This is a genomic window from Crystallibacter degradans (assembly GCF_012952295.1).
Taxonomy (GTDB): domain Bacteria; phylum Actinomycetota; class Actinomycetes; order Actinomycetales; family Micrococcaceae; genus Crystallibacter; species Crystallibacter degradans.
Genome location: NZ_JABBCH010000002.1, coordinates 226657 through 613566 on the forward strand (window position 1 = coordinate 226657; position 386910 = coordinate 613566).

The window sequence follows — 386910 nt, forward strand, 5'->3', positions numbered from 1 at the left end:
CAGAGGCGGTGTCGACGACGTCGTGCCACCAGACGTCGCGGCCCTCCACCCAGTTGATGTCCGTGTGGCCGGTCCGGTTGATCACCAGCACGTGCTCGATAGCGTTGTCGCCGGCGACGGCTTCATCGGCATTGGCCTTGACCGGGACGGCCTGGCCGCGGCGGAACTGGCCGTCCGTGGTGACCAGCAGCTTGGCGCGGGTGTCCTCCACGCGGAACTTCAGCGCCTCGGAGGAGAAGCCGCCGAAGACCAGCGAGTGGACGGCGCCGATCCGGGCGCAGGCCAGCGTGATGACCACGGTTTCGACGATCACCGGCAGGTAGATGACCACGCGGTCGCCCTTGGTGATGCCCAGGGCCAGCAGCGCGTTGGCCGCCTTGGAGACCTCGCGCTGCAGGTCCGCGTAGGTCACGGTGCGGCGGTCGCCGGGCTCGCCCTCGAAATGCAGCGCCACCCTGTCGCCGCGGCCGGCCTCCACGTGGCGGTCGGCGCAGTTGTAGGCGGCGTTGAGCTTTCCGCCGTCGAACCAACGCAGCTCCGGCCCGCGCCGCGCCTCGGTGTCCACGGGGGTGGAGGAGTGGGCGGTGTGCCAGGGCTCGGCCCAGTCCAGGCGCCGGGCGGCCGCCTCCCAGAACGCGATGCGCTCGGCCTCAGTCTGCGGCTCGGCCCAGACGGTGGCCGGGAGCTCCGGCGCGGGGATGTGTCCGGCGGCGGTTTCGGCTACGTTTATGCCCATCGTTTTACTGCCCATTTCTCCGCCACTCCGAGGAGCGCGTCGGTTATCTTTCCAATCACAGCCAGCAGGACGATCGCCAGCAGCAATCGGTCCGTGCGGCCATTATTCTGTGAGTCTGTCAGCAGGAAGCCTAGTCCCATCGAGGAGGCGATCAGTTCCGCCGCCACCAGGAACAGCCAGGCCTGCGCCAGCGCCAGCCGAAGTCCGGAAAATACCGAAGGAACGACGGCGGGCAGCTGCACCGTGGTCAGCAGCTTCAGACCCTTGAGCCCGAAGGCGCGGCCGGCTTCTACCAGGTTGCGGTCCACATGGCGCAGTGCCAGCGACACCGTGGTGAAGACGGGGAAGAAGGCACCGATCAGGATCAGCGTTACCTTGGAGTCCTCGCCGATCTTCATCCACAGGATCAGCAGCGGGACCCACGCCAGGGACGGGACGGCGCGCAGGGCGCCGATCAGCGGCGCCAGCAGGACATCGGCCCAGCGGGACAGGCCCACCAAGGCGCCGAACGTCAGCCCCAGGGCGGCGCCGAAGGCGAAGCCGATCAGCACGCGCTGGGTCGAGATCGCAATGTGCGTAGCCAGCTCGCCGCGCTGGATCAGGTCGGCCGCGGCCTCGAACACCATGGCCGGCGGCGGTAGCTGGACCACGCTGAAAATGCCTGCGGAGGTGCTCCACTGCCACGCCGCGATGAGTGCGGCGGGGATGAGCAGTCCAAGGAACAGGCGCGCCCAGCCTTTGTCCAGTACCCCGGCCGGGGACCATCCGTTTGCCGGGGAGCGGTCCTGTGAAGGACCCGCCGGACCCGGCTGGGCAGCGCCTGCGGTTGTTATCGTCACACCAGTAGCCTCGAGGCCTTCTTTACTGGTGGCGATAACGCTGTTGCCGGTGGCAGGTAATCCGTCATGACTTCCGATATGCGTCATCAGGATTCCTTGATGGCTGACGGATCAGCCTTGAGCACCAGCGAGTCTACGAGAAGGGTGTCGACGGCGTCGTCGATCTGCTTCTGGCTAGCCACATCGCCGGTTTCGACGAAGGCCGGGCCGATCTTCTCCAGTACGGCGCGCTGCACCTCGCCCGGCGCCGGGTCGACGTCCAGGTTGCTGCGCTCGGTGATCACCGTGGTGGCCACCTCAAGATCCAGTCCGGCCACGTCGGCGAGGATCTGCGCGGTCTCCTCCGGGTTCTCGGCGGCCCAGGCACGCGCCTTCTCGTACGCGTTGACCACGGTCTGCGCGAGCTCGGGCTCCTCCTCGAGGAAGGATTCGGTGGCGTTCAGGAAGCCGTAGGTGTTGAAGTCCAGGTTCCGGTAGAACAGCTCCGCGCCTTCCTGCTCGGCGCCGGCCATGATCGGATCGAGGCCGGACCAGGCGTCCACGGAGCCGTTGTTCAGCGCGCTCCAGCCGTCGGCGTGCTGCAGGTTCTGCACGGTCACGTCCTCGGGAGTCAGTCCGGCTTCCTCGAGGGACTGCAGCAGGAAGAAGTACGGATCCGTGCCCTTGGTGGCGGCCACGGACTTGCCCTTGAGGTCCTCGACCTTCTCGATGCCGGAGCCGGGCAGCGCCACCAGGGCGGACCACTCCGGCTGGGAGTAGAGGTCGATGGTCTTGATCGGCGAACCGTTGGCACGGGCCAGCAGGGCAGCGGAACCGGCCGTGGATCCAACATCGACGGCGCCCGAACGCAGTGCCTCGTTGGCCTTGTTGGAGCCGGCGGACTGGATCCAGTTGACCTCCACGCCGTCCTCGGCCAGCGTGGCTTCAAGCCAGCCCTTTTCCTTGATGATCAGGCTCAGCGGGTTGTAGGTGGCGAAGTCGATGTTCAGGACACCGTCGCCGCCGGCACCTGCAGCGGCGGTGGCTTCGGAATTCTCGCCGGCCACGCAGCCGGTCAGGGCCAGGGAAGCGGAGGCGGCAACGGCAGCGGCGCCGAAGAGGGAACGGCGGGAAAAGCGGCGGGCAAGCGACATGATTGATCCTTCAAAAGTAGTGCGGAACAGGAGACGATCCGCGGAACACGGGTGGTTCGGGCCGCAACGGACCCGGCATAGCTCAGGGAAAACAGGGGAAGTACGACGGCGCTGCTGGCCGTCGTACCAGTCGGACGGCGTTAGTGGCCGTCGACGCCGAGGCTGGCAAGCAGGGAGCTGCGCATTCGGGCCAGCTCCACGGAACCACGGTTACGCGGGCGGTCGCCGGGGACATCGACGGTACGCACGATAGTGGCGCCGTCGTGCTCGGTTTCTTGTCCTGCAGACGCTTCCTTGCCCAGCACGATGATCCGGTCGGCCAACTGCAGGGCTTCGTCGACGTCGTGCGTGACCAGCAGGACGGTGGTCGGTTCGGCGGCGTGGACGTCCAGCAGCAGGTCCTGCATCTTGATCCGGGTCAGCGCGTCCAAAGCGCCGAAGGGCTCGTCGAGCAGCAGGACACCAGGGTTGCGGGCGAGGGCGCGGGCCAGCGAAGCGCGCTGGGCCATGCCGCCGGAGACCTCGCGCGGGCGGTGCTTGGCGAACTTGTCCAGCCCTACCAGCTCCAGCAGGCGGCCCACCTTGGACTTGCCCTGCTTGACGCTGGTGCCCTTAGGCAGTCCGATGGCCACGTTGGCCTGCAGCGTATGCCAGGGCAGCAGGCGCGGTTCCTGGAAGGCGAAGGCGCAGCGCGAATCGATGCCCTGGACCGGCGTGCCGTCGATGTCCACGGAGCCCGCGCTGGGTGCGTCGAGTCCGGCCGCGGCGCGCAGCAGCGTGGACTTGCCGCAGCCGCTGGGGCCGAGGATCGCGAGAACTTCACCACGCCGGACGTCGAAGCTGATGTCGCGGAGCACGGTGTGGGCGGCGTTCCCGTTGCCGAAAGTGCGGCGCAGCGCGCGGAAGGAAACCGGCAGGGCAGAGGCATGGTGGGCCGCGTCAACGCTGCTGGAAGAGTCCGGGCTGGAAGGGGCCGTCGGCCGCACAGACGGGATTACTACAGTCATGAGATCACTCCATCGATCCTGGCAGTAGCACCCTACGGATCAAGCCTTGCGGCGCAGCTTTCGCTTAGCCGTTCCCGTGGCTTGTCACCTCGTTATCGCCGGGAACCAGGGGAGGTTTCCAACGACCAGGGTTGCTGCGGCTTCATCGATCCAGGTCTCTCAGCCGCTCGGGATGGTCAACGCCAACTAAACTGCACGCAAGGCCCATTCGGCAAGGTGGCTGTAACAATGCCGCGTAACAAAAGCTGCGCCTTCCGCGGCCGAAGGCTACTTCCAGAGTCGCTTGGTGGCGAGCTCCGCGCCCTGGCCCAGCGCCTCCAGCTTGGCGATGGCGATCTGCGGGTGCACACGTCCGCCCAGGCCGCAGTCGGTGGAGGCGATGACGTTTTCGCGGCCCACCAGGCGGGCGAAGCGCTCGATCCGGTCCGCCACCAGTTCGGGATGCTCGACGACGTTGGTCGCATGGGAGACCACGCCCGGAACGATGGACTTGCCCTCGGGCAGCTTGGTGTCTTCCCAGACGCGCCATTCGTGCTCGTGCCGGACGTTGGCGGCCTCGAACGAGTACGCACCGGCGTCGATCTGCAGCACCGAATCGATGATGTCCGCGAACGGGATGTCCGTGGTGTGCGGGCCGTGCCAGGAGCCCCAGCAGACGTGCAGCCGGATCTGGTCCTGCGGCAGGTCGCGCAGTGCCCAGTTGGTGGCCTCGACGCGCAGCTGGATGAACTTCAGGTAGTCCTCCAAGCTGGGCTCCGGGTTGATCTGGTCCCAGCTCTCGGCCAGGGACGGGTCGTCGAGCTGGACCGTCAGGCCGGCGTCGATAATCGCTTTGTATTCCTCGCGCATGGCATCGGCGCAGGCGTACAGCAGCTCTTCGTCCGTCTTGTAGTACTCGTTGGCCACGCGGGCGCAGGAGCCCGGGGACAGCGCCGCCACGAAACCTTCGGACAGCCCGGCGGCGTCGAGGCCCTTCTTCAGGTTGGTGACGTCCGACTTCACCAGGTCGTGCCCGGTGTAGGTCAGCGGGCCGGCGATCTTCGGCTGCGTGACGGACTTGCGGTGCGCCAGGATGCCCGACGACGGATCGTTGTAGGCGTCGTTGAACTTCTGCCGGTCGCGGCGGTCCGGGAAGGACGTGAGCACAATGTTGCCGGGGGAGGAGCGGCGCACTTCGGCGTCAGCCCAGCGGTCTACATTGGTCGGCTCCAAGCCGCCCAGGCGGGCGAAGGAGTAGTTCCACCAGGCGCCGTAATCAACGGAGCTGGCCATGGCATGCCCGTACTCGCCGTCGTTCGGTATATCGATGCCCAGGTTCCGCTGGCGAGCGACGATGTCGATCACCGAGGTTTGGAGCAAGTCCAGGAATTCCGGGGTAATTCCGTTGGCGTCCTTGGACTCGTTGGCGGCCAGCAGCTCGGGTGTGCGGGGCAATGAACCGGCGTGGGTGACGCGGATGTGGTCGGTGTTTGAGGACATGGTGGAGTTCCTTTCCATCGGTCCTGGCAGTAGCACCGTTGCCCGTGTTCAGCCTGACGGCTTGTTCAAGGGGGCGGGTTGCTGCGGCTTCATCGATCCAGGTCTCTCGGCCGCTCGGGATGGGTCCTCCCACTAAATGGCATTTGGAGTTGCCGGGGCAAGTCCGCCAACCGCGCCCCGCCATTCCCGAGTGAATGTGACGCGGGTAGGCTGGCGGCATGGCGCATCAGAATGATCCCGAAGTCATCAAGCGGCTGTTGAGCACCCCGGCGCGCTGGGCCGTGGTAGGCCTCTCCAACAATCCCCGCCGCGTGGCGTTGAGCGTGTCCCGCTACATGATGGACCGGCTGAACATGGAAATCATTCCGGTCAGTCTCAAGGGCGACGACGTGCACGGGCAGAAGGGATACAAGAAGCTGGCGGAGATCCCGGGCGAGATCGACGTGGTGAACTGCTTTGTGAACTCGCAGAGGGTCGGCCCTGTGGTGGACCAGGCGATTGAGGTCGGCGCGAAGGCCGTGTGGCTGCAGCTCGGCGTGATCGACGAAGCCGCAGCGGAACGGGCCAAGGCCGCCGGACTCGACGTCGTCATGGACACCTGCCCGAAGATCGAGGCGCCGTACCTCGGCCTGTAGCCGCGGACTCTGTAGCTCCGGGGCCTGTGTAGCTGCTGCGCATAAGCTGTGCCCGCATTCACATAACTTCATCTTTGTTTCGGGGAGCCCGGCTCCTCGGCATACTGAACTCCAAGATCAAGAGTCCCAACGACAAGCTCTGGCTGGTTGGGCGGCAACCCTCTCCCGTAGTGGGGTGCCCCAGATGAGGATCTGGCCGCGCACAAACCGTGTCCGGCAAGTACGGCCCCCTCCCGGCTGCGTCCCCTCCACTTTGGATTGTTGCGCGCCGCAGGCAGGCGGGAGCCTCTGCCCAGGAGTACCTCATGACCACCCCTGTTATCGAAAAAACCGTGCACACCGCTCCGCGTTCGCCCTGGTCGGGACAAGCCAGCAGGGAAGAGCTGGCCCATTGGCGCCAGATCGCCCAGGGCGTCGCGGCAGCGTTGAGCCCGGATGTGTTGGAGCGCGACCGCAGGAACGAAGACCCGCACGCTGAGGTGGAGTTGCTGCGCAATTCCGGCTTGATCAACCTCATCATTCCGCGCGAATGGGGCGGCGAGGGCGGGCACTGGGAAAGCGCGTTGCACGCCGTGCGCATCCTGAGCAGGGTCGATGCCTCCATCGGCCAAATCCTTGCGTACCACTACGCGAACCTGGGCGCAGTCGTTTTCTACGGCAGCCGGCAGGTGCAGGAGCTTTGGCTCCGCCGCTCGGCCCTGGGCCGCTGGTCCTGGGGCGACTCCGTCAATCCGGTGGACCCGAACCTGGAGCTCGTCCCGGAAGGCGACGGCTACCGCCTCACCGGAGTCAAGCACTTTTCCACAGGGGCTTCGGTGGGGGACGCCATCTTGGTCAACGCCGTCGTGAGCGGCGGCGCCGAGAACGGAAAGTTCCTCGCCCTGGCGCTGGAGCATGACCGCGAAGGGATCCATTTCCTCGGTGATTGGGACGCGCTGGGCCAGCGCCTCTCCGCCAGCGGCTCCGTGAAGTACGACGGCGTGCGCGTCACCTCCGCCGACATCATCGGCGAAGTGGGGGATGAGCCGTTCTCGACCCTGGTCACGCCCTACATCCAGCTGGCGTTCGGCAACCTCTATCTGGGCATCGCAGAAGGGGCGCTGGAACGCGGCCGGCAGATCACGCTGGCCCGGAAGAACTCCTGGTTTCTCAGCCCCGCTGAAACCTATGCCCAGGATCCGCTGACCCAGCGAGTCTACGGCGAACTCTCCTCGCGGATCGCCGCGGTCGAAGCGCTCGCAGACAAGATCGGTACGGAGTTCGACGCCGTGATCGCCCGGGGAAATGAACTGACCGCCGAAGAACGCGCCCGCATCGCGATCAGCATCGCGCAGTTGAAGGTCGTCTCGACTGAGGTGGGAGTCGAGGTAGCCAACAGGATCTTCGAGGTCACCGGTTCCTCCTCTGCCAAGTCGGAGACCGGACTCGACATCTTCTGGCGCAACGTCCGCACACACACCCTGCATGACCCAGTGGACTACAAAAAAGTCGAGGTAGGCGCGAACTACTTGCTCGGCGAAGTCCAGCCCATCTCCCTCTACACCTAATCGATTCGAACGAGCCACAGGAGCACACAATGACCGACAACGCATTCTCCAAGGCCGCCGCCAAGTACCGGCCGATCTTCTCCCGTATTGCCGCCGGCGCGCTGGACCGTGAACAGGCCAGGGAACTGCCGTTCGAGCAGATCGGCTGGTTGAAGGAAGCCGGCTTCGGCGCCGCCCGTATCCCCGCGGAACTCGGTGGGGACGGCCTGAACTGGGAAGAATTCACCCAGCTGCTTATCGAGCTCGCCGCCGCCGACAGCAACATCCCGCAGGCCTTGCGTTCGCACATCGCGCTGACGGAGGAGCACCTCTACCACCATCACCGCGAAGACCGCAGCGTATGGCTGCAGCGCTTCGCGAACGGGCAGCTGGCCGGCAACGCGTGGACCGAGCCCGGCGTCGGCGGCACCGGCACCGTGCTGGACGAAGCCGGCGGCAAGCTGGTGTTGAACGGGCGCAAGTTCTACACCACCGGCACCATCTTCGCCGACTGGGTCGATGTGACGGCAAAACGCCCGGACGGTTCGGACGTCTCCGTCATTATTTCCGCCAAGACTGCCGGCGTGGAGACCTTCGACGACTGGGACGGCTTCGGCCAGCGGCTCACGGGCAGCGGGACCACGGTGTTTACCGACGCCGAAGTGGACCCGGCCAACGTCACGGCCTTCGCTGACCGCTTCCCCTACCAGACGGCCCTCTACCAGCACATCCTGCTGGTCAGCCTGGCCGGCATCGCCAAGGCCGTGGTCACCGACGTCGCGGTGAACGTGCGCGAGCGAAAGCGCGTCTTCGGCCACGGCAACGCCCCGCTTGTACGCAACGACGCCCAGATTCTGCAGGTTGTCGGCGAAATCAGCGCTAAAGCCTACGCCGCGGAAGCCACCACCCTGCGCGTGGCCCAGAGCCTCGACCGGGTCTTCGCTTCACGGTTGCAGAACGACGACGCCGAAAAGGCCGCGAACATCGCCGTGGAACTTGAATCCGGCCAGGCGCAGATTGTGCTGAGCGCTCTGGTGCCCGACGCGGCGGGTGCCCTGTTCAATGTGCTGGGTGCATCGTCGACCAGCACGGGGAAAGCCCTGGACCGGCACTGGCGCAACGCGCGCACCGTGGCCACGCACAACCCGTTCATCTACAAGTCGCGGATCGTCGGCGACTGGGAGGTCAACGCCACCGAGCCGCCCTATGTCTGGACCATCGGTGTCGCCGGCGCCGATGCGGGCCGGGAAGCTGCTGCCACGCGTGCCGAAGCCAACTACGTGGGAGCAGCGAAGTGAGCGTTTCCAGCCCGCCGACGATTGCCCCGCAGACAAAGACAGACGCTCCCCGCCTCTCCGGCCGTCTCGGCGTCGCAAGCGTCGTTTTGATCGTGGTGGCCGCCGCGTCGCCGCTCGGTGTCATCGGCGGCACTGTGCCGTTGGCTATTGCCAGCGGCAACGGGGCCGGACTGCCATTCATCTACCTGCTGGCGACGGGCATCCTCCTGCTGTTCTCCGTCGGCTTCACCACGATGACGCCGCATGTTCCCACGGCCGGTGCGTTCTACAGTTACATCGAAAAGGGGCTGGGCCGGCGCGCAGGCTTGGGCGGCGCGTTCGTGGCGCTGCTGTCCTACCTGGCCTTGGAAGCCGGGGTGTACGGGCTGTTCGCGCCAGCCGTCGATGAAGTGGTGCGCGCCTACGGTGGACCGTCACTGCCCTGGTGGTTCTGGGCCGCCGCGGCCCTTGCGGCAGTGGCATGGCTGGGACACCGGAACATCGAAGTTTCAGGCAAGGTACTGGCAGTCCTGCTGGTCGCCGAAGTCGTGATCGTGCTGGTGCTTGACGGCTTCATCGTCTTCGGCGGAGGCGGTCCCGAGGGCCTGTCAACAGGGTTCGTCACGCCGTCCACAGTTTTGTCCGGCGCTCCGGGCATCGCGTTGCTGTTCGCCATCCTCAGTTTCATCGGCTTCGAGGCCACCGCGATCTTCCGTGATGAAGCCCGCGATCCGGACAAGACAATTCCCCGGGCTACCTACCTGGCCTTGATCGTGGTGGGCGGCTTCTATGCCCTCTCCACCTGGTTGCTCATCAGTGTCTGGGGAGACGGAACGATCGTGCAAAAAGCCACGGACGCGCCCGGCACACTGTTGTCCGAAACAACCGCCCTCTACCTTGGGACGGCGGGGAGCCACATCGTCCAGGTGCTGCTGGCCACCAGTCTCTTCGCCTGCATTCTGTCCTTCCACAACATCGGTTCGCGCTACTTCTTCCAGTTGGCGGGACAGGACGTTTTTCCTCGAAAGCTCGCACGGACCCATGCCCGGCACAACTCGCCGCATCTGGCTTCCATCGCGGACAACGCGGTAGTAGCCCTGTTCCTGCTGACGGCTGTTGTCGCCGGTTGGGATCCGATCGTCCAGTTCTACACCTGGTTCGCTGGCTTCGCCTCGCTGGGGATCGTGGTCCTGATGACGTTGACCAGTGTGGCGGTGCTCGTGTTCTTCCGGCGCCGGCAAACAGCAGTGACCGATTGGAAGCGGTCCGTCGCACCGGCGCTCGGATTCGTGGGCCTGCTGGGGATTCTGGTGCTGATCCTGCAGAATCTGCCGTCACTGGTCGGCAACAGCACCGCACTGGCGGTCGCCGTCGTCGTTCTGATCCTGGCCTGCTTTGCTGCGGGTGCCGTCATCGCTTCCAGGCGGGCAGGCGAAAAGCGGCAGGGTGATTACCCGGTATGACGTAGGAATTTCACGCCGCCGTCGGACTGCGGTGGAATGTACCTGTAACCATCCCGAGCGGCTGAGAGACCTGGCTCTATGACGCCGCAGCAACCCTGGTCACGACGAATCTCCCTGGATTCGCGCTGATAACAAGGAACTTGTCGAGGGCTGCGCCGAACAAGCGCAGTAAGACCTGTTCCGTAGGGTGCTACTGCCAGGACCGATGGAGTAAGCGCCTCAACCGGTCCCTCCCACTGCCTTCTGCCGTGGTCCGATCGGAAGTGCGCTGCATCTTCTCGGCTGACGCCACAGGAGAGACAGAAATGAGCATTACCTCAAACCCTTCCCCGCCGAAGAAAATGACCACGAAGGTCGCCGTAGCCAGCTTCATCGGCACGACGATCGAAGGCTATGACTTTGTCCTGTACGGGCTCGCGGCCGCCACCGTTTTCGGGCCATTGTTCTTCGCCCCGGCCGAACCGCTGGTCGGCACCATCGCCGCCTTTGCCACTTACGCCGTCGGCTTCGTCGCCCGTCCGATCGGCGGGATCCTCGGCGGCCACTACGGTGACCGGATCGGTCGCAAGACCGTGCTGGTTGCCTCGTTGCTGCTGACCGGTTTGGCCACCACCGCCATTGGCCTGCTGCCGGTCTACGCGCAGATCGGCTGGGTGGCCCCTGTGCTGTTGCTGCTGCTGCGCGTTGTCCAGGGCATCGGGTACGGCGCCGAATGGGCCGGTGCGGCCCTGATGACGGTGGAGCACGCCAAGCCGAAGCGCCGCGGACTGACCAGCAGCGCCACCCAGCTTGGTCCCACCTCCGGCATGCTGCTGGCCACGGGCGTGCTGCTGGTGCTGGAGAACTCGATGACCAACGAACAGTTCCTGGCCTGGGGCTGGCGGATCCCGTTCGTTGCCAGCTTGCTGCTGGTCGCCGTCGGACTGGTAATCCGGTTGTCCGTCGAAGACAGCGCAGAGTTCAAGCGTGTACAGCAGGTGGAAAAGGTTGCTGACCGCCCGGTGCTGGAGAGCATCAAGACCCACCCGCGGCAGGTTGTGCTCACGACCGGCCTCCGCATTGCGCAGAATGCCTTCTACTACGTCTACACCGTCTTCATCCTGACCTACCTGACCCAGGTCTCCGGTACGGACCGCAACACCGGCCTGGCCGCCGTGCTGATCGCGTCCGCGCTGGGCCTGGTCACCGTCCCGCTGTGGGGCTGGCTGTCGGATGTGATTGGCCGGCGCAGGGTCTACCTCTTCGGGGCAGTCAGCAGCGCCGTGGCCGTCATCCCGTTCTTCTGGCTGCTCGACAGCGGCGTGTTCTTCCTGATCGTCCTCGGCGTGGTGTTCGGCCTGAATGTGGGACATGACGCAATGTACGGTCCGCAGGCGGCGTTCTTCTCCGAGCTGTTCAGCACACGTGTCCGCTTCAGCGGGGTCTCCCTCGGCTACCAACTCGGCTCGGTACTCGGCGGCGGGCTGGCACCCCTGGTGGCTACGGCCCTATTGGCGGCCGGCGGCGGGAATCCGGTCTGGGTCATCGTGTACTTCCTCGGCGTCTCGGCCATCACCATCATCGCCACGCTCAAGGCTCCCGAGACCAAGGACCGTCCGTTGTCCGGGAACGAGCAGGCCGATGCACAGCCGGAACTCGTCTCCGCTTCCTGAGCCAGCCCGCTACCTGCAACCGCACAGCTTCACTGAGAGGGGCCCGTTTTGGCCATCGAGAGTACGCGCTACCCGCAGGGACGTCCCCGTCTGCTGCTGAGCGCCTTCGTCATGAACACCAACAGCCACATCATGGGCGGGCAATGGCGCCATCCGCAGGCGCAGCAGCACCGTTTCAATGACCTACAGCTGTGGACGGATCTGGCCCGGCAACTGGAAGATGCGAAGTTCGACGCCCTGTTCTTCGCCGACGTCGTGGGTCTTTATGGCGACGACGACGGCGGATGGGCCTCGCACATCCGCCGGGGCATGCAGGTGCCGGCGAATGATCCGCTCATCCTGTTGGGCGCCTTGGCCGGGGCAACCCGGGAAATCGGACTGGCGGCGACCTCGTCGGTGATCCAGAGCCATCCGTTCCAGTTCGCGCGGCAGATGTCCACTCTGGACCACATCTCCAACGGGCGCGCAGCCTGGAACATCGTGACCAGCGCCTTGGAGAATGCGCACCGTAATTTCGGCGGCGGCCTGGCCTCGCACGAAGACCGGTACGGCTGGGCCGAAGAGTACGTCTCCGCGGTCTACAAACTGTGGGAGGGCTCCTGGGACGATGGCGCGCTGGTCCAGGACAAGGCGGACGGAGTCCACGCGGATCCGGAGAAGGTCCACAAGATCTACCACCGCGGAGAACGGTATTCGATCGACGGACCGCACCTGTCCTCGCCGTCGCCCCAGCGGACCCCGGTGCTGTTCCAGGCCGGCAGCTCGGGCCGCGGCCAGCAGTTCTGCGCCGACAATGCCGAGGCGACCTTCATGCTGGCGGCGCATCCCGAAGCCGCCGCCGCATACACCGCAGCCGTGCGCAGCCAGACGGTTGCGGCCGGGCGCAGGGCCGAGGACCTGAAGTTCTTCCAAGGGCTGCATTTCATCGTCGGCGGCACCGAGTCCGAGGCGGACCGCAAAGAAGCCGAACTGGACGAATACTTGGACTCCGGAGCGATGATTGCCCACATCGCCGGCGGTCTCGGTGTAGATCTGGGCGGACTGGATCCGGACACGCCGCTGGGCGATTTCCAGACGGAGGGCACCCAGGGACACCTGGAAAGCCTGCGCAAATCGGTCCCCGGAGGCAACCCGACCTTGCGTGATATCGCGGACTTCCGCGGGCGGGCACACAGGCTCAAGGGAACCCCGGAACAGATTGCCGACCGGCTGGAGCAGTGGCAGGACGCGGGTGTGGATGGCATCAACATCATCAACCAGATCCTGCCCGGTTCCTATACGGACTTCATCGACGGAGTATTGCCGGAACTGCGCAGCAGGGGACTGGCGCAGACAGAGTACGCGCCGGGAAGCTTCCGGGAAAAGCTGTTCGGCGGCGGCGAGGGCTACAACGGACCGCAGCTCAACGACCGGCACCCGGCACGACAGTTCCGCGGCGCCTTCGGAGAATTCTCGGCCGCAGCACAGAACAAGGTTTTGGAAGGAAGACGATGACGGAAACTATCGCGAACGAGCGCACCGAGACCGCAGAAGCAACCTACGAGCGGCTGGCCGGCCGCTTCCGGCCGGTCTTCGAACGGATCGCCCAGGGAGCACTGGACCGGGAACTGAACAGGATCCTGCCATTCGAACAAGTTGCGTGGCTGAACGCGGAAGGCTTTGGGAAACTGCGGGTGCCCGTAGAGCATGGCGGCGACGGTGTCTCCTTCGAGCACTTCTTCCGCCTCCTGATCGAACTTGCGGCTGCGGACTCGAGCGTCGCGCACCTGTACCGCTCGCACTTCGCCTTCGTCGAGACAGTAGGCCTGGAAGGCGAGGCCTTTGCCCGCCGCTGGTATCCGCGCATCGTGGCCGGCGAGATCTTCGGCAACGCGGCCACGGAGAAGGCCGGGAACGCGCTGGGCACCACGAACACCAAACTGGTCAGGGATGGCGGGAAGTGGCTGCTCAATGGCGAAAAGTACTACACCACCGGCAGCATCTTCGCGGAGTGGATCGCGGTCATGGCCAGCACCGAGGGTGTCGAGGGGCGGCAGTACGCCGTCGTCAATACCAAGCAGGCGGGTGTGGAGATCGTTGACGACTGGGACGGCTTCGGCCAGCAGCTGACCGGGACGGGGACAACCTACTTCCGCGATGCCGTGGTGGAGCCGGCCGACGTTATCGAACGCAAGCCGTCGAGCACGCACGAACCGGCATTCTTTCAGCTGGTGCTGCTCGCTGTACTGGCCGGGATTGGCAATGCGGCGCTCGCGGACGCGAAAATCCTGGTGCGGAACCGTAAGCGGACCTTTAACACCGGAACGGGCGAACTGTTCCGGCATGACCCGCTGATCCTTCAGCTCGTCGGCCAGCTGTCGGCCAAGGCATTCGCCGCCGAATCGGTGGTCCTGACCGCGGCGCGGGAACTGGATGCCGCGGCAGACAAGTCCCTCCCGCTCGACGACATTCAACGTTACATCCGTGGGGAAGCTGCCGTGGAGAAGGCGCAGATTGTGGTGCCGGAGCTGGTTCTTGATGCCACCGGGCAGCTCTTCGACGTCACGGGAGCAAGCGCGACATCCAAGGGCAAGGCACTGGACCGCCATTGGCGCAACGCACGGACCGTAGCCACGCACAATCCCACCGTCTTCAAGGCGCGGACCATCGGCGACTATGAGGTCAACGGCACCACGCCCGAGGGACTGCACAGCATCGGTGATGCCCCGGCCAAGTCCTGAGCGCGGGCGCCGAGGGCAGCAGCGGACGGCGGGTGTGCGAAAAGCAGCCGGGGGATTACCCGGTATGACGTACGGATTTCGCGCCCGCCGCCGGGCTGCGGTGGAATGGACATGTAACCATCCAGAGCGGCTGAGAGACCTGGCTCGTTGACGCCGCAGCAACCCCCTCTTTGAGGAAGGTGCTACCGCCAGGACCGATGGAGAACCAAGATTCTTTCGGTAGCCGCCGCGGTATTCGGCAACGAAACCGCAGCTACCGGTGTATAGGCTCTTCACGGTCATGAAGGAGTCTGAAATGACATTGGTACCCGCCAGCAGGCAAATCCGCTTCAACGCCTTCGACATGAACTGCGTTGGGCACCAGTCGCCCGGTCTGTGGCGCCATCCCCAGGACAAGTCCGCCGACTACAAGACGATCGGCTACTGGACGCACTTGGCCAAGGTGCTGGAAGAGGGCCTCTTCGACGGGCTCTTCATCGCCGACGTGCTGGGCACCTACGACGTGTTCGGCGGCTCTAATGAAGTAACGCTTCGCGCAGGTACGCAGGTCCCGGTCAATGATCCGTTCATGCTGGTCTCCGCCATGGCCGCTGTGACGGAGAACCTCGGTTTCGGCCTCACTGCCGGTACCGCTTATGAGCATCCGTACCCCTTCGCCCGCCGGTTGGCGACGCTGGACCACCTGACCAACGGCCGCGTCGGCTGGAACGTGGTCACTGGGTACCTGCCCTCCGCTGCGCGCAACATGGGCCAAACGGACCAGATGGAGCACGACGAGCGGTACGCCCACGCCGACGAGTACCTTGAGGTGGTTTACAAGCTGCTCGAAGGTTCCTGGGAAGAAGACGCCGTGGTCAAGGACCGCGAGGCCGGAGTCTTCGTTGATCCGGCCAAGGTGCACGAGATCGGCCACGAGGGCAAGTACTTCAAGGTTCCGGGCATCGCCATCACCGAGCCGAGCCCGCAGCGCACCCCGGTGATCTTCCAGGCCGGCGCGTCCAAGCGCGGGACAGAGTTCGCCGCGGAAAACGCCGAAGCCGTCTTCGTCACGTGCCCCACCAAGGAAATGCTGGCCGCCTCGGTCAAGAAGATCCGCGATGCGGTGGAGGCAGCAGGCCGCGGACGCTACGACGTGCGCATCTACGCCATGCAGACGGTGGTGACCGGTCCCGACAGCGCCACCGCCCAGGCCAAATTCGAGGACTACAAGTCCTACGCGGACGTCAACGGTGCGCTGGCGCTGATCTCCGGCTGGATGGGCGTGGACCTGTCCAGCTACGGGCCTGACGATGTGATCGGCGAGAACGTGAAGTCCAACGCTATTCAGTCCTCCGTGGAGACATTCCAGAAGGCCTCCGGCGACGACGGCAAGCCGTGGACCATCCGGCAGCTGGCCGAGTGGGTCGGCGTCGGCGGCTTTGGCCCCATCACCGTTGGGTCCGGCGAAGAAGTTGCCAAAAAGCTCATTGAGTGGGTGGACGAGACCGATGTGGACGGCTTCAACCTGGCCTACGCCATCACGCCGGGCACCTTTGAGGACATCGTCGAATTCGTGGTTCCGGAACTGCAGAAGCGCGGCGCCTACCCGACCAAGTACGCGGAGGGAACACTGCGCAACAAAATGTTCGGCAAGGGCGACCGGCTGCCGGAGCAGCACCGCGGCGCCGGCTACCGCCTCGGCGCAGCAGTCTCCGCTTCCTGACGCAGTCGGGAAGGATGTCCTGACTCAGGCCCGGGGCGGCGTCAGGAAGCCGCTCCACTTAGGCCCGGCACGTGCCCGCTACATTTTGGCGTAGCGGGCACGTGCGCCCAGGTACAGTCCGTAGCAGATGAGGCCGAGGGCCACCACAATCAGCGCGGCGTCGCCGAAGGGCTGTTCCTGCAGCGCCTTCAGTGCGCCGTCGAGACCCTTGGCTTCCTCCGCATCTTGGTGGAACGCCGCGACCGAGAAAAGAATGCCAAGCACCAGCAGCGCCGCCCCCTTGCCCACGTAGCCGAAAGAGCCGGCCCAGCTGATGCCGATCCTCGCGCCGCCCGGCGGCAGGGATTTCAGATCGTCCAGGAACTTCTGCGTGATGCCCTTGTAGATGTAGAAGGCTCCCGCGATGGCGATGCCTGCGCCGATCAGGAAAAGCACCAGCGCTCCGCCGGGGAAAGCCATCAGTTGGGCGCTTGCGTCCTGCGAGGATTGGCTGCTGTCGCTCTTGCCGCCAAGGGCATAGATGCCGAACGCGAAGCCAATGACGGCGAAGACGACTGCAAGGCAGGCGGCCTTGAACCGTTTGCCCCACTTCTTCTTGGATTCAAACTCGCGGTAGCCGAACGCGGCATCGGCAAGCTGCCACAACGCCAGGGCGGCGCAGGCAACCAGCCCGGCCCACAGCAGGAATGCCCCGCCCGGAGTGCTGGCGAGCTGGGAGAGCGCCCCGGCCTGGTCCGCTTCCCCGGATGCCCCGAGGCCCAGCCGCAGGGCAATAAAGCCAATCAGCAGATGCATCAGCCCGTTGGCGGCCCAGCCAAAGCGGGCCACCACTTCCAAAGTCTTCGACTCCGAGGCTTCCTCGGCACCGTCTTTCGCCCTTTTCGCCTGGTGCTTCGCCTTCTCCATTTCGCCGCTCACGCGCCGCACCTCCGCCTGCCTCGTGCTGCCAAAGGCAACGCGCCCCCAAAAGGGCGTGCCGCCGTCGTACTCCTGGAACCATCCTCCCACCAAAGACTTGGACCGGACTTGGAAAGCCGGGCTTCTCCACAGGCGCACGGCCGATCTTCCTGACCCCGGCCGCCGGCGGTAGGCTCGATGGGTGGACGGATCAACGCTGCGTGGTACTTGCCTGGACCTGCCGGGCGCCTTCGAGGACTTTCCCTTCGGGCCCGAGGCCTCGGTGTTCAAGGTGCGCGCCGGCAGCGGCCCGGCCAAGATGTTTGCGCTCTCGGACCTGAGCGCGGATCCGCTGAGCATCAGCCTCAAGTGCGAACCGGCGCTGGCCGAACAGTTGCGCGCCGCCCATCCGGAGATCACCGGCGCCTACCACATGAACAAAACGCACTGGAACGGCGTCCGCTGCAACGGCGAGCTACCGGATGACATGATCCGCGACATGATCGAGGACTCCTATGACCTGGTGGTGGCAGGCATGCCCCGCCGCGACCGCGAATCCCTGGGCTGGACCAGGCTCGCGCGGGAGGAAGCGTGATTTCGCAGGACCTGCTGGATGACCTGTGGGACTTCTCGGATCCGAAGGGTTCGGAACAGCGGCTGCGGGCGGCGGACACCAATAGGTTTGCGCTGCGTACCGACCGCAACGAGCTGGCCACCCAGATCGCCCGGGCCCTCGGGATGCAGTCCCGGTTCGCGGAAGCGCTGGACCTGCTGGAGCGGATTGACGACGGCGAACCGGTGGTCCTGGCCCGGATCCTGCTGGAGCGCGGAAGGGTCCTGAACGCGAGCGGGTGCAAAGCGGAGGCCGTGGGCCTGTTCGAGGACGCCGCGCACCTGGCCGCCCAGATCGGGCATGACTTCATCGCCGTGGACGCCATGCGGATGGTCGGGCAGGCGGACCCCTCGCTCGCCGAGGAGTGGGCGGAAAGCGGGCTGGCGGTGATCGCGCGCAGCCAGGATCCGCGGTTGGAACGCTGGGCCAGGGACTTCCACACCGACTTGGGCGATCCAATGTACGACGGCGGTGCTGGCCGGAGTGCGTCCGTCCAGTCCCAGCAGGGCCGGGACAGCGGAAAATGACGAGAAGGGTTGACGGTTTCGACGTGGATGCCGAGCTGACTTACGCGGAGCACGGGTTGACGCAGAGCAGCCGCGCGCCGGAGGGCTATCGGGTTGCCCGGCATCGCGTGGTCGTGGGTGAGGGACGGGACGCGTTCACCCGGCTGGCCGAAGGCATCCTGGGCTGGGAGCTGCACCGGCTGGCGGGACTGAGCGTCCGGGCCCAGGCTCCGCGGGCAGGCGAAGGCGTCCACGTGGTGTCCGGCTTCGGATTCGGTAAGTTCCGGCTGCCGGCGCCGTGCCGGGTTGTCTGGGTGGAGGAAGGTACCACAAGGGCCGGGTTCGGTTATGGCACGCTGCCCGGCCATCCGGAAGCGGGAGAAGAGAGCTTTGTGGCCGTGCTGGAGCCGGATGGCCAGGTGTATTTCGAGTTGTTTGCCTTCAGCCGGCACTCCAACTGGTTCTACAAGCTCGGCGGACTAGTTGCCTCGGCCTGCCAGCGATTGGTTACCCGCCGGTACCTGGCAGCGGCGCGAAAGCTGGCATCCGGCATCCCAAAGGATGCGTGAAAGGATGAAAGGACAGTTCTGATCGGAGCCGTGGACCGGCTTCGCCCAACAGGAAGGCAACAATCCGTGATCTTTATTGTGGTCAAGTTCAAGGTCAAGCCCGAGTTCGCAGACCAGTGGCCGGAGCTCGTGCGGGAGTTCACCGAGGCTACACGTGCCGAGCCGGGCAACCTGTGGTTCGACTGGTCCCGCAGCGTTGACGATGCCAACGAGTACGTCCTGGTGGAAGCCTTCCAGGATGACGCAGCCGGAACGCACGTCAACAGCGAGCACTTCAAGAAGGCGATGGCCGAACAGCCGCAGTACCTGCAGGAAACTCCGCGCATCATCAGCCGCCAGATCGACGGCGAGGACTGGGACCAGATGGGTGAAATGACCGTCGCCTGATCCAGGTTGCGTTATTGGGCAGGGGTTCCGGCCGGGGCATACAGCTCGCCGATCAGTTCGCGGGCAATGGCCGCGGCCGGATCCCGCCCATCCGCTGCGGGCGCCAGGTTCGTCCACACCACCAGGGTCAGCTCGTTGCCCGGATCGTGCCCCGCGAATGAGTTGAAGCCGGGCAACTCCCCGGTGTGGCCGTAGAGCTCACCGAACTTCGCTATGGCCAGGCCGTACAGCAGTGAGTTCGGATCGTCAGGATTCACCGGTTGGAGGCTGTCCAACCGGATCTGCTGCATCTCCTCATTCAAAACGCTGCCATCGGCGAGGGCCTCGGCCCAATCAGCCAGATCGCCCGCCGTTGACGTTCCCTGCCCGGCCGCCCACGTCCACGAGGCGTTCTCGTCCGTGACGTCGTTCGGTTCCAGCGTTCCCTCCTGCGCCTGCGCGATCAGGTCCGCCGGCAGCTTGGTGCTCGCGATGGTCATCACGTTGTTCATGAACATATATCCGCGCGAGTGCGGCGAAGGGAGGGGCGTGGTGTCCGACGGCGGGAAGGCCGATTCCGTCAGCTCCAGCGGTTCGAGGATACGGTCCTGAATGGCCTCAGCCAGCGGTTTGCCGTCCAGCTCCTCGGCAATCAGCCCGAGCAGCACGGTATTGGTATTCGAGTAGTGGTAGCCCTCGCCGGGCGGGAAATACACAGGCAGCGGCAGTGCGATCTCCAGCAGTTCTTCCGGCGTCCAGACCCGCTCCGGGGTTTCGTCGAGGGCCAGGCTGAGCTCGTAGGACTCCGAGTAGTTGTAGAGCCCGCTGCGCATGTTGAGCAACTGCTCGATGGTGATGTTCTGGCCGTTCGGCACGTCATCCCGGTACTTAGAGACCGGGTCGTCCAGCTTGAGCTTGCCTTCCTGCACCAGTTGCAGGATGACCGTTCCCGTCCACGTTTTTGTGATGGAGCCGATCCTGATGTGGTCCTCCAGCGTGACGGGGTCGCCGCCTTCCAGCGCGTCCGTGCCGTAGGTGAAAGTGAACTCGTCCTCCGGCGTCCGCAGCATCATCACCGCGCCGGGAACCAGCAGTTCACCGGCCATGCTCTCAAAGGTCCCGCGAAGACTTTCCTCATCCACCGGCGGCAGGCTGGAGGGAGCCGCGGATTCCAGCGGCTCAGCCTCTACCGTCTCCATCGACTGCGGCGGGCCTCCCGAGGTGCATGCCGTCGCTCCGAGGAGGGCGGCCGCTGCCAGGCAAACGGCGGCAAACCAACTGCCGCGGGAACGGTTTTTGGGGCTGGGTGCTTGGGGCATGACAGACTCCGGGTTGAAGTGTTCCGCCCCCTAACGTCGGCGGGCAGCAGGGCACGCCGATCGCTACCGCCAAGATACTCCCTTTGGCCGCCAGGCAGAATAGCTGGAGAGCCGGCCCGGTCGAAAACGCCGAGGAAACAGCTGACGCCCTCCCCGGAAGCGGGAAGGGCGTCAGCGGCGCAATCAATCGGAAGGCGCGGGGACCTACGCGAAGTACTTCGGCAGGGTGCCCTCGTGGGCTTCCTTCAGCTCGGCCAGCGGCAGGGAGAACTGGTCCTGGAAGTCCAGTGCCTGGTTCTCCGTGTCCACCACACCGATGCGGATATGGGCGAATCCGCGGGCGCTGCACATGTCCTTGAAGCGCACCTCTTCGCTCCTGGCGACGCTAACGACGGCGCGTGCCTGGCTTTCGGAGAACAGTGCGGTAAACAGATCCACACCATCGCGCTCGCAGACCTCGCCCAGGCCGATGCGGGCGCCGACGCCGAAGCGCAGGGCCATGTCGGACAGGGCCGCGGCGAGGCCGCCTTCGGAGAGATCGTGTGCGGCGTCGATCATGCCGTCGCGCGATGCGTTGATCAGCAGTTCGCCCAGCAGCTTCTCGGCTGCCAGATCCAGTGCCGGCGGCTTACCGCCCAGGTGTCCGCGCAGGTTGGCCCACTCGGAACCGTCCAGCTCGTCCTTCGTGACGCCCATCAGGTAGATGGCCTGTCCGTCTTCACGCCAGCCGGACGGAGTGCGCCGGGCGACGTCGTCGAAACGGCCCAGCACGCCGACTACCGGGGTGGGATGGATGGCCACGCCGCCGGTCTGGTTGTACAGCGAGACGTTGCCGCCGGTCACCGGAATGCCCAGCTCCTGGCAGCCATCCGCCAGGCCGCGGACGGCCTCGGCGAACTGCCACATGACCTCGGGGTCTTCGGGGGAGCCGAAGTTCAGGCAGTCGGAAACCGCCATCGGGACAGCGCCGGTGGTGGCGACGTTGCGGTAGGACTCGGCCAGGGCAAGCTGTGCGCCCTGGTACGGATCCAGGTAGGTGTAGCGGCCGTTGGCATCGGTGGAGACGGCGACGCCCAGACCGGTCTCTTCGTCCACGCGGATCACACCGGCGTCGTCCGGCATGGCCAGCGCGGTGTTGCCCTGGACATAGCGGTCGTACTGGTTGGTGACCCAGTCCTTGGAGCACATGTTCGGCGAAGCCATCAGCTCCAGCACGGCGGCCTTGAGTTCCTCGCCGGAGGAAGGACGCTCGGCTGCGCTGCTGTTGAACGTGTCGGCCTGCACGCCGTCCAGCCACTCGGGGCGGTGGTACGGGCGGTCGTAGACCGGGCCTTCGTGCGCCACGGTGCGGGGGTCGACGTCGACAATCTTTTCGCCGTCCCACTCGATGATCAGGCGGCCGGTATCGGTGACCTCGCCCAGCCAGGAGTACTCGACGTTCCACTTGTCCATGATCGCCTCGAACGCGGCGACGTTCTCCGGCGTCACCACGGCCATCATGCGTTCCTGCGACTCGGACATGAGGATCTCGCCCGGCGTCAGGGACGGATCCCGCAGCAGTACCGAGGTCAGCTCAACATGCATGCCGCCGTCGCCGTTGGAAGCCAGCTCCGAGGTGGCGCAGGAGATGCCTGCGGCGCCGAGGTCCTGGATGCCTTCCACCACGGAGGACTTGAACAGCTCGAGGCAGCACTCGATGAGCACCTTCTCCGCGAACGGGTCGCCCACCTGCACGGCGGGGCGCTTGGCCGGCTTGCCGTCGTCCTCGAAGGACTCGGATGCCAGCACGGAGGCGCCGCCAATGCCGTCTCCGCCGGTGCGCGCACCGAAGAGGACCACCTTGTTGCCTACACCGGACGCATTGGCCAGTCGGATGTCCTCATGGCGCATCACGCCCACGGCCAGCGCGTTGACCAGCGGGTTGCCCTGGTAGACGGAGTCGAAGACCACTTCGCCGCCGATGTTCGGCAGGCCCAGCGAGTTGCCGTAGCCGCCGATGCCGGCCACAATCCCGTGGACCAGGCGCGCGGTGTCCGGGTGGTCGATCGCGCCGAAACGCAGCGGGTCCATCACGGCAACCGGGCGGGCACCCATGGAGATGATGTCGCGGACAATGCCGCCCACGCCGGTTGCGGCGCCCTGGTAGGGCTCCACGAAGGACGGGTGGTTGTGCGACTCGATCTTGTAGGTCACGGCCCAGCCATCACCAATATCGACGACGCCGGCGTTCTCGCCGATGCCCACCATCAGGTGCTTCTTCATGTCCTCGGTGACCTTCTCGCCGAACTGGCGCAGGTGGACCTTGGAGGACTTGTAGGAGCAGTGCTCGCTCCACATCACCGAGTACATGGCGAGCTCGGCCGCGGTGGGGCGGCGGCCCAGGATTTCGACAACCCGGTTGTACTCGTCTTCCTTCAGGCCCAGTTCGGCCCAGGGAAGGGGGGTGTCAGGAGTCTCTTCCGCGTGCTTGACGGTGTCGATGTTGAACTTGCGTCCCTCAATATGCTCGACGGCGTCCGCGACGTACCCGAATTCCGCGTGCTCGTTCTTCGCCTCGTCGGCGGTCTCCAAGCGGGCGTCCACTCGTTCACTCATTACTTGGCACCTGCAACAATCTTCTTCAGTACAGAGGTGAAAATTCCCAGTCCGTCCGTGCCGCCGCCGAGCTCAACATCGCCAAAGGCGGAGGAGTCCGGGCCGAAGCCGGCTTCCACGGCGTGCTCGGGGTGCGGCATCAGGCCCACAACGTTCCCGGCCGCGTTGGAGATGCCGGCGATGTCGCGGCGCGAGCCATTCGGGTTCACGTCGACGTAGCGGAAAACCACGCGGCCTTCGCCCTCGAGTTCGTCCAGCGTCTTTTCATCGGCGACGTACTGGCCGTCCTGGTTCTTCAGCGGCACCACAATCTCGGAGCCCGCCGCGTACTCGGACGTCCACGCGGTGTCGCTGTTTTCCACGCGCAGCCTCTGGTCGCGGCAGAGGAAGTGCAGGTGGTTGTTCTTGATCATGGAGCCGGGCAGCAGGTGCGCCTCGGTCAGGACCTGGAAACCGTTGCAGATGCCCAGCACGGGCAGCCCGCCCTTGGAGGCATCAATAACCTGCTCCATCAGGGGCGCGAAGCGGGAGATCGCGCCGGCGCGCAGGTAGTCGCCGTAGGAGAAACCGCCGGGAATTACGACGGCGTCAACGCCCTTCAGGTCATGGTCGCCGTGCCAGAGGCTGACGGCCGTGCCGCCGGCGATGCGGACCGCGCGGGAAGCGTCCCGGTCATCCAGCGTGCCGGGGAAGGTGATGACGCCAATGCGGGCACCGGACAGGCCGCTGTCGGGCATGGGCGAGAAGTCGCCGATCAGGGGAGTTTCAGTCATTACTCGCCGGCTCCGATGGTGGCCTCGACGATGACCTCAACGCGGGTGACGTCTTCAATCACCGGGTTGGACAGCAGGGTGGTGGCAGCATGGCGGGCCTGCTCCAGGATCTCTGCGGTCACTTCGCCATCGACGGTAAGTTCAAAGCGCTTGCCCTGCCGGACCTCACTGAAGCCGGTCTGGCCCAGTCGTTTCAGCGCGCCGGCAATGGCTTTGCCCTGCGGATCAAGAATTTCGGGCTTGGGCATGACATCAACAACGATCCGGGGCATCCGGTAACTCCTGTGCTTGGAATCTGGCTCTTCAACGAAGCGAGGCGCGCGGAAACCGTGCCGTCTCACGCTGATCCAGCGCTCCGCGAGCTTGCATCCTCCATTCTACCGGCTATGGCAAACCGCAAATTCTACGTGACCGCGGCCCCAAACCGATGCCAAAAACGCGCACGCACCGTACGATTGCGCCATGCCCGAGAAACCCAAGTCCCTGCTTCTGCCCATCATGGCGGCGGCCATTGCCGGCGGCCTGGCCCGCATGGTGGTCCAAAAGTACCGCGCGGACAAGCAGGCCGAGCGTGCCGCCCACGAGGATCTTGCCCGCAGGTTCAGCGAGGCCGTCCGCAACCCCCGCCGCTAGCCAGCGCCCGCACAATCCAACGACGACGCCGGAACCCGGCGGCCGCCGTCGTCCTCCTTTGCTTTCATCCCTACACCACCGTTGGCTTCCAAGGGACAGGTGCCGTAGTAGGAGGCACCGTCGGGGCGGCCATTGGCGCAGCGGCCGGGCAGGCGCTGATTCCGATCCCGGGAGTTGGTGCCTTTATCGGCGGCGCTGTCGCCGGCTGGATCGGCAGTTCGGCAGGGTCGGCGCTGGGTGGACTTGCCAGGATCTGAGCGAAGGTGAAGATCTCGGGGATGCAATCGGAGATGCAGCAGAGGAGTTTTGGGGCGGATTATGGGGTTAGAGACGATTGCTTTTCTGGCAGTGATTACCATGGTCGGAGCGGGATTCTTCATCGCCGGTTACCTCGCCTATGCCGGACGCTGGCGCAGATGGGCGGCCTACAAGAGGTACTGGGAATTCGGCAAGACTTCCCACTTCGGGTTTATCTGCCTATTCGTAGGGATCGCGGTGCTGGTGCTTCCGCTATCAGCACTGATGGACGAGCTACTGGGGGTTGAAGCAGTTGCCAGGGCAGTGGCGTGGCTGGCGCTTCCCGCTGGTCTGCTGGCTGTGATCAGCTTCGTGGGCCTGCCGGGTATCCTGAAGCCGCGCTGGTACAAGGAATGGGTGGCGCGGGGCGCCATCCAGCACGAGCTTTATCCGCCTGCAGCCCCGGGCGCCGCAGGTTGGTTGCGCAAACGCTAGACTGCTCCGCCGATGCCGCCGAGCAGCGCCTTCATGGCGTTCCACTCGGAGATTTTGCAACCGTCGGTGAGGGAGAAGTGTTTATCCACGGGCTGCCCGTTGAGGGTTCCCGTAACGTGAGCCTGCTGCGGGCCGCCGTACTCCTGGGTGCAGATCACGTTCGGATCCGGCAGCCCGAAGAACACTTTCTCGCCGGCGTTCGCCAGGGCTTCGCAGGCGGCTTCCGGCTCCCGCACCGTCGAACTCTCAAGCGGTTGCGAGTCGGCGCACTCCAGAGTTCGTTCCTGCATGGCGTCGGACCCGGCTGAGGTCAACTCGATTCGCAGGCTGGCATCGACCATGGCGCTTCCTTCCTCTGGGTTGCTCGGCGGGGCGCTGCCGGGGGCGGACGGGGATGGCGAACCCGGCGCCGAAGGCGAGGCGGGCGCCGTCGTTTGCGGTGGGGACGTGGTCGGAGGCGGCTCCTCCTCCGGCGGTGTGCACCCGCCCAGCAGCAGAGCCAGTGCCACCGGCACGGCTAGCAGAGCCCGCGTTGCCCTTGTTGCAGCGCATTTGCCGTTCATGATCTCACCCGTCCATGTGGTCCAGACTGTCAATGTTCTCCAGCGCGGCCAGCAGCCGACCACGCAGTTTTTGGGATTCCTCCGAGAAGCCGCGCTGGGCTGCAGCGTACTGGGCCCGGCCCTCGGCCGTTTCGATCCGGATCGGCTCGTAACCCCAGGCGGCCAGATCGTATGGCGAGGCCTGCATGTCCATTTCGCGGATCCGCCAGGACAGTTCGAAGCAGTCCATCACCAATTCGCTGGGCAGCGCGGGGCTGAGTTTGTAGGCCCATTTGTACAGGTCCATGTTTGCGTGCAGGCAGCCGGGCTGTTCCATGTCCTGCTGGTTCCCGCGGGTGGGCCGCAGTGTGTTCAGCGGCGCGGCCTGGGGTGTGTAGAAGCGGTAGGCGTCGAAGTGCGAGCAGCCGATCCGGCTTTCCTCCACCACGGTGTCCGTTCCCTCGGCCCCGAGCCGCAGGTCCAGGTATTCGTGCCGCACCCCGTTGAGCCGGGACTTGTAGACCATGGCCCATTCGTGCAGTCCAAAGCAGGCGAACCGCGCCGGACGGGCGGCGGTTCCGGCCAGGATGACCCGCGCGTACGCAATGATCTCGGCCCGCTCCCGGCGGAACTTTTCGTGATCAAAGGTGACCGCGCCGCCGTCGTTAGCCGGATCCTCATTTGGCCGTACCAGCGCCCCGCGTTCCCGGGCAGAAAGCGGACGGTAGTACTTCCAGCCGTGCCGTTCCACGGCGGCTTCGCCGGTCAGGACGACGCCGGCGCCCGGGTGCCAGCGCAGCAACTGGCCGGGCTTGTGACTGTAGTAGGTGAAGAGGAAGTCCTCCACGGGATGCTTGCGCCCGGCCGAACGCCGCTGAAGATAGGGCTCCGTAAAGCGGGCAGCCCTGTGCCGGTGCTCCTGCGCCCGGAGCAACCCCTCCTCGGGCGCGAGGATTTCCGGCCGGATCAACTGCCTTTGCCACATGCATCCATTCTCGCAGGTTCGGGCCGCTCATATCACTACGCCTATATCACTATCCCGGGCGCGGCGCTAGACTCAGATCACGGATTGGTGGCGCCGTGAAGGAAGTAGTTCGGAAATACCTGAAAGGCTTCTTTGAGAAAAATATCTGCTGTATTTTGAGCTCACGGGCCCGCTAAAGTGACTCCGGTCACGCCGTTGGGGGGAAGGGGACCGGCTTCGTAGCCGGATCGCACGCCACTCGGTGAATCGTTTCTGCACCGGAGGGCGGGCAGCCTGGCGGGCCTGGGGGCGGATCAAGTTGGTTCGGTCCACAGGATGAAAGGCTTTCCTTCTCATGACCATGCAAAGCAACAGCTTTGTGCGGCGGCGCAGCATCCGCGCCGCCACTGCACTCGCACTGGGGCTGCCGCTGCTAGTTTCCGGACTGGCCGCACCGGCCGCAGCAGCGCCACCCGCCATATCCGCCACGATTCAAAACTCCCCGCTGGCGGAGGTGCCCGAGCTCTACCAGGACGGGCACTACATCGTCATGCTCGAAGCGCAGCCCGTAGCAACATACGACGGCGGGGTGGCGGGTATCGCTGCCACCAAACCGGAGAAGGGCCGCAAACTGGACGTTGGCAACGCCAACGCGAAGAAATACCAGCAGCACCTGAAGAAGAAGCAGCAGGCGGTAGCGGCCGAGGAGGGCGTGGAAATCCGAAGGAGCTTCACCACCGCCGTGAACGGATTCGCCGCGGACCTGACCGGCGTCCAGGCAGCCGCGCTCGCCAAGACTCCCGGCGTGCTGGCCGTCACCGAGGACGAGCAGCACCATCCGGTCTACTCCAGCGTGGATTACCTGGGGCTGCCCGGGAAGAAGGGCGTCTGGAACCAGCAGTACGGCTCGGAGAAGAACGCGGGCAAGGGCACTGTGGTGGGCGTGATCGATACCGGTTATCACCCGCAGAACGAATTCCTTGCCGGCGGGGAAGTTGCACCGCTCAAGGGCAAGCCGAAGGTCGGGGAGCCCTACCTGAACGGCGAGGGCAAGATCGCCATGCTCAAGTCGGACGGCTCCACCTTCATCGGCGAATGCCAGACCGGTGCGGCCGGCTCGGGTTTCACCGGGGCCGAATGCAACAGCAAGGTCCTGAGCGCCCGCTACTTCGCCGATGACTTTCTCAAGTTCGTGCCGCCGGAAAACCGGCACCCGAAGGAGAGCATTTCGCCTCTGGACCTCAACAGCCACGGCACCCACACCGCTTCAACCGCCGCCGGCAACAGCGGTGTGGAAGCCGACGTGGACGGCCGGGACTTCGGCACCGGCTCCGGCGTAGCGCCGGCGGCGAAGGTCTCCGTCTACAAAATCTGCTGGCAGGACAACAACGCCGCGACCGGCGGCTGCTACTCCTCGGCCGCCATCGCTGCCATCGAACAGGCCATCAAAGACGGAGTGGATGTGCTGAACTACTCCATTTCCGGCAACAACAACTCGGTGATCGACCCAGTGTCGATGGCCTTCCTGAGCGCGGCAGAAGTCGGCATTTTCGTCTCCGCTGCGGCGGGCAATGCGGGCCCGGCCGACACTACGGTGAACCACAGCGCGCCGTGGCTGACTACCGTTGCGGCAAGCACGTTCTCCAACGAACTGCAGGGCACGGTTGAACTCTCCGACGGCACCAAGTACCGCGGCACGTCGATCATGAGTTCCGAGCTGGGGCAGACCGCGCTGGTCCTGTCCAAAGACGCCGGCACGACCGCGGCCAAACCGGAGGACGCCGCCTTGTGCACCCCCGGTTCACTGGACCCGGCCAAGGTCCGTGGCAAGATCGTCATCTGCGACCGCGGCGTCATCGCCCGCGCCGAGAAATCGGTGGCGGTGAAACAGGCCGAGGGTGTGGGTATGGTCCTGGTCAACACAGTGCCCGGCTCCCTGGACCTCGATCTCCATGCCGTGCCGACGGTCCACATCGGAGATCCGGGCATCAAGGACAAGGTCGCCCAGGACCCATCACTCACCGCGGCTCTGGTTGATTCGGATACCACCGGCCTGCCGGACAGCCCGGTGCCGCAGGTGGCGGCCTTCTCATCGCGCGGCCCGTCCACGGCCGTAGGATCGGACCTGCTCAAGCCGGACGTTGCGGCCCCGGGCGTCAATGTGCTCGCCGGTGTCTCGCCCGTTGAGGGTGGAGAGAACTACGGCTTCATGTCCGGAACCTCGATGGCCGCACCGCATGTCGCCGGTTTCGGCGCCCTGCTGCTGGGCAAGAATCCGCTGTGGTCGCCCTCCACGATCAAGTCCGCGCTGATGACCACGGCCGGCGATCTGGTGAACGAGGACGGCACAACGAATACGGACAACTTCGCCACCGGCGCCGGACAGGTGGACGTCCGGCGGATGGCGGATCCAGGGCTGGTCTATGACGCGGGCATCGAAGACTGGTACGGCTTCCTGCAGGGCGCGGTGGGCGACATCGGGCTCGACGAAGACCTTGCCATTGAGGCCAAGGACCTGAACGTGCCCTCGATTGCGCTGGGGTCGCTGACCGGTGAAATTTCCGTGACCCGCTCGGTAACGGCGCTGAAATCCGGGACCTACCGGGCCAGTGTTGATCTGCCGGGTATCGAGGCCACGGTCGAGCCCTCGGTGCTGAGGCTGAGAAAGGGCCAGGAGGCCTCCTTCACCGTGACCTTCAAGAACGACGGCGCAGCGTACGGCAAGTTCGCAATGGGCGAGCTGGCGTGGCAGGACGGCAAGCGTTCGGTGGCGTCGCCGATCGCCGTCCGGCCGGTGGCAGTGCTGTCACCGGAGACCGTTGTAGTTGACGGGGCCGCGGGCGAAGGTTCAGCGGCCATTGAGGTCACTTCCGGAACGGACCAGCCCATCGACGTCGCTGTGGAGGGCATGGCGAAGGCCAACGCAATGACGGCTGAACGGACCGCTGATCCGAACGCCATCACACCAAAAAGTGCGATCGTCGCCAGCCTGGTGGTCCCCGAGGGTGCAACCATGGCCCAGATGTCCATCAATGCGGCAGTTCCCACCGCGGACTGGGACCTCTATGTGATCACTCCTGCCGGTGAACAACTGACGCAGGCAACGGCCGGCTCCAGCGAGACCTTGGTGCTGAACAAGCCGAAACCCGGCACCTATCAGGTGATCGGGCATCTTTGGGGCACCTCCGACGGTGCCACTACAAGTACCGGAACAGTCAACACGGTGGCTCTGGCCGGCGAGGCGGGCAACCTGACGGTAAGCCCGGATCCGCTGGAACTGGCCAACGGGGAAACCGGTTCCGTTAAGGCCAACTGGGCCGGTCTGGGATCAGGCAGTTGGGTTGGGCTGGTCCGGTTCGGTGACAGTGCCAGCACTGCACTGACCGTCAACGTCCCGTAGGGGAGCGGCCGTACCAACAACAAAGCGGTGGAGGCCGGCGGGAAGTCGCCGGCCTCCCCCTATGGCTTAGTGTGCGGCGGCCTGGGCGGCGGTAATCAGATCCCGCATGGATTCGTTGAGCGCCACCAGTTGCTCGCGGTCCAGCCCGAGCCGCTGCAACATGGTGCCGGGCACGGCCAGGGCATCTTCCCGCAAAGCTTTGCCCTTCACTGTCAGTCCGATGGCGAGGGCGCGTTCGTTCCCCGGTATGCGGTCACGGGTGATGAGTCCGGCGGCTTCGAGCCGCTTGAGCATCGGCGAAAGCGTGGCGGGCTCCTGGGCCAGGGCTTCGCCCAGATCCTTGACCATCCGGGGGCTCTCTTCCCACAGCGCCAGCATCACCAGGTACTGGGGATGGGTGATGCCGAGTTTCTCGAGGACCGGCTTGTAAGCGCCGATCACGCTGCGAGAGGCTACCGACAAAGCGAAGCAGAGCTGGTGTTCGAGCAGCAGGTCCTCGTCCCGGTGTACGGCCGCGGTCATGCGGATCACATCCTTCAGATAGTTAGCGCACTAAGTGTTAGCCTATGTTGGAAGAAGGAATCATTCCAATTGGCGGAGCAGGCGTAAGGAGGCCCACATGGCCGGCAAGAAGAACGCGGTGCAGAGGTTCATGAACATCACCGGCAAACTTCGCGTGATCTTGGGCCCCGCGCAAAAGAGCGGCGTGGACCATCCCATGACCGAGGACAACCGGCGCCTGCTGCAGGAGCGCGAAGCGGACGCGGCGCAGTGGGAAACGGTGCGCCGGGCGGACGGCAGTACCTACATCGTGCCCAAAAAGCAGTAGAAGTCGTACACTGGTCATACGGATAACAGCCTCGTCAAGAAGGTGATTCAGATGGCTGAGAATTCGCGCTTCCTCCGCACATTCATGCGTATAACCGCGGAGGCCGCCAAAGTGTGGGGTCCAGCAGACCGGATTGATTCTGATACCCCAGTGGTCCACAAGCACGACGACGCCGAAAAGGCCTCGGAGGAGCAGCTTGCGGAAATTGAGGTGGAGCGGGACGCCGAAGGCCATGCCTATGCAATCCGCAAACACCGTGACGTGACCTGAGGCCAAATCCGACTAGCCAACAAAAAGACCGACGGCGGTTCCTGCGTAAAGCGGAACCGCCGTCGGTCTTCGTGTTCGGTCAGTGTTGGATCAGCGTCCGGTGCCGCCGTACACGGTGGCCTCGTCCTCGGTGTCCAAACCGAAGGCAGCATGGACGGCGCGCACGGCGGTGTCCAGCAGATCGGCGTGGGTGACGATCGAGATGCGGATCTCGGACGTGGAGATCATGTCCACGTTCACGCCCGCCTTGTGCAGGGCGTCGAAGAACTTGTAGGAAACGCCGGGGTTGGAGCGCATGCCCGCACCGATCAACGACAGCTTGCCCACCTGGTCGTTGTAGTCGATGCTGTCGAACCCAACTACATCCTGGGAGGCCCGGAGCGCTTCCAGGGCTTCCTTCCCCTCCACCATGGGAAGCGTGAACGAGATGTCAGTCTTGCCGGTTCCCTTGGTGGAAACGTTCTGCACGATCATGTCGATGTTGGAGTGGGCGCCGGCAACAATGCCGAACAGCTCTGCCGCCTTGCCGGGGACATCGGGCACGCCGATGATGGTGACCTTGGCTTCGGAACGGTCATGGGCCACTCCGGAAATGATGGGCTGTTCCATGGGTTCTCCCTCTTGGATCTTGATCTTGTCGTCGGGGCTGGGCAGCACCCAGGTCCCTTCGTTGGTGCTGAACGACGAGCGCACGTGCAGCGGGACACCGAAGCGGCGTGCGTATTCCACGCAGCGCAAGTGCAGGATCTTGGACCCCGAGGCCGCCATTTCCAGCATTTCCTCGCTGGAGATCTCGTCGATCTTCTGCGCATTGGTGACGACGCGGGGATCCGCGGTGTAAATGCCGTCGACGTCCGTGTAGATCTCGCAGGAATCGGCGTCCAGCGCCGCGGCCAGTGCCACTGCGGTGGTGTCGGAGCCGCCGCGGCCCAGCGTGGTGATGTCCTGGCTTTCGCGGCTCATGCCCTGGAAGCCGGCAACGATCGCGATGTCGCCCTTCTCCAATGCCGTCTTCACGCGGTGCGGGGAGACATCGATGATGCGGGCCTTGCCGTGGATGGCATCGGTAATCATGCCGGCCTGGCTGCCGGTGAAGGACTGGGCCGTGGCGCCCTGCTCCTGGATGGCCATGGCCAGCAGGGACATGGAAATTCGTTCGCCGGCGCTCAGCAGCATATCCATCTCGCGTGCGCTGGGGGCGGAGGTAATCTGGTCAGCAAGATCAAGCAGCTCGTCGGTAGTGTCGCCCATCGCGGACACAACAACCACAACTTCGTTGCCGGCAGCCTGCGTGTCGACCACGCGCTGGGCAACCCGCTTGATGCCTTCGGCGTCCGATACTGAGGAACCACCAAACTTCTGCACTATCAAGCTCATGCGCTCTCTAAACAACTCCTGGATTGGCGCCGACCGGCAGCCTGGCACGGTAGGCAATTGGGAAATCTGCCGGTGGATACACGTCGGCTGCAGACGCACTCGGCAAGGAAAGTCTAGCGCCGCGGAGCTACCCGCGGTGAATAGAGTTGGACAAACAGGCCTGTGTGACCTTCGGAAAATCAGGAACAACGACGGCGGCGGGCCGGCTTACGCACGGCAGTTGCCGCCGTCGTTGGTTGGTTTTTATCGGTGTCAGTGCGTGCCGATGTGGCCGTCGCCGCTGCCGAGCACCGCGTGCAGGAATGCCTGCGTCCGCTCGTGCTGCGGGTTGGTGAACATGACGTCCGGCGTGGCCTCTTCTACCACGCGGCCGCCGTCGAACATCATGACCCGGTTGGAAACATCGCGGGCGAACTGCATCTCGTGCGTGACGATCAGCATGGTGATGTCGGTGGTTTCGGCAATGTGGCGCAGAATGCCGAGCACCTCGCCCACAATCTCCGGGTCCAGCGCCGAGGTGACTTCGTCCAGCAGCAGGATGTCCGGATCCATGGCCAGCGCACGCGCAATCGCAACACGCTGCTGCTGGCCGCCGGAAAGCTGCAGCGGATGGGCGTTGGCCTTGCCCGGAAGCCCCACGCTTTCGAGCAGTTCCATGGCGCGCTTGGTAGCCTCTGCCTTGGACTGGCCGAGCACGTGGACCGGCGCCTCGATGATGTTTTCCAGCACGGTCATGTTGGGAAACAGGTTGAACTGCTGGAAAACCATGCCGATGCGCTTGCGGATCTGCTTCTGGGCCTTCTCGCTGCGCGCAACGCGTTTGCCGTCGCGCAGCTCGTGGGTGAGCGGCTCGCCGTCGATGTAGATGTACCCCTCGCTGAGGCTCTCCAAGGTCATGACCAGGCGGAGAATGGTGGTCTTACCGGAGCCGCTGGGGCCGATCAGGGTGACGCGGTCGCCCTTGGCCACTTCGAAATTGAGGTCCTTGAGGACCACGTTGTCGCCGAACCGCTTCTCCACATTCTCGAACCTGATGGCCGGAACGGCGGCTGCGGTGCCGTCACCGGCCGCGGCGTGGGGGTCAGTAGTTGTAGGCAAGGCGCTTTTCCAATCTGGAGATGAGCAGGGAGGTCGGGTAGCTGGCCAGCAGGAAAATCACGCCGGCCAGGGTGATGGCCTCCATATATCTGAAGTTGTTGCCGCCGAACGTGAGCCCGGCCCGGACCATTTCCACCACGCCGATGGTCAGTAGGAACGGGGTGTCCTTGAACATTGAAATGGCGTAGTTGCCTAACGCCGGAACCGTTGCCCGCAGGGCCTGCGGAACGATAACGGCCGTCCAGGCCCGCCGCTTCGACATGGACAGCGCGGTGGTTGCCTCCCACTGGCCCGTGGGAACGGAGTCGATGCCGGCCCGGTAGACCTCGGCCATGTAAGTGGAGTAGTGGATACCGAAGACCACGATGCCGATGGTCAGCGGCTCGATGGTCAGGAAGGTCCAGTACGCGAACAGCAGCTGCACCACGATGGGCGTCATCCGGATGAAGTCGCCGATGAAAGTGATGACGGCGGCAATCGGTTTCGGCACCGACATGCGCAGGATCGCGATGAAGAGTCCGAGCACGGCTGCGATGGCGGTGCTCAGGACGGTGACAATTAATGTGACCTGGACGAAGGCCAGGAGCAGTTCAGGCAGTACCGCCCAGGCGGCGTCCCAATCCCATAAGCCGTTCATGCTTTCCGGCCTCCTTCCGCTGCGGCAGTCTCCGGGGTCTTCGGGGTCAGCGCCTCGCGCAGCGATTCGCCGCGGCCCAGGCGATGCTTGGCCCGTACCTCAAGAGCGTTCATGATCAGCGTCAGGATGTACGCGATGACGAAGTAGATCACCAAGCTCACGCCGTAGGCGAAGAAGGTGTCCGTCTGTTCGCGCAGCTGCTCGGTGTGGTAGGTCAGATCGGCGAGGGTGATGAAGCTGACGATTGCCGTGCCCTTGAGCATGTGGATGAGGTAGTTCGTGAGCGAGGGAATCATCAGCGCCCAGGCCTGCGGGAAGATGACGCGGATCATCTGCTGCGACTTGGACATGCTCAACGCAGTCGTGGCTTCCCATTGCCCGGTCGGAACCGAATTGATGGATCCGCGCACTACCTCGGCCGCGTAGGCACCGTAGTTGAGCCCCAGGCCGAGGATGCCACAGACCATTGCCGGCAGCGCCAGCCCCAGCTGCGGCAGAACGAAGAAGAAGAAGAACAGCTGGACTACCAGCGAAGTGCCGCGGAAAAATTCCATGATCGCCCGGCACAGGCCGCGGAGCACAATGTTGTGCAGCCGCGAGCCCAGGCCGAGGACCACGGCGATAACCATCGCCAGCAGGGCGCCGCCGAGGGTCAGCTGAAGGGTAATCCACAACCCGTCCAGGATCCTCGGCCACGCCTCTGCCAGCGCTTCGAAATTGCTTTCCATGAAGGTGGACTAGCCCAAATCTCCGGAGCAGAGCTGCTCGGTGGTCAGGTCCTCGGGCGGGAGGTTCTCGGCGGTGAAGCCGAAGTCGCCCACTACGTCCACGTAGGTCTCTTCGGACTCGGTGATCTTGGCCAGTTCGGCGTTGTAGGCCTCCAACAGTTCCGTGTCGCCCTGGCGGAAGACCGTGGCGCCGGCACCGATCTGCTCCACGCCGTCGATGACCTGGACGAATGGCTGCGTCACTTCGATGCCGGCATCCGGGTTCTTCTCAGCCAGCCAGTTCAGGGAGATGGCCGTCATGGCGAAGGCGTCAGCGCGCCCTGCCGCCACGGTGTCCATGCCGTCCTGGGCATTGCCGACGGACTGGGGATCCAGGCCCAGTTTGTCGGCGTAGCCGGCTTCGATGCCGCCGGAGAGAACGGCCAGCTTGATGTCCTCGCCGCCTTCTTCAGCAGCCACGATCGAATCCAGGTCCGTCAGGTTCTTCGGGTTTCCCTCCTGAACCATCAATGCGGTGGTGTACATGATTTCCGGGTCGCTGAAGGCGGCCTGCTCGCAGCGCTCCGGCAGGATGGACATGCCGGCACTGACCACGTCGAACCGGCCTGCATTCAGACCCGGGATCAGTGCGTCCCAATCCACCAGCTTCGCTTCAACGTTCTCGACGCCGAGCTCGCTGAAGATTTTCTCGTGCATGGCAATGGTGGCGCCGGTGGCCTCGCCGCCTTCCTGGAAGGAATACGGAGCCTCGCCTGCGATACCGACGGTGACGGTGCCCGATTCCTGGATTTCCGCCAGAGTGCCGCCGGCCGCCGGGCTCGCGCCCTCTCCTTCGCCGCCCTGCTCGATCTGTCCGTCGCCGCAGCCGGCCATCAGCACCAAGGCCAGCACGCTTCCCGCGGCCAGTGCCGCCCGGGACTTAGTGGTACGAGCGTTCATCATGTTCCTCTTTCGGTCGTGAAATGGGCGAAGCCACCCGGTCTACGCACATGCGCACCCCAGCCGACCCGACCCGAATTTGGGATGACTGAGCTCCACGCTAGTAATTTTCGCCACCACATACAATCTGCAAGTCTGCATGTATGATTGTCGACAGCAGTGCGACCCGGGGTATTCCGTCCCGGTTTCGGGCTAAATTCCGCGTACTTCCGCGGATGTCGGCCCTCACACTTATACTGATTACGATTTGGCCACGATGCGGATTCGTCCCCAACCTGTGCACGATGCAGGAGTAATCCGGGTGCCAAACGCAAGACACGTAAGGACCCAGATGCCCCACCCCTCTGCACACCGCAACGCGCCTGCCGTCCTGAGAGTGCATCGTCCCTCGACCGTGGACCTGATCGCTACGGAACTGCGCAACGCCATCTATTCCGGTGCGCTGGCCGTGCGTTCACCGCTGCGCGAAGTGGAAATCGCCCGGCAGCTCGGCGTGAGCCGCAGCCCCTTGCGCGAAGCCGCCCAGCGTTTGGTCCAGGAAGGGCTGCTGACGGCCAAACCGGGGCAGGGGATGCGGGTGGCCGTGGTCGGCGAAGACCGGCTGGATGACTTGTTCGAAGCCCGGGTCGCGGTGGAGAGCCACGCTGCCCGGATGATCATCGATAAGCACGACGACGCCGCTGTCGCCAAGGTTCAGAGCGCTTTCGACCACCTGCTGCGGACGGCCGAGGGCAACGATGCCCGTGCCATCGGTGACGCGGACCTGGATTTCCACTTTGCCCTGGTCGATGCGGCGGACAACGCGCATCTGAGCCGTTACATGTCAACGCTCGTGGTGGAGACCCGGCTCGCGAGCTTCAGCAGCAAGCGTGGCTATGTCGTGCGGAAGGACATCACCCAATCGCACCACGGCATCATGGCCGGCCTGCAGGACTGGGATGCCGAGGCAGCGGCCGATGCCATCAGGGAGCATATGGTGGAGGCAGTAGACCGGCTGACCGGCGTACTAGAAGAGCGCGGCGTTCACGTGGAAACGGTCACCGAAGAGCCCACGCCCGCCGGAGCCTACGCATTGGGGCCGATCACCCAGCCGCTTACGGAGCTTTCCTAAATTCCGGTTAGCTGACCTGGCGCCGGCCTTCGAAGGCCCGGCCTAGCGTCACTTCGTCGGCGTATTCCAAGTCGCCTCCTACTGGAAGGCCCGAAGCCAGCCGGGTGACCTTAATGCCGAAGTCCTTGAGCAGTCGTCCCACGTAGGTCGCAGTCGCCTCGCCCTCCAGGTTGGGGTCCGTGGCGATGATGATCTCCTGGACCTGGCCATCGGCGAGCCGGGTCAGCAGTTCCCGCATCCGCAGCTGATCGGGGCCGACCCCGCCGATCGGATTGATGGCGCCGCCGAGCACATGGTAGCGGCCCCGGAAGGACCGGGTGCGCTCAACGGCCATGACATCCTTCGATTCCTCCACTACACAGATCACAGTGGGATCCCGCCGGGGATCACGGCAGATGTTGCACGTTTCCTGCTCGGAGACGTTGCCGCAGATCGAACAGAACTTCACCCGCTCCTTGACATTGGTGATGGCCTGCACCAGTTGCTTCATGTCGGCCGGTTCAGCTTCAAGGATGTAGAAAGCGATGCGCTGGGCCGACTTTGGTCCGATACCGGGAAGCCGGCCAAGCTCGTCGATTAGCTCCTGGACGGCACCTTCGTACACTGAACCTCAATCTCCAAACAGTTTTAGGAACCGTCGAGGCTCTGCTCCTCAATCAGCCGGCCGCCCAAAATGCGTTCAATGGCGGCGCGGCCTACCAAGCCCGAGTCTTCGATGGCTAAGTCATCTTCACTGGGGATGTCCTCGACGTGCCTCAAGTTTAGGCCACTGCCGCCCTTGCTGCCGAAGCCAGGCCCAGCGGGAGCGCCGGCAGGCCGGCTTTGCGCCTCGGCAGCCCTGGCCTGGTTCAGCAACCGCTGGTAGCGGCTCATGGGTTTATTAGGATCCGGTGCAGCTGCCGCGTCAGGAGTCTGGGCCGAAGCTGGCGCTGGCGCTGGCGCTGGAGCAGGAGCAGGAGCAGGCGCCGACGCCCGGGCTTGGGATGTTGCTGGGGCCTGCGGAGAGGCTTGGGCCGGAGTTGGCGGTGATGCCGGTGCCGAGAGGTGTGGCCGCCTTGGTTCGAAGTCCGGGCTGGCGTCCCATTCTTCCGACGGCGGTTCCTCATCCGAGAAGGGAATGTCGTCGTAGGGCGACTGCGGCACATTCGATACACTCGGCGCAGCAGGTGCTTCAGGCTGCGGCCGGCCGGTCGCAGGACGCTGTCCGTTTTGGGCGGGAGCTTGCGGGGCAGACACTTCACCGGCAGCTTGGGGCGGTTCCCATACGGTTGGCCTGGCAGCAGCAGGTTGTCCCTGGGCGAGGTGGCCGAATACAGGCCGTTCCCCTGGCGCCGGCGGGGGTACGGTGACCGGTTCCGCTGTTGCCGGGCGGGGCGTCGCGGCGGAGGGTGCGCTTGCCGCGGACGGCGCGCTCTGCGCGGAGACGCTGCTGGCTGCCGATGGGCTGCTCTGGACTGAAGATGCGCTCTGCGCCGACACGGCACTGGTGCCCGACGGAGTGCTGGCGGCAGACGGGGCGCTTTGGGCGGATGTTGCGCTGGCACCCGATGGAACGCTGCCCGCCGATGGTGCGCTTTGCCCCGACGCCATGCTGCTGGTAGAGGGCGCGCTCTGTGCAGAAGGTTCGCTGAGCGCCGATGGAGTCCGGGCAGGGAGCGTGGTGGTTGCAGTAGCAGCGCCCGCTGATTGAACACCCGCGGATCCCGAGTTAGCGCCCGGGACAGGAGCCACCGGTCCCCAGACGTTACCGGCATCCTGCGCAGTAACAGGCTGACGGTTTTGGGCAGGCTCAGCTGCAGGCGCCGCAGGGGAGCTGGCGGTGGGCGTGGCCGGCGCGGGCGCGTTCATAGTCCGTGGTGCCGCACCGTCTGCCGGCGGCTGCCAGCTAGTAGGTACTTTTGGGGCGGGTTCACCCGCTGCCCGGGCAGAGCCTCCGGCCGTAACGTCGATCGCACAGTCGACGCCGAGCACCTTGAAGATGCATTGTCTGAGGATTCCTGCGTTCTCCTGCTTGCTGTTGAACGCATTCATCGCACCGGAGTTCGAGAAGGCCACTGTCAGCGTCCGGCCGTCGAAGCCGGCCAGCGAGGTGTGTGGTTCGACTGTCATCCAGAGGAACTTCTTCTCGGTTTTCAGGACATCCATGATTTCCGGCCACGCGCGGCGGAACATCTCTACTGATCCGGTGGCACCAGACGCGGCAGGGCGCTGTTGGGATGGCGCGGCCGGGGGAGCCGATTGCGCCGGCGCCGGGGCTTGGTGGCTTGTCGGGGCGCCCGGCTGGGTTGTGGATCCCGGGCCTGACTGCGCGGGGGAAGCGGGGCCTGCTTGTGCTGCCGCGGGTGCAGCCGGCTGGCCCGGTGCACGCTGCTGTGCCGGTGCCGGTGTCTGCGCTTGTTGGCCTGGTGCTGTCTGTTCCGCAGGAACTTCAGGCCCGGGGGTGGCGGGCTTCGCCGGTTCGGGCTCGGGAACCGCGCCCCAGGTACCGCCCCAATCACGCGAGGCAGGCGGCTCTTCCGCCTGCGGTGCGGCAGGGGCTGCGGAGGTTGCAGGCGCATGCGCCTGCTGGCCGGAGCCGGCCGCCGGTTCTGCCTGGGCAGGCCGAGCCTGGGGCCCAGTCTGGGCGGGCCGGGCCTGAGGACCAGTTGGCGCAGTCTCGGCAGCCGGCTGCGGCTGCGGTTCCTGCGAGGGCTGGATGGGAGCGGGAGTGTTCTGTGGCGCGGGCTCGACGGGGGCCGCGGCGTTCTGCGGCGATGGCTGCGTTTCTGCTGCCGGTGCTGCGTGGGTGCGGGCGGCGCGCAGCGCCTCCCGCACCTTGGCCGCCCCGCCGGCGCCTTCAGCACTTGGCACGGAAGGTGCGGACCCGGCGTCGTAATTGGTTTCGGTGGCGGGCGGAGCATGGTTGGGCGCTCCGGCGGGAAGCTCCCCGGCATACGCGAGCCGGCGTTCGAGCCGGTCCACACGGGCCGCAACGCCTCGTTCGGCCTGGTCGGCGACGGGCAGCAGGATGCGGGCACAGAGCAGTTCCAGATGCAGGCGCGGCGAGGTAGCGCCGGTCATTTCGGTGAGCGCCTGGTTGGTGATGTCCGCGGCGCGGGAGAGTTCGGAGGAGCCGAGCTGATTGGCCTGGGTCTGCATCCGCGCGATCTGGTCTTCGGGGACACCGCGGAGAATGGCGTGGGCGCTCTCCGGCATGGCCTTGACGATGATCAGGTCGCGGAAGCGCTCGAGCAGGTCTTCGACGAAGCGGCGCGGGTCATGGCCGGTCTGCACCACGCGGTCCACGGCGTTGAATACGGTGGAAGCGTCCTGCGCGGCGAAGGCATCGACGACGTCATCGAGCAGCGAGGCATGAGTGTAGCCGAGCAGGGAGACGGCCAGTTCGTAGTCCAGCCCCTCGGGCCCGGCGCCGGCCATGAGCTGGTCCAGCACGGAGAGCGAATCGCGCACGGAGCCGCCGCCGGCGCGGACGACGAGCGAGAGCACGCCGGGGGCCACCGGCACGTTTTCCTGGTTGCACAGCAGTTCCAGGTACTGCATCAGCGGTTCCGGCGGGACCAGCCGGAACGGGTAGTGGTGCGTACGCGAGCGGATAGTCCCGATGACCTTGTCCGGCTCGGTGGTGGCGAAGATGAACTTGATGTGTTCCGGCGGCTCTTCCACAATCTTCAGCAGCGCGTTGAAGCCGGCCGACGTGACCATGTGGGCCTCGTCGATGATGAAGATCTTGTAGCGGTCCCGCACCGGGGCGAAGGTTGCGCGTTCGCGCAGATCGCGGGCGTCGTCCACACCGCCGTGGCTGGCGGCGTCGATCTCGATGACGTCCAGGCTGCCCGGGCCGCCGCGGCCGAGCTCGACGCAGGAATCGCATTGTCCGCAAGGGGTCGGCGTCGGGCCTTGCGCGCAGTTGAGGCAACGGGCCAGGATCCTGGCGGAGGTGGTCTTGCCGCAGCCGCGCGGGCCGGAGAAGAGGTAGGCGTGGTTGACGCGATTCTTCTGCAGAGCGGCCATCAGCGGATTTGTGACATGTTCCTGCCCAATAACGTCCGCGAAGGAATCGGGGCGGTAACGACGGTAGAGGGCTGTACTCACGATAAGAACCCTATCGGTTGCGGCTCGTACTTTGCATCAGGCATCCCGGCGCTGGGGATAGACGTAAAAGACCCCTCATGCACCTGCCAGAGCCCGCTTACCCTTGCTACCTTCCGGTCCTGGGGGAGTTCACAGGATGACACCACATGAGGGGCCGTCCAATAGTCTACCCGAGATGCCCGGGTGGCTGGAAATCGGCCGAGTGCGGAGGGCCCGTGGTGACGTGCATCGCGCGATTCGCCACTTTCGGAAACGGTCAGGTAGTCTTGTACCTGCTCTTGTTGAGCAAAACATCTGGAGGATTCGCCTAGCGGCCTATGGCGCACGCCTGGAACGCGTGTTGGGTTCACGCCCTCGGGGGTTCAAATCCCCCATCCTCCGCGGATAGGAAAAAGCCCCGCCCCTGTGGCGGGGCTTTTTTCTTTAATTGGCGGCCTTGTTTTGGCAGATTCGGTGTTGGCCCGCCGAGGCTAACAGAGATTAGATGCCACTAGCGCTAAAATCCGGTGATACGTACCATCGGCCGGGCTGGCCGTACAAGCAGGGAGCGTTATGTCGAAAGTTGATGTACTGCGACGGATCGTTGCAGGCACACTCCAACATCGAAAAAAGACGGTCGACGCCGCCAACCGGCAGATCAAGCTCCTTGAGGAGCAGAACAAGCTGCTGAAGTCGCTCGTCCAGACCCAGAATTCGCTCGCCCAGACCGAGAAGAAGCGCGACGAGGTTATCGCGAAGCTGCACTGGGAGGCGCAGCGTACGCGTACGATCGCGGAGAACATCCGCGGAGCCGTCATGGCGCCTATCCGCCAGGACATTGCCGAGGTCATGCAGGCCAAGCAGTTGGATCACCTCGAGACGTTGGCGGTCATCCGTGACGAGCGTAAGAGCTTTGCGCGGTTCGGCGACGGAGAGTTCCGCCTGATGTACCGCCGCGAGCACAAGCTGAAGTTCCATAAGAATTCACCGGAGCTGATGACCGCGCTGAAGAGCGTCCTGGTGTCGCCCCATCCGGACACCCTGCTTGGAATGCCGCAGGTGTTCCTGGGGCTGCACTGGTCCATCGTGTTTGCGGAGACCTGGCATTTCGTCGGGCCGCTGGTGGCAACGCAGGAACGTTTCGGCAACAGCCACGTGACCCGCCCTGCCATGTTCGACGAATACGGTCAGGACGCCGTGGAGGCTTGGCGGTCCGTCTGGGCCGGCCGGGATGCAGCTGTCATTACCGGCGAAGGTTCCCGCTTCGACCTGATCGACCCCTTGTTTGGCTCGCTGCGCAGTTCTACGGAGTTCTTCTCGAAGCCGACGGACGCCTTTGATGATCTGCCCCGACTGGTGGACCAGGTTGTTTCCTCCGGGCTGGATCTGGCGTTGCTTTCGCTCGGGCCCGCGGCGACGGTAGCTGCAGACATGCTTGCCGCGCGTGGAGTGCAGGCTCTGGACATCGGACACCTGTCGGCGAGTTACCTGAATGTCCTTGAGGGTGCTGCCTTGCCGGAGGAAATGCCGACTGCACGTCGGGTTGCGGCCGAGAGCACCGCCAAGTAGCAGATGCTGGGCCCCGGTCCCCAACCGGCGCGGCCGGATCCGCGTGACTAGACGGGGTAGGTGCGCTCGATGGCGTGGAGCGCTGTTTCGTAGGCGGCGGCCCAGTCGGTGCCGGGGACGTTGGCGAGCTCGAGGCTGACGAGGCCGTGGACCTGGCCCCAAATGGCTGCAGCAACCAGCGGCACGGATTCTTCGGATCCGGCCGCGGCGAGTGCTTTGCCGACTGCCTGGTACAGGGGCTGGATCGAGTTCGCGGAGGCGTCCGGACTTGGTTCGCACGGGGTCTGCGCGGCTGCGGAGCCGAACATGAGCGCGTAGAACGCAGGGTGGTCCAGGGCCCATTGGCGATAAGCCCTGCCCAGGGCCGCCAAACCGCCGGGGGAGGCGGCGCGTTGGGAATCCCCGAACGAGCGGAAGGCGTCGTCTACCACCGCCGTCAGCAGCTGCGACTTGCCGCCGAAAAGCGAGTAGACCGCCGTCGTCGATGTGTTGGCTGCTGCTGCCACATCGCGCAACGCTACCCGGCTGGGTCCCTGCTCCGCCATGAGGCTTGCCGTGGTCTCGATGAGCCGCTGCTGCAGTTCGGAATCATAAACAGTAGGCCTTGCCATAGCTCCCATTGTTCCATAACATTGTTTTATAACGCTGTTACGAAATGAAACGGCACGAAGAACGTAGGAGAAGGCCATGGGCCAGAGCGTCATTCCCGGAAGGTTTACCGCGGTCCCGGAGACCGAAACCGTGACGGTTTTCCTGATCGGCATGCGGGCCAACCGCTGGTGGAAATTCGGTAAGCTGCTGCCCATGTCTACGGCCATGGCGCGCATGCTCAATCATCTGGCAGCCACGCCGGAAGCGGGCCTGCTGGGCTTCCATTCATGGTTCGGCAGGACCACCATCATGCTCAGCTACTGGGAAAGCCCCGAGCACATCCAGCGCTTCGCCGCGGACCGGACTGCGCCGCATCTTGAACCCTGGCGCAAATTCATGCGGGAATCGGCCGGCAGTGGCGACATCGGGGTATGGCACGAGACTTACCAGGTTGCCGTTCGCGACCAGGAGTCCGTCTACAGCGACATGCCGCCCTTCGGTCTGGGCGCGGCGACCAAGAGCACACCGATCGGCCGCGGCGGCAATACGGCGCGGCAGCGGATGGGGCGGCAGAAGCCGGCCAAGGCCTGAGGCGTGCCGGGAACTTGGGGCCCGTGCCGCGAAAAGTGGATGTTCCCTCCGGGCGCGGGCTGCTAGGAAACGCCGATCTCTTGCTACGAAACGCCGACGCGGGCGATGCGCCGACGGGCAGCCGCTTCGCTCGGGCCAACCTTGCTCAAGCCAAGCCGCACAATACGGAGAACGACGGCGGTGGCCGGCTTGATGAGCAGGCGCACCGGCAAGGGAGCGCGGTCCTTAAAGCCGAGCAGCCTGCGGTACTGGAGGGGCAGCGTTTCAACCGCGGCGGCAAAGACGATCCGGTAGCCCAGCCGCTGCGAACGAGGCAAGGGCGGATGGCTGATGGCACGAACTGCCTCGTCCAAGGGAGCGGAGCGGGCGAGTTCGGGAAGGAAGCCTTCCAGCTGCCGGCGCAGTTCCGCTTCGCTCCGCGGCGGGTCCACAACACCCATGAGTTCACCGGCCGTGGCCCATTCGGCGACATAACGGTCTGCCCCGCCGGGGATGGCGCCGCCGTAGATTTGGTGCGCGGTCAGGAACGCATCGGTGAACGTCAGGTGCACCCAACGCAGCAGGCGCGGATCGTTGGCGGAGTAGGAGCGCTCATTCCCATCGGCATCGAGGAAGGTGCCCCGGATACGCTCGTGCAGTTGCCGGATCCCGTTGCAGCTGGCCTGCGCGGCCGAGGTGTCCCCGTAGGTCACGGTGAAGATCCAGCGGATGGTCCGGGCGAGGCGGCCCAGGAAGTCCGTGCGGAAGTCCGAGAAATCGTGCACGCCCGCCAACGCGCCGGGGTGCAGCGTCTGCGTCAGCAAGGCCCGCGGCCCGGCAACCAGGGCGGTCATGGAACCGTGCACGGCCCAGACGGCGGAATCAGGCGCGAAGAAGCCGGCGTCGTCGCCCTTCTCCAGATCGAGTTCCCATTGCGGGACGGTCTCGCTCTGGCCGGCAAAGGTGCGGCGCAGTTCTTTCCGCCAACGATCCAGAATGTTCTCCACAGTCCCATTATCAGCACGACGCCGGGTGACCGGCGAACGTAGGCTGGTCACCCGACGTCGTACGCGGGTTGAAGAGGCGCCGGTCAGGAAGGTCAAGAAGGCGCGGGAAGCTACTTGGCGAGCAACTCGGGGTAGTACTTTTCGGTCACGTCCGGGTGGGCGCGCAGCCGGCCCTTGAGCATGTTGAGGCCGAAGCTGGCCAGCATCGGGTTGTTCGGATCGTCCGAGAGGCCGCGGGACTCGGACTTCAGCTCGTCCGGCAGCGGGATCGGGTCGATCACGGCATCCAGGCGCGGCGACCAGAAGAACGGTACCGAGTAGCGGTCCACGCCGGGCGGCGGGGCCTGCACGCGGTGGATGGTGGCGGTGATGTAGCCTTCCGTGGCCACCTCCAGCATCTCGCCCAGGTTCACCACCAGTGCGCCTTCGATCGGCTCGACGGGGAGCCATTCGGTGGTGCCGGGAGGCTGGACCTCAAGGCCGCCCACCTGGTCCTGCAGCAGCAGCGTGATGAAGCCGTAGTCGGCGTGGATGCCCACGCCCTGGTCGCCGGCATCCTCCACGACGCCGCCGACGTAGTGCACCAGCTTGCCCATCCAGTGCGGGCTGCCGGCGTAGGCAGCGTCGAAGTAGTCCGCCGGCAGGCCGAGGCCCACACCGATGCCGGAGAGCAGTTCCCGGCCCACGGTGGACATCAGGTCCGCCCAGGCCATGGCCTTCTCGCGCAGATCCGGCTGGACCTGGTCCGGCCACTGGTTCGGCCCGCGCAGCAGCCAGTACTTCTCGTCCTCGGTGTATTCGGCAACCGGCTCGGACTCCGGCGAGTAGTCCAGCTGCTCGCGGGCATCCGCTTTGCCCTGGGTGCGCTCGGTGCCCATCCGGGTGTAGCCGCGGAAGTGCGGCGAGTTGCGGTTGTCCAGCTTCAACCGTTCCTCTAGCGGCAGGTTGAAGAAACGCTGCATGGCGTCGAAGAGCTCGGCCACCTGGTGCTCGCCGGCACCGTAGCCGGTGATCTGGAAGAACCCGACCCGGTGGGCGGCGTCGCGCAGCTGGTCGACGAAGACGGGGTTGAAAGAACCGTCTTCGAGGCGTGCAGTTCGGAGGTCTAGAACAGGTATGGTCCCCTGATTGTTTGACATGCTCGCAGACTAGCACTCGTCATACTTGACATCGGCGCGTCGGTTACGAAATGTGTTTTTCTGCCCGGTTAGAGCGTCTTGGCGATGGCGGCCCAGGTGCGCAGGAAAGCGCCGCCGGAGTACTCGTGGATGGAGTCCGGGAAACCCAGATGCGCGGCGGTCAGCACGGGGTACGGCTTCTGCGGGATGCCGTCCGCGGGCCGCACGTCCACGTGGACCACCGCATGCCCGTTGTAATGCAGGGTGTCCGCCATTGCGTAGTCGGTGCGGGAATCGCCCATGGTCCGCCACGCGTGCGGGATGACCCCGTCCGCCGCGAGCATTTCCAGGGCGCGCTGGGCGCCGAGGTCCTTGCCCAGCCGGATCGATTCGATATCGGTGGAGATGATGGTCGGATCCAGCCGGTAGTCCACCTGGTCATCACTGTCCGGCGCATGGTGATCCAGCCGGCTGGCACCCAAGTCGAACTTGCCCATCAAAGCCAGCGCCTCGGCGTCGAACTCTTCCTGCAGCCGCCGGTACTCGAGGTTGTCCGCCTCGACCACCTGTTCCACCGAGACCATGGCGTGTTTGGTCTCGTCGAAGAACATGTGGCTGGAGTAGCGGGTCGCCACCAGCTGCCGGATCTCCGCGGCGTAGTCCTGCGGGACGGCCAGCGAGCGGTCAACGTGGATGGTGCCCGGGCCCTCGGCGCCGAAGCTGAACCAGACCGCGCCCTTCTCACACACCGCATGGAACCGGATGCCGCTGGGAATGCCGGCGGCCAGCATCGGCTCCATGACCTGCTCGCGGATGAAGGCATCCGAGCGTCCGGTGTTGAAGACCACCGGCCAGCCTTTCGATGCCATGACCAGCAGGGCTTCGAGAATGCTCGCCGGCACGGTGCGGCTGACCGGACTGGCAATCGGACCGTCCACATCCAGCAGGAGTCCGATGGGTGGCTGGGCAGGGCGGTGCGGTGTGCCGGCGGTGAGAGTCATGCTCTCATTATCTCAATCTGCTCCGTTGAGCCGAAGTCCGCCGGCGGACCCTACGTTTTCTCCAAGGTTTTGGCGGCAAGCTGTTGGGACCACACCATCCAGACGTAGTTGGGGATACGGAAATGATGACAGTAGTTGGGGAACATACTGTCGCGCCTGAGTCCGAGGGAACCGAGGTTCCAACAGGCTTGACGCGCAGAGTATTTGGAGTACTAGTAGGTGCCGGCGTGGCCGGCATTATCGGCGGAGGCAGCCTTCTTGCTGCCTCGAAGAACGCCGCAGAAACCGGGGGGATCAGCCGCGGCTCCGGGGTGTGGACGTCCTTCGGGACTGTCCGCATCGCAGCTGCCGAAAGACAATCGCGGATGCCGCAGGATCCCGGTGCGCGCAGTTCTGCCGCGGCCGCTACCGGTGCAGCAGGTTCCGGCCATGACCATGGCGGTGCAGCCGTGTCCGGCACCCAGCCGGCGAACTTCACCTGGGGCGACCATGTGGTGCTGCAGCTGGAAGTCCACAACGGCATGGACCGGCCGGTCCTCTTCTCGCCCGGCCAGCTGCGGCTGAAGGTGGGACCCGACGGACCCACTGTCACCAACAGGTCATCCGGCGCCGGCAAGGGCGCCTTGGAACCAGGTGCCACCAACAACTTCTGGATCAGCTTCCTGGTCCCTTCCGACGTCGAGCAGCTCTCGGCCGAATTCACTGATCCGTGGTCGGACGGCGCGCCACTGGCCCTGGAACTGCCCGCTGTCCTTCGCCGGCCCGGATGGTTGGAGAACGGCCATGGGTGAGTTCGAAAACAAGGGTCAGCAAAACGACGACGGCGGGGCCCTCCTGGGCGAGGACGCGCCGGTGAGCCGCTGGAGCTTTGTGAAATACGGGGCCGCCGCGGGGCTCGGCGCGCTGGCACTGGCCGGTGCCCAGCCGGCCCACGCGCGAACCACGACGCCGACCGAAGAGGCTGAGGCCCCGGAGCCCACCGATCTAGCGACAGGTGCCGCTACAGGTGTAGCTATCGATGAGGCTGAGGACGTGGAGCCGACTGACGAGGCGAGCGACGAAGCTGAGGACCTGGAGCCCACCGACGAGGCGACCGACGAAGCGGAAGCTCCTGACGCAGAGCTGCTTGAATCGGGCCGGGAAGTGCTTGACGTCTACATCAACGAGGGCTACCTCAAGATGGTGGATGACTCGCTGGTCTACTTCCGCGGGTTCGGCGACCGCCCCACCGAGAAGAACGACGCCAATCCCAGCCTCACCATCAAGCCCAAGGTCTTCCTGAAGGACGACACCTGGGTGGACAGCCGCGTCTACCCCGTGGGGGCACCGGAACCACCCCGCGGTACGCCGACGCCGCTGGCGCCGGATCCTCACAATCCTGGCCAATATTATGTCCGCAGGGCCCACTGGGGCAGCTTCATGCCGGAGCGGGTGATCGTTGCCGAAACCGGCAGCAAGATCACGCTGCGGGTCCACAACCGGCTGGCCAAGGAACACGAGTTTGCCATCCACAAGGCCGGCGACGGCGGCAAAGATGTCAGCACGGGCAAAATCGCCCCCGGCAAGTACGGCATGCTGGAGCTCAAGGCGCCGGACCCCGGGGTCTACATTTACAGCGATCCGGGCAACCAGCCGGTGGAACGGACCTTGGGCCTGTGCGGCGCGCTGGTGGTCATGGACCCGTCGGACGCCTGGTGTCTCTCGCCAGGCGCAGCCGAGTTCGAGCGCCAGTGGGTATGGCTCTGCCACGCCGTCGATCCGGTATGGGCCAATATCGAGGCCAAGGGCGGCACGGTGGACCCGGTCCGGCAGAAGGCCGTGCCGCGCTACTTCACGCTTAACGGCCGCAGCGGCTACGAGTCCATGGGCATGACCCGCAACGAGGCGTTGAACCGGGCCTCCGATGAGGAGACCACCATCTCGGGGTATCCGCGGCAGTTCGACGCCCGCGAGTTCGCGGAAGGCTCGGCCATCGGCTCGCTGCGCGGCGGACAATTGGTCCGCATCGTCAACTGCGGGATTGTCTTCCACCAGATGCACTTCCACGGCAACCACCTGTGGACCGTGCGCTGCGATAACGAGGACTGGGGCCGCACCGAGGGCCATGTGGACGAGAACGGCTACGTCTGCATCCAACAGTGGGAAGACGTCATCAAGGTCAGGGGGATGGAGATCAAAGAGGCCATCATCCCGATCAAGCGGCCGCCGGATGCTGTCGACCAGGTCTGGGACAACAGGAAAACCGACTGGGCGTATCCCATGCACTGCCACTCCGAATCCTCCCAGACCGCTGCCGGCGGCATGTACCCGGGCGGCCTGACCTCACACTGGATCATTAAAGCGCCTCTCGAAGGAGCGACATCATGATGGAAACATTGCTCCCGGGCAGAAGGCTGAGCTTCCAGGAGCGGAAGGCTGCCGAGAAGAAGCGCAAGGAGGCTGCAGCCAAGAAGAAGCGGGACCAGGAGGCCCGGCGCAAGCGTGAGGCCGAGGCGAAGAAGCGGGCCGCGGAGGCACGGAAGAAGCGGGAAGCCGAAGCCAAGAAGCGCGCTGCCGAAGCCAAGCGCAAGGCCGATGAGGCGAAGAAGCGGCGCGAGGCGGAAGCCAAGAAGCGTGCCGAGGAGGCCAAACGCCGTCGCGAGGAAGACGCGCGCCGGAAGCAGGCAGCCGAGGAAAAGCGCCGCCGCGAGGAGGAAGAGGCCAGCAAGCCGAAGCCCACTCCAAAGCCGACCGAAACGACGAAGCCGACGCCGGTACCAACGGCATCAGCCACGCCGACGCCAACCGAGACGCCCAAGCCCGAGCCGACCGAAACGATCGACCCGGAACCTATCGAAACGTCGGAACCGGATCCCACCGAAACTTCCGAACCGACGCCGACCGAGACTGCCCAGCCGGAACCTGAGCCGGAGCCTCCGGTTGTGGAGGAAGAAGCCCGGCACATCTTCGACAGCCAGGTGGACTTCAGTTCGAATCAGAACGAGCAGGACAGGCCGGTCACCGAATACAGGATGACCCCGAACATCAGCTACCAGCTCGACTTCTACGGCACTGACCTGAGGTTCGACGACGGTGCCGAAGTGGAGATGTGGAGCTTCGAAACCGACGATCAGCGCAAGTGCTTCCCCGGCCCGCTGGTCAGGCCGAAGGAAGGCCAGATTTTCCACGCCAATTTCAGCCCGAGCAAAGGCAACCACACCATCCACTGGCACGGTATGGAACCGGATCCCCGGAACGACGGCGTGGGGCACACCTCCTTCGAGATCGCCGGGGACTACACCTACCAGTGGCAGCCGGAGAAGGGCAGGCCGGGCGTCGCCGACTACGGGACCGCCGGGACGTACTTCTACCACTGCCATGTGAACACCACCCTCCACGTCCAAATGGGCATGTTCGGACCGCTCATCATCGACCCGATCGAGCATGAGGACTTCCCCGTCACACCGGGGGCCAGGCGGGCATTTGTGGACGGACCGGAGTACGACATCGACACCGAAGCGCTCCTGATCCCGTACAGCCTGGACACGCGCTGGCACGGCATGAACCATGCCGCAGGTCTGTCTGGCGAAGACGCGGGCCTGAACCACTTCCAGCCGAAACATTTCTATGCGCTGGGCGGGGAGCTCGCGCGCCGTCCCAGCGGAAAGGAAAAGGTTTGGTCGATGAAGTCGCTGCGCGCCAACGTCTACAAGAAGGGCGACACGCGCAAACCCACCCTGCTGCGGCTGCTGAACGCCAACTACCTGCCCACCATGCTGCGGTTCCAGGATAAGTACGGCAACCCTGTGGCCATGGCCGAGGTCATCGCCCACGATGGCCGGCCGTACCGCGACACCCATGAGAAGGACGGCGTCTCGCTGCCCTGCCGCGAGGCCGGCTACCCGATGATGACCAGCATACTGGCATCTGGCTCCGCCGAGCGATATGACCTGCTGCTCTTTCCGCCGGCGGCGGGGGAGTATCAGGTGGTGCTGGACTTCAAGGACTGGATCAGCGACGAGGTGATTGGCCAGCGCGTTATCCCGCTGACCGCCTCGTAACCTTTTGGGTACAAGAAGGGCACGCGCCGGATGAAATGTTTTGTTCGGCGCGTGTCTTCTCTACGCTGGATTGGTGATCTTCAAAGCCGTAGGCGACAGCCGCCCATATCCTGACCATGGTTACGAGAGCCCCAAGGACTGGGCCAGCGTAGCGCCGCGCCAGGTCCGGCTCGATGAGCTCATCACCACCAAGAGCACGCTCGACCTGGAGGCACTGCTGGCCGAGGACTCCACATTCTTCGGCGATCTGTTCCCGCACGTGGTCCAGTGGCAGGGCAAGTTGTACCTCGAAGACGGCCTCCACCGGGCCGTCCGCACAGCCCTGCACCAGCGCGCGGTCCTGCACGCCCGGGTGCTGGTCATCGATGACTAATCGCTCGCACCTGCCCCGGAAGCCGAACCGGAAACCAAAGGAAACGCTGCGCTTGCAGGGCCGCAACATCATCACTGAGGACGACCTGGACGAAGTCTTCGCCGACGTCGGCGACGTCGAGAAGCCGGAGGTCTATACCCACCGGAAGATCCTGCACGGAGTTGTCCTGACGCTGCTGGTGGCTCTCATCATTGCCGCCGTCCTTACTGCTCTGGCGGTGGTGCGCGGCGATTTCAAGATTCCGGGCTGGTCCCATACTCCGGCACCGGAGGCGACGTGCCCCGCAGCCGTCCACGAATACCCGCCGAACGATTCCATTACCGTCAACGTATATAACGGCACGCAGGAGGAAGGACTGGCCGGCCAGACTTCCGGTCTGCTTGCCAAACGCGGTTACCAGATCGGCGAAGTCGCCTCGAAACGGATAAGTCATAGCGGCGTCACTGCCGTCGTCATTTCCGGCAAGGCCGGGGAAGCCAACGCCTTCAACCTGCAGCGGAACATTCCAGAAACGGAATACGTTGCGGATCAGCGCGCCGACGCCAGCGTGGACGTCGTGCTCGGGGCGGAGTTCAAGCAACTCGTGCCCGAAGACCGCGTGGACCAGACAGCGGGGCCCTTGAGCTGTCCGCGGCTCTCGCCGGAACCCAGCGAGGTCGCCAAGTAGGATTCAGGTGGCCCTGGGCGGACGGTGCTTGCTGCCATGGACAACGTAATAAAGCACGACGGCGGCAAGCACCAGGACGCACAGCGCGCCGAACATTCCCTGGTAGCCCGTCAGCGGCAGGGGTGCGCTTAGTTGCAGCCGTCCGGGCCGCAGGTGGCGCCGTCGTCGTTGTTTCCGGAAAGCACGGTGAGCGGATTGCGCTCCGCCCAGGCCTGCGCCAGCGCCTGGCTGAAGCTTTCGGTGGGCTGGGCGCCCGAGATGCCGTACTTGCGGTCCAGCACGAAGAACGGCACGCCGGTCACGCCGAGCGCACGGGCCTCCGCGATGTCCGCCTGCACGTCCTCGGTGTAGCGGTCGCCCTCGAGCGCCTCGCGGATTTCCGCCTCATCAAGACCAAGTACGACGCCGGTGCGCACCAGATACTCAATGTCGCCAATGTCTTCGCCGTGTTCGAAATGGCCGGACAGCAGCGCTTCCTTGGCCTGCGCGTCCAGGTTTTGGGCCTTGGCCAGGTGCAGGAAGCGGTGCGCGGTGAAGCTGTTGGCCACCACGATCTTGTCGAAATCGTAGGCCAGGCCTTCGCCGGCGGCCTGCTCCGTGACATGCGCGAACATCTGGCGGACCTGGTCCTGCGGCATGCCCTTCATCTGGCTCAGGTACTCGGTCTCCGTGCCGTCATAGTGCGCCGGGAGGGTGGGGTCCAGCTGGTAGCTGCGCCACTGGACGTCAATCTGGTCCTTGTGCTCGAACTTCTCGAGGGCGTTCTCGAAACGGCGCTTTCCGATGAAGCACCAGGGGCAGGCAATGTCGGACCAGATCTCAATCTTCATGGACACGTCAACATTCCTAGCGGTCGACGTATTCCGGCTGGTCCGTTCCGGCCTCGGCATCCCGACCCGCCTGGTCGCCCTCCGGAGTCTCGCCGACCTGTCCGGTTTCGTCCACCAGCTCGGCACGCACATGGCCCTTGCCCCTGACCCCGAAGTGGTATGCCACGAACAGCACCGCGATCCACCCAACCCCAACAACCAGCGCCACGCGAGTGTCCGGCATGATGCCCAGCAGCACCACCACGAACACCATGAACGCCAGCGCCGCGTAGGACGCCACCGGCCAGAACGGCACGCCGAACTCGGAGGCCGGCAGCTTCTTCCGCGCAATCTCGCGCTTCATGGCGATGTGCGAGAGCAGGATCATCAGCCACACCCACACGGTCGCGAACGTGGCGATCGAGGCGATGATCAGGAACAGGGATTCGGGCAGCAGCACATTGAGGACGACGCCGACCAGCAGCACCGCGGTCATCGTCGCCACCGTCATCCATGGCACTCCGTGACGGGAGATCCGTGCGAACGACGCCGGCGCGTGGCCCTGCTGCGCCAGGCCGTACATCATCCGGCCGGCCCCGAACGTGTCCGAGTTGATGGCCGAAATCGCGGCGGTGATGACCACGGCGTTGAGGATGTGCGCGGCGGCGGGAATGCCCAGCGCGTCGAAGATCTGCACAAACGGGCTGGTCTCGCCGTCGATCTGGTTCCACGGGAAGATCATCATCAGCACACCGAGCGTGCAGACGTAGAAGAGCAGGATGCGCACCGGCACCGTGTTGATCGCCGCTGGAATGGCCTTCTTCGGGTTTTCGGCCTCGCCCGCGGTGATGCCGATGGTCTCGATCCCGCCGAATGCGAACATCACAATGGAGAAGGAAGCCAGCAGGCCCCAGAAACCGTTGGCGAAGAAACCGCCCGAAGCGAGCATCGTACTCAGCCCCGGATTCGCCGCATCCGGAAGCCCGAAGCCGAACACCACAATCGCGGCGCCGCCGGCGATCATCGCGATAATGGCGGCGACCTTGATGACGGAGAGCCAGAACTCGGTCTCGCCGAACACCTTGACCCGCATCAGGTTCAGCGCCGCGATGAGGCAGACGACGGCGAGGATCCAGATCCAGCGCGGCACGTCCGGAAACCAGAAGCCCATGTAGATGCCGAACGCCGTTACATCGGCAATCGCCACGATCGCCATCTCGAACGCGAAGGTCCAGCCGGTAATGAATCCGGCGAACGGGCCCAGATAGCGGCTCGCGTACTGCCCGAAGGAGCCGGATACCGGGTGCCGCACGGCCATCTCGCCCAGCGCCCGCATGACCAGGAAGACCGCGGCGCCGCCGATCGCATAAGCCAGCAGGACGGCCGGGCCGGCAGCCTGGATGGCGGCGGCCGAGCCGTAAAACAGCCCGGTGCCGATGGCCGAGCCGAGGGCCATGAACCGGATGTGGCGGACAGTCAGACCGCGCGCGAGTGCCTGGGCGAATTGTGCCATGGGAAACGTACCTTGTTCCAGGAAGGGGGAGGCCGGAAAGAAAAAAGCGGCCGCTTAATGTTACTCCCGTGCTGATGGACCAATCTCACAGACCGCCGTTCCAGTGGCCAACCCCACAGCGCAAAGGAAGTCTCGTACGCTTCTGGAATGGCCATTATTTACGACGCAGTCCTGAATCCCTCCAAGATCGATCTCCTGGCTTCATGGCTGCCCGCGCAGCCGTGGTTTCCGCACATAGGGGAGCAGAGTACGGATGAAGGGGAGCCCCTAACGCTGGAGCCCATCGGCGCATACCGCTTCGACGACCCCACCGGCGACGTCGGCATGGAAGTGCACCTGCTGCGCCTCGACGACGGAACCATCCTGCAGGTACCGCTGACCTACCGTGGCGCACCGCTGGACGACGCCGAACCGTGGCTCGCTGGCACCATGGAACACTCGGTGCTCGGCAAACGCTGGGTCTACGACGCCTGCGGCGACCCGGTCTTCGCGGTAGCACTCGCCACGGCAATCCTGCAGGGCGGTACCGAGGCCGAGCAGTTCCTCGACAAAGACGGCACGCTCGAACCCCTCGAGCGTTCGGTCACCGTGCGCGGCAGTGGCACGCCCGGCACTGAAGTCCCGCAAATTACGACGGCGGTGCCCGCCACCCTGGGTGCGGTCACCACCATCACCGCCGGACTGCTGGCCCTTTCCCTGTACCGCATTCCCGTTGCGGATGAACCCGGCACACACGGCAACACCCTCGCCGGCACCTGGGGCGGCCATGCTCCGGTGGTTCTGGCCTCCATTCCGTAACTCCCTAATTTTCGGCAGGCACGGCCTATTGACCCTGGCGTCGGGGAGGACTAATCTACAACCAAATGGTTGTAGATCAAGTTTCCAATGCCGAGTTGGACCGCCTGTTCCAGGCGCTCGCCGACGCCACCCGCCGCGACATCGTCGCCCGGGTCCTCACCGATGAGTATTCCGTCTCGGAGTTGGCTGCCGAATACGCCATGAGTTTTGCCGCCGTACAGAAGCATGTGGCGGTGCTGGAGCGGGCTTCCCTTGTCGCCAAGGAGAAGCGCGGAAGAGAGCAGATGGTGCGGATTCATCTCGACGGGTTGAGAAGGGCGCGGCGGCTGCTCGATGACTACGAGGAGATCTGGCAACAACGTGTTGCGCGGATCGACGACATTCTCGCTGAGGGATAGAAAGGGCACCATCATGCCGGTTATCAGTTCGGAAAAGGACGTCGAAGCGCTGCGCTTCACCATCGTCGCGGAGTTCGACGCAAGTGTTGAGCGCGTCTGGCAGATCTGGGAGGATCCGCGCCAGCTCGAGCGCTGGTGGGGCCCGCCCACCTGGCCCGCCACCTTCGAAAAGCATGAGTTCGAGCCCGGCGGCAAGGCCAACTACTACATGACCGGACCCGAAGGCGAGAAGGCCCGCGGGTGGTGGAAGTTCACCGCCATCGAAGCGCCGAACCGGCTCGAGTTCGACGACGGGTTCGCCGACGAGAACTGGGCGCCTGTCGAGGACATGGGCATCACCCACGCCGCCGTGACTCTGGAAAATGTCGACGGCAAGACCCGAATGACCACTGTGTCTGGTTTCGAGTCCGCCGAGCAACTGCAGAAGATGCTTGCAATGGGCATGGAAGAAGGAATGAAGGAGGCCATGGGCCAGATCGACGCCGTCATCGCCGCGCCTGCCCCCGCCTGACTTTGAATCGGCAGTATCTTGCCGTTTTGCCCAAATCAATGCCACTTCGCCCGGTGAAGGCACCTATATCGGCAATATCTTGCCGGTCGGAAACTACTGGAACGCGGATTACATCAGATCAGGGTCAACACGGCGAGTGCCCCGGACCGCAATGGTCCGGGGCATCGCCATGAGTTTACTGGGCGAGTACTTTGGCATGACTCGGTACGTCCGTGATGCGAAGCTGGCTGATTCCTTCTGCCACGGCCATCTGGACGTATCTGCTGGCTTCGGCGCGGGCAGCCACTATTGAGGGTGCGACCTCTGTTAGTGCAACTGCCACTTGAACGCCGGAAATCGCAAGTTCTTCTCGCGACAGACTCAACAGTCCTGCAACGGCCAGCGTGGGGATATCCCGCGCTGCGGCCAGTGCAGTTGCTGAAAGCGGTGCCTTTCCCTGCGTTGATTGCATGTCGAGGGATCCCTCACCAACCACCAACAGGTCCGCCTGGTCAAGTGCTCTTTCCAACCCCACGAGTTCGGAGACAAGGTCAAAGCCTCGCTCAACTGTGGCTGGTGTCAGTGCCAGGAAGCCTGCAGGGAATCCGCCTGCAGCGCCGGATCCCGAGCGTAAGAACCCGAGCCCGGGTTGTGCTCCAGCTGGGGCAGCAACTGCGAGCAAACCCGCCCAGATACGCAGGGCGGCATCGAGGTTCTCGACGACGGCTGGGGAAGCACCCTTCTGCGGTGCAAACAGGTACGCTGCGCCATCCTGCCCGTACAACGGAGACTCCACATCTACCGCCAGCCGGACCCTGACCGTTTGCAATCGCGGGTCCAACGCCGTGGTATCTAGGCTTGCAGCTTTGGCTAATCCGGAACCACCCAACGGGACCTCGCCTCCAGATGCATCCAGAACCTTAAGGCCCAGCGCCCGGAGAGCGCCTGATCCGCCGTCGGTCATTGCAGAGCCCCCGAGACCGACTACTATCTCCCGGGCTCCTGCATCCATCGCTCTCTGAATCAGCTCTCCAACACCGAAACTGTGTGCCCGTTGGGCGGACAGCGGACTCGGATCCACGAGATGCAACCCACCTGCTTCTGCGGATTCAATAACAGCTATTGGTGCTGCGGATCCCGCACCGAGAAGGGCCCAACGAGCCATGACTCGTTCACCAACAGGCCCCTGGACGGACGATCGGAACTCGGTGGCCCCAGCTGCAAGTGCAACATCCAAGGTTCCTTCGCCGCCGTCCGCCAGGGGCATCCGCACGACCGAGGCTTCGGGGAAGACTTCGTGCACGCCGGCCTCCATGGCGGCTGCCGCCTGAGCGGCTGTGAGAGTTCCCTTGAATTTGTCAGGAGCAACGACGACGCATGGCCGCAGCCCCGCGTCCCCGGTCCTCCACCCTGACGTCCCGGTCATCGACGAAGGCATGCTACCCGCGACCTTCCAGTGCAGGAAGTACCAGGTCTTCCCAACGTTCCTTCATGGTCTTCACCGTCAACGTGGGATCCTGATCGAAGACCTCCTGATTGAAAATCTCTACCTCCACGGGACCCGTGTAACCGGCTGCTGCCACCCAGCTGCTGATGGACGCGAAGTCGATAATTCCGTCACCCATCATCCCGCGGGACAGCAAAGCGTCGGAAGCGATCGGCAGGTTGAAGTCACATACTTGATAGGAGGCTAGGCGGCCCTCTCGCCCTGCGCGGGCAATCTGCTCTTCGAGCTCCGGATCCCAGAACACATGGAAGGTGTCGACCACAACGCCGACGGTGTCCGCAGGATGCGGAGCTGCCAGGTCAAGGGCCTGCTTCAGGGTGGACAACACCGCGCGGTCCGCCACGTACATGGGGTGCAGGGCCTCAAGGACTAGGCGAACGTTGTGTTCCCGGGCAAAAGGCACCAGTTCCGCGAGTCTGTCCGCGACTCTCGCACGTGCTCCCACAATGTCCTTGTCGTTGTGGTCGCCCCTGCCGCCAAGCACGTGCGCAGCGGCGGGCAGACCCCCGACCACCATGATTAGCTCCCGAGTACCCAAGGTCGCCGCTTCGACAATGGCTGCGCGGTTGTCTTCCAACGCGGCTTTCTGTCCCGCCTCGTCGCCGGCTGTCAGGAAACCTCCACGGCAGAGACTCGACACCTTCAGTCCGGCGTCTGCAATCATCTTCGCTGCGTTTTCGAGGCCGGCCTCGGCGACCCTGTTGCGCCAGACTCCGATGTACTCCAATCCGGCCTCCGCTGTAACGCCAACGGCGTCGCACAGTGTGATGTCCCTGGTGGTTCCGGTATTGAGCGATAGGTGGAAGCTCATGCAGCACCCCCTACAGCCAGCAGCGCCCGCATGCGGAATGCCGCCTGCTCGGGATCCAACAGCAAGCCTGCTCGGTCGGCCAACTTGAAGGTGCGGACCAGATGGGTCAGTGAGCGGCCCGAGTGCAAACCGCCCGCCAGCTGGAATCCTGGTTGTCTGCCGTTAAGCCATGCCATGAATGCCACCCCCGTTTTGTAGTAGTAGGTGGGAGCACTGAAGATATGCTTGCCCAACTCCCGGGTGGAGTCGAGAATGCGTCGGCCTTCGGTGCGGTTTCCGGCGTCGTACGCCTGTAGCGCAGTAGAAGCGGCCGGATAGATGGCAGCGAAGATCCCCAGCAGCGCATCGGAATAGTTGGCGCCGTCTCCGTCGATCAGCTCGGGATAATTGAAGTCGTCACCTGTGTAAAGCCGGACACCTTCCGGCAGTTGTGTCCGCAGCCGGATCTCATGCGAGGCGTCCAGCAGGGATACTTTGACTCCGTCCACCTTGGCAACGTTGTCCTTTATCAAGGCCAGGAAAGTATCGGTAGCGGCGTCGACGTCGTTGCTGCCCCAGTAGCCGGATAGGGCGGGATCGAACATAGTTCCCAGCCAGTGCAGAATGACGGGCTGGTCCGCCTCGGCCAGCAGAGTGGAGTAGACGGAATGGTAGTCTTCAGGACCCCGCGCGGCCCGGGCCAGTGCACGCGAAGCCATGACAATCACTTTGGCTCCGGAGTCCTGAACGACCGCAAGTTGCTCACGGTAGGCTGTCAGAACCGCATCCAGCCCGGCAGGGCCCGGTTCGATACCCGAGGGATCCAGCTGGTCGGTCCCTGCGCCACAGGCGATGAGGTCACGGACCGTCAGGCCGGCTAGTGCGGGATTGCCGGTGCGGAGGATGGCTCCGGCTTCCGACGCAGACCGTCGAATAAGTTCTTTGGTGGCTGTCCAATCAAGGCCCATGCCTCTCTGTGCAGTATCCATCGCATCTGCTACGCCCAGGCCGTAAGACCACAGCTCGTGGCGGAATCCCAAGGTCGCATCCCAGTCCAAAATGGCTGGTGCGCCTGGGGTGTTATCGGCATGGACATGCGGTGTGACGTGAGCTGCCGCGTACGTTTTGCGTGCCGTGAGCGGCGCCCGCGGTCGCGTCCAGTTCTGCGGGTCGGAAAGCGCATATTCGGACAGGTTTCCGAACGCATCGGGCAGGAGCAAAGTAGGAGCCGCGGCTTCTACATTATTTAGGCTTGAGGAATTCACAGCTGAACCTCCGGGATGTCGATGGTGCGTCGTTCTGCCGAAGACTGCAGGCCGATTTCTGCCAGTTGTACGCCACGGGCGGCGGAGAGCAGGCCGAAACGGTGCTCGCGTCCTGAAACGACATCGCGGAGGAATTCTTCCCACTGCAATTTGAATCCGTTGTCGAGTTCAGCGTTTGCTGGGACGTCCTGCCACTGGTCGCGGAAGGATTCGGTGACTGGCAGGTCCGGGTTCCAGACCGGTTTGGGGGTGTGCGCCCTCTGCTGGGCCACGCATTTGTTGAGTCCGGCCACGGCGGAGCCGTGAGTACCGTCGACTTGGAATTCGACCAGCTCGTCGCGATAGACGCGGACGGCCCAGGATGAATTGATTTGACCGACAACTTGGTCACCTGCAGGTGTCTCGAGTTCGAAAATGCCATAGGCGGCGTCGTCTGCAGTGGCCGCGTATTCGCGACCTGCTTCGTCCCAACGCGTGGGAATATGTGTAGCCGTCTTGGCGCTCACGGACTTGACCTTGCCTATGATGCCCTCAAGAACGTAATTCCAGTGGCAGAACATATCAGTGGTCATGCCACCGCCATCTTCCTTCCTGTAGTTCCAGGAGGGACGCTGCGCGGACTGGTGTTCACCTTCAAAGACCCAGTACCCGAACTCCCCGCGCAGCGAAAGGATCCGACCAAAGAAGCCTTCATCAACCAGTCGGCGCAACTTGACCAGGCCAGGGAGGTACAGCTTGTCGTGCACGACCCCAGCAGTGACGCCTTGGGCTGCAGCAATCCGGGCCAGCTCGACGGCCTCTTCCAGCGTCTCTGCTGTTGGCTTCTCCGTGTAGATGTGTTTGCCTGCGTTCATGGCCTTCTTGAGCGTCTCCGGACGGAGGCTGGTCATCGAGGCGTCAAAAACGATATCAACAGTGGGGTCGTTAATGATTCCGTCGAGGTCCGTAGTCCAGTGCTCGACCTTGTGCAAGCGAGCGAGTTCTCGAATCTTTTCTTCGTTGCGCCCGACGAGGATCGGCTCGACCTGAATCTTGGTGCCGTCGGAGAGAGTGATTCCACCCTGATCGCGGATCGGGAGGACTGAACGTAACAGGTGCTGGCGATATCCCATCCGACCGGTAATGCCATTCATGGCGATTCGTAAGACGCGAGTCTTCGACATGGGTTCTCCTCGGTGTATTGGCCGTTCGGCGGCGAACGGCAACAAAATAAGTGACGAAGTTCCAACTAGGAAAGCGCTTTCCAATCTAGGCCTGGGATAATCTTTCGTCAAGAGGGTGGGAAAACGTTATCCAAAAAATCTTGCTCCTTTGAGGATTACTCCGGTGGAAGGACGCACATGTCGGCAGTCACGCTTTCCGAAGTGGCAAAGCAGGCTGGGGTTTCCCTCGCCACAGCTTCTAGGGTCCTCAATGGGTCAGAACGTCGTCCGGCGGAGGTCATCGCCGAACGTGTGCGGACAGCTGCCCTGGAGCTGGGATACGTAGCAAATGCGCAGGCCCAAGCACTCGCACGTTCGTCCACGGGATTGGTCGGCCTCGTCGTCCACGATATTGCGGATCCGTACTTCTCCTCGATCGCCAGAGGGGTTCAGCAGGCTGTGCAGGAAGTCAGGCGCCAGCTCCTTTTGGCGGCTGCCGAGACCGGCGATTCCTCGGTACTTAGCGCTGTCACGGCCTTTGCTGCCCACCGTACGGATGTCATCATCATGGCGGGCTCAAGGTCCGTGCGTCCTGATGAACGCCTGATGAACGAGCTCAAGCGGTACCGCGATAACGGCGGACGAGTAGTCACCATCGGCCAAGCCTGGATGGAGGGAACCGGAACGGTGTTCGTAAACAACCGCGCCGGTGCCGAAGAATTGCTGCGCGTTCTGGCCGGAACTGGCCAGAACCGGTTCGCCTACTTGGCTGGTCCCGACCATCTCGTAACCGTCGAGGACCGGCTTGCAGGCTTTCGGGATGGTCTGGAACGGACCGGCGCTGAAGAGGTAGCCGTCGTTCACGGCCCCTTCAACCGTGATGGTGGGTATCAGGCTGCACGAGCCCTTGCCGAGCAACTCGGTGGCGGCGGCCTCCGGGGGCTGACGGTTCTGGCCGCAAATGATGTCATGGCACTCGGTGCGATATCCGCTTTCCGCTCAATGGGGTTGCAGGTCCCGAGGGATCTTCGGGTCGCCGGATACGACGACATTCCGACACTGTCGGACTACACTCCGTCACTGACGACGGTCCGACTGCCCTTGGAGGAAATCGGACATCTCGCCGCAGACCTCGCTTTCAGCGAGATGGCGAACGCCACGCGAAACATCTCAGGCGCTGTCGTTCTTCGGGAGAGTGCTTAACAATCGGGCTTCCGCCTCTGGAGGGGCGACCGACGATCTGCCTCTCACGCCCCTGAGCAAGAAACATCGAAGCGATCATTGACTTCGTGAGCTGAATCACTCTAGATTGGGACACATTCCATTTGGGAAAGCGCATTCCAACTCTATGAGACACACAAATGATGCAGGAGCCGACATGTCTGTCGTTGCAACTCAGTCCCATTCAAAAAGCACGAGTCAGGGCGGACCACCCGCATCCGCTCGATCCCAAGCGGCAAGCCGCCGTGGTACGCGTCTACTGGCGGAGTTGTGGCGGCCTGCTGGGTTCGTCGCAGTGCTTGGTTTCCTGTGGTGGTTGTCCACGAACCGGGGGTGGGTAGAACCGTTCATTCTTCCCAGCCCGCAGGATACATGGACCACAACTTTCGAAAATGCCGGGTATCTGATGCAGCATACGTGGGTCACCACGATCGAAACGGTGATCGGCTTTGCTATTGCCTTCCTGCTGGGTGAACTCGTCGCAGTACTGATGATTTATTCGAAGTCGGTCGAAAAGACGATGTATCCACTGATCCTGTTTGCCCAGGTCATTCCCAAGATCGCCATCGCGCCGCTATTTGTTGTGTGGCTGGGCTTTGGCATGGAGCCCAAGATTGTTGTAGCCGTCCTCATGGCCTTCTTCCCCATAGTTATTTCCGGGATGGCCGGGCTCAAATCGGTAGATCCGGAGATCCTTGAGCTGACTTCGACGATGGGTGCAAACCCCTTCAAGACGTTCATGAAGGTCCGTTTTCCGTCTTCCCTTCCCCAGTTGTTTTCTGGGCTAAAAATTGCCGCGACACTCGCGGTAACCGGCGCTGTAGTCGGCGAATTCGTAGGGGCCAACGAAGGTCTCGGCTACGTGATCTTGCAGGCCAACGGAAATATCGACACGGCCATGTTATTTGCAGCGCTAATTATCATGTCTTTCCTCGGTGTCTTGCTATTCGCGCTGATTCAGGTTCTGGAGTGGTTCCTGATTCCCTGGCATAGTTCCCGACGCTCTAGCAATTAGCACATAAGCCACAATTTTCTGCTCATAAATATTTGGAGAACAAATGAAACTTTCTCGTCGCTCAATGTTCGCAGCCGGCGCTGCATCTATCGCTCTGGCATTGTCTGCCTGTGGCGGAGCCAGCAATGCAACCTCGCCCCAGGATGGAGAAACACAACCAGTTAGCCTGATGCTGAACTGGTATCCGTACGGTGAACACGCTCCGTTCTATTACGGTGTGGAACAGGGGATCTTCGAAGAGCACGGCATCGATCTGACCATCAAAGCCGGCCAAGGATCAACGAAGACTGTTCAGGCTGCTGGCCAGGGCCAGGTTGATTTCGGTTGGGCGGATACCCCCGCCGTCCTCGCCAATATCGACAAGGGCGTGGCAGTCAAGAGCCTGGGAGTGTACCTGCAGACAACGCCTTCGGCGGTTCAAGTCTTCGCGGATTCGGGGATCACCAGTCCAGAGGATTTGAAGGGCAAGACCATCGCGGTCTCTGCGGGGGATGCACCTACGACTACCTTCCCTGCATTCTTGGAGGCGGCTGGACTCAGCGATTCAGATGTAAAGCAGCAGAACCTCGATGCCGCGGGCAAGATGGCTGCGATGATGACAGGTCAGGTTGATGGGCTGATTGGATTCGCACACGACCAGGGTCCAACAATTGCGAGCAAGTCTGGCAAGGAGATGACTTACCTACGGTATGCGGATGCGGGTGTTAGCTTCTACTCCAATGGCCTGATCTCATCGGATGACTACCTCTCCGATAACCCGGAGGTAGCTGAACGGATGATGGCTGCTGTATCGGAGTCGTTCGAGGCAGCCATTGCTAATCCCGAAGCTGCGGCCGCAGCGATGGAGGGCAAAGACCCGCAAATACCAGCGCAGGATGTCGTGCTGACACAGTGGGAAGAAACGATGAAGCTGCTCCACACCGATGCGACTGAAGGACAGAAGCCAGGGGTTAATGACCCAGCCGACTGGGCAGCAACAATTAAAACTTTGTCAGAAGCCGGGTTGTTGGCGTCGGCAGGCGATGTCAATAAGTACTTCGACTCGGCATACCAGCCGAAGTAAGGCTCAAAGATCATGACTTCAACATTCATGGAACAACCCCAAGTCGGCTTAGCTCCAGTAGTCGACATCGAACAGCTCTCAGTGAAGTTCTCTTCCAAAAGGGGCGAGGTTACAGCTCTGGACAACGTTGACCTCACCATTCCGAAAGGCGAGTTTCTCTCCATCGCTGGACCGTCCGGTTGCGGGAAATCCACACTGCTCAAAGTAGTGGCAGGACTGACGCAGGCGAGCTCTGGCACAGCTAAATTGAGGGACACGATCGTCGAAGGTCCACGCCGTGACATCGGCTACGTTTTTCAACGAGCAGCCTTGCTTGAATGGCGCAATGTCCGTGGAAACATCCTGATCCAAGCTGAAATGCGCGGCATGGACAAGGCCAAAGCCGCGAACCGGGCGGACATGCTTATCGCGATGACGGGACTCTCCGGCTTCGAGAACGCCATGCCCCATGAACTATCCGGCGGCATGCAACAACGTGTTTCCCTGTGCAGGGCGCTGCTGCACGAACCCGATGTGCTCCTCATGGATGAACCGTTTGGTGCGCTTGACGCGCTGACTCGTGAACGAATGAACATTGAACTGCACAGAATCTGGCGGGAAACCGGAACGACAGTAATCCTGGTGACCCATTCCGTTGCGGAGGCCGTTTTCCTGGCTAACCGGGTTGTCGTGATGAGTCCACGTCCTGGACGAATTCTCGAAACCATCAATGTTCCGTTGGGCAACGATCGGGACTACGGCGACACGATGGAACATCCGGAGTTTGTGCGGATCGCGGCGAGGGTTCGGGATTTGCTGGGCGCAACCCACGCATCCGACTGAGAAGGTGGGGTGATTCGCAGCACGTTCACTGCACATGGCACTCGCGGGACCTCTTCGTAAAGCAGCGAGAGAGGTCCCGCGTTTCGCGTATGAGGGCACTAATTCTGCATGGCATTCCCAATTATCAAGGGCGATAGTGTGGCTACGAGGTTGCTACTTGCGCATATGAATATGTGCGAATAGACAGAAACTTACAGATCTTTCGATTTCTACCTGCGAGGCGAGGATGATTCTGATGGAATCGGCAGCATTCTGCCGCCTGTCGAGTACCGACAGCTAGCACGGTTGAAAACGAATGCAGAAAACCCCGGACCGTAATGGGCCGGGGCATCGCTCCTATTTACTTAGAGACTGCTTCCGCACAGCCATCCGGCCCGCCCGGCTTTCGGGCAAACTGTGGCGAATGATGGACCGGACGGCTCTGCGGAAAGTTCAGGCCGGCGGCGGGGAGGCAGTTGCTGGCCGATGGTCCTCCCCGGCCGCCGGACGGTTTAGGCGGCGACGAGCTCTTCGCGCTTCTCGTGCAGGTAGCGCTCGTACGCCGGGACGGTGAGGAAAGCGGGGAATTCTTCGCCCAGGGCCACTTCCTCGAAGATGTCGCGTGCGTCGTCGAAGAGGTCGTCCTCGAAACGCGGCAGCTTGGCGAATTCTTCATCCAGCAGGCGCTGCACCCAGTCCAGGCTGATGATCTCGCCTTCATCGGTGATGGCGGACTGGCGGATCCACTGCCAGATCTGTGAGCGGGAGATCTCCGCGGTGGCGGCGTCCTCCATCAGGTTGTGGATGGCTACAGCGCCGTTGCCCCGCAGCCAGGACTCGATGTAGCGGATACCTACCTCGATGTTGGTGCGGATGCCGCGCTCCGTGATCTTTCCCTCCGTGCCGGCGATGTTCAGCAGGCCGCGGTCATCGGGCGTGACGTCGTCGCGCCGGCGGTCGATCTGGTTGGGCCGTCCGCCCAGGACGGAGTCGAACACGTCGCGGGCCACCGGCACCAGGTCCGGGTGCGCCACCCAGGAACCGTCGAAACCGTCGTTGGCCTCGCGGGTCTTGTCCGCGCGGACTTTCTCCATCGCGATGGAGTTGGCTTCCGGGTCGCGGCGGTTCGGGATGAAGGCCGCCATGCCGCCGATCGCCATGGCGCCGCGGCGGTGGCAGGCCCGCACCAGCTGCTCGGTGTAGGAGCGCATGAACGGAGCGGTCATGGTCACCTGCGTGCGGTCCGGCATCACGTACCGGGCGCCGCGGGTCCGGAAGTTCTTGATCACCGAGAAGATGTAGTCCCAGCGGCCGGCGTTCAGGCCTGAAGCGTGCTCGCGCAGTTCGTAGAGGATCTCCTCCATCTCGAACGCGGCCGTGATGGTCTCGATCAGCACGGTGGCCCGGATGGTGCCCTGCGGGATGTCCAGCATGTCCTGGGCCAGGATGAAGATGTCGTTCCACAGCCGTGCCTCGAGGTGGTTCTCGATCTTCGGCAGGTAGAAGTACGGTCCGCGGCCCTGGGCGATCAGCCGCTGGGCGTTGTGGAAGAAGTAGAGCCCGAAGTCAACGATCCCGCCGGCCACCGGCTCGCCGCCGACCAGCATGTGCTTCTCCGGCAGGTGCCAGCCGCGCGGCCGTACCACAATGGTGGGCAGGTCGGTCAGCTGCGTGCCATGGACCTTGTACTCCTTGCCCTCCGGCGAGGTGAAGTCGATCTTGCGATCCAGCACGTCGGTCAGGTTCAGCTGCCCGTTGATGACGTTGGACCAGGACGGGGTGGAGGAGTCTTCCATGTCCGCGAGCCAGACCTTCGCGCCGGAGTTGAGCGCGTTGATGGTCATCTTCTTCTCCACCGGCCCGGTGATTTCCACCCGGCGGTCCTCCAGCCCCGGCGCGGGCGGGGCAACCTGCCAGGACTCGTCCTCGCGGATACCGCGGGTTCCGGGCAGGAACTTCGGGTCGTGGCCCTTGGCGATGCAGCGGCGGCGGTCCTTGCGCAGCTGCAGCAGTTCCTCGCGGCGGCCGGCGGTGGCCTTGTGCAGTCGGGCAACGAAGTCCAGTGCCTGCGGGGTCAGGATTTCCTCCTGGCGCCGCACGGGCGTAGCGGTCAGCGTGATGCCGTTCAAGGTGATCGGATCGTTCATGGCACTTACTCCTCAAAGCTGGGGGACAACGACGGCGGTGCAAGCCTTGGCGGCGGAACGCACCGCCGTCGTCGTCGTAATTTTTAGTGGAACTGGCCTTCTTCGGTGGAACCCACCAAAGCCAGGGTGCTGCCATTGGGGTTGAGGGCAGTTGCGATCTGGTCGAAGTAGCCGGTGCCTACTTCGCGCTGGTGCTTGGTTGCGGTGTAGCCGCGGTCTTCTGCGCCGAATTCCTTTTCCTGCAGCTCGACGTAGGCGCTCATGCCGTCACGGGCGTAACCGTGGGCCAGATCGAACATCGAGTAGTTCAGGGCGTGGAAGCCGGCAAGCGTGATGAACTGGAAGGTGAAGCCCATGGCACCGAGCTCACGCTGGAACTTCGCGATGGTGGCGTCGTCCAGGTGCTTCTTCCAGTTGAAGGACGGGGAGCAGTTGTAGGAGAGCATCTGGTCCGGGAACTCCGCCTTGACGGACTCGGCGAACTTGCGGGCCAGCTCCAGGTCCGGCGTCCCGGTCTCCATCCAGATGAGGTCGGAGTACGGGGCGTAGGCCTTGGCCCGGGCGATGCAGGGCTCAATGCCGTTGCGGACCTTGTAGAAGCCCTCCGGGGTGCGCTCGCCGGTGATGAACTCGCGGTCCCGCTCGTCTACGTCCGAGGTGATCAGCGTGGCCGCTTCCGCGTCGGTCCGGGCGATGATGACGCTCGGCGTGCCGGCGACGTCGGCGGCCAGGCGGGCCGCGTTCAGCGTGCGGATGTGCTGCGCGGTGGGGATGAGGACCTTGCCGCCCAGGTGGCCGCACTTCTTCTCGGAGGCGAGCTGGTCTTCCCAGTGCACGCCGGAGGCGCCGGAGGAAATCATGGACTTCATCAGCTCGTAGGCGTTCAGCGGGCCGCCGAAGCCAGCCTCGGCGTCGGCCACGATCGGGACCAGCCAGTCCTCAACGCTCTGGATGCCCTCGGAGTACTCGATCTGGTCGGCGCGCAGCAGCGCGTTGTTGATGCGGCGGACCACCTGCGGCACCGAGTTCGCCGGGTAGAGACTCTGGTCCGGGTAGGTGTGGCCGGAAAGGTTGGCGTCGGCGGCGACCTGCCAGCCGGAAAGGTAGATGGCGCGGAGCCCGGCCTTGACCTGCTGCACGGCCTGGTTGCCGGTCAGTGCGCCGAGGGCGTTGGTGTACTGCCCGGTCTTGGCTTCCTCGGTCAGCTGGTTCCACAGCTTCTCGGAACCGCGCTTGGCCAGCGTATGCTCTTCCTGCACACGGCCACGGAGGCGGACGACATCCGCTGCGGAATAGTCACGAGTGATGCCCTCCCAGCGGGGATTGGCGGCCCACTCGAGCTCCAGTGCCTTAGCTGCTTCTTCAGCTGTCTGCGGTGCCGGCTCAAATGATGCTGTCATTGCGCTTCTCCTTGGTTTCCCCGACGTCCCTGCCGGGTGACTTCAGTTACGGCTTGAATGCCGAACTTCTTCGTGAAAACGACTATTCCGTACCTTGCAAGGGGTTATCTAGACCAAAATGCTGGAAAGATTCGCGTTTCTTCGCGTATCCTCAAGAAATGACCTCTGCAAGCTGGAACCACCCCGCAAAGAGCAAGACGGCTACCGCCACCGCCGCCGGCCCCGATGATTTGGACATGATCAGCCTGGGCCGCCGGGTGCGCCACCTGCGCAAGAACCTCGGGCTGACCCTGGACGAGCTCGGCGAGGCCGTCGGCACGGCGCCGTCGCAACTGTCGCTGATCGAAAACGGTAAGCGCGAGCCCAAGCTCGGCATGCTGCAGTCGCTGGCCGCGGCCCTCGGCGTCGGGATGGACCAGCTGCTCGGCACGGAGCCGCCCAGCCGGCGGGCGGCGTTGGAAATCGAGCTGGAACGTGCCCAGCGCGGGCCGCTCTACCAGTCGCTCGGCCTGCCCAAGGTCCGCATCGGTTCACGGCTTCCCATGGACGTGCTCGAGTCGCTCCTAGGCCTGCAGGGCGAGCTGGAGCGACGGCTCAACGAACAGCTGGCCACCCCGGAGGAGGCCCGCCGCGCCAACGCGGAGCTGCGGAAGAAAATGCGCGAGCAGAACAACTACTTCCCGGAGATCGAGCAGGAAGCCGAGCGGGTGCTCAAGGCGGTTGGCCACACCACCGGCCCGCTGTCCCACCACCTCGTCGCGGACATCGCGGCCCACCTGGGTTTCAGCCTGCACGACGTGTCGGACCTGCCGCATTCGACCCGTTCGGTGACGGATTTGAAGAACATGCGGATTTACCTGACGCAGTCGCAGCGCTCCGAGCACAGCACCCGTTCCATCCTCCTGCAGGCCCTGGGCCACTATGTGCTCGGTCATGAGACGCCGGAAAGTTATGCGGAATTTCTCCGGCAGCGTGTCGCGACCAACTATTTTGCGGCGTCGCTGATGATGCCGGAGAAGGCCACGGTGGACTTTCTGCAGCAGGCCAAGAACGCCAAGGAACTGGCAGTGGAGGACATCCGCGACGCGTTCGCGGTTTCATACGAAACCGCCGCGCACCGCTTCACCAACCTCGCCACCGAGCACCTGGGCATTTCGGTCCATTTCCAGAAGGTCCATGAAAGCGGCATCATCCACAAGGCTTATGAGAACGACGGCGTGAACTTCCCGTCGGATCACATCGGCGCGATCGAGGGGCAGAGCATCTGCCGCTACTGGACCTCGCGCGCGGTGTTCGAGGTGCCGGACCAGTTCAGCGCCTACAACCAGTACACGGACACGTCGGTGGGAACGTTCTGGTGTACCGCCCGCACCGAACGGTCCGCTGCGGGCAAGTTCTCGCTGAGCATCGGCGTACCCTACGTCCACGTCAAGTGGTTCCGCGGCCGGGACACCACCGAGCGCTCCACTTCCACCTGCCCGGACGAGCAGTGCTGCCGCCGGCCACCGAAGTCGCTGCTGGACCAGTGGGCCGGCCACGCCTGGCCAAGCGCCCGCGCCCAGACCCACCTGCTGGCCGCCATGCCCCAGGGAGCGTTCCCCGGCGTGGACGAGACGGAAGTGTATTCCTTCCTCGCCCAGCACTCGCCGGAGGACTGACTCCCGTCGATAGGGACGACGATATTCCTGCCCGGACGGGAATGTGAGGTGTGCTTGAACTCCCCCGGAGCGGACCTACTATGACAGCCCGGCAAACTATGTTGTCGGGCAAATTTGTGCAGAAGGGCTTTACGAAGGCGGTCGAGGAGAAGTGGCAACAACCTCCACCACGGCTCCGGCGTTTCGGAACTTCTCGACTTCAACGGCGCTGGCTCCATCATCAGTCACTAAAGTCCACGGACCGGGAAGCCGCACCCAGGCGTGGAATGGCCGCTGGCCGAGCTTCGAGGAATCGGCCAGCAGGTAGACTCGCTCAGCGCGGCGGGCCATGAGCTCCTTAAGACGAGTCTGGATAGCGTCGGCCTCACAGATTCCATCCTCGGCGGTGACCGCGTCGGCTCCAAGGAATACTCTGTCGAATGTCATTCGTTCAAGCGCCGCCTCGGTCAGCGGCCCCACGAACGTCTGGCTGGCCTCGCGGAGCAATCCACCCAAGCAGCGCACTCGGACGCCGGTGGCCCCAGCGAGCTCGTGAATTGTGTTCAAACCGACGGTGGAAACGTCCAGATCTGCCACGGTTTTCAGCTGGTGCGCGAGCGCAGCGACCGTGGATCCGCCGTCCAGCAGTATGTTCTCGCCGCGCTGGATCTCCTGGGCGGCCCATCGGGCAATCGCCTGTTTTTGCTCGTATGCCAGGCCAACGCGCTGACGCAGCGAAGCCTCGGGGTGCGCCTCGACGGGCATAGCCCCGCCATAGGTGCGGGCTAGGCGCCCGTCGTCCTTGAGTACGGCAAGGTCGCGGCGGATCGTCGACGCGGTGACACCGAACCTGGCAGAGAGGTTCTCTACCGAGGCCAGGCCTGTCGTGACTGCCAAGTCATAGATGGCCTCCCGCCTGGCACGTGCCGATCGTGTCATTCCTGCCCCTCATCGGATTTCCTGATTTACCTGCCCCCTAGTGCCGGGTGGCCATCTCCGCTGCCTGCCGAAGCGCCTCCACCATGCTACGGGAGTCGGCGATGTTCTTTCCGGCGATATCGAAGGCCGTGCCGTGATCTACCGACGTCCGGATGACAGGTAGTCCCACCGTGATGTTGACTCCCGCCTCGATCCCCAGCACCTTGACCGGGCCGTGTCCCTGGTCGTGGTACATAGCCACTACGAGGTCATAGTCGCCACGCCCGGCCAGGAAGAATAGAGTGTCTGCCGGCAGAGGGCCGACCGCGTCAATTCCTTGCTCGCGGGCTGCCTCGATACCAGGAGTGATTTTGAGTGCTTCTTCGTCGTTGCCAAAGAGCCCATTTTCGCCGGCGTGCGGGTTGATAGCGCATACACCGATCCGCGGGCTCTCGACGCCGGCCCGCCGTAGGGCCTCGTAGCCGCGCTGGATGGTTCGCTGGACCAGTCCGGGCTCGATGCGCGCCACCGCGTCAAGTAGGCCGATGTGAGTTGTCACATGAATGACCTTCAGTTTGGGTGTGGACAGCATCATGGAGACCTCTTCGGTTCCCGTGAGAGTGGCCAGCATTTCGGTGTGCCCGGGATAGAGGTGGCCGCCGGCGTGCAGGGCCTCCTTGTTTAAGGGTGCGGTACAGATTGCCTGCACCTGCCCTGTCATGGCGAGCTCTGCGGCTACCTTGATGTACTGGTACGCCGCGTCGCCGGCTACTGGGGAGAGCTTTCCCCACAGAAGGTCTCTCGGCAGGAGCCCCAAATCGATCACGTTGATGCGGCGCCCCTCGAAGACGGCTTCGCTTATGTCGCCGATCGCCTGAATCTGGGCGTCGGAGCCAATAGTCGTGGCGGCTGCCTGCAGGCGGGTCGCATCTCCGATGACGATAGGGCGGCACACGGCGAGAATGTCGGGATCTACCGCAGATGCAACCGTAACTTCGGGGCCGATGCCGGCACCGTCACCCATTGTGACGGCTATATACGGGATGCTCATGAAACGCCCTTCCTGATATGCACGTTTTGCAGTGCATTGATGGTTTGGAGAATGCGGGTGAGACTGTCATCGGACCCGTAGGAGCCAGGACGGGTGGCAATGAGCCGACCGTCGGAGGCAAGACTGACCACGGCGCCCGGATGTGCCTGGGCGAGTGGAACGAGCTCGGTGACGCGCAGTTCGTCCAGTGCGGCCCGGGCAGTTGCTCCGCCGCTGAGCACAAGATGCCGGCCGCCACCTTCGCGGGCGGCTAGCTCGGCCAGGTCCCGCTCCAGACGCACTGAGTGATCGGGCTCGAAGGTGCCCTCGAGAACCACGGCAGCAGTGCAGCCCCGTGGCAGACGCAGACCCGATACGTCACCCGGTCCAACACGTACCACGGCGACCTCCGCCTCCTCTAGATGAAGCGCTTGGCGTCGAACTACTTCGCTTGCGCTGCCGAGGATGAAGAGAGTGTTCCTTTCCGGGCCGAGGAGCGCGGACAGTTCTTCTCCGCGATGGTCACGGTGGCGGTCTTCGGGAGGAACCTGCTGATGTACCCAAGCAAGTCCCAGACCCGCTGCACCGGCGAGGATGAAGCGTCGTTCCGCGGCGGCCTCGGCAAGCAGGGCGAGATCGGAATCATTCTCGGCATCGCAGATGACCACATTGTCGTTCGCAGCCGCCCTTTCCAGACGATCGGCACGATCTGCTGCACGAAGCGAGGCGAGGCTCAGTCGTGCAGTCTTCACGCCCGCGAACTGTCCCGCTACGGTGGCTGCCGGTGCAGCTGGTTCTGCCTGCCACAAGGAAGTGTTGTGCAGGGGCTGGTCGCCGATGAACAGCACCCCGTCCACTACTGTGCGACGGTTGCTTGGCACCGCCGGACAGAAAACAACGGGAGCAAAATTGCGCGCAACGCGCAATTCGTGGGCGAGGTTTCCTCGGAGCAGCGAGTCGAATTTGAGGAACAAGGGCGCCCCGCCGTCGGCGGACCACTTACTTAGTAGCGCAGACATCGCCGCTGCAGCCGATTCGGGCCTTTTGGGGCGGTTATTTGAATCAAAAACGTGGGGTCCCGAAGTATGAGCAGAGGGCTCGTTTGCCGCCAAGGACACGGCGACCGTAGGGCGTGACGGCGCCCAAGCTTGGCCAGCCCCAGTGTCGGGAACGTCGGCCCAAGCCGCCGCGATTTCCGTCGCCCCCGAAAGGTCGTCGGCAATGGCAGTCGGTAGCATCATGGCCTCCTTCGGTTATCAGTTCGCGCTGAATGCTTGCGTGAATCACGCTATTCTAGTTGCGGATTTCGCGCAAGTGACATAGCGTGATTCACGCAACAACAGAATGCCATCCCACGCCGCGTTGTGGTGTACCGACGAGAAGCTTTGAGTTCGGTGGGCACAGAGCGACTACGATTTTTTGAGTCAAGGGAGACTGAAATGACTGCAACACCCACCCGGGCGGAAACGGGCGCATTGCCCGCCGACCCATATGCGCTGCGCCCCGAAGACGTGCAAGCACCGCCGGTTACTTTCCGAGGCCGCTTCCGGTATCTCGGACCCGGCATGGTGCTATCCGCCGCCGTCGTCGGTTCCGGCGAACTCATCACCACCACCGCACTGGGCGCGCAGGCCGGCTTCGTTCTGTTGTGGCTGGTGATCATCTCCACGGCCATCAAAGTCTGGGTGCAGATGGAACTCGCACAGTGGGCCATTCTGAGCGGCAAGACCGCTCTGGAAGGTTATAGCCAGGTCAAACCGCGCACGCGCCGTGGCAGTTGGATCAACTTCCTGTGGATCCTGATGGACTTCGCCAAGATTCTGCAGCGCGGCGGAATCATCGGTGGCGCAGTCGCGGCCATGTCCATCATGTTCCCGGTCATGAGTGACCCGCTGGAAATGCCGTCGCTGACGTTCTGGACCGTCATTGTTATGGCGTCTGTGATCACGCTGCTTGTGAGCGGGAAATACAGCGTGGTTGAGCGGGCAGCTTTCGTTGCCGTGGTGGTCTTCACTCTCATCACCGTGGCTCTTGCTGTCGGCCTGCCTCTCACTGATTTCGCCTACAGCGGCTCCGACGTCATGTCCGGCTTGACGTTATCCCTCCCGGCCGGGGCGATCGGCTTCGCCGTTGCCATGTTTGGCCTGACTGGTGTGGGGTCAGACGAAATGACCACTTATACGTACTGGTGTTTGGAGAAGGGGTACGCCCGCTGGACCGGACCTGACGACGGCACCGAAGAACGCGCCAAGCGTGCCGAGGGCTGGATCAAAGTAATGCGTCTGGACGTGCTGGCGTCCTGGATCATCTGTACGTTGTGCACGCTGTCTTTCTACATGATCGGCGCTTCGGTACTGCACCCGCAGGGGCTGGTTCCCAAGGGAAACGACATGATCCTCACCCTGTCCCGGATGTACACGGACACGATGGGTCCATGGGGCCATTGGATCTTCCTGGTCGGCGCATTCGGGGTCCTGTACTCGACACTGATCGCTTCGACGGCTTCCGTACCTCGGCTGTGGACGAACACCCTTGCGATCCTGGGCTTTTTTGACTGGACCGACGTGCGCAAACGCCGACGCATCATTTCGACGCTCACTATTGTTATGCCCATCATTTGGGCCTCGACATTTCTGGTCATCAAGTCCCCGGTCATCATGGTTGTCATTGGCGGCATGGCCTCCGCAGGTTTCCTCGTTGCCGTGGTGATTGCCGTTTGGGTGCTGCGTCGTCAAGTTGACCGCCGCTACCGGCCCAGCCCGGTCTGGACAGTGTTGCTGGCGGTCAGCAGTACGGCCATCGCCCTGATCGGCATCTACTCTGCGCTTGAGGTCTTCGGTGTCAGCATTGGTTAATCTGTCGACTATGGGAGATCCAACGGATACACCGACAGTGCCATTCAGTGATGTGCTGATCACCACCCCGAGCTTCGGACAACAGTCGTCCCTGCCGTGGGACGAGTTGGAGCGGCTGGGCTTGAGCCACCAGGTGATGACGGGAAACCACCCGCTTTCCAGCGAGCGGCTGGCAGCGGCCCTTGCTGGAAGTCGTGCGGCGATTGTCGGACTGGACGAGGTGGGGCCGGAAGTCTTCGCCGCCAATCCGGAGCTACGGGTGGTGGCTAAGCACGGCGTCGGGGTGGACAACATCGACTGTGAGGCTGCCCGTGCAGCCGGGGTCCGCGTGATAAATGCGCCGGGTTCGAATTCGGACGCGGTCGCGGACCTCACGTTCGGTCTGATGCTGGCCTTGGCCCGGCAGTTGGTTCAGGCCCACAGCAGCATGCTGGACGGACGTTGGGATCGCTTCCACGGCGTTGAACTGGGAGGCCGGACGCTCGGCCTGCTGGGCTTCGGCCGCATCGGACAGGCCGTGGCCCGCCGGGCCGGTGCATTCGGCATGAACATCATCGCTTATGACCCGTATCTGCAGGACGAAGCGTTCGCCAACCAGGGCGTACAGCGGGCCGGTCTCGATGAATGCATTTCCAACTCCGACTTCCTCAGCCTGCATCTGCCCGGTTCGGCGGGGGATAGGCCGCTGTTGGATGCGGCACGGCTGGATGCAATGAGAAGGGGAGCTTTCCTGATCAATGCCGCCCGCGGCGGACTGGTGGATGAAGAACATTTGGCTGGTCTGCTGGACGACGGGCATCTGGCCGGCGCGGCGCTAGACGCCTTCGCGACCGAGCCTCTGCAAGCGGGCAGTCCCTTGGCACTGCTGCCAAATGTCATCCTCACGCCGCATATCGGCGCTTTCACGGATAAGGCGAACGCCACCATGGGTGCCATGGTGGTGGCAGATATCGCCCGCGTCCTCCGCGGCGAGGAACCCGTCAACGGCATTGCCTGATTCAACCGAACACACGTGTCCGGGGTAGCGCCCCGACCCCATTTCATGAGGAGAACAATGAAGACCAGACAACTGCCGGGACTGGAAAAACCGCTTTCCACCATGGTGCTTGGGACCATGACGTTCGGCGACACGGTGGACGAACAGGGGTCTGCAATCATGCTCGAGTCCGCGCTTGAGGCGGGAGTCACCGCTGTCGACACGGCCAACGGCTACTCAGGCGGGCAAACGGAAGAAATCCTCGGAAGGCTGTTGAGCGGGCGCCGCGACGACGTTGTGCTGGCCACGAAGGCAGGTATGCCGCACGTGGACGCTGACGGACATGCCCCCCTGTCGCGACAAGGGCTGCGCTGGTCACTGGAGGGCAGCCTGCGTCGATTGCGGACGGAGCATGTAGAGATCTTCTATCTCCACCAGCCGGACAGAAGCACGAGCCTCGACGAGACGATGGATACGCTGGCCGCGCTCGCCGCAGAAGGAAAGTTTGATGTCCTGGGAGTATCGAACTTCGCGGCTTGGCAAATCGCTGACGTGAACGTTGCCGCGGACCGGGCCGGGCTCTCCCGGCCGGTCGTCGCCCAGCAACTCTATAACCTCTTAGCCCGTCGCATCGAGGAGGAGTACGCCGAGTTCGCCCAGGTCACGGAGCTGCACACCATGGTCTACAACCCGCTCGGGGGCGGTCTGCTCACTGGCAAGCATCAGTTCGATGCCGCGCCAGAGGGCGGGCGATTCGAAGGCTCGCGACTGGCCGAAATGTACAAGGAACGCTACTGGGACAGTCGGCTCTTCGATGCCATCTCAGAGCTGTCTGCCATCGCTGATGGTGCCGGTATCTCCCTTGTAGAGCTTTCCATGCGCTGGTTGCTATCCAAGCCGGCCACAGGCTCAGTTCTACTCGGGGGATCGAAACCGCACCAGTTGCAGTCCAACATAGACATCCTTCACCGCGGGCCCTTGGCTCAGGACATCATCAAAGCCTGCGATGAGGTTGGCGCTCAGTTGCGCGGGCCGATGCCGGCCTACAACAGATAGCCAATCAACATGCGTCCCCTCATACCCTTCCTACCCACACGAAAGCCGGAGTACACAGTGAATCACCCAGCCGCAGATGTCATCGCCCAGGCCAAGCAGGGAAAGGTGACGGTCGGCTACTGGTCCGTGCTTGACTCACCGATCTCTAACGAGCGTGTGGCCATGACCGGCTACGACTACATCGCACTCGACGGCCAGCATGGGCTGATGGGCTACTCGGGCATCTTAGCCAACCTCATGGCCATCGACGCAGCCCACGGACCGGCCGGCATCGTCCGGGTGGAGGCAAACAATGCGGCCGTCATCGGGCAGGCGCTGGACGCCGGTGCCCGTGGCGTAATCGTCCCATTGGTCAACAATTCTGCTGAGGCCGAAGCCGCAGTCCAAGCCACTCGATACCCGGGTACCGGCATGCGGTCCTACGGTCCCATGCGCTCAGGTCTGCGGGTCGGTCCTACACCCGCAGATTCCGATCGGTCCGTGATCCTGCTCGTGATGATCGAGACCGCTGAGGGGCTGGACAACGTTGAAAGCATTTGCGCGGTTGAAGGCGTCGATGGCGTTTACATCGGTCCCTCGGATCTCTCCCTTGCTGTCGGTGGCAACCGACCAAACGACCCTGACGTCGCGGAGGACTTCAATGCCGCAGTCAAACGGGTGCTTCATGCTGCCAAGGCGGCAGGGCGGATTGCAGCCATCCACACACCCAACGGTGCTGTGGCTCGCCAGCGCATCGAGCAGGGCTTTACCTTTGTCTCAATCGCCTCAGATCTGACACACCTGGAGCAAGCAGCGCGAGACCATCTGGCAGCCGTTCGGTAATGGTGAGGGTACGCCGGGTAGGCCGCTCCTAGTCAGCACAAACAGCGGCAAATATGGCATTCAGAAGGACGATGGTGAACTGTCCTCGGTATTGTGGGGCTCGAGGCCCCGTGGGCACGAGCACCAGCGGGCGAAGGGACGCCGCGGACCGTCTGCCGCGTCTATCAGAACGGAGCATGGCATGGCACAGTTCACGGATAGGGTAGCCCTCGTTACTGGCGGCGGCTCAGGCATCGGCGAGGCGGTCAGCAAGGAACTTGCGGCAAAGGGCGCCAGCGTAGTGGTGACTGACATCAACTTGGATGCCGCGCACCGGGTAACCCAGGAAATTATCGACGCCGGCGGCACGGCTTCGGCCGTAAAGCAGGACACTGCCAGCAAGGAAGACAACGAAAAGGTCGTCCGCCACGCGGTCGACACCTACGGCGCCCTGCACTTTGCGGTGAACAATGCCGGCATCGGCGGCAAGCAAGCCCCCGCCGGCGAGACTGACCTGGACGACTGGGACAGGGTCATCGACATCAACCTCAACGGCGTGCTGTACGGCATGCGCTACCAGATCCCGGAGATGCTCAAGGCCGGAAGCAGCAAGAGCGCCATCGTCAACATGGCGTCCATCCACGGCTCGGTCGCGGCGCTGGGCAACGGCGCCTACACCGCCGCCAAGCACGGCGTGGTGGGCCTCACCAAGAACGCCGCCGCTGAGTACGGTCCCCAGGGGCTGCGCATCAATTCGGTTGGGCCCGGCTATATCAAGACCCCGTTGGTAGAGCGCAGCCTCAGCGCCGAGGTCCGGCAGGCCCTCGAGGGCAAGCATGCCCTGGGACGCCTCGGCACTGCGGAGGAGGTTGCCCACCTCGTGAGCTTCCTCTTGTCGGACGACGCCTCGTTCATGACCGGTGGTTACTACCTCGTCGACGGCGGCTACACCGCCGTGTGACAGCACTCGCCGGAGGACTGACGTCCGCCGTCGTCGTTCGTGGTTTGACGGGCGGGGGCGGTGACGTACGTCATAATGGGTGCTGGTGTTTCCAACCCGCACCCTCGGCTGGTAGTGATGGGCGGACACAAAGCAACGGTGCCGTCGCGCGCGGCCTGAGCCAATGGAGGCTGGATAGATGCGATACGTGGTCGGCTGTACCGAGGACGAACGCGGTCGCGAAGCCATTGCCTTGGCGCGTGCCCTTGCCCGGGCACCCGGAGCAGAGCTCGATCTGGTGCATGTCCTCCCCGGCCCGGGGGACCAGCTCCGGCTGGCGCAGGAGCGCGAATACCAGCAGTACCTCGCCGGACAGGCCGACGCTTGGCTGGACAAGGCGCTGGCGCTCGTGCCCGCGGACGTCACCGCCCGCAAGCACATCCGGACCGCGGATTCCTTCGCGGAGGGCCTGATCGAGGCGGCGGAGGAATTCGGCGCGAAACTGATCGTGGTCGGCGCCGCCAGCAAAGGGTTGTTCAAGCGGTTCACCGTCGGGGCGGTAGCCAACGCGCTGCTGCACGCCTCGCCGGTGCCGGTAGCGCTGGCTCCCTCCGGCTACCGCCCGCCCCGTGACATCACCAGGCTCACGTGCGCGCTCGGAACCCGGCCCGGCGCCGAGACCTTGCTCGATGTGGCGGTGGAGGCGGCGGCAATGCGCCACGTTCCGCTGCGGGTAGTTTCCCTGGTGACGCTCGACGCCGGGCATAGCCGCTCGGCAGCAGAGGTGGAGGGCTGGGCAAAGCGCCATGTGGAGATTGCACTGGCCAAGGCCGTGGAGGGCGTTGCCAGGCGGACGTTGGTGACCGCTGCCGTCGCGAGCGGCGACTCTATCGAGGATGCCATCGAGCGGTTGGACTGGGACGAGAGCGAAGTGGTGGTGATCGGATCCAGCCGGCTCGCGGTGCGCAGCAGGATCTTCCTGGGCACGACGGCGAACAAGATGCTGCGCGCATTGCCGGTGCCCATGGTAGTAGTGCCCCGCGACCATGTCCGGCTGGACGAGCACCCCGGGTTGCCGGCAGATAGTGATTAGCGCCGGAGGCAGGGAGCCGGACCGGCAGGCACGGGCGCAGGCGCAGGTATCCGCCGTCGCGTCCGCCGTCGTACGCACGCCGATCTCCATCAACGAAGACAGTACCGCGCCGCTCTACCGGCAGCTGCGCGAGGCACTGGAACACCAGATCATCAGCGGCGGTCTGAACCCGGAGCTGCCGCTGCCCTCCTCGCGGGAGCTGGCGCGTGAACTGGGGCTTTCGCGCAATACGGTCAACGCGGCGTACCAGGAACTGCAGGCGCAGGGCATCATCGAACCGCACGCTCGGCGCGGGTTTTTCGTCAACCTGCAGATGCTGCAGGGCGCCGCTCCGGCCGATGGCGGCACGGCTGCCCGCGCCGAGAAGGTGGACTGGTCGCGGCACCTGGGCCGCCGGCTGGACGCGGGGATGCCCGAGATCACGAAGGTGCGCGACTGGGTCTCCTATCCGTATCCGTTTGTGGCCGGCCAGGTGGACGAGAAGGACTTTCCGCGGCTCGGCTGGTCCAAGGCGCTGCGCGACGCACTGGACCCGCCGCACCTGCACTACAGCCTGCGCGACGGCGTCGACGAGGACGATCCGCTGCTGGTCCGGATGCTCTGCCAGCAGGTCCTGCCCGCCCGCGGCATCGAAGCCGCTCCGGAGAATGTCCTGATCACCTCGGGGTCGCAGCAGGGGCTGGACCTGCTGGCGCACACCATCATGGAGCCGGGGACCGTTGTCGGGGTGGAGGATCCGGGCTACACGGATGCACGCCACACCTTTGTCCGCGCCGGCGCCCAGCTGCGCCCGCTGCCGGTGGACGACGCCGGCCTGGTACCTCCGGAACGGCTGGACGGCATCGGGTTGCTGTACCTGACGCCCAGCCACCACAGCCCCACCAACGTGACGCTGTCCGGCGCGCGCCGGCACCAGATCCTCGCCGACGCCCGCGCGGCCGATGCCCTGATCATCGAGGACGACTACGACAGCGAGTTCCGCTACCGCGGGAAACCGACGCCGGCGCTGAAGGCGCTGCCCAACAGCGAGCGGGTCATCTACCTCGGTTCCTTCACGAAGTTCCTCGCCCCGGGGCTGCGGCTGGGCTACCTGGTGGCTGACGCGGAGCTGGTTGCCGAACTGCGGAATCAGCGACGCTACCGCTTGCGGCATATCTCCGGACACCTGCAGCGGGCCATGGCCCTGCTCATCGAATCCGGCCAGTACCGCCGGACCATCCGACGACGGCGGACCCAGCTGCAGCGCAAATGGACCGTCCTCACCGAGGCCCTGGACGAGGTGCTGCCGTGGAACGTCAACGCACCGCCGGGCGGCGTGAGCATCTGGCTCCGCGGGCCTGCGGGACTTGACTGCGTCCGGCTCGCCGAAAAGGCGCTCGAGGCCGGAGTGGTGATCGAGCGCGGCGACGTGTTTTTCGCCGATCCGCTGGCCAACCGCGAATGCTTCCGGCTCGGCTTCGCCGCCATCGACATCGCCGACATCCGGCCGGGCGTCGAGCGGCTTGGCAAGGTCATCGCCGAACTGGCGGATTGAAGCCTGCTGGTACCTGAACAATGGGGCCGGACTGGCCCTGTCCGTAGCCGATCCCCGTGACCCACAGTGTTGATACCGGGTGCGCTCCTGTGCGCCCTGCGCCTCCAGACAGACCCACCAATGCACCCGCAATCCCACCCGCACTTCCACCGATAAAAGGAGCAGACATGACGGAAACACTGGCCGGCCGGCCCGCTGCCCAATCCGCCACTTCGGCGCCGCACCCGCAACGCGTCGCCATCATCGATCTGGACGCCATCAGCCAGAACGTCGCAACGCTGCACTCGGTGGCCCGGTCCCCGGAGCTGATGACCGTGGTGAAGGCAGACGGGTATGCCCACGGCCTGGTGCCAGTTGCCAATGCCGCGCTGGCCGGCGGCGCCACCCGTTTGGGAACAGCCGTACTCGAAGAGGCCTTCGCGCTGCGCGACGCCGGTGTCACCGCGCCGATCTTTTCGTGGCTCGCCTCGCCCGGAACGGACTATGCCGCGGCCATCCGGCGGGACATCGAGCTGGCCGCCTACGGCACGGACCAGCTGGCCGAAATCGTCCAGGCCGCCGAGGCTACAGGCGCCCCCGCCGTCGTTCATTTGAAGGCGGACACCGGGATGTGGCGCGGCGGGGCAGCACCGGCGGACTGGCCGGAGCTGGTGGCGGCGGCCCGAAGAGCGGAAGCGGACGGGCTGGTCCGCGTGGTGGGGCTCTGGTCCCATCTGGCCTGCGCCGACGAGCCCGGACACCCATCCCTCGCGGCCCAGCTGCGCGTCTTCGAGGAGGCCGCCGACATTGCCCATGCAGCCGGCCTCCGCCCGTCGCTGCGGCACATCGCCAATTCCGCCGCGACGCTGTCCCTGCCCGCAAGCCATTTCGACATGGTCCGCCCTGGGATCGCGACCTACGGTATCAACCCGATTCCCGTGGAACACCGCGCGGGCATGCCGCAGCTGCGCCCGGCGATGACCCTGGCTGGAGCAATCGTCCAGACCAAACGCGCTCCGGCCGGCTCCGGCGTCTCCTACGGCCACACCGAAATTCTGCAGCAGGAAACCACCCTCGCCGTCGTGCCCTTGGGGTACGCCGACGGCGTTTTCCGCAGTGCCAGCGGGACCGGTCCGGTGCAGGTTGGCAGCGGGCGATACCGCGTCACCGGGCGCGTCTGCATGGACCAATTCATCATCGATGTCGGCGATGACCCGGTGTTGGCGGGGGACAGGGTGGTCCTGTTCGGCCCCGGCGACGACGGCGAGCCGAGCGCGGATGACTGGGCTGACGCGGCCGGAACCATTCCCTACGAGGTGCTGACCCGCATCGCGGCGAGGGTGCCGCGGGTCTATCGGGGATCTGGTACCTAAAAAGTCATCCCATTCTGGGTCTTTGGTGGGTCCTGTCAATAGTCCAGAGTGATACACACCACGCCATGATCCGGTCATGGTGGTCCGATCAGCCCAGTGCTGATGCATCGTAAAGAATTCGACTGGAGGGTCCCGTGACTAACTCAGAGAACCGCACGCTTGCCCAGCGGCACCTGTTTCCGCACTTCACCACCGGTAAGGCCTGGCGGGACCCGAACCTGCCCATCATTGTCAGCGGCGAGGGCTGCTACCTCATCGACGAGGACGGCAACCGCTTCCTGGACGGCCTGGCCGGACTGTTCTGCGTGAACATGGGCCACGGCCGCACCGACATCCCCGCCGCAGCCACCAAGCAGATGTCCAAGCTGGCCTACTGGACCAACTGGGGCTCCGCCCACCCGGCAGCAGTCGAGGCCGCCACCACGATCGCCAGTCTGGCGCCGGGCGACCTGGACGTGACGTTCTTCGTCAACTCCGGCTCCGAGGCCGTGGAGTCCGCGATCAAGTTCGCCCGCCAGTACCACCGCAGCCAGGGCCAGCCGGAGCGGACCAAGATCATCGCCCGCAACATGGCCTACCACGGCACCACCCTGGGCGCGCTCGCCGTCACCGGCATCCCCGCCTACAAGGAAGCGTTCGGTGAGCTGATGCCCGGCGTGCGGCACGTGCCCAACACCCTCGGCGAGACCATCCCCGAGGGCGGCACGGCGGCGGATCTGCCCAGCATCCAGGCCATCCTGCAGGTGATCGAGGAAGAGGGCGCGCACACCATCGCCGCCCTGTTCGCCGAGCCGGTGCAGAACTCCCGCGGCGCGTTGGTCCCGCCGCCGGGCTACTGGCAGGAACTGCGCGCCATCTGCGACCGCTTCGGCATCCTGCTGGTCGCCGACGAGGTCATCTGCGGCTTCGGCCGGCTGGGCGAGTGGTTCGGCAGCACAAAGTACGACGTCGTTCCGGACCTGCTGACCTTCGCCAAGGGTTCCACCTCCGGCTACGCGCCGCTGGGCGGAGTCCTGATCCGCACCCCGCTGGCCAATGCGCTGCTGGATTCCCCGGCGGCCGGCATCTTCACCCACGGCGCCACTTGGGGCGGACACCCGGTATCGACGGCGGTAGCGGTGGCCAACCTCGGCGCCCTGCAGGAAGAGAACATCCCGGGCAATGTGCGCAGCCTTGAGCCGTACTTCCAGGCCGGCCTCAACCAGATCCGCGACGCGCACCGCAGCGTGCTGGAGTGGCGCGGCACGGGCTTCTTCTACGCGATCGAGCTCACCGGCGACCGCGAGACCGGACGCACCCTGACGCCCGAACAGTCCCAGGAGCTCCTTGGCAGCGTGATGCCCAAGGCGATGCGCGAGGTCAACCTCATCACCCGTCCTGACAACCGCGGTGCCACCATGCTGGTACTCTCGCCGCCACTGGTCGCGGACCAGGCCGTGCTCGATGACCTGCTGACCAAGGTGGACCATGTCATGTCCGCCACGGACAAGCATCTGGGGCTCTAGGCAATGAAGCAGCTCGACACTCCCGGGCCGGTGGGGCGGTGCACGGCATGACCACGCAGGTGGCCCGCCCCAAGCCGGCGGCAAAGCAGTTGGCGGACAAGCGGCTGGCGGACAGCCAGCTGCAGGCCGGCTGGTGCTCCCGCCTCGCCGGGGACCGGAACCGGGTGGTGCTGGCGGACGGGCGGGACGAACGCGTCCTGGCCGCGGCCGTCGAGTTGGCCGGCCTGGGCATCGTGCCCGTGCTGGTCGACGAGCCGGCCGAAATCCGCCGCTCGGCCGCAGCTGCCGGCGTCAGGCTGCCTGCCGACGTCGTTATCCTGGCCCCGGAGCAGGTGCGCCGCTCCGGGGCGGGGGAACTGCTCGCCGAGCGCGCGGCCGGGCGCCAACCCGGAACGGCCGAGGGCTGGCTGGCGGATCCGCTGTACCTGTCCATGGCGGCGCTCGCCGCCGGCGACGCCGACGCCTGTGTGGCCGGAGCGAACCGGCCCACCGCCGACGTACTGCGCGCGGCGTTGCGCGTGGTCGGCACGGCGGAGGGTTCGGACTGCGTGAGCAGCAGCTTCCTGATGCACCTGCAGGACGGCCGGACGTTCGGCTACGGCGACTGCGCCGTTCTGCCGGAGCCCGACGCCGGGCAGCTCGCCGAAGTGGCGGTCGCCACCAGCCGCACCTTCGCGGCCCTCACCGGCGAAGAGCCGCAGGTGGCCATGCTCTCCTTCAGCACCATGGGCAGCGCCGACCATGCCAGCGTCTCCCGGGTCCGCGAGGCCACCGCCATTGTTCGGGACCGCGAGCCGGGGCTGGCCGTCGACGGCGAACTGCAGTTCGACGCCGCCCTGCTCGAATCCGTGGCCCGCAGCAAAGCGCCGGACTCCGGCGTCGCCGGGCACGCCAACGTATTCATCTTCCCCAATCTTGCCGCGGGCAACATCGGTTACAAGATCACCCAGCGGCTCGGCGGAGCGGCAGCCTACGGGCCGATCCTGCAGGGACTCGCCCTGCCCGTCAACGACCTCTCCCGCGGCTGCACCGCGGCAGACATCGTGAATGTAGCGATCATCAGCGTTTTGCAATCCCAAACCAGCGTCACCAGGCCCGGTCCCTTCGGACTGTAGCCAGCACGGGCAGATACCTCTGTCCCTGGAGAATGAGGTTTACATGAAAGCAACAACTGAGACCGGCAACGTGGCCGGCAGCGGAGCTTCGACCGGACCGGCGGCAGCCCCCGGACCCGACCAGCCCGAGCGGCTGGCCAAGACCCTCAAGCCCAGCTGGGTCTGGGCCATCGCCCTCGGCTCGGCCGTCGGCTGGGGCGCGTTCATCCTGCCCACCGACTGGATCGCCGCGGCGGGACCGGTAGGCGCGATGAGCGGCTTCCTGATCGGCGGCGGGCTGATGGTGCTGATCGCCGTCAGCTACGGCTTCCTGATCCGCAGCTTCCCCGTTTCGGGCGGCGAGCTGGCGTTCGCGCTGGTCGGCTTCGGCCGGACGCACGCCTTCTTCTGCGGCTGGTTCCTGACCCTGGGCTACACCTGCATCGTGGCGCTGAACGCCTCGGCGCTGGCGCTGCTGTTCCGGAAACTGCTGCCCGGGGTGGTCCAGCAGGGCTACCTCTACACCATCGCCGGTTACGACGTGTACATGGTGGAAGTACTCATCTCGATCACCGCGCTGGCGGTCTTCGCCTACCTGAATATCCGCGGCACGGCACTGTCCGGCCGGGTCCAGTTCATCGCCTGCGTGATCATGCTCATCGCCGTCGCCTGCATCCTGGCCGCCGTGCTGGTCCACCCCGACAGCCTGGTCAGCAACGCCGCGCCGGCCTTCCCCGAGGGCGTCTCGCCGCTGACCGCAATTCTGGCCATCGTGGCCATTGCGCCGTGGGCCTACATCGGCTTCGACAACGTCCCGCAGGCCGCCGAGGAATTCGACTTCCCGCCGAGCAAGGCCATGAAGCTGATCGTGCTGGCGCTGCTCGCCGCGGCCCTGCTGTACGCGGCCATGATTGCCGCCGTTGCTGTTGCCGAGCCGTGGGAACAGCTTGTCTCCGGGCAGTCGGCCTGGGGCACCGCCGACGCGGTAACCGGTCTGCTGGGCGGCGTCGGCATGCTGCTGCTGGCCATCGGCATCACCATGGGCGTGACCACCGGCCTGAACGGCTTCTACGTTTCCGCCAGCCGCATCCTGCTGGCCATGGGCCGGGCCCAAATGATCCCGCAGGTCTTCGCTAAGCTGCACCCGAAGCACAAGACACCGTATGTGGGCATCCTGTTTGTCGGCGCCTTCTGCCTGGTGACCCCGTGGTTCGGCCGGGCCGCGCTGGAATGGGTGGTCAACATGTCCGCCGTCGGCGTCACCGTGGCCTACCTATACACCTGCCTGTGCGCGTTCAAGCTCTTCCGCAGCTCCGGCTCCGCACCCCGTCCGGGCGATCTGGAGGGCACGCGTTCGACGACGAAGAAGGTGCTCAGCATGGTCGGCGCGGTCATCTCGGTGTCCTTCATGGCGCTGCTGCTGTTGCCCGGTTCGCCCGCCATGCTGGGCCCGGAGTCCATGACGGCTCTGCTGATCTGGATTGTGGTGGGAGTGGTCTTCTTCCTGCTGCGGCGCAAGCACAACCGGACGCTGACCAACGAGCAGGTGGATCTGCTGGTGCTGGGCAAGCCCCGGCCGGAAGGCTTCGCCATCAAGGACAAAAACGCGCACCAGGCCCAGGGCGACACGACGTCGGTCTAGCCAACGCTGCAAGGCCGGTGCGCCGCGGGCACTCCCCGCGGCGTACCGGCCGCCATGAACGGAAAGGAAACGACTATGGTGAACACCGTGACACAGACGGTAAAGGGCGGTCCGGCCGGGAAGCAATCGCGGCTGCGCTCGCTGGCGGACTGGCTGCGGCGGAACTGGCCCGGCCTCACTGCCTGCGCCGTTGCCGTGCCGGCGGCGTTCGCCCTGCATCTGCTGCTGCCGGCCGTGCCGGTGATGACCCTGGCCGTGATCATGGGCGTGCTGGCCGCCAACCTGCCCGGCATCTCCCGCCTCACCGTCGGCCCGTGGCGGAAAGGGCTGGATTTCGCCGGCAAGCGCCTGATGCGTGCCGGCATCGTCCTGCTGGGCCTGAAGCTCAGCGTGGTAGACGTGCTGGAACTGGGCTGGGCCACGTTCGCGGTGATTGTCGCCGTCGTGCTTCTGGCCTTCGGCGGTACATACCTGCTGGGCAAGGCCTTCCGGCTGCCGGGCGACCAGCCGCTGCTGATCGCTACCGGCTTCTCCATCTGCGGCGCCTCGGCCATCGGCGCGATGAGCGCAGTGCGCCAGTCCAAACAGCAGGACACCGTGATTCCGGTGGCGCTGGTGACCCTGTGCGGCACGCTGGCCATCGCGGTGCTGCCGCTGCTCATGCAGCCGCTGGGGCTGGGTCCGGTGGCCTTCGGCCAGTGGGTGGGCGCTTCAGTGCACGACGTCGGCCAAGTTGTTGCCACCGCGCAGACCGCGGGAACCGCCGCGCTCGCCGTCGCCATCGTCATCAAGCTGACCCGCGTGCTCACACTGGCGCCCATGGTGGCCGTCACCGGCATCATCAGCCGCCGCGGCCATAAAGGGACCGCCGGCTCCGAGAACCTGAAGCTCCCGCCGATCGTGCCGGCCTTCATCCTCGGGTTCGTCGCGCTGGTGGCCGTGCGCTCCCTGCTGCCGGTGCCCGATGGCGTGCTGGAGGCGGCGACCATTGTCCAGGACGTGCTGCTGGCCGCCGCGCTCTTCGGGCTGGGCTCGGCCGTGCGCATGCGCGAGCTGTTCAGCTCCCGCGGCAGCGCGGTGCTGATGGCCCTGTGTTCCTGGGCGCTGATCGCCGGCCTGGCCTACGGCGGGATCCTGCTGCTGCAGTAAGCTTCTTTCTCCGAGCAACACTTTGGAAGGAAGCGATGACCGTCCCCACCCCAGCCACCCCGCAGGTCCACGCTGAAGAGGACGTCGACCGGTACGACGCCGGCTACCGCACTTGGCTGGCCGAGGCGCTGGCGAAGGTCCAGGCGGACGCCAACCGCTCGTCCGACACGCATCTGCTTGCCGTGCCGCTGCCGGAACAGTGGGGTGTGGACCTGTACTTGAAGGACGAGTCCACCCATCCCACCGGCTCGCTGAAGCACCGGCTGGCCAGGTCGCTGTTCCTGCACGCCCTGTGCAATGGCTGGATCCGGCCGGGCAGGCCGGTCATCGAAGCCTCCAGCGGCTCCACGGCCATCTCCGAGGCGTACTTCTCGCGCCTGATCGGCGTACCGTTTATCGCGGTCATGGCCCGGTCCACCAGCCAGCAGAAGGTGCAGCTCATCGAGTTCTACGGGGGCCGGTGCCACTTCGTGGAGAACCCGAACGAGGTGTACGAGGCGGCCGCGGCCCTGGCCCGGCAAACCGGCGGCCACTACATGGACCAGTTCACCTACGCCGAGCGGGCCACCGACTGGCGGGGCAACAACAACATCGCCGAATCGATCTTCGACCAGATGTCGCAGGAGCGGCACCCGGAGCCTGCCTGGATCGTCGCCACTGCCGGTACCGGCGGAACCTCCGCCACGCTCGCCCGCTACGTCCGCTATACCGGGCGGGCCACGGGAATCTGCGTCGCCGATCCGGAAAACTCCGCGTTCTTCCCGGCCTGGCGGGAGCAGGATGCCAGCGTCACTACGGCCACCGGATCCCGGATCGAAGGGATCGGCCGCCAACGCGTCGAAGCCAGTTTTATCGGCTCTGCGATCGACCGGATGATGCGCGTGCCCGACGCCGCGGCCATGGCCTCGATCCGCCTGTTGGCAGAATTGCTGGGCCGGCGGACCGGCGCGTCCACCGGAACAGGCCTCTGGTCCGCGTTCCGGATCATCTCCGAAATGATCAACACCGGCCAGCGGGGCAGCGTCGTGTCGTTGATCTGCGATCCGGGGGACAGGTACCTCGACAAGTACTACTCCGATGAATGGCTGGCGGAGAACAAGATCGACGTCGGACCGTACTACCGGCGATTGGAGAATTTCATGAACACAGGCACCCTCTCCTGAACGAGGAGTAAGACTGTCCAGGGACCGCCTACCTCATCGACGTAGGTCATCTGGATTGTGGAGATTCCTACCTGCGGGCGTTTCGCCATCGGTGCGACAAGCCAGTCAAAAGCAACAGGACACGGTGATTCCGGTGGCGCTGGTGGCCCTGTGTGGTATGCCAGCCATTGCTGTGCTGTCGTCTTATACCCGCTGAGGGAGCGAATCCGGTGTTGAACATGGGCGGAGCAATGGAAATGGAGGCGCAGCGGAAGCGGACTCGTGAGACTGGAGGTCGCCCGCTCAGGATGCGCTTCGGGTACCATACCTGCCAAAAACTACTAGCGGCGGACCGCTGGCTTAGTTCAGAATAAGCGAGCGCAACCGTGTGGTGGCGTTGCTTAGCTACACATCCAGATTCGTAGCAGCAGCTGCCACCGCATACATCTATGGCCGCTCACGGGGCTGCCAACGCCTCCGTTACAGGCACTCGATGCAACTCAAGGTGGACGAAGGCCAGCGAGCGTGCCAAATCGGCCTGTCCTGCGGCGATCGCCTCTAGGAGAGCGCGGTGCTCGCCGAGCTGCTCGACATCATGGGTTTGATTGGTGAGATTGAAGATCCATTCCATCCGGCCCAGGAGAGGGCGGAACATCTCCTCTAGGAGCCGGTTACCGCTCAATCGCACGAGCTCCTCATGGAAGTCGATGTTGAACGGGGCGGCCTGGTCCGGACGCTCGGACTCGATGGCGTGCGCCGCCTGAGTTGTAATACGGCGCAGCGCGGACAAATCGGCTGTGTTGCTAGCAGCACGAGTGGCGGCTAAGTACGCCGCGTGCGGTTCGATGCAGAGCCGCACTTGATAAAGTTCCTGCACATCCCTGTAACTGAGAAGCCGGACTATGGCCCCACGGCGGGGCGCGCTTTCGACGAATCCTTCCCTCTCCAGCCGATGAATGGCTTCGCGGATTGGGACCCGCGAAACGCCGAATTGCTCGGAAAGGGTGCGCTCGCGCAGCCGACTGCCCTGTTCGAGCTCGCCGGCGATGATATTGCGCAGGATGCCGTGGTAAATGTCGTCGGACAGGCTCAGAGGGGCTGCGCTGTTCATTGGGCCGCTCCTACCGTCCATTAGCGCCGTCTTCATGCCGTTCCAGCCTAGCGGGTCGCAGCGGCTCTCGCGCCAGCGAACGGGCCGGACCTGCCTTCAAACGAGCTGGCCATCCGCTCTGCCAGTCGCTGCGTCGGCATCCTTTCAGCGTCCGGTCCGGCTCAACTTGTTTCTTGTGATGCCGATGTCTGCAGCCGATTTCCCGCCGATGGGTGGCGCGTGGACGGGGGTGAGGCGTTTCTCCTCGGCCTAGGAATCCTGCCTCGGGCAGGCCCGCCTTGACCCGCCTGATCTTGCGAGAGCCGGAAGCGATGATGGTCGTCGTGGATTTGCCGAAAACTTCAGATGCCCTGCCTATCGAATCGGGTAACTGGACGGAAGCAACTCATCCAATGGCCGTTTCGCGTAGTCGGAGATCGTCAGCGACGCAACGTACCGCTCCATGAAGTCCTGCGCCCGCTCCAGATAGTCACTCGTGTCGACGGTGATCACGTTGCCGTCTTCGACTACGGTTCTTCCGGCCACCACAACCCGGGTTATGTCGCGACCGTCGCAATTCATAACCATGGTACGTATCGGGTCCAAGTGCGGCCCGACGTGCGGCCCGGACAGGTCCAGCACAAAATAGTCCGCCTGCGCCCCGACGGCTAGCCGGCCCAAGTCATCCCGCCCGAGAGCCTCGGCTGGGTCTAGTGTGGCTGAACGAAACAAGTCGGCGGCCGATGCGCTCGATCGCTCAGCCGTAAAAGTCTTTGTCATGCCCATTCCCAGATCCATCGCCCTGATCATGTTCGGAGGGGCGGAATCCGTCCCGAGGACGACCCGTACGCCTTTCTGGCGATAGGAATCATACGTGTGCAAACAGCCGCCGTAGTGGGCCATAGGGATGGGGCAAAAGAGTACGTTCGTTCCTGAGTCCGAAAGAAGGGCAACATCGTCACCTTCGCCGAAATTCTTCGGCATATGGGGATGACCGGGAACCGCCCATGCGTGGGGGATGAACGTCCGCGGTTTCAGGAATCCAATTTCGGCGAGGTACGGCAGCGGACGCAGGCCGCTCCGCGCCCAGATTCGCTCCACTTCGTATAGGCCCTGTGCTGCATGAAGCCGCACCGGGATGTTTAGCGCATCGGCGGCTTCACGAGTCGCCCGCAGCGTACCTTCACTTTGTGTTTCGATCCGCGCAGGCAACAACGCTGTGCGGATGAGATCCTCTGCAGCGCCTTCATAATCGCGGGCGAAACGGACGGCCTCGTCCAATCCGCCTAGACCCCGGGCCTCATTCACGTGGAGGAGCAGACGTTTCCCGTCGGTGTAGGGCACCGCCGTTCGATAACTTGGCCCAAGATACGCACGGAGGCCGAGTGCCGTTACGGCGTGGGCCATATCGGCCATATCTTCGTAGTCTTCGCACCATTCCTTGTAGGATTCCGAGGCTATGGGCATCAGCGTTGTAACGCCGTTCCGCGCCAATTGAGACAGCGCGAACTCGCGTCGAAAGACCTCTTCCTCCCGGGTGAAAACCGGACCGTGATCCCGCAAGTACTCCTCGGACCATACGAGACCCAGGCGACGGTCTGGTTGAGTCCAAGAGTCAAAAAGTGCGTGGTCTATGTCGGATAGAGCGTTTAGATCGATGAATCCGGGGGCAACAACCGAGTTGCCCGCATCAAACTCCACGTCCACCCGGCCAGAATAACCCCGCCCCACGTGCAGGATCCGAGTGGCCTCGTACACCAATTCGGCATCAGGAAGAATGCAATGGTCGCCATTCTCAAATCCGATAACGTACTTCGCCTTCACGCGCGTAATCATGCCGGCCTGCCGTAAAAAAGGTGGCCGTCACTTGGCACCGGTACGCCACTGGCGCGCACCCTGCGGTTAGAGGGCTTAGCCCTGACCACAGGGTGCATCGTGCGGGAGGCCAGAAGTAGGACCGCATGTGCTGTAATTCCGATGTCGAATCCACTGCGAGTATCGTCACAAACCCCGGATTCGTGGGATAGGACCTCGTCACCGGATGTGCTCCAGGAATTCCTGCGCGCGACTTCAACCCGTCCTGCTTCCACACGAAGGTTTAGCAGCACGGCCCGTTCCAGCGGATCCGCTTCAGCAATCGTGGAGGTTGTGTTCCCTACCTCCCTACTGGAGACCTCGGGTGATTCCTTTTTCACGTTGCACGTCCTTTCATCTGCGGGATAACGGGGCGGGGCGAGGTCTCAGCCAGGTCGCTGGAAACTACGGGCGCGAGAGTATTAGTTGAAGTTGTTTACGATGATTCGTCCGTTTTTGACCACCAACGCCCGTTGCGGATGAGCAACCACTGCTTCCGCAAGGTTTCGCGCAGGAACCAGCACCATGTCTGCAGCGCAACCGACTTCGAGTCCATACGCTTCCAAGCCCAGGATCCGTGCGCCGTTGTAGGTCGCGGCGCCAAGAGCCAATTCGATGTCCTCGTCCCGGCGAAGGTCATTGCGGTATGCAACAAACATCGCACGCTCAAGCATGTCGCCGTTCCCGTAGGGGGACCAAAGATCGCGTATCCCGTCGCTTCCGCATCCCAGGTTGATACCTGCCTCGAACAAGGTCCGAACGGGTAGCACGGGTTTGCTGAAGACAGCTGCCGTTGTGAGGGAAATGCGGGTCTCGGCAAGCCCGTCTAGAACGCCCGCGGCTTCAACTGCAGGGGTCGTGCCCAAGCAGAAAGCATGGCTGATAGTTACCCTTCCCTCCATTCCAGTTCGCCGCGTCCAGTCGATGATTGCCTTCACTTGCCACATGCCTAGTTCACCTGGGTCGTGGAGGTGGATGTCGATCTCGGAGTCGAGGTCGCAGGCGAGACCGAAAATCGCTTTTAGCTGGCCTATCGGGTCGTCGTCGAATCCAGCTGGATCGACTCCGCCAATGGCAGTGGCACCCATTTCGACGGCGTCCCTGAGCAAAGAAGCAGTGCCAGGACGCGTCACTACCCCCTGCTGGGGAAACGCGACCTGCTGGACGTCAATGCGTCCGACCATCGCGGCCGCCGCGGCCGCCACCTCTTCCATGCCCCGCAGTCCGACGTCGGGATCGACATCGGTATGGGTGCGGATATGCGTTGTCCCGCTGTTGGACATCTGTTCCAAGAGGGCCCTGATGCGGTTGCCAGAGGGGTAGCCGACGTCGAAGCGGCGCTCGCGCTCGTTGGCAATGCGGTCGGCGACGTCCGGTCCTGCTGTATGCGCGGTCCACGGTCCGCCCCACATGGTCTTGTCTACGTGGCAGTGGCTGTCTATGAAACCCGGTAACAGCAATGCTCCCCGGGCATCGATCTCCTCGTCTCCCGGATCGGGGGCGGATTGCCCTCCGATGGCTCTAATTCGCCCGTCGGCAATATGGATGTCGGTTGGTTCTTCATCCTGTGGAAGCCGCACATTTCTCAAGTGGAGCGGCTGGTTCTCAGCGTGCATCAATCCTCCTTGGAGGTATGGGCGACCGCACCGACAACGGCGGCAGTGGGCACGGGAGCGGGAGATCCCAAGGGCGGTATTTCTGTTGCGGCTGTTTCGGAGGCAACGCCAAGAATTTCGCGGGCGCGCTGGCTGACCGGCTTCTGTTTGGATGCTCCGCCCTTGAAGATCAGGCTGAAGACGATCACAACCGCGAAATTCACGGCCAATGCGATCAGCCCGGTATTGACATTCCAAGGGGTCAGCTTGGAGAAGTAGAAGAACGTCACGAGTACGCAGCCGACAACCAGACCGATCGAAAGCGCAAGTGCTTTGAACTTCCTAAAGAACAGAACTCCGAACCACGCGGGCACCAGTTGGGCGGTCAAAGCGAGTGCCACGTTCAGGAATGTAAGCATGATGGACGAAGCAAAAGTCGAGAGGACCGCAGTGAAAACAAGGAACAGGCCCATTACGACTTTGACTCCGTGAGAGGTCTTGGCCTGCCCCAAACTGGGGGCCAGGTTGCGGGTCAGCACGCCGCCGAACATGAGGGAGTTTCCTGCCAGGACGATGAGTGCTGACAAACCAGCGCCCGCTGCCACGAGACCGACGATCCATTCCGGGGCCAAATCACGGGTCACGGCGAGGAATACACTGTCCGCGTTTTCTAGGTTGGGTGCATGGCTTACACCGTAGTATGCGGCAAACACCAGGAGCGGATACATGAGCATATAGAGGGGCATCCATATGACCGAACCCTTGATTGATGATTCGGACCGCGCTGAAAAGAGGAACTGTGCCGGCAGCGTCAGATAGAACTGGATGGATTGCACAACGATCGTGCTCATCGCGAACACCAATGCGCCGCCGGTGACAGTGGTAAGTTCCGGCTTAGTTGCCACCACCTCGAAGATTCCAGGAATTCCCTTGGCTGCAACGATCGCAACGATGCCGGCGAGTGCAATGCCCAGAAACATAAACAGGTCCTTGACAATGGCCACGAAGGCGGTGGAGCGCATCCCGGAAATTGCTACGTAAAGGAATGCGATCGCTGCCGAGCCGACGATGATGCCGAACCGGTTCAAAGGGAGCCCCAGACCGCTGAGAACGGTCTGCAATCCGATGAACTGGAAGATCGCCCAGGGGATCAGTGCCAGGACGAACGTGCACGCCGAGAGTTTTTCGAGGATTCGGCTGCGGTAGTGGCCATACATGACGTCGGGAACAGTAACGGCTTGGTAAGCCTTACCAGCTCTCCATACAAGTGGGGCCAGAAAGTATCCGAAGATGTATCCGAGGAGGATATAGCCTATGAACCACACCCCATACGACGCCCCTTTGGCATAAATTCCGCCCGGGAATCCCAGCATCGTGCCCACGCTGTAGATTTCCCCGACGGCGAGGAAGAAGATCAGCCAGGCCGGAAGCGAACGGCCGGCAATGAGGGTGGCTATTGGCCCGCGGCCGGTGACCCCACGCCGTGCAGCGAAGGCCACACCGATCGATACGGCAATGACTGCAAAGAATACGGACGCGATCATTTGAAGTCTCCTTCCAGGCGCCGGTAGGCGTCCCGTTCGAGATACCGCCATGACACCCAAAAGCAAAGAGTCGTAATCGGCAGCAGGGCAAACAGCCAGGCAAACACCATGGGAATCCCCAGGATGGTGTTCGCGCTCTGACTGAACAGAGGAATTCCCAGAAGTACCGCCATAGCGGGGATGCCCATGCCGACGATAAGGGACCAGCGATTTCCAACCATGAAAAATGTCTCCTTTACGTGAATTGGTCTCCAGCAGCTGCGCATTGATCGGTCCTTCATATGGTGTGATGCAGATCTCCTAGAGATGAATCAACAGTACGTTTGGAATACCAAACGTGGCAGAACCAGATGGGCATCGTTTTTATGGGTCCAGTTCGGGTTGCTCCTCACGCAACACCCTTCTTTCGGAAGGACTCGCTAAATTGGAATGCCCCTGAGTCCAGTAGCTTGCTGGCAGCAGGCTACTGGACGGCCCGGCCCTCACCTTGGGCCGTCATCATCGTGCGACTGTGGTGCCAGGACGCCATTACTGCAATCGCCCGTTCCTGAGAGCGGCTTGCATGGCCCAGCCAGCGCGGGATCGTTCGCCCCGAACGACACGCGGTTTCGCTGGGCTTCCCTGGCTATGATCCGCATGTCCTTGCCACAAAATACACATCCTGGTCTGCGTCGCTCCACGCCAGGCATCCGCGCCATGAGGATAGCTCCTCGCGTCGTCGCCTAACCTCCGACCGTGCATTCGAGCCGCCCAGCTCTGGATTCACGATTGATAGATTCAGGAAAGCGGCGGACCACTGCCATTACGATGAGCGGCACTCTGGCAAGTTTTTGTGTGCTTGGTATACCATCTGTTGAATGAAGTAGGTAAAGAAGGTTTCCTGGCTTCATTATTGACGGCGAGAATCGCTCCTGCCGCGGTAGTCGTACTAGAGCCGTTCCCAGGCCGCAGGCAAGGCAGTCCCGGGACACGACTGGTTGGCTCTGCGAGTTTCGGCGTCTGGCCCAACCTTTTGTGCTTTCCGGCCGGTAATACCGTCGCTATCTGAAAGAGGCTATGGGGCGAACTGCCATCGGTTCGCCGCTCTCTGAACCGTTGCCGACAACCCTCCAGCCCTGACCAATTCGAAGGACATCGACATGACCCTTATCCTCACTGCTTCACAGCTCACTGAGCTGGCGAACATGCAGGCGACCATTGCCGCCGTAGAGAACGCTTTCGGGGACATCTCGCGGGGCACCTCGCATCAGCCAGCTCCCACCACTCTGCAACTGCCGTCGTCTGACGCGCGCTTCATACCTATGACGGCCCTTTCTGATGCTAGTTGCGCCGCCTCCGTCAAACTATTAGCGGATCTGCCCGGAAATGCCGAGCACGGACTTCCCACGCAGCGCTCCACGATCGTACTTGTGTCACAATCAACGGGCGAGACCCTAGGATTCCTGGACGGACGTGTGCCCACTCGTGTCCGGACGGCCGCAGCCAGCGCGGTGGCGAGTAAGCATCTTGCTCGTCCTGAGAGCACCACGCTCGGCCTGGTTGGGGCCGGAGCGCTCGCCGTGGCTCACGTCGAAGCGATGCTTAATGTGCTGCCCATCAAGACCGTCGTCGTGTGGTCGCGAAGCACCGCTACGACGGACTCCTTCCAAGCCCTCATCGCTCACCACCAGTTGCAGGTTGTTGTTGCCACGTCGGTGCAACAAGTCGTCGAATCGGCCGATGTTCTCTGCACGCTCACCCCGGCCACAGAACCGCTAGTGCAGGGAAGTTGGTTCACCCCCGGGCTTCACGTCAATGCCGTGGGGTCACGCCCGCGCCCAGAGCATCGTGAAATTGATTCAGAAGCCGTGCGTCGCGCTTGCATTTTTGTGGACAGCCTATCCACGGCCAGAACGAAGTCCGGTGACCTGATAATCCCCGTTAACGAAGGGGTTCTGAGCTTTGAGGACGTCATCGGTGAGCTTGGAGACGTCATCACTGGAAAGGTTGGTGGGCGCAGCGGAATCGAGGACATTACGCTTTTCAACTCCGTTGGCATCGGGCTGCAAGATCTGGCAATTGGCCGGCTGCTCTACGATGCTGCACTGGAGCAGGGTGTGGGGCTCGACGTGGATATGAGTCGTTAGGATCACCGGCGCAACATTGTTTTGATTCGGGGCTTTGTAACCGGTGCCGGCGGCGCTGCGCAGCGAGCCGTCTCCATGGCCGCGCGTGCGGCAGCAGCCTTCCTTTTCTCCTCTGGCTTGGCCTCGGCTGTACGCTCCTCAAGCGCCTTGTGCTGTGTACCGGGCGGTAGTGAGGGAGCATCCCAGCTTTCTCCCGGTCTCCATCATCGCCACAGCGTCCAGCGCCGCGACCACCACGGAATGTTTCTTCTTCTCTGCAAGCGTTAACACGGAACTAATCACGAGGACGGTGGCTGAAGACGGATATCCAAGGGTCGCGCATTAAGCTGACGATGTCTCGCCTGACTGCATAAGTGACGACCTGTCGGCCGAACCCTGAGCGGACGATCTTGGCCGTGCAAGGTCAGGAGGCCGTCGGCTTCGTCGACAAACATTGTAGAGAGCCGATGCGTGCCTCGGACGTTTAGGGCAGACTGGTGCCGTGAGCGGAATCTCATGGGTGCTGCACGTCGATCTCGACCAGTTCATCGCTGCGGTCGAAGTGCTCCGGCGGCCGGAGCTTGCAGGCAAGCCGATCATTGTGGGCGGTCGGGGCGACCCCACGGAACGAGCCGTGGTGTCGACCGCATCTTACGAAGCCAGGGCGTTCGGCGTGGGTTCCGGCATGCCCTTACGAATTGCGGCCCGGAAAGTGCCCGACGCGGTGATCCTGCCCGTCGATCAGGAGGCTTACCTCGAAGCCTCTGAAACGGTGATGGCTACCCTGCGGGCGCAGCCGGCCGCCACCGTGCAGGTGCTGGGTTGGGATGAAGCTTTTGTCGGCACGGAGACAGAGGATCCGGAAGCCTACGCCCGGCAGGTGCAGGCCGCTGTCCTGGAGCGAACGCGGTTGCATTGCAGCGTGGGTATCGGCGACACCCTGGTTCGAGCCAAGGTCGCCACAGGTTTCGGCAAGCCGGCCGGCGTCTTTCGCCTTACTGCCAAAAACTGGCTCGACGTCATGGGCAGCCGGCCCACCAAGGATCTGTGGGGCGTCGGAACCAAAGTGTCGGGCCGGCTGGCCAAACTCGGCATCAACACAGTCGCCGAGCTCGCCGCGGCCGACCCGCAGGACCTGGTCCCGGAGTTCGGCCCCAGGATGGGTCCTTGGTACGCGGAGCTCGGACGCGGGGACGGCGCCAGCGTCGTGGACGACACCCCGTGGGTTGCCCGCGGGCACAGCCGGGAGATCACCTTCCAGCGCGACCTCACCGAGCCCGCCCAAGTGGACGATGCCGTGCGGGAGCTGACGGCACGAGTCCTTGAGGATGTTGTGGCCGAAGGAAGGCCCGTGGTTGGGCTGACCCTCAAGGTCCGGTACGCGCCGTTCTTCACCAAGACCCACGCGAGGAAGATTCCCGAGACCTTCGACCGGAACGAAATCCTCGCGCGGGCCTCGGATCTTGCAACGTCAGTTGAGGCTGGCCGGCCGATCAGGCTCCTAGGCCTGCGGGCCGAAATGACCATGCCCGACGACGCCCGAAAAGGACATACGCCGACGCGCGGCGGTTGGTAAGACGTCCAGGCATGGTCGGCGTGCGGATCACGGTTGCGGTCGAGACGCCTGGCCGGTTCGGAGGCCGAGCCTGCCGCGCGGGCAAACAGCAGCATCGTGCCGCAGCGACCGTGCTTTCGTAAAGCCTTGCTGTATCTGGCCGAGAAGAAGCAGGTAAGGCAAGTGCTGCCGGCATGGAACAATGAAACGATGTGGAATGAGAGAAGCGGGATCATCGGCGTTGGCTACGAAGGCAGCGACATGGAGTCATTCCTGAATGGACTAGTTGGATGGGGTGTAAACACGCTGGTCGATGTACGGCTCAATGCCATTTCCAGGAAAAAAGGCTTCTCGAAGCGAGCATTGAAAGAAGGGCTCGCACAAGCAGGGATCAGCTATCTTCATTTGCCTGCCCTTGGCAATCCGAAAGACAACAGGGACGGCTTTGCCTCGCCTGGCGGCGCCGATAATGCCGCACATGCGCGGTACAAAGAACTCCTGCAAACAGGCCAGGCACAGGAAGCGCTTCGCGAGTTGGCGGACTTGGCCACCCAAGAGCGCGTGGCCGTTCTATGCTTTGAAGCCTCGGAGCTAGGCTGCCATCGACGGTTCGTTCTCGATGCTGTTAAACAAAGCATGCGGGAACGAGCAGTGGCCTAGAACAGTGAGTCCTCTGGTCTTGAGCCAACTGGCGGCCAGAAAACTCCGAGCACCATAAAGCTGCCCGGGTTTTGATGTTGATTCCCGATGAAAAAGTGAACGTCCTTTTCCCTGGAGCACATCTCTTCGTAGAATTTTCTTTCGAGCTGGCTCCGGACGTCACCTGCCTTTCCATCGCGCCATTTTAGACCAGCTACGCCGACTTCCCAATCAATGAGTGACTGTGAGTGCCCTTTGCAGGAGCGGTGTTGGCAGCGGTAATCATATCGGAGTTTATAAGGCGCTGCCTTAAGAACTTCCTTCTCTGTTTCGAACAAATCTGGCGCGGCCGAGGCTTGGGCCGCAGCCGCTGTGCGTTCGTCAAAATCTGGGTTTTCGGATATGGATACACCGGAGATGTCCGCTGGTTTGATTAGCGCAAGGGATTTGGAGTTCTGGCCGACAGCCGCAGCTCTACTCCTGATTTCGCAGGTCGTCCCCTCGCCAGCCAAATCCCTAAGCAGCTCCCACCGCTCACGCCACTTCCGCGATGTGTCTATGGTGTCGCCAAGTACGAGCGATCCTAGATCTGGTTGCCAGCTCTCCGGACGGCGATCTGTCGATCCTTTCTTCGCGCGCAGAGAGACGTGCTGGTATTTCTTGAACTGTGAGGATGAAGGAAGGTCACGATAGCCAACTGGAAATAGTCTAATAAATTCAGGTGTCTCGGTGTCTGTTCGAACTCCAGCAACGCAAACAGATTCACCATACTTGTTGCTCATGGCCGGATACGCTTTCACGGTAACCACCATTTGCACTGTTTTCCATATACCGTTCGGCGCTTCTGATGACATAGATCCCCAAATCCAATCACTTGTTGTAGAGCTGCGTAGCTTTCATGAAGCATTTTTAGTAGGTCCTTGGTAAAAGGATATATACGTTTCGCTCCATCCAGGTTGTTGACCGTTTACAGCCCCTCCATCGAGCTCTTCGATATGGGCGCCGTGCGCAGTACGCCGTGGCTAGCTGGAGGAGATCGGGGCGCGTGTCGGTGCTGCCTCATGATGTGGGCGATGCATCGGAAGGTACCCCACGGCACTAAGCGGCAGATCGCTAATGCAGCGGCGGGAGCGACCGCTCCAGCAGGCCGGTCAGTTCGCGCACGCCTTCGGACTGGCCCAGCCGCTCGGTGTCGAGAATCAGCGAGCGGGAGAAGTAGGGGCTCATGTCCAGTCCGAGGCCGACGCCGAAGACGTTGACCGCACCCGAGTCCTCCAGTTCGCGCACCACGGTGGCGAGGTGCTGCTGCAGGTAATGCTCGTCGTTGGCCAGCGCGGTGGCGCCGTCGGCCGGGCTGCCGTCGGAGAGGACAATCAGGATCCGGCGCTGTTCCGTCCGGTCGGCCAGCCGGCGCGCGGCCCATTGGACCGCCTCGCCGTCGATCCCTTCGCGGTAGAGCGTGGTCTTCAGCAGCGCAGCGATGCCGGGCCGGGCCTTGCGCCAGTTGGTGTCCGCGTCCTTGAAGATGAGGTGGTTGACCTCGTTGAGCCGGCCCGGGCGGCGCGGGGAGCGGGCACGCTTCCAATCGCGCGCGGCCTTGCCCCCGTTCCACGCCTCGGTGGTGAAGCCCAAGACCTCGCTGGCCACCCCGATCCGCTCCAGCGCGCGCAGGAAAACGTCCACGTAGGCCGCGATGCCCTCGCCGTGCTGCTTCATGGAGCCGGAACAGTCGATGAGGAAGCTGACCACGGTGGCGGGCCTCGCCTCGTGCCGCTCGGTCTGGAAGAGGCGGCGTTCGGCGGGGGAGCAGACCAGCTGGCTGAGCCGGGCGCCGTCGATCATTCCTTCTTCCTGCCCGCTGTTCCAGCCCGAGGTCACCGGCACGCACAGCAGCGGCTCGAGCCGCCGCGCCAGCAGGGCCACGTTCACGCCGCTGTCCGCGATTCGCCTGTCCAGCCGGCGCCGGTAGTCGTGCAGCAGCTCGGGCCGCACCAGCGAGGCAGCTTGCAGGACCCGATCATAGGCGGTGGTGAAGGCGCGGTAGGCCCCGCCGTCGTCCGCCAATGTGGGGCTGGCCCCCGAGGCCGCGGTCTCCGGCAGCCACGCGTCCTCCTCCGCGTCCACCAGCAGGCTGAACTGCTCGCGGGCCTTGCGAGCGGACCGTTCGGCGCCGCCGTCGTTGTCCGCCTGCGCGGCATCGGCCAGGGATTCAATAACGACGGCGATCGCCAGCGCCGGCTCGGCGTAGTCCGCCTGGCGGGTCCGCGTCCGCCGCAGCAGGGCCAGGTCCCCGCCGAGCAGGGCCGACAGCCTGCCGCGGGTCTGCTCGATCAGGTCCTCGGTCTCGGCGACCACCGGCTCGCCGGTCACGCGGGACCGGCAGACCTGGGCCACCGTGTAGAGCAGCAGGCCGAGGGACGTCTCGGTCAGGCCGGAGCGGTGGAACTGCGTGGACCAGGCCTCGTGGCGCAAGCGCATGTTGCTTACCACTCCGGGCTGGTCCGCGAGGGACTCCGTCCGGAACTGTTCCAGCAGCTCGAACACCAGCCGGGCCGTCTGGCCGGCAGGCCGGAGCCGGGCGTGGAGCGAAGCGTCGGAGTGCAGCAGCCGCAGCGCCATCCCGTCCGCCGCGCCGCGGAAGGAACCGAAGCCGTCGGACGAATGGTCCGGGTAGAGGTGCGGCGCGTTCAGCGGGAGCACCGTGCGGCCGCGGTAGAGGTGGTCGCCGCGGAAGTCCAAGGCCTGGTCCCCGGCCAGCGCGCGGATGCTGGCCGCGCAGAGCTGCCGGATCTGCTGCTGCCGGCGCCGGGCGGCGGTATCTGCCGTCACCGTGCGATCCGTCGTCACCATCGGGTCAGGCGTACGCGGGGGCGAGCTCGAAGGATTCCTCGAGTTCGGCGTCGAAGCAGCGCTGGAAGTACTCGGCCACGACGGTGCGCTCCGACTCGTCGCACTTGTTGACGAAGGAGAGCCGGAACGCCAGCGCGGGGTCGCGGAAGACCGCCACGTTCTCGGCCCAGCTGATCACGGTCCGCGGGGACATCAGCGTGGACACGTCGCCGGCCAGGAAGCCCTGCCGGGTCAGATTGGCCACCTCCACCATCGAAGCCACCAGCGCCGTGCCGGGACCGTCCGCCAGGGAAGGAACCCGGGACTGGACAATGGCGATCTCCTCCGCAGCGGGCAGGTAGTTCAGCGACGCCACGATGTTCCAGCGGTCCATCTGCGCGTGGTTGAGCCGCTGCACCCCGTGGTACATCCCGTTCAGGTTGCCCAGGCCCACCGTGTTGGAGGTGGCGAAGAGCCGGAAGCCGGGGTGCGGGCGCAGCACGCGGTTCTGGTCCGTCAGCGTGAAGGAGCCGTCGCGTTCGAGCAGTCGCTGGATGACGAACATGACGTCCGGCCGGCCGGCGTCGTACTCATCGAAGATCAGGGCCATGGGCTGTTGCAAGGCCCACGGCACCACGCCCTCCTGAAAGCGGGTGACCTGCCGGCCGTCCTCGATCACCACGGTGTCCTTGCCTACCAGGTCCAGCCGGCTGATGTGGCCGTCCAGGTTCACCCGGATGCACGGCCAGTTCAACCGCGCGGCCACCTGTTCGATATGCGTGGACTTGCCGGTACCGTGCAGCCCCTGGAGCAGCACCCGGCGGTTGTGCGCGAAGCCGGCCAGCAGCGCCAGCGTCACGTCATGGTTGAAGCGGTAGGCCGGATCGATCTCCGGCACGTGCTCGTTCGGCTCGGGGAACATCGGCACCATCAGGCCGCTGTCGATGCCGAAAGCGTCGCGGGCCGAGACCATCAGGCCGGGGCGGTACTCCATGCTCATCCTCCTGCCAGTGAGAGGGCGAGGGAGGGCCCATCCGACATTTGCTGTTCTTCGATCCGGCCCAGGGTTTCCGCCGCGGCGCGCAGCGAGGGGAGCAGGCCGACCAGGTCATCCGAGGACATCCGGACAATGGGCGCCTGCACCGCCACGCACATGTTGGAGCGGGTGGTGGCATTGGGCACGAGGACGGCGATGCAGACCAGCCCGTCGAGGAATTCCTCGCGGTCCAGCGCGTAGCCGTCCAGCCGGATCTGCCGCAGCTCCTCCTCCAGCAGCGCCGGATTGGTCTGCGTATGCCGGGTGAAGACCTTCAGCGGCTGCATCGCGATCACGCGCTCGCGCTGGGCGGGACCGAACTGGGAGAGGATCATCTTGCCGCTGGCCGAGCAGTGCACCGGCACGCGGGACCCCGGGCCCAGGTGGATGCGCAGCGGCTCCGTGGTTTCCACCCGGTCCAGGTAGATCACCTCGTTGCCGGAGAGCGAGGTGATGTTGCAGCTTTCACCGATCTCGTCCACCAGGCTCTTCAGCACCGCGTGCCGGGAGCCGTGCCGGGTGTCGTTGAGCAGCACGTCCTCGGCCATCCGCCGCATTCGGGCGCCGGTGCCGTAGTGCTTGCCGTCGCTCTGGCGCATCAGCAGGTCCGCCCCCTCCAGTTGCTGCAGCATCCGGTGCAGCGTCGGCTTCGGGATCCCGGTCTGGTCCACCAGGGACTGCAGGGTGAAGAGCTGGTCACGCGTGGTGATGAACTCCAGCAGGGCGAACAGCCGCAGTGCCGGCGTCTCGCCCTGGACGCTGCCTACCGGACCGAGGTCCGGCTCCGTCAAGCCTTCCATGGTGCCTCCTTGCCGAGAAAATGTTCCGCTGTTTCAAAAAATAGTATCACTGGGAAGAAAAAACGGAATATGTGTTGACCGATGTGAGCCACACCGCATATGTTGGTTCCAGTCCCGTTTTCGGGAGCAATCCGAACCATTTTTTGGAACTTCTTATCGCCCAGCGCGGCGGCACGATTCAAAGGAGAGTTGTTATGAGCGAACAGAACACGGGCCGCGAGGTCGTCGAGGGCGTCCAGAAGATGACCCCGTCGGAGGCCTTCGTCGAGACCATGGTCTCCAACGATGTCACGGACATTTTCGGCATTATGGGTTCGGCGTTCATGGACGCCATGGACATCTTCGCCCCCGCCGGCATCCGGCTGGTCCCCGTGGTCCACGAGCAGGGCGCCGCGCACATGGCTGACGGCTACGCCCGGGCCAGCGGCCGCCACGGCGTGGTGATCGGCCAGAACGGCCCCGGCATCAGCAACTGCGTGACCGGCATCGCCGCCGCCTACTGGGCGCACAGCCCGGTGGTCATCGTGACCCCGGAGGCCGGCACCAACGGCATCGGCCTGGGCGGCTTCCAGGAGGCCAACCAGCTGCCCATGTTCCAGGAGTTCACCAAGTACCAGGGCCACGTGGTCAACCCCGCCCGCATGGCCGAGTTCACCGCCCGCTGCTTCGACCGCGCCATGAGCGAGAACGGGCCCACCCAGCTGAACATCCCGCGCGACTACTTCTACGGCGAGATCACCACCGAGATCCCCAAGCCCCGCCGGGTGGACCGCGGCGCCGGCGGCAGGGAGAGCCTGGAGGCGGCGGCGGAACTGATCGCCACGGCCAAGGCCCCGGTCATCGTCTCCGGCGGCGGCGTGGTCATGGCTGACGGCGTGGAGGAGTGCAAGGCGCTCGCCGAACGCCTCGGCGCCCCGGTGGTCAACAGCTACCAGCACAACGATTCATTCCCCGCCAGCCATCCGCTGTGGTGCGGTCCGCTGGGCTACCAGGGATCCAAGGCGGGCATGAAGCTCATCTCGGAGGCCGACGTCGTTATTGCCCTCGGCACCCGGCTGGGCCCGTTCGGCACGCTGCCGCAGTACGGCCAGGCCTACTGGCCCGAGAACGCCAAGATCATCCAGGTGGACGCGGACCACACCATGCTCGGCCTGGTCAAGAAGATCGACGTCGGCATCTGCGGCGACGCGAAGGCCGTCGCCACCGAACTGACCCAGCTCCTCGCCGACCGCACGCTGACCAGCGACGCCACCAAGGCCGAGCGCGCCGCACGGATCAAGGCGGAGAAGGACGCCTGGGAGCAGGAACTCAGCGCCTGGACCCACGAGCAGGACGAGTACAGCCTGGACGTCATCGAGGAGGCCAAGCACGAGGAGGGCAACTGGCTGCACCCGCGCCAGGTCCTGCGCGAGCTGGAGCTGGCCATGCCGGAGGACGTCATGATCTCCACGGACATCGGCAACATCAACTCGGTCGCGCACAGCTACCTGCGCTTCGAGAAGCCGCGCAGCTTCTTCGCCCCGATGAGCTTCGGCAACTGCGGCTACGCCCTGCCCACCATCATCGGTGCCAAGGCCGCCGCCCCCGAGCGTCCCGCCGTGGCCTATGCCGGCGACGGCGCCTGGGCCATGAGCATGGGCGAGGTCCTCACCGCCGTCCGGCACAACATCCCGGTCACCGCCATCGTCTTCCGCAACCGTCAGTGGGGCGCGGAGAAGAAGAACCAGGTGGAGTTCTACAACCGCCGCTTCGTCGCTGGCGAGCTGGATAACGACGGCGAAAGCTTCGCCGAGATGGCCCGCTCCATGGGTGCCGAGGGCATCGTGGTGGACCAGCTGGAGAACGTCGGCGCCGCGCTGAAGGACGCCCTGAACGCCCAAATGAACGATGGCGTCACCACGGTCATCGAGGTCATGTGCACCCGCGAACTCGGCGACCCGTTCCGCCGCGACGCCCTGAAGAAGCCGGTCCGGATGCTTGAGAAGTACAAGGACTACGTCTAAACCGGGCAGACGGTTCGAAGCCAACGGCTCGAACCAGCTCCACCTAGCAGGACAGGCAGGCCGGTGCCCCGTGGGGGTGGCACCGGCCTGCCGCACACAACACAGGATTGGCACCAACTGAAGCACTGATCGGAGAACACAATGGGCAACTCGAAGGCGCCTGAGCAAGTAGTGGTGGTAGGCGCGGGCATGGTGGGATTCTCCACCGCCTGGTACCTGCAGGAACGCGGCGTGCAGGTCACCGTCGTCGACAAGGAAGGCGTCGCCGCCGGATCCTCCTGGGGCAACGCCGGCTGGCTGACCCCCGCGCTGACCCTGCCGCTGAGCGAACCGGCGGTCCTGCGCTACGGCCTCAAGGCCATGCTCGATCCGTCCTCCCCGCTCTACATCCCGCTCTCCGCCAACCCGCAGCTGCTGCGCTTTCTGATCGGCTTCGCTCGCCACTGCACCCCGGGCAAGTGGCGCGAGGCGATGGAAGTCTTCACCGAGGTCAACCGCATCGGCATGGACGCCTACGACGAACTCGCCGAAGGCGGCAACCTCCTCACCACGTCACATCAAACAACGACGACGGCGGCCGGCACCGCCGGGGGCAGCGCAGCCTCAGGAACCACCGGGACCACCACCCGCGCCGGCACCACCACCACCCTGACCGCCGCGGCCACTGCCGACGGCGCGGTCCGCGAGCCCACCAAGGTCGCCGACCCGTTCCTGGCCGGCTTCGTCTCGCACAAGCACCGCGACGCCCTGGTCCACGAGTTCGACGCCGTCCGACGCGCCGGCGGCACGGTGGACTACAACCTGGTGGACGGCGACGAGCTCCGCGCCCTGGAACCGACGCTGGGCTCCGGCGTCCGGGCGGGCGTGCAGATCCGCGACCAGCGCTTCATCAACCCGCCCAAGTTCATGGAGTCCCTCGCCGAGTCCGTCAAGGCCCGCGGCGCCGAGATCGTCAGCGGCTTCGACGTGGTGGACATCCGCGACGACGGCACCGGCGTCCGCGTGATCGCCGCGGACAGCCGCCTGCTCCAGGCAGACAACGTGGTCATCGCCAGCGGCGCGTGGATGGGCAAGCTCGCCCGCCGCTTCGGCGTCAAGCGCGTGGTCCAGGCCGGCCGCGGCTACAGCTTCACGGTGGTCCCCGAGGTCATGCCAACCCATCCCATCTACTTCCCGGCCCAGCGCGTGGCCTGCACCCCGCTCGGAGACCGCTTCCGCGTGGCCGGCATGATGGAATTCCGCGACGCCGACGCACCTCTGGACCCCCGCCGGATCAAGGCCATCATCGACGCGGCCACGCCGATGTTCAAGGGCATCGACTGGCAAGACCGCAAAGAGGAATGGGTCGGCTCCCGACCCTGCACCACCGACGGCCTGCCGCTCATCGGCGCCACCAAATCCTCCCGCGTCCATGTGGCCGGCGGTCACGGCATGTGGGGCGTCGCCCTCGGACCGCTCACAGGCAAAATGCTCGCCGCCTCCATCACCGGCGACACCACCCCCACCGTCATGCGCCGCTTCAACCCGCTGCGCTGACCCAAACCTGCGATTGCGGCACAGCCACGCCCCTGTGCCGCAATCGCCATTTAACACGCGGACTGATTTTCCTCCTTACACTCCTGAGGGTCACATTCCGATGGGAAGCGCTCCTCCCGGCTACCGCGTCACATGCGCTGTTATCGGCGGAATGACGTCCGTCCAGGCATGCGCAGGTCTACCAGCAATGCCTCACCCTTCCTGGGCTGAAACGTGGTTAGCCAGTGGTCTGCCATTCGCCGAGGTCCATGGCTACCAGTTTGTCAAACAGAGACCGGTAGCGATGTGCTCGATGAGATCAAGAGACAAGATTGCCGGCGGAGACGCTCAGACCAGAAAATTCTGCAGGCGCTGCAAGATCTGTGATGAGGTCTCGCCGCCACCGTTATCGAGCACGGGGGCGCTGACGGGGTTAGGGAACGTTGTCTTGCGGCTCGTCGGGCTCTTGCTCGTTGTTCTCGCCTTCGGCCTCGAGGGGCGGTGGGCCCACCAGAGTGGCCTCCGTCCATATCCGCTCGTACTCGTCCCGCAGCGACTCACGCGCCGGCGACGGAATCGGCGTCAGGACAGTGGTCGTGCGTCCAACACCATTAAGAGACGTGCCGAGGGTTAGCACATCCGCGTCGTCGGCGAGGAGAACTCGGTCATGTAACTCAGCAGAGGACCTCACCTCGACTTGACGCCCAAGACTGGGGCTGTCGAGGTACGCCTGCATTGATGAAACAACACTCTGGTTGTTTCGCTTTCCTGACACGAGGAGCCGGGTGAGCTGAGTGCTGACAACGATGGTATGAACGTCGGCGAGCTTCAAATAGGGGTCAACGAGGAGACCGGGACCAGCCGCGGCCAGCTGCCCAACCAGAGTGGGGTAGGCGAGAGGGTCTTCCTTGCCTAGGAGCACGACGCTGACGTCCTCGTCGGCGTCGTCGTCGGTCTCTACATCACGGAGGAGTGCTCGACTGAGGTCGGTGAGCCGGAGACCTGGAGCGCCGCCGCTGGGAGAGGGAACTTCCTCAAGCCACGTCAGACGGATAAGATGCTCAAGGAGGGTCTCGGCCGGCTTTACGAGTTCTCGATCCGTCATTATGCCGGCGGTGATTGATCCGAGCTGGGCAGCGAGTCTCCTGTTCTGCATAAAGCTCGCTGTCAAAGCCTCTTGCAGTGGCCGAAAGGATCCGCCCATTGTGGCAGCGATCATCCGAGACAGAGATGTGTCAAGCGGTAAGACGGGGGTTGACAGCCCACTCTGGCGGCGTACGGTCCGGTATACAGCTTGTGCAGGCGAGGGGTTGTCACGCCAGAGCATGACCTGCTGGCCTGTCGGATTGTAGTAGTTACGGTTGCAAGCTCCGATGAATGCCAGCACCTGGTGCTGCTCGTCCGTCAGGATGTCCATCATCCGATGATAGAGGACACCTCTGGCTGCCCTGTGAGAGCTTCGGTGATGCGCTGGGTGCAGCATTGGGGTATGCCCTAACTGGAGTTCAGGCTGTGCAATCGACCATCAGGAATAGGTCGATTCTCTGATTCTAATCAATGCTTCAAGCTGACACTTGCGCTGTTATCGGCATTGAAAATGCACCTCGCCACTGAAGGGGTGAAGCTCACGATTTTTCTGCCGATCCGCGGTGATTGCGGACGTCGACTTGCTTTTCGGCTTCCTGGCGACCACTCACTTGCTGTCCTTGGTGGCAAAGGATGCGGGACGAGTTCGCGGCTGGGGAATCCTAGCGTCGACGACGCGCCATTTAGTCGTCTAGACCGAATGCTTCGGAGACCTGGGCGATGGTGAATTGATTTCGCAACTTTGCTGCTGTGTTCTGGTTGGCGAACATGCCAGGCTTCCATAAGCCTTGATCGCGGGGGATGGCGTGCGTCCACTGCGACGTCATCTTCGCGATGCTGCGCGACGGCACACTCTACGAGGCCCCCGCAGCCCAGGCCGCCTAAAAAGACCCGCACGTCAGCCGGAGGCAACCGCCGCCGGCCGATACCCCCTGCCCAAAAACGCCGACCCGACGCAGCAACGAAAAACGGCCGAACCGCTTGACAAAGAACATAGGGACACCCCCCCGTGTATGTTGTCGCCCCAGAGCAGATTCGGCATGGACTTCACCGCCGCCGACAAGCTGGTCGACCTGCTCACGGGTGCACCACATTCCACGATGGTTGTCTCTGGTCGATTCATGCCGATACCGACTAGGAGGAATGACTAAGTGGACTGGTCAGCCTCGGAACCCTCCACCGAGCGAGGAGTCCATGTGGGCTTTGGTGTCCTGCACCAAATGTTCAGTGCTGAACGCGCGGAGTGCCCGCACCTTGGCATTGTTCTGAGCTCCCGGCGCGTAGACCAGTTGTACAGCGTTGGTGGGCAGTTCGTCGGCGATCCGCTTGTAGACGAGTCGGTCTCCTCGGTATGACCGATCACCCCGCGGGCGCCCCATGATGATCGAGTATGCCAAGCCACATCCGACGACCGACCGAATCGTCTCGACATTCCGCGATCGCCACCGAATGTTCGGCTGGTACCCTGTCGCTTCGATCGTGGCGACGACGAGGTCTGGGGCGGGCTTGAGGGCGAGCAAGATCGCCGGGTCGTCTTCCATCTCAGCGAAATGCACGGAATCCTGGCCGGCGAGCCGGTGGCCTGCGGGCAGCACGAGCTGGAGCCTGACGTCTGAAACGGCGGTGCTGTCCAATGCGGCGGTGGTGTGGAGGCGGTACATGAAAGCAGCGTCGAGCCGGCCGCCCACCAACAGTCTTTGAAGTTCATCGGAGGATGACTCCTGGAGGATTACCTCTACCTGTGGATGATGCTCTGCGAAGTACTCCAGGGTGGGCGGCACGAGCCACGGGGAGAGGGTGTCAAAGCAGCCCAGGTGCAGGGGGCCGGAGAGTTCGCCACGGATAGCGCCGGCGGCGGACTGCATTGACTCAGCGGCCGACAAGACCTGCCGCGCGTGGGCCAGCAGCTCACTCCCAGTCGCGGTCAGTGTCACACCTTTAGCGCGCCGCCGCACCAAGAGCTGGACTCCGAGCGACCGCTCGAGGGCACTGAGCGCGCTGGACATGGACCCTGGCGTGATGAACAGCTTGTCGGCGGCCAAGGCCAGTGAGCCTTCCTGCACCACTGCCGTGAAGTACTCGAGCTGGCGTAAGGTCACGTCCCTATTCATCGACTTATCCAAACTAGTTGTGAGATTCTTTTGCATTTCCATCGTACGTGTTGTGGGTCATAGTGGGTGGAGACCGCCCCTGCCACGTTCGGAGTTCCTCTTGCTTGACCTGCATCCGCGCATCATCACTCTCGGTACCGCTGGCGGACCGCGGTGGTGGCCGGCCGTCCCGGGCCAGGCCCCTCGTCAGGGGATTGCAACGGCGGTCGTCGTCGGTGATGCCCTCTATCTCGTGGACTGCGGTCGCGGCGCCGGGAGCCAGTACGCTCGAGCCGGGTTGGCCCTCGACCGCTTGCGGGGGGTATTCCTGACCCACTTGCACTCGGACCACACGGTGGACCTGCCGGCCCTGCTGTTGTTCGGGTGGATGACGAGCGACCGCCGGCAAGGCAGGCCGGTGCGCATCATCGGGCCGGGGGACCGTGGGGCGTTGCCGCCCACGAACGCGAACGCGGCCTCTGCCGTCTTAGCGCTCTTCCCGGACACCCCGACGGCCGGCACCACGAAGATGATCGAGCACCTGCTCCGCGCTTACTCGGCAGATACCGCGGACCGGATGTTCGACTCCTTGCGCCCCTCGCCGTACACCGTTTTCTCCACCGAGGATGTGTCCCTGCCGGAGGGCATCGGTTATGACCCGAACACCAATCCGAGCCCGGCCGGGATGGCGCCGTTCGAGGTATATCGGGATGAGCTCGTCACCGTCACGGCCACGCTGGTGCAACACCCGCCGGTGGCTCCAGCCTTTGCCTTCCGTTTCGACACGGCAGAGGGATCCGTGACCATCTCCGGAGACACGGCCCCATGCCAGAACCTCATCACCCTGGCCACCGGGACCGACCTGCTGCTGCATGAGGCGATCGACTTTGACTGGGCCGCCAACGCCTACGCTGAGGCCGACGAAGCAACCCGGGCGGCCACTCTCGAACACCACCGCAAGTCCCACACCTCCCCGGCCCAGGCGGGCGCCCTTGCCCGGGAAGCCGGCGTGCAGACGCTGGCCCTGCACCACCTTGTCCCCGGGGATGGGTTGGCCACCGCCTTCGAGGCGGCTCAGGACACCTTCGGTGGGTCCGTACTGATTCCTGACGACCTTGACGTCATCAGCTTCGCCCGCCGAGCAGAACCCGCCCTCACCGGGGCGAACGTCGACAACCACTGAGAGCACCCCCGGGCCGGCGCGTGGAGAAGCCGCCACCGGTTCCCGCCTGATTTGGAGAACAGCAGATGACCTACGCACCCATCGCCCAGCAAGCAGTGACCACCCCTGGTGACGTGCTTGCCTACGCCAACCTGCCCTTCCTCTGGCTGGTCGCGGTCGGCGTTTTCGCCGTGATAATCGGGCAGACCGTAATCTACATGCGCGCCGTGCGCAAGGCAGCGCCCGCGGCGGAGATGAGTACCGGCGACATTTCCACTTCCGTCCGCGCTGGCGCCATCTCCGCCATTGGCCCATCCTTGGCCGTGGTGGTCGTGGCCATCGCCATGCTCGCGACTCTGGGCACGCCGGGAGTCTTGGTGCGCGTGGGGTTGATCGGCTCAGCCAAGTACGAAGTGGGAGCGGCCTCGATTGCCGCCGGCACTGCCGGCGGCACCTTCGGAGGTGAGGGATACACTCCCGAAATCTTCGCCATCGCCTTCGCCGCGATCAGCCTGGGCGGTGCGATGTGGCTGATCGGCGCCCTGGTCCTGACGCCCCTGCTGAAGAAGGGCGATGTTGCATTGAGTCGCACTAATCCCAAGTTATTGAGCATCATTCCGGCTGCAGCTATGCTCGCCGCCTTCTTCTGCCTCGGGTTCCAGCAGTTCGTCATCTCCAGCACCCATATCTTCGCTTACCTGGGCTCTGCCGCCGGAATGGCTCTGTGCATCTGGCTCACCCGATTCACCGGCAAGAAGTGGATCGCCGAATGGTCGCAGGGCATTGCGATCGTCGCCGGCCTGGCCGTCGCGTACTTCATCACCGTTGCAAGCTGAAGGAGCCACCCATGACTACTAATGCCATCCCCACTGACGCTAAGGTCTCCGCGGACGGCCTCGCCGTTTTTGACCGCACCACCTCCCGATGGGGCCGGCTCACCATGCTGATGGGCCTAGCACTGTCCTTGGCCGGCCCGATCTACATCGTGTTCTTCGCCGGGCTCGATGTCGGGATCAGCCAAGTCCTGGTGGCTTTCCTGGCGGTAGCCGCAACCTTCGGCGTCCTCTGGGTGATTGAACCGGTCACGTACTATCCAATCCTGGGCCAGTCCTCGATGTACCAGGCCTTCATGATCGGCAATATCGCCAACAAGCTCATCCCAGCAGCACTGACGGCTCAGACCGCGATTGACGCCAAACCCGGGACCCGCCGCGCCGAGCTCTCGGCGGTATCGGCCATTAGCGGCGCCGTGATCATCCACATTGCCTCGCTGCTGATCTTCGTCGGCTTGCTCGGCACCTGGCTGCTAAGCAACCTCCCCCCGGACATCATGCAGGTCATGAAAACCTTCATCGTGCCCGCCGTGCTTGGTGCCGTCCATGTCCAGGCACTGATGCACTTGAAGCAGCCACGCACCGCTCTGATCGCCGTGCTCGTCTCCGCCACCGTAGTCTTCGTGATCAGCCCCATGGTCCCCGGCTTCGGGATGTACGGCACGGTGCTGGCAGTGCTCTCCACCGTCGCCCTCGCCTGGTTCCTGCGTAAGCGCACCACCCCAACGGATGCGCAAGCTTCATGACCACCCATCCGGATCTCCCTACCGAAACCGTCGGCTCCACGGAGCCGACCGCAGATCCACAGCTGCGCCTGGACTACGAATGGCTACACCGCTATCCCGAGCTCTCCACGCAGGAACACCACACCGCCGCGTTCGTGGAAGACCGACTGCGCCAAGCAGGTCTCGAGCCGTTCCGCTGTGGTGGCACCGGAGTCGTGGCCGTCCTGCAAAACGGGCAGGGCCCCGTAGCGGCCTTCCGAGCAGACATTGACGCCCTGCCTGTACAGGAGGACACCGGACTGCCCTACTCCAGCCAAGCAACGGCGACCAATGAGGCAGGAGAGACTGTCCCGGTCATGCACGCCTGCGGTCATGACGCCCACACCGCCATGGCCTTGGCCGCCGCGCGAAGCCTCGCCACCCGACGCGATACCTGGAGCGGTACAGCGGTATTCATCTTCCAGCCCGGAGAGGAGACCGCGCAGGGCGCCACCGCGATGGTTGACGACCGCCTCTGGGACCGGGCCCCGCGCCCGGACGTCCTCTTTGCCCAGCACGTCACCGCATCCGAGGCAGGAACCATCCAGCTCTCTCCAGGTTCTGCGTTCTCCATGGCCGACGCCTGGTCGGTACAGGTCCACGGCGTCCAAGGGCATGCGGCCCATCCACACCAATCCGTCGACGCGGTCGTCCTGGCGGCACACATGGTGGTCCGCATGCAGTCGATCGTCTCCCGCGAGGTTCCTCCACTGGAATCAGCCATCATCAGCGTCGGTACCATCCACGCCGGCCTCAAGGAGAACATCATCGCCGGACGGGCCGAGTTCACCGTCAACGTGCGCACTTTCGACCCGACAGTCCGCGAACGGGTACTAGCGTCCCTGCGGCGCGTGATCTCCGGAGAGGCCCACATCTCCGGTGCTTCGGAACCCGAGATCACCGAGCTCTACCGCTTCCCGGAATCCATTAACGACCAGTACCACGCGACCGACACGGCAAGGCACCTCGGTGATGCACTGGGGCACGATCGCATCACCATCACCGGTCCAGCCACCGCCAGCGAAGACGTCGGACACCTCACAGCACCGTTACAGATCCCGCTTGTGTACTGGCGACTGGGCAGCATCGCAGCCGCAAGGATTAATCAGGGCCCCGTGCCGGGCAACCACTCGCCACAGTTCGCACCCGACCCTGAACCCACGCTGGCAATGGGACACCGGGCCGCGGTCGCTGCGCTTCTCTCGGTCCTGCAGTACTAAGGGAACTGGCGTGGGTGGTCCCTAGCCGAGTGCAGAGCCCGCCCGTTTCTCGTTCGACATTGTCGACAACGAGTCTGCATGCCTTGATCCATGCCATCCCGATTGCCTCAACAATCGATCGTTTAGGAGGACGGCCCCACCCGAGGCTGTCACTTGTGACTGTTGGCTTCGGCTGGAGGCTCATCGGATGTGACGCTTAGCCGATGAGCTTATTCCGTGCAGATAGAACCGCGGCGATGCACAGGACAAGCATGCATCCCGCGGTCGCGACCAGAGGAAGTGTCCAGCCTCCGCTGAGGTCGTGAAGGGCGCCGAAGGCAACGGGACCGGCTGCTGCGATGGCATAGCCGATGGATTGGGCCATGCCCGAAAGCGCCGCCGCCTGCGTGTGGTGCGCCGTGCGCAGGCTGAACAGGGACAAGGCGATGACGATGAGACTGCCGCAGCCAAGGGCAGCCACTACGCACCAAAGCAAGGACAGCTCCGGGGCCAACGCCAGCCCGGCATAGGCGCTGAAGGCGAACATGCTGGTCACCAGGGCCAGCGACCGCTGACCGGCGAAGCGATGCAGCAATGCACCGGCGCCGAGGCTGGCCAGCGTCCCCGTGAACAGGAACACCGAAATATGCATGCCCGAGGCAGTCTGTGAAATGCCCTGGTCCTGTTCAATGCTCGGCAGCCAGGCCATGAGGATAAAGAAAGCCATGGACTGCAGGCCCATGAAGACGGTGATCTGCCAGCCCAACGCGGATTTCCACGGTGAACGGTATGTTGGGGCCGGGCCGTCGGCAGCCGGTCCTGCACCGGAGGCGCGGCGGCGGATCCGGGGCAGCAAGGCGGCCAGGGCTATCAGCGCCAAACCGGCCCAGATTCCCAGTGCCAGCCTCCAGCCCGAGTTCGTCGCGTGCGCAATGGGCACGACGAGCGCAGCGCCGCCAGCCGAGACGGCGCCCTGGGCGGCGGTGTAGATTCCCGTCACTTGGCTGACCCGGGCGGGGACGTCCCGTTTGACCAAGGAAGGCAGCAGGACATTTAGGAACGCGATCGCAGCCCCAAGAAGAGCGGTTCCGACCCAGATGGCTCCTTCCACGGGGGCGGACCTGGCGAGGATGCCGGTCATGAGCAGCAGCAAAGAGATCCACAGTGCACGGTCCAGACCCAGCCGAATTGCCAATCCCGGGGCGACGGGAGAGAAGAGCGCAAAGGCGATAAGCGGCAGCCCGGTCAACAGTCCTGCGGTGCTGTTGGACCAGCCTCGGTCGCTGCTGATCTCCGTCAGCAGAGGACCGACGCTGACAAAAGCTACGCGCAGGTTCGCCGCTATGACCATGATGCCCACGAACGCGAGTCCGAACCGCACCGTACTTTCTGTCTTCACTCCTTCAACAACCGGCATTTAATCCTTATCCTCAACGCGGTGCAAACTCAGCGCATAGCCAGGCCGGCCCATGGCATTCGGAAAACCAACTGCCACGCCAGTGTCGCATCCACACTAGGGAATCGACCGAATATGACCCTATTCACGGTCATTTGCCCGGGCTTATACTCGACCGGGATACCCCCGGTGACCTCCTAATCGCCGGTGACGAGCGCTCCGTGAACGAGCTCCCTGGCGACTTCTGTCAGCAAATCGACTCCGGCCGTCATATCTTCATCCGTTGTAAATTCACGTTCGCAGTGGGAAACTCCATCGACTGACGGGATGAACACCATCACTGACGGAACGATGCGGTTCAGGGCGACCGAATCGTGACCGGCCATGGTTTGCATTCGACGAACGCCCAACCCCAGGTTCGCGGCCAGTTTTTCGGTAAGTTCGACACCGGATTCCGGGTAGTACTGGTTCTCTCGGATATCGAAGTCGCGGGCATTGATCTTTACTTGGTGTTCGTCCGAGAGGTCGCTGAGCTGCTTGAGCAGGGACGACCGGGCGGCTTTCACGACCTCGGGTGAATTGGAGCGAAGGTCAGCTACCAGCTGCACTCTTCTCGGGACAACTATGGGGGAGTTAGGTTCCAAGGTCATCCGGCCAACCGAGGAAACTATCGCCTCGGGCTCAAAATCGTCCACTACGTCGTGCACCATGAGTATGACCTTGGAGGCAGTGACGAGCGCGTCGCGTCGATCGGCCATGGCTGTAGCACCGGTGTGCGATTGTTCACCGAGTATTTCGATATCGAGTTTTTGGGTATACCAGGAAGAATCAACCGCCCCGATTTGCAGGCCTTCCCGCTCCAGGATGCGGCCCTGTTCGATGTGGATTTCGGCATAGCTTGCTGCTTCCGGCGGGGTGTCACTGCCTAGATAACCGATGCTGCCGAGGGCTTCTGCGACGGTCGTTCCCTCGAGGTCCCGTACCTCCAGCATTTCCCCGCGGTCCATGATTCCGGCGTAGACGCTGCTTCCCATGATGGAGGGGGCGAACCGGCCGCCTTCTTCGTTGAACCAGTTGACGACGGCCAGGTTGAACATCGGCAGTTCTGAACCGTTGTCCACGCTTTTTGTCAGCCGTTCTGCGGCGTGCAACGCGGCGAGGACGCCATAGGCTCCATCGAAGCGGCCGCCGAGCGGCTGGCTGTCGAGGTGGGAGCCGATGACGACGTACTTGGCGTCCTTGCGCCATGTTATGAGCGCGAATTGATTGCCGACGGCGTCTACCCGGGATTCCCACCCCCGCTCGGTGGCGAACGTACGAAACCAATCCCTGGCGCGGCGGTCGTCAGGTGTGGCTGCCTGTCGGTCTACTCCGTGATTGGGTGTGGCGCCGATGGTGGCGACATGGTGAAAATCTGAGAGAAAATTTTCGGCGTTCACTTTCGTTGTCTCCTGTGGTGGACCGTATTTAGGCGTTCACTTTTAGTTCTGTGGAGGGCATGTAGATGTCCTCCAGCAGTGGGTCCAGACCTGGTGATTTTTTGTCGGTAGGCCGGTCGTAGCTGTTGATTTTGCTGGTCGTGATCCCGTATTTGACGCATGATTCAGCGAGTGGGACAGCGCATGCCACTCCGTCAAGAACGGGGACTCCCAACTCCTCCTGCAAGCGCTTGTCGAGTGGGCCCATGCCCGCGCAGCCCAGGGTGATGGCTTCGGCTCCGTCTTCGCTGATTGCTTTTCGCGCCTCTGCCGCGATGAGCGTTGCAGCCCGTTCGAGGTCGGCATCGATGTCCAGTACACCCAGATCAACGCCGCGGACTGAAGCGCATCGTGAGGACAGTCCTGCTGCGTGGATGACGTTTTCGACGTGGTTGACTCCGCGGCGAAGTACGGTAACGACAGAAAACTTCGGGGCGACCAGGCTGGCCATATGGGCGGAGGCTTCTGCGATTCCTATAACAGGAACGTCCAGGACTTCCCGGAGTGCCTCAAGTGCCGGGTCGTAGTAGCAGGCGATGATTAGGGCGTCATAGGGCTCGGGGTGTGTCGTTGCCGCTTCTATGAGCCTATAGCCTGCGACGATGTCCTCTGCGTGGCTTTCGATTGAGGCAGGGGCCAGCGGCGGGGAGATGGTTGAGATTGTTGTTCCCGGGCCGGCCATGCTCTTGGCCATGCGGTCGATGTTCTGCGTCATGGCTTTGTTCGAGTTGGGGTTGATTACAAGAATTCGCATCGTCTGTCTTTCGCCGGATTTTAACAGGTCTTGGTCTTTGGCAGGTGCCGAGCCGTTTGGTTTTCGGCACCTGCCGCTTGCCCTGCAGGGGATTACCGTTCCTGATTGGCTGTTTGTACGTCTTCAGCTGGTGCGGTTTCGCTGGAGCTGGAGTAGGCCGGACCGGACACGATGTCGCTGCGGGAAATGAAGTAGTACATTCCGGCACCGACCAGCACACCTACGGGCCAGGCCAGGGGCGCCAGGCTTGCGAAGGCCGGGATGATGGACATGACGATCGTGAAAAGGCCTGCCACTAGCAGGGACCAAACAGCCTTGGGATTGTATCCCTTGGTGTAGTAGTAAAGGCCGGTCGGTTCGGCGTTGAAGAGTTCATCGGTCCGAATGTGGCACTTCTTGACCAGGTAGTAATCGGTCATGATCACGCCGAAGAGCGGTCCCATGAGAGCGCCTACGCCTCCGACGAACTGGTTGACGATGACTGGGTTCGCGAACAGGTTCCAGGGTGTGATGACGATGGCCAGTACGGCGACGAGCACGCCGGCGCTGCGGAAGGTAAAGGCCTTGGGCCATACGTTGATGAGGTCATAGACCGGGGAGACGAAGTTCAGAATGATGTTGATGCCTGCGGTGGCCAGACTCACGGCGATGATGGCGATGAGAAGCAGCGTGATGCTGTCGATGTCTGCGAGCAGGGCGATGGGATCATGGATCGCCTCTCCGTAGACTTTCACGGATGCAAGCGCAATCACGACTGAGATGATGCCGAAGGCGATGGCGTTAATCAGGAGGCCGAGGGCGTTTCCCTTCTTCACGGAGGCTTCAGAAGGGGCATTGCGGGTGAAGTCGGCGAAGTTCAGCGACGGTCCGGCGAAATAGGCCACGATGATGAAGATCGCCGAGGCGAAGCTGATGGTTTGGGCGCCGGCGCTTCCCAGCTCCGTTAGTGAATAGGTGAAGTCGATGCTCCACTCGGCCCGGGAGAGCACCCAGATGGCCAGGGCGAGCATTGCGATCCAGATGGTTGGTCCTGCGAAGTCGGAGAGCCGGCGGACTGCTTCCATACCGCCCAAGAGCACGAGGAGCTGGATGAGCGAGAGCCCGAGGAAGCAGATCCATCCAAGTGCTGAAAGGCCCAGGAAGCTCAACTCCTGAAGGTCGGCGGCTCCTGGCACTATTTTGATGGCAAGGAGCATGACGACTGCCGAAGCAAGGTAGGTTTGGATTCCGTACCAGGCGATGGCAACCACGGCCCTGAGCAGTGCCGGGATGTTTGCTCCGTACACCCCGAAGGAGGCGCGGGCGAAGACGGGGAAGGGCACTTTGACTCGTTGACCCGCGACGCCGCTGAGGTTGTTGACGAAGTACAGGATGATGATGCCGATGGAGAAGGCCAGAACGACCTGCCATCCCATCAGCCCCAGGGCGAAGAGTCCGATGGCTACGGTGTAGCCGCCCAGACTGTGCCAGGCAGACATCCACCAGTTGAACAGGTTGATGGTTTTCCATGTCCCGGAGGCGGACTCGGGGGACAGTTCCTTGTTGTAGAGCGGAGAGGCCTTTTGCTGTGAAACAGACATTGAGCGTTCCTTTAGTGAGCGGTCTCCATTGACCGGTAAATAATTGTTGAGGTTGCGAAACCTGCAGTGCGGTGTCTACCGCTTGATGAATTCGCCGCGGCCGCGGGTGCCGACATATTCGCCTTTGACGCTGATCAGGTCGCCACGCGAGAACACCTGGTCGATGGAGCAACGGATTTTGAAGCCTTCGAACAGCGTGTAGTCCATGTTTTGTTTTTGGGTGTCGGCACTGATGAGGGTTGTTCCGTTGGGGTCGACCACGATGATGTCTGCATCGGAGCCCGGTGCAATTGTTCCCTTTTTCGGGTACATATCGAATTGCTTGGCCGGGTTCTCGGCAGTCACCTCGACGAATTTCTCGATCGTCATTTTTCCTTCCGCGACACCCGTCTCGTACATCACGAGCATTCGGTGCTCCACGCCGGGCCCGCCGTTGGGGATCTGCCGGAAGTCATCTGCCCCCATCCGCTGCTTTTCCTCAAAGCAGAAGGGGCAGTGGTCGGAACTGACGACGCTGAGCGCACCGGTGTTAATGCCTCTCCACAACGCGTCCTGGTGTTCCTGTGTGCGCAGCGGTGGTGTGAGGACAGCTTTGGCCGGCTCGAATCCCGGCTGGTCGTAGATGTCCCGGCTCAGCGACAGGTAGTGGGTGCACGTTTCGGCGCTGATTGGCCATCCTGTCATCTGCGCGGCAGCTACTTCCTCGACGGCCCCCTGGGTGGAAAGATGCACGAAATACAGCGGCACCTCGGCCATCCGGGAGATCTTGATGGCCCGGCTGACTGCTTCGACTTCCGATTCCGGCGGGCGTGCGATCTCGTGGGTCCCGGGCCCGGTTTTTCCTTGGGCGTAGAGGTCGGCGGCGATCCTGTCGATGACGTCGCCGTTCTCTGCGTGGACGCATAGTTTGGCACCGCTGGAGCCGACTCCCTTGAGGATGTCGAACAGTTCGCCGTCGTTGATCATCAGGCTTCCGCGGTAGGCCATGAAGACCTTGAAACTGGAGATTCCGTCCTGTGTCAGTTCTGCCATATGGGAATCGAAATTGTCATAGAGGTTCGTCACGCACATATGGAAGCCGTAATCAATGACGGATTTCCCCTGCGCCTTTTTGTGGTGCGCGTCTGCGGATTCCAGCAGGTTCTTGCCGGCGAGCTGCTGTCCGAAATCGACGATGGTCGTTGTTCCGCCGGTAGCGGCTGCAATCGTTCCGCTGACAAAATCATCGGCGGTGGTGGTCCCCATGAGGGGGGAGTCGATGTGGGTGTGAACGTCGATACCGCCGGGCATGACGTATTTGCCGTCGCAGTCAACCCGCTCAACTGTGTCCGGCGTCGCGGCGTCCAGCATGCCGACAGCGGCGACTTTGCCGTTTTCAATCAGCACGTCGGCTCGGATTTTGCCGGTCGAGGAAACAATAGTGCCGCCAACAAGGAGTTTCGCATCCATTTGGTTACCGTCTTTCCTGTTCGTTCTGTCTCTTAGTCATTCACGTTGAACGGGACGGGCAGTGGGGCGCCCCGCCCTTTCCTTTCGGCGATGATGCCGTATGCGTCGGGGCGCCGATGGGCGGCGAAGTCGAAGACGCTTTCCTTATAGGGCTTGCCCATGTCGATGTCTGCTTTCACAACGACGACTTCATCGCCCTCGCCGGCTGCTTTTGCCAGGATTTCGCCGCTGGGCGCGGCGACCGCTGATCCGCCGATCATGTGGTGCCCGTCTTCGAAGCCCGACTTGCCGGCAGCCGCCACAAATACCGAGTTCTGGTATGCCCCTGCCTGAAGTGAAAGAAGGTGCGTGAACATCTTCGCGTGAGGCTCTTCCTGCCAGCCGGGAACGAAATCGGGGGTGTTGTAGCCCAGGACGACGAGCTCTGCTCCCTGCAGGGCCAAAGAGCGGTAGACCTCCGGCCATCGCCGGTCGTTGCAGAGACACATTCCGACCTGCACGCCGTGGAAGTCGAAGACACCGAATCCGAGATCTCCTTCGCGGAAGTATTTCTTTTCAAGGTGCTGGTTGGGTAGTCCTTCCCGGTTATCGGCGTGGCCCGGCAGATGCATCTTGCGGTACTTGCCGACGATGTCGCCGTGCTTGTTCACCAGAATTGATGTGTTGTACCGCTTCTCATCACTGGTCAGTTCCGCGTATCCGAGGTAGAAGCCCACGCCAAGGTCTTTGGCGCGTTCGAAAAGGGGCGCGACGTCGTCATTGGGCATGGATTTCTCGAAGTATTCCTCGAAGTCGCCTTCTTCGAACCAGGTACGCGGGAAGAACGTGGTCAGCGTGAGTTCGGGAAAGACCACCAGTTCCGCGCCCTGGGAAGCTGCTTCTTCCAGCAGGGCAATCAAGCGGGCGACGACTTCGGGTCTTGATTCCGAACTATCGATACCGCCGACTTGAGCGACCGCGAGCATCAAGTTTTTCGCCAATTTGTTTTCCTCTTCTTCCGGTTTGTTTCCTAGATCTGTTTTCCTTTGAAAAGCGCCTGTTCAGGGCCGTGACTCGTCGACCAGACGGACGCTTTTTTCGAGTACCGCAATGCCATTGATTATGTCTTTTTTGGGGGTAAACTCTTCCGGGCAGTGGCTTCGGCCGTCTATCGACGGGATGAAGATCATGCCCATGGGGGCAATTCCCGTCATGTGCACCGAGTCGTGGGTCGCGCCGCTTGGAACCGCTGTCCAGGACAGTCCCAGGATCGTGGACGCAGCGGCAATGGTTTCCTGGAGCGTGGCATCGGTGTGGGCGATTTCATTATCGAGAAACCACTCGAGGTCCAGCTCGCAGCCGAACTCCGTCGCGCGCATGGACAGCCGCAGCGCGAGGTCTTTCTCGATAGCTCCAAACCAGGCGGAATCGGTTGAGCGTAGTTCCGCCCGGAGCTCTGACCGGCCGGGTACAACATTCTGGGCTAGCTGCAGGGAGTCGATATGGGTTGTGGTTGCGACCGCATATTCCGGACTTCCACAGGCGAACTCATGAAGCGCCAGGGCGGAAGAAGCAGCAGCAAGCAGCGCGTCTTTTCTGCTCTTCATCCGGGCGCCGCCCGCATGGTCGTATTGGCCCATGTACCGGCCTACCAGCCGCTTGATTCCGGCGATGGCCGAGACGACGCCGATATTGCATCCTGTCTGATCCAGCGTTGAACTTTGTTCAATGTGCAGTTCGAGGTAGGCGTGCCAGCTGCCCCGCACCGGGTGCTTGCCGCTGACGGCACGCGAGGGGTCCAGGCCGAAGGACTGCATCGCATCGCCCAAACGCTTGCCCTCCGGGCTCACACGCTCCAGGTCCTTCACCGTCAGACTGCCCGCAAGCGCCCTGCTTCCGAGACAGGTAAGCCCGAACGGGTTCGCCTCTTCCCCGAAGAAGTCAATGACCATAAGCGGCCGGTTGAGGACGCTTCCGGATTCCTTAATCCGTTGGGCTACCTCGAGTGCGCCCAGGACGCCAACGATTCCATCGAAACGGCCGCCGCGCTCGACAGTATCCGTATGGGAGCCCAGCACGATGGGCTTGGCGGTACTGTGCCGTCCGGGCAATATCCCGACGATATTTCCAAAGTCATCGGTATGCACATCTTCGAGCCCCGCCCGCTTGAATTCTTCGACCATCCAGGAACGCTCTGCCTTATAAGCAGGGCTAAATACAGTCCTTGTCCAGCCGTCAAATGCGGGATCAACAAAAGCTTCAATATCTGCAAATAATCTATCGATTCGACCTGTAGAAATGCCGTCAATTGTTTCCATAGAGAGTGCCTTTGAGAGAGCGGAATAGCAGCATCATGGCAAGACTAAAAGTGATCCCCATCACTTTTAATGCCTCTGGACAACAACTTTAGCGAGGCCTGCCCGGTATTGCAATCGATTGCAGAAACATTTTTAAAAGGGTCAGGTAAGTCTGCGAGTGAGGATGGGAGTGCGTGCTGAGGAGGCCGGTCTAGGGTGCGGTGCTTTCGCTACACGGGTACCCGTGGCTAGGACGACCGTACAGGTGGCAAGCAGCCACAATGATGTGGACCGGCGAGGTATGGGTGGCCCAACGCATCGGTTCGCCGCGCACGTTAATCATCTTCACGGCCAAAGCAGGAGCAGATGCTTGTTCGAACAGGACCACACCAAGGGCCTGTTCGAGAAAACGTTCAGGTGTTCAGGGTAACGAACGCAAGAGTTGATTCCCTGGCCAACAGGCGCGGAGTGAGTTGTAAGGAATCTGGAACCCTGCCCTCGATCACCTCAATGAGCGTATCGAGGCTTCTGGCTCCAACCTCGTGCAAGGGCGACGCAATGGTTGTCAGGGGGACCGGCAGATGCTTGGAAATTTCTATGTCGTTGTAGCCAACCAGTGCGACGTCGCGACCTATCGATATCCCTGCCTCCCGAAGTCTGAACATGATGCCCGCCGCGGTTAGGTCGTTGCTTGCAAAGATGGCCGTGGGAAGTTTTGGCCAGCCAAGGAGTGTTTCTGCGGCGCGCTGGCCGGACGCAATATCGAATCCCGCAGGGACTATCCGCGAATCGTCTATCTTTGTCCCCAATTCCAGCATGCGGCGCCGAAAGCCTTCGACTCTGTCCCTACCTGTGCTCACTGAACTGTCGGGTGAAATTATTGCTATCTCGGTATGTCCAGCTGCCGCCAGATGTTCAGCAGCTAACCGTCCACCCAGCAAATCATCGACTGCGACTGAGAGCTCGTCGTCGTTCTTCCGCAGACACATTACGTGTGGTATGTGGCGCTTCCGCAATGTTTCTGGAAGGAGATCACCCTCAAATGTGTCTTGGATGATGATGCCTTCAACACGACTGCGGATGAGGTTGTTTGCACGGCTCGGAGAGCGATCATTAAGATTCGCCGACATGCTGAGCATGGTCGAGTAGCCTCTGCTCAAGGCCTGTTTATCGATGCCTTCATAGGTGATTGCGTGAACTGGATCGGTCAGGCTCGGGACCGTGACGCCGATGAGCCGGCTGCGGCGTGTTCGCAAGCGCGAAGCTGTGGCATCTGGCTGAAAATCGAGTTGGTCAGCCAGCTCCCTTATCATGAGGGTGGTTCTGTTGTTCGTGTCTTGTCGCGGTTCCTGCAGCGCCCGGGAAACAGTCGAGACGTGCACTCCAACCCGCTTGGCAAGGGTCGCCATAGTAACGGGTGAAGTATCCCGCTTATCTTCCATGGGACGCTCCCCGTCATCGGTGATTTCCCGTATTAGTTTACCGCCACCGCTGTGCGCCCGAATTGGATTGGACACAGTACCGAGGTTCTTAGTCATGGCTGATCCCTTTGTTGAGGGGGCATCTTCCTCTATGGGCATGAGGGTCTAATGAGCATAGATGTGGTTGATACTTATAAGGGGTATTCGTGGGAAGTGCCATGATGCGTGTCGATGAATCGCTGTGGATGACGAACCGCTCCGGCAACTTGCGGATCGATGGTGGTTGCACTGTTCCGTGCCGTCATCGGTTTTTGGACCGTGGTTCTCAACTTATAACTCGACTTCAGCGCGAAGCGGTCTGCAGGGAAGAACCCATAGCAGGCAGATACTAGGGCGTTCGTTGAACGATGCGGTACACCGTACTTCTGGCGACTCCGAAGCGTTCTGCGATTTCGGCGCTTGTGTGTTGACCTCCCTTATATAGGGAGACGAGGTGGGCTTCCTGGCTCTGGGAAAGTTTGGGCTGTTTCCCGCGGAGTCGGCCTTTGGCCTTTGCGACCTGCATGCCCTCTCTAGTCCTGGCACGGATGAGGTCGGATTCGAACTCGGCGGCCATGGCCAGGACGTTGGACAGCAGCCGGCCGACGGGGTGGGTGGGGTCGTGAACGGATCCGCCGATGCTCAGCTTCACCTTCCGAGGGATTCGACGGCCATGAGCGTGATCGCTGCGTCCATGTGCGCGGCCTTGCCGAAGAACCTGTCCTCGACGATGCCTTTGCCCGCCACCACTTCGATGCGGTCGAGATCTGATGTGGGGACGCTGGCGGCGCCGTCGTTGGCCCTGCCGAAGTAGGAGTGGCCGGATGACACCAGCAGGTGCAGGATCTCCACGCTGTACCTGTACGTCGTCGTCATTTCACCGTGCTCTCCCGGACTGCTCCGCGTGCCTTTAGGGCGACCCTATCGGTCGGGAGTGTGTCGTGAATGCGGCGACGTCCTGCGGAATCGGTAGTTGTAGTCGACTATGTGACGGGCAGGGTTTCGGGGCTGGTGGTAACCGGAGGGCGGTTTCCGGTGCGGGTTGCGCCGATGCCGGCGGTGATGACCAGGGCGATCCCGAGGATCGCGAAGCGGCTGGGGACTCGGCCGAGGAGGGCGAGGCCGACGACCATGCCGATGGCCGGTTCCAGGTACATCAGCGTGCCGAAGGCGGCGGCGGTGAGCCGGCGCAGGCCAGCCGTTCGAGGGTGAACGGCACCACCGGCAGCAGCAGGATGTAGGCGGCCCAGCAGAGGGCCGCGCCGAGCGCGAAGAGTACGCCCACGCCGTCGGTCTGGCCAGGCCATGGCTCGATCAACGCTGCGCAACGACCGATTGGACAGCGGACTGCCCGACCGGCCGTTGCAACTCAGTAGCGGTCCTATAAGTGGCGGCTCAGGCGCTTTTCGGTCAGCACCGAAAGCCATGTGGCTGGGATGGAGATTGCCGCGTACAGGAGGCCTGCGGCGATGAACGCGGGGAGGTACTTGAATGTCGAGGATCCCGTCGAATATGCCTGGCTCATCAGTTCGGGAACTGCGACGGTGTAGGCTAGCGACGTCGCTTGGAACAGCAGGACGGCGAAGCCCATCAGGGACGGCAGTGCGATGCGCATGCCCTGCGGGATGACGATGAAGCGCAGCCGGTCGCGGACGCTCATGCCAAGTGCGTCGGAGCCTTCGATCTCGCCGTGGGGCACCGACTGGATTCCGCCGCGAATGAGTTCGGCGGTGTAGGCCGCCGTCGTCCACACCAGGGCCAGGCAGGCAGAGACCAAGGACGTGAGGGTGATCTGTACGTTCGGCAGGCCGTAGTACATCAACTGCAGCAGGACGAGCGCAGGGGCGCCGCGTCCGACTTCCACGAAGAACACGGATATGTAGCGGAAGATCTTGTTATCCGCCGTGACGCCAAAGGAAAACAGCATGCCGAAGGGGAGGCCGAAGAGCAGGCTGAAGAACGTCAGTGTCAGGCTGATCTGCAGTCCGCCGAGGAGCGTCGGGAGAATTGTGGCGATGTCTGGGAGCAGCGCATTCATCGGGCAACCGCCTTACGCATCTTGGTGTCCAGGTGTCGGGAGAGCATGCCCAGCGGCATGCTGAGCAGGATGTAGATGCCGGCCGCGATGAAGAAGACCAGGATGCCTTCTCCGGACTGGCGGGCGTATTGGTTAGACATGAAAACGATCTCGGCGACGCCGATGGTGGAGGCGATCGAGGAGTCCTTCAGCAGGCCGATGCCGTACGTCGTGTAGGCAGGGATGGCAGTCCTCCAGGCCTGCGGTCCGATAACCCTGCCCCAGGCGGTGCCGGTGCGGAACCCGAGGGCCGAGCTGGCTTCCCACTGGCCCTGGTGTACCGACCCGATGGCGCCGCGGAAGATCTCTGCTAGGTACGCGGCGGCGACCAGTCCCAATCCGATGACGGCGGCCTGCAGGGCGGACATGCGCAGCGCCCCGATGGACACGCCATAGTAGAGGATGAACAGCCACACCACGGGCGGGATGCCGCGAAGCAGGTCAATGGTGCCGCGGGTAAGCAGCCAGACGAGGCGGTTCCCGCTCCGTAGGCCGGCTACCAGGGGGATGGCGAGCACGGTACCGATGGCCAGCGCCAGGATGGTGACGAGTATGGTCAAGGGGAGACCGACGGCGATCGCTTGGAGCATCTGCATGGCGATCAGCGCTCCAGCACTGCGCGCAGAAAGCGGCGGGTCCGTTCGTGCTGCGGATCGCTCATGATCTGCCGGGGATCACCGCTCTCAATGATGCAGCCGTCGGCCATGACCACCAGCTCGTTCGAGACATTGGCGGCAAATCCCATTTCGTGGGTGACCACAACCATGGTCATCCCTTCGCTGGCCAGTTCCTTCATCACCTCAAGCACCTCGACCCCGACCTCGGGATCCAGCGCCGACGTCGGTTCATCGAACAGCATGACCCGCGGGCCAAGAGCCAGGGCGCGGGCGATGGCGATCCGCTGCTGCTGGCCGCCGGAGCATCGTGCGGGGTAGTGGTCTGCCTTGTCGCCCAGCCCCATCCGGGTCAGCAGCTCCATAGTCTTGGTGTTCGCCTCATCCCGACTGCGGCCGAGGATCCGCTCCTGAGGCAGGCTGATGTTGCGCAGGACAGTCATGTGTGGGAACAGGTTGAAATGCTGGAACACCATTCCGGCGCTGCGCCTCAGCGCAGCGAGGTTTTTGGGCGAGATTTTCTTGCGGGCGTTGATGACGTGCCCGTCGATCTCGATCTCTCCGCTGTCCGGCTTCTCGAGCAGATTCATGCACCGAAGCACAGTGCTCTTGCCCGCCCCGCTCGGGCCGATCATGGCGGTGACGGAACCTTCCGGGACAGAAAGCGAGACGTCACGCAGGACAACGTTGTCCCCGTAGGCCTTCGCCAGATTCCGGACCTGTACTACGTTTCTGATCTTGGTAGGCGCGGTGTGCGACATGGTTGATCCAATCCTTCGTTGGGTGATGTCGGCCGCTCAGCGGCTGGTGCCGGGACCGGGGCCGCCGACTGCGGGGTGGGCATCCACGATGGCGCGGGCCAGAGCGAGGTCCTGCCAGGGCATCCCGGTGGTCTTGAAAACAACGGGCCGGCCCCTGGGAATGGGGCGTTTCCCGGTGACCAGCTCCGCCAGGGTGATCAGCTCTCCCGGACCTGTGAGGGCGCCTGAACTGAGTGCCTGGATGACGTCACCTGCCTCCCGCAATGCGCTGTCAACAGATTCAACGACGACGGCGGCACGTCCCATGAGGGCGTCGTCGAGTTCACGACTGGTCGGCTCGTGGGCACCCATGGCCACAACGACGGCGGAATCGGACACCAAGGTGCCGTCGAACAGCGGTTGGTCCGCGGCGGTGCAGCAGATCACCAGATCTGCAGCAGCGACGGCGGAAGCATCGGCCGCGCGGGCGGCGAGGCCTAGCTCCGCTGACGCCCTTGCGGCCAGTGCGGCGGCAGCGGCGGGCCTCCGTCCCACTATTGCCACGTCTTCGAGCTCGAACACGTCGTTGAACGTCTTCAGGTGTTCCCACGCCTGGACGCCCGTACCGAAGACCACCAGCCGTTGTGGGCCGGGAGCCGCCAGCAGCCGCGCTCCCAGGGCGGAAACTGCGGAGGTGCGGAGATTCGTCAGTTCCATGCCATCAAGTACTGCTTGCGGTTGACGTGTCTCGCCGCCAAAGAGCACGTATAGGCCCTGAATGACCGGGGCGCCGAGCGCCGGGTTGGCAGGAGTAATGGTCAGCAGCTTGGTGCCTACCGAATCCTGCCATGCGGAGGGCATCTGCAAGAACTGACCGACCCCGGTGTCCACCCGGCTTCGCGGTGAATCCCGCTCAGGATCGAGGCCGGCAGAAAGGACGGCTTCGAGGGCGTCGACGGCGGCCGAGGGCGGAAGTATCTCCCGCACGGCCCGTCCGTCAATGAATGCGATGTGGCCGTTGCCGGCGATCGTAGCTGTGGTTTCCATGGGTTAGCCTCAGCTGCCCGACTACTTGATCAGTCGGGGTTCGCCGGTCTCGGCGGCGGTTTCGGGAAGTTCATTGGCGGCCAGAACTTCCACCACCTTGCCGTCTTCCTTCATCGAGTCGATGCTCGTGTTCAGCGCCTCAGTGAGGCTGGTATTTCCCTTGGTGTGGGGGAAACCGATCTGGGCGGGTTCCTTCGAAGCGATGACGCGGTCGTCGGGGTCGACGCCGTTTACGGTGAACTTGGCATCGTCCTTGTACATCATGGCCGCAGATCCATAGCCATCCAGCCCGACCTGGATCCGGCCTGACTTAAGGTCTGCCTGCATCTCCACAGCGCTGGGGTAGATCGTCAGGTTGTCGCCCATCACGTTCTTCATGTCCGTGACCCACAGGTAGCCATCGACCGTGCCGACTTTCTGCGACTCCATGGCCGCAATGGAGGTGGTGCCGTCGGCCGAGATGGCGGCCATCTCGTCGGTGTAGACGGGGTTGCTCATGTCGACAACTTCGGCCCGCTGCGCCGTGCGGTAGTAGCAGCCGATGGCCACGTCGGCGCGGTTGCTCTGCACAGCCGGGATGGTGCCGGCATAGGACGTCTGTTCCATCTTCACTTCCAGGCAGTTCGCCGCTGCGAACTCCTTGATGAGCTCGGCATCCACGCCCGTTGAGTCCCCGTTGGACACCGAGGAGAACGGCGGGAATTCCGGCGCGGCAACGGTGAGGACTCCGTCCTGGAGGGTCTTCACGTCGCTCTGGGGTACACAGTCTTCGGCAACAGAGGTAGCGGTGGCTCCCCCGCCACAGCCGGTCAGGGCCAGGACGGCGATGGCACTGGAGGCGCTGAACGCAAACACGGAACGAAGTTTCATGATTTTTCCTTAGGAGAAGGTGAATCGAGTTGCATGTGATCTGTAATACACAACCGGTTGTCGATTACTCTTGCTGGTAAGCGTTGTCGCTGTCAAGGGTCGGGATGTAAATTTTTGATGACGCGGAACGACTCCGGGCAGGCGGCGAAACGCGTAATTGTTGGCATACTCGAAGGAAAATCAGGCTCAAAGGAGCGCTCCAATGCAGGACAGCATCAATGAAGTCGCCGGTTTCAGGAGTCTCGGGCTGAACCGCGGAACGCTTAAGGACGAGGCTGTCGAGGTCGTCCGGCAGGCGCTGATGTCGGGGGACATGAAGCCGGGGCGGATCTATTCTGCAAATTCCCTCGCCGTTCAACTCGGTGTCTCTAACAGCCCGGTCCGTGAAGCCATGATGGAACTGGCCACCAAGGGGTTATTGGAAGTTGTGCGGAACCGGGGCTTCCGGGTCGTCGAGATGAGCGACGCCGACCGTCGGGAGGTCTACGACCTGCGAATGCTCATTGAAGTTCCCGCCGTGGTGCAGGTGGCCGAGAAGAGATTGGCGGCACCGCACGAGAAGCTGATGCGCAGCTTGCTTCAGAAAACCCTGGATACCGCCCGTCCCGAGAACATGCTGGAGTACCTGGATGCCGACCAGGCCTTCCATATGGGGATCGTTGGCCTGCTGGGCAACCGTCGGCTGAATGCCATCATCGAGAACTTGCGTGACCAGAGCCGTGTGCGCGGCTCCTACCACCTTGCGGAGCGGGGCGTGCTACGGCAGAGTGCCGAGGAACATGGCCCCATCGTGGAAGCGCTCCTCGCCGGCGACACCGCGCAGGTTGAGCTGTTGATGGTCAGCCACCTGGACTATGCGCGCCCAGAGGCCCAGGCGTAGGTTTGGCGGCCGGCCTTTAGCCGGGGAGCTTTTCTGCCGCCTGCCAGAGAGCACTTTCTACCCGTGCAACGCTTGGACGGCTGATGACGGCGTTTCTCGCGAGAGTCACCATCTTGCGCGAGTGATTGGCCGGCAGGGCAATGCTGGGATTGCCGGTCCGGTGGAAATCCAGCATCGTCTGCGTCGCGACGGTGTGTCCGAATCCGGCTGCACACAACCCCAGGGAAAGCGCTGTGTCGACGACGGTATGCAGGGCCTCGGCCTCGATGCCTTCGGCCATGAGTGCCAGGCGGGCCGCCCGCCCAAAAGTGGTTCCTTGCGGCGGCAGCAGCCATTCAGCGTCGGACCCCAGTTCGGCGAGGGATTCCCGCCATGCCGGGTCACCCGCCACGCCTTCCGCACCGGTGTGAGCACCCCGGGCCTCGGGGAAAACCACGCGGAGAGGCTCGGTGAGGATGGTCCGCTTGGCAACGGTCACCGGCACCGGTAGGGGCAGTCCTGAATATTCCAGTCCCAGGGCGAGGTCGACTGTGCCAGCGACGACAGCCGCAACCATTGCGTCCGGATCCAGCTCCTGCATCCGGACCCGGATGTGCGGATCAGTATTCCTCAGCTCCTTGATGGCCGGTGCCGCGCAGGCAAGCGCCCCCGAGCCGAAAATGCCAAGTCGAACCGTTGAGTCGACCCCGTTTGCGAGATCCTCCAGGGCGGACGATGCCGCAGCCTCTGCTGCCAGGATGGTCTGGGCGTGGCGGTGGAGCAGATGGCCTGCGTCGGAGAGGCTCAGGCTCCGCCCGTCTTTGATGAACAGGGGTGTGCCGGCCTCCTGCTGCAATCCGGCCATTTGTTGCGAGATGGCACCGATCGAATAACCGAGCCGTTCCGCCGCGGCGCTCATCGTCCCGCTTTCGACCACAGCGCAAAGCATCCTCAGCTGATTCAGTGTCCAGGTCCGCACGGCTCTCCTTTTAGTAAACCTAAACGAATTCGATCAGTAACTATAGCTTGACGTGACATTCCTCATAATTGAAGCTGTTATATATAACCCGTTACCGATTGTTCGAGTGCGGACTTACACACTTCTCTTGCAAGGAGGTCCCATGGACTGCCAAATAGTTCCGCTCTCACTTCCAGACGGCCTGCAGCAGCCGCTTTCCGCCGACGTCGTCATCATTGGCGGAGGCATCATGGGCGTCAGCTCGGCATTCCATCTGGCTGAGGCTGGCGTGAAAAACGTGGTGCTCATTGAACGCGGAGAGCTGGGCACGGGCTCTTCGGCCAAGCCGCTGGGCGGTGTCCGGGCGACGTTCTCCGATCCGGCGAACGTTGCCCTGGGAAAGCGGAGCCTGGACGCATATGGCCGGTTCGCCGGGCGCTTTGGCGTTGACATCGGCCTGCGCCGCGTGGGCTATCTGTTCCTGTGCCGCAGCAGCGCCGAAGTACTCGATTGTGAACGCAGCACGTTGGTGCAAAACGAATTCGGTAGTAACAGCCGGATGGTTACGCCTGACGAAGCTGTGGAAATCAACCCGTTCGTCGCGAAGGAGGCCCTGCTGGGCGCTTCGTATTCGCCCGAGGACGGTTTCGCCGAGCCGGCCAAGGCAGTGCAGGCCTATGCCGCCGCGGCGACAGCCCTTGGCGTGAAGATCCTGACCGGAACCGAGGCGTTCGCCATTGAAACCACCAATGGCTCTATCAATTCGGTCGTCACGAACCGGGGCACCATCCGCACTGAATCCGTGATCTGCGCCGCCGGTGCCTGGTCCCGAAAGATCGGTGACATGGCCGGCGTCGAACTTCCTGTCACTCCGGTGCGCCGACAGATCGGGATGACCCGCCAGCAATCGGTTCCCTACCCGGAGGTGCCGTTCACGCTGGACTTGTCCACCACGATGTACTTCCACAACTACTACAACGGGATGCTGCTGGGGATCTCCAACGACGAGGATCCAGGATTCGGCCGCGACTACAGCCATGAGTGGCTGCCCGAGTTCAACGCCGCTGCCCGTGTCTGCGCACCGAGCCTGGCTGAACCTGACCTGGAGTTCGGCTGGGCCGGGTTGTATGAAAACACGCCGGACCACAATGCGCTGATCGGCGCCTCCTCCGAGGTGTCCGGCTTCTATTACGCCACCGGCTTTTCCGGCCACGGCTTCCTGCAAGGACCGGCTGTCGGTGAACTGATACGTGACATGTACTTGGGACGGCCAGGCTTCATGGACGCTTCTACATTCTCTGCCGACCGCTTCAACAATGACCTCGCGCTGGTCCGCGAAGTCCACATCATCTGACAACCCGCTTGCGCACCACCCACGAAAGGAACGACAGCCATGAACTTCAAGAGCTCGTGGGAGCTCCGGGCCAAGTTCGCCCAGAGCCTCTCGACAATGTATGGCAAGGAGGTGCCCGCCTACAACACCTTGGTCGAGGTCTCCACCAAGGTGAACGAGGAGTACCTGCGCCGGCACGGTGCTGCAGCGGAGCGGTTGGGCAGCATCAACCGGGTCACCGCGGAGCGCCACGGTGCCATCCGCGTGGGCTCCGAGCGCGAGATGTCCCAGGTAGCCCGGGTGTTCGCCGCTTTCGGCATGTACCCGGTGGGTTTCTACGACCTGCGGGACGCCTCATCATCCGCGGTACCCGTGGTCTCCACGGCGTTCCGTCCCATCGATACCGACGAACTGGCCAAGAATCCCTTTCGGGTCTTCACCTCCATGCTTGCCGTTGAGGATCCGCGCTTCTTCAGCCTGGACCTGCAAAAGGAACTGACGGCATTCTTCGACAAACGCGAGCTCTTCGGCGATGAACTCCTGGAGTTGTCCGACCGTGCTGCGGCCGATGGGGGACTGGCCGGGCCTGAAGCCGACCGGTTGCTGGAGCTGGCCACCGCCGCTTTCGAGCTGTCCGCGGATCCGGTAGACCACGACTGGTACCGCCGGCTTGAGGCGATTTCGGCTGTAGCTTCCGATATCGGCGGCGTCACCAGCACCCACATCAACCACCTGACCCCGCGCGTTCTCGACATCGATGCCCTTTACTCAGGCATGGAGTCCTTGGGCATCAAAATGATCGACGAGATCCAGGGTCCGCCCGGTTGGGACGGCCCGGATGTGCTGCTGCGCCAGACCTCCTTCAAGGCTCTTGGCGAGGAACGCCTGTTCCGTCACGCGGATGGCTCCATCAAACCGGGGGAGCTGCGGGTTCGCTTCGGCGAAGTGGAAGCACGCGGGATCGCGTTGACTCCCGCCGGCCGCGATGTCTACGACCGGATGGTTGCCGAGGTGGACAACCGTCTGAACGAAAGTCCGGGACAGGCCCGTCAGGAGATCGCCCGCGCCGTGTGGGAAGAGAACCTGCCGCGGACGGAGGCCGAACTCGCGGCGAAGGGCCTGGCATTCTTCACCTTCGCCGCACACCCCGAGAAGCTCAGCGGCGCGCAGACCGGTCCCGTCACACTGGCCGAACTGATCGCCACCGGTGCAGCCGTCCCGCAGCCGATCGTCTACGAGGACTTCCTCCCTCGGTCCGCGGCAGGGATCTTCCAATCCAACCTCGCCGACGAAGGATCCAAGAACGAGGCCGAACGGGCCGCCGACTACGACATCCACCGGATGACCCGCATCGTCGGACGAGAGGTCCGCGATCCCTACGAGCTCTACCAAGCCCAGCAGGATGCGTCCGTCGCCGAAATCTCGGCTGCGCTCGGCGTCGAAATCGTCCCGGACGCCGTCGTCGTTTCTGCCAGCTGAATCTAGACCACCAACGTCCCGCCCGATTTCAGGCGGGGACCCAGAAGTACAACACCGAACAGGAGCAATCCCATGACTGAGACCCTGACCGAGACCAGCAAACTTACCGAGCGCGTCCGCGCCTCCCTTCAGGCCTGCGGCGTCGCCGCGGAAGCCTACGGCGATGACCATGACTCGTTCTCCCCGCTGACCGGCGAGCGGCTGGCCACCCTCCGCAGCAGCACCCCGGAGGAAATCGACGGCGCCATTGCCGCCGCCCACGAGGCTTTCAAGACCTGGCGCAACGTTCCGGCACCCGAGCGCGGCAATGTGGTCAAGCGCTGGGGTGAACTGCTTACCGAACACAAGCAGGACCTGGCCAACATCGTCCAGGCCGAAGCAGGCAAAATCACCTCCGAGGCGCTGGGCGAAGTCCAGGAAATGATCGACATCTGCGACTTCGCCGTTGGCCAGTCCCGCATGTTGTACGGCAAGACCATGCCCTCCGAACGTCCGGGCCACCGTCTCATGGAGACCTGGCACCCCCTGGGCGTAGTTGGAGTCATCTCCGCCTTCAACTTCCCGGTAGCGGTCTACTCCTGGAACACCGCGCTGGCCTTGATCGCCGGCGACACCGTGGTGTGGAAGCCCTCGGGCATGACCATGCTCTCTGCACTTGCCGCCGACGCCCTGCTGGCGCGCGCCGTCGCCGAGTCCGAGGCTCCGAAGGACATCCACCAACTGGTGGTCGCCAACCGCGAAGGCGGCCAGAAGCTCGTAACGGATCCGCGCGTTGCCCTTGTTTCCGCTACGGGTTCTGTCCGGATGGGGCGCGAGATCTCGCCGCAGGTGGCGGAGCGCTTCGGGCGGGTCATTCTGGAACTCGGCGGCAACAACGGCGCCATCATCACACCCAGTGCTGATCTGGATCTGGCCCTGCGCGGCATCGTCTTCTCGGCCGTCGGCACCGCCGGCCAGCGCTGCACCTCCATGCGGCGGCTCTTTGTCCACGAATCCGTGGTGGACCAGCTGACCGAGAAGCTCGTGGCAGCGTATGGAACGTTGAGCATTGGCAGCCCGCTGGAAGAGAAGAACCTGGTGGGCCCGCTGATCAACGAGGGCTCCTTCCAGGCCATGCAGCAGGCGCTGTCCGACGCACAGGCCCAGGGCGGCACGGTGCTCACCGGCGGCAAACGCGTGCTGGCTGACGAGACTCCGAATGCCTACTATGTCGAGCCGGCCATCGTGCGCATGCCCGGGCAGAGCAAGGTGGTCCATGAGGAGACCTTCGCTCCCATCCTGTATGTGATGACCTACTCGGACCTTGACGAGGCGATCGAGATGCACAACGCGGTTCCGCAGGGCCTGTCCTCCGCCATCTTCACGCAGGACCAGGGCGAGGCAGAGCGTTTCATCTCCGCCTCGGGCTCGGACTGCGGCATCGCCAACGTCAATATCGGCACCTCAGGCGCGGAGATCGGCGGCGCATTCGGCGGCGAGAAGGAGACCGGCGGCGGCCGCGAATCCGGCTCCGACTCCTGGAAGGCGTACATGCGCCAGGCGACCAACACGGTCAACTACTCGGGCAAGCTGCCGCTGGCCCAGGGCGTCGAGTTCATCTAACCCGCAAAATCCAGGTACGACGACGGCGGTGCCAGCGCCGCCGTCGTCGTACCTCGGGCGCGTCCCGGCAGCGGCCGGTTCAGGAAACCAGATTCACCGAAGGAGTAAGCACCGTGGCTAACGTGTTCGACATGATGGACGAGTGGGGACCGGAAAAGATTGTCGCCGTCAGCGACGCGAAGACCGGGATGAAGGGTGTCCTGGTCATCGACAACACTTCCCGCGGCATCGGCAAGGGCGGCACCCGGATGCAGCCCACCGTGTCCGTGGAGGAAATTGCCCGGCTGGCACGCGTGATGACCTGGAAGTGGGCCGGTGTGGACCTCTTCTACGGTGGCGCCAAAGCCGGCATCCAGGCCGATCCGAACTCTCCCTATAAAGAGGAGATCCTCCGAGCGTTCGTCCGCAGGCTGCGCAACGAGGTGCCGGAGGAATACGTTTTCGGCCTCGACATGGGACTGACCGAGAACGACGCAGCAATCATCAACGATGAGCTCGGCACCCGGGGCGCCGCCGTTGGCACGCCTTACGATCTCGGCGGCATTCCCTACGACCAACTTGGGATCACCGGCTACGGCATCGCCGAGGTTGTCGACGAGGCAGCTTCGGCTATCGGGCTGAGCGGGAAGCGCGTTGCTCTTCAGGGCTTCGGCGCGGTCGGCCACGCCGCAGCCGAGCGGCTCCACCGGCTTGGTTATCAGGTGGTGTCGGTGTCTACCGCGGCTGGTGCGCTGCATGACCCGAACGGCCTGGACGTTCCCGCCCTGCTTGAGCTGCGCCGCGACCTCGGCGACGCCTTTGTCAGCGCCCTGCCCGAGCTGAAAATCGAGGCCGGCAGGGAACTCTTCGTCGATGCAGACATTGTGGTCCCGGCCGCCCTGCAGGACGTGATTAGCGAATCCAGCGCCGCTGACATCAAAGGCCGACTGCTGGTTGAAGGCGCGAATCTGCCGACCAATGCAGCAGCGCAGGCCGTCCTGCGTGACGCAGGAATCACAGTGGTCCCGGACTTCATCGCCAATGCCGGTGGCGTGGTCAGCGCAGCCTTCGCGATGGACGCCCGCTACTCGGCGTTCCGCCCGGAGACCGGCCAGATTTTCGAGGCGGTTTCCACCAAGTTGCGTGCCAACGCAGTGCAGGTACTGGACGAAACCGGGCGCCGCGGCGGAACCAGCCACGAGGCCGCCCGCGGCTTGGCGCAGGAACGGGTGAAGCGCGCCATGGAGTTGCGCGGCAAGTCCCTGCGCGCCGACGTCGTTCCCGACTAGGACCCGGGAACAGGACGGAAAGGACATCATGAACATCGAAGCCGTGGTCCGCGAATTGGAACAGGCGCTGGAAGGTGAAGTCTCGGCCGACACCGGACGGCTGGCCCAGTACAGCACCGACGCATCCAACTACCGGATCCCGCCGCAGGTCGTCGCCCTGCCGCGAGGGGAGGACGACGTCGTCGCCGCGGTGCGCATCGCAGCGTACCACGGGCTGCCGGTCACCGTCCGCGGCGGCGGCACGTCCTGCTCAGGCAATGCAGTGGGACCGGGCCTCGTGCTTGATGTCAGCCGGCATATGAACCGGGTGGTGTCCATCGATCCGGAGGCCCGCACCGCCGTCGTGCAGCCCGGGGTAGTGCTGGCCGATCTGCAGACAGCCGCTGCTGCCCATGGACTACGGTTCGGTCCTGATCCCTCCACCGCTACCCGGTGCACCCTCGGCGGGATGATCGGCAACAATGCCTGCGGTCCGCACGGACTGGCCTATGGGCGCACCGCCGACAACGTAAGGAAACTTCGCTGGTTGACCGGGACCGGCGAAGTCCTCGAACTTACCGCCGGCCAGGATTCTCTGGATGCGGTACCCGGCCTCAAGGACTTCGTGATGGCCAACCTTGGCCTGATCCGCACAGAGTTCGGCCGCTTCGGCCGCCAGATTTCGGGCTACAGCTTGGAGCACTTGCTGCCTGAGAACGGCTGGAACATCCCCGCCGCGCTCGCCGGCACCGAGGGTACCTGCGGCATCATTCTCGAGGCCGAGGTGGATCTGGTGCCGCGTTCGGCTGCACCTGCCTTGGCGGTGCTCGGTTACCCTGACATGGCCAGCGCCGCGGACGCGGTGCCGGCGCTCCTGCCGCACAAGCCGCTGGCTTTGGAAGGGCTGGACGCCGCGCTCGTCGAGACGATCCGGAACTCGCCCCGCGGTGCCACCATGCCCACTCTGCCCAAGGGCAACGGCTGGCTCATGGTGGAAGTGGGCGGTGCGGATGACGCGGAGGCCCTCGCCGCCGCCCAGGCACTTGTGCGCGACGCAGGCGCTCTCGACGCCGTCGTACTGCCATCCGGTCCCGAGGCCAAGCGACTCTGGCAAGTGCGCTCCGATGGAGCCGGGCTGGCCGGGCGCACGGCAGCCGGTGCCCAGGCGTGGCCAGGGTGGGAGGATTCGGCCGTCCCACCGGAGCACCTGGGCGACTATCTGCGCGATCTCGCGGCCCTTATGGAAAGGCGGAACCTTTCCGGGCTCGCGTACGGTCACTTTGGTGACGGCTGCGTCCACCTGCGTATCGATTTCCCTCTGGAAGCAGGCGGCGAGGCCATGCGCGGATTCCTCACCGAAGCCGCGGAACTGGTAGCCCGCTACGGAGGGTCACTCTCCGGGGAACACGGCGACGGGCGTGCGCGCGGGGAACTCCTCCACACCATGTACTCGCCGGAGGCAATCGCCGCGTTCTCCACCTTCAAGACGTTCTTCGACCCCGCCGGCGTGCTCAACCCCGGCGTCGTCGTCGACCCGGACCCGCTGGATGCCTCGCTGCGCCGTCCGCAGGCCGTGAACCTTCTGGCCAGTGACGGCTTCGCCTTTGCGCACGATGGCGGGAACATCACCGATACGCTGCACCGCTGCGTCGGCGTGGGCAAGTGCCGGGCCGATCTGCGCCAGGAAGGCGGGTTCATGTGCCCGTCGTTCCAAGCCACCCGGGACGAGGCACAATCCACCCGAGGACGAGCACGCGTGCTGCAAGAAATGCTCAACGGCGGGATTGTGGAGATCGGCTGGTCCTCTCCCGAAGTCCACGACGCGTTGGACCTCTGCCTCAGTTGCAAAGCCTGTGCCAATGATTGCCCCACGGGCATCGACATGGCCATGTATAAATCGGAAGCCCTGCACCAGACGTACAAGGGCCGCCTGCGTCCCTTGGCCCATTACACCTTCGGTCGGTTGCCGCAGTGGTTGCGCCTCGCCGGCCCGTTCGGACCTCTGATAAATACGGTCAGCCGCGTTGAACCGCTGCGGAAGCTGATGATGCGGCTGGCCGGCGCCGACCCGCGTAGGGGACTGCCGGTGTTCCCGGAGCGGCCCTTCCGGGCTTTGGAGGCTGCGCCCATTGCTAAGGTGGCCGTTGCCCAAGCGGACAGCAGCTCCGCCATGGCGGAAGGAACCGGGGGACACCCCGTGCTCCTCTGGGTCGACTCGTTCTCCGATGCAATGGGCCCGGAGGTTGCACTGGCTGCCGTGAAAGTGCTCCGCGCAGCAGATTGTGACGTGCAGCTTGCCGGGCCCGGCGTCTGCTGTGGCCTGACCTTGATCACCACAGGGCAGTTGACGGCTGCCAAGGCCAAATTAACCAAGACGCTCGATGTGCTTCACCCGCAGGTGGAAGCCGGCCGCACCGTCGTCGGCCTCGAACCGTCCTGCACGGCCGTGCTCCGTTCCGACCTGCTGGAACTTCTGCCGGATGATCCGCGGAGCCTCGAGGTGTCACGCGCCACGAAGACCGTCGCGGAATTTCTGGGATCGATAGGGTGGACGCCACCGGCTGCGGCTGAGAAGCTGCTGGTTCAACCCCACTGCCACCAACACTCGGTCATGGGATACCAGAAAGACCTCTCCCTGCTGCAGACGATGGGATGCGACGTCGAGGTTTCCAGCGGTTGCTGCGGCCTGGCGGGAAACTTTGGCATGGAGAAAGGCCATTACGAGATCTCGGCCAAGATCGCCGAAGACGGCATCCTCAAGAAGGCGTCCGCCGATCCGGAACGTGCCATCATGGCCGACGGCTTCAGCTGCCGAACCCAAGTGGCTGACTTAGCAGGTCTGGATTCCAGACACTTGGTCCAGGTCATCGCGGACGCCCTCGATAAGGAATCAACCCTGTCGCAAAGCGCGTCCAGTCGACCAGTCTCTGCTCGCTCGTGTCTGGATTGAGGAGCGCAGCTACAGAAGCAAGAGCGTAGTCGCCGAGCTTCAGCTTTCTGATGTTGGTGATCTGTAGCCTGATACTGATGGTTTCGGTAATTTTGTGGCCCCCTATGTAAAGTGCTGCCCTTGAGGAGAGCCCTTGCGGTCATGCAATTGCAGGCTATGGACTATGGTTGCCGCTTTGCCCGATATGTTCCCTCTACTCGAGGTTCGTCTTCCTATCACGATTGGGCTGGGGTCAGTTCGTAGGTCAGGCGAAAGGTATGGAATCGATCAGTTCCAGGGTGTGTAGTGGCTGGTTGCGAGGACGCCACGCCGGTCCCCGCGGAGTGCGCGGTACTGGAGTGTCTGGGAGACCTAATCCAGCATGTGCTCGGCCCAGGCTGGGGTGCTAGCCGTGATCCCGATGTGGAATAACGGGAGTCTGTTCATCATGGAGGTTCCTTGTCATGTGGCTGCGTTTCTAACCTACGCAGGGCAGGCGCAGGCGTTCTGCCGTATTAACGGGGATTGCCTGTCAGCAAAGAGCTGACAGGCAATCCCACTGACAACGTTCAGTGGACGGAGCAGGTGGTGCGGCGCCGTTCTGCTCTCGGTGTAGAGGAAGTGTCATCAGCCCATACAAAACTAGGGGTGGGCGGGCTGAGTTAGACCGGATCAGGAACTTCGGCGGCCTCCTGGGAGAGATCCGCTGTCCGGGAATGGATATTCGGGCGTGCGCGGTTGATCACAAGGCACATGATCGCGCCGAGAAGCGTCCCGATCGGCCATGAGAACGCATGGACTGCGGAGAAGACAGGAATAAGGGCGAGGCACAGGGTAACTATGCCTGAAATGGTCAGTGCGTATACGGAGTTGAGGTTGGTCCCGCGCGTATAGAAGTACTTTCCGTCCGGATTGTCCTTGTAGAGACTGTCTGCGTTTACCTGGCCCTTCCTGATCAGATAGTAGTCGGCCATGATGATGCCAAAGAGAGGACCCATGAGGGCGCCGATGCCGCCCAGGAACATGTTCACCACAACCGGGTTGGAATAAAGGTTCCATGGCAGTATCACAATTGAAAGGACGGCGGTGATCACTCCGCCTGTTTTGAAGCTGATGTATTTCGGCGCAAGATTTGCGAAATCGTATGCCGGGGATACGAAGTTCAGAATGATGTTGATGCCGGCGGTGGAGACGCCTATGGCAATAATTGCAAGCAGCAGTACGGTGATATTGTCGATGTCGCGAATCAGCACGATCGGGTCGTCGATTGCTTTTCCGTAGACTTCTGCCGAAGCCAGGGTGATCACCATGGCGACCAGGCAGAACGCGATGCCGTTGATCAACAGGCCCAAGCGGTTTCCGTTGACTACGGTCTTGCGGTTGGGCGCTAAGCGTGTGAAATCTGCAAAGTTGAGTACCGGGCCGCTGAGGAGGGCAACGATCAGGAAGACTGCTGATGCCATGGCCACTATGGAGGGGCCGAAGCTTAGGGGGGCGCTTCCAATGTGGTAGCTCCAGTCCAGGGTCCAGTTGGCGCGGTTCAACGTCCACACGGCCAGGGCTATCATGGCCACCCAAATGGCGGGTCCGGCAAAGTCGGAAAGTTTTCGGACGGATTCCATGCCGCGGTAGAGCACGATCAGCTGTGCTGTCCACAGCGTGAGAAAACATATCCATCCCAGGGGCGATAAGCCAAGGAAACTGGACTCGGTAAGCGCCTCGGATGCGGGCATTATTTTCAAGGCGAGGATCATGATGACTACGGAAGCCAAATAGGTTTGGATGCCATACCAGGCGACTGCCACAACTGCCCTTAGCAGCGCCGGAATGTTTGCGCCGTAAACGCCGAAGCTTGCCCGGGCAAAGACGGGGAACGGGACGCCAAGTTTTTGTCCTGCGACTCCCATCAGGTTGCTAATGAAATAGATGATTACGACACCGATACAGAGAGCAACTGCCAGTTGCCAGCCCATCAGGCCCAGTACCAGGAGGCCGACGGCCGCGGTGTAATCGGCGAGGCTGTGCCAGGCTGACATCCACCATGCAAATAGATCCCAGGTTTTCCACGTTCCCTTACCTGTGCGTGGTGCAAGATCTTCGTTGTACAGGCGGTCGCTATAGCCTTGAGGTATTTCTCCCATGTCTACTCCTTTGTAATGCGTGGGCAGAATGAATTACCGAAATGTAGTGACGTGCAAGATGAATCACGTGTTCGTGAAAAGAAAGAGGCCATGCGGACAAGATCTTCGCAACAGGCACGCGGTCTTATCTTGTGGATCTGCTGAAGCCGGTCGCCATGAAGCGGCTGTTGTTTCAGGGCCTCGTCGGTGAGCCGTTAATGCAGGTTCGTTCGTTCAAAGGCGATTGAGTCCAGGGTTTCACCGGACAGCCCGGTTGCTCCTTCGACTTCGGATTCGCTGAGTGCGCCGCATTGGAGGCCGCGGATGATGAACCAAGCCAGGGCGCGTGCGGTGGCCGGTTCGTCCGTGGATGCGCCGGCGCCGGGGCCACCCGTATATGCTGCGATCCTCCGGGCCGCGGCCGCGAAACTTCTCCGGTAAAAGGCGAACGTGACGGCGTACCTCGTCACCAGCTGGGCGGGATGCATGTCCCAGCCCTGGTAGTAGCCTCTGTGCAGGGATCGTTCAACGAGCTGCGCGTGGTGCCGTAAACCGAAGCGTATTTCGTCGTCGCTGCCGACGGGGAAAATGATGCTGGCACCGTCGGAGAGGCGGACGCCCGTGCCCGCGGCAGCGACCTGCATCACGGCTTTAGCATGATCTGCAACGGGATGGGCCATGCTCTGATGCTCAGCTGCGATACCGCAGGCGGCGGAGTAGTCATAGGCGCCGTAGTGCAAGCCCGAGCAGCGGCCGGAAGCCACGGCAATCATGCGGGCGACGGCCGCGGTGCCATCTGAAGAAAGTATTGACTGCGGCGTTTCAACTTGGATCTCAAATCGCAGCGCACCGCGGCTCAAACCACCGCTATTCTCCAGATGTTCGCAGACGGCCACCATGGCCTCTACTTGCTCAACGGCCGTCACCTTCGGAAGCGTAACGGTAAAACCCTCCGGCAGCCTGCCGTCCGTGACCATCAGCCCGACAAATCGGGCAAATGTCTGGATGCCGCGGCGCCGTGTCGGTTCTTCGAAGGACTTGAACCTGATGCCAAAGAACGTCGGAGCCTCACCTTCCTCGATCGCAGCCTTCAGGGAGGCGGAAGCCTCCTCGACGGCAGCGTTCTCGGCATCATCGCTACGACTACCGAAACCGTCTTCAAAATCAAGGCGGAGATCCTCGATTGGTTCACGCGCCAGTTTCGCACGAACGAGCGGAAGCACTTCTGACGCGAGCTCCAGCGGAGCATTAATGATCGAGGCCAGGGCATCGGCCGTTCCGGCGAATGAATCCAACACCTCTGTTGCTTCCCGGCCCCATTCCCCGGGGATGCCGGGATGGTACGTATCGGCCGGAATGTAGCAGGTGTGGACAGGCTGGCGCGTCCCGCGGTCGCCTGGATAACTCGTGCGCAGCCGGGCATCCACGTGCCAAAGGCTGCGGTCAATCGAATCCAAAAGATTTTCCATGGGATCAACTGCCGCAACTGCGACAGACGATGATCTAGCGGTAGGAGCGTTCATGATGCGTTTCTTTCTGATGGGTTCACGAGGTCCGGTATGAGAAGTGGGGGCACGTGAAGCGGTACTGGAGAGATACGGCAGGATCTGAATGCGGCTGCCCGGTGAACACGGGAATCTCTTCATGGGAGACGGTGCCCGATGCAGCTTTTCGGTAGTCAAAGTAAAGAATGAAAGAGCCATCCTGTCAAGCAGTTGCTTACCAAGATTTTTCCGCGAGGAACTATCTGTACTCCGGGAGGAACTACCTGTACGGAGATGGCAAGCAATCGTGCTTGTGAAATTGTTTAAGCAATTGCTTGACAAGTTCCGGTTTTCGTCGGTTCAATGAGAGCACCATTCAGTTGAGGCGTGGCTCACACCGGCACGTGTGCGGGTGGAATTCCTACACGCCTCTTCACCTCAGAGGAAGACAATTCATGGAACAGATGGACCGCTTGCACATTCCGGGGCCTGCGCGCGATTTCGTAGGGTATGGACCCGCGGTACCCAAGGCGTTTTGGCCGGAGGATGCCACGCTGGCATTGAATTTTGTCATCAATTACGAAGAAGGATCCGAGTACTCCCATGGCGAAGGGGATCGGAGGAATGAGGATGGGGCGGAATTGCCGGCCGGGTGGGGCATGGATCCACAGGATCGGGACTTGTGCGCGGAATCCGTCTTCGAGTACGGCAGCCGCGCTGGCATTTGGCGCCTGCTGCGCCTCTTTGATGAGTACGGGCTGAACGCAACGCTTTTCGCTTGTGCCCTTGCCGTTGAGCGTAATCCTGCTGTTGGCGAGTGGGTCCAAAGGGCCGGCCACGATGTCCTGTGCCACGGTTGGCGCTGGAGCAAAACGTGGGAGCTTTCTCGTGAAGAAGAGCGGGAGCGCATTGCCCTGGCGGTTAAATCCATCACCGATACCTGCGGAGCACCACCTTCCGGCTGGTACTGCCGTTACTCAGCCAGCGTTAATACACGGGAGTTGATCGCCGAATATGGAGACCCCTTTATATATGACTCCGATGCGTACAACGACGACCTGCCGTACTTTGCGGATGTCAAGGGAACCCGTCAGCTGATAGTGCCGTACAACAGCCTGCCCTATAACGACGCTCGGGTAACGAGTGGCATGACGCCTGCGGATTATGTTGACATGTGCAAACGCGGTATCGATGAATATCGGCGGGAGGGCCTGGCCGGGTACCCAAAGATGATGACAGTGGGGCTCCACGCGCGCTGGGCCGGACAAGCGAGCCGAGCCTCAGCTGTAAGGGAGATAATCGAATACGCGCAGAGCCTGGGGGATGTGTGGATCGCCAGGCGCCTTGATATTGCCAATTGGTGGCTCAAAAACCATGAATCCTTTGGTTCATAGGACTGCTCCTCACCCTTCCTGTCTCATGGTTAAACTGTATGGCCGACGGCAGAGCCGTACCTAATGGATATATCCCCATGCCCCTTGTCGATGTCGCGGCAACCATCGACAAGGGGCAATCCGCATGCGTGCGGCCTTGCATCGCGTCATGCGAAGCGTCTCGAATCGTGGCTGATATCTGCATCGTCTCGCAGCCAGACCCATTTTTGTTTGAGCTCTCCGTGAGTATGACGCCTCAGTGTCCGACCCTGGTCTCACCGACTGGTTTTGAAACTCGTTTATCTTCGCAGGTAGCATCCGGGCGCATATTGCGGGAAGCTCCGGCGGTCGTTCCCGCGTCCAGTAACCGCGAACTGGAGGCGGAACCAACTGCACATGAAACAAGGCACCGACATCCAGTCGTCGGGTCAGGTTCAGCTACGGCTTTCGCATCGTGACATCATGAGTATGTACAGCAAAGCGGCCAGTGTTGACGAGTTTTGAAAAATCAAGCGTTGCCCGAACTACATCGGAGCCAGGCATAGGAGCGGAGGCGTTGAACATCGATAGTGCGGTATCCCCGGACTTCACACATACCAGTGATGTCGGACAGCGTCTACGTTTCCTGCGTCAACAAAGAAACCTCACTCTTCGTCAGCTCGCACATCGTCTGGGGATCAGCGCCAGTGCCCTTTCCCAAATGGAGACAGGGCGTCGGCGGCCTTCCCTTCAGCGGCTCCATCAGATAGTCGCTGAACTTGGGTTTCCGCTAACGGCAGTTTTCGACAACGAGCCTCAAGGCTCCGTAAACGTACCCAAAGCAAAGCTGGCCGATGCAAACACACTTACTCCTTCTGTCGAAATACGCGGTGCGCTCATACAACGCGCGCAGCAAGCACCGACCATGATTCTTAGCGGCGGAATCGAATGGCGTGGGGCGTCGCCGATCCATATGGAGGGCGTTGACGTACTCCGGGTCACGTACCCACCCCATTCCGCTCCTTCAGGATTGATGACGCATGAAGGGGTGGAAATCGTGCATGTCATATTTGGAGCCCTGGACTTTGAGGTAGGCGGCGAAACCCACCACTTAGAAGAAGCGGATTCAATAATGTACCAGTCCACTACGCCGCATAAAGTCAGCAACCCAAACAGCAAAGCAGCCAGCGCGATTTGGGTGGTCAGCGGGGACAACTGCGCATTCGAAGTTGGAACGTAATTGTGCTTGTCTCGCGTTAGCTGAGACCAGGGCCGCCGCAACAAGTCATACCACCTGCAGGTCACCGGCGAGCCGTTGACGTTGGGCTAGGTCGACCTAGGCCTTCTAACAGCATTTTATATTCATGCCCGCGTGCTCATTAGCTCAGTACCAAGGCAGCGGCCGCGGAGGCGGGGCACCAGCGCCTGTCCTCGGGTTCTGCCGCGGTTCTGTCGCGCGGTGCGGCATGATCATGGCGGGGCGCCCGGAGGGTCACGCTGGAGACGTTTTCGGGTGCTTGGGGTCCGTCGCCGGCAGGTTACCGGTCTGTTCATTGTCGAAGGCGTTCAGGTGCGCCAGCCGGTACGCCAGGCGCATTGCTTGGCGGGCGGCTGCGATTTCGGCTTCGGGGCTACCGGCGCTTTGGTGCAGGTCGGCTGCCCATTTCGAATTCCTGCGCCGCCTCCAGGTGGCGGCCTTCTTCGAGGAGTCGGCGCCCGGTGTGGTGGTGGACGCCGGCCTCCGCGGCCGGGGTCCGGGCCAAGCGCAGGGCTTCGCCCTGCAGCCATGCTGCTTCGTCCCAGCGGTACTGGCATTGGTAGATATGTGCCAGCAGCAGCAACGGGCCGAACCGGTTGTCGGAGCTGGCGAGCAGTTCTTCGGCCCCGGCTGCTGCCTCATTGAGGCGTCCGTGCTGGCACAGCGCCCAGATCCGTTTCATCGGCGTGCCCTCACTGGCCTGCGCCCGGGCAGCGTCGGGTTCCAGGAGCAACTTGCGCAGGGTGCCCTGGTCCGGGACCCCGAGCGGTCCGGGGGCTTTCTCATCCATGGCTCTAGCGGGCAGGCTTTCTGGAACGGGAAACAGGGAACGGCCGCGCGGACCGGATATGTCAGCGTAAGGCATTCCAGGGTAAGTTGAAACGTTTTATGTATTTTGCTCCAGAAATTAAGGTAGGCGTCCAGCTCTGAGCCTCACTGGTGCGCCAGCCTGTTCGGGCTGGAGCGGTACCGGGCTGAGTAGCACTGCAGGCCCGCGGTGAAGGACGCCGTTGGACAGCGGCTGGCAGCGCAAACCACCTCGTCCGCGCATAGCGGCGTGGGCACCGGGAGCCAACATCCGGTCCATCCAGACACAGGGATGGGCATGCCGTCCGCCCCGCAGCTGCACGATTTCGCCACGGGATTCCAGCGCGAATTCTTCGCCGATCAGCGGCGCCAAATGGGCACCGCGCAGGACCACGTTGCGACGGGTCAGCAGCGGGTCAAATCGAGCTCGGCGGCGATGGCCTCGAGGGATTCGACGGCCATCAGCGTGACGGCTGCGTCCATATGCGCTGCCTTGCCGAAGAACCTGTCCCCGACGATGCCTTTGCCTGCAATCACTTCGATCCGGTCGAGATCCGCGGTGGGAACGCTGGCGGCGCCGTCGTTAGCCCTGCCGAAGTAGACATGGCCCGACGACACCAGCAGGTGCAGGATCTCCACGCTGTACCTGTACGTCGTCGTCATTTCACCGCCACTCCCTGACTGCTCCATTTGTCTGTAGGGCGAACCTATCGGTTCGGAGTGTGCCGTGTATACGGCGACGTGCTGCTGCGGATTCGGTAGTTGTTGTCGGCTCTATGTGATAGGCAGGGTTTCGGGGCTGGTGGTAACCGGAGGGCGGTTTCCTGTGCGGGTGGCGCCGATGCCGGCGGCGATGACCAGGGCGATCCCGAGGATCGCGAAGGGACTGGGCACCTGGCCGAGGAAGGCGAGGCCGACGATCATGCCGATGGCCGGTTCCAGGCACATCAGTGTGCCGAAGGCCGCGGCGGTGAGCCGTCGCAGGGCCAGCAGTTCGAGGCTGAACGGTACTACCGGCAGCAGCAGCGCAAGCCCGACGCCGACCAGCAGCAGGCGCCAGTCGAGGTGGGCGAACGCTTCCGGCCCCACCGTGAATGTTGCGACGAGCGCCGCGACGGGCATGGACACGGCCAGGGCGCCAAGTCCTTCGGCGGCATCGCCCGCCCGCTGGGTAAGGAGGATGTAGGCGGCCCAGCAGAGGGCCGCGCCCAGCGCGAAGAGCACTCCCACGCCGTCGGTCTGGCCATGCCAGGGCTCGGTCAACGCGACTACGCCTGCGCCGGCTACGAGTGCCCACAGCCGCGACACCCCTCGCCCGCGGACCAAGGCCACGCCCAGCGGGCCGAGGAACTCCAGTGCGACGGCGGTGCCCAAGGGCAGTCGTTCGGCCGCGGCCATGAACAGGATGGTCATGCCGGCCGTGGCCACGCCGAGCAGGACGCAGGTGCGCAACGCAGTCGCGCTGAAGCGGATCCGCCAGGGGCGGGCGATGGCAACCAGGATCACGGCCGCCCAAGCCAGGCGAAGCCACGCGACGCCTCCGGCGCCGAGCCGGTCGACGAGTCCCACGGAAACGGCCAGACCTATCTGAACGCAGCACATCGCGGCGAACGCCATGGCGGTGCCGGAGGTCGTGCCGGAGATGCGGAGCGCAGTTGTCATCCCACTAGTAGAACCGGATTCCTCCATCCACGTCCACGTGATAATCATGTGCATACCGTTCAGGAAACATGGACAATCAGAAGGGTGGATATTCGACGGCTCCGAACGCTGCTTGAGCTCTCGCGCAGCGGCTCGATGCGGGAAGTGGCCGACCTGCTCGGCACCACCACCTCGACGGTCTCGCAGCAGATCGCGCTGCTCGCGCGCGAAACCGGTGCGGTGCTTTTGGAGCCTGAGGGTAGGGGAGTGCGCCTCACGCCAGCCGGACGGCGGCTTTCCGAGCACGCGGCCACTATCCTCGCCGCGGTCGAGGCCGCGCGGGCCGATCTCGATCCGGAAGCCGCGCCTTCGGGCACCCTCCGCGTGGCCGGTTTCGCCACCGCAATCCGCAGGAACATCATCCCCACCGTCAACGAGGCCGCGGTTAGCCATCCAGCACTGCGGATTGCCGTTCAGGAACATGAGCCCGCCGAGGCGCTCGAAATGCTCCTGGCAGACAGGACGGACCTCGCGCTGACCTACGACTACAACCTCGCCGCGGTACTCGACGATCCCCGGCTCGACAGGCTTCCTCTCTGGTCCACACCCTGGGGCCTCGGCGTCCCCGCGGATGACAAGCAAACGGTGCAAGGCAACGCCCCCGAGGTTTTCAGGGCGTTCCGCGACCGGGACTGGGTCGGCAACTCCCGCAATCTGGCGGACGAAGTGGTGGTGCGGTCCATCGGTTCCCTCGCCGGCTTCGAACCCCGCCTTCGCCACGAAGCCGACAGTCTCGATCTCGTCGAAGACCTCATCCTTGCAGGCATGGGCGTTGGACTGTTGCCCGCGGATAGGAAGCCGCCACCGGGCGTCGTAATCATCCCGCTCGCCGAGCCCGAAGTCCGGCTACGCGCCTATGCCCATACGAGGAAAGGGCGCACCACGTGGCCGCCGTTGCGCTATGTGCTTGCCCGACTCGAACCGGGCGACCTAATCGAAAGGTGAATGGGTCCCAGCTACGATCGCGATTTTTCCTTCATTAATATGCCTATCGGAGGACGTCTTCTGCCGTTCACCTCGGACCCCCCCCAGAGTGGTGGCTCATCCGTTGGTTGCCCTAGGGCGCCGCTAGGATTAGGGAGACTTGACAGGACGACGGACGGAACGACGGCATGAGCTACAAGAACGAAGGGGAGATCAAGCAGGCGCTTGGTATCGATTCATGGCGGAATCTCTCCAAGGACAAGATAATCAAGTTCGCAGTCATGATGCCTCACATGGACACGGAGCTGGCTCTAAAAATCGTTGAGCAGTTCCCCGTGTTCAAAGAGTTCGCCATCGATGCTGTGGATGTGATGGAGAAAGTGCACGAGTCCACGCTCTCAGCCAACAAGCAGAGTCAAGAGCATGTCCACCAAGCCTTCCGGGAAATCAGGGAAATCCTCAAGGGCGAACTTAGCAAGGACGGCCTGAGTTGGGACGAGAAGAAGTTTCTCATCGAGCAAATTCAGGAGACTGGAAGGCTAGACTTCCAAAAGGACAGTGAGAATAAGCAGCTCTTGGACGGGTGGCTCAACAAGGTGTTAGTAGGTGCTGGTGCTGCACTCACCCTGGGCGTAATTTTTGTCGGCGGCAAAGTCATGTCCGAAAGTAAAGACAGCCCCGATGGACCCCTGGAAGCCTGAGCGTCAGCGCGGCATAGGCTGCGTCCGAGAAACTGTCCTTGAAGTCCGCACTTCTTACTTGACTAGGTGCAGGTAGTGTCGCGACGGTGTTGATTCGGTGAAACTGGTACGCCTGCCGAATTCGATCTCGTTGCAGTCCGGGTAACGGAAGGCGCCTTGCGGACGTCGTTATCGTAGGTTTCGCACGCTTGGTGGCGGGAGCATGATTTTGCTTCCGCCAACAACGGTTAGACGAGGGACGCGCTGAGGTTCGCGTCCGCCGTCGTTGTTTGAATGGTTTGGCTGGCGCGGATGAGGTCGGCGCAGCGCTCTCCCATCATCATGCCCGTGAGGTTGGGGTTGACGGTCACGTGCTCGGGCATGACCGAGGCGTCGGCGACGCGCAGGCCGGTGCGGACGAGGTTGTGTTGCGGGTCCATCGGTTCCCTCGCCGGCTTCGAACCCCGCCTGCGCCATGAAGCCGACAGTCTCGACCTCGTCTAGGACCTCATCCTTGCGGCATGGGCGTCGATCTGCTGTCCGCGGATAGGAAGCCGCCGCCCGGCGTCGTAATTCTCCCGCTCGCCGAGCCCGAAGTCCGGCTTCGCGCCTATGCCCATACGAGGAAAGGGCGCACCACGTGGCCGTCGTTGCGCTACATTCTTGCCCGCCTCGAAGCGGGAGCGCGCCAGAGGCCCTCCCCGCCGCCGCGAGGAACGGGTACCGCTACAAGCCTCGGTTTTCCAATCATCGAGGTTCGGCCGTTCCGCCTCCCAACGTGATGCCCTTGCCACGGCGGAGAGGTCATCGCGCGCGGACGAATTCGTACGGTTCCACCAATAGGGAGGACCTGAATCTGGGCTAGGCGTAGGGTGGAATCTAGACGATAGGAGCACTTCATGAAGAAAATCCTCATGGTACTGACCAGCGTTTCCGAGATCGGCGATACGGGCGAGAAGACTGGCTACAACGTGGCCGAGGCTGCACATCCCTGGAAGGTCTTCAAAGATTCAGGGCATTTCGTCGACTTCGCGTCCATCCAGGGCGGTCAGCCCCCGCGCGATGACGTGGACTCGGAAGATCCTATCCAGGTTGCCTTCACGAAGGACGAGGTCACGCGGGCTGGGCTTTACAACACTGCCCGCGTTGACGTCGTTGATCCCAGCCAGTACGACGCCGTCTACCTCGTGGGAGGTCACGGCACCATGTGGGATTTCCCGGATAGCGAAGGCTTGCAGAATCTGGTGGCCAGCGTTTACAACGTCGGCGGCGTGGTGGGCGCGGTCTGCCACGGGCCGGCCGGCCTGCTGAACGTGGAATTGGAGAACGGGCTTCGCCTCGTCGAGGGCCGGAGGGTGGCGGCATTCACCAACGAGGAGGAGGTGGCCGCAGGGAAGGACAAGGTCATCCCGTTCTTTTTGGCAGACCGACTTGAGGAACAGGGCGCCACCCACGTCTCCGCTGATGTCTTTGAGGAGAAGGTTGTAGTTGACGAACGGCTGGTGACCGGCCAGAACCCGGCTTCAGCCGCCGGCGTGGCCAAGGAGATGGAGAAGCTCCTTGCGGAGGTCATCCACCAGGAAAAAGCCGAGGAACAGCACGAGACGGAGACTTTGCGCGCCGAGAAGGACGCCGAGAAAAACGCCAAGAAGGCTGCCGCAGAAGCGGAGCACTAACACCAACAGCGCGCTGAAACCGACGGCCACCCTGACGACAGGGCGGCCGCCAGTTGGCGTACAGGCCGGGAACTTTTTAGACGAGGGACGCGCTGAGGTTGGCGTCCGCCGTCGTTGTTTGAGTGGTTTGGCTGGCGCGGATGAGGTCGGCGCAGCGCTCGCCGATCATCATGACGGTGAGGTTGGGGTTGACCGTCACGTGCTCGGGCATGACCGAGGCGTCGGCGACGCGCAGGCCGGTGACGCCCTTGACGCGCAGCTCGGGGTCGAGCGGCGACATCGCGTCCTCGGGCGGGCCCATGCGGACGGTGCCGACGGGGTGGTAGACCGTGTTGTGCGTTTTGCGGATGTAGTCGCGGAGTTCCTCATCGGTCTGTGCCTCGATGCCGGGGGACAGCTCGCGGCCGGCCCATTCGGCCATGGCGGGCTGGGCGGCGATTTCGCGGGCCTTGCGGATGCCGGCGACCATGACGCGCATGTCGTGGCCCTCGGGGTCGGTGAAGTAGCGCGGGTCCACCATCGGCTTGTCCCGGAAGTCGCGGCTGCGCAGCCGGACGGTGCCGCGGGAGCGTGCGTGCGTGACGTTCGGGGTGAGGCTGAAGCCGTTCTCCGTAGTGGGGTAGCCGTGCCGCAGGGTGTTCATGTCGAAGGGCACGCTGCCGTAGTGCATCATCAGGTCCGGGCGGTCCAGGCCCTCCTCAGTGGGCGTGAAGATGCCGATCTCCCACCACTGGGTGGAGGTTTGGACCATCGGCTGCTTGGCCTCGAACTGGACGACGCCTTCGGGGTGGTCCTGCAGGTGTTCGCCGACGCCGGGGGCGTCGACCAGGACGTCGATGCCGTGCTCGGCGAGGTGGGCGGCGGGGCCGATGCCGGAGAGCATCAGCAGTTTCGGCGTGTCAATGGCACCGGTGGAGACGACGACTTCCTGCCGGGCAGTGAGCCGGTGCGTACGCCCGAAGGCGGAGTCCACAATATCGACGCCGGTGCAGCGCTTCTCGGCGTCGAACACCAGTTGGCGGGCGCGCAGGCCGGTCAGCAGGGTGAAGTTCTCGCGTTCCATGATCGGGTGGATGTAGGAGACGGAGCTGGAGGAGCGGGTGCCGTCCGCGCGGCGGTTGATCTGGAAGAAGTTGGCGCCATTGACTACGGTGGTGCCGTTGTTGAACTTGGCCCGCGGAATGCCGGCCTGTTCGCAGGCGTCCAGCAGGGCGACGCCGGCCGGGTCAGCCGGCGGGACGTTCATGACGTGCACGGGGCCTGAGTCCCCGTGGTGCGGGGCAGCCGGTCCGGCGTCCTCGTTGGTTTCCAGCCGCTTGTACAGTGGCCAGGCGTTCTCCGCGTTCCAGCCGGTGGCACCGTGCTTGGCTTCCCATTCGTCCAGGTCCTCGCGCGGGGCCCAGAAGGCGATGCAGGAGTTGTGGCTGGAGCAGCCGCCCATGACCTTGGCGCGGGAGTGCCGCATGAAGGAGTTGCCGTTCTCCTGCGGCTCGATTGGGTAGTCCCAGTCATAGCCGGATTCGAGCAGCTCCATCCAGCGGTCCAGCTGCAGGACCTCGGGGATGCTGCGGTCGTCGGGGCCTGCCTCGACCAGTGCCACGGTCACTTCGGGGTCTTCGCTCAGCCGAGCGGCGACGGCGGCGCCGGCGGACCCGCCGCCGATGACGATGTAGTCGAACTCCCGGTCCATCAGGTTGTCGATGTTGTCGAGATGCATTTAGTTCTCCTTGCCATGGTCAGCGAACCAGCCGGTTACCTGCGGGCTAGTGTTCTGGTAGATGTGCTTGGCTTCCTGGTACTCGGCCAGGCCGGTGGGGCCCAGCTCGCGGCCGACGCCGGACTGGCCGAAGCCGCCCCACTCGGCCTGCGGCAGATAGGGGTGGAAGTCGTTGATCCAGACGGTGCCGTGGCGCAGCCGGCCGGCCACGCGTTGCGCCTTGCCGGCGTCCTGGGTCCAGACCGCGCCGGCCAGGCCGTAGATCGTGTCATTGGCGGTGGCCACGGCCTCGTCCTCGGTGCGGAAGGTCTCGACCGTCACCACCGGGCCAAAGGCTTCATCGACGACGACGGACATTCCCCTGGTCACGCGGTCCAAAACCGTCGGCTGGTAGTAGAACCCGCCGTCGTACTTGTCCCCTTCAGGCGCCGCGCCGCCGCAGCGCAGCCGCGCACCCTCCTGCACTCCGCGCTGGACGTACGCGTCCACCTTCTCGCGGTGCGCCGCGGAAATCAGCGGTCCGGTCTCCGCGGCCTCGTCGAAGGGGCCGCTGAGGCGGATACCCTCGGCGCGGCGGACCAGCTCGTCGACGAAGCGCTCGGCGATCGATTCCTCGACCACCAGCCGTGCCCCGGCGGAGCAGACCTGCCCGGAGTGCACAAAGGCGCCGTTCAGCGCATTATCGACGGCGGCATCGAAGTCCGCGTCGGCGAACACCACGTTGGGGTTCTTGCCGCCCAGTTCCAGGGCCACCTTCTTGACCGTGCCGGCCGCGGCCGCGGCGATGCGCTTGCCGGTCTCCAGGCCGCCGGTGAAGGAGACAAGGTCGACGTCGGGATGTTCCGAAAGCGGTGCGCCCGCCTCCGCGCCGGGGCCGGTGACGAGGTTGGCGACGCCGTCCGGCAGGCCGAGGTCCTGAAGCAGCTGCATGGTCAGAATGGCCGTGGACGGGGTGAGCTCGGAGGGCTTGAGCACAAACGTGCAGCCGGCGGCCAGCGCGGGCGCGATCTTCCACGCGGCCTGCAGCAGCGGATAGTTCCACGGCGTGATCATGCCGCAAACGCCCACCGGCTCGTGGACAATACGGCTAACGACGGCGGGATCCCCGGCGTCGACCACGCGGCCAGCGTCCTGCCCGGCGAGCTTGCCGAAATAGTCGAAGCAGGCGGCAATATCGTCCATGTCGATGCGGCTTTCGGCCATGCGCTTGCCGGTGTCCAGCGACTCGGCGCGGGCGAACTTCTCGCGGCTTTCGCGCAGGCCGGCGGCGACCTTGAGCAGGAAAGCTCCGCGCTCGGGCGCCGGAACGGAGGCCCAGACACCCGAGTCGAAGGCGGTGCGGGCTGCGGCGATGGCGCGCTCGGCGTCGGCCCGGCCGGCCTCGGACACCCTGGCGACCAGTTCGCCGTCGGCCGGGTTGCGGATTTCCCGCACGGCATCGGATGCGGCCGGCTCCCAAGCGCCGTTGATGAACAGGGTGGAGGCGGTATCGGTCATGTTGTCTCCTTTGTAGGTGCGGCGACGGATTCGTCGACCGTGTTGTAGTCGGTTTCCCAGTCCGCCTTGGGCGGGACATTTTCGGCGACCGTGCTGTAGGTGAGGGTGTCGCAGTGACGTTGCAGGAATTCGAGGTGCACTTCGTAGTGGTCCAGTACGTCGGCGATGACCTCGTCCTTGCTGTAGCCCATGAGGTCGTAGCCGTGGCTGCCCTCGAGCGAGAACACCTCGATCCGGTAGTACCGCCCGCCCGCGGCGCTAGACAAGGCATGGGACGGGACGTTCCGCTGGACTGGGTAGATCTGGTACTTGAAGGTGCGCTCGCCGTCGAGCTCCACGCACAGGTCTGCGGTATCGATTCCGAAGGCCTCCACGGTGCTGGTCTCCAGCGTTGCCTTCAGCCCGCGGGCACGCAGGTCGTCACACACCTCGTTCAGCGCGGGAACCGCGACTGTGGAGACGAAGTTCTGGACCTGAGGGTGCCGGGGATAGTTCATGGCCCGGGCCAGACGCTGGCGCCAACCCCGGCGGCTGTCCGCGCCTCCCGGGACGTTCGTGCGCGAATTGAGCACGGAGTGCAGGCTTGTTTGGTAACTGTCCACCAGAGCGGTTTCCAGCCGCAGCGCCTTGTAGAGGCCCAGCATGATGAAGACCAGCACCACGGAGAACGGCAGCCCCATGATCACGGTGGCGCTCTGCAGCGTGGGGACCCCGCCGACCAGGAGCATTCCCAATGTCAGGAGGCCGGTGGCTACGGCCCAGAAGACACGCAGCCACTTGGGGCTGTCCGATTCTGCATCCTTCAGGTGCGAGCTGAAGTTGGCCATCACGAGGGCTCCGGAATCTGCACTCGTGACGTAGAACAGCAGCCCGGTGAAGGTGGCCACGGCCGCGCTGAGCGGGGCCATCGGGTACTGCTCGAGCAGCCCGTAGAAAGCGCGCTCCGGGTTGCTCATCGCCATTTCGCCGAACTCGGCGTTGCCGCCCATCACGATCTCGAGGGCGCTGTTGCCGAAGATCGAGATCCACAGCAGGATGAAGCCGAACGGCACCACCAGCACCCCGAAGACGAACTCACGCAGCGTGCGGCCGCGGGAAATGCGCGCCAGGAACAACCCCACGAAGGGAGCCCAAGCGATCCACCAGGCCCAGAAGAACAGCGTCCAGCCGTTGAGCCACTCGTCCGGCCGGTCGTAGGCGAAGGTGTTCAGCGCCATCGACGGGAAGCGGGACAGCGTATCGCCGATGTTGTTCACGATGCCGTCGAAGAGGAAGCGCGTGGACCCGGTGACGAGGATGAAGATCATCAGCGCGATGGCCAGGATGATGTTGAGCTCCGACAGCCGGCGGATGCCCTTCTCCACTCCGGTGAGCACCGAGACGGTCGCCATCACCACGGCCACGGCGATCAGCGCGATCTGCACAAGGGTGTTCTCGGGAATGCCGAACTGGAAACTCAGTCCGTAGTTGAGCTGTGCGACGCCGATGCCCAGGCTGGTAGCGATGCCGAAGATCGCGCCCAGCAAGGCAGCAATATCGACGGCGTGCCCCAGCGGCCCGTGGATCCGCTTGCCGAGGATGGGGTAGAGCGCGGAACGGATGCTGAGCGGCAGGTTGTGCCGGAAAGCGAAGTACCCGAGGGCCAGTCCCATCAGGGCATAAAGGCCCCAGCCCAGGATGCCGTAGTGGAACAAGGTCCAGACCATGGCCTGCCGGGCGGCTTCAATAGTGGAAGCTTCGCCTCCCGGCGGGGCCAAAAACTGGGTCACGGGCTCCGACACTGAGAAGAACATGAGGTCGATCCCGATGCCGGCGGCGAAGAGCATCGCCGTCCACGTGAACATGTTGAAGGTCGGGCGCGAGTGGTCCGGCCCGAGGCGGGTTTTTCCTACTCTGGATACAGCCACAAAGAGGACGAACGCGAGCACCGCGACGACGATCAGCGAGTACCACCAGCCGAAAGTCTCGCCCACCCACGTCACGGCCGTGCCGATCACGGCATCTGCCGATGCGCGGTCCAGGATGGCCCACAGCGCGATGCCAAGGACGCCTGCCGCCGAGCCGACAAAGACGGTCTTGTTCACCCGCGTCGGCGCTGCGGGATCGGGTCTTGGTTCGGGTAAAGGCTGAACGGTGTCCGTTGCGGGACGTTTATTGTCTTCTTCGTCGAGCCGCGGCTCGACAGTCTCAGGCGGCGTGCTCATATCGGTCTCGTACCTCGCATCGATAGCTGGTGCTGGTCGCGGTCTCGCTGATAGCCAAGGCCTCATCAGGGCGGAGCCCCAATGCGAGCAACAGTGGAAATCAGTTGCTCTCTGATGTGATCTGGCTCATAGAGTGGAGAGTAGTCGAGTTTGAACATCTGTTCAAGACTAGATTTGAACAGATGTTCAAGCTAAATTTGCTACAGCGATGCCGCGTAACCATGAACTGTCCGCCGGCCATGCAAGAGTGTGCCGTTGGTGATCGGCAGAGGGTTACGTATCGTGTGGGATCGGAGGTACTGTTCTTTCCGCTAGGGGGCGAAGGCGATCTCTTCTGTGCGGTTGATGCTTCTCTCGGTGGACGCCCGGTCCAAGCCAAGGAGCGCCGTCAGCCACATGCCATTTTGGATTACCACTATGTCGTCTGCCCGTTTCCTGCATTCTTCAGGTGCCAGATCAAGCCTGGCCTTCCCAATCAAGGCAGCGAGCCCGTCGACGTAGCGCTCGAACGCTGCGTCATTTATTGCAGCAAAGTCTTCATTGGCCTGCGCCAGCGCCCATAAGTGGAGGCGTAACGACAAATATGGCGTGGTCAGCAGTTCCGGATCGGCAACGCGCCGAAGGGCCTCAAGGAGCCGCTCCTTTGGCGGCGACGCCGGATCGGGTTTGACCAGCGCAATGTCATGCTCGTCAACGCGCTTCAATGCCGCCCGGATCAGGCTTGTCTTGTCTTCGTAGTAGTAGTTCACAAGCCCCAAGGCGACGCCGGCTTCTCGCGCGACGGCACGCATGTTAACGCCCGAGATGCCATGGCGCGACAGCAGGTCCATGGCGGCCTCAAGAATGCGCGCCTGCCTGTCAACCCGTTCGCCGGGCTTCACGGTGCTTGTATCCATGCGGCCAGACTATTGCGAAAACTCCGGATGAGTGAATTGTGCTGGTCTCATGGAACCCACCTCGCCGGCCGCCGTCGATATTCCAACACTGACGAACGGTTGCACCGGAGCTAGGCAGGGACGGCCGTGTTTGGCGACGCCGGGGTACGGGAGGATGCCGACCGAGTCCGAAACGCCGTCACCCAGCGGCCCGCCATGCCCATCGCCCGCATGGACAGGGCCCAGTACGCTACTCCTGCCGCCAGCGAAGCGGCCACCGCCAGGGCAGGACTGACGGGCGCCAGTCCCGGGTAGACAAGCCAGTGGGTGACGTAGGCATACAGCGACGAGGCGGCAAGCACTCCCAGCAGTTGGTGGAGGCAGGACAGGACCGGGACCGCGGGCAGCCAGGTGAGCAGGAGGATGCCGGCGAGGATGGTCGCGTCGCGATACGGGTCACCGAAGAAGCTAGGTACGGTGAGCACGGCAATGGCCGATACCGCCAGCCGTCTCGGCAGGTTCCTGGCCCGCGCCACCGCCCAGCCCAGGGCGAAGAGCCACAGCACGGGTGCGGGGTTCGGTGCTGGCGGGTTGAGGATCTCGAAGCGGGTCAGCAGGCCGACGGCGGTCAGGCCTAGCGCAAACGCGAAGGGGAAGCGGCTCTCCGCCCGGGCCGCCCAGGGAATGGCGAGCAGCGCCGCCACGGAGATCAGCACATAGACCAGCATCTCGATGAACCAGAAGTCCCAGCGGGTGGTCCACGTCTCCGGCCCCACGAAGGAGTTGAGGAGCGCCAGATTCTCCGGGCCGTACCTGTCGGTGAGCACGTAGGCGACGGCGATGAAGGCCACGCTCGGCACGATGATCCTTCCGAGGCTGCGCAGTTGCCGGCGCAGACGTGGCATGCGGTCGCCGTTAAGCTGGAAGCGGGCGAAGTTGTAGCCAGCCACTGCGAAGAGCACATGGGCCATTCCCGGCCAATGCAAGAGCTGTGCATGGGTTCCGATGATCAGGACAATCCCCGCCGCCCTGAGCAGGATGCCGGTCTCCAGCGGCGCGAACCAGCGTCTTCCGCGCCCGGCTGCCCTCGGCCGCGGTGCCAGTTCGCCGATGGGTGTGACGTGCCAGTCCGGAGGCAGGTGCCCTAGCGCTTTCTCCAGCCGGACCGAGGCCGCCACGTAGGACAGCGAATCGCCGCCCAGCGAGACGAACGTGTCCGTGTCCTTGACGTCGTCGCACTCCAGCGCCTCGGCGAAAATTGTCCGGACGTCCGCCGGTCCAGCTGGGGAGCGCTCTGGTGCCGCAGGTTGAGGTTCAGGTTCCGGGTTCGGCCGGGCGAGGGCCAGCACGGCCTGGTAGTCAACCTTGCCGTTCGCCAGGCGAGGGAAGCTAACGACGGCGTGCAGTTCCACGGCACCGCGCGGGAGTCCGAGTTTTTGGGCCAGCACCTTGCCCAACAGGGCCGCGTCGTGGTCACCCTCGACTGCGACCACGAGGCCCCTATCGGATCCGGCGCTGGCTGCTGGCACCCCGAGCTCGGCGAGAATCTTCTCCACCTGGCCGAGGTCGATGCGCAGGCCGACGATCTTCACAAACCGGCTGCGCCGTCCCACCACCTCGTACACGCCGGACGCGTGCCTCCGGGCGAGGTCCCCGGTGCGCAGCTCGTCACTCGTGCGGCCGGCCGCGAGGTCTCCGGGGCACTCGGCGTAGCCCAGCATGACATTGGGTCCGGTGTAGACAAGCTCGCCGTCCTCCAGTCCGGGCACCGGATCGATACGGAAGGCGCCGCCCGGCACGGGAATGCCGATGGTCCCCGGGTTCTCGGCTGCGAGCTGCGGCGGGAGGTACGCCATCCGTGCGGTGGCCTCGGTCTGCCCGTACATCACGAACAGGTCCCAGCCGCCGCGCTGGCCCAGCTCGCGGTACCGGTGCGCGGTTGACGGATCGAGCCGGCCGCCAGCCTGGGTCACGTACCGCAGGCCCGGAAGGTCCATACCGGCGAATCCGACCCGGTCGAGCAGCTCGAAAGTGTACGGAACTGCCGCAAACGTCGTCGCGCGCTGCTCCCGGAAAAGGTCCCAGAAGCATGGGTCCACCACGGACAGGTCCGTGAGCACCAGCCCTGCGCCGCGCAGCAGGTGGCTGTTGATGACCGAGAGTCCGTAGCAGTAGGACATCGGCAGCGTCGTGGCTGCGCGGTCGCTGGGTTGGATGTCCAGATACTCGGCGATTGCCCCGGCGTTGGACTGCAGGTTTTCCCGGGAGAGGCGCACCAGCTTGGGTGACCCCGTGGAGCCGGACGTGCTCAGCAGCAGAGCCAGCTCGGGGTGGAGCTGATGGGCCGTTCCTTCACGCCGGACTTCCAGCACCGGTTCCCCAGTGCCCGAGCGCATGACGACGTCCGGATCGTAGCTCGCCAGGATCGATCCGAGGGCAGCAGGCTTATCGGCCGGAACGAGGATGAGCGGGTGGCCGCCGGACAGCGCGGCCAGATAGGCGACGAGCGAATCCAGGTCATTGGCCGCCGCCAGCACGGCCAGCCGCCGCACTGGTCCCAGTCGCTCCGCGACGTCGTCGACGCGGTTGGCCAGCTCTCGGTAGGTCAGGACGCGGTCCTCTATGAGGACGGCGGGTTGGTCTCCGTGGCGCGCCAGATCGGCGGCGAACGAAACACGGGCAAGGTCCAACTGGATAGTCACCGGGAAAGCATAGGCAGGTAAGCCTTACCTAACCTCATAGGTTACGGAACTGTTGCAGCGGACACATCTGGGGCCACCCTTGTACCTACTGCGGGAGCAACAGGAATCTCCGCAGGAGCGTGCCCGACACTTGGCTTCCGCGGTTGACCGGAGGACGATTAAAGGACCGAGATGAAGGAGGTTCGTGATGTGCTACGCCTCGAACAAGGATTTCGGTTGGGGCTTCAGAAAGGAAACCGCGCGCACGCCGGAAACCCGTCAGGGAGACCAGGATGCCAGAGACGAGACCTGGACGAAGTCCGATGACTCCGAAGTGAAGGCTTTCCTCGACAAGTCCGAAGTGGAAGAGCCGGCCAGCGACCGGGCCCCATAGCCGAATACCGTACAGAACAATGAAGCCCCGCAGGGTTCTGTGGGGCTTCAGACGCGCCAGGCCTCCCGATAGTGGCACCAGCGCGTAGATTCGGTCAGACTGGTGCGCCGCCGAAGCCGATCTCGTTGCCGTCCGGGTCTCGGAAGGTCGCCTTGCGGACACCGTTTTCGTAGGTTTCGCGCACAGCCGGCTCGAGTCCCCGCTCGGCGATCTGCGAGATGCGGGCGTCAAAGTCGCCGAGGAAGACTGTGTGCATGGCGTGCCCGGCATGCCCGGACCGCACTTCGATGAACAGATACCGGTGCTCGGCGAGCTCCCAGACCGCCTCGGTGTCGTTGGGCAGGAACGATGGCGGGGCTCCCAGGAGCCGCTCATACCAGGCTGTCGCTTCGGCGTAATCGCGGACGGGAATGCCGGCAAACAGATCTAGGTCCATGGCTTCCTTCTCAAGCAGTTGCTGAGCAGTACTTTCCGGCACCGTACTCCTGAAAAGTCCTGGAGACTATCCGTTGGGCTCGACGGAGCGCCGTTGTCACCGCGGGTTGACAGCGGCCGACATGGTTTGAAGGTGGTTGAGGCAGCGGCGTGCCAGGCCCTTGCTGAGGCCGGTGCGCCGGGCGAGGTCGATGGTGTTCGTCCTTCTGCCTGCCTGTTGTTCGGTTTCGAGTGCGCCGGCGACGCGTTGGACCGCCCATCCGGGAGGAGTGGAACGGCGGTGCGCAAGGGTTCCTTCGATGACAGGCATTGACTTTCCTATCGCGGGGCGGACTTGATCGAGGGACGGCTGCCGCACCTGACCGGGGCCAGGCGCGGCAGCGGTGTCAGCGCTGGCCGTTGACCGTTTGTGGCACGTTGAGCGGGTTGCTGTCCTGCAGCGCCTCGGGCAGCAGATGCTGCGGGAAGCCCTGGAAGGCGACGGGACGCAGGAAGCGTTCGATCGCCGCCGTGCCCACCGATGTGGAGCCCGGTGCGGTGGTGGCCGGGTAGGGGCCGCCGTGCTGCTGCGCGTAGGTCACGGAGACGCCGGTGGACCATTGGTTCCACAGCACCCGTCCCGCCTTTTCGTCCAGCACCTGCACCAGCTCCGCCACGGGGCAGTCATCCTCAGCTTGGATCGTGGCCGCCAGCTGGCCCTCAAAGGACTCGGCCAGGGGAACGAGCTGGCTTTCGTCGTCGTACTCAATAACGACGGCGGTGGGCCCGAAGCATTCCGCCTCCAGCTCGCGCGGTGCGGCGAGGACGTGTTCGGCGCGGGTCAGCAGCAGTGTCGGCGAGGGCGGATCGGACAGGGGATCCGGGCCCTGTGCCAGGACACTGATGTGCTGGTGCGCGGAAAGCTGCCGGAGGGATTCGAGGTAGCCGGACTGGATGCGGTCATTGAGCAACGCCGCGCCGTCGGGCAGGGCGGCCGACCGCAGGTACTCGACCATGCGGGAGCCCGAGGGAACGAAGATTGTCCCGGGCTTGGTGCAGAACTGCCCGGCGCCGAGGGTGAACGAGGCGACGAACTCCTCGGCGATCCTCGTGCCCCGTGCCGCTGCCGCCTTCGCAGTCACGAAGACGGGGTTGTTGCTGCCGAGCTCCCCGTAGAACGGAATGGGGTCGGGGCGGGAGACTGCGATGTCCATCAGCGCACGCCCGCCCTGGATTGAACCGGTGAAGCTTCCGGCCTTGATCCTCGGGTCCCGCAGGGCCGCGCTCCCGGCGTCGGTGCCCTCGATCAGGGCGAAGACACCCTCCGGGGCTCCAGCGGCGCGCAGTGCCGAGATCACGATCCGGGCTGTTTGGACGGAGAGCTCGGGGTGGCCGGAATGGGCCTTGAGGATGACAGGGTTGCCCGCGGCCAGGGCGGAGGCGGTGTCGCCGCCGGCTACCGAGAACGCGAAGGGAAAGTTGCTCGCCGCGAAGACCAGAACCGGGCCGATGGGTCGCTGGACCCGGCGCAGATCCGGCCGCGGGGCGCCCATGGGCCAGTCGGGGTCGGCGTGGTCGATCCGGGCATCAAGGTATCCGCCATCGCGCAGGACTTCGCCGAAGAGGCGCAGCTGGAAGGTAGTGCGCTTCAGTTCCCCGGTGAGGCGGCCGTTGGTCAGATGAGTTTCCTGGGCGGCCAGGGGAATGAGCTCCTCGGCCGATGCATCCAGTGCAGCGGCCACCTGGTCAAGGATGTCCGCCCGCTGTGCCGGGCGAAGGGCGCCCCAGAGACCGGCAGCCCCATGCGCGGCGGCCAGGATGTCTTCCAGCTCGGTGGCGGTTGTGGCGGTGGAAGCGGTTGTTATGGTCATGAATTTTCTCCTTCTCAGGCCGCGGCACTCTCGCGGAAACCGCCGAGGCGGCCGCCGTGGAAGACGAGGGGTTCGCCGTCGGCCTCTTGCATCTCCTGGACGCTGGCGACGATCAGCAGGTGGTCGCCGCCGTCGAGCTCCTGCTTGATGGTGCAGTCGATCCAGCCGAGGGCGCCGTTGATGTGCGGATTTCCCTGCCGGGAATCCTCCCAGTCGATCGCCACGAACTTGTCCTCCGCCTTGCTCGAGAGGGCCTTGCACACCGCCTGCTGGCCGTCGGCGAGCAGGCTGACGCTGAACGATCCGGAGCGGGCGATCTTGGGCCAGCTGGTCGAGGTCCGGGTGACACTGAAGGTCACCAGCGCCGGTTCCATGGACAGCGCCTGGAATGTGCCTACGATCATGCCGCAGGGCTTGCCGGTCTCCGGGTCGATGGCGCAGACGGCTGCGACGCCGGTAGGGAAATGACGCATGACGGAGCGGTAGTGGTCCGGCGCGATCGCCGGGGAGAGGGTCGCGATGCTCATGGTTCTTCCTTAGGTTGCAGGGGTGAGTTGGGCGGAAGCGGTGATGGCGGCGTGGATTTCGCGGGCGGCGTTGAAGCCGCTTTCGATGGCGCCGTCGATAAAGCAGGGCCAGACGTTGGCGTAGTCTGCGCTGGCGAAATGCAGGGCCCCGGTGTTCTGCTGCTGGGCCTCGAGGTACTGGGTGAGCTGCCGCGGCTGCTGGATCAGCCAGGTCTCCTGGGAGTATTCATCGGCCATCCAGTCGTGGCCCGTGGTCTCCAGCACCTCCAGATCATCACGCCATACCTTCAGAGCTCCGCGGACGGCGTCGATGTCGTTGACGTCGAGGCGCGTGGAGTCCGCGCCGAAAGCCACGAGTACGGCTTCGGTTTCGCTGATGTACTCCGTGCGCACCACGGAAAGCGGGTGGTGCTGCGTGGAGTAGGCGAAGAACGGCTTGATGGGGCCGCGGACCCGGATCCAGGCCTTCACGCCGCGTGAGCCGGTCTTCTCGATGCTGGGGCGGATCTTGCCTTCGGGCAGCGCCGGGAAGACGTTGAGCTGGTGCAGCGTGTTCATGGGGACCGTGATGACCACCTTGGCGGCCCGGATCGTTTCGCCGGCACCGTAGGTGATCTCGGCGCAGTCGGCATTGTGCACGATCGAGCTGACGGGGGAGCCGAGCCGGATGTCCGCCCCGGAGTCCTGGGCGATGGCATCAACCAGGCTGCGGGTGCCGTTGGCGAGGCGGAAGATTGCCGACGCCTCGTGCATCAGATGCCAGGATCCGGCCGCAGCGGCGGTCCAGCGCAGCGCGTTGGTGTAGGCGCACTTATCCAGAGGACCGTTGAAGTGCCCCACCCAGGCCGCCTCGTTGGCGTTGCGCTCGTCCACGGACAGGTCCAGTTCGTCGAGCATCTCCTGCAGGTTGAACTGGTCGACCTCCGCGATCTCCCGCACCTTCAGCGGCTGGTCGGGCCGCGGGATCCACTTCATGGTGTCTTCCAGCAGCCGGGTCATGCCCGGGTCGATGAGCTCCATGAAGTCCTCGAGCGCGCCGTGGCGAACCTCGTCGCCGGCGAGCCAGAAGGTCTCCTCGGAGCGGGGGCCGCGCGTCACGTCAAGGCCGTAGCGGGTGACCTCGGCCCAGACATGCGGCTGGGTCCAGTGCAGCCAGGTACCGCCGATCTCCAGATCATGGCCGAGCCGGTGATCCGTCCAGGTGCGGCCGCCGATCCGGTCACGTGCTTCAAGGACGACGACGTTCAGGCCTTTGCGGGTGAGCTCGCGGGCGGTGATGAGCCCGGCGACTCCGGCGCCGACGACGACGACGTCTGTGGTTTCAGTCATGGGGTGCTTCTCCTGCTTGTGTTGTTGTCTTGCCTGGATCCCGCTAGGAAGCGAGGGCGACGGCGGGGGCGTTGCGGTATTCGGTGGCGGCGTGTCCGGGCAGCGTGTACTGGTTCCCGGGACCGTAGAGCTTCTCGCGGAGCGTTAGCTGCTGTCCCGGGGAAGTCTCGGCGACGAGGCCCTGGCGGCGCAGTTCGGGCAGCGCGTGCTCGATGAAGCGTTTCCAGCCGTCGGGCTTGGCGGTGTAGCTGAGGTTGATGCCGTCGACGTCGGCTTCGTCGCGCCAGCGTTTGATCTCGGCGGCGACAGTTTCGGGCGAGCCGACAATGGTGCTTCCGGTGCCGCCGATACCGAGGAACTCGGCGATGGCGCGGGGGGTCCACACGCGGTCCGGATCGGCCTTGGAGAACATGTCCACGATCGACTGGACACCACGCGTTTTCACGTGGGTGAGCGGGGCGTCCAGATCGGCGGTGGACAGGTCGACGCCGGTCCATCCGCCGAAGCGGGCCAACGTCCCCTCGACGGTGACGTTTGCAAGCGCCTGCCGGTGAAGGACCTCGGCTTCTTCGTCGGTCGGCGCGGTAATGACTGTCAGCAGGACGACGACCTTGATGTCATGCGGATTGCGGCCGTTTTCGACGGCGGCCTGCCGGATCTTTTCGACGCTTCGGCGGGCCTGTGCTACCGAGACGGCGTTGATGAACACGACCTCGGCGTGCCGTCCGGCGAAGGCCATGCCGCGGGGAGAGGCGCCGGCTTGGAACAGCACGGGAGTCCGCTGCGGCGAGGGCTCGCACAGATGCATGCCCGGAACGGAGAAGTACTTGCCCGAGTGTTCGATGGGTCGGACGCGGGACGGATCGATGAAAGTGCCACCTTCCGCGTCGCGGACGACGGCGTCGGGCGCCCAGGATCGCTCCCAGAGCTTGTAGAGCACTTCCATGTATTCCTCGGCCAGCTCGTAGCGCTCGTCGTGGTCGAGCTGCTGCCCCGTCCCCAGGTTCTTGGCTGCGGACTCGGAGTACGAGGTGACGACGTTCCATCCCACGCGTCCGCCGGTCAGGTGGTCGAGGGTGCTGAAGCGCCGTGCCATCAGGTACGGCTGCTCATAAGACACGGAAGACGTGACGCCAAACGCGAGCTTTTCCGTCACAGCGGCCATGCCGCTGATCAACAGCATCGGGTCGTTGACGGGAAACTGCGCAGCATCGCGCAACGCCGCGTCGGGCCGGCCTTCGTAGACGTCGTGGTAGCCGACGGTGTCGGCGAAGAAGATGCCGTCAAAGCCGGCACCTTCGAGCATCCGGGCGACGTCCTTCCAGTAGGCCAGGTCGGTGTAGCGGTGGCCCTGATCAGCCTTGTCACGCCACGAACCCGAGGTCAGATGGGCGGGGGCGTTGACGTCGAAGGCGAAGAGGCTCAGTGGTTGATTCTTCATAGCAGCGTGACTTCCTTGGACCGATGCAAAAGGGAAACTTTGGACGTTCAATTTCTGAACGTGGTGTTCAATTTAGTTGTCGCCCACGTCACTGTCAAGAGTTGATTTGGGTAGAAAAAACCACTTGACGATCTTGTGATCCGTGTCATATCTTCGAACGTGACGTTCAACTTATGAACGCGCTCAGCGCGAGCGGCGGGCTCCCGAAGCTACTACCAGCCGTTGTGCTCCTCGCGCCCCTCAGACAAGACAAGGATTTCCACCGTGACCTCCACACGTATGCAATCGCCGCCCGGCAAATCCACGATCCAACCCTTGCAGGGGAAGCAACGTCGCTTCCTCGGCAAGCTGAGCCTGGTCATCGCCGGAGGCATGTTCATCGACGGGTTCATCCTCGGAGGCATCGGCGTCGTCATGCCTTCCATTACGGAAGACCTGCAGCTATCCGCCGCCTGGCAGGGACTCATTGGTGCCTCGGCCTTGATCGGCATCTTTTTCGGCGGGCCCCTCGGCGGCTATCTGGCTGACAAAGTCGGTCGCAAGCCGATGTTCACGTTCACCCTGGCGGTCTTCCTGATCGGCTCGGTTGCCCAGTTCTTTATCGCCGACGCAGCGATGCTGTTCTTCGTCCGGCTTCTGATGGGCATGGCCATTGGTGCCGACTACGCCATCGGATGGCCCTTGCTCGCCGAGTTTGCGCCGGCGCGGCTACGCGGGAAACTGCTCGCCATCCAAGAGGTCGCGTGGTACGTGGGCTACCTGTTCTCCTACGCCATGGGCTATGCCTTGGTCAGTTCCATCACAATCGACTGGCAGGTGGTCCTGGGCCTCAGCACCATTCCGTCCGTTATCGTCTTCCTCATGCGGCTGGGCACTCCCGAGTCCCCTCGTTGGCTGATGAGTAAGGGGCGGATCAAGGAGGCCGAAGCGATCGCCGCCGAATTCATGACCGAGGAAGACCAGCGCGACCTCATGGAGGAAAAGGTCCGCAAGTCCAGCTTCCGCAGCCTGTTCTCTCCCGAGCACATCAAGACGACTACCTTCGTCAGCGTTTTCTGGATCTGCAACGTCACACCGTACTTCGCCATTGCCACCTTTGCCCCTGTCGTACTTTCGCAGTTCGGTCTTGAGGACGGCTTGACCGGGGCGCTCGCGTTGAACGGCATCGTAGTGCTCGGCTCGATCCTTTCGGTTGTGCTTATCGAGCGAGTCGGCCGACGCAAGCTGGCGATCCCGCCCTTCTGGATCTCGGCCGCGGCACTGCTCCTTGTGGGTCTGTTTGCCGGAGCTTCGCCCACTGTGGTGATCCTTTGCTTCCTGATCTTCTCCTTCTTCAACGCAGTCTCCACGGCCCTCTGTGGCGTGTACCCCGGAGAGGTGTTCCCTACCGAAATCCGCGGAGCGGGCGTAGGTTTCGCGACGGCAGCATCGCGTGTCGGCGCCGCTGTAGGCACATTCGTCCTCCCGATCTCGATGCAAGGACTGGGTGTCGCCACCACTATGGTGTTTGCCGCTGCAGTCTCCATCATTGGCGGGATTGTGTCCCACTTCCTGGCTCCGGAGACCAAAGGCCTAGTCCTCAGCGAAGCTTCCGGCAGCAGTCGGAAGTAACCCCTAAACCGGCGGGGCAGCACAGCGGCGGGGGCCACTGTGCTGCCCCATCTTCCGGATTCCCATCCAGTCGAAGGAGCACTTCACGGCGGGGCTAGGGTGACTGTCCACCGCATAAGGTGGTGTTGCTGCAATCAAAGGGTTTGATGCCCGCCCGAGAGGAAAACAAGATCATGCCGGGAACCGAACCGACCAACGAATCCGCCGAAGCGCCGGACCTCACCAACAAGTCCGTCGTCAAGGCCATGACGCTGCTGCGCGAGCTGGGCCGCCATCCCCAAGGGATCACGGTCACTGAACTGGCCCAGATCGTCGGGATGACACGGCCCACTGCCTTCCGGCTGCTGCTGAGTATGGAACAGGTTGGGTTCGTTGACCGAACCGAGAACAACTACACGCTCGGCTGGGAGATGGCCAGGCTTGGACGGCTGGCGGACCCCACGGCAGGGGTGGCTGCGAAGGTCCAGCCGGTCCTTGAAGGGGTCGCCCAGGAGATCAGCGAAACCGTCAGCTTCGCGCTCGTCAAGAGCGAGACTGAATACGAGATCATTGCCGAGGCCTCGGCCTCAAGGCTGTTGCAGGTCTCGAACCTTTACGTGCGCCGCCAGTACCCGCTGCACGCCAGCGCGACGGGGAAGATTCTGTTGGCAGATCTCGCTGACGCGCGGGTCTCCCAGCTCCTCTCCGGGTCTCTGGCGTCCTTCACCCCGCAAACCATCACCGATAGCAAAGTGTTGTTGCGTCAGCTCAAGGAGATCCGAGAGAACGGCTACGCCGTGATTGACAACGAACTCGAAGAGGGGCTGTTCGCTGTCGCGGTCGGAGTCCGCGACGTCGACGGGCTTTTGCTCGGCGTGGTCACCGCGACTGGTCCGGACCAGCGGATGAAGTCCGGACGCCTTGCCGGTATCGTCGATCAACTCCACAACACTGCTGAGGAAATCGGCAAAACCCTCGAATAACCGGCCCTAGTCCGGCGGTCACACGCTGTTCGCGTGACGTGCCGATTCATCCGTTCCAATGCGGTGGCGTTGGTCGGCCTTGGACAAGTAATGCTGAAGTACGACGGCGTCGCGGCCGGCGTCTGCGCAGCTCACGTTCTCGAGGACGCAGGTAGACAACGACGTGCCTGCATGCACCGTGCGGTAGGACGATGCCGGCCCATCCAGCCGGAGGTTCAGCCGCTGTTTGCGGCCGGTTCTCTCGAGACCTGCCTCTTGGAGGCCCGACCAGGGAACCATGAACCGGTCACGAATGTTGTGCACCACCACGTGGTCGGGCGTGAGCGTCATCGACGCATGGAACTTGCCTAGGCTCTGCCGTTCCTGGCGCACGATGAGTACAGATGAGAGTGCCAAGCCGATGCCCAGGACGAACGCCACAGGCCGCGGCATGTTCCCTCGGCTGCCTGGCGAACTGGTCTCCGGAGCGCCGATGGCCATGAGGTATCCGCTGTATATCGCCACGCCGCCACCGAGTAGCACCACGAAGATGCAGATGGCGATCATGACACCCGGCAGCCGGCTGGAAGGAGCCGGATCGCTGGGATGCCGATCAGCCAGGACCAATGCGTCCCCGGTTGCGTGCCATCCCTGGGTCTGTCGCTTCGAGAACACTCCTACAGCGTATCGAGGTTCATCTGCCGTCACGGACTAGCGTGATGTGGGCTGCCGACGCCGAACTGGCGATGTCCGCGCGCCGGTAGTGCTGTATCTGATCGCCAAGATCGGTGAGCAGCCGTTCGCCCGAACCGAGCAGGATTGGCACAATGCTGAGCTGCAGTTCGTCGACGAGCCCGGCCTGCAGGTACTGCCGGATAGTCGACACTCCACCGCCGAGCTTCACATCGAGGCCACCGGCGGCGTCGATCGCCTGCTCGCGGGCGGCGTGGATTCCGCCGCTGACGAAGTGGAAAGTGGTTCGACCCTCCATCTCAAGCGGGGCGCGTTCGTGATGGGTGAGGACGAACACGGGGTGGTGGAAGGGCGGATTATCGCCCCACCAGCCGGTCCAGTCGTCACTGTTCTCCCACCGACCCCGGACGGGTCCGAACATGTTCCGGCCCATGATGGTGGCCCCGATGCCGGCGTCCGAGCGGTCGGCAATGTCGTTATCGACACCCGTTTCGCCGTCGTCGCCCATGCCGTGTTTGCTCCGGAAGGCCCGGGTGGGCAACACCCACTCATGCAGACGTTCGCCACCCACACCAAGCGGGTTCTCCGCGCTCTGATCCGGCCCGGCACCGTAGCCGTCGAGGGATATGCAGAAAGGAGCTACGCGCAGCTTCGCCATCATGTTTCCTTCGTTGCCAGCCCGTTACTCGGTCGCTTCGGACTCCGGGGTCTCTTCGAGGTAGCGCTCGCCGTGGCCGGCATCGCGCACGGTGAATTTCTCTTCCATGTACTCCATTGCCGCGGCATCAACGGGACCCGGAGGCGTGACGGGGTCATCCGTGTTGGTGCGGTCCGCATCGCCGTAGACCTGGGCGAGGCCCTTTGCATCCGGAGTGACTTCGCCGGGCGAAAGCACTTCTTCGTCCCGTGACACGCGGCCTGCGTCGTCCGAGTTCTCTTTCCGTTCCTGGCTCATGGTTCTCCTTCGTTCAGGGCAGGTACGCCCGGTTCCAGCTAATCACTCCGGCGCCGGAAGTTGGAGAGAACAGGGTAAATTCCCAGCGAATTGGTTGTGGCGTTCCGGCGGCGGTCCTCCCCGCGGAAGGCCTAGGAGCGGTCGCGGACAGTGAACCGCTGCTTGTGATGGGCCGGGCGCTCGATCTCGTCGAGGATGGCCTCGGCCATAGTGCCCGACGTCGTGTGGGAGGTTCCGTCGTCGGCGACCAGGAGCTGGTCGATGCCCAGGACAACGCCCCGTGCCTCGCCCGGTTCGAAAGTGGCCGACGGGGAAACGCCGACCCAATCGACGTCGTCCACGGTGCGCAAGTACTCAAGTTCCTTGAGCTGGTTCTCGGGGATGGAGACCCAGGCCTCAGCTCCCGGCACCTTGCGGATGTCCTCCACGAAGAGGTGTTTGCCCTCGCCCGTAGTCAGGCTGCCGGCGCCGAGGATAAAGACCAGACGCAGCGACTCATTGCCGTCCGCGTGTTTCACCAGTGCCCGGGCGAGGTCGACGTGCTGCTGGGCCTGGTCCGGAGTCGTGCCGACCGCATTAACAACGACGTCGAAGGCCTCCAGATCTTCGGCGGTCAGGTCGAAAGCATCGCGGGCCAGGACGGGGACGCCTCCGCCGAACAGCTCAGCGGCCCTCGCCGGATTCCGGACGATGGCGGTGGTCTCATGGTCGCGCGAGAGGGCCTCCATGACGACGGCGCGCCCCGCCTTGCCCGTTGCTCCGATGATGCCGATCTTCATGAATGATCCTTCCCCTGTTGCCTGCCAAGCAGCGGCCCACATTCTAAATTGTGCCGCGCCGTCGCCTAACGTCACGTTCTGTCCCCAACATACTCCTGCAGGTACTGCCCGATGGTTGGCACCCCACCGGCGAGCTTAACGTCCGGTCGTAGCCCGTACCTAGCCAAGGCGGACCTGCTGGAATTTCCACAGGCCGACCCTGGGCTCGAGGACGACCGGGAGCAGCTGGCCGGCGACTCAACCGATGACCTTGGCAAAATTCTTTGATCGGCAGGTCGGCGCTGCGGTATCGGCTGGCGGCGGCCGCCGTCGTTCTTTGCGCTTTGGTTTTGGCGTTTAGCGGTCGCGGCAGGGCTGGAGTGAGGAAGCCCGTAGGTTTCGCGCAGGACGGCGGTGTTGGGCTCTGGCGTGCGGTGATAAAGTCAGAGACAAGTATGCCGTCCCGCAGTTGTTGCTGTGGGGCAGGCCGCCGATCCGTCGCAGGGCGTCTCGGCCCCGGAATTTCACTGCCGGTAAGCCGGCTTGGGGCGTTGCCGTCCCGCCATTGCAGAATCACATAGAGATCGGATCCCATGACTAGGACTTCACGCCACTCCGCACCCGCTGGGCCGCAGACACCCCCCAAGCTGGACAAGGGTGCCATGCGCATCGTGTCACTGGGCGGGCTGGAGGAGATCGGCCGCAACATGACCGTGTTCGAATTCGGCGGCAAGCTGCTGATTGTCGACTGCGGCGTACTGTTCCCCGAGGAGCACCACCCGGGCGTGGACCTGATCCTGCCCGACTTCTCCTACCTGCGCGACCGGCTGAACGACATTGTCGGCATTGTGCTGACCCACGGGCACGAGGACCACATCGGCGGTGTGCCGTACCTGCTGAAGGAACGCTCGGACATCCCCCTGATCTCCGCGAAGCTGACGCTGGCGTTCATCAAGACCAAGCTGCAGGAACACCGCATCACCGCCAAGACCGTGCAGGTCAAGGAGGGCGACCGGAAGAAGTTCGGGCCGTTCGACCTGGAGTTCCTGGCCGTGAACCACTCCATCCCGGACGGCATGGCCGTGGCCATCCGCACCGGCGCCGGACTGGTGCTGGCGACGGGTGACTTCAAGATGGACCAGTTCCCGCTGGACGGCCGGATCACCGACCTTGCCGGTTTCGCGCGGTTGGGCGAGGAGGGCGTGGACCTGTTCCTGCCTGACTCGACGAACGCCGACGTGCCCGGTTTCCAGATCTCCGAGCAGGATCTGGCTCCGGCGATCGACGAAGTGTTCCGCACCGCTCCGCGCCGGATCATCGTCTCCAGCTTCGCGAGCCACATCCACCGCATCCAGCAGGTTATCGACGCCGCCCACCTGTACGGGCGGAAGGTGGCCTTTGTGGGCCGCTCGATGGTCCGCAACATGAAGACTGCCCGGGAGTTGGGCTACCTGAACGTGCCGCGCGGCATGCTGGTGGACTTCAAGGAACTGGACAAGATGGCTCCCACGAAGGCCGTGCTGATCTGCACCGGCTCGCAGGGCGAACCGATGGCGGCGCTGGCACGCATGGCGAGCCAGGACCACATGATCGACTTGACCGAGGGCGACACCGTCCTGCTGGCCAGCTCGTTGATCCCGGGCAACGAGACCTCCATCTACCGGCTGATCAACGACCTGACGAAGCTCGGCGCCAACGTGGTGCACAAGGGCAACGCGAAGGTCCACGTTTCCGGCCACGCCAGCGCCGGCGAGCTGGTCTACTGCTACAACCTGGTGCGCCCGCGCAACGTGATGCCGGTGCACGGCGAGCATCGCCACCTCAAGGCCAACGCCGAACTGGCCGTCCGCACGGGTGTGGACCCGAAGCGCGCGCTGGTGGTCGAGGACGGCACGACGATTGACCTCAAGGACGGCGTGGCCCGCGTGTCCGGCCAGGTCAAGGCGGACTACGTGTACGTGGAGAACATGATTGCGGGAGCCGCTACCGAGGAGTCCCTGCAGGACCGCATCCGGTTGGCCGAAGACGGCGCGGTGACCGTGCTGGCGATCGTCAATCCGGATTCCGGGAAGCTGGAGGAGGACCCCGAGTTCTTCCCCGTCGGCTTCGCGCCTGCGGCAGGCGAGCTGGAGAAGGCCACCGGCATCGTCGAGAAGACGCTGGCCGGGCTCAAGGGCGACAGGACCGGCCCGGATGCCGAGAAGGCGATTGCTGAGGCGCTGGTGCGCTGGTCCGACCGCCAGCTGCGGCGCAAGCCCGTGGTCACCGTGGTGATCGTCGAGGCCTGATTTGGCTTGAACACGTGAAAACGCCCGGCCGGGTAACCTTGGCCGGGCGTTTTCTGCTTGGCGGGCTGTTTGGAACGTCAGATCGTAAGCGCCGTCAGACTGACGCCTGTCAGCGCCGTTCCGACAGCCGCACCGCCAGCAGCCCGCCGACGGCGAAAGCCAGGGTCGCGGCGAGGACCAGGAACAGCGGTGCGGACCAGCCGCCGGTGACCGAGTTCAGCCAGCCGGCCAGGGGCGGGGCGCACGTAGCCGCCAGATACCCGCCTGACTGGATGCGGGCAGAGGCCGAGGCTGCCTCTTTGTCGCTTCGGGCGATGCGCGGGATGAGGGAAAAGATTGCGGTGAAGCCGCCGCCCTGGGCAATGCCGCCGATGATCGACCAGAGTACGTAGGCCTCCGGCGCGATGAGCAGTCCGATCGGCAGCGTGATCCAGCAGAGCCCGATCACCGCGACCGGAATCCAGGTGCGGGCCCGCGCGGCCAGCAGCGGCACGCCGAACGCGCCCGCGATAGCGGCGACTTGGAACAGCGAGGCCGTGGCACCTGACGCCGCGAGGCCCAGTCCCCGCGTCTCGGACAGCAACAGCGGCAGCCACGCGGTGGTGGCATAGTAGGCGGCGGACTGACCGCAGAACGCCAGGATCAGCAGGCCGACAATCCGCCGGTTGTGGTTCCCAGCCATCGCCGCCCCGGGGCCGTCCGAAGCGGGTTCCGCCGTCGTTCGCTTGGTTTGCGTCCCCGCGGGAACGGACTTTGCGGCGGCCGCACGGGTGCCGAGCTGATGCCGTCCCCACACCAGCCAGTAGGCCAGACCCGCCGCGATGACCACGCCCCACGAAGCGATCGCCCACCGCCAGCCGAAGAGTGCCGCGAGCGGCGCCGTACCGAGCAGCGTGGCCATCGAGCCGACATTCATCGCTGCCGAATATGCACCGGTGACCGTGGAGACGTGCCGCCACGACACGTCGCGCCGGATGATGACCGGCACAACGATATTGCCCAGCGTCATGGAGATGCCGATGAGCGCGGTCCCCGCCAGTACGACGACGGCGGGGCCGGCCGAGCGGATGATCGTTCCGGCAAGCACGCCGGCCAGGCACAGGACGACCGTTGCCTCCGGGCCGAAGCGGCGGATGGTGCGGGTGGCCAGCGGGGTGGCCAGGGCGAAGAGCAGCACCGGAAGCCCGGTGAGCAGGCCGGCGCCGATGGCGTTGAGGCCGGTGCCGGCCTGGATCTCGCCAATCACCGCCGTCGGGGCGATGATCGGGGCGCGCAGGCTCAGGGCCAGGACCACAATCCCGGTGATCACCCAGGGCAGGGCGGGGCGGGCGGCTGATGGGCGGTGCGTAGGAGTCTCCTTGGCGTTGGTGGGGCGTCGGTGCCGCGGGCGGAGCTGTCCGGGTCCAACAAAACCATATGCCACGTGGGGCCGGGAACGTCTTCCCTGCCGCCGCGGGTGGCGCTAGCCTCAAACTGTGACCCCTGATGAACTGGCCAACCTGGCGCATCTGCGCCGTGCGCGGGATCTGATCGACCGGGACTACGCGCGGCCGCTCGATGTGCCGACGATGGCGGCCAGGGCGCTGATGTCGCCGGCCCATTTTTCCCGCCGGTTCAAGGCCGCGTACGGCGAGACTCCCTACAACTACCTGATGACCCGGCGGATCGAGCGGGCCATGGCGCTGCTGCGCTCCGGCATGAGCGTCACCGATGCGTGCATGACGGTGGGGTGTACATCGCTGGGTTCGTTCAGTACGCGCTTCACCGAAATGGTGGGGGAGAGCCCGAGCGCTTACCGGGGCCGCGAGCATGCCGCGATGGAGGCGATGCCGCAGTGCATCGCCAAACTGCTGACCAGGCCGCCGCGGTTCGGATCGAGCAGGATTGAAGAAGCGGCAACCTCAGCGCGGACGTAGCTTGGCTACATGACTATTTCACTGCAGTACTGCCAAATCACTGTCAACGATCCCGAAGAGTCCCTCCCGTTCTACCGGGACGGACTGGGACTGGAAGTCCGGAATGATGTGTCCGGCAATGGCTTCCGCTGGGTCACCCTCGGCAGCGCCTCGGAGCCCGCCGCCGAGATTGTGCTGTCCGCACCGCATGCCGGCCGCTCGCAGGCCGACGGCGACATCCTCCAGGAACTGCTGGTCAAGGGCGTCCTGCCGATCATCGTGTTCCGCACGGACAACCTGGACGCCGCCTTCGAGAAGCTGGTGGCTGCCGGGGCGGAGGTCCTGCAGGAGCCGATGGAGCAGCAGTGGGGGCCTCGCGACTGCGCGTTCCGGGACCCGTCGGGCAACACCGTGCGGATCACGCAAAACGCCTAACCTTCCCCTTCCGAGACCGGCGGCCGTCCACCTTAGGTGGGCGGCCGCCGTCGTACTTGGCGCAAGGTCAGGCGGGGAGGCCGAGCATTTGGGCGCTGGCTTCCCAGTGCCGGCGGACGAGGTTGTCGTCGGCGGCCTGGGGATTCGTGCGGCTGATCCGGCGGCGGTCGCTGTAGTAGCGGCCGGATTCCCAGTCGGTGCCGGGCGTGCCGGTGCAGAAGTAGGCGAGGTTGGCACCGCCTTGCTCGGGCGAGATGAGGAAGCGGCTGAGCGCGGTCCGGTAGACATGGCGGAGGTAGCTGGTGGTATCCGCGGCGAAGTTGGTGGCGACGTTGCCGGGATGGAACGCGACCGCCGAGAGGCCCTGTGCGCTGTAGCGCTGATGCAGGCCGCGGGTGAAGAGGATGTTGGCGAGCTTGCTGTTGCCGTAGGCCTTGTTCGGCGTGAAACCGTTCCAGGTGTTCAGGTCGTCGATGTTGATCCGGCCGAAGAGCTTGGCCGCGACGCTTGAGGTGTTGACGATGCTGGCGCGGCTGTCGAGCAGGACATCGAGGAGCTCGTGCGTGAGCAGGAATGGCGCCAGGTGGTTGACCTGGAACGTCTTCTCGAATCCGTCGCTGGTGCGTTCGGGGCCGGCGAAGAGGCCGCCGGCGTTGTTGGCCAGGACATCGATGCGTGGGTACGCGGCCTTGAGGGTTTTCGCGAGGGTGCGGACCTGGTGGAGGTCTTGGAAGTCGGCGGTGAACCAGTCGGCGGCCAGCGGCTTGGCCACGCGTTCGGTCTTCTCCGGGGAGCGCCCCACGAGGACCACCTTATCGCCTTGGGCATGCAGGAGTCGGGCGGTGGCCGCGCCGATGCCGTCGCTCGCGCCGGTGATGACGATGGTCTTCGGTGCGGTCACGTGCGTACTCCTTGGCAGAGGTTTCAGAAGTGGCAAGGACTTCTCTCCTTAACCGTAAAGCCAAGCACCGCCGTCGTAATTCGGGGCAGAATGAAGCCAGTAGCCGGAACCCGACAGGAGGCGCAGGTGGAGGATAGCGAACGCAAGGTAGTCGTGGTGGGACAGGTGGCGCGGGACCTCGTGTTGTCCATCGACGACCTGCCGGAAGAGGGCGGCTCGGCCACGGTTCGCGAGCGGCGGGAGATGCTGGGAGGCAAGGGCGCAAACCAAGGCGTTGCCTGCCGTCAGCTCGGCGCACGTGTGGAACTGGTCGGAGTTGTCGGGGATGATGCCGCAGGGCGGGAGGTTCTCGAGCAGGCCGTCGACGATGGGATTGGGGTCGCGGGTGTGGTGCGGCGCGCGGGCGCGCGGACTGCGCTGCTGCTGGACCTCGTCGGGCCGCCGGGCGTCCGACGGCTGGTCGAGGACGTCGATGACCAGGTGCTGCTTCGCCCCGATGACGTGGAAGGGTGCCGGGAGTCGCTGCGCTCCGCCGACGCGGTCCTCGTCCAGCTCCAGCAACCGGGACCCGCCGTGGCGGCCGCGCTTGACGCGTGCGCGGAGGACGCACTGGTGGTCGCCGATGGGGCGCCGGCAGATGAGGATACCCGCCGGCGGGTGCTCTCGCGAGCGGATGTGGTGCGGGCCGACTCCGCCGAAATCCAGGCACTTGTCGGCTGGAAACCGGATGGCGAACAGGACGTGGTCCGTGCGGCACAGGAGCTTCTCAGCCAAGGTCCGCGCGTCGTCGCGCTGTCCGTTTCCGGCGGAGGCGATGTTATCGCCTGGCCCGACGGACACGTGGTCATGCCGCTGTTGGGCGAGGAACCCGTGGACCCGACCGGCGGCGGCGACTCCTTCGTTGCCGCGCTCACTATGGCACTGCTGGCCGGAGAAACACCCGAGCTTGCCGCATGGTGGGCCGCCGTGGCGGCGGCGGACGTTGTCCGAAGGCCTGGCGGCCGTCCGGAGCTTGACGCGGACCGGCTGCGCACCGAGGCGCGCCGTGCCTACGAGGAAGCTGCAGCCACGACGGGATAGCGTAGTTCCGTGGCTAACCGAACCTTCACAACGCATCCCTGGCAGGTCCAGGAAACCTCCCTCGATCCGGAATCCCTCGGAGCGGCGGAGTCCGTCTTCGCCCTGGCGAATGGCTATGTGGGATTCCGCGGGACTTTGGATGAAGGGCAGCCGAGTGCGTCGCGGGGAGTGTTCCTGGCCGGCGTCTACGAGTACAACCCGCTGTCCTATCCGGAAGGCGGCTACGGGCACCCCGAGTATGGCCAGACCATGATCGGGGTGGCCGACGGGACCGTGATCCGGCTCCTGGTCGACGGCGTGCCGTTGGATGTGCGGGAAGCGGCCGAGGGGAAGCACGAACGGGTGCTAGACCTGCGTGATGGCACCGTGCGACGCGAATTCGAGTGGCGCACGCCAAGCGGCGCCCGGATGCGGCTGGTTTCCACGCGCCTGGTGTCGCTGTCCCACCGCTCGGCGACGGCCATCCGCTATGAAGTGCAGGCCGTGGACCAGCCGGTGCAGGTTGCGATCCGCTCCGAACTCACGGTCAACGGCACGCCGCCACCGGTGGACAACAGCGATCCCCGGGTGGACCAGGCACTGCGCCGTCCGTTCGAGCCCTGCCTGCGGGGTTCGCGCGGAACCGGAGGCCACCTTGTGCACCGCACGCGGGGGAGTGGAACGTGCGTGGCCGCCGCCGTCGAGCATGAACTTGTCCTGCCGGAAGGCGCTGACGTGCACACCACGGACAGTGCGGACCAGATAGCCACGAGCGTCGTGGCCGAACTGCCGCCGGGCAGAACTGTCGGATTCGTGAAGTATGTCAGCCACGCGTGGTCGCGGGAGGATCCCGCCGCGGACCTGCGTGACCAGGCGGCGGCGGCACTCGATAGTGCGCGGCAGTTGGGCTGGGAGGGGCTGCTGGCAGAGCAGCGGCGCGTCCTCGATGACTATTGGGATGCCGCGGACGTGGAGCTTGACGGGGATCCGGAACTCCAGCACGCCCTGCGCTTCGACCTTTTCCAGCTGCTGCAGGCCTCCGCGTGCGTGAATGCGGCGCCGGTGGGCGCCAAGGGTCTGACGGGTTACGGCTACAGCGGGCACACCTTCTGGGACATCGACGGTTTCCTGATCCCTTCCATGGCCCTGCTGCGGCCTCAGGACGCAGTGCGGATGCTGCGCTGGCGGTCATCCGGGCTTGACCAGGCACGCGAGCGGGCGCAGGTTCTGGGGCTGGAAGGCGCCTCCTTCCCGTGGCGGACTATCGACGGCGGGGAAGCGTCCGCCTACTGGCCGGCCAGCACCGCCGCGGCTCACATCAACGCCGACGTTGCCCGGGGCTTTACGTTCTGGGCGGATGCCACCGGCGGAAAGCTCGACGACGTCGGCGGACTGGACGTTCTCGTGGAAACCGCCCGCGTCTGGGCCCGGATGCTGCATCGTGACCACGAGGGGCGCTGCCACCTGTACGGCATGACCGGCCCGGACGAGTACACCGGCGTCGTCGACGACAACGTCTTCACCAACCTCATGGCCGCGCGGAACCTGCGCTGGGCAGCCGACGCGTGCGACGACGATCCGGCGGCGGCGCAACGGCTCCAGGTGACGACGGCGGAGCTGGGGCGCTGGCGGGAGGCCGCGGACTCGATGTACGTCCCTTACGACGACGTCGTCGGGGTGCATCCGGCGAACGAGGGGTTCACCACCTACCGCGAATGGGACTTCGAGGACAGGCAGGACGCCTACCCGGTGCAGAACCATGCGCACTACGCGAAGATCTACCGGCGCCAGGTGATCAAGCAGGCAGACCTGGAGCTTGCCCTCTGGTGGTGTTCCGATGCCTTCACGCCGGAGGAAACGGCCCGGAACCTGGACTACTACGAGGCACGGACCGTCCGCGACTCCTCGCTCTCAGCCGCAGCCCAGGCTGTGGTCTGCGCGCGCGCCGGGCACCTTGACTTGGCGCTCGCCTACCTGCGTGAGGCTGCCTTGGTGGATCTGCGCGACCTGCAGCAGGACAGCGAGCAAGGGCTGCACCTCGCGTCGCTGGCCGGAGCGTGGCTGGCGCTCGTCTGCGGTTTGGGCGGGCTGCAGATCGAAGGAGGTGTCCTCCAGCTGGCACCGCGGCTGCCCGCGCGGCTCGGGCGCATCGCCTTCCGCTTCCAGTGGCGGGGACACCGCTTGCGTGTGGAAACCACCGCCGAGGGCACTGTCGTCCGGCTGCTCGATGGCCACCCGACGACCACGGGTCTTGAGACGGAGATCGGTCTGTCGATCGACGGCAAGGACTATACGGTGACACCCGGACGGCCCGCGGTAGCTCCGCTTTGTTCGCCGGACCCACTTCTCCCGACGCCGACCCAGCCTGTGGGGCGGGCGCCGGACGGGATGTAGACATTGGAACGTAAAGCCAAGCACCGCCGTCGTAATTCCTGCAATAAGGTTGGTGCATGCCCGAGATGCCCGAAGTGCAGGGACTCGTTGACTTCCTGCGGCTGAAACTCATCCCGACTGACGCCCCGCCGGCCACGATCGCGCAGGTGGAGGTGCTTTCCTTCTCGGTGCTGAAAACCGCGGACGTCCCGCTGGCCGCGCTGGGCGCCGAGCCGCTGTCCGGCGTCGAGCGCCGCGGCAAGTTCATCGTCATCAGTGCCGGAGGCGTGCATCTGGTCATGCATCTGGCGAAGGCCGGGTGGCTCCGTTGGTCGGACGCGCTGAAACCGGGGCCGCTGCGGCCGGGCAAGGGGCCGATGGCGCTGCGCGTGCGGTTCGCGGTCGAGGGTGAGGAGAAGCCGGGGTTCGACCTGACGGAAGCCGGTACGAAGAAGTCGCTGGCTGTCTACGTGGTCAAGGATCCCCTCGACGTGCCGGGTATCGCACGGCTGGGGCCGGACGCGCTCGACGTCGACTATGCGGCTTTCGCAGAGATCGTGGCCTCGCATCGTGGCCAGATCAAGGGCCTGCTGCGGGACCAGTCCACGATTGCCGGCATCGGCAACGCGTATAGCGACGAGATCCTGCATGCAGCGCACCTGTCGCCGTTCGCGAATGCCGCCAAGCTTGATCCTGACGAGGTGACAAGGCTGTTCGCGGCTATGCACGCCGTGCTGGAGCATGCGATTGCCAGCGCTTCGGGCCGCCCGGCAGCTGAGCTGAAGGACTCGAAACGGAAAGCGATGCAGGTGCACGCCCGCACCGGCGAAGCCTGTCCGGTGTGCGGGGACACCATCCGGGAAGTCTCCTTCGCGGATTCCTCGCTGCAGTACTGTCCTACCTGCCAGACCGGAGGGAAGTTGCTGGCGGACCGGAGGACGTCGAAGTTCTTGAAATAAGCCGCGGTCTCCGCGTCGTCCCGGCGCAGGCGCTCGGTGGCATAACCGTAGGCTGGATCAAACACGTGAGTAAGCGGGAGGGTGGAATGTCAGAGACGACGGTGGCCGAGGTGATGGCCGAACTGGCAGCGCTGGAGGATCCAAAAATGCGCGAGGCAAACGAGAAGCGCGGCGACGACCACGGGGTGAACCTCAGCAAGCTTCGGGCGGTCGCGAAGCGGCTGAAGACGCAGCAGGACCTCGCCCGCGAGCTCTGGGCGACGGACAACACAGCGGCGCGGCTGCTGGCCCTGCTGATCTGCCGGCCCAAGGCCTTCGAGCAGGACGAGCTGGACGCCATGCTGCGCGAGTCGCGCGCCCCCAAGGTGCACGACTGGCTGGTGAACTACGTGGTCAAGAAGAGCCCGCACGCCGAGGAATTACGGGTGAAGTGGACCGCGGATGCGGATCCGGTGGTCGCCAGTGCCGGCTGGGCATTGACCACCGAGCGGGTGGCGAAGAAGCCCGAGGGGCTTGACCTTGCGGGGCTGCTCGACACCATCGAGGCGGAGATGAAGGACGCGCCGGACCGCCTCCAGTGGGCAATGAACCACACCCTGGCGCAGATCGGGATCGAGCATCCGGAACACCGTGCCCGGGCGCTGGACATCGGCGAACGACTGGAAGTGCTCAAGGACTACCCGACGCCGCCGAACTGCACCTCGCCGTTCGCGCCGAGCTGGATCAACGAGATGGTGCGTCGGCAGGCCAGTGCATGAGGTAGGAAGGTGCGCAACCTAGTGGTCAGCGCCGGGTCCGGCGACCGGAGACTGTGAGGCGCCGCGGACACGGGAGCTTCCTGTCGTGCTGCTTGCCGGTGTCTCCCTTGTCCGTACACGGGATAGCGATGATAATACAGCTCATGGAGGGACCATGGCCTCCTGCGCGGAGGACCGCACCGCCTGTGCGGAGGCACCTGTTCCGGTGCGCCGGCACAGGGTATGGGCCTGCGCCTGTGGGACTTTGAGCTGATTCTTGGATGCGTACGTTCGGTGTCGAGGAGGAGCTGCTGCTCGTGGATCCGGGCAGTGGCGCCGCCATGCCCGTGGCCGGGCACCTGATGGACCTGCACGCCCGCGGCGGCACGACCACAAACGCCAGCGGATCCGGCGGGTCCGGACCTGGCACGCAGTGGGCGCCGTTGGTGCACGAGTTCATGCATGAGCAGATCGAAACGCACACGGGCGTGCATATCGGTCTTGAGGGGCTGGCCGGAGATATCAATGCCGGGCGGGCGTGGGCGGATTCCCTGGCACGGGAATCCGGCGCGAGGGCTGCCGCCCTCGGCACCGCCCCGCTGCCGGCGGAACTGCATACCGTGGCGCTGCCGCGGTATGAGGCGATCCGGGAGCGGATGGCATTCACCGCTGTCCAGCAGCTGACCTGTGCCTGCCACATACACGTCGGCATCGCATCCCCGGACGAGGGCGCGGCCGTGTTGGACCGTATCAGGGTGTGGCGGCCGGTCCTGGCGGCGTTGAGTGCCAACTCTCCGTTCTGGGACGGCACCGATACCGGATACTCAAGCTTCCGCACCCAGCTCTGGGACCGCTGGCCGGCCACCGGCCCCATCGAGATCCTCGGCTCCGCCGGCGCCTACCGGCAACTCGTTGACGCACTCCTGGCAACCGGTGTGCTGCTCGATGAAGGGATGGTTTACTTCGATGCGCGCCTGTCACGGCACTATCCGACGGTAGAGATCCGCGTCGCGGACATCTGTCTGCGGGCCGGGGACGCGGTGCTGATCGCCGCGCTGTCCCGGGCTTTGGTCGACACGGCAGCCAGGCAGTGGCGCGAAGGCGTTCCTCCCCCGGCTGCGCCCGCTCCCCTGCTGCGGCTCGCGTCCTGGCAGGCCAGCAGATACGGCATCGAGGCCGAGTTGCTCCACCCCCTGACCGCTGTCCCCTGCCCGGCACGGGAGGTCATCGCCGTGTTCATCGGGCATGTACGGGCCGCCCTAGCCGAGAACGGCGACGAAACGCGCGTCGCCGGGCTCCTGCACAACCTGCTCGCCCGCGGCACCGGAGCCAGCCAGCAACGGACCGCCTTCCGCCGCACCGGCTCCTTCACCGACGTCATTGCCGAATCATTCCACTCCACCGGCTGATTCCGGGACGAGACCTACCCGGCTGACACGGTTTGACCAGCGTGTACGTCCGGCGCGGCCCGCCCCAGAGCAAGCGCAGCGGTGGGCCACCAGCCGCCAGCAATGCATCCAGCCCGGCCAGGGCACTGCCCGCGGCAAGAAGCGGCAGCGAGTTAGCAGCAGGATCCGTGATATGACCGCTGGTCCCTGACCGGGCCTTGCTTGGAGGGACAGGGAACGGTGCCGTATGAGCAGAAAACGCAGCAATCGCCCTTAAGGGGCCGCACCCGTTCGCTGCACGCCGGGCATGTCCAGAAGAACCGGCATGCATCGGTTGGCATCTGCAGGGTGGTTTCCTGCCGACATGCCGGACAGGTCAGGGTGGAGATCAGCTCGATAGTCATGTCTTTATTCTCGTCGGTCGGCCTGTGGGATTAGCGTTCGATTCCGCATCCCGGCGGTGCGCCCTGATCGGCCGGTGCCAGGGATGCACGCAATCTCCGTGGATGTCCTGAGAACGTTCATTATCGGACGTGCCGAGGCCTGGCATTGGATATTTGACCCTACGCGGAAGCCCCGGACCGGAAGCCGAAGAGATGCCTGAGCCCGCGATGCTGGTTCCGCCGTCCCTCAACCGGGATCTCGCCGGACCGTGCTGGCTGCCTTCCGTGTGGTCCGGGGAATTGTCTCGCCCCAGCGGGCGGCGCCAAGCATGCGGATGATAACTGCCAGCCGCTCGCGCAGTTCCTCCACACCGGCATCGGCGCCGTCTGTAAGCTCGCGCTCAAGCTCCCGCGCCTGCTCAAGCGCCGTCTTGCCAAGGCCGGTAACATCCACCTGCTGGGAGCGCCTGTCAGCCGGGTTCGTTACACGGGTAACGTGCCCATGTGCCTCCAACCGGGACAAGGTGTTCCCCATCGTCGAGGCCTGCACCCGTATTTTAGCGGCAAGCCGGGACTGGACCATGGGCCCTTCGGCCTTGAGGACTTGCAACGCCGTGACGCCCGCGTGGGTCAGGCCCAGGGCGGCGAGCTTTTCATTCCAGGCATGCTCAACCAACCGGGCGGCAGTCGAGAGCAACCGTGGCGTCGGCCAGTTGTTCAGATCCTGCATCATCCCAGTATAGGCAGCATGCTTACATAGGCAGGGGTCGGCGCTCGTTGGGCGGTTCAACAGTGCCCGTGGGTATCGCTGCCGGCTTCCCCCGGCCACGGGTCGAGCCAGCGATCGTCCGCGTCCTGCCCGCCCGGATGTTTGGCGCCGTAGCGTCAGATCAGCAATATGACCCACAGTCTCAACAAGCTGCCGATCATCGGCATCGAGCCTGCCTGAGGCCTGAATCGACCAAAGCCGGTGCCCGCCAAAGGAGGAATTCCCGCTAAGGCGGGCAGCGCCGTCGTTGGTTAGCTGGCGGTGGCCGGTTCGGTGGAACCGCGCACGATCAGCGAGCTCTCCAGGGTGAGCTGGGGTTGCTCGAGGTCGCGGCCTTCGATCAGGCCCCGCAGCTGTTCGCCGGCCTTGAGGCCCAGGCGCGCGGCGGGAAGGTGGACGCTGGTGAGGCCGGGATTGCTGGTGGCGGAGTAGGGCAGGTCGTCGAAGCCGGCGACGGCGAGCTCGTTCGGGATCCGCACGCCGGCAACGCGGGCTTCCTGTAGCACGCCGTACGCGTGGGTGTCGGTGGCGCAGACCACGGCGGTGACGCCTGCCTGTTGCCACTGCGGCCAGGCCGCGGCAAACGCCTCGGCCGACGCGCCGACGTCGATTGTGGTGCTGATTCGGTGTGCCGGATCCACGGTCATCCCGCGCGCAACAGCCTCCTCCATGAAGGCCGTACGGCGGATGGCGAACGTCGCCGTTCCGGTCACGCTGTCCAGGTAGGCCACGCGCTGGTGGCCGGAAGCGGCCAGATGGGCGGCGAGTTCGCGCGCGCCGTGGGCCACGTCGAGGTTGACCGAGGGGGCGTAGGCCTCCAGCCCCGGCGCATCGAGCAGCACCATCGGGCCGGTGGTGGAGAGGTCTTCGAGGAACGCGGCATCGGGAGCATCCACCAGCAGGCCGGCCGGACGCAGCGCGAGGATCCGCCGGATGTCGTCCGCGCGGGGAAATTCGCCGGCCTCGGTGACGGAGAGCAGCAGTTGGAAGTCCGCGCCGAGCGACTCGCGCACGCCGGCGATGACCTTGGCGAAGAACGGGTTGGAAATGTCCGGCGCCACCAGGACCACGATGGAACTGACGCCTCTCGCCAGCGAACTGCCGACGCTGTCCACCACGTAGCCGAGCTCGGCGATGGCCTGCCGGACCCGGAAGATGTTGTCCTCGGAGACCCGGCCGCGCGTCTTGCCGTTGGCCACCAGGGAAACCGTCGCCGTGGAGACGCCGGCGCGTGCCGCCACCATCGCCGCGGTCACCCGCCGACCGGGAGGCGGCGGCTGCTTCGGGGGGCGCGAGGAATCCATGAGCCCATGATAAGCGCGTTCAAGTGCCACAAGGCATCAAGCGCTTGACGTCATTAACGTCAAGCGTTTGACGTCACCGGAGGAGAGGTGCCACACTTCCTGTGACTGAATCCCGCCGCGGCGGGCCCCGATGACGTGGAGAGAAAACATGGACGCCACTTCCGTGACCCCTGGACCGAAGAAGATCATCCTGGACTGCGATCCGGGGCACGACGACGCCGTGGCGCTGCTCCTTGCGCATGGCAACCCGGACATCGAGCTGCTCGCCGTGACCACCGTGGTCGGCAACCAGACCCTGGCCAAGGTCACCAAGAACGCCCTGGCCGTGGGCACCATCGCCGGCATCACCGGTGTCCCGTTCGCCGCCGGCTGCGACCGCCCGCTGGTGCGCACCATCGAAACCGCGCCGGACATCCACGGCGAGTCCGGCATGGACGGCCCCGCGCAGCCCGAGTCCACCATCGAACTGGACCCGCGCCACGCCGTCGATCTCATCATCGACATGGTCATGGCGCACGAGCCCGGCACGATAACCCTGGTCCCGACCGGCGGCCTCACCAACATCGCGATGGCAGCCCGCAAGGAGCCGCGCATCGTGGAGCGCGTCAAGGAAGTTGTCCTGATGGGCGGCGGCTACCACGTGGGCAACTGGTCCGCCGTCGCCGAATTTAACATCATTATTGACCCGGAAGCCGCGCACATCGTCTTCAACGAGAAGTGGCCGGTAGTCATGGTTGGGCTGGACCTCACGCACCAGGCGCTCGCCACTCCCGAGGTCGTCGAGCAGATCGAAGCCGTTGGCACCGGCCCGGCGCGCTTTGTCCGCGAGCTGATGGACTTCTTCGCGCAGACCTACAAGGACGCACAGGGCTTCGATTACCCGCCGGTCCACGACCCGTGCGCCGTCGCGTACGTCATCGACCCCAGCGTCATGACCATCCGCAAGGTCCCGGTGGACATCGAGCTGCAGGGCAAACTGACCCTGGGCATGACCGTCGCCGACTTCCGCGCCCCCGCACCGGCGGACTGCCACACGTCCGTGGCCGTGGAGCTGGACCGCACCAAATTCTGGAACCTCGTCACTGATGCGCTGGTCCGGATCCGCGAAGTGGACCTCGGCACCGCCAACACCAGTACGACGGCGGCCCCCGCCTCTGCTGCGCCCGTCACCACCGGGATGGCCACGAAATGAGCACCGTTCTCGACGAAACCAAGACTACCCGCGGCGGCACCACCGCCCTGATGGTTGCCCTGCTGACGGCCTGCGTGGCCTTCCAGCTCAACGCCTCCATGCTCAGCCCCGCCCTGGTCACCATGGGCGAGGAACTGCAGACCGACCAGGCCGCGATCGGCCTGTCCCAGACCTGGTTCTTCACCACCGCCGCACTGTTCTCGCTGTTCCTGCCCCGGCTGAGCGACATCGTCGGCCGGAAGCGGATCCTCGTCGGGATGATGCTGCTGACCGCCGCCGGTTCCGTGATCGCGGCGCTGGCCCCGGACGTCACCTGGCTCTTCGTGGGCAGGATCATCCAGGGTGTCAGCGGACCCACCGTGCCGCTGTGCCTGATCATGCTGCGCACCGCCGTGCCCAACCTGCGCACCTACGGCACGCTGATGGGCGTCATCCTCGCGGTTAACGGCGGCGTGGCCGGCGTCGATTCCTTCCTCGGCGGTTACATGGCCGAGCACTACGGTTTCCGCAGCATCTTCTGGTTCATGGTGGTCCTCGGCGTGATCGCCGCGGTCCTCGTCGCCGTGCTGACGCCCGAGAGCAAGCCGCAGGCCGGGACCCGGATGGACTGGACCGGCGTCGTCTTCATCGTTGTCGCCGTCGGCGCCCTGCTGACCGCGCTGAACGAGGCCGCCAAGCTGGTGGGCGCCTTCTCCATGGGCACGCTGGTGCTCTCGCTGGTCCTGATCGCCGTGGCCGCCGCCGCGTTCGCCGGCTTCTGGGCCACCGAAAAGCGCGCGAAGGAGCCGATGGTCGAGATTGTCCACCTGCGCCAGCGCTCCACCTGGGCCCCGCTGCTGACCACGGTCCTGACCATGACCGGCATCTTCGCCGTCATCAACGGGATTGTCCCCGCCTACGTGCAGGCCGCCGCCCCCGGCTTCGGCATCGGCCCCACCGAAACCGCGCTGCTCATCCTGACTCCCTACGCGCTGCTGGGCTGGGTTTTCGGCCCGATCAGCGGCCGCCTCGCTCCGGTGCTGGGCTACACCAACGTGCTGCGCATCGGCATGATCGGCAGCATCGTCTCGCTGCTCATCATCGTGCTGTTCGGCCTTGACAGCCTGCCGCTGATGGTCGCCGGCACCGCGCTGCTTGGCATCATGTACGCCGGCACTGCGAACATCATGCTCAACGGACTCGGCGTGGTGCTTTCGCCTCCGGGCAACCCCGGCTTCCTGCCTGGCATGAACGCGGGCGCCTTCAACCTCGGCGCCGGACTGAGTTTCCTGGTGCTGCCCGCGGTGCTCGTGGGCACCTCGGCCCTGGGCGGCCGAGCCTCCTACTTCACGGTAGTAATGGTCGGGCTACTCATCACGGTCGCGGCCTTCGCGGCCTCGCTGCTGATCCCCAAGCCCGTGGACGCCGAGGTGGAAAAGTGAACCAGCAGGCCGGACGCATCGTCGTCGTTGGTTCGCTGAACGCGGACCTGACCATCTACACCGAGCGGCTGCCCAACCCGGGTGAAACCCTGCACGGCGAAGGCTTCGCCGTGAATCCGGGCGGCAAGAGCGCCAACCAGGCGGTGGCCGCGGGCCGGCTGGGCGGCAATGTCGCCCTGATCGGGGCCGTGGGCGAGGACTCCAACGGGGACATGCTGCTGGCCTCCGTGGCCGGGGCCGGCGTGGACGTTTCCCGCGTGCGCCGTACCGCCGATGCGGAGACCGGCGTCGCCGTCATCACCGTGGATGCGCAGGGCGAGAACACCATCATCTACTCTGCCGGCGCCAACGCCACGGTCGCGCCGGGTGACATCGAGTCGGCACAGGACGCGTTCGACGGCGCTTCCGTAGTCTGCCTCTGCCTCGAGGCCGGGCTGAAGACCGTGGAAGCGGCAGCAAAAGCAGGGCACGACGCCGGCGCAACAGTGCTGCTCAACCTCTCGCCTTACGCGCCGGTACCGCAGAGCCTGGCCGAGGCCAGCGACGTCCTGCTGGTGAACGCGCACGAGGCATCCCAGTTCTTGGACGGCGCCGACATGCCCGGCGCCGATGCGGACGCCGCTGCCTGGAATGTGGTGCTGCTGAAGTTCGCTGCCCACGGGCTGGACCGCGCCGTGGTCACGCTAGGCGCGCACGGTTCCGTGGTGCTGGACTCACTGGCCGACGAGGGCAGCCGGATCACCCGGATTGCCCCCACTAAGGTCGACGCCGTGGACACCACGGGAGCCGGCGACGCCTTCACCGGCTCCCTCGCCGCTCGGCTTGCCGCGGGGGAGACCCTGGCCGAGGCTGCCGCGTTTGCTTCGGTCGCCGCGGCCCTCGCCGCCACCAAGAAGGGAACCCAGGCCGCCTATCCGCGACTGGAAGACGTGGCGCGCACGCAGTCCCGCGGCTGACATTGCCGGTCCGACGCCTGACCCTGCCGGTCCCACGCCTGACATCCAAAGGCCCCGGCCTGAAGTAAGACCTCAGCCGCGGGCGGCCGCACCCTCGAACTCTGCCAGCACCTGGACCTTGGCGGCGGAGGCCGAGGTCGGGTCGAAGGTGTAGCCGATCCATTCCTTGGCCAGCCGCCGTGCCAGCTCCAGCCCGATGACCCGCTGGCCCATGGTCAGGATCTGGCAGTCGTTCGAAAGGACGGAACGCTCCACGGAGAACGAGTCATGGGCCGGCGCTGTGCGGCCTAGTACATGTGGCTCCCGCCGTTGATGTCGAAGGTGGAGCCGGTCAGGTAGGAGGCATCCTCGCTGGATAGGAACGTGATGACGGCGGCGACTTCCTCGGTGCTGCCGGTGCGGCCAAGCGGGATGTCCCGGGCGATCGCGGCTTCAAGTTCGGGGGTGGTGCCGACGCGGATATTGGTGTCCACCGCTCCGGGGGTAACGGCGTTGATGGTCACGCCGCTGTCGCCGAGCTCGCGGGCCAGGGCCTTGGTGAAGCCGAGGATGGCCGCTTTGGCCGAGGAGTAGGGGACCTTGCCGAAGACGCCGCCGCCGCGCTGGGCGGAGACCGAGGACATGTTCACAATCCGGCCCCACTTGTTCTCCAGCATCCCGGGCAGGAAGGCCTTGGTGACCAGGTAGGTGCCGGTGGCGTTGACGGCCATGACCTTGTTCCACAGTTCCAGGCTGGTCTCCAGGAACGGGACGGGAGAGGTGATGCCGGCGATGTTGGCCAGGGCGCCCACCGGTGGCAGATTGCCTCCGCGGACTTCCGCTTCCACCGCGGCCTGCGCTGCGGCTACCGAATCTTCGCTGGTCACGTCGATCTCGTAACCGAAGGAAGGCACGTTGAGCTCGTTGCCGATCTCGCGGGCCACCTTGGCGGATTTTTCGCCGTCGAGGTCCAGAACGACGACGGCCCAGCCTAAGCGGGCGTAGCGGCGTGCGGTGGCCATGCCGATGCCGCGGTCCGAGGTGGCTCCGGTGATGACGGCGGTGCGCTGAATAGTGGTCATGATGTCTCCTTGGGTGCTGTGATGCAGGGTTAGATGAGGTTGGTGATGGCTGCCGCGGCGCGGGCGGCGGCGGCAGGGCGTTGATCGTTGGTGACGTCGCGGGTCTCGAGTTCAAGTGAAAAGTGGCCGGTGTAGCCCTTGTCCGCCAGCGCCTTCAGCCCGCCGGCGAAGTCCGCCTGGCCGTTGCCGATGCTCAGGTTGATGTCCCCGGGCACCGCATCGCGCAGATGGACGTGGGCGATCCGTTCATGGAAGCGGTTGATGAAGTCCTCCGGGCTGCCGCCGGACGCGACGATATGGCTGAAGTCCATGACCAGCCCCACGCCACTGCCCACCAGCCGGTCGGTCAGCTGCTGCGCGCGCTCGGTATTGAAGCAGAGCCGGAAGAAGTGCAGGGATTCAGTCCAAATTTCGACGCCGGTGCCTGCCGCCCGTACGGCGGCTGCGGTAAGTTCCGCCGCCACCAGGTCCAGGTCATGGTCAAGGGCGTCTACGGGTTCATGATCGAGCGCACCGCAGGGCAGTACCAGGGCCTGTGCCTCGGTCTGCTCGGCGAGGGAGAGCAGCATGTCCAGGTGCCGCGTCCGCTCCACCCGCGCCTGGGGACTGAGCGGCCAGTTGAGGTCGCCGACGTCGCCGTTGACCGAGCGAACCTGTAGGCCGGAGGCGGCCACGGTCTTGGCGACGGCAGCAACCGCCGGCTCGTCGAGTATGTAGGGCACGTGGTCGCAGACACCGGGGAGCGCACCGAGGTCAATCTCCGTGAACCCGAGCCCGGCGATGGTCTCCAGCGCACCCGGCAGATCCAAGTGCCGGAAGCTGATGGTGGAGCAGCCTAAACGGGGATGGAACGTCATTCTTGGTCCCTTGCGAAAGTCGGAACGCCTCTAAGGGTGGGTGCCCAATGGATCCGCGCCTTGTGAGAAGTTGTGATGCGAACCACGCTAAAGGAGTCGACTGTCAACAGTCAACCTTTAAATAAAGTTTCTGTTGACTGTTGACATCGCTGAGTGGCGCGACTCACACTGGTTGGCATATCCTGTTGACTGTCAACAGTGACGGAGGCGGACTCCCCCCGCTTCCGGCATCGCTTCGAAAGGTAATTCCATGGGCAACGAAGCTCTGACAATGCGCGGACCCGTTCACGGCACCAAAGACGCCAAGCGCGTGGCCATCGGCTCAGGTGTCGGTGCGGTCATCGAGACCTACGACTTCATCGGCTTCGGCACCGCCGCGGCCCTCTACTTCGGCACGGCGTTCTTCCCCGGCGCGGATCCGCTGACCGGAACACTGGCGGCCTTCGCCACCCTGGGCGTGGGTTTCGCGGCCCGTCCGCTCGGCGGTATCGTCGGCGGCCACCTCGGTGACAAGGTCGGACGCAAGCCGGTCCTGGTCGCCTCGCTGATCCTGATGGGCCTGGCCACCTTCGCCATCGGCCTACTGCCCACCTACGAGCAGGTCGGGCTGCTGGCGCCGGCCTTGCTGGTTTTCGTGCGCATCATCCAGGGTTTGGCGTTCGGTGCCGAGTGGGGCGGAGCCATCCTGATGAGCTACGAACACGCCCCGTGGAAACAGAAGGGCAAGTACACCGGCATTGTCCAGGCTGGCTTCCCGGTCGGTCTGCTGCTGGCCAACCTGGTCTTCCTCTTCAGCGTCCAGTTGGGCAACGAATGGGCTTGGCGCGTGCCGTTCCTGGCCAGCATTGTGCTGGTGGCTGTCGGATTGATTATCCGGTCCAAGGTTCCGGAGTCCCCGGTGTTCGACGAGGTCAAGGAACACGGCGAGATCGTCAGTTCCCCGATCATCGAAGTTATCCGTACCGACTGGCGGACCATTCTCCGGGGCATTGCCCTGCGGATCGCCGAGACGGCCGGTTACGCAGTCTCCATCACCTACATGATTTCCTACCTGCACACCGCGGAACTGGCTAACAATACCGAGACCTTGACTGCCCTCTGCATCGCGTCCGGCATCGGAATCTTCGCCACGATGGCGTGGGGACGCCTCACCGATAAGATCGGCCGGCGTCCGCTCTACATCTTCTCCTGCGCCTTCGCTGTCCTGTTCGGTATCCCGATGTTCCTGATGGTCAATACCGGCATGTTCCTGTTCGTCATCGCCACGATTGTGCTCTCCTACGCTGTCTGCCAGAACTCCCTGGCCGGCGCCCAGGGAGCGTGGTTCCCGGAGCTGTTCCAGGCCAAGACCCGCGCCTCCGGTGCCTCGCTGGCCTACCAGATCTCCGCCATGGTCTCCGGCTTCACCCCGTTCATCACCACGCTGCTGTTCATTGCCCTGGGCTGGATGGGACCGGCACTGCTGTTCAGCGTGTATGGGGCCATCGGCCTCTGGGCCGCGCTGATTACCCGGGAGACCTGGGGTAAGCGGGAGCGCCAATTGGCGGACGAGGCCGAAGCTACTGCCAGTCCGGCCAAAGTAAGCATCTGATCTTTTCGCCGTCGTACTTTTTCATCTAAGGAATCCACGTTGACACTGACAACCAGCATCCACAGCCCGGAGACCACTGAGTCCCGGCGGGAACGGGTCGAGGCCGCCGCCTACCGGATCCGGCACTACGGCCTGAACATGGGGGAGGTGCAGGGCCAAGGCTACGTAGGCCAGGCCCTGGGCGCCGCGGACATGTTCGCCGCGGTGTACGCGGATCAGCTGCGCCACCGCCCCGAGGACCCGGAGTGGGAGGGCCGTGACCGGTTCCTGCTCTCCACCGGGCACTACGCCATTGGCCACTACGCGGCGCTGGCCGAAGCCGGGATCGTTCCGGTCGAGGAACTGGACACTTACGGATCGGACGATTCGCGGCTGCCGATGTCCGGCATGTCCACCTACACACCCGGTATGGAGATCTCCGGCGGATCGCTCGGACACGGCCTGACGATCGCCGTCGGTACGGCCTTGGGGCTGCGCTATCAGGGATCCGAAGCGCGCGTGTTCAACTTCCTTTCCGACGGCGAACTGGACGAAGGCTCCACCTGGGAAGCCGCGATGGGCGCGTCCCACCACCAGCTGGGCAACTTGACGGCGATGGTGGACATCAACGCGCTGCAGGCGGACGGCAAGACCGACAGTGTGCTGCGGACCGAACCGGTGGCGGACAAGTGGGCCGCCTGCGGCTGGTTTGTGCAGCGGGTGGACGGCAATGACATGGGCGCCTTGCTGGCGGCGTTTGACGCTGCGGCCGCCCAAGCGGGGCCCGAGGGTAAGCCCTCGGTCATCCTGTGCGACACCAAGGTGGGCCGCGGCGTGCCGCTGCTGGAGAACCGCGAAAAGGCGCACTTCATGCGCATCGAGGAACACGAATGGCAGCTTTGCCGCGAGCAGCTGACCGCCGGGTACGAAGGAGAAACCAAGTGAGTACCACCGCCGCAACCCCCGCCAAGCCGCGGCTGAAGACCTCGGCGATGATCGCCTCCTTCGCCGATCCCGGCCAGAAGACCGCGCCCGCCCCGTTCGGCCACGCGCTGGTGAAGGCCGCGCAGGAGAATGAGAAGATCGTCGGTCTGACCGCGGATCTGGGCAAGTACACGGACATGCACATCTTTGCCCAGGCCTATCCGGAACGGTTCTTCCAGATGGGCATGGCCGAGCAGCTGCTCTTCGGCGCCGCGGCCGGCATGGCCCAGACCGGGCTGGTCCCGTTCGCGTCCACCTATTCAGTATTCGCCGCGCGCAGGGCCTACGACTTCCTCTGCCTGGATGCGGCCGAACCGAACCTGAACGTGAACATCGTGGGCGGCCTGCCCGGGCTGACTACCGGCTACGGCCCCTCACACCAGGCCACCGAGGACATGGCGATTTTCCGCGGCATGCCCAACCTGACCATCGTGGACCCGTGCGACTCGGTGGACATCGAGCAGGCCGTGCCGCAGCTGGCCGCCAGCGAGGGCCCCACCTATCTGCGCCTGCTGCGCGGCAACGTGCCCACCGTACTGGATGAGTACGGCTACACCTTCGAACTGGGCAAGGCCAAGGTCCTGCGCGGCGGCGCCGACGTCGTCTTCGTTTCCAGCGGGCTGATGACCATGCGCGCGCTGCAGGCCGCGAAGGACCTGGCTGCGCACAACGTGGACGTTGCCGTGGTGCATACCCCGACCATCAAACCGTTCGACGCCGAAACCGTTCTGGCCGAGGTCAATACCGACCGGCTGGTGGTGACACTGGAGAACCACACCGTCATCGGCGGACTGTTCGAAACCGTTGCGGCCGAGGTGGTCAAGGCGGGACTGGGCAAGCGGATCGTCCCCGTTGCGCTGCCGGACGAGTTCCTGCACGCGGGCGCCCTGCCCACCCTGCACGAGCGCTACGGACTCTCCGTGGACCGCATCATTGCCACGGTTCTCGGCGAACTTGAGGTGTGATGAGTGCGGTGAGCCGCGGGACGGCCGTAAGATCGACTGTTAACAGAACAACTGTCAACAGTCGTTCCCGGCCACACCTGAGGAAGTTGAACACCATGGCTGCAGAATCGATGTCGCTGCTCGGGCTGGAAAAAACCAGCCTCCGGCAGCAGGCCCTGGCCGCACTGCGCCGTGCCATCACCACCGGCGAGCTGGCTCCGGGCACACATCTGGTGGAGACCGAGTTGTCGGAGACGCTGCAGATCAGCCGCGGCACCCTCCGCGAGGCGATGCGCGAGCTGCAGCAGGAAGGCCTGATCTCCGCCGGGGCGCGCGGGCGGCTCTCGGTCCGCCACCTGGACGCCAAGGAGATCCGCGACATCTTCTCGGTCCGCGCCGCGCTCGAGTCCCTGGCCGCGTGCGAGCTCTGTGCGCTGGAGGACCGCGCCAGCGTCATCAAGGAACTCCGCGCAGCTATCGACGAAATGGCCGAGGCTGCCGAAGACGGGCTGGAAGGACGGATCGAAGCGGACCTGAACTTCCACCGGACCATGTGCCGGCTCACGGGCAACGAAACGCTTCTGCACTCCTGGCGCTCCCTGGAGGGCAACATCCGCATGTCCATCATGTTCGCGGGGCTGGAACGCGCCGTACGGAACATGGACGTTAAGCGGCACAGCGACATCGTCGACGCCCTCGAAACCGGGGATGCGGCGAAGGCCACCGAGACGATTGGCGCACACATGGAAGGCGCAGCCAGCGTCCTGGTGGGCTAGTCCCGCCACAGCTCTTTCCAACGCACGACGCCGGCCGTTCAGTTCCGTAATTACGAATTCGAACGGCCGGCGTCTTTTTTGCGCTATGTGAAAGGCGCGCCCTCGCCTAAGCCTTCTTGAGCTGGCGTGCCCGCAGGAGCGGGGCGAAGAATTCGGCCAGCTCCGCAGTCGCCGTCAGCGGCAGGATGTTGGCCACGTACTGATCCGGCCGGACCACCACGACGACGCCGCCGCGGTCGAGGCCGCGCGCTTCGAAGATGTCCTCGTCCTTGGCAACGCCGAAGACCTTCTCGAGGTTGGTCAGCTGGAACGGTCCAACCTGGGGCTTGAACACGTTCGGCACCGCATTGATGTCGACGTTTTCGTGCTTCTGCTGGTAGATGACCTTCACATCGAACCAGGCGTCGAGGTCCGCGCCTTCCGGGGTGGCCGCGAGCGGCGAGTCCGGGGCGTTCTTCAGCCACTCGGCAAAGTCGGCGACCGGCGAGGCTGCCCCGGCCTTCGCCTGGTCAGCGAAGACGTAGATGCGCCAGCGGCCGTCGGCGGTGGCCAGGTGTCCGAGGTGGAGCGGGTTCGTGTCGCAGACGCGCGAGACCTTGGCGGACTTGAAACGCTTGCCGAGGGGGAACCCGGTGGCGAGGTCCTGGTGCGCGTTCTCGCCGGTCAGGATCGAGGGCGCGTACTCGGTCATGAAGCCCGCGGGGAACTCGGCGGTGCGGACGTAGAAGTCCTCAAGCTCGGAGGGGGAGCTGAACTCTTCGGGCTTCTTCGCCATCAACGTCGACCATTCCTTGTCGAAGTCGATGAGGTTCTTGGCCACAACCTGGCGCTCCGCCGAGTAGGTGGACAGCAGGCTCTCCGGAGCGCGGCCTTCCAGCACATGCCCGAGCTTCCATGCGAGGTTGAAGCCGTCCTGCATGGACACGTTCATGCCCTGGCCGGCCTTGGCGCTGTGGGTGTGGCAGGCGTCGCCGGTGATGAAGACGCGCGGGGTCCGGGTGCCGAGGTCCTCAAGGTGCACGTCGTCGAACCTGTCGGTGAGGCGGTGGCCCACCTCGTAGACACTGTGCCAGGCAACGTTCTTCACATCGAGGGTGTAGGGACTCAGGATCTCGTTGGCCTTCGCGATGATCTGCTCGATGGAGGTCTTGCGGACCGCACCCTTGTCATTCTCGGGCACGACGCCGAGATCGACGTACATGCGGAAGAGGTAGCCGCCTTCGCGGGGGATCAGCAGGATGGAACCGCCGTCATGCGACTGAATGGCGCACTTGGTGCGGATGTCCGGGAAGTCGGTGTTCGCGAGGACGTCCATGACCCCCCATGCATGGTTGGCCGCGTCTCCCGCGAGGGTGCAACCGATGGAGGCGCGGACCTTGCTGCGGGCGCCGTCGCAGCCGACGACGTACTTGGCGTGCACCACGCGCTGTTGGCCTTCGTCCGGTCCGGCGCTGCGTACCAAGGTGACCTTAACGGGGTAATCGCCCTCGTCGGTGACCTCCAGGCTGCTGAACTCCCAGCCGAAATCGGGCTTCAGGCGAGCCGGGGAGTTGTGGGCAAACTCGGCGAAGTAGTCCAGCACGCGGGCCTGGTTGACGATCAGGTGCCGGAATTCGCTGACGCCGTGCTCGTCATCGAGGGCGCGGCCGCCGCGGACGATGTGCTTGGGGTTGTCCGTGTCCGGGCGCCAGAAGTTCATCTCCGTGAGCCAGAAAGCCTCGGCAGTGATCTCCTCGGCGAAGCCGAAGGCCTGGAAAGTCTCGACGCTGCGGGCCTGGATGCCGTCCGCCTGGCCGAGCTCCAGCCGTCCGCCGCGGCGTTCGACCAGGCGCGTGTTGATGTTCGGGAACTGGGCGAGCTGGGCGGCAGCAAGCATGCCTGCCGGCCCGGAGCCCACGATGAGGACGTCGACCTCGTCGGGGAGTTCCGAGGGGCGGTCGATGCCGACACCGGCAGCCGGCTGGACTTTCGGGTCACCTGAAACGTAACCGTGGTGATGAAACTGCACGGGCTTTCCTCACTTCGTTGTGCCGTTGTCGGCTGGTTCAGTGTTCGATAATCGAACATGACGCTCGATAATCGAATAGCTTTCGGTGTAAATACTGTAAGGCAAACATGACGCACGTAACAACTACTGTTTCGGCGAAAGGGGGAATGTGGGGTATGCCGGCCCCTGGCCCGCTCGGCGAGTAGGGCGCACCAGGAACTGGCGTCCTTCTTCGCTGGTGTGCTGCAGGCCTAGCCGAGTCAAAGTTCGACGACGACGACAACGACGACGGCGGATGCGTACCGATTGGTGCGCGTCCGCTAAGGCGCGGGATTTCCGACGATGTTGACGCCGAGAGCTTGGAACCGCCGGGTGAGCCAATCGAGCTGGTCCGGGAAGGCGAACGCGCGTTTGCCATCCTCTCGCGGCGCCAGATCGCTGCCGGCGACGCGATCACCGAAGAGAATATAGGCGCGCGAGGTATCGTGCCGGTTACTCATCCACACAAGCCCGTCCACGCCACCGGCGTGCAGGGCCTCCGCCCACCGGACCGTGTCGCCGTAGCGGGCCGCGGGAGTTACGGTCAGCTCCGTCCGCTCCACACCCAGACGGCGGAAACCGTCCCCCAGCAACGCGGCCAGGCGCAGTTCCCGCCGGACAAGCAGTGGGGACAGGACCTTCCGCTGGACCAAGCGGAGTTCAATTTCGCCGCCCGATACAGGTATGTCGTGGAGCAGTGTCTCTGCCACAGCAGCCGCCTCGGTCTCGGCTGCGGAGAGGGCGGGAACCGGAGGATCGCCGAAGAATGCGAAACGGGACCGACCATAGCCCGGATTGAATTCGGTGGCAGCCAGCTTTGTGTCGTGCACCCGGTAGATGGTTGTGCCGGCGGGGAGGACCTCGACGAGCGGTTCGGTCTGCCGCCCGTCGGGGGTCGTGATCACCAATTGATCCCGAAGTGATCTTCAAAGGCGCGGCACACGGCGTCGTCGTTGTTCAGGTTGTCCACCGGCCGTGACTCGTCTTCAAACCACGTGCTCGGCGCTCGCATCCACAGCAGGACGGTTTCCTCATCGACATCGAGTTCATGGGCGAGTGCGGCGAGGCGCTTCATCAGCGGCCGCACCCGGCCCTCGGCATTAAACTGATACCCGGGGTAGAGATAGGCGTTGCGGCGCTTGACGGCCATCAGCTCACCGCGCCTGCGCAAGTCGCTGGCGAAGCCGCCGGCGTTTTTGGCGCGCGAGCCGAGCCGGGCGGCGACTTCACGTCCAGTCAGCAACCCGAACTCCTGCGCGATCAGTCTCCATATGTTCTCGGTTGCTTGACTGCGTGCAGCCTGCTCTGGGCTCACCGTTGAGGTCAAACGCTCCAGACTTTCCTGCAGCGCCCGGACGGCACGCAGTTGCTCGCCGACAAGGTGCAGCAGCGAAGGCGTCAAGGCAGCCGCCTCGGTGCGGTCGATTCCGAGTTCCCTGGCGATCGAGTCTTCGATGGTCATGGCGACCCCATTCCGTCGATTCCGTAGATCCATCATATCTTCGTAAACCACGTCGTCGACGTGCCGGACAACCAGACCTGACCGTTCGAGTAACTAAGGAGGGCGAACGACGACGGCGAGGGCCCACTTGGGTGGCGCTCGCCGTCGTATTTTTGCTGCCGAACTCTGGATTAAGTGTGGAGAACCGCCCTTAGACTGCCGGCGCCGGCGGAACTGCTGCCTCTGCCTCGAAACTCCGCGGCTGTGTTGCTCTGCCTTCAGCAGTTCGCCCTGTGCGCGCAGCAGCAATTGAACGGCCGGCGACGTCGGCACAGAATCCGAGGACGAAGAGAAGCATCAATGATGGGATGCGTCCGGAGTTGAGGGAAGTGTGCAATGCGGCGGTCTGTTCGGACAGGACCGGAATCGTGTCCGCGACAAACCAGCCGTTAACGACTTGCTGTTGCGGTGCACCTTCGGTGGAGCCATCGTTGATGATCTTGTTGGTTTCGGCCGCGGAAATGCTCGACGACCAGTCGGCAGCCGAGCCGCCCTGTGGAGCCGCGAACCACACAATGATCGCCAGGACAGCGACGACCAGCCAGACTGCGGCGCGGTAGGCGTCGGCGTTGAACGTTTTGGCTTTCTTTGCCTTAACCGTCTTCTGCATGTTGGCCATAAAGGGCGCCGGCGCTTCCGGTCTAAGTGGTGGGTTCTGATTCTGGGCAGGGTTGTATGCGGGAAAGTCGGTCATGGAAAGGCTCCGTTGAGTCGTGCGAGAGGTGGGACGATGGTCCGCTGCTGATCGTAACAACGAGCGCCGACGGTTTCGGCGGAAAATGGTTCCGTTCCGCTAACGGTTTGCACATCCACATGCTTTGCGTCGGATTGCCCCGTTTCAGTTGGCCAGCAGATCTCCGAGCGGGCTGCTGGGAAGATGGATCCAGCCTTCGTGGCGGGCTGCTTCGAGATGTTCGTCGCCCGGCAGCAGTGTTGCTCCCATGAGGGCGGCGCGGGTTGTCAGAGATGCGATGAGAGAATCCAGCAGGTCGTCTGACCCAACCAAGGCATCCCGATGCGGTCCGAGCTTGAGCCACGGCGCCATTTCTTCCAGCTGTTTCAGAATGAGGTGGCGGACCTCTGATTCGGGCCTTCCCTTACCCTTGTACTTCCGCGCTTCGATGTTCCATAACTTGAGGGAGGCGGCCGGATATATTTCCATGAGCCGGCCCGATCCATCAAGAGGTTGGTAGCCGTATTCCTTGGCAATTTTGGCCTGAATGACCGCGCAGCGCATGGCTGGATGGGCCAGCCGATCCGCCGAAACGCTCAGCGGAATCAGGCCGGTGATGCTCGTGACGAACCGGTCGCAGTCCCGGTAAGCGAGGAGACGGCGGCCGGCAATTCCGTCGTGCTGGAGCACGGCACCCGCGTTACGATGCAGGTGGCCCGTGAGGAAAGGCAACAGTGCTTGCGGCCAGCCGACAGGGCAATCAACTCCCGTGGCATCGGCGCTCGTGAAGAGGTCGACAACGTTCTCGTCGGTGACGCCGAGCTGCAGATGGGTCAGCCGTGCGGCATCCGGTACCCAGTCGAGGACGGCCGCAGCGGTTTTCTTCGGATCTGCGGCAAGATCGATGCCGAGGGTCTTCATACGCCTACTCTATTGGTGGCCTGTAAACGGAGTACGGGTCCGGCAAATGATGGATCTACAACTCGGCAGGAGGGCGCTTGAGTGAGTGACGCCGGTGAGTTCGTGGACGCTGCTCTCCAGCGCGAATCATCGTGGGAACGGGCCGAGGCGTGGGAAGCGCAGATGGGCAACGGCCTGAGTTACTACGGAGCATCGGTCGGGGCGGTGCGCGGGACCATTCGCGACGCCGGAAGGCGTTACCCCAAGCTGTCGCACGACGAGATCACGGCGCTGAGCTCCGAACTGTGGGCGGTGCCTGTGTTTGAGCGCCGCCTTGCCGCCGTCGTTCTGCTGCAATCCAACCTCCGCCTGCTGGACAATTCCGACCTCACACGTCTGGAGGGTTTTGTGCGCTCGGCGCGATTGCGTGCCCTGGTCGATCCGTTGGCCGTGGACGTCATCGGCCCCATGATCGAGGGGCTGGATGCACCGCTACGTATCCGTGCGGATGCGGTGTTGGACCGCTGGGCGGAGGACGACGACGTGTGGCTGCGTCGCGCCGTCGTGCTCTCGCCGCTGCGAGCCCTTCGGAAAGGAGGAGGGGACTGGGACAGGTTCGCCCGGCGCGCGAAGATCCTGCTCGAACAGTCCCAAGACGCCGGCACGGAGGGCGAAGTGGTTCGCGAAGCGGTTGCCCTGGTGCTCGCAGAAGTGGCGAAAACCAGGCCGGAACTTCAGCTGCCGCCGTAGGCCTCCGGGACAGGCCCTCTCCAAGTCTGGGAGGCAGATTTTTGATGGAACCGAAGCGGCAGCGGGTATAAGATCAGGCCTCATCGGGCCGGAAAGCCGGTCCGTCCTGGCGCTTCGGCCGGGAGCAGGCCGAAAGATTGCCGGGCTGAGCAGGAAGGCCAGCCATGGAGCACGTTCGGGCCCTTGAACAGTCGATGAATCCCTACCCCCACTACGAAGCGATGCGGGAAACCGCGCCGGTTTTCCATGATGAGCAAACCGGCATCTGGCACGTTTTCAAGTACGACGACGTTCACCGCGTCCTGTCCGAGCACGCCACGTTTTCCTCCCAGATGCCGCCCGGTGATCAGTCGGAGACGGGCCAGCTGTTCGCGGCCAGCCTGATCAACACCGACCCGCCGCGGCACCGGCAGTTGCGCTCGCTGGTCAGCCAGGCGTTCACGCCGAGGGCGGTTGAGGCGCTGGGCCCGCGCATCACGGGCATTACTGGGGAACTGCTGGACCAGTTCGCCTCGGCAGGAACGGCCGACTTAGTCCAGGAACTCGCCTATCCGCTGCCGGTGATCGTGATCGCCGAACTGATGGGCATACCGCCCGAAGACCGCGACCGTTTCAAGGTCTGGTCCGATTCCATCGTCAGCCAGACCACGGGCGGCGACGGCGAAGCCGACCATGCGCTCTTCGGTGAGCTGGTCGAGTATTTCCTGAACATGATCGAACAGCGACGGCGAACCCCGGGACACGACCTGATCAGCGCATTGCTGGCTGCGGAGATCGACGGGCAGCAACTGACCGTCCCCGAACTGCTGGGCTTCTGCGCCCTGCTCCTGGTGGCCGGCAACGAAACGACTACCAATCTGATCGGCAACGCAGTGCTGACCTTCACCGAGCATCCCGGCACTGTCGAGCGGTTGCTGGCCGAACCGGAACTGCTGCCGCACGCGATCGAGGAGGTGCTGCGGTACCGCTCCCCGGTGCAGGCTATGTATCGGGCAACTGTCGCCGATGCCACGCTGGGGGACCAGCGCATTCCGGCCGGTTCCTTGCTCATCGCCTGGATCGGTTCGGCCAACCGCGACCCGCGGCAGTTCGAACGGGCGGAAGAGTTCGACGTCGACCGCCCACCATTCCACCACCTCGCCTTCGGACAGGGGGTCCACTTTTGTCTCGGCGCACCGCTGGCCCGGCTTGAGGCCAAGATCGCGCTGCAGGCCGTGCTCTCCCGCCTGCCCGGACTCACCGTGCTGCCGGCGCCGCCCCTGGAACGGGTGGACAGCACGATCATCTACGGCCCCAAACAACTCCCGGTCACTTGGCGGCCGGAGTGAGCGCACCCCGACCGTCTGCCCGGCAGGAATTTCGGCTCCCGCTGGCTCAGGCTGGTCGCCGGGGCCGTCGGTTCTTGAGGTACTCGGCTGGCATTCCTGGCCCGATCCGCACCTTCACCTCGGCGGGATCTATCGGTCCGCATTTGGCACATACAGTTGCCTGCCTGACCTCCTCGCCGCATGCCGAGTGGTCGTAGAGGATAGGTGGCTCTCCGGGAGCTGCCCAGCGGTCTCCCCATTGCGTGAGTGCGATCAATGCAGGGGCAAGGTCGCGGCCCTTGGCGGTCAGCAGGTATTCGTGCTGCGCCGGCTGCTCGGAGACCTGACGTCGCTCCATGATGCCAGCCGCGAGAAAGGCATCGAGGCGGGACTGGAGGACATTGGTCGCGATGCCCAGGTTGTGCTGGAAATCGTTGAAGCGGGTCACCCCTGCAAAGAGTGCATCGCGGACGATCAACAAGCTCCAGCGTTCACCCACCACCTCAAGGGCGCGGGCGATGGAACAAACCTGGGATTCATACATTTTGCCGAGCATATAAAGATCATAACCAGAGTGCTTGCATGATGAAAGCGCCACGGAGTAGCATGACTTGCATCACACAAGTAGCGCGTCGATCCGTTGGCGCAACTCATGGTCGGCGCGAAGATGATTGGAAGCCATCATGAACAGCCTCACTAAGACCTTTTCGGTCGACCGGACTCCCGAGGAAGCCTTCCGCGCAATAACCAATGTGCGCGGTTGGTGGTCAGGAGAAATTGAAGGAGGAACCGAGACTCTCGGCGACGAATTCACCTACCGCGTCCAGGACATCCACTACTCAAAATTCAGGATCACCGAGCTGGTCCCAGCGAAGAAGGTCTCCTGGCTGGTCCTGGACAGCTATCTCAGCTTCATCCACGACAAGGAAGAATGGACCGGGACGACGGTCAACTTTGAGCTCTTCGAACGGGACGGCCGCACGCAGCTGAGCTTCACCCACGAGGGCCTGCTGCCCGCGCACGAATGCTTCGACGTCTGTTCGGACGCGTGGGGCGAGTACATCAACGGGAGCCTGCGGCAGCTGATCACAACCGGCTCTGGCCTGCCCAACTCGTACGAGCGCGATGAAGTGATCGAGGGGGTCCGCGCAAGAGAAAGCAGGCTTTAGGCGAGTGATTCCAAACGACGACGGCGGGGCGCACCAAGGCGAGCCCCCGCCGTCGTTGTTTGACGGGATACGGTGCCCGGCTGCTTCGGTCTTGAGCGCTACTGCTGCGGCAGTTCCTGGACGATGAGGAACATGGCACCGGTGGGATCGGTCAGGGTGGCAACGCGGCCGAAGGGGGTGTCTTCTGCCGGTTGGACGACCTGGCCGCCGAGTGCGGTTGTCTTCTCGATTGCGGCGTCGGTGTTTTCGACGGCGAAGTAGATGCGCCAATGGGCAGGGATGCTTTCGGGCAGGAACGAGCTGACGTCCATGATGCCGGCCTTGGCGTTCTCGCCCGCGCCGAGGGTTGTGTACTTGAACTCGTCGGTGTCGCTCAAGACGTCCGTGTCCCAGCCGAACACGTCCTGATAGAACTTCACTGTGGAGGGGTAGTCGCGCGTGAAGATTTCGTGCCAGGCCGGCGATCCCGGTTCAGCAGCGAGCTGGAAGCCGGTATGGCCGCCGAATTCCCAAACGCCGACGGCGGCCCCTCCGGCGTCGCTGATCATCGCCATTCTGCCCTGCTCGGGAACCTCCATCGGCGGCATGAGGATCTGGCCGCCACTGCTGGCCGCGGCCTGGGTGGTGGCGTCGATGTCATCCACGCGCAGGTAGGTGGTCCAGACATCCGGGTAGCCGGACTGGCCATCGTTTTTCATTAGGCCGGCGACGGACTGGCCGTTCTTGGAGGCCATGATGTAGCCGCCGTACTTCTCCTCATCGCCGGCCTCATAGGTCCAGCCGAACAGTTCGGTGTAGAAGTTCTTGGCCTTTTCCGGGTCCGAGGTCATCAGATCGATCCAGCACGGTGCTCCGGGGGCGATATCGGGCTTGGGCATAGCGGTTCTCCTATCGGTGGTGTGGAGATGGCAACAGGGGGAGTCTATGCCCGGCGCTGACAAGCGGCAATGGTTGCTCGGCCGTCTTGTCCTATCTAGGTCGGCTCGGCGGCGAATGAGCCTGATCTCATTCCTCGAGCCGGTTTTAGCGATAGCTTGATGAAGCCGGCGACGTTGATGCCGGCGCTCAAATTCAAAGGGGGAACGATGCCGTACAAGGCTCTGTTCAATGTGTCGATTGATCATGCGGCTACATATGTCAAGCACTACTTTTCTACTTGGGACAACGGACGCCCGAAGTTCACGGGCTCGCGGTTCGAGACGCTTGCAAACGGCGGTGATCTCACTTCTCCGAATGCTGTGACGGCTGACGATCTGATCGCTGTTGCGATGCTTGCCGTACACGTGCCGGGGCAGGCCGCGTTGGGCATACTCAACGGACTCGCAGGAGAGCTTGAGCCGCTGTGGGACCAATTGCCGACGGACGCCAAGTTCGAGGATCTGGACGGTGCCTCACACACGAACCTCCTTGGCCCCGACGGCCCTGGGCAGAAGATCTGGGATACGCTGCGCCAGAACAACGGTGGGGTTCCATGGGGCGTCGGACAAACAACAGCCAGCAAGATCATGGCACGCAAGAGGCCTCACTTAATTCCCATCTACGACTCGGTCGTCGGAAAGCAAACGGGCATGAAGAACAGCTCCGGCCAGTGGAACCAGTGGTTTGAAGCGTTTCAAGAAAAGCGCGACGGCGGCGGCCTTAAGGAGCGTCTGGAAACCATTCGAGAGCGCGCAGGGAAGCCGCACCTGTCGCTACTCCGCGTGCTGGACATCGTGCTCTGGATGGACGGGAGGGGCCCTGAGACCACGAAAGAGGTCGTCGATCTGAGCGAAGCCGGTGAGCGGTAAAAGCACTGCCTGCCTGAGGGACGCCCGGGGGCGAAGATAGCAGGAGCCACCGCCGAATAGACGGTGGCTCCTCTCGAGTTCAGCGAAGCTTGTACTCAGTCCGCCGTCTGGTCCCAGCCGTAGTCGGGGTAGTCGAAGAAGTCGTCGCCGTCGAGCGAATCAACTTCCCCGGTGGCCATTGAATCAACCAGCGACTCCAGCCCGGTCTGGACGGTCTGGACAAGCATGCCCTTCATCTTTTGGCCGAAGTCGTCGGACTGGCCCCGCACTTCGAAAAGCACGGTCGCCGAGCCGTTCAGCGCAAATGCGGAGCGGCCCTGCCCCGCATACTCCCGCTCCGCCGGATGGAAATAACGTCCGACGGCGGCAAGAGGAGACTGCGAGCCGTAGCTGTCCTTGATCCCATCGGCTACTGCCAGCGCATACCGGCGGGACTTGTCCTGGTCGAGTAGCGGCCAGTCCTCCTGATAGGCGGCGCCGTCGTTGACACCCAGCGGCGGGTAGTCCAGAGCGACGGAAATGTGCTTGCTGTCCTGGTCGCCTCCCGTCTGCTGGTCGCACGGTCCCATATGGTGCAGATCGACGACGGCGTCCACCTCGCCGAATTCTTCTTGCAGGTCTACGTAAACATCCCTGATGGTCCGGGACTCCGGCGCGAGGAAGAATCCTGCATCCTCCTGCAGCCCCGGGAGATCGCCTGGCTGAGGCACGTAGTCCAGGTTCGCGTTGAAATCGCGGTTCAGGTCGAAGCCGGGCAGGTTGATCCCGCCGTTGCTCGGACGGTGGTACCAAGCTGGCTGCGATCCCTCGAGTTGCGGATACAGGTTTTCGACGTCGTCCCATGACATGACGTTCGTGCGGCGGTTAAGTTCGCCGCCGTCGGGATTCACCATTGGCATTGCGACCAACGTGACGCCTTCGAGTGCTCGCCGGGTTTCCGCATCGTTGCTGGAGCCCAGCTTCTGGAGGATCCCCAGGAGAGCCTCGGTGCCCGTCCGTTCATTGCCGTGGATGGCGCTTTGGACGAGCAGCACTCGGTCACCCGTTCCGACCCGGGCCGTGTAGAGGTCACGGCCGAGCGCAGATTGGCCTACCACTTCGACTTCTACACGGCCGCTGCTGTTCTTTTCAATGCGCTCGAGCCGTGGACCGAGCTCTTCATAAGTGGTCCATCCGCTGAACTGGGGATCATCGGAGGTCTTGCAGGTACCCGCGCCTGGCGCGCTTGATTCTCCCGGAGCGGCTCCAGCCGGGACAGCCGTAACCATCGTGCACAGCATCGTCGCTGCGCCAATGGCGCCGAGTAATCTGCGGGGACTTCTGGCGAAATTGCTCACTGGTTTCTCCTCGTGCGAGTGATTGGGACAAGCCAAGCGTTGCCAGAGCCTGCTCCAGGGTCAAGGGTGAGCCGGTGAAATCGCCGTGCAAAGGGCAGGCTGTTCCTGGAGGGCCAAGGCTGGGGGTTCGGCGGCTCAGTGGACGTTGAAGCCAGGGATCCATGGAACGTGCCCGGACGCTACGGCTGGATCGGCGGTACGGGAACCGCTGCGCACGTCACGCCGTCCACTGGCGCCGTGACGATACTGCTGAGCCAAGTGGAAATGACCGGACCCGCCGCCCCTGTGATCATGCGGGACTTCTGGCGGTACGCCGCTGGCTCCTGAAGTGAGCTGCGTTGCGGCACAATGGACGCATGTGCGGACGCTACGTAATGGCCAAGGCCACGGCTGACCTGGTTGCCTCGTTCCGGACCGACGAGACGGTGGGGGACGATGTGCCGCCGTCGTGGAACGTCGCACCGACCGATGGGGTGCGGATCGTGACCGAGCGGCTGAACCACGACGGCGAGTTGTCCCGGCGGCTCGCCACGGCGAAATGGGGTTTGGTTCCCGTGTGGGCCAAGGACCCGAAATCCGGTGCCAAGCTGATCAACGCGCGGATGGAGACGGTCACCGAGAAGCCGTCGTTCCGCAAGGCCGCCGTCAAGCGCAGGGCGTTGGTCCCGGCCGCCGGCTACTACGAATGGGAGAAGAAGGACGACGGCGGGAAAATCCCCACGTACCTGTTCTCCGAATCGGAGCCGCTGATCGCGTTCGCTGGCCTCTACGAATGGTGGCCTGATCCGGCCCTGCCTGAGGACCATCCGGAAAAGTGGCTGATGTCCTGCACCATCATCACCACCGCTGCCGCAGACGCCCTCGGACACATCCACGACCGGACGCCGCTTATTGTGCCGCGGGACCTGCAGGAGGATTGGCTGAACCCGCAGCTGACGGACAAGGCGGAGGTGCAGGGACTGCTCGACGCCATTCCGGAACCGCATCTGGTCCCGCGCCGCGTCAGCAGCAAGGTCAACAGCGTCCGCAACAACGGCCCCGACCTCATCGAGGAAGACCCCGACGCCGGTTAAGTGGCGTGCTTGGGGCGGGCCCGAAGATGCGCCCGTTCTCCCTGCGGTCCGAAGAGCGCGAGGAACTCGACAGGTTCTTTATCCGCGTTGCCCGTCCAATGGGGGAGCCGGGTATCGAACTCAGCTGCCTCGCCGGGTACCAGTACCAGTTCCTTGTCGCCCAGCACCAGGCGCAGCCGCCCGCTCAAAATGTAGAGCCACTCGTAACCCTCGTGCGACCGCGGATCGGGCTCGGCCGGGTGGTCGACGGCGGGCAGGATGTACTTGTACGCCTGCAGTCCGCCCGGCCGCTGGGTGAGCGGCAAGACCGTGGCGCCGTGATGTTTGATGGGGCGAAGATGGACCCGCGGATCACCGGTCGGCGGGGCCCCGACCAATTCGTCGATCGGCACCGCGTAGGTCTGCGCCAGCGGCAGCAACAACTCCAGCGTGGGCCGCCGCTGCCCGGACTCGAGCCGGGACAGCGTGCTGACGGAGATGCCGGTTGCCGCCGACAGGTCAGACAGCGTGGTCTCCCTTTCCTGACGCAGGGACTTCAGCCGCGGGCCAACGGCGTCGAGCATTGAGCCCAAGTCTTCGTTCATGGACTCCATTTTGCCATTCCAGCAAACTTACTTGCCACTTTTCGTCCCCAGGGCGAACACTTAAGAAACCGCCGGATCTCCAGGACCGGCGGGACGGCTTGAACATGGAGGACAAAGACATGACTGAAACAATGGAAACTGTGCCAGCCAAGGAGCTGTACGACGTCGTTATTGTGGGCGGGGGTGCTGCGGGGCTGGGTGCCGCGCTGACGCTGGCCCGCGCTCGCCGCTCGGTGCTGATCATCGATTCGGGCGAGGCGCGGAACGCCCCGGCCGGCCACGTGCACAACTACCTTGGCCGCGAGGGTACTCCGCCGGGCGAGCTGTACGCCATTGGCCGCGAAGAAGTTCTCGGCTACGGTGCGGAGATTGTCTCGGGAACGGTGACCACCGCGCACAAGGAGAACGGCGGCGGATTCCGGGTGGGGATCGGCGGCGGACGTTCCGTGCGGAGCCGGCGTCTCCTGGTAACGACAGGTTTGGTTGATGGTCTGCCTGCCATCGAGGGTCTCGCGGATCGGTGGGGACGCGACATAGTGCACTGCCCGTACTGCCATGGCTGGGAAGTCCGCGACCAAGCCATCGGGGTCATCGCTGTGAACATCGGGTTGGCCATGCACCAAGCGCTGCTGTGGCACCAGTGGACCGATGACGTGACACTATTCCTGCACACCGCCGAGGCGCCTTCGCCCGAGCAGGCGGAGCAGTTGGAGGCACGCGGTATCACGGTGGTTACCGGCGAGGTCGCCGCGGTGGAGACGGAGTCGGACGTGCTGGCAGGTGTCCGGCTGGCAAGCGGGGAAGTCTTTGCCCGGCAGGCGGTTGCGGTCGCGACCCGGATGGATGCGCGGGTTGGCTTCCTTGACGATCTGGGACTGGAAACAGCGGAGCAGAATTTCGGCGACTTCGTGATGGGAACCTTCGTTCCGTCCGAGCCGACCGGGGCCACGTCCGTGCCGGGCGTCTACGTCGCCGGCAACGTCACCAACCTGTCGGCCCAGGTGATTGTGGCCGCAGCCGCGGGCGTCAATACGGGCGCCATGATCAATGCCGACCTGATGCTCGAAGACACGCGGCTGGCGGTGGAAGCCCGGGCAGTGACTGTCTAGTTTGAGCCGGTTATCCTGCGCGGCTTTTGTGCTGCGGCAGGAGGCGCCGCTGGCGGGACACGGGAAATTCGTTCCGGACGCTCGTGACGGCATCCAGCGGGATGTCCGCGACGATCAGTGCGGGATCCACACCGAGCTCCTCGATGACGGCACCCATGGGGTCCAGCAGCACGCTGTGCCCAATGGAGACGGGCGGAGCCTGGCACGCTCCGGCCAAGTAGACGCCGTTCTCTATTGCGCGGGCGGCGGTGAGCGAGCGCCACTGGTTGGTCTTATGCTTGCCGGGAACCCAGGCGGCGCAGGTGAGCAGGACCTCAGCGCCGGCGTCGGACAATGATCTTGCCAGCTCCGGGAACCGCAGGTCGTAGCAGGTCATCAGGCCAAACCGGACGCCGTCGAAATCGAAGAACGTCGGCTCCACTAAAGGCGCCGGCTTGATGAAGGTGGACTCGGCGTAGCCCTGCGCATCGAAGAGGTGGATTTTCCGGTACACGGCCAGCCGTCTGCCGTCCGGCCCGAAGGCCACCAGCGTGTTGTAGGCGCGGCCGCTCTCGTCGCTGGTTTCGACCACACCGGCGACGAGAGCGATGCCATGCGCCTGGGCAATGCGCGACAATTCGGAGCAGACCGGCCCGTCCAGCGGCTCGGCTACCTCCGGGAAGGAGGCGTCCAGTACCTTCTTCTCGTACGTGGCGTACTCCGGCAGGATCAGGATCCGGGCGCCGCCCTCAGCGGCTTGCCGGGCAAAGCCTGCGATGGCCGCGAGATTGCCAGTGATGTCCGTTCCGGACGCCAGCTGGCCTAGAGCGATGCGCACGGTCCGCGCTCCTTCCGTCGTGATAACAGGTGCAGGCTCAGGCAGCGACTTCTTCGGTCGCCTTCATCTCCGGCGGCGCCTTGCGGAAGCCACGGGTGATGACGGCAAGGACGATGACGCCGACCGCCAGCCAGGACAGCCCCAGCGTAATGGCGTTGCTGTCCAGCCGGGAGAGCAGGTACGCGCAGACAATAGCGCCGACGGCGGGAATCACCACGTAGCTGAGCGGGTTCAGCATGTTCCCGGCACGTCGCTGCCGGACAAAGTGGAAGACCACCGAAAGGTTGACCAGGGTAAATGCCGTGAAGGCGCCGAAGTTGATGAACGACGTCGAGGTCGCGACATCGAGGAAGATCGCGATGAGGCCCACCGTGCCGGTGATGATCAGGTTCAGTACCGGCGTGTGGAAGCGCGGGTTGAGCCGACCGAACACAGCCTTGGGGAGCACCGAGTCCCGGCCCATGGCGTAGAGCAGCCGCGAGGCGCTGGCCTGTGCCGCCAGTCCGGAGGCGAACTGGGCAACCACCAGACCGGCGAGGAAGACGGCGCCGAAAAGCTGGCCGCCGATCTGTACCGCGATCTCGCTCGCCGCGGAGGCAGAGTCTTCGAAAACACCACCCGGGTGGACCAGTTGGGTGAAGTACGAGACGACGATGAAAATGCCGCCGCCGATCAGCGCGATCAACATGATGGCGCGCGGCATGTTCTTGCGCGGCTCAACGGTCTCCTCTGTCAGGGTGGTGACTGCGTCGAAGCCGAGGAAGGAATAAGCGGCGATCGCGGCGCCGGCGGTAATCGCGCCGAAGCCGGAGTCCGGATTCATGAACGGCTCCGGGCTGACGAGGGCGCCGGCGCCGGAATTGCCCACCACGTGCCCGATGGACAGCGCCACGAAGAAGACGATGACCAGCAGCTGGAATGCCATCAGCAGGTAGTTCGCCTTGTCCGCCACTTTGATGCCGAGGACGTTCAGCGCCGTCGTAATCAGGATGAACCCGACGATCCACAACGCAAACGGCACACCGGGGAACTGGGCAGACAGGTAGGCGCCGCCGATCAGCCAGATCACCATCGGCAGGAACAGGTAGTCCAGCAGGATGGCCCAGCCGACCAGGAATCCTGCCCGCGAATCGATCGACTTGCGGACATAAGTGTAGGCGGAGCCGGCCACGGGATAGGTGACGGCCATGCGGCCGTAGCTGTGCGCCGTGAAGAGCATGGCGATCAGGGCGACGAGGTAGGCCGACGGCGAGGCGCCGCCTGTGGCCTCGGCGATGACGCCGAAAATGCCCAGCACGATGAGCGGGGTGAGGTACGCCAGTCCGAAGAGCACCAGCGAGGGCAGCTTCAGGGTGCGGGTCAGCGTAGCCGATGAGGTTGAGGTTGGAGTGCTCACGGATTGTTCCTCAAATCGGGGGACTGCGGGGTCCAGGTGGCTGGATCGATGCGGCCTTGATAGACGGGGAAGCCGATGGCGGGCTCGCCGGAGTTGAACTGCGACCACATCCGGTTGACGCCTTCCGTGCCGTGCGTCCTGACGCGGTCGACGGCGGTCAAGTCCAGATCCGCTGCCAAGAGGGTTGGTTCGGCGTCGGGGGTCTCGACGATTGCATTGCCTTCCGGGTCAACAATCAGGCTGCGGCCCTGGCCGGTTGGGCCGGCGCAGTTGACGCTCACCACGAAGACCTGGTTCACGATGGCGTTGGCGCGTGCGAGCACTACTTCCTGTTTGCGGTCCGGGGAAGTGGTTTTTACGACATTAAGAATGACTTCCGCGCCCATCCACGCGAGCTGCCGGGTGGTTTCCGGGAACCACGCGTCGTAGCAGATGTTCAGGCCGACCCGCGTGGTGCCGTCCAGATCGACGACGGCGAAACGGTCGCCCGGATCGTACGGCTCGTGGGGACGCCACGGAAAGATCTTGCGGTAGTAGCCGGCCAGCTCGCCCTCGGGCGAGAGGACCAGTTGGGTGTTGAACAGCTGGCCTTCGGGTCCGCGCTCGCAGACGCTCCCCGGTACTAGCCAGATTCCAAGGTCCCCGGCCAGCTGCCTGAGTTCGGAGACGCGGGGTCCATCCAGCGGCTCGGCACTTTCCTGTAATGCCTCGGTGCGCTGCAGGTCGGGGTCGCCGTCGCCAAACAAGTGCAGTTCGGGGAAGACCACAAGCTTTGCGGACGGGTGATGCTCGAGGGCTTTGCTGGTTTCCTCGACGAAAGCGGAGATCGGTTCACCGATGAGGCGGGGCGGCGCCTGCGCGGCGACAAGGGGGAGGATGCGTTGCATGGTGCGGGCTTCCTGTTGATTGTTGTGACTTATGACATAATAGATCAAGTTGAACCAATAAGGGAAGTGGTGCATGTGCAGCTCGTAAGGTGGTGTCTATGAGCACCACAGTTGACTTGGTTGCGTCCCCCATCGAGGAGGGCCCACTGGCCGGTATTGATCGCAGGAGCGCAATCGATGCCGTCAGGTTGCGCATCGGTATGGCGATCCTGCTTGGGTTGCTCAAGCCGGGGGAACGGTTGCCGGACCAGAAGGATGTAGCACTCGGCCTCTCGGTCAGCCCGATCACGGCCCGCCGTGCGCTGACTTCCTTGGCCGAACAGGGCATAGTGGTGCGGCGTCGAGGACGGGGCGGCGGCACCTTTGTGGCGGACGAGCCCCCGCGCGAGATTCTGCAGGAGATCGCAGCTGCGCCCAGCGAGCTCGCGGCCATCCATAAGTTGGTGGACAAGAGACTGCTCTTCGAATGCTCGGTCTCCCACTTCGCCGCTCTCAATGCGAGTTCCAGGCAGCTGGATGAGCTGGAGAAGCTGACCGCTACGATGGCTGAGGCAACAGGGTGGTCCGAGTACCATCAGGCCGACGACGAGTTCCACCGCCTGGTTGCGAGTGCATCGGGGCTAGGCAGCGCAGTCGACGAGTACAACCACGCGCTGGCAGAGCTGTACGCCTACTTTTTGCCTTATCCCATCGAGCATTTGCACGCTTCAAACCGCGACCATATCCGCCTTGTCGAAGCACTTCGGGGGAGGGACGTTTGCTCCGCCGTCGAGGTTTCCCGCAATCATGTCGGCATCCTGCATCAGACCATGTTCATGGGGCTGTTGGAGGAGCGGCAGGCGGATCCGTAGATGGCGCAGCGGATGCTACAAGGTAAACGGTGTGAGGACGGTTTTCCCGCTCGTGTTGCCCTCCATGTTGGCGCGAAACGCGTCTGCGGCCTGTTCCATTGGGTAGGTCCGACCGACATCTACAGCCAGTTTGCCTGCGTCGGCCAGGGCGGAAAGGCGGTCGAGTTCCTGCGCGGAAGGGCGCACCCACACGTAGCTGCCACCTCGTTCTGCGGCACCCGGATCCGCGATCGATGCATGTCGGCCCCCTTTCCGCAGCAAGGCCAGCGTGTCTTCCAGGGCGCCGCCAATGAAATCCGCCACGGCGTCGACTCCTTCGGGCGCGAGTTTCCGGACGCGGGAGACAAGACCATCGCCATACACCACGGGTTCCGCGCCCAGTTCGCGCAGCCGCTCGTGGTGCTTCTCCGATGCGGTGGCGATCACGCGGGCGCCTCGTTCCACGCCCAACTGAACCGCGATCCGGCCAACGCCGCCGGACCCATTGTGGATCAGCAGTGTCTCGGTAGCGCGGACTGCCAAGGTGTCCAGCGTCCGTTGCGCGGTCATCCCGGTAAGCGGCAGCCCCGCGGCCTCCTCCCAACTGAGTGACATCGGTTTTCGAGCCACCATGTGCACGGGGAGGGCGACCAGATCGGCGAACGTGCCGCCGCTCACCGAGTCCCGCCGACCGTAAGCGTAGACCTCGTCGCCTGGGGAGAATTCCGGAGTGTCGAAGCCCGTTGCCTCCACCACTCCAGCCACATCCCAGCCGGGAATAACCGGGAAATGAACGTCCATGATTGCATCCAGACCGCCGGACATCACCTTCCAGTCCACAGGATTTACTCCAGCGGCCTTCACCCGGATCAGGACCGAGCCCGGCGCAACTTTGGGCGCCGGAGCCTCTGAAACTGCCAGCACTTCAGGTCCGCCGTAGCGTGCATATGTCATAGCCTTCATGGTCGCCACCCTACCGTCGGAAGCCGGGATGGATGGGCCGTCGTCCAATTCTGCGCAGCGTCCCATGTTTCAAAAGGACCCGCGATGTTCCCACATGTCAGCGCCTTGCTTGAAGGCTAAAGATGGGAAGTCAGGCCGAAACTTGGGAAGTTATGGCTTCGAAAGTGAACTTCGGCGCTGGTAGACAAGGGGCCTGCCGGGAAACACAAGACGGTGCACTGTGGTCCAAGGCACAGTGGGGAGTGAGCGACTACCGCGCCGGAGTCAGACCGGCGCCGATTGAACAGGAGACGTCAATGTCGGCCCAGACCGAGACCCAGAGCACCGCCTTCCAGACCTACCAGGACCTGCTGGCCGCAATCGCGCCGACGGGGGAGTCCCGGCCGATCAAGGATCCGGCCACGGGCGAAGTCGTCGCCGAAGCCCCCGTCCACACCACCGAGGATCTGGATGCCGCCGTCGCTGCCGCCCGTGCGGCTCAGCCGGAATGGGCCGCGTTGGGGCACGAGAAGCGCAGTGAGTACTTGAACAAGGCCGCGGACGCCATTGAGGCTTCAGCCGAGGCGCTCGCAGAGCTGCTCTCACGGGAACAGGGCAAGCCGCTGAACGGCCCGAACGCGCGCTTCGAGGTCGGTGCCTGCGCCGCCTGGCTGCGCGCCACGGCGTCGTTCGTCCTGAAGCCCGAGGTTGTGGTGGACGACGGTGAAAGCTACGCCGAGGTGCATTACCGCCCGCTCGGCGTCGTCGGTGCCATCGGCCCGTGGAACTGGCCGATGATGATCAGCGTCTGGCAGCTCGCGCCCTCGCTGCGGATGGGCAACACCGTGGTGGTGAAGCCGTCCGAATACACGCCGCTGAGCGTGCTGGCGCTGGCCGCGGTGATCAACCAGGCGCTGCCGGCGGACCTGCTGCACGTGGTCTCCGGCGGCCGCGAGGTCGGCGAGGCACTGGCCTCCCACCCGGAGATCGACAAGGTGATGTTCACCGGCTCCACCGCCACCGGCAAGGCCATCATCCGCTCCTCCGCGGACACCGTGAAGCGGCTGACCCTGGAGCTCGGCGGCAACGACGCCGGTATCGTGCTCGAGGACGCGGACCCGAAGGCCATCGCGCAGGATCTGTTCTGGGGCGCGTTCATCAACACCGGCCAGACCTGCGCCGCGCTCAAGCGCCTTTACGTCCACGACTCGCTCTACGACCAGGTCTGCGAGGAACTGGTCGAGGTCGCCAAGGCCATGCCCATGGGTGTGGGGCTGGACGAGAACAATGTGCTTGGCCCGCTGCAGAACAAGGCCCAGTTCGACATCGTCGCGGACCTGGTCCAGAAGGCCAAGGACAGCGGGGCCAAGGTGCTTACCGGCGGCAACCCGGAGGCCGGCCAGCCCGGCTATTTCTACCCGACCACCCTCATCGCGGAAATCGAGAACGACAACCCGCTGGTGGCCCAGGAACAGTTCGGCCCGGCTCTGCCGATCATCCGCTACAACACCGTGGACGAAGCCATCAGCATGGCCAACGGGCTCGACGTCGGCCTCGGCGCCTCGGTCTGGTCCTCTGACCCGGCCAAGGCCCGCGAAGTCGCCGCACGGATCGAGGCCGGGACGGTCTGGATCAACAAGCACGGCGCCGTTGACCCGCGCGTCCCGTTCGGCGGCGCCAAGCAGTCCGGCTACGGCCTCGAATTCGGCATCGCCGGCCTCAAGGCCCTCGGCACCCCGCAGGTGATCAGCCAGTGAACGCCGAGGAGTTCGACTACATCGTTGTCGGTGCAGGCTCGGCGGGCAACGTTATCGCCCGCCGCCTGCTCGACGCGGGCAAGCGCATTGCCGTCCTCGAGGCCGGCGATGATGACACCAATCCCAACATCGCGCACCTCTACAACCTCGGCGCCCTCTGGCACAGCCCGCAGGACTGGGACTACCAGACCACCGAGCAGCAGGGGTGCTCCGGCCGCACGCTTCACCTGCCGCGCGGCAAGGTGATGGGCGGCTCGCACGCCCTGAACGCCACCATCTGGGTCCGCGGTGCCAAGCAGGACTACGACACCTGGGCCTATCTGGGCTGCCCCGGCTGGTCCTGGGAAGACGTGCTGCCGGTGTTCAAAACAATTGAAAAGTACGACGGCGGCGCCTCCGATACGCGCGGAGCCTCGGGTCTGCTTGATGTCACCCAGGACTTCCCGCGCAATCCTATCCAGGAAGCCATGCTGGAAGGGGCGGTGGAAACGGGCATCAAGCTCAACGAGGACTACAACTCGGGGGACGTCGAGGGTGTGTCCCGGATGCAGCTCAACGTCCGGGACGGGCAGCGCTTCAATACCTGGCACGCCTACCTCAAGCCGGTGGTCGACAACGCGAACCTCACGCTGCTCACCGGCGCGCACGTCCGCCGGCTGATCATTGAGAACGGCACGGTTGCCGGCGCCGAGTTCGAGCACGATGGCGAAACAAAGACGCTGCGGGCACAGGAGACCATCCTGTCTGCCGGTGCCATCAACTCGGCGGAGCTGCTGCTGCGCTCGGGTATCGGACCGGCCGACGAACTGCGCGAAGCCGGCGTCCGCCCGGTGCACGATCTGCCCGGCGTGGGGAAGAACCTGCAGGACCATCTGCTCTCCCCGGTGGTCTTCACTACGAGCAAGCCGGTGCCGGCTTCGGAAGTGGCGCCGGCGGAGGTGCACTTCTTCGCGAAGAGCCAACCGGATCTGGCGGTGCCCGATACCCAGCCGATCTTCTTCTCGGTGCCCATGTACTCGCAGGGCTACGGGAAGGGCGAGATGACCGGGCCGGAGAACGGTTTCTCGATGCTCGGCGGGCTGGTGCGGCCGCAGAGCCGCGGCGAAATCCGCCTCACCGGGCCGAAAGCCAGCGATCCGATCACCATCGACCTCGGCGCCCTGTCGGAACAGGCCGACGTCGACGCCCTGGTTGCATCGGTCCGGCAGTGCCGGGAGATCGGGCGCAGTTCGGCGCTGGCGGACTGGGGCGCGGAGGAATTCTATCCCGGCCCGGAGGTCTCGGACAGCGACGAGGACCTGGAGCAGTACGTACGCGATTCCGTGGTGACCTACCACCACCAGGTCGGTACTTGCCGGATGGGGCTGGACCAGGACGCTGTGGTGGATCCGCGCACGCTCAAGGTGCATGGACTCAACGGCGTGCGGATCGCCGATGCGTCCATCATGCCGCTGGTGCCCACCGGGAACACCAACGCCCCGACGATCATGATCGGCGAACGCGCCGCGGCCCTGCTGGTGAACGAGGCAGCTGCCGTGACCGACGAGGCTGCGGCTGTACCAAGCGGGGCGGTCACGGTCTAAGAGGCCGCAAGACGTAAGCAACCCTCCGCCGTCGTTAGTCAGCGGAGGGTTGCCTGCGTCCCCGGTCATTCGTTCGGGTTCACCAGGATCTTCACGTGTTCCTCGTTGTTGTTGATGAGCTGCTCGAAGCCGCCGGAGATGAGTTCGTCCAGCGGAATCTTGGCGGTGATGAACGGGGCCAGGTCGAGCTTGCCCTCCTGGACCAGCTTGATGGTGCTGGCGTGGTCATTGGCGTAGCCGATGGTGCCGCGCAGGTCGATCTCCTTGAGCACGAGGGACGGCATGTCCACCTCGGGCTTGTGGCCCCAGATCGAGACGTTGACGATGACGCCGCCGGGCCGGACCGCGTCCATCAGCATGTCCAGGACCACCGGAACGGAACTGCACTCGAAGCCGACGTCCGCGCCCTTCCCGCCGGTTAATTCACGGACCTTCGCCGCGACGTCGCCTTCCCGCGGGTCGAACACCTGATCGGCCACGCCGGTGTCACTGGCCATCTTCTTGCGGGCCTCGCTGAGCTCCGAGATGTAGACGGTCAGGCCGGAGGCTTTGAGCACTCCGGCGGTCAGCAAACCGATGGGACCCGCGCCGCCGACAATGGCAGTGTCGCCCGATTTCGCCTCGCTGCGGACAAAGGCGTGGTGCCCCACCGACAGCGGTTCGATCAGGGCAGCCTGATCCAGAGGAATGTCCCCGATCGGGTGCACCCAGCGCCGCTCGACCACGATCTTCTCGGACAGTCCGCCGCCCCGGCCGCCCAGCCCAATGAAGTTCATGTCCTTGGACAGCTGGTACTCCTCGCCGGGACCGGTGTCGACGTCGTCGTGGATGATGTAGGGCTCGACGACGACGTTCTGGCCCACTTCCAGGTCGGTCACTCCGTCCCCGAGGGCGGTTATCGTGCCGGAGAACTCGTGTCCCATGGTCACGGGGGCCTCTTCGCCGGAGATGGGGTGGGGCGAACCCTTGGGCGGAATGAAGATGGGGCCCTCGAGGTACTCGTGCAGGTCGGTGCCGCAGATGCCGCACCAGGCGACGTCGATGGCGACAGTTCCCGGTTTGAGTTCCGGCTCCGGAATGTCCTCGATCCGGATATCCCTCTGATCGTAGTAGCGTGCAGCCTTCATGGCGGACCTCTTTCTTACGACGTCGGAATCTTCAGCCTACTGAGGATAGGGGACATTTTGAATGGCCGGCCGAAGGGGAAGCGCGACGCCGCTGGGCGAGAGGCTGCTCAGTCCGTGGCGGGCCCGACGTCTTCGGCCCCGCCCGCAAGCGGAACCCGCCAATCGAACCTCAGGGACAGCACCCGCAAACCGAAAACGAGGGCAGCAATCGCGGATCCGGTGTAGGCGTTGAACCAGCCCAGGTGGGAGAACAGGGTGACCAGCGAAGCGCCGAGCATGGCCGGCACGGCATACACACCGTGGGGGTTGAAGATCTGGGGCACCTCGTTGGCCACTACGTCGCGCAGCACGCCGCCGCCCACCGCCGTCGTAATTCCGAGCACTGCAGATGTCACCGGGCCCATGCCGGACTCCAGGGCCTTCAGCGTGCCGGTGACGCAGAACAGGGCCAGCCCGCCGGCGTCGAAAATGAGCAGTGTCCGCCGGAACCGCTGCACACCGAGTACATGGAAGTAGACCACGACGGCGGCCAGGACCGGGGCGAGCAGGTAGATCGGTTCGACGAAGGCTGTCGGCACGGACTGGGAGATGATCAGGTCGCGGATGACGCCGCCGCCGAGCCCCACCAGGGATCCGAGCAGCAGGGAACCGACAATGTCGAAGTTCCGGCGGGCGGCCAAGAGGCAGCCGGACATGGCAAAGAAGAACGTGCCGAGCAGGTCCAGTATCAGCAGGATGTCCACGGCTGCGTTCCTTGCTGCTTAACGCCCAAGACCGACCTTGGACAGGATTGCCGCCACGGCGGCGCGGGCACCGGTGGAGAGCGTCGGTTCCATCACCGGGGCGAAGAGCGGCGAATGGTTGACCGGGATGTGCTCGGCGGCCAGGGTTTCCGCCGGGTGGCCGCCGAAGAACCAGTAGACGGAAGGAACGCCGATGGGCTCGACCAGGTTGCCGAAGTCTTCCGAGGCCATCACCGGTTCCCCCTCGATGACGTTTTCTTCGCCGAGCTCCTGCCGCAGCGCTTTGACGACGTCGTCGGTTGCCTCTTGGTCGTTGGAGTTCGGCGGGAAGGAGTAGAGCTCCTCGATGGTTGGTTCGGGCGCGTTGGACGCATCGGCCTCCGCTTTGATGATGCGCCGCAGCGCGCCGAGCACAGTGGCGCGCACCGTCTCGTCGAAGGTGCGGACGTTGAGGGTGAATTCGGCGCTGGCGGGAATGATGTTTTCCTTCAGCCCGCCGTGGAAGGTGCCGACGGTGACCACGGCCGAGCGGCGGGGATCCACCTCGCGGGACACGATGGTCTGGATGCGGGTGATGATGTGGGCGCCGAGCACGATCGGGTCGATGGAGTCCTGCGGTTGGGAGCCGTGGGACTGGCGGCCATGCAGGGTGACCTTCCAGGAATCCGCCTGCGTCATGGGGTAGCCGTGCACGTATTGGACGGTGCCTGCCAGCCCCGGCATGACATGCTGGCCGAAAATTACCTCCGGCTTCGGCGCCTTCGCCCACAGGCCGTCCTCGACCATCGCCTTGGCACCGGCCGCGGTTTCCTCACCGGGCTGGAAGATGAACACGATGGTTCCTGCCCACCGGTCCTTGGCGCCGGCGAGGAGTTGGGCGGCCGTGAGCAGAGCGGCGGCGTGGGCGTCGTGGCCGCAACCGTGCATGACGGGAACTTCAGCGCCGTCCGCCAGGGTGCCGGTAGCGGTGCTGGCATAGGGCAGGCCGGTGTCTTCTTTGATCGGCAGCGCGTCGATATCGGCGCGGAACGCCACCACCGGTCCTTCGCCGTTGCGCAGCACGCCGACGACGCCGGTGCCGCCGCATAGGAAGGTATCGATCCCGCATTGCTCCAGCTCGGCCTGTACCAGCGCGGCGGTCCGGTGCTCCTGCATGGAGAGCTCGGGATGCTCGTGCAGCTGGCGGTAGAGGTCATGCATGCGGGCGCGGTGCTCGTCGGTCAGCAGGACGGGTGCTGGCATTGTTTCCTCGGTTTCTCCAGGCGTTTCCACGGCAGTTAGCGGCTGCACAAGATGCCTGCGCCCAGCGGAGGGCGCGGTTCGACTCATCGTAACAACGGTCCCCAGTCCGGAGGCTTCATTACCGGTGCGAAGCGTTTGCGATTGTGGCAGCTGAAGGTGCCTGCCTCGCTTGACGCATTTACTGTCGATGGTTGACAAGTTAACTTGGAAACGTGTGGACCGAGCCGATGCCATGCGGGCGAGGAAGAAGTTTCTGAGGTGATAAAAATGCCGCGATCTGTGGAAGAAATTCTCAAACATTCCGAGGAACTGGCCAAGAGGTTCGAGGACTATGAACCTCGCGCCGACGATGAACGCGACGTTGATGCAGTGGTGTCGCTCCGCGACGCAGTCATGGAGCGGTCCGAGGCGGAGCGGCATGTGGGTGAGGCGGTTGCAAAGGCGCGAACTGCGGGACTGCCTTGGTCCACGATCGGAACCTTCATCGGGACCTCCGGAGAAGCTGCGCGTCAGCGCTACGGCAAAGCGCCCGCTCGATAAGCCCCTGGCGCTTGTTCAGGCGGAGGGGTGCGCACGGCCGACCGTGGACGGAGAGGAGAGGGGCAGGTTCAGAGCAGTCGCGTGCGCCACGCCCAAACCACGAGTGGAACCTGCAACGGCAGCCGGAGGCTGTGGATGATGCGTGCCCGTTTGGTGCCATCCGGCCCGAACGCGCGCTTCAAGGCACTTAGGTGTCCGGCGGTGAAACCGGCGAACATCACCGAGGTGCAGGTGCCCGCCGCGTGCCTGGTCTGCGGGATCAGCAGCCCGGCGGCGGCTGCGAATTCCAAGACTCCGCTGATCCGGATCCAGCCATCGCGGGTGAGCGGCCCCGAGGCGAACGTGATGGCCGGCGGCACAACAGGGTAGTAGAAACCCGGCCTGACGAAGTGGTTGGCTGCGCTCGCGGCGAGCAGTGCGGCTAGACCGAGCACGCCGGCAGGGAGCTTGGCGGCCGCCGCGGAGTTCGAAGGAGGCGTCATCTGCTCACTGTACGTGGAAGCCGGCCACGTGCCGCCGTCGTTGTAGGGACATGAATTGTGGCGGAGCTTCCATAAATCGGATGTGACCCTGCGGACATTACGCACGCCACGCCATGGTTTTGTCCGTTGCAGACCTGATTGCGGAGGTGCACTGGTCTCGTTTCCCTGCGTCTGGCAGTGTGGAAGAAGTCAGTACTGGCCGGTGCCTGCAGGATCAAGGAGATATCTCGATGGTCGATTCGCTTTCTTCGACGGAACACCTTGACGACGGCTCTGGCGGTGGCCCCGAGGCTGCCGAACTTGATGCCGTGCAGGAGGAAGCGCTCGAGGCGCCCATCCCGGAGATCAACTTCGATGAGCAGTTCTATCCGGCGCGTCCGCGGGCTTTGCGTCCCAAGGCCCGGCGGCGCCACTTCAATCCCGGGCAGCCGCCGTTCGAGCCGGACGCCCGCAACAACGTTTACGTCGAGTGGCTGCGGAACCAGTCCATGCTGGGCGACGCCAAGGTGCTGGCCCGCCAGCTCTCGGGCCAGGCCAGTATGTGGCAGAACCCCTTCGCCTGGCCGAACCCGCGGGCCGCGGTGGAGCGCGCCTCGGTGTGGTTCACGGCGTACCCGCTGTCCTTCATGACCAAGCCCGGGCAGTCCTTCCTCGGGGCTTTGGGGGATGCGGACCTGTGGGAGGCGTTCGAGAAGATCGGCATCAACGCCATCCATACCGGGCCGGTGAAACTCGCCGGTGGGCTCACCGGCTGGGAGCAGACACCCAGTGTGGACGGCCACTTCGACCGGATCAGCATGGCTATCGATCCGATGTTCGGGACCGAGGACGAGTTCCGCGAGATGTGCCAGGTTGCCAACGACCATGGCGGAACGATCGTGGATGACATCGTGCCCGGGCACACCGGGAAGGGCGCTGACTTCCGGCTGGCCGAGATGAACTTCAAGGACTATCCGGGCATTTACCATATGATCGACATCCCCGAGTCGGACTGGCACCTGCTGCCGGACGTGCCGGACGGCGAAGATGCGGTCAACATCGACGCCGAAACCGAACGCGCTCTCCAGAAGGCCGGTTACATCATCGGCGAACTGCAGCGGGTCATCTTCTACGAGCCCGGCGTCAAGGAAACAAACTGGAGCGCCACCGGCCCGGTCCTGGACACCACCGGCCAACTGCGGCGGTGGGTGTACCTGCACTACTTCAAGGCGGGCCAGCCGTCGATCAACTGGCTGGATCCAACCTTCTCCGGCATGCGCCTAGTGATGGGCGACGCCCTGCACTCGCTGGTGGACCTGGGAACCGGCGCGCTGCGGCTGGATGCCAATGGTTTCCTGGGTGTGGAGAAGAGTGCCGAGGAGACGCCGGGCTGGTCGGAGGGCCATCCGATTTCCGAGGCCGCGAACCAGATCATCGGCAGCATGGTCCGCAAGGTCGGCGGGTTCACGTTCCAGGAACTGAACCTGAGCATCGACGACATCAAGTCCACCTCCGCCAACGGCCCCGACCTGTCCTACGACTTTGTCACCCGCCCCGGCTACCACCACGCCCTGGTCACCGCGGATACCGAATTCCTCCGGCTGACCCTGCGCCTGGCCATGGAGATCGGTGTGGACCAGGCCTCCCTGGTCCACGCGCTGCAGAACCATGACGAACTGACCTATGAGCTGGTGCACTTCACCACCAAGCACAAAGACGATATCTATGAGCTCGACGGCGAGGAGCTGACCGGAGCCGAACTCGCCTTCAAGGTGCAGCAGACCTTGCGTGACGGCATCACCGGTGAAGCCGCTCCTTATAACTTGGTCTTTACCGCCAACGGCATTGCGTGTACGACGGCGAGCGTGATCACCGCGGTACTGGGCATCAAGGACCTGAGCACTATCACCCCGGAACAGACCATCGAGGTCCGTAAGGTGCACCTGCTGCTGGCCATGTACAACGCGCTGCAGCCGGGAGTCTTCGCGCTCTCCGGGTGGGACCTGTGCGGCATGCTGACGCTGGACCGGTCACAGGTTGCCCCGTTGCTGTCCCGCGGCGATACGCGCTGGATCAACCGGGGTGCCCATGACCTGATGGGCGTCAACAACACCGGACAGGCTCCGACCTCCGGCATGCCCAGGGCCGTCAGCCTGTACGGGACGCTGCCGGACCAGCTCGCGGACGAGTCCTCCTTCGCCCGGCAGCTGGCCAAAATCCTGGCCGTCCGCGAACAGTACGGCATTGCCAAGAGCGCGCTGCTCGATGTTCCGGATGTCTCGCATCGGGGCATGCTCGTCATGGTGCACCAGCTCGAATCGGGTCACTGCGAAGTCACGGTCCTGAACTTCTCGGACCAGGAGATGGCTGGCACGGTGCGCTCCGAGCAGTTGGAAACCGGAGCTTTGGTGACCGACCTGTTCAGCGGCGAAGAGGTGGGCAGTGTGGATGACCTGCACAGTTTCTACATCCAGCTGGAGCCGTACCAGGGGACCGCACTGCTGGTGACCCTGCCCGCAGAAGAGGAACCCGACGCTGAGGCAGAGACAGAGGCAGAGGCGGGCACGGATAAGGACGCAGGCGCGGCTGCGGACTAAAGCTGCCGCCGCAGCACGGAGGCCGCTGCCACGTCCTGATCTGGCCTAATGGTGTCCATGTTCCGAATGTGATGAGCATCTCAGGAAGAATCGCGGCAGGCGGGGAACTGGTTCGGGAGAGCTGGCGTTACCTTTCCGTAACACTGCCTACCTGAAGTGTGTGTGAAATGGCCGAAGACTCCTCTGCCGACGACAAGCCGAAACTCCTCGGCCTCAACGGCGCCCAAACTATTGCCTCCGCCCTGGCCGCTGTGACCTCGGCCTTCGCGGGTTCCTTTCTCGGTGTCGCGGGCACGCTGATCGGTGCTGCCCTTGGTTCGATCGTCGCCACCGTGGCCGCCGCGATCTACGTCAGGACGCTGAGTTCGGCTGCGATCGCGGCCAAGAAGACGCTTCCCGTGCCGCGTCTGCGCGGCCTGCGCAACGGCGGCCTTCCGGCGAGCGACGATGGAACCGAGCGCGCCGGTGTTCCCCGCGCCGTCGCGGATTTCAAAGCGAAGCTCGCCAGCCGCCGCTTTACACCCAGGACCTGGGCCAAGATCGGAGTAGTCAGCGCCGCCTCCTTCCTGATTGCCATGGCCGGCATCACGATGGTCGAGCTGGGAACCAGTAAGCCCATTTCGGCACTGGTTGCATCGTCGTCCAGCAGCGCCCCGGCCGCGGAGCAGCAGACAACCCTGGGCCGCGTCCTGACCGGGACTGCCGCCCCGGCCGAGGATGACGGCGGAACCACGGAACCCGGCGAGGCCGAGCCCGGGCAGGTCGACGACGGCGCCGGCCAGACCGGGACCACCGGCGAAACCTCCGGCGGTACAGACGGCTCGACGGGAGTCGAGGACCCCGCCACCGGCCAGACCGACGGCACGGCGCCGGTGGAGACCGTGCCCGAGTCGGTTCCAGCGCCCGACTCTGGCAACGTTTCGGAGCCGGATGTCATCACCGACCCGGGCGCCGGCGAGCAGGACACCGGACAGGAGGCCGTGCCTGAAGACAGCGGCGCCGTCGATCCGGCACCGCTGGACGGCGGTCAAGCGGAGACCGGCCAGACCGAAACCGGGCAATAGCGTTTGCCCATCCTCCCCGCCTTTCTGAACCCTCAGGGTTCGACGCCGGCACTCAGGTGAGTGCCGGCGTCGAACGTTTCCTGCAGGGGATCTGCCGCTGACTAGGCGGTTAGGAAATGATGTTGCGTTCCCTCCCGCCCTGCCGCTAATGTGTGTGAGGCGGGTCACGAAGCTGTGGCCCAACGCTTATGATCTGCGGCGGGAGAGTCCTGCCGGTACGTTCGTCAGGCGCCGTAGGAGCAACTCCTCCCCAGGAATCTCTCAGGCCCACGTACCGCCGCGGCTAGGCAACTCTGGAAAGCAGCCGGGCAACCGGCTCACCGACGGTGCAAGCGGCCCCCACGGGCGGCGGAAACTCTCAGGTCCCAGACAGAGCGGGGAGGAACCCGAAATCATCGTGGCGTGTTGTGCGCTGCCTGAAACATGGAGTTCCTTATGACGATCCAGTCACCGTCCACCCTGGCCGGGCACCCTGGCACCGCTTCGGCTGCTTTCGAGCAGGTCGTGTCCCCGAGCCTGAACAGCCAGCTGTCCGAGCTGGACCCCGAGGTCGCCGCCAAGATCGACGACGAACTCACCCGACAGCGCGACGGCCTCGAAATGATCGCCTCCGAGAACCACACCGCCGCCGCAGTCATGCAGGCCCAGGGTTCCGTGCTGACCAACAAGTACGCCGAGGGCTACCCGGGACGGCGCTACTACGGCGGCTGCGAGCACGTCGACGTCATCGAACAGCTGGCCATCGACCGCGTGAAGGACCTCTTCGGGGCCGCCTACGCCAACGTCCAGCCGCACTCCGGTGCGCAGGCCAACGCGTCGGTCATGCACGCGCTGATCAAGCCCGGCGACACCATCATGGGGCTGAACCTGGCCCACGGCGGCCACCTGACCCACGGCATGCGGATCAACTTCTCCGGCAAGCTGTACAACGTGGTTCCGTACCAGGTCCGCGAGGAAGACCACCGGATCGACATGGTGGAAGTGGAACGCCTGGCCCACGAGCACAAGCCGCAGCTGATCGTGGCCGGCTGGTCCGCCTACGCCCGCCAGCTGGACTTCGCCGAATTCCGCCGGATCGCCGACGCCGTCGGCGCCTACCTGATGGTGGACATGGCCCACTTCGCCGGCCTGGTCGCCGCCGGACTGCACCCCAGCCCGGTGCCGCACGCCCACGTCGTCACCTCCACCACGCACAAGACGCTGGCCGGCCCGCGCGGCGGCATCATCCTGACCAACGACGCCGACGTCGCCAAGAAGATCAACTCGGCAGTGTTCCCGGGCCAGCAGGGCGGGCCGCTGGAGCACGTCATCGCAGGCAAGGCAGTGGCCTTCAAGATCGCCGCATCGCCGGAGTTCAAGGAGCGTCAGGAGCGCGTACTGGCCGGAGCAAGCATCCTGGCCGAACGCCTGATGCAACCCGACGTCGCCGCCAAGGGAATCTCCGTGGTTTCCGGCGGCACTGACGTGCATCTGGTGCTGGTGGACCTGCGCAACTGCGAGCTGAACGGCCAGGAAGCCGAGGACCGCCTCGCGGCCATCGACATCACCGTCAACCGCAATGCGGTTCCGTTCGACCCGCGCCCGCCGATGGTCACTTCCGGCCTGCGGATCGGTACGCCGGCGCTGGCCACGCGCGGCTTCGGCGAAGCGGCTTTCTCCGAGGTAGCTGACATCATTGCTGAGGCGCTGATTGCCGACGACGAGGCCAGCCTGACTCAACTGCGTAACCGCGTGGAGGCTTTGGCCGCCGCGCACCCGCTCTATCCGGGCGTGGCACCGCTGGCTACCGCCGGCGCCTAGCCCGGAAGCAGGGACCGCGGGGCCCCTGTGCGGGGTGCCGGTCGCCGACCTGGGGGAGGCAACCGGCACCCTGATCACCCTGCATGCAAACCCCCAAACCGGGCCATGCAGCCATGCGAAATACCCTCGCTTTGAAGGAGTAGTAAATGAAAGAGGCACCAGTGCAGTCATCCGGCGCACCCCATCTGGAAAGACAACTGAGCAACCGCCACATCCAGCTGATCGCGATCGGCGGTGCCATCGGCACGGGCCTCTTCATGGGCTCTGGAAAAACCATTTCGGCAGCCGGCCCGTCGGTGATCTTCGTCTACATGATCATCGGCTTCATGCTGTTCTTCGTGATGCGGGCGATGGGCGAACTGCTGCTGTCCAACTTGCACTACAAGTCCTTCAGCGACTTCGCCGGCGACCTGCTGGGCCCCTGGGCCGGGTTCTTTACCGGCTGGACCTACTGGTTCTGCTGGGTGGTGACCGGCATTGCCGACGTCATCGCCATCGCCGGCTACGCCAACGAACTGGTTCCGGGCATTCCGCTGTGGATACCGGGCGTGGTCACCATCGGCATCCTGCTGGTGCTGAACCTGGTCACGGTCAAGGCCTTCGGTGAGACGGAGTTCTGGTTCGCGCTGATCAAGATCGTCGCCATTGTGGCCCTGATCCTCACCGGTCTGTTCATGATCCTTTCGGGCTTCAAGTCCGAGGCCGGCCCGGCCACTGTCGAAAACCTGTGGATCCACGGCGGCTTCTTCCCCAACGAGTTCATGGGCTTTGTGGCTGGCTTCCAGATCGCAGTGTTCGCCTTCGTGGGCATCGAGTTGGTGGGCACCACGGCTGCCGAAACCAAGGATCCGGAAAAGAATCTGCCCAAGGCCATCAACTCGATTCCGGTCCGCATCCTGCTCTTCTATGTAGGCGCACTCATCATCCTCATGGCCGTGACTCCCTGGACCCAGTTCGAGGCCGGACACAGCCCCTTCATCGGTATGTTCTCGCTGGCCGGGCTGGGCATGGCGGCAACGGTGATCAACCTGGTGGTCCTGACCTCCGCCATGTCGAGTGCCAACTCCGGCATCTACTCAACTTCGCGCATGGTCTTCGGCCTGGCGCAGGACGGCGACGCTCCGTCACTCTTCGGCAAGCTGTCGTTGCAGAAGGTGCCGCGCAACGCGTTGTTCCTGACCTGCGTGCTGCTGTTCGCGTCCGTGGCTCTGCTCTACGCAGGCGACGACGTCGGCAAGGCCTTTGGCATGGTGACCACGGTTTCCGCCGTGTGCTTCATGTTCGTCTGGTCCATCATCCTGGCCAGCTACCTTGCCTTCCGCAAACGCCGGCCCGGCCTGCACCAGGCTTCCAAGTTCAAGATGCCCGGTGGCCCGGTGATGGTGTGGGTGGTCTTCGCCTTCTTCGCCTTCGTCCTTTGGGCGCTGACCACACAACCGGATACGTTGCTGGCCCTGCTGATCACGCCCATCTGGTTCGCGGTGCTGGGAGCCGCATGGGCGATCCTGCGGCGCAACCCGCTCCATGCAGCCCGCTACGAAACGTTCAAGGCCGGCGTCATCGCAGACCATGCCGAGGTGAAGGAAACCGCGTCCGTTTCCAGCTAACGACGGCGGAAAGCTAACGACGGCGGAAAGCGGCTACCTGACGGCGGCCGGGCATGGTGAATCCACCTGCCCGGCCGCCGTTCCGGCTTAGGTCCAGGGTTGCTCTCAGCCCAAGGTGCCGGAAGCCGGCCGTTAGAGCCGCCAGGCGGACTGGTAGCCGGCATGGGTTTGGTAGGGCAGCGCCATATGCTGCAGGAAGGCCAGCATGTAGTCGTAGTCGCTGGCCGGTTCGTGGTCCCAGTCAACGTCCTTCACGTGTGCGATCATCCGCCGCTTGGCATCGCACTCGGCCAGATTCTGTGTCAGGTGGTGCCGTAGGACGGTTTGTCCCACCATGCCGACGTCGGTCATCAACGCCCTTGTCCGAGCTTCGTCCTGCTGGATTTTGGCTAGCAGGAAATCGATAAGATCGCCCATGTGGCCATCTTGGACCATTACGTAGGTAAAAGGCCATGGGCCATAATCGAGACCATGGGTATCACCGAGACTGACCTTGAACACCTGCGCCGATGCGTTGACCTGGCGCGCGAAGCACTCGAAGATGGCGACGAGCCGTTCGGATCGGTCCTCGTCGACGCAGGGGGCCGCGTGCTTTTCGAGGACAGAAACCGGGTCAAGGACGGCGACCAAACACGGCATCCGGAGTTCGAGATAGCCCGTTGGGCCGCCAACAACCTGAGCCCGGTGGATCGTGCAGCGGCCACCGTCTACACCTCCGGCGAGCACTGCCCGATGTGCTCTGCCGCGCACGCCTGGGTCCGGCTGGGACGGATTGTCTACGCGGCGTCCTCCGAGCAGCTTGGCAACTGGCTGGGGGAATGGGGTGTGGCTCCGGGACCGGTCAACCCGTTGCCCATCCAGGCCGTGGCGCCCGGAGCGGAGGTCGACGGCCCGGCGATGGAGCTGGCCGACGACGTCCAGGCACTGCACCGGAAGTTCCACTTCCCGCAAGAATCCGCGTAGTTCCGATCGTCCCGCCGATACGGCGTGTGGCGAATCGCCCAGTTCCCATTGACCGGCAGGGTCCGGTGTTGTGCACTGTTGAGGTGGACACCCATCACAATGTGCTGATTATCGGCGGCGGCAATGCCGGTATTTCGCTGGCCGCCCGGCTCCGGCGCTATAAGGTCGAGGATATTGGGCTGGTCGAACCGAGCTCCTGGCACTACTTCCAGCCGTTGTTTTCCCACATCGGTGCCGGGGCTGCCCAGATGAAGGAAGCGGTCCGTGAGCAGCGGAAGGTGATGCCACGCGGGGTCAATTGGATTCGTGGATCGGCTGCGGACATTCAACCTGATGACAACGCGGTGGTGCTCGCTGACGGCCAGCGGGTGCATTACAGCCATCTGGTGGTTTGTCCGGGACTGCAACTGGACTGGCATGCCGTTCCCGGAATGGCCGAGGCCATCGAGTCCCCATACGGAACGTCGAATTATGAGTCACGGATGCCGACCAAGACCTGGGAGCTGGTGCGCCGCCTGCGGTCGGGAACTGCAGTTTTCACGCAGCCCCCGGGCCCGGCCAAGTGCGCCGGGGCGGCACAGAAAATTGCTTACATGGCGTGCGACTTCTGGCGTGAGCAGGGAGTCCTGGGAGACATCAGGGTGGTGCTGGTGGTGCCAACGCCTACTGTTTTCGGAGTGGAGGGCGTTGATGCTGTGCTGGAGCGCAAAATTGCCGAGTACGGGATCGAACTCCGCACCTCCACCACCGTGTCCTCCATAGAGGCAGCAGACCGGGTCATCCGGCTGCAGGGCCCAGGACGCGGCGATGACCTCCACTACGACTTGCTCCATGTGGTGCCTCCGCAATCTGCGCCGGACTGGCTGAAGGCCACAACGTTGCCGGCCCCGGACGACACAAGTGGTTGTGTAGAGGTGGACCCGGAACTGCTGCGGCACCCCCGCTACCCGAATGTCTGGTCCTTGGGAGATGCCGCCGCAACCCTGAACTCAAAGTGCGGCGGTGCCCTGCGCAAGCAAACGAAGATGCTGGCACTGAATCTGAAGGCCGTACTGGATGGGCGCGGGCCGGAGAACCGGTACAACCACTACGGCGTCTGCCCCTTCACGCTCACGCGCCACACCGTTCTTTTCGCCGAGTTCGACCACCAATACCGCCCGATGCCCAGTATCCCGTGGCTGAACCCAGCCAAGGAGCGGCGCTGGGCATGGGTGCTGGACAGGCGGATCTTCCCTCAGATCTACTGGCATTTGATTCTGAAAGGCCGTGCTTAAGGAGAACATGACAACGACGACGGCAAACCACACCACCCGAATCGTGCTGGCCGAGCGGCCCCACGGCGTGCCGACAGATCGGACCTTCCGGACCGAGATGGCAGAGCTTCCCGCGCTCGCCGACGGGCAACTGCTGGTGCGCAACCGGTACATTTCGCTGGACCCCTACATGCGCGGGCGGATGAGCGCGGCGAAGTCCTACGCCACGCCGACGCCGGTAGGTGACGTCCTTCCGGCCGAGACAGTTGCCGAGGTCGTCGAAAGCCGAGACCCCGGCTATAAGCCGGGCCAGCTGGTGGCGACGTACGGCGGTTGGCAAAGCGCCGCCGTCGTTCCTGGTAAATACTCGCGTCCGGTCAGCGACAACGGGCAGCCGGAATCGACCGCGCTGGGCGTGCTGGGCATGCCGGGCTTCACCGCCTATTCCGGGATGGCGGAGATCGGACGCATCCAGGCAGGGGAGACGCTTGTGGTCGCGGCGGCAGCCGGACCGGTGGGCTCCGCCGTCGGGCAGTTGGCCCGTGCGGCGGGAGCGCGTACGGTCGGCATCGCCGGCGGGCCGGAGAAGTGCGCCTACCTGGTTGATGAGCTGGGGTTCAACGCCGCCGTGGACCACCGCTCGGATTCTTTCGCGGAGGAGCTGAAGGCTGCCTGCCCGGACGGGATCGACGTGTACTGGGAGAACGTGGGCGGCAAGGTGCTCCAGGCGGTTCTGCCGCTGCTGAACCTGTACGGGCGGATGCCGGTGTGCGGGATGGTTGCGCAGTACAACGCGACCAGCGCTCCGGAGGGGCCGGACCGGCTGCCAGGTTTCATGCGCACCGTGCTGAACCAGAGCCTGACCGTGCGCGGTTTCATCCAGACGGAATTCCGGGCCAAGCACTGGGACAACTTCCAGCGGGACATGGTTGAGCTGGTCGCGGACGGCAGGATGAAGTACCGCGAGGACATTGTCGACGGGTTGGAGAACGCGCCGTCGGCCTTCGCCGGGCTGCTCGAGGGGCGCAACTTCGGCAAGCTGCTGATCCGGGTCTGAGGGTGCCCTGGCGGTGTTGGCGATTTCCGCCTAATCAGCAAGGCAACCGTAGCGGTAGGAGCGCCGGGCTGGTGGTGATGCGCCCGGTTGCGCCTCCATAGGCCCTGCAAACTTGGAGTCCCTTGTCTTCCAATCCCTCCTTCATCCGGTCCAGGGCCCTTGGGTGGAAGCCCCGCCATTGCATGTGCATGAGGATTGTGCCGCCCTTGCGGCCTAGGGCGACGACGGAATCGACCACCTCGCTCCTGGACAGGCCGGTCCAGTCCCTGGTGCTGCCGGTCCAGAGCCAGGGCAGCATGCCGACTTGGCGGTAGCCGCAGAGGACGGCCTCGTTGAGCCCGCCGTGCGGCGGCCGGCCGAAGTTGGTGACGACCCCCGGGGCCCGCAGCTCGGCAGCCGCTCCGGCACAGTCGAACTGCCGGAGATCCTTGTGGCTGATGCTGTGATTGATGACGTATTGGCCATGGCGCCTGGCCAGCCGCACGATGTCCACCTCATACTCGCGTACGTAACTGGTGATGCAGTTGCCGGAAGGTGCCAGCACCAGTCCGATGTTCTCCCGTTGAGCGTAGTTCAGTACTGATCTGTAGGCGGAGAGACTCTGTGGGCAGTCGTCGAAAGTCAGCACCACGCGTTCGGTGTAGTTGGGCCCGTTGCGCGTGTTGTACGCCGGAGCGGCGTTCGCCGCGGTAGGGAGGATCTGCCCGGCGAGGCTCAAGGCCAGGATGGCCAGGAATGCGGCGATTCGATGGCGGCCTTGCATGAGGCACCCGCTTTCCGCCGGCGGCACATAACGCCGGGCCAGCGTTCCCCAATGACCAGCCGGATCAGGCAAGTATCCGCCCGGCTCTCGCCTGGGTCAATACCTTGGAACCGGGCAAAATCCTATCAGCGGACAATGCAGTATGATCGGCATCACTTGCCGGAGGAAACGAAGGAGTCTTCGTGGGAATGGATGTTGCACCCGAGGTCCTGGGAGCGTCAGCCGCCGTCCTGGATGCAGCCCGCAGCTCATCGGCTGACTATGCGGACCGCGCGGCGGTGAATACGGACCGCTCGGGCTTCGTCCCGCAGTCCCTGCCGGACGGGGTGGTGTTCGCCGAATCGGTGGCGGATGTGGTGCAGGCGGTGAAGCTGGCGGCCGCGCACAAGGTTCCGCTGGTGCCGCGGGGTGCCGGAACCGGACTCGCAGGTGCATCCTCAGCGTCGGCGGGGGAGGTGGTGCTGGATCTGTCCCGGATGAACCGCATCCTCAGCATCGATCCGGTCGAGCAGGTCGCCGTCGTCGAACCCGGTGTTCTGAATGCTCACCTTAACCAGGCCGTGGCCGAGCACGGGCTGTTCTACGCGCCGGACCCTGCCAGTACGGCCATCTGTTCGATCGGCGGAAATATTGCCACCAACGCGGGCGGCATGCGCTGCGCCAAGTACGGCGTGACCCGCGAATCGGTTCTCGGGCTGCGCGTGGTGCTGGCCGACGGGCGCGAACTGCGCACGGGCCGCGACACCATTAAGGGCGTCACCGGCTACGACCTGAACGCACTGATGATCGGGTCGGAAGGCACTCTGGGCGTGGTGGTTGAAGCGACGCTCCGCTTGCGTCCACTACCAATAGCGACGGCGACGGTGGCCGCCTTCTTCCCCGACGTGGCCGCCGCAGCCTCGGCAGCTTCGGCTGTGATTGCCGCGCGGCTCCAGCCTGCTGTGCTGGAACTGGTGGACGGCCCCACCCTCGCCGCTATCGACGCCGCGCTGGGAACCAACTACCGCAGTCGCGGCGGCGCTTTCCTGCTCGCGCAGACCGACGGCTTTGGCGCCCACCTCGAGATGGACGTGCTGGTCAACGCCGTTGAGCCCTTCGCCGCCGAACTGGAGCGTGCGGCTGATGCAGCGGAGGCAGAGGCACTCCTGACGGCCAGACGCGAAGCCATTCCTTCGCTCGAAAAGATGGGGCGGGTATCCATCGGGGACATCGGCGTGCCGCGCGGCCGATTGGCCGAAGCAGTCACCGGACTGGCGGACATCTCCCGGCGGACCGGGGTTCGCATCTTCACGATTGCGCACGCCGCGGACGGCAACCTGCACCCCATTATCGTGGTGGATCCGCATGAATCAGTGACTGAAGGGCCGGCCAAAGCGGCACTGGGCGAAATGTTCCGGCTGGCCCAGAGCCTGGGTGGAACGCTGACCGGCGAGCACGGCGTGGGCCTGCTCAAGCGCGACTGGCTCCGGGACGAACTCGGCGATGTCTCGCTTGAGGTCCAGCACGCCATCCGCCGCGCACTGGATCCGCAGGGCATCCTCAACCCCGGCAAGGCGATCTAGGTAACTCGATTCGAAGGCGCAGCGGGACGGCGGGCTAGCCGGAATTACTTGCGCGATTCGGCATCCTCGTCCCCGATGTGTCCGGCCGCGTTGGCGTCGAGGACACGCTGGACGAAGGCGCAATACTCGTCCATGTAGTGCCGCAGGAATTTCTGCGTTGACTCGTCCTTGACTTCGCCGTCGTCGCCGTAGGCTTCCGGCTTGAAACTGATGTAGGCCTCGGGGGTGTTGAGCTGCGGGGCGTCAAGAAAGCTGAGAACGCTCCGCATGTTCGATTGCATAACGGCCGTGCCGATGCCGCCCGGCGAAGCACCAATGATGCCAGTGGGTTTGCGCGCGAAGGAGTTGGTTCCCCACGGTCGCGAGCCCCAGTCGATCGCGTTCTTCAATGCGCCGGGGATGGACCGGTTGTATTCGGGCGAGATGAACAGGATTCCGTCTGCGGCTTCAATTGCTTCCTTCAGTGCCCGGCCTTCGGCGGGGAAGTCGGCGTCGTAATCCGAGCTGTAAAGGGGCAGGTCCTTGATGGGAATCTCCTTGAATTCCAGGTCCTTTGGAGCGAGCTTGATCAAAGCCTTCGAGAGAGTGCGGTTGATGGAGCCGCTGGCCAGGCTCCCGACGAAATAACCGATCTGGTAGGTGGGCATAAGTACATTCCTTCCACGGCGGCCGGCCGGAGCCGAACTGTTGCGGCTGATGGACAATCCCGGCGCGGCGGCAAAGCGGAGCGCCAGCCTCAGTCCAACACACCGCGCGTGTATCGTCCATGGCTTTTGGTGCAACGGGACGCAGGTGATTTGCCGAGGCCCGAATGCGGCTCCCAACCGTGCTGAAGCATTTTCGACTTGATCCGCAGGCCGAACCTGTCCTGGTGGGTTCCCACCGGAAGACCGATGCTGCGCTCGTACCGATCCGCCATTACCGAACCTTGTGCGCCAGTCAAGCAAGCGCATCCTGAGGAGTCCTCGACTTCTTGAGACAGCGGGTGAAACTGGTCAAGAAGCTCGCAAATATAAGCCGCATCGAATCTATCGCGGTATTCGGGTCGGTCGCACGCGGAGAGGAGCGACCTGACAGCGATGTGGACCTCCTCGTCATGCCCAATCCTGAGGCGAGCCTGTTCGACCTGGCACAGTTCGCCGAGGACATGGAGGAGTTGCTGGGCCGTCGGGTAGATGTGGTCTCGCGCCGAGGGCTGGATCCGGTCCGGGACCGAAACATTCTTTCTGAAGCCTTGGAACTGTAATGCCCTCTCCCATTTGGCGTCAGGCGGCCAGAAACCGGGACTTCGTCGTGCACCATGACGATCGTGTGGACGAGCAGGCACTGTGGACCACCGTCTCGGTGAGCTTTCCCGAGTTGCGGCTCCACCTGGAGGAATAAACATGGGAAGAACTACCCATGAGTCACAGCCTGCTGATGTCTGTGCCCCGGGCCAACAGCACCAGCTTATCCGGGTTGCGGACAATGTAGACGCCGGTGACCTGTCCGCCGTGGACTTCCACCATGGCAGCCAGATCCAGCCGGCCTCCGCTGAACACCAGCAGGCCCGGCAGGTTGTTGAGGGTGGAGAACTCCACCCGCATGTCTGGCAGCGGTCGGGATTGGACCCCGACCAGGAACCGGGCAATCTTCTCCGGGCCGTGCACGGGCCTGCGTGCAGCGGAGACCTTGCCGCCGCCGTCGGCGAGCAGAACGGCGCCCGGTGCCAGCGCGTCCATCAGCGACTGCAGGTCGCCGCCGAGGGTTGCCGCCATGAACCGGTCCGCCACCTCGCGCTGCTGCCGCGTGCCAACTTCGAAACGCGGCTGCCGCGCGCTGACATGCTCTTTGGCCCTGTGCGCCAGCTGACGGACCGCGGCTTGGGACTTACCGGTGACCTCGGCGATCTCGGTGTAGGGAAAGTCGAAGACTTCGCGGAGCACAAAGACGGCGCGCTCGTCCGGCGTCAGGGACTCGAGCACCACCAGCATGGCCACGGAGAGTGCCTCGCCCAGTACGGCATCTTCGGCCACATCCGGTCCGGTCAGGATCGGCTCGGGCAGCCACGGCCCCACGTATTCTTCCCGACGGCGCTGGGAGGACCTCAGCGCGTTCAGCGCGGTGCGCGTGGCGATCTTGGCGAGGTAGGCGCGGGGATTGCCCACGCCGTCGTCGTTCACCTCGGCCCATTTCAGGTAGCTATCTTGCACCACGTCCTCAGCGTCCACTGCGGCGCCGGTGATCTCGTAGGCAATGGCGAAGAGCAGGGAGCGGTGCTGTTCGAAGACCTGCGGCGAGCCCATCTACCGCGCCTCCGCAAGTTGTGACTGCGCTGCCCGCGGGCCCTTCGGCCAGCTGTAGGACCCGCTGCGGCGAAGCTCGTCCCGCATCCACCTCAGAGCCAGGCGGCACACCTGTTCCTTCACGAAAGCGCCCGACCGCCGGCCGATGGCTAGCGGGCGCGGCCGGTCGTCGGCGTGCACAAACTGGATGAGGCCGGCCGTACGTCCAAGGCTGATGCACCTCGCCATAAACCCGGAGGAGAAGGCTTGGGGAGCATGCTGCTCCAGCCGGGCGATGATGTTGTCCGCCGCGTGCGCGCCCATCGGCATGGCAACGGCGCAGGCCATCCGCAGGTGCGCGGCCACCGAATCCGGCGGGCGGACGGCGTCACCGGCGCCGAAGATTTCCGGAAACTCCGGGACGGACAGGGTTTCATCCACCAGCAAGCGGCCGTCCGGATCGGTGGGCAGACCACTGACGCGGGCGAGGTCCGGCGTGCTGAAGCCTGCGGTCCACACCGTGCAGTCCGACTCGAGCCTTGCTCCGGACGACGTCGTTAGTTGGCTTCTGTCCGAATTTTCCACTTTGGTGTTTTCCAAGAGTTCGACGCCGAGCGCGCGCAGCGTCCGCTGCAGTTCCCGCCGCCCGGATGTGGACAGATCCGCGCCGATACCACCTTCGGATACCAACCGGACGCGCAGCCTCGGGTGCCGCTCCGCGATTTCGGCGGCAGTCTCGATTCCGGTCAAACCGCCGCCCACCACGGTGACCACGGCGCCGGCTTCAAGCTGCTCCAGCCTGCTCCGCAGCCGTGCGGCTTCTTTCGCAGACTGCACTCCGTAGCCCTCCGGCCCGGCCTCGGCGGTTGCGCTGGCGCTGCCCACCGCGTACACCAGCCGGTCATACGCCAGCGGGTCGCGGCCGTCCGCGAACTGCACCAGCCGGGCGTGCGGATCGATCCGTGCGGCAGTTCCAACAACGACGGCGGCAGCCGGGTTCAGCAAGGAAGCCATCGGCACCGCTGCCGACTCGCGGCTTCCGGCGGCCACCTCGTGCAGGCGGATCCGTTCAATAAACTCCGCCTGCGGATTGACCACTGTCACCTGGACTTGACCGGCGAGGCTCTTGCTGCCGGCGAGGCGGTTGGCCGCCATAACCCCCGCATAACCGGCTCCGATAATGATTACTCGCTGATATGCAGACACCGTTCTCTCCTTTGCTGATGGCGATGTACACATAGGACACCGGCAGGCCCCGATTTGTGACACCCTGGGCAGCTGGATCGGTTCGGCGATCACGCACTTGCGAACTCCATGACTCGCCACTCGTCGATAAAGCCGTCCCGGACGGAAACCTGCCACAGGGCCGGGCCATCCAGCTCCGGGACGCTGCATTCCGAGCGGCCCTGCACTTCCACCATTCCGTTCGCCACTGACTGCACCTCATCAAAGATGTTGCGGTAGTCCGGAAAGGCCACGAAGAACCGGCGCCAGGCGTCGATGCAGGCGTCCTTGCCTTCGATCGCTGCACCTGACGTATCAATGAAGCGGTGGGTTGGTGTCATCAGCGCGGCCAAAACATCGAGGTCCCGGCGGTTGATCGCGTCGTTGAAGGCCAGCACAAGGGCTTTGTCATCGTGCATGCTCTTGCCTTTCTCGGGTCTCTTGTTCAAGAGATCAGGAAACGCTCGATGTTCTACGTTCGTGTGGAATTTCATCTCGGTGTCGGTTTGGGTCCGTTGCCGCAGATTTTCACAGTTGTTATGTGCAAAGTCAGCGATTGTGTGCAGTTAGTTGCGAGCCTATGACTTTGGCGGTCTCAGCAACTGCCGCGCCAAACTCTTCGTACTTTTCGGGGACGATACGGTTGCTCGGACCGGAGATAGAGACACTTCCGACAGGAACTCCTAATGGGTCAACGATGGCCGATCCCAATGAGGTGATCCCATCGCTGAGACCTCCTTCGTTGACGGAGTAGCCGCGCGTTCGGATTCGTCTCAGCTCGACCCAGAGGTTTTCTCGATCCGTGTGCGTGCGAGCCGTGCGTTGTTCCAAGGGGCTCTCAAGGTATTCCTCGACAAATGAGTCTGAGGACGCAGCGAGGAATGCTAGTCCGGTGCCGGATGCGTTCAGCGGAATCCGGGTACCGAGTGCCAAGAAGGCACGAAGCACATGCGGAGTGTCCAGACGCTCGATGACGATTAGAGATTCCCCGTCCGGTACGCAGAGGTGCACAGTCTCCGTCGTGTCCAATTGGAGATGGTTCATTGGGCTAAGGGCAACGTCGCGCAGATTTGTGCCGACACCGCTCCTGGCCACGACGGCGTATGCATGGAAGGTGATCGCCCAACTGGAGGCCGGCGGCGCACTCTGGGAGACCCAACCCAGTTCTTCGAACGTCGTGAGGACCCGCAGGACAGTCGCCTTTGAAAGGGAGAGGTGGCGGGCTATTTCCGACAAACCGACAGGCTGCAATTCAGATATCGCCTCTATAACTCGAATGGAGGTCACGACGCTTTGTGTGCTCATGCAGCAGAAAATCTCCGATCATTGACGGCCCCTTCAATGTGGGCTAGCTTACAGCAACACCATATTTTGAACCAATGGTTCACATAGTGAACCGCGAGTCTTTGAAGGGAAGAAGGCCTATGCTCGAGTCAATCGTCGCCTTAGCGCTCTTTGTTGCTGTCTTCGCGTTAGCCACCGTGCGCAAAGTCCATCTCGGCGTCATAATGTTCGCCTCCGCTGCTGGGGTTGGAATTTGGCTGGCAGGAATGGAGATGGACGACGTCATCGCCGGATTCCCCGTGTCTATCCTCGTGCTTCTCGTGGGAGTGACGTACTTTTTCGCAATTGCTCAGGCTAATGGCACCGTAGATAAGATCATCACGTTTGCCATTTCTCGTGTAGGCGACCGCGCAGCGCTTCTTCCGCTGGTGTTTTTCGGCCTGACGGCGGGGATCGCTGCCATGGGATCTCCTCTCGCTGGTTTGGTTATGACTCCGATAGGAATGCCGCTGGCCAAAAAGTACGGCATAGACCGCATGCTAATGGGGTTGGCCATTGGTTGCGGCCTGAGCGCTGGGGGATTCGCACCAACGAGCCTTTTTGGAATCGTGACCTATGGAACCGCACATTCTGTTGGAATCGACCTGAACCCGCTTACTCTCTTTTCTATCGCGCTCGTTGCGAACCTGGTTCTCCTGCTTGCCGCCTACATGATGTTCGGTGGGTTAGGCCTTCTGCGCCGCCGGCACACGGGACAGTTTGGCGATGGCCAGTTGCCGAATCTACAAGGGAAGGTGACCCTGCCCGGCCATCCGTTTGAGCGAGAGGGTTTTGCTCAGCGGAGTCAACGCGTGGCGCAACAGGTTCAAGTCATCGACGATACTGTTGGCGAAACCACTCCTGAACGGTTCACATGGGCGCAACGCACCACCGTACTCTGCATGGCAGGTCTTGTTGTGAGCGTCATTCTGCTGGCGATCATCGGCCTTGATCCGGACATCGGCATTCTCTGCTTCGCCTTCGCGACCGTCATGACACTCGTTGATCCGAAAACGGGCAAGACTGCCGTCTCGAAGATTGATTGGTCAACGGTACTTATGGTGGGCGGCATCATCACCTTTGTAGGAGTCCTTCAAGAGATCGGGGCTGTGGACTTGCTTGGCGAAGCCGCCAGCCAGGCCGGTGCCCCCTTGGTCGCTGCGCTGTGCATATGCATTATTGGCGGGCTAGTCTCGGCCTTCGCTTCTACTACAGGCATGCTTGCAGCCCTCGTTCCACTGGCCATTCCATTGGTTGCTGACGGCAATATTGCCGGCTGGGCTGTCATCGCAGCGCTGGGAGTCTGCTCGTCGGTCGTAGATGTATCACCCTTCTCCACCGTCGGGGCGACGTTGGTCGCGACTGTGGACGAAGAGGAAAGGCCTCGGATAACCAAAGTATTGACGCGTTGGGGACTTTCACTGGTTGTCGTCGGACCGGTCGCCCTTGTCGGCACACTCGTGCTGCCCACAATGCTTTAGAACGCTGAACAAGGAGTCAGAATGCCGCTGCAGGGAATTACCGTTATCGACTTGAGCCGCGCGCTCGCCGGACCATACTGCACCACGATGTTGGCCGACATGGGTGCCGAGATCATCAAAGTGGAAAGCCCCCGAGGAGGAGATCCGTCCCGTGCATGGCCGCCATTTGAAGGCGAGCATAGCTTGTACTTCGACTCGGCTAACAGAAATAAGAAGTCCGTAGCCGTCGATCTGTACACAATCGACGGGAAGGCTTTGCTAACCCGAATGCTTGAGAACGCTGACGTGCTGGTCGAGAACTATAAACTCGGAACTCTCGATGCAATGGGATTCGGCCCTGAGGTGCTGCGCCAAATCAATCCAGACCTGATTCACATGTCAATCAACGCCTATGGGAATAAGGGTCCGCTCATGACGCGGCCGGGTCTCGACCAGGTTGTCCAAGGAATCTCCGGCTTGACCTCAGTCACAGGAGATGAGGATGGGTCTACGTATAGAGTCGGCCTGCCAATCGTCGACATTACCTCGGGTATGACCGCGGCCTTCGCCGTAGTCTCTATGCTCCTTGGTAGGGAACGGGGCAACCAATCCCGTGAGGCTTCTACTTCTCTTTTCGAAACTGCTCTGGCCCTGTCAGCATTTCAGGGTCAGGCTGCGCTCTCTTGCGGCGTCGCGCCGACGCCGCAAGGTAACAACCATCCGAGCATCGCACCTTATGGTGCCTTCCCGACAGCGACGGAACCTGTGATCATTGCAGTTTCGACCGAGCGCCATTGGTCGTCCTTTTGCAGCCTCATCGGTAGGGCAGAGCTGGCGGATGACCCGCGCTTCTCCACCGGTCGTACCAGATCGATCCATCGGCAGGAGCTGTCGGAACTGATCGAGGAGGTCCTGCGGCAGGAAGGGGCAGACGTGTGGATTGACGGCCTGAGCGAAGCGGGAATTCCGTGCGGTCCCATCTATAACTACGCCCAAGTGATGGACTGCGAGCAAACCCAAGCACTCGGCATGGTGCAATCCGTTCAGCGAAGTGACGGTTCCGAGCTGCGCTTACTTCGCGGCCCGATCAGCGTGGATGGTGTTCCTGCCTCAGTTCGAACGGCACCGCCGTCTCTTGGAGAGGACACGAGGGCCGTCCTCGAGTCCATAGGCATCTCCCCTGAAGAGATTGGTCGCCTAGAGAACAGCGGGACCGTGCAAGCAGGGACGCGAATGGCGGCAACGGCAGGAGCAAATCAATGACAGCGCAAGCGTTACCCTTAGCCGGTAACGACGGGGCGACTGTGGGCGTCGTCGTCGAGGGAGCCATCGCAATCGTCGTTCTGAACCATCCGAAACGGCGTAATGCTCTCACAAAGGGGATGTGTCTTGGTCTAACGGAAGCCATGGTCAGACTAGATAACGATCCGCAAGTCAAAGTTATCGCCCTCCGCGGTGCAAACGGCGACTTCTCCGCCGGGGCAGCATTGGATCAGCTCGATCACGTGTTGTTTGACAAGGCGGATGAGGCACTAGGAGCCGACCGTTTGAGCGAAGCAGACGCAGCAATCTGCTCCGTCCGAAAACCAACCGTGGCCCTGGTCGAGGGTATCTGTATGGGTGGAGGCTGGCAGATTGCGTCCGCTTGCGATGTCCTGCTGGCGGCAGACGATGTCAGGCTCGCTATCACGCCATCAAAGCTCGGGATCCTCTATCCCCGAGCCGGATTGGAACGGCTCGTCCGACGGGTGGGTGCAGACCGGGCCAAGTACTTGCTGTTCAGTGCAGAGGAGATCGCCCCGAATAAGGCCGCTGAATGGGGGCTCGTCAGCGACCTGGTGGCAGCGGGTGAGTTTGAAGAAGTTGCAATGTCATTCTTGCGAACCGTCTCGCGACGGTCGCAATACTCCAATGTGACGATGAAACAGTTGATTCAAGCTGATGAGAGTCAAGAAGACGTGGAAAAGCGTTGGGATACGGAGTGGTTGCATTTTCCAGACAACGAGGACTTGGCTGCTGGACGAGCAGCCTTCATGGCGAAGGAGAGGCCCGCGTTCACCTGGAGTCCCACTACTCGGGGTCTAAGTTGAGCAGCTGGCTCTACCTCGCCTGGACAGTGCCAGATTGTCGCTGAAAGGTGACCCTTCCGAATAGCTAGATGGGAGCCGGCCGGGAAGAGTTTCATCTTCCCGGCCGGCTCCTTTGGTTCGTTGGCTGCTCAGGTAACCGGTGCCGCGGACTTTACGCAGCCAGCGGTGCTTCCACGCTTGCGGAAACCCGCAGCTGCCCGCCGTCGACGCCCACGGTGACTCGTCCGCCGTCGTGCAGTGCCTCGGTGACCAGCAGGTCCGCGATCCGGTCATCAAGCTCGCGCTGGATGACGCGGCGCAGCGGCCGGGCGCCGTACTCCGGTTCATAACCGGCTTCGGCGATCCACGCCACGGCTTCCTCGCCGACCGCCAGGCCGATGCCCTGGGCCTGCAGCCGGGCTTCGGTCTTGCCCAGTTGCAGCCGGACGATCTGACGCAGCTGCTCCTGGTTGAGCTTGCGGAACAGCACGATCTCGTCGATCCGGTTGATGAACTCCGGCCGCATGCTCTCGCGCAGCCGGCCCATCACCCGGGCCCGCAGCTCCGGTTCGGAACCGAAGCCGTCGCCGTCGTCATTCGCGGTGAAGCCCAGGGCACCGCCCTTGCTGGCCAGGAACTCCGAGCCGAGGTTCGAGGTCATGATGACCACGGTGTTGCGGAAGTCGACCGTGCGCCCCTGGCTGTCGGTGAGACGGCCGTCGTCGAGAACCTGGAGCAGCAGGTTGAACACGTCCGGGTGCGCCTTCTCGATTTCGTCGAGCAGCACCACGGAGTACGGCTGGCGCCGCACGCGTTCGGTCAGCTGGCCGGCCTCGTCGTAGCCGACGTAGCCCGGGGGAGCACCGACCAAGCGGCTGACCGTGTGGCGCTCGCCGAACTCGCTCATGTCGAAGCGCGCCATGGCCTTCTCGTCGCCGAACAGCGACTCGGCCAGCGCCTTGGCGAGCTCGGTTTTGCCCACGCCGGTGGGGCCGAGGAACAGGAAGCTGCCCACGGGCCGGCCTTCGTCACCCATGCCGGTCCGGTTGCGCCGCACGGATTTGGCGATGGCGGCCACCGCGTCCTCCTGCCCGATGACCCGCTGGTGCAGGTCCTCCTCGAGCCGGGCGAGGCGCGCGCGGTCACCGTCGGTCAGCCGCGCGGCGGGGATGCCGGTCGCGCGGGCGATGATCGCCGCGATCTCGGTCTCACCCACTACTGACGGTGAGCGTACGACGCCGGCGCTCGCCCCGCCGTCGTTAGCTTCCGTTGCGCTGTGGCTGGCCTGGGTTCCCTCCGCGGCGGCGATCTGCTGGTTCAGCGCCTCGATCTCGTCGCGCAGGCGGGAGGCTTCCTCGTAGTGCTCCTCTGCCACCGCGGCGTTCTTGGACGCCTCCAGTGTTGCGGCCTGTTCGCGCAGCGCAGCGACGTCGACGCGCGGGTCACGCTGCAGGCTCAGCCGGGCGCCGGCCTGGTCGATCAGGTCGATCGCCTTGTCCGGCAGGAAGCGGTCCGTGATGTACCGGGCGGACATTTCGACGGCGGCGCGGATGGCCTCGTCGGTGTAGGTGACGCCGTGGTGCTCCTCGTAGCGGTCCTTCAGCCCCGCGAGGATCTTTACGGCATCCTCGATGCTGGGCTCGCCAACAGTTACCGGCTGGAAGCGGCGTTCCAGCGCCGGATCCTTCTCGATTTTGCGGTACTCGCCGAGCGTGGTGGCGCCGACCAGGTGCAGTTCGCCCCGGGCCAGGCGTGGCTTGAGGATGTTGCCGGCGTCCATGCCGCCTTCGCCCGAGCCGCCCGCGCCGACCACGGTGTGCAGTTCGTCGATGAACACGATCATGCTCTCGCTGTTGGCGCTGATCTCGTCCATCGTCTTGTTCAGCCGCTCCTCGAAGTCGCCGCGGTAGCGGGTTCCGGCGAGCATGCCGGGCAGATCGAGGGAGACCACGCGCTTGCCGCGGAGTTGCTGCGGGACGTCGCCGGCCTCGATCGCCTGGGCCAGGCCTTCCGCGATGGCAGTCTTGCCCACGCCGGCTTCGCCGATCAGCACCGGATTGTTCTTGGTGCGCCGGGCCAGGATCTCGATGGTTTGCTCGGTTTCCTCCGCCCGGCCAATCACCGGATCGAGCTTGTTCGCGCGGGCCAAGGCTGTCAGGTCGGTGCCGAACTGGTCAAGCATAGGGGTTTCCGAATTTTCGGTGCCCGCGGTTGAGCCCTGCTGGTCGCCGGCACCGTTGGACTGTGCTTCCCTGGCACCTTCCTGCAGCGACTGCGGCGTAACGCCGGCTGCCGCCAGCAACTGTCCGGCGGGCGACTCCGCATTAAGGACAAACGCGATGAAGAGGTGCTCGGGATCGATGTAAGTGGACCCGAAGGAGCGGGCCACCTGATGGGCGTCCAGTAGCACCCGCTGGGCCGACTGGGTGAGCGACGGCGGAGTGTCCGGCTTTTCGTCCGACTCTTCCGGCAGGCGCTGCTCCGCTGCCTTGGCAATGGCGGCCGGTTCGGCACCGGCCTGCTTGAGGTGGCTGGCGGTCGGCTCCTGTTCCACCATGACGCGCAGGATGTGCAGCGCGTCGACCTCGGAGTGGCCGTGGTCGGTGGCGAAGCGGGCCGCGTGGCCGAGCAGCTCGTGCGAGCGGCGGCTGAGCAGCCGGGTGATGTCGATGGGGCGCCGGGCCTGTGCAGCCCGCTGGCCCTGCAGGTAGCGGGCCAGGAATTCGTCGAATGAGCCGCTGCCTGATGCTGCGGGTCCGAAGAACAATGGCATGTATCCTCCTCAGGAACTTGAGTACCTTCGACTCATGTTAACGCTGATGTTGGAGAATTATTCCGCCGACCTGTAAAAATTGAGTGAAGCAGACTCAGGTCTGTGGTTTGCCGGCGTCGTCCGTCACTGAAAGACAATCCGGGTGAAACCCGCAATTAACGTGCCGGCGCCAGACTGGAGGCAGCACCGTTATGGCTGGAGTCCCAGCACGAACCGTCGACAACGAAGATCGGTTGGTAGAGATGAACGCCCAAGAACCAGATCCCGCAGCCCCGCAGTCTCATCACGTAGGCCAGGAACGGCCCGACTTGGCCAACCTTCATGTCCGTGAAGACTTAGCGCGGACCGGCCGCTGCGCCAACCTCCACCTGCCGACCGGCCGGACCTGCCTCTTGCCCGAACGCCACCCCGGTACCTGCGACTTCACCGAGCCGCGGGAAGCGGGAGAGGCCCTGGAGTGAATGCCTAACTTCGTCCCGCCGTCGTACTTTTAATCCGTGGTGCGGTCAGGCGCCGGGAGCGCGGTAGCGGACCTGGTCGGCGTGCCGCAGCGCCTGCATCGTATCGTCGACCGTCATCAGCACGGTTGTTTCCAGGGTGCTGAGCGCGCCGCCTCCGGTGATGGCGAGCGCCACGGCGGCCATGGAAACGTTGTCCGGGGCTTCCCAGAGCGTGTAGCCGTCATACGAACCGAAGGCGTACCAGAAGCCGTGCAGCTTGCCGCCAACCGCCTCGATGTACGCCTGGGCAGCCTGGCGCCGGTCCTCTGGTTTGCTGATCAGCCTGGCCCAGGTCTCCGGCGTGTAGCTGAACTTTGAAAGATAGAGCGGCATGTCTAATCCTCTCGTCCACCGGACCGGCGAAGTTGCGGTTCGGCTTAAAGTCTAGATCCGGCAGCCGCGAAAAGATCGGGTATCTACGGTCTGATTGGCGGCTCTTTCTGCGGGCTGACGGCAGCAGTTTCGGTTCGGCCCGTACCAATTGCGGGTGGGCCAGCGTAGGGTACCGGGCATGGATATCATCCTTGTTCCCGGATTCTGGCTGGACGCTTCATCGTGGTCGGAGGTTACGCCGCCGCTGGTCAAAGCAGGACACGGAGTGCACCCGCTCACGCTGCCAGGGTTGGAGTCTATTGACGCACCGCGCGAGGGCATTGGGCTGCGGGACCATATCGACGCCGTTATTGCGGCGGTCGACGGGATTGACGGGCCGGTAGTACTTGTCGGTCATTCCGGAGGCGGCGCCATCATCCACGGAGCGGTCGACGCGCGGCCGGAGCGTGTGGCCCGCGCCGTCTACGTGGACAGCGGTCCGCTGGCGGCGGGAGGCGTCATCAATGATGAGCTGCCGGCAGAAGGGGACGAAATCCCGCTGCCGCCGTGGGACGGCTTTGACGATGCCGACCTCGTGGATCTGGACAACGAGCTTCGGGCTGCCTTCCGTGCACGGGCCATTCCGCAGCCGCGCGGGGTGGCGTACGACAAACAGCACCTGACGGACGAGCGGCGCTTCGATGTCCCAGCCACCGTCATCGCGTGCGAGTTCCCCTCGTCGGTGCTCACCGAATGGGTCGAGTCCGGACACCCCTATGTAGCGGAGCTCGCAAGGATTCACGACGTCGAGTACGTGGACCTGCCCACGGGGCACTGGCCGCAGTTCACGAAACCTGCCGAGCTCGGCGCGGCCATTCTTGCCGCCGTCGAGCGCTGATTTCAGCACACCAAAGGAACAGACGTCCGGATTAGCTCCTACTTGCCCGCTCCGAGCACCAGGCCCTGGAGGGAGGAAAGCGGCAGCGTACCGAAGTCGCGGGAATCGATGGAGCGCTCGCGGTTGTCTCCCATGACAAATACCTCGCCAGGTGGCACATGCCGCAAGGAGAAGTGGGTGCCGTCAATGGTCTCGTGGTCCACAAACGGCTCATCCGGAGCGATGCCGTCGACGTACAGTACGGCGTCCCGAACTTCCACGGTCTGGTCTCCCACTGCCACCACCCGCTTGATCATCGTTGAGTTGTCCTCGGGTGACTGGAAAACCACCACGTCTCCGGGATGGATCCCGGATAGCTGGGGTGCCGCTTTGAAGACAAACACCAGGCTGCCCGGGTGAAGCGTGGGCTCCATGCTGTCCGAATCGACGACGGCGGGTTCCATCACCCAGATGCGGACGGCCAGAAGGCTGGCCAAGCCCAGCAGGATCAGTCCTCGGCCCCTCCGTTTCCGGGGACTGGAAACGGAGGGACGTTGTGTCGCGCCGGCAGACATAACTGCCTAGTCCGGGTCAGTGTCGAGTTCCGCCATGGCCGCCGTCATCGGATCACAGGGGTCCGGATCGTCCTCGCCCAGGCCAACCCGGAACTGGAACATCATGGAATGGTCCTCGTGCGGCAAATTGTGGCAGTGGACCATGTAGCGGCCCTCATGCGGGCCGAACCTCATGACCAGGTCCACCTTTTCGTTCTCGCCGACGTAGACCACATCCTTGGGCCCGCGCTCCCAGGCGAACGGCGCCTTGCCGTTGCGGCTGAGGACCCGGAAGTCGACCAAGTGGATGTGCACCGGGTGGAACCACCCGCCGGACTTGTTCTCGATCTCCCACACTTCTACCGAGTTGAGGGCCGGATCTGCGCTCGCCAGTTTGAAGTTGCTGGCGATCACGTCTTCCCAGGTGACGCCGTTGAAGGTCCACGGTTCAACCACTCCGTCCTTCTCCAACCGGAAGCGGCGCTTTTCTTCGGCGTCGTCGTCGGTCAGGGACATGACTTCGCTGTCCACCAACTTGGTGGGAATGTGGTTCCACTTTGGGTCCGATTTCATGTCGGGGGCGGCAGCAACGACGTCGAACCTCATCACTTTGTTGGTGTGGTCGTAATCGCGGTTGTTGTCGTTCGAGAGGTTCTTCAGCTCCACCCGCGTTCCGGGCGTGTATTTGCTGAAGTCAATCAGGACCTCGTACCGCTCGGCCATGCCATGGCGGAAGTTCTTGACCGACTGCGTTGCCGGCATCAGGCCGCCATCCGTGCCGACCAGGTGGAAGGGCTGGCCGCTGCTGAGGGCGAACCGGTAGGACCGCGAGATGGAGGCATTCAGGATCCGGAACCGGTAGACGCGCGGCTGGACCTGCATCACCGGCCACGGCCGCCCGTTGACCAGGATGACGTCGCCCCACAGGCCGGAACGCTCGCGGTCGTCATAGGCTAAGGAGCCGTTCGCCGCGAACATCGCGTCGCTGACCACCAGCGGTACGTCGAAGTCGCCCTGCGGCAGCAGGTCCCGTTCCACCGGATCATGCATCAGATACACACCGGCCAGCCCGGAATAGACGTTCTGCGCGGTGTAGTGCACGCCGTGGTCGTGGTACCAAAGAGTCCGCGCGGGCTGGAAATTCGGGTACCGGTAGTCCTTGCAGAAGCCCGGCTGGATGACATCGCTGGCGTAGCCGTCGTAGTGCGGCAGCGACGCCGAACCATGCAGGTGCGTCGATGCCGCCAGCAGGTGGTGGTTCCACTGCGGATGGTTCTTCGGCATTCTATTGCGCATGTGCACCACGGCCTTGGTGCCCTGGTCCAGCTCGATTGTCGGGCCGGGAAAGATCCCGTTGTAGCCCAGAATGCCCGTCTTTTTCGTCGGCAGGATCTGGGCCTGCGCTTGTCGCATCGCGATGGTGTAGTGGTTGACCGGGGTACCGTCGGACTCATACGAGACTGAATCCGGCTTGAGCTTTGGCGGTCTAGTAAACGTGGCCTTATACGGCCTGGGCATGTCCCGCGAACTGAGTTGGCTCGCCGACTTGGCGGACACGGTGGAAATGGGGACGGTAACTAATCCGGCCCCGACAACTCCTAGACCTCCCCAGGTGAGGAGTTGTCGTCTTGTTACTGACATATCGAGTCACTTCCCAATGATGACTTTCTGGATCTGGCTGGGCTGCTTAGCCAGCCGTATGATGTTCGACGCCGAGGGAGAGCCGGCTGCCTGCAGCATCTTCGAGGACCAAGGCGATGGCCTTGTCCGGAAGTTCGAACACCATGGTGGTATTGACGGATTCGCCCTGCGCCAACATCGTGGAATACGACGAGGTCCACAGCGGGCCGGGCTTTCCCGAGCCCAGTCCGTCAACGAAAAATCCTTCCGGAACGAGCGGCAAGCCGGCCTTGTCCAAGGCAGTGAATTGCACCTGGATGCGGACGCGGTGTGCACCTTCCTGCGGATCTTTCTGGAGGGCGGCCACAGGAGAAGGCGGCTGCCATCCATCGCTTTCGAGCGGAATGACCCCGGTAATACTGGCCACTCCACCCTCAACTTCAGCAGATGCACCCAGCGGAGTGCTGGTTTTGACCTCTGCTGTGAGAAACAAGTACCCGAACACAAGTCCGAGCACAGCCACGAGCGCCAAGGGAATGACGATCATGCGGCGGCGGTCGGTTTTTGCCCGGCCGTCAGTGCTGACATTTATTGCTGACATGTCGCCATGATTCGCCGAAAACTTGCAAAAAACTTTGGCCGCGCCGCGTTGAGCCCGCGGCTTTCCAAGCGGTGTATTTCTTCCTTCAGCACTAGGGTCTGAGGTCCCGGGTCCTTCCCCCCGAATTTGAGGGTGTACCTCACCCTTAACCGTGGGCTGGTGAACGGGCGGCAGTGCGCCGACTATTAGGTCAGATGCCTGCTAGGGCATTGGTTTATCGGGGGTTGGGGCACATCATGAACAGATCTATTGGTCCATCCGTGGGTATTTCCATCAAACTCATCGGTCCTTTGCGCGTGGAGCGTCAGGGGCAGGTATTGACGGCCGCCAAGCTTGGCAGTCCGAAGGCCCGCCAGATTCTGGAAATCTTGGCCCTTCAGCTGGGTCGGCCGGTCCCGCGGGAACAAATCATCAACATTCTCTGGCACGGCAATCCGCCGTCGGCGGCCAGCGCCACGGTGGAGAGCTATGTCAGTGTCATCCGTAGGAACATCCAGCCAGGGCAGGCGAAAAACGGCCCGCTGCGCACGGATAAGGGAAGTTACATTCTGGACCCGAAGCTGGTTCAGGTTGATCTTGACTTGTTTGAACGGACCATCGGCGCGGCAGACGGCACCAAACCGGCGGAGGCTTATCCCAAGCTCGTCAGCGCGCTCGACCTGGCGTCAGCGCCCTTGCTGAGCGATGAGTTGACCTTCGAATGGGCGGAATCAGCCCGCGCCAGGCACGCGGCGCAAGTCGCCGACTGCAGTGCGAGGGCGGCTGAGATGGCAGTGAAGCTGGGAAAAACGGACGAAGCCGTCCACTGGGCGCGGCAGGCCGTTGCCGCGGAGCCGCTGAACGAACGCGGCTGGACCGCTTTGGTGGATGGGCTGGAACAAGGCACGCGCTACATCGAAGCGCTGCAGGCCTACGACAATTGCCGGCTGCTGTTCCGACGGGAGCTGCACTGCAACCCGGGACCACTGCTGCAGGCCGCACATGCCCGATTGCTTCGCTGCACCTCTGACGAGGATGCGGAGCTGGAGGAGGTGTTGTCCGCGCTGCTCTGCTTGAACGACCGGGTCAAGAGCAGGACAGGCAAAGCCTGCACGTTGAAACAAGCCAGCGGCCATGACACCACTGTCTACGTGACGGCCGGCAGCGTGATCGACTCGTTCCTGCGCAGGGCTCTCGCCTCTGCCTGAGGTATTTCCATCGTCCATGGTCATAAAGGGCAACAAGGCATTGTGAACGTGATGAGCTCATGCCTAGTCTTGAAGCGGTGAAGCAGGCGCCGCAATTCCCATTCCTTTGAGAAGGACTAATGGAACATCGTTTGAATGTCTGCGTGTGCCTCGATACCGATATGTCTTCGGTCCGCATTGAAGTGCGCGGCTGTGTATCCATGCGGAACTATAAAGCGCTCCTGCGTCTGCTGGCCCGTACCAAAGGCCTGGCCGCTGATGCGCAGATCAGTCTTGACCTGCGGGAGGCCGATCATCTGGACTCGGATGTCCAGAACGCCCTCGGCTACACGGAGTTGGGCGAACTGGCGGACAGCAGCCAGCCGATCAGGCCGGCACAGCCGGCAGCAGCGTAGGTGTTTCGATGACTGCCAGCAGTCTGCCGCCGGATGCGACCTTCCCTGCGGACCTGACCACGCTTTCAGACACGCGGCTCCATGTGCTCAACAGCCTGTTGCACAGGCAGTTGGATCTGGAATATCAGCGTGCAGGTTTTCCCGACCGTGAGACCGAATTCCGCGTCGACGAGATCCGGCAGGAACTCGACCGCAGGGACGCGAATGACCTCCTGCGCAGGGCCACAAACGGACGTCCGGCTGGGGCTCCGGTGTAGGCATGGCGTTCCGGTTCGCTTAGTGTCCGACCGCCTGCCGCCGGAGCTGCGGCCACCGCTGGACGTCGCATTGGCCCGTAGCGTCCCGACGACCCCCAAACCGGGCGCCCTGCCCGGCGGGTGCCTTTTTGAACCCAAATGGGACGGCTACCGGCTCCTCGTCTGCAGGGACGGCGATGCCACGGCCCTGCAGTCCCGTCAGGGGAAAGACCTCAACCGCTACTTCCCGGACCTCTTAGCGGCAGCCGCCGTGCAGCTGCCACCTGGATGCCTCGTGGATGGGGAGGCGGTGATCTGGTCGAGGACCGGCTGGACTTCTCGCTGTTGCAGCAGCGCTTGAGTGTCTCCGCCCGTTCCTTGCCGCGTCAGGTGCAGGACAAGCCCGCGCACTTCGTCGCCTTCGATCTTCTCGCGGTGGCTGGCCATGATATTCGGCAGGAGCCGCTGCGCGACCGCCGCGCGACCGCCGCGCCCTGCTTGAGGAGCTGGCCAAGGAATGGTCCGGCCCGTTGGAGCTATCCCCGGTAACTGCCGATCCGGAAAAAGCGGCCGTGTGGTTCCGGGATTTGCCGGCAACCGGCGTAGAAGGTCTGGTCATTAAAGGCGCCGGCCAAAGTTACGACGGCGGCCAGCGCCGGTGGCTCAAGGTCAAGCACAGGGAAACGCTTGACGTCATCTGCGCAGCCGTCATCGGTCCGTTGGCCAAGCCGCAAGCAGTCGTCGCCGGCCTGCCCATCGATGGCGAGCTACGGATGGTGGGACGGTCCGTTCCGCTCAAGCGGGCAGCGGCAAAGCTTCTGGGGGCGCGGCTGCAGCCTTCCGGCACCCCCTGCGCTACTTGCGTGCCCGTCCCGAACTGGACCCGGCTGACGTCTCGGCGCACCCCGGTAACCCCTGAACTCGGTTCCCTGCTCGGTATCTTTGACGTTCGCCGGCGGTTTGCCTAAGTGCGGGATCCGGAGTCCGGCGGGCTGGGGCGAGCTTTCGCCGGACTCCGGAGTCTTGATCGCTTCGGGACCAGTGTCAGCGGTTTCTGGGGATCAAGACTGGACCCAGCATGCCTTGCCATTCTTTGAAAAATCTCAGTCCCAAAAATCAATCCCCAAAGGTCCCCCTGTTTTGGGGATGGTCTCGACTACATTCCGGAAGCTGACCTATAACTCAGCACGTGGGGGATTTGTCCAGCAACGTCGATTGGGGCGCCGCGGGCGAAATCGGCCCACAACTTTCGAATCTTCTTGCCGTAGCCGTCGATAGCAGCCCATGTCGCACCAGCTAGCAGCTGCGATCCAGCCCAGGCTTGCTCGTTGCCGAACAGCAGTGGCAGGTCGATAGTGTGGGCGGCGCCGTATGGGTTGCCAGGGGCTGCCCAAGAGATCACGTACGTGTGGGCTATACCGCCGGCGCGGGCATGGCGCCTAGCGAACCGGCGGATTGCGCGCGAGTAGACTGCCGCCGTTACGACCTTTACTGCAGCGCGGCGGATCAATGGCCCGATCAGTGGGACACCGACGACCCGTATCAGGGCAGGCACCGTGGGGAGATAGAGCCGCGCCTCCTCGGCAGTGTGACCGATGAGGATGTCGATGTGCGGAGCTGCTCGATCCCAGACGGTCTCGATCTCATTCTCGGCGGGCAGGGGGTGATGCCCGTACTGGGTGCCGAATGCCATCTGCCCCATGAGACCGTATGAAGAAGCGCGCTTCTGGACTTCGGCCTGCAGCGCCACGACCTCGTCTGCTGACATGTCTGTAGTGACGACCTCGGCGGCCTGTGCCATGGCCGCGTTCATCTTGTGGCGGCCGCGGGAGATGCCCAACGGAGGACTTTGGAGAATAGCGCGCCGGAACAGAGAAATGGACTCGGGGACGGCCATTAGGTGTGCGACGGCGTCACCGCCGGAGGACTGACCAAACAGCGTAACCTGATCCGGGTCGCCGCCGAAGGCGGAGATATTGCGCTGCACCCAGCGCAATGCCTCGAGTTGGTCGAGCAGTCCAAGGTTGGCTGGAAGGGCGTCGTCTGAACCCAGATAACCGAACAAGCCCAGCCGGTAAGTTACGGCCACGACCACTACTCGTTGTTCTGCCACCAGCCGGGCCGGGTCCATGATGTCCGCATCGCCGGCCCCGGTGGTGTACGAGCCACCATGGATCCAAACCATCACCGGCAGCCTTTCATCCACGTGCAGATCGTGGGGCAGTGTCACCGAAAGCCTCTGGCACTGTTCGTCCCGCGGTAAACCGGCCAGCGGGTCTCCGAGTACCTCGCTGAGGAATCGTGAACGGACTTGTGGGCAGGCCGGCGAAAGCTGCGTGGCCTCAAAAGGTTCCGTCCAGTCCCTCGACGGAACTGGCGCGGCGAATCGGTCGGCATTTGCATAGGGAATACCAGTCGCCCGAATGACGGCGCCGTCCTCCCAGCCGCATACGGGACCGCAGGGTGGCGTGAACGCGCGCGTTGTCGTGGGCATGCTTCCAATTTCTACCACTGAACGTCGTCGCGGTCCTTCCGAGCAGGCCGCTAAACCGGCTGGCTCGGTTCCAGCAGCTGCATCCGCCTGGCCACGGCCACCGCTTCCAGCTGCGTGTGCGCGTCCAGCTTGGACAGAACGGACTTCACGTATCCACGGCAGGTGCTGATCGTGACATTCAGCCGCTTGGCCGAAGTCTTGACGTCGCAACCTTCGGCCAGCAGCGCCAGCACCTGCCGTTCGCGCCTGCTCAGCGTCGGCAGGCCGGGCACGGCGGCGGGTGGCGTGACCGGTACGAGGAAGGACGGATGAATCACCATGGCGCCGGGCCCCGCGTACTCGATCGCATCGAACAGCGAATCAACGGTGCCGTGCAGCGGCAGCAGTCCGCAGATGCCCAGGTCCGCCGCACGTCCAAGCAGGTCGTGGGACGGGTGCGCGGTCAGCAGGATGATCCGCGTTGCCGGTGAATCGGACAGGATCTGCTCGGCCGCCTCCAGGCCCTCCCCATCAGGCAGCCGATAGTCAAGGACCACAGCGTCCGGCTGCACGCCACGGCACAGCTCGATGCCTTTGGCCGCACTGCCGGCAAAGCCTCCCGACATGAGGTTGTGGGAGGCAAGCGCCCCGGACAGCAGTTCTGCGAACAGCAACTGGCCGCTGATTATCACAATGCATGGACGGTTGTCCGTCGGTTCGTTCATCTGAGGGGCCCCCACCCTGTATGACTCAGCCGAGGAGGTGATCGGGGCTCGTGCCCGAATCTGTGCTGTCTCCATCGGCTGTGGATCATCATCGTGCCAGCGGCAACTCAAGCGCGGGCCCGGTTCTTGCGCAAAATTGGCTCAAGAAACTGCCGCCCCACCCGGTGGTAAGGTTGTCTATCGAAGATAGATTCGAAGGGTGGCGGCTGCTGTGTTCGGTATGGAGACGCCTTCACCATCCGGTCCAGACCCGGAGATGAACGACGGCGGCGGGCCCGGGGATGCGCGTGGGTTCCCTTCTCCTGCCCAGGACTATTTCCACGGCGGCATCGACCTGAACCGGCATCTGATCCGCGACCGTACCTGCACCTTCATCATGCGGGTGAGCGGCAATTCCATGGCGGCGTCGGGCATCAGCGACGGCGATGAGCTCATCGTGGACCGGTCGCTTACTCCGCGGGACGGCTCCGTGGTTGTGGCCGTAGTTGACGGTGAACTGATCATCCGGCGCCTGTATCTCTCCGGCGACCACGTCAGGCTGCAGACGGACGACGGCGGAGTCCCCACCGAAGTGCCCGAGCTCGCCGACTTGAGCATCTGGGGAGTCGTCACCCGGTGCTTGCACCATGTCTAGCGGACAGCCGCCTTCCGGCGAACGGATCGCGCTCGTGGACGTCAACAATTTCTATGTCTCCTGCGAGCGGGTCTTCGATCCCGCGCTCGAGGGGCGTCCCGTCGTCGTACTTTCCAATAACGATGGTTGCGTCGTGGCGCGCTCCGAGGAGGCGAAGCAACTGGGCATTGCCACCGGAACGCCCTGGTTCAAGGTGGCTCCGGAGGCCGGGCGGTGGGGGCTGGTGGCCCGTTCCAGCAACTATGAGCTCTATGGCGATCTGAGCGCGCGGGTGATGGAGGTCCTGGGCCGGTTCGGCAGCTGGCAGGAGGTCTACTCCATCGACGAGTGTTTCCTGGGGCTGCCCGGGGATGAGCGACAGCTGTCCGAGACGGCGGCACGGATCCGGGCGGCAGTCATGCGGCACGTCGGTGTTCCGGTGTGTGTAGGAGTAGCCGGGACCAAGACGCTGGCCAAATTCGTGAACCACATCGCCAAGCGCAACCCGCACATGCGAGGCGTCTGCTCGCTGGACTCCATGCCGGCCACGGAGGTCGCCCGGATCCAGTCGCGCGTGCCCGTCACGGGGCTGTGGGGCGTGGGCGGCCGGACCGCGAAACGGCTGAATGCGATCGGGATCGAGACCGTTGCGGATTTGAAGGCAGCGGATCCGCAGCTGATCCGTAAGCGGTTCTCTGTGGTGCTCCAGCGGACGGTGCTGGAACTGAACGGGACCGCCTGCATCCCGCATTCCGAGGAGCGGGCCGACAAACAGCAGATCATGTTCTCGCGCAGTTTCTCGATGCCGGTAACCACCGCGGAGGAGATGGACCAGGTGATGGCGGTTTACGCCCAACGCGGCGCCGCCCGGATGGCGGCCGAGGGTCTGAGCGCTTCGGTCCTGACCGTGACCGCGGGAACCAGCAGGTTCGCCGACGGGGAGAAGTCCTTTCCATCTGCCAGCGCCCGGCTGCCGGTGCCGACGCAGGATCCAATCCAGCTGACGCGCGCGGCGGTGGCGACGATGCGCACCTGCATCACTCCCGGGACCCAGTATGTGCGGGCAGGCGTTTTGTTTACCGGACTCGAGCCGGCCGACGGGCAGCAGACGCTGGATCCGTTTGTCAGCGACCTGGACCAGCGGCACATCGGCGACCTGCTGGGCAGCGTCCGCGCGAAGTTCGGTGAAGCGGCCATCGGCCTCGGCCAAGGCGGGCTGGCGGTTCCGGCCACATGGTCGATGAAGCGGGACTTCTCCTCGCCTCGCTACACCACCGAGTGGAGCGACTTGCCTGTGGTGCGGGCCTGAGCGGCCTTAAACAACTCGTCCCCGGGGCATCGCTTACGTGCAATGCCCCGGGGACGAGTTTCATTTCCGGTTAGTTCGCCTTGACGGTAAGGACCGGGCAGCCGGCGTCGAGCAGGATCCGCTGCGCATGGCTGCCGAGGATGAGCTTCCCCACCCGGGAACGTCGGCGCAGGCCCAGGACGATGAGTGCGATCTTCCGCTCCTGCTCGGTCTGCAGCACCAGGTCCGCTGCGTCATGGACGACCAACGACGGCGGCAACACTGCAACCGTACGGCCCTCGCTGCTCAACGCGGCCGGATCGATGTCCAACTCTGCCAGCGACAGCTCCCGCCTGTCGGTGTCGATATTCGCTATCAGTACATCGGAGTCGAGCCGTCCGGCTTCCTCGACTGCGCGGCGGACGGCGGTTCGGCCTTCTGGAGTGTCGGTAAAGCAGGCGAGGATTGTCATCGGTGGTTCCTTTCGTTTTCGTATCGTTCACTGGCTCAGCCGACAAGCTGGCTGAGCCAGCCCTGTGGCAGATCGATGGGCAGCAGCGTCGGCAAGGCCAGTAGCACCACGTAGAGAACCGCCGTGTAGATGATCGTCGTCTTGGTTTTGGCCCGGGCGACGATGAGCAGGAAAGCCGGAACGAAGATCATGACGGCAATGAGGTAGCCAAGGATGCCGATCAAAATCAGGAACCCTGCCATCCAGCCGAACGTCTTGAAGGCGAATCCTGCCTCTTTGGTCCAACCAGGCCCATGCCCTGCGGACGTCTGCCCGTTCGCAGGTGCGTCGCTGGCTACGGATTCCGCAGACGGCACAGCCGTGGCCACGGCGCCGGCGGCCCGGCGGGAGCCCGTCCCCGTACCTGCCGAGGTAATCGGTTCGGTGGAGGTTGAGCCGGGGCCAGCAGAACCCGTGGCATCAGTTGAACCAACGGCGTGAGCGGAACCCGGGGAACTCATGACGACGGACGACGGCGCCGCCGCTTCCGCCGCACCCTGCGCGGGCATGGCGGCTTGGAGCTGCCCGGCCCGACGCCGGATCACGATTTCCTGGCCGAGCAGTGCAAGGCCCATGATGAGTCCGCCCCAGCCGACCAGCTGCGGTACCAGCCGTGCCTCCGGTGAGAACCCGGAGGAGATGACCAGCGAGCCAGCAAAAATCACGATGACAACCAGTGAAGTGGCCAGCGACCAGGTGGAGTTCTTCAGCGGACTTTCGGCGTCGACAGCATTCTCATGCTTCGGGTCGTCGTCGCGGTCCAGCCGGCGGCGGGCACGGATCCACTTGAAGATGTTCCACAGGATGGGCAGCACTAGGATCGCCAGGAACACCATGGTGCCCGGACGCAGCATCCACTCGAACCCGTTGTACAGGCTGTCCGTCAGGAAGTAGTAACGCTCCAGCGGAATGGCCAGGACAAAGCCGATCAAGAACGGAGCACGCGGGAAGCCTGTGGACTTCAGAACCCAGCCGGCGATGCCCAGCAGCACCATGACCCAGAGGTCGCCCAGCTGGCCACCTTCCTGGAAGGAGCCAAGCAGCATGATTGCAACCAGGCCGGACGCCAAGACGGCGAACGGGACCTTGGTCAGCGAGGCCAGTGGGCGCACGGTCAGGAAGCAGAACAACGCGCCGAGCACGGAGGCAATGGCGAAGGACCAGACAATCAGGTACATCAGATCGAGGTGGTCGGTGATGATGGACGGTCCGGGCTGGATCCCGTAGGTCAGCAGCATGCCGAGGAGCATCGCCGAGGGAACGCCGCCGGGGATGCCGAACAGCAGGGTGGGGATCAGGTCCCCGGCCTCGACGGAGTTGTTGGCGCTTTCCGGTCCGACGATCCCGCGGGGATCGCCCTTGCCGAACTGCCGCTTGTCTTTCGCCGTGGCCACGGCCTGGCCGTAGGCCAGCCAGGTGCCGGCGGTGGCACCGACGCCCGGGAGGACGCCCGCCCAGATGCCGATCAGCGAGCCACGGAGGACCTGCGACCAGTGGGTGAGCCACTCGCGGATACCCGAACCCCAACCGCCGGTGACCTTGACCGGGGCAATCTCGCCGCGGCGTTGGCTGGCGCGGGAAGCGATCTCCGCGAGGCCGAAGATGCCGAGGGCGACTGCGACCAGAGAGAGCCCGTCGCCGAGGAACAGGCTGCCGAAAGTGAAGCGCTCCTCGGCCGTTGTGGGCGATGTCCCCACCATGCCGAGCAGGAGGCCCATGAGGCCGGCGACCAGGCCCTTCACCACGTTGCCGCGCGAGAGAACCGCGGCCAGCGCGACACCGAGGACGGTCAGCATGAACAGTTCCGGGCTGGCAAAGGAGAGCACCAGCGGCCGGGCCAGCGGGATCGCCAGCGTCAGGCCAACGGCACCGATGAGGCCGCCCGCCATGGAGGAGAGGAAGGCAAGACTGAGCGCACGTTTGGCCTGGCCCTTGCGGGCCATCGAGTAACCGTCGAGCATCGTCACCGATGCCGAAGCCGAGCCCGGTGCGCCGAGCAGTACCGCCGAGACGGTGTCCGAGGTATGGACGACGGCGAGTGCTCCGATGAGCAGGGCCAGCGCCGGGGCGGGCTCCATGCCGAAGGTAATGGGCAGCAGGATCGCCACCGCTCCGGTGCCGCCGAGGCCCGGGATGAGGCCCATGACCAGGCCTGCCACAACGCCGACAAGCAGCATTAACAGCAGCGCCGGGTCCGCCAATGAGGCCAATGCGGCCATAGCTGAATCAAGCATTGTTATTCCTTAGTCGACTTCGATGTCGTAGGTGTCTTTGAGCAGGCGCAGCACATATTTCTTGGTTGCATCCGTCACCGTGTAGGCCTCGGCCACGCGTGCCGGCAACTGTGCATCGGCCGAAATGGGGTAGCCGCCCAGAATCTTGTCCGCCTTGGCGTTGAAGGCCTTGTCCGAGGCCATCTTGTGCGCGGACTCGCGCAGCAGCTTTACGGCTTCCTCCGGGGTGCCGGCAGGTGCCCACAGGCCCTTTTGATACGTGTAGGTCAGGCCAAGCAGTGTCTTGTACGCTTCGAGCTTTTCGCCACTCGGCTCGGAACCGTGCAGCTCGCGGTAGACCTCGACAACGGTGGGGACGTCGGGGAAATTCGGATCGCGGACAACCTTGCCCTCGGCGTCCAGCTGGCCGAAGGACATCAGCACAACGGCCTTTCCTTCCTCGGCGATGCCTTCAACGGCCGAGCCGTAGGAGGAGGTGGTCGTGTAGTCGATGTCGATCTCGCCGCGCTGGAGCGCCAGGTTGACCGGCCCGCGTCCCTCGAAGCCGAAGGTCGCGGTGGTTTCCGCCTCGAGCAGGTCGAAGGCGACGAGCGTAGTGAGGTCGAGGCCGGTCGCACTGATGCCGCCGAAGACCAGCGGCTTGTCGCGGCCGATGAGATCCTTGACGGACTTAATGCCAGCGGCGGTCCGAGCGTAGATGACTCCGCCGGTGCCATTGACCAGAACCGGTGTGAGGTCGCTGAAGGAGTACTTGACCGCGTGCCGGCCGAGCACCCAGGGGACCACCGTGGTTGCGGTGCTGACAAGCAGCTCCGTGCCATCGTCCTTGGCGGAAGAGGCGAAGTGGTTGCTTCCGGTGATGCCTTCGCCACCGGACTCGTTGGTCGGTGCGAATCCGGGCATACCGGGAACAAAATGGACCATTTCCGTGCCGATGAAGCGGGCCCAGGTGTCGGTGCCGCCGCCCTCCGCCAGCGGGATGACCATCTTGATGGTCTCGCCGGAGTAGTCTCCGTCGGCTGTCGTCACAGGCGGCCGCAGCAGGCCGCCGCCGAATACGGTGGTACCCAGGCCGAGCGCCGCGAAGAGCCCGACGGCGGTCAGCACAGTGCGGCGCGAATGCTGCGGTGGATCGGCCAGTTCGCGCAGCTCGGCCAATTCGTTGTCGGCGGGCGGCAGATCATCGCGCCCGCGGCCGCCGTCGTTATTCGGCGTTTTATGAGGCAGCTGGACCATAGGTGTCTCCTTTGACTGGCTGTGCCTTGCAGGTTCCAGGGCGTGCCCTTCCGCAGCACGCAGTGGGGGCAGCGGAAGCGAAGCGCGGGCAAGGACCCTGGCGGTGCGGACGGAGCCGACGATTTCGCTGCCGTCCACGGTGCTGCGCCACGTGGAAATGATCCCTGCCGGCGTTCGAATATTCAAGGATGTGTCCACCGGCGACATCAAGGCGCGTTCGACAACTGTGCCGGGCGTACCCGCCGCCATTGTCAGGCCGATGCTTCCGGTGATTGCCAAGGCGGGGTGGGGATTGCCCATGGAGAGCATCATGATCTGGACATCGGCTTCGCCCGCGCTGTCCGGTGGCGCCGCGATAGCTAGCTTGGGGATGGCACGTTCGGCGCTCTCCGGCGTGGTGGACAGGCCCATGGCGACGGCGCCGGCGCGGCGGATCGCGTCCAGATTCTCCAGCTCGGGGAGTACTTCCAGGCCCCACTCCCGGAAATCCGTCTCGCCGAGCCCCGCCGTGGTTGCTGAAATGATCACCAGCGGCGCGCCGGCATCAACCAATGACGCCTCAACGGCGCGGCCACGCACCATCAAGACGTCGGCGGCGTTGCCCGTTGGCAGAAGGCTGCCGGTGGTCTTGCCCGCCGGTTCAACGAAGCCCAAACCTACTTCGGTGCCACGGAAAGGTACCCCGGGAATCATCGTGTCGAGTTCCGGTTGCCACCGACCGCCCGGCGTCGCAACCCGCTGCACAATCTGCTGTTGTGTGTTCGTGTTGAGGGCACGGACCAGTGTCTCGTCGCCTTGCGGCTGGACCCAGCCGCGATCCATGGCGTAGAGGGCGACGACGGCGGAACAATTGCCGCAGTTGCTTCCCCAATCGACCTTGCCCTCGTCAATGCCGACCTGGGCGAAGGTGTAGTCAATATCGGTCTCGGGTTTCTGGGAGCGGGACAGGATGACAGCCTTGCTGGTTGTCGAGGTCCCGCCCCCCACCCCGTCGACCTGCCTCGAATCCGGGCTGCCGAAAAGGCGCAGCAGGACTTCGTCCACTGTGTAGCCGGGGATGTTCAGCTGGTCTCGCTCGAACACCCAGCACTTGCTGGTTCCGCCGCGCATCCAGACGGCGTTGACTGACCTGGTAATTGTTCTCACCTACTTTGCGAATCGGGAGTGGAGACGCCCAGATGTGATGGGGCCCACGAAGTTTGTTGATTCGATAGTGAGGGCAGCGAGAGTTAATTACCAGTTACCAAAAGTAGACTTCCATGTAGTGCTCCTTCAGTCACTAGTAGTTGAGGGCCAAGGGGGTGCTGTTCGGCGGAAAGACGTCCTGCCGCCAGCCGCGAAATGCGTAGGGGAGCGGGATGCGTGTAGCCGAAATGCGTTTTCTACAGTATGTTGAAGCAGCGCTTAAGGAGGTGGGACATGCTGGATATCAAGAGACTGCAGATATTACTAAAAGTTGTTGAGACGGGTTCGGTTACGGCGGCGGCGGACGAGCTGTTCTACACTCCGTCAGCGGTGTCGCAGCAGTTGCGTAAACTTGAGGAAGAGGTGGGGCAGCCGCTGCTTCAGCGTCGCTCCCGCGGAATGGTCCCCACCGACGCCGGCCACGTTCTTGCCAGCCATGCCCGCTCCATCCTGCGCGAAATGGACGCAGCCGTGGCTGACCTTGCCCAGATCGCAGGGCTCAAGCGCGGCAGCTTGAGCTTGGGCACCTTCCCAACGCTGGGCGGATCGTTCCTGCCGATCGTTATCAGCCGGTTCCGCCGGGAGTATCCCGCCATTCGGCTGGACGTTCGAAGCAGCAGGCTTGAAGGGCTGGTTGAACTGCTCGCCAGAGGAGAGGTGGGACTCTGTCTCCTCTGGGAGTACGACTGGCACCGGCTTGATCCGAAGATGTTCGAGCTCACGCAGGTCTTCGTCGAACCCACGGTGCTGGTGGTTGGCGCCGAGCACAGGCTGGCAGGGATGGGCAAGGTGGAGATGGCCGATCTTGCCCAGGAGCAGTGGATTGTCCGGGCAAACGAGCATCCGGTGGCGGAGGTTCTCGAACGGAGCAGCAATTCCGCCGGCTTTGCGCCACATATTGCTTTCCAGGCCAACGACTACCAGGAGGCACAGGCCATGGTGAGCGTTGGCCTTGGCATCGCGCTGGCGCCGCAGACCGCCGTCGTCAATCAGCATCCAGGCGTCAGGGTTCTGCAGTTGGGTGACTCCGTGCCATCGCGGCGGGTCATGCTGGCCCAACGCCATGACAGGGTGAGGGCGCCGGCGGAGGTGGCTTTCCAGTCGCTGCTGCTTGCGGTCGGGGAGCAATGGAGTGCCGGCATCCACGCTTGATGCAGGCGCTGGCGCAGCTAGCGGTGGGCGAAACTCAGGCCAAGCCGCTTCTCGCTCAGGTAGAGGCTCAGCCCGATCCCTAGGGCAGCGAAGGTGCAAGTCATCCACCAAGTGGAGTCCCAGCCGCCGGTAGCGGTGGCGAGCCAGGCGACGATGGCAGGCCCGGTAAAGTTGCCAACGTTGAAGATCTGCTGCATCAGGCCCATGGCCGCTGGCGTGGAACCGCCGGGCGGAGCCAGATCCACTGCCATCCGCGTGAGCGTGGACGGAATCGCGGCACCCACCAGGGAGAAAGCCGCCACACAGGCAAACTGGATTGCAATGCCTCCCGGCACCGCGGTCCAGTCCACCGCGAAGGTGAGCAACGACGTCGTACCCATGAGGATGAAGGTGGGGATGATGAGCCGGCGCGCGGTGACGCCGCGCTGCAGCAACGGGGCCGTGGCGATGGCGCCGACCGCATTGAGGCCGCCGACCACCGCGCTGAGCACACCCGGCCAGATTCCGGTCACGCCGTTCTGCTGGTAAATAGTGGGCAGGAAGCCAACCACGGCCATCCACTGGATGGTGTAACAGCCGAAGACGACGCCGGCCACCCACGGTTTCGGCGAGCGCACGGTTACGCCGATCCGCCGTACCGCTGCCTTTAGCCCGCTGCCGTCGCCCGTTGGATCCTTCGGGACAAACGCGAGCACCAGCGGCACCGGCACCAGAGTCAGGGCCGCCATGATCCACCACCAGGTATGCCAGTCCGTCACCTGAAGCACCAGTGCGCTCGCGATCAGGCCAACGAACGTGGCGCATCCTTGGTAGGCGCTCCAAAAACCCACCGCGGTGTTGACCCTGCGCAGGGGAGTGTTGGCGCGAATCAGTCCGGGCGCGACGACGGTGGCCAGCAGGAATCCGGCGCCTTCCACTGCCCGGCAAGCCATCAGCAGTCCGGCGGTCTCCGCGAAACCGCCCACCACGGAGCCGGCGAACAGCAGGCCCAGCCCGATCAGCAGGCAGCGGCGCGCGCCGATCATCTCGGCGAACAGGGAGACGGCCAGTCCGCCCGCCATGCCGGCCACCTGCACGAGGCCCAGCAGCACGCCGGCCTCCACCAGGGACATGTCCAGCTCGGACTGGATGACGGGGATCGCCGAGGGCAGCTTCCAAATGTGCATGGCTGCGGTAATGCCCGCAAGTACGACGACGATCCACGCCGCGTCCGTGCGCTGCCGAGTCATGACCGGAGCCGCCACAGCTCTCCTTCCGCCTTCGGGTCTGTCCGTCCAGATTATCCGCAGGCGCGCAAAGGCGACGCCGGTCAGGTAAGACGCGTGCCGACGTCGTAATAATGCGGTGTTTGGCCCGGGCGGGGGTGCCGCGCCGGGCCGGTCGGAGGCCCCTCAGTCCTTGGGTGTTGCCTTGGTGGGATCCACGAAAGGTTTCTGGACGACGGTTCCCGAGCGTTCGCCGTCGGGCGTATGGATGGTAAGTTCCGTGCCGAGTCGGCTGTGGGCGATCGGGACCATGGCCAGGCCGATGTTGCGCTCCAGACGCGGGGAGTGGCAGGCGCTGGTGACTTCGCCGGCCGGGACGCCGCCGTGCGTCGTGACACGGAACGGTTCGATCATCGATCCGTCGTTGTAGCTGCCCAGCGGGTCGCCGCCGATTTCCACGCCGACCATGAGCCGGCCGATCCCTTCGGTGCGGGCCTTGCGGAGCGCCTCTCTGCCAACGAAGTCGGCCTCCTGGTCCAGATCCACCATCCAGTCGTAGTCGTAGCCGACCTCCAGCGGATTGGTGTTCAGCGTGATGTCGCAGCCGTACGCCAGCATGCCTGCCTCGATCCGGCGGATGTGGCAGGGGCCGATCACGCGGAGGTCATGAGGTTGCCCGGCTTCCCAGATCGTATCCCACAGCTTCCCTGCGTTCAGGGTGGCGTTGTCAAGGTAGATTTCGTAGCCGACCTCGCCGGTGTAACCGGTGCGGCTGACTACGACGTCCATCCCGTTGAGCGTGTGGTGCTGCAGGTGGTAGTAGGGCATGTCGAGGATCTGCGGTCCGAAGAGGTCGCTCATCAGCCCCTTGGCCTTGGGGCCCTGGATCTGGACCGGGGCGACGTCGACCTCCTCGACGGTGACGTCCCAGCCGCCGGCGTGCGCCAGGCCCATGGCCCAGAGGTGGACGTCGCTGTCTGCGAGCGAGAGCCAGAACTTATCCTCCGCCACACGGAGCAGGATGGGATCGTTGATGATCCCGCCGTCAGGAGCGGTGATGAAGACGTACTTGCACTGGCCTACCTGGCACTTGGCCAGGTCGCGCGGGGTGAGCATGTTGGTGAAGTCGAAAGCCTGCGGGCCGCTGATCTGCAACTGCCGCTCCACGCCGACGTCCCACATGGTGACATCGTTCAGCAGGGACCAGTATTCGCTGACCGGATCGCCGTAGTGGCGCGGGTGATAAGTGTGGTTGTAAACGCTGTAGGCGGCGACGCCGTGCTCGCGGGACTTCCAGAAGTAGGGTGATTTCCGCAGCCGTGTGTAAAGCGTGATATCGGGGTGGGGCACAGGGCCGGGCAGGTTCGCCGCGGCCTGCTGGGCGGGACCGGAACCGGGAACGGTTTGCGACATGAGGTGCTGCTCCTTCGAGAGTTTGGCGCCAGTCCGAACTCTTCAGTTGCGCATGCTGCGCAACGATGCGCCATGTGCACTTCATCGTGGCAGTCGTTGCGAGGGACAGTCAAGGGTTAGCGCGGTGCGGCTTTACTGCTGGAGCTGCGGCCGCGGTCAGCGTCGTCGGTCTCGAACTTTTGGGCCAGGGCTAGCTTCGCTCCGCCACCGTCTTTACGCCTTGGACCAAGCTGTCCCACATGCCCTTCGAGTGCTCCGCCTCTTCGGCGCTGGCGTTGTTGTCTTGCGAGAGCGTCAGCTTGGTCTTGTCTGCCTTGTTCTCCAGCGTCCAGGTCAGCGTGTGGTAATTCTCCGGCACGTTCGCCTGACCGGAGAGCGGGCTGAAATGTGTGTGCACCAGCCGCTTTCCGGGTTCGACCTCAAGGATCACGCCGTTGTCTTCGTAGGCCTTGCCTTTCCACTCGCCCCGCCAGCTGATCGGGCTGCCAACGGTCCAGTCAGTGACGACGGTGGTGCCGAACATGAACTCCTGGATCGATTCGGGGTCCGTGATGATGGACCAGACTTGGCTCGTCGGAGCATCGATCAAGATTGTCGAGGTAGCGACATAGTTCACGGGCACAGCCTTCTCCTTGGTCGAAGCATCGTCAGCGCTGGCCCTAGAGTACCCCTGCTAGGGGCAGCGCGGGAGGGCTGGCTGTTCCACTCCCCGTCCAAAGTGGGCCCGCGCAGACCTATCGCAGGCCTGCCGGCGGTTGACGCCCGGGGATGGCTGGGACAAGATCGCGGAATGGAGCCACTGAGCAGCCGCGTACTCCTGCGGCCTTCCGACCCGGCGAAGAGCCAAGCCTTTTACCGCGACGTCCTGGGGCTGGCCGTTTACCGTGAATTCGGCGATCCCGATAGCCCCGGCATCGTATTCTTCCTCGGCAACGGCCTGCTCGAGGTGTCCGGGCAGCGCGGCGACGAGGGCGCCGGCCGGCTGGAGTTGTGGATCCAGGTCCGCGATATCGAGGCTGAGTGGAAGAAGCTGGTGGCCGCAGGAGTAGAGATTCTGCGTGCGCCGGTGGAGGAACCGTGGGGTCTGCTGGAAATGTGGATCGCCGACCCGGACGGCGTGCGCATCGTGCTGGTGGAGGTCCCGACGGATCACCCGATCCGGCGCGACACGCGAAATCCCCGGGATCTCTGACCAGCGGAATCCCGGGACCTTTGCCCCACATGGCCCTCGGCGTCGTCGCTCGACCTGGGTTTGAGCCTAACAGCCCATGTTTAAAACGCGTGCAGAACATCGTCCCAAGTCAGAGGGGATGCATGAAGCCTAAAGTTGGACTGATAAGCCTGAACGTGGGTCTGAACAGGGCGGGTAGGGGCGGAAACGCGTGAAAGGCGACCGGACCGGCCGCCGGATCCCCGCCTCAGCCGCCGAAGCCCTGCCACAGCGCGTCGAACGGGGCGTGGGAGGAGACGCGCGCCTTGATGCCCTCGGTCACGAAGGCCTTGGCGGTCCGCGCGGCCTCCAGCGGAGTGGCGCCCTTGGCCAGCTCGGCGGTTACGGCCGCGGCCAGCGAGCAGCCTGCGCCGCTGACGGCTACCTCGCCGATCTTCGGTGCGCTGAGTACTTCGAGGGTCTCGCCGTCAAAGAACACGTCCACGGCGTCCGGGCCTTCGAGGCGCACACCGCCCTTAGCCAGCACCGCTGCGCCGGAAGCTTCGTGGATGATGCGGGCGGCCTTCTCCAGGTCCTCGACGTTGTTGATGGTGATGCCGGAGAGGGACTCGGCCTCGAAGTGGTTCGGTGTGACGAAGGTGGCCAGCGGCAGGACCTGGGCTTTGAGTGCCTGGTCGGTGTCCAGTGCGTGGCCGGGTTCCTGGCCCTTGCAGATCAGGACGGGGTCCAGCACGATGTTGTCCCACTCCTGGTTGCCCAGCGCGGTGGCCACCGTGTCGATGGTGACGGGGGAGCCGAGCATGCCGATCTTGACGGTCTTCAACGAGCCCTCGTAGCAGGTCTGGATGGCTTCGAGCTGGTCGGCGATGACGTTCGCGTCGACCGGGACGAAGCGGTGGTTCCAGTTGTCCTTCGGGTTGAAGGAGACGATGCACGTCAGGGCGGTGATGCCGTAGGTACCGAGCTCCTGGAAGGTCTTCAGGTCTGCCTGGGCACCCGCGCCACCGGTGGCTTCGGAGCCCGCAATGGTCAGCGTGATGGCAGGACGGGCAGTCAGGGCAGCGTCGGTGGAAATGTCAGTGGAAGAAGGCATGCGTCCATTTTCCACCGTGACCCCCGCCGATGGCCAACCGGCGCGGTCCGCCCGCTGCACCGGCGTCGGCATCGGACCCGGCGCCCTTCAGTCGTAGACGGTCACGAGCTTCCACACGGAGGCCCTGCCGATGGCTGCGCACAGCCCGATCAGCGCGGCCAGCAGCAGCGTCTCCCATGCCGCCCCGCCGTACATCACGCTGAAGATCAGCCAGGCCACCAGGGTAATGACCACGAAGAACACCAGCACGTGGACCCATTGGCGCCGCACCGGCCGCAACGCCAGGCCCAGCAGGAAAGCGATGGGAGCCCCGATGATCAGGCCGATGCCGGCGGCGTAGAGCAGCACCACAAACGCCATACCGAAGGTCGGCCAGACCTGCCGCCAGCTGAACGTGCCGCCGATGATCGAGATCAGCATCAGGGTGAGCGAGAAGGCGGCGATGGTGACGAAGAATCCGGTGAAGAACGCCAGCGGGCCGAACGTGACGCGATGGCCGGGCTTGTGATCCAGCAGTTGGTCAGCGAACTGCTCGTCCTCGGGCAGCCCCGGTTCGATAGGATCCGCGTTGGTCCCGTCCTGCGTCATTGCGTGCCCCTTCCGAGGTCAGTGACAGTCGCCGCGGCACTGTCCTCTGCCGGCGCCGGACTGAGGGTCATCTACCCCCAGAATAGATCGAAGCGCCCTTAACACAACCGCTCAAGCTGCGGCGTGGGAGAATTGATGCCGGTCCGGGTGCAGACGGGCCCAGTGTTAATACAGCCAACGCTTTCGACGCCGGCACTACCGGCAGCATCGCAGCGTTGCGCGAACCACTACTTCCCAAAGGTACAAAACCACAATGACTGACCTGCAGAAATCCCGCCCCGGCCACGCGCCGGCCAAGTTCGCCTCGATCGGCAGCCCCTACTTCGGCATCATGCTCGCGGCCATGGCAGTGGTGCTGATCCTCTCCAACATCGGCGCGTCCAAGGGCGTGGCCATCGGCCCGATCATTACCGACGGCGGTTTCTTCCTCTTCCCGCTGGCCTACATCCTTGGCGATGTGGTCAGCGAGGTGTACGGCTTCAAGGTGGCGCGCAAGGCCATCCTCACCACGTTCGCCCTGTCCGTTTTTGCCTCGCTTTGCTACTGGGTCATCATCGCGCTGCCCGGCTTCAACGACGATTTCGGCATCGCCAAGCAGGAAGCGCTGGAACTCGCCCTTGGCCCGGTGCCGCTGATTGTGCTCGCGAGCCTGCTGGGCTTCCTGGTCGGCCAGACACTGAACTCGTGGGTGCTGGTGAAGATGAAGGAGCGCTTCGGGGAGCGCAAGCTCTGGGCGCGGCTGATGGGCTCCACCGGCGTCGGCGAATTCGCGGACACCCTGATTTTCTGCTCGATCGCGGCCTCGGTCATCGGCATCACCGACATCCCCACGTTCGTGAACTACGTCGTCGTCGGCTTTGTCTACAAGACGCTGGTCGAGTTCCTCTTCGTTCCACTAACGACGGCGGCCATCGGCTGGGTGAAGAAGCGGGAACCTTCGTACGGGGTTGCGTCCTAAACGCAGGCAGCATCCTCAACCCTGACCGTGCCCTGATGGCAGGGTCCTAGCGCGCGGTCCGTTTGCCCAAGGCCGCGGCGATCCGATCGGCAACGTCGTGCCAGTGATCGAGCATCTCCTCCCGCTCCGCGGCACTGGCCAGCTGCTCCTGGTGGAAGCCGATGGTGGTGCCTGCCTGCACCTGCATCAGGGTGATCTGCAGGATGGACTCGTGGTCCCAGGCCTGCGGCTCCCAGGTCAGCCTGATCCGCTCGTGCGGGTGGAATCTGCGGATTTCGCCCCGGGTACCGTCCGCGGTTTCATATTGGTCGCGGCGGCGGGCGCCCAGGGTCGTTTCGCCCAGCCACAGCGGCAGTCCCTCGCCGATGAGGAAGTCCCAGACCTGGGGCAACGGTGCCGGAACTGTCTTCCGGACGCCCATCTCCCAGCCCGCATCCTGCGTTAATCCTGTTGGAGTCATGTAAACCGGAATACCCGCTCGCAGGGCACGCGTCAATGGTCCGGACGACGGGAAAGTGCGGCGGGGAAGTGGGGGTGGAGAACTGAGCGGTCATCCTTAGGCGAGCGACAGCACGAACGACAGGACAAAACCGGCGGCGGTGCTGAGCGCAACCGCCGGGCCGCCGTGCTCGAACGCCTCGGGCATGAGTGTGTCCGCGAGCGACGCGATGACCGCACCGGCGGCGAAGGCCAGCGGCAGGGAGATCGTTTCCGGGTCGCTGCCCGAGAGGGGACCGGCCCCAATAACGACGGCGACGACGAGCAGCACGGCGCACGCCAGCCACAGGCCGAGGATGGTGCCCGTGGATTTGCCCTGGCTGCGCATGGAGGAGGCGCCGACGAGGGACTCCGGCAGGTTGGACACGAAGATCGCGGCCAGCAGGGCCAGCCCGCCGGTTCCTTCCGTGAGCGAGACGCCCAGTGCGACGTTCTCCGGCACGCCGTCGAGGGTGACGGCGGCCAGCAGGGCCATCCCTGCCGCGCCCCGGGTGGACTCCTTGCTGGGCGCGCGGTCCTCGGCGGCAGCGTTGGTGTCCAGTTTGGCACTGCCCTGGTATTTGTCGGCCGGGGTTGGCCGCTTCTTGGGCTGGGCCCAGCGGTCAAGCAGGGCGCTCAGGGCCGTGAAGACGGCCGCGCCCACGAAGAGCCCGATGGCTGCCCGCCAGATGCCGCCGTGCTGGTAGGCGTCCTGGAAGAGCTCGAAACTCAGGGCGGTGATCAGGGCGCCCGCCGCGAAGGACAGCAGCATGGCCAGGAAACGCTTGGGTAGTTCGAACTTCACTCCGATGAGCGCGCCCAGCACCAGTGCGCTGGAAGCCACGGCGCCAAAAACCAGCGACGGTCCCATGGCGCCAGTATAGAAGCCTTTGGCCACGTCAGACCCACAGATTTGGCATTACTCTTATGCCATGTTCGAAATCCTGACCGGCACGGGATTGTCTGCGGCAGCGGGACTGAATGCGTTCATTCCGATGCTGATCCTTGGCCTGCTGGACCGCTACACCAACCTGGTCCAGCTGCCCGCCGAGTGGGCGTGGCTGGGCAACGGGTGGGTGCTGCTGATTGTGGGCCTGCTGCTGGTGTTGGAGATCGCCGCTGACAAAATCCCGGTGGTAGACAGCATCAATGACTGGATCCAGACCGTCATCCGGCCCGCTGCCGGCGGCATCGTCTTCGGCAGCGGGGTGTCCTCGGAAACAGTGACCGTCTCGAACCCGGATGCCTTCTTCGGCAGCGACACCTGGATCCCCGTGGTCATCGGCATAGTCATCGCCTTTGCCGTCCACCTGGTGAAGATGATGGTCCGGCCGGTGCTGAACGCCGCGACCGTCGGCACGGCGGCGCCGGTGGTCAGTACCGTGGAGGACACGGCGAGCCTGTCGCTCGCCTTGGCTGCCGTGATGTTGCCGGCGCTCGTGATCGTGGTGATTGCCGCCGTCGTACTTGGTTTGTGGTTGCTGTACCGCAGGTTCCGCCGGCCGGGGGTCAGGCGTAGTAGCGTTCCAAGATCTCGGTTTTGAAGTCGAAGAAGGAGCCGTCCTCGATGGCCAGGCGCGCGTCATCGACCAGTTTCACGGTGAAGCGCTCGTTGTGGATGGAGATCAGGGTGTGGCTGACCATCTCGTTGGCCTTGAACAGGTGGTGGATGTAGGCGCGGGTGTAGTTGGCGCAGGCGTAGCAGTCGCAGCCCTCCACCAGCGGGCTGAAGTCCCGCTTGAACTTGGCATTGGAGAGGTTTTTCCGGCCGTCCGGGGTGTAGAAGGCGGAGTTGCGGGCCACCCGGGTGGGGGAGACGCAGTCGAAGGTGTCCGCGCCGTTTTCGATGGCGGTGAAGATGTCGTCGGGTTCGGAGATGCCCAGCAGGTGGCGCGGTTTGTCTTCGGGCAGTTCCTCGTTGCACCAGCGCACGATGGTGCCCAGGTTCTCCTTTTCCAGCGCTCCGCCGATGCCGAAGCCGTCGAAGTTCATGGCGCCGAGATCGCTGCTGGCCTTGCGGCGCAGGTCCTCGTACTGGGCGCCCTGGATGACGCCGAACAGTGCCTGGTACGGCCGGTGCGAACGCTCCTTGGTGAGCCGCTCGTGCTCGACGATGCAGCGCTCGGCCCAGAGCCGGGTCCGCTCCAAGCTGAGCTCCTGGTAAGCGCGGGAGTTCATCAGTGTGGTCAACTCGTCGAAGGCGAACATGATGTCCGCGCCGAGCTGATGCTGGACCTGCATGGAGATTTCCGGCGTGAACCGGTGCCGGTCCCCGTTGAGGTGGGACTTGAACCAGACGCCGTCGTCATCCACGTGGGCGAGGCGTTCCTTGCCCGCCGCCACACGGTCATCGGCGCCGGAACCGGCCCCGGCCTCGGCGGCCGCGTCCATATTAATGACCTTCTTGAAGCCGGAGCCCAGGCTCATCACCTGGAAGCCGCCCGAGTCGGTGAAGGTGGGGCCGGCCCAGTTCATGAACGTTCCCAGGCCGCCGGCCTCGTCCAGGATCTCCGGGCCGGGCTGCAAGTAGAGGTGGTACGCGTTGGCCAGCAGGGCCTGGGCGCCGAGGTCCTTCATGGACTCGGGGAGCACCGCCTTCACCGTGGCCTTGGTTCCGACGGCGATGAAGGCCGGCGTCTGGATCTCGCCATGCGGGGTGGCGATGGTGCCGGTGCGCCCCTTGAATTCACCGCCGTTGACCTCTACCTGGGCTGCGGTGGGAAGGGCGGTTTCGGACAGGCGTTTGCCTACGGTGAAGGAAAAATCAGATTGCGGCACCTATCCATTTTGCCTTATCCAGCGGGGCGGCCGGTTCCGCCGGGGCCTTGCCTGACCGCCTCCGGCGCAGGCAGCTCTTGTCCTCCTGCCGTGCGTCCGGCCGTGGCAGGCTGTAGAAATGTGATGAAAGGTGGTCAGCCGCATCGTGAAACATCATGTGCGCGAGTTTTTCCGCGTGGGTCCGGCCCGCCGGGACCATATTGTGGCCACCCGCTGTGCCGTCAGCGTGGGACTGCCGCTGCTCATCCTGCTGGCGACAGGCCGCTTCGACCTGATGATCTTCGCGGCTTTCGGTGCCTTTACCGGTATTTACGGCCGCGGCGAGGCCCATGGGGTGAGGCTCCGGCATCAGGGCCAGTTCGGGGTGCTGATCCTGCTGGTCATGCTCGCGGGCGCGCTGACCTCGGCGGCCGGCGCCGGCGCCTGGGGAATCGTTTTCGGCACCACCATTGCGGCCGGGCTGTGGTCGCTGGCGGTGAACTACTTTCAGCTGCGGCCGGCCGGCGTCATCTTCTTTACGTTCGGCTACGCAGCCATCGGCTCTATCCCGCTGACGCCGCCGCTTTGGCAAGCGATGCTGACCGGCCTGGCCAGCGTGGTGCTGGCCATGCTGATCGGCATCAGCAGCCGCTTGCGACCGGTCTGGCGGACCTCCATGGCCGCGCCCGAACGCCGCATCCTGACTCCCGGGCGCTGGCGTGAATTTGGCGTCGAGGCCGGCGCCAACGCCGTTGCGGTCCTGGCCGCGGGGTCGCTGGCAACAACGGTGGGCCTGGGCCACAACTACTGGGCGATGGTAGCTGCCGTGGCACCGATCGCCGGCCCGAGCCTTGCGCAGCGCGTAAACAAGGGCGTCCACCGCATTCTGGGTACGTTTGCCGGTGTGGTTGCAGCCGGGCTGCTGCTGGCCCCGCATCCGGCACCCTGGGTCATGGTGCTGATAGTGATCGTGTTGCAGTTCGCTGCGGAGATGTTTGTGCTGCGCCACTACGCCCTGGCGCTCATCTTCATCACGCCGCTGGCACTCTTGATGACCGAACTGGCGGCACCTTCGGACCCGACCGTCCTGATGGTGGACCGTGCCATCCAGACGGCCATCGGCGCGCTGGTAGGCCTTAGCCTGGTGTACCTGATGCATCAGCGCACGCTGCGGGAAAAGACCCGGCGCCGGCTGCGGAAGCACCGGGATCCCGAGGCCTGAGGGTACAGGTCCCGGACTCAGCGCGCTTGCCGGCAGTTAGCGGACGGGCAGCTCGTCGCGGGAGCGGCTGCGGGTGGACAGCGGCTCCGAGGAGGGGAAGTACTGCGTCCGCCAGCCGTCCCAGGCCTCCCGGATGGCGGACAGTGACTTGGCACCCAAGCTGTAGGTGGTAATCAGAACCTGAATACCGCCGTCGGGCCTTTCATCCATGAGTTGGGGCATGGTGGCGAGGATCAGCAGGCCGTCTCCGTACTCGGCATAGGACTGGACCGTCAGCCCGAGTTGCGCTTCCGTGCGGAACCAGACCTTCCCGCTGATCGATTCGCCCGTGCTCAGGGTTGCCTCGTACGGCTCGTCGGGCTCCGGCAGGTCCGCCAGGCCCAGGCTCTGCAGGAGGCCGCCTTCGGGCACGGAATCAGCCGAAAAGTACGTGGTCTGCCGCGGCGTGTTCGGGTGCCGTTCGAGCATGAAACGCAGCTGCTGCAGGAACGTGGTCCACCCTTCGGTGAGGTCCTTGTCCCAATGCGCCATCTCCGATGCCGGGTCCAGGAGCCCGCGTTCGAGCGTCAGCTGGACGCCGTCCTCAACCGGCTCGATGATGAAAGTGTCGCCGTTGCCCAACGTGAGCTTCTTATGGTCAGGGCTTTCGACGGCACCGGCAAAGTAAATCTCTTTGATCTCCTCATCGAGACCGTCCAGCTCCCAGCCGTGCCATTGCGCAAGCCGTTTCGGCTCGCGCAGCATCACCCATACCTGCTGGGCGTCTGCGTTGATGTGGACGCTGAGCTTGCGGGGACCAGATTCTGTTTTCACAGCGCTATCCGTCATGAGGCCGACTTTACCCCGGGCCCCTTGGACTGGCCAGAGGTCTGCGCAGGCCGGGGATCAGGGAGCGGTCAGCTTGCCGTTCAGTGCGCGGATGGCCACCAGTTCATTGGCGATGCGGCGGTCCAGCTCGGCCGGCTCGAGGGTCTCGGAGCCGCCATGGGTACGCAGGTACATCAGGGTGGACAGGCGTTCGACGCGCCATTCGTGCTCCGCAGATTGGTCTCCGGAGGCCATGGCCCGGTGAATCTCCGAGTCGTAGAGGTTGGGCTCGTTGAGCTGGCGCTGGCGCACCACTGCGTTCATCTTGGCGCGCAGCGGATCTTCTTCTTCCGCCTCATCCGGGGCACGCATGGCGTCGCCGAGCCGCTGGGACTCATCGATGTCCCCGGCCTCATGGGTGATGTAAGCGGCGATGGCCAGCGTGGACTGGATCCACTTCCAACGGCCGAAGTTGCCGTCGAAGGGCAGGTCCGTCACCAGGCGGCAGACATTGAGAGCGTTGTCCTCATCCGCCAAGTCGACGAACAGCCGGTGGGCCAGATCCCGTACATCCTGCAGATTGCTGCCGGCCTTGGTGTTCAGTCCCTTGCTCAGGCGGGCGGCGAGGCGCTGGACCCTGATGTCCTTCGGGTGGGCCCGCGCGGTGCCCACGATAACCGCCTCTGGCGTGCCCTCCTCGGCCGGGATCAGCTCAAGATCGCTGTTGGTCAGGACTGTCGGAGCCTTCTGGAAGGGCCGCGTGGAGGCAACCCGGATGCTCGAACCGTGGGCGATGCGGACCTGCGTTCCGTCGGCCAGCTTGGCAATCACCAGCGCCGGCGACCCGAAGTCATCCTTTTCGACGGCGGAGGACACCACCGCGGCCGATTGCTTTCCGCGCCGGCGCAGAAACATATGGCCCGGTTCAACCGCCTCAGCTTTGACATTGTGGACGTATGTCTGTGGCTGTTGCTCGGTCATTGGGTGGTCCTCCAAAGCTCAGGGTCAAACCTCAGTATATGAATTTGTTACCTCGCAAGCCGAAGTTGCGCCACGCCGGTAGCACGTGGCAGCAGCCGGCGTCTTTTACGACGCACGGCTGAAGACGGCTGTCGCTAAGGACGCTGGTTGTCCTGCCCGGATCTGACGGCACGCCTGCACGCGGCCCTGCACCGAGCAGGCACCTGGCGTGAGGTCAACCGGCGGTCAGCGGCACCAGCCGGCATGGGCCAGCGCATGGCGCAGCAGGTTGCCGCGCCCGCCGACGAACTCCGACTGGACCTCCGGGCTCAGGGCGTCGTCCGGCGTCATCCAGGTCAGTTCCAGCGCGTCCTGCCGGGGCTCACACTCACCGGTGACGGGTATCAGGTAGGCCAGCGCGACGCAGTGCTGGCGGTCATCCGTCATCCCGGTTTCCGACGGCGAGGGGAAGTACTCCGCCACGGTGAAGGGCACGGGGGAGGCCGGCAGCTGCGGGAACGCCAGCGGCCCAAGATCCTTTTCCAGATGCCGGATGAGCGCCGCACGGATGGTCTCCCGGTACATCACCCGCCCCGAGACAAAGGTCCGCACCATCTGCCCCTCGTCGGAAGCCTGCAGCAGGAGCCCGACTTCGGTCACATAGCCGAGGGAGTCCAGCCGTACCGGAACGGCCTCCACATAGACCATGGGCAAACGCTGCCGGGCCTCGTAGAGATCCTCTTCGGAGAGCCAGCCTGGATACGGGTCGGGAGTGCGAACATTCATGTACTTGTTGTACCGCACCGCTGATGCACCCGTCACGCGTGACCAGCCGGGAGGCGGCGGGTTTTCCGTAGAGCGTAAGCCGGCGGTGTGTGTTCCGGATGAATCGTTTGGCGTCCGGAGATGCCTGCGCAGGGGCGGGAACCCGGGATCAGGCCTGCTGCGGGCGTGTCTCACGGATGCTGATGTTGCCGCCGCCTGCGCCGCCTGCACTGTCAGACCCGTCCGGGTCCGGCACGAGGAGGACGCGGCCACCGGCATCCTCGGTCAGCCGCGACTGGAACCCAGCCGAGGCCAGCCTGTCGCGCAGAACCTCTAGCCCGCCGTCGTACTCGAAGCCGATGGCGATCCCGGCAACAGTGCCCTGCTGCACCATGATAATCCCGCCGTTCTTGGCCATGAAGTCAGCCCGGCCCACGTCTGTCAGATCGCGGTCCACCTGCCTGGAATCGGTCTGGCCATCATCCCGTGCCGTGGAACGCCGGCGGGCGCCGATATCCGTGAGCACCTTGGCTGCGGCGGACAGCTCGGTTGTGGTCCACAACGCGGCTACCGTGAGCGACGGATCCGCGTCGTGCGGTTCGGCCGCCTCGTTGGCCCGGTCCACCAAGAACACGGTGCCCTCCGGCGAGGTGACCTTCACGCTGCCGCCGTGGTCCGCCGAGAACGGTTCGGCCCGCGTTCCGGCTTCCTCCGTCCGGCGGCGGAATTCCTCCAAATCCCGCGCCTCGAAGCCGAGCGAAGTGACGCCGTCGTCGGGCCCTGCGGGCATGGCGTGGACCGCGAGCCGCCCGTGGCCGGCGTCGAACTCCATCCAGGTCTCGTAGTCCGCGGTGACGGCGAGCCCGAGCGCGGTCAGCAGGGCCTTGTACTCCTGCATGCGGGAGGTGTAGTGGACGGGGCGGACACGCAGCATTTTTTGTCTCCTCGGTAGCGGCCTCTTCCCAGAGTATGGTGCGGCGGCCGGTTGCGCGGCTAGTGTGTGCGCATGGCCGCCGAACTCCCCGAACTGCTGCTGCCCGACGCCGCCACCTGGCGCGCCTGGCTGGAGGAGAACCATGACAGCTCGCCCGGCGTGTGGCTGGTGCTGCACAAGAAGGGCGGAACCGTCACCACGCTCGACTATGCCGGTGCCCTCGAAGAAGCGCTGTGTTTCGGCTGGATCGACGGGCAGGCCAAACGGCGCGACGCCGAGAGTTCCTTCCAGCGGTTCAGCCCGCGTGGCAAGCGCAGCATCTGGTCACTGCGCAATGTGGCGCGGATCGAGCAGCTGGAAGCGGCAGGCAAAATGCACGACGCCGGACGCGCGGCTGTCGCGGCGGCGCAGGCCGATGGGCGGTGGGACAAGGCCTATGCCGGACCGGCTACGGCGGAAGTGCCGGAGGATCTCGCGGCTGCGATCGCTGCGGAGCCTCAGGCTCAGGCCATGTTCGATGTGCTGACCTCGCAGAACCGGTTCGCGCTGATCTTCCGGCTCAGCCAGCTCAAGACGGAGGACGCCCGGCGGAAGAAGATTGCCGGTTTCGTGGAGATGCTGGCCCGGCACGAGGCGCCGTACCCGCAGAAGAAAAAGCCATAGCTCAGGCAGGGAAAGCCACGCCCTCGCCGATCACGCGCAGGAACAGTTCAGAGCCGGGCTTGGCCAGCGTCGCGTTCCAGTGGCGGATGGTGATGGTCTCCCCGCGCTGCGTGTTTCCCAGGGCGTCCTCGGGTCCGTGCAGTTCCAGCCGAACCGTCACCTCGGGGCCGAAGAAGTCAGTCTCCAGCACGGTGCCTCTGATGGGGCCGGCGTCGGAAATGCGGATCTGCTCCGGGCGCAGCATCAGGTGCACCTTCCCCTGGCAGGTGGGCCGGCGGACCGGGATCCCGCCCAGCGCGCAAGTGGCCAGGGAACCCTGCAGCTCCGCGTTGAGGATCACCGCATCGCCCAGGAACTCCGCCGTCTCCCGGTCCGCGGGCCGGGTGTAAACCACAAAGGGGTTGCCGATCTGGGCCAGGACGCCGCGGCGCATCACCGCCACCTGGTCCGCGAAGGAGAGCGCCTCGGCCTGGTCGTGGGTGACCAGGATGGTGGTCACGCCGGCCGCCGCGAGGGTACGGGCCACCGCCTTGCGGGTGGCTACCCGGAGGCCTGCGTCCAGCGCGCTGAAGGGTTCGTCCAGCAGCATCAGTTCCGGCTCGCGGGCCAGCGCCCGGGCCAGGGCGACGCGCTGCTGCTGGCCGCCGGAGAGCTCGTCCGGCCGGCGCCCGGCGTGCTCGGGTTCCAGCGAGACCATGGCCAGCAGCTCCGCCACCCGGCCTTCCACCGCAGCCTTGGAGCCGAACCGCTTCTTCTCCAGTCCGAAGGCGATATTGCGGCCCACGCTCAAGTGCGGGAACAGCGCGCCGTCCTGCGCCACGTAGCCCACGTTCCGCCGGTGCGCGGGAACCAGGCTGCCGCCGTTGGCCACCGCTGCCCCGTCGAGCGTAATGGAGCCGGAGTCCGGTGCCTCGAACCCGGCAATCAGCCGCAGCAGCGTGGTCTTGCCGCTGCCCGAGGGGCCCACGATCGCCGTCGTAATTCCGCGGTGGACGGACAGGCTGACGCCACGGAGCACGGACGTGTCGCCGAAGGACTTGGTGACGGCGTCGATGACCAGGTGGCTCTCCGACGTCGGCGTGTCAGCGGGGCTCACGGGCTGGTTCCTTTCACGAAGGTCATTGCCCGGCAGCTTTCTGCGACTGGGTGTATAGCAGGTAGGTCATCGGCAGCGAGAGCAGGATCAGGATCAGCGCGTACGGCGCGGCGCCGGTGTAGTCGATCTCCGAGCTCAGCGCCCAGAAGCGGGTGGCCAGCGTGTTCACGCCCGTGGGCGCCAGCAGCAGCGTGGCGGTCAGCTCGTTGGCGATGCCCAGGAAAACCAGGGCGGCCCCGCCGGCCGCAGCGGGGGCGGTCAGGCGCAGGGTCACGCGGAAGAACGTCTTGGACGGCGAACTGCCCAGCGACCGTGCGGCTTCTTCGAGCTCCTGCGGCGCCTGCGCCAGCCCGGCCCGCAGGTTCACCAGGGCCCGCGGCAGGAAGAGCAACACGTAGGCGGCGATGACCAGCGGCACCGTTTGGTACAGCGGCCGCGCGAAGTTGATCGCCACGGTGATAAAGGCCAGCGCCACCACAATGCCAGGCAGCGAGGACGTGATGTAGTTGGTGCTCTCCAGCATCTTGGTGAACCAGCCGGGATACCGCACGGCGAGCCATGCCACGGGGAACGCCAGCACCACGGTCAGCAGGGCACCGGCCAGGCCGAAACCGAGGGTCTGCAGCAGCGTCTCGCCGATCACGGGCAGGTTCCAGATTTCGGCTCCGCCGGCCACCAGCCAGCGCAGGATGTTGCCCAGCGGCACCCCGAGCGCCAGCACCGCCAGGGCCAGCACACCAACGACGGCGGCAACCCGGTACCGTCCCAGCGGCAAGGCAGGCGGGCGGCTGGCCACCCCGGAACCGATCCGGGCGTAACGGGCGTTGCCGCGCAGGCGGGATTCGGCGAGCAGCATCAGCAGGCAGATAAAGACCAGAACGCTGGCGAGCATATTGGCCGCCGCGCCGTTGAAAGTGGACTGGTACTGCTCCATGATCGCGGTGGTGAAGGTGGGGAACCGGATCATCGAAAACGCCCCGAATTCGGCCAGCAGGTGCAGGCCCACCAGCAGCGCGCCGCCGGTGATCGGCAGCCAGAGCTGGGGCAGGATCACGCGGAAGAAAGTGCGCCAGCGTCCCAGCCCGAGGGACGCCGCGGACTGCTCGAGCGCGGGATCCATCCGGCGCAGGGCCGCGGCCGCGGGAATGTAGACCAGCGGGTAGTAGGAGAGCACCGAAATCAGCGTGCCGCCGCCAACCCCGCCCAGCGACGGAATGGTGCTCACCCAGGCGTAGCTGTTGACGAAAGCGGGTACGGCCAGCGGCGCGGCGAGCACCAGGGACCAGAACCTCGCGCCGGGCAGCTGCGTCCGCTCCACCAGCCAGGCCGCCGCAATGCCGATCACGATGCACAGCGGCACCGTCGCCAGCACCAGCGCCACAGTGTTGAACAGCAGCTCGCCAACACGGGGCCGGAAGATCAGCTCGGCCGCCGTTTCCCAGCCGGTGGCCACCGTCATCACGATGACAAAGCCCAGCGGCACCAAGGTCGCCAGCGAAATAACGACGGCGGCCGCTACCGTTCCGTACGGCGCTCGCGCACCGCTGCGCCTGCGCTGAAGGGCGCGTCGAATCGGAGACGGGGTGCCGGGCAGCTGAGGTCCGGACGGAACGGAGTCGGCCGGAACAGTGCCGGATTGAACGGCACTGGACGCAACCGTGGCTATAGGCAGAGCGTCGGTCGCCGTCGGTAAGTCCGGCCGCGCCAATAGGGACGGTCCATCCGAAACGTCAACAGACGGCGCACCGGTAGCCGGGACCGCAGGGCCCCGGCTACCGGTGTACGTTCGTGGATGAACCGACATGGGCAGTTCTACAACAGGCCGGCATCCGTCATGAGCTCAACAACCTTCTGGCTGTTCAGCTTGGCGGCGTCGACGGAGGGAGCTTCGAGCTCCTCGAGGGGTACCAGTCCTTCGCGCGGGGTGACATCCTTGCCCACCGGGTATTCGTAGTCGCTGCCGGCAGCCAGAGATTCCTGGCCCTGCTTGGAGGTGATGAATTCAAGGAACTGCATCGCCTCTTCCGGGTGCTTGGAGGACTTCAGGACGCCGCCGCCGGAGACGCTGACGAAGGCACCCGGGTCCTGGTTCTTGAAGTAGTGCGGGGCGACGTTGCCCGAGTTCTCGGCCGTCTCGGCCTGGTCCGCCGTGTAGTAGTAGTGGTAGATGACGGCGCCGTCGACCTCTCCGGTGTTGACGGCCTTCATGGCAGCGCCGTTCTTCGGGTAGGCCTTGGCATTCTCCTTCATGGCCTTGAGCCATTCGGCGGTGGCCTCTTCGCCTTCGAGCTCCAGCATGGCGGAGACGATGGCCTGGAAGTCCGCTCCGCCGGGAGCAGCTCCCCACTTTCCGGCCCACTTGTCATCGGCCAGATCCATGATCGACGCCGGCAGGTCGGCTTCCTTCACCGCGTCCTTGTTGTACACAAAGACCGTGGACCGTGCCGCGACGCCGGACCACTTGTTCGACGACGGCCGGTACTGTTCGGGCACGTTCTCCTGGACGGTGGAGGAGATGTCGGCGAAGAGCCCGGCGTTTTCCACCTGGGTCATGGCCGGGGAGTTCTCGGTGATGAAGACATCGGCGGGGGAGGCCTCGCCCTCGGCGATGATCTGGTTGCTCATCTCGGTGTCCTTGCCCTGGCGGACGTTGACCTTGATGCCGGTCTCGGCCTCGAACGCGTCCACCCAGGCCTGGGTCATCGACTCGTGCTGCGCGTTGTAGACGGTGATTTCGCCCGCTGCAGCGGCGGAGCCTTCGGGGGCCGGCGAGGCCGAGCCGGAGCCGCAGGCGGACAAGGTCAGTGCAGCGGCGGCGACAATGGCGGCTGCGGAAAGCTGCGGGAAGCGGATCTTCATGGAGAACCTTTCAGGAAAATGAGGACCGGGTGCGGTCCCCACCGCAGAACCCGGAAAACAAGTTTAGGTTAGCCTTAGCTCACCTGTGCTCAGCCATTGTGGCAGAAGTCAAACGAAATAAGCAACAGCCACATGACTTATTGTCGAATCATGACAACGACGCCGGTTGTCAGGCGACGGAGGCGGCCGCCTCGAGCGTCATCCAGGCTTGCAGCTGGGTGGAAAGCTGCACCCGGCTGCCGGGCGGATAAGTGGTCTTGGCCGGCAGGACGGGATCCTTGGAAAACACCAGTACTTCCCATGTGCGGTGGTTCTCCAGCCGGCGGCCGGACCAGAAGGCGGCGGCGGTGTTGGCTACCAGCATGCGCGCCTGCTCCCGGGTATCTGCGGGCAGCCGCTCCGAGTTGGCGGCAACCGCCAGGTAGCGCGCCAGGATCCCGGTGAACAGTCCGCCGTCGCCGTCGCCGTGGGTGCGCAGCACGGGCAGGCCGTCATGTTCGATGGTTAGCCCTGCGGCCACCGCCTTGATCAGTTCCGCGGCCCGCTGCAGGTCTGCCTCCCGGCCCACTTCCAGCAGCGCCGCCAGCACCGGGCCTTGGTTGTAGCTGTAGATGTCCGGCACCAGCACCGGCTCGCCGCCCACGATGCGCAGCCCGTCCTGGTACAGCCCGGAATCGCCGTCGTAAAGTTTGTCATCCAGCCAGTCCAGCAGGGCCGCCGCGCGGTCCGTCTGGCCGATGCGGGCAAAGTGGAGGGCGGCCGGCGCCGTGGCGGGGGTGTTCTTGAAATCGCGCGTGGTGTTCCAGAACAACCCGCCGCCCAGGTCCGCGGTATGGGCTGATTCCAGCGCCGGCAGCAGGGCGCGGGCAGCGGCCCGGTTGCGGCACCGCGGCTTGCCCGTCGCGGCAGCCAGCGCGTCCAGGCGCCCGACGGCCAGCGCCAGCCAGGCCATGTCGTCGTAGTAGGAGTTGGTGAACCGGAAGCAGTTGCGCCACTTGATGCTGCGCAACAGACGCGCACCGAGCTGGCCGGCGCTGACGCCGAACCCGCCGTCGTAATGCTGCTGGCGTTCGAGTTCGCGCCAGCCCGCATCCACCAGGCAGTCCAGATAGTGCGCCTGCCACCAGTAATGCCACGGCCCGACCAGCGGCAGATAGCTCTGCCGCGGCCTGGCCACCCCACCGAGATGGGTGAACGGGAGGCCCAACAGGCGCTGGCCGAAGTGCCGGACCACAGCGACGGCGGCCTCTTCCGCCCGGCCCGCGGCGAACTTGGGCTGGGGCGGGTGTTCGCCGGGAAGCTTGTTGGACTCTGCGACCATCTGACCAGCGTAACTGTCCCGGTCCGGGTATTCACAGGGACGTTGTGCCCGGTCGGCAGCCGTCCGAATGCGCTGTGCGCCGGACCACACTAGGCTGGCGGAAAGGATTCATTTCAGGAGGTTCATGTGGAGATTGCCAATTCCGTTGCGCTGGTGACCGGGGGTGCGTCCGGCCTGGGGGCCGCCACTGCCCGCCGACTGTACGACGGCGGTGCCTCCGTTGTGCTCGTTGACCTCCCGGGATCCGCGGGGGCCGAATACGCGGCGGAACTGGGGGAGCGGGCTGTCTTCGTACCGGCCGATGTGACCAGCGAGGAAGATGTGCAGGCGGCGGTTGATGCGGCCGTTTCGCTCGGCCCGCTGCGCGTCGTCGTCAATTGTGCCGGAGTTGCCACCCCGGGCAAGGTGCTGGGGCGCGGCGGCGTGCTTCCGCTGGAGAACTTCAGCAAGGTGGTGCAGATCAACCTCATCGGGACCTTCAACGTGATCCGTCTGGCCGCCGCTGCCATGGTCGACACGGAACCGGTCAGTACGGACCTGGGCGGGCCCGAACGCGGCGTCATCATCAACACCGCGTCCGTGGCTGCCTTCGACGGGCAGGTCGGCCAGCCGGCGTACGCCGCTTCCAAGGGAGCCGTGGCTGCCATGACGCTGCCGATCGCCCGCGAACTGGCGCGCTCGCTGATCCGCGTGGTCACCATTGCGCCGGGCATCTTCGAAACGCCGATGATGGCCGGACTGCCGCAGGAGGCGCAGGATTCGCTCGGGCAGCAGGTGCCGCATCCGTCCCGGCTGGGCCGGCCCGGCGAATACGCCAACCTCGCTGCGCACATCATCGACAACGCCATGCTCAACGGGGAGGTCATCCGGCTGGACGGCGCCATCCGGATGGCGCCACGCTAATGCCGGGCACGGAGAATATTGTGAATAGCGCGAACATGGCGGACCTGCTGCGGCCGGACTTCTACGGGTTCGAGTCCCTGCTCAGCGACCGGGAGCGGCTGAAGCTGGCCCAGCTGCGCGAGTTCCTGGCCGCCGAGGTCGAACCGCATGCGGTGGACTGGTGGAACCGCGGCCGCTTTCCGGTGGAGCTGCTGCCGGGGCTGGCCGGGCTGGAGCTGAGCACACCGGTCCAGCAGGGCTACAGCCACCTGTTCGCCGGGCTGGTCATCGCGGAAATGACCCGAGCCGACACGTCCATCGCCACTTTCTTCATGGTCCACCACGATCTGTTTGTGCAGGCGCTGTACGAGTTCGGCAGCACGGAGCAGAAGGCCCGACTGCTCGAGGACGCCCTGGCCCTGCGTATCACCGGTGCCTTCGCGCTGACCGAACCGGACCACGGTTCCGACGTCGCCGGCGGCATGGCGACCACTGCGCGGCGCGAGGGCGACCAATGGATCCTCAACGGGGCCAAGCGGTGGATCGGCAACGGCACGTTCTGCGACTACATGCTGGTCTGGGCCCGGGACGAAGACGCCGACGCGGTGCGCGGCTTCATTGTGGATTCGACGCTGGAGGGTTTCCGGGCGGAGCGGATCGGCAACAAGATCTCGCTGCGCACGGTGCAGAACGCGGACATCATCCTGGACAACGTGCGCGTTGCGGAAGCGGACCGGTTCGCCGGGATCAGCAGCTTCGACGACACCAAGCATCTGCTGCGGGGCTCGCGCATCATGGTGGGCTGGCAGGCGGTCGGCCAGCAGCTCGCGGCCTACGAGGTGGCCCGGCGGTATGCGCTGGAACGCAAGCAGTTCGGCCGCCCGATCGCCGGTTTCCAGCTGATCCAGGACCAGCTGGTGCGGATGCTCGGAAATGCCACGGCGTCGCTGGGCATGCTGGCCCGGGTCGCCCAGTTGCAGGAGGAAGGCCACACCGGCCCGCAGGGCACCCGGCACAGTGGGGCCGACATGGCGCAGGCCGCGCTGGCCAAGTCCTACACCTCGGCGCGGATGCGCGAGACCGTCTCGCTGGGCCGGTCCATTCTGGGCGGCAACGGGATTGTGACCGACTACCTGATGGCCAAGATCTTTTCCGACGCCGAAGCGATCTACACCTACGAGGGTTCGTACGAGATCAACAGCCTGATTGTGGGCCGCGCGGTGACGGGGATTTCCGCGATCGTCTGAGCGGCCTAAGAGCCAGTAGCCTGTTCAGACCGGCAGCTTCTCGCCGGCGGTGACGGCGAAGGGCAGCTGGTTCGCCGCCACCGGCGCCGGGCATACCGCGTACTCGGTGAAGGCAAACGGGTAGTTCTGCGCGCGGTTGAAATCCAGTAGCACGGTTCCGTCCAGCGCAGGTGGCGGCACGTCGAGGAAGCGCCAGGCCGCCGTATCAAGTCCATTGGTCGCGTCGCGGAAGGTCACCCGTAGCGCGCCCGTTTCCGGTTCGAACTCGGCTTGCAGCCGGTAGCTTGAGCCCTGGTAGTTGAACGTGATCCCGCCGGCCAGCACCGCGGTCAGCGAGGTATCGCTGCGGGCCGTAGAGATGCGCGCAACCTGGGGCGAGAGGTACGGAACATAGCTGCCCTTGATGATCCAGTCCGGATCGAAGTCGAAGACCGGCACGCCGCTGAAATCCTGCTGTGCAGGGGTGGAGGCGGCGCGGGTGCGGATCAGATAGCGGCCGTCGCGTCTGGCCAGCTCCACCGCCACAGCTTCCGTGCCGCCGCACCAGCGCACCCACATCGTCTGGCTGCGCTCGGCCACCGTCTTGGTGAGGATCCCGCGGACCGGTGTGCCGCCGTCGTACGTCACGAAGCCATCCGAGGCACCGGCGTTCAGGGCCGCCACCCGGAGGTCCGCGCTCCACAGCCCGGGGACAAGGTCGACGGCGGACGGCTCGGCGGCGAGCCACTGGAACGAGGTGAGGGTCAGCAGCCCGAAGTCTTCGGCCAAAGCGTCGTTGCGCTTTCTGTGCCAGGCATCGAACTCGGCTTCGGCCGTAGTGATCTCGTTTTCCAGGCTGGTCAAGACGCTCCTTGGGGCTGGCTGGGGCTGTCACCGCCCACCCGGGGCTGTATCAGCACAGTCTGCCCCGGGGGCCGCTGCAAGACAAGCCGCACCGGGAGGTCCGCGGGAGGTTACCGGAAGCAGTGCCGGGCGCTAGCCTAGGATCCATGATCACTTCCGTGCACACGCTGATCTACTCCGACGAGCCAACGGCTACCCGGGCGTTCCTGCGCGACGTACTGCAGTGGCCCTCGATTCCCGACGCCGGCTCGGGCGAGGACTGGCTGATTTTCAAGACCGGTCCGAGCGAGCTGGGCGTCCATCCGACCAGCGGTGTCTGGGAAGGCGAGGAATTTTCCGCCCCGCGCCACCACCAGATCGCCTTGATGTGCGACGATCTGGCGGCCACCATGTTTGAACTGGAAAGCCGCGGCGCGAACTTCCGTGGGGAAGCAACGGACATGGGCTTCGGCACCGGCGCGATGCTGCAGGTGCCCGGCGCCGACGACATTCTGCTGTACCAGCCCTCGCACACGCCCGCGTTCAATCTGTAGGGGCGGTTGATGGCACAGGAGGGTTTTCATGCCTGAAGGGGATCTCGATGCCAGGCTCCGCGCGGATGTCCGCCGCGTCAGCACGCTGCTGGGGCAATCGCTGGTGCGCCAGCACGGCCCGGAGCTGCTGGAGCTGGTGGAGCAGGTGCGGCTGCTGACGAAGGAGTCCAAGGAGGCGGCCCGCGGGGGCGGGGAGGCCAGCGGGCCCTGGACGGCGCGGGACGTGGCGGACCAGGTGCGGGAATTGCTGGCGGGACTGCCCACTGTCCAGGCGACGCAGCTGGTGCGGGCCTTCGCCTTCTACTTCCATCTGGCCAATGCGGCCGAGCAGGTCCACCGCGTCCGGACCCTGCAGACCCGGCCGGAACAGGACGGCTGGCTGGCCAAGGCGGTGGCGGACGTGGCCACGAAGGCGGGCCCGGCGGCGCTGCAAGAGGCCGTGGACGCGCTGGATGTACGACCGGTCTTCACCGCCCACCCCACCGAAGCATCGCGCCGTTCGGTGCTGGATAAGCTGCGCAAGCTCTCCGATGTGCTGGCGGTGCGGACCGCAGAGGACAGCGTGGCCAGGCGGCGGCAGGACCGCAGGCTGGCGGAAATTATCGACCAGATGTGGCAGACGGACGAGCTGCGGCAGGTGCGGCCCAGCCCGGTGGATGAGGCCCGCAACGCCCTCTACTACCTCGACAACATTTTCCGCGGCGCGGTCCCGGAACTGTTGGCCGACCTGGCGGAGCTGCTGGACGCGCACGGCGCGTCCCTGTCCGCCGAGCGCTCGCCGCTGCGGTTCGGCAGCTGGATCGGCGGCGACCGGGACGGCAACCCGAACGTCACCGCAGACGTAACGCGGGAGATCCTCGCCCTGCAGAACCAGCACGCCGTGCGGATCGGGATCGAGCAGATTGACGAGCTGATCTCGGTGTTGTCCAACTCCACGGCGCTCGCCGTGGCGGAGCCGGAGCTGCTGGAATCCATTCAGCAGGATCTGGAAAAGCTGCCCGGGCTGGATAAGCGCGTGCTCGTGCTCAATGCCCAGGAGCCGTACAGGCTGAAGCTCACGTGCATCAAGGCGAAATTGATGAACACCTCCGCCCGCGTCCGGAACGGCACCGCACACCAGCCTGGGCGGGACTACGCCTCCGCCACGCACGTGCTGGACGAGCTGGGGCTGCTGGAACGATCGCTGCGTGCCCACGGGTCCTCGCTGGCGGCGGATGGAGCGCTGGCGGGGGTGCGGCGGATCATGTCCGCCGTCGGACTGAACCTGGCCACGCTGGATGTCCGCGAGCATGCCGAGCGGCACCACGCCGTCGTCGGTGTGTTGATGGACCGGCTGGGCGAACTGCCCGGGCGTTATGCGGACCTGGAGCGGGCGGAGCGCCAGGTTCTGCTGTCGAAGGAGCTTGCCTCCCGCCGTCCGCTGGCGCCGGTGCCGGCTCCGCTGGCAGGCGAGGAAGCCAAGACGTACGCGGTGTTCGGCGAAATCCAGCGGGCTTTGGAGACCTACGGCTCGAACGTCGTGGAGACGTACATCGTGTCCATGACCCGCGGTCCTGACGACGTGCTGGCCGCCGTGGTGCTGGCGCGGGAAGCCGGCCTGCTGCGGCTGCACGGCGGGGACGCGTTTGCCCGCATCGGCTTCGCGCCGCTGCTGGAAACAGTGGAGGAGCTGCGCCGGTCCGGGCGGATTCTGGACGGGCTGCTGGCGGATCCGCAGTACCGCGAGATTGTCCGGCTCCGCGGCGACGTGCAGGAAGTTATGCTCGGGTACTCGGATTCGAACAAGGAATCCGGCGTGCTGACCAGCCTCTGGGAAATCCACCAGACGCAGCGGGTCCTGCGCGATGTAGCCGCCAAACACGGTGTCCGGCTGCGGCTTTTCCACGGCCGCGGGGGATCTGTGGGCCGTGGCGGAGGGCCCACCTACGACGCCATCCTCGCCCAGCCGAACGGCGTGCTGGAAGGCGAAATCAAGTTCACCGAGCAGGGCGAAGTCATTTCGGACAAGTACTCACTGCAGACGCTGGCACGGGAGAACCTGGAACTGGCGCTGGCGGCTGTGCTCGAAGGCTCTGCGCTGCACCGGGAGCCGCGCACCTCCGCCAGTGAACGCCAACGCTACGGGAAGGTGATGGAGACCGTCTCCGACGCGTCCTTCCGTTGCTACCGGGAGCTCATTGAGGATCCGGACCTGCCGGAGTATTTCTTCACCTCGACGCCGGTGGAACAACTGGGCTCGCTGAAGATCGGCTCACGTCCTTCCATGCGGCCGGATTCAGGCGCCGGACTGGAAGGGCTTCGCGCCATCCCGTGGGTTTTCGGCTGGACCCAGTCGCGGCAGATCGTGCCCGGCTGGTACGGCGTCGGTTCCGGGTTGAAGGCCGCGCGCGAGGCCGGTCATGGGGAGATGCTGCAGGAGATGGCGGACCGGTGGCACTTTTTCCAGACCGTGGTCTCCAATGTGGAAATGACGTTGGTCAAGACGGACCTGGACATCGCCGCGCACTATGCGGCCACGCTGGTGCCTGCCCGGCTGCAGCACCTGTTCGACCGGATCCGCGAGGAGTTCGAGCTCACGGTGGCCGAGGTCCGGCGCCTCACCGGCGAAGTGCGGTTGCTGGACAACCAGCCGGTGCTCAAAAAGTCGTTGGAGGTGCGGGACCAGTATCTGGATCCGATCTCCTACATGCAGGTGGAGCTGCTGCGCAGGATGCGCGAGAACGGGACCTCGGGCGGCGGTGCACCGGATGAAAGCCTGCAGCGGGCCATGCTGATCACGGTCAACGGGGTGGCGGCGGGCCTGCGCAACACGGGCTGAGGCCGGCATGGTCAGTGGGTGCACCCACGGACAGGAAATGCCCGGATGGAACCTCCATCCGGGCATTTCCTCTTCAGCTGTTCGGTGCGGCGGCGTCAGTCGAGGTTGACCTTGGTGCCTTCCGGCGTGGCGCGGACGGCAATGGTACCGGCGAGGATGACGGAGATCCAGAACGCTCCGACCAGCCAGATGCTGCCGTTGACCGCGATCATCAGGCCGGTGGCGATCATCGGGGTGAAGCCGGCACCGAGCACCGAAGCGCCCTGATAGGACAGCGAGGCGCCGGTGTAGCGCATGCGGGTGGGGAACTGCTCGGCGATGTAGGCGCCGATGGGGCCGAAGAGGGCGCCCTGGACAATGCCGTTGCCGACCACGATGGCGACGGCGAAGCCCCACAGCGTCCCGTTGCTCAGCAGGATCAGCAGCGGGTAGGCCAGCACAATGCCGGTGATGCCCGCGACGGTAAGGACCTTGCGGCGGCCGACCCGGTCACTGAGCCGCGCGGTGTAGAAGCACATGATCAGGGTGAGGACGGCGCCTGCCGCCTTCCAGTTGAGTACCCCGGAGCGGTCCACTCCGTTGCCGACGGCGATGGAAACGCCCCACACGGTCAGGATGCCCTGGCAGGCGTAGAAGCTCATGGTGGCGATCAGGGCAACAACAACGGCGCGCGGATGGTTGCGCAGCACGTCGAAGAGCGGCATGCGCTTCTTTTCGCCGGCTTCCTGCAGCTTCTGGAACATCGGCGTTTCAGCAACCTTGAGCCGGATGATCATACCGACGGCGATCAGTACCGCGCTGAGCAGGAACGGGATGCGCCAGCCCCACTGGAGGAACGCATCGCCGGTCAGGGCGGACGTCAGCGAAACCACCAGGGTGGCGAGTACGGCACCGGCGGGGCCGCCGGCGGTGGCGAAGGAAGTGGCTAGGCCTCGCTTCTTCTGCGGTGCGGACTCCAGCGCCATCAAGGCGGCGCCGCCCCATTCGCCGCCCACGGCAACGCCCTGGATGACGCGCAGTGTCACCAGCAGCACCGGGGCGAGGATGCCGATCACGGCGGTGGTGGGCAGCAGGCCGATGAGGACCGTCGAGGCGCCCATTAGCAGCATGGACAGCACGAGCATTTTCTTGCGCCCGACCTTGTCGCCGAAGTGGCCGAAGACGATTCCGCCGAGCGGACGCGCCAGATAGCCGGCGGCAAGCGTCGCGAAAGAGGCGAACAGGCCGAAGGCGGGGCTGAGATTGGCAAAGAATACGGTATTGAAAACGATGCTGGCCGCGGTCGCGTACAAGATGAAGTCGTAGTACTCGATGGCGCTGCCGATGAAGCTGGACGCGAGGATCCGGCGCATGTCCTTCGTGTTCAAGGACTCGGAGCCGGACTGGTGCTGCGGTGCGGACGGTGCGGACTGCGTAACGGTCGTCAGTGACTCGGACACAATTCCTCCTGATGATGAGGTCGAGGGATCTGGGGAGGGGTTCATGGATGGAGCGCTAGGAATCAGCGGGACGGGCGGAGTTCGATGTGTTCGAGGTCCGCCGGTACGTGGAAGGTGCCGTGGAAATGTTCCGCGGCCTGCTTCCAGACGGAATCGTCGGCCATGCCGGGAACGAGGTGGTGCAGGGCCAGTTGTTTGGCGCCGGCCTCGTTGGCGACCTTTGCGGCGTCGCGGACGCTGGTGTGCGACTTGTAGTGGTGGTCCCTGGCTGCCCGGGAGCCTTCGTCCGTCTTGTCCGCGTACAGAGCCTCGACAAAATCGAAGTCGATAGCCTCGTGCAGCAGCAGGTCGGTGTCCTGCGCCAACGTGACCATGTTCTGCGTGTAGGTAGTGTCGCCGGAGAACGTCACCGAGCCCTCCGCAGTATCGAAGCGGAACCCGAAGGCCGGTGCCACCGGAGGGTGCTCCACCAGGATGGCCGAGACCTTGACGAGGTCGTCTTCGTAGATCACGAACGGATCCATGGCCGGCGTCGGGTTCTCGTTCGGGTGGTAGCCGATGTCCTGCGGAATCTCGATATCGGACGCTTCGAACAGCTCAAACGGGGACGGGCGCAGGCTGTCGATGATCCTGTCGTTGAGATCCGTGGCGTGCGCGTACATCAACTGCTCGAACATTTCGTGGGTTCCGGGAGTCGGACAGTGCGGGGCCACCGGGACGGGCTCAACCGTGGCGCGCGGTGAGGTGTACGGCAGCATGCCGCGGTTGCCGGGACCGATGATCCGGACGGGATCATTGCGCCGGTCGAGAAGGTCGTACAGCCCGAAAATGGCAAGGCTGGCCAGATCCACGGTGTGGTCGGAGTGCAGGTGGGTGAGGAAGATGCCGCGCAGGTTGGCCAGCTTCAGGCCGGCCTGGCTCAGACGCCGGCCAACACCGTGTCCGCAGTCCACCAGGTAGAAGGAATCCCCGACGACGACGGCGGTGGCGATTCCGGTCCGGTTGTTTTCCTCAGCGGGCGTCCACCACCGGGGCCCGCCGGCCGTGCCGAGCGTGACGATGCGGGGCTTGAGGTGCGACGCGGTCATGGATACTCCTCGAGATGAAGAACGCTGATTTCTTCAAGTGTGTCTGCTGTCACATAATGTGTATAGTCAATCAATTTGATGAAGTTCATAAGGGGAGTTGATGGCAGAGTTCACCATTCGCCAACTGCAGTACTTCGTTGCCGTACTGGACCACGGCTCCGTCACGGCGGCCGCGAAGGAATCGAATATCTCGCAGGCGGCGGCCTCCATGGCCATCGCCCAGTTGGAGCACGCCGTAGGTGTTGATCTGCTGATCCGGACCCGCGCGAAGAAAGTGGTGGCAACGCCGGCGGGAGTGGAGCTCGCGGCGAGGGCAAGGCACATCCTGAGCATGATTGGCGACATCGAGGGGGCCGTTGCCGGCGGGTTTGATGACATGCGGGGGCCGTTGCGCGCGGGCTGCAGCCCCACCCTGTCCCCGCGCTTGTTGCCTGGTCTGGTGGACTATTTCAGCCGGGAGTATCCGGCGGTGGACGTCTCATTTCATGAGGACAGCGCTGCCGAACTGCAGCAGGAGGTCTTGGAAGGGCGGATCGATCTCGCCCTGATCTACTCGCTGCAGGCCGTCGACGGCGTGGAGCTGGCGGAAATCGCCCGGGTGAAACCGCACCTGATGCTGTCGGCGACGCATCCGCTGGCAGGCCAGGAGTCCATTACCTTCGCCCAGGTACAGGATGAATGGGCCATCCTTCATGACGTGCCGCCCACCATCGAAAGGGTGACCGGCATGATGCGCGCCGTGGGCGTCGAGCCGAAACTCCGCTGGCCCAGCACGGACATGGAAACCATCCGCTCCCTTGTTGCCCGCGGCCTGGGCTATTCCATGGTCAATACCCGCCCGGTAAACGACACAACGGGGGACGGGCTCAAGGTCGCCTATGTTCCGCTTGCCGACGAGCTGCCGCCTAACGCCGTGGTCGCCGCCCTGCCGCCCGGGACCCGCGTCCCGCGGCGGGTCAAAGAGTCGATCCGTTTCCTCCGGGAGACTGCATCGTCCGCTCCGTCCGCCGGCGAACCTGGAGAGGGTGCCGTGCCCCGATAAAGTGGACGGATGCCTTCCTTCCGAGCCCAGCTCAACATCACTGGCCTGCGCCCCGGACACGTTCCGGAGCAGGTGATGGAGGCCGCTGTCGCTGCCGTCGGCTCCGCCCACGTGGTCGAAGCGAACCAGCTCGACGTCGTTGCCGGGGTTCCGCGGATCACCGTGCGTTTCACCGTGGATCCGAATGCGTACGACGCCGAAAACCGCCAGGCGCTGCAGGCCGCTGCCAACATGCGCCATGCCGTGGAGCAGGTCGCCGTCACAGAGAGGCTCGCAGTCCTGCGCCGCAGCCGGGGAACGTGGCAGACGCTGCGCTGACCTCGACCTGCAGCTCCCCGATGTGCCAGGGCTCCGGGGCGTCCCGGAGCAATTGCACTTCGGAGCCAGCGCCCAAAACGGAGCCAAAGAGGCAGCGCGCGGTCAGATCTCGGGAACGTAGCCGCGGCGAAAGGCCCGGCGCTCCTCGTGCCCCACCCGGAACCGGCGCGATGTCCCGCAGACCAGCACAAAGAAGAAACCGAAGCCCGCCGCGATGACCACCGGCACGGAATCCAGATCACCCAGCAGCCGGGACATCGCGATCCAGCCCAGCCCCCAGCACAAGGCCACCACCGCGGACATGCGGCCGCGGTGGGTCATCGCCACCACCGCTCCGGCAAAGGAGACCACGCCGAGGGTGATGACCGCCCAGACGTCGGCGCCCCAGCCGAACAGGTCGATCTCGCGCAGCGTGAGCCAGCTGGCTGCGTTGGCGCCTGCCGCCACCAGAATCCAGCCGGTGTACAGCCCTACCGGAGCATCTGTGAGGAGCCCATCAACGAGGGACTTTGTCGGATACCGGGTCAGGAAGTAGACCGCGGCCAGCAGCACGGCCAGCAGCAGGATCATGACGATCAGGCTCAGCCCCACATTCGAGGCCTGCGCGCTCAGGATCCAGCAGGCATTGAGGACCAGCGAGGCAGCCACCAGCCAGCCGGCGGCGCGCTGGCGCGGGGCGCGGCGCTGTGCCGGCCACCACTGGAAGATGGTGTAGCCGACCAGCCCCAGGTAGATCGCCGACCAGATGCTGAACGCGCCGGAAGCCGGGGCCAGCAGTGTGAAGTCGGGGGCGAACGCGCCCCCGGCCGTGTCCTTGATGGCTGTGCCGCCCAGCAGGCCGCCACCGCGCGCGCCCATCAGCAGCGCGAACACCAGGCTCGCGCTGACCGCGAGTTGGCGGGCCATGTCGGTGGCGAGGATCGTCCGGGTCTTGTGGAGGTAGGGTTTCACGGTGTCCATGGCGGATTGGATCGAAGCGGGGCGGTCACTTCTGCTACTCCTCGACGTCGACTGCACCCCTGAACACCGGCGCCGGCTGGCTGCGGCGGCGCAGGCTGATGACGGCAGCTATGGCCGTGCCCACCAGTATGCCAATCACCGTGCCCAAAACAAGATTCACCCAGAACGGCAGATCCGTGGCGAGCCCGGTGGCCAGCCCCAGCCCGGTCATCCACAGGGCCCAGATGGTGGACCCCGAAGCGGACAAAACCAGGAAGGTGTTCAGGGGGACGTCTGCCAGCCCCGCCGCCGCGACAGATGCGGTCCGGCCGCCGGGGATAAAGCGGGCGGCGACAATGGCCGCATAGGTGGAGGACCGGCCGGCCTTCTCAAGCGCCTGGGTGACTGCGCGGTCGACCCTGCGGCCCCACCGGTACCGGTTGAGCAAAGTGTTAATGCCGCCGCGGAACAGCAGGAACAGCAGCACGTCCCCGGCCATGCTGCCGGCAAACGCGGTCAGGACCACCAGCGGCAGAATCAGCTCGCCGTGGGCCAGCAGCGTGCCGCCGCCGATGACCATGATTTCCGACGGCGCGGCAGGCATGGGGGCATCCAGAACGACCATGAGCAAGGTCATCGGATAGTACAGCCATTGCCACGGCCCTTCGGGGATTTCCACCTCCCCAATCTACCGGCAATGCCCCGCCGATGGCAGAGTACAAAGAATGGAGATCAGGATTCTCGAAGGGGACATCACCCGCCGCGAGGTGGACGCCGTGGTCAATGCGGCGAACTCGAGCCTGTTGGGCGGGGGAGGTGTGGACGGCGCCATCCACCGCGCTGCCGGTCCGGAGCTGCTGGCCGCCTGCCGGGAACTGCGGTCCTCGCAGCTGCCGGATGGTCTGCCGGTCGGTTCCGCCGTCGCCACGGAGGCCTTCCGGTTACCCGCCCGCTGGGTCATCCACACCGTGGGCCCCAACCTGCACGCCGGCCAGAACGATCCGGCCCTGCTGGCGTCCTGCTTCCGCGAGAGCCTCCGCGTGGCCGATGAACTCGGCGCCCGGTCCGTGGCCTTTCCGGCGATCAGCGCCGGGGTCTACGGCTGGGACGGCGGCAGCGTTGCACTGGCGGGGCTGGGTGAAGCCATGAAGTACGACGGCGGGGTCCAGCTCATCGAGTTCGTGCTGTTCTCTGCCGGGTTGGCAGAGACCTTCCGTGCCGTCCACCGGAGCCTGCTGGGCTAATAGCGCGCTCGCAGTGGAGTGTTGCTTGGGGCGGCCGCTTCCTCAGGCGTCGCGCGGGTTTCGCACGGGGTCACGCGGACTGTAGTAGCGCCGCAGCCAGCGGGACAGGCCGTCGGTGACGTCGGACATGGTGGAAAAGATCGCGGCCTGGTTCACAATGCGCTCATCCAGCGAAGGCGGTTCGAAAAACAACGGGATGCTGCGTCCGTCATCGTCGCGGAACCGGTCGAACTTGGAGAGGGTGTAGGCCGAGCGCGTGAGCATCTCCGTGGTGAAGAGTCCGCCGCCTGCCGGTTCGATCTCGCTGCGCAGTTCCGGCGGCAGCAGCGTATGGGCTGCCGCATAATCCACGCACCAGACCGCACCGGCTTCCTCATACCGGGAGGTGTTCCCTGGTGGCAAAGTGCAGCGCGACGTAGGGGTGAATGGCTCCAGCCCAGCAGCCGCGTGGGCAGGTCGCGCTCCGCGGAGGTGTGGCCTCGGTAGCCACCGCGACACGGATGTGCGGACGGGAGGGCTGCCACCGGTCCTGCGTCAGGGCGGCGATCAGACCGTAGAGATCGTCCGGATCAACCTCCACGACGGATTCCATCGCGGACTTCCCTCCTTCCCGCCTGCCCTGCTGTCCTTGCCGTCCCCACGGCCGGTGCTACGTGGCACCCCGGCGCACGGCCTCGTCCACCGCGGTGGCGATCCCGCCGCGGTACGGTTCACCATGGCCGGGCAACGCGGTGCCGGCGCCGGTCTCGGCCAGCAATTCCAGCGATTTCAACGCCTGCCGGGTGTCTGCCGTGGCGGCAGCGGAGACAATGTGCGGCCCGCGCTTACCGGTGTACGGATCAAGGGTGACCAGGGCATCTCCGGTGATGATGGTGTCCCGTTCGGGGAAATGGAGTGCGCAGTGGCCCTCGGTATGGCCGGGGGTATGGATAACCGCCGGCGCGCCGGGCAACTGCAGGCCCGCCTCGGCGCCCAGCACACGAAGATCCGTGACGCCCCGGACATTGAGCGCTCCGGCCAGCGTCATCCGGGTCAGGATGGGAACGCAGGCGGGGTACTTGAAGGGGTAGGCCAGCCGGTTCTTTTCGTGCTTGTACCGGTACGGGTGCTCGGCGATATAACTGTCGCCCGGATGTGCATAGACCGGCACATCGAGGTCATGCTGGACCCTGGCGGCGAACCCAAGGTGGTCGAAATGCGCGTGCGTGAGGACCAGCGCGGAAATGTCCCGGGTTGAACGGCCAAGCTCGCGGATGGCAGCGACGGTCATCTTCCACATCGCGGGCAGGCCGGAGTCGACCAGCATGATCTGGTCGCCGTCCTCGACGATGTAGCAGTTCACGTTGGCATGCTCGATGAGATGGATCTTCTCGGCTACATTGCGATGGAACATGGCAGTGCCCTCTTATCGGTGTTTGGCACCGGCCGGCCGGACCCTTCGCCGCTACCGCTCACGGCCCGATCGGACAACGGCTCGTTGACTCGACTCTAACCACGTAGGGCCGGCCGTGTAAGGGGCTCGGCCAAAACGCGCATTTCGCTCGCGCAGTTTGATCGCTCGCTCTGCTCGGCTCGGCCCGGCGGCCCGGCTGCTCAGCGGCGGGCAGGCTCCGGAGCGGCGGCGGCTGCCCACTCGGAGAGCTCCAGCCGACTGCGGTATTCGACCGGGGCGCCGGAGAGCGGATCGGTGAACCTAACGCCGCGGGCCAGCAGCTGCAGCGGCCGGCTGTAATCGTCCGGGGCCTTGTCCAGCAGGACCGGGTAGAACGGATCGTGCAGGATGCCCACTCCCAGCGAGGCCATATGCACGCGCAGCTGGTGGGTCTTGCCGGTATGCGGTTCCAGCCGGTACTTGCCAAGCACCCCGCGGGCTTCCTCCAGCTCGATCCGGGTCTCGGCGTTGAACTCGCCGGCCACCACCTCGGCCAGCAGATAGGTGCGGGACTTGACCATCCGGTTGCGCACGACGAGCGGGAACTGAAGCCGCTGGTCCACCGCCGCGATCGCCTCGTACTCCTTTTCCACCAGGCGCTTTTCGAAGAGCACTTGGTAGTTGCCGCGGGTGGCCGGATTGGTGGAAAAGAGCAGCACGCCGGCCGTAAGGCGGTCCAGCCGGTGCATGGGAATCAGGTCCGGGATGCCGAGTTGGACGCGCAGGCGGACCAGTGCCGACTCGCTGATATAGGTTCCGCCCGGCGTGGTCGGGAGGAAATGGGGCTTGTCCACTACCAGGATGTTCTCGTCCTGATGCAGAATGTTCAGTTCCACCGGCAGCCGTTCCTCGGCCGGCAGCGTCCGGTAGTACCAAATGAAGGTGTGCTCCTCCAGCAGGGTGCCCCGGTGAAGCCGCACACCGCCCTCGCCGACAATCTCGCCGCGGTCGAAACGGTCCTTGATGCCCTCCGGGTCCACGTGTCCCCAGCGGTGCAGCATGTAGTCCAGCGCCGTCTGCCACGGCCCGTTGCCGGGCAGTCGCAGCCTGGTGGCGTTAACGCCGTCGCGCACGGGGAGGGGGGATTTCATCACCCTTCAAGGGTACCGGCGCCCGGCGCAGCCGTCGTCCGGCCGCTGCTGCCCAAACCCGCCGCCAGCGCCGCTGCCATTCCGGCCGAAAGAGATGACAGCAACCCCTGGCCCTGCCCTATAGTGGGGAACCAACGTTCTTGCGGGAGCGTGCTGAAGCGTACGAGGACGGTCAACAGTTGAAAGTGGAGGCCCGCGATGGCGACAGATTACGATGCACCGCGAAAGTCGACCGAGGACGAGCCCGAAGAGTCCATTGAAGAGCTGAAAGCACACAAGACTGACAACCGGTCTCCGGAAATCGAGGTGGACGAAGCGGACGCGGCCGAAGGCTTCGAACTGCCCGGCGCCGATCTCTCCGGCGAGGAGCTCCAGGTCAGGATCATCCCGCCCGGCGAGGATGAATTCACCTGTTCATCCTGCTTCCTGATCCGGCACCATTCCATGCTCGCGCGGGAGCAGGACGGCCTGTTCTACTGCAAGGACTGCGAAGGCTAGCTCAGCTGCAACCGGTGATCCGGTAAAGAGCCGCGTCTCCTTCGCTGTCCATGAGCTCGAAACCGTTCTCCGCACCCAGGTCCCGCAGCCCCGGCTGGATGCTGGTTTCGCCCGGGTGCACCGAACTCGTGCCGAAGTCCAGGACAAACTCCACGCCGGTCGCCCGCACAGCTTCGCAGACCGCCGGGTCCGTGGCCATCTCGTCCAGCTTCTGAAGAATGAGCTTCCCGTTGACGGCTGGGGAGGTAGTGCCGGAAGGCAGCAGCGTCTGGATCCCCGTGTACGAGTAGGACAAGGATGCCCCGGTCATCGGATTGCCAACGACGACGGCGTCCGCCGGTACCTGCTCGGGCAGCCGTTTGATCAGGGCGAGTTCGTCCTCGGTGAGCAGGTACGAATCGTCAGTGAACCGGTACTTGAACGCCGCTTCCTGGATGCTGCGCTGGGCGGCGAACAGCGGCGCGACCGCCAGCGCCACGATGGTCAGCACCGCCGTGGCGGCCGGCCGGAACCACACCGGCTGCTTCTTCTCCTTGCGCGCCAGCCAGGCCCGGAAGAAGGACCGTGCCGTCCCGGCCAGCGCCACGCCGCCTAAGGAGGCGATCAGGATGCCGGCCACCGGAAGCATGGCGCTGATCCGGAAAAAGTCGTTGTACCAGATCCCGGCCACCAGCCAGCGGATCAGCGGAGCTTCCTTCCAGTTGCCCACCACGAAAATCACGGCGGCGACCAGATAGATCCCCAGGACCCAGCGGTGCTTGCGCACATTAAGTACGACGGCGGCCCCCACGATGGTGAGCACCGTCGCCAGGATTCCGATGGGCCGGTAGAGCGGGGCATGCACCACCACCTCCCAGAGCGCCAGGAGCGCGTTGCCCATGTTGTCCCAGTTTTCCGAGCTGCTGCGCGCCGGCCGGAGCAGTGCCCACAGGACGCCGAGGACCACCAGGTAGGCCACGGTGCCGAGCCCGGCCTTCGTCTTGTCGCGGGAAGTACCCGAGCGGGAGACGCGGTACGCCGCAGCCAGTACCATCGGCGTCGCAAGCGCCAGCAGTCCCATCACGGTGGCCGGATGCGCCAGCGCCATGCCCGGTACCAGCCCGGCCAGCAGCAGGACGTTGCCCTCGGTGGAGATGGTGCCGGGCAGGCCGATTCGCAGCAACTGGATCACCAGGCCGAGGGCGGCGGGCAGGATGGCGATGGAGAGCATGAACGGATAGACCACGCCGAATTCCAGCAACAGGTAGGGAAAGCTGCTGAAGGCGGTGGAGAGCACCGCGGCCACCAGCAGCGGCATCATCCGTTCGCCGGTAATGCGGCTGACCAGGAAGAGGCAGCCGGTGCTCCAGATGCCGGTGATCAGGACAATGTTGGTGACGTTGATGGCGGCGGCCACGGGGAGGCTGGCGGTGGTCATGACCAAGGAAACGACGGCGTGCCAGCCGGCCGGGTAGAAGACTCCCTGGTCCGTGGTGCCCAGGTAGCCCAGCGTCAGCGAGGAGGCATTGGAAGTGTCCGCGATGTAGCGCAGGGCATTGAGGTGGAAGATGTTGTCGTGCGATTGGGCGATGTTTTCCGGCGACCCGATGATCCAGAACATGTAGCCGGCCAGCGGCACGGCCGAGACCGCCCAGGTAATCGCGACCGTCCGCCAGGGCGCCGGGGCCGATGCTGCGGTGTGTTCGCGGTGCAGCCGGTTCCGCATCAACCGCCGCAGCCACCACAGGGCAACCGCAACCACCACGGTAACCAGCAGCAGCGTTGGCCAGGCCCAGGGCAGTCCGGTCAGGCCGCCGAGTTCCGCGGCGACCACCATGGCGGTGATGCTGAACGGACCGGCCACGGCGACCAGCGCCAGGCGGCGCAGGCCCAGGACACTGCCCCAGAGCAGGCCGGGTCCGAAGACCAGCACCACGGCCGTCACGAAGGCCGGGATGGTCTCGACCCAGCTCATAGTCCCCCTTCTGGAATTCTGTTGCTAATCATATGGTCTCGGGCTGGCAGCGCGGGCAGAAATACAGGTCCCGCTCCGTTAGCTCCGTCTCGCCCAGCTTGGCATGGACTACCGGGGTGCGGCAGCGCAGGCAGGGCTGCCCGGCCCGGCCGTAGACCCAGACCGGACTCGCGTTCCGGCCTGCCGGCCCGCCGGTGGTGTTGCGCCGGTTCCGGTCTTTGTTCGCTTCAAGCAGGGTCTTGGCCAGCTGCACGATCCGGGGCAGGTCCGGTACCTGGCCTACCTTCGCCAGCGGGTGCACGCCGGCCAGGAAACAGAGCTCGCAGCGGTAGATGTTGCCGATGCCGGCGAGGTTCCGCTGGTCCAGCAGCGCCAGGCCGATGCCGCGCTCCGGATCGGACCGCAGCCGCCGCAGCGCTTCCTCCGCGTCCCAATCCAGGCCCAGCAGATCCGGCCCCAGATGGCCCACTGCCTTGGCTTCCTCCGCCGTCGGTATGACTTCGAGGATGCCCAGCAGGAATCCGACGGCGGTGGCCGGCTTGGTCTCCAGCACCACGCGGGCCTGGAACGCGGGCTTGTTCCACCGCTGGCCGGGAGCGTAGATCCGCCAGCTGCCGTCCATCAGCAGGTGGGAATGAATGCTCAGTTCCCCGGCGGGTCCGGAGGCGCGCATCAGCAGGTGCTTGCCGCGGGAGATGACGTTGTCCACGGTGTTGCCCGCGAGGTCCAGGGTGGCCAGCTTGGGCACGCGGAAGTCGGAGCGCAGCAGCACTTGCCCGGCCAGCGCGGCGTGCAGGCTGCGCGCGGTGCGCCAGACGTTGTCCCCCTCAGGCACGGAACCTCAGTCCCCGCGGCGTGGTGTAGAAGCCGGCGCCGGTCAGTGCCCGGGCCACGTCCGTGTCGAGCACGGGTGCGCCGTTCACCTTCTCCACGGCCATCTTGTCCGCGGCGCCGCGGCGGATGATGCCGACCAACGCCTCGGCACACAGCGTCAGCGCGTCCGGATCCTCGGTGAAGGTCAGCAGCGTCTTGCCGCCGCGCTCCACATACAGGGCCAGCTCCCCGTCCACCAGCACCACCAGCGCACCGGCCTTGCGGCCCGGCCGGTGTCCGCCGTCCTGCACCGGCCAGGCCAACGCCGCCCCGTACGGATTGGCCGGATCCGTGGCGGCGAGCGCGAGCGCGGACGGGGCCTGCTCGCCAAGCTGTGCATCGCGGTTGAAGGAGCGCAGCCGGTCCACGGTGGCGGGTACGGCGAACTGCGCGGCGCCGAGGTGCTCGATGAAGTAGCCGCGCCGGCAGCGACCGCTTTCCTCCAGCCGCGCCAGCACCTTGTAGAGCAGCCCGAAGCCGCCCGGAATCCCTTCATTGGCCACCGAGCCGCGGGTCACCACGCCGTAGCGGTCCAGCATCAGTTCGGCGGTGGCATGCGCGTGGATGGTCGGATCCGCTTCCGGCGCCGGCAGCAGCGACCAGCGCCCGGCCGCGAGCGGAAGTGACGCTCGTCCAGGGTGTCCCGCTCCTGCGCCCGGCCTCAGCCCGGCACCCGAGCCAAAGCCGCTCCCTGCGCCGAGCCCGTGAATCCGCCCGATCCGGCCCAGCCGTGCCGAGCGGGCGCGCGGCGCGGACGGCCGCTGCTTGTGTGCGGTGGTTCCGCCGGCGAGCAGGGCGCGCACCGGGGTGAACGTGTCATTGGTGATCCGCCCGGCCCAGACCAGTTCCCACAGGGCCGTCACGACGTCGGCGTCCGTGGCCTGCGTGCCGGCGGCCGCCAGCGCGTCCGCGAGTTGGCGGAAGAAGAAAGCTGCGCCGCCGAACTGCCCGCCGGAGGCAAGCAGGTTCAGCAGTTCGTACTGCAGCACGCTGGGCTCGAAATCGGGCTGCGGATTCAGCGTCAGCGGGGCGTTCTCGGCCAACTGCAACGTGATCCAGCCGTCGTTTCCCGCCAGTGAACCGGCGCCCGCCCACAGCACCTCGCCGGTGGCGGTCAGCTCGTCAAGCATCGACGGCGCGTAATTGGCCACGCGGGTGCCCAGGATCAGCGGCTCCCAGGCCGACGCCGGCACGGGCACGCCGGAGAGCTGGTCGATCACGGTGGCCACACCGTCGAGTCCCCGCAGGCCGGAGCCGACGTTCTGCCAGACCGGCAGGAACCGCGCGTAGGTGGCCGGATCCACCGGCTCCACTTCCTGCCGGAGGGCGGCCAGCGAACGGCGGCGGATCTTGCGCAGCACCTCGACATCGCACCACTCCACCACACCGGTCACCGGCGGGACGGCGCTTTCCGGCGGACGGAACTCACCCTCGGCCACGCGCCCGTCCTTGAGCAGCCGGCGCAGCGCGGTGTCGACCACGGCCACGCCGAGCCCCAGCCGGGCCGCGCATTCCGGCGCGGTGAACGGTCCGTGCGTGCGGGCGTACCGGCCCACCAGGTCCCCGAGCGGATCCGCCACCGGCTCGATGAACGCCAGCGGCACCCCCATCGGCAGCGGCACCCCGAGTGCGTCGCGCAGCCGCGCGGCGTCTTCGACGGCGGCCCAACGCCCGACGCCGGCAATGCCCACCTTGAGTGCGCGGTTGGCTTTGGCCAGTTCCGCCAGCAGTGGCTCGACATAGGCCACGGCGGCATCGTCCACCGCAGCCTCGCTGTCCGGCGTCGTGGTCTCGGCTGCTGCCGGCCCCGCGCCCTCGGGGAGATCGACGCGCAAGGCGATTTCCGCCGTCGTGAGCGGTCCGAGCAACCGGAGCAGGTCCGCGATGCCCTCGATGCCGCGGACCTTCCGGTCCTCGCTGAGGCGCTGGAGCTCGCGCTCCGTGCGGGCGATGATGTCCGCGTCCAGCAGTTCGCGCAGTTCCGCCCGGCCCAGCAAGTCATTGAGCAGCGACGGATCCAGCGAGAGGGCCGCCGCGCGCCGCTCGGCCAGCGGGGAGTCGCCTTCGTAGAGGAAGGACGCCACGTAGCCGTAGAGCAGCGAGCGGGCGAACGGGGACGGTTGCGGCGTGGTGGTCTCGAGGATGCGCAGTTCCCGACGCTCGATGGAAGAGGCGATGTCTTTCAAAGCGGGCAGGTCGTAGACATCCTGCAGGCATTCGCGCACGGTTTCGAGCACGATGGGAAAGGTGGGGTACTTCCGGGCGACATCCAGCAGCTGGGCCGAGCGCTGGCGCTGCTGCCACAGGGGGGTGCGTTTGGCCGGGTTCTGCCGGGGGAGCAGCAGGGCACGGGCGGCGCACTCGCGGAACCGGGACGCGAAGAGTGCCGAGCCGCCGACCTCGGCCGTGACGATCTGGTCCAGCTCCTCCGGATCGAACAGGAACAGCTCCGCGCCCGGCGGCTCGTCCTCCATCATCGGCACGCGCAGCACAATGCCGTCATCTGCGGCCATGGCGGAGCCATCCATACCGTAGCGCTGGTGCAGCCGGGCGCCGACGGCGAGGGCCCAGGGCGCGTGCACGGGCATGCCGAACGGGCTGTGCAGCACCACCCGCCAGTCGCCGAGCTCGTCATGGAAGCGCTCCACCACCAGTGCCCGGTCGCTGGGCACCACGTCCGTGGCCTGCCGCTGCTCGGCCAGATAGGCCACCAGGTTGGCGGCGGCCCATTCATCCAGGCCGTTGCTGCGCAGCCGTTCCAGTGCCGGCTCCTCGGCTGTTGCGGACAGCTCGCGCACAAAGGCGCCCAGCGCGCGGCCCAGCTCAACCGGGCGGCCGAGCGAATCGCCCTTCCAGAACGGGAGTTTGCCGGGCTGGCCGAAGGCGGGGGAAACCAGCACCCGGTCATGGGTGATGTCTTCGATCCGCCAGCTCGTGGCGCCCAGCGCGAAGACATCCCCGACGCGCGATTCGTAGACCATCTCCTCGTCCAGCTCGCCGACCCGCCTGCCGCCCTTGCCCGCGCCGTCTTCGGAGCCCACGAGGTACACGCCGAAGAGCCCGCGGTCCGGAATGGTGCCGCCGGAGGTGACCGCGAGCCGCTGGGCGCCGGGTCGCCCGGTGATGGTTCCGGCCACGCGGTCCCAGATAATCCGCGGGCGCAGCTCGGCGAACTCGTCCGAAGGATAGCGGCCCGCGAGCAGGTCCAGCGTGGCCTCGAAGGCTGAGCGCGGCAGCGTGCCGAAGGGTGCGGAACGGCGTACGACGTCGAACCATTCCTCTACCTCCACGGGACCCAACGCTGTGGCCGCCACCGTTTGCTGGGCGAGGATGTCCAATGGGTTCGCCGGAATGTAGAGCGGCTCGATCCGCCCGGCCAGCATGCGCTCCACCGTGACCGTGGTGTTGACCAGGTCCTGGCGGTGTTTGGGGAACAGGACGCCCTGCGAGGTCTCGCCGACCTGGTGCCCGGCCCGGCCTACGCGCTGCAGCCCGCTGGCCACCGACTGCGGGGATTCCACCTGGACTACCAGGTCAACGGCGCCCATGTCGATACCCAGTTCCAGGCTGGACGTGGCGACCACGCAGCGCAGCCGGCCGGACTTCAGGTCATCCTCGATCAGCGCCCGCTGGTCCTTGCTGACCGAACCGTGGTGGGCACGCGCCAGCAGCGGCTCCGCGCCGGAAACCGTTCCCGCCTGGGCCATGATCTGCGCAGGCATGCGGGACGGGGAGCCGGTCATGGCCGGGCTGGCCGCTGTGGCACTTCCGGCGCCGGCCGAAGGCCCGTCGGCCCCGGCGGCATTGTCCGGTGGCTGTTCCGTCGCCCAGACCTCGGCGGCCGCCTGACGCTCTGCCCAGATTTCGTTGAAGCGGGCCGTGAGCCGTTCGGCCAGGCGCCGGGAGTTGGCGAAGACAATGGTGGACCGGTTTGCCGCGATCAGGTCCACGATCTTCTCTTCGACATGCGGCCAGATGGATGCCGGCTGTGCGCCCGGCCCGAGCTCCTCCGCCGACGGTGCCGCCAGCGCCGTCATGTCCTCCACCGGGACGGAGACGGTCAGGTCCCACTTCTTTTGCGACGGCGGCGCCACGATTTCCACCGGCGAGCTGCCGCCGAGGAAACGGGCCACCGTCTCCAGCGGTTCAACCGTGGCCGAAAGCCCGATCCGCTGGGCCCGCTTCGGCAGCAGCGCATCCAGCCGCTCCAGCGAGAGCGCCAAATGCGCCCCGCGCTTGGTCCCGGCCACGGCGTGGACTTCGTCCACAATGACCGTGTCCACCGCAGCCAGCGTCTCGCGCGCCTTGGAGGTCAGCATCAGGAACAGGGATTCCGGCGTCGTAATCAGGATGTCCGGCGGGTGGGTGAGCAGTCGGCGCCGGTCCGACGCCGGGGTGTCCCCGGACCGGACGCCGACAGTGATGTCCGGGGCGGGCAGGCCCAGGCGCCTGGCAGTCTGGGTGATGCCGATCAGCGGCGCGCGCAAGTTCCGTTCCACGTCCACGCCCAGGGCCTTCAGCGGGGAGATATAGAGGACTTTAGTGCCGCGGGAGGGTTTTTTGCCGCGCTTGCCTGCCGGAAGTTCTTCGATCGGCAGCTCCGGGGCCTGCTCGGCCGCGGTGATGAAGCCATCGAGCGCCCAGAGGAAGGCTGCCAGCGTCTTGCCGGATCCGGTAGGAGCGACCACCAGCGCGTGGGAGCCGGCCGAAATGGCGTTCCAGGCGCCCTCTTGCGCATCCGTGGGCGCGCTGAAGGCCCCGGCGAACCACGCGCTGGTGGCCGGGGAGAACCTGGAGAGAACCGGCGAGCTGTTTTCGATAGTTCGAGACTATCGCCCGCCGCCGACAGGATGCATCCGCCGGCGGTTATGCGGCCACAAAAGTGCCGACCGTCATGAGCACCACGGCCTCGTTGGCGCAGCCGATCGTCTCCTGCGGCGCGGTCAGCCAGGCGGTGTCATTCGGCGAGTAGACACGCACTCCGGCCACATCCGCCTGGTTGCACTCGGGACCGTAGTTGCCGGCGTTGGTCTGCTGCAGCTGGGCCACGGCGGATTCGCCCGGCGCCAGCGCCACGGTCACCTTCTCCGCTGCGGTATCCCGGTCCGCCGGCGCGCCGACCTGGTTGCCTGCGGCGTCTACGTAGGACACCCCGGGGTAGCCGCGGACGGTGCAGTCTTCAGAGTCGATGTTGGTGACCACCAGGCTGCGGTAGACGCTGCCGGCCGCCCCGGCACCCGGCTCGGTCTTGATGGCAGCTTCCAACTGGTCTGCCTTGCATTCGCCCGTTTCGGCGATTCCCTCGGCTGGAGCGTCCGTCGCTTCGGCAGCCGGGGCGGAGGTTTCTGCTTCCTCCGCCGGCGCACTTTCAGTCGCGGCGGAGCCGGATCCCGACGCCGAACCGGAGGCCTGGTCCGAGGCCTCGGGGGCGGTGGACGAGGTGGCAGGAGCGCTGCCGGCGGGCTCCTGGGATTCCGACTGGCCGCAGCCGGCCAGCAGTACAGCACAACCCATCAGAACTGCCGCTGCTGCACCGGGCAGCTTGTTACGTTTCACCATGACACCAGCGTAAGGCCAGCTGGCCCGGAGTCAACGAAACCCGGCCGCCAAGGACCGGGTTTCGCAGACTTTTTGCAGAGCGTTCGTTACTTCTTCACTCCGCGGGTGCGTACCAGTGCCGCAACACCCGCGAGCAGCCCCAGCAGTCCGGCCCCGAGGCCGACCCAGCCGGCCGTGCCCGCACCGCCGTCGTTGTTTCCACCGCCACCGGCCGCGGAGGTGCTGGACGCCTGCTCCTTGTCGGCGGAGCCGCCTTCAGCCGTGCCCTGGCCGTGGCCGGCTGCCTCGGCCGCGGTCACCGCGAACGACGGCGCAGGGGACTCAAGGTCGTGGGAGTCCTGGCCCGCTTCGGCCACCTGCGCCCAGTCCGTGGCGCCCTCGGTGCAGGTCTGCAGTACGGGGAACGTCAGCGTTTCGCCTTCGGCCACGGGCAGTTGCACCTGGATCTGGAGGGCATCTCGGACGCCGTCGGCCAGGGGTTCCTTGGCGGTGTAAACAATTTCGCTGACCCGCTTGGTGATGGTGGTGCCGTTCTCGAGCTTCTTGGGCGTCTCCAGGGCCTCCTCGACCTTCTCGACCTCCCAGCCCGGATGCGCCGTGGGCGTGGCGTCATCGATCTGCGCCGGCAGGCTGATGGCGATTTCCGTGGTGGGCGCACTTTCGCAGCCGTGCGCAAAGTCGAAGGTGAGCAGGGACGAGGATCCGGCGGCCGTGCTGTCCGGGGTGACATGGACGTGGGCCGAGGCCGCGGCGGCACCGACGCCGAGCAGTCCGATGGTCGCGGCGGCGGCAAGCCCGGTGCGCAGGGTGCGCGCCGTGCGGCGGGTGGTGCGGGCATCGCCGGCAGTGCGGGCGGTGTGCGTTATCTGGGTGGTCATGGCTATTACCTTTCAGGGTGCGCCAACAGGGCGCGGTGAGCTGGATGGCCTGCGCGATGGCCGGGCTGTTGCCCGCAGGGCGCCGCAAGCCGGATGGCTTAGTGAAAGGAAAATGCCGGGGGCCCGCGCAGCGGCTCCAGCTTCAGTTGGCATAGGGTCCGGGGGCGCAGCAGCGCACCTGGTGCCGGCGCGGTATGAGCGGGACGAATGGGAAGAACGACGGCGGAGGGCAGCTTGGCGAGCGGCCGCAGCCAGGCGGCAAGCGCCCAGACGGCCTCTTCGCCCCGGACCAGGAGCAGTCCGGTCAGCGCGGCGGCGAGCATGTGGGCGCCGACCATGGCGGCACCATGCCCGGCCGGCCCGTGTGCAGCAACACCAGCAGCGCTGGCGGCACCGGCCACGCATTCCAGCGACCCGGCCCCCGCATAGGCGTGGTGGCCCGCTTCGGTGCACACCGCCGTCGTACTTAGTACGGTGAAGGCCTGGTGCAGTGCCAGTTGGCTGCCCGCGAGAATGGCGGCCATGGTGGTGGGGCCGAGTTTGCGTCCGGCTAGCAAGGTCACCGGCAGCAGCGTCAGCACGCTCAGGCCAATAACGACGCCGGTGGCCGGCATGGTGCCACCGCCGGCCACGTGCGCGGCGGCGGCGAGGCAAAGCACGGTGGCGCTCACGGCGGCGGCACGGAGCAGGCGGAAGGGGGCGAGGCTGACAGCGACAGTGCTGACGGGTGCCGGGCCCAAGAGTGCCGCGGAATGCATGGCTGCCTCCCTTCCTGCCCTTCTTCTACAGTCTGTAAAAGTCTAGCCGCCAGGGACCCGCGCGCCTCAAATCATGTGTCCGGCAAAGCCCCTGTTGCCTCACTCGTGATGGTAGGGGCGGCCGCTTGCAATTTCCTGAGCCCGGTAGAGCTGTTCGATCAGGATGAGCCGGACCATCTGGTGCGGGAACACCAGCTTAGACAGGGACCAGACGAAGTCAGCGCGCTGGTGGATGCTCTGGTCCACGCCGTAGGCGCCGCCGATGATCAACGTGATATTGCGCGAGGTATCCAGCGGCGCCTGCAGCGTGCGGGCCAGTGTGGGGGAGTCGATGTTCTTGCCGCGCTCGTCCAGCAGGATGACAAAGTCGTTGGCGTACTTGCCGCCGAGCTTGCCCAGCAGTTGCTCGGATTCCTCCTTGCGGGCAGCGTCGTGCTCGCGGGCGGAGTGCGGGATGGGCAGCCAGGTGACATCGAACGGCTTCTTCATCCGCTTTTCGTAGCGGTCGATCCCCTCGGCCACCCAGGACTCGTGCTTGCGGCCGACGGTCAGAATGCGAAGTGCCATTGGACTATCTTGTCACCCGGCTGTGGACCGGCGGGCCAAGAGACGCCCAGCCGAACCAGGAGCCTCCCCGCCGAGCCAGGGGACTTACCGCTAACTGCCGGCGTGCTCGTTGTTGTCAGAGGCCGCAAGCAGATCCGTGCTGGTTCCGGTAGCCCCCGCCTTGGATGTCTTTTCGGCGGTCATGTTCCGGGCGACGTCGGTCAGATCCACGCCGGTCATCGTCTTGAGCATGGAGAGCGTTTCCACCAGGTTGGTGGAGATGTTCTGGCTGAGCTTGCTCTCGCCGTCGTTGGAGATGACGTTCAGCTCCGAGATGTTGGCGTAGGGTGCGGCCAGTTCGTGCGCGATCAGGGGGAGCGTGTCCAGCATCCGGTCCAGCACTGCGGCGTCGTTGAACTGCTTGTAGGCTTCGGCCTTCGCAAGTGTGGATGCGGCCTCCGCTTCACCCTGCGCGCGGATGGCGGCGGCCTTGGCTGCACCTTCAAGCTCCACGGCCTTGGCTTCGTTTTCGCGCCGCGCCAGTTCGGCTTCGGCGGCCAGCATGGACTGGGTCTTGGCGGCCTCGGCGATCTGCACCTGGCGGTAACGCTCGGCATCGGCCGGCCGGCGCACTTCGGTGTCCAGTTGCTTGGCCTTCAGTTCCGCCTGGCGGACGGCGACCAGTTCTTCCTGCTCCAGGATCCGCTGGCGTTGCGCGGCTTCGGCCAGCGGGCCGGCGGCGTTGGCTGCAGCCAGCCGGGCGTCGGTCTCTTCCTTGATATCGGCCTGCTTCAGGGCCAGCGTGCGCTGGGCGATGGCAACCTTCTCGTCGGCCAGCGCCTGTGCTTCGGAGGCTTCGCGCGTGGCCGACGCCTCGGCGATAGCAGCCAGCTTGGCCACCTCGGCGGCCTGCGGGCGGCCCATGTTGTTGATGTAGTCGCCCTCATCGTCCACGGCCGAGATCTGGAAGGTGTCGATGACCAGGCCCTGGTTGTTCATGGAGTGCTCGGCCTCTTCGGAAACCGAGGCGGCGAAGGACGCACGGTCCTGGATGATCTGCTCCACCGTCAACGTTCCGACGACGGCGCGCAGCGAGCCCGCCAGGATTTCCTGCGTGTAGTGGTCGATCTGGTCCTGCTGGTTCAGGAAACGCTGGGCGGCCCGGCGGATGGAGATATCGTCACCGCCAACCTTGACCTGCGCAACGCCGGTGAGCTGGAGCTGGATGCCGTTCTTCGAGATACCGTCGATTTCCACCCGGATCTGGCGCGAGGCCAGCGACATGGTGTAGGCCCGCTGGATGAACGGGTACACAATGACTCGTCCGCCGGAGACCACCCGCTGGTCATCCTGGCCGCCCCGGCCGGTAATGATCAGCGCCTCGGAAGGACCCGCCACACGGTACGCCCGCATGAAACTGAAAATAATGATGAGAACGACGACGACGAGAACGGCTGGCAGAACTAACTCCACGGCGGACTGCTTTCTTTGCGAGACTGGCAGGACAGACAACCGCCGTTGTCTGGTGCGTCACTCCGGCGGCCCCACTTCGATCCTAGGGCATGGGCATTGGAAGCTTTCACCTGCCTGTGGAGAACCGCCAGCCTGTGGAGAAAAGCCGGTGCTTACCGCTCGGGGAACTTGCGCACGGTGAGGATCTGCGCTGCCTTGCCCACCAGGCCCCGCTCGTCGTAAAGGTCAGTGGCGGTCATGCCGACGCCGGACGCGCCGAAGTGCACGCGGGCGTCCATGCCGGTCCATTCGCCCTCAGGCTGGCGGAACAGATGCACGGTCAGGTCCAAGTTGGGGAACATGTACTCCCGCGGGCTTTGCCGGACGGCGATGCCGTTGGCTGTGTCAACATGGCCCAGGAAGCGGGCAATGGGCTCGGATTCCTCGCCGTCGACAATCGCGTACGGCGTGCGCATCCAGGCGGCCCCGCTGCCCGGGCCGCGGTCCTCGACGGACAGGAATTCGGTGGAGCGGATGAAGCCCCCGTCCCAGACCGACTCCATTTCATAGGGCCGGCATTCGGCCGGCGGCTTGAGCCGTCCGCCTTCGCCGCCGGCCACTTCGCTGGTGTCCCCGGTGAGGAGGCGCCAGACCAGGGCGCGGATGGCCGGGCGGCCGGTGCCGCTGAGCGTCGCCTCGATCAACTCGATCGTGCGGCCGGGACGGACCACTTCCGTTGTCACTTCGATTTCGCCGCCCGGGATGACCCCGAGGATCTCGAAGGTGACCTGGCTCAGCGCCACTTCCGGCCGCGGATGGTTCTGCTGCACCGCATGGATCAGCAGGCCCGAGGCGCTGGCCATGTGCTGCTCGTGCGCATTCCAGGCGCCCTGCGAGTGCAGGGTCGAGTGGAAGCGGGTGTCGTCCAACCGGATGTAGTAGGCGTCCGGAATCGTTTCGCCCGCGGCACCAATGTGTTCGGTCGTGGTGGTGGTGAGGGAGTCGGCCATGGTCCAACTTTAGTTACCGCCGCCGAGGATGTGGAATCGCTCAGGCCGCGGCGGGTTTCGGCCGGGTGGCGCGGCGGAAAAGCGTGGCGCGCAGGTGCAGGCACATAAACGTGAACGTGGTGAACCAGACGGCGCAGGCCACCCAGATCCAGACCGCGCCGATGCCCTCGACAATCGGGAGGCTGTCCGCCTGGCCCAGGGTCAGGCAGGCGACCGCGTACATCCCGACGGGAAACACAATGCTCCACCAGGTGGCGTCGTACCGCAGCGGCACGCGGTGCCGAAAGTGCCGCCACCAGCCGGCGGCGATGAGGGCCGGAATCAGCCAGGTGGCGAAGGACCAGCACACTACCGAGAGCCCGGCCACCAGACCACGCGTGGCGGTGACCATCGGGGCATCGTCCATCTCCACAATCCGGGCGCCGGCGACCACGGAGATCGCCATCGCGCCCATCGCCACCCAGTAGGGCGGGGTCAGGTCCTCGGGCTTGAGCCGGTAGAGCATCATGCGCAGCGCCACGAAGATGCCGCACGCCGCGTAGAGGAAGATGCCGATGGACCAGCAGAACAGCGCGACAACGGCGAGCTCGCGGCGGAGCGACGGCAGGGCCGGTTCAATGGTCGCGGCGGCCACGGCGCAGGACTGTGCGGCAACGGACCAGATGAACCACGTGCCGTTCGCCGTCGCGGTCACCGGGCGGGCGGTTCTGCCCAGCACGGCTGTCCAGGGCACCACGTAGCCGAGCAGCAGCCAGGCGATGAAGCCGAGCCCGAGCAAACCTGTTGTCCAGCCGATCTGGCCGTCCATGGAGAGCCTGATGCCCAGCACGTTGGTTCCGGCGACGAAGGTGAAGAATCCGAAGCCCCTGCGCGGATCGTTGAAGTCCTCGGAGAAGTTGTGGCGGTGGCGGACCAGCCGGAGCACATGCAGCGCCAGCAGCAGTACGTAGCCGGAGGCGCAAACTGCCAGCAAGATTAACGACGGCGTCGTGAAGCCTTGGATCTGCAGCGCGATGGAGACGATGCCGCTGCCCATCACCAGCGCGAAGTAGCCCGGCGCCAGCGTCGCGACAGCCTGGTCCATCCTGCTGCTCAAACCCGTCTGCACTGCTCCAGCTTATCCACGGTCCTGCGCTGGGACCGGGCCAGGGCAAAACAATAGCCCCGCAACCGTGGGGATCGCGCCCCTACTGACACCCCCGCCATCAAGCGTCACACCCCAAAAATCGCTGAAATTACGGGGTCTTGCAACATTTACTCACAGGCCCAAACGCCCTCTCGCACCGACGAAGAATCGGCCTGGCGGCACACAATTCAGCTATGGACACCGAGTCGAAGTCCGCGCCGGAATCGACATCACAGGTAGGTGAAACGAGCGTCGTAATCGGTGGCCATGCCCGCGACCACTCCTTCGAGCAGCGTGTTGACGTCCACACCGGCCTTAGCCAGTGCCGGTAGCACGATCGCTTCTTCCTTCTCAATCCGGAGTGCGATGAGCACTACCAGGGCCCGGGCACACCGCGCGGCCTCCTGCTCGGTGTCCGCCTGCTCGATCTCCTCGACGAGTTTAAGCATGAACTTGTGATCAGTTTCCAGCGTTGCGACGAGGTGTTCGGCGCCAATGCTGCGAGCCTCTTGGTACACGACTCCGGCCTCAGTCTGCAAATGGGCCAGGACGTCGCCGTGGAGGAACTCCACGAGGATGCTTCGGGCCTGCCGGTCGTCCTCGCGACCATCCGCCGCTGCCGTGAGCCTGTCGGCGCGGTCGACCAGTGCCGCCCACAGCCTTTCATGGTGGCTCCGTGAAGAATGAGCGGTTGCGCCGACGTCCTCGTCGGGCTGGTCCGCGTCGAATTCTGTTGAGTGTGTCATTTGATGTCCTCCATCGTTGTCGTCATCGACCGTCCGGTGTAGTACTGGCGCGTTAGTGCCTATTGGATTGACGATACTGCGCTGGCTCCGGCGAGTACATGATTCAGATCAGGCTCATTCACCTTGTGCTACCACCATCTGGTTGGGTAGGCCCGAAAGCACGTCGTGGTTAAGTTGGGAGATCATATCGAGCGGGATTCCCGCGGGGCAGACCGCTGTGCATTCGCCGATTATGTGTGCAGCCGCCGAACCCTTCCGCGTCGTTGTGGGCGGTCATGAAGACTGCGCGTGAACCGCGTTCAGGCCGCCGCGCGGTCCAGGATGAGGTCTTTGATCACCTATCTCTCTCTGGCGGAAAAACCTGGTGAGAGCTTGGGAATGGCAACCCGGTGCAGCGCACTATCGTGTGCGCCGCACCGCCGTCGTTGTTTGTTGCCGGATACGCGACACGTGGCTGCGGGCGTGTTTCACCGCTGGTTCCATCTCTGCGAACAGGTGTTTGTGGTGGCGCAAAGATTCCAGCACGCCCACGTGTTTTGCCAGCTTCAGGTGCCGCTCCTGGATCCCCTTGATGAGGACCGTGATCCCGCGGCGTTCCAGGGCCGTCACGAGTTCGGCGATGACTCTTGCCCCGGTGGCATCGAGGATCTGCAGCTGGGACATCCGGATGATGACCACGTGGACATTGCGGATGGCGCTCACCCGTTCCAGCACGCGCTCGGAGGCCCCGAAGAACAGAGCCCCATCGAGGCGGAAGAGGGCGATCTGTTCATCTCCGTCCTGTGCCGGACCGGGAAGTTCTTCGCGGTGCACGCCGCTGGTTTTGACCAGTGAACGCAGTGCGAAGAAGGCAGCGACGACGATGCCGATTTCCACCGCCTGGATCAGGTCGAAGGACACGGTAATGACGGCCGTGACGAAAAACGTGACGGTGTCGGCACGGGTAGATCCGATGACGCTGCGCAGGGTCGCCGGGGAGATCATCCGGAAGGCCGTCACCATCAGCACGCCGGAGAGCGCGGCCAGCGGGATTTGTCCCACCGGCCCGGTGGCCAGGTAGACGACGCCGAGGAGTACCAGGGCGTGCACGATCGTGGAGGCGCGGGTCTTTGCGCCGGCCCTGATGTTGACGGCAGTCCGGGCGATGGCGCCGGTCGCCGGCATACCGCCGAAGAAGCCTGAAGCCACGGATGCCAGGCCCTGGCCCACCAGCTCCCGGTCCGGATCATAGGGGCCTGTGTCCGAGATCGACGCGGCGACCCGAGCCGAAAGCAGTGACTCGATGGCCGCCAGCGCCGCGATGGTCAGGGCGGGAGCAAGCAGCGTTGTGACCAGGGCCAGGTCGAAGAAGGGAACGGACGGTGCCGGCAGTGAGTTCGGCAGGTCACCGATTCTCGTAACGGGGAGCCCGGCCAAACCGGCGACCAAGGTGGCGACAATGATGCCGATGATGGAGCCGGGCAGTTGCGGATGGATCTTCGGGGCGACAAGCATGATTGCGGCGACAATCAGGACCAGGACAACGGGCCAGAATAGGGTGGAGAAGTCTGTGTTCTGCAGTGATTGGAACGCAGCGACGGCGGCATTGGTGCTGTCGCCGGCTGGAACGCCGAAGGCAGCCGGGACCTGCTGCAGGAAGATGATGATGGCGATGCCCAGGGTGAAGCCCTCAATCACCGGCCACGGAATGTAGCCAACCGCGCGGCCGAGTTTCAGGGCGCCGGCGACCAGAACGACGACGCCGGCCATGATCGTCACGAGGGCCAGGGACTGCATGCCGTGCAGGGCAATAACCGGGGCGAGCACCACTACCATGGCACCGGTCGGGCCAGAAACCTGGACATTGGAACCGCCGAAAACAGCGGCCACAATCCCGGCCACGATGGCGGTGATGAGTCCGGCGGCGGCACCGGCTCCCGAGCTGACGCCGAAGGCCAGGGCCAGCGGCAGGGCAACGATGCCCACCGTGATCCCGGCAACCAGATCATTCTTCCAACTGCTCTTCAGCGGCGCATAGTCTGCCTTGCCCGGCAGCAGCTGGCGGGCCGAGCTCAGGAGGTTCACGGCCGGTCCTCTGCGCTCGCCGGTCCATTGGGGAGGGCCATGGACAGTTCAAGATTCTTCTGGGTGGTGGTCAGCACTTCGGTCAGCAGGCTGCGGGCCACCGTCAGCAGGTCAGCGACCTGCGGGTAGGCCAGCCGGTAAAACACCTGCAGGCCGCGGCGCTCGGCCAGTACCAGATGATGGCGCCGCAATACGGACAGGTGCTGCGAAAGGTTCGAAGCTTCCTGGCCCGTGCCGGCAATGAGGTCGGCTACGGAAACCTGGGGCGACTCCGCCAGGAGTTCCAGCACGCGGATGCGTACCGGATGGGCAAGGCCTTTGAAGAGGTTCGCTTTGACCTCGTAAAGCGGGGCGTGGAAATCGGGTTGGTCGACCATGGGCAGCTCTCTTAATTCATTGATTTAGGATTCCATCATATAACAATCCGCGAATGGGAAAGGCCCCTGTCGGACCGAGGAAGGCTATCGATGCAAGTCGCGTCCGCGCTCTCCGCTGTGCGTCGTGTGCGGGCCAGGCTGGCGCGTCGGTCCCGGGCAGGCATTGAGGCCCCAAGGGTGGAAGTTCTCACACTGCCAACCTGGACCCGGGGCTAAGCCAGGGACAAGGGCCGCGGTCGCCATTGTCAAGACCGGCCTGATTCTTTGCTCCACGCATGCTCATATGGGTATATGATGGTTGCATGGCACGAGCAGCGACAACATCGGATGTATTCAACGCGATCGCCGAGCCGCGGCGTCGGGAGATCCTAGTGCTGCTGCGGGCGGGTGAGCGGCCGGTGATCGAGTTGGCCCAGGAGCTGGGGATACCCCAGCCGGGGGCATCCAAACATCTGCGCGTGCTCCGAGAAGTCGGGCTGGTGCGGGACCGCAAGGCTGGCAAGCAACGCATGTACGGCCTTGACGCTCGTGGGCTGCGAGCTGTCCATGAGTGGACCGGCGGGTTCGAGCAGTTTTGGAACGAGAGCTTTGACCGTCTGGACACCTACGTGCAGGAACTCAAGCAGGCAAAACAGGAGGGGTAGCTGATGAGCCAGGTTGGACGAGGAACTCCGGCGCAGTCCGCGACGGCCGACCGCGAGATTATGATCTCCAGGGTCATCGACGCCCCACGGGACCTGGTGTTCGAGGCGTTCACCGACGTGCGGCACCTGGCGCGGTGGTGGGGGCCGGAGGGGTTCACCACGACCACGCACTCGTTCGAGTTCCGCGTCGGCGGGGAGTGGGACTTCGTGATGCACGGACCGGACGGGACGGACTACACCGAGTGGATCACTTGGACCGAGATCGCACCGCCGGAGCGGATCGCAATGCTGCACGGTGAGTCCCGCGGCGACCCGAACGCCTTCCGGTCGGTCCTGACGTTCGAATCTGACGGTGCGGCGACCCGGATCGAGATGTGCACGGTGTTCCCCACCAAGGAGCTGCGCGACGAGGCTGCCGAGAAGCATCACGCAATCGAGGGGGGACAGCAGACCCTGGGCAAACTGGCTGCATACGTCACCGAGATCGTTCGGAAGGGGGCGGAGGGCTGATGGCCGGGAAGGTGTTCTTCAGCGTGTCGATGTCGTTGGACGGGTTTATCGCACCCGAATCCTCCGAGGAATTGATGGGGCAACAGTGGATGGAACTGCAGCAGTGGATCTTCCCGCAGCGGTTCCTTCGGGAGAACCTGAAGCTTGGCGAGGGCGGCGAGGAGGGGCGCGATAACGACATCGTGAGGGAGACGTTCGAGCGCACGGGCGCGAGCGTGATGGGCAAGCGCATGTTCGACGCCGGCGAGCATGCGTGGCCGGAGGAGGCTCCGTTCCACACACCGGTGTTCGTCGTGACGCACGAGAAACGTGACCCCTGGGAGCGTCCGGGTGGGACCACCTTCCACTTCGTCAACGACGGCTTCGAGTCCGCGCTCGACCAGGCCCGCGAGGCCGCTGGCGACCGCGACGTGCGCATCGCAGGTGGCGGCGCGACGATTCTGGAGTACGTAAACGCCGGCCTGATTGACGAGTTCTCGATCGCGCTGTCACCCGTGCTGTTCGGCGCCGGAATCCGCCTGTTCGAGGGCGTGGACGCGGGCCGCGTGGCCCTGGAGCCGGTCCGCGCGGAACCTTCGCCAAGGGTGGCGCACCTGACCTACGCAGTCCGGGAGCGGTAGCCGCACGGCGGACGAGAAGAAACACCCACGGCTTGGGCATGATTTGATCAGAGACTCGGCCACCTTTGTAAGCGGGTCGATCGCAAACTGCCCGTTGCCCTGGCGATGCCAAAGCACAGACCCCTCGATGATTTTGTTACCGCCGCCTTACTGCGTGGCGGATTCCTGGGCAAAACAAAGCCCCTGCTTCCCTTTGTTCATATACGGAAGCAGGGGCTTGCTAATTGGCGGTGACGGTGGGATTTGAACCCACGTTGGCTTGCACCAAACAACATTTCGAGTGTTGCACCTTCGGCCGCTCGGACACGTCACCAGACGCGTCAACTTTACCGGTAGTTGGGCTGTGGCCCAAAACGGCGCGTCAGTAGCCAGTCCGCAGCCTGGCGCAAGCTCTGATTTCCGCAAAAAGCGCGGCTACATTTCGACGACGTCGTTCTTGCCGACGTCGGGCTGTTCACCGGTGACCATTCCTTTGGCGAGCTTGAACAGCGTGGCAACCTTCGGGGAGTCCGACGCCCAGTATTCGGCGGTGTCTGCCGCGACCCGGATCAAGGCCACCGTGGGATCATCCTTCCCGTTCTCGAACCAGGGCTCGACGGCGGGGCTCCACAGGTCGTCGATCTTCGGCCTGTTGTGCACAATGTCCGCGGTACCGGAGATGGAGAGGTAGCCGCCGCCCGCATGGACCGAGACGTTGACCTGCCGGTTGGCGCGGATCTCGTCGGCCTTGGGGGAGGGGTCCTGGGTGAAGAACCAGAGCAGGCCGTCGAACTCCACTGACTGGAGGGCCAGCGGACGGCTGACCAGCTGGTTGTCGGCGTTCACAGTGGTCAGCACCGCGATGTCGGCGTCCTTGAGGATCTTGGCTACTTCTTGATGTCCGTTTTCTTGGTTAGTCATCGCTATCCTTTCGGGTTCCGGAAATGCCAAGCCTACTTGCTGTTAGCCCGATGGCCCATCGCGATGGGACTCGAAGAACTCCCGCAGCACGTTCCCGCACTCATCGGCCCGGACCTCGGGATAGACCTCTACCCAATGGTTGAGCCGGCGCTCGCGGAGAATGTCGAACACGCTGCCAGCCGCTCCGGCCTTTTCGTCCCAGGCGCCGAACACTACTTTGGGAACCCGGGCGAGAACCACCGCGCCGGCACACATGGCGCACGGCTCCAGCGTGACCACCAGGGTGCAACCCTCCAGCCGCCAGGAGTCCAGCTTTCGCGCCGCCTCGCGAATGGCCACCATTTCCGCGTGTGCGGTGGGGTCGTGGTGGGCTTCGCGCTCATTCCGTCCCGTTCCGATGACCGTGCCGTCCGGACCAATAACGACGGCGCCGATGGGTACGTCCGCGGTCGCGAGGGCGAGGCGCGCCTGTTCCAGCGCGAGGCCCATCCACTCGCTGTGCAGCGGATCGGCAGGCATCATGTGCTCAATTGTTGCCGCGGGCGCTGGTTCGGACAACTTCGGCCGGACCCGGGGCAACTCTGGACAACTCCGGAGAGCTCCCGGCAACTTGGGGTTGTTTGTGCTGCCTATCCGCATGACTGTAACTTTGACGCATGCGCGTACTCGAAGTGGACCACCCTCTTGTTGCCCACAAACTCACAGTTCTCCGCGACAAGACCACTCCGTCGCCCGTATTCCGCCAGCTGACCGAAGAGCTGGTGACGCTGCTGGCCTACGAGGCCACACGGGACGTGCGGACGGAACCGGTGGAAATCGAGACGCCTGTGACCAGGACTGTCGGAACCGCCTTCACTAAGCCCACCCCGCTGGTGGTGCCCATTCTCCGCGCCGGACTCGGCATGCTCGAGGGCATGACCAAGCTGGTTCCCACGGCGGAGGTCGGCTTCCTCGGGATGGCACGCAATGAGGAGACGCTCGAGGCCATCACCTATGCCGAACGTCTGCCGGCCGATCTGACCGGCCGCCAGGTCTTCGTGCTGGATCCGATGCTAGCCACCGGCGGCACCCTGCGCGAAGCGATCAGGTTCCTGTTCAAGCGCGGCGCCGCCGACGTGACCTGCATTTGCCTGCTCGGTGCTCCCGAGGGCCTGAAGATGCTCGAGGCCGAACTGGGCGACGCGGACAACGTGACCATCGTGCTGGCTTCGGTGGATGACCGGCTGGATGAAAACGCCTATATCGTTCCCGGTCTCGGCGACGCGGGGGACCGGCTGTACGGTATCGCCGGCTGACCTGAACCTGAGAAGCACCTCCAGCCGGTTGTGCTACGGGCCGGGACCATGCGCTGAGCAGTCCATATAGTGGGACACTTGCATCTTTGCAGGCATCTATGATCGTTCAAACTGCATATGCATACTGTCAACGTGCATGAATATGCCCTGACTCCGCGCCGTATCAGCCATAAGGCACCTTATAATTATTCAGGTCCTTGAATGTGAGTTGGAACACAAAAGGGGCGGAAATCTCACGATGCGAGACGAATCGGCTTTTGTTACTTGCACGTACCGTTTATTACGGACAAAATCAGAGACGTGAACAACATTTCAACAGCATCTGCAGCCGCAGCAATCCTGCCCGGATCCCATTCCGGATGGACCCCGTGCTGTTGTCGAATGCAGGCCTAACTCACCACCCAAGAGTTATCCAGGCAATTCATCTGTCCGATGGCGGGCAAACAGCATCCCGTGCGGGCATACCATGCATTCGCGCCGCGATGACGGCCATTCACATATGAGGTTTTAGAACATGTCAGTTTCATCCGGATACGTCCACATCTCCGTCCGCAACGCCCAAAACCGGGCCGCCGCAGCGCAGCGTCAGGGCTTCAACCGCCCGCAGTACGGCGCGCCCCAGGCAAATCCCGGCCAGCAGTACCGTGTGCTCCGCGCTGTTCCCGGGCAGTTCGACGGCGATGCCGCCAACCCGACCACCGCTCCCACCCCGGTGATCACCCCCAATGGGGAACCAGGCCCGCAGGCAGTGTCAGCTGACACTGTTGCTCGCGGGTTTGTTTTGTATGTAGGCCTGGACGAGTCCGCAGCCGCGGCAGCCGGTACGTCTCTGACACAGCTTGCTTCCCAGATCCGCTCCTATGTCCAGACCCTGGTTCCCGGAGCGCAAAGCCACGCCGCGGTCGCACTGGCACCTGCCGAAGCGCAGGGCGAGAATATCGACGTCGTCCGCCAGGCACTGGGGGATCCGACCGTCAGTCGCCGTCCCCGGACCGAGGTCCAGGCGCGGACGGTGCACGCGGCGCAGCAGTCGAGCCGTCCCAGCGGTGTGCTGATCGACCTGTCCCGCCGCGAGGTCCATCTGGATGGCGAAACCCTGAACCTGACTTTCAAGGAATTCGAACTGCTGAACTACCTGGTGGAAAATGCCACCCGGACCGTGGGCCGCGACGAGCTGCTCTCCGGTCTGTGGAAGAACGCCGAAGAGGTGCCGAACGAGCGCACCATCGACGTGCACATCCGCCGCCTGCGTTCCAAGCTCGGGCGCCTGGCCAACACCGTGCGCACCGTCCGCGGCCAGGGTTACCGGTTCTACGAGCACCCCGAGGTTGTTGTCTGGGCCGCTCCGGAGTACTCCATCTAACTCCTGCTTATGGCCCGAGGGCGTCTCCACAAGGAGGCGCCCTCGCCGCTTTAAGTCCGGCAACCGCTTGCGCCGTTTAGAGCCCGGTTAGAGTCCGTATTCCTCCAACAGCCGGAGCCAGACTTCGCTGATGGTGGGGTAGGCCGGAACCGCATGCCAGAGGCGATCCACCGGAACTTGGCCGACGACGGCGATGGTCGCCGCGTGCAGCAGCTCACTGACATCGGGCCCGGCGAAGGTGGCGCCAAGAATGACTTTGCGGTCCTCGTCGATCACCAGCTGCGCCCAACCGTCATATCCGTCGGCGTGCAGCGCGGAGCCGGCGACGGCGATCGGCAGTTCTACGGCCGTGGCATTGGCGCCATCCTCCCGCGCCTGCTCAAGTGTCAGCCCGACCATCGCCACTTCCGGATCCGTGAAGACCACGGACGGTACCGCAGCCTCGTCCGCGGTGGCCGCGAACCGGCTCCACGGTTCCGGAGTGCCGCCGCCCAGGTCGCCCGCGGCCCTTGCAGCGATCGCCTCTCCGGTGGCACGGGCCTCGTACTTCCCCTGGTGGGTCAGGAGCGCCTTGCCCGCGGCGTCTCCGACAGCGTAAAGCCAGCCGCCCTCGACACCGGCCACCTGGCCGCTGGAGTCGGTCTCGAGTTTCTCGGGGACCACGCCGACGGTTTCAAGCCCCAGGTCAGCCAGGGCCGGATGGCGCCCGGTGGAAACCAGCAGCTTGGCGCCACTGACAATCGAAGGCGCGGCGCCGCCGTGGTTCTTAGTTGGCGCCAGCGTCAGATGGATGCCTGAGTCATTCTGCGTGGCCTTCTGGGTGGTGGTATGCAGCCGGACGTCGATGCCCTCCTCGCGCAGCCCGGCCTCCACCAGGCGGCGTGCCGGCTCCGGATAATTAGCCAACAGGTCGCCCCGGGCAACCAGCGTGACGGCCGCTCCAAGCCGTGCATAGGCCTGCGCCAGTTCCGCCCCGGACACGCCGCCGCCGAGCACCAGCAGGTTTTGGGGAATCTCCTGTGATGCGGTGGCCTCCCGGGTGCCCCAGAAGTCCACACTGTCCAAACCCTCGATCGGCGGGACCGTGGGCACCGAGCCGGTGGCGAGTACGACGGCGTGACCAGCCTCGATGGAGGTGGCCGTGCCGTCCTCCGCGGCCAGTTCCACTGTGCGGGTACCGGTCAGCCGGGCGGCGCCGCGGAGCAGTTCGATGCCCACGCCGTGCACCCATTCCACCTGCGACTTGTCATCCCAGTGCGAGGTGAAGCCGTCCCTACGCTTGAGCACTGCGTCGACATCCAGCGTCCCGGTGACTGCCTGCTTGGCGCCGTCTATGCTCCGCGCGGCATTCAACGCGGTGCCAGAGCGCAAAAGTGCCTTTGAAGGCATACATGCCCAGTAGGAGCACTCACCGCCCACCAGCGCCTTTTCGAGCAGGACGGTCTCCAAGCCGCCGCGCGCGGTACGTTCGGCAACGTTCTCGCCAACGGCACCAGCGCCAATAACTACTACATCCACCTTCATCGTCTGATCCGCCATGCTCCGAGCCTTGCAGCTGCTCCGCCCGGGCACAAGGGACACAAAGGATCGATTAGGCGCCGCCGCTAGACTCGGAGGATGAGCGAGCACCACATCAAGAAGCTGCTGATCCTGCGCCATGCCAAGGCGGCCTGGCCGCTGGGCGTGGAGGATCACGAGCGGCCGCTGGCGCAGCGAGGGCACAATGAGGCGCCGCTGATCGGCCGGTGGATGGTGGAGCAGGGCCACATTCCTGACTTCATTCTGTGCTCGTCCGCGCTTCGGACCCGGCAGACCTGCACCTGGATCTGCAACGAGCTCGGCGACAAGGCGCCCACCCCGATGCTCTCCGACGGAATCTACGAAGCCTCAGCCACGCAGGTACTTAGCGAGATCAACCAGCTCCCGGACACCATCACGAGCTTGCTGGTGATCAGCCACATGCCCGCGGTGCAGAACCTGGCCATGCGGCTCGCCTCGGTAGAATCGGACGAGGAGTCGGTGATGGACATGGCCTTGCACTACCCGACATCGGGCCTGACGGTCTTCGAACATGAGAAGAGCTGGGCCGAACTTGATGGACGCGACGCCAAGCTGACGCGGTTCGTCGTGCAGCGCTGAGCCGGCAAGCCCCAGAACCGCCGACGTCCGCTGAGGAATAAGGCACAGACGCCAGAGCAGTTCGGAAAAGCTCACTAATGCTCCCACTCAGTATCCAATAACGACGGCGTTGGCTTGCCCTGCTCTAATGCGCGCTGCAGGGCTTACGGCCCGCCGCAAGTACTTCGCCCATCGCATGCCTTCGGCCAGTCGCAAGAACCGGTGCCGAAAAGTTTTCTGCTGTTTTCTGCCCTTCTCCATCCAATGGTGTGTGCGTGGTCACAAACTGTCGGTGCTGGTTCATAGGGTGGGTGTATGGAAGATTTCCAGTTTGATTTCATACCGGCGCCGGACCGGGACCGTGGCCTGCGGGCGCTCGGTTTGGCGGGGAGTTCGCTGCTGGAAATCATGCTGCACAAACTCCTCCTCGATGCGTGGGCCGAGGAGAATCTGGCCTTCGGCGGCCGGCGCTCGGAGCCCTTCGACGAAGCCGCAGAGGAGGCCGGCCAGGTGCTGGCGAAGGCTGCGGTGCTGCCGGAGGCGCCGGGCCTGCCGGAAGGCTGGGAGGACCTGGCGCCGGAGGCGCTGACTGCAGTTCTTGGGCGGATTGATCCGGAGGCCCTGGATGATGTCGGGACCATTGATTACCTGCAGGCGTCCGCGAAAACCGTGGCGTGGCTGCAGTCCGGCCGGGTGAAGGCGTTGAACCGGTTCACCGAGCTGCGCCCGGACGAGGGCGCGGAGACCGGCAACGCGCACGGGTTCTCCTCCTGCGCCGCGACGGAGATCGCCGCTGCCCTGGCCCAGCCCCGCGGGGCTGCGCAGAAGGACCTCGCCGAGGCCGCGCAGCTGTGCGGGCATTTGCCGGCCACGGTGGAGGCGATGGCCGCCGGGGAGGTGGATCTGCCGCGGGCGACCGCGATCGCCCGCGGCTCCGCCGACCTGCCCGAGAACCTGCTGCCTGCGTTCGAGGCAGGGGTCCTGCCTAAAGCCGGCAAGGTCACCGTGGAGAGTGTGCGGGCCCGTGCGCGTAAGGCGCGTGAACGGCTGCACCCGGAAAGCCTCACCGTCCGCCACGAAAAAGCGAACCAGTCCCGCAACGTCGGTCTCGTGCCGCAGGATGACGGGATGGCCGAAGTCTGGTTCCGCTGCAGCGCGGACAAGGCGGTGATGGTGTTCAACCTGGTCCAGGCCCTCGCGAAGAAGCTGCAAGGCCCCGACGAGGCCCGGACCCTGCCCCAGCTGCGCGCCGACGTCATCACCGACCTGGTCCCCAACAACTCAGGCGCGTGTAACGGCACAGGCAACACCACCGGCACCTGCACGGGCGCCGGCGCAGCTACCGGTACCGGTAACGGAACCTGTACCGGCGCGGGGACGGGCAACGGGGCCGGGGCCGGCGTGACGGCCAGTGTCGCGGTCACGTTGTCGTTGGAAACCGCGGCAAGGTTGAGCGAGGAGCCCGGCGAACTCGCCGGGTACGGGCCGATCCCGCCCGAAATGACCCGGAACCTCGCCGGACTGGCGAAATCCTGGCTGCTGGTGCTCACGGATGAATACGATAAAGCGATCGCCGCGGCGAAAGACCTCAGACACCCGCCCGAATGGCTCAAACGACTCGTCCGCTTACGTGACGGGCACTGCAGCGGACCCGGCTGCCGCGTGGAAGCCCGATTCTGCGAAGTAGATCACACCATCGCCTGGGAAGACGGCGGCAAAACAGTGCTGGAAAATCTTAAGGCCGCCTGCAAACCCGACCACATTTCAAAACACGCCGGCGGCTGGAAAGTCACCCAGAATGCCGACGGCAGCACCGTCTGGAAATCGCGCACTGGCCACGAATGGACCAGCACACCCGAAAACAGCTGGTCCATACGCCCGCCAACCGAACCACCACCACCGGACCTCTACACCCCACCACCGTTCTAGGAATGATTGACGCCACCAAGTCGTCAACGTACCCTGACGGCATGGCCTCAGAAACTGGTCTCAGCCAAGCAGAAGGTGGCGATCCGCTGCAGGAACTCGGCGCTATTCGCAAGGCCCGACAGCAATTGGAGCGGCAGGAGCACTACTGGGTGCTGCAAGCTCGGAACGCCGACGTCGGTTGGGCGGCCATTGCCGCAGTCCTGGGTGTGAGCAAGCAGGCGGCTCATCAAAAGTTTCGCAAGCGGCCGGCCGAGTGATGTAAGAGAGTCGACTGACGCAGGGGATCAGTCTGATCGCGCACCGTCTGCAGACAAATGGTTCCGGAAACAAAAATGAGGCCCGGTCAAATATTGACCGAGCCTCATCTCGAATGGTGCGCCCAGAGGGATTCGAACCCCCGGCCTTCTGTTCCGTAGACAGACGCTCTATCCAGCTGAGCTATGGGCGCTTTGGCCTCGCGGCCGGATATAACTCTAGCGTGTTTCCCTCCGGTCACCAAATCGGCGCTGGGGTGAGGATCGCCACCCCTCAAAACTCGCGGGATCATGCGGATGGCTTGCCATTGAGGCCCTCGATGACTAATGTGAACTAGACCGGTCTATATGACCTTTATCACTTAAACCGTGATGCTCGAAAGGAAAAACCCTGATTTTCCGCGGTTGACAGGACTACCCATCAGTGTTCCGCGTTACAAAGCTGCAGTCCGGTCTACTCCATGGCCCATAGCATCAATACACACCACTGGCCCGAGAAAGGGAAGAGTCATGGGCGATAACGCGCGTCAGCCGGTTCTTGACGAAACACTCAAGAACGCACCAACTACACACGCCAAGCTTCTGGCCTGGGTTGCCGAAGTTTCCGAGCTGACGCAGCCCGACTCAGTCTATTGGGTGGACGGTTCGGAAGCCGAGAACAAGAAGCTGACGGATGAACTGGTCGAGGCAGGCACGCTCAAGCGGCTGAACCCCGAGCTGTTCCCGAACTCCTTTGCCGGCTCCTCCGATCCCAAGGACGTGGCCCGCGTCGAGGAGCGGACGTTTATCTGCTCCGAGAACGAACGCGACTCCGGCTTCACCAACAACTGGATGGATCCGGCCAAGATGAAGGGCATCCTGCGGGAGCGCTTCGCCGGCAGCATGCGTGGCCGCACCATGTATGTGATTCCGTTCGTCATGGGACACCTGGACGCTGAAGATCCGAAGTTCGGCGTCGAAATTACCGACAGCGCTTACGTGGTGGCTTCCATGCGCATCATGGCCCGCATCGGCTCGGATGTGCTGCGCAAGATCGAACAGCTGGATGCCTTCTTCGTGCCGGCCCTGCACTCCGTAGGCGCTCCGCTGGAGCCGGGCGAGCAAGACGTTCCGTGGCCGTGCAACGAGGAGAAGTGGATTGTCCACTTCCCCGAGGAGCGTTCCATCTGGTCCTACGGTTCCGGCTACGGCGGCAACGCGCTGCTGGGCAAGAAGTGCTACTCCCTGCGCATCGCGTCCGTCATGGCCCGCGACGAGGGCTGGCTTGCCGAGCACATGCTGATCCTCAAGCTGACCAGCCCGGAGAACAAGGCGTACCACATCGCCGCTGCCTTCCCCTCGGCCTGTGGCAAGACCAATCTGGCCCTGCTGGATCCGACCATCGAGGGATGGAAGGCCGAGACCCTCGGCGACGACATCAACTGGATGCGCTTCGGCAAGGAAGGCGAGCTGCGGGCGGTCAACCCCGAGTTCGGCCTGTTCGGTGTTGCGCCGGGTACGGGGTGGAGCACCAACCCCAACGCCATGCGCGCCATTGCCAAGGGCAACTCCATCTTCACCAACGTGGCGCTGACCGACGACGGCGGTGTCTGGTGGGAGGGCATGACGGATGAAGTTCCCGAGCACCTGACCGACTGGCAGGGCAACGAATGGACCCCGGAGTCCGGCCGTCCCGCCGCGCACCCGAACTCGCGGTTCTGCACGCCGATCGACCAGGTCGACATGCTGGCACCGGAGTACCACGACCCGCAGGGCGTGGCCATCGACGCCATCCTCTTCGGCGGACGCCGCAAGACCACCATCCCGCTGGTCACCGAGGCCCGCGACTGGACCAACGGCATCTTCATGGGCTCCACGCTGTCCTCGGAAACCACTGCCGCTGCAGCCGGTGCCGTGGGCGTGGTCCGCCGCGATCCGATGGCGATGCTGCCCTTCATTGGGTACGACGCCGGTGACTACCTGCGCCACTGGATCACCGTTTCCGGCAAGGGCAACCAGGAGCGTCTGCCCAAGATCTTCTTGGTCAACTGGTTCCGCCGCACGGCCGACGGTGGCTTCGCGTGGCCGGGCTTCGGGGACAACTCCCGAGTGCTGAAGTGGGCCATCGAACGGATCGAAGGCAAGGCCAAGGCCACGGAAACGCCGATCGGCTTCGTGCCGACGCCGGACTCCCTCGATCTCACCGGTCTAGACATGACGCCGGAACAGGTTGAGGAAGCCGTCAAGGTTGATCCTGCTGAATGGGCCGAAGAGCTCAAGGGCATCGAGGAATGGTACGCCCGCTTCGGGGAGTCCCTGCCGGAGCAGCTGTCCGCACAGCTGAAGGTGCTGCAGGAGCGCTTCGCCGCTTAAGGTTCCCTGCCGCTCGGACCGTACGGAAGCAGGTCCCGACAATTGAGTCGGGGCCTGCTTCTTTCAATCGGCTTCCGGCGTATCTTGTAGAGGACCGGCCGTCCGCGACCTCGGAGGATCCTCAGTATGACTGAAAGCGCATTGGTGGGACGGCTGGCAGGGTTCGGCGCCGGGGATATCGCTTTGGCAGGCGGCAAGGGTGCCAACCTCGGTGAGCTGATCCGCACCGGCTTTCCCGTGCCGGACGGCTTCGTCATTACCACCCGGGCCTACGCCACCCTGCTGGACTCCACACCACTGGGCGCGAAACTGGCGGAACTGCTGCAATCCGGCGCGCACGGCGCCAGTATTAGGGCGGAATTTGCGGCCACGAGCGTTCCGCCAAAGATCCGGGCGGCAGTGGCGGATGCGTATGCACTGCTGGGTTCGAAGCCAGTAGCCGTGCGGTCGAGCGCCACCGCCGAGGACCTGCCGGGCGCAGCCTTCGCCGGCCAGCAGGACACCTACCTCAATGTTGTCGGCGAGGATGCAGTGATCCAGGCCGTTGCGGATTGCTGGGCCTCGCTCTGGACGGACCGGGCGATCACGTACCGCCAGCGGCAGGGGATCGACCCGCACGAGGTGGCTATCGCCGTCGTCGTTCAGGAGATGGTTCCGGCAGAGATGGCCGGCGTGATGTTCGGCGCGAACCCCGTGACCGGTGCGCGGGACGAGATTGTCGTGGATGCCAGCGGCGGGCTGGGGGAAGCCGTGGTCTCCGGCCTGGTTACTCCGGACCACTATGTCCTCGACAGCGCTGGGCGCCTGAGGGATTATGCCCCTGGCCGACGTGAAGTAGTGATTCACGCGTACGACGACGGCGGAACCGGCGAGACCCGAGCCGCCAGCGAGAACGGCGGGACTAGCGATGTCCCCGGTGGCAGCGAGGGCCGCGGTCGCGTCCGGGCCAACGAGGGCCTGCAGCCATCGCTTAGCCCGGCACAGCTCACGGAACTGGCGCGGCTGGCGCGGCAGGCGGCGGAGCTGTTCGGCCGGCCGCAGGACATGGAGTGGGCGGTAGCCGGGGACCGGATCTATGTCCTGCAGTCACGTCCGATGACAGCACTGCCGCCACAGCCGCTGAAACTGAACCGGTTCCAGAAGCTGATGGGGCCGTTCTTCCTCGAAATGTTCACGCAGCGGCCCTACCCATTGGATGCCTCGGGCTGGATGGATCAGGGAATCGGCGCCATGCTCCGGGGAATGGCGGGCAGCGTCGGCGTCCGGTTCCCGACCATTGAACAGCTGCTGCCGGAAGAGGACGGGGTGGTGGTCCGGCTGGTCCCGCCGATCCCGCGGCCAACGCTCCGGACCCTGGCCGCACCCTTGTCCATCGCCCTGCGCGTCCGCCGGTTCAAGCCGGACAAGTGGACCGAGGACGGCCGGTTCACCGCGTTCCTGGCTGAGGTGGACCAGCTGAATGCCAGGGATCCGGAGCTGCTGCGCTGGCACGAAGTCATCCGGTTGGCCGAGGACGCCTTCGCCGCGATCCACTGGATTACCGAACTGCGGGCGGCCTATCTGCCCGGGGCGTTTGTCCCGCAGGCGAAGCTGCGCTTGTTATTGCTGCTGCTGGGCAAGCCCCGGCTGGCCTCTGGGCTGGTCGCCGGCGCCGAAACCCGCACCAGCCAGGCCAACCGTGCTCTGGAGCAGTTGGCGGAGGGCGTCCAGCGCGATCCTGCTCTCTCCGCGGCGTTTGATGAATTGGCCACAGCGGAGCTGCTCGTCCGGCTGAATGAGCCCGAGTTCGCCGGCTTCCGCGCTGATTTCGACGCTTTCCTGACAGAGTACGGCCACCGCGAGACAGTCAGCATTGTGCTCAGCAGCGCACCCACCTGGTCCGGCGCTCCCGACGTGGTGCTCGGCCTGGTCAAAGCGATGCTGGGCGAACGGCACCAGGGCGCCGACCAGACCGGACAGGCCTTGCGGGAGCTGGAGCGGCATCCAGCCCTCCGGTTCGGACCGCTCCGGCGCCAGGTCCTGGGCGCCGTCGCGGGCGCGAAAGCCGGCATGGCGTTCCGCGAAGACACCCACTTCTACGCCACCAAGCTGCTGCCGCCGCTGCGCCGGGCGCTGCTGGAGCTCGGGCAGAGGCTGGCCGCGGCCGGCGTGCTGGAGTCACCGGACCAGGTCCACCACCTGCGCTTCGACGAACTCCAAGCGATGACAAGCGGGGGCGGAGGCGGTAGCGGTGGCGGCGCGGTACTGCCGGCCGCCGAACGCGAGCGGTACCGCCGCGTGGTGCTGGCGCGCGAGGCAAAGCGCCGCGAGCTCGAAGGTATTCCGCTGCTGCCGACGGATGCCCTCTTCGCCGGCAGTCGCCGGCACGGGTATGCCCTGGTTTCCGGCACAGCGGCCAGCGCAGGCCGGGCGGCCGGACGGGTCCGGGTGATCCGCTCGCCGGTGGACTTTGGCACCTTGGTGAGCGGGGAGATTCTCGTGTGCCCGTACACCAATCCCTCGTGGACGCCCTTGTTCCAGCGCGCCGCCGCCGTCGTGGTGGACGCTGGCGGCCTTGGCTCGCACGCCGCGATCGTCGCGCGCGAGTACGGCATTCCCGCGGTGATGGGAACCGGTACCGGAACGGATGTGCTGCGGGACGGTCAGCAGGTTCTCGTGGATGGTTCGGCCGGTCTGGTCCTGCCCGCCGGCGATGAGCGCGCCTGACGCTGGGTGCGCTTAACAGCGACGGCGGCCCGGACGTTTCCGGGCCGCCGACTGTTGGGATGGTGGCTGGTTTTTTTCGAGGGGCCTTAGTTGGCCGAGGCGAGCCAGAGATCCGGGCCGAAGACCTCGTAGTGGATCTTGGTGGCGGGGATGCCGGCGTCGATCGCCTGGTTGCGGATGGACTTCATGAACGGCAGCGGGCCGCAGACGTAGACGGAGGCGTCGGTCGGCAGTTCCACATCCTGCAGGGTCATGAAGCCTGTGCTGGCGCCTTCGGCCGGCTCTTCGAGCCACAGCTTGAGGTTGGCGCCGTCGAGCTTTTCGATGTCGTTGACCATCTGGTCGCGCAACGCCCAGGCTTCCAGGTTCTTCTCCGCGTGCAGGACCATTACTTCGCGGCTGGAACCCTGCCGGGCCAGGGAGCGCAGTGCGGATGCGGACGGGGTGCAGCCGATGCCTGCAGTGGCGAAGACTACCGGGTTGTCGCCCTCGTCCAGGGTGACGTCGCCGTAGGGATTGGACAGCTCGAGGACATCGCCGACCTGGACGGTGCGGTGGAGCACGGGGGAGACCTCGCCGCCGTCATCGAGCTTGGTGGTGAAGACCCGGCGTTCGGTGGAGTGGACGTCAGCGGAGAGCGAGTACTGGCGGACCTGGCGCAGGCCGTCGGGCAGCTGGACCTTGACGCTGACGAACTGGCCAGGGCGGGCGACGGTGACCGGGGTGTCATCCGCCGGCTCGAGGACGAATGTCATGGCGCCGGTGCCGGCCGGGTTCTTCTCCACGACCTTCCACGGCGTCCACATCTTGTCATTGGCCTGCTGTGCGTAGAGGCCTTTTTCGATCTTGATCAGGGCGTTGGCCATCAGCCAGTAGACCTCGGTCCAGGCTTCGGCGATCTCGGCGGTGATCACATCGGCCAGCTCTTCGGCGATGGCTTCGAAGAGGTACTTGTAGACGATGTCGTACTGGTCTTCGGTGATGCCCAGCGAGGTGTGCTTGTTGGCGATGCGGCTGAGCATGGTCTCGGGGATCAGATCGGGGTTGGCGACCAGGGCTGAGGCGAAGGCGGCGATGGAACCGGCCAAGGCCTTCTGCTGCTCCCCGTTGCGCTGGTTGGCGCGGCTGAAAAGCCCGTCAAGGAGTTCCGGATGCGCCGCGAACATGCGGCTGTAGAAGTTCGGTGTAATGCTCCCCAACCGTTCGCCCACGAGGGGGAGGGTGGCTTCAATGATGGGGCGGGATTTCTCCGAGAGCATCGTTACTCCTTGGGTCAGAAGGTGGTTGATGCCTCAAAAGTAGCATCCCAAATGCTGGTTTAAATCCACATTTCTACTGCGTGTAGAAAATTCCCTGATTTTTCGCGGCTAGGCCGGGCGGCGTGTGTTCAACATCACAAATACCGGCTCCATTTGGCCCTGATGCGGCAGGCTCGAGACGACCAGATCGTCGAGTTCGCGGTAGAAGGCTTCGCGGGCGCGGCGCAGGGCCCCGCGCAGGCCGCAGTTGTTGCTCATCGGGCAGTTGCCGGCGGCACTTTCGCAGTCGACGAGGTCTTCGCGTTCGTCCAGTTCGCGCAGCAGCCAGCCCACCGTCGTCGTACGCCCTTTGGCGCTCAAACGCACGCCTCCGGAGCGGCCGCGGACAGCGTCCACGAGGCCGAGGGAGCGCAGTTTCAGGACCGCTTTGCTGACGTGGTTGTAGGGAGTCCCGACGCCGTCGGCTATGGCCTGGGTGGTCAGCAGTTCGCCTTCGGGCGAGGCGCTGAGCAGCATGAGGGCGCGCAGGCACACGTCAGAGAAGGCATTGATCCGCATGCAGGCATTCTAACGCCGCTGCGTTGGTGCTCCGTCCGGTGGTCGCTCCGTCCGGTGTTAGGCGGGCGGCCAGACGATCCGGTCCTGCGGATCGATGAACGGATCGGGGTAGGTCCACTCGCCGTCGTCGTCGTGGCTGTAGGGCTGGATGGCCGCGATGGCCGCTCCCCACGAATGCTCGGTGGCGACATGGATGGCGTCCGTGTCATTGTCGGGCAGGTAAATGTCGCTGATCACCGCGATGGCGCGGAACTGCGACTTCTCCTGCTGCAGTGCGGTGTAGATGTCCTGGATCATGGCATCCGCGTCCACCTCGTCGGATTCCTCGTCGCCCTCGATGTCCTCGGGCTGGACGGCGATCAGCCGCAGCTCGCCGTCGGTGGTCATGACCAGGCCCACCGGCAGGAAGGCGCCGTGTTCTTCCAGCTGCTCCTGCGCCATGCCCAGGCCGGTGCCGAAGAGCGTGTCGATGTCGTTCAGGACTTCAGGTTCTATGCCTTCGCGCCACGAAGTGCCCTCTGTGCTCATTGGTTATTCCCTTACCAGTCCCAGGACGGTGTCCCGGACCTTATCCAGTGTTGCGGTGTCGATGGCTTCTGCGTTCAGGCGCAGGAAAGGTTCGGTGTTGGACGGGCGGAGGTTGAACCACCACGAACCGTCGCGGGCGGTGAACGTCACGCCGTCGAGTTCGTCAATGTCCACGTCCTCGCCGGCGAACCGGGCGCGGACGCGGCCAACGGCGGCATCCTTGTCCTCGATCTTCGAGTTGATCTCGCCGGAGGAGACGTACGGCTCATACTCGTGCGCCAGGGCGGAGAGCGGTTGTTCCTGTTCGCCGAGGGCGGCCAGGACGTGCATCGCGGCGAGCATGCCCGTGTCGGCGTTGAAGAAGTCGCGGAAGTAATAGTGCGCGGAGTGCTCCCCGCCGAACACGGCGCCCTCGGCAGCCATGACGGCCTTGATGAAGGAATGCCCCACCCTGGTGCGCACGGCCCGCCCGCCGTCATGGGCGACGAGTTCGGGCACGGCGCGGGAGGTGATCAGGTTGTGGATGATGACCGGGGTGTCCTCGCCGGCGGCCTTGGCGCGGGCGATTTCGCGGCGGGCCACCAGTGCGGTGACCGCGGAAGGGGAGACCGGGTTGCCGGTTTCGTCGATCACGAAGCAGCGGTCCGCGTCGCCGTCGAACGCCAGGCCGATGTCCGCGCCGTGGGCGACGACGGCGGCCTGCAGGTCGCGCAGGTTTTCCGGTTCCAGCGGGTTGGCCGGATGGTTCGGGAACGTGCCGTCGAGCTCGAAGTACAGTTCGATGATCTCCAGCGGCAGGGCCGGCAGCACGCCGTCGCCCAGGACCGCGGGGGTGGTCAGTCCGGCCATGCCGTTGCCGGCGTCGACCACGACCTTCAGCCGCCGGGAGCCGGAGAGGTCCACCAGGGAGCGCAGGTAGCCGGCGTAGTCGGCCAGCACGTCCTGCTCGCTGAGCGTGCCGGGGTCGGAGGCGGGGAAGCCGTCGGTGAGGTAGCGGGCGGCGGTGTCGCGGATCTCGTAGAGTCCGGTGTCGGAGGAGACCGGGACGGCGCCGGGCAGGGCCATTTTCATGCCGTTGTATTCGGCCGGGTTGTGCGAGGCGGTGAAGACGACGCCGGCCGCGGACAGGGTGCCGCAGGCGAAGTAGAGCTCGTCCGTGGAGATCAGGCCCAGCATCTTCGGGTTCGACCCGCGCGCCGCGGCGCCGCGGGCGAAGGCCTGCGCGAACTCGGGGGAGGACGGGCGCATGTCGCCGCCGACCAGGACGGTCTGTCCGGCCAGCCCGAGGACGTCCACAAAGGCGGCGCCGGTGGCCTCGACCGTGGCCGCGGTAATCGTTTCGCCGACGATGCCGCGCACGTCGTACGCCTTGAAGGACTCCTGGAAAGAAACACTAAGATCGAGACTCGTCACCGCCCTAGCTTATAAGGAACCCCTGTGGATAACCGACAGGGCTGTCAGGCGCGGCTGTAATACTGGGGTAATGGCTGATTTGCAGAGCATGACCGGACAGGTAACCGACCTTCGGGAAGAAGCAACCGAAATCCTCCGCCGGCTGGTGGGAAATCCGGAGGCACAGTTCCATTCGGGGCAGTTCGAGGCTGTGGAAGCTCTGGTTGCCGGCGGCCGGCGGGCGCTGGTGGTCCAGCGGACGGGCTGGGGAAAATCCGCCGTCTACTTCGTGGCCAGCCTGCTGCTGCGTGCCCGGGGTGCCGGCCCGACCCTGATCGTTTCTCCGCTGCTGGCGCTGATGCGGGACCAGGTCTCCGCGGCCGAGCGCGCCGGGGTCCGTGCCGCCGCCATCAACTCGGCCAATCAGCTGGAATGGGACGATATCCGCGCCAAACTGGCAGGCAACAGCGTGGATGTCCTGCTGGTCTCCCCCGAGCGACTGAACAATCCACGGTTCCGGGAGGAACAGCTGCCGGAGCTGATCCGCAGTTCGGGCCTGCTGGTGATTGATGAGGCGCACTGCATCTCGGACTGGGGGCATGACTTCCGCCCCGACTACCGGCGCATCCGGGACCTGATCGAGCAGTTGCCCGCGACCGTGCCGGTGCTGGCAACCACCGCGACGGCCAACTCCCGCGTGGTCCACGACATCGAAGAACAGCTCGGGGCCGCGGCCCTTGCCGGTGACGTTGCGGCCGATGGGCAGGTGCTGACCATCCGCGGTCCGCTGGCGCGGGAATCGCTGCGGCTGGGCGTGCTGCGCCTGCCCAATGCCAGGGCACGGCTGGGCTGGCTGCTGACGCATCTGCACGAACTGCCCGGCAGTGGCATCATTTACGCCCTGACCGTTTCCAACGCCGAGGATACTGCCCGGCTGCTGCGCGAGGCGGGCCACGAAGTGCTCGCGTACACCGGCCGGACGGACCCGGCAGACCGCGAGGCTGCCGAGACGGCGCTGAAGGACAACCGGGTCAAGGCATTGGTCGCCACCAGCGCCCTGGGTATGGGGTTCGACAAGCCGGACCTCGGGTTCGTAGTGCACCTCGGGGCGCCGTCGTCACCGGTGGCGTACTACCAGCAGGTGGGCCGCGCCGGCCGCGGAACGCCGAACGCAGATGTCTTGCTGCTGCCGGGCCGCGAAGACCGCGACATCTGGGCGTACTTCGCCACCGCGTCCATGCCGAACGAGGACATCGCGCTGGCCGTCCTGCGGGAACTGGCGCAGCCGGGGACGGTTCTCTCCACCGCGGCGCTGGAAACCCGCGTCAACCTCAAACGCTCCCCGCTGGAGCTGCTGCTCAAGGTGCTGGCCGTGGACGGGGCCGTGCAACGGGTCTCGGGCGGCTGGGAAGGCACCGGCCAGCCCTGGGATTATGACCGCGAGCGCTACGAGCGTATCGCCAAGGCGCGCGTCGTGGAGCAGAACTCCATGCTGGACTACGAGAACACCACCGGCTGCCGGATGGAATTCCTCTCCCGGGAGCTGGACGATCCAGCGGCCGCACCGTGCGGCCGCTGCGATAACTGCGCCGGCCGCTGGTATGCGGACTCGGTGGCCGAGTCCGCCACGGAAAGCGCCGATGCCGCCCTGCACCGGGTGGGCGTCGAGCTCGATCCGCGCGCCATGTGGCCTACCGGGATGAACCGGCTGGGTGTGGAGGTCAAAGGCAAGATCGGGCCGGGGGAGGCGAACCTGCCCGGTCGTGCGCTGGCCCGTCTGACGGATCTGGGCTGGGGTAGCAAACTGCGCGAGCTGCTGTCCGAACAGGCGCCGGACCAGCCGCTGGACCAGTTGACCCTGCAGGCCTGCGTCCGCGTGCTCGCGGAATGGGGCTGGGCCCAGCGGCCCGTCGCCGTGGTCAGTGTGCCGTCCCGGACCCGCCCGCAACTGGTCGGTTCGCTGGCCGAGGGCCTGGCCAGCATTGGGCGGATGCCCTACCTGGGCGCACTGTCCATGCCCGGCGGCGGTCCGAAGGGCGGCCCTGGCGGCAACAGCGCGTACCGGCTGGCCGACGTCTGGGACCAGTTCGAGGTGCCGGCTGGTGGGGCCGAATGGTTCGCGGGCAATCCAGGGCCGGTCCTCCTGGTGGACGATCTGGCGGACAGCCGGTGGACCGTTACGGTTGCCGGCCGCACGTTGCGCCGTGCCGGAGCCGAAGCCGTGCTGCCCTTCGCCTTGGCTCTGAAAGCCTGATGTTCAGGGACTTGATGTCCAGGGACTGAGAAGGCCAACGCCCGCGCGCCCCGGTCTCCGGGCGGGCGCGGGGCCACGGACCTGTGGAAGCGCCGCCCGGAAACGCAAAAGGCCCCTGCAGTTCCTCGCGGAACTGCAGGGGCCAAACGCGGAGACGGGGGGATTTGAACCCCCGGTCGAGTTTAACCCCGACCCTTCATTAGCAGTGAAGTCCATTCGGCCGCTCTGGCACGTCTCCAAGATGCTGTTGCCAGCCCATCAAGATTACCCAGATAACCGGGCCAGATCAAAACGGGCGCCAACAGGTGGTCTCCGCCGCCGATCTGCAGGCCTCAACCGGTGAGCGCGTTCCACAGGAACGTGTTGGACAGAGTCTGCAGGCGGGCGGCCTGCTTATTGTCGCTGGCGCCGGCATGGCCGCCTTCGAGTGCTTCGTGGAACCAGACATTCTGCACGCCCATGGCCCGCATCCGGGCCGCCATTTTCCTCGCCTGCACCGGTCCGACCCTGTCATCGGAGGTCGCCGTCCAGATCAACGTGTCCGGGTACTCGGTTCGCGGCTCAAGCAGGTGGTAGGGCGAGAACGCGCGGATGAAGTCCCACTGCGCCGGGTCCTCCGGGTCGCCGTACTCGGCAATCCACGAGTACCCGGCGGAGAGCTTGGTGTAGCGGGCCATGTCCAGCAGCGGCACCCCGCACGAGACCGCCCCGAACAGGTGCGGGTACCGGGTGAGCATGTTCCCCACCAGCAGCCCGCCGTTGGAACCGCCCGAGCAGCCCAGACGCTCCCGCCGGGTCACGCCGCGGTCCATCAGATCCTGCGCCACGGCAGCGAAGTCCTCGTACGCGCGGTGCCTGTTCGCCTGCAAAGCGGCGCGGTGCCAGGCCGGGCCATACTCGCCGCCGCCTCGGATGTTGGCGACCACGTATACTCCGCCGCGCCCGTCCGACGTGCGCTGCTGCAGCCAGGCCCGCCTGACGGTCCCGCTGTAGGCGGGCGTCCTGCTGACCTCGAACCCGCCGTAACCGGAGAGCAGCGTGGGATTGCCGCCGTCGTACGTGAGGTCTTTGGGCCCTACCTGGAAATACGGGATCTTGGTGCCGTCCTTGGACACGGCGAAATGCTGCTCCACCATATGGCCGGAGGCATCGAAGAACGACGGCGACGACTTCACCGCCGTGGCCGGCCCACCTGCCACAGTGCCGCGGGAGAGCGTGGACGGCGTGAGGAAGCCCGTGGCCACCAGCCAGTAGTCGTCGCTGTCCTCATCGTCCACGGCCGAGGCGTCCACCGAATGCAGCGGCGGGCAGGCATCGAGTTCCGCGGCCGCCCAGTTCTTCGCCGGGTCCAGAACCAGCACCTGCGAGGAGACGTCCTGCAGCAGGTTCAGCAGCAGGAAGTTCTGCGTCCAGCTCCAGGACTGCAGCGAGGTGCCGGCGTCCGGGGTGAAGAGCGCGATGAGGTCGCGGCTGCCGGCGAGGAAATCCTCGAGCCCGGCGGCCAGCAGCGAGCCCGCCGGGTAGGTGGTGCTGGTGCCGGCCGGCTGCCAATCGGTCTGCGGACGCAGTGTGAGCCACTGTTTGTGGAAGCCGACTTCCACGTCCGTGGGCACGTCGATGGGCAGCCATCCGCCGTCGCGCCTGAGGTAGTTGCGGTAGTTGAAGAAGTCGATCACGTCCACCGCGATCTCCCGCTCGAAACCCGGAGTGGAATCGTGGACGGCCTGCGCCAGCATGTGCTCGGCGGGCACCTCGAAATACAGTTCGGCGTCCGCCGGTTTCTGGCCCCGGCGCAGGATGCGGCTGGTGCGCGGGTAGGAGGACGTGGTCATGCTGCCGGGTCCGAAGTCCGTTCCGAGCAGGATGGTGTCTTCGTCCAGCCAGTTGGCGTAGGTTTTGGCGGCGGGAATCTTGAAGCCGCCGTCCACGAAGCTGCGGGTTTCGACGTCGAACTCCCGGAGCGTGATCGCATCCCCGCCGTCGGGAGAGAGCCGCAGCAGCGCGCGCCGGTAGCTGGTGCCGTCCGGCGGGCGGAGGAACTGCGAACCGGCGAAGACCCACTCCGTGCCCTCGGCCGCGGCCAGCGCGTCCACGTCCAGCAGGACATCCCACTCGGGTGAGTCCTGCACGTAGCTCTCCCAGGTGGTGCGCCGCCAGAGGCCGCGGGGATTCGCCTTGTCCCGCCAGAAGTTGTAGTAGAAATTGCCGCGCTTGGTGACGGCAGGAATCCGGTCTTCCGAGTCCAGTACCTCGAGCACGTTCTGCTCCAGCTCCAGGAACTTCTGGTCTACCAGTTTGGTTTCGGTGCGGGCATTCTGGTCCCGGACCCAGTCCAGCGGTTTCTCGCCGTAAATGTCTTCGAGCCAGCGGAATTCGTCGTCGGGCAGATGGTTGGGCTCCTGAGTCATGCTTCCCATCCTAGGCAGGGCCGGGCAACCAAGCCGTCGGGGTCAGGGCAACCGGGCGGTCGCCGCCGGGAGGAGCGGCAGGCAGGGGAAGGTCCGGATCAGGCCAGTGCGCGGCCCCGGTTACGCTAGAAGGCATGGAATCTCAGCGCGGCTACCGGGTGGCAATCGTGGGTGCAGGCCCCCGGGGTACCTCCGTGTTGGAACGTTTGGTGGCCAATCACCGGGACCGTGGCGAGACCGGCAGGCTGCACATCCACCTCATTGATCCCTATCCGCCGGGCCCCGGCCATGTCTGGCGTGCCGGCCAGTCCCGCCTGTTCCTCATGAACACGCCCTCGCTTTTTCCCACCGTGGTGCCCGCCGGCGAACTCGACGCCGCGCCCGTGGCCGGAATGCCCTTCGAGGCATGGCGGTCCGCCGTCGTTGCCGGGAGCATCAGCGATGTGCCGCCGGAGGACGCGGAGGAGGCCCGCTCGCTTTCGGCCGCGGACTTCCCCAGCCGGGCACTGTACGGACGGTACCTGGCCTGGACGTTCGCCCGGCTGAACGAGGCGGCCGGAAACCACGTAGTGGTCCACGTCCACGAGGCCGAGGCAACCCACCTGCACCGGATCGACGGCACCAGCCGGCTGGTCCTCGCGGACGGCAACACCGTGGACGCGGACGCCGTGGTGCTGGCGCTGGGGCATCTGCCTGCCGCGCTGAATCCGGAACAGCAGAACCTGCAGGACGAAGCCGCCCGGTACGGCCTGCACTACCTGCCGCCGAATGTGCCCGCGGACCTCGACTTCAGCCGCATCCCCGCCGGCCGCACCATGCTGGTCCGCGGCATGGGCCTGAACTTCTTCGACGTGATGATCAAACTGACGCAAGGCCGGGGCGGCACGTTCCTGCCGGCGTCGAACACTGAACCCATGCGGTACGTGCCCTCCGGCAAGGAACCCAAACTGGTGGCGGGCTCCCGCCGCGGCACCCCGTACCGCGCCAAGGCGAGGCTGCAGGGTTACCTGCCTGCCGGCGTCGAACTTCGCTATTTCACCCCGTCAGCCGCGCGGCTCTTTGCGGACGCCGGCGTGCAGCCGGGTTTTGACCACGACTTGTGGCCGCTGTTGCAACGCGACGTGCTGTGGACCTACTATTCCACGCTGGCAAGGGTGGAGCCCGGGTGCATCAACGGGCATCCGCGCGAGTTCCTGGCCGGGCTTCAGGAGCTGCTGGGGCAGAAGACCGTGCCCGGCAGCCCGACCCTGCGGAACCGCATCCGCGGGTACCTGGACGAACAGGTCGAGCCCGGACGGCTGCTGGATGTCGAGGCGCTGGCCCGGCCCTTCGCCGGGCGGAAGTTCGCCTCCGCGCAGGAGTACCAGCAGGCCATGGTCGCTTACCTTGAGGCGGATGCGGCGGGCTCGGCGCTGGGCGAGGACGACCCGTTGAAGATGGCCATCGGGGCGCTGAACGCCGGGCGGAGCCTGCTCAAGGAAATTGTGGCCGACGGCGGACTGACCGACGAGTCCTGGCTCGCCGAGCTGCGTGGCTGGTTCGAGCCGCTGGTGGAAGGCCTCGCCAGCGGGCCGCCGGCCCAGCGCATCGAGCAGCTGGCTGCGCTCGCCCGCGCCGGAATGGTCGAGTTCGTGGGACCGGACCCGCAGTTCGAGGTGGACCCGGAGACCGAACAGTTCCGGGCCACCTCGCCCTGGGTTGACGGTGCTGCCTACTCGGCGACGTATCTGATGGAAGCCATGATGCCGGCCAACCGGGTGACACAGAACCGGTCCGCGCTGCTGCGCCACCTGATGGAGGCCGGGCTGGTCCGGCCGAAGCTGATGCTCGGCGCCGAGGGCGCACCGGTTCCGACGTCCGGACTGGATGTCACCCGGCCGCCGTACCGCGCCATCGGGGTCAACGGCCGGCCCGTAGAGAACCTCTATGTGCTGGGGCTGCAGCTGTCCTCGGTGCAGTGGGGAACGTCCATTGCCGCGGAAGCCGGTGCGCCGGTGCGCCAGGGCGGCCGCACCCTGAAGGACGCGGACGATATTGCCCGCGCCATCCTGGATGCGGCCGCGCCTGCCGGTGCCGGCCGGGTCAGGGCCGGGGCCGCTGCGGGTCCGGCCTGACAGGTTCCCTCCTGCCCCTAGCGCCTGCCGTGCGCCTTGTCCCGTGCGGTCGGCAGGTCCAGACCGACGACGATCGGGTCATGGTCGCTGGCCCGGAACATGTCCGGGGCGTAGAAATCGGTCACGTTGTAGCTGTACCGGCTGTATTCCAGCGCGATCGACTCGACCGAGTTGATGTTCCAGATGTCCGCGCCTTCCACTACGGCATCGGCCTCGGGCGAAGCGAAGATGTAGTCCAGCGAGCCCACCATGCCGTCGAAGTTGTAGCTGTGCTCGCCGGTCTTGGCACCTTGATTGATGTAGCCGGCCTCGGCCAGGATCCGGATCGGGTCTTCCTGCGCATAGGAGTTGAAGTCGCCGGTGAGGTAGACCTTGTCCGTGCTGAACTTCTCCTGCATCGTCCCGGCGAAGCCCACCAGGGATTTTGCCTGCTCGGTGCGGGCAGCATTCCACGCACCCTGGCCGTGGTCCGCGTTTTCGCCCGAGGACGGAGCCGAGCCCTTGGACTTGAAGTGGTTGGCAACCACAATGAACTTCGTGTCCGCGCCGCCGTGCTTGACCTTGAACGTCTGGGCCAGCGGCCTGCGGGCGTTGGCGAAGGCATCGGTGTCGTTATGGATGACGGACTCGCCGATGGTCTGCACGGCGTCCTTCTTGTAGATGAAGGCCGTGCGGATGAAGTCCTCGTCGGACAGCTCAGGCAGCTCTTCCGGCGACCGCACATAGTCCCATGCTGCTGCTGCTGCGTCTTCGCCGGCGGCGAGGCCCTCGTTCAGCGCGGCGGTCAGCGCGGCCAGGGCGTCGTCGCGGTCCTTGCCGAACTGTGCGGAGTTCTCGATTTCCTCCAGAGCGACGACGTCGGTATCCAGGGCGTTGATCGCGGCGACGATCTTGGCCTCCTGCCGTTCCAGGTTCTCGGCATCGTAGGCGCCGCGGGCGTCGCAGTTCCGTGCGGTGACCGGGTTGCCGTCCCGGTCCGTGTAGGCCTTGCACCCGTCCAGCTGGTCGCCGGTGGTGGTGAAGTAGTTCAGCACGTTGAAGGAGGCGATCTTGACGTTGCCGCCCACCTCTTCCGGCGCCTGAGCGCGGGTATTGGGGAACGACGCCGGCTGGACCGTTCCGCTGTTGGCCGCGGTCAGTTGGGTCAGCGGCTGGAAACGCCAGAGACCGAACCGGTAGTCGAGCACCACCGAGGTGTCGAAGGACGCCGCTGAGCCCACCCGGACCGGAGTCTCCGGGGTCAGGTACGGCAGCGGGATGTCCTTGTTGGCGTCGGAGCCCAGGTAGTTGATGCTGGCCCCGTCGTCCAAGGTCACGGAAAGCGCGGCATTCTTCTCGGTTTCGGCCCAGAACTCGTCCGAACCGTACGTGCCCACGGCGGCGGGCTGGACCAGCGGCTCATCTCCGGCGGCCAGGCCGATCTCGCCGTACTGGTTCAGCGAGTAGTTGTCCGTCACGGTGAAGCCGCCCTGCGGGTCGAGCAGCATGCCTTCGAACTTCTCCCGCTCGGCGTTGCTGGCGGGCCACTCGATTGTGGCAGGCTTGACCTCCTCGGCCGGTTCGTCCAGCAGGACCAGCCCGCCCTCATCAACGGTCAGTTCGGTCAGCCCGTGGTATGCGCTGACCCCGCCGGTAACCTCGACGTGGTCGCCGAGGGCCACCTCGTCCACGGTGGAGGGGGAGAAGACGAAGATGCCGTGGGAGGCCGCATGGTCTTCTGCGATGTCGCCGCCGGTGCCCGGGGTCTGGATGTAATACCCGTTGAACCCGCCCTCCGGGTACACCGCCGTCACTACGCCGCGGGTTGTCACGTCCTTGCCTGCCAGCGGCGAGACGTCCGACGTGCCCTGGATTTCGGCGATGTCGGCGGGAAGTTCAGCCACCGGGATCTCGATCGGCAGCCGCACCAGCGTCCCCGACTCGGCCGCGGTCAGGGTGAACACGCCGCCGCTCAACTCGTCCGGAACGGTGAAGGAAACGGTTGCGGCGCCGTCGGCCACGTCGAAGGTGCCCAGCGTTGCGGGCAGCGCCGCGGCAGGCACAGAACGGGTAAAGGCGCTGGCTCCGCTATCGGCCGGTTCGTAGCGCAGGGTCAGTTCGGTGTTGACCGGAGCGCCCAGCGAGGTCAGGTCCAGTTTGGAGACCCCGAAGGACACCTGCTGGCCCGGTTCAACCGTGGCGGGCACGCCCGTCAGGGCCACCGCGCGGCGGTCGAAGGACGGGGACAGCGGGCTGTTCTGCTCCAGATAGGCGATCCACGCGTCACGGTCGATCAGGCCGGAATCCCGGGTGTCGGTGCCCTCAGTGAAGACATGGAAGTTGTCTCCGCCCTGCGCCAGGAAGCTGAAGGTGCCGATCCGGTATTCGCGGGTTTCATCCAGCTGCTCGCCGTTGATCCACACCCCGGTGACGTGGCTGCCCTGTTCGGCGTTCGGATCGTAGGTGTAGTTGACGTTGTCCGAAAGGCCGAGGTGCAGGAACGGGCGGCTGGGCACATTGCCGTCGGCATCGAGCTGCCACTGCTGCTCCAGCAGCGTCTTGAACTGGGCACCCGTAAGCGTGGTGGTCCACAGGTTGTTCACGAACGGCAAGACGGCGTTGGCTTCGGCGGACGTAATGGTTCCGTCCGGCGCATAGTAGAGCTCGGAGCGCAGGCCGCCCGGATTGACCACACCGATCTCGGCGCCGCCCAGTCCTTCGGCGGAGAGCGTTTCCATCAGCGAGTCCGCCACCAGGTTGCCCAGCGTGGATTCGCTGGCACGGTCGTCGCGCTCCGGCAGCGTATCCTCGTCCTCGCCGTCGGGGGTGAAGGCCGTGGTGATGTCGCCCGTCACCGAGCCCACCGGACGTGCCCCCACCACCTCGGCTTCGGCCAAGGCGGCGACGACGATCGTCCGCACCTCGGCTACCCGGGGATAGGTGTTGGCCAACTCGTCATCGAGGGCCTTGTTTAGCTCGTCCGCGTTCGCAGCGTCATCGTCAGGAATCGCCTTGCGCGGTTCAAGGGCCATCTCGTAGCTCGTGACATCGAAGGTCGCCTCGCCGTTTTCCTCGCCCTCGGTGACACTGAGCTGGATCTGGCCGACGTTCTCGCCGTATTGCCCGGTCTGGACGATGGGCCGGGTTTCACCCGTTGTGCCCGGTACCGGCGCATCGAAAGTGTAGACCTGGTGCGTATGACCGGTGAAGATCGCATCCACCTCGGCGGAGGTCTCATCGGCAATGCGGGCAAAGACCGCGCTGTCCAGCGCAGCATCGAGGCTGGCACCGGTGGCCGCTCCCTCATGGAAAGACGCCAGAATGATGTCGGCTTCATCGCCGGTGCCGTCCGTTAGTTCAGCAGCCACGCGGTTGACGGCTGCCACGGGATCGCCGAAGTCCAGCGTGGAAATGCCGCCGGGACTGACCAGTGTCGAGGTTTCCTGGGTCACCACACCGATGACGCCAACAGTCAGTCCGGCCACCTCGACCAGCGCATATTCCTGCAGCGCGGGAGTCGTGGTGCCCTTCGAATACACGTTGGCGCCAAGCTGCGGGTAGCTGGAGTTGGTGGAGACCCGCCCGTTCAGGTCTGCGAAGCCCTTGTCGAATTCATGATTACCGACGGCGGTGGTCGCCAATTCCAGAGCGTTCAGGACATCGATGGTCGGCTGGTCATCCTGCGACGCCGAGGCGAACAGGGACGCGCCGATGTTGTCGCCGGCGGAAGTGAAGAGCGTGCCATCGGGGTTCTGCGCCCGTAACTCTTCGACGGTCCCGGCAAACTTCACCGTGTTTTCGTCGATGCGGCCGTGGAAGTCGTTGATGCCCAGCAGGTTTAGTTCGTAGGTGTCGCCTGCGGCCTGCGGTTCGATCTGCTGGTCTTCAGCGGGCGTTTCCAGAGCGGCCTCCGCAGGTTCCGCGGGCGATGAGGCCGTGGTCGGCTCCGGGTCGGTTTCGTTCGCCACGGCGGGCAGGGCTGCGAAGGGAGCGGCCAGCAGGCCGATCGACATTGCAGCGCCCAGCGTGGCTTTCATAGATGATGCAGCCTTTGGCACGGTATCTCCAGTTTTCGGTTCCCCATATGGTGTGCCGGAGGACGGCACCCAAGGCGAGCCGGTCCGGCAGCAAGGCAGTGATGGTGTGCGAGCGCACCTGACCATCCCAGTCCAGCAGGATGAACGAGAGGTTACCGCGCGGGTGGTACCAAGGGAATAGTTTTCTGAAAGAAGGGTTTTGTAACTCCCTGGACGCCGGAAAGTCTTGACAAGAATCCTGGTGTGCGAAAGGGTGCCCGGGCTTAAACAACTCAAGGGCCCCCGAAACCGGAGGCCCTTGAGTTACAGGGAGCGGAAGGTATGGGATTTGAACCCATGAGACGGGGTTACCGCCTACTGGTTTTCAAGACCAGCTCCTTCGGCCGCTCGGACAACCTTCCCTGCCTAGTAGTGTGTCACGGAGGGGCCGGAGATATCAAAACTCCGGCCGGGTTTTGGCGTGCATCAGGAGGCGGGCATGAAGGCGGTTTTTTACCAGGGATCAGGCGGCCCCGAGGTCATCGAGGTCCGTGAAGTCCAGCCGCCGGTGCCGAAACCGGGCGAAGTGATTGTCGACGTCGTTGCCGCGGGTTTGAACCGCGCGGATGTGCAGCAGCGCCGCGGACTATACCCGCCGCCGCCCGGCGCCTCCGACATTCCCGGCCTCGAGGTTTCCGGCCGCATCGCTGCCCTCGGTGAAGAGGTCACCGGCTGGCAAGTCGGGGACGAGGTCTGCGCCCTGCTGGCCGGCGGCGGTTATGCCGAGCAGGTCGCGGTGCCGGCCGGGCAGTTGATGACCGTACCCGAAGGGGTGGACCTGGTCACTGCGGCAGCGCTGCCGGAAGCGACTGCCACCATCTTCTCCAATCTCTTCATGGCGGCCGGAGTGCAGGCAGGCGAAACCGTGCTCATCCACGGTGGCGGCGGCGGCATCGGCACTATGGCAGTCCAGATGGTCCGCGCGTTCGGTGGCCTGCCCATGGTGACCGCGGGCTCCCAAGCCAAGCTCGACGTCGTACGTCCCCTGGGCGCCCAGGTCCTCATCAACTACAAGGAAGAGGATTTTGTCGCCAAGGTCAAGGAAGCCACCGGCGGCCGCGGCGCGGACGTGATCCTCGATGTCGTCGGGGCGAAATACCTGCAGCGCAATCTGGACGCTCTGGCCACCTCAGGCCGGCTGGTGGTCATCGGCCTGCAGGGTGGTGCCAAGGCGGAACTGAACCTCGGCCAGCTGATGTCCAAGCGCGCCGTCGTCATCGGAACCACGCTGCGGTCCCGGCCGGTGGAGGAGAAGTCCGCGATCGTACGGGCCGTCATGACCCATGTCTGGCCGTTGGTCGCCTCGGGGGATATCGCCGCGCAGGTGGGCCGGACCTATCCGCTGGATTCGGCGGCCGAGGCGCACGAGTACTTCGACTCGGGCGAGCACATCGGCAAGATCCTGCTCACCACCGCGGCCGCCTAGCAGGGGAACCAGCGCCCTCGTCGGGGGCCGCTGGGCGCATACTGCGGCCTGCTCGGCTATTGGTATGCAGAATCCCTGTGACTTGATGCACGCTGCTGTTAGATTGCTGATAAGTAAGCTTTTTATCCGCCGTGCGTCTCAACAGGGAGCAATGATGAGCCATACACCCACAGCAGGATCCGCGCCGGATCCGGACCGTGACTCACACGTCCTGGTCCAGGATCCGAACCTTCCGCCGGTAGCCCTCGACCCGGAGATCGCCGCAGCCGAGGAGCGCCGATGGCCGCCGCTGAAGATCGCCATCTGGGTGGCTATCGCGCTGCTGGGCGGCGTGGCGTGGACGATGCTCGCCTTTGTACGGGGCGAAACCGTCAACGCCATCTGGTTCGTCTTCGCCGCGGTGTGCACTTACCTGATCTTCTACCGCTTCTATTCGAAGTTCATCGAGAACAAGATCACCAGGCCCAACGACAAACGGGCCACGCCGGCGGAGTACAAGGCGGACGGCAAGGACTATGTGGTCACGGACCGCCGGGTGCTGTACGGGCACCACTTCGCGGCGATCGCCGGGGCCGGGCCCCTGGTGGGCCCCATCCTGGCCGCCCAGATGGGCTACCTCCCGGGCACCATCTGGATTATCATCGGCGTGATTCTGGCCGGTGCGGTGCAGGACTACCTGGTGCTGTTCTTCTCGATGCGCCGCGGCGGGCGCTCGCTGGGCCAGATGGCCCGCGAGGAGCTGGGCCTGATCGGCGGTACCGCCGCACTGATCGCCACGCTCGCCATCATGATCATCATCGTCGCCATCCTGGCCCTCGTGGTCGTCAACGCACTGGGAGAATCCCCGTGGGGCGTCTTCTCGGTCTCCATGACCATTCCGATCGCCATCTTCATGGGCGTCTACCTGCGCTTCATCCGCCCGGGTAAAGTCAGCGAAATTTCGATCATCGGCTTCGTGCTGCTGATCGCCGCGATCATCGGCGGCGGCATGATTGCCGATACCGAATGGGGCGTGGCCGTCTTCACGCTGGACCGCATCACCATCGCCTGGGGCATCATCATCTACGGCTTCATCGCGGCGGTACTCCCGGTGTGGCTGCTGCTCGCCCCGCGCGATTACCTCTCCACCTTCATGAAGATCGGCACCATCGTCATGCTGGCGGTGGCCATCGTGCTGGTCCGCCCGGAGATCAATATCCCGGCCATCAGTGAGTTCGCCGGCCGGTCCGATGGGCCGGTAGTCCCCGGCTCCCTGTGGCCGTTCCTGTTCGTGACCATTGCCTGCGGCGCGCTCTCCGGTTTCCACGCGCTGATTTCTTCGGGCACCACGCCGAAGATGGTCCACAAGGAGAAGCAGACCCGGTTCATCGGCTACGGCGGCATGCTGATGGAGTCATTCGTGGCCATCATGGCCCTGGTCGCCGCGATCTCCATTGACCGCGGGATCTATTTCGCGATGAACGCCTCGGCCGCCGCGACCGGTGGCACCGTGGAGGGTGCGGTGGCCTTCGTCAACAGCCTGGGCCTGGCCGGGGTGAACCTGACTCCGGACATGCTGACCCAGCTGGCGGCCAACGTCGGCGAAGAGTCGGTGGTCTCGCGAACGGGCGGCGCCCCGACCCTCGCCGTCGGCCTTGCCCAGATCATGCAGAGCCTGATCGGCGGCCTGGGCCTGATGGCCTTCTGGTACCACTTCGCCATTATGTTCGAAGCGCTGTTCATCCTGACTGCTGTGGATGCCGGAACCCGGGTCGCCCGCTTCATGCTGCAGGACACCATCGGCAACTTCGCTCCCAAGTTCAAGGACATGTCCTGGCGCCCAGGGGTCTGGATCTGTACGGCCATCATGGTGGCGGGCTGGGGGTACATCCTGATACTCGGGGTGACGGATCCGTTGGGCGGCATCAACACGTTCTTCCCGCTCTTCGGCATCGCCAACCAGCTCCTGGCGGCGATCGCGCTCGCCGTCTGCATGGCCATTGCGGCCAAGAAGGGCGTGTTCAAGTACCTGTGGATCATCGCCCTCCCGCTGGCCTTTGCGTCGGTGATCACCATCTGGGCGTCGATCCTGAAGATCTTCTCGCAGGACGTCCGGGTTGGCTACTGGGCCAACCACTTCGCGCACCAGGAAGCCCTGGCCAACGGCGAGACCAGCCTGGGCAATGCGGGGTCGGTCGAAGCGATGGAAGCGGTGGTCCGGAACACCTGGGTCCAGGGCACGCTGTCCATCGTCTTCGTGGTGTTGACCATCATTGTCATCGCGACCGCCATCATCGCCACCATCAAGTCCTGGCAACGGGGCGGCGAGAAGTCCCATGAAGACCCCGCCGTCGTGTCTGCCACCTATGCGCCGGCCGGCTTCATCGCCACACCGGCGGAGCGCGAACTGCAGAAGCGCTGGGACGAGCTGCCCCAGGACAAGCGGCTGGCGCGGTCGAAGCACTGATGACCATGTCCACAAACAAGGCATTCAACCAGGCCGCCGGCAAAGCACACGCCGGCTGGAAGGGCTTCGTCTGGTACTTCAAGTCCCTGATGGGTGAGAACGCTTACCAGGCGTATCTCGACCACCACGCGCGGACCCACACCGGCACGCCGCCCATGACGGAGCGCGAGTTCTGGCGGGACAAGACGGACCGCCAGGACCGCAATCCGGAAGGCCGCTGCTGCTAAATGGCCCGCAGCTGAATAACGACGGCGGCACCCGCCTCGAGCTCCCCAGGGAGACTTCGGGGCGGGTGCCGTTTGTTGTGCTGCTGGCTGGATTTAGCTTCGGCCTCTGGCAAGATGAAACCATGAGCGACGAGCAGATATCTCAGACGGAAGAACCGGCCATCGAAGGAGCTCTCACCCCTGACGAGCAGCGCGCGGAGGAAGCCGAAGCCCGGAACGAACCGGGACGGAACGGCAAGAAGGGCTCGCAGCTCCATGACCTGGTGGATGAACCCGCTAAGGTCATGCGGATCGGGACCATGATCCGCCAACTGCTGGAAGAGGTCCGCAGCGCCCCGCTGGATGATGCTGCTCGGAACCGGCTGGCGGAGATCCACGAACGCTCCGTGAAGGAACTCGAGGATGGTCTGGCCCCGGAGCTCATCGACGAACTGCACCGGATCAACCTGCCCTTCACCGATGACTCCACGCCGTCGGACGCCGAACTGCGGATCGCCCAGGCCCAACTGGTCGGCTGGCTTGAGGGGTTGTTCCACGGCATCCAGACCGCCATCGCCGCGCAGCAGGCCGCCACCCAGCAGATGGCCGCACGGATGCAGATGCGCCAGCTCCCGCCCGGCACGGTCATCGCCCCCGGCGTCGTCATTGGCAACGACGGCGAACCGCGCCGCGCTGACGGCGCGGAATCGGAAAACCCGTCCGGCCCCGGCACCCACACCCCGGGCCAGTACCTCTGAGCCCGGTGGCGCTGTTCGGAGCGGCCCGCCAAGCCCGGCGGGACGACAAGGAACTGGGCAAAGGCATCTGGCGGCGCACCCATGACCGGTTCCGCCGCGGGCTGGACCGCTACCACCAGGTTCTTGAAGGCGTGCAGGACGAGGAACTCTACGACGAGCTCCTGGTCATCGCCGACGAACTCGCCGCGCTGCTGCCCAAGGTCCGCGCGTCCTGCATGACGGCCCAGGAACTGCATCCTAGCGACGGCATGGACATCCCCGGCGGAAATCTGGCCGCCGTCCACCGGTGCCTGTCCAAGGCCGGCAACTCACTCGCCGCGGCCGCTCAGGCCGCAGCCATGATCCGGCTGGACCCCAAGCACTCGGATACGCCGTCCGGCGGGTCGGCCAGTGTTGAAAACGTACGACGGCGGGCGGACATTGTGATCGAGGACGTTGCGGACGCGCAGCGCTACCTTGAAACCCGGTAGCGGCGCCGTCGTCATTTGGTAAGTGCCAGTGCAGCTACAGGCGGGGAAAGAAGATCCCGCCACATCTGTTGATGTGACGGGATCTTGGGTGAGCCCCCTGCCAGAATCGAACTGGCGACCTTTTCATTACGAGTGAAACGCTCTACCGACTGAGCTAAGGAGGCCGGGCTTCCACGCCGGATAACCGGCCAGAATCCACAAGGAACAACTATAGGAGAGCAAGGGCGCGCTGGTCAAAACCGGCTTAGCAAACAGTGCCCTCGTCCGGCATTGTGCCCTCGATGAAATAGCTGTCCACGGCGTTCTGCACGCAGCTGTCGCCGCGGCCGTAGGCGGTGTGGCCCTGCGCCTCGTAGGTCAGCAGTGAGGCGGATTCCAGCTGCTGCGTCATGGAAACGGCCCATTCGTACGGGGTTGCCGGGTCGCCAGTAGTGCCGATGACCAGGATCGGATCGGCTCCGGCAGCGTCGACCGGTGCGGGCGTGCGCACCGGGTCCGCCGGCCAGTTCTCGCAGGTCGTACCGCCGTAGGCGAGGTACCGGCCCAGCGTTGGCGAGGCTTCCTCCAGCGCCGCCGCATTTTCCTTCATGCCCGCCAGATCGGATTCCATCGGATAGTCCAGGCAGTTGATGGCGGTAAAGGCAGCGGTGCTGTTGGAGGTGTAGTTGCCGTCCGCCTGACGTTCAGCGCCCAGGTCCGCCAGGTACAGCATGTCCGTCGGATCGCCGTCGAAAGCGCCGTTTAGGGCGCGGGTCAGCAGCGGCCAGTTCACGTCGTTGTACAGCGGGACGATGAACCCCGAGACGAAGGTGCCCACGGTCACCAGACGGCCGTCCTCGGCGGTCAGCGGGTTTGCCTCGACGGACCGGATCAGGTCCTGGATCTGGCCGACGGCCTGGTCCACGGTTCCGGACAGGGGGCACTCCGCGGACGCCAGGCAACTTTCCGCGTAGCTGCGGATTGCGCCTTCGAACGCCTTGGCCTGGCCGAGGGTGACCTGCTCATTGGTCAACGACGGATCCAGCGCCCCGTCGAGCACCATCCGGCCCACCCGCTCCGGAAAGAGGTCCGCGTAGGTTGCGCCGAGGAAGGTGCCGTAGGAGAAGCCCAGGTAATTCAGCTTGGCGTCCCCGACCACGGCGCGGATGATGTCCATGTCCTTGGCGGCGCTGGCGGTGTCCACATGGGCCAGGACTTCGCCGGTCTTCGCCGCGCACTTCTCGGCCAGTTCGGCCGCGTCTTCAGTGGCTTCCGCGATGCCCGCGTCGCTGTCCAGGTCATACTGCACCTCGCGCGCGGCATCGCGCTCGGCGTCGGTCATGCAGGTGACCGGCGCCGAGCGCTTCACGCCGCGGGGGTCGAACCCCACGATGTCGTAGCTGCCGCGCAGTTCCTCGGTGGTCATCTGCTCCAGCGAGCCGCGCACGGTGTCATAGCCCGAGCCGCCGGGACCGCCGGGGTTCAGCAGGATGGAACCTAAGGAATCGCCGTCGGTGGTGCTGCGGATCGCGGCAATCTTGATGCTCTTGCCGTCCGGATCGGCGTAATCGACCGGGACTTCGATGTCCGCGCACTCGAACCGGCCTTCGCAGCTTTCCCAGCTGACCGACTGGTTGTAGTACGGCATCAGCTGCTCGTCCACGCTGCCGACAACTTCAGGCGACGACGACGGCGGGGCATCCGTCGTCCCCGGCAGCAGCCCGCACCCGGCCAGCAGGAAGAGCACGACGGCGGCCGCTGCGGTTTTGGCGCTGAGGCCGGATCGTCGCGGGAAGGTGCGCATCAATTATTCTCCTGGCTTGTGGTCAAGAATCTAGAGCAGGCTGACTGCCATGGCCTCCATGGCCAGTACCGGGGCCACGTTGGTGCTGAGCCGTTTGCGGGTCTGCGCGATGGCGTCCAACCTCTCCAACGTCTTCTCGGGGGTCGATTGTTCCGCGTAGGACGTCAGCTCCGGCCGCAGGTATTCGTTGACCAGGTCCGACGAAGCGCCCAGCTGGAGGGCCAGCACGTCCCGGTAGAACGTGGTCAGGTCGATCATGACGCGGTCCAGGGAATCGCTCACGCTGCGCTTCGCCCGGCGCTTCTGCTCATCCTCCAGCTGCTTCAGCTGGCTGCGCATCGCCGGCGGCAGCGTGCCTTTCTCCGGCGCGCCGAGGCTGTACAGCAGGGCCTCGCGCTCGGCGGCGTTGCGCTGTTCGGAGGCAGCGGCGGCGTCCGCATTGGAGATTTCCACCAGCTCGCCGGCGGCCATCACGGCATCCGAGACCCCGCGCAGCCGCAGCGGCAGCCGGACAATGGTGTCCCGGCGGCTGCGGGCGTCCTCATCGGCGGCAAGCCGGCGGGCCACGCCGATGTGGCTCTGCGACACGCGGGCGGCGAACTCGGCCAGCTCCGGTGTGGCGCCGTCGCGGCGGACCAGCAGCTCGGCCACATCGCCCACCGGCGGAATACGCAGGCCGACCGGGCGGCAGCGGGAGCGGATGGTGACCAGCACGTCCGCCGGGCTTGGCGCACAGAGCAGCCAGATGGTCCGCGGCGGCGGCTCCTCGATGGCCTTGAGCAGCACATTGGTGGTCCGCTCCGCCATGCGGTCCGCGTCCTCGATGATGATCACGCGCCAGCGGCCGGAGGACGGTTTGTCCTGCGCCTTCGTGACCCAGTCGCGGACCTCGCGGATGGTGAAGGACACATTCTCCGTCACCATGGCCGACACGTCCGCATTGGTGCCGCCCAAAACGGTGTGGCAGGCGTGGCACTCGCCGCAGCCGCGGGCGGCAGGATCGGGCTGTTCGCACAGCAGGGCGGCGGCGAAGGACCGCGCGGCGTTGGAGCGGCCGGAGCCGGGCGGACCGGTGAACAGCCAGGCGTGGTTGGGCCGCTCGGCGGCTGCGGCACGGCTGAGCTGCTCCACCACGGCGGTCTGGCCGGGCAGATCGGACCAGACGCTCATGCCAGCAACCCGCAGATGCGCTCGAGGATGGCGTCGGTCAAGACCTCGCGTTCGCTCCGTGCGTCCAGCACCATGTAGTCGTCTGGGCGGGCCGCGGCCAGCTCCAGGAAGGCGGCCCGGATCCGCCCGTGGAAGTCATCCGGTTCGGATTCCAGCCGGTCTTCGGCGGCTTCACCTGCCAGCCGCCGGTCGCGGGCGTGGTCCGGCGCCACGTCGAGCAGCACCGTGACATCGGGCAGCAGCGAAGCCGTGGCCCACAGGTTGATGTCCCGCACCGCGGCAATGCCCAGTTCCCGCCCGGCACCTTGGTAGGCCACGGACGAGTCGATGAAACGGTCGCAGAGTACGATCTCGCCGCGCTCCAGCGCCGGGAAGATCACCTGCTGCACGTGGGCCGCCCGCGAGGCGGCAAAAATCAAGGCTTCGGTGCGGGCATCGATCTCGCCGTGGCCGTGGTCCAGCACCAGGGAGCGCAGCTTTTCGCCGATGGGCGTGCCACCGGGCTCGCGGGTCCGCAGTACAGCGTGCCCGGCGGCTTCCAGCCGGGCCTGGACGGCAGCTGCCTGGGTGGACTTGCCTGCCCCGTCGCCGCCCTCGAACGCGATGAACAGCCCCGCGCGGGCGCGAGCGGGCGAGGGGGTACCGGGGGAAGTCACCCAATTAGCGTACCGTTGTTCGCTGCTGCCACAGAGTCATGAGTTAACCTGTGGACGGCCTGCGGGATTAACCTTGCTGTCATGAGCCAGAGCGCATCCCAGCATCCAGACCACCTTGCCCAGGACACCGTTGTGGTTTCCGCCGGCCGCCCGGAGCGGACCCACGATTCCCCGGTGAACGCGCCGGTGGTGCTGTCCTCGACGTTCTTCGGCCTCGGCGAAGTCGTGGCGGGTGACCGCGCCTACGGACGCTACTCCAACCCCACCTGGGACCCGTTCGAGGAAACCCTGGGTGAGCTCGAGGGCGCCGAACTGCCTGCCCTGGTCTTCGCCTCGGGTCTGGCCGCCGTGGCCGCGGCGCTGTCCCTGGTTCCCGCCGGCGGCGTTGTGGTCATGCCTCAGCACAGCTACCAGGGCAGCCTGGCCCTGGCCGAAGACCTGGCCGGGCGCGGCGCAGTGAAGATCCGCACCGTGGACATTGCGGATACCGAGGCAGTCAAGGCCGAACTCGAGGGTGCCGACATGTTGTGGCTGGAAAGCCCCACCAACCCCATGCTCGAGATAGCCGAGCTCGGCATCCTGGCCAAGGCAGCGCACGACGCCGGTGCTTTGGTGGTTGCCGACAACACTTTTTCCACCCCGCTGGGACAGCGCCCGCTGGAGCTCGGCGTCGACGTCGTTGTCCATTCGGTGACGAAATATCTTGCCGGACATTCCGACGTCGTTCTTGGCGCCGTGGTCACGTCCAATCCGGAGCTGCAGGCGAAGCTGCTCACGCACCGTTCCCTGCACGGGGCGATCGCCGGGCCGTTCGCAACCTGGCTCGCGCTCCGCGGGGTGCGCACTTTGGCGCTGCGCGTGGAGCGTTCGCAGGCGACGGCGGCGGAGCTCGCCGCGAAACTGCAGCAGCATCCGCGGGTGGAAGCCGTGCGCTACCCTGGCCTGCCGGGCGATCCGGGGCACGAGCGCGCCAAGGCGCAGATGAACGGCTTCGGCTCCATCATCGCCATCCAGATCCGCGGCGGTTCGGCAGCCGCTGAAGCTGTCATCGAGGCACTGCAGTTGTGGCTGCCCGCCACCTCGCTGGGCGGGGTGGAGTCGCTCATCGAGCGGCGCCGCCGGCACGTCAACGAACCGGAGAGCGTACCCGAAAACCTGCTGCGGCTGTCTGTGGGAATCGAGAACGTAGCCGATCTGTGGGCCGATCTGGACCAGGCCCTGCAAAAAGTGCAGGACTGATAGGCGCAAGAACAGTTAGGCTTGGAAGGTGCTACTTGTCTACGCGTTCCAGCATTGGCTGTATTTCGGCCTGGGGATTCTTGCCCTGGGCATTGAGTTGTGGGCACTGGTCGACTGCCTCGGCCGCAAGGGCGAGCACTTCCAGGCCGCCTTCAAGCGCACCAAGGGGTTCTGGACCGGTATGACCGCCGGTTCCGTCGCCGTGGGTGCCCTGTCGCTGCTGGGGACCGGACTGGGCACCTGGATGCTGTTCCAGCTGGCCGCCGTCGCCGCTGCCTCCGTGTACCTGGCGGATGTGAAGCCGGCGCTGAACGAGCTCAAGGGATCCGGCGGCAGCGCCTACGGCCCCTACGGACCCTGGTAAACGGCTTCTACGAGCCTTGGTAACCCGGCGCCACCGCAGCCCAGGCCACCGTCACTTCACCAAGTCGCCATCGCGAGGGCCCGTCCAGCACGGGCCAGCCGGCTGCAGCCATGCTGTGGCACATGGCCAGCCACCGCTGCCGGTTGCCGAAGGACGCCAGCACGGAGGCCTCCGCCCAGGACCTGTCCAGCGCCTGCAGGTAGCGGTGGATTTTCTCGCCCGGGAAATTGTGGTGGATCAACGCCTTCGGCAGCCGCTCGGCCACGTCGGAGGGCCGGTCGAAGGCGCCGAACCGTAACGAGATGCTCAACGACACCGGCCCCTCGGGCGCAATGGCCACCCAGGTGGCGCGCCGGCCGATTTCGTCGCAGGTGCCGTCGATGAACAGCCCGCGCGGTGCCAGCCGCGCCCGGACCATGTCCCAGTGCGCGGCGTACTCCGACTCGTCATACTGGCGCAGCACGTTGAAGGCGCGCACCACTGCCGGACGGCGCCCCGCTACCGGGATCTCAAAGCCGCCCTGCCGGAAACTCAGCCCCGGCCGCTCCAGGGCTTTGGCGCGGCGGACCCGCTCTGGTTCGATCTCGATCCCGATCACTTCGACGTCGGGGCGCACCTTGGCCAGCCGATGGTGGAGTTCGACGGCGGTGATCGGCGCGGCGCCGTAGCCCAGGTCGATGACCAGCGGATCTGCTGCCTTCTTGACGCTCGCCGCGCTCGGGCCGGAGAGCCAGCGGTCCATCCGCCGCAGCCGGTTCGGGTTGGTGGTGCCCCGCGTGATCGAACCGACCGGTTTCCCTGGCCTGCCAGGCCCGCCCCTCAGGTACTCCACAGTGTGGCCGGACGCGGCGGGGGCAGTCTTCAGGCTGGGCACAAGGAAAAAGAATAAGTGCCGCCCGGAAACACGAGATGACGACGGCGGCCGCCCATCGCCGTCGTAATTCCCCTTGTTGGGAACTAAAACCGCAGGTCACAGGCAGGGAAGGCCCACATGGCGACGGCGGGGCGCGGCGCAGCAGCGTGCGTAACGTCACGGTCGCGGGCGGCTGGGAAAGGCGTGTAAACGCTAGGATTACAGCCATGACTGCCTCTTCGAACTTCAAGCTGATTCTGCTGCGGCACGGCCAAAGCGACTGGAACGAGAAAAACCTCTTCACGGGCTGGGTGGACGTTCCACTGACCGAACAGGGCCGGGCCGAGGCCAAGCGCGGCGGCGAACTGCTGGTCGATGCGGGCATCCTGCCCGACGTGCTCTACACTTCGCGGCTCAAGCGCGCCATCGTCACCGCCAACATTGCCCTCGAGGCGGCGGACCGGGACTGGATCGACGTCAAGCGGGACTGGCGCCTGAACGAGCGCCACTACGGCGCGCTGCAGGGCAAGGACAAGGCACAAATCCGCGAAGAGTTCGGCGACGAGCAGTTCATGCTGTGGCGCCGTTCCTACGACACCCCGCCGCCCAAGCTGGATGACTCCAGCGAATGGTCGCAGGTGGGGGACCCGCGCTATGCGGACCTCAACGGAAACCTCCCGCGCACCGAGTGCCTCAAGGACGTGCTGGATCGGTTCCTGCCGTACTGGGAGTCTGACATCTCGGTGGACGTGAAAGCCGGCAAGACCGTGCTGGTGGCCGCGCATGGCAATTCGCTGCGCGCCCTGGTCAAGCACCTTGACGGCATTAGTGACGACGACATTGCCGGCCTGAACATCCCCACCGGCATCCCGCTGGTGTACGAACTGGACGAAAACCTCAAGCCAGTGAAGGCCGGCGGCACCTACCTCGACGCGGATGCCGCCGCGGCGGCCATCGAAGCCGTGGCCAACCAGGGCAAAAAGTAGCCGACTGCCTCGCAAACGCCGAAGGCCGGCCCCAGCGCAGTTACTGTGCTTAGGGCCGGCCTTCGCTTTGCCCGGACCGTTCTTGAGTCCGGACGGTGGCAGCCCGGACCGCGGAACGGACTAGCGGGACTCGCCGTTCGGTGCCCATTCGCCGGTCACCAGGTAGGTGACCTTGCGTGCCACCGAGACGCCGTGGTCCGCGAAGCGTTCGAAGTAGCGGCTGGCCAGCGAAACGTCGACGGCGGTGGGAGCCGTGCCGGAGAAGTCAGGAGCCGCAATTGCCTTGAAGATCCCCGCGTGCAGTTCGTTGATGCGGTCGTTGTGGCGGTTGATATCGCGCGCCAGATCGAGGTTGCGGGTGTCCAGCAACTCCGTCAGCTTCCGGGCGATGGCAATGTCGTTCTCGGCGAGCTCTGCGAAGGTGGGGCGCAGCGACTCGGGGATGACATTCGCCGGGTAACGCATGCGTGCCAGCTGCGCGATATGGCGGGCAAGATCGCCCATCCGCTCCAGCGACGCGCTCATGCGCAGCGCCCCCACAATCATGCGCAGGTCCGAAGCCACCGGTCCTTGGAGTGCCAGGATCTCGATGGCACGTTCGTCCAGATCGTTCTGCAGGAAATCGATCCGCGCATCGGCGGCGATGACCTCCTGGGCGAGTTCGATATCGGCGTTAACGAACGACTGGTTCGCCTTCTCCATCGCTTCGGCTACGAGCCGTGAAATCTCGATCAGCTGTTCGCCGACCTGGTGGAGCTCCGCCTGGAATACCTTGCGCACAGGGCGTCCTTTCGCTTGTTGCAATACGTGTGGTCACACTTACCAAGCAGACTTTCAGTGCCCGGTGAACTGTTACCCGTCTCTAGGTGAACGTTAGTTGAACCCCTGTTTGATTACTACTGGAACGGGTAATTGTGGCGCTTTCGTAGGCATAAGCTAGAGGCGTGAGTGCTCTGATGATCGGCCTGCTGGCCGGACTGGCCGGCATCGTGCTGGGTGCCTTTGGTGTGCTCGCCTTCAGGCTGAGCGAGAGCCAGCGGCGGGACCGCATCGAAGTTGCCGAGCCGACCATTCCTGATGGATCGGCGGAAGTGTTGTCCGTGGTCGGACGCGCCTACGTGATTGTTGACGTGATCGACGGCGTGGTGCGTGCCAGCCCAGGGGCCTATGCCTTTGGCCTGGTCCGCGGCCACACCGTGGTGCACAAGGAACTGCTGGAACTGACCGCCCGGGTCCGCCGCGACGGTGTCATCGAAGAACGCCAGCTGGAACTGCCCCGCGGACCGTTGGGCCAGGGCATGATCATTGTGCAGGTGCGGGTGGCTCCCATCGGGGACGAATACATCCTGCTGCTGGCCGACGACCGGACCGAAATCACCCGCACCGAGGCCATGCGCACTGACTTCGTCGCCAACGTCTCGCACGAACTGAAAACCCCGGTCGGCGCCCTGTCGCTGCTGGCCGAGGCGATCGAGGAGGCAGCGGATGACGAGGTGGCAGTGCGCCGGTTCGCTAAGCGGATGGAGAAGGAGTCCAAGCGGCTCAGCGCGCTGGTGCAGGACATCATCGAACTGTCGCGGCTGCAGAGCGCGGACGTAGTGCAGTCCGGCGAGGCCGTTGACCTCAACGCGGTGGTCGCCGAGGCCGTGGACCGCAACCGGCTGCCGGCCGAAAGCAAGGACATCAAGATTGTTGTGGGGGGCAAGCTGGACAACGAAGTCTACGGCGACGCAGACCTGCTCATGACCGCGCTGCGCAATCTCATCGACAACGCCATCCGCTATGCGCCGGAGAGCTCCACCGTGGGGGTCGGCATGCGAACCCGCGACGGCCTCGCCACGGTGTCCGTTACGGACCAGGGGCCCGGGATCACCCAGGATGAGCAGGACCGGATCTTCGAGCGCTTCTACCGGATCGATGCCGCGCGGTCGCGGCAGACCGGCGGAACGGGGCTGGGCCTGAGCATCGTCAAACACGTCATTTCCCAGCACGGCGGCGAAATTTCGGTCTGGTCCCAGCCCGGGCAGGGATCGACGTTTACCGTCCGGCTGCCGGAGATGGAGCAGTCCGATTCCGAGGACGAGGCCGGCGATGAACCGGCCCGGGAAACACCCAAGGGCGCAGGCGCCCGTGAGCAAGGAGCTATTGCTTGACCCGCATTCTGGTTGTCGAAGATGAAGAGTCGCTGAGCGATCCGCTGAGCTATCTTCTGGGCAAAGAAGGCTTTGAAGTACAGGTTGTCGACAACGGCTTGGACGCCGTGGTGGAGTTTGACCGATCCGGTGCGGATCTGGTCCTGCTGGATCTGATGCTGCCGGGCCAGTCCGGCACCGAGGTATGCCGGCAGCTGCGCCAGCGGTCCAACGTGCCCGTGATCATGCTGACCGCCAAGGATGCAGAGATCGACAAGGTGGTCGGCCTGGAACTAGGCGCCGACGACTACGTCACCAAACCCTATTCCTCGCGTGAACTGGTCGCCCGGGTGCGCGCCGTCCTGCGCCGCCAGGGCGAGCCGGAAGAGCTGATTTCCAACACGGTCCAGTCCGGCCCGGTACGGATGGATGTTGAGCGGCATGTGGTCAGCGTCAGCGGTCAGCCGGTCTCGCTGCCGCTGAAGGAATTCGAACTGCTGGAAATGCTGCTGCGCAACGCCGGCCGAGTGCTCACCCGCGGCCAGCTGATCGACCGGGTCTGGGGCTCCGACTATGTGGGCGATACCAAGACCTTGGACGTGCATGTTAAGCGGCTGCGCAGCAAGGTGGAGCCGGACCCGTCCGCCCCGCGATACCTGGTCACCGTCCGCGGCCTCGGCTACAAATTCGAGCCGTAAATCCGGCTACGCACCGGCCTGGCTCATGGCCCAGGCCGGTGCCCTCCGCAACGGCTCAACCCGCCGTGCATGGACAAGAAGGACCGCACTCCTTGCGAGTGCGGTCCTTCTGTATCGCCCAGTCCGGGCTGGCCGGTGCGGGCTAGCGGTTAGTGCGACGCCGTTTCGGCTGCTGCCTCGGTGGCTTCGGGGGTAGCGCTTTCGGTCGGGGTGCTGGTTTCCCCTTCGGTAGGAGTGCCCGAAGGTACGAACTCGGTGTATTCGGCGAGGGTGCCGTCCAGGACCGGTACGCCGATAACCTGGGAGTCCGAATTGACCTGAACGGTGACGTCAACGATGGAACCGGGAATGCCGCCCGGGTTGCTGAGGATCGTTTCGTTCTCATCCTCCTCGAAACGGATCTGCCCGTTGGCCGGAACGGTAACGCTTGCGGTGCTGCCGGCGACGGCCAGGCTCAGCTGGACGGGGGAGTCCGAGGTGTTTGCTGCGGTGCCCAGCACCCGACCCGGCGATTCGGCATCGGCGGCAATGATCATCAGGTTGCGCAGGTCGATCGGGCCGATGTCGGCCACGACGCCGTCGCTGGCCGCGTAGGAGAACGTAGTCGCCTGTTCGTTGATGGCGCTGCACCCTGCGGTCCCCAGCAGGGCTAGTGCGGCGGCGCCGGCTATAAGGGCACGCTGCACACGGTTCTTCGGCGCAATCTTCACAGCAGGAACTCCTCAATCAAAAGGCTTTGTAGATGAGTGGCGGTTGCGCGGACAGAAAGCACAACACGGTCACTAGCCTAGCCGTAATTGCCCAAAAACCAGGACTCGGCACCCGTAAAGAACACTTCAAGCCGACCCCGGGATGCATCAAATGCCGGATCCGTCAAGACCATAATGCGGGTCATTTTGCCCCTCCGAGGGCCTCTGACCAGCGCAAACTCGGGGAAGTAGGGCCTTTTTCCGTGGTAAACTTGTAGGCGGGAAAGGGGAAAGTCCACATGGTATTTGAGGTCGGCGAGACGGTAGTTTACCCTCACCACGGTGCAGCGAAGATCGAAGAGATCAAGATGCGCACCATCAAGGGCGAAGAGAAGATGTATCTCAAGCTCCGCGTGGCTCAGGGTGACCTGACCATTGAGGTTCCGGCAGAGAACGTGGATCTGGTTGGCGTTCGGGATGTAGTGGGCAAGGAAGGCCTGGAGCACGTGTTCGACGTTCTCCGTGCCGAGTTCACTGAAGAGCCCACCAACTGGTCGCGTCGGTACAAGGCAAATCTGGAAAAACTGGCCTCCGGTGACGTTATCAAGGTAGCGGAAGTAGTCCGCGACTTGTGGCGCCGGGAGCAGGACCGAGGTCTTTCGGCAGGCGAAAAGCGCATGCTGGCCAAGGCCCGCCAGATCCTGATTTCCGAACTGGCTCTTGCGGAAAAGACAGACGAAGACAAGGCAGCTGAAGTGCTCGATGAGGTCCTGGCCTCCTAACCCAGCAGCCTGCAAGGCATAATGAACGCAAAGCGGCCGGTCCTGATGGACCGGCCGCTTTTTTGGTGCCGGTATAGGCTTGGGCCGTGTCCAGAAGTTCCAAGCCGCGGATCGGCGTCATTGTTGTTGCAGCAGGCTCCGGCCAACGCCTTGGCTACGGGCTGCCCAAAGCCCAGGTGACACTGGCCGGGCGCACGATTCTCGCGCACGCACTCGAGGGCATCCTGGCTTCAGGCGTCGCGGAGCGGATTTGCGTGGCCGTGCCGCCGGGTGATTCCGTGCTGCGGGCCGTCTGTAGCGCGGCGTCCGGACAGGTTCCCGTGACAGTGGTGGAGGGCGGTACCAGCCGTGCCGCTTCCGTGAGCCGGGCACTGGCAGGGTTGGGCCCGGGCCTGGGCGGCATCCTGGTCCACGATGCCGCCCGCGCGCTCACGCCTCCGGAAGTTTTCGGCCGCGTGGTCGAGGCGCTGGCCGCCGGGGCGAAAGCCGTCATTCCCGCAGTCCCAGTAGCGGACACCATCAAGACCGCCGTTCCCTCCGGAGCCGGGCAGCAGGCCATCGCGGGCGAAAAGGTGGCCGGGACCCCGGACCGTTCCAGGCTGCGCGCAGTACAGACCCCGCAGGGTTTCGACGCCGCCGCCCTGCATGCCGCGCACCGCAGCTTGGCGGCGATGGGGCAGCTGGAGGCCGAAGCAATCACGGATGATGCGATGCTGCTGGAAAGCCAAGGCACCGAAGTGTTCCTGGTGCCCGGATCGCCGGAGGCACTGAAGATCACCACGGCGCTTGACCTGATGACCGCCGAAGCGTTGGTGGCAGCTCGGTCCCGGACCGGACGCCCGGCCGTCGAAAACGAGCGTTCCTCTGTAAACCATCCTGTCCCGACAATGGAGGATTGATCTGTGGCCACGTTTCCCTACCCGCTTCCGCGCACCGGCATCGGCGTGGACGTCCACGCTTACGCACCCGAGGATGATCCGCAGCCGCTCTGGCTGGGCGGCCTGCACTGGGAAGGCGAACGCGGCTTGGCCGGCCATTCCGACGGCGACCCAGTTGCGCACGCAGCCGCGGACGCCCTGTTCTCGGCCGCCGGCGTGGGCGATCTCGGCACCCACTTCGGCACCGACCGGCCGGAATATGCCGGCGCGTCCGGGCTTACCCTGCTGGCCGAAGCCGCCCGGATTGTCCGCGATGCCGGGTTCGAGATCGGCAACGTCGCCGTGCAACTGATCGGCAACCGGCCCAAGTTCACCCCGCGGCGGGACGAGTCCGAAGCGGCCCTCACGCAGGCGGCCGGCGCGCCAGTGAGCGTCTCCGCCACCACCAGCGACCGGCTGGGTTTCACCGGCAGAGGTGAGGGGATCGCGGCGGTGGCAACCGCCGTCGTTGTTTCGGTTCGCCAGCCCTGGCGGCTAACCTGGAGCGGTGAGCCTGAGATTCTATGACACCGCCAGTGCAGAAGTCCGCGATTTCGTCCCGCTGCAGCCGGGCAAGGTAGGCCTCTACTACTGCGGTGCCACCGTGCAGGGGGATCCGCACGTGGGCCACATCCGCTCCGGCATCGCGTTTGACCAGCTGACCCGGTGGCTGCGTTACAGCGGCTACGAGGTCACCGTGGTCCGCAATGTTACGGACATCGACGACAAGATCCTGGCCAAATCCGCCGCCTCCTACCTGCCGGAAGCGCTGGAGGACCCGCTGGCGATCCCCAACGAGCCGTGGTGGGCGCTGGCCTACCGCTACGAGCAGGCCTTCGAGCGCGCCTACGACATCCTCGGCGTGCAGCGGCCCACCTACGAGCCGCGTGCCACCGGGCACATTCCGGAAATGCACCAGCTCATTGCGCTGCTGATCGACCGCCGCCACGCCTACCCGGCGCTGGATGGCTCCGGCGACGTCTACTTCGACGTGCGCTCGTGGTCCGAGTACGGCTCGCTGACGCGGCAGAAGATCGAAGACATGCAGGCAGCGCCCGACGCCGGTCCCCGCGGCAAGAAGGATCCGCGCGACTTTGCGCTGTGGAAGGGTTACAAGGAGGGCGAGCCCGCCACCGCCAGCTGGCCCAGTCCGTGGGGCACCGGCCGCCCCGGCTGGCATCTTGAATGCTCGGCCATGGTCACCAAGTACCTGGGCCCGGAGTTCGACATCCACGGCGGCGGGCTGGACCTGCGCTTCCCGCACCACGAAAACGAGATGGCGCAGTCACGAGCCGCCGGCCACGGTTTTGCCAATTTCTGGATGCACAACGGCATGGTCACCTACGAGGGCGAAAAGATGTCCAAGTCCGTGGGCAACATCGTCACCCCGACCGAAATGCTGGAGCTGGCCCGGCCAGTGGTGGTCCGCTACTACCTGGGCCAGGCGCAGTATCGCTCCGCGCTGGACTACAACCCGGGCTCGCTCACGGAGGCCGCGGCCGCCGTCGAACGCATTGAAGGGTTCCTGCAGCGGGCGCTGAAGTTCCTCTACGGCGAAGACTTCGGCTTCGTGGGCAGCGATGTCCCGGAAGCCTTCCGCGCCGCGATGGACGACGACCTGAACGTGCCGCAGGCGCTGGCCGTGGTCCACGAGACCGTGCGCGCCGGCAACACTGCCCTGGACGGCAAGGACAGCGCGGGGATAGAGCGGGCGCTGCACCAGGTGCTCGCGATGACGGATGTGTTGTACATCAATCCGTTGGATCCGCACTGGAACACCGGCGGGACGGACATCGCCGCCCGCGAGGCGCTGGACACCCTGGTCAAGGCGCAGCTCGAGGAACGCCGGGCCGCGCGCGAAGCGAAGGACTGGGCCAGGGCCGACGCCATCCGCGATACGCTGGCAGCTGCCGGCGTCGTTGTGGAGGATTCCGCGGACGGCCCCACGTGGACCGTGGCAGCCCGGTAAACTCGTACGCATAGGCAAGACCTGGACGACGGGAATCGCTAAAAACTGATCCCGCGCCGACCGGTGCGGACATTTGACTGACCGAAGGTAAAACCATGGCCAACAAAGGACGCCCCGGAGCGGTGCGCAAGACCAAGAAGGGCCCCACCACGGGGACCGGAGGGCACGGGCGCAAGTCCCTCGAAGGCAAGGGGCCGACCCCGAAGGCTGAGGACCGGCCGTACCACAAGGCTTACCGCGGCAAGGAACTCGCCGAGCGTTCCGCCGCCAAGCGGCCCGCAGGCCGGGCCGGCGCCTCCCGAGGACGCAGCAAGACCGCCGAGGAAGTCGTCACCGGACGCAACTCCGTGGTGGAGGCACTGCGCGCCGGAGTACCGGCGAAGGCATTGCACGTTGCGGTCCGGGTGGAAATGGATGACCGGGTCAAGGAATCCCTGAAGATCGCCGCCGAACGCGGTATCCCGGTGATGGAAACCCATAAGCCGGAGCTGGACCGGATGACCGACGACGCCGTCCACCAGGGCCTGGTCCTGCAGATCCCGCCGTACGATTACCAGGACGCGCTGGAACTGGCCGAAGAGACCATGGCCAAGTTCAAGAAGGGCTACATCCGCAACGCGCCGCTGTTCGTCGCGCTGGACGGCATCACGGACCCGCGCAACCTCGGTGCCATCATCCGCTCGGCCTCGGCCTTCAGCGGTCATGGCGTCATTGTGCCCGAGCGCCGCTCGGTCGGCATGACGGCCTCCGCCTGGAAGACCAGTGCCGGTGCGGCCGTGCGCGTCCCGGTGGCCCGGGCCTCCAACCTGAACAACGCGCTCAAGGCTTTCAAGGAACTGGGCATCTACGTCCTGGGACTCGACGGCGGCGGAGACGTTTCGCTGCCCGGGCTGGAACTGGCGACCGAACCGATGTGCATCGTGGTCGGTTCCGAGGGCAAGGGCCTGTCCCGGCTCGTCCGCGAGAACTGCGACCAGATTGTCTCCATCCCGATCGACTCCGACATGGAATCGCTGAACGCCTCCATGGCCGTGGGCATCAGCCTGTACGAAGTATCCCGGCAGCGCGCCGCGCAATAGTGCCGCCGTACCAACAGAACAGGCAGATTTTGGCCGATCCCGTCACTCCCGTCAACAGCACCGCCAACCCGAGCGTCGGCAGGCAAACCGCCGGGCACCGGGGGAGCGAGGGCCGTTCCTCCCGGATCTCCAGTCCCGCACCGCTGGGCGTCAGCGCCGGTGCTGCCGGGCTGTTGGCCGGGGAGATCAACGTCGCGGTGTTCGCACCGGCGGTTGACGCGCTGGACATCCATTTCGAGGACGCCGACGGCCGGTGGGTTTCCGCGCTGCTGCCGGAGCTGACCGACGGCGTGCACCACGGGATCGTCCGGGGTCTGCTTCCAGGCAGCCGCTACGCGTTGTGGCCGCACGGCAAAACACTGCCCGACGGCGGTGCGGGGCAACTGCTGCTGGATCCTTACGGCCGGGCGATTGACGACGACGGCGGCATCTTCCGTTCGGTACACGTGGACGCCGGGTTCGACTGGGCTGCAGATACACCGCCCGACGTGCCGTGGCGGGACACGGTGGTCTATGAGTGCCATGTCAAAGGCCAGACCAAGCTGCACCCGCAGGTTCCCGAAGAGCTCCGCGGAACCTACGCGGGCCTGGCGCACCCGGTCATGCTCGAGTACTTCAAGAACCTGGGCATCACGTCCGTCCAGCTCCTGCCGGTGCACTTCCATATCGATGAGCCGCACCTGCAGGAGCTGGGGCTGTCCAACTACTGGGGCTACAACACCCTGGGCTTTTTCGCCCCGCACGCCCGTTACGCCACCACGGCCGCCCGCGCGGCGGGGCCGAAGGCTGTGCAGGACGAGTTCAAGTCCATGGTCAAGCGCCTGCATGAAGCCGGGCTCGAAGTCATCCTGGATGTGGTCTACAACCACACCGCCGAGGGCGGCAAACACCAGCAGACCTACTCGTTCCGCGGGCTGGGTGACGAGGTCTACTACCGCCACGACGGGCACGGAAACTATCTGGACACCACCGGCTGCGGCAATACCCTCGATCTGAATGAGCCGCAGGTCCTGGCCCTGGTGCTGGACTCGCTGCGGTACTGGGTTCAGGAATTCCATATCGATGGTTTCCGCTTCGATCTGGCCGTCTCGCTCTGCCGCGACCCGGACGGACATTTCAACCCGCGGCATCCGTTTTTGCGTGCGACGGCGGAAGACCCGACGCTGTCCCGGGTCAAATTGATTTCCGAACCGTGGGATGTGGCGCCGGGCGGCTGGCAGACCGGTAATTTCCCCGTCGGCTGGGCGGATTGGAACGATCGCTTCCGGGATACCGTCCGGGACTTCTGGCTCGGCGACCAGCATGCGATGAGCCAGGGCATGCCGGGCGGATCGGTGGCACGCCTGGCGAGCCGTCTGGCCGGCTCTGCCGATGTCTTCGCCGGTTCCGGCCGCAGCTCGCTGGCGTCGGTAAACTTCATCACCGCCCATGACGGTTTCACCCTCGCGGACCTGACTTCGTACGACCGCAAGCACAACGAGGACAACGGCGAAGAAAACCGGGACGGAACCAACCACAACCGCAGCTACAACCACGGGGTCGAAGGTCCCACGGGTGACGCGGCCATTTTGGACGCGCGGGCCCGCTCTGCCCGGAACCTGATGGCCACGCTGCTGCTCTCGCTCGGCGTCCCCATGATCACGGCGGGGGACGAGCTGGGTAAATCCCAGCATGGCAACAACAACGCGTACTGCCAGGACAACGAGCTGTCCTGGCTCAACTGGGTGCTCGACGACCGCCAGGAACAAATGTTCAAGACCACGCGGCGGCTGCTGCGGATCCGGCAGTCCTTCCTGACCAGCCAGCCGCACAGTTATCCGACCCGGGAACAGAGCTCTTACCTGCTGTGGTTCAACGAAGCCGGCGAACCGATGACGCAGGAGCAGTGGACCGATCCCGGCAGCCGGACGGTCCAGTTGCTGATGGGCTCGCCGGACGGCGTCATCGACGGGCTGGTGGTGATCAACGGCCGGTACGAGCCGCGCAAGATCACTATGCCCAGCGCCGGCGCCTTGAAGGATTTCGGCGTCATGGACGGCCACAACCGGATGTTTGAGCTGGTCCTGACTACTTCGAAGCTGGATGACCAGCGCCGCGGCGCCAAAGTGCGCAGCGGGGAGCGGGAGATCATCGGCGCGGATGCCCTCAGCGTCTACCGCGCCTGGCTCCCGGGCGAAAACTAGAGAACGACGGCGGTGTGCACCACCGCCGTCGTTCCCCCTTACCCGTCTTGGCCAGGTTCCGCTCTGCTACAGTCGCGGACCAATCCGGAGCGGATACCCCTAAGCCGCCTACATCCGGCCGGCCGGCGGCTCCTGGACGTGCTGCCGTGCCGTGTCAGCGCGGTCCTTGACGTCCTGCGCTGCCGTCTGGCCTTCGGCCTTGACGTGCTCCGTCGATTCCTTGGCCGAAGTCTTCAGATCCTCGGCCGCTTGCCGGGCAGGTTCCTTCATGTCCTGAGCCACCTGCTGGGCGGAGCCCTTGACCTCTTCAACCAGGGGCTGGGCCTGCTCCTTCACCTTTTCGGCCGCCTGCTGCTCCACCTTGCTGGCGGGGAACAGCGAGGAGACGAGCCAGCCGGCGCCGAAGGCGATCAGGCCGGCGGCCAGCGGATTGCCTTCGGTCTTGCGGGCAATCTGGTGCGGTGCGTCGCTGACTGCCTCGCTGGCGTCGTGCGCCATGGAACGAGCTGAGCCGCCCGCGTCATCCTTGGCACCCATGACGGAGTCCTTGGCGCCCATGACCTTATCCTTGGCCCGGCCAACGGAGTCCTTCACCTTGTCCGTCTGCCGGTGCACAATGTTCGAGGGCGAGGCCTTCTCTGCGACGGCGTCTACATCCGTGCCAAGCCGTGCCCGGGTACGTTCGATGTCTGCTCGGATTTCTTCTGGTGACTGGCTCATCGTGCTTCCTCACTGGGCTTGAGAGTATCGGGTATTTTCTTGACGGACTCCGTGGTGCGTGGCATCCCTTGGACGGTCTTCATCTTCTTCTTGCCGACGGCGAAGAGGATGGCGCCGATGATTGCCCAAATGACGGCGACAATCACCGCGGACCAGCCCCAGCCGATGAGGGAGCCGAGGGCATCCCAAAGGCCGATAGAGAGGAACAGCAGGACGAAGTGGCCCGCGACCGCGGCGCCAACCATCATCCCTACTCCCTTGCCGGCCCTTGTACCGGATTCCTTGAGTTCGGCTTTGGCCAGTTCCAGTTCCTGGCGCATCAGCAATGAAAGGTCACGGCTGACTTCGCCGAGCAGATCGCCCAGCGACTCGTTCTCGGCCTTGACTTCTGCGCGCGTGGGCGGAACCTGACCGGGATCGGGAACGCGGTTCTCGGTCATCGGCTCCCACCGCCCTCATACGGGTCCCGTTCCGGAATGGCCGTGCCCCGGCCGCCCGTAGGCGGTTCCTCCGGGTAGCTGATGGTCTCCGGGGTGCCAGCCGCTCCGCCGAGTCCGGAATTTGTTTCCTGGCGCTCGGTGGCACCGGTCGGGGTGGCGGAGGGATACCCGATGGTTTCCGGGGCTCCGGCCGCTCCGCCGAGTGCCGAGCCTGTCTGCGCACCCGGGGCCGCGAAGCCCGCGGCACTTTGCGTGTCGTAGTCATAGTCGGATACTGCCGGAGTTCCGCGATGGGCGCCGCCCTGCCGCATCGCGCCCTGTCCGGTCTGTCCGGATCCGCCGCTGTCCGCGGTCATGCCGCGGGTGAGGCGGCCGGCCAGCAGTCCGGCGCCGGCCGCGATCGCGAGGAAAGCGCCGGGGCGTTGGCGCGCAAAGCGCTTGCACTCGTCGAGCAGCGAGCCCGGATCACGGTTCTCCAGCCAGCCCGCCATGGAGCCAGCCTTGTCTGCGGCCTGACCCACAAGATTGGTCGCCGTGCCGGAACTTTCGGAGTTTTGGGACATGGAGCGGAGCTCGTCGCCGATGGAGCGCAGGCCAGATGCCACGCGCTGCTGCTGGCTGCTGGCCTGGCTTTTGACGTCGTCGCCGAGCTCGGACATCAGGCCGCGGGCCTTCTCCTTGGCCTCGTGTGCTACCTGCTTCGCCTCGCCCTTGGCCGTTTCCTTGACGTGCTCTCCGGCGGCCTTGCTCTCGCGGCCTACTTCTCTGGCCTCTTCCTTGGCGGTATCGCTCTTGGACTGCTGGCCTGCCGGCGTGGCATAGGGATCCGGGGCGTAGGGATCCTGGCTGACCGGGCCGCCGGGCTGGTTGGAGCCGGGAATGCCGTCGTCGTAATTGCCGGTATTCGGATTCGTAGTCATCGCAATTCCTTTTCCTCGTCGGTTTCTTCCTGCGGAGCAGATGATGGTTAGCCTGGGCCGCCGGAATCATCCTCGGTCTGGGCGTACTTGCGGCGCAGAGAACGGCCGCGCTCTATGTCCTCCTTTTCTTTTTCGAGCTGCTTGTCGCTCTTGCGGGTATCACGAGGGGGCAACTGGATGGTTTCCTCCGCCTCGATGCCTGCCTGCAGCTGGCGGCCGCGTTCGGTTTCTGCATCGAACTCGGCGCCGAAGAGCAGGGACAGATTGGCCAGCCAGAACCACAGCAGCAGCACGATCATGCCGCCGATAGCGCCGTAGGTCCGGTTGTAGTTGGAAAAATTGGCTACGTAGAAAGCAAAGCCGGCAGTGGCCAAAGCCAGTACCAGCAGCGCGATGAACGCGCCCATGCTCATCCAGCGGAATTTCGGTTGTTTCACGTTAGGGGTGGCGTAGTAGAGCAGAGCCACCACCAGCACGGCAAAGGCAACCAACACGGGCCACTTGGCAATGTTCCACACCGTCAGTGCCACGCCGCCCAGTCCGATGGCCGAGCCCAGGCCTTCCGCAACGGGACCGGACAGAATCAGGATGAGCAGCATCAGCGCGGCCAGTAGTACAACCACGAGAGTGATCAGCAGCATGACCGGACGCAGCTTCCAGAACGGCCGGCCCTCCTCGATTTCATAGATCCGGTTCATCGCGCGGCTAAAGGCGTTCACATAACCGGAGGCGGACCACAGTGCACCGACGACACCGACGATCAGCGCAAGCCCGGCGGTGGGTGCACTGGCCAACTGCTCGATCGGCTGGCGCATGGTGTCTGCCGCCTGTCCAGGTGCGACGCGTTCGAGCATGTCTGTCATGAATGTGGTGGTCTGTTCGCCCTGTCCGAAAACACCGAGCAGTGAGACCAGCGCCAACAGCGCCGGGAACAAGGACAGCACCGCATAGTAGGTCAGGGCGGCAGCCAGATCCGTGCACTGGTCCGCAGAGAATTCGCGCATGGACTTGCGGAAGACATAGAGCCAAGACGGCTTCTTAAGGTCGCCGGGGGAGCCGGGTTTCCGGGAGTCTTCGGGCGATGGCGCCTTGGAACCCTTTGCCGCCGTTTCTTCGTGTGTCATGATCACCTCCTGGGGAGAGCCCAACATGGTCGGACAAATTCCATCGTATTGGTAAGTATGCTTAGAAGTAAGGGGTTCCCCTGGAACAGGAGAAATAATGAAAATGCCTACGCCTCGCGGACCGGTGAGCTCGATCCTGATGGACATCCTCGCCACGGCACCGCAACACCATGTACCCGCGCTGGCGCGGCTGGGCCCCGCCATGGAAGCGGCGGCCGGTGTGCAGCTAATGGACGACGACGACCTGCAGCTTGCGCTCTTCTGCCTCTACGAGCTGCACTACGGCGGCATCGAGGGCGTGGACGACCGGTGGGAATGGCATCCGGAGCTGACCGCGTTCCGGCTGGAGCTGGAACGCCGCTTCGAGGGCGTCCTCCGCCGGATGACCAAGGTGCCGGACGCTCCACCGCCCGTAGCCGCGGACGTGGCGGCGGCGCTTTTCAAACTCACGGGGGACGACGACGGCCCCAGCGTTTCGAAATACGTCGCCAGGGAGGCGACTGCGGAGCAACTGCGGGAGTTCCTGATCCACCGGTCCGTATACCAGCTCAAGGAAGCGGATCCGCACAGCTGGGCGATCCCGCGGCTGACCGGACGGGCCAAGGCGGCCCTCGTGGAAATCCAGGCGGACGAGTATGGCGGCGGCCGGCCGGAGAGGATGCATTCGGCTCTCTTCGCCCGGTCCATGCGTGGTTTGGGGCTGGACGATCAGTACGGCACGTATGTGGACCTGATCCCTGCCGTGACGCTGGCCTCGGTCAATATGATGTCGCTGTTCGGCCTGAACCGGCGGCTGCGCGGGGCGATCGTGGGCCATCTGGCGGCGTACGAAATGACGTCCTCCATCCCGAACAAGTTCTACAGCCGGGGCTTCCGCCGCCACGGCCACGGCGAGGATGTGACCGGCTACTTCGACGAGCATGTCGAGGCCGATGCCGTCCACGAACAGATCGCCGGGCGCGACCTGGCCGGCGGGCTCGCGGAGGCGGAACCGGACCTGCTGCCGGACATCCTGTTCGGGGCCGCAGCGGCTTTGGCCGTGGACGCCTTGGTGGGTACGCACCAGCTTTCGGCGTGGCAGGCCGGGCGTAGCTCGCTGCGGATCCCGCTGGATCTCGCCGCATGAGCGGCGGCGGTCCTGTCCGTGGGCAGGCGGGCGGGGCACCGGCATGACCGGAACTGAGGGCAGCGGGCAGGAGGTGCAGCTGCCCGAGGCGGAGTATATTCTGCCGCTGCGCTGGTTTTCGGACGAGGGCCTCGACGAGCTGACCGGCTACCTTCGCATGCTCTCCGGCTGGATCCGCATCACCGTGGTGGACGGTTCCGCCCCCGATCTGTACGAGGTGCACGCTGCGGCGTGGGCCGGGCTGGCGAAGCACCGCAGGCCAGAATCCCGGCCGGGACGCAACGGCAAAGTCGCGGGTGTAATGACAGGGGTCCGGCACAGCAGCAAGGAGTACCTGGTGCTGGCCGACGACGACGTCCGCTACACCCTCCCCGCGCTCCGCCGGCTGGTGGAACTGCTGGCGGAGGCAGACGTTGTCCGGCCGCAAAACTACTTCCTGACCCTGCCCTGGCATGCCCGCTGGGACACCGCCCGCACGCTGCTCAACCGCGCTGTGGCCTCGGACTTCCCCGGCACGCTGGGGGTCCGCCGCAGCGCACTGGACGCTACGGATGGCTATGACGGGGACGTACTGTTCGAAAACCTGGAGTTGATCCGCACGGTCAAGGCCGCTGGCGGACGGGAACTTCGGGCGGACAATCTTTTTGTCGGCCGGATACCGGCCACGGCCGCACATTTCAGGGGCCAGCGGGTCCGCCAGGCCTACGACGACTTCGCCCAGCCAATCCGGCTGGCCGTGGAACTATCGCTGCTGCCGCTGACGATCTTCGCGGTCCGCCGGCCGTCCCGCTGGATTCCGTTGCTGGTTGCGGCCGTCACAATAGCGGAGGCCGGGCGACGGCGGAAAAACGGGCGCGCTGTCTTCCCGCCGACCTCGGCGCTGTGGGCACCGTGCTGGCTGCTCGAACGCGCCGTCTGCATCTGGCTGGCCGTGGGGCAGCGGCTCGGCGGTGGCGCGAAATACGCCGGCAACCGGATGCCCACGGCCGGCACGCCCCGCTACCAGCTGCGGCGGAAGTACGCCGCCCAACGTTTGCAGCACGCCTCATCACCGCTCCCGCCACGGGACCAGGAAAGGAACATTCCATGCAGCCAGCCGAGCCGATCGAGTCAAACGAGCCAACCTGCAACGAAGCAGCCACCGATGAAAGTGTCGGAGCGTCAGGACGCCCTTGCAGCGCCGCACAGCGAACTGCCGAGCCGGACAATGTCCTCGTAGCCTGCCCGGACGGGCCCTTCCTGCTGCGCGGCGATGTCGAAATCGTGACGCCGGACGGTGAACCGGTACCGCGCCGCCGGAAGACCGTAGCGCTGTGCCGTTGCGGAGCGTCCTCGATCAAGCCGTACTGCGATGGCACGCATAAGTTGATCGGCTTCACCACCGCCGTCGGCACAGCGGAACGGTCTTCCTCGGAGACGTAATTCGCGGTGGGGGCCAACCGCCTAATTTGCGTTGGCCACCAGCCACCTAATTTGCGTTGGCCACCAGGCCGAGCTCTGCTTTCGCCGCCATGGAGCCATGCAGCGGCAAGACCCGTACGGTGTAGCCAAAGGAACCGGAGCGGTCGATCACGACCTCCCCGCAGAACAGGAACCTGCCCTCGCCCAAGTCCTCTTTAAAGGAGAGCGGATCGAAGCCCGTCTGCTCCAGTTCATCTCCTTCACCAACCTGGCCGTGGGCTACCTCAACGCAGACATCCGAAGGGTTGAGCTTGCCCAGGCGTACGTAGGCATTGACCCGCAGCGGGTCCCCGATCTGCGGATTGTCGGACACCCCGAGCGAATCCACATGTTCCACCGACACGTCCGGCCATGCCGCGCGCACCCGCCTGATCCAGGCCGCAAAATCCCGGGCGACGGCGAAGTCCGCGGCGCGGGCGTCGCGGCCTGCGGCGCAGGCGGGCGTGTAGAGCTGGCGGACATAGTCCTCGACCATGCGCTCGGCCGAAACAGCGGGCCCCAGGTTGGCCAGGGTATGCCGGATCATGGCAATCCACTGGTGCGGCAGCCGGTCGGAGGGTGCAACCGGCGCGGACGGCCCGGCGGCAGCGGCGCCCTCGGTAGCCTCCCCGTAGAAGCGCGGGGCCACGTGGTTCTCCAGCAGGTCGTACAGGGCGGCGGACTCGATGTCGTCGCGGTCCTCGGGGCTGACCACCGAATCCGTTCCGGACGTCGTGGAAGGATTGGCCGTCGGAATCGCCCAGCCGTTGTCGCCGTCGTACATTTCATCCCACCAGCCATCCAGCACGGACAAGTTCAGCCCGCCGTTGATGGCAGCCTTCATGCCCGACGTTCCGCAGGCCTCGAGTGGCCGCAGCGGGTTGTTCAGCCAGACGTCGCAGCCCGGGAAGAGCGTGCGCGCCATGGCGATGTCGTAGTTGGGCAGGAAGACAATCCGATGCCGAATTGCCGGGTCATCGGTAAAACGGACCAGGTCCTGGATCATCCGCTTGCCCTGCTCGTCGGCGGGGTGCGACTTGCCGGCGATGACCAGCTGGATGGGATGCTCCTTGTGCAGCAGCAGTGCCTTGAGCCGGGCCGGATCGCGCAGCATGAGCGTCAGCCGCTTGTACGTGGGCACGCGCCGGGCAAAGCCGATGGTCAGCACGTCCGGGTCCAGTACGTTTTTGGTCCAGGCCAGCTCGGCATCCGTGGCGCCGCGTTTCTTCCACGAGGAGCGCAGCCGCCGCCGGACGTCGTCGATCAGGGTGGAGCGCAGCTCCCGGCGCAGGTTCCAGATCTCCTCGTCATCGACGTCGTAGACCTTGTCCCACTGCCGGGCCACTACGGACTCGGTGCCGAACTTGGCCTTGGCCAGCGCGGCAATCCGGGCGTCCACCCAGGTGGGCACGTGGACGCCGTTGGTGACCGAGGCGATGGGCACCTCCTGCGTGTCGAACCCCGGGAAGAGTCCGGAGAACATGCCGCGGGAGACCACGCCGTGCAGCTTGGCCACGCCGTTGGCCCGCTGGGCCAGCCGCAGGCCCATGACGGCCATATTGAATTTGGTGGGATCCCCGCCGTCGTAATTTTCGGCGCCCAGGGCCAGGATCTTCTCGATGGGCACATTCGGAGCCAGGCCGGCGCGGAAGAAATGCTCCACCTGCAGCTTCTCGAAGCGGTCGATCCCGGCCGGGACGGGGGTATGCGTGGTGAAAACCGTGTTGGCGCGGCCCGCGGCCTGCGCCTCGTGCCAGTTCAGCCCGGTGTCCATCAGCTCGCGGATCCGTTCGACGCCGAGGAAGCCGGCATGGCCTTCGTTGGTGTGGAAAACTTCCGGCGCGGGTGTGCCCGTCAGCCGCTCGTAGATGCGCAGGGCCTTCACGCCGCCCATGCCCAGCAGCAACTCCTGCTGCAGCCGGTGGTCGCCGCCGCCGCCGTATAGCCGGTCCGTAATATGACGCGCGGACTCGTCATTGCCGGCCACGTTGGAATCGAGCAGCAGCAGCGGCACGCGCCCGACGTCGGCACGCCAGATGTGCGCCAGCAGGCGGCGCTCATTGGGCAGCGGCAGTTCCACCTGCGCCGGCGTCCCGTCCGGTTCGCGCAGGAGGGTCAGCGGCAGCCCGTCCGGATCCAGCACCGGGTACGTTTCCTGCTGCCAGCCGTCGCGGCTGAGCGACTGCTTGAAATAGCCGGCCGCGTAGAGCAGGCCGACACCGATCAGCGGCACGCCCAGGTCCGAGGCGGCCTTGAGATGGTCCCCGGCGAGAATGCCGAGCCCGCCCGAGTACTGGGGCAGGACCGAACTGATGCCGTATTCGGGGGAGAAGTACGCAATGGACGACGGCGCGTCCTCGCCGAGGGTCTGGTACCAGCGGTCATCGCTCAGGTACCGGTCCAGGTCTGCGCTGAGCGCCTGGATCTGCTCCACCAGTGCGGCGTCGGCCGCCAGCGCCTGGAGCTGCTCGCGGTTGAACGAGCCCAGCAGCGCTACCGGGTCGTGGCTTTTGGCCCACAGCGCCGGGTCAAGGCGCTCGAACAACTGCTGGGTGGGCTGGTGCCAGGACCAGCGCAAATTGCCTGCCAGCCGGCCCAGGGCGGCGATGCTTTCAGGGAGAACAGTGCGGACCGTAAATCTGCGGATTGCCTTCACCCGGCCTACGGTAGCGCAGATGTAACCATATGTCGGTTTCAAATACGTAAACGCTTGAGTAACGATCCGAATTTGTACCCAGTTCGTCCAGAGGCCTTAGCAAACCGGCACATTTGTCGCTAACGTCTAGTCTGTGAGCACATTCACTGAGGAACCGCGTCCGGCACCGTCCAACTCACGCCTGCGCTTTGGCAGGATCCCCATCACCGGGGTCTCTCCGGTGGTGGATTGCGGGCGTTTCCCCGCCAAAACCGTACCCGGCGAGGACATCGAAGTCGCCGCCACGGTCTTCCGCGAGGGCCATGACCGCCTCGGCGTGACCGCCGTGCTTTACGATCCGGACGGCCACGCCGTGCAGCGGACCCACCTGCGTCCGCTCGGCGGCGGAACCGACCGCTGGGCCGGAACCCTGCGGCCCACGTCGCCGGGAAACTGGACCTTCACCATTGAAGGCTGGGGCGACCTCTACGCCACCTGGCACCACAACGCCGAGGTGAAGATCGCCGCCGGCGTGGACGTGGACCTGATGCTGGCCGAAGGCATCCGCCTGTTCAACCAGGCCGCCGGACAGGACGGCCGCCCGGCCGAGAACGCCGAGGTCCTGCGCCGGGCTGCCGGCGCCATCGCGGATGAGGGCCGCTCCACCGAAGACCGTCTGGCCGCGGGAGGCTCGGAAGAGGTCCTTACGGCGGTGCGCACCCACCCCATCCGCAGCCTCGTCACCGAGTCGCAGCGGTACCCCATCCTGGTGGAACGGGACCTGGCCGGGCGCGGCGCCTGGTATGAGTTCTTCCCCCGCTCCGAGGGCGCGGTCTTCGATCCGGCCGCCGGCAAATGGACGTCAGGAAACTTTACGACGGCGGCAGAGCGGCTCCCAGCCGTCGCCGACATGGGATTCGACGTCATTTACATGCCCCCGATCCACCCCATCGGCGTGACGAACCGCAAGGGCCCGAACAACACCCTTACTGCCGGGCCGGATGACCCGGGCTCGCCGTGGGCCATCGGCGCCGCCGAGGGCGGCCACGACGCCATCCATCCTGACCTGGGCACGTTCGAGGACTTCGACCGGTTCGTCCAGTCCGCCGCGGACGTGGGGCTCGAAGTCGCCCTGGATCTGGCGCTGCAGTGCTCGCCGGACCACCCCTGGGCCAAGGAGCACCCGGAGTGGTTCACTACCCGCGTGGACGGCACCATCGCCTACGCGGAGAACCCGCCGAAGAAGTATCAGGACATCTACCCGCTGAACTTCGACAACGACCCCGAGGGTCTGTCGGAAGAAGTGCTGCGCATCGTCCGGCTGTGGGTCAGCCACGGAGTGAAGATCTTCCGAGTGGACAATCCGCACACCAAGCCGGTCTGGTTCTGGGAGTGGCTGATCGGCGAGGTCAACGCCACGGACCCGGATGTGGTCTTCCTGGCCGAGGCATTCACGGTGCCGGCGATGATGCATGCGCTGGGCCGCGCGGGGTTCCAGCAGTCCTACAGCTACTTCACCTGGCGTAACCGGAAGACCGAGATCGAGGAGTACCTGACCCAGATCAGCCATGAAACCGCAGCGTTCTTCCGGCCGAACTTCTTCGTCAACACTCCTGACATCCTGACCGAGTTCCTCCAGTACGGCGGCCCGGCGGCGTTCAAGATCCGCGCGGTGCTGGCCGCAACGGGAAGCCCGCTCTGGGGCGTCTATGCCGGCTATGAACTCTACGAACATGTCGCCCGGCCCGGCGCCGAGGAATACATCGACAATGAAAAGTACGAGTACAAAGCGCGGGACTTTGCCGGCGCGGAAGCGGAAGGCCGCTCGCTGGCCCCGTACCTGACGCGCCTTAACCACATCCGGCGCGCCCACCCGGCGCTTCTGGACCTGCAGAACCTGACCGTCCACCGGAGCACGGATGACGCCACAGTGGTCTTTTCCAAGCACAAGGAAAACCTGCCGGCCGCGGACGGCAGCGAGGGCACCGGGAAAGACACGATCATCGTCGTCGTGAATGTGGACCCGCACAGCGTCCGCGAATGCACCGTCAGCCTGGACCTCGCCGCACTCGGCCTGGACCCGGCGGACCTGAACGAGGACGGCACCTTCTGGGTGGACGATCTGATCAGCGGGGAAAGCTGGCGGTGGGGCGAGCACAACTACGTGCGGCTGGACGCGCATTTCGAGCCCGCCCACATCCTGCATGTCCGTAGGAGCAGCTAGTGGCCAGTCCCTTCCAACTCCATGCGCCGGGGCTGGCGCATGACCCCCACTGGTATCGCAAGGCCGTCTTTTACGAGGTCTTGGTCCGCGGTTTCGCAGATGCCAATGGGGACGGGTCGGGGGACTTCTCGGGACTGATCGACAAACTGGACTACCTGCAGTGGCTGGGGATCGACTGCCTGTGGGTGCCGCCGTTCTTCAAATCCCCACTGCGCGACGGCGGCTACGACATCGCCGACTATTACGATGTGCTGGACGAGTTCGGTACCATCACCGACTTCAAACGGCTGGTGGCCGAGGCCCATGCCCGCGGCGTCCGGGTGATCATCGATCTGCCGTTGAACCATACCTCGGACCAGCATCAGTGGTTCGAGGCGTCGCGACGGGAACCGGACGGGCCGTACGGAGACTTCTATGTCTGGAGCGACACGGACGAGAAGTACCAGGACGCGCGCATCATCTTCGTCGATACCGAGGAATCCAACTGGGCGTTCGACCCGATCCGGCGGCAGTTCTTCTGGCACCGGTTCTTCAGCCACCAACCGGACCTGAACTACGAGAACCCCAAGGTCATCGAGGCCGTTTTCGACGTCGTCAGGTTTTGGCTGGACCAGGGGATCGACGGTTTCCGCGCGGACGCCATTCCCTACCTCTTCGAAGAGGACGGGACCAACTGCGAAAACCTGCCGGCCACACACAAGTTCCTGCAGGACCTGCGCGCCCTGGTGGACTCGGAGTACCCCGGCCGGGTCATCATCGCCGAGGCCAACCAGATGCCGCATGAAGTCGTGGAGTACTTCGGCGAAAAGACCGACGACGGCGGTTTAGTGCCGGAATGCCACATGTGCTTCCACTTCCCGATCATGCCGCGGCTGTTCTACGCGCTGCGCGACCAGAAGGCCGCACCCATCATCCAGACCATGGAAGAGACACCGGACATTCCCGCCGGCGCACAATGGGGCACGTTCCTGCGCAACCATGACGAGCTGACGTTGGAAATGGTCACCACTGAAGAACGCGAGGCCATGCTCGGCTGGTACGCGCCGGACTCCCGGATGCGGGCCAACATCGGTATCCGGCGCCGGCTGGCCCCGCTGCTGGATAACTCCCGTGCCGAACTCGAGCTGATCCACGCGCTGCTGTTGTCGCTGCCGGGCAGCCCGTTCCTGTACTACGGGGACGAGATCGGCATGGGCGACAACATCTGGCTCGAAGACCGCGATTCCTCCCGCACACCGATGCAGTGGAACCCGGACCGCAATGCCGGATTCTCGACGGCGGACCCGGGCAAGCTTTATCTGCCGGTGGTGCAGTCCCTGGTCTACAACTACAACTACGTCAATGTCGAGGCGCAACTGGCCCACAGCAGCTCACTGCTGCACTGGGTGCGCCAAATGCTCGCGGTACGCAAAGCCCATCCTGCCTTCGGGCTCGGCGGCTACCGCAATGTGCCCACAGAAGCCGAATCCGTCCTGGCGTTCATCCGCGAAATCCCGCCGGGCAACCGCGAAGGGGCGGAACCGGAGGCGCTGCTGTGCATTTTTAATCTGTCCCAACACCCGGTGGCCGCGCCCCTGCGGATGCCGGAATTTGCGGGGCGGGGTCTGCGCGACTTGTTCGGCGGACTCCCGTTTCCCGCCCTTGACGACGCCGGTCAGCTGACCCTGACGCTCGGCAGCCACGATTTCTTCTGGCTGCGGGTGCGTTCGGCCCGGTCCAATCCGGCGTCGCCTTTGACCGAAGCCCTTCCCGTGCTCACTTCGGTGAACACCCGTTCTGAGGTGGAGAGCCCATGACAAACACCGTTACCAATGCTTCGCAGTCCTTGCCCGAACTGCTTCACGACTGGTTGCCGCAGCAGCGGTGGTTCCCGGCCAAGGGCAAAGAAACGGTGCTGCACCGGCTCGGCGGCATCCGGCTGCAGGACCCGGCAGACGTCGTCGCGTTGGAGGTCCATATTGTTGCGGTCCACACCGACCAGGACGTCTTTATCGTCAACGTGCCGGTCAGCTTCCGGCCCGAACCACTCGAGGGCGGCGAAGCGGCGCTGATCGGGCAGACCGGATCCGAACCGCGGCAAGGCACGGAAAACTGCTGGCTGTATGACGGCACCCACGACCCGGTATTCGTTGCCGCGTGGCTGGAACTGATGCGGCGCGAATCCGTGACCGCGGATGGCCGCACCCGGGGACACGCCGGCGCAGGCTTCGGCGACTGGCCGGAGTTCGACGCTCCGCTGAAGGCCTCCGTGCTCGCCGGCGAGCAGTCCAACACCTCAGTGGTCGTGGAAACAGACAAAGCATCCCTCATCGTGAAGTTCTTCCGCGTCCTCGAGGCCGGAGCCAATCCCGATGTCGAAATCGGGGCGATGTTGAGCGAGCTTGGCGCCAGCGAAGTTCCCGCCACCTACGGCTGGGTGACCGGAGGCTGGCACACGCCGGGCCAGCACACGGATTCGAATGCGGACAAGCTGTGGGACTCCGGGCATCTGAGCGTGTTGCGCGAGTACATCGCGAACAGCAAGGACGCCTGGCGCACCGCCTCGGCGGCGGCCTTGGACGACGCCGATTTCACCAAGGAAGCCGGCGAGCTCGGCCAGGTTACCGGCCGGATCCACCACCAGCTGCGGAAGAGCTTCGGCGCACATCAGGCTACGGAAGAGGAAGCTTCGGCACTGGCAGGCGAACTGCGCGAGCGGATCCGCTGGGGTTGGGCGCAGGCAGGATCCGCCGTCGGCCCCCTGGACCAGACGGTGGATGGGCTGCTGCGCCGGCTGGAAAACCTCGAGGAACGCCCCGAGCTCCAGCGGATCCACGGCGACTATCACCTCGGCCAGGTCCTTCATTCGGCCGAACGCGGTTGGGTAGTGCTGGACTTTGAAGGCGAACCGCTGCGTCCCATGGGCAGCCGCGGTACCGATGATGTCGCGCTGCGCGACGTCGTAGGCATGCTCCGGTCCTTCGACTACGCGGGCGGCGTCGCGGTCACCACCGCCGAGGGCAATGAATCGGGACAGGTGGAAGCCGCCGCAGACCGCTGGACAGCCGCGGCCGCCGACGCCTTCATCGCTGGTTACGAACGGGAGACCGGGGTCCGCATCGACACGACGTCCCCGCTGTTCCTGGGCTTGTGGCTGGACAAGGCGCTCTACGAAGTTGTGTATGAACAGCGCAACCGCCCGCGCTGGGTCGGCGTGCCGGTCAAGGCAGTCCGCCACGCGCTGGAACAGCTGCAGGCCGCCAATTCTTCGACCGCCAACTCTTCTACAGCGAGCGACGGCGATACGACCGCAAGCGGTTCCGCGGCAGAACGGGCCTCCTCCTCGGAGACGGCACAGGCGGTCGGACCCGCAGCGGCGACGCTTGCCGAAGGCCGGGCCGAAACGTCGGCGACCTCCGCCACCAGCGCCGGCAATCCGGTGCCGGTCGACCAGAGCACGCTGTCCGCCGTCGCGCATGGCAGTTACTTCCAGCCGCACGCCGTCCTCGGTGCCCATCTGGATGACCACGGCCATGTTACGGTCCGCTCCCTGCAGCCGCTGGCGGACTCCGTCACCGTCATCACCGCGGCAACACGCGTGTCCATGCAGCATGAGCAGGAAGGGGTCTGGGTTGCCACCCTGCCTGCCGAGCGTGCGGGCCATGTGCCGGACTACCGCCTCGAGGTGGTGTACGACGGCGGTGCTCCCCTCCTGGTGGACGATCCGTACCACTACCTGCCGACGCTGGGCGAAATCGACCTGCACCTGATCGGCGAGGGCCGGCACGAAACGCTGTGGACGGCGCTGGGCTCGCATGTCCGCCACTACAATTCCACGCTGGGCGATGTCACCGGCACCAGCTTTGCGGTATGGGCGCCGAATGCCCAAGCTGTGCGGGTCAAGGGTGACTTTAATGGCTGGAACGCCGTCCGCCATGCCATGCGGTCCATGGGCGGGTCCGGCGTTTGGGAAATTTTCATCCCGGGTGTCGCATCGGGCTCGATCTACAAGTACGAGCTGCTGGGCCGCGACGGGCACTGGCATGAGAAAGCGGACCCGATGGCCCGCTGGACCGAGGTGCCGCCGCTGACCGGCTCACGTGTCGTGGATACGCGGTACAACTTTTCGGACGGCGAGTGGCTGGCCCGGCGTGCCGCTCGCGATCCGCACAACTCGCCGATGAGCGTGTACGAAGTGCACCTGGGTTCCTGGCGGGTCGGTCTGGACTACCGCCAGCTGGCAGAACAGCTGGTCGACTACGTCACCTGGCAGGGCTTTACGCATGTCGAGTTGATGCCCGTGGCCGAGCACCCCTTCGGCGGGTCCTGGGGCTACCAGGTCACTTCCTACTACGCGCCGACATCGCGCTTCGGCCATCCGGATGACTTCAAATACCTGGTGGACAAGCTGCACCAGGCCGGCATCGGCATCATCCTGGACTGGGTGCCGGCGCACTTCCCCAAGGACGAGTGGGCCTTGGCGCGGTTCGACGGCCAGCCGCTCTACGAACACGAAGATCCCCGGTTGGGCGAGCACCCCGACTGGGGCACGCTCATCTTCGACTTTGGCCGCCGCGAGGTACGCAACTTCCTGGTAGCCAATGCGCTCTACTGGTTTGAGGAGTTCCACATCGACGGGCTGCGCGTTGATGCTGTCGCCTCCATGCTCTACCGCGACTATTCGCGTGAAGAAGGCCAGTGGTACCCCAACATCCATGGCGGCCGCGAAAACCTCGAAGCCATTTCCTTCCTGCAGGAAGTCAACGCCACGGCATACAAGCGGGTGCCTGGCATTGTCACCATCGCGGAAGAATCCACCGCGTTCGACGGCGTCACCAGGCCCACCAGCGCCGGCGGGCTCGGTTTCGGGCTGAAGTGGAACATGGGCTGGATGCATGACACCCTCCAGTACATTTCCGAGGACCCCATCAACCGGGTCCACCACCACAACAAGGCCACGTTCTCCATGGTCTACGCCTACACCGAAAACTTCCTGCTTCCGATCAGCCATGACGAGGTCGTGCACGGGAAGGGCTCGATGCTCCGCAAGATGCCGGGGGACAGGTGGCAGCAGCTCGCGAATCTGCGCGCCTACCTTGCTTTCCAGTGGGCGCATCCGGGCAAGCAGCTGATTTTCATGGGTACCGAGTTCGGGCAGGAAGCAGAATGGTCCGAACAACACGGCCTTGACTGGTGGCTGTCCGAGAACGTTCCGCACAAGGGATTGCAAAAGCTGGTGCGGAACCTCAACGCGCTCTACCGCAAGACGCCTGCTCTGTACGAACGGGACAACGAACCTGCCGGCTTCCAGTGGATCGACGAAAACGACGGGACGCGCAACACGCTTTCCTTTATCCGCTGGGACAACCACGGCAACCCGGTGGTCTGCATCGCGAACTTCGCCGGACACCCCCACACTGATTTCCGTATCGGGTTGCCCTGGGCCGGTGACTGGCAGGAAGTCCTGAATACGGATGACCCGGAATACGGGGGATCAGGCGTCGGGAACACGGGACTTGTCGCAGGGGCTGAAGGCGCTTGGAATGGCCATCCGGCCTCCGCCGTGCTGACGGTACCTCCGCTGGGAGTCCTCTATCTGAAGCCGGCGAGCTAAAGCTGCCGCAGCGAAGGCCCCTGGAGTTCCGCGGGTCTTCGCTTGCCGGCAACCTTGGATTTACATTGGGCCGGGATCGGTGTAGAGTTTATATCCGCGCTGAAGGAACAGTTGAACAGCTCGAAACCACATAAGGCCTAGGTCGAACCTCGTTGAGAGGTGTGCGGTAACGGGTGGATTTGACACGAACAGGCAGCGCGGGTAAATTTGAAAAGTTGCTCCGGAGCGATGGAGGGCCTTGAAGAAGGGTCCGACTGGTGCCGGGTGCTCCTGTTGTTTGAGAACTCAATAGTGTGCCAAGTTTGTTGATACCAATTATTTTATTGGTTGAATTATTGTCGTGGGGCACCGCCTCCGTGGTGTGCCGCGATGTTTTTTAGCCTGGTTTGAAT

General features: G+C 64.7%; 345 protein-coding genes, 6 tRNA genes, 1 other RNA gene, 5 pseudogenes and 5 riboswitches (1 of these 362 only partly in view). Of the genes and pseudogenes, 166 read left to right on the top strand and 191 right to left on the bottom strand.

The features are described 5' to 3' along the window. From acs to HGO92_RS04835, 5 genes are all read right to left on the bottom strand, one after another. Positions 1–736: the beginning of an acetate--CoA ligase gene (gene acs, locus HGO92_RS04815; protein ID WP_240974413.1), read on the bottom strand. Its footprint begins 1286 nt before the window's first position; 736 of the gene's 2022 nt are visible here — the first part of the coding sequence; its start codon is at positions 734–736; its stop codon lies beyond the left edge, outside the window. After that, the gene (locus HGO92_RS04820; RefSeq protein WP_205834182.1) at positions 727–1662 is read right to left on the bottom strand and encodes an ABC transporter permease; all 936 of its coding nucleotides are present in this window, start codon (positions 1660–1662) and stop codon (positions 727–729) included. The genes acs and HGO92_RS04820 overlap by 10 nt, the downstream gene beginning before the upstream one ends. After that, positions 1662–2708, bottom strand: a complete 1047-nt coding sequence (locus HGO92_RS04825; protein WP_169992425.1) for an aliphatic sulfonate ABC transporter substrate-binding protein — start codon at positions 2706–2708, stop codon at positions 1662–1664. Before HGO92_RS04825 ends, HGO92_RS04820 begins: the two co-directional genes overlap by 1 nt. Positions 2709–2848: 140 nt before the next feature. Then, complete coding sequence (locus HGO92_RS04830; protein WP_169992427.1) at positions 2849–3715, bottom strand: ABC transporter ATP-binding protein; 867 nt, start codon at positions 3713–3715, stop codon at positions 2849–2851. A 267-nt stretch (positions 3716–3982) separates the two neighbouring features. Continuing rightward, positions 3983–5194, bottom strand: coding sequence for a cobalamin-independent methionine synthase II family protein (locus tag HGO92_RS04835; protein ID WP_169992429.1), 1212 nt, complete (start codon positions 5192–5194; stop codon positions 3983–3985). 11 nt (positions 5195–5205) lie between these two features. Continuing rightward, positions 5206–5320, bottom strand: a riboswitch (SAM riboswitch). A gap of 92 nt (positions 5321–5412) precedes the next feature. On the opposite strand from HGO92_RS04835, the gene HGO92_RS04840 reads away from it, so the two are divergent. The 8 genes from HGO92_RS04840 (at position 5413) to HGO92_RS04875 (ending at position 16169) form a co-directional block, all read left to right on the top strand. Next, complete coding sequence (locus HGO92_RS04840; RefSeq protein ID WP_169992431.1) at positions 5413–5829, top strand: CoA-binding protein; 417 nt, start codon at positions 5413–5415, stop codon at positions 5827–5829. A 115-nt stretch (positions 5830–5944) separates the two neighbouring features. Next, a riboswitch (SAM riboswitch) is annotated at positions 5945–6058 on the top strand. 76 nt (positions 6059–6134) lie between these two features. Next, positions 6135–7376: an acyl-CoA dehydrogenase family protein gene (locus HGO92_RS04845; protein WP_169992433.1), complete on the top strand. Its 1242-nt coding sequence runs from the start codon at positions 6135–6137 to the stop codon at positions 7374–7376. 29 nt (positions 7377–7405) lie between these two features. Beyond that, positions 7406–8653: an acyl-CoA dehydrogenase family protein gene (locus HGO92_RS04850; protein ID WP_169992435.1), complete on the top strand. Its 1248-nt coding sequence runs from the start codon at positions 7406–7408 to the stop codon at positions 8651–8653. Next, positions 8650–10095, top strand: coding sequence for an amino acid permease (locus HGO92_RS04855; RefSeq protein WP_169992437.1), 1446 nt, complete (start codon positions 8650–8652; stop codon positions 10093–10095). The genes HGO92_RS04850 and HGO92_RS04855 overlap by 4 nt, the downstream gene beginning before the upstream one ends. A 45-nt stretch (positions 10096–10140) precedes the next feature. Further along, positions 10141–10307, top strand: a riboswitch (SAM riboswitch). 93 nt (positions 10308–10400) lie between these two features. Then, a complete protein-coding gene (locus tag HGO92_RS04860; protein WP_169992439.1) occupies positions 10401–11747 on the top strand; it encodes an MFS transporter in 1347 nt (448 codons plus the stop codon). A 48-nt stretch (positions 11748–11795) separates the two neighbouring features. Next, positions 11796–13241 (top strand): NtaA/DmoA family FMN-dependent monooxygenase, encoded by a 1446-nt coding sequence (locus HGO92_RS04865; RefSeq protein WP_277351861.1) that lies wholly within the window; start codon positions 11796–11798, stop codon positions 13239–13241. Further along, the gene (locus HGO92_RS04870; protein ID WP_169992441.1) at positions 13238–14467 is read left to right on the top strand and encodes an acyl-CoA dehydrogenase family protein; all 1230 of its coding nucleotides are present in this window, start codon (positions 13238–13240) and stop codon (positions 14465–14467) included. The genes HGO92_RS04865 and HGO92_RS04870 overlap by 4 nt, the downstream gene beginning before the upstream one ends. Positions 14468–14581: 114 nt before the next feature. After that, positions 14582–14671, top strand: a riboswitch (SAM riboswitch). A gap of 91 nt (positions 14672–14762) precedes the next feature. Then, positions 14763–16169: an LLM class flavin-dependent oxidoreductase gene (locus HGO92_RS04875; RefSeq protein ID WP_169992443.1), complete on the top strand. Its 1407-nt coding sequence runs from the start codon at positions 14763–14765 to the stop codon at positions 16167–16169. 78 nt (positions 16170–16247) lie between these two features. On the opposite strand, the gene HGO92_RS04880 is transcribed toward HGO92_RS04875, so the two are convergent. Continuing rightward, entirely contained in the window at positions 16248–17087 is an 840-nt protein-coding gene (locus HGO92_RS04880; RefSeq protein WP_169992444.1) for a DUF1206 domain-containing protein, read from the bottom strand. A 181-nt stretch (positions 17088–17268) separates the two neighbouring features. On the opposite strand from HGO92_RS04880, the gene HGO92_RS04885 reads away from it, so the two are divergent. The 4 genes from HGO92_RS04885 to HGO92_RS04900 all read left to right on the top strand — a co-directional run bounded on the left by HGO92_RS04885 (position 17269) and on the right by HGO92_RS04900 (position 19141). Then, positions 17269–17661, top strand: a complete 393-nt coding sequence (locus tag HGO92_RS04885; RefSeq protein WP_169992446.1) for an MmcQ/YjbR family DNA-binding protein — start codon at positions 17269–17271, stop codon at positions 17659–17661. Then, positions 17658–18206, top strand: a complete 549-nt coding sequence (locus tag HGO92_RS04890; protein WP_169992448.1) for a hypothetical protein — start codon at positions 17658–17660, stop codon at positions 18204–18206. Before HGO92_RS04885 ends, HGO92_RS04890 begins: the two co-directional genes overlap by 4 nt. Beyond that, complete coding sequence (locus HGO92_RS04895; protein WP_169992450.1) at positions 18203–18754, top strand: DUF1990 domain-containing protein; 552 nt, start codon at positions 18203–18205, stop codon at positions 18752–18754. The genes HGO92_RS04890 and HGO92_RS04895 overlap by 4 nt, the downstream gene beginning before the upstream one ends. 66 nt (positions 18755–18820) lie before the next feature. Further along, positions 18821–19141, top strand: coding sequence for a putative quinol monooxygenase (locus tag HGO92_RS04900; RefSeq protein ID WP_074700108.1), 321 nt, complete (start codon positions 18821–18823; stop codon positions 19139–19141). Positions 19142–19152: 11 nt separating this feature from the next. Here HGO92_RS04900 and HGO92_RS04905 read toward each other — a convergent pair whose 3' ends face one another. The 4 genes from HGO92_RS04905 to purS all read right to left on the bottom strand — a co-directional run bounded on the left by HGO92_RS04905 (position 19153) and on the right by purS (position 24079). Next, positions 19153–20439: a serine hydrolase domain-containing protein gene (locus HGO92_RS04905; protein WP_169992452.1), complete on the bottom strand. Its 1287-nt coding sequence runs from the start codon at positions 20437–20439 to the stop codon at positions 19153–19155. A 204-nt stretch (positions 20440–20643) separates the two neighbouring features. Further along, on the bottom strand, positions 20644–23034 hold the full coding sequence (gene purL / locus HGO92_RS04910; protein WP_240974414.1) for a phosphoribosylformylglycinamidine synthase subunit PurL: 2391 nt from the start codon (positions 23032–23034) through the stop codon (positions 20644–20646). Beyond that, the gene (purQ, locus tag HGO92_RS04915; protein ID WP_169992454.1) at positions 23034–23807 is read right to left on the bottom strand and encodes a phosphoribosylformylglycinamidine synthase subunit PurQ; all 774 of its coding nucleotides are present in this window, start codon (positions 23805–23807) and stop codon (positions 23034–23036) included. Before purQ ends, purL begins: the two co-directional genes overlap by 1 nt. After that, complete coding sequence (gene purS / locus HGO92_RS04920) at positions 23807–24079, bottom strand: phosphoribosylformylglycinamidine synthase subunit PurS (RefSeq protein WP_139003965.1); 273 nt, start codon at positions 24077–24079, stop codon at positions 23807–23809. The genes purQ and purS overlap by 1 nt, the downstream gene beginning before the upstream one ends. Positions 24080–24269: 190 nt before the next feature. Here purS and HGO92_RS04925 point away from each other — a divergent pair, with 190 nt between their 5' ends. Together HGO92_RS04925 and HGO92_RS04930 are read left to right on the top strand one after the other, a co-directional pair. Next, the gene (locus HGO92_RS04925; RefSeq protein ID WP_169992456.1) at positions 24270–24440 is read left to right on the top strand and encodes a hypothetical protein; all 171 of its coding nucleotides are present in this window, start codon (positions 24270–24272) and stop codon (positions 24438–24440) included. A gap of 318 nt (positions 24441–24758) precedes the next feature. Next, positions 24759–25172, top strand: a complete 414-nt coding sequence (locus HGO92_RS04930) for a hypothetical protein (RefSeq protein ID WP_169992458.1) — start codon at positions 24759–24761, stop codon at positions 25170–25172. On the opposite strand, the gene HGO92_RS04935 is transcribed toward HGO92_RS04930, so the two are convergent. Next, positions 25169–25513 carry an SSI family serine proteinase inhibitor gene (locus HGO92_RS04935; protein ID WP_169992460.1) on the bottom strand — a complete coding sequence of 115 codons (345 nt, stop codon included), beginning with the start codon at positions 25511–25513 and terminating at the stop codon, positions 25169–25171. The two genes, HGO92_RS04930 and HGO92_RS04935, sit on opposite strands and share 4 nt — an antisense overlap. Before the next feature lie 226 nt (positions 25514–25739). After that, the gene (locus HGO92_RS04940; RefSeq protein WP_240974415.1) at positions 25740–26699 is read right to left on the bottom strand and encodes a 3-methyladenine DNA glycosylase; all 960 of its coding nucleotides are present in this window, start codon (positions 26697–26699) and stop codon (positions 25740–25742) included. A 334-nt stretch (positions 26700–27033) separates the two neighbouring features. Between HGO92_RS04940 and HGO92_RS04945 the strand changes: the two genes are divergently transcribed. Beyond that, on the top strand, positions 27034–30078 hold the full coding sequence (locus tag HGO92_RS04945) for a S8 family serine peptidase (RefSeq protein ID WP_240974416.1): 3045 nt from the start codon (positions 27034–27036) through the stop codon (positions 30076–30078). A gap of 66 nt (positions 30079–30144) precedes the next feature. Here the strand turns inward: HGO92_RS04945 and HGO92_RS04950 are convergent, their stop codons facing one another. Beyond that, complete coding sequence (locus HGO92_RS04950; protein WP_169992462.1) at positions 30145–30600, bottom strand: MarR family winged helix-turn-helix transcriptional regulator; 456 nt, start codon at positions 30598–30600, stop codon at positions 30145–30147. 97 nt (positions 30601–30697) lie between these two features. Between HGO92_RS04950 and HGO92_RS04955 the strand changes: the two genes are divergently transcribed. Continuing rightward, positions 30698–30907: a hypothetical protein gene (locus HGO92_RS04955; RefSeq protein ID WP_169992464.1), complete on the top strand. Its 210-nt coding sequence runs from the start codon at positions 30698–30700 to the stop codon at positions 30905–30907. A gap of 51 nt (positions 30908–30958) precedes the next feature. Next, a complete protein-coding gene (locus HGO92_RS04960) occupies positions 30959–31177 on the top strand; it encodes a hypothetical protein (RefSeq protein ID WP_205834183.1) in 219 nt (72 codons plus the stop codon). Positions 31178–31267: 90 nt separating this feature from the next. On the opposite strand, the gene HGO92_RS04965 is transcribed toward HGO92_RS04960, so the two are convergent. The 5 genes from HGO92_RS04965 to ehuB all read right to left on the bottom strand — a co-directional run bounded on the left by HGO92_RS04965 (position 31268) and on the right by ehuB (position 35956). Then, positions 31268–32554 (bottom strand): aspartate kinase, encoded by a 1287-nt coding sequence (locus HGO92_RS04965; protein WP_169992466.1) that lies wholly within the window; start codon positions 32552–32554, stop codon positions 31268–31270. 252 nt (positions 32555–32806) lie between these two features. After that, positions 32807–33652, bottom strand: a complete 846-nt coding sequence (gene ehuA, locus HGO92_RS04970) for an ectoine/hydroxyectoine ABC transporter ATP-binding protein EhuA (RefSeq protein WP_205834184.1) — start codon at positions 33650–33652, stop codon at positions 32807–32809. Continuing rightward, positions 33636–34289: an ectoine/hydroxyectoine ABC transporter permease subunit EhuD gene (ehuD, locus tag HGO92_RS04975; RefSeq protein WP_169992468.1), complete on the bottom strand. Its 654-nt coding sequence runs from the start codon at positions 34287–34289 to the stop codon at positions 33636–33638. The genes ehuA and ehuD overlap by 17 nt, the downstream gene beginning before the upstream one ends. Further along, positions 34286–35017 (bottom strand): ectoine/hydroxyectoine ABC transporter permease subunit EhuC, encoded by a 732-nt coding sequence (gene ehuC / locus HGO92_RS04980; protein ID WP_169992470.1) that lies wholly within the window; start codon positions 35015–35017, stop codon positions 34286–34288. Before ehuC ends, ehuD begins: the two co-directional genes overlap by 4 nt. A gap of 9 nt (positions 35018–35026) precedes the next feature. Continuing rightward, positions 35027–35956 carry an ectoine/hydroxyectoine ABC transporter substrate-binding protein EhuB gene (gene ehuB, locus HGO92_RS04985; protein ID WP_169993054.1) on the bottom strand — a complete coding sequence of 310 codons (930 nt, stop codon included), beginning with the start codon at positions 35954–35956 and terminating at the stop codon, positions 35027–35029. 331 nt (positions 35957–36287) lie between these two features. On the opposite strand from ehuB, the gene HGO92_RS04990 reads away from it, so the two are divergent. Next, a complete protein-coding gene (locus HGO92_RS04990) occupies positions 36288–37067 on the top strand; it encodes a GntR family transcriptional regulator (protein WP_169992472.1) in 780 nt (259 codons plus the stop codon). Between the two features lie 7 nt (positions 37068–37074). Here HGO92_RS04990 and recR read toward each other — a convergent pair whose 3' ends face one another. From recR to ffs, 3 genes are all read right to left on the bottom strand, one after another. After that, complete coding sequence (gene recR / locus HGO92_RS04995) at positions 37075–37671, bottom strand: recombination mediator RecR (protein ID WP_169992473.1); 597 nt, start codon at positions 37669–37671, stop codon at positions 37075–37077. Positions 37672–37694: 23 nt separating this feature from the next. Further along, the gene (locus tag HGO92_RS05000; RefSeq protein WP_169992475.1) at positions 37695–41159 is read right to left on the bottom strand and encodes a DNA polymerase III subunit gamma and tau; all 3465 of its coding nucleotides are present in this window, start codon (positions 41157–41159) and stop codon (positions 37695–37697) included. A gap of 63 nt (positions 41160–41222) precedes the next feature. Then, positions 41223–41318: signal recognition particle sRNA small type (gene ffs, locus HGO92_RS05005), an RNA gene on the bottom strand. Between the two features lie 137 nt (positions 41319–41455). Here ffs and HGO92_RS05010 point away from each other — a divergent pair. Then, positions 41456–41540 (top strand) — tRNA-Ser (locus HGO92_RS05010). Between the two features lie 171 nt (positions 41541–41711). Continuing rightward, positions 41712–42707, top strand: a complete 996-nt coding sequence (locus HGO92_RS05015) for a GT-D fold domain-containing glycosyltransferase (RefSeq protein ID WP_169992477.1) — start codon at positions 41712–41714, stop codon at positions 42705–42707. 47 nt (positions 42708–42754) lie between these two features. Here HGO92_RS05015 and HGO92_RS05020 read toward each other — a convergent pair whose 3' ends face one another. Beyond that, entirely contained in the window at positions 42755–43318 is a 564-nt protein-coding gene (locus tag HGO92_RS05020) for a TetR-like C-terminal domain-containing protein (protein ID WP_169992479.1), read from the bottom strand. Between the two features lie 76 nt (positions 43319–43394). Here HGO92_RS05020 and HGO92_RS05025 point away from each other — a divergent pair, with 76 nt between their 5' ends. Further along, positions 43395–43889 (top strand): DUF4188 domain-containing protein, encoded by a 495-nt coding sequence (locus HGO92_RS05025; RefSeq protein ID WP_169992481.1) that lies wholly within the window; start codon positions 43395–43397, stop codon positions 43887–43889. An 83-nt stretch (positions 43890–43972) separates the two neighbouring features. On the opposite strand, the gene HGO92_RS05030 is transcribed toward HGO92_RS05025, so the two are convergent. The 3 genes from HGO92_RS05030 to HGO92_RS05040 all read right to left on the bottom strand — a co-directional run bounded on the left by HGO92_RS05030 (position 43973) and on the right by HGO92_RS05040 (position 46994). After that, positions 43973–44875 (bottom strand): oxygenase MpaB family protein, encoded by a 903-nt coding sequence (locus tag HGO92_RS05030; protein WP_169992483.1) that lies wholly within the window; start codon positions 44873–44875, stop codon positions 43973–43975. Between the two features lie 110 nt (positions 44876–44985). Next, complete coding sequence (locus tag HGO92_RS05035) at positions 44986–46014, bottom strand: isopenicillin N synthase family dioxygenase (RefSeq protein WP_169992485.1); 1029 nt, start codon at positions 46012–46014, stop codon at positions 44986–44988. Between the two features lie 68 nt (positions 46015–46082). Then, positions 46083–46994 carry an HAD family hydrolase gene (locus HGO92_RS05040; RefSeq protein ID WP_169992487.1) on the bottom strand — a complete coding sequence of 304 codons (912 nt, stop codon included), beginning with the start codon at positions 46992–46994 and terminating at the stop codon, positions 46083–46085. A 227-nt stretch (positions 46995–47221) separates the two neighbouring features. On the opposite strand from HGO92_RS05040, the gene HGO92_RS05045 reads away from it, so the two are divergent. From HGO92_RS05045 to HGO92_RS05065, 5 genes are all read left to right on the top strand, one after another. Then, on the top strand, positions 47222–47785 hold the full coding sequence (locus tag HGO92_RS05045) for a hypothetical protein (RefSeq protein WP_346768855.1): 564 nt from the start codon (positions 47222–47224) through the stop codon (positions 47783–47785). Beyond that, a complete protein-coding gene (locus HGO92_RS05050) occupies positions 47778–49361 on the top strand; it encodes a Tat pathway signal protein (RefSeq protein ID WP_169992489.1) in 1584 nt (527 codons plus the stop codon). Before HGO92_RS05045 ends, HGO92_RS05050 begins: the two co-directional genes overlap by 8 nt. Beyond that, positions 49358–51034, top strand: a complete 1677-nt coding sequence (locus HGO92_RS24195) for a multicopper oxidase domain-containing protein (protein ID WP_277351862.1) — start codon at positions 49358–49360, stop codon at positions 51032–51034. The genes HGO92_RS05050 and HGO92_RS24195 overlap by 4 nt, the downstream gene beginning before the upstream one ends. Positions 51035–51107: 73 nt before the next feature. Continuing rightward, positions 51108–51407 (top strand): type II toxin-antitoxin system VapB family antitoxin, encoded by a 300-nt coding sequence (locus tag HGO92_RS05060; protein ID WP_169992490.1) that lies wholly within the window; start codon positions 51108–51110, stop codon positions 51405–51407. Beyond that, positions 51400–52074, top strand: a complete 675-nt coding sequence (locus tag HGO92_RS05065) for a LytR C-terminal domain-containing protein (protein ID WP_169992492.1) — start codon at positions 51400–51402, stop codon at positions 52072–52074. Before HGO92_RS05060 ends, HGO92_RS05065 begins: the two co-directional genes overlap by 8 nt. Positions 52075–52202: 128 nt before the next feature. Here HGO92_RS05065 and HGO92_RS05070 read toward each other — a convergent pair whose 3' ends face one another. Both HGO92_RS05070 and HGO92_RS05075 read right to left on the bottom strand, forming a co-directional pair. Continuing rightward, positions 52203–52904 (bottom strand): DsbA family oxidoreductase, encoded by a 702-nt coding sequence (locus HGO92_RS05070; protein ID WP_169993060.1) that lies wholly within the window; start codon positions 52902–52904, stop codon positions 52203–52205. Positions 52905–52920: 16 nt separating this feature from the next. Continuing rightward, positions 52921–54396 carry an amino acid permease gene (locus HGO92_RS05075; RefSeq protein WP_169992494.1) on the bottom strand — a complete coding sequence of 492 codons (1476 nt, stop codon included), beginning with the start codon at positions 54394–54396 and terminating at the stop codon, positions 52921–52923. A 147-nt stretch (positions 54397–54543) separates the two neighbouring features. On the opposite strand from HGO92_RS05075, the gene HGO92_RS05080 reads away from it, so the two are divergent. The 3 genes from HGO92_RS05080 to HGO92_RS05090 all read left to right on the top strand — a co-directional run bounded on the left by HGO92_RS05080 (position 54544) and on the right by HGO92_RS05090 (position 56103). After that, positions 54544–55194: a CG0192-related protein gene (locus HGO92_RS05080; RefSeq protein ID WP_169992496.1), complete on the top strand. Its 651-nt coding sequence runs from the start codon at positions 54544–54546 to the stop codon at positions 55192–55194. Between the two features lie 65 nt (positions 55195–55259). Beyond that, positions 55260–55592 carry an ArsR/SmtB family transcription factor gene (locus HGO92_RS05085; protein WP_169992498.1) on the top strand — a complete coding sequence of 111 codons (333 nt, stop codon included), beginning with the start codon at positions 55260–55262 and terminating at the stop codon, positions 55590–55592. A gap of 13 nt (positions 55593–55605) precedes the next feature. Further along, on the top strand, positions 55606–56103 hold the full coding sequence (locus HGO92_RS05090) for an SRPBCC family protein (RefSeq protein WP_169992500.1): 498 nt from the start codon (positions 55606–55608) through the stop codon (positions 56101–56103). A gap of 175 nt (positions 56104–56278) precedes the next feature. On the opposite strand, the gene HGO92_RS05095 is transcribed toward HGO92_RS05090, so the two are convergent. The 4 genes from HGO92_RS05095 to HGO92_RS05110 are packed head-to-tail and all read right to left on the bottom strand — an operon-like array spanning position 56279 to position 60807. Continuing rightward, positions 56279–57520: a glycerate kinase gene (locus tag HGO92_RS05095; protein ID WP_346768856.1), complete on the bottom strand. Its 1242-nt coding sequence runs from the start codon at positions 57518–57520 to the stop codon at positions 56279–56281. 1 nt (position 57521) lies between these two features. Beyond that, on the bottom strand, positions 57522–58400 hold the full coding sequence (locus HGO92_RS05100; RefSeq protein ID WP_169992502.1) for a sugar phosphate isomerase/epimerase family protein: 879 nt from the start codon (positions 58398–58400) through the stop codon (positions 57522–57524). Then, positions 58397–59644 (bottom strand): dihydrodipicolinate synthase family protein, encoded by a 1248-nt coding sequence (locus tag HGO92_RS05105; RefSeq protein WP_440915759.1) that lies wholly within the window; start codon positions 59642–59644, stop codon positions 58397–58399. The genes HGO92_RS05100 and HGO92_RS05105 overlap by 4 nt, the downstream gene beginning before the upstream one ends. Next, positions 59641–60807 carry a Gfo/Idh/MocA family protein gene (locus tag HGO92_RS05110; protein WP_169992504.1) on the bottom strand — a complete coding sequence of 389 codons (1167 nt, stop codon included), beginning with the start codon at positions 60805–60807 and terminating at the stop codon, positions 59641–59643. The genes HGO92_RS05105 and HGO92_RS05110 overlap by 4 nt, the downstream gene beginning before the upstream one ends. Before the next feature lie 177 nt (positions 60808–60984). Between HGO92_RS05110 and HGO92_RS05115 the strand changes: the two genes are divergently transcribed. From HGO92_RS05115 to HGO92_RS05130, 4 genes are all read left to right on the top strand, one after another. Continuing rightward, on the top strand, positions 60985–61989 hold the full coding sequence (locus HGO92_RS05115; RefSeq protein WP_169992506.1) for a LacI family DNA-binding transcriptional regulator: 1005 nt from the start codon (positions 60985–60987) through the stop codon (positions 61987–61989). A gap of 175 nt (positions 61990–62164) precedes the next feature. Then, positions 62165–63022 carry an ABC transporter permease gene (locus HGO92_RS05120; RefSeq protein ID WP_169992508.1) on the top strand — a complete coding sequence of 286 codons (858 nt, stop codon included), beginning with the start codon at positions 62165–62167 and terminating at the stop codon, positions 63020–63022. Positions 63023–63065: 43 nt separating this feature from the next. After that, positions 63066–64085, top strand: a complete 1020-nt coding sequence (locus tag HGO92_RS05125) for an ABC transporter substrate-binding protein (protein WP_169992510.1) — start codon at positions 63066–63068, stop codon at positions 64083–64085. Positions 64086–64097: 12 nt separating this feature from the next. Continuing rightward, positions 64098–64907: an ABC transporter ATP-binding protein gene (locus HGO92_RS05130; RefSeq protein WP_169992512.1), complete on the top strand. Its 810-nt coding sequence runs from the start codon at positions 64098–64100 to the stop codon at positions 64905–64907. Positions 64908–65398: 491 nt separating this feature from the next. Here the strand turns inward: HGO92_RS05130 and aceB are convergent, their stop codons facing one another. Further along, a complete protein-coding gene (gene aceB / locus HGO92_RS05135) occupies positions 65399–67033 on the bottom strand; it encodes a malate synthase A (protein ID WP_169992514.1) in 1635 nt (544 codons plus the stop codon). 83 nt (positions 67034–67116) lie between these two features. Continuing rightward, complete coding sequence (gene aceA, locus HGO92_RS05140; protein WP_074700077.1) at positions 67117–68433, bottom strand: isocitrate lyase; 1317 nt, start codon at positions 68431–68433, stop codon at positions 67117–67119. 158 nt (positions 68434–68591) lie between these two features. On the opposite strand from aceA, the gene HGO92_RS05145 reads away from it, so the two are divergent. Continuing rightward, positions 68592–70091, top strand: coding sequence for a helix-turn-helix domain-containing protein (locus HGO92_RS05145; protein ID WP_169992516.1), 1500 nt, complete (start codon positions 68592–68594; stop codon positions 70089–70091). A 129-nt stretch (positions 70092–70220) separates the two neighbouring features. Here the strand turns inward: HGO92_RS05145 and HGO92_RS05150 are convergent, their stop codons facing one another. Genes HGO92_RS05150 through HGO92_RS05160 form a run of 3 tightly spaced genes read right to left on the bottom strand, consistent with a single transcriptional unit; the run spans position 70221 to position 73259 of the window. After that, a complete protein-coding gene (locus HGO92_RS05150; RefSeq protein WP_169992518.1) occupies positions 70221–71009 on the bottom strand; it encodes a DeoR/GlpR family DNA-binding transcription regulator in 789 nt (262 codons plus the stop codon). 37 nt (positions 71010–71046) lie between these two features. Continuing rightward, positions 71047–72039: a 4-hydroxythreonine-4-phosphate dehydrogenase PdxA gene (gene pdxA, locus HGO92_RS05155; protein WP_169992520.1), complete on the bottom strand. Its 993-nt coding sequence runs from the start codon at positions 72037–72039 to the stop codon at positions 71047–71049. After that, positions 72036–73259, bottom strand: coding sequence for a four-carbon acid sugar kinase family protein (locus tag HGO92_RS05160; protein ID WP_346768857.1), 1224 nt, complete (start codon positions 73257–73259; stop codon positions 72036–72038). The genes pdxA and HGO92_RS05160 overlap by 4 nt, the downstream gene beginning before the upstream one ends. Before the next feature lie 198 nt (positions 73260–73457). On the opposite strand from HGO92_RS05160, the gene HGO92_RS05165 reads away from it, so the two are divergent. The 13 genes from HGO92_RS05165 (at position 73458) to HGO92_RS05225 (ending at position 89178) form a co-directional block, all read left to right on the top strand. Then, the gene (locus tag HGO92_RS05165; protein ID WP_169992524.1) at positions 73458–74873 is read left to right on the top strand and encodes an Nramp family divalent metal transporter; all 1416 of its coding nucleotides are present in this window, start codon (positions 73458–73460) and stop codon (positions 74871–74873) included. A gap of 10 nt (positions 74874–74883) precedes the next feature. Further along, on the top strand, positions 74884–75870 hold the full coding sequence (locus tag HGO92_RS05170; RefSeq protein ID WP_169992525.1) for a phosphoglycerate dehydrogenase: 987 nt from the start codon (positions 74884–74886) through the stop codon (positions 75868–75870). Between the two features lie 57 nt (positions 75871–75927). Beyond that, the gene (locus HGO92_RS05175) at positions 75928–76905 is read left to right on the top strand and encodes an aldo/keto reductase (protein ID WP_169992527.1); all 978 of its coding nucleotides are present in this window, start codon (positions 75928–75930) and stop codon (positions 76903–76905) included. A 57-nt stretch (positions 76906–76962) separates the two neighbouring features. After that, on the top strand, positions 76963–77727 hold the full coding sequence (locus HGO92_RS05180) for an HpcH/HpaI aldolase family protein (protein ID WP_346768858.1): 765 nt from the start codon (positions 76963–76965) through the stop codon (positions 77725–77727). Between the two features lie 181 nt (positions 77728–77908). After that, entirely contained in the window at positions 77909–78667 is a 759-nt protein-coding gene (locus HGO92_RS05185) for an SDR family NAD(P)-dependent oxidoreductase (protein ID WP_169992531.1), read from the top strand. A 178-nt stretch (positions 78668–78845) separates the two neighbouring features. Beyond that, complete coding sequence (locus HGO92_RS05190; protein ID WP_169992533.1) at positions 78846–79739, top strand: universal stress protein; 894 nt, start codon at positions 78846–78848, stop codon at positions 79737–79739. Further along, positions 79732–81273, top strand: a complete 1542-nt coding sequence (pdxR, locus tag HGO92_RS05195; protein ID WP_346768859.1) for a MocR-like pyridoxine biosynthesis transcription factor PdxR — start codon at positions 79732–79734, stop codon at positions 81271–81273. Before HGO92_RS05190 ends, pdxR begins: the two co-directional genes overlap by 8 nt. Before the next feature lie 167 nt (positions 81274–81440). After that, the gene (alr, locus tag HGO92_RS05200) at positions 81441–82625 is read left to right on the top strand and encodes an alanine racemase (protein ID WP_169992537.1); all 1185 of its coding nucleotides are present in this window, start codon (positions 81441–81443) and stop codon (positions 82623–82625) included. A 134-nt stretch (positions 82626–82759) separates the two neighbouring features. Continuing rightward, complete coding sequence (locus tag HGO92_RS05205) at positions 82760–84130, top strand: aspartate aminotransferase family protein (RefSeq protein ID WP_169992538.1); 1371 nt, start codon at positions 82760–82762, stop codon at positions 84128–84130. A gap of 47 nt (positions 84131–84177) precedes the next feature. Continuing rightward, a complete protein-coding gene (gene pta / locus HGO92_RS05210; RefSeq protein WP_169992540.1) occupies positions 84178–85245 on the top strand; it encodes a phosphate acetyltransferase in 1068 nt (355 codons plus the stop codon). 43 nt (positions 85246–85288) lie between these two features. Beyond that, positions 85289–86866, top strand: coding sequence for an APC family permease (locus HGO92_RS05215; protein ID WP_169992542.1), 1578 nt, complete (start codon positions 85289–85291; stop codon positions 86864–86866). 75 nt (positions 86867–86941) lie between these two features. Next, positions 86942–88015, top strand: a complete 1074-nt coding sequence (locus HGO92_RS05220) for a YeiH family protein (RefSeq protein WP_169992544.1) — start codon at positions 86942–86944, stop codon at positions 88013–88015. Between the two features lie 35 nt (positions 88016–88050). Then, positions 88051–89178 carry a PLP-dependent cysteine synthase family protein gene (locus HGO92_RS05225; protein WP_169992546.1) on the top strand — a complete coding sequence of 376 codons (1128 nt, stop codon included), beginning with the start codon at positions 88051–88053 and terminating at the stop codon, positions 89176–89178. 436 nt (positions 89179–89614) lie between these two features. On the opposite strand, the gene HGO92_RS05230 is transcribed toward HGO92_RS05225, so the two are convergent. The 5 genes from HGO92_RS05230 to HGO92_RS05250 all read right to left on the bottom strand — a co-directional run bounded on the left by HGO92_RS05230 (position 89615) and on the right by HGO92_RS05250 (position 95461). Then, a complete protein-coding gene (locus HGO92_RS05230) occupies positions 89615–90268 on the bottom strand; it encodes a GntR family transcriptional regulator (protein ID WP_169992548.1) in 654 nt (217 codons plus the stop codon). 354 nt (positions 90269–90622) lie between these two features. Then, positions 90623–92071, bottom strand: coding sequence for a chlorohydrolase family protein (locus HGO92_RS05235; RefSeq protein WP_169992550.1), 1449 nt, complete (start codon positions 92069–92071; stop codon positions 90623–90625). A gap of 452 nt (positions 92072–92523) precedes the next feature. Next, positions 92524–93717: an amidohydrolase gene (locus tag HGO92_RS05240; RefSeq protein ID WP_169992552.1), complete on the bottom strand. Its 1194-nt coding sequence runs from the start codon at positions 93715–93717 to the stop codon at positions 92524–92526. Further along, entirely contained in the window at positions 93717–95240 is a 1524-nt protein-coding gene (locus tag HGO92_RS05245) for a sodium:solute symporter family protein (RefSeq protein ID WP_169992554.1), read from the bottom strand. The genes HGO92_RS05240 and HGO92_RS05245 overlap by 1 nt, the downstream gene beginning before the upstream one ends. After that, positions 95237–95461, bottom strand: coding sequence for a DUF3311 domain-containing protein (locus HGO92_RS05250; RefSeq protein WP_169992556.1), 225 nt, complete (start codon positions 95459–95461; stop codon positions 95237–95239). The genes HGO92_RS05245 and HGO92_RS05250 overlap by 4 nt, the downstream gene beginning before the upstream one ends. A 918-nt stretch (positions 95462–96379) precedes the next feature. On the opposite strand from HGO92_RS05250, the gene HGO92_RS05255 reads away from it, so the two are divergent. From HGO92_RS05255 to HGO92_RS05265, 3 genes are all read left to right on the top strand, one after another. Beyond that, positions 96380–97366 carry an ornithine cyclodeaminase family protein gene (locus HGO92_RS05255; RefSeq protein WP_169992558.1) on the top strand — a complete coding sequence of 329 codons (987 nt, stop codon included), beginning with the start codon at positions 96380–96382 and terminating at the stop codon, positions 97364–97366. A 481-nt stretch (positions 97367–97847) separates the two neighbouring features. Continuing rightward, a complete protein-coding gene (locus HGO92_RS05260) occupies positions 97848–98921 on the top strand; it encodes a DNA polymerase IV (protein WP_440915760.1) in 1074 nt (357 codons plus the stop codon). Positions 98922–99047: 126 nt separating this feature from the next. Beyond that, positions 99048–99560, top strand: a complete 513-nt coding sequence (locus tag HGO92_RS05265; RefSeq protein ID WP_240974418.1) for a DUF488 domain-containing protein — start codon at positions 99048–99050, stop codon at positions 99558–99560. Here the strand turns inward: HGO92_RS05265 and HGO92_RS05270 are convergent. From HGO92_RS05270 to HGO92_RS05285, 4 genes are all read right to left on the bottom strand, one after another. Further along, positions 99557–100393, bottom strand: a complete 837-nt coding sequence (locus HGO92_RS05270; RefSeq protein WP_502305983.1) for a DUF8757 domain-containing protein — start codon at positions 100391–100393, stop codon at positions 99557–99559. The genes HGO92_RS05265 and HGO92_RS05270 overlap by 4 nt on opposite strands. A gap of 259 nt (positions 100394–100652) precedes the next feature. Beyond that, on the bottom strand, positions 100653–102389 hold the full coding sequence (locus HGO92_RS05275) for a cobaltochelatase CobT-related protein (RefSeq protein WP_169992561.1): 1737 nt from the start codon (positions 102387–102389) through the stop codon (positions 100653–100655). A 4-nt stretch (positions 102390–102393) separates the two neighbouring features. Further along, positions 102394–103362, bottom strand: coding sequence for an AAA family ATPase (locus HGO92_RS05280; protein WP_205834187.1), 969 nt, complete (start codon positions 103360–103362; stop codon positions 102394–102396). 2 nt (positions 103363–103364) lie between these two features. Next, entirely contained in the window at positions 103365–104204 is an 840-nt protein-coding gene (locus HGO92_RS05285; RefSeq protein WP_169992565.1) for an IclR family transcriptional regulator, read from the bottom strand. A 194-nt stretch (positions 104205–104398) separates the two neighbouring features. Between HGO92_RS05285 and xsc the strand changes: the two genes are divergently transcribed. Together xsc and HGO92_RS05295 are read left to right on the top strand one after the other, a co-directional pair. Then, the gene (gene xsc / locus HGO92_RS05290; RefSeq protein ID WP_169992567.1) at positions 104399–106207 is read left to right on the top strand and encodes a sulfoacetaldehyde acetyltransferase; all 1809 of its coding nucleotides are present in this window, start codon (positions 104399–104401) and stop codon (positions 106205–106207) included. A gap of 141 nt (positions 106208–106348) precedes the next feature. Continuing rightward, positions 106349–107743: an NAD(P)/FAD-dependent oxidoreductase gene (locus HGO92_RS05295; RefSeq protein ID WP_169992569.1), complete on the top strand. Its 1395-nt coding sequence runs from the start codon at positions 106349–106351 to the stop codon at positions 107741–107743. Positions 107744–108155: 412 nt separating this feature from the next. On the opposite strand, the gene HGO92_RS05300 is transcribed toward HGO92_RS05295, so the two are convergent. Together HGO92_RS05300 and HGO92_RS05305 are read right to left on the bottom strand one after the other, a co-directional pair. Then, positions 108156–109139 (bottom strand): hypothetical protein, encoded by a 984-nt coding sequence (locus tag HGO92_RS05300; protein WP_205834188.1) that lies wholly within the window; start codon positions 109137–109139, stop codon positions 108156–108158. 829 nt (positions 109140–109968) lie between these two features. Then, positions 109969–110907, bottom strand: coding sequence for a LysR substrate-binding domain-containing protein (locus tag HGO92_RS05305; protein WP_169992573.1), 939 nt, complete (start codon positions 110905–110907; stop codon positions 109969–109971). 112 nt (positions 110908–111019) lie between these two features. Between HGO92_RS05305 and HGO92_RS05310 the strand changes: the two genes are divergently transcribed. The 4 genes from HGO92_RS05310 (at position 111020) to HGO92_RS05325 (ending at position 114877) form a co-directional block, all read left to right on the top strand. Continuing rightward, a complete protein-coding gene (locus HGO92_RS05310) occupies positions 111020–112081 on the top strand; it encodes an MBL fold metallo-hydrolase (RefSeq protein WP_240974420.1) in 1062 nt (353 codons plus the stop codon). Positions 112082–112146: 65 nt separating this feature from the next. Continuing rightward, a complete protein-coding gene (locus HGO92_RS05315; protein WP_169992575.1) occupies positions 112147–112896 on the top strand; it encodes a DUF5058 family protein in 750 nt (249 codons plus the stop codon). A gap of 11 nt (positions 112897–112907) precedes the next feature. After that, on the top strand, positions 112908–113639 hold the full coding sequence (locus HGO92_RS05320; RefSeq protein ID WP_169992577.1) for a hypothetical protein: 732 nt from the start codon (positions 112908–112910) through the stop codon (positions 113637–113639). Beyond that, complete coding sequence (locus HGO92_RS05325; RefSeq protein ID WP_169992579.1) at positions 113636–114877, top strand: amidohydrolase; 1242 nt, start codon at positions 113636–113638, stop codon at positions 114875–114877. The genes HGO92_RS05320 and HGO92_RS05325 overlap by 4 nt, the downstream gene beginning before the upstream one ends. Before the next feature lie 196 nt (positions 114878–115073). Here HGO92_RS05325 and HGO92_RS05330 read toward each other — a convergent pair whose 3' ends face one another. The 17 genes and pseudogenes from HGO92_RS05330 to HGO92_RS05405 all read right to left on the bottom strand — a co-directional run bounded on the left by HGO92_RS05330 (position 115074) and on the right by HGO92_RS05405 (position 130597). Then, positions 115074–116273, bottom strand: a complete 1200-nt coding sequence (locus tag HGO92_RS05330) for an MFS transporter (RefSeq protein WP_169992581.1) — start codon at positions 116271–116273, stop codon at positions 115074–115076. Positions 116274–116449: 176 nt separating this feature from the next. Then, positions 116450–117691, bottom strand: coding sequence for an allantoate amidohydrolase (locus HGO92_RS05335; RefSeq protein ID WP_169992583.1), 1242 nt, complete (start codon positions 117689–117691; stop codon positions 116450–116452). A gap of 28 nt (positions 117692–117719) precedes the next feature. Next, complete coding sequence (locus HGO92_RS05340; protein ID WP_169992585.1) at positions 117720–118484, bottom strand: aspartate/glutamate racemase family protein; 765 nt, start codon at positions 118482–118484, stop codon at positions 117720–117722. A 92-nt stretch (positions 118485–118576) separates the two neighbouring features. Next, positions 118577–120064 carry an NCS1 family nucleobase:cation symporter-1 gene (locus HGO92_RS05345; RefSeq protein WP_169992587.1) on the bottom strand — a complete coding sequence of 496 codons (1488 nt, stop codon included), beginning with the start codon at positions 120062–120064 and terminating at the stop codon, positions 118577–118579. Between the two features lie 75 nt (positions 120065–120139). Beyond that, on the bottom strand, positions 120140–121513 hold the full coding sequence (hydA, locus tag HGO92_RS05350; RefSeq protein ID WP_169992590.1) for a dihydropyrimidinase: 1374 nt from the start codon (positions 121511–121513) through the stop codon (positions 120140–120142). 32 nt (positions 121514–121545) lie between these two features. Further along, positions 121546–122493, bottom strand: coding sequence for an N-carbamoyl-D-amino-acid hydrolase (locus tag HGO92_RS05355; RefSeq protein ID WP_205834189.1), 948 nt, complete (start codon positions 122491–122493; stop codon positions 121546–121548). Between the two features lie 60 nt (positions 122494–122553). Continuing rightward, on the bottom strand, positions 122554–123810 hold the full coding sequence (locus HGO92_RS05360) for a M20 family metallo-hydrolase (RefSeq protein WP_169992592.1): 1257 nt from the start codon (positions 123808–123810) through the stop codon (positions 122554–122556). A gap of 392 nt (positions 123811–124202) precedes the next feature. Beyond that, on the bottom strand, positions 124203–125327 hold the full coding sequence (locus HGO92_RS05365) for a substrate-binding domain-containing protein (RefSeq protein WP_169992594.1): 1125 nt from the start codon (positions 125325–125327) through the stop codon (positions 124203–124205). A 271-nt stretch (positions 125328–125598) separates the two neighbouring features. After that, positions 125599–125907: pseudogene (locus HGO92_RS05370) on the bottom strand (helix-turn-helix domain-containing protein); the annotation flags it as partial. Then, positions 125907–126125, bottom strand: a pseudogene (locus HGO92_RS05375) (molybdenum cofactor biosysynthesis protein); the annotation flags it as partial. The pseudogenes HGO92_RS05375 and HGO92_RS05370, both read right to left, overlap by 1 nt. A gap of 107 nt (positions 126126–126232) precedes the next feature. Beyond that, positions 126233–126406 carry a hypothetical protein gene (locus tag HGO92_RS05380; RefSeq protein WP_169992596.1) on the bottom strand — a complete coding sequence of 58 codons (174 nt, stop codon included), beginning with the start codon at positions 126404–126406 and terminating at the stop codon, positions 126233–126235. Then, on the bottom strand, positions 126406–126534 hold the full coding sequence (locus HGO92_RS24200; RefSeq protein WP_277351863.1) for a hypothetical protein: 129 nt from the start codon (positions 126532–126534) through the stop codon (positions 126406–126408). The genes HGO92_RS05380 and HGO92_RS24200 overlap by 1 nt, the downstream gene beginning before the upstream one ends. Before the next feature lie 96 nt (positions 126535–126630). Beyond that, positions 126631–127287, bottom strand: coding sequence for an amino acid ABC transporter permease (locus HGO92_RS05385; protein WP_169992598.1), 657 nt, complete (start codon positions 127285–127287; stop codon positions 126631–126633). After that, the gene (locus tag HGO92_RS05390; protein ID WP_169992600.1) at positions 127284–127922 is read right to left on the bottom strand and encodes an amino acid ABC transporter permease; all 639 of its coding nucleotides are present in this window, start codon (positions 127920–127922) and stop codon (positions 127284–127286) included. The genes HGO92_RS05385 and HGO92_RS05390 overlap by 4 nt, the downstream gene beginning before the upstream one ends. A gap of 5 nt (positions 127923–127927) precedes the next feature. Next, positions 127928–128701 (bottom strand): amino acid ABC transporter ATP-binding protein, encoded by a 774-nt coding sequence (locus HGO92_RS05395; RefSeq protein ID WP_169992601.1) that lies wholly within the window; start codon positions 128699–128701, stop codon positions 127928–127930. A 36-nt stretch (positions 128702–128737) separates the two neighbouring features. Next, positions 128738–129727: an ornithine cyclodeaminase family protein gene (locus tag HGO92_RS05400; RefSeq protein WP_169992603.1), complete on the bottom strand. Its 990-nt coding sequence runs from the start codon at positions 129725–129727 to the stop codon at positions 128738–128740. A 21-nt stretch (positions 129728–129748) separates the two neighbouring features. Next, the gene (locus tag HGO92_RS05405) at positions 129749–130597 is read right to left on the bottom strand and encodes a substrate-binding periplasmic protein (protein ID WP_169992604.1); all 849 of its coding nucleotides are present in this window, start codon (positions 130595–130597) and stop codon (positions 129749–129751) included. A 202-nt stretch (positions 130598–130799) separates the two neighbouring features. Between HGO92_RS05405 and HGO92_RS05410 the strand changes: the two genes are divergently transcribed. Next, positions 130800–131477 (top strand): GntR family transcriptional regulator, encoded by a 678-nt coding sequence (locus HGO92_RS05410; protein ID WP_169992606.1) that lies wholly within the window; start codon positions 130800–130802, stop codon positions 131475–131477. 16 nt (positions 131478–131493) lie between these two features. Here the strand turns inward: HGO92_RS05410 and HGO92_RS05415 are convergent, their stop codons facing one another. Further along, a complete protein-coding gene (locus HGO92_RS05415) occupies positions 131494–132435 on the bottom strand; it encodes a LysR family transcriptional regulator (RefSeq protein WP_346768861.1) in 942 nt (313 codons plus the stop codon). A 142-nt stretch (positions 132436–132577) separates the two neighbouring features. On the opposite strand from HGO92_RS05415, the gene HGO92_RS05420 reads away from it, so the two are divergent. The 5 genes from HGO92_RS05420 to HGO92_RS05440 all read left to right on the top strand — a co-directional run bounded on the left by HGO92_RS05420 (position 132578) and on the right by HGO92_RS05440 (position 141025). Beyond that, on the top strand, positions 132578–133768 hold the full coding sequence (locus HGO92_RS05420; RefSeq protein ID WP_169992609.1) for an NAD(P)/FAD-dependent oxidoreductase: 1191 nt from the start codon (positions 132578–132580) through the stop codon (positions 133766–133768). 39 nt (positions 133769–133807) lie between these two features. Next, positions 133808–135226, top strand: a complete 1419-nt coding sequence (hglS, locus tag HGO92_RS05425; RefSeq protein ID WP_169992610.1) for a 2-oxoadipate dioxygenase/decarboxylase — start codon at positions 133808–133810, stop codon at positions 135224–135226. A 72-nt stretch (positions 135227–135298) separates the two neighbouring features. Beyond that, positions 135299–136828 (top strand): L-piperidine-6-carboxylate dehydrogenase, encoded by a 1530-nt coding sequence (gene amaB, locus HGO92_RS05430; protein ID WP_169992612.1) that lies wholly within the window; start codon positions 135299–135301, stop codon positions 136826–136828. A gap of 113 nt (positions 136829–136941) precedes the next feature. Further along, a complete protein-coding gene (locus tag HGO92_RS05435; RefSeq protein ID WP_346768862.1) occupies positions 136942–138096 on the top strand; it encodes a Glu/Leu/Phe/Val family dehydrogenase in 1155 nt (384 codons plus the stop codon). A 28-nt stretch (positions 138097–138124) separates the two neighbouring features. After that, positions 138125–141025: an FAD-binding and (Fe-S)-binding domain-containing protein gene (locus HGO92_RS05440; RefSeq protein ID WP_169992613.1), complete on the top strand. Its 2901-nt coding sequence runs from the start codon at positions 138125–138127 to the stop codon at positions 141023–141025. Between the two features lie 641 nt (positions 141026–141666). On the opposite strand, the gene HGO92_RS05445 is transcribed toward HGO92_RS05440, so the two are convergent. Further along, positions 141667–143145, bottom strand: a complete 1479-nt coding sequence (locus HGO92_RS05445; RefSeq protein WP_169992615.1) for an NCS1 family nucleobase:cation symporter-1 — start codon at positions 143143–143145, stop codon at positions 141667–141669. Between the two features lie 194 nt (positions 143146–143339). Next, positions 143340–144950, bottom strand: coding sequence for a DUF6986 family protein (locus tag HGO92_RS05450; protein WP_240974421.1), 1611 nt, complete (start codon positions 144948–144950; stop codon positions 143340–143342). Positions 144951–145063: 113 nt separating this feature from the next. Between HGO92_RS05450 and HGO92_RS05455 the strand changes: the two genes are divergently transcribed. Next, the gene (locus HGO92_RS05455; RefSeq protein WP_240974422.1) at positions 145064–146002 is read left to right on the top strand and encodes a polysaccharide deacetylase family protein; all 939 of its coding nucleotides are present in this window, start codon (positions 145064–145066) and stop codon (positions 146000–146002) included. A 535-nt stretch (positions 146003–146537) separates the two neighbouring features. Further along, positions 146538–147200 carry a helix-turn-helix domain-containing protein gene (locus HGO92_RS05460; RefSeq protein WP_169992616.1) on the top strand — a complete coding sequence of 221 codons (663 nt, stop codon included), beginning with the start codon at positions 146538–146540 and terminating at the stop codon, positions 147198–147200. Between the two features lie 391 nt (positions 147201–147591). Here HGO92_RS05460 and HGO92_RS05465 read toward each other — a convergent pair whose 3' ends face one another. The 3 genes and pseudogenes from HGO92_RS05465 to HGO92_RS05475 all read right to left on the bottom strand — a co-directional run bounded on the left by HGO92_RS05465 (position 147592) and on the right by HGO92_RS05475 (position 149687). Continuing rightward, positions 147592–148008 carry a hypothetical protein gene (locus HGO92_RS05465; protein WP_169992618.1) on the bottom strand — a complete coding sequence of 139 codons (417 nt, stop codon included), beginning with the start codon at positions 148006–148008 and terminating at the stop codon, positions 147592–147594. A gap of 117 nt (positions 148009–148125) precedes the next feature. Continuing rightward, a pseudogene (locus tag HGO92_RS05470) lies at positions 148126–148688 on the bottom strand (MOSC domain-containing protein). A 111-nt stretch (positions 148689–148799) separates the two neighbouring features. Further along, the gene (locus HGO92_RS05475; protein WP_240974423.1) at positions 148800–149687 is read right to left on the bottom strand and encodes an EamA family transporter; all 888 of its coding nucleotides are present in this window, start codon (positions 149685–149687) and stop codon (positions 148800–148802) included. Between the two features lie 84 nt (positions 149688–149771). Here HGO92_RS05475 and HGO92_RS05480 point away from each other — a divergent pair, with 84 nt between their 5' ends. Beyond that, on the top strand, positions 149772–150671 hold the full coding sequence (locus HGO92_RS05480; RefSeq protein ID WP_169992619.1) for a LysR substrate-binding domain-containing protein: 900 nt from the start codon (positions 149772–149774) through the stop codon (positions 150669–150671). 167 nt (positions 150672–150838) lie between these two features. Next, positions 150839–151351: a hypothetical protein gene (locus tag HGO92_RS05485; RefSeq protein ID WP_169992621.1), complete on the top strand. Its 513-nt coding sequence runs from the start codon at positions 150839–150841 to the stop codon at positions 151349–151351. 227 nt (positions 151352–151578) lie between these two features. Here the strand turns inward: HGO92_RS05485 and HGO92_RS05490 are convergent. Beyond that, positions 151579–151773: pseudogene (locus HGO92_RS05490) on the bottom strand (GMC oxidoreductase); the annotation flags it as partial. Positions 151774–152229: 456 nt separating this feature from the next. Between HGO92_RS05490 and HGO92_RS05495 the strand changes: the two are divergent. Then, positions 152230–153006: a type 1 glutamine amidotransferase domain-containing protein gene (locus tag HGO92_RS05495; protein WP_169992623.1), complete on the top strand. Its 777-nt coding sequence runs from the start codon at positions 152230–152232 to the stop codon at positions 153004–153006. A 76-nt stretch (positions 153007–153082) separates the two neighbouring features. On the opposite strand, the gene HGO92_RS05500 is transcribed toward HGO92_RS05495, so the two are convergent. From HGO92_RS05500 to HGO92_RS05520, 5 genes are all read right to left on the bottom strand, one after another. Continuing rightward, on the bottom strand, positions 153083–154723 hold the full coding sequence (locus HGO92_RS05500) for a GMC family oxidoreductase (RefSeq protein ID WP_169992625.1): 1641 nt from the start codon (positions 154721–154723) through the stop codon (positions 153083–153085). Next, positions 154724–156220 carry an aldehyde dehydrogenase family protein gene (locus HGO92_RS05505; protein ID WP_169992626.1) on the bottom strand — a complete coding sequence of 499 codons (1497 nt, stop codon included), beginning with the start codon at positions 156218–156220 and terminating at the stop codon, positions 154724–154726. It abuts the gene before it with no gap. Next, the gene (gene betT, locus HGO92_RS05510) at positions 156217–158424 is read right to left on the bottom strand and encodes a choline BCCT transporter BetT (protein ID WP_169992628.1); all 2208 of its coding nucleotides are present in this window, start codon (positions 158422–158424) and stop codon (positions 156217–156219) included. Before betT ends, HGO92_RS05505 begins: the two co-directional genes overlap by 4 nt. Before the next feature lie 311 nt (positions 158425–158735). Then, positions 158736–159320 carry a TetR/AcrR family transcriptional regulator gene (locus tag HGO92_RS05515; RefSeq protein WP_169992630.1) on the bottom strand — a complete coding sequence of 195 codons (585 nt, stop codon included), beginning with the start codon at positions 159318–159320 and terminating at the stop codon, positions 158736–158738. A gap of 110 nt (positions 159321–159430) precedes the next feature. Next, positions 159431–162001 carry an AMP-binding protein gene (locus HGO92_RS05520; RefSeq protein WP_169992631.1) on the bottom strand — a complete coding sequence of 857 codons (2571 nt, stop codon included), beginning with the start codon at positions 161999–162001 and terminating at the stop codon, positions 159431–159433. Between the two features lie 187 nt (positions 162002–162188). Between HGO92_RS05520 and HGO92_RS05525 the strand changes: the two genes are divergently transcribed. Beyond that, the gene (locus HGO92_RS05525) at positions 162189–162374 is read left to right on the top strand and encodes a hypothetical protein (protein ID WP_205834190.1); all 186 of its coding nucleotides are present in this window, start codon (positions 162189–162191) and stop codon (positions 162372–162374) included. Between the two features lie 94 nt (positions 162375–162468). On the opposite strand, the gene HGO92_RS05530 is transcribed toward HGO92_RS05525, so the two are convergent. The 6 genes from HGO92_RS05530 to HGO92_RS05555 form a co-directional block, all read right to left on the bottom strand. Further along, a complete protein-coding gene (locus HGO92_RS05530; protein WP_169992635.1) occupies positions 162469–162810 on the bottom strand; it encodes a VOC family protein in 342 nt (113 codons plus the stop codon). A gap of 96 nt (positions 162811–162906) precedes the next feature. Then, on the bottom strand, positions 162907–163119 hold the full coding sequence (locus tag HGO92_RS05535) for a hypothetical protein (protein ID WP_169992637.1): 213 nt from the start codon (positions 163117–163119) through the stop codon (positions 162907–162909). 76 nt (positions 163120–163195) lie between these two features. Beyond that, complete coding sequence (locus HGO92_RS05540) at positions 163196–164659, bottom strand: aldehyde dehydrogenase (NADP(+)) (RefSeq protein WP_169992639.1); 1464 nt, start codon at positions 164657–164659, stop codon at positions 163196–163198. A 14-nt stretch (positions 164660–164673) separates the two neighbouring features. Continuing rightward, a complete protein-coding gene (locus HGO92_RS05545; protein ID WP_169992641.1) occupies positions 164674–165186 on the bottom strand; it encodes a flavin reductase family protein in 513 nt (170 codons plus the stop codon). 9 nt (positions 165187–165195) lie between these two features. Further along, positions 165196–166554, bottom strand: a complete 1359-nt coding sequence (locus HGO92_RS05550) for a flavin monoamine oxidase family protein (RefSeq protein ID WP_346768877.1) — start codon at positions 166552–166554, stop codon at positions 165196–165198. Between the two features lie 4 nt (positions 166555–166558). Next, entirely contained in the window at positions 166559–167956 is a 1398-nt protein-coding gene (locus HGO92_RS05555; RefSeq protein ID WP_169992645.1) for an LLM class flavin-dependent oxidoreductase, read from the bottom strand. Between the two features lie 264 nt (positions 167957–168220). Here HGO92_RS05555 and HGO92_RS05560 point away from each other — a divergent pair, with 264 nt between their 5' ends. Both HGO92_RS05560 and HGO92_RS05565 read left to right on the top strand, forming a co-directional pair. After that, a complete protein-coding gene (locus HGO92_RS05560; protein WP_346768863.1) occupies positions 168221–169567 on the top strand; it encodes an MFS transporter in 1347 nt (448 codons plus the stop codon). 173 nt (positions 169568–169740) lie between these two features. Next, positions 169741–170529, top strand: coding sequence for an IclR family transcriptional regulator (locus HGO92_RS05565; protein ID WP_169992647.1), 789 nt, complete (start codon positions 169741–169743; stop codon positions 170527–170529). An 18-nt stretch (positions 170530–170547) separates the two neighbouring features. Here HGO92_RS05565 and HGO92_RS05570 read toward each other — a convergent pair whose 3' ends face one another. The 4 genes from HGO92_RS05570 to HGO92_RS05585 all read right to left on the bottom strand — a co-directional run bounded on the left by HGO92_RS05570 (position 170548) and on the right by HGO92_RS05585 (position 172935). Next, positions 170548–171183 carry a hypothetical protein gene (locus HGO92_RS05570; protein ID WP_169992649.1) on the bottom strand — a complete coding sequence of 212 codons (636 nt, stop codon included), beginning with the start codon at positions 171181–171183 and terminating at the stop codon, positions 170548–170550. 19 nt (positions 171184–171202) lie between these two features. Further along, positions 171203–171859, bottom strand: coding sequence for a dihydrofolate reductase family protein (locus HGO92_RS05575; RefSeq protein ID WP_169993083.1), 657 nt, complete (start codon positions 171857–171859; stop codon positions 171203–171205). 24 nt (positions 171860–171883) lie between these two features. Further along, a complete protein-coding gene (locus HGO92_RS05580) occupies positions 171884–172156 on the bottom strand; it encodes a hypothetical protein (RefSeq protein WP_169992651.1) in 273 nt (90 codons plus the stop codon). A gap of 131 nt (positions 172157–172287) precedes the next feature. After that, positions 172288–172935, bottom strand: a complete 648-nt coding sequence (locus HGO92_RS05585; RefSeq protein WP_169992653.1) for an NAD(P)-dependent oxidoreductase — start codon at positions 172933–172935, stop codon at positions 172288–172290. Between the two features lie 572 nt (positions 172936–173507). Here HGO92_RS05585 and HGO92_RS05590 point away from each other — a divergent pair. After that, the gene (locus HGO92_RS05590; RefSeq protein WP_440915761.1) at positions 173508–175202 is read left to right on the top strand and encodes a ribonuclease J; all 1695 of its coding nucleotides are present in this window, start codon (positions 173508–173510) and stop codon (positions 175200–175202) included. A gap of 109 nt (positions 175203–175311) precedes the next feature. On the opposite strand, the gene HGO92_RS05595 is transcribed toward HGO92_RS05590, so the two are convergent. Further along, positions 175312–176625, bottom strand: coding sequence for an MFS transporter (locus tag HGO92_RS05595; protein WP_346768864.1), 1314 nt, complete (start codon positions 176623–176625; stop codon positions 175312–175314). Positions 176626–176677: 52 nt separating this feature from the next. Here HGO92_RS05595 and HGO92_RS05600 point away from each other — a divergent pair, with 52 nt between their 5' ends. Both HGO92_RS05600 and HGO92_RS05605 read left to right on the top strand, forming a co-directional pair. Continuing rightward, positions 176678–177118: a helix-turn-helix domain-containing protein gene (locus HGO92_RS05600; RefSeq protein ID WP_169992655.1), complete on the top strand. Its 441-nt coding sequence runs from the start codon at positions 176678–176680 to the stop codon at positions 177116–177118. 9 nt (positions 177119–177127) lie between these two features. Continuing rightward, positions 177128–177532, top strand: coding sequence for a VOC family protein (locus tag HGO92_RS05605; RefSeq protein WP_169992657.1), 405 nt, complete (start codon positions 177128–177130; stop codon positions 177530–177532). A 67-nt stretch (positions 177533–177599) separates the two neighbouring features. Here the strand turns inward: HGO92_RS05605 and HGO92_RS05610 are convergent, their stop codons facing one another. After that, positions 177600–178433 carry an SDR family NAD(P)-dependent oxidoreductase gene (locus HGO92_RS05610; RefSeq protein ID WP_169992659.1) on the bottom strand — a complete coding sequence of 278 codons (834 nt, stop codon included), beginning with the start codon at positions 178431–178433 and terminating at the stop codon, positions 177600–177602. 126 nt (positions 178434–178559) lie between these two features. Here HGO92_RS05610 and HGO92_RS05615 point away from each other — a divergent pair, with 126 nt between their 5' ends. The 5 genes from HGO92_RS05615 to HGO92_RS05635 all read left to right on the top strand — a co-directional run bounded on the left by HGO92_RS05615 (position 178560) and on the right by HGO92_RS05635 (position 184970). Beyond that, the gene (locus tag HGO92_RS05615; protein ID WP_346768865.1) at positions 178560–179513 is read left to right on the top strand and encodes a PfkB family carbohydrate kinase; all 954 of its coding nucleotides are present in this window, start codon (positions 178560–178562) and stop codon (positions 179511–179513) included. A gap of 9 nt (positions 179514–179522) precedes the next feature. After that, positions 179523–181886: a glycosyl hydrolase family 65 domain-containing protein gene (locus HGO92_RS05620; protein WP_169992680.1), complete on the top strand. Its 2364-nt coding sequence runs from the start codon at positions 179523–179525 to the stop codon at positions 181884–181886. A 56-nt stretch (positions 181887–181942) separates the two neighbouring features. Beyond that, entirely contained in the window at positions 181943–182824 is an 882-nt protein-coding gene (locus tag HGO92_RS05625) for a DNA-formamidopyrimidine glycosylase family protein (RefSeq protein ID WP_169992681.1), read from the top strand. Between the two features lie 86 nt (positions 182825–182910). Continuing rightward, the gene (locus tag HGO92_RS05630) at positions 182911–183582 is read left to right on the top strand and encodes a DNA alkylation repair protein (RefSeq protein WP_169992683.1); all 672 of its coding nucleotides are present in this window, start codon (positions 182911–182913) and stop codon (positions 183580–183582) included. 260 nt (positions 183583–183842) lie between these two features. Beyond that, positions 183843–184970, top strand: coding sequence for a glutamate--cysteine ligase (locus HGO92_RS05635; protein WP_169992685.1), 1128 nt, complete (start codon positions 183843–183845; stop codon positions 184968–184970). A 152-nt stretch (positions 184971–185122) separates the two neighbouring features. On the opposite strand, the gene HGO92_RS24210 is transcribed toward HGO92_RS05635, so the two are convergent. The 3 genes from HGO92_RS24210 to HGO92_RS05650 form a co-directional block, all read right to left on the bottom strand. Continuing rightward, positions 185123–185353: a GDCCVxC domain-containing (seleno)protein gene (locus tag HGO92_RS24210; RefSeq protein ID WP_277351864.1), complete on the bottom strand. Its 231-nt coding sequence runs from the start codon at positions 185351–185353 to the stop codon at positions 185123–185125. A gap of 226 nt (positions 185354–185579) precedes the next feature. After that, positions 185580–186062: a MarR family winged helix-turn-helix transcriptional regulator gene (locus HGO92_RS05645; protein WP_169992686.1), complete on the bottom strand. Its 483-nt coding sequence runs from the start codon at positions 186060–186062 to the stop codon at positions 185580–185582. Positions 186063–186352: 290 nt separating this feature from the next. Further along, positions 186353–187345, bottom strand: a complete 993-nt coding sequence (locus tag HGO92_RS05650) for a LacI family DNA-binding transcriptional regulator (RefSeq protein ID WP_169993090.1) — start codon at positions 187343–187345, stop codon at positions 186353–186355. Positions 187346–187553: 208 nt separating this feature from the next. Between HGO92_RS05650 and uriH the strand changes: the two genes are divergently transcribed. Genes uriH through HGO92_RS05665 form a run of 3 tightly spaced genes read left to right on the top strand, consistent with a single transcriptional unit; the run spans position 187554 to position 190974 of the window. Continuing rightward, positions 187554–188597: a uridine-preferring nucleoside hydrolase UriH gene (gene uriH, locus HGO92_RS05655; protein ID WP_169992688.1), complete on the top strand. Its 1044-nt coding sequence runs from the start codon at positions 187554–187556 to the stop codon at positions 188595–188597. After that, positions 188594–190018: a uridine transporter UriT gene (gene uriT, locus HGO92_RS05660; protein ID WP_169992690.1), complete on the top strand. Its 1425-nt coding sequence runs from the start codon at positions 188594–188596 to the stop codon at positions 190016–190018. The genes uriH and uriT overlap by 4 nt, the downstream gene beginning before the upstream one ends. Continuing rightward, positions 190015–190974, top strand: coding sequence for a PfkB family carbohydrate kinase (locus tag HGO92_RS05665; RefSeq protein WP_169992692.1), 960 nt, complete (start codon positions 190015–190017; stop codon positions 190972–190974). Before uriT ends, HGO92_RS05665 begins: the two co-directional genes overlap by 4 nt. Before the next feature lie 72 nt (positions 190975–191046). Here the strand turns inward: HGO92_RS05665 and HGO92_RS05670 are convergent. From HGO92_RS05670 to HGO92_RS05680, 3 genes and pseudogenes are all read right to left on the bottom strand, one after another. Further along, positions 191047–191259 (bottom strand): annotated as a pseudogene (locus HGO92_RS05670) (RpiB/LacA/LacB family sugar-phosphate isomerase); the annotation flags it as partial. A 2-nt stretch (positions 191260–191261) separates the two neighbouring features. Next, positions 191262–192035 carry an SDR family NAD(P)-dependent oxidoreductase gene (locus tag HGO92_RS05675; protein ID WP_169992693.1) on the bottom strand — a complete coding sequence of 258 codons (774 nt, stop codon included), beginning with the start codon at positions 192033–192035 and terminating at the stop codon, positions 191262–191264. Between the two features lie 29 nt (positions 192036–192064). Then, positions 192065–192892, bottom strand: coding sequence for a sugar phosphate isomerase/epimerase family protein (locus HGO92_RS05680; protein WP_169992695.1), 828 nt, complete (start codon positions 192890–192892; stop codon positions 192065–192067). A 250-nt stretch (positions 192893–193142) separates the two neighbouring features. On the opposite strand from HGO92_RS05680, the gene HGO92_RS05685 reads away from it, so the two are divergent. From HGO92_RS05685 to HGO92_RS05700, 4 genes are all read left to right on the top strand, one after another. Further along, complete coding sequence (locus HGO92_RS05685; protein WP_169992697.1) at positions 193143–194483, top strand: MFS transporter; 1341 nt, start codon at positions 193143–193145, stop codon at positions 194481–194483. Positions 194484–194522: 39 nt separating this feature from the next. Next, positions 194523–195407: a transketolase gene (locus HGO92_RS05690; RefSeq protein ID WP_169992699.1), complete on the top strand. Its 885-nt coding sequence runs from the start codon at positions 194523–194525 to the stop codon at positions 195405–195407. Positions 195408–195454: 47 nt separating this feature from the next. Then, the gene (locus tag HGO92_RS05695; protein ID WP_169993092.1) at positions 195455–196411 is read left to right on the top strand and encodes a transketolase family protein; all 957 of its coding nucleotides are present in this window, start codon (positions 195455–195457) and stop codon (positions 196409–196411) included. Positions 196412–196506: 95 nt separating this feature from the next. Continuing rightward, on the top strand, positions 196507–197166 hold the full coding sequence (locus HGO92_RS05700; RefSeq protein ID WP_169992701.1) for a GntR family transcriptional regulator: 660 nt from the start codon (positions 196507–196509) through the stop codon (positions 197164–197166). Positions 197167–197272: 106 nt separating this feature from the next. Here the strand turns inward: HGO92_RS05700 and HGO92_RS05705 are convergent, their stop codons facing one another. The 5 genes from HGO92_RS05705 to HGO92_RS05725 all read right to left on the bottom strand — a co-directional run bounded on the left by HGO92_RS05705 (position 197273) and on the right by HGO92_RS05725 (position 202287). After that, positions 197273–199174, bottom strand: coding sequence for an FAD-dependent monooxygenase (locus tag HGO92_RS05705; RefSeq protein WP_169992703.1), 1902 nt, complete (start codon positions 199172–199174; stop codon positions 197273–197275). Between the two features lie 299 nt (positions 199175–199473). Then, complete coding sequence (locus HGO92_RS05710) at positions 199474–200097, bottom strand: RES domain-containing protein (RefSeq protein WP_169992705.1); 624 nt, start codon at positions 200095–200097, stop codon at positions 199474–199476. Next, complete coding sequence (locus HGO92_RS05715) at positions 200094–200654, bottom strand: hypothetical protein (RefSeq protein ID WP_169992707.1); 561 nt, start codon at positions 200652–200654, stop codon at positions 200094–200096. Before HGO92_RS05715 ends, HGO92_RS05710 begins: the two co-directional genes overlap by 4 nt. A 190-nt stretch (positions 200655–200844) precedes the next feature. Further along, positions 200845–201387 carry a hypothetical protein gene (locus HGO92_RS05720; protein WP_169992709.1) on the bottom strand — a complete coding sequence of 181 codons (543 nt, stop codon included), beginning with the start codon at positions 201385–201387 and terminating at the stop codon, positions 200845–200847. 144 nt (positions 201388–201531) lie between these two features. Next, positions 201532–202287, bottom strand: coding sequence for a DUF429 domain-containing protein (locus HGO92_RS05725; protein WP_169992711.1), 756 nt, complete (start codon positions 202285–202287; stop codon positions 201532–201534). An 81-nt stretch (positions 202288–202368) separates the two neighbouring features. On the opposite strand from HGO92_RS05725, the gene HGO92_RS05730 reads away from it, so the two are divergent. Beyond that, on the top strand, positions 202369–203016 hold the full coding sequence (locus HGO92_RS05730; RefSeq protein WP_169992713.1) for a DNA alkylation repair protein: 648 nt from the start codon (positions 202369–202371) through the stop codon (positions 203014–203016). Positions 203017–203180: 164 nt separating this feature from the next. Continuing rightward, the gene (locus tag HGO92_RS05735) at positions 203181–204344 is read left to right on the top strand and encodes a cytochrome P450 (protein ID WP_169992715.1); all 1164 of its coding nucleotides are present in this window, start codon (positions 203181–203183) and stop codon (positions 204342–204344) included. Positions 204345–204390: 46 nt separating this feature from the next. On the opposite strand, the gene HGO92_RS05740 is transcribed toward HGO92_RS05735, so the two are convergent. Next, positions 204391–204879: a winged helix-turn-helix transcriptional regulator gene (locus HGO92_RS05740; protein ID WP_169992718.1), complete on the bottom strand. Its 489-nt coding sequence runs from the start codon at positions 204877–204879 to the stop codon at positions 204391–204393. 127 nt (positions 204880–205006) lie between these two features. Between HGO92_RS05740 and HGO92_RS05745 the strand changes: the two genes are divergently transcribed. After that, entirely contained in the window at positions 205007–205492 is a 486-nt protein-coding gene (locus HGO92_RS05745) for an SRPBCC family protein (protein WP_169992720.1), read from the top strand. Between the two features lie 98 nt (positions 205493–205590). Here the strand turns inward: HGO92_RS05745 and HGO92_RS05750 are convergent, their stop codons facing one another. Next, the gene (locus HGO92_RS05750) at positions 205591–206370 is read right to left on the bottom strand and encodes a VOC family protein (protein ID WP_169992722.1); all 780 of its coding nucleotides are present in this window, start codon (positions 206368–206370) and stop codon (positions 205591–205593) included. Between the two features lie 159 nt (positions 206371–206529). Between HGO92_RS05750 and HGO92_RS05755 the strand changes: the two genes are divergently transcribed. Continuing rightward, entirely contained in the window at positions 206530–207279 is a 750-nt protein-coding gene (locus tag HGO92_RS05755; protein ID WP_169992724.1) for a DUF6308 family protein, read from the top strand. Between the two features lie 95 nt (positions 207280–207374). Here the strand turns inward: HGO92_RS05755 and HGO92_RS05760 are convergent, their stop codons facing one another. After that, entirely contained in the window at positions 207375–208616 is a 1242-nt protein-coding gene (locus HGO92_RS05760) for a M14 family zinc carboxypeptidase (protein ID WP_346768866.1), read from the bottom strand. Positions 208617–208754: 138 nt separating this feature from the next. Here HGO92_RS05760 and HGO92_RS05765 point away from each other — a divergent pair, with 138 nt between their 5' ends. Both HGO92_RS05765 and HGO92_RS05770 read left to right on the top strand, forming a co-directional pair. Next, entirely contained in the window at positions 208755–208943 is a 189-nt protein-coding gene (locus HGO92_RS05765) for a hypothetical protein (protein WP_205834192.1), read from the top strand. A 29-nt stretch (positions 208944–208972) separates the two neighbouring features. Next, the gene (locus HGO92_RS05770) at positions 208973–209689 is read left to right on the top strand and encodes an SOS response-associated peptidase (protein ID WP_169992726.1); all 717 of its coding nucleotides are present in this window, start codon (positions 208973–208975) and stop codon (positions 209687–209689) included. Here the strand turns inward: HGO92_RS05770 and HGO92_RS05775 are convergent. Then, positions 209686–210273: a helix-turn-helix domain-containing protein gene (locus HGO92_RS05775; RefSeq protein ID WP_169992728.1), complete on the bottom strand. Its 588-nt coding sequence runs from the start codon at positions 210271–210273 to the stop codon at positions 209686–209688. The genes HGO92_RS05770 and HGO92_RS05775 overlap by 4 nt on opposite strands. Before the next feature lie 119 nt (positions 210274–210392). Here HGO92_RS05775 and HGO92_RS05780 point away from each other — a divergent pair, with 119 nt between their 5' ends. Then, the gene (locus tag HGO92_RS05780; protein ID WP_240974425.1) at positions 210393–211382 is read left to right on the top strand and encodes an NAD(P)/FAD-dependent oxidoreductase; all 990 of its coding nucleotides are present in this window, start codon (positions 210393–210395) and stop codon (positions 211380–211382) included. A 10-nt stretch (positions 211383–211392) separates the two neighbouring features. Here HGO92_RS05780 and HGO92_RS05785 read toward each other — a convergent pair whose 3' ends face one another. From HGO92_RS05785 to HGO92_RS05795, 3 genes are read right to left on the bottom strand one after another with little or no spacing between them, the layout of a single operon-like run. Further along, positions 211393–212199: a nitrilase-related carbon-nitrogen hydrolase gene (locus tag HGO92_RS05785; protein ID WP_169992730.1), complete on the bottom strand. Its 807-nt coding sequence runs from the start codon at positions 212197–212199 to the stop codon at positions 211393–211395. A gap of 37 nt (positions 212200–212236) precedes the next feature. Next, positions 212237–213595 carry an APC family permease gene (locus HGO92_RS05790; protein ID WP_346768867.1) on the bottom strand — a complete coding sequence of 453 codons (1359 nt, stop codon included), beginning with the start codon at positions 213593–213595 and terminating at the stop codon, positions 212237–212239. Then, positions 213592–214482, bottom strand: a complete 891-nt coding sequence (locus tag HGO92_RS05795; protein ID WP_169992732.1) for a carbon-nitrogen hydrolase family protein — start codon at positions 214480–214482, stop codon at positions 213592–213594. Before HGO92_RS05795 ends, HGO92_RS05790 begins: the two co-directional genes overlap by 4 nt. 98 nt (positions 214483–214580) lie before the next feature. Between HGO92_RS05795 and HGO92_RS05800 the strand changes: the two genes are divergently transcribed. Then, positions 214581–215333, top strand: coding sequence for a FadR/GntR family transcriptional regulator (locus HGO92_RS05800; protein WP_169992734.1), 753 nt, complete (start codon positions 214581–214583; stop codon positions 215331–215333). Positions 215334–215348: 15 nt separating this feature from the next. Here the strand turns inward: HGO92_RS05800 and HGO92_RS05805 are convergent, their stop codons facing one another. Then, positions 215349–216275 carry an NADP-dependent oxidoreductase gene (locus HGO92_RS05805; RefSeq protein ID WP_169992736.1) on the bottom strand — a complete coding sequence of 309 codons (927 nt, stop codon included), beginning with the start codon at positions 216273–216275 and terminating at the stop codon, positions 215349–215351. Positions 216276–216571: 296 nt separating this feature from the next. On the opposite strand from HGO92_RS05805, the gene HGO92_RS05810 reads away from it, so the two are divergent. Together HGO92_RS05810 and HGO92_RS05815 are read left to right on the top strand one after the other, a co-directional pair. Next, entirely contained in the window at positions 216572–218011 is a 1440-nt protein-coding gene (locus HGO92_RS05810; RefSeq protein WP_169992738.1) for an aldehyde dehydrogenase family protein, read from the top strand. Then, positions 218008–219594: a GMC family oxidoreductase N-terminal domain-containing protein gene (locus tag HGO92_RS05815; RefSeq protein WP_169992740.1), complete on the top strand. Its 1587-nt coding sequence runs from the start codon at positions 218008–218010 to the stop codon at positions 219592–219594. The genes HGO92_RS05810 and HGO92_RS05815 overlap by 4 nt, the downstream gene beginning before the upstream one ends. Positions 219595–219659: 65 nt before the next feature. Here HGO92_RS05815 and HGO92_RS05820 read toward each other — a convergent pair whose 3' ends face one another. From HGO92_RS05820 to HGO92_RS05830, 3 genes are all read right to left on the bottom strand, one after another. Next, complete coding sequence (locus HGO92_RS05820; protein ID WP_169992742.1) at positions 219660–220721, bottom strand: 2,3-butanediol dehydrogenase; 1062 nt, start codon at positions 220719–220721, stop codon at positions 219660–219662. A gap of 107 nt (positions 220722–220828) precedes the next feature. Further along, entirely contained in the window at positions 220829–221464 is a 636-nt protein-coding gene (locus HGO92_RS05825; RefSeq protein ID WP_169992744.1) for a TRIC cation channel family protein, read from the bottom strand. A gap of 18 nt (positions 221465–221482) precedes the next feature. Further along, on the bottom strand, positions 221483–222706 hold the full coding sequence (locus HGO92_RS05830) for an amidohydrolase (RefSeq protein WP_169992745.1): 1224 nt from the start codon (positions 222704–222706) through the stop codon (positions 221483–221485). Positions 222707–222973: 267 nt separating this feature from the next. Between HGO92_RS05830 and HGO92_RS05835 the strand changes: the two genes are divergently transcribed. Beyond that, complete coding sequence (locus tag HGO92_RS05835) at positions 222974–223246, top strand: hypothetical protein (RefSeq protein WP_205834193.1); 273 nt, start codon at positions 222974–222976, stop codon at positions 223244–223246. Positions 223247–223314: 68 nt separating this feature from the next. Here the strand turns inward: HGO92_RS05835 and HGO92_RS05840 are convergent, their stop codons facing one another. Beyond that, a complete protein-coding gene (locus tag HGO92_RS05840) occupies positions 223315–223728 on the bottom strand; it encodes a DoxX family protein (RefSeq protein ID WP_169992749.1) in 414 nt (137 codons plus the stop codon). Positions 223729–223958: 230 nt separating this feature from the next. Here HGO92_RS05840 and treS (HGO92_RS05845) point away from each other — a divergent pair, with 230 nt between their 5' ends. The 4 genes from treS (HGO92_RS05845) to HGO92_RS05860 all read left to right on the top strand — a co-directional run bounded on the left by treS (HGO92_RS05845) (position 223959) and on the right by HGO92_RS05860 (position 230775). Further along, entirely contained in the window at positions 223959–226304 is a 2346-nt protein-coding gene (treS, locus tag HGO92_RS05845) for a maltose alpha-D-glucosyltransferase (protein ID WP_169992751.1), read from the top strand. Between the two features lie 167 nt (positions 226305–226471). Then, positions 226472–227368 carry a hypothetical protein gene (locus HGO92_RS05850; protein WP_169992753.1) on the top strand — a complete coding sequence of 299 codons (897 nt, stop codon included), beginning with the start codon at positions 226472–226474 and terminating at the stop codon, positions 227366–227368. Positions 227369–227557: 189 nt separating this feature from the next. Further along, positions 227558–227655: riboswitch (glycine riboswitch) on the top strand. A 148-nt stretch (positions 227656–227803) separates the two neighbouring features. Further along, complete coding sequence (gene glyA, locus HGO92_RS05855) at positions 227804–229168, top strand: serine hydroxymethyltransferase (RefSeq protein ID WP_169992755.1); 1365 nt, start codon at positions 227804–227806, stop codon at positions 229166–229168. A 146-nt stretch (positions 229169–229314) separates the two neighbouring features. Then, on the top strand, positions 229315–230775 hold the full coding sequence (locus tag HGO92_RS05860) for an amino acid permease (protein WP_169992757.1): 1461 nt from the start codon (positions 229315–229317) through the stop codon (positions 230773–230775). A gap of 132 nt (positions 230776–230907) precedes the next feature. Here the strand turns inward: HGO92_RS05860 and HGO92_RS05865 are convergent, their stop codons facing one another. Next, a complete protein-coding gene (locus HGO92_RS05865) occupies positions 230908–231192 on the bottom strand; it encodes a DUF6221 family protein (RefSeq protein WP_169992759.1) in 285 nt (94 codons plus the stop codon). A 54-nt stretch (positions 231193–231246) separates the two neighbouring features. Between HGO92_RS05865 and HGO92_RS05870 the strand changes: the two genes are divergently transcribed. The 3 genes from HGO92_RS05870 to curA all read left to right on the top strand — a co-directional run bounded on the left by HGO92_RS05870 (position 231247) and on the right by curA (position 234048). Next, positions 231247–231738 (top strand): nucleoside deaminase, encoded by a 492-nt coding sequence (locus tag HGO92_RS05870; RefSeq protein ID WP_169992761.1) that lies wholly within the window; start codon positions 231247–231249, stop codon positions 231736–231738. 83 nt (positions 231739–231821) lie between these two features. Further along, positions 231822–233012 (top strand): FAD-dependent oxidoreductase, encoded by a 1191-nt coding sequence (locus HGO92_RS05875; protein WP_169992763.1) that lies wholly within the window; start codon positions 231822–231824, stop codon positions 233010–233012. Between the two features lie 7 nt (positions 233013–233019). Next, positions 233020–234048, top strand: a complete 1029-nt coding sequence (gene curA / locus HGO92_RS05880; RefSeq protein ID WP_169992765.1) for an NADPH-dependent curcumin/dihydrocurcumin reductase — start codon at positions 233020–233022, stop codon at positions 234046–234048. A gap of 34 nt (positions 234049–234082) precedes the next feature. Here curA and HGO92_RS05885 read toward each other — a convergent pair whose 3' ends face one another. Then, entirely contained in the window at positions 234083–234811 is a 729-nt protein-coding gene (locus tag HGO92_RS05885; protein WP_169992767.1) for a polysaccharide deacetylase family protein, read from the bottom strand. A 188-nt stretch (positions 234812–234999) separates the two neighbouring features. Between HGO92_RS05885 and HGO92_RS05890 the strand changes: the two genes are divergently transcribed. Continuing rightward, positions 235000–236373, top strand: coding sequence for an FAD-binding oxidoreductase (locus HGO92_RS05890; protein WP_169992769.1), 1374 nt, complete (start codon positions 235000–235002; stop codon positions 236371–236373). A gap of 44 nt (positions 236374–236417) precedes the next feature. Here the strand turns inward: HGO92_RS05890 and HGO92_RS05895 are convergent, their stop codons facing one another. Continuing rightward, positions 236418–237020, bottom strand: coding sequence for an NADPH-dependent FMN reductase (locus HGO92_RS05895; RefSeq protein WP_169992771.1), 603 nt, complete (start codon positions 237018–237020; stop codon positions 236418–236420). A gap of 326 nt (positions 237021–237346) precedes the next feature. On the opposite strand from HGO92_RS05895, the gene HGO92_RS05900 reads away from it, so the two are divergent. Then, complete coding sequence (locus tag HGO92_RS05900) at positions 237347–237619, top strand: nucleotidyltransferase family protein (protein ID WP_169992773.1); 273 nt, start codon at positions 237347–237349, stop codon at positions 237617–237619. Beyond that, positions 237619–237756, top strand: coding sequence for a HepT-like ribonuclease domain-containing protein (locus tag HGO92_RS05905; RefSeq protein ID WP_169992774.1), 138 nt, complete (start codon positions 237619–237621; stop codon positions 237754–237756). Before HGO92_RS05900 ends, HGO92_RS05905 begins: the two co-directional genes overlap by 1 nt. Positions 237757–237779: 23 nt before the next feature. Here HGO92_RS05905 and HGO92_RS05910 read toward each other — a convergent pair whose 3' ends face one another. The 4 genes from HGO92_RS05910 to HGO92_RS05925 all read right to left on the bottom strand — a co-directional run bounded on the left by HGO92_RS05910 (position 237780) and on the right by HGO92_RS05925 (position 241166). Continuing rightward, positions 237780–238658, bottom strand: coding sequence for an RNA polymerase sigma-70 factor (locus tag HGO92_RS05910; protein WP_169992776.1), 879 nt, complete (start codon positions 238656–238658; stop codon positions 237780–237782). After that, the gene (locus tag HGO92_RS05915) at positions 238659–239843 is read right to left on the bottom strand and encodes an NAD(P)/FAD-dependent oxidoreductase (protein WP_346768868.1); all 1185 of its coding nucleotides are present in this window, start codon (positions 239841–239843) and stop codon (positions 238659–238661) included. Between the two features lie 89 nt (positions 239844–239932). Next, positions 239933–240280 carry a YybH family protein gene (locus HGO92_RS05920; protein WP_169992780.1) on the bottom strand — a complete coding sequence of 116 codons (348 nt, stop codon included), beginning with the start codon at positions 240278–240280 and terminating at the stop codon, positions 239933–239935. Between the two features lie 130 nt (positions 240281–240410). Further along, the gene (locus tag HGO92_RS05925; RefSeq protein ID WP_169992782.1) at positions 240411–241166 is read right to left on the bottom strand and encodes an IclR family transcriptional regulator; all 756 of its coding nucleotides are present in this window, start codon (positions 241164–241166) and stop codon (positions 240411–240413) included. A 119-nt stretch (positions 241167–241285) separates the two neighbouring features. On the opposite strand from HGO92_RS05925, the gene HGO92_RS05930 reads away from it, so the two are divergent. Genes HGO92_RS05930 through HGO92_RS05940 form a run of 3 tightly spaced genes read left to right on the top strand, consistent with a single transcriptional unit; the run spans position 241286 to position 244734 of the window. Then, complete coding sequence (locus tag HGO92_RS05930) at positions 241286–242665, top strand: SLC13 family permease (protein ID WP_169992784.1); 1380 nt, start codon at positions 241286–241288, stop codon at positions 242663–242665. A gap of 21 nt (positions 242666–242686) precedes the next feature. Beyond that, positions 242687–243907, top strand: a complete 1221-nt coding sequence (locus HGO92_RS05935) for a CaiB/BaiF CoA transferase family protein (RefSeq protein WP_169992786.1) — start codon at positions 242687–242689, stop codon at positions 243905–243907. Continuing rightward, a complete protein-coding gene (locus HGO92_RS05940; protein ID WP_169992788.1) occupies positions 243904–244734 on the top strand; it encodes an enoyl-CoA hydratase/isomerase family protein in 831 nt (276 codons plus the stop codon). Before HGO92_RS05935 ends, HGO92_RS05940 begins: the two co-directional genes overlap by 4 nt. Before the next feature lie 151 nt (positions 244735–244885). On the opposite strand, the gene HGO92_RS05945 is transcribed toward HGO92_RS05940, so the two are convergent. Next, positions 244886–247486: an ATP-dependent Clp protease ATP-binding subunit gene (locus tag HGO92_RS05945; protein ID WP_169992790.1), complete on the bottom strand. Its 2601-nt coding sequence runs from the start codon at positions 247484–247486 to the stop codon at positions 244886–244888. A 308-nt stretch (positions 247487–247794) separates the two neighbouring features. Between HGO92_RS05945 and HGO92_RS05950 the strand changes: the two genes are divergently transcribed. Next, a complete protein-coding gene (locus HGO92_RS05950) occupies positions 247795–247947 on the top strand; it encodes a hypothetical protein (protein WP_240974426.1) in 153 nt (50 codons plus the stop codon). 45 nt (positions 247948–247992) lie between these two features. Here the strand turns inward: HGO92_RS05950 and HGO92_RS05955 are convergent, their stop codons facing one another. Further along, a complete protein-coding gene (locus tag HGO92_RS05955) occupies positions 247993–248319 on the bottom strand; it encodes a GYD domain-containing protein (RefSeq protein ID WP_169992794.1) in 327 nt (108 codons plus the stop codon). A gap of 178 nt (positions 248320–248497) precedes the next feature. Between HGO92_RS05955 and HGO92_RS05960 the strand changes: the two genes are divergently transcribed. Then, on the top strand, positions 248498–249196 hold the full coding sequence (locus HGO92_RS05960; protein WP_169992796.1) for an alpha/beta fold hydrolase: 699 nt from the start codon (positions 248498–248500) through the stop codon (positions 249194–249196). 38 nt (positions 249197–249234) lie between these two features. Here HGO92_RS05960 and lepB read toward each other — a convergent pair whose 3' ends face one another. From lepB to HGO92_RS05975, 3 genes are all read right to left on the bottom strand, one after another. After that, entirely contained in the window at positions 249235–249672 is a 438-nt protein-coding gene (gene lepB, locus HGO92_RS05965; RefSeq protein ID WP_240974427.1) for a signal peptidase I, read from the bottom strand. An 84-nt stretch (positions 249673–249756) separates the two neighbouring features. Continuing rightward, positions 249757–251247: a multicopper oxidase family protein gene (locus HGO92_RS05970; protein WP_240974428.1), complete on the bottom strand. Its 1491-nt coding sequence runs from the start codon at positions 251245–251247 to the stop codon at positions 249757–249759. Between the two features lie 169 nt (positions 251248–251416). Then, a complete protein-coding gene (locus HGO92_RS05975; RefSeq protein WP_169992802.1) occupies positions 251417–251950 on the bottom strand; it encodes a hypothetical protein in 534 nt (177 codons plus the stop codon). Positions 251951–252186: 236 nt separating this feature from the next. Between HGO92_RS05975 and HGO92_RS05980 the strand changes: the two genes are divergently transcribed. From HGO92_RS05980 to HGO92_RS24220, 5 genes are all read left to right on the top strand, one after another. Beyond that, complete coding sequence (locus HGO92_RS05980) at positions 252187–253137, top strand: AfsR/SARP family transcriptional regulator (protein ID WP_205834195.1); 951 nt, start codon at positions 252187–252189, stop codon at positions 253135–253137. Between the two features lie 119 nt (positions 253138–253256). Beyond that, positions 253257–253532, top strand: coding sequence for a hypothetical protein (locus HGO92_RS05985; protein WP_169992804.1), 276 nt, complete (start codon positions 253257–253259; stop codon positions 253530–253532). Between the two features lie 8 nt (positions 253533–253540). Beyond that, a complete protein-coding gene (locus HGO92_RS05990) occupies positions 253541–253789 on the top strand; it encodes a hypothetical protein (protein WP_169992806.1) in 249 nt (82 codons plus the stop codon). Continuing rightward, complete coding sequence (locus tag HGO92_RS24215; RefSeq protein WP_277351865.1) at positions 253737–254129, top strand: ATP-dependent DNA ligase; 393 nt, start codon at positions 253737–253739, stop codon at positions 254127–254129. The genes HGO92_RS05990 and HGO92_RS24215 overlap by 53 nt, the downstream gene beginning before the upstream one ends. 169 nt (positions 254130–254298) lie before the next feature. Then, complete coding sequence (locus tag HGO92_RS24220; protein ID WP_277351866.1) at positions 254299–254736, top strand: hypothetical protein; 438 nt, start codon at positions 254299–254301, stop codon at positions 254734–254736. Between the two features lie 188 nt (positions 254737–254924). On the opposite strand, the gene HGO92_RS06000 is transcribed toward HGO92_RS24220, so the two are convergent. Both HGO92_RS06000 and HGO92_RS06005 read right to left on the bottom strand, forming a co-directional pair. Beyond that, positions 254925–256262 (bottom strand): carboxylesterase family protein, encoded by a 1338-nt coding sequence (locus HGO92_RS06000; protein ID WP_169992808.1) that lies wholly within the window; start codon positions 256260–256262, stop codon positions 254925–254927. A 50-nt stretch (positions 256263–256312) separates the two neighbouring features. Continuing rightward, positions 256313–256966, bottom strand: a complete 654-nt coding sequence (locus HGO92_RS06005) for a response regulator transcription factor (RefSeq protein ID WP_169992810.1) — start codon at positions 256964–256966, stop codon at positions 256313–256315. A gap of 256 nt (positions 256967–257222) precedes the next feature. On the opposite strand from HGO92_RS06005, the gene HGO92_RS06010 reads away from it, so the two are divergent. Both HGO92_RS06010 and HGO92_RS06015 read left to right on the top strand, forming a co-directional pair. Next, entirely contained in the window at positions 257223–257600 is a 378-nt protein-coding gene (locus HGO92_RS06010) for a LexA family protein (protein ID WP_169993102.1), read from the top strand. Next, on the top strand, positions 257593–258888 hold the full coding sequence (locus HGO92_RS06015) for a Y-family DNA polymerase (RefSeq protein ID WP_169992811.1): 1296 nt from the start codon (positions 257593–257595) through the stop codon (positions 258886–258888). The genes HGO92_RS06010 and HGO92_RS06015 overlap by 8 nt, the downstream gene beginning before the upstream one ends. 70 nt (positions 258889–258958) lie before the next feature. Here HGO92_RS06015 and HGO92_RS06020 read toward each other — a convergent pair whose 3' ends face one another. From HGO92_RS06020 to HGO92_RS24500, 3 genes are read right to left on the bottom strand one after another with little or no spacing between them, the layout of a single operon-like run. Beyond that, positions 258959–259339 carry a universal stress protein gene (locus tag HGO92_RS06020; RefSeq protein ID WP_169992812.1) on the bottom strand — a complete coding sequence of 127 codons (381 nt, stop codon included), beginning with the start codon at positions 259337–259339 and terminating at the stop codon, positions 258959–258961. A 35-nt stretch (positions 259340–259374) separates the two neighbouring features. Continuing rightward, a complete protein-coding gene (locus HGO92_RS06025) occupies positions 259375–261612 on the bottom strand; it encodes a tripartite tricarboxylate transporter permease (RefSeq protein ID WP_169992813.1) in 2238 nt (745 codons plus the stop codon). A 9-nt stretch (positions 261613–261621) separates the two neighbouring features. Beyond that, positions 261622–263994 carry a PrpF domain-containing protein gene (locus HGO92_RS24500; protein WP_346768869.1) on the bottom strand — a complete coding sequence of 791 codons (2373 nt, stop codon included), beginning with the start codon at positions 263992–263994 and terminating at the stop codon, positions 261622–261624. A gap of 273 nt (positions 263995–264267) precedes the next feature. Between HGO92_RS24500 and HGO92_RS06040 the strand changes: the two genes are divergently transcribed. Further along, complete coding sequence (locus HGO92_RS06040; protein WP_169992815.1) at positions 264268–265185, top strand: LysR family transcriptional regulator; 918 nt, start codon at positions 264268–264270, stop codon at positions 265183–265185. Between the two features lie 17 nt (positions 265186–265202). Here the strand turns inward: HGO92_RS06040 and HGO92_RS06045 are convergent, their stop codons facing one another. The 3 genes from HGO92_RS06045 to HGO92_RS06055 all read right to left on the bottom strand — a co-directional run bounded on the left by HGO92_RS06045 (position 265203) and on the right by HGO92_RS06055 (position 268425). Then, positions 265203–266414, bottom strand: a complete 1212-nt coding sequence (locus tag HGO92_RS06045) for an MFS transporter (RefSeq protein WP_169992817.1) — start codon at positions 266412–266414, stop codon at positions 265203–265205. A 162-nt stretch (positions 266415–266576) separates the two neighbouring features. Next, positions 266577–267803 carry a glycine cleavage T C-terminal barrel domain-containing protein gene (locus tag HGO92_RS06050; protein WP_169992819.1) on the bottom strand — a complete coding sequence of 409 codons (1227 nt, stop codon included), beginning with the start codon at positions 267801–267803 and terminating at the stop codon, positions 266577–266579. 190 nt (positions 267804–267993) lie between these two features. Next, complete coding sequence (locus HGO92_RS06055; protein ID WP_169992821.1) at positions 267994–268425, bottom strand: SRPBCC domain-containing protein; 432 nt, start codon at positions 268423–268425, stop codon at positions 267994–267996. Positions 268426–268593: 168 nt separating this feature from the next. Between HGO92_RS06055 and HGO92_RS06060 the strand changes: the two genes are divergently transcribed. Then, entirely contained in the window at positions 268594–268995 is a 402-nt protein-coding gene (locus HGO92_RS06060) for a VOC family protein (protein ID WP_169992823.1), read from the top strand. 226 nt (positions 268996–269221) lie between these two features. Here the strand turns inward: HGO92_RS06060 and thiD are convergent, their stop codons facing one another. Both thiD and HGO92_RS06070 read right to left on the bottom strand, forming a co-directional pair. Continuing rightward, a complete protein-coding gene (gene thiD / locus HGO92_RS06065) occupies positions 269222–270067 on the bottom strand; it encodes a bifunctional hydroxymethylpyrimidine kinase/phosphomethylpyrimidine kinase (protein WP_169992825.1) in 846 nt (281 codons plus the stop codon). A gap of 87 nt (positions 270068–270154) precedes the next feature. After that, positions 270155–270655, bottom strand: coding sequence for a hypothetical protein (locus HGO92_RS06070; protein WP_169992827.1), 501 nt, complete (start codon positions 270653–270655; stop codon positions 270155–270157). A gap of 253 nt (positions 270656–270908) precedes the next feature. Here HGO92_RS06070 and HGO92_RS06075 point away from each other — a divergent pair, with 253 nt between their 5' ends. Beyond that, positions 270909–271613 carry a queuosine precursor transporter gene (locus HGO92_RS06075; protein ID WP_169992835.1) on the top strand — a complete coding sequence of 235 codons (705 nt, stop codon included), beginning with the start codon at positions 270909–270911 and terminating at the stop codon, positions 271611–271613. A gap of 46 nt (positions 271614–271659) precedes the next feature. Here HGO92_RS06075 and HGO92_RS06080 read toward each other — a convergent pair whose 3' ends face one another. Further along, positions 271660–272073, bottom strand: a complete 414-nt coding sequence (locus HGO92_RS06080) for an SRPBCC domain-containing protein (protein WP_169992837.1) — start codon at positions 272071–272073, stop codon at positions 271660–271662. A gap of 96 nt (positions 272074–272169) precedes the next feature. After that, positions 272170–272961, bottom strand: a complete 792-nt coding sequence (locus tag HGO92_RS06085; RefSeq protein WP_169992839.1) for a ZIP family metal transporter — start codon at positions 272959–272961, stop codon at positions 272170–272172. 61 nt (positions 272962–273022) lie between these two features. Between HGO92_RS06085 and HGO92_RS06090 the strand changes: the two genes are divergently transcribed. After that, complete coding sequence (locus tag HGO92_RS06090; protein ID WP_169992841.1) at positions 273023–273634, top strand: DUF4126 domain-containing protein; 612 nt, start codon at positions 273023–273025, stop codon at positions 273632–273634. Here HGO92_RS06090 and tgt read toward each other — a convergent pair. Beyond that, a complete protein-coding gene (gene tgt / locus HGO92_RS06095; RefSeq protein ID WP_169992843.1) occupies positions 273600–274868 on the bottom strand; it encodes a tRNA guanosine(34) transglycosylase Tgt in 1269 nt (422 codons plus the stop codon). The genes HGO92_RS06090 and tgt overlap by 35 nt on opposite strands. A gap of 145 nt (positions 274869–275013) precedes the next feature. Here tgt and HGO92_RS24505 point away from each other — a divergent pair, with 145 nt between their 5' ends. After that, complete coding sequence (locus HGO92_RS24505) at positions 275014–276069, top strand: FUSC family protein (protein WP_346768870.1); 1056 nt, start codon at positions 275014–275016, stop codon at positions 276067–276069. A 36-nt stretch (positions 276070–276105) separates the two neighbouring features. Here HGO92_RS24505 and HGO92_RS06105 read toward each other — a convergent pair whose 3' ends face one another. From HGO92_RS06105 to HGO92_RS06120, 4 genes are all read right to left on the bottom strand, one after another. Further along, on the bottom strand, positions 276106–276882 hold the full coding sequence (locus HGO92_RS06105) for an SRPBCC family protein (RefSeq protein WP_346768871.1): 777 nt from the start codon (positions 276880–276882) through the stop codon (positions 276106–276108). Positions 276883–276954: 72 nt separating this feature from the next. Next, a complete protein-coding gene (locus tag HGO92_RS06110) occupies positions 276955–277857 on the bottom strand; it encodes a DUF6707 family protein (RefSeq protein WP_169992847.1) in 903 nt (300 codons plus the stop codon). A 225-nt stretch (positions 277858–278082) separates the two neighbouring features. Continuing rightward, positions 278083–278622, bottom strand: coding sequence for an NUDIX hydrolase family protein (locus tag HGO92_RS06115; protein WP_139004158.1), 540 nt, complete (start codon positions 278620–278622; stop codon positions 278083–278085). Between the two features lie 148 nt (positions 278623–278770). Continuing rightward, a complete protein-coding gene (locus HGO92_RS06120; RefSeq protein WP_169992849.1) occupies positions 278771–279535 on the bottom strand; it encodes a VOC family protein in 765 nt (254 codons plus the stop codon). 72 nt (positions 279536–279607) lie between these two features. Here HGO92_RS06120 and HGO92_RS06125 point away from each other — a divergent pair, with 72 nt between their 5' ends. Beyond that, positions 279608–280198 carry a YdeI/OmpD-associated family protein gene (locus HGO92_RS06125; RefSeq protein ID WP_169992851.1) on the top strand — a complete coding sequence of 197 codons (591 nt, stop codon included), beginning with the start codon at positions 279608–279610 and terminating at the stop codon, positions 280196–280198. Position 280199: 1 nt separating this feature from the next. Here the strand turns inward: HGO92_RS06125 and HGO92_RS06130 are convergent, their stop codons facing one another. The 4 genes from HGO92_RS06130 to HGO92_RS06145 all read right to left on the bottom strand — a co-directional run bounded on the left by HGO92_RS06130 (position 280200) and on the right by HGO92_RS06145 (position 285474). After that, positions 280200–281294, bottom strand: coding sequence for an ATP-binding cassette domain-containing protein (locus HGO92_RS06130; RefSeq protein WP_169992853.1), 1095 nt, complete (start codon positions 281292–281294; stop codon positions 280200–280202). A 22-nt stretch (positions 281295–281316) separates the two neighbouring features. Further along, a complete protein-coding gene (locus tag HGO92_RS06135; RefSeq protein WP_346768878.1) occupies positions 281317–282795 on the bottom strand; it encodes an ABC transporter permease in 1479 nt (492 codons plus the stop codon). A gap of 311 nt (positions 282796–283106) precedes the next feature. Further along, complete coding sequence (locus HGO92_RS06140) at positions 283107–284153, bottom strand: iron ABC transporter substrate-binding protein (protein WP_169992857.1); 1047 nt, start codon at positions 284151–284153, stop codon at positions 283107–283109. Positions 284154–284322: 169 nt separating this feature from the next. Then, positions 284323–285474, bottom strand: coding sequence for a glycoside hydrolase family 76 protein (locus tag HGO92_RS06145; RefSeq protein ID WP_169992859.1), 1152 nt, complete (start codon positions 285472–285474; stop codon positions 284323–284325). Between the two features lie 126 nt (positions 285475–285600). Here HGO92_RS06145 and HGO92_RS06150 point away from each other — a divergent pair, with 126 nt between their 5' ends. Next, the gene (locus tag HGO92_RS06150) at positions 285601–286377 is read left to right on the top strand and encodes an SDR family NAD(P)-dependent oxidoreductase (protein WP_169992861.1); all 777 of its coding nucleotides are present in this window, start codon (positions 285601–285603) and stop codon (positions 286375–286377) included. Then, on the top strand, positions 286377–287603 hold the full coding sequence (locus HGO92_RS06155; RefSeq protein ID WP_440915762.1) for an acyl-CoA dehydrogenase family protein: 1227 nt from the start codon (positions 286377–286379) through the stop codon (positions 287601–287603). The genes HGO92_RS06150 and HGO92_RS06155 overlap by 1 nt, the downstream gene beginning before the upstream one ends. A 24-nt stretch (positions 287604–287627) precedes the next feature. Here the strand turns inward: HGO92_RS06155 and HGO92_RS06160 are convergent, their stop codons facing one another. Further along, the gene (locus HGO92_RS06160) at positions 287628–288446 is read right to left on the bottom strand and encodes a DUF1684 domain-containing protein (RefSeq protein ID WP_169992863.1); all 819 of its coding nucleotides are present in this window, start codon (positions 288444–288446) and stop codon (positions 287628–287630) included. A 146-nt stretch (positions 288447–288592) separates the two neighbouring features. Between HGO92_RS06160 and HGO92_RS06165 the strand changes: the two genes are divergently transcribed. Continuing rightward, positions 288593–288979: a VOC family protein gene (locus HGO92_RS06165; RefSeq protein ID WP_169992865.1), complete on the top strand. Its 387-nt coding sequence runs from the start codon at positions 288593–288595 to the stop codon at positions 288977–288979. Between the two features lie 28 nt (positions 288980–289007). Next, a complete protein-coding gene (gene ppc, locus HGO92_RS06170; protein WP_169992867.1) occupies positions 289008–291797 on the top strand; it encodes a phosphoenolpyruvate carboxylase in 2790 nt (929 codons plus the stop codon). Positions 291798–291892: 95 nt separating this feature from the next. On the opposite strand, the gene HGO92_RS06175 is transcribed toward ppc, so the two are convergent. Both HGO92_RS06175 and HGO92_RS06180 read right to left on the bottom strand, forming a co-directional pair. Next, positions 291893–293236: an MFS transporter gene (locus tag HGO92_RS06175; RefSeq protein ID WP_346768872.1), complete on the bottom strand. Its 1344-nt coding sequence runs from the start codon at positions 293234–293236 to the stop codon at positions 291893–291895. Positions 293237–293298: 62 nt separating this feature from the next. Then, positions 293299–294324: an MBL fold metallo-hydrolase gene (locus tag HGO92_RS06180; protein ID WP_169992871.1), complete on the bottom strand. Its 1026-nt coding sequence runs from the start codon at positions 294322–294324 to the stop codon at positions 293299–293301. Positions 294325–294424: 100 nt separating this feature from the next. On the opposite strand from HGO92_RS06180, the gene HGO92_RS06185 reads away from it, so the two are divergent. Both HGO92_RS06185 and HGO92_RS06190 read left to right on the top strand, forming a co-directional pair. Then, complete coding sequence (locus HGO92_RS06185) at positions 294425–295366, top strand: LysR family transcriptional regulator (RefSeq protein WP_169992873.1); 942 nt, start codon at positions 294425–294427, stop codon at positions 295364–295366. Between the two features lie 9 nt (positions 295367–295375). Next, positions 295376–295684, top strand: coding sequence for a hypothetical protein (locus tag HGO92_RS06190; RefSeq protein WP_169992875.1), 309 nt, complete (start codon positions 295376–295378; stop codon positions 295682–295684). Positions 295685–295786: 102 nt separating this feature from the next. Here the strand turns inward: HGO92_RS06190 and HGO92_RS06195 are convergent, their stop codons facing one another. Both HGO92_RS06195 and HGO92_RS06200 read right to left on the bottom strand, forming a co-directional pair. Beyond that, on the bottom strand, positions 295787–296644 hold the full coding sequence (locus HGO92_RS06195; RefSeq protein ID WP_169992877.1) for a TspO-related membrane protein: 858 nt from the start codon (positions 296642–296644) through the stop codon (positions 295787–295789). Between the two features lie 34 nt (positions 296645–296678). After that, positions 296679–297302: a VTT domain-containing protein gene (locus HGO92_RS06200; RefSeq protein WP_169992879.1), complete on the bottom strand. Its 624-nt coding sequence runs from the start codon at positions 297300–297302 to the stop codon at positions 296679–296681. Between the two features lie 46 nt (positions 297303–297348). Here HGO92_RS06200 and HGO92_RS06205 point away from each other — a divergent pair, with 46 nt between their 5' ends. Then, positions 297349–297867 carry an O-acetyl-ADP-ribose deacetylase gene (locus HGO92_RS06205; RefSeq protein ID WP_169992881.1) on the top strand — a complete coding sequence of 173 codons (519 nt, stop codon included), beginning with the start codon at positions 297349–297351 and terminating at the stop codon, positions 297865–297867. Positions 297868–297909: 42 nt separating this feature from the next. Here the strand turns inward: HGO92_RS06205 and HGO92_RS23445 are convergent, their stop codons facing one another. The 4 genes from HGO92_RS23445 to HGO92_RS06220 all read right to left on the bottom strand — a co-directional run bounded on the left by HGO92_RS23445 (position 297910) and on the right by HGO92_RS06220 (position 300390). After that, the gene (locus tag HGO92_RS23445) at positions 297910–298218 is read right to left on the bottom strand and encodes a hypothetical protein (protein WP_205834196.1); all 309 of its coding nucleotides are present in this window, start codon (positions 298216–298218) and stop codon (positions 297910–297912) included. Between the two features lie 22 nt (positions 298219–298240). After that, on the bottom strand, positions 298241–298459 hold the full coding sequence (locus HGO92_RS23450; protein WP_205834197.1) for a hypothetical protein: 219 nt from the start codon (positions 298457–298459) through the stop codon (positions 298241–298243). Between the two features lie 57 nt (positions 298460–298516). Further along, positions 298517–299260, bottom strand: a complete 744-nt coding sequence (locus HGO92_RS06215; protein ID WP_169992883.1) for an MBL fold metallo-hydrolase — start codon at positions 299258–299260, stop codon at positions 298517–298519. Positions 299261–299460: 200 nt separating this feature from the next. Further along, on the bottom strand, positions 299461–300390 hold the full coding sequence (locus tag HGO92_RS06220; protein ID WP_169993109.1) for an RluA family pseudouridine synthase: 930 nt from the start codon (positions 300388–300390) through the stop codon (positions 299461–299463). A 198-nt stretch (positions 300391–300588) separates the two neighbouring features. Between HGO92_RS06220 and HGO92_RS06225 the strand changes: the two genes are divergently transcribed. Beyond that, positions 300589–300888: a DUF4193 domain-containing protein gene (locus HGO92_RS06225; protein WP_169992885.1), complete on the top strand. Its 300-nt coding sequence runs from the start codon at positions 300589–300591 to the stop codon at positions 300886–300888. A gap of 1 nt (position 300889) precedes the next feature. Here HGO92_RS06225 and HGO92_RS06230 read toward each other — a convergent pair whose 3' ends face one another. From HGO92_RS06230 to HGO92_RS06295, 13 genes are all read right to left on the bottom strand, one after another. Further along, a complete protein-coding gene (locus HGO92_RS06230) occupies positions 300890–302842 on the bottom strand; it encodes a DUF6541 family protein (RefSeq protein WP_169992887.1) in 1953 nt (650 codons plus the stop codon). Between the two features lie 28 nt (positions 302843–302870). Next, positions 302871–303677, bottom strand: a complete 807-nt coding sequence (locus HGO92_RS06235; protein ID WP_169992889.1) for a DNA-formamidopyrimidine glycosylase family protein — start codon at positions 303675–303677, stop codon at positions 302871–302873. Continuing rightward, entirely contained in the window at positions 303670–308535 is a 4866-nt protein-coding gene (locus tag HGO92_RS06240; protein ID WP_169993111.1) for an ATP-dependent helicase, read from the bottom strand. The genes HGO92_RS06235 and HGO92_RS06240 overlap by 8 nt, the downstream gene beginning before the upstream one ends. 46 nt (positions 308536–308581) lie before the next feature. Then, positions 308582–309274, bottom strand: a complete 693-nt coding sequence (locus tag HGO92_RS06245; protein WP_169992891.1) for a DUF4232 domain-containing protein — start codon at positions 309272–309274, stop codon at positions 308582–308584. Positions 309275–309360: 86 nt separating this feature from the next. Next, entirely contained in the window at positions 309361–310152 is a 792-nt protein-coding gene (locus HGO92_RS06250) for a YcnI family copper-binding membrane protein (protein ID WP_169992893.1), read from the bottom strand. Between the two features lie 98 nt (positions 310153–310250). Beyond that, positions 310251–310910 (bottom strand): hypothetical protein, encoded by a 660-nt coding sequence (locus tag HGO92_RS06255; protein ID WP_169992895.1) that lies wholly within the window; start codon positions 310908–310910, stop codon positions 310251–310253. 99 nt (positions 310911–311009) lie between these two features. Further along, positions 311010–311477: a 23S rRNA (pseudouridine(1915)-N(3))-methyltransferase RlmH gene (locus HGO92_RS06260; protein ID WP_205834198.1), complete on the bottom strand. Its 468-nt coding sequence runs from the start codon at positions 311475–311477 to the stop codon at positions 311010–311012. Positions 311478–311567: 90 nt separating this feature from the next. Further along, positions 311568–312929 (bottom strand): flotillin family protein, encoded by a 1362-nt coding sequence (locus HGO92_RS06265; protein ID WP_346768873.1) that lies wholly within the window; start codon positions 312927–312929, stop codon positions 311568–311570. Positions 312930–313081: 152 nt separating this feature from the next. Continuing rightward, positions 313082–313918 carry a thioesterase family protein gene (locus tag HGO92_RS06270; protein WP_169992897.1) on the bottom strand — a complete coding sequence of 279 codons (837 nt, stop codon included), beginning with the start codon at positions 313916–313918 and terminating at the stop codon, positions 313082–313084. A 40-nt stretch (positions 313919–313958) separates the two neighbouring features. Beyond that, positions 313959–315026 carry a tellurite resistance/C4-dicarboxylate transporter family protein gene (locus HGO92_RS06275; RefSeq protein WP_346768874.1) on the bottom strand — a complete coding sequence of 356 codons (1068 nt, stop codon included), beginning with the start codon at positions 315024–315026 and terminating at the stop codon, positions 313959–313961. Positions 315027–315274: 248 nt separating this feature from the next. Beyond that, the gene (locus HGO92_RS06280; RefSeq protein WP_169992899.1) at positions 315275–315790 is read right to left on the bottom strand and encodes a hemerythrin domain-containing protein; all 516 of its coding nucleotides are present in this window, start codon (positions 315788–315790) and stop codon (positions 315275–315277) included. 399 nt (positions 315791–316189) lie between these two features. Next, the gene (locus HGO92_RS06290; RefSeq protein ID WP_169992901.1) at positions 316190–317854 is read right to left on the bottom strand and encodes a SulP family inorganic anion transporter; all 1665 of its coding nucleotides are present in this window, start codon (positions 317852–317854) and stop codon (positions 316190–316192) included. Continuing rightward, the gene (locus HGO92_RS06295) at positions 317851–318231 is read right to left on the bottom strand and encodes an ArsR/SmtB family transcription factor (RefSeq protein WP_169992903.1); all 381 of its coding nucleotides are present in this window, start codon (positions 318229–318231) and stop codon (positions 317851–317853) included. Before HGO92_RS06295 ends, HGO92_RS06290 begins: the two co-directional genes overlap by 4 nt. A gap of 302 nt (positions 318232–318533) precedes the next feature. Here HGO92_RS06295 and HGO92_RS06300 point away from each other — a divergent pair, with 302 nt between their 5' ends. From HGO92_RS06300 to HGO92_RS06310, 3 genes are read left to right on the top strand one after another with little or no spacing between them, the layout of a single operon-like run. Further along, entirely contained in the window at positions 318534–318875 is a 342-nt protein-coding gene (locus tag HGO92_RS06300) for an ArsR/SmtB family transcription factor (protein WP_169992905.1), read from the top strand. Positions 318876–318878: 3 nt separating this feature from the next. Continuing rightward, complete coding sequence (locus HGO92_RS06305; protein ID WP_169992907.1) at positions 318879–319385, top strand: SRPBCC family protein; 507 nt, start codon at positions 318879–318881, stop codon at positions 319383–319385. Then, positions 319385–320005: a dihydrofolate reductase family protein gene (locus tag HGO92_RS06310; protein WP_169992909.1), complete on the top strand. Its 621-nt coding sequence runs from the start codon at positions 319385–319387 to the stop codon at positions 320003–320005. Before HGO92_RS06305 ends, HGO92_RS06310 begins: the two co-directional genes overlap by 1 nt. 225 nt (positions 320006–320230) lie before the next feature. Here HGO92_RS06310 and HGO92_RS06315 read toward each other — a convergent pair. The 3 genes from HGO92_RS06315 to tadA all read right to left on the bottom strand — a co-directional run bounded on the left by HGO92_RS06315 (position 320231) and on the right by tadA (position 321427). Continuing rightward, positions 320231–320318, bottom strand: a tRNA-Ser gene (locus tag HGO92_RS06315). Positions 320319–320419: 101 nt separating this feature from the next. After that, a complete protein-coding gene (locus HGO92_RS06320) occupies positions 320420–320905 on the bottom strand; it encodes a pyridoxamine 5'-phosphate oxidase family protein (RefSeq protein ID WP_169992911.1) in 486 nt (161 codons plus the stop codon). Positions 320906–320947: 42 nt separating this feature from the next. Next, entirely contained in the window at positions 320948–321427 is a 480-nt protein-coding gene (gene tadA, locus HGO92_RS06325; RefSeq protein WP_169992913.1) for a tRNA adenosine(34) deaminase TadA, read from the bottom strand. A 134-nt stretch (positions 321428–321561) separates the two neighbouring features. Here tadA and upp point away from each other — a divergent pair, with 134 nt between their 5' ends. Next, positions 321562–322200: a uracil phosphoribosyltransferase gene (gene upp, locus HGO92_RS06330; RefSeq protein WP_169992915.1), complete on the top strand. Its 639-nt coding sequence runs from the start codon at positions 321562–321564 to the stop codon at positions 322198–322200. A gap of 514 nt (positions 322201–322714) precedes the next feature. Beyond that, a complete protein-coding gene (locus HGO92_RS06335; protein WP_169992917.1) occupies positions 322715–323563 on the top strand; it encodes a winged helix-turn-helix domain-containing protein in 849 nt (282 codons plus the stop codon). A gap of 87 nt (positions 323564–323650) precedes the next feature. Here HGO92_RS06335 and HGO92_RS06340 read toward each other — a convergent pair whose 3' ends face one another. After that, positions 323651–325102, bottom strand: coding sequence for a dihydrolipoyl dehydrogenase family protein (locus HGO92_RS06340; protein ID WP_169992919.1), 1452 nt, complete (start codon positions 325100–325102; stop codon positions 323651–323653). Positions 325103–325180: 78 nt separating this feature from the next. Between HGO92_RS06340 and HGO92_RS06345 the strand changes: the two genes are divergently transcribed. From HGO92_RS06345 to HGO92_RS06355, 3 genes are all read left to right on the top strand, one after another. Next, the gene (locus HGO92_RS06345; protein ID WP_169992921.1) at positions 325181–325702 is read left to right on the top strand and encodes a SixA phosphatase family protein; all 522 of its coding nucleotides are present in this window, start codon (positions 325181–325183) and stop codon (positions 325700–325702) included. A gap of 294 nt (positions 325703–325996) precedes the next feature. After that, a complete protein-coding gene (locus HGO92_RS06350; protein WP_169992923.1) occupies positions 325997–327610 on the top strand; it encodes an HNH endonuclease signature motif containing protein in 1614 nt (537 codons plus the stop codon). A 2-nt stretch (positions 327611–327612) separates the two neighbouring features. After that, on the top strand, positions 327613–327867 hold the full coding sequence (locus HGO92_RS06355; protein WP_169992925.1) for an AsnC family protein: 255 nt from the start codon (positions 327613–327615) through the stop codon (positions 327865–327867). Between the two features lie 114 nt (positions 327868–327981). Here HGO92_RS06355 and HGO92_RS06360 read toward each other — a convergent pair. Further along, positions 327982–328058 (bottom strand) — tRNA-Arg (locus tag HGO92_RS06360). A gap of 316 nt (positions 328059–328374) precedes the next feature. Between HGO92_RS06360 and HGO92_RS06365 the strand changes: the two genes are divergently transcribed. Together HGO92_RS06365 and HGO92_RS06370 are read left to right on the top strand one after the other, a co-directional pair. After that, a complete protein-coding gene (locus tag HGO92_RS06365; protein WP_169992927.1) occupies positions 328375–330216 on the top strand; it encodes a phosphoenolpyruvate carboxykinase (GTP) in 1842 nt (613 codons plus the stop codon). Positions 330217–330342: 126 nt separating this feature from the next. Further along, a complete protein-coding gene (locus HGO92_RS06370; protein WP_169992929.1) occupies positions 330343–332922 on the top strand; it encodes a PEP/pyruvate-binding domain-containing protein in 2580 nt (859 codons plus the stop codon). Positions 332923–333008: 86 nt separating this feature from the next. On the opposite strand, the gene HGO92_RS06375 is transcribed toward HGO92_RS06370, so the two are convergent. From HGO92_RS06375 to HGO92_RS06390, 4 genes are all read right to left on the bottom strand, one after another. Then, on the bottom strand, positions 333009–334181 hold the full coding sequence (locus HGO92_RS06375; protein ID WP_169992931.1) for a globin domain-containing protein: 1173 nt from the start codon (positions 334179–334181) through the stop codon (positions 333009–333011). A gap of 108 nt (positions 334182–334289) precedes the next feature. Continuing rightward, positions 334290–334739: an RrF2 family transcriptional regulator gene (locus HGO92_RS06380; RefSeq protein WP_169992933.1), complete on the bottom strand. Its 450-nt coding sequence runs from the start codon at positions 334737–334739 to the stop codon at positions 334290–334292. A gap of 57 nt (positions 334740–334796) precedes the next feature. Then, the gene (locus HGO92_RS06385) at positions 334797–335267 is read right to left on the bottom strand and encodes a hypothetical protein (RefSeq protein ID WP_169992935.1); all 471 of its coding nucleotides are present in this window, start codon (positions 335265–335267) and stop codon (positions 334797–334799) included. Between the two features lie 3 nt (positions 335268–335270). Then, entirely contained in the window at positions 335271–336680 is a 1410-nt protein-coding gene (locus tag HGO92_RS06390) for a phosphomannomutase/phosphoglucomutase (RefSeq protein WP_169992937.1), read from the bottom strand. A gap of 70 nt (positions 336681–336750) precedes the next feature. Here HGO92_RS06390 and HGO92_RS06395 point away from each other — a divergent pair, with 70 nt between their 5' ends. Continuing rightward, on the top strand, positions 336751–338913 hold the full coding sequence (locus HGO92_RS06395; protein WP_169992939.1) for a RecQ family ATP-dependent DNA helicase: 2163 nt from the start codon (positions 336751–336753) through the stop codon (positions 338911–338913). Positions 338914–339062: 149 nt separating this feature from the next. Here the strand turns inward: HGO92_RS06395 and HGO92_RS06400 are convergent. Together HGO92_RS06400 and HGO92_RS06405 are read right to left on the bottom strand one after the other, a co-directional pair. Further along, positions 339063–339151: transfer RNA gene (locus HGO92_RS06400), tRNA-Ser, on the bottom strand. A 94-nt stretch (positions 339152–339245) separates the two neighbouring features. Next, on the bottom strand, positions 339246–341321 hold the full coding sequence (locus HGO92_RS06405; RefSeq protein ID WP_169992941.1) for a prolyl oligopeptidase family serine peptidase: 2076 nt from the start codon (positions 341319–341321) through the stop codon (positions 339246–339248). A gap of 134 nt (positions 341322–341455) precedes the next feature. Here HGO92_RS06405 and HGO92_RS06410 point away from each other — a divergent pair, with 134 nt between their 5' ends. Beyond that, complete coding sequence (locus HGO92_RS06410) at positions 341456–343435, top strand: FAD/NAD(P)-binding protein (RefSeq protein ID WP_169992942.1); 1980 nt, start codon at positions 341456–341458, stop codon at positions 343433–343435. Between the two features lie 17 nt (positions 343436–343452). On the opposite strand, the gene HGO92_RS06415 is transcribed toward HGO92_RS06410, so the two are convergent. Together HGO92_RS06415 and HGO92_RS06420 are read right to left on the bottom strand one after the other, a co-directional pair. Further along, positions 343453–347451: an ExeM/NucH family extracellular endonuclease gene (locus HGO92_RS06415; protein ID WP_205834199.1), complete on the bottom strand. Its 3999-nt coding sequence runs from the start codon at positions 347449–347451 to the stop codon at positions 343453–343455. A 313-nt stretch (positions 347452–347764) separates the two neighbouring features. After that, positions 347765–347852: transfer RNA gene (locus HGO92_RS06420), tRNA-Ser, on the bottom strand. Between the two features lie 77 nt (positions 347853–347929). Between HGO92_RS06420 and HGO92_RS06425 the strand changes: the two genes are divergently transcribed. The 5 genes from HGO92_RS06425 (at position 347930) to HGO92_RS06445 (ending at position 352796) form a co-directional block, all read left to right on the top strand. Continuing rightward, complete coding sequence (locus tag HGO92_RS06425) at positions 347930–348916, top strand: NAD(P)H-quinone oxidoreductase (RefSeq protein ID WP_169992946.1); 987 nt, start codon at positions 347930–347932, stop codon at positions 348914–348916. Between the two features lie 151 nt (positions 348917–349067). After that, positions 349068–351362 carry a carbon starvation CstA family protein gene (locus HGO92_RS06430; RefSeq protein WP_440915763.1) on the top strand — a complete coding sequence of 765 codons (2295 nt, stop codon included), beginning with the start codon at positions 349068–349070 and terminating at the stop codon, positions 351360–351362. A gap of 5 nt (positions 351363–351367) precedes the next feature. Beyond that, the gene (locus HGO92_RS06435; protein WP_074703069.1) at positions 351368–351589 is read left to right on the top strand and encodes a YbdD/YjiX family protein; all 222 of its coding nucleotides are present in this window, start codon (positions 351368–351370) and stop codon (positions 351587–351589) included. Positions 351590–351711: 122 nt separating this feature from the next. After that, positions 351712–352326 carry a bacterial proteasome activator family protein gene (locus HGO92_RS06440; RefSeq protein ID WP_169992950.1) on the top strand — a complete coding sequence of 205 codons (615 nt, stop codon included), beginning with the start codon at positions 351712–351714 and terminating at the stop codon, positions 352324–352326. 5 nt (positions 352327–352331) lie between these two features. Continuing rightward, the gene (locus HGO92_RS06445; protein WP_169992952.1) at positions 352332–352796 is read left to right on the top strand and encodes a hypothetical protein; all 465 of its coding nucleotides are present in this window, start codon (positions 352332–352334) and stop codon (positions 352794–352796) included. Positions 352797–352887: 91 nt separating this feature from the next. On the opposite strand, the gene HGO92_RS06450 is transcribed toward HGO92_RS06445, so the two are convergent. The 4 genes from HGO92_RS06450 to tmk all read right to left on the bottom strand — a co-directional run bounded on the left by HGO92_RS06450 (position 352888) and on the right by tmk (position 356405). Continuing rightward, positions 352888–352960: transfer RNA gene (locus HGO92_RS06450), tRNA-Thr, on the bottom strand. A gap of 80 nt (positions 352961–353040) precedes the next feature. Then, positions 353041–354579, bottom strand: coding sequence for an alpha/beta hydrolase (locus tag HGO92_RS06455; RefSeq protein WP_169992954.1), 1539 nt, complete (start codon positions 354577–354579; stop codon positions 353041–353043). 30 nt (positions 354580–354609) lie between these two features. Continuing rightward, the gene (locus HGO92_RS06460; protein ID WP_169992956.1) at positions 354610–355749 is read right to left on the bottom strand and encodes a DNA polymerase III subunit delta'; all 1140 of its coding nucleotides are present in this window, start codon (positions 355747–355749) and stop codon (positions 354610–354612) included. Then, positions 355746–356405, bottom strand: coding sequence for a dTMP kinase (gene tmk, locus HGO92_RS06465; protein ID WP_169992958.1), 660 nt, complete (start codon positions 356403–356405; stop codon positions 355746–355748). The genes HGO92_RS06460 and tmk overlap by 4 nt, the downstream gene beginning before the upstream one ends. A gap of 81 nt (positions 356406–356486) precedes the next feature. On the opposite strand from tmk, the gene HGO92_RS06470 reads away from it, so the two are divergent. After that, complete coding sequence (locus HGO92_RS06470) at positions 356487–357644, top strand: trans-sulfuration enzyme family protein (RefSeq protein ID WP_169992960.1); 1158 nt, start codon at positions 356487–356489, stop codon at positions 357642–357644. 28 nt (positions 357645–357672) lie between these two features. Beyond that, entirely contained in the window at positions 357673–358008 is a 336-nt protein-coding gene (locus HGO92_RS06475) for a DUF2516 family protein (protein WP_139006834.1), read from the top strand. Between the two features lie 7 nt (positions 358009–358015). Here HGO92_RS06475 and HGO92_RS06480 read toward each other — a convergent pair whose 3' ends face one another. Further along, positions 358016–358750 carry a class I SAM-dependent methyltransferase gene (locus HGO92_RS06480; RefSeq protein ID WP_346768879.1) on the bottom strand — a complete coding sequence of 245 codons (735 nt, stop codon included), beginning with the start codon at positions 358748–358750 and terminating at the stop codon, positions 358016–358018. Positions 358751–359088: 338 nt separating this feature from the next. On the opposite strand from HGO92_RS06480, the gene HGO92_RS06485 reads away from it, so the two are divergent. Beyond that, on the top strand, positions 359089–359847 hold the full coding sequence (locus HGO92_RS06485; RefSeq protein WP_169992962.1) for a phosphoglyceromutase: 759 nt from the start codon (positions 359089–359091) through the stop codon (positions 359845–359847). Positions 359848–359967: 120 nt separating this feature from the next. On the opposite strand, the gene phoU is transcribed toward HGO92_RS06485, so the two are convergent. Beyond that, positions 359968–360627 (bottom strand): phosphate signaling complex protein PhoU, encoded by a 660-nt coding sequence (gene phoU / locus HGO92_RS06490; RefSeq protein WP_169992964.1) that lies wholly within the window; start codon positions 360625–360627, stop codon positions 359968–359970. 173 nt (positions 360628–360800) lie between these two features. Between phoU and HGO92_RS06495 the strand changes: the two genes are divergently transcribed. Beyond that, entirely contained in the window at positions 360801–362000 is a 1200-nt protein-coding gene (locus tag HGO92_RS06495) for a sensor histidine kinase (RefSeq protein ID WP_169993119.1), read from the top strand. Continuing rightward, positions 361997–362677, top strand: coding sequence for a winged helix-turn-helix domain-containing protein (locus tag HGO92_RS06500; RefSeq protein ID WP_169992966.1), 681 nt, complete (start codon positions 361997–361999; stop codon positions 362675–362677). The genes HGO92_RS06495 and HGO92_RS06500 overlap by 4 nt, the downstream gene beginning before the upstream one ends. A 149-nt stretch (positions 362678–362826) precedes the next feature. Here the strand turns inward: HGO92_RS06500 and HGO92_RS06505 are convergent, their stop codons facing one another. Further along, entirely contained in the window at positions 362827–363387 is a 561-nt protein-coding gene (locus tag HGO92_RS06505; RefSeq protein WP_169992968.1) for a hypothetical protein, read from the bottom strand. A gap of 278 nt (positions 363388–363665) precedes the next feature. Between HGO92_RS06505 and HGO92_RS06510 the strand changes: the two genes are divergently transcribed. From HGO92_RS06510 to glgX, 6 genes are all read left to right on the top strand, one after another. Continuing rightward, on the top strand, positions 363666–364148 hold the full coding sequence (locus HGO92_RS06510; RefSeq protein WP_074699806.1) for a CarD family transcriptional regulator: 483 nt from the start codon (positions 363666–363668) through the stop codon (positions 364146–364148). 86 nt (positions 364149–364234) lie between these two features. Continuing rightward, entirely contained in the window at positions 364235–365047 is an 813-nt protein-coding gene (gene ispD / locus HGO92_RS06515) for a 2-C-methyl-D-erythritol 4-phosphate cytidylyltransferase (protein WP_169992970.1), read from the top strand. A gap of 3 nt (positions 365048–365050) precedes the next feature. After that, the gene (gene ispF, locus HGO92_RS06520) at positions 365051–365593 is read left to right on the top strand and encodes a 2-C-methyl-D-erythritol 2,4-cyclodiphosphate synthase (RefSeq protein WP_169992986.1); all 543 of its coding nucleotides are present in this window, start codon (positions 365051–365053) and stop codon (positions 365591–365593) included. Continuing rightward, positions 365574–367034, top strand: a complete 1461-nt coding sequence (cysS, locus tag HGO92_RS06525; protein WP_169992988.1) for a cysteine--tRNA ligase — start codon at positions 365574–365576, stop codon at positions 367032–367034. Before ispF ends, cysS begins: the two co-directional genes overlap by 20 nt. A 95-nt stretch (positions 367035–367129) precedes the next feature. Next, on the top strand, positions 367130–368113 hold the full coding sequence (rlmB, locus tag HGO92_RS06530; protein WP_169992989.1) for a 23S rRNA (guanosine(2251)-2'-O)-methyltransferase RlmB: 984 nt from the start codon (positions 367130–367132) through the stop codon (positions 368111–368113). A gap of 125 nt (positions 368114–368238) precedes the next feature. Continuing rightward, positions 368239–370296: a glycogen debranching protein GlgX gene (gene glgX, locus HGO92_RS06535; RefSeq protein WP_169993120.1), complete on the top strand. Its 2058-nt coding sequence runs from the start codon at positions 368239–368241 to the stop codon at positions 370294–370296. Between the two features lie 108 nt (positions 370297–370404). Here the strand turns inward: glgX and HGO92_RS06540 are convergent, their stop codons facing one another. From HGO92_RS06540 to HGO92_RS06555, 4 genes are read right to left on the bottom strand one after another with little or no spacing between them, the layout of a single operon-like run. Next, complete coding sequence (locus HGO92_RS06540; RefSeq protein WP_169992991.1) at positions 370405–371016, bottom strand: DUF3618 domain-containing protein; 612 nt, start codon at positions 371014–371016, stop codon at positions 370405–370407. Next, entirely contained in the window at positions 371013–371456 is a 444-nt protein-coding gene (locus tag HGO92_RS06545; RefSeq protein ID WP_169992993.1) for a phage holin family protein, read from the bottom strand. Before HGO92_RS06545 ends, HGO92_RS06540 begins: the two co-directional genes overlap by 4 nt. Further along, positions 371453–372376: a F0F1 ATP synthase subunit B family protein gene (locus tag HGO92_RS06550; protein ID WP_169992994.1), complete on the bottom strand. Its 924-nt coding sequence runs from the start codon at positions 372374–372376 to the stop codon at positions 371453–371455. The genes HGO92_RS06545 and HGO92_RS06550 overlap by 4 nt, the downstream gene beginning before the upstream one ends. A gap of 47 nt (positions 372377–372423) precedes the next feature. Next, on the bottom strand, positions 372424–373500 hold the full coding sequence (locus tag HGO92_RS06555; RefSeq protein WP_169992996.1) for a YihY/virulence factor BrkB family protein: 1077 nt from the start codon (positions 373498–373500) through the stop codon (positions 372424–372426). Positions 373501–373597: 97 nt separating this feature from the next. Between HGO92_RS06555 and HGO92_RS06560 the strand changes: the two genes are divergently transcribed. The 3 genes from HGO92_RS06560 to HGO92_RS23660 are packed head-to-tail and all read left to right on the top strand — an operon-like array spanning position 373598 to position 376048. Next, positions 373598–374626 (top strand): iron-containing redox enzyme family protein, encoded by a 1029-nt coding sequence (locus HGO92_RS06560; protein ID WP_169992997.1) that lies wholly within the window; start codon positions 373598–373600, stop codon positions 374624–374626. Between the two features lie 43 nt (positions 374627–374669). After that, positions 374670–375845 (top strand): glycosyltransferase family 2 protein, encoded by a 1176-nt coding sequence (locus HGO92_RS06565; protein WP_169992999.1) that lies wholly within the window; start codon positions 374670–374672, stop codon positions 375843–375845. A gap of 44 nt (positions 375846–375889) precedes the next feature. After that, positions 375890–376048, top strand: coding sequence for a CDGSH iron-sulfur domain-containing protein (locus HGO92_RS23660; protein ID WP_440915764.1), 159 nt, complete (start codon positions 375890–375892; stop codon positions 376046–376048). Between the two features lie 46 nt (positions 376049–376094). On the opposite strand, the gene glgP is transcribed toward HGO92_RS23660, so the two are convergent. Then, positions 376095–378722, bottom strand: coding sequence for an alpha-glucan family phosphorylase (gene glgP / locus HGO92_RS06570; RefSeq protein ID WP_169993001.1), 2628 nt, complete (start codon positions 378720–378722; stop codon positions 376095–376097). Positions 378723–378855: 133 nt separating this feature from the next. Here glgP and HGO92_RS06575 point away from each other — a divergent pair, with 133 nt between their 5' ends. Genes HGO92_RS06575 through glgB form a run of 3 tightly spaced genes read left to right on the top strand, consistent with a single transcriptional unit; the run spans position 378856 to position 386518 of the window. Further along, a complete protein-coding gene (locus HGO92_RS06575) occupies positions 378856–380925 on the top strand; it encodes a maltotransferase domain-containing protein (RefSeq protein WP_169993002.1) in 2070 nt (689 codons plus the stop codon). Further along, positions 380925–382721 carry a maltose alpha-D-glucosyltransferase gene (gene treS, locus HGO92_RS06580; protein ID WP_169993004.1) on the top strand — a complete coding sequence of 599 codons (1797 nt, stop codon included), beginning with the start codon at positions 380925–380927 and terminating at the stop codon, positions 382719–382721. The genes HGO92_RS06575 and treS (HGO92_RS06580) overlap by 1 nt, the downstream gene beginning before the upstream one ends. Then, the gene (gene glgB, locus HGO92_RS06585; RefSeq protein ID WP_169993006.1) at positions 382718–386518 is read left to right on the top strand and encodes a 1,4-alpha-glucan branching protein GlgB; all 3801 of its coding nucleotides are present in this window, start codon (positions 382718–382720) and stop codon (positions 386516–386518) included. The genes treS (HGO92_RS06580) and glgB overlap by 4 nt, the downstream gene beginning before the upstream one ends. Positions 386519–386910 lie beyond the last annotated feature (392 nt).

What these genes read in the sequence shown, in the direction of transcription:
- HGO92_RS04820 (WP_205834182.1), bottom strand. Translation starts at nt 1,662, where the DNA reads ATGACGCATATCGGAAGTCATGACGGATTACCTGCCACCGGCAACAGC.
- HGO92_RS04825 (WP_169992425.1), bottom strand. Translation starts at nt 2,708, where the DNA reads ATGTCGCTTGCCCGCCGCTTTTCCCGCCGTTCCCTCTTCGGCGCCGCT.
- HGO92_RS04830 (WP_169992427.1), bottom strand. Translation starts at nt 3,715, where the DNA reads ATGACTGTAGTAATCCCGTCTGTGCGGCCGACGGCCCCTTCCAGCCCG.
- HGO92_RS04835 (WP_169992429.1), bottom strand. Translation starts at nt 5,194, where the DNA reads ATGTCCTCAAACACCGACCACATCCGCGTCACCCACGCCGGTTCATTG.
- HGO92_RS04840 (WP_169992431.1), top strand. Translation starts at nt 5,413, where the DNA reads ATGGCGCATCAGAATGATCCCGAAGTCATCAAGCGGCTGTTGAGCACC.
- HGO92_RS04845 (WP_169992433.1), top strand. Translation starts at nt 6,135, where the DNA reads ATGACCACCCCTGTTATCGAAAAAACCGTGCACACCGCTCCGCGTTCG.
- HGO92_RS04850 (WP_169992435.1), top strand. Translation starts at nt 7,406, where the DNA reads ATGACCGACAACGCATTCTCCAAGGCCGCCGCCAAGTACCGGCCGATC.
- HGO92_RS04860 (WP_169992439.1), top strand. Translation starts at nt 10,401, where the DNA reads ATGAGCATTACCTCAAACCCTTCCCCGCCGAAGAAAATGACCACGAAG.
- HGO92_RS04870 (WP_169992441.1), top strand. Translation starts at nt 13,238, where the DNA reads ATGACGGAAACTATCGCGAACGAGCGCACCGAGACCGCAGAAGCAACC.
- HGO92_RS04875 (WP_169992443.1), top strand. Translation starts at nt 14,763, where the DNA reads ATGACATTGGTACCCGCCAGCAGGCAAATCCGCTTCAACGCCTTCGAC.
- HGO92_RS04895 (WP_169992450.1), top strand. Translation starts at nt 18,203, where the DNA reads ATGACGAGAAGGGTTGACGGTTTCGACGTGGATGCCGAGCTGACTTAC.
- HGO92_RS04905 (WP_169992452.1), bottom strand. Translation starts at nt 20,439, where the DNA reads ATGCCCCAAGCACCCAGCCCCAAAAACCGTTCCCGCGGCAGTTGGTTT.
- purL (WP_240974414.1), bottom strand. Translation starts at nt 23,034, where the DNA reads ATGAGTGAACGAGTGGACGCCCGCTTGGAGACCGCCGACGAGGCGAAG.
- purQ (WP_169992454.1), bottom strand. Translation starts at nt 23,807, where the DNA reads ATGACTGAAACTCCCCTGATCGGCGACTTCTCGCCCATGCCCGACAGC.
- purS (WP_139003965.1), bottom strand. Translation starts at nt 24,079, where the DNA reads ATGCCCCGGATCGTTGTTGATGTCATGCCCAAGCCCGAAATTCTTGAT.
- HGO92_RS04925 (WP_169992456.1), top strand. Translation starts at nt 24,270, where the DNA reads ATGCCCGAGAAACCCAAGTCCCTGCTTCTGCCCATCATGGCGGCGGCC.
- HGO92_RS04930 (WP_169992458.1), top strand. Translation starts at nt 24,759, where the DNA reads ATGGGGTTAGAGACGATTGCTTTTCTGGCAGTGATTACCATGGTCGGA.
- HGO92_RS04935 (WP_169992460.1), bottom strand. Translation starts at nt 25,513, where the DNA reads ATGGTCGATGCCAGCCTGCGAATCGAGTTGACCTCAGCCGGGTCCGAC.
- HGO92_RS04940 (WP_240974415.1), bottom strand. Translation starts at nt 26,699, where the DNA reads ATGTGGCAAAGGCAGTTGATCCGGCCGGAAATCCTCGCGCCCGAGGAG.
- HGO92_RS04945 (WP_240974416.1), top strand. Translation starts at nt 27,034, where the DNA reads ATGACCATGCAAAGCAACAGCTTTGTGCGGCGGCGCAGCATCCGCGCC.
- HGO92_RS04950 (WP_169992462.1), bottom strand. Translation starts at nt 30,600, where the DNA reads ATGACCGCGGCCGTACACCGGGACGAGGACCTGCTGCTCGAACACCAG.
- HGO92_RS04955 (WP_169992464.1), top strand. Translation starts at nt 30,698, where the DNA reads ATGGCCGGCAAGAAGAACGCGGTGCAGAGGTTCATGAACATCACCGGC.
- HGO92_RS04960 (WP_205834183.1), top strand. Translation starts at nt 30,959, where the DNA reads ATGGCTGAGAATTCGCGCTTCCTCCGCACATTCATGCGTATAACCGCG.
- HGO92_RS04965 (WP_169992466.1), bottom strand. Translation starts at nt 32,554, where the DNA reads ATGAGCTTGATAGTGCAGAAGTTTGGTGGTTCCTCAGTATCGGACGCC.
- ehuD (WP_169992468.1), bottom strand. Translation starts at nt 34,289, where the DNA reads ATGAACGGCTTATGGGATTGGGACGCCGCCTGGGCGGTACTGCCTGAA.
- ehuC (WP_169992470.1), bottom strand. Translation starts at nt 35,017, where the DNA reads ATGGAAAGCAATTTCGAAGCGCTGGCAGAGGCGTGGCCGAGGATCCTG.
- ehuB (WP_169993054.1), bottom strand. Translation starts at nt 35,956, where the DNA reads ATGAACGCTCGTACCACTAAGTCCCGGGCGGCACTGGCCGCGGGAAGC.
- HGO92_RS04990 (WP_169992472.1), top strand. Translation starts at nt 36,288, where the DNA reads ATGCCCCACCCCTCTGCACACCGCAACGCGCCTGCCGTCCTGAGAGTG.
- HGO92_RS05015 (WP_169992477.1), top strand. Translation starts at nt 41,712, where the DNA reads ATGTCGAAAGTTGATGTACTGCGACGGATCGTTGCAGGCACACTCCAA.
- HGO92_RS05020 (WP_169992479.1), bottom strand. Translation starts at nt 43,318, where the DNA reads ATGGCAAGGCCTACTGTTTATGATTCCGAACTGCAGCAGCGGCTCATC.
- HGO92_RS05025 (WP_169992481.1), top strand. Translation starts at nt 43,395, where the DNA reads ATGGGCCAGAGCGTCATTCCCGGAAGGTTTACCGCGGTCCCGGAGACC.
- HGO92_RS05035 (WP_169992485.1), bottom strand. Translation starts at nt 46,014, where the DNA reads ATGTCAAACAATCAGGGGACCATACCTGTTCTAGACCTCCGAACTGCA.
- HGO92_RS05040 (WP_169992487.1), bottom strand. Translation starts at nt 46,994, where the DNA reads ATGACTCTCACCGCCGGCACACCGCACCGCCCTGCCCAGCCACCCATC.
- HGO92_RS05050 (WP_169992489.1), top strand. Translation starts at nt 47,778, where the DNA reads ATGGGTGAGTTCGAAAACAAGGGTCAGCAAAACGACGACGGCGGGGCC.
- HGO92_RS24195 (WP_277351862.1), top strand. Translation starts at nt 49,358, where the DNA reads ATGATGGAAACATTGCTCCCGGGCAGAAGGCTGAGCTTCCAGGAGCGG.
- HGO92_RS05065 (WP_169992492.1), top strand. Translation starts at nt 51,400, where the DNA reads ATGACTAATCGCTCGCACCTGCCCCGGAAGCCGAACCGGAAACCAAAG.
- HGO92_RS05070 (WP_169993060.1), bottom strand. Translation starts at nt 52,904, where the DNA reads ATGAAGATTGAGATCTGGTCCGACATTGCCTGCCCCTGGTGCTTCATC.
- HGO92_RS05075 (WP_169992494.1), bottom strand. Translation starts at nt 54,396, where the DNA reads ATGGCACAATTCGCCCAGGCACTCGCGCGCGGTCTGACTGTCCGCCAC.
- HGO92_RS05080 (WP_169992496.1), top strand. Translation starts at nt 54,544, where the DNA reads ATGGCCATTATTTACGACGCAGTCCTGAATCCCTCCAAGATCGATCTC.
- HGO92_RS05085 (WP_169992498.1), top strand. Translation starts at nt 55,260, where the DNA reads ATGGTTGTAGATCAAGTTTCCAATGCCGAGTTGGACCGCCTGTTCCAG.
- HGO92_RS05090 (WP_169992500.1), top strand. Translation starts at nt 55,606, where the DNA reads ATGCCGGTTATCAGTTCGGAAAAGGACGTCGAAGCGCTGCGCTTCACC.
- HGO92_RS05095 (WP_346768856.1), bottom strand. Translation starts at nt 57,520, where the DNA reads ATGCCTTCGTCGATGACCGGGACGTCAGGGTGGAGGACCGGGGACGCG.
- HGO92_RS05100 (WP_169992502.1), bottom strand. Translation starts at nt 58,400, where the DNA reads ATGAGCTTCCACCTATCGCTCAATACCGGAACCACCAGGGACATCACA.
- HGO92_RS05110 (WP_169992504.1), bottom strand. Translation starts at nt 60,807, where the DNA reads ATGTCGAAGACTCGCGTCTTACGAATCGCCATGAATGGCATTACCGGT.
- HGO92_RS05115 (WP_169992506.1), top strand. Translation starts at nt 60,985, where the DNA reads ATGTCGGCAGTCACGCTTTCCGAAGTGGCAAAGCAGGCTGGGGTTTCC.
- HGO92_RS05120 (WP_169992508.1), top strand. Translation starts at nt 62,165, where the DNA reads ATGTCTGTCGTTGCAACTCAGTCCCATTCAAAAAGCACGAGTCAGGGC.
- HGO92_RS05125 (WP_169992510.1), top strand. Translation starts at nt 63,066, where the DNA reads ATGAAACTTTCTCGTCGCTCAATGTTCGCAGCCGGCGCTGCATCTATC.
- HGO92_RS05130 (WP_169992512.1), top strand. Translation starts at nt 64,098, where the DNA reads ATGACTTCAACATTCATGGAACAACCCCAAGTCGGCTTAGCTCCAGTA.
- aceB (WP_169992514.1), bottom strand. Translation starts at nt 67,033, where the DNA reads ATGAACGATCCGATCACCTTGAACGGCATCACGCTGACCGCTACGCCC.
- aceA (WP_074700077.1), bottom strand. Translation starts at nt 68,433, where the DNA reads ATGACAGCATCATTTGAGCCGGCACCGCAGACAGCTGAAGAAGCAGCT.
- HGO92_RS05145 (WP_169992516.1), top strand. Translation starts at nt 68,592, where the DNA reads ATGACCTCTGCAAGCTGGAACCACCCCGCAAAGAGCAAGACGGCTACC.
- HGO92_RS05150 (WP_169992518.1), bottom strand. Translation starts at nt 71,009, where the DNA reads ATGACACGATCGGCACGTGCCAGGCGGGAGGCCATCTATGACTTGGCA.
- pdxA (WP_169992520.1), bottom strand. Translation starts at nt 72,039, where the DNA reads ATGAGCATCCCGTATATAGCCGTCACAATGGGTGACGGTGCCGGCATC.
- HGO92_RS05160 (WP_346768857.1), bottom strand. Translation starts at nt 73,259, where the DNA reads ATGATGCTACCGACTGCCATTGCCGACGACCTTTCGGGGGCGACGGAA.
- HGO92_RS05165 (WP_169992524.1), top strand. Translation starts at nt 73,458, where the DNA reads ATGACTGCAACACCCACCCGGGCGGAAACGGGCGCATTGCCCGCCGAC.
- HGO92_RS05170 (WP_169992525.1), top strand. Translation starts at nt 74,884, where the DNA reads ATGGGAGATCCAACGGATACACCGACAGTGCCATTCAGTGATGTGCTG.
- HGO92_RS05175 (WP_169992527.1), top strand. Translation starts at nt 75,928, where the DNA reads ATGAAGACCAGACAACTGCCGGGACTGGAAAAACCGCTTTCCACCATG.
- HGO92_RS05185 (WP_169992531.1), top strand. Translation starts at nt 77,909, where the DNA reads ATGGCACAGTTCACGGATAGGGTAGCCCTCGTTACTGGCGGCGGCTCA.
- HGO92_RS05190 (WP_169992533.1), top strand. Translation starts at nt 78,846, where the DNA reads ATGCGATACGTGGTCGGCTGTACCGAGGACGAACGCGGTCGCGAAGCC.
- alr (WP_169992537.1), top strand. Translation starts at nt 81,441, where the DNA reads ATGACGGAAACACTGGCCGGCCGGCCCGCTGCCCAATCCGCCACTTCG.
- pta (WP_169992540.1), top strand. Translation starts at nt 84,178, where the DNA reads ATGACCACGCAGGTGGCCCGCCCCAAGCCGGCGGCAAAGCAGTTGGCG.
- HGO92_RS05215 (WP_169992542.1), top strand. Translation starts at nt 85,289, where the DNA reads ATGAAAGCAACAACTGAGACCGGCAACGTGGCCGGCAGCGGAGCTTCG.
- HGO92_RS05220 (WP_169992544.1), top strand. Translation starts at nt 86,942, where the DNA reads ATGGTGAACACCGTGACACAGACGGTAAAGGGCGGTCCGGCCGGGAAG.
- HGO92_RS05225 (WP_169992546.1), top strand. Translation starts at nt 88,051, where the DNA reads ATGACCGTCCCCACCCCAGCCACCCCGCAGGTCCACGCTGAAGAGGAC.
- HGO92_RS05230 (WP_169992548.1), bottom strand. Translation starts at nt 90,268, where the DNA reads ATGAACAGCGCAGCCCCTCTGAGCCTGTCCGACGACATTTACCACGGC.
- HGO92_RS05240 (WP_169992552.1), bottom strand. Translation starts at nt 93,717, where the DNA reads ATGCACGCTGAGAACCAGCCGCTCCACTTGAGAAATGTGCGGCTTCCA.
- HGO92_RS05245 (WP_169992554.1), bottom strand. Translation starts at nt 95,240, where the DNA reads ATGATCGCGTCCGTATTCTTTGCAGTCATTGCCGTATCGATCGGTGTG.
- HGO92_RS05250 (WP_169992556.1), bottom strand. Translation starts at nt 95,461, where the DNA reads ATGGTTGGAAATCGCTGGTCCCTTATCGTCGGCATGGGCATCCCCGCT.
- HGO92_RS05255 (WP_169992558.1), top strand. Translation starts at nt 96,380, where the DNA reads ATGACCCTTATCCTCACTGCTTCACAGCTCACTGAGCTGGCGAACATG.
- HGO92_RS05270 (WP_502305983.1), bottom strand. Translation starts at nt 100,393, where the DNA reads ATGTCATCAGAAGCGCCGAACGGTATATGGAAAACAGTGCAAATGGTG.
- HGO92_RS05275 (WP_169992561.1), bottom strand. Translation starts at nt 102,389, where the DNA reads ATGGTGACGACGGATCGCACGGTGACGGCAGATACCGCCGCCCGGCGC.
- HGO92_RS05280 (WP_205834187.1), bottom strand. Translation starts at nt 103,362, where the DNA reads ATGGAGTACCGCCCCGGCCTGATGGTCTCGGCCCGCGACGCTTTCGGC.
- HGO92_RS05285 (WP_169992565.1), bottom strand. Translation starts at nt 104,204, where the DNA reads ATGGAAGGCTTGACGGAGCCGGACCTCGGTCCGGTAGGCAGCGTCCAG.
- xsc (WP_169992567.1), top strand. Translation starts at nt 104,399, where the DNA reads ATGAGCGAACAGAACACGGGCCGCGAGGTCGTCGAGGGCGTCCAGAAG.
- HGO92_RS05295 (WP_169992569.1), top strand. Translation starts at nt 106,349, where the DNA reads ATGGGCAACTCGAAGGCGCCTGAGCAAGTAGTGGTGGTAGGCGCGGGC.
- HGO92_RS05300 (WP_205834188.1), bottom strand. Translation starts at nt 109,139, where the DNA reads ATGGACATCCTGACGGACGAGCAGCACCAGGTGCTGGCATTCATCGGA.
- HGO92_RS05315 (WP_169992575.1), top strand. Translation starts at nt 112,147, where the DNA reads ATGACCTACGCACCCATCGCCCAGCAAGCAGTGACCACCCCTGGTGAC.
- HGO92_RS05320 (WP_169992577.1), top strand. Translation starts at nt 112,908, where the DNA reads ATGACTACTAATGCCATCCCCACTGACGCTAAGGTCTCCGCGGACGGC.
- HGO92_RS05325 (WP_169992579.1), top strand. Translation starts at nt 113,636, where the DNA reads ATGACCACCCATCCGGATCTCCCTACCGAAACCGTCGGCTCCACGGAG.
- HGO92_RS05330 (WP_169992581.1), bottom strand. Translation starts at nt 116,273, where the DNA reads ATGCCGGTTGTTGAAGGAGTGAAGACAGAAAGTACGGTGCGGTTCGGA.
- HGO92_RS05340 (WP_169992585.1), bottom strand. Translation starts at nt 118,484, where the DNA reads ATGCGAATTCTTGTAATCAACCCCAACTCGAACAAAGCCATGACGCAG.
- HGO92_RS05345 (WP_169992587.1), bottom strand. Translation starts at nt 120,064, where the DNA reads ATGTCTGTTTCACAGCAAAAGGCCTCTCCGCTCTACAACAAGGAACTG.
- hydA (WP_169992590.1), bottom strand. Translation starts at nt 121,513, where the DNA reads ATGGATGCGAAACTCCTTGTTGGCGGCACTATTGTTTCCTCGACCGGC.
- HGO92_RS05360 (WP_169992592.1), bottom strand. Translation starts at nt 123,810, where the DNA reads ATGGAAACAATTGACGGCATTTCTACAGGTCGAATCGATAGATTATTT.
- HGO92_RS05365 (WP_169992594.1), bottom strand. Translation starts at nt 125,327, where the DNA reads ATGACTAAGAACCTCGGTACTGTGTCCAATCCAATTCGGGCGCACAGC.
- HGO92_RS05380 (WP_169992596.1), bottom strand. Translation starts at nt 126,406, where the DNA reads ATGTACCTGGAACCGGCCATCGGCATGGTCGTCGGCCTCGCCCTCCTC.
- HGO92_RS05385 (WP_169992598.1), bottom strand. Translation starts at nt 127,287, where the DNA reads ATGAATGCGCTGCTCCCAGACATCGCCACAATTCTCCCGACGCTCCTC.
- HGO92_RS05390 (WP_169992600.1), bottom strand. Translation starts at nt 127,922, where the DNA reads ATGCAGATGCTCCAAGCGATCGCCGTCGGTCTCCCCTTGACCATACTC.
- HGO92_RS05395 (WP_169992601.1), bottom strand. Translation starts at nt 128,701, where the DNA reads ATGTCGCACACCGCGCCTACCAAGATCAGAAACGTAGTACAGGTCCGG.
- HGO92_RS05400 (WP_169992603.1), bottom strand. Translation starts at nt 129,727, where the DNA reads ATGGAAACCACAGCTACGATCGCCGGCAACGGCCACATCGCATTCATT.
- HGO92_RS05405 (WP_169992604.1), bottom strand. Translation starts at nt 130,597, where the DNA reads ATGAAACTTCGTTCCGTGTTTGCGTTCAGCGCCTCCAGTGCCATCGCC.
- HGO92_RS05410 (WP_169992606.1), top strand. Translation starts at nt 130,800, where the DNA reads ATGCAGGACAGCATCAATGAAGTCGCCGGTTTCAGGAGTCTCGGGCTG.
- HGO92_RS05420 (WP_169992609.1), top strand. Translation starts at nt 132,578, where the DNA reads ATGGACTGCCAAATAGTTCCGCTCTCACTTCCAGACGGCCTGCAGCAG.
- hglS (WP_169992610.1), top strand. Translation starts at nt 133,808, where the DNA reads ATGAACTTCAAGAGCTCGTGGGAGCTCCGGGCCAAGTTCGCCCAGAGC.
- amaB (WP_169992612.1), top strand. Translation starts at nt 135,299, where the DNA reads ATGACTGAGACCCTGACCGAGACCAGCAAACTTACCGAGCGCGTCCGC.
- HGO92_RS05440 (WP_169992613.1), top strand. Translation starts at nt 138,125, where the DNA reads ATGAACATCGAAGCCGTGGTCCGCGAATTGGAACAGGCGCTGGAAGGT.
- HGO92_RS05445 (WP_169992615.1), bottom strand. Translation starts at nt 143,145, where the DNA reads ATGGGAGAAATACCTCAAGGCTATAGCGACCGCCTGTACAACGAAGAT.
- HGO92_RS05455 (WP_240974422.1), top strand. Translation starts at nt 145,064, where the DNA reads ATGGAACAGATGGACCGCTTGCACATTCCGGGGCCTGCGCGCGATTTC.
- HGO92_RS05465 (WP_169992618.1), bottom strand. Translation starts at nt 148,008, where the DNA reads ATGGATGAGAAAGCCCCCGGACCGCTCGGGGTCCCGGACCAGGGCACC.
- HGO92_RS05475 (WP_240974423.1), bottom strand. Translation starts at nt 149,687, where the DNA reads ATGACAACTGCGCTCCGCATCTCCGGCACGACCTCCGGCACCGCCATG.
- HGO92_RS05485 (WP_169992621.1), top strand. Translation starts at nt 150,839, where the DNA reads ATGAGCTACAAGAACGAAGGGGAGATCAAGCAGGCGCTTGGTATCGAT.
- HGO92_RS05495 (WP_169992623.1), top strand. Translation starts at nt 152,230, where the DNA reads ATGAAGAAAATCCTCATGGTACTGACCAGCGTTTCCGAGATCGGCGAT.
- HGO92_RS05500 (WP_169992625.1), bottom strand. Translation starts at nt 154,723, where the DNA reads ATGCATCTCGACAACATCGACAACCTGATGGACCGGGAGTTCGACTAC.
- HGO92_RS05505 (WP_169992626.1), bottom strand. Translation starts at nt 156,220, where the DNA reads ATGACCGATACCGCCTCCACCCTGTTCATCAACGGCGCTTGGGAGCCG.
- betT (WP_169992628.1), bottom strand. Translation starts at nt 158,424, where the DNA reads ATGAGCACGCCGCCTGAGACTGTCGAGCCGCGGCTCGACGAAGAAGAC.
- HGO92_RS05515 (WP_169992630.1), bottom strand. Translation starts at nt 159,320, where the DNA reads ATGGATACAAGCACCGTGAAGCCCGGCGAACGGGTTGACAGGCAGGCG.
- HGO92_RS05525 (WP_205834190.1), top strand. Translation starts at nt 162,189, where the DNA reads ATGTGCTACGCCTCGAACAAGGATTTCGGTTGGGGCTTCAGAAAGGAA.
- HGO92_RS05530 (WP_169992635.1), bottom strand. Translation starts at nt 162,810, where the DNA reads ATGGACCTAGATCTGTTTGCCGGCATTCCCGTCCGCGATTACGCCGAA.
- HGO92_RS05535 (WP_169992637.1), bottom strand. Translation starts at nt 163,119, where the DNA reads ATGCCTGTCATCGAAGGAACCCTTGCGCACCGCCGTTCCACTCCTCCC.
- HGO92_RS05540 (WP_169992639.1), bottom strand. Translation starts at nt 164,659, where the DNA reads ATGACCATAACAACCGCTTCCACCGCCACAACCGCCACCGAGCTGGAA.
- HGO92_RS05545 (WP_169992641.1), bottom strand. Translation starts at nt 165,186, where the DNA reads ATGAGCATCGCGACCCTCTCCCCGGCGATCGCGCCGGACCACTACCGC.
- HGO92_RS05555 (WP_169992645.1), bottom strand. Translation starts at nt 167,956, where the DNA reads ATGAAGAATCAACCACTGAGCCTCTTCGCCTTCGACGTCAACGCCCCC.
- HGO92_RS05565 (WP_169992647.1), top strand. Translation starts at nt 169,741, where the DNA reads ATGCCGGGAACCGAACCGACCAACGAATCCGCCGAAGCGCCGGACCTC.
- HGO92_RS05575 (WP_169993083.1), bottom strand. Translation starts at nt 171,859, where the DNA reads ATGGCGAAGCTGCGCGTAGCTCCTTTCTGCATATCCCTCGACGGCTAC.
- HGO92_RS05580 (WP_169992651.1), bottom strand. Translation starts at nt 172,156, where the DNA reads ATGAGCCAGGAACGGAAAGAGAACTCGGACGACGCAGGCCGCGTGTCA.
- HGO92_RS05585 (WP_169992653.1), bottom strand. Translation starts at nt 172,935, where the DNA reads ATGAAGATCGGCATCATCGGAGCAACGGGCAAGGCGGGGCGCGCCGTC.
- HGO92_RS05590 (WP_440915761.1), top strand. Translation starts at nt 173,508, where the DNA reads ATGACTAGGACTTCACGCCACTCCGCACCCGCTGGGCCGCAGACACCC.
- HGO92_RS05605 (WP_169992657.1), top strand. Translation starts at nt 177,128, where the DNA reads ATGACTATTTCACTGCAGTACTGCCAAATCACTGTCAACGATCCCGAA.
- HGO92_RS05625 (WP_169992681.1), top strand. Translation starts at nt 181,943, where the DNA reads ATGCCCGAGATGCCCGAAGTGCAGGGACTCGTTGACTTCCTGCGGCTG.
- HGO92_RS05630 (WP_169992683.1), top strand. Translation starts at nt 182,911, where the DNA reads ATGTCAGAGACGACGGTGGCCGAGGTGATGGCCGAACTGGCAGCGCTG.
- HGO92_RS05635 (WP_169992685.1), top strand. Translation starts at nt 183,843, where the DNA reads ATGCGTACGTTCGGTGTCGAGGAGGAGCTGCTGCTCGTGGATCCGGGC.
- HGO92_RS24210 (WP_277351864.1), bottom strand. Translation starts at nt 185,353, where the DNA reads ATGACTATCGAGCTGATCTCCACCCTGACCTGTCCGGCATGTCGGCAG.
- HGO92_RS05645 (WP_169992686.1), bottom strand. Translation starts at nt 186,062, where the DNA reads ATGCAGGATCTGAACAACTGGCCGACGCCACGGTTGCTCTCGACTGCC.
- HGO92_RS05650 (WP_169993090.1), bottom strand. Translation starts at nt 187,345, where the DNA reads ATGGTGGCGGCACGCGCCGGCGTCTCCACGGCGACGGTTTCCCTGGTG.
- uriH (WP_169992688.1), top strand. Translation starts at nt 187,554, where the DNA reads ATGGACGCCACTTCCGTGACCCCTGGACCGAAGAAGATCATCCTGGAC.
- uriT (WP_169992690.1), top strand. Translation starts at nt 188,594, where the DNA reads ATGAGCACCGTTCTCGACGAAACCAAGACTACCCGCGGCGGCACCACC.
- HGO92_RS05675 (WP_169992693.1), bottom strand. Translation starts at nt 192,035, where the DNA reads ATGACCACTATTCAGCGCACCGCCGTCATCACCGGAGCCACCTCGGAC.
- HGO92_RS05680 (WP_169992695.1), bottom strand. Translation starts at nt 192,892, where the DNA reads ATGACGTTCCATCCCCGTTTAGGCTGCTCCACCATCAGCTTCCGGCAC.
- HGO92_RS05685 (WP_169992697.1), top strand. Translation starts at nt 193,143, where the DNA reads ATGGGCAACGAAGCTCTGACAATGCGCGGACCCGTTCACGGCACCAAA.
- HGO92_RS05695 (WP_169993092.1), top strand. Translation starts at nt 195,455, where the DNA reads ATGATCGCCTCCTTCGCCGATCCCGGCCAGAAGACCGCGCCCGCCCCG.
- HGO92_RS05700 (WP_169992701.1), top strand. Translation starts at nt 196,507, where the DNA reads ATGGCTGCAGAATCGATGTCGCTGCTCGGGCTGGAAAAAACCAGCCTC.
- HGO92_RS05715 (WP_169992707.1), bottom strand. Translation starts at nt 200,654, where the DNA reads ATGACCATCGAAGACTCGATCGCCAGGGAACTCGGAATCGACCGCACC.
- HGO92_RS05720 (WP_169992709.1), bottom strand. Translation starts at nt 201,387, where the DNA reads ATGACCGACTTTCCCGCATACAACCCTGCCCAGAATCAGAACCCACCA.
- HGO92_RS05725 (WP_169992711.1), bottom strand. Translation starts at nt 202,287, where the DNA reads ATGAAGACCCTCGGCATCGATCTTGCCGCAGATCCGAAGAAAACCGCT.
- HGO92_RS05735 (WP_169992715.1), top strand. Translation starts at nt 203,181, where the DNA reads ATGGAGCACGTTCGGGCCCTTGAACAGTCGATGAATCCCTACCCCCAC.
- HGO92_RS05740 (WP_169992718.1), bottom strand. Translation starts at nt 204,879, where the DNA reads ATGCTCGGCAAAATGTATGAATCCCAGGTTTGTTCCATCGCCCGCGCC.
- HGO92_RS05745 (WP_169992720.1), top strand. Translation starts at nt 205,007, where the DNA reads ATGAACAGCCTCACTAAGACCTTTTCGGTCGACCGGACTCCCGAGGAA.
- HGO92_RS05750 (WP_169992722.1), bottom strand. Translation starts at nt 206,370, where the DNA reads ATGCCCAAGCCCGATATCGCCCCCGGAGCACCGTGCTGGATCGATCTG.
- HGO92_RS05755 (WP_169992724.1), top strand. Translation starts at nt 206,530, where the DNA reads ATGAAGCCGGCGACGTTGATGCCGGCGCTCAAATTCAAAGGGGGAACG.
- HGO92_RS05770 (WP_169992726.1), top strand. Translation starts at nt 208,973, where the DNA reads ATGTGCGGACGCTACGTAATGGCCAAGGCCACGGCTGACCTGGTTGCC.
- HGO92_RS05775 (WP_169992728.1), bottom strand. Translation starts at nt 210,273, where the DNA reads ATGAACGAAGACTTGGGCTCAATGCTCGACGCCGTTGGCCCGCGGCTG.
- HGO92_RS05780 (WP_240974425.1), top strand. Translation starts at nt 210,393, where the DNA reads ATGACTGAAACAATGGAAACTGTGCCAGCCAAGGAGCTGTACGACGTC.
- HGO92_RS05795 (WP_169992732.1), bottom strand. Translation starts at nt 214,482, where the DNA reads ATGCAACGCATCCTCCCCCTTGTCGCCGCGCAGGCGCCGCCCCGCCTC.
- HGO92_RS05800 (WP_169992734.1), top strand. Translation starts at nt 214,581, where the DNA reads ATGAGCACCACAGTTGACTTGGTTGCGTCCCCCATCGAGGAGGGCCCA.
- HGO92_RS05805 (WP_169992736.1), bottom strand. Translation starts at nt 216,275, where the DNA reads ATGAAGGCTATGACATATGCACGCTACGGCGGACCTGAAGTGCTGGCA.
- HGO92_RS05810 (WP_169992738.1), top strand. Translation starts at nt 216,572, where the DNA reads ATGTCGGCCCAGACCGAGACCCAGAGCACCGCCTTCCAGACCTACCAG.
- HGO92_RS05820 (WP_169992742.1), bottom strand. Translation starts at nt 220,721, where the DNA reads ATGAAGGCTGCACGCTACTACGATCAGAGGGATATCCGGATCGAGGAC.
- HGO92_RS05830 (WP_169992745.1), bottom strand. Translation starts at nt 222,706, where the DNA reads ATGCCAGCACCCGTCCTGCTGACCGACGAGCACCGCGCCCGCATGCAT.
- HGO92_RS05835 (WP_205834193.1), top strand. Translation starts at nt 222,974, where the DNA reads ATGCCGCGATCTGTGGAAGAAATTCTCAAACATTCCGAGGAACTGGCC.
- HGO92_RS05840 (WP_169992749.1), bottom strand. Translation starts at nt 223,728, where the DNA reads ATGACGCCTCCTTCGAACTCCGCGGCGGCCGCCAAGCTCCCTGCCGGC.
- treS (WP_169992751.1), top strand. Translation starts at nt 223,959, where the DNA reads ATGGTCGATTCGCTTTCTTCGACGGAACACCTTGACGACGGCTCTGGC.
- HGO92_RS05850 (WP_169992753.1), top strand. Translation starts at nt 226,472, where the DNA reads ATGGCCGAAGACTCCTCTGCCGACGACAAGCCGAAACTCCTCGGCCTC.
- glyA (WP_169992755.1), top strand. Translation starts at nt 227,804, where the DNA reads ATGACGATCCAGTCACCGTCCACCCTGGCCGGGCACCCTGGCACCGCT.
- HGO92_RS05860 (WP_169992757.1), top strand. Translation starts at nt 229,315, where the DNA reads ATGAAAGAGGCACCAGTGCAGTCATCCGGCGCACCCCATCTGGAAAGA.
- HGO92_RS05865 (WP_169992759.1), bottom strand. Translation starts at nt 231,192, where the DNA reads ATGGGCGATCTTATCGATTTCCTGCTAGCCAAAATCCAGCAGGACGAA.
- HGO92_RS05870 (WP_169992761.1), top strand. Translation starts at nt 231,247, where the DNA reads ATGGGTATCACCGAGACTGACCTTGAACACCTGCGCCGATGCGTTGAC.
- curA (WP_169992765.1), top strand. Translation starts at nt 233,020, where the DNA reads ATGACAACGACGACGGCAAACCACACCACCCGAATCGTGCTGGCCGAG.
- HGO92_RS05885 (WP_169992767.1), bottom strand. Translation starts at nt 234,811, where the DNA reads ATGCAAGGCCGCCATCGAATCGCCGCATTCCTGGCCATCCTGGCCTTG.
- HGO92_RS05890 (WP_169992769.1), top strand. Translation starts at nt 235,000, where the DNA reads ATGGATGTTGCACCCGAGGTCCTGGGAGCGTCAGCCGCCGTCCTGGAT.
- HGO92_RS05895 (WP_169992771.1), bottom strand. Translation starts at nt 237,020, where the DNA reads ATGCCCACCTACCAGATCGGTTATTTCGTCGGGAGCCTGGCCAGCGGC.
- HGO92_RS05905 (WP_169992774.1), top strand. Translation starts at nt 237,619, where the DNA reads ATGCCCTCTCCCATTTGGCGTCAGGCGGCCAGAAACCGGGACTTCGTC.
- HGO92_RS05910 (WP_169992776.1), bottom strand. Translation starts at nt 238,658, where the DNA reads ATGGGCTCGCCGCAGGTCTTCGAACAGCACCGCTCCCTGCTCTTCGCC.
- HGO92_RS05920 (WP_169992780.1), bottom strand. Translation starts at nt 240,280, where the DNA reads ATGCACGATGACAAAGCCCTTGTGCTGGCCTTCAACGACGCGATCAAC.
- HGO92_RS05925 (WP_169992782.1), bottom strand. Translation starts at nt 241,166, where the DNA reads ATGAGCACACAAAGCGTCGTGACCTCCATTCGAGTTATAGAGGCGATA.
- HGO92_RS05930 (WP_169992784.1), top strand. Translation starts at nt 241,286, where the DNA reads ATGCTCGAGTCAATCGTCGCCTTAGCGCTCTTTGTTGCTGTCTTCGCG.
- HGO92_RS05935 (WP_169992786.1), top strand. Translation starts at nt 242,687, where the DNA reads ATGCCGCTGCAGGGAATTACCGTTATCGACTTGAGCCGCGCGCTCGCC.
- HGO92_RS05940 (WP_169992788.1), top strand. Translation starts at nt 243,904, where the DNA reads ATGACAGCGCAAGCGTTACCCTTAGCCGGTAACGACGGGGCGACTGTG.
- HGO92_RS05945 (WP_169992790.1), bottom strand. Translation starts at nt 247,486, where the DNA reads ATGCCATTGTTCTTCGGACCCGCAGCATCAGGCAGCGGCTCATTCGAC.
- HGO92_RS05955 (WP_169992794.1), bottom strand. Translation starts at nt 248,319, where the DNA reads ATGCCGCTCTATCTTTCAAAGTTCAGCTACACGCCGGAGACCTGGGCC.
- HGO92_RS05960 (WP_169992796.1), top strand. Translation starts at nt 248,498, where the DNA reads ATGGATATCATCCTTGTTCCCGGATTCTGGCTGGACGCTTCATCGTGG.
- HGO92_RS05970 (WP_240974428.1), bottom strand. Translation starts at nt 251,247, where the DNA reads ATGCCCAGGCCGTATAAGGCCACGTTTACTAGACCGCCAAAGCTCAAG.
- HGO92_RS05975 (WP_169992802.1), bottom strand. Translation starts at nt 251,950, where the DNA reads ATGTCAGCAATAAATGTCAGCACTGACGGCCGGGCAAAAACCGACCGC.
- HGO92_RS05980 (WP_205834195.1), top strand. Translation starts at nt 252,187, where the DNA reads ATGAACAGATCTATTGGTCCATCCGTGGGTATTTCCATCAAACTCATC.
- HGO92_RS05985 (WP_169992804.1), top strand. Translation starts at nt 253,257, where the DNA reads ATGGAACATCGTTTGAATGTCTGCGTGTGCCTCGATACCGATATGTCT.
- HGO92_RS05990 (WP_169992806.1), top strand. Translation starts at nt 253,541, where the DNA reads ATGACTGCCAGCAGTCTGCCGCCGGATGCGACCTTCCCTGCGGACCTG.
- HGO92_RS24215 (WP_277351865.1), top strand. Translation starts at nt 253,737, where the DNA reads ATGACCTCCTGCGCAGGGCCACAAACGGACGTCCGGCTGGGGCTCCGG.
- HGO92_RS06000 (WP_169992808.1), bottom strand. Translation starts at nt 256,262, where the DNA reads ATGCCCACGACAACGCGCGCGTTCACGCCACCCTGCGGTCCCGTATGC.
- HGO92_RS06005 (WP_169992810.1), bottom strand. Translation starts at nt 256,966, where the DNA reads ATGAACGAACCGACGGACAACCGTCCATGCATTGTGATAATCAGCGGC.
- HGO92_RS06010 (WP_169993102.1), top strand. Translation starts at nt 257,223, where the DNA reads ATGAACGACGGCGGCGGGCCCGGGGATGCGCGTGGGTTCCCTTCTCCT.
- HGO92_RS06015 (WP_169992811.1), top strand. Translation starts at nt 257,593, where the DNA reads ATGTCTAGCGGACAGCCGCCTTCCGGCGAACGGATCGCGCTCGTGGAC.
- HGO92_RS06020 (WP_169992812.1), bottom strand. Translation starts at nt 259,339, where the DNA reads ATGACAATCCTCGCCTGCTTTACCGACACTCCAGAAGGCCGAACCGCC.
- HGO92_RS06025 (WP_169992813.1), bottom strand. Translation starts at nt 261,612, where the DNA reads ATGCTTGATTCAGCTATGGCCGCATTGGCCTCATTGGCGGACCCGGCG.
- HGO92_RS06040 (WP_169992815.1), top strand. Translation starts at nt 264,268, where the DNA reads ATGCTGGATATCAAGAGACTGCAGATATTACTAAAAGTTGTTGAGACG.
- HGO92_RS06045 (WP_169992817.1), bottom strand. Translation starts at nt 266,414, where the DNA reads ATGACTCGGCAGCGCACGGACGCGGCGTGGATCGTCGTCGTACTTGCG.
- HGO92_RS06050 (WP_169992819.1), bottom strand. Translation starts at nt 267,803, where the DNA reads ATGTCGCAAACCGTTCCCGGTTCCGGTCCCGCCCAGCAGGCCGCGGCG.
- HGO92_RS06060 (WP_169992823.1), top strand. Translation starts at nt 268,594, where the DNA reads ATGGAGCCACTGAGCAGCCGCGTACTCCTGCGGCCTTCCGACCCGGCG.
- thiD (WP_169992825.1), bottom strand. Translation starts at nt 270,067, where the DNA reads ATGCCTTCTTCCACTGACATTTCCACCGACGCTGCCCTGACTGCCCGT.
- HGO92_RS06070 (WP_169992827.1), bottom strand. Translation starts at nt 270,655, where the DNA reads ATGACGCAGGACGGGACCAACGCGGATCCTATCGAACCGGGGCTGCCC.
- HGO92_RS06075 (WP_169992835.1), top strand. Translation starts at nt 270,909, where the DNA reads ATGACTGACCTGCAGAAATCCCGCCCCGGCCACGCGCCGGCCAAGTTC.
- HGO92_RS06080 (WP_169992837.1), bottom strand. Translation starts at nt 272,073, where the DNA reads ATGACTCCAACAGGATTAACGCAGGATGCGGGCTGGGAGATGGGCGTC.
- HGO92_RS06085 (WP_169992839.1), bottom strand. Translation starts at nt 272,961, where the DNA reads ATGGGACCGTCGCTGGTTTTTGGCGCCGTGGCTTCCAGCGCACTGGTG.
- HGO92_RS06090 (WP_169992841.1), top strand. Translation starts at nt 273,023, where the DNA reads ATGTTCGAAATCCTGACCGGCACGGGATTGTCTGCGGCAGCGGGACTG.
- HGO92_RS06110 (WP_169992847.1), bottom strand. Translation starts at nt 277,857, where the DNA reads ATGACCGAGCAACAGCCACAGACATACGTCCACAATGTCAAAGCTGAG.
- HGO92_RS06115 (WP_139004158.1), bottom strand. Translation starts at nt 278,622, where the DNA reads ATGAATGTTCGCACTCCCGACCCGTATCCAGGCTGGCTCTCCGAAGAG.
- HGO92_RS06120 (WP_169992849.1), bottom strand. Translation starts at nt 279,535, where the DNA reads ATGCTGCGTGTCCGCCCCGTCCACTACACCTCCCGCATGCAGGAGTAC.
- HGO92_RS06125 (WP_169992851.1), top strand. Translation starts at nt 279,608, where the DNA reads ATGGCCGCCGAACTCCCCGAACTGCTGCTGCCCGACGCCGCCACCTGG.
- HGO92_RS06140 (WP_169992857.1), bottom strand. Translation starts at nt 284,153, where the DNA reads ATGAAGATCCGCTTCCCGCAGCTTTCCGCAGCCGCCATTGTCGCCGCC.
- HGO92_RS06145 (WP_169992859.1), bottom strand. Translation starts at nt 285,474, where the DNA reads ATGGTCGCAGAGTCCAACAAGCTTCCCGGCGAACACCCGCCCCAGCCC.
- HGO92_RS06155 (WP_440915762.1), top strand. Translation starts at nt 286,377, where the DNA reads ATGCCGGGCACGGAGAATATTGTGAATAGCGCGAACATGGCGGACCTG.
- HGO92_RS06165 (WP_169992865.1), top strand. Translation starts at nt 288,593, where the DNA reads ATGATCACTTCCGTGCACACGCTGATCTACTCCGACGAGCCAACGGCT.
- ppc (WP_169992867.1), top strand. Translation starts at nt 289,008, where the DNA reads ATGCCTGAAGGGGATCTCGATGCCAGGCTCCGCGCGGATGTCCGCCGC.
- HGO92_RS06180 (WP_169992871.1), bottom strand. Translation starts at nt 294,324, where the DNA reads ATGACCGCGTCGCACCTCAAGCCCCGCATCGTCACGCTCGGCACGGCC.
- HGO92_RS06185 (WP_169992873.1), top strand. Translation starts at nt 294,425, where the DNA reads ATGGCAGAGTTCACCATTCGCCAACTGCAGTACTTCGTTGCCGTACTG.
- HGO92_RS06190 (WP_169992875.1), top strand. Translation starts at nt 295,376, where the DNA reads ATGCCTTCCTTCCGAGCCCAGCTCAACATCACTGGCCTGCGCCCCGGA.
- HGO92_RS06195 (WP_169992877.1), bottom strand. Translation starts at nt 296,644, where the DNA reads ATGGACACCGTGAAACCCTACCTCCACAAGACCCGGACGATCCTCGCC.
- HGO92_RS06205 (WP_169992881.1), top strand. Translation starts at nt 297,349, where the DNA reads ATGGAGATCAGGATTCTCGAAGGGGACATCACCCGCCGCGAGGTGGAC.
- HGO92_RS23450 (WP_205834197.1), bottom strand. Translation starts at nt 298,459, where the DNA reads ATGGAATCCGTCGTGGAGGTTGATCCGGACGATCTCTACGGTCTGATC.
- HGO92_RS06215 (WP_169992883.1), bottom strand. Translation starts at nt 299,260, where the DNA reads ATGTTCCATCGCAATGTAGCCGAGAAGATCCATCTCATCGAGCATGCC.
- HGO92_RS06220 (WP_169993109.1), bottom strand. Translation starts at nt 300,390, where the DNA reads ATGAAATCCCCCCTCCCCGTGCGCGACGGCGTTAACGCCACCAGGCTG.
- HGO92_RS06225 (WP_169992885.1), top strand. Translation starts at nt 300,589, where the DNA reads ATGGCGACAGATTACGATGCACCGCGAAAGTCGACCGAGGACGAGCCC.
- HGO92_RS06230 (WP_169992887.1), bottom strand. Translation starts at nt 302,842, where the DNA reads ATGAGCTGGGTCGAGACCATCCCGGCCTTCGTGACGGCCGTGGTGCTG.
- HGO92_RS06245 (WP_169992891.1), bottom strand. Translation starts at nt 309,274, where the DNA reads ATGGTGAAACGTAACAAGCTGCCCGGTGCAGCAGCGGCAGTTCTGATG.
- HGO92_RS06250 (WP_169992893.1), bottom strand. Translation starts at nt 310,152, where the DNA reads ATGACCACCCAGATAACGCACACCGCCCGCACTGCCGGCGATGCCCGC.
- HGO92_RS06255 (WP_169992895.1), bottom strand. Translation starts at nt 310,910, where the DNA reads ATGCATTCCGCGGCACTCTTGGGCCCGGCACCCGTCAGCACTGTCGCT.
- HGO92_RS06260 (WP_205834198.1), bottom strand. Translation starts at nt 311,477, where the DNA reads ATGGCACTTCGCATTCTGACCGTCGGCCGCAAGCACGAGTCCTGGGTG.
- HGO92_RS06270 (WP_169992897.1), bottom strand. Translation starts at nt 313,918, where the DNA reads ATGGCCGACTCCCTCACCACCACCACGACCGAACACATTGGTGCCGCG.
- HGO92_RS06280 (WP_169992899.1), bottom strand. Translation starts at nt 315,790, where the DNA reads ATGACACACTCAACAGAATTCGACGCGGACCAGCCCGACGAGGACGTC.
- HGO92_RS06295 (WP_169992903.1), bottom strand. Translation starts at nt 318,231, where the DNA reads ATGGTCGACCAACCCGATTTCCACGCCCCGCTTTACGAGGTCAAAGCG.
- HGO92_RS06300 (WP_169992905.1), top strand. Translation starts at nt 318,534, where the DNA reads ATGGCACGAGCAGCGACAACATCGGATGTATTCAACGCGATCGCCGAG.
- HGO92_RS06305 (WP_169992907.1), top strand. Translation starts at nt 318,879, where the DNA reads ATGAGCCAGGTTGGACGAGGAACTCCGGCGCAGTCCGCGACGGCCGAC.
- HGO92_RS06310 (WP_169992909.1), top strand. Translation starts at nt 319,385, where the DNA reads ATGGCCGGGAAGGTGTTCTTCAGCGTGTCGATGTCGTTGGACGGGTTT.
- HGO92_RS06320 (WP_169992911.1), bottom strand. Translation starts at nt 320,905, where the DNA reads ATGACTAACCAAGAAAACGGACATCAAGAAGTAGCCAAGATCCTCAAG.
- tadA (WP_169992913.1), bottom strand. Translation starts at nt 321,427, where the DNA reads ATGATGCCTGCCGATCCGCTGCACAGCGAGTGGATGGGCCTCGCGCTG.
- upp (WP_169992915.1), top strand. Translation starts at nt 321,562, where the DNA reads ATGCGCGTACTCGAAGTGGACCACCCTCTTGTTGCCCACAAACTCACA.
- HGO92_RS06335 (WP_169992917.1), top strand. Translation starts at nt 322,715, where the DNA reads ATGTCAGTTTCATCCGGATACGTCCACATCTCCGTCCGCAACGCCCAA.
- HGO92_RS06340 (WP_169992919.1), bottom strand. Translation starts at nt 325,102, where the DNA reads ATGGCGGATCAGACGATGAAGGTGGATGTAGTAGTTATTGGCGCTGGT.
- HGO92_RS06345 (WP_169992921.1), top strand. Translation starts at nt 325,181, where the DNA reads ATGAGCGAGCACCACATCAAGAAGCTGCTGATCCTGCGCCATGCCAAG.
- HGO92_RS06350 (WP_169992923.1), top strand. Translation starts at nt 325,997, where the DNA reads ATGGAAGATTTCCAGTTTGATTTCATACCGGCGCCGGACCGGGACCGT.
- HGO92_RS06355 (WP_169992925.1), top strand. Translation starts at nt 327,613, where the DNA reads ATGATTGACGCCACCAAGTCGTCAACGTACCCTGACGGCATGGCCTCA.
- HGO92_RS06365 (WP_169992927.1), top strand. Translation starts at nt 328,375, where the DNA reads ATGGGCGATAACGCGCGTCAGCCGGTTCTTGACGAAACACTCAAGAAC.
- HGO92_RS06370 (WP_169992929.1), top strand. Translation starts at nt 330,343, where the DNA reads ATGACTGAAAGCGCATTGGTGGGACGGCTGGCAGGGTTCGGCGCCGGG.
- HGO92_RS06375 (WP_169992931.1), bottom strand. Translation starts at nt 334,181, where the DNA reads ATGCTCTCGGAGAAATCCCGCCCCATCATTGAAGCCACCCTCCCCCTC.
- HGO92_RS06380 (WP_169992933.1), bottom strand. Translation starts at nt 334,739, where the DNA reads ATGCGGATCAATGCCTTCTCTGACGTGTGCCTGCGCGCCCTCATGCTG.
- HGO92_RS06385 (WP_169992935.1), bottom strand. Translation starts at nt 335,267, where the DNA reads ATGAGCACAGAGGGCACTTCGTGGCGCGAAGGCATAGAACCTGAAGTC.
- HGO92_RS06395 (WP_169992939.1), top strand. Translation starts at nt 336,751, where the DNA reads ATGGCTGATTTGCAGAGCATGACCGGACAGGTAACCGACCTTCGGGAA.
- HGO92_RS06405 (WP_169992941.1), bottom strand. Translation starts at nt 341,321, where the DNA reads ATGACTCAGGAGCCCAACCATCTGCCCGACGACGAATTCCGCTGGCTC.
- HGO92_RS06410 (WP_169992942.1), top strand. Translation starts at nt 341,456, where the DNA reads ATGGAATCTCAGCGCGGCTACCGGGTGGCAATCGTGGGTGCAGGCCCC.
- HGO92_RS06415 (WP_205834199.1), bottom strand. Translation starts at nt 347,451, where the DNA reads ATGAAAGCCACGCTGGGCGCTGCAATGTCGATCGGCCTGCTGGCCGCT.
- HGO92_RS06425 (WP_169992946.1), top strand. Translation starts at nt 347,930, where the DNA reads ATGAAGGCGGTTTTTTACCAGGGATCAGGCGGCCCCGAGGTCATCGAG.
- HGO92_RS06430 (WP_440915763.1), top strand. Translation starts at nt 349,068, where the DNA reads ATGATGAGCCATACACCCACAGCAGGATCCGCGCCGGATCCGGACCGT.
- HGO92_RS06435 (WP_074703069.1), top strand. Translation starts at nt 351,368, where the DNA reads ATGTCCACAAACAAGGCATTCAACCAGGCCGCCGGCAAAGCACACGCC.
- HGO92_RS06440 (WP_169992950.1), top strand. Translation starts at nt 351,712, where the DNA reads ATGAGCGACGAGCAGATATCTCAGACGGAAGAACCGGCCATCGAAGGA.
- HGO92_RS06455 (WP_169992954.1), bottom strand. Translation starts at nt 354,579, where the DNA reads ATGCGCACCTTCCCGCGACGATCCGGCCTCAGCGCCAAAACCGCAGCG.
- HGO92_RS06460 (WP_169992956.1), bottom strand. Translation starts at nt 355,749, where the DNA reads ATGAGCGTCTGGTCCGATCTGCCCGGCCAGACCGCCGTGGTGGAGCAG.
- HGO92_RS06470 (WP_169992960.1), top strand. Translation starts at nt 356,487, where the DNA reads ATGAGCCAGAGCGCATCCCAGCATCCAGACCACCTTGCCCAGGACACC.
- HGO92_RS06480 (WP_346768879.1), bottom strand. Translation starts at nt 358,750, where the DNA reads ATGGACCGCTGGCTCTCCGGCCCGAGCGCGGCGAGCGTCAAGAAGGCA.
- HGO92_RS06485 (WP_169992962.1), top strand. Translation starts at nt 359,089, where the DNA reads ATGACTGCCTCTTCGAACTTCAAGCTGATTCTGCTGCGGCACGGCCAA.
- HGO92_RS06510 (WP_074699806.1), top strand. Translation starts at nt 363,666, where the DNA reads ATGGTATTTGAGGTCGGCGAGACGGTAGTTTACCCTCACCACGGTGCA.
- rlmB (WP_169992989.1), top strand. Translation starts at nt 367,130, where the DNA reads ATGGCCAACAAAGGACGCCCCGGAGCGGTGCGCAAGACCAAGAAGGGC.
- HGO92_RS06540 (WP_169992991.1), bottom strand. Translation starts at nt 371,016, where the DNA reads ATGAGCCAGTCACCAGAAGAAATCCGAGCAGACATCGAACGTACCCGG.
- HGO92_RS06545 (WP_169992993.1), bottom strand. Translation starts at nt 371,456, where the DNA reads ATGACCGAGAACCGCGTTCCCGATCCCGGTCAGGTTCCGCCCACGCGC.
- HGO92_RS06550 (WP_169992994.1), bottom strand. Translation starts at nt 372,376, where the DNA reads ATGACTACGAATCCGAATACCGGCAATTACGACGACGGCATTCCCGGC.
- HGO92_RS06555 (WP_169992996.1), bottom strand. Translation starts at nt 373,500, where the DNA reads ATGACACACGAAGAAACGGCGGCAAAGGGTTCCAAGGCGCCATCGCCC.
- HGO92_RS06560 (WP_169992997.1), top strand. Translation starts at nt 373,598, where the DNA reads ATGAAAATGCCTACGCCTCGCGGACCGGTGAGCTCGATCCTGATGGAC.
- HGO92_RS06565 (WP_169992999.1), top strand. Translation starts at nt 374,670, where the DNA reads ATGACCGGAACTGAGGGCAGCGGGCAGGAGGTGCAGCTGCCCGAGGCG.
- glgB (WP_169993006.1), top strand. Translation starts at nt 382,718, where the DNA reads ATGACAAACACCGTTACCAATGCTTCGCAGTCCTTGCCCGAACTGCTT.